Here is a 443,720-nt window from a genome sequence, read left to right on the forward strand (position 1 = left end):
GGACCAGCTTCACCACGGTGGCCGACGGGTGCCGGGAGGCGAAGCGGACCAGGTTCTCCGGCTCGGCGCCGGCCCAGGAGTAAATGGTCTGCGCGGGGTCGCCGACGACGCAGACATCCTCACGGCCGCCGAGCCACAGATCGAGCAGGCTCTGCTGCAGGGGGCTGACGTCCTGGTACTCGTCGACGACGAACGTCCGGTACTGACGCCGGATCTCCGCCGCGACCCGCTCATCCTCGGCCAGCAGCGCGGTCGCGCAGAGCAGCACGTCCTCCAGGTCGATCCGGCCGCGCTCGAGTTTCACGTCCTCGTACGCCGCGAAGATCCGCGCGATCGTCGCCGGGTCGAAGGCGGCCAGCGCCCGGCCGGCCTTGGGCGCGAGCGTCGGGTAGTCGTCGGGGCGGACGTTGCTGACCTTCGACCACTCGACCTCACCGGCCAGGTCGCGCAGCGCGGGCGTGTCGACGCGGATCCGGCAGCGCGACGCGGCCTCGGTGAGCAGCGGGAACTTCCGGTCCGCGATCTGCGGCAGCTCGCCGCCGTACACCTTCGGCCAGAAGTAGCGCGCCTGCCGCAGGGCGGCGGAGTGGAACGTCCGGGCCTGGACGCCCTCGACGCCGAGCCCGGCCAGCCGGCCGCGCATCTCCCCCGCGGCGCGCTGGGTGAACGTCACGGCAAGCACCCGGACCGGGTCGAACGTCCCCGTCCGCACGCCGTAGGCGATCCGGTGCGTGATCGCGCGGGTCTTCCCGGTGCCGGCGCCGGCCATCACCACGACCGGCCCGTGCAGCGCGGTCGCCACCGCGCGCTGCTCAGGATCGAGCGCCGCAAGAAGATCTTCGGGCGCGCCGGAGCGTGTGAGGTCACTCACGGACTGCGTCATTCGGGAACAGCACCGCCTACGGCATGGTTCGTGTTGGTCGAGAGCAACCCTAGACGGCTCGCCGGACAGATTCAGAAGGAGACGGCCGATGGCGGCAGTAACGATGTACTCGACCCCGTGGTGCGGCTACTGCCATCGCCTCAAGGGCCAGCTGAAGCGGGCCGGGATCGAGTTCACCGAGATCGACATCGAGCAGGTCCCCGGCGCGGCCGAGCTGGTCGAGAAGATCAACAACGGGAACCAGACCGTGCCGACCGTGGTCTTCGCCGACGGCACCGCGATGACCAACCCGTCGCTGGCCCAGGTGGCCGAGAAGCTCGTCGCCTGAGCTGAGCCCCGCGACACCGCGGCGTCCGCCCTCCGGGGCGGGCGCCGCTTCCTTTTGCCCCCGGGCGGCGCCGAGCCATGGACTTACGGCCATGACCGTTTTACCTTCGAAGGAACCGCGCCGTAGGGAGTCCGCCCATGATTCCGCGTCGTTCCTTCCGTTCCGCCCTGTTCTTAACGGTCCTGGCCGTAATCAGTTGTTTGATCCAGCCCGCCGCCGTCGCCGCGCCGACCGGCCGCCCGGACCCGTGGCCGTCCGAGATCGGCCCCGCCCGCCCGGACGCCGTCCGTCCCGGCCTGTTACCCGACCCGATCGAGAATCTCGGCGCGCCGATCAGCTCGCTGACGGTGATGGAGGGGACGGTCGGCCGCTCGCCGGACGGCCGCGACATCGTGTACGCCGTCCCGGCCGGCGAGAACGCCAACCTGAACGTCGTCGACCTGCACACCAGGCAGCTGCTGCACACCGTCCCATTGCCGGGCGCCGCGGGCGCCTGGGGGATCGTCGTCGCCAGCGACGGCAGCCTCTACGTCGGCACCTATCCGAACGCACACCTGTATCGGTACGACCCTGTGGCCGGCACAGTCACCAGCCTGGGCCGCCCGATCGCCGGTGAGTCGTTCATCTACGGTCTGACCGCCGACAGCAACGGCAACGTGTACGGCGGCACGTACCCGAACGCCCACGCGTTCAAGTACAGCCGCAGCACCGGACAGATCACGGACTACGGTTCGCTCGACCCGGTCCAGCAGTACGCGCGGTCCACCGTCTACGACCCCGACCGGAACGCACTGTTCGTCGGCGTCTCCACACCGGCCGCAAAGCTGATCCGCATCGACCTGACCAGTGGCGCGATCCAGAACGTGACGCCACCGGGTCTGGTCGCCACGGAGTTCAACGACCTCGACTACGCGGGCGGACGGGTGTTCGCGAACGCCGCCGGTCGGTTGGTCGTCATCGACGCAGTCACCTACGAGCAGGTCAAGTTCACCGACGCTGCGACCGGCGGTCTGGTCCTGACGTACCCGATCGCGGCACGTGGCGTCTCTGGCGCCGGACCGGGCGGTGTGTACTTCACTACCGCGACGACGCTCAACGTGATGCGCTACGACCTGGCTGCGAACACCGTCAGCACTGCGACCAACCCGCCGGTCCGCATGAGCCGCGGTGCGGCGATTGGCTACGGCTGGGTGACCGAGAACGGCCAGCAGGTGCTGTACGGCCTGGCCGGCAACTACTCCGGCGGCACCTTCCGCTACGACCCACAGGCCAAGACACTCGCGCAGTGGAGCTCACCGTTCCAGTACGTGCCGGTCGCGCTGCAGCACACGATCGTCGACCCGGTCACCGGCAAGGTCTATGTGAACGCGTACCTCAACGGAACGACCTCGGTCTACGACCCCGCCACCGGCAGAGCCACGGTCACCGCACGGCAAGGCCAGGTCGAGGGCTGGTCGTGGGGCACCAGCCCGAAGATGTGGGTCGGCATCTACCCGTACGGCCGGCTACAGCTCTGGGACACCAGCGTCGCCGAGAGCCCGACCAATCCGAAGGTGCTGTTCAGCCTGGTCGACAGCGACCATCAGAACCGCCCGTTCGCGGTAGTCCCGTCCGGCAACAGCGTGTACGTCGGTACTACCCCCGGCTACGGCGAGTACGGCGGCGCAGTCACCGTCTACGACGTGCCCAGCAACACCTACAAGGTCTACCGGCATCTCGTCACCGACCAGTCGATCGCCTCCATTCTCCCGGTCGGCACGAGCCTCTGGGCCGGGTCCGCGATCGAAGGCGGCCAGGGCACCGAGCCAAGGGCCACCGAGGCCCGGCTGATCAAAGTCGACCCGGCGACCGGAGCTGTCAGCAAGAACGTCGTACCGGTCCCCGGTGCGGCCAGCATCAACGAGCTGACCATCGGCCCGGACGGCAACATCTGGGGGCTGGCCGACGGCACGGTCTTCGTGGCCAACAAGACCACCGGCGTCGTCCTGCGCACCTACCCGGTCTTCCCCGGCCGGATCACCGGACACGACGGTGCGCTGTCCTGGCGCGACGGCTACCTGTACGGCGTCTCCGGCGGCCGGCTCTTCGTCGTGGACGGACTGGGCGGCGCGTCGACCATCATCCGCGACCACGGCCTCAACCGGCTCGCCGAAGGCCCGGACGGCAAGTACTACTCGCTGCTCCGGCTGGACGGCTGGACCATCCCGACCAATCTGGCGTCGTACACGCCTCCGGCCGACCCCTGCGCGAAGTCCGACCTCCGGGCTCAGGTGTGGACCGGCAACATCAACAGCCAGGTGCAGAACCGCCACCTGCGCTACGGCTGCACACTGACCGACGAGCTACCGGATGCCAAAGCGCAATGGCCAAGCCACGGCGCCTACGTCGTCGCAGTCGACCGCAAGGTCAGGCAGCTGGAGTCCAGCGGGCAGATCGAGTACTGGGAGGGCATCATGATCCGCTTCGCCGCCGCGATCTCCAACGTCGGACGGCGGTGACGGCTACCAGCTCCCCGACAATCCCGAGCCGTACCATCCCTCGATCAGGCGGCGGCTGATCGAGATGTTGCCCGGGAGGGCCATCGTGCCGGCGTCCACCAGCGCACGAAGGTCCTCCCGGGTGAACCACTTCGCCTCGGCGATCTCATCGGCGTCCACCTCGATATCGGTGCTGACCGCCTTCGCGTAGAAGCCGAGCATCAGGCTCGAGGGCAGCGGCCACGGCTGGCTCCCGGCGTAGGCCACCTCGGGGCCGACGATCACACCGGTCTCCTCGAGCACCTCCCGGCGGACGGCGGCCTCCAGCGACTCGCCCGGCTCCACGAAGCCGGCCAGGGTCGAGTAGCGCCCTTCGGGCCAGGCGCCGTTGCGGCCGAGCAGCGCCCGGTCCTGGTCGTCGGTGACGAGCACGATGATGGCCGGGTCGCTGCGCGGGAAGTGCCGCATGCCGCACGCCGGGCAGTCCCGGACGTGGCCGGCCTCGGTCACCACGGTGTGCTCACCACAGTTACCGCAGTGGGTGTGGACGGCGTGCCAGTTGGCCAGGCCGACGATGTGGACGGCCATACCGGCTTCCCGGTCGTTCAGCAGAGCGCCGAGCTCGCGGAGCCCGGCGTACGACTCATCCGGCTCGTCAGCGATGACGACGGCGAACACCGCGCGTCCCTCGGCGGTCTGACCAGCGCCGGACTCACGGTCGATGCCCAGGAAGACCCGCGTGCCCGCAGGGGCCTCAGCGGGCGCGACCAGGCGCAGCGCCGTCCGGTCGTCGGTCACCTGCAGCTTGTCGGCGGCGACCACCGTGACCTGCGTGTCCGGCGCGGCCCAGGCCTTCTCCAGCCAGGCGTCGTCGCGCCGTCGATCGGCGGCCCGGTCCAGGACCGAGCGGGACAGGGCTAAGGAACCAGGAGCGATCGAGTAGGCCACATGACTCAACATATCCCGGCCGCGTGAGAGCATCCGGGCATGAGTATTCACATCGCCGCCGAGAAGGGGCAGATCGCGCCGCGCGTGCTGTTCCCCGGTGACCCGCTGCGGGCCAAGTGGATCGCGGAGACCTACCTGTCCGACGTGACCTGCTACACCGAGATCCGGAACATGTTCGGGTTCACCGGCACCTACAAGGGTGAGCGGATCTCCGTCCAGGGCTCCGGGATGGGCCAGGCGTCCGCCTCCATCTACGCGAACGAGCTGTTCGAGGAGTACGACGTCCAGACCCTGATCCGGGTCGGCACCTGCGGCGCGCTGACCGAGCGTGTGCGGGTCCGCGACGTGATCGTCGCGATGTCCGCGAGCACCGACTCGCAGATGAACCGGCTGCGCTTCCACGGTATCGACTACGCGCCGACCGCCGACTACCAGCTGCTGCGCGCGGCCGTCGACGCCGCCGAGGCGGCCAAGCTGAACGTGCACGTCGGCCAGGTCTTCTCCGGCGACCTGTTCTACAACGACCGCCCGGACCTGGTGTCCCGGACGGCGGACTACGGCGTCCTGGGGATCGAGATGGAGGCCGCGGCGCTGTACACGCTGGCGGCCAAGTTCGGTCGTCGCGCGCTCGGCATCATGACCGTGTCCGACCACCTGATCACCAAGGAGGTCACGTCGGCCGAGGAGCGCCAGACGACCTTCTCGGAGATGATCACGATCGCCCTGGACGCGGCGATCGAGGTGCCGGTCTGAACCGCAAGCAGAGCGCTGCAACCGCCATTGCCGCTCTGATGCTGCTGACCGCCTGCTCGTCCGGCGGATCGGACAAGGGCTCAGACACCCCGGCGCCGTCGGCTCCGACCTCAGCGCCGTCCGCTGAGGTCACCGCGGACCCGACACCGGTCAAAGCGGCCGCAGTGGTCGACGGGCTGGGCAAGGCCGGTTTCAAGTGCGGAACCGACGAGGCGTACGCCGTGTGTACGTCCGGAGGTGCTCAGGTCTCGGTACTGCTCGGCGACCACCCGCGTCCGCCAGTCGTGTCGCTACACGCCTCCGGTACGCCGGATGCGGCGTCCAAGGCCATCGGCGGCGTACTGCCGAAGGTGCTCGAGACGGCGAACGTGGGCCAGTCGCAGGACATCACCACCTGGTTCGGCCAGCAGAAGGCGACCGCGCAGATGACCGCGGGCGACTGGCTGATCGACTACACGGTCGAGACAGACACCGAGGAACCCGGTGTGAACCTGACCGTGACCGACAAGCTGTGCAAGACCAGCTGTCAGGCGGAGTGAAGCAACCGCTCCCCCAGCAACCGCCGAAAGGGCTCGACCAGCCCGGTGCGGGTGCGTAGGTAGCGTCGTCGGGAGCCGTCGTCGAGAATCAGCTCGACGGCGGTTCCGCGCACCTCGCGGACGACGCGCGCATGCTGCACCCGAGCCACCGGGACGAACTCCGGGTGCGCGACGACCTCCATCAGATCGTCGGTGATGCCCTTCGCCTCGGCCCGCAGCCGCCGGCTGCTGATCGCCCGGCCGGTCGCCGACGCCACCCCGAGCAGGTTGCCCACCCACTCCACCGCGACCATCAGCACCGCCAGCGCCAGACTGACCCCGGCGACCACGAGGAATGCGGTCTTCAGACCGCCGAAACCGGCCAGCCGCGACAGGTACGCCAGAACGAGCGCACCGGCCATCACAGCCACACACCAGATCGACAGGTCCCACCGGGAGCCGAGCACCGGCCGCGACGTCCAGCCGTCCGCAGTGAACTCAAGATCCACCAGACCGCCCGGCTCCGACCGCACGCGCTTCACCTTCACGGCGAAGAGCCTAGGCGCTGGTCAGGTCGTGATGAGCTTGGGCAGCACCTGGCTGACCCGGGCGACCAGCCGCTCGGTGACGCCCTCGGGGTCGGCGGCGTACCCGACGACGGCCTGCTCGAACAGGCCGTCGAGCAGCGCGTACGCCGTCGGCGCGTCGATGGCCGGCTCGCCGCCGACCAGCTCGGCGTACCGACTCAGGATCCGCCAGATCATCGCTTCGAGCAGCTGGTCGATCGCGACCACATCGGGACGCAGCTGCTCCTCGAACATGCTCTGGGCGCGCAGGTCGTACCAGAGCCGGTGCATCGGGGTTTCCTCGACGAGGGTCTGGGTCATCTTGGCCAGGAAACCCGCGCCCAGCTCCTCGGCGGTCGTCGCCGTTTCGACGACCTCGTCGTACCGCTTGGCGCACTTGGTCTTGTAGTAGCGCACGCAGTAGCTGATCAGGTCGATCTTGTCGCGGAAGTAATAGTGCACGACGCCGTGCGTGAACTCGGAGTTGTTCGCAATCTCGCGCAGGCTCGTCCGCGCGTAGCCGAGCTCGCCGAGGGTCTTCAGCGCCGATTCGGCCAGCGCGATCCGGCGGCGCTCGATCTTGTCGATCCCCGACACCCGGGCAGGCCGGTCGGCAACCTCACCCTCGAGGGCGTTCGAGCTCATCGCGACTCCTGTCGTCCGCCCCCGGTCCGTCCGGGTCAGCCTACCCGCCGCGGACCGGGCGCGCTCCGCGGCGGGGAGATTTCTTGACAACTGTCCAACAAAGTCTTGACGACTGTCAAAACCAGGGCCAGAGTGTGGAACCACTCACCCTGCGCGATCACCTGGTCGAAGACCTCGAAGCAAAGGAGCTTCCCGATGGGCGGACTCGATCTCTCCGGGCGCAAGGCCCTTGTCACCGGCGGGGCCCAAGGGCTCGGCGAGGGGATGGCCAAGGCCCTCGCCGCGGCCGGCGCGAAAGTCGTGGTCAGCGACCTGCAGAAGGACGCCGGTGAAGCGGTCGCCGACGCGCTGGACGCGGAGTACGGCGCCGGTAACGGCTTCGTCGCGCACGACGTGACCGACGACGGCAGCTGGGAGAACGCGGTCGTCGCGGCCAACGACATCCTCGGCGGCCTGGACATCCTGGTGAACAACGCGGGTGTGGAGATCACCAGCCTGCTCACCGAGGTGACGGCCGAGCAGATCCGCAAGATGCTCGACGTGAACGTCCTCGGCACCACGCTGGGTCTCAAGTGGGGCCTGCGGACGATGCGGCCCGAAGGCCTGGCCGGTCAGGGCGGCGCGATCGTCAACATCGCCTCGGTGGCCGCCACCATCGCCTTCCCCGGGATCGCGGTCTACTCGGCGACGAAGTCCGCCGTCGACCGGCTCACCCGGGTCGCGGCGATGGAGTCCGGCAAGCTCGGGTACGGCGTCCGCGTGAACTGCGTCTACCCCGGTCTGGTGCCGACGGCGATGGGCGCGGGCCTGGCGAACGACGTCGCCGAGATCGGGTTGTTCGAGTCCCCCGAGGCGGCGGTCGGTGCGGTCATCGGGCTGACGCCCGCCGGGCGGCTCGGCGAGGTGACCGACATGGCCGACGCGGTCGTCTTCCTGGCGTCGAACGAGGCACGGTTCATCACTGGTATCGGACTGCCGGTCGACGGCGGAATGGGGATGTGACATGGCTGCCAAACCCGTCGTCGTCTACGGCGCCTCCGGCTACACCGGTCGCCTGGTCTGCGAGTACCTCCGCCAGTACCACGTGCCGTTCGTCGCGGCCGGACGCAGCGAGGACAAGCTCAAGTCGTCCATGGACTCCGCAGTGCCCGGAATCGAGACGGCGGACTACGAGATCGCGACTGTCGACCACGACGTCGATTCGCTGACGTCCTTGTTCAAGGGCGCATCCGTAGTGCTCAACACGGTCGGACCGTTCAGTGAGCTCGGCCCAGCGGCCGTAGAGGCCGCTCTGGCCGCGGGTGCGCATTACACCGACACAACCGGTGAGCAGGACTGGCTGATCACCTGCGACGAGACGTACGGCGCGCAGTTCGCTGAGGCCGGCCTACTACTGGCTCCCGGCATCGCGCAGATGTACACAACGGGTGAGATCGCTGCCCAGCTCTGCCTGGAGCAGCCGGGCCTGGACACGCTGGACATTGCGGTGTTCTGGGGCGGCAGTCCGACCATCGCCTCGACACGCACGATTCTGGTGAACGCTGCGACGTCCAAGGCGCACTTCCTGGAGCAGAACCAGTACGTCGAGTTCCCTGAGCAGGGGCTCGTCCCACTGGTGGTGCCGGGTCAACACGAGCTGGCGCTGTCGCTGCCGTGGGGCGGTACGTCGCACCCGGTCTGGTTCAAGCGCGACCCGCGCGTCGCCAACTGCAAGGCGCAGGGTGGCGTTTTCAACGCCGCACTGATGAACGGCGTCCCGCAGATCGTCGCTGCCGCTTTGGAAGCCACGAAGGACATGGCGCCCGATGAGCGCAACGAAGCGCTCACTGCGACCGCGCGACAGGTCATGGACCAGATGCCGCCGCGGGAGAACCCTCGGGTGAACAAGTCGCTGGACTCCGTCCACGCCTCCGGCCCGCTGGGCCGGGCGCACTGTGTGATCCACGGCAACAGCAACTACCAGCAGACCGGCCTGCTGCAGGCCTACGCGGCGTACTCACTGCTGCAGACGCCGCCCAAGCGGGTCGGCTTCGCCAGCGGCTGCCAGGCCTTCGGGCATCGCGAGTTGCTCGGCGTACTGCGTGGGTTCGGGCTGGTGGCCGAGCCGCAGCTGACAGTGCAGCACTGAGAGGACAGTCATGCGACTGGTCGACTACCTGGACAAAGGTGCGTCACTCGGACCGGACAGGCCCTGCCTGACCACCGACGGCGAGACGCTGTCGTACGCCGACGTCCAGGTGCTGTCGCACCGGATCGCGGCCGGTCTGGCGGCGAGCGGCGTCGCACCGGGCGGCAAGGTCGCCATCTTGTCGGCGAACGACCCGATCGCGTTCAGCTGCGTTTTCGGGATCAGCCGCGCCGGTGCGATCTGGTGCCCGATCAACCCGCGGAACGAGGCCGCGGAGAACCGGGAGCTGCTCGACCGTTTCGACTGTGAGGTCCTCATCTACCAAGCGGCGTTCGCGCCGCTCGTGGACCGGATCCGGGATGCGTTGCCGAAGGTCCACACCTTCGTGTGCCTGGATTCCGAAACCGGCGCCGACCCCCACGGACGCCGGACCGTCGGCTGGGACACGTTCTGCGGGGGCGTGTCCCAGCCGGCCTTCGACGCGACCGACCCGGACGGACTGGCGATGATCGTCGGCACCGGCGGGACGACCGGTCAGCCCAAGGGCGTGATGCTCAGCAACGCCAATCTGGAGACGATGACCGCCCTGACGTTGATGGGCTACCCGTTCGGCGAGCGTCCGGTCTACCTGGCGCTCGCCCCGCTGACCCACGCCGCCGGAGTGCTGTGCTTCCCCATCCTCGCCTCCGGCGGCGAGGTGGTCATCATGCGCACACCTGACGTCCATGCGTTTCTGGCGCTCATCCCTCAGCACGGCGTGACGCACACATTCCTGCCGCCGACGCTGATCTACATGGCACTTGCGGCTCCTGAGCTCGACAGCACCGATCTGTCGTCGCTGCGGTGTTTCTGGTACGGCGCGGCGCCGATGTCGGTCACCCGGCTCGAGGAGGCGCTCCAGCGGATCGGCCCGGTGATGGCACAGCTGTTCGGGCAGACGGAGGCGCCGATGATGATCTCCGTGCTGCCGCCGGCCGAGCACTTCGATGCCGACGGCAACATTGCACGCGATCGGCTGGCCTCGGCCGGACGTCCGTCCGCGCTGGTCAACACGGCGGTCATGGGCGCCGACGGGACGCTGTTGCCGCCGGGCGAGCGCGGCGAGATCGTCGTCCGGGGCTCACTGGTGATGCGGGGCTACTACCGCGACCCGGAGGCGACGGCGGCCGCTTCGGCGTACGGATGGCACCACACCGGCGACATCGGCTATCTGGACGCCGACAACTACCTCTACATCGTCGACCGGGCGAAGGACATGATCATCACCGGTGGTTTCAACGTGTACTCGACCGAGGTCGAGCAGGCGCTGATGGCGCACGACGCCGTCCAGGACTGCGCGGTGATCGGGCAGCCGGACGAGAAGTGGGGCGAGCGCGTGGTCGCCGTCGTCCAGCTGCAGGCCGGGGCCACGGCGGACGCGGCCGAGCTGATCGCGTTCGCGAAGTCCCGGATCGGGAGCGTGAAGGCGCCCAAGGAAGTGCTGGTCTGGGCCGACCTGCCGCGCTCGAAGGTGGGCAAGGTGCTGAAGCCGGACATCAAGGCCCGGCTCCGCACCAACGCCTGAGCTCAGCTGCTGCCCGCGGCGCCCGCGGTCGACGCGACCACGATCGTCGCCGTGACGGCGGCCTGCATCTCGGTGACCGCCTTCTTGACCGCCTCGGCGGCCCAGTCCGACTCGGCGATCAGCTTCGCCCGCTGGCGGAGCTGACGCTTGTCGACGGCGTCCGTGACCACCTTCGGGACGACGTTCAGCGCGCTCAGCAAGGCGATCAGCGCTCCGGTGCGCTGGTCGGGCGTCGTCCCGATCCGCAGCGCGGCCTCGAGCGCCGTCCGCACCTCGCCCTCGTGGCGCGCGTCCTTAGCCGGCCAGCGGGTGACCGGGAACAGGCCGAGCACCTTGCCGGCGTCCGCCTCGAGGATGCCGCGCTCGGCGAGCCGGACGAGCAGCTGGTCGCGCAGCTTCTTGGAGAGCCGGCCGATCTGGTCCTTCGGCTTCTTGCCGGGCTTCTCCACGACGTACGCGAGGCGTTCGTCGAGCACCGGGTCACCGGTCGGGGTCGGGTCGACCACCTTGAGCCGGCCGGGTTTGACCCCGTCGCCGGCCGCGGTGATGTCGAGCTTACCGAGCACGGTCAGCTCGATCAGGACGGCTCCGGCCAGCGCGTAGTCCAGGCCTGGCGATCCGGCGATCGGCTTGCCGGAGTCGTCGTCGTACAGCAGCAATAGCAGATCCTCGGCAATCAACATGGTCTCAACCTAGGTGCGCCGTGAACTGGCGCACATCCCCCACGCGAGCGATCTGGCAGATCCCTCTGAAGTCTCAGATCAGCAGCTGCGCGACCAGCGTGCCGGCCAGCCAGGACTCGTACTCCGCGATCGGCCAGCCGCGGTCGAGAACCAGGAGCTGGTAGATCTCGGTCGCCGTACAGGCCAGGAACAGGTCGAGCGAGCGCTGCGGGTCGTGGGCCAGCCGGCCGTCGAAGGAGTGCAGGAAGAGCGCCAGCTCGTGCTCGCGGGCGCCCCAGACGCGCTGCAGCTCCGCCGCCATCCGCTGGTCGGCCCGCGCGGCCTCCTGGTAGATGCGGATCACGTCGATACCGGTCTCGAACTGTCGGGTCTGCCAGTGCGCGGCGCTGCGCATCCGCTCGACCGGGTCGGCGAGCGCGAGCGACTCCTGCGTCAGGCGGCGGGTGTCGGCCTCGGCGATCCAGAGCCGGGCGATCTCGCGCAGGATGGCCGGTTTGTTGCCGAACGCCGAGTAGATCGTCTGGGCCGGGATCCGGGCCGCCTCCGAGATCGCGGCGATCGTCGTCACGACGTACCCCTGCTCGGCGAACAGCACCCGCGCCGCGCCCGCCACCTGCTCCTTGGTCGCCTGCGCCTGGCGGGCCCGATGCGATTCGTCCTTGACAGCCACCCGCAGAATCTATCACTCTGTTCATCAGAGTCTTACTATGACGAAGAGATGGAGAGTATGATGAAAGCGCTCGAGATCGCCGCCGACCCCGCCTGCCCCTGGAGCGGCCTGGCCGTTCAGTGGATCGCCGCCGTCGCCCCCGCCCGCGACCTTCAGGTCCGCCTGCGGCCGTTCAGCCTGTACCTGCGCGACGGCGACCGCCCACCGGCCGGTGCCCCCGACTTCATCGCCGCCATGGCGGTCGAGACCAGCCGCCAGTCCCTCCGCCTGACCCGCGTCTTCACCGCGCTCCAGGCCGAGGACCGCCACGACGCCGTCGTCCCCCTCTACCTCGCCTGGGTGAGCCACGTCTTCACACCGGGCCAACCACCGCAGCCCCCGACCCGCGAAACCCTCACCACCGCACTCACCGCCGTCGGCCTCCCCCTCAGCTACCTGTCCGCCGCCGACGACGACACCCGCGACAAGCTCATCCACGAATCCATGGCCGACCTCGAAACCCGCACCGGCGCCACCCCCGTCATCCCCGCCCTCCTGACAGACGACCACCTCCTAACCCAAGGCGCCCTCCTCACCGCCCCCGTCTCCCCCACCGAAGCCCTCCCCCTCTGGGACGCCTTCACCCTCCTCGCCACCACCCCCACCTTCACCGCCTTCACCCCCACCCCACCCACCCTCCCCGCCTGCAACTGAGCGTGCAGAAAGTTGCTTCTAGCAAGGGAATTGATAGATCCGGTCGGCTGGCGCGAAAACTGTCGGTGGGGATATCTACGGTTGCCGGCATGGGATTTCTCGGCGAGCGACCGACGTGGTCGATGTCCGACGGCGAGTTGCTGTCGGACCTCGACGCGATCGATGCTGAGATCGCCCGGCTCCAAACCCGTCGTCTGCACGACATCGCAGAGCTGCACCAACGGCGCTACGCCCAAGAGATCGGCGCCCGCGACACCGCCGACCTCCTGGCGCGGCGCTATCGGCTCGACCGCGGCCAAGCCCGCCGAGACGTCCAGCTCGCGACCGCCTTGACGAAGTACCCCGCCGTCGCGGAGGCGTTGCCCGATACCGAAACGCCCGTGCCCACGCCCGACGGCACGCCGGAGACCGTCCCGCCTCAGATCATCCTGTATCCGGGACAGGCACAGGCGATCGTCGCCGCGCTGGAGCGCGTTCCGACCAGCGTTCCGGTCGAGGAGGTGAAGGTCGCCGAGGAGCAGCTGGTCGGTCTGGGCGCACACCTGTCGCCGATGGACCTCCAGTCCAGCGGCCAACGTATCCGCGACCTGCTCGACGCCAACGGTCCAGAGCCCGAAGAACACAAGGCCGCCGCTCGCGAGTCCCTCATCATCGGCCGCGCGGTGAACGGTGTGAAGTTCCGCGGATTCCTGGCCAACGAGAACGCCGAACGGCTGCGCGCCCTGATCCACGCGAACTCCCGCCCTTATCGCACCTTGGACGGCGAGCCGGATCCTCGCTCGCTCGAGAAGCGCCAGGCCGATGGTCTGTCCACGGTGCTGTCGATCGCCGAGGCAGCCCTGGACGTCGGCGTCCCACGCCGGATGCCCGCCGAGCCTACGGATGCCGCGACGGCACCGGCCGCCGAGGCTGTGCATTGGGTTCCTGGCTTCGGAGCGAAGGCCACCCTCAGCGTCACCATTGATTTCAACGACCTCAAGGCGGCCACCGCGCACGCCATCGGCGACACCGTCTACGGCGACGGCCTGTCAGCGGCCGCCGTCCGCCGGATCGCCTGTGACGCCAAGGTCATACCGATCGTGCTCGGCAGCAACTCCGAACCCCTCGACGTCGGCCGCGCCGAGCGTCTGGTCACGCGCGGTATGCGCCGCGCGCTGAACGCCCGCGACCGCGGCTGCGTTGTCTGCGGCGCGCCGCCGGTCATGTGCGACGCTCACCACCTCCGTGCTTGGATCGACGGCGGCGTCACCGCCATTCACAATCTGGTGCTGCTGTGCCGCCAGCACCACAGCGATCTACATGAAGGCCACTGGCACATCACGATCATCGATGGCACGGTTCAGGTCGCTCAACCCGCGTGGGCCAGCCCACCGGGCCGACGACGGCTGAAACCCAGCCCGCCTCCTTCCAGCCCCGCGCCACCTGGCCAGGCTGCGCCACCGCCTGCGCAGAACGACTCAGACGAACCCGTTCCGCGTGAGGTCAACCCCGCTTCGGGTGACGCCGTCGACGTGGCGATCTGGGGCGAAGTACCGGCGCTGGCCTCCGGCGCCGCCAACCGCTGGGGATCATGAGCCGGCCGGTAGGTCCGGCCTGTCCTGGCGGGGTCGCGCCGGCGGGTCAGCCGTTCAGCAGCTCGATGAGTTGGGGTTTGGCGGGTAGGTGGTCGGGGCGGACGACGTCGCCGGTGCGGACGTAGTAGAAGGCCGCGGTGACGTGGTCGAGGGGGATGTTCATCAGCTCCGCCCAGGCGAGGCGGTAGATGGCCAGCTGGAGGGGGTCGGCGGATTCGGAGCGGCTGGTTTTCCAGTCGACGACGTCGTAGCCGCGGGAGCCGTCGGGGCGGACGACCTGGTAGACGGCGTCGATGCGGCCGCGGATGGTGCGGGTGTCGAGAGAGAGGGCGAAGGGGGCTTCGATCTCGTACGGCGTGGTTTCGCCGTAGGGGCCGGTGCGGAAGGCGTCCATCAGCTTGGTGAGGTCGGTGTCGTCGACGATGTCCTCGTCGGCCGCGCCGGGGAGGTCGTCGGGATCGATCAGGAGCTGCTGACCGAAGTAGGACTCGACCCAGGCGTGGAAGCGGGTTCCGAAGCGGGCCGCGCGGTTGGGTTTGCGGGGCATCGGGCGGGCGAGCTCGGAGGCGAGGCCGTCCGGGTCCTTGGCCAGGCGCATCACCTGGGTCGCCGAGAGGGCAGCCGGCAGGGTGACGTCGTACGCCTTACGGCTGCGGGATTCCCTTGCCTCGGACAACAAACGCTCGATCTCGGAGTCCCAGCGGGCGACCAACGCCTGCTCGTCGAGGAGCAGCGAATCCTCGGCCGCGACCGAGGGCCCTTCGGCGCGAGAACGTTGGACGAGCTCGGCCGCGTCGAGCCGGCGGCGGTAGGCATCCGCGTCGTACGCCGCCGGCCAGGCAGCCGTGGTCTGCTCGGCGAGCTCCGGGTTCTCCGCGGAGAGCTCCGGCTGGTCCGCCCAGGCAATCACGCGCTCACCGGTGTGCTTCTTCAACGTCTCCAGGTACGACGAGGGCCCGCGCGGGCGCTTCTGCGTCGGACCCCACCAATGGCCGGTCGCGACCAGGATCTCCTTCGCACGGGTGAAGGCGACGTACCCGAGGCGGCGCTCCTCCAGCGAGTTGACCTCCTTGCACTCGTCGGCGAAAGCCTTCAATCCGGCATTCGACAGATCGTGGAAGTCGGGAAGGGTGTCGGCATCACCGCGCAGCGGCCAGGGCAGCACCTTCGCGTTCGTCGTCCACTTGTCCCGGCCGCGGTCGGACGGGAACACCTTCTGAACGAGTGTCGGCACGAACACGATCGGCCACTCCAGGCCCTTGGACCGGTGCGTGGTCAGCAGCTTCACCGAATCCGCCTCACTGGGGACGGCGAGATCGAGGCCGGCCGCGTACTCCTCCTCGGCGGCCAGGTAGGCGAGCAGACCGTCGAGCGAACCGTCCGACTCGGTCGAGACGAAGTTGCCGACGGCATCCAAGAAGGCGGCCAGGTGGTCGCGGCGGCCGGAGTCGACATGGTCGGGGGTCGCGGTCAGCTCGACGTCCAGGCCGATGGTCGCGATCGCCCGACGGACGAGATCGAGCAGCGGCTCGCCGGCATGGGCGCGGAGCTCGCGCAGCTCGGTCGAGATCTCCTTGAACCGGCTCAGCGCCTCGGATGAGTAGCCCCAGGCCTCGGTCCCTGGGTCGTCGACCGCTTCGGCCAGGGAGATGACCTCGGTGGCGTCCATCCCGGCGACGGCGGCGTCGAGCGCGGCGACCAGGTCGTCAGCGGCGGGCCGGTCGCCGGTGTCGGCGAGCGCGCGGGAGCGGTTGGCGAGCAGCGCCAGGTCGCGGTGGCCGATCCGGTACCGCGGGCCGGTCAGGATGCGGAGCATCGCGGCATTCGCGGTCAGATCGTTGACCGCCTGCAGCGTGGCCACGACGTCCACCACCTCGGGCAGCGCGAGCAAGCCGCCGAGGCCGACCACCTCGACCGGGACCTTGCGCGCGATCAGCGCTTCATGGACGGCGCTCAGGTCGACGTTCGTCCGCATCAGGATGCCGATGTCCTTCCAGCGCCGCCCCCGCGTCTGGTGCGCGGCGACGATGGCGTCGGCGACCCACTCGATCTCTTGGGAACGGGTCTCGAAGAGACCGACCGTGATCGCACCCTCGGGCGCGTCGGCAGGGGCTTCGAGCGGGATGACGCCGGGGTGCTGCTCGTACAGCTCGGCGGCATGCTGGTTCGCGGCGGCGAGGATGCGGCTGCCACACCGGCGGTTGACGCTCAGGACATACCGGCGGGCCGGGCTGCCGTCGGCGTTCGGGAAGTGCTCGGGGAATTCGTCGAGGTTGGCGACGGACGCACCGCGCCAGCCGTAGATCGCCTGGCACGGATCGCCGACGGCGGTCACCGGGTGGCCGCGGCCGTCAGGACCGGCGAACAGCGCGGTCAGCATCCGGCGCTGGGACACCGAGGTGTCCTGGTACTCGTCGAGCAGAACGACCTTGTACCGCCCGCGCTCGGCGACGGCGACCTCCGGGCACTCCTCCGCCAGCCGGGCGCCGAGCGCCATCTGATCGGCGAAGTCGACCACGCCGCGTTCGGCCTTGTACGCCTGGTACTCCTCGACGAGCTGCAGGATCTCACTGCGCTTCAACGCGGTCTCGGCCAACTTGCGCACCTCGACCGTCTGCTTGCGCGCGGCGGCGACCTCGTTCCGGACGGCGTCGTCGTGGTCGCGGACGGCGTCCGCCTTCAGCAGGTGATCGGCCAGCTCGCCGTCCAGCGACAGCAGGCTGTTGACCAAGGTCGGCACATGGTGCGACGCGAAGCGGATCGGACCGGACGAACGGCGTACGACGCGGCCCGCGAGCTGGAACCTGGTCGCATCGGCGAGCACCCGCGCATCCGGCTCGAGGCCGAGCCGCAACCCGTGCTCGGTGATCAACGTCCCCGCGAAGGCGTGGTACGTCGACACCACCGGCTCGCCCGGCTCCTCAGGCTCCCAGTTCGGCACGTTGCTGCGCAGATGCGCCGCCAGAATCGGATGCTGATCCCGCGGCAGCGTCGACCCCAGGACGCCGGCCTTCGTCAGGTCGTCCCGGATCCGCACATCCAGCTCATTGGCGGCCTTCTTCGTGAAGGTAAGCCCCAGCACCTCCTCCGGCTGCACCTGCCCGGTGCAGATCAGCCACACCACCCGAGCCGCCATCGCCGTCGTCTTCCCCGACCCGGCCCCCGCCACGATCACACCCGGCGCCAACGGCGCCGTGATAGCCGCCAGCTGCTGGTCACTGAACGGAATCCCCAGCAGGTCGCACAGCTCTGCCGTCGTCCGCAGCTTCACAGCACTCATACGATCTCTCGACCTTCGGGTTGGATGGGGCAGAGCGCGCGGGCTTCGCAGCGGGTACAACCGTCGTTGCGCTGGGCAACCAAGCTCTCGGTCCGGATCATCTGCTCGGCGTCGGTGACGGCCTCGTCGAGCCAGGTCTGGCCGTCTTCGTCAGCCTCCAACGGCCCCTGATGCTGAACTTTGGGGAAGCCGGCTTCGTCGTGACGGAGCTGGACGAGCTCGGCGCCGCCGGCCACCACTGACTCACCCAACGCTTTGAGCTGCCGCGACTGGATGGCCCGTTGATAGATGGCCAGCTGGACGTGGCGAGCCACGGCCGGCTTCGTCGGGACGGTGCGACCAGTCTTGAGGTCGACGACGCGGATGGCACCCTCGGGATCGGACTCGACCCGGTCCATCCGGCCCTTGATCCGGACGGCGGGCTGGCCGGCGTCCGGGAGGAGGACGTCGAACTCGACCTCGGTACCGACCAGCGTGCGGTCGGGTCGGCCCTGATGCCAAGCGACGAACCGGCGCAGGGCCTGGTCGGCCTCGGTCCGCTCGCGGTCGGAGATCCAGGCGGACTCGAAGTCGAGCTGCGTCCAGACCTTGTCGAGCCAGCCGTTCAGCTCGTCGGCGGACGGCGGGAGCGTGCCGGTCGCGACCGCATCGGCAAGGGTGTGCAGCACTTGGCCGAAGCCGATCGCCGCCGTACTGGGCGTCTCACCACCGGCACGCCTGGTCAGGAACCACCGCAGCGGACAGTCCACGATCGTCGTCAGCGCACTCCCCGACAGCGGCACTGGCAGCTCCGGATCCGCAATCGGGCGCTCCGAGCGCGTCCGCTCCCGAACGCCCCACCAGCGCGCCGGATCGGCCGTCGGCACCAGCGCGTACTCACGGTCGTCCACAGCATCGGCCAACTGCGCCAACCGGTCCGCCGCGACCCGCTGCAACGCCGGCGACGACGCCGGATCCGCCAGCACACACCGCAAGTCGGCGACCAGACCCGGCAACGACAGCGGACGCCGAGGCCGGCCGGCCACCAGCTTCAACGGAATGTCCAGCTCGGCGAGGAACCGCGACGGCTGATCCCCATCCGCCTCCGGCGCCTGCACCGACGTCACGATCAACCGCTCCCGCGCGCGCGTGATCGCGACGTAGAACAGCCGCCGCTCCTCCGCCAGCAACGCGCCCGCCGACAGCGGCTCGATCAACCCGTCCGTGCCCAGCCGATCCGGCTCCAGCAACGAACCCCGCCGCCGCAGATCCGGCCACTGGCCCTCCTGCACCGACGCCACCACGACGAGCCGCCACTGCAGACCCTTCGACCGGTGCGCCGTCATCAGCTGGACGCCGGCCTCCCGGTACGTGCCGTCGAAGCGGTTGTCCGCCGCGATGTCCAGCGACTCCAGCTCGCTCAGGAACGCCGAGACGCCCTTGAACCCGATCTGCTCCTCGGCTCGCCCCGCCGCGTCGAACAACGCGCACAACGAGTCGAGATCCCGGTTCGCCGCGCGGGCCGACTCGCCGCCCGAGTTCGCCTGGCCGCGCAACCGGCGCAACCACGGCGACTCCGACCACAGCGACCACATCACCTCGTCCGGCGCGGCGCCGGCGTTCACGATATTCCTTGCCTTGAGCAACCGCTCGCCCAGCGCCGCGAACCGCGCCTCAGCCGGCGACGCCTCTTCGTCGAGCAGCAACGGGTTCAGCAACGCCTCGCGCAGCAGCTCGTCCGACGATCGCGGCAACCGCTGACCGTCCGCCGCCTCCCGGTCCCGACGGCGCAGCACCCGCGCCAGCCGCCGCAGCTGCCCGGCGTCCATCGCCCCCAACGGTGACAACGCCAACGCGCGGACGACGTCCACCGTCAGGGTCACCGGATCCGCCACCGCGCGCAGCGCCAGCAACATCGGCCGGACGGCGGGCTCCCGCGACAGGGGCAACTCGTCACCCGCGACGTCGACCGGGATCCCCGCTGCGGCGAGCGCCCGCCGCAACGGCGGAATCGACCGGCTGCCCGACCGGACCAGCACGGCCATCTCGTGCCAGCCGACGCCGTCCTGAACGTGGGCCCGGCGGAGCAGATCCGCGATGTGCTCGAGCTCGGCACCGCTCGTCGAGTACAGATTCGCCTCGACCTTGCCGGCGCCGTACACACAGCTGGACGCATCCGGATTCCGGAACCGTTCGAACGTCTCGCGATCCAGCGTCCCCGGGACGCCGAGCCGGTTCACGACGTTGCGCGACACCCGCTGCAGCGTCGTCCCGAACCGGCGCGTCGTCCCCAGCGCGATCTGCGCCGCCTCCGACCCGTCGAGCCCGCGGAACTCGTCGGTGAACCGCAACAACCCGCGCACATCCGCGCCGCGGAACGTGTAGATCGACTGATCCGGATCGCCGACGACGACCAGATCCCGCCCGTCCCCCGCGATGGCCCGGAGCAGCTGGATCTGCCCGGGATCGGTGTCCTGGTATTCGTCGACGAAGACCGCTTTGAACTCGCGGCGCAGCTTGTCCTGGACGGCGGGCTGCTGGGCCAGGATCACCGCGCGATGGATCAGCTCGGAATAGTCCAGCACCTGCTCGTGGTCGAGGATCTGCAGGTACTCCTCGAAGAAGTCGCCGACCGCGACCCATTCGGCCCGCTCCGCCGAACGGCCGATCGCGGTCAGGTCCTGCGGGTCGAGGCCGAGCTGCCGCGCCTTACCGATCACGGCCTGCACCTCGTCGACGAACCCGCGCGTCTTCAGCGCCGGATGCAGACTGCGCGGCCAATGCACCGCGCCGACCTCGCGACTCCCCGACAACGCCTCACTCAGCCGCAGCGACTGCTCCGGCCCCGACGGCAGCCGCAACGGGACGTCGAACGCGTCGGCCGGCGTGAACCGGCGCAGCAACGCGTAACAGAACGAGTGGAACGTCATCGACGGCATCACGCGCGTCGTCTTCCCGAGGCGGCCGGTGATCCGGTCCCGCAGCTCGGTCGCGGCCTTCCGCCCGAAGGTCAGCACGAGCACCTCGTCCGGGCTCAGGCCGCGATTGTGCACCCGGTCGACAACCGCCTCGACGAGCGTCGTCGTCTTCCCCGTGCCCGGCCCGGCCAGGACCAGCAGCGGCCCGCCCGGATGATCGACGACGGCCTGCTGATCGGCATCCAGGACCGGCGCCTGCGCCGCGCGCCCCTCGGCCCGGACCAACCGATACCGAGACCCCTGCCTGCTGACCATCGACCCATCTCATCAGACCCCACCGACAGTCTTCGTCGCACACCCCGCCGAGACCGAACGCGACCCGAAAACCGGACGGCGCAACTTCCGCCGGACCATCCGCATCACAGGGTCGAGAGGTATCCGCGAACGCACCGGGTCGGTGACCCCAACCACTGGACCGGTCGCGGGGCGCCGGCGGCGCGCAGACTCGGGGCGGAGTCGCGCGCCGGCGGCGTCACCTCATGACGGATCCCACCGCACCTCGCGCAGGTTGACCCGCCCGTTGCTGATCCGGACGCCGTCCGACCGCAAATTGTGCAGCTGCTCGTCGCCGACCTCGTCCGCCGGGACGCCGGACGCGCGGATCACCCGCCACCACGGGACGCCGCCGCCGTACTCGCGCATGATCGCGCCGACCTGCCGCGGCCCGCCCTGGCCGACGAACTCCGCGATGTCGCCGTACGTCGCGACCCTGCCGGGCGGGATCGACTCCACCGCCCGCAGCACCGCTTCGATGTATTCCTCCCGATCCACGGACCCAACCTAAGCCAGCGGCGCGAGGGCCCTCACGAGCGGCTCGACGGCGCGCCGACGAGCACGGGGCACACCGGAAACGTCCGGGACACTGGAGACAGGAACACCGCAAGAGGCCGGGGTGCTGGGGGCCACGGAAGCTGGTGCGATGTCGGGTCGGACGGGACACGACGGGCAACAGGTACGCCGGATCCTCCAGCACCTCTACCGATCGGAAGACCGCTAGTCGAGCCCGAGCCGGGCCCGGACCTCCGGACGGCGCAGCGGTGGCACGGTCTGCGGCGGCACCCGCCGCTCCGGCATCTCGGCGAGCAGCTGCTCGGTGATCCGCGCGACTTCGGCGGCGGCCCGCTCGATCGGCTCGCGGGTGGCGCCGCTCAGCGAGCCGACGCCGGTGACCTTGCGGACGTATTGCAGTGCGGCCGCGTGGATCTCCTCGGAGGTCGCGGCCGGCTCCAGCCCCCGGAGCACGGTGATGTTTCGGCACATGCCCCCGACCCTACGCGCCGCCGGGGACAAGCCGCAGGGACTTCCCTATGGGGTATTGACTTACCTAACGCCGTTAGGTTTTCCTAAACCCTATGAGCAACCCCGGACTGGACCGCCGGACCCGGCGCCGGCAGGAGACGATCGAGGAGATCCTCGCGGTCGCCATCGAGCTGATGGAGACCGAGGGCGTCGCCGCGCTCAGCCTGTCCGCGGTGGCGCGCCGGCTCGGGATGCGCCCGCCGTCGCTCTACCAGTACTTCCCGTCCAAGGCTGCCATCTACGACGCACTGTTCCAGCGCGGGGGTGAGTTGATCCGGGAGGCGCGCCGCGCCGCGCACGCCGAGGCCGACACCGAGGACCCCCGCGAGCTCGACCTGGTCTCGGTCGGGGCCTTCACCCGCTGGTGCCTCGAACACCAGGTCTACTCCCAGCTGCTGTTCTGGCGGACGGTCCCGGGTTTCGAGCCCAGCCCCGCGGCCTACGCACCGGCCCAGGAGGCGCTCGAGGACCTCCGCCGGCACCTGCAGACCGGCGTCGACCAGGGCATCCTGCGCCCGGAGGCAGCCGGCGACGAAGGGCTCGCGCTCTACACGTCCATCACCGGCGGCGTGATCGCCCAGCAGATCGCGAACGAGCCCAACGCCTCGTACGACGAAGGCCGCTATGTCCGGCTGATGCCGGTCGCGCTCGACATGTTCTACCAGTACTACGCACCGACCAGGGGGAATCATGAAAGCAGTAGCAGCGGCTGAGATCAGCCGGACCGACCGCCCACGCTGCGCTGAGCACCGCGCCGCCGAGCTCCAGGCCTGGAACGAACTGCTCGCCTCGATCGACGGCGACGACTGGCATCGACAGACCGTCTGCGACGAGTGGGACGTCGCGGATATCGCCGGGCACCTGATCGGCCAGGCGGAGGACGTGAACATCCCGTGGTCGTTCCCGCGCCGGCTCCGCAAGGCGAAACGGACCTACCCCGGCACCCCGAAGTTCGACGCGCACATGATGGTGCAGGCCGACGAGCACCGCGGCACACCGCCGGCCGAGCTGCGGCTCGCCTTCGACCGCAGCTGGGCGAAGGCGACCCGGAAGATCCTCACGAACCCGGCGCTGCTCCGCCGGATTCGGATGTCGATCGACGAGATCCCCGGCTTCTCGATGGACCTCGGCTACGTCCAGGACATCCTGCTCGCCCGCGATCTGTGGATGCACCGGGACGACGTCTGCCAGGCCCTCGACCGACCGTTCGACCCCGGTCCCAACGCGACCGAGCTGATCGAGCAGGTCATGTACGACGTCGTCGACGGCCCGTTCTGGGGTGACCGACCCGCGGTCGTCGTCGAGCTGACCGGCGCGGGCGGTGCCACGTACCGGCTCGGCCGGGGTACGCCGATCGGCCACGCTCAGGTGGACGCCGTTGCCTACATGCGCACGCTCTCCGGCCGGGACGACGAGCCCGTGGTCACCGGCGACCCGGCGGCCGCCGAAGCGGTCGCCGGATGCCGAATGCCCTTCTAGTACGCAGGCTGGCTCGGGTCGATCTGGTCGACCCAGGCCACCACGCCGCCACCCACGTGGACGGCGTCGGCGAAACCCGCGCCCTTGACGATCGCGAGTACCTCGGCCGAGCGGACGCCGGACTTGCAGTGGAAGACCAGCTGCTTGTCCTGCGGCAGCTTCTCCAGCGCGACGCCGGTCTGGAAGTCGGCCTTCGGGATCAGCACCGAGCCCGGGATCCGGTTGATCTCGTACTCGTTCGGCTCCCGGACGTCGATCAGCTGGAAGTCCTTCTCACCGTTGTCCTTGAGCTTGATCCACTCGCTGAGCTGCTTGACCGAGATCGTCGAGCCGGCGGCCGCGTCGGCCGCCTCCTCGGTGATCGCGCCGCAGAAGCTCTCGTAGTCGATCAGCTCGGTGACGGTCGGGTTGTCACCGCAGATCGCGCAGTTCGGGTCCTTGCGGACCTTCAGCGTGCGCCAGTTCAGGTCGAGGGCCTCGTAGATGTTCAGCCGGCCGAGCGACGGGTCGCCGATCCCGGTGAGCAGCTTGAGCGCCTCGGTCACCTGTGCGGCGCCGACCGACGCGCACAGCACGCCCAGGACGCCGCCCTCGGCGCAGGACGGGACCATGCCGGGCGGCGGCGGCTCGGGGTAGAGGCAGCGGTAGCACGGGCCGTGCTCGGCCCAGAACACGCTCACCTGACCGTCGAAGCGGAAGATCGAGCCCCAGACGTACGGCTTGCCGAGCAGGACGGCGGCGTCGTTGACCAGGTAGCGGGTGGCGAAGTTGTCGGTGCCGTCGACGATCAGGTCGTACTGCTCGAAGATCTCGAAGACGTTGTCGTTGTCCAGCCGGGTCTCGTGCAGGACGACGTTCGTGTTCGGGTTGGTCTCGAGGATCGACTCCTTGGCCGACTGCGCCTTGGACTTCCCGACGTCGGACTGGCCGTGGATGATCTGGCGCTGCAGGTTCGACTCGTCGACGGTGTCGAACTCGACGATGCCGAGCGTGCCGACGCCGGCCGCGGCCAGGTAGAGCAGCGCGGGGCTGCCGAGGCCGCCGGCGCCGATCACCAGCACCTTGGCGTTCTTCAGCCGCTTCTGGCCGGCCATCCCGACCTCGGGGATGATCAGGTGCCGCGAGTACCTGCGGACTTCGTCGATGGTCAGCTCGTCGGCCGGTTCGACCAGCGGTGGCAGTGACACGTGTCGGCTCCTGGGGTGTGGGGTTCAGGCGGGCGGTCTGGGTTTCAACCATCGGCCCGTCTCCCATGTTCCCGCACAATCGCGGAGACCCCAGCCCGGGTCCGAATCCCGGGACTGGGGTCTCACCTGGCGAACGGATCAGTCGTTGTCGGTGATCGTCACGGTGACGGTCGCCGGCAGCTTGATGTCGGCCCCCTCGACCGTGCCGATCACCGCGGTGAACGTCTCGGTCGCCTCCTTGACCTTGTCGTCGACGATCCCGACGTACAGGTCGCCGGTGGTCTTCCCCGGCTCGACGTACCCGTCGATCGAGCGGTCCGGCGGGTCGTTCTGGCCGCGGTAGTCCTTCCCCAGGATGGCGGTGCCGTCCTTGACCGTCCCACTGATCGTGACGAATCGGTCACTGGGCGCCGACAGCTTGATCGGGATCCGGACGTCCGTGCTCTTCTCCACGGTGGTCACGTTGCCCACCGTCAGCGTCGGCGTCGGGTCGTCGTCGAGCACCAGCCCCTGGCCGAAGGAGTGGTCCAGCAGGGCTTCCTTCGGCGCGGAGAGCACCAGCGAGAACTTCGCGTCCGCACTGTCCCGGGTGTTCCCCGTGATCGGCACGGTGACCTTCTGCTTGACCTGTCCGGGCTTGAAGACCAGCGTCTTGTGCACATCGCCCACGGCCGTCGATTCGAACGACGGTGTGGTCTCGGCGTACACAGTCACCGGGCGGAGGCTCGGGCGGCTCAGCCGGACGTACATGTCGACCAGCTTGGTGCCCTTGTCGCCCTCCTTGACCTTGACGTCCGATGCGGACAGCTTCGGCAGCAGCGTGGCCGGAGCCGACAGACCGACACCAGCCGACGAGAACGCCAGGTCGCTGACGAACGCCGCGCCAGCAGCCACTCGGTCGGTCCGCAGCTCGACCGTCCGGATGTCCCGGAGGTCGATGCCCTTCAGCGACGTCAGCGGAATCCGCACGGTCCGCAGCAGGTTCTTCGGCAGTCCCAGCTGCAGGTTGCCCGGCAGACGCGTCAGAGCGTCACTGACACTCGATACCGGGACGGCGGCCACCTTGCCGCGACCATCGACCACTCGGACGCTGAAGTCGGTCGTCAGCGTGCCCAGCGTGCCCGGGGCGGCCCGGAAGGACAGAGCGGCGTACTTGCGGACGTCGCGCTGCTTCGCCGGCAGGTTGATCCGCACGACCCCGGTCTTGGCCGTCCAGATCAGCTTGGTGACCGCCAGGCTCGGCGTCCGCCCAGCAAGAGCTGCCGGCTCCCAGTGCGGCGAGTCGCCCCACCCCTCGGTCACCAGGCAGGGGGGCGCGGCCGCAGCCTCGGCTACCCCCGGCGGCTTCACACCGGCGCAGACCGTCGCAGTGGCCTTGCCACTGACCGCACCCTTCGGCAGCGCCTTGTCGAGTGCGTTGACGTCACGGCGCGACGCCAGCGGCGCCTGCGAGACCACTCGCACGACAGCCTTACCCGCCGAGGCCGCACGGGTGTCAGAGCCGTCGAACAGCGGCAGGAACTGCTTCTCGTTGCCCAGGTGCAGCCGGAAGAAGCCAGCGAGGTACGCCGCTCCGACGGCCTGCTGCTCCTTGGCCTTCAGCCGACCGACAGTCCGGTCGCCGCAGGTCGCCTTCGGCTCACCACCCCAGTCGTCACCCGACGGCGCGACCGACTGGCCCGGCGTCCACTCGGTGTTGAAGAAGTTGTGGTTCGCGCCCAGAACAGTCACCGTCGAACGCGCAGCGCCGTCCCCGGTGACGGAGTGCCTGGTGTCGTCGTAGAACTTCTGCCCTTGCAGATCCGACACGTCACCGTCGCAGTACGGCAGCAGCACGCTCATCGCGACTCCCGGCACCGTGGAACGCGCGAAATCGACAGGCGCCAACGGCAGCACCGCACGGACGCCGAACTCGCCGCCGCGGTCCGCATTGATGACTGCCGCGCGGGCGACGCCCTCGCCACCGCGCGAGTGCCCCATCAGCCCGACGTTCTTCAGATCGACCTTGCCGACGTACTTGGCGCCGAACGGTCCGCCACCGGAGGTCGACCACTTCTTCCACAGCGCCAGGTGCTCGAGCACCAGCTCACCGCGGGCCTGCGCACCCAGGTCGTACACATCACCGTCGTACGCGTTGATCGCGTTCGAGCTGATCGAGACCACCTGGTAGCCGTGACTGGCCAGCGCCTTCGCCGGGGCGTCGTAGCCGCGGTAGCTCGGGATCGGCTTGGCGCCCTTCGGACACGGCCACGGCTTGTCGCTGACCGGGCCTGTCGCGTCGCCGTAGCAGTACTCGTGCCGGCCGTGCAGGAAGATCACCAGCGGCCGCTTGCCGGTCGCACCGACCGGTGCGTAGACCTTGCCGACCACCTCGGACTTCTGCTCGATGCCGGGGAGGTAGACCGCCTCGTCACCGAGGTTGTACTCCGACGTCTCGACCTGGTACTTCCCGAGCTTGCCCGGGTCGTCCTTGAGCAGAGCACCCTGCCGGGCCTTGTTCCAGTAGGCGTCCGTCGTACCGGCCTCCAGAGCGCGGGGCGCCGCCTTCTGGTTCAGCTTGCCCAGGTCTCCCGACCAGACCAGCTCGACGCTCTTGGCGTTCCGGACGGCGCTGTCGGTGGTCACCAGCGACAGGCTGCGCCGGTCCCGCGACTGCTTGGCGACACCGATCGGGACGCCGTCCACGACCAGCAGCGGCGCCGAAGCGCGCATCGGCGCCGGAGCGTCCAGGCTGAGCGACACCTGGTAGCCCCCGGCGACCGGGCGAATGTCCCATTTTTCGCCCTGCACAACGGACGCCGGTACCGCGGCGGCGACGGGCGCCGTCATCAGCCCGACTCCGAGGACTGCGACCATCCCCAGCGACAGGTATCTCGTGAATCTGCCGGCAACTCGCACGGTCTTCCTCTCAGTCATTGTCGGTGATCGTGGCAGTCAGGCTCAGCGGCAGCTGGATCGCTCCGCCTTCGGCCACGTCGAGCTCCGCGGTGAATGTCTCGGTCGCTTCCTTGACGCCGTCGTCGAGCACCCGGGCTGTCACCTGACCACTCGTCTCGCCCTGCCAGACGTAGCCGTCGATCCGGACCTCCGGCGGCGGCGCGAGGCTGCTGTAGTCCTGCCCGAGGACGGCCGTCCCGTCCTTGAGCACGCCGTTGACCAAGGCGATCCGGTCGCTCGGCGCGGACAAGGTCATCGGGAACGCGACGTCGCCGTCCTGCTCGACGATCGTCACGTCTCCGATGGTGAGCGTCGGAGTCGGGTCGTCGTCGACCACGGAGCCCCGTCCGAAGGACTGGTCGAGCAGCGCCTCCCGCGGCGCCGACAGCGCCAGCGAGAACTGTGCGACGTCGGCGGCATCCCGGGTGTTGCCGATGATCGGCACGGTCACCTTCTGCTGGACCTGCCCGGGCTTGAAGACCAGTTTCTCGGCCACCGCGCCGATTGCCGACGACTCCCAGGGCAAGGTGCTCTCGGCGTACACCGTGACCGGCCGGGCGCTCGGCCGGCTCAGCGTCACCGTGAAGTCGACCGACTGGGTACCCGTGTCGCCTTCCTTGATCTCGCCGACGTTCGAGGCCGAGAGCTTGGGCAGCGTCACGGCCGGCGCCGAGACGCCGACGCCGGGCGACGAGAACGTCAGGTCGCTGACGTACGCCGCGCCCTGGGCGACCCGATCGGTCCGCAGCTCCACCGCCCGGACGTCTCGAAGGTTGACGCCCTTGAGCGACGACAGCGGGATCCGCACCGTTCGCAGCAGGTTCTTCGGCAGCCCCTGCGCGTTGCTACCCGGCAGCCGGGTCAAGGCGTCGCTGACGGCCGACACCGGTACGACGGCGGCCTGTCCGCGGCCGTCGACCACTCGGACACTGAGGTCCGTCTGGGGCGCGCCAGTCGGGTCAGGAGCGGCCCGGAACGACAGAGCGGCGTACTTGCGGACGTCGCGCTGCTTCGCCGGCAGGTTGATCCGCACGACCCCGGTTCGGTCGGTCCAAGACAGCTTGGTCACGGCCAGCGTCGGTGTGCTGGCGGCGAAGTAGTTCGTCGTCCAGTGTGGTGAGTCAGTGCCGCCGTCGCTCTCCAGACAGGGCTGCGTGGCGGCCTTGCCCTGATCCTTCATCGTGGCGCCGGCACAGACCGTCGCAGTGACCTTGCCACTGATCGCCTCCGCCGGCAGCGGCTTGTCGAAGTGGTTGATGTCGCGGCGCGACGCCAACGGCGCCTGGGCGACCACGCGGACAACCGCCTTGCCCGCGGAGGCCGCACGGGTGTCAGAACCGTCGAACAGCGGCAGGAACTGCTTCTCGTGCCCCAACTGCAGCCGGAAGAAGCCCGCGAGATACGCCGTGCCGACAGCCTGCTGCTCCTTGGGCCGCAACCGGCCCTCGTAGTTCGCGCCGCACGGCTTCTCGTCCGGCGCGCCGTACCAGTCGTCCGACGACGGCGCCTCGGACTGCCCCGGCGTCCACTCGGTGTTGAAGAAGTTGTGGTTGGCGCCCAGTACGGTGACCGTCGACCGCGCCGCGCGGTCTCCGGTGACGGAGTGCCTGGTGTCGTCGTAGAACTTCTGCCCCTGCAGGTCCACCACATCGCCGTCGCAGTACGGCAGCAGCACGCTCATCGCGACTCCGGGCACCGTTGAACGGGCGAAGTCGACCGGCGCCAGCGGAAGCACCGCACGGATGCCGAACTCGCCACCACGGTCGGAGTTCAGCACCGCGGCGCGGGCGACGCCTTCGCCACCCCGGGAGTGCCCCATCAGGCCGACGTTCTGCAGATCGACCTTGCCGACGAACTTGGCGCCGAACGGACCACCGCCGGCTGTCGACCACTTCTTCCACAGTGCGAGGTGCTCGAGGATCAGTTCGGCCCGCGCCTGCGCGCCGAAGTCGTAGGCATCGAAGTCCCAGGCGTTGATCGCGTTGGCGCTGATCGACACCACCTGGTACCCGTGACTGGCCAGCGCGTTCGCGGCGCCGTCGTACCCGCGGTAACTGGGAACCGGCTTGGTCCCCTTCGCGCACGGCCAGGGGATGTCGGTCGGTGCCTCCTTGGTGCCGTAACAGAACTGGTGGCGGCCGTGCTGCAAGATCACCAGCGGCCGCTTGCCGGTCGCACCGACCGGTGCGTAGACCTTGCCGACCACCTCGGACTTCTGCTCGATGCCAGGGAGGTAGACCGCCTCGGCGCCGAGGTCGTACTCCGAGGTCTGGACCTGGTATTTGCCCGGCTTGCCGGGGTCGTCCGCCAGCAACGGGCCGGTGCGCGGGTTCAGCCAGTAGGGGTCGGTGGCGGGGCCGGTGAGGGCCCGGCTGCGGCCGCTCTTGCCCTGCTCCCCCGGCTGGAGCAGCCGGATGTTCTTGGCGTTCCGGACGGTGCTGTCAGTAGTGATCAGTGTCAGGCTGCGCCCGTCCGGCGACTGCCGGGCCGGGCCCAGCGAGACGCCGTCGGCGGCCAGAAGCGGTAGTGCCGCGCGCATCGGCACCGGCGCGTCCAGGTGCACCGAGACGCGATAACCGCCGGCGACCTCCTGCACGACCCAATTGTTGCCTTTGGCAATGGAAGGCGGATCCGGAGGGGCGGCCGCGGCGCTCGGCGCCGGCATCGACCCCGCCCCCAGTAGTGCGACCGTCCCCACCGACAGGCTTCGGGTGAATCTGTCGAAAAACCGCACAGTTGTCCTCTCGAAATTCGACGAAGCAGACCGCTGGTCCGACTTCGTGGGCGAGAGGAAAGTTGACCGGACCCGCCGCTCAACCAGATCTCAGTCGCGCGACAGGTTCGACACGGTTACCCGGTCATCTCGCGGAACGCCCGGGCCACCTGTTCCGGGTGTTCCATCTGGGCGACGTGGCCCGACCGCGGCAGGTACAGCAGACGCGCGTCCGGAAAGGTGCGTTGCGCCTTGGCCCGGATGCGCGGATCGACCAGACGGTCGCGCCCGCCGTACACCAGCAGGACCGGGCACTCCACCGCTGCGGCGTCGGCCCACAGCGAGCGCCGCGGCAGCGCCAGCGACGACCACAGGATGCTGCGCGCGGCCTCGGTGGTCACCTGCATCCCCCACGGATCGGTGTCGCGCCGGTGCAGCTCCGCCTCGTACGCCGCCCGCACCTCCGGTGACAGCGTCCGCGGATCGCCGAACACCATCGACAGCGACGCCTGGAACCGCCGGTCGAACGGCAGCTGCTGTGTCCGGCTCAGAACAGCCGGCCCGAGCCGCGGCGTCGCGAGAGCGGCGAACCAGAGCGCGCTGGCCGACACCCGCGGATGCGGCAGCGCAGGTGAGACGAGCGTCAGTGACGCGACCAGATCCGGACGCCGCGCCGCCAGCGCCACCGCAGCGGCGCCGCCCATCGAATTGCCGAACACGTTGGCCGGCCGGTCGAACTCGCGCTCCAGCAGCTCAATCAGGACGTCGGCCTGTTCGGTGATCCCCGTCGTCCCGGCGACCGGCGTCCGGCCGAAGCCGGGCAGGTCGGGCGCGATACCGCGGGTGGTGTCGTTGAGCAGCAGCCCGAGCGCCGTCCAGTTCAGCGACGACCCGCCCAGACCGTGCACGTACAGCGCCGGCGGCAGGTCCGCCGCGGCGCCGGGAACGTCCCTGACGAGCAGGTCGACCCCGGCGACCGGCACCTGCCGGGCCGGCCACTCCTGTGTCTCCAGCGGCGCATCAGCGCCGGTTACTGCCCCGTAACTCTCCACAAAAGCCATGTTAGGACGACTTCGGCGGTGGAGACTGGGACTTATGGCAGCCGCGCCGCAGCAACTGACGACCGAGGTCGACGGGCAGACGTTGAAGCTCAGCAACCTCGGAAAGGTCCTCTACCCGCAGACCGGGTTCACCAAGGCCGAGGTGATCGACTACTACCACCAGGTGGCCACACTGCTGCTGCCACACCTGTCGGACCGCCCGCTGACCCGGAAGCGCTGGCCGGACGGCACGGCGGCGGCGTACTTCTTCGAGAAGAACGCTCCGCGCGGCACTCCGGCCTGGGTGCGCACCGAGACGCTACCGACGCCCGGCAGCTCGACCGGTCGCGACGAGGCGGACTTCGTGGTCGCGGACGACGTCCAGACCGTCGTCTGGCTCGCCAACCTCGCAGCGCTCGAGCTGCACGTGCCGCAGTGGCGTATCGGCCAGTCCGAGCACGGTGCGGACCCGCAGGCCGATCTGATCGTGTTCGACCTTGACCCTGGGCCCGGCGCGACCATCGTCGAGTGCTGCGACGTCGCGCTGGCACTGCGGGAGTTGCTGGGCCACTACGGGCTCGAGGGCTGGCCGAAGACGTCCGGCAACAAGGGCATGCATCTGTACGTGCCGATCGAGCCCGCGTCGTCCCGGCGGACCAGCGCCTTCGCCAAACAGCTGGCCGAGCAGCTGGCCGAGGCGCTGCCGGAGAACGTGACCGCGAACATGACCAAAGCACTGCGGCCGGACAAGGTCTTCATCGACTGGAGCCAGAACGCCAGCGCCAAGACCACGCTCGCGCCGTACTCGCTGCGCGGCGCCGAGGAGCCGCGGGTCTCCACGCCGATCGACTGGGACGAGGTGGCCGGCGCGACCGAGCCCGAGGATCTGCGCTTCCTCCCGCACGACGTCCTGGCCCGGATCGAGGCGTACGGCGACGTCCTGGGCGAGCTGTACGACGACCCGCGGCCGCTCCCGGAGTAAGCGGCATCGGCGGGGAAGCTACTGACCGGGAGGACCGGTGGGTAGGATTCGGGGAACGACCGGGCGGCCGAACCTGCTGCGCGGCCCCGCACCACCGAAGGAGCCCGACGTGTCGACGACACCGGAGACCGCACCGAAACGCGGCAGCCGCCTGCCCAGGCTGGCCCGCCGCGCGCAACTGCTGGAGGCGGCCCAGGAGGTCTTCGTCGCGAACGGGTACCACGCCGCCGCGATGGACGACATCGCCGACCGGGCCGGCGTCTCCAAGCCGGTCCTGTACCAGCACTTCCCCGGCAAGCTCGACCTCTACCTGGCGCTGCTGGACACCTCCTGCGAGGCGATCGTCGCCTCCGTGCAGGACGCGCTGAAGTCGACCGAGGACAACAAGCTGCGGGTCGCGGCGACCATCCACGCGTTCTACGACTACGTGGCCAACGCCCAGGGCGCCTTCCGGCTGGTCTTCGAGTCCGACCTGACCAACGAGCCGGCCGTCCGGGAGCGCGTCGACCGCGTCACCCACGCCTGCGCCGAGGCCGTCTCCGAAGTGATCAGCGCGGACGCCGGGCTGAACCACGAGCAGTCGATGGTGCTGGCGGTCAGCCTGGTCGGCATGGCCCAGGTCAGCGCCCGCTACTGGCTGGCCGTCGGCGACGGCACCTCCCTGCCCCAGGAGCACGCGGCCGACCTGGTCGCCTCGCTGGCCTGGCGGGGGATCCGCGGGTTTCCGCGCAGCGACAGCTGACACAGTCCGCGCAGCGACGGCTGACACAGTCCGCGGTCTGACAGCTGACACGTTCTGCTCTGGGCGGACGGGTGAGAGCTCGCCGACGGTAGCGGATAGGCTCGAACCGTCACCGGCGAGAGCCGCCGGTCGGATCGTGCCCGGAGGGTTTCGTGGAGGTCAAGATCGGCGTACAGCACGCCAATCGCGAGTTGGTGCTGGAAAGCGAGCAGAGCCCGGACGAGGTGCAGACGCTGGTCGCGGACGCGCTCAGCGGCAAGAGCAACCTGCTGCAGCTGACCGACGACAAGGGCCGCCGGGTGCTCGTGCCCGCGGACCGGCTCGCGTACGTCGAGATCGGTGAGGTCTCGATCCGGAAGGTCGGCTTCGGCGCGATCTGATCCCGTTCCGGACACGCCCGCGCGTGTCCGGGTTCCGGAATCCGGTTGCATGGGCACCATGTGCGGTGAGACCTGCGTCAAGGTGGTCTGGTAGCTACGGGGCGCCAGATCGGGGCGCAGGTCGAAACCCCTCACAAGGAGGAACCGTGGGTTACTGGATCTGGATGATCATCGTCAGTCTGCTCGCAGGCGTCATCTTCGGGCCGCTGGCCCGACTGGTGCTCCCCGGCAAACAGAACATCAGCCTCGGCTGGACCATCCTCGGCGGCGGTATCGGCGCCTTCATCGGTGGTCTGATCGCCTACTTCCTCGGTATCAAGGACACTCCGGGCCCGGACTGGATCCAGTACCTGATCCAGATCATCTGCGCCGCGATCGTGATCGCGATCATCGCGGGACGCAAACCGAAGACCAGTTGACGCAGTACCGCGCACACGACGGCCGCCGTCCCCGCAGTCCGGGGCAGGCGGCCGTTGTGCGTCTCAGACCCGGCTGGCGAGCTGTTCGTACAGGGCCAGCAGCTTCTCGGCGTGCTCGCGCGGCTCGGGCCGGTAGCGCGGCGCCCAGGGCCGCGCCGGGTCCGGCGTCCGGAAGGACCGGGCGACGACGTCGGCCAGCCCGGCCGGCTCGGCCGGTGCGAACGTCCGGGTCTCCTCGTGACCGCGGTAGAGCCACGGGTCGACGACGATCAGCGGGCAGCCGGCCGCCTCGGCCTCGTGGGCGACCAGCGACTGGGTCTCGGTGACCGAGCAGATCACTACCGCGCTCGCTGCCGCGTAGTACCCAGCCAGGTCGGAACGGGGCAGAACGCCTGGCATCCGGACCCGCTCGGAGATGCCGAGGTCCTCGATCAGCTGGGTGACCCGGCCGCCGTACCCACCGACCAGGACCAGACAGGCGTCCGGGCGCTTCGCGACCAACTCCGCGAACATCCGCAGCAACAGCTCGTCGTTCTTCTCACCGCTCAGCCGGCCGACCGACAGCACGATCGGATCCTCAGCGCCGAGGCCGAGCGTACGGCGGATCTCGTCCGAGCTGACCGAGGGCGCCGGCAGTGGCAGCGTCGGACTCGGCAGGACGGCGGTCGGCGCCTCGCAGCCCAGCTCGTTGAGGCTGTGCTCCACCTTGGCCGTCGGTGCGATCACCAGGTCCACAGCACGCAGCAGGTTCTGCACCTCACTGCTCTTGGCCTGGTAGCCCCGCGGTGCGCCCACACCGAGCCGCCAGGCCTTGCCCGCCGCCCAGATCGCCAGCCGGATCTCCGCGTAGTGCTCCTGGTAGGCCTCGATGTCGGTGTGCCAGGTCAGCACCAGCGGGATCTTGCGCCGCCAGGCGGCGTACAGACCGCCCACGCCGACCGGGCCGAGGGTGTGAACGTGGATGACGTCGTATTCCGGCTTGTGGCCGGGCAGGCAGGTACCGAGCCGGTAGTCCCGGCCCCGGAGGTCCATACCGGGCACCGAGCGGATCGGCAGCGCGCTGCTGTTGTTCTTGCTCTTGTACGGCGCGACCACCTCCAGCTCCAGCTCGTCGAGCTCGAGCAAAGCGGTCCCAGCCGCCTCGAGCGAGACGGCGACACCGTCGGCGCGCGGCACCAGGGTGTCGGAGTACAGGCCCAAACGGATCGGGCGGTGTGTCATAGGGCAGGCTCCGGCGTCAGACCCCCGCGGACAGCGAACGGACGTATGAAATCAGGCCTGCAGGCCAAGTGCAGTCATCCGGGCGGTGTGGGCCTCGGTCAGTCTGGTGAACATTCGGCCAATGGCGGCCAAATCGAGCCCCGGACGGTCGACGCTACCGGCCAGCAGCGCGGCCAGGGAGTCCCGGTCGGCGGCGATCCGCTGCGCCTGGCTGAGCGCCTCACCGACCAGCCGGCGGCCCCACAGCGCCAGCCGGCCGCCGAGTTTCGGGTCCTCCTCGATGGCGGCCCGGACCCGGTCCACCACGAACTCGGCCTGTCCGGAGTCGGCGAACACCTCGAGCACCAGGGCCCGGGTCCCGGCGTCCACGAACGAGGCGATCTCGCGGTAGAAGTCGTTGGCCAGCCCGTCGCCGACGTACGCCTTGACCAGGCCCTCCAGCCAGTCGGACGGCGCGGTGTGGTCGTGGAACGCGTCCAGCGGCGTGACGAACGGCTGCATCGCCTCCATCGGGTCCACCCCGAGGGTGACGAGCCGGTCGCGCAGCTGCTGGAAATGTCCGAACTCGGTGGTCGCCAGTGCGGCGAGCTCCGCCTTGTCGTTCAGGGTCGGCGCCAGCTTGGCGTCCTCGGCCATCCGCTCGAAGGCGGTCAGCTCGCCGTACGCGAGGACTCCCAGCAGGTCCACCGCCGCGGCCCGGTAGGCGGGATCGTCGAAGGCCGTCTGCTCCATAAAGCGGCACCCTATCCGGCTCCGAGGGCGGCTGGACAACAGTGGCGCAAACCACACGCACCGGAGTTGACGCACGTTGCCGTTACACTGGTGCGTGATTCGCCGGTGACGCGCCCACATGGGCACGCTGGTGCGAGGTGCTTGCACAGTGTCCCCGCGCCTCTTCTGACGAGGCTTCACAGCCTCCGGCGCCCGGCCACTGTCCGTACAAGCATGTGAGAGGCGATCAGCCTGACCACCTTCAGAGAGCTCGGCGTCCTGCCCGAGATCTGCGACGCGCTCGAGCGCGTCAACATCGTGGAGCCGTTCCCCATCCAGGAAATGACGCTCCCCATCGCCCTGATGGGCACCGACCTGATCGGCCAGGCCCGGACCGGGACCGGCAAGACGCTCGGCTTCGGCATCCCGCTGCTGCAGCGCACGATCTCCCCCGGCGAGGCCGACTACGAGCAGCTGGCCGCCCCGGGTAAGCCGCAGGCCCTGGTCGTCACCCCGACCCGTGAGCTGACCATCCAGGTCGCCAAGGACCTCGAGGTCGCCTCCACCGTCCGCACCGTCCGCGTGCTGACCATCTACGGCGGCGTCGCCTACGACCCGCAGCTGGACGCGCTGAAGAAGGGCGTGGACGTCGTCGTCGGCACCCCCGGCCGGCTGCTCGACCTGGCCAACCGCGGCGTCCTCGACCTCAGCCACGTCAAGGTGCTCGTCCTGGACGAGGCCGACGAGATGCTCGACCTGGGCTTCCTGCCCGATGTCGAGCGGATCCTGCGCAAGACGCCCGAGCTGCGGCAGACGATGTTGTTCTCGGCAACGATGCCGTCGGCCGTCATCGGCCTGGCCCGCACCCACATGCGGCACCCGCTGAACATCCGGGCCGAGTCGCACGACGACACCCAGACGGTGCCCGCGACGGCGCAGTTCGTCTATCGCGCGCACGACCTGGACAAGCCCGAGGTGGTGGCCCGGATCCTGCAGGCCGAGGACCGCGGCCGGGTGATGATCTTCTGCCGGACCAAGCGCGAGGCGTCCCGGCTGACCGACGACCTGCAGGACCGCGGCTTCAAGGCCGCCGCGATCCACGGCGACCTGAACCAGCAGGCCCGCGAGCGCGCGCTGACCCGGTTCCGCGGTGACAAGATCGACGTCCTGGTCTGTACCGACGTCGCCGCCCGCGGGATCGACGTCGAGGGCGTCACGCACGTCATCAACAACACCTGCCCCGAGGACGAGAAGGCCTACGTGCACCGGATCGGCCGCACCGGCCGCGCCGGGGCCAGCGGGATCGCCGTCACCTTCGTGGACTGGGCCGACGTCACCCGCTGGAAGACGATCAACAAGGCGCTCGACCTGCCCTACCCGGACCCGCAGGAGATCTACTCGACGTCGCCCGAGCTGTACCACGACCTCGGCATCCCGACCGACGCCAAGGGCCGGATCAAGGTCGCCCGGGAGGAGCAGCCCCGAGAGGCCCGCGCCGACCGGCCGGCCCGCCGTGAGGACGGCGAGGGCGGCGGCTCCAAGCGCCGCAGCCGGAGCCGCACGCGGAAGCGCACCCGCGCCGGGCAGCCGCTCGAAGAGGGCGCCGACGTCACCGCGAAGACCGACGTACCGCCCGCGACCGAGGCCGTCGAGGCCCTGAGCGAGCGCAAGCCGCGGAAGCGGACCCGCAACCGCCGGTCCGGTGCGGACGCCGTCGTCCAGGCCCCGGTCGAGGCGGTTGCCGAAGCACCGGCCGAGGCCGCTGTCGAGGTCGTCGCCACGGAGAAGCCGAAGCGGACGCGCACGCGGACGCGAGCCACCGCCACGGAGTCCACCGAAGCAGTTGCCGAGGCGCCGGCGGCGGACGCCGTCGATGAGCAGCCGAAGCGGAGCCGGACGCGGAAGAAGGCGGCCGAGGCTGTCGTCGAGGCTCCGGTTGAGGTTCCGGCCGAAGAGCCGGTCAAGCGGACGCGGACCCGGAAGAAGGCTGTTGCGGCGCCGGCCGAGGCTGTTGCCGAGGCGCCGGCCGCCGAGGAGCCGGTGAAGCGGACGCGGGCTCGCAAGAAGGCGGCTCCGGCCGAGGCCGAGGTCGTCGCCGAGGCGCCGGTCGAGGAGAAGCCGAAGCGGACGCGGAAGAAGGCCGTTGCCCCCGTCGAGGCGGCGGCTCCGGCCGAAGCCGCGGCCGAGGAGAAGCCGAAGCGGGCCCGGAAGACGGCGGCTGCGAAGCCGGCCAAGACCGCGGCCGCGGCGAAGGTGTTCGAGGCCCCGGCCGAGGAGCCGGTGAAGCGGACGCGCGCGCGGAAGAAGGCGGCCGAGGCTCCGGCGAGTGTCACGACACCGCTCTTCAGCGCTCCGGAGTAACTGACCAAAGCGTTACCTACGACCTGCAACACCCGGCCTCTCGTGGAGCGTCCCTCGCACGTAACCACGCGAGAGGGGCTGGGTGATGAGGCGGTTCAGGGGTGCGGTGGCGTTCGCTGCGGGCGTCGTACTGCTGGTGGGGTGCGGCGCGAGCGGCGGCAGTAGCGAGAGCAGCGGGATGGCCGACACCGGTAGTGCGGTAGGCGGCCAGGCCAAGCCGCAGGGGGTGCAGGCGCCCGCCGCGGAGAAGGACCAGAGTCAGCCGGCGGCCCAGCCGTCGGTGACGCGGGCGATCATCAAGACCGGATCGCTCACGGTCGAGGCCGACGACGTGGAGGCCCAGCGGCAGCGCGCGGTCGCGATCGTCGGCGAGTTGAAGGGCCAGATCGCCTCGGAGAACACCAACGGCGATCCGAACGGTCAGATCACCACCGTCAACCTGGTGATCAAGGTGCCGGGGGCCGGCTTCGAGACCGCGATCCAGCGGCTGTCCGAGCTGGGCAAGCGGCTGCGGATCCAGCAGGACTCCGCCGACGTCACCGAGCAGGTCGTCGACGTGGACAGCCGGATCCGCACCCAGCGCGCGAGCCTGGACCGGATGCGCGCGCTGCTCGCGAAAGCGAACACCGTCGGCGAGATCGTGTCGGTGGAGTCCGAGCTGACCCGGCGCGAGGCGGACCTCGAGGCGCTGCTCGCGAAACAGAAGAACCTCGCACTGCAGACCGAGCTGGCCACGCTCACGCTGACGCTGGCCGAGAAGGGCAAGGCGCCGGTCGAGGACGACGACGATCGCGGCTTCCTCGCCGGGCTGAAGGGCGGCTGGGGCGCGTTCACCGCGACGTTCGCCGCACTGGCGACGGCGCTCGGCGCGATGCTCCCGTTCATCGTCCTGCTCGCGCTGATCGGCGTACCGGTCTGGCGCTGGCGGGCGCGGCGTCAGCCGAGCAAACCGCCGGCGAGCGCTCTGTAGGCCTTCGCCCCCGCGGACGCCGGCGCCGTGGCGAGGATGGTCTCGCCGATCGCCGGCGCCTCGGCGAACCGGATCGACTTCGGGATCGCCGGCTGGAGCACCGTCAGCTCGTAGGTGTCGGCGATCGTCTCCAGCACCGCGCGCGCGTGCGTCGTCCGGCCGTCGTACAATGTCGGCAGGACGCCGAGCACGCGCAGCCCCGGGTTGGTCAGCCGCTGGACGTCGTACACGGTGTCGAGCAGCTGACCGACCCCGCGATGCGCCAACGTCTCGCACTGCAACGGAATCAGGACGTCGGACGCCGCCGACAACCCGTTGACCATGAGCAGCCCGAGCGTCGGCGGGCAGTCGACGATGATCCAGTCGTACGCCGGCCGCAGCGGCCGCAACGCCGTCCGCACCATCTGCTCCGGACCGCTCTCACGCGCCAGCTGCACCTCGGCCGTCGCCAGCTCGATCGTCGCCGGCAGCAGATCCGGCCCGTCGTCGAACTCGATCAGCACGTCCCGCGCCTGCACGCCGCCGAGCAATACGTGGTGGATCGACTTGTCCAGATCCTCGGGATCGATCCCCACCGAGAACGTCAGGCACGCCTGCGGATCCAGATCCACCAGCAGCACCCGCTGCCCCAGCTCCGCCAGCGCAGCGCCCAGCGTCGCGACCGTGGTCGTCTTCGCCACGCCGCCCTTCTGGTTGGCCACCGCCAGAGTCCTCGGCACCCCGCCATTGTGCCGCACCGCGGAACACCGCACCGCACCCGCACCCCTTGACCTCAAGCGTCCTTGAACTATCAGGCTCTTACCCATGACCTCTCGAGCCGACTGCCTTGACCAGCCCGACGCCGGCGAAGCACCCCAAGACCACGCCACCAGCCGAGCGCCAGGAGCAGCCCGGGGCGGGGCTGATGGTCGAGCCGGGCGGCGGGAGTGGGTTGGGCTCGGGGTCTTGGCGTTGCCGACGATCTTGCTGGGGCTGGATGCGACGGTGCTGCATCTCGCCGCGCCCGCTCTGAGTGCGGATCTCGCGCCGAGTTCTTCGCAGTTGCTGTGGATTGTTGACGTGTACGGGTTCGTGGTGGCCGGGTTACTGGTGACCATGGGCACGGTCGGGGACCGGATCGGGCGGCGCCGGTTACTGATGATCGGTGCGGCGGGGTTCCTGGTCGCGAGTGTGGTGGCGGCGTTCGCGACGTCCCCGGCGCTGTTGATCGGCGCCCGGGCGGCCCTGGGTCTGGCCGGAGCGACGTTGATGCCGTCGACGCTGTCGCTGTTGAGCAACATGTTCCAGGATCCCGGCCAGCGACGGCTGGCGATCGCGATCTGGATGACGAACTTCATGGTCGGCGGGATGGCCGGGCCGCTGGTCGGCGGTGTGCTGCTCGATCATTTCTGGTGGGGTTCGGTGTTCCTGCTCGCCATCCCGCCGCTCGTCCTGCTACTGATCGCCGCGCCGTTGCTGCTGCCCGAGTTCCGCAACGCGAAGGCGGGCCGGATCGACCTCCCCAGCGTCGTCCTGTCGATCGCCGCGATCGTCGCGGTGGTGTACGCGATCAAGCAGACCGCGAAGGGTGAGCCGAGCCTGGCCACGCTGGCGATCGCACTGGGCGGTCTGTTCCTCGGCTGGTTGTTCGCACGCCGGCAGCTCCGCCTGCCAGAGCCGTTGGTCGACCTCCGGCTGTTCCGCCGCTCCGCGTTCAGCGCCTCGCTCGGCGCCCAGACCTTCGGTCTGTACGTGCTGGCCGCACTCCAGTTCCTCACCGTCCAGTACTTCCAGCTTGTCCTCGGCATGTCCCCGTTGGAGGCCGGTCTCTGGATGCTCCCCATGATGGTGACCGGCATCGTCGGCACCCTGGCCGCGCCCTGGGTCGTCCGGCACCTCCGCGCCGGCACCGCGATGACGCTGGGTCTGACGACCGCCATCCCCGGTCTGATCCTGATGAGTGCCGCCGGTCGCCTACCGACCGTCGTCGGGCTCGCAGTGGTCAGCCTCGGCATCCAGGTCGTTCTGGCCCTCACGTACGACGTCATCGTGAGCAGCGCGCCACCAGAACGAGCCGGCGTCGCATCCGGCATGGGCGAGACCGGCACCGAGCTCGGCATGGCCCTGGGCATCGCCATCGGTGGCAGCCTGGTCACAGCGGTCTACCGTGCCGCAGTAGCCGTTCCAGCCGGGACGCCGGAGTCCGCACGGGACACCATCAGCGGAGCGATCGCAGCAGCCGACCAGCTGGCCGCACCGGCCGCCCAGGACCTGCTGGCGAGCGCCCGCGACGCGTACACGAACGGCGTCCAGCTGGCCATCGTGATGAGCATCGCAGTCCTCGCCGTACTCGCCGTCGCAACAGCCAAACTGGTCCGCACCGACTGAGCGGCTACTCTCTTTACTTGTGAGTACGCCACGCACCATGACGCTGCCGGACGGGGTTCACCCAGCGACGCTGGAGACCGACCGCGGGTCGTTCGCGACCCTGATGGCGACGCCGGACATTGGTACGCCGCTGGGCACGGTCCTGCTCGTCCCCGGCTGGACCGGCAGCAAAGAGGACTTCACCCCGCTGGTCGACCACCTGGCCCGCTACGGCTGGCGGACGGTCGCAGTCGACCAGCGTGGGCAATACGAGACGCCTGGCCCGGCCGACGCTTCGGCGTACACGCTGGCGGAGCTGGGTGCGGACGTGGTGGCGATGAGTACGGCGCTCGGCGGCTACAGCCAGCTGGTCGGCCACTCCTTCGGCGGGCTCGTAGCGCGGGAGGCCGTGCTGGCCGACCCGTCGGTGTTCTCGACGCTCACTCTGCTCTGCTCGGGCCCGGCCGCGTTCACCGACGAGTCGAAGCTGCAGCCGCTGCAGATGCTCTCGTTCGGTCTGGACAACCTGCCGATCGAGCAGGTCTACGACCTGAAGCTGGAGCACGACGTCAAGCACCCGGGGTACGTCGCACCGCCGGACGAGATCGCTGCCTTCCTGCGCAAGCGCTTCACCAGCAACACCCCGCAGGGTCTGGCCGAGATCACCCGTCGGCTGACCGACGCCGAGGACCAGACGGACCGGCTGGCGAAGGCCGGCGTCCGCACTCAGGTCCTGTACGGCGAGAGCGACGACGGCTGGCCGATCACCGTCCAGAACGAGGTGGCCGCGCGCCTCGGCATCGAACCGCAGATGGTGCGGGACGCCGCCCACTCCCCTGCCATCGAGCAGCCCGCCGCCACCGCACGGTTCCTGGTCGAGTTCTTCCACGACCACAGCCGCTTCAGCACCGACTGAACGGGCGTTCAGGGTCGTAGGGCGGAGGGGGCCGGCCAGTCGATATTCGGGGCGAAGTTCGCGTGCCATCGCTGGGCCTGCGGGTCGGGAGTGAAGTGGTGGCCGTTGGAGCGGGCTACGTAGACGTCAGCCTCGGCGCCCCGGGTGAAGGTGACGATGTCGGCAAGACCGTCGCCGTCGAAGTCACCGCTGCCGGGTACCTCGGTGTGACGCGCGAAGTCGTTGTGCCAGACATCGCCGTCCCCGATGAAACCCGTGCCGGTCGAGAGCGCGACGTAGACGTCGGCATCGGCGCCGCCGGTGAACGTCGCGATGTCGTCCCGGCCGTCGCCGTTGTAGTCGCCGACGTCGGGGGTCTCGGCCTCGATCGCGAAGTGGCCGTGCCACTTCCAGCCCTTCCCCAGGAACGATTTCCCGTCCGACAGCGCGACGTACACGCTCGCCGCCGTACCGCGGGTGAAAGTGACGATGTCGTCGAGGCCGTCGCCGTCGAAGTCACCGACGTCCAGCAGCTCGCCGGGCCAGCCGAAGTCGGTGTGCCACTGCCAGCTGTCCTCGACGAACCGGCTGCCGTCGGACAGCGAGACGTAGACCTCGTTGGCCGTTCCCCGGTTGAAGGTGACGATGTCGTCCTTGCCGTCGCCGTTGAAGTCACCGACCATCGGGATCTCGCCGTCCAGCGCGAAATGATCGTGCCACTTGGTGGCGGGCAGATACCCGTCGACGCCGTTCGACAACGCGACCCAGACGTCCTGCGCGGCGCCTCGGGTGAAGGTGACGATGTCGTCCCGCCCGTCGCCGTTGAAGTCGCCGGTCGCCGGGATCTCGGCGCCGATCGCGAACGAGCCGCGCCACAGCTTGTCGGTCCCCTCGAAAGCCGCCCCGGTGGACTTCGCGACGTACACACCGGCCTGCGCGCCGCGCGTGAACCTGACGATGTCGTCCTTGCCGTCGGCATCGACATCCGAGACGGTCGAGATCTTCGGCGTCCCGGCAACTGAGCCTGCCGTACTGACGTTGCCGCCGACATCGACGGCGACGACCCGGTAGAACCGCTGCTGACCGCCCTTGAGTGCTTTGTGCAAGAAGGCCTGCATGGGAGACGTTCCGACCAGGTTCGCCGGTGTCAGCGGGACGTCGGGGGTCGTTGCCGAGTAGATCCGGTATTCCGTTGCCCCGAGCACCGGAGTCCAGTTCAGAAGCAACGAGTGATCGCGAGCCGTCGCCGTGAGCCCTGTCGGAGCGGCTGGCGCGGTCGATGGGGTGTAAGGGGCAACGATGCTCGCGGCAACATAGTGTGCCGCCGTCCAGGCCGGGGCGCCGCCGACCGGCGTGATGGTGACCTTGACCGAACTCTTGCCGGCCGTCGTCGCGGCCGGGAGTGGGAACTCGTCGGAGAGCCAGCGCATCTTCGGGTTCCCGAGCGGCTGCCGCCAGGTGCCGACCGGGACGTCGTCCACCCGGACCGCCGCCTCCTGGTACGACCTCGCCTGGTCGGCGATCCGGCGCAGCAGCACGCCCTGATTGCCGGCATCGACCGTCAGCCGGAAACTGATCGATCCCTGCCCGTCGCGGACCTGATCGGTGAGCTGCAGGTAGTCGAGATCGCCCTCGACGACGCTCTGCAGAGTGTGCTCGGTCCCGCTGTCGGCGTACTGATGCGCGGTGCGCGACGCCGGGTCACCGAGGTCGATGGCATCGGTCTCGCGGGTGCTCGCGGTCGGTTGGGTGTACAGGAACGCGGTCGAGCCGTAGTCGGCGAACCAGTCGTTCTGCATCCCGTGCTCAATGCCGAACCGCAGCGACGAGTCGTAGGAGATCGCCTCGGTCACCAGCAGCCGGTAGACCGCGTCGCACTCCTGGGCACACCCGAACTTGCCGACCTCGTGTGCGGTGTTGCCGGTGAACGCCACGCTGTACGGGCCGCCCGCGAAGTACCAGCCGGCTTCGTAGAAGTCCTCCGTCCCGGTGCCGTGCTGCTGCGGCGACAGGGCGTTGTCGAGATGGATGCGCTCATCACCTTCGAGGTAACCGCGGTCGGTCCCCTCCATCGTCTGCACGACGCCGACCAGTTTCCCGCGCCCCTGCTGATCCGCGACCATCCAGTCGGCGCCGAAGTCCGTCTTCCCGGACCGCGATTCCGCGGTGAAATAGGCGGCCGATCCGCCCGGAGCGAGATCAGTGCTCCACTTTGTGTCCGGTGCACTCGTCAGCTGAACTTCGACATTACCGACGGCCACCCCGCTCGCATTGACCAGCGAGACCGCGGCCGAGCTCCGGTACGGCATCGGCCACCAGGTGGTGAACCAGCCGCCCGGCGCCGGATCGGCCGCGAACATCAACGACTTCACCGGGTACGCGCCGAGCCCGGTGCCGAAGAACTCCCCGACCGGCGAGTCGACCGTCGTCCGGCCGTCGAACGACATCCGCAACCGCAGCCCCGCGAGGACGGCGTCCGACGGGGTCACCCCGACGAATCGCATCCGCAGTGCGCTGATCGCACCCGGCCCCTGCAGGGCGCCGAAGGCGACCTCCTGACCAGCGCCGATCGGATGCGTCCGGCTGGTCGTCGTCGCACCGCTCGCGGCCGGCTTCGGGTCGCGGGTCCCGGCCGCGCGCAGCGTCGCCAGGACGTCGTGCGCCGGATCCGCCGGGCTGAACGTCGTGACGCCGTCCGCGTCCGGGAAGTGCCGGAAGTTCACATGGAAGAAGAGCGGATTGCGCTGGACGACGATCTGCATCGACTGCCGGTACGCCATCGGCACCTTGATCTGGAAACCACCGCCGGACTGCCCCGCGTTCGCCACCAGCGGATGCACGAACGGCGCACCGACCTTGCCGTCGGTCACGTCCTTCAGTGACCGGTCCAGCACCGTCGTCCCGTCCAGCGTGACCGTGATCGTGCCGGTTTCCGACACATCCGGGACGCCGTCGCGCAGCCGGGTGAACCAGATCGAGTCGACCTGGCCCGCGCCGGTGTCCTCGGCGATCACGCAGCCGGCCGCGACCTGCCGCAGACACGAGGACGCGCCGTCGAACCCGTCGTTGTTGCTCCCGTCCCGCGCGAACCCGGAGTACTGCCGAGTGCTCGTCCCCGAGGCCAGATACGGCAGCCGATCGAGCTGCCGCAGGCTCTCCCACCCGACCGGGCCCTTCCCAACCACCGCCGCATCGGCAGCGGCCGCGGGTGCGACAGTCGGCACTACCAGCGCGAGCGCCAGTAGCAGTACGCCGGGCAGGCGAAAGCGTCCGGACAGCACAGTGAATCTCCTCAGGGGCGGATGGGACTCCCGTCAGGAGAGTCTCATCCGACCCGCTGGGAAATCGATATCCTTACGATCTCCGTCGAAGGGTCCTTCGACGTGGGTCGAAAGGTTCAGCCGACCTTCTCCAGTTTCCACTGCTGACAGGCGCCCTGCCAGTACGGCCAGACTCGGACGTCGGCGCCCGGCTGCGACGCACAGCCGGCGACGTCCAGGGTCTTGCCGCCGACCTTCGAGGTCACCTTGTAGTAGCCATTGCCCAGGGCATCGAGATACCACTTCTGGCAGTCGCCGCCCCAGTACGGCCACTGGATCACGTCGGCATTGTTGGCGGGTGAGCAGTTCGCGACGTCGAGCGCCTTGCCACTGTGCTCGGCGAGCAGCCGGTACGAGCCGTCACCGTTGTACCTGAGCCTCCAGCGCTGACACGGTGCGGAGTTCGCCGTCCAGACCTGGACGTTCGCGGCGTCGGCGTTCGAGCAGGAGGCGACCTCGAGCAGGTTGGCCGGGTTGTTGCGCGGCGCAAGTTTGTAGGTGCCGGCGGCCACGATCTCGGGGCCGGGATCACCGGACGGCAGCGTGACCGACTGCCAGGTCGCCTTCGGGACGCCGAGCTGAGGCTTGCCGGCGGCGTCGTCCGTGACCTTGCCGATCCGGACCGAGCGGCCGGCGCTGCAGCTGCCGACGGGAGCACCACCGGAGCTGGTCACACCGTGATAGACGATCCAGGTTTCCTTGCCGTCGGGCGAGGTGAAGAAGCCGTGGTGACCGGTGCCGAAGGCCCAGCCGGGATCGTTGCGCTTGAAGACCGGGCCGCTCGACTTCGTCCACGACGCCTGGTCGAGGACGTCGGTGCCGGTGAGTTCGAGGACGCCGAGCGCGTAGTCGGGCGACTCGCAGGCGCTGGCCGAGTAGTAGATGTAGATCTTGCCGTCGCGGATCAGCGAGACCGGGCCTTCGGTGACGCGGCGGAGGTTCCGCTCCCAGGGCTGGTCCGGGGTGGTGAGGAGGGACGGCGGGCCGCTGATCGTCCACGGGTCGCTCATCGGGGCGATGTACAGGTTCTGACCGTCGGGGCGGCCGCTGGACCAGAGGTGGAAGAGGCGGCCGTCGGGGAGTTTCATGATGCTGCCGTCGATCGAGTGCTCGTTGCCGGTGTCGAGTTTGGCCTTGAAGGCGTACGGGCCCATCGGGGCGTCGGCTTCGAGGACGAACATCCGGTGGTTGGCGTCGGTGCCGTCGTCCGCGGTGTAGTACAGGTACCACTTGCCGTCGAGCTGGTGGATCTCCGGCGCCCAGAGGTTGCAGCAGGACTCGCCGGGCCGCGGCTGCCAGAGGGTCTGCTCGGGCGCGGCCGCGAGGTCGGCGACCGATCGCGCGGTGACGCCGACGAGTTTGTCACCATGGGTGTAGAGCAGGTGGTAGTTGCCGTCGGCAAAGACCATCCAGGGGTCGGCGGCGTTCTCGCGGATCGGGTTCCGGACGCTGGTCGGGCGGGTCTCGGTCGCCTGGAAGCGGGAGTCGGCCGGGACGGGCGCGGCCTCGCTCGTGATCGGCACCAACGCCGAAGCCACCAGCGACGCGGCCAGCACCAGCCCGGACAGCGGTTTCGACATCCTTCACCAGCCTCACGGTCGCGGATCGTGCGGCCACGATGACATGGTGCGGGACGAATCGTCCGGTGTTTCGATCCTGCTCGAAGGTCGTTCAGACCACCGGTTCGACGGCCGGCTCCATCTGCAGGAGGTCGAGGCCGATCGGCGTCAGCGCCTCCTTCACCGCCTTGGTGTACACCAGCAGCTGGACGTTCGCCGCGGCGCCGTCCGGGGCCGTGCTGGTGCCGTAGATCCCGAGCTCGGCGCGGCTCATCAGATCACCGACCTTCTGCGCCAGCCGAATGCTGTCGCCCTCGCTGAGCTTGGTCGGCGCGACGCACAGATTGCCCTTGAACACCTGCTCGAACTGCCGGCGGACCACGGCCTGATCACCATGCGCGACGCCGAGCAGCACCACGACCGGCTTCGACCGCGCCTGGCCGTACGGGTAGTGCACCACCGGCCCGAACACCTGGTCCCGATGCTTTTCCAGGAACCTGGTCACCTCGGGACTGTCCAGATTGCCCGGCTTCGGCATCCAGCCGCCCTTCGGCTCCGGACACGGCAACGCCGGGAACCGCACCTCCGGCCCCGGCACCGGCCCGGTCTGCTCCCGGACGTCGATCGTCCCGGCCCGCCAGACCCCGACCAGCCCAGCCTGCCCGACCTGCACGCCGTCCACCGTCCGCAGCCCGGTCAGCTTCGCCACGTCGACGTTCTTCAACGCCACCCGCAACCCGGCCGGGCACACCGGCGCCACCTCCTTGGCCGGCGCGATCGCCGGCACCGGCCGCGCCGGACAGAACACCGGCGCCAGCCCCGGCGCCGCAATCACCTGCCCACTGACCCGAACCCGCACCCCGTCCCGAACCAGCAACTCCTCATTACCCCGCCCCTTGCCCCCGGCAACCGACTCCGCCACCCCCGTAACCGCCACCGGCACCGGCGCAGCCCCCGCCGCCACCCCACCCGGCTCCGGCAACACCACCAAAACCCCAGCCGCCACCAAAGCCACACACCCCGCCACCACCGCCGGCACCCACCGCCGACCCACACCAACCACCATCATCCGCCACTACCCCTGACTCCGCCGCCACTGACCCCTCCCCGTCTCCAACGACCCCACCACCCCCAAGTCACCCCCACCCACCCCTTCGTAACAACCCCGACTTATCCACAGATCCCCAAACCCACCCCACACCCCCTCCAAAACCCCCTACCGTCGAACCAGACCCACAACCAGGGGGACCCAATGCCACCCGACCCGACCACCCTCCACACAGCCTTCTCCACCACCCACCCCCTCGACTGGGGACCGGTACTGCACGCCACCGCCGAGCTCGAACGGCTTCACGGCCGGCCTGCGACCACCCGGGCTCTAGAACTGCTCGAGCGAGTCCTTTCTGTGGAGCCGCAGGTCACTGCCGGGTTCGTCGCAGCCCTCCCGGACGCCGGTTCGCCCTATCAACTTGCCCACCGGGTCAAATCGCCGGAGTCGCTGGCCCGCAAGCTCCGGATGTGGTCGGCCAAGCGGCGGTTTCGTGCCCCGGTGGACGACGTGCTGCGCTACACCGCGCTCTCGGCGTCGCCGCACGAGCTGGTCGATCTGACCCGGGACACCGTCGACGGACTGCGTCGGCAAGGGTGGGAAGTTGCCCACGCGAAGCACTCGTACACCGATGGATCGCGATACAAGGGTCTGCACGTCTACCTTGAGGTCGCAGGGATCGAGCGCGTCGAAGTGCAGTTCCACTCGGTCGAATCGGCAAAGGTCAAGGAGTTGACCACGCGGTGGTACGAGATCGAACGAAGTACGGCCGCATCTTCCGACGAGCGGTCGACGGCTCGGCAGCACTGCATCGACCTGTCCGCGACCCTCACCCAGCCCCGCGACATCGACAGGCTGACAGTCCTGGGCGGCCGGTCCGTGGCGGTCGCCAACTACAGTGATTCGCACAATCGGAAGCTGCCCACAGAAAGGCGGCATGACTCCGCCAAGGCTCACACCGGCGAACATCGAACCGACATTCACCGCGACGACGGGATGATGCGATGAAGCTCTTTTTGGTCAAGGACGAGGGAGAGCCACGCTGGCTGGCGGCGCTGGCTCACGAGACGATGTACGCCTACGTCGCCAACACCGGCAAGTTCCACGACCACAATGCCCTGCGCAACGATTACTACATCGATCGCGACCTCACCTACGAGGAGATCGGCTCGGCGGACGCACAGCGGCTGATCACCGCGGGGCTCGGCCGCTTGGACGACACCGAAGAAGCCGAAGACCTCGCGATCTGGCAGGCAGATCGCAACCCCCTCGAGCCCGCCGATGTCCTGTCCATGGCTGCCGGCTACCGCCAATGACTCGCCTGATGCTGGTCGCCCAGGGGGAACGCAAGCTGTGGGTGGCGGCGTTGGTGGATGAGGATGTGTGGACGTATGTGGGGAACACGGGGAAGTTCCATCGGAACGAGGGGGCTCGGGACGACTTCTTCTTCCAGAACGAGATGCAGTACGGCGATATCGGGATCGCTGAGGCGCAGCGGCTGATCCGGGGCGGCTTGGGGACGCTTGACGAGGCTGAGTTCGCGGATGCGCTCGAGCGTTGGCGGGGCGATACGGACGCCATGGACGTCGAGGTTGTGTTTGCTTCGATGGTGGCGGATCTTGCTTGAGGTCAGCTCGGGGGTGGGGTGTAGAGCTGGGTGATGATGGATTCGATGGTGGGTTCGGCGACTGTTAGGTCGACGAGGGGGTAGGTGGCGGTTATGTGGGCCAGCAGGGGGGCGGCGCTGGTGGTGGGTGGGAAGGTGAGGTGTTGGCGGGGGCCGGTGACTTTGGTGACGGTGGCGCCGGGGACTTCGAGGGGCGGTAGGGAGGTAGCGAGGTCTACTACGAGGGTTCGGGGGGCTGACTGGCTGGCGCGGAGGGCGGGGAGGGTGCCGTCGAAGATCTGGCGGCCGTGGTCGATGACCATGACGCGGGTGCAGAGGGCTTCGATGTCGTCGAGGTCGTGGGTGGTGAGGATGACGGTGATCTTGCGGTCGGCGTTGACCTGGGCGAGGAACTCACGGAGCCGGGCCTTGCTGATCACGTCGAGGCCGATGGTGGGTTCGTCGAGGTAGACGATGTCCGGGTCGTGCAGGAGGGCGGCGGCGATGTCGCCGCGCATGCGCTGGCCCAGGGAGAGCTGGCGGACGGGGACGTCGAGCAGGTCGCCGAGGTCGAGGAGCTCGACGAAGGTGGCCAGGTTCGCGCGGTGCCGGGCGACTGGGACGCCGTACATCTTCTGCAGGACGGCGAAGGAGTCCTTGAGCGGGAGGTCCCACCACAAGGTGGTGCGCTGGCCGAAGACGACGCCGATCCGCTTGGCCAGCTGGACGCGGTTGCGGGACGGGTCGACGCCCGCCACCCGGATGGTCCCGCCGCTGGGGACGAGGATGCCGGTCAACATCTTGATCGTGGTCGACTTCCCCGCGCCATTGGGCCCGATGTAGCCGACGACCTCCCCCGGTTCGACCGCGAACGACAATCCGTCGACCGCGCGGACCTCGCGCTTCGTCCGCCGGAACCCCTCGCGCGACCGCACGGTGAACGCGCGGGACACGTCCGACAACTCGATGACTGACATGCTCAGCTCCCTGTACTGCGATAGCGACGAAGACCGGCCCGCCAGGCGAGGGCCGCGAGCGCGACCATCAGGACGGCGACGGCCGGTGACAGCAACCCGATCCAGGGCGGCAGCCCCAGCGGGGCCGGCTTGCCCAGCACGAAGAGCACCGGGTAGTAGTTGACGAAGGCAAGCGGTACGACGAACGTGACGGCCCGGACGATCTCCTTGCCGAACACCGTCAGCGGGTACTGCGTCAGCGTCGAACCGCCGTAGGTGAAGGAGTTCGCCAGCTCGGCGGAGTCGATCGCGATGAACTGGAACGCCGCGCCGAGGACGAAGATGGCGGCGAAGATCACCGCCCCGGCGACCACGGACACGACCAGCATGATGCCTTTGGCAACGGTCCAGTCGACGTCCAGGCGGGTGAAGGCCAGGATCATCACCAGCAGCGCCTGCAGCGGCCGGCCGATCCGGTCCAGGCGGAACTCGTCGGCCGCGGTCTGGACGAACGCCGGGACCGGGCGGATCAGGTACGCGTCCAGCGTGCCTTCCCGGATTCGGCGTCCGACTCGTTCGATCGACCCGGTGAACAGATCGGCCAAGCCCATCGTCATCGAAGAGGTTGCGTAGAGCAACGCCATCTCCCCGAGCGAGAAGCCGCCGAAGACGTCGAGATGGCTGAACATCAACAGGATCGCGACGAAATCCGTCCCGGTGATCAGCATCGAGCTGACCACCATCATCACGAACGACGCCGGGTAGGCCAGCGACGAGCGGATCCACATCTGGACGAGCATCCAGTACTGCGCCGGCGCCCGGAGGACACGCTCAACCACCGGCGATCACCACCTTCCGGGTCGCGAGCAGCGTGAGCAACTGCCCGATCAGCAACAGCACCACGCACCAGCCGAGCTGGAACAGCAGGGCGCCGCCGGTCCCGCCCGGGTTCCGGCCGAGCCAGATGTCGATCGGCACCTGCATGGTCGCGGCCCACGGCGTCGCGCGCGCGAACTCACCGAACCAGCCGGGGAAGACGACCAGCGGCATCACCATCCCGGAGAAGAACAGCGACAGCCAGAGCGCGAGGTATTCCGTCCCGCGCGAATCGGTCAGCCAGAATCCGGACAGCGCGACCAGGTAGCGGAACCCGAAGCTGACCAGGATCCCGAGCAGGATCCCGAGCCCGATCGCCGGCCAGCGCAGCGGATCGGTTGGGAACTTCAGATCGAAGACGAGCGCGCCCACCAGCAGCGGCACCCCGCCCCGCGCCAGCAGCTGGAACATCGCGCGTCCGAGATCCATCGACAGCCACCACAGCATCAGCTGCGTCGGCCGGTACAGATCGACCGCGATCGCCCCGCTCCGCACCCGCTCCCCCAGCTCCACCGTCGTACTCGCGCCGAACAGCCCGATCGGCATCAGCAACCCCTGCTGCAGCCACACGAACGTGAGCGCGTCGGCGGCGTCGTACCCGCCGAGCCCGGGCCGCGCCTGCCACAAACTCAAGTACACGCCGCACAGGATGAACCCGAACACGGTGTTGGTGAACGCCCCGGACGCCGTCGCGATCCGGTACGTCGAGAAGCGCCGGAACGACCGGATCCCGATCGCCCAATAGACGCCCACGGCAACCTCCTCTCACACGTAGAGGTGGTGTCCGAAGCCCCAGCGGCACGCAGAACCGCCCCGAATCCATCAGGACCCGGGGGTTCGGACACCACTGTGGCAGGCGCAAGTCATCCCACGCCGTTGTCAACCAAGCACGCGACCGTACGCCGCTCCCCACAACCCCGTCAACCGGATTACCCCTCACTCAGGAGGCGGTAGTCGAGTAGGCCTCGGCGGCCGGAGACGTCGCCGGTGGTCGCCTACCCAGCGGCCGCAGGACGAACGAGAGAGCAGCGGCCAACGCCGCAGCTGCGGATGCGCGCGGGCGCGGGAGCGGAGCGGAGCGCGGGAGCGGGAGCGGAGCGCGGGAGCGGGAGCGCGGGAGCGGGAGCGCGGGTGGGGCGGAGCGCTGGGCGTGGGAGCGCAGGCGTGGGAGCGGAGCGCGGGTGCGCGGTGTGAGAGCGCAGGCGTGGGAGCGCGGGTGGGGGTGGGCGGGAGGTTCAGTCTTCGGTGTGGGGCACTGGGTCTTCTAGGGCGGACCAGGGGTCTCGGGTGGGGGCGGTTCGGCGGCCTTGGGGGCAGAGTTTGGCGTAGTCGCACCAGGCGCAGAGGGGGGAGGGGGTTGGGGGGAAGGCTTCGTCGGCTTGGGTGGGGGTGAGGCCGGTTTTCCAGTGGGCTTCGGCTTTGGCGGCGTCGTCGGCGATGGCTTCGGCGCGGGATTGGTGGCGGGCCAGGGAGGCTTCGTCGTGGTCGGCGGCGGCGACGGTGTTGGTGGGGAGGTGGTGGAGTTCGACGCGGGTGCAGGGGCGGCGGAGGACGCGGCGGGCGCCCAGGACGTAGAGGGCCATGGCGAGGGAGGCGCGGGCGTCGGTGGGGGTGAGGGGGCGGCGGCCGGTTTTGTAGTCGACGATGGCGAGTTCGGTGCCGCCGTTGCCGTCGCGGGCGGGGCGTTCGTCGACCCGGTCGATGCGGCCGCGGAGGGAGGCGCGTTCGGTGGTGAAGCCGACGGTGCGCTCGACGCCGCGGGGTTCGTAGTACGGGTCGGAGTCGCGCAGGTAGGCGAGGACCATGTCGGTGGCCCGGTCACGCCACTCCAGCGACTGGACCTCGTCGCGGAACCCCTCGTTGCGCCAGCCGGTGCGGATCCGGGCGACGACGGCGTCCGGCGTCCGCTGCGCGGCGGGCCAGCGGCCGAAGAAGTCGGCGAGCACCTCGTGGATGATGCCGCCGACCGTGTTGTGCGCCCATGGCGGGCCCTTCGGCGGCCGCGGCGACTCCAGGTACGTGAAGCGGTACTTACGTTTGCAGTCCGCGAACGTGAGCAACTTCGTCGGCGTCGCCGTGAACAGCCGCGTCGGCATCCCCGGCAGCATCAGCCCGCCTTGATGAAGTCACTCACCGCGTCGGCGACCAGCTGGACGGCGATCGCGCTCAGCAGCAGGCCCGCGATCCGGGTGACGAGCAGGACGCCGTTCTCACCGAGGACCCGCATGATCACCCCGGAGAACCGCAACGTCAGCCACATGATCAGGTGAATCAGGATGATGCCGACCGAGATCGCGATCACATCCGGCAACGAGCCGTCGGCGCGCTGCACGAACACCATCGTCGCGACGATCGCGCCCGGCCCCGCCAGCAACGGCGTCCCGAGCGGGACGAACGCGATGTTCACGTTCTTCGTCTGGACCGGATCCTCGGCCGTGTCGGTCAGCAGCTGCAACGCGATCAGCAGCAGCAACAGACCACCGGCGGCCTGCAGCGCCGGCAGCGTGATGCCGAGGTGGTGCAGGATCTGCTGCCCGAACGCCGCGAACACCACGATCACGCCGAAAGCGACGGCCACGGCCTGCCAGGCGGCGCGCTTGCGGACGGCGCGCGACTGGCCCGCGGTCAGCGAGATGAACACCGGCACGGTTCCCGGCGGGTCCATGATCACGAAGAGCGTGACCACGACCTCACTGAGCAGCGCGAGGTTGATGATGTCGTTCACGGCAGGTACGCCTCGGGCACCCGGGCGCCGGCCGCGGCCGCCGCATTCGCCTTGGCGACCTCGAGCAGCCGCTCGAACTGCTCCGGGTCGGTCGAGTTCACCCCGAGATCGTGGTCGATCTTGCCGACGCCGTGGTGGTCACTCGACCCGGTCCGGATGATGCCGAGCTCGTCGGCGATCCGGGTCAGCGCGGCGCGCGACTCGGGCGAGTGATCCTGGTGCTCGACCTCGATCCCGGCCAGGCCGTGCTCGGCGACCAGCCGGGCGATCATCTCCCCCGTCATCACCTTGTAACTCGACCGGCCCCACGGGTGCGCGATCACCGGCACCCCGCCGGCCTCGCGGACCAGGTCGATCGCGCGGCCGGGCTCGATCGCGTAATGCGTGACATGGCCGGGCCGGCCGTCGGCCAGGTACTTGTCGAAGGCCTCCGTCCGGTTCGCGACGGTGCCGTTGGCAACCAACGCGTCGGCGACATGCGGCCGCCCGACGGACGGCGTCCCGGTCGCCTGGGCGAGCACCTCGTCGACGGTCACCTGGACGCCGATGCCGTTCAGCCGGGCCACGATCGAGGGGATCCGGTCGGTCCGCCCGTCGCGGACGATCCGCAGCTCCTCGGCCAGCGCCGGGACGGACGGATCGAGCAGGTACCCGAGCAGGTGCACGCTGATGCCGTCGAGTTTGCAGGAGATCTCGATCCCCGGCACGAACCCGATCCCCAGCTCCTCGGCGGCCTGCCGGCCCTCGACCCAGCCGTCGGCGGTGTCGTGGTCGGTGAGCGCGATCACGTCGAGACCGGCCTGGCGCGCGTGCGCGATCAGCTCGGCCACCGGGTCGGTGCCGTCCGATCGGTTCGAATGGGTGTGCAGATCGATGCGCACGAGCGGTCGCGATCCCTCCTGGATATGGACACTGGTCAGCCACGATGGTATCGGTGACTGCCCCCAACCCCTGCCAGTTGTCCCCAGGACGTCCTACCCTTCCTCAATGGAGCCGCGGCGCGTCGACTGTGTGGGAGCACTCGTGTACGACGAGCAACACCGTCTGCTGGTGATCCAGCGGGCCAACGAGCCCGGGCGCGGCCTCTGGTCGCTCCCCGGCGGCCGCGTCGAACCGGGCGAGGACGACCCGACCGCGGTCGCGCGCGAGGTCGCCGAGGAAACCGGCCTCACCGTCGAGGTGGGCGAGCTGGTCGGCGAGGTCGAGCGCGAAGGCCCCCGCGGCAGCCTGTACGTCATCCGCGACTACGCCGCCAGGCCTGTCGCCGGCACGCTCACCGCCGGTGACGACGCCACCGACGCCCGCTTCGTCACCCGCCCCGAGCTCCTCGCCCTCCCCACCGCCACCCTCCTGATCTCCACCCTCGACCAATGGAACGCGCTCCCATGACAGATCTCGTCCGAGCAATCGAAGCGAACGCGGCCGAGCTGCTGATGGCGATGGGCGCCGCGGGCGGCGGCTCTCAGCGGGACGACGGCGCAGTGCGCTGGACGATCGGCGGGTCACCACTCGACTACCACAACGCCGTCGTCGCGGGCGGCCCCGCGGCGGTCCCCGAGTCGGTCGCCGAGCTGCGAAAGTACGGCGTACCGGGCAGCTGGCATGTCGGCCCGGCCCTCCGCACTCCTGAGCTTCAGAACGCCCTGCTCGCGGCCGGCTTCACTCACGGCGGTAGCGAGCCCGGTATGGCCCTCCGCCTCACCGACCTGCGCGTACCGCCCGCCGTACCGGGCCTGGAGCTCAGCCGAGTCACGGACGACGCCGCCCTGACCGCCTGGGCGCAGACTCTCGCCCAGGGCTTCGGCGAAGGCGAGAAGGAGGCCCGCTGGGTCGCCTCCGTCTACCGCACACTCGGGTACGCCGACCCATGGCGCCACTACCTGGCCATCCTGGACGGCGCTCCGGTCGGCACCATCACCGTCTACTTCGCCGCGGGTGTCGCCGGCGTCTACTTCGTCATGACCGTCCCCGAAGCCCGTCGCCGCGGCATCGGCGCCGCCCTCACCGCCGGGGCGCTCGCTCAGGCTCAGCCCGACGCGGAGTACGCCGTCCTCGGCTCCTCCGCCGCCGGGCGCTCGGTCTACGAGTCTCTCGGCTTCCGCGCCCGCTGCGAGATCGACCTGTATGAGTTAGGCGTTCCAGTGCCGGACGGCGGGTGAGCCCCGGTCCCAGCCGAGGGTCGAGATCGTGGCGGTGTCGAGGACGAAGTGCCGGCCTTCGGTGACCTCCAGCTCGAGCCAGCGGGCCGCGAGCGCACGCAACGCGTGCGAGTGACCGAAGACGAGGCTGTCACCGTCGGTCGCGGCGATCCGGGCGATCACCCGATCGAGCCGCGCTGACACATCCGCGGGCGTTTCGCCGTTGGGTACCGGATGCGACCAGACTGTCCAGCCTGGGACCGTTTCGCGGATCTTCGCGGTGGTGATGCCTTCGTAGTCGCCGTAGTTCCATTCGGCCAGGTCGTCATCGACTTCGGCCGCTCCGAAGCCGGCCAGCTCGGCCGTCTGCCGGGCGCGTTGCCGCGGCGAGGTGAGGACGAGGTCGAACTCCTGACCGGCCAGGCGCTCGCGCAGCGTGCCGGCGATCCGCTCACCCTCCGCGGTCAGCGGAAGGTCGGTCACCGAGGTGTGGCGGCCGTTCTTGCTCCACTCGGTCTCGCCGTGGCGTACCAGGACGAGCCGGTCCTTACGTTCCGCAGTGGTCACGCTTTCATCCTGTCAGACCCTTGACCGTTTGAACGATCCACGGCAGAGTATCGAAACTGTAAGCGCTTCCACTGGAGGTTCGATGGCGACCGGACGGCCCGCGACGATCTACGACGTCGCGGCACTCGCGAAGCTGTCGATCGCGACGGTTTCGCGTGTCCTGCAAGGGACCGGGCCGGTGTCGGAGAAGGCGCGGACGCGGGTCGCGCAGGCGGCGTCCGAGCTGAACTACGTGCCCCTGCGGGCCGCGCGCAGCCTGGCGGTGCAGCGGCACGAGGCGCACGGGCTGGTTCTTCCGGATCTCAGCGGCCCGTTCTACGGCGATCTGCTGATGGGGTACGAGCGTTGGGCCGGCGAACACGGCCAGAGCGTCGTACTCACGGTCACGCACGGCAACCCGGATCCGCGCCGCTCGGTGCGGGACCTGGCCGGCCGGGTCGACGGAATAGTTGTCCACGGCAACGCTTTGGAGCTGGCCGCGATCCAGGAGCTGCGAAAGGCCGGCGTACCGCTGGTTCTGGTCGCGCACCCGCCGGTCAAGGGCTGTGACTCGGTGCGCACGGAAAGCGTGACGAGCGCCGAGCAACTGACCAACCGGCTACTCGCGAGCGGACGGCGGCGGTTGGTCTTCGTCGGCGACCCGGCCAGCTCGTACGACGTGTCCGAGCGGTACGCCGGGTTCGCGCAGGCGCACGCGTCGCGCGGGTCGACCGCTGCAGAGCCGCTGCGGGTGCCGCTGACGGAGGAGTCGGGACAGCAGGTCGCAGAGGAGATTTCCGCCCGTAGCAAGGGGAAACAGCCGGACGGGTTGGTGTGCGCGAACGACGAGCTCGCGCTGGCGGTGCTGACGACGCTACGAGCGCGGGGCGTCGGCGTACCGGACGGCGTGGTCGTGACGGGGTGGGACGACGTGATGGCGGCTCGGTACGTGTCGCCGGGGTTGAGCACGGTGCGGCAGCCGATGGCCGAGCTGGGGCGGCTGGCCGCGCAGCGGTTGCACGAGCGGGTGACCGGGGAGCGGACTCGCGGACGGAACGACGTACTCGCCACGGAGCTGGTCCTGCGGGACAGCTGTGGCACCTCGGGGGCAATGCAGCAGTAACCGAGTGAGGAGACAACGAATGTTCACCCACAGCATCCGCCGCCGACTGGTGATCGGCTGCGCTCTGACAACGGCCGCGAGCCTGGCCCTGGGCGCGTGCGGCCGGTCGAGTGACAGCCCCGACGCAGGTGGTCAGGCGACCACGACGATCAGCGACGGCCCCGCGACCGGTGAGCTCTCGGTCTGGGCGATGGGCACCGAGGGCGAGAACCTGCCCAAGCTGATGGAGCAGTTCCAGCAGGCCAACCCCGGCGCCAAGGTCAAGGTCACACCGATTCCCTGGGACGCCGCGCACAACAAGTTCACCACCGCGATCACCGCGCAGACCCTGCCGGACGCCGCGATGGTCGGCAGCACCTGGATGGGCGAGTTCGCCGATCTGGACGCACTCGACCCGACGCCGCAGGGTTTCGACAGCGCCGGGTTCTTCCCCGGCGCGCTGGACACGACGAAGGTGGGCGAGACGCAGTACGGCGTCCCATGGTACGTCGAGACCCGGCTGGTCTTCTACCGCAAGGACCTCGCCGCGAAGGCCGGTTTCAGCACTCCCCCGACCGACTGGCCCGGGTTGAAGGCGATGGCGAAGGCGATGCAGGACAAGGCCGGCGCGAAGTACGGCATCAACCTGCAGCCGGGCGGGACGGGCTCCTGGCAGACGGTGATGCCGTTCGCGTGGTCCGCGGGCGCCGACATCACCGGCGACGACCAGCAGCAGTTCACGCTGGACACCCCGGCGATGCAGGAGGGTCTGCAGTACTACCAGAGCTTCTTCACCGACAAGATCGCCGGGACCGACCTGCCGCCGAACCAGACCGAGGCGCAGTTCGTGAACGGGACGGCGCCGATGTTCATCTCCGGGCCGTGGATGGCGGGCTCCGTGGCGAAGGCCGGCGGTGAGGCGATGAAGAAGAACATCGGCGTCTTCCAGCTGCCCAGGAACAAGACCGCGACCTCGTTCGTCGGCGGCTCGAACTTCGTCGTCTTCAAGGCGTCGAAGAACAAGGACAGCGCCTGGAAGCTGGTCAAGTGGCTGTCCGAGGAGAAGACCCAGGCCTCCTGGTTCAAGCTCTCCACCGACCTCCCGGCCGTCAAGAGCGCCTGGAGCGACCCCAGTATCGCCAACGACCCGCTGCTGCCCGTCTTCGGCAAACAACTGGAGGACGCCAAGGCCCCGCCCGCGATCGTCAACTGGGAGCAGGTCGCCGTCGCCTTCGACACCGAGATCGAGAAGCTCGTGAAGGCCAACCAGTCCCCCGCCGACACCGCCAAGGCCATCCAGACCAAGGCCGCCGCGATCGGCCCCGGCGGCAGCTGATCATCGTGTCGACGCTGACCGAGGCACGACCACCGGTCGTCCGCCGGACGCCGCCGTCCAATCGCCGCCGACGGCTCACCAAGGAAACCTCCGCCGCCTGGATCCTCGTCCTGCCGTTCGTCGTGTTGTTCCTGGCGTTCACGGCCGGACCGGTGCTCGGGTCGCTGGGGATGAGTTTCACCGACACCCGGCAGCGGGATCTGCGGACGCCGTTCGCGGTGGAGGGAGTGGGGTTCGAGAACTATCTGAAGGCGCTGCAGGACGAGACGTTCCGCAAGGCCGCGTTCAACACGGCGTACTTCGTGGTGCTCGGCGTACCGCTCACGTTGGTGCTGGCGCTCGGCGCGGCCGTGTTGCTGGACCGGGGGATCAAACGGTTCCAGGCGCTGTTCAAGGTCGGGTACTACCTGCCGGTGGTGACGTCGATCGTCGCGATCGCGGTGATCTGGCGGTTCGTGCTGTCACCGGACGCGGGCCTGCTGAACACCGTGCTCGGCTGGTTCGGGATCGACGGGCCGAACTGGCTCGGCTCGAAGACCTGGGCGATGCCGTCGCTGATCGCGATGGCCGTCTGGCGGAACTTCGGCTCCGCGATGATCATCTTCCTGGCCGGGCTGCAGGGGATCCCGCAGTCCGTCGAGGAGGCCGGTCAGCTGGACGGCGCGTCCGCCTGGCAACGGTTCCGGTACCTGATCGTTCCGTTGCTCAGGCCAACGATCCTGTTCACCAGCGTGACCACGGGGATCGGTTACCTGCAGTTCTTCGAGGAGCCGTTCGTGATGACGCAGGGCGGTCCGCTGAACTCGACGATCTCGGTGTCGATGTACACGTACCAGCAGTTCGGCTTCGGCAACTACGGCCTGGCGACGTCGATGGCGTACCTGCTGTTCGTCGTGATCGCGGTGATCACGTTCATCCAGTTCCGGCTGCTGAGGGAGAAGTGATGCGCCGCACCTGGTGGGTCTATCTGATCGGCGTCCTCGGTCTGATCGCCGTCGCCGCGCCGTTCCTGTGGATGGTGCTCGGCAGTTTCAAGACCCAGGGCGAGTTGCTCCGCGTGCCGCCGACGTGGCTGCCGCAGGACGCCACCACCGAGAACTACGACGCCCTGTTCAACAAGGCCAACTTCCCGCGGTACTTCCTGAACTCGGGCCTGGTCGCGCTGGTCGTCACCGCGGGCAACCTGGTCTTCTGCTCGATGATCGGCTACGCGCTGGCCAAGCTGCGCTTCAAGGGCCGGAACGCGTTGTTCGTGCTGGTGATGGCCACGCTGATGGTGCCCGGCATGGTCACGTTCGTGCCGCTGTTCGTGCTCGTCACGAACGCCGGCCTGGCCAACACCTATCCCGGGCTGATCCTGCCGTTCCTGGTGTCGCCGTTCGGCGTGTTCCTGATGCGCCAGTTCTTCCTCGGCCTGCCGGACGACCTGATGGACGCCGGTCGCGTCGACGGCGCCGGTGAGCTCGGCATCTTCGCCCGGATCATGGTGCCGCTGACCCGGCCCGCGCTGGCCACGCTCGGCATCCTCACCTTCCTCGGCTCCTGGAACAACTTCCTCTGGCCGCTCGTGATCGCCCAGACCGAGGACAAGTACACCCTTCCCGTCGCCCTGGCGCTCTACTCGACCGGCCAGAACGCGCAGAACTTCGGCCTGCTGATGGCCGGCGCGGTCGTGGTCGTCGTCCCCGTACTCGTCGTGTTCGTCGCCTTCCAGCGCCACGTCACCAAGGGCATCGCCATCACCGGACTCAAGTAGGAGCTACAGATGACCGCCATCAGACGACGCACGTTGTTAGCCGCGACAGGAGCTGCCGCGCTGATCGGAACAGCATCTCCCCCTGCTTTCGGCACAGCAGACTTGAAAGGCGGGTGGCGGCCGAGCCGGGCTGACAAGGCGTTGGTGGGTAGGTGGGCTCGGGATACTTGGCGGAGTTTGGTGGCGATGACTGATGAACGGACGGGGTTGCCGGCGGACAACATCGGGGCTTCGGTCAGCAATCCGGTGCGCAGTCAGTACACGTCGCCGACGAATATCGGCGGGTATTTGTGGAGCACGGTGGTGGCGCGGGAGCTGGGGATCATCTCGCCGCGGGAGTCGCTGCGGCGGATCACGCAGACGCTGACGACCATGCGCGGCGTCGACCACCACGAGCCCAGTGGCATGTACTTCAACTGGTACGACGAGGCGACCGGAGAGGTCCGGTACACCGACCCGGACGGGACGAAACCGATCACGCCGTTCGTGTCGAGTGTGGACAACGGCTGGTTCGCCTGCGCGTTGATGGTGGTGCGGAACGCCGAGCCGCGCGCGCGAAAGCTGGCCGACGAGCTGCTCAACCAGATGAACTTCGCCTACTACTACAACGCGGCAGCGCGCCCGGGCGGGTTGATGCGGGGCGGGTTCTTCGAGACGGCGCCGCCGGACGAGGAGACCGAGAAGGGTAACCACGCAGGCAGCGGCCCGGACGTCTACTACCGCAAGTTCCACTACGACACCCTGAACACCGAGGCGCGCATCGCCGGGTACGTCGGGCTCGTCCGCGGCCAGGTACCGCCATCGTGGTACTACGCCACCTACCGCACGTTCCCGGACTCGTGCGACTGGTCCTGGGTCGAGCAGAAGCCCGTGGGCGTCCACCGCAGCTACCTCGGCCTGGACGTCTTCGAGGGCACCTACTCGTACCGCGGGATGCGCCTCGTCCCCTCGTGGGGCGGTGACATGTTCGAGTCGCTGATGCCCGACCTGTTCGTCCCCGAGGCGCGCTGGGCGCCGCGCAGCTGGGGGATCAACCATCCGCTGACCGTCCGCGCGCAGATCGAGCACGGGCTCGACGAGGCGAAGTACGGCTACTGGGGCTTCTCCCCGGCCTCCAACCCCAAGGGCGGGTACTCCGTCTACGGCGTCGAGGCGATCGGCATGGATCCGGGCGGCTACCCGTCCGATCTGGAGGCAACCAACCACGACGCCGGCTTCGCAGGCTGCCGCGAGGGGACGAACCCGAACCCGGCGTACGGCGATGGCGTCGTCACCCCGCACGCGGCGTTCCTGGCGATGGAGTACGCCCCGCGACAGGCGATCGACAACCTGCGCAAGATCGAGACCGACCTGCACGCGTACGGCGCGGGCGGGTTCTACGACTCGGTCGCGGTGAAGTCCGGTCTGATCGCGCAGCGGTACCTGTCCCTCGACCAGGCGATGGTGATGGGGGCCATCGGCAACGTCTTCGGCGACGACCTGATCCGGCGCGGTTTCGCCGACCGCCGGGCCGAGCGCGGGATCCGGCCCGTGATCGGGATGGAACGGTTCGAATCCGGCCTCGAGTAACAGGAGCTCAGCTGTATGCAGAACGACGCGAAGACCGACTGGGACGAGCGGATCGCCCGCCGCAGCGACGAGCAGCGCGAGTTCGCGTTCCCGGAGCTCGAGCCGCCGAAGGAGGTGACCGCGGTCGGCGGCGTCGGGCAGGTGACGCTGGACTGGTCGCCGGTCGAGGGCGCGGTCGGGTACCTGATCCTGCGCTCGACCGGCGACCACGGCCCGCTCGAACCGGTCGACCACCACAGCGGCGACATCCTCTCGGTGCCCGGCCCCCCGTACGTCGACACCACCTGCACGCCCGGTACGCCGTACCACTACGCGATCGCGAGCGTGCCGGAGGTGACTCGCAGCGGCCTGCCGAGTCACACCGTCGGCGCGGTTCCGTTGGTTGCCGGTGACACCGTTCCCCGCGTCGACGTCGTCGTCGATACCGTTGCTGAAGGCATCGAGCTGGAGCGGCCGTGGGTGCCGATGGTCGGTAGCGAGCGGTTGAGTCAGCTGCTCTGCACCGACACCAGCGGCGGTCACGAGATCGGCGCCGGCCTCGAGGACGCGTTACGCCGGATGCACGACGAGCTCGGCGTCCGCACGGTCCGGGCGCACGCGATCTTCCACGACGACACTCATGTCATCGACGGTTCGGCGTACGACTTCTCCGTGGTGGACGCGATCTACGACAAACTGCTCGGGATCGGGCTGCGGCCGGTGGTCGAGCTGGGTTTCATGCCGCGCGAGCTGGCGAGCGATCCGTCGAAGACCGTCTTCGCGTACGGCGCGATCATCTCGCCGCCCGCGTCGTACGAGCGCTGGCACGACCTGATCCGCGCGCTGGTCGAGCACCTGGTCGACCGATACGGCCTGGATGAAGTCCGCACCTGGGACTTCGAGGTCTGGAACGAGGCCAACCTCGAGGTCTTCTGGTCCGGCACCAAGGCCGAGTGGCTGCATCTGTACGACGTCACCGCCGCGGCTGTGAAGTCGGTGGACGCGCGGCTGGCGGTCGGCGGGCCGTCGTCGGCCGCAGCCGGCTGGGTGGACGACCTGCTGGCCCATGCGGCCGCCCACGGGACGCCGGTCGATTTCGTGTCGACACACACCTACGGCTCGCCGCCGCTCGACGTCCGGGCGTCCCTGGCTCGCCATGGGTTCGAGAACGCGCGGGTGCTCTGGACCGAGTGGGGAGTGACGCCGCGGCACTTCTACCCGATCAACGACTCGGTGTTCGCCGGTGTCTTCCTACTGCGCGGCATGCGGTCGGCTGCGGGCCGGGTGGACGCGCTGGCCTACTGGGTCGCGTCTGACCATTTCGAGGAGCTGGGCCGGCCACCGCGGTTCCTGCACGGCGGATTCGGGCTACAGACGGTCGGCGGGATCGCGAAGCCGCGCTACCACGCGCTGAGCCTGCTGAGCCGGCTCGGGCCAGTTGAGCTGCCGGTAGCGGTCAGCGGGGACGGCGGCGGCAGTCTGGTCGAGGCTTGGGCGTCACGTGACCGCGACCGGATCGCCGTCCTGCTCTGGAACCTCACTCTGGACCAGACCAAGGCGGACGGTGCCGAGGAGCTGACCAGGCAGGTCCACGTCGAGCTGCCCGGGCTCGACTCGTCCTGGCAGGTCACCGCGACCACGCTGGGGATCGGCGCGGGCGATCTGGTCGCCGCGACGGCCGAGCTCGGGGTCACCGACTGGCCGACCGACGCCCAGCTGACCGACCTCGCCGAGCGGAGCCGGATGATCAGCACGCCGCTGGAGTTCGCGGGCGGCGCCGTCGAGGTCACGCTGCCGATGCCGTACGCCGTCCTCCTGGAGCTGACCCCGCCCAAATAGATCGGATGTCTCTTTGAACTCTAGTCCTTGGGCTGGTCAGAAACGGTCAAATGACCGAGGATAGATAGGATGACCACGAGTCCTGAGGAGTAGAGACATGACCGATGGCCCACCCGCAGCCTCGATCGAGAGGTTCCGCGACTGGCGGTTCGGCCTGTTCGTCCACTGGGGCCTGTACGCCCTGCCGGCCCGGCACGAGTGGGTGAAGAACCGCGAGAAGCTGACCGACGAGGACTACCAGCCCTACTTCGACCACTTCGAGCCCGACCTCTACGACCCGCGCGCGTGGGCCCGCGCCGCCCGCGCGGCCGGGATGCGGTACGCCGTCCTGACCACCAAGCACCACGAGGGTTTCTGCCTGTGGGACTCCGCGGTCTCGGACTACACGGTCGCGCACACCGCCTGGGGCGCCGGAAAGGACCTCGTGCGGCAGTTCGTCGAGGCCTGCCGGGAGGAGGGGCTCGGTATCGGGTTCTACCACTCGCTGATCGACTGGCATCACCCTGAGTTCCCGATCGACATCTACCACCCGCAGCGCGACGACGAAGAGGCGATCGCGAAGGCGGCCGGGCGCGACGTCCAGGTGTACGCCGACTACCTGCACGCCCAGACGCGGGAGCTGCTCACCAACTACGGGCAGATCGACCTGATGTGGTTCGACTTCTCCTACCCGGGCCGGAACCACCCAGACGGCCGCGACGGCCACGGCAAGGGCCGGGACGACTGGCGCTCGGAGGAGCTGATGGCGCTGGTCCGGGAGCTGCAGCCCGGCATCCTGATCAACGACCGGCTCGACATCCCCGGCGACTTCGTGACACCCGAGCAGTACCAGCCGGACGGCCCGATGGAGCGCGACGGCAAGCCGGTGCTGTGGGAGGCCTGTCAGACACTCAACGGCAGCTGGGGCTACGACCGCGACAACCTGGACTGGAAGTCGCCCGAGCTACTGGTCAAGATGCTGGTCGACTCCGTCTCCAAGGACGGCAACCTGCTGCTGAACGTCGGCCCGACCGCCCGCGGCGAGTTCGACCCCCGCGCCCTGGCGACACTGGCGTCGATCGGCGAATGGACCCGGGTGCACGAGCGCGCGTTCCGCGGCGCCCGCCCGGCGACCGGCTTCACCGCGCCCACCGACACCCGCTACACGCAGCGCGGCGACCGCCTCTACCTGCACCTGTTCTCCTGGCCGATGGGCCACGTCCACCTCCCCGGGCTGGCCGGCAAGGTCAAGTACGCCCAGCTCCTGAACGACGCGTCGGAGATCCACCGCATCATCCCCGACGCCGCGACCGAGCATCACAACACCAGCATGGGCGCAGCGGGCGACGGCGTCCTCACGCTCAAGCTGCCGATCCAGAAACCCGATGTGCTGGTTCCGGTGATCGAGCTGTTCCTGCAGTGAGTTAGGACGCCGGGGTGGGGCGGCCGGGCTGCTCCCCACCCCTGGCCGCCAGGTACGAGTCCTTGGGGACCATCACCTTGCGGCGGAAGATGCAGACGACCGTGCCGTCCTGTTTGTAGCCCTTGGTCTCGACGTGCACGATGCCGCGGTCGTCCTTGGAGGTGGACTCCCACTTGTCCAGGACGACGGTCTCGCCGTAGATCGTGTCGCCGTGGAACGTCGGCGCGACATGTCGCAGGGACTCGATCTCGAGGTTGGCGATCGCCTTGCCGCTGACGTCCGGGACGGACATCCCGAGCAGGATCGAGTAGATGTAGTTGCCGACGACAACGTTCTTGCCGAACTGGGTGGTCTCGCCGGCGTAGTTGGCGTCCAGGTGCAGCGGATGGTGGTTCATCGTCAGCAGGCAGAACAGGTGGTCGTCGTACTCGGTGACGGTCTTACCCGGCCAGTGCTTGTAGACCGCGCCGACCTCGAACTCCTCGTAACTGCGCCCGAACTGCATGCCGGCTCCTCTTCGGTCTGGGACACCCCATGCTGCCCAACCGGACCACCGGCGGCCGTGGTCTGGCTCTCATCGGGCGGGGAGACCTACGTCACCCCGCCGCGACGAGCTGACTAGTCCTGCGGCGGCTGCGCCTGCTGCTGGACCGGCTGCTGCACCGGCGGCTGGGCCTGGTAGTCCGGCAGGCGGGGCGTCACCTCACCCTTGAGCGCCAGCTTGGCGAGGTGGTTACGGGCCTCTTCAGCGAACTTGAAGTCGCACAGGACGTCGTACGTCGTCGCCACCACCGCGGTACGGGAGGTGAAGTCGCGGCGGCCGGCCGACTGCGCGTAGCCCAGACCGCCGAACACCACACCGAAGAAGGCGCCGAGCACCACACCGGTCAGCAGCGCGGCCAGGAAGTTGCCGTTGGTGAACAGCCCCAGCAGCAGACCGACGAACAGCCCGAACCAGGCGCCGCTGGCCAGACCCGCGGTCAGCGCGCGCGCCCAGGTCAGCCGGCCGGTGATCTTCTCCACCTGCCGCAGGTTGTTGCCGACGATGGTCGTGTGCTCGACCGGGAACTTCTCGTCCGACAGGTAGTCGACAGCGCGCTGCGCCTCCCGGTACGTGTCGTACGTCCCGATCGTCAGACCACTCGGCCTCGGGTCGATCAAGGGCATGCCTGGCGTGCTCATCGTCGTTCCTCTCCACGTGCTTCCACCCCCATCATTGCCGACGAGTGGTTACCGCGCCTTGATAGCCTCGCCGGTGATGGGCGGACGACGGTGGGACCTGGGCGCGACACGCCGGATGGGACAGATGTTCGCCCGCCGGGCGCTGGGCGACGGCCAGGGGCCGCAGCACCACGATCCGGTGGCCAGCGGCAAGCTGGACGGCGCCCTGGTCGACTGGGCCTTCTACCGCGACGGACGCCGCGACCAGCGGGTCAACTCCTATACCGAAGCGCTGGGCCGGGCCCGCCGCGGCCAGGGGTTCGTCTGGATCGGGTTGTTCCAGCCGACCGACCACCAGCTGGCCATCATCGGTAGCGAGTTCGGCCTGCACGCGCTGGCGCTGGAGGATGCCTCCGAGGCGCACCAGCGGCCCAAGCTCGAGCGGTACGCCGACACCCTGTTCGCAGTGCTGAAAACAGTCAGCTACGTCCCACACCAGGACCTGACCGCGACCAGCGAGGTCGTAGCGACCGGTGAGGTGATGGTGTTCTGCGGGCCGGGCTTCGTGGTCACCGTCCGGCATGGGGAGCACAGCGAGCTGACCGGCCTCCGGCAGGAGCTGGAGACCCAGCCGGAGCGGCTGGCCGTCGGCCCGGGAGTAGTACTGCACGCCATCGCCGACCATGTCGTCGACCGGTACCTGGAGGTCGCGGACGCCGTACAGGCCGACATCGACCTGATCGAGACCGAGATGTTCACGCCGCGCGGCTGGCGGAACATCGACCGCGTCTACCAGCTCAAGCGTGAGGTGCTCGAGCTGAAGCGCGCAGTGGCGCCGCTGACCGGCCCGATGCGGTCGCTGTCGACGCTGCGGCATCCGCTGATCGCCGACGAGACGCGGAACTACTTCCGCGACGTCGACGACCACCTGCTGCGGGTCAAGGAGCAGGTGATCTCGTTCGACGAGCTGCTCAGCTCGATCCTGCAGGCCGGGCTGGCCCAGGTGCAGGTCGCGGAGAACGAGGACATGCGGCGGATCTCGGCCTGGGTCGCGATCCTCGCCGTCCCGACGATGATCGCGGGAATCTACGGGATGAATTTCGACAACATGCCGGAGCTGCGGCTCCGCTATGGTTATTTCGTGGTGCTCGCCGTGATGCTCACCGCCTGCGTCGGGCTGCACCGGCTGTTCAAGCGGAACCATTGGCTTTGATCAGATTTCTCCAATACCACGTTCGGCACCCGCGGGGCAGGGGGTTGGCAGGCTTCTGCCATGGCCGGGACTGGCAACGTCTTGGGCGTATCAAACTGTTGTCGGTGAAACCCGCACTTGATTTACTGCGCGTATCGCGTTCGGTCAGCAGGTCGCCACAATCTGCGACCGACGGCATCGGGGGATGTCGTGATGGTCATGCCGCTGGGAGGGCGTTGCCGTGCTCAGAATCCACTTCACGCCGCGCGACCTGACGCGCGTCACGGTCGCGACCAAACCGGCGCCGCTGTGGGAGATGTTGCTCAGTCTGCACATGCTGCAGCACTCGGACGGCCGGCTCATCTTCGAGGACTGGCGCCGCCACGTCCGGACGTCGGTCGCGCCGGACCAGATGCGGCTGCTGCTCGAGCTGACCCCGCCGAAGGGGTACTCCCCCGACTTCCTCACGCCCGCGGAGTCCGCGCCGGACTTCGACACCGCGCTCGAGATCGCGCTGGCCACGCCGCGCCAGCAGATCCGCAGCCAGCTCGACCTGCTCGCGAAGTACCGGCCGGCCTCGCCGTGGACGCGGGAGCTCGCGCAGGGTGAGCGCACCGCCATGCACAAACTCGGCCGCGCGATGCGGACGTACCACCAGGCCGCGATCGCGCCGTACTGGAAGTCGATCGGGACGCACATCTCGGCCGACCACGCGCACCGCGGCGAGGCCCTCGCCCGGCACGGCGTGGACCGGCTGCTCTCGTCGCTGCACCCGCGGGTGCGCTGGGTGGCGCCCGTCCTGCAGGTGCTGGACATGAACGACCGCGACCTCTACCTGGACGGGCGCGGCATCGAGCTGCAGCCGTCGGCGTTCTGCTGGCAGGTGCCGACCAAACTGCGCGACCCGGAGCTGAAGCCGATCCTGGTCTACCCGATCCAGCACGCGCCGGGCATCCTGCGGCAGACGTCCAGCGACCAGGTCACCGCCGGCGACCCGCTCGGCTCCCTGCTCGGCTCCACCCGCGCCGCCGCCCTCGAAGCCGCCGTCGCCGGCTGCACCACCACCGAGCTGGCCAAGCGCTGCAAGATCTCCCCCGCTGCGGCCAGCCACCAGGCGACGGTCCTGCGCGAAGCCGGTCTGATCACCACGCGACGCGCGGGCGCCTCCGTCCGGCACGAGATCACCCAGCTGGGTATCTGGCTGCTCTCCGGCTACGGCTCCGGCAACACCCGGCAGCCGCATCCGCAACCTCACCCACAGCCCCGCCTCACCGCCTGACCGACGCCTGCGCCGCGCTCAGACCAGCTTGCCGGGCGCGTCCAGGTGCCGGAGGACCTGCTCGCGGTAGTCGTGCTGCGAGGGACCTTGCCGGTCGGCGACGATCAGGGCCTGCTGCCAGACGTAGTGCGCTTCCTGACGCCGACCAGCGGCTTCGAGGACCTCACCGAGGCTGATCAGGGTCGGGACCTCCGCGGCGCCCAGCTCCAGCTCTCGACAGAGCCGGGCCGACTCGGTCAGGAAGTCGATCGCCCGGTCGTAGTCGCCGGCCCGCTGGTAGGCCAGCCCGGCGGTGTCGAGCGCATAGGCGACGCCGCGGTGGTACTCGTCCCGCCGATGCCGTTCGATCGCCTGGAGCGCGTTCTCGATCGCCTCCTGATGCCGGCCCAGATCGCTCAACGTGTGGGCCAGGTTGTTCTGCGCGGCGCCGTACGCCCGGTCCTCGTCGCTACAGGCCATCGCCTGCTCAAGATGCCGGACGGCGGTGTCCAGCTCGCCCAGCCGTCGGTACGTCATCCCGAGATTGCTGTGCACCATGCTCTGACCGGAGCGATGCCCGACGGCGTCCATCAGCTCCAGCGAATGCCGGAAGACCTCCAGCGACTCCTCGATCCGGCCCAGCAGCCCGTAGCTCACTGCGAGCTGATTGCCGACGACTGCCTCCAGCAGCGGCTCGTCGATCGCTCGCGCCGACCGCACCGCCGCCTCGTGCGCCTTCAGCGCCGCTGGGGACGGCGAGCGCTCCTGCTCCAGGTAGTCCCACAGGCCGCTGGCCAGCGCCGCAGCGAGCCGGTGGTGCCCGCGCTTGGCGCCTTGGACCACAGCCGCGAGCAGCGTCGGCCACTCCTTCCGGAACCACGCCAGCGCCTCGGCGTCCGACCCGAACGTCAACGGCCGGACGCCGTCCAACGGCTTCTGCAACAGGTTGAACCGCAGCCGCCCACCCCGCGCCAGCTTGGCCGCCTGCGCGGTCTGTCCCAGCCAGTCCAACAGGCGGGTCACTGCCTCTCGGCTCTCCCACGGCTCGTCCAGCCCGGCGGCGTACAGCCGGATCAGGTCGTGTAGCTGGTACGACCCGGCCACCGCCGACTCCAACAGGTTCGCCTCGACCAGGACGTCGAGCAGGTGGTCGACCTCCACCTCGTCCAGACCAGCCAGCGCCGCCACCGCAGGCGGTTCGAAGACCGCGCCCGGGTACGAGCCGAGGATCCGGAACAAGCGGGCCGCGTCCGCGGGTAAAGCCTGGTACGACCAGGACAGTACGGCGCGCACGCTGGTCAGCTCGTCGTCACCGATCTCCAGCGCAGCCAGCCGGTCGCTCGCGTCCGACAGCTGTTGGGTGATGTCCGCACCACGGCTACGGCTCGCCCGCTCGGCTCCAACCACCAGCGCCAGGGGCAGCCGGCCACACAGCTCCGCGAATGCGGCCAGCTGGACGACGTCGTACGGACGCCCGATCACTACGCGGCCCAACAGCTCAGTCGACTCCTCCGGGGTCATCTGCCCGAGGCTGAGTCGGCGTGCGCCCTCCCGGGCGACCAGGCCGCGGAGCTGGTTCCGGCTGGTCACGATGACGAAGCCGCCCGCGCCTGGCAGCAGCGGCCGCACCTGCGCCGCATTACGCGCATTGTCGAGCACTAGTAGCAGTTGCTTGTCCGCCAGCAACGTACGCAGCAGGGCCGACCTGGCCTCGATCTCGCCCGGCATCTCGTCGTTCGGTACGCCGAGCCCCAGCAGCAGCGACTGCAACGCGTCCACCGGCTCGACCAGACCGCCGGCGCTGTAGCCGCGCAGGTTCAGATACAGCTGGCCATCCGGGAAGTAGGCACGAGCATGATGCGCCCAGTGCACTGCCAGCGCAGACTTGCCTGCGCCGCCTGTGCCGTCGATCGCCACAATGACTGCTGCCTGTTCAGACCCGCCAGCCACGAGTACGTCGTCCAGAAAGGTCAGTGCGCGCCGTCGACCGGTGAATACCGGCAGGTCCGCCGGGAGCTGACGCGGTACGACGACGCGGGCCGGCTCAGCGGCTGGCGGCGTACCGATCAGCAGGTCGGCGTGCAGTGCGCGCAGCTCGGCACCTGGGTCTACACCGAGCTCGTCAGCGATCTGGACGCGCACATCCTCATACAGCTCAAGCGCCTCCGCGGCACGGCCTGCTTGGGCCAGGAGGCGCAGCAGCCGGACCCACAGCGATTCGCGAAGCGGGTAAGCGATTGTGAGCTCGCGCAGCTGAGCCAGGACCGAGCCCTGCTGCCGCTGCTCCACTCCGAGGTCGACCCGGCGCTCAACAGCCGCCAGGTACTGTTCCGTCAGCCGTGGCGCCTCAGACATCTCCAACCAGCTGGAGCGCGCGCCGTCGAATGGCCGGCCACCCCACAGCGCCAGCGCAGCCACGAGGCTGTCGAGCTCCGCTACCGGATCGTTCGCCGTGGCCGCCGCCTGCAAGAGCCGACCGAACCGATGGACGTCGACCTGCTCGGCAGACAGCCGCAAGCTGTACCCGGCGGGGCCTGTCGCTACCAGCTCCGCACCGATGGCCCGTCGCAGCCGAGTCATCAAGGTGTGCAGGCTGGGACCGATATTCGCCGGCGGCTCGTCCCCCCAGACCCGCTCTGCCAGGACAGGTGTGGCGACCGCCTCCCCCTCGGCCAGCGCCAGCACCGCAAGCAGCGCCCGAACTCGGTCGCCGCCCAGCTCGATCGCCTGCGCACCGACACGCACCGAGACCCCGCCCAGCAGCCGGACGTCCACCCCAGAACCAGACATCTGCCTCCGCTCCCCAGACCCCGCCCAAGAACGGTACCGCCGAGCAGGGACGGCTCGCTCCGTGACAGGTTGCTGACAGGGTGTCGACGGCAGCATGAGCAGTTGAGAGGGAGGGAACCGACGTGCTGCGTATTCACTTCACCGGACAGGACCTGACCCGAACGACGCTCGCCGACGAACCGGACCCGATGTGGGAGCTCCTGCTGAGCCTGCACCAGCTGCAGGGACGGGAGGGGCCGGCGCACTACGGCACCTGGCGCGAACGGGCCCGCCGGATGCTGCCGCGGTCGGCTGTTCGGTTGCTGGAACTGACCCCGACGCATGGCTACAACCCTGATTTCCTAACGCCTAACGACCACATGCCCGACTTCGGCACCGGACTCGACCGGGTGCTGTCCACACCGCGTCCGCGCGTCCGGCACGAGCTCGAAGTGCTCTCCGGCTGGCGTCCGCGCACCACCTGGACCCGAGAGCTGGGCTCCGGCCGCGGAGTGGCCATGAAGGGCCTTGGACAGGCACTCCAGGCCTACCACCAACATGCGATCGAGCCCTATTGGGCCTCGATCCGCTCACTGGTCCGGGTCGACCATCAGCAACAGGTCAGCAAACTGGCAGTCGCTGGAGTTGATGCCCTTTTGGGCAACCTGCACCCGTCGATCCGCTGGAACTCGCCAGTCCTGGAGATCGACGGTTTCGCCGACAAAGACGTCCACCTGGACGGCAGAGGCGTTCGGCTCCAGCCATCGGTGTTCTGCTGGAACACACCGACCAAGCTGTACGACCCGGAGCTGCAGCCCGTGCTGGTCTATCCCGTGCAGCACAGCCCCGGGCTGCTGCGTCGCATCAGCGCCGAGCAGCGGTCGCGGCCCCTGGCTGCCCTGCTCGGTACGACGCGCGCAGCGGCCCTGGAGTCCGTCGCGGGCGGCTGCACCACCACACAGCTCGCGGAGCGCTGCGGAATCTCCCTGGCCGGTGCCAGCCGCCAGGCGGGCATCCTGCGCGACGCCGGCCTGATCACCACCCGCCGCGCGGGCCAGTCCGTCCGCCACGACCTAACCCTGCTCGGCAAGGCCGTCCTGACCGGCGGCTTCATCCAGGACCCGGAACGCTTGAACTAGAGCTTGTAGTCCTCGAGAAGGCGGCGGCCGATGATCATCCGCTGGATGTCGGCCGTGCCTTCGCCGATCAGCAACATCGGCGCCTCGCGGTAGAGGCGCTCGATCTCGTACTCCTTGGAGAAGCCGTAGCCGCCGTGGATGCGGAACGAGTCCTCCACGACCTGGGCGCAGTACTCGCTGGCCAGGTACTTGGCGACGCCGGCCTCGAAGTCGTTGCGGGAGCCGCTGTCCTTCTTCCGGGCGGCTTTCACCATCAGCTCGTGAGCGGCCTCGACCTTGACCGCCATGTCGGCCAGCCGGAACAGCACGGCCTGGTGATCGGCGATCTTCTTGCCGAACGTCTCCCGCTGCTGCGCGTAGGAGATGCCGAGCTCGAAGGCCCGCCGCGCCACTCCGCAGCCGCGCGCCGCGACGTTCACCCGGCCGACCTCGACGCCGTCCATCATCTGGTAGAAACCCTTGCCCGGGACGCCGCCGAGGATCTGGCCGGCGTCGATCGGGTAGCCGTCGAAGATCAGCTCCGTGGTGTCGACGCCCTTGTAGCCCATCTTCTCGATCTTGCCCGGTACGGTCAGGCCCTTGGCGACCTCGCCGAACCCGGGCTCCTTCTCGACCAGGAACGTGGTCATGTTCTTGTAGACCGACTCCTGCCCCTCGTCGGTCTTCACCAGGACGGCGACGAGGTTGGCCGAGCCGCCGTTGGTCAGCCACATCTTCTGGCCGTTGATCAGGTAGCCGGCGCCGTCCTTGACGGCCTTGGTCTTGATCGCCGACACATCGGAGCCGCAGCCGGGCTCGGACATCGAGAACGCACCGCGGACGTCGCCGGTGGCCATCCGCGGCAGGTACTTCTGCTTCTGCTCGTCGGTGCCGTGCTGCAGCAGCATGTAGGCGACGATGAAGTGCGTGTTGATGATGCCGGACACGCTCATCCAGCCGCGGGCGATCTCCTCGACGCAGAGCGCGTAGGTCAGCAGCGACTCTCCGAGGCCGCCGTACTCCTCCGGGATCATCAGCCCGAACAGGCCGAGCTCCTTGAGCCCCTCGACGATCTGCGTCGGGTACTCGTCCCGGTGCTCCAGCTCGGTCGCGACCGGCAGGATCTCCGACTCGACGAACGCGCGGACCGTCTTCAGGATCTCCTCCTGAACGTCCGTCAGTCCCTCGGTCTGCTGCAATTTGCTCATCCGCCGGCTCTCCTCGGGTGCGTACCGCTCGCTACTCGTGAGTATTGCGGCTTTCAGCATCCCGGGACAGCGCCGACACCCGCTGTGACACCGGCCACCCGACGGGCGTCGCCTAGCTCACTCGTCGCCGTCCTCGTCATCGCCGTCGGGCATCGAGCGGTCGAGCTGGGCGAACAGCAGGTAGACCTCCGCAGTCGGACGCCACTTGCCCTCCTGCTGCGCCTCGACCAGCCGCTGCTTGGCCTCGCTGTAGTTCTTCCGGGCGGCGTTGACCTCGCCGCGGGACAGCTGACCGGCAGCCTGGTCCAGATCGCGCGCAGCGAGCCGCGGCGCGTTGCTGCGCGGCTGATCGCCCTGACCGGGCCACTGGTGCTGATTCCCGCTCTTCCGGACCTCGTCCGCCAGCTGCCGCAGCTGCGCCACCACTGCCGGGTACTGGTTGTTGTTCTCCGGCGGCTTGGACGGCGTCTTGCTGGGCGTCTTGGACGGCTTCTTCGTCGGCTTCTTGGTCGGAGTGGGTGTCGGCGTCGGAGTGGCCTTCGGCTTGGCCGGAACGCTCACTTTCGCCACCGGCGCCGAGGGCGGCCCGCCAGCCTGCGCCGGCGGATCAGTAGCCACCCCCTCCTTCAGCAACGCCACCCCGACCCCAGCCGCCAACACAGCAGCCATCGCCGCAATCACCTTCACAAACGGAAAACCCCGCCGCCGCTCCTCCCGCGGCTCGTCAGGCTCGTCCGTTTCGTCCACTCTGGGCGGCAGGTGCAGGACCTGGGTGTTGTTACTGACAGGCAGCGCGATGGCCTGCGTCTGGTGGTGGTCGGGGGAGGCGAGGAAGGCGGTGACCTCCTGCGCCGAGGCGGGGCGGTCCGCTGGGTTCTTGGACAGCAGCTGCAGTACGAGGGCGGCCAGCTGCGGGGGTACGTCGGTGCGGTGGATGGGGGCCGGCTGGGCTCTCAGGTGCTGGTGCATGACCTGCTCGACGGTGTCGCCGGTGAACGGCGGCGTACCGGCCAGAAGCTCGTAGAGGACGCAGCCGAGGGCGTACCAGTCGCTGGCAGGCGTGGCGGAACCGCCGGTGACCTGCTCGGGCGAGATGTAGGACGCCGTCCCGAGGAGGACGCCCATGGTCGTTTCGTTGCCGGAGCGCTTCGCGATGCCAAAGTCGGTCATCTTGAGCGTGCCGTCCGGTGCGAGCAGCAGATTGGCCGGCTTGACGTCGCGGTGCACGATGCCGGCCGCGTGGGCCGCGTCCAGCGCCCGGGCGCCCTGGGTCGCGATTTCGGCGACCAGCTTCGCCGTGGGCAGCCCCGCCGTCCGCATCAGCTGCGCCAGGTCGGGACCGGAGACCAGCTCCATCACCAGGAAGACATGGTCGCCCGCAGCGCCGACGTCGTACGTCGCTACGACGTTCGGGTGCGTCAGTCGCGCCGCGGCCTGGGCCTCGGCGCGGAAGCGGGTGACGGCGTCCATCGGGTCGCCGTCGAGACTGCGGAGCAGTTTGACCGCCACCTGCCGGTCCAGTACCAGGTCCTCGGCTTTCCAGACCTCACCTGCGCCGCCCCGACCCAGAAGGGTCAGCAACCGGTAGCGCCCTGCCAGTACCTCGCCGTTCACAAAAAACACACCTTCCGCAGCGGACCGCAACACCTTAGGCGGCAACGGTGAACGAATCGAGTCCACAGCCGATTCCTTGCAAACCTCTGCACTGCGCGACGGCAGGACTACCGTGTGCCCATGAAGCGAACGTTTGCCGCTGTGATCGCGGCCACCTTGTTAGCCACGACGTTCACGACCACCGCCTCCGCCGCTCCCGCCCAGCGCCCGAAGCCGACGGTCAAGTGCGAGTTCACCCCGACGCCGGAGAACCCGGCCGCCAAGCCGGTGCGGATCCCGTCCGCGACCGCCAAGGCGCAGGGTACGACCGACGTGTTCTTCCTGACCAACTACGGCTCGTTCGTGGTCCGGACGGACCGGGCCCACGCCCCGTGCGGCGTGCACAACTTCGTGCACCTGGTGAACAGCCGGTTCTACGACTTCACCCAGTGCTTCCGGCTGACCAACTCGGCCCGCCTCGGCGTCCTCCAGTGCGGTGACATCTACCGCCAGGAGGAGGGCGGCCCGGGTTACAAGTTCCCCGACGAGGTCACCGGCGCCGAGACCTACAAGCGCGGAACCGTTGCCTACGGCAACCAAGGCCCCGGCACCAACGGCAGCGAGTTCTTCGTCGTCCACTCGTTCGCCAAGATCGCCCCGAACTACACCGTCCTCGGCCAGGTGATCGCCGGTATGCCCACCTTCGACCGCATGGTCAAAGCCGGCATCGCCGACCCCGACCAGGACGGCCCCCCGGTCCGCCCGATCCGCATCCTCAAAGTCCTAACCCTCCCCTGAGGCCCGCGGCGACCCCCGCCGGCGCGTTCAGTCGGTGGGGGGTTGCCAGATGTTGGTGCGCTGCATGCCGGCGGCGCGGCCTTTGGCGGAGATGACGAGGGCCATCTTGCGGGACGCTTCGTCGATCATCTCGTCGCCGAGCATGACCGCGCCGCGGGCACCGCCGGCGGCGGAGGTGTAGTGGTCGTAGGCGTCGAGGATGTTCTCGGAGTGGTCGTAGTCGTCCTGGCGCGGCGAGTAGACCTCGTTCGCGGCGGCGATCTGGTCGGGGTGCAGGACCCACTTGCCGTCGAAGCCGAGTGCGGCCGAGCGGCCGGCCACGCGGCGGAAGCCGTCGACGTCCTTGATCTGCAGGTACGGGCCGTCGATGGCCTGTTTGCCGTAGGCGCGGGCCGCCATCAGGATCTGCATCAGGATGTAGTGGTAGGCGTCGCCGACGTCGTAGCCGGGCGGCTGCTCGCCGACGACCAGCGACTTCATGTTGATCGAGGCCATGAAGTCGGCCGGGCCGAAGATGATCGTCTCGACCCGCGGCGAGGCGGCGGCGATCGCGTTCACGTTGGTCAGGCCGAGGGCGTTCTCGATCTGCGCCTCGATCCCGATCCGGCCCGGCTCGTAGCCGTGCACCTTCTCCAGCTGGGTGAGCAGCAGGTCGAGCGCGACCACCTGCTCGGCGGTCTGCACCTTCGGCAGCATGATGCAGTCCAGGTTCGCGCCGGCGCCGCCGACCACCTCGATCACATCGGCGTACGTCCACTCCGTCGTCCAGTCGTTCACCCGGACGACGCGGACCTTGCTGCCCCAGCCGCCCTCGTTGAGCGCCGCGACGATGTTCTTCCGGGCGTCGACCTTGGCGATCGGCGCGACCGAGTCCTCCAGGTCGAGGAACACCTGGTCGGCGTCCAGACCCTTCGCCTTGGCCAGGAACCGCGGGTTCGACCCCGGGGTGGCCAGACACGACCGCCTGCTGCGCAACACCTGCTCGGACATTCGCGGGCCTCCTGACCACCAACGCGGTTACTGACCGGTCACCCCGGCAGCGTACGGCGAAACGTCCGCTGCGTGCCCGGTGACATCGCTCACTGTGACACCCTTGTGCGGTGACGGATGTGACCGAGATCGCCGCGGTGATGAAGAAGGCCGGCCTGGTCTGGCTGTCCTGGGACGGACGGCGTGCGGTCCCGGCCTGGTTCGCCACGGTGGACGGGCAGTACGTCGTCCTGGCGGACCGGGCCGACAGCGCGGAGCAGCCGCTGCCCGGCTTGGCCGCAGCGCGAAGCGCCGACGTCGTCGTCCCGGCGAAGCCTGCCAACAACCGGCTGGCGCGGTGGACGGCGTCCGTCCGGCGGCTGGAGCCGGGGAGCGAGGAGTGGACGGCGGCTGCGCTCGTACTGCGGACCGAGCGGCTGAACGCGGCCGGGCTCGACACCCAGCTGGAGCGGTGGCGCGCAGAGGCCGACATCCTCGTGCTGGAGCCGACGGGTACGACGAGCGCTTTGGACGACGGATCGCCGTACGAGACCCCAGTGGGCTCGCCTGCGACCACCCGGGGCAAGAAGCCGATCACGCTGCACCGGCGCGTCCGTCGGCGTCCGAAGTTGACTTAGGGGCCTGCGGGTTAGCCTTCGGACATGAGCTCGCCTACGCGCGTCTACGTCTCGCGGCTGGCTGGTCTGCCGGTGTTCGCGCCGAACGGCGATCAGGTCGGCAAGGTGCGCGATGTGGTGGCGATGCTGCGGCAGGGCACGCAGCCGCCGCGGGTGCTCGGTCTGGTCGTCGAGGCCTTCGCCCGCCGACGCATCTTCGTTCCGATGACGCGGGTGACCTCAGTGGACATCGGTCATGTCATCACGACCGGTCTGGTGAACGTACGGCGTTTCGAGCAGCGGGCGACCGAGGTGCTCGTCCTGGCCGAGATGCTGGACCGCACTGTCACCGTTGTGGAGTCCGAAACGACCGCAGTGGTGTTCGACATGGCCATGGAGCAGTGGCGGACGCGGGACTGGGTGCTTTCGAAGGTCGCCGTCCGCGAAGGGGCCAAACGGTTCCGGCGGCGCGGACAGTCACATGTGCTCGATTGGGCTGAGGTGAGCGGGTTCGCGCAGGTCGAGGAGGGCCAGGGGGCCACGCACATCCTGGCTGCGTTCGAGTCGATGCGGCCGGCCGACCTGGCCGCCGTCCTGCATGATCTGTCGTCCAAACGGCGTAACGAGATCGCAGCGGCGTTGAACGACGAACGTCTGGCCGACGTCCTCGAAGAGCTGCCTGAAGACGACCAGGTAGAGATTCTGGCCGGTCTGGACACCGAGCGCGCTGCCGACGTCCTGGAAGAGATGTCTCCGGATGACGCGGCCGACCTGATCGCTGAGCTGCCGACCGACACAGCTGAGCGACTCCTGACGCTGATGGAGCCGGACGAGGCTGAGGACGTCCGGCGGCTGCTGACTTATGAGGAACGCACCGCGGGCGGTCTGATGACGTCGGAGCCGGTCATCCTGCCTGCTGATGCGACTGTGGCCGACGCGCTCGCGAACGTCCGCAACGCTGAGCTGAGCCCGGCACTGGCCGCGATGATCTACGTCGTCCGGCCGCCGCTGGAAACGCCGACCGGCCGGTTCATCGGTGCGGGCCACATCCAGCGGCTGCTCCGCGAACCGCCGTCCGAGCTGGTGTCCGCCGTGCTGGACACCGATCTGGACGGACTGCGGCCGGACGACAGCCTGCAGGCCGTCGCGAAGTATCTGGCGACCTACAACCTCGTATCGGCCCCAGTACTCGACGACGAGGGCCGACTGATCGGTGCGGTCACTGTCGACGACGTACTGGACCACCTGCTGCCCGACGACTGGCGTGAGCCCGACAAGCCCGAGGAGGACCACCATGCCTCGTGACGACCGCAGTACGCGCAGCACGGCCCGCCTCGACGTCCCGCGGGACTGGCGACGGACGTTCCTGGCGCGACCGGCGTACGACGCCGACGCGTTCGGACGGCTCTCCGAGCGGATCGCACGCTTCCTCGGGACGGGCCAGTTCCTGGTCTACATGACCGCGACGATCCTGTTCTGGGTCGGCTGGAACATCTTCGCGCCGGAGAGCGTGCGCTTCGACCAGTACCCGTTCATCTTCCTGACGCTGGCGCTCAGTCTGCAGGCGTCGTACGCCGCTCCGCTGATCCTGCTCGCGCAGAACCGGCAGGAGGCCCGGGACCGCGTGCAGTACGAACGCGACCGGGACGTCGACGCCCGGAGCCGCGCGGACATGGAGTTCCTGGCCCGCGAGGTCGCGTCGCTGCGGATGGCCGTCGGCGAGGTCGCCACCCGCGACTTCCTGCGGTCGGAGCTGAAGTCGCTGCTGGCCGAGCTGGACCGCGACAACGGCCGCGATCGCGTCTGAGCGGCTTTGCCGTCGCGCTAGTCTCGATCCCATGAAGAGTCGGTTCGCACCCGATCGCGGGCTGAGCAGGCGGATGCTCGTGACCAGCTTCCTGCTCGGGCTGCTGTACGTCGCGTTCGTCGCCGCGCTGATCGCGCTGACGAAGAGCGCGGTAATCGCGATCGTGATCGCCGGCGGCATGTTGTTCGTCCAGTACTTCTTCTCCGCCAAGGTCGCGCTCTACGCGATGGGCGGGCGGATCGTCACGCCGGAGGAGGCGCCGCAGCTGCACGGCGCGATCGACCGGCTCTGCGCGCTGGCCGACATGCCGAAACCGCAGGTCGCGATCGCGGACGTCGACCTGCCGAACGCGTTCGCCACCGGCCGCAACCCGAACAACGCCGTCGTCTGCGTGACGACCGGGATCATGCGCCGGCTGGACGCCGACGAGCTCGAAGGCGTGCTGGCCCACGAGCTCTCCCACATCGCGCACCGCGACGTCGCGGTGATGACGATCGCGTCGTTCCTCGGCGTCCTGGCCGGGCTGATCACCCGGTTCGGGCTCTACAGCGGGCTCGGCGGGCGGAGCCGCGATCAGAACACGGCGATCATCGTGCTGACCATCATCGGCGTCTCGGCCGCGGTCTACGCGATCTCGTTCCTGCTGACCCGCGCGCTGTCGCGCTACCGCGAGCTGGCCGCGGACCGGGCCGGCGCGATCCTGACCGGCCGTCCGTCGGCGCTGGCCTCGGCCTTGACCAAGATCAGCGGCGATATCGCCCGAATACCGTCGCGCGACCTGCGGCAGGCCGAGGCGTTCAACGCGTTCTTCTTCGCGCCGGCCATCTCGGGCAAGGGCATCTCGCTGTCGTCGCTGTTCGCGACGCACCCGCCGCTCGACACCCGGCTGGACCGCCTCGGGGTGTTGTCCCGCGAGCTGGGCGAGCAGGCTTAGGGCATGGGTCTCTTCGATATCTTGCTCGGCCGCAGCAAGGCCGTCCCGCCGAATCTCGATCAGCTGTTCTCGCTGCCGTCCGCGGCGATCACTCTGGAGACGGCGGCCGGATACCGGCCGACCGGTAACGGCTCGGTCTGTTTCAAGGCGGCCGAGGGCGGCGGCTTCTCGACGCTGCGGGCCGAGGTCGACAAGCTGCTGGCGCTGGACGACGGCAAGTTCAGCAGCACGACGGATTCGTACGGCTTCACCTGGCTGGTCCGCGAGACCACGCCGGACAACCTCGAAGGTCTCGTCACCGACCTGCACGGCGTCAACACGTCGCTGGTGGACGCCGGGTTCGGGCCGGCCCTGCTGTGCACGCTGGTCACCTTCACGAACGGGACGAAGTCCCTCGGGCTGGTGTACCTGTACAAACGCGGCTCCTGGTACCCGTTCGCGCCGGTCGGCGCGGATCGGCGCGACAACCAGACCGAGCTGCAGATCAAGTCGCTGCTCGGCGCCGACCTGCGCCTCGAGCAGGATCTGGCCCGCTGGTTCCCGGTCTACGGCGCTCCGGGGCTGTAGAACTAAGGGTCGCCTTGCCGGACCTACGTCACACGGACCGCGGTCGGCCGGTTTCACGCGAGCACGTAGCCTTGTGGGTATGGCTCCCACTGCTGATCAGGTGACCGCGGCTCTCGGTGGTGTGATCGACCCGGAGATCAAGAAACCGATCACCGAGCTCGGCATGGTCGAGTCCGTCGTCGTCCGCGAGGACGGCGTGGTCGCCGTCCGGATCCTGCTGACCGTCGCCGGCTGCCCGATGAAGGACACGCTGACCCGCGACACGAAGGCCGCGGTGAGCAAACTCGACGGCGTCACCGGCGTCGAGGTCGACCTCGGCGTGATGTCGGCCGAGCAGCGGTCCGCGCTGCAGACCCAGCTGCGCGGCGGCGTCGCCGAGAAGGAGATCCCGTTCTCCCGGGCCGACTCGCTGACCAAGGTCTTCGCGATCGCCTCCGGCAAGGGCGGCGTCGGCAAGTCGTCGGTGACGGTCAACCTCGCGGTCGCGATGGCGCGCCAGGGGCTGTCGGTCGGCGTCCTGGACGCCGATATCTACGGTCACTCGATCCCGGCCATGTTCGGCGTCGCCGACGAGCGGCCGACCGCGGTCGACGACATGATCATGCCGGTGCCCGCGCACGGCGTGAAGGTGATCTCGATCGGCATGCTGAAGCCCAAGCGCGACCAAGTGGTCGCCTGGCGCGGCCCGATCCTCGACCGCGCGCTCGTCCAGATGCTCGCGGACGTCTACTGGGGTGACCTCGACGTCCTCCTGCTCGACCTCCCGCCCGGTACCGGCGACATCGCCATCTCGGTCGGCCAGCGCCTCACCAGCGCCGAGGTCATCGTCGTCACCACCCCGCAGGAGGCCGCCGCCGAGGTCGCCGAGCGCGCCGGCACGATGGCCCAGATGGTCCACCAGCGGGTTGCGGGCGTCGTCGAGAACATGTCCTACCTCCCGTGCCCGCACTGCGGCCCCGAGCACCGGATCGAGATCTTCGGCACCGGCGGCGGCACCCGCGTCGCCGAAACCCTCTCCGCCCGCCTCGGCTACCCGATCCCGCTCCTCGGCGAGATCCCCCTCGACGAGCGCCTCCGCTCCGGCGGCGACCTCGGCACCCCCCTCGCCACCGCCGACCCGGAAACCCCCGCCGCCCAGGTCCTCACCGCCATCGCCGCCAAACTCGGCGGTAAGCCCCGAGGCCTCCTCGGCCGCCAACTAGGCCTCTCCCCCGCCGGCCGCTAGCAGCAAACACCACAGACGAACTGAGGGCCTCGGACAGACTGTCCGAGGCCCTCGATCGTTCAGTCCGCAGACCCGCTCAGGTCGATTCCGGGTCGTACGGCGGTTTCTGGCCGGCGGGGAGGCGTTGGGGGGTGTCGGCGAAGTTGGCGACGGGTTTGTCGTCGTCATCGTCGTCGGAGCCTTCGAGGAGGTGTTTGCGGACGAAGTTGCGGGGGTTGAGGTCCTGGAGCTCGAGGTCGGCGAACTCGGGGCCCAGCTCGTTGCGGAGGTCGTTCTGGGCGTTGGTGACCATGCCGCGGACCTGGCGGAGCAGGCGGCCCGCCGTCCGGGCGAACTCCGGCAGGCGGTCGGGGCCGAAGACAAGTACGGCGACGATCGCGATCACGACCAGCTCGAGCGGCCCGATACCGAACATGGGTTCACCTCACTCCTCGTACCCCGGCACAACTGCGGGACCAGCGTAGCCGCAAGGCGGTCAGACCGCCTGCCGGGTCAACCGGTCTGCTGGGCCAGGGTGACGGTCGCCGCGCGCGGCCGGCCGCCGCGCTCGTAGACCAGGCTGACGCTCTCACCGGGCTGGTGGGCGCGGATGGCGACGATCAGGGCCTCGGCCGTGTCGACCGGCTGCTTGTCGATCTCGGTGACGACGTCGCCGACCCGCAGGCCGGCTTTCGCGGCCGGTGACGCGGGCGTCACCGAGCTGACCCGGGCGCCGCCCTCGAACTGCAGGTCGACATTCGCCCCGATCACCGGGTACGTCGCCTTGCCGTTCGCGATCAGCTGCTGCGCCGTCCGCCGGGCCTGGTCGATCGGGATCGCGAACCCGAGCCCGATACTGCCGCTCGAACCCTCCTGCGCGCCGCGCACGGTGGCGATCGCGGAGTTCACGCCGATCACCTTCGCGTTCATGTCGACCAGCGGGCCGCCGGAGTTACCCGGGTTGATCGCGGCGTCGGTCTGCAGAGCGTTGATGAACGACGCCTCGTCCTTGCCGTCGCCGGTCGTCACCGGCCGGTTCTTGGCCGAGATGATGCCCGAGGTGACCGTGCCGACCAGGCCGAGCGGCGAGCCGATCGCGACCACGTCCTGCCCGACGATCATCGCGTCCGACCGGCCGAACTGCACCGACGGCGCGTCGATCCCGACCACCTGGACGACGGCCAGGTCGTACGCCGGGGAGCGGCCGACCAGCCGCGCAGTCTGCGGGGCCTTGCCGTTCTGGGTGATGATCTGGATCGATCCGCCCTTGGCCGCGCCGGCCACGACGTGGTTGTTGGTCAGGATGTGCCCGGACTTGTCGATCACGAAGCCGGAGCCGGTCGCGTCGGAGTTGTCCGCGCCCTCGACCCGCAGCTGGACGACGCTCGGCAGCAACGCGGTGGCGACCGCGGAGACCGAGCCGCTGCGGATCTTCGGATCCGCACCCTCGCCGACCGGTACGTCGGGCTGTTTGGTGATCGGGCCGACGTCGTTGAACGCGATCACGGTCGCGGCAGCGCCGCCACCGGCCAGAAGACCGACGATGAGCGCCACGACCGCGGCGATCACGATCACCCGGTTCTGCGTGTTCTTGGGCGCCGGGGACGCCGTGTAGGCGCGGGCCTGCTGCTGATGCCAGTCCAGCGGCGGAGCCGGCACGTACGACGACTGGAACGCCGGCTCACGCGTCGGCCAGGCCTGGCCCTGGTACACCGGCCGGAACGCAGGCTCCTGACCGCCGAAACTGCGCTGCGTGACCGACCGGGCCGGCCCTTGCGGCTGCGGCGGCACTGCGCCGCTGCTCGGCGTACCGGCCCCGGAGGTCTGCCGCAGCGCCTGGTCACTGCCAGGCGGCGTGAGCGGCGTGGCGCCCACTCCAGGAGCAGGAGGAGTCAGCCCCGTGAGCGCCTGTTCGCCAGGCGCCGCAGGGGTGCTCGAGGGTGTCGGCTCGGCGTCGTTGGTGCTCACGTGGCCGCCTCACTCGTCGTCGGGAAAACTTGATTCGAAATCGATTATCCCAGCTTCGGTGAAAGCGCACCCATCGGAGTGAGCCACGTCGCGATTTTGGCCAGTCCGCTGCCGATCCGCTGGACGGCGCTGAGTCGTATCGGGACATCGTGCGGGAGCGCGTCGACGAGCTGTCCGAGCCGGTCGGGCGGCAGGTCCCCGATCAGGGTGTAGACGATCCCTCCGGACGACCAGACGACGTACGACGGCATCCCGTGCCGCACGTAGACCCCTGGGGTCGCAGCGGGGCTGAACCCGGCGACCGCGGCCGGATCGAGCGCTCCGCGCTGTTGGAACAGCGAGACGTTGAACAGGCCGTCGGAGTACGAAAACTGCAGCGAGCCGTTGGTGGTGTCCTGATGGACGTCGTACAGCTTCATCGACGCCGGCAGCTCCGGAGCGCAGACCCAGCCCTGGGCGCGCAGGTCGCCGATCTTGCCGAGACCGAGCGACTCGACGCCGCTCGGCTGCATCGGCGGCAGGTGCCCCATGAACTCCGAGTCGTCGATCTCGAGCTCGGTGAACACCGTGGCCCGGACCATCGTCTTTCCGTCGACGCTGAACAGCTGCCGCTGCAGCAGCAGCCCAGTGGCCTTGTCGATCCAGAAGCGCGCGGCCAGGGTCGCGTCGGAGCGCTGCGCCTCGATCAGCACGGCTGCGCGCCCGATCAGGTTGGTGCAGCATTTGAAAGCCAGCTTGTACGTGTCCTGCAGCAGCGCGAGCGGACCGCCGTCGATCGAGGCGTCGGTGTTCGTCACGCGCTGCACGAACGCCTTGGCGCCGGGCGACGCCGACGAGCCGACCACGCTGATCTCGGAGCCCTGGGACGCCGCGTGCACGATGTCCAGCATCGCGGAGCTGGCGCCCTGCGGTCCCCAGGAGGTAATGATCTGGGTGCCGTGGTACGAAACCTCGTTCGGCGCGGCGGCGGCGCGTCCGAGCCAGCTGACGGCCAGTGGCGCGTCGTCAGCCGGGACGGCGGTAGCGGGCAAGGGCAGGCCGATTCCGATCAGTGCGGTGCTGACCAGGACGGCGAGCCGAGGAAGGCTCACGGATCAGCGCCCGGTGAGGGCCACCGGCTGCAGCGACGGGCTCAACCCGGTGTAGCTGCCGCCGTGGTAGGCGCTCCACACCGAGACCGGGTCGGCGAACGGCGTCGTCCCGGTCGTACTCGCGTGGTCGGACGAGTAGCTCGCCATCGGGGGCTGCAGCGCGGGCGGCTGCTCCGACCGGGACGGGTCGCCGACGACGAACGCCGTCCCGAGCAGGGAGGCGACCGCGGCGGCCGAGCCGGCTGCACCCAGCACGCCGGTGCGACGCCGGGAGCGCGGAGTACGGGCCGCACCGGGCCGGCTGGCGCCAGTACGGGCCGCAGGGAACGCGGAGCGCTGCGGGAAGAGCGAAACGGCCGGTGTGATCACCGGGCGGACCTCTTCGCGCGGCTCGGGTGAGAACGAGGAGACACCCATCAGCCGCTGCATCAGGTCGGTGGACGGCTCAGGAGCCTCCAGCGCGGCCATCCGGGCCTTCAGCCGGCGCTGCGCGTCCACCTCGGCGCGGCAGGTGTCACACCCGACCAGATGACCCAGGACCTTGTCCCGCGAATCGTGGTCGAGCTGGCCGTCCACGACGGCGCTGAGCTTGTCCATGGGGTGTTGGAGCGTCACTGCCGCTCACCTCCGGCCCATCCGAGCAGCCCCTCCGTGGGCGGGCCGCTGACGCGGGTCTGACCGGACCGCGGGGCCCGGTGCTCCAGATGCTTGCGCAACATCGATCGGCCGCGGTGGATCCGGCTCCGGACCGTGCCGAGCTTCACATCCAGCACGTCGGCGATCTCGTCGTACGTCATCCCCTCGATGTCGCAGAGCACCACAGCGGCCCGGAAGTCCTCGGGGAGCGCATCCAGGGCGTCCTGCACGTCGTGGTCGAACAGGTCCGAGTCGAGCTTCTCGGCCGGGCCGACGCCCTTGGCCGGCAGCCGGTCGTGGGCGTCCTCGGGCAGACCGTCGAAGCGGATCCGCTGCTTGCGGCGGGCGCCGTCGAGGAACAGGTTCGTGGTGATGCGGTACAGCCAGCCCTCGAACGTGCCCGGCGTGTACGACGACAGCGAGCGGAACACCCGGACGAAGACCTCCTGGGTCAGGTCCTCGGCGTCGTGCTTGTTGCCGGTCAGGCGGTAGGCCAGCCGGTAGACCCGGGCGGAGTGGGTGCGGACGATCTCGTCCCAGGACGGGAGCGTCTCGGGCACGACCGAACGCACGGGGGCCACCGACGTGTCGAGCGGCTTCACCGCAACGCCTCCCTGGGTCCTCTCGGCAATGAGCGTGAAGGCCATGGTGCCTTGGTCACCGTCCTCTGCGCACGTCGGGAAACCCCGGGTTGGACCCTGAGTTGGTACGACGACTCAACGCGGCGCTCCGACCGGAAGTTCCCGGCCTTCACCTACCAGACGCGCTGAGAACCGCAGAGGTTGAACTTCAGCTCGGATCCGATCCTAGGCCCCCACGCCTGAGGCCCGCCGGGCGCGGTGCGCCGCGACCCGCGTCCGGCCCGCGCAGGTCGGCGTACAGAACCGGCGTGGCCGCTTGGCCGCGCCGTTGACGAAAACCCGCTCACAGTCGCTCGCAGCGCACTCAGCCAACGCTCCGGGGCCCCGCCCAGCCAGCAGCCCGGCCAGCGCGAGAGCGGAGCCAGCGGCCAGCCAGACCGCCCATCTCGCATCCGGCTCTGAGACGTGCAGATGCCACGGCGTCCCGTCGTGGTCGGTCAGATACGGCTGGACGGCGTACTCGCGCAGTAGCGCGTTGATGGCACCGGCCGAATCCGCACCGAACGCCGGCCGCAGCTGCTCCCGGACGGTGCGCACCTCCTGCAGGTCACGCTCGGTCAGCTCGATCGGCTCCGGCTCACCATGGGCGAGCAGCAGGGCTCGGAGCGCCGTCACCGACGGCAGCTCCTCGTTGACCAGGTCGACAGCGATCCCCAGCATCCGTTCCGGCGCAAGCTCCACCCGACGAGTGTAACGGTATTGCTGCAGTAACGCGTAACCAGTTAGTTTGCATTACGTGCCACTCAACTACTTCACCGCTGCCACGCTGGCCCGACTCGGCGACGAGATGGTCGCGTTCACTCTCGTCCTGCTCGTGCTGGAACGCACTGGCAGCTCCGCGCTGGCCGGCCTGACCGGCGCGGCGTACGCGCTGCCCGCTGTCGTGAGCGGCCCGTTCCTCGGCGCCTGGCTGGACGGGACGGCGTACCGGCGGACGGCGCTCGCCGCCAACCAAGCCGTGCTGGTTGTTGTGATGCTGGCGCTCCTTGCGGACGGTCCGGCGTGGACTACGCCCCTCCTGGCCGCGGTAGCTGGGGTGACGCTGCCAATGGTCAGCGGCGGCTTCACCAGCATGCTGCCCAGTCTGGTCGAGCCTGCCCGGCTGCCGCGAGCCAACTCGTTGGAGGCAGCCAGCTACAGCACAGCGACCATTGCCGGTCCCGCACTGGCCGCGACGCTGACCGCAGTGCTGTCCGTCGAGGCCTCGGTCATCACCATCGCCGTCACCGCGACGGCGAGCATCGTGGCCATCAGTCGACTGCCCAAGCTCCCAGCTGGTACGCCGGAACCGATCCTCGGCTCGGTGGCGACCGTGCTGCGCCACCTCGTTCGCACACCGCAACTGCGCGCTTCCACAACCACAACGACGCTGCTGGCCGCCGCAACGGGCATGCTGCTGATCACTCTGCCGATCCACATGGCCTCGCTGAACGAACCGGAGTCCGCAGCCGGTTACCTCTGGACGGCGCTCGAGGTCGGCAGCGTCTGCACAGCGCTGCTGCTCCCCCGGTTCCGGCCGGCTCGGCGTCCGGAGTACCTCGTGATCGCGACCACTGCCGCCTTTGGCGTTGCCCTCGGGTTCTGGCCACTTGCAGGCTCACTCACAGTCCTTCTGGTGCTCGCACTGCTCACAGGTGCCATTGAAGGCCCGCTGCTGCCTGCGATGTTTGCAGCCCGTCAGCAGTACAGCCCGCTCGCACTGCAGGGTCGTGTCGGCACGACCGCCGCCAGCCTGCGCGTTGGCGCCGGTGCGATCGGGCAGGTCATCGCAGGTCTGCTTGTCGCCGGTACCGGCAGTTCGCTGGCCCTCCTCTGCGTTGCGGCCGCTCTGCTGGTGGCTGCGGCAGCCGGTCTGGTGGCGCTGCGGCAACGTGACCTGGTGCGCGTGTGACATTGAAGGGTCGTTGTGCATCGAAAGGGGTGATGCCGACCTAGGAGCGCAATGCCGAAACGCAGTGGGGTGAGTCAGGAACAGGAGTTCGAGGAGTTCGCGCAAGCGCGGGCTGCTCAGCTCTACCGCTCAGCATGGTTGCTGTGCGGTAGTCACCATCAGGCGGAGGACCTCGTCCAGGAGACCCTCGCCAAGGTCTACGCACGCTGGCGGCGGCCGTTCGGCCGCATCGACAATCCAGCGGCCTACGCGCAGACGACGCTGACACGCACGTTCCTGGGCGGCATCCGTCGCCGCAGCAGCGGAGAGCAGCCGTATGCCGACGTACCGGACCTGCTGGTCGACGACCCAGCCGGGCGTACGGACGTCCGGCTGGCGCTGCGCGCGCTGCTGGCCGAGCTGCCACCGGCCGACCGGGTGGTGCTGGTGCTGCGCTACCTCGAAGACCTCAGCGTCGACGAGGTCGCCGACCGGATGGGCACCTCCAGCGGCGCCGTGCGCAACCGCAGCATGCGAGCGCTGGAGCGGGTCCGCGGGCTGGCTGACGACTCACTGAGGATCAGGAAGGACTGACATGCACGACGACCACACCAGCTCCGACACCCGAGTGTCGACACTGTTCCACGACACCACCGCCGACGTCCCGGTCGACGTCGCCGCCCTCGTCCGCGGCGGAATCACCCGCGGCCGAGCCAAACGCCGCCGCCAGACCATCACCGCCACCCTCGCCGCAGCCGCGGGCGTCGCCGGAGTAGTCACAGCCTTCGCTCTGGCGCCACTGCACACCGGGAGCGGCGACCTGGCCCCTGCCGGCGCTTCGACTCCTACTTCGTCGCCGACGACGCAGTCCGGGCCGGCCAAACCCGCACCGAACCCGACTGCCGATCTGCCGGTCCGGGCAGCAGACCTCCCGCGCCTCTTCTCGCAGATTCACCCCGGCAAGATCGAGCAGGCCGAGGCACGCACCGGCCGCATCTATGACGAAGGCCGGACGCTGCAGGCGGCCTACTTCCTCTGGAACGGCTACCAGGTCAGCGTGCACTTCAGCGGGTTCACGGCCGCGCCCATCGACAGTTGCGAGGCCTTCCGCCGGATGGGTAAGACCGAAGGCGTGAAATGCGTCGAACAACCGGACGGCACCGTACTGACGTCCCACGTCGACAAGGAGCCGTACCTGGCCGGTGGAAACTCCATCGGGGCGAGCCTGTTCACCAGCAAGGGCTACACGGTCTCGGCAATCGTCTGGAACTACGGTCGCCAGGCCGGTCCGGTGCTCTCCGCGCAACCACCGCTGACCAGAGAGCAGGTCGAACAGCTCGTCACGAGTCAGGCCTGGTTCTGACCTTGGCAGGCCCGGTCGCCGTGTGGCGGCCGGGCCTTGGTGCGTCTCAGGAGAGGATGACCGAGCGGGTCAGGCTACGCGGCTGGTCGGGGTTGAGGCCCAGAGCGAGCGCCTTGGCGACGGCGACGCGCTGCGCGACGACGAGGGACGCCATCGGGTCGAGGTCGGCGTGGTGCACGATCGTGGCGCCAGTGGCGGCGACGTCGTCCAGGAAGCCCGCGGGCGGCTCACCGAAGATCCAGACGCCGCGGCCGGGCTGCGCGATCGCGATCGGGCCGTGGCGGTAGTCCATGGCCGGGTAGGCCTCTGTCCACGCCGATGCCGCCTCGCGCTGCTTCAGAGCCGCCTCGTGCGCCAGGCCGACGGTCCACCGGGTGCCGACGTACGTGACCTGCTCCAGCTTGGCCAGCTCGTCCACCGGGACGTCGAGCGCGGACTGCGCGTCCTTGGCGGCCTGCTCGAGGTCCTGGCCGAGCGACGCGCGCAGCAGTGCCAGCGTGGTGGTCGCGAAGCGCGTTTGCACAACGGACTGCTCATCGGCGAAGTCCAGCATGATCGTCCGGTCGGCCAGCTCGACGATCGGCGAGCCTGGAGTGGCGGTGATCGCGACGGTCGGCAGGCTGGTCGCGCGGATCAGGTCGAGCACCTCGGTCGTCGTCCCGGAGCGGCTGATCACGACCACGGCGTCGTACGCACGGTCGGTCGGGAACTCCGAGCCGGCGAAGGCGTCCGTCTCGCCGAGGCCGAGGTCTTCGCGCAGCGCGGCGTACGCCATCGCCATGAACCACGAGGTGCCGCAGCCGACCGCCGCGACGCGCTGACCGGCGGTCGGCAACGCGTCGCCGTACTGCGCGAAACTGGTCGCGATCCGACGCCACAGAGCAGGCTGAGTGGCGATCTCAGTGGTCACGAAAGTGCTCGAATCGGGCGTCTGGGTCATGTCGTCTCCGCACTTCTGATGGTCGAAACTGCTCGAACGTGATCGAATGGTGCCAACCGGCCGCCATCCGGCTGACCGATGTTGTGAAGGAGGAGCCCCGGGTGAAGCGTTATGAACGCCTCAACACCTTGCTCGAGTCGCTCGCCGAGAAGGGCGCCATCGACGTCGACGAACTCGCCGAGCAGTTGCACGTGTCCGCGGCGACGATTCGGCGCGACCTCGACCACCTGGGAAAGCAGCAGCTCCTCACCCGGACGCGCGGCGGCGCGGTGGCCAACGCGGTGTCCTACGACCTGCCGCTGCGCTACAAGACTGCGCGTTTCGCGTCGGAGAAGCAGCGGATCGCGCAGGCCGCGGCCACGCTGGTCCGCCGCGGCATGGTGATCGGCATGAACGGCGGCACCACGATCTCCGAAGTGGCCCGCACGCTCGCGACCCGGCCGGAGCTGTCGGCCGAGCACGGCGAGCCGGCGTTCACACTCGTCACCAACGCGCTGAACATCGCCAACGAGCTGATCGTCCGGCCGCACGTCAAGATGGTGCTCACCGGCGGCGTCGCCCGGCCGCAGTCCTACGAGATGATCGGCCCGCTGTCGCACCGGATCCTGGCCGACCTGTCGCTGGACATCGCGTTCATCGGCGTCGACGGGATCGACGAGACCGGCGCGACCGCCCATCACGAGGGCGAGGCGAACATCAACCAGCTGATCGTCAGCCGGGCCGCCAAGGTCGTCGTGGTCGCCGACTCCTCCAAGCTCGGCCAGCGCGCGTTCGCCCGGATCTGCGAGCTGAGCGAGATCGACACGCTCGTCACCGACGCCCAGGCCGACGAGAGCCAGCTGACCGTCTTCAAGGAAGCCGGGATCGACGTCATCCGCGCGTAGCCGCATTTTCCGCCGTACCTCCTTGCCCTGGGTGAGCTCCGCCTTTCTTGAGACGATCATATCTGATTGCGGGCTCGATGTAATGAGCAGGTTTGCGCAATCTCCGCGCGGGAGGCGCGGAATGCGGTCCGGGTGCCGCTAGGCTTCTCGGCAGGATGAGCAGCGCAGCCGCAGAACACCCTGCAGACCCACGGGAGGGCATCATCGCCACCGGCATCGACCCGACGTCCTGGGCGTACGCCGAGGACTACATCGGTGCGGACGAGGTCGTCACCGGTGCCCGGGCCCTGGCCGCGGACTTCGGCGTCACCGCGATCGGCCCCGGCGCGGCCGCCGCGCTCAGCCTGCTCGCCGCGACCGTCGGCGCCAAAGCCGTCGTCGAGGTCGGCACCGGTACCGGCGTCTCCGGCCTCGCCCTGCTCCGCGGCATGCGCGCCGACGGCACCCTCACCACCGTCGACCTGGACGCCGAGAACCAGCGCCTGGCCCGCCAGACCTTCTCCGACGCCGGCATCGCCCCCAACCGCTTCCGCCTGATCTCCGGCGCCGCCCTCGACGTCGTCACCCGCCTCACCGACGGCCACTACGACCTGGTCTTCTGCGACGCCGACCGCCGCGAGAACACCGCCTACCTCCAGGAGGCCCTCCGCCTCCTCCGCCCCGGCGGCATCGTTGTCTTCGCCGGCATCCTCACCGGCGCCCGCGTCCCCGACCCCGCCCACCGCGACCCCGACACCACCGCCCTCCGCGACCTCCTCCGCGCCGTCCGCGAAGACGACGACCTCGTCTCCGCCCTCCTCCCCACCTCCGACGGCCTCCTCACCGCCACCAAACGCCTCCCCTGAGCCACAAAAGGCGCTAAAGAAACCTACTAAACGTACTATTATTGAGTTCGATTAGTACGTTTAGTGGATTCTTTGGGAGGTTCGGTGCGCTCATTCGCCGATCTCGACAACCTGCTCGGTCTGGTGCCGGCCGACCTGGTGATGCGGCTGCGCTCCATCGACACCGGTCGCGGCAGCGAGGCGCTCTACCGGCATCAGCTCCCTGGTCTGCTGACCGAGCTCGCGCACCGAGCCCGGATCCAGAGCATCACGGCTTCGTCTGCCATCGAGGGCGTGGTCGTGGAGGATCCGGATCGCGCTGTTCGGGTGATCGAGGGCCGGGCCGGCGTCCTCCGCACCCGGAGCGAGAAGGAGCTGGCCGGGTACCGCAAGGCGCTCGACTATCTGTTCCAAGAGGACTGGCACCCACTCAACCTCGGCCTACTGCTCCACCTCCACCGGTTGCTGTGGTCCGAGACGGCTTACCCCGGTGGCGAGTTCAAGCGTGACGACAACCTGGTGGTCGACCGCTCGCCGGACGGCAGCACGACCGTCCGATTCATCCCGGTTCCTGCCGCCCAGACCGAGCCGTACCTGGCTGACCTGATCGAGCGGTACTCCGCGGCCCAACGGGCCGGCAGGCATCATCCGGTGCTGTTGGTGGGGCTGTTGGTTCTCGACCTTCTGGTCATCCATCCCTTTGCCGATGGCAACGGGCGCGTCGCCCGGGCGCTCACCAACGCATTGCTGATCGACTCCGGGTACGACGTGTGCCGTTGGGTTTCACTCGAACAGCTGATCGCGGACAGCGCCGACCAGTACTACGACGCCCTCCTGGGTTCCACCAAGGCGTGGCACGACGAGGCAGCCGACCCGTGGCCCTGGCTGGGCTACTTCGTGTCGATCCTGGCGACGGCGTACCAGAAGTTCGCTCAGCGCGCGGCGTCGGACCGTAGCTCAGGTACCAAGCAGGATCGAGTACGCGACTACGTCCTCAACCATGCGGCACCGGTGTTTCGACTCGCCGACATCCGCACCGCGCTACCCGGCGTGAGCGATCCAACGATCCGTCTGGTCCTGGAGCAGCTGAAGGCCGAGAACGTGGTAAGCCCGGAAGGCACCGGCCGCGGTGCGGTCTGGCGGCGGATACCTCAGGAGCGGAGCTAGGTGGTCAGGCGGGTCAGTTCGGTGGTGAGGGTGTGGAAGGCGTCGGTTTGGGGGTCTATTAGTTCGTAGTGGCCTGCTGAGGGGACTGGGGTCAGGCGGGCGGTGGGGTGGGCGGTGAAGTAGGACTCCGAGAGTTGGAGGGGGACTACGGAGTCGGTGAGGCCGTGGAGGAGGGTTACGGAGGCTATGGGGGCCTGGAGGTGGACTGGGTCCAGGTCGTTGCGGACTCCGGAGCCGATGAAGGCTTGGACGGCGCCGGCGCCGAGGGAGAGCTGGTCGGCGAGGAGGAGGTCGGCTACGGGGGCCAGGGCGACTACGCCGCGGAGGCGGACCGGGTTGAGGGTTGCTGCCGCCCAGAGGGCGAGCTGGCCGCCGGCTGAGTGGCCTACGAGGACGTAGCCGGCTTGGAGGTCTAGCAGGTCGGGGAGTGCGTCCAGCGCCGTACGGATGTCGGAGGTGGTGGCGTCGGGGTCGCCGGGGACGCGGCGGTACTCCACGGACGCTACGGGCCAGCCGAGGTCGGCCAGGGCGGCGCAGAGGGGGCGGGCGTGGGTGCGGTCGTATTTGGGCCGCCAGAAGCCGCCGTGGAGGTAGATGACCAGGGGGCGTGGGTTCTTCGCCTGGTAGTAGTCGATCACGTGGTCCGCGTCGTCGCCGTACCGGAGCTCCTCATCGGGCTCACGGGCGGAGCGGGACAGCACCGATTCGTTCTCGGCCATTCAAGACCTCCCGAGGTAACGCATCGCGTTCGTCGACAGCAGCTTCTGTTGCTGTGCCGCAGTCAGGAAACCGGCCTTCCGGACCACCTCCCCCACCGGTCGCTCACCGAGTGGATAGGGGTAGTCACTGCCGACCAGTACCCGGTCTTCTCCCAAGGTATCGACAAGCAGCCGCAAAGGCGCTGATTCGAAGACCACCGTGTCGACGACGAAACGGTCCAGGTAGTACGACGGTGGATGCTCGGAGCAACCACGCACGATGTCGCCGCGCCGGTGCCAGGCGTTCTCCAGGCGGCCCAGCCAGAAGGCGAAACTGCCGCCGCCGTGCGCGAAACAGATCCGCAGGGACGGCGGGAGCGCGTCGAACGCTCCGCCGAGGATCATCGCCAGCAAGGACAGATGGGTCTCGGCCGGCATGCCGGTCAGCCAGCGCGCCATCCAGCGGTCCAGGCGCGGGCCGCCCGGCATGTCCCACGGGTGGACGAGCACCGGCGTCCCGGTATCGGCGCAGTGCTTGAGGAAGGCAACGATCCCGGCGTCGTCGAGATCCTTGTCGCCGACGTGGTTGCCGATCTCGACGCCGACGTGCCCGGCCGCGCGACTGCGGTCCAGCTCGGCGCAAGCGGCGTCCGGATCCTGCAGCGGGACCTGACAGAACGGGACGAACCGGTCGTCACCGGCCAGCGTCTCCAGGGTCAGGTCGTTGAAGATCTCGGCCAGTTTGGCCGCCTGCGCGGCCGGCCGGTCGTAGCCGAAGAAGACCGGCGTCGGCGAGACCACCTGCAGATCGATGCCATCGGCATCCATATCGGCGCGCCGAGCCGCGGTGTCCCAGGCCTGCGGCCCGACCGGGCGGAACTCGGTCTCGCCGATCATGATCATCGCGGCCCGCTCGGAGTCCACCCGCAACCACGGCCAGCCGGTCCCCCCGCAGGCGGCCGCGAGATCCGGCCAGCCCTTGGGGACGAGGTGGGTGTGGACGTCGACAGTCACTCAGGCCTTACCCGGATGCAGAGCGCCGCATTCCGGGCAGGTGCGGGCGTCCTCGCTGTCGTAGAAGGCGGCGAAGACCGGCGGCAGATCGGCGACGATGTCGGTCACCTGGAGCTCCACCTCGTGCACGATCGCCGAACACTCCCCGCAGTACCAGCGGAACTTCTCCAGCGTGCCCTGCTCGCGGACCCGCTCGATCACCAGGCCGATCGAATCCGGGCCGCGCTGCGGCGAGTGCGGCATGTTGCGCGGCAGCACCCACATCTCGCCGGCATTCACCTCGACGGTCGCCGGACCGTCGTCCGTCATCACGTTGACCCGCAGCTCACCCTTGATCTGGTAGAAGAACTCCTCGTACGGGTCGACGTGGAAGTCGGTGCGCTGATTGGGGCCGCCGACAACCATCGTGATGAAGTCGTCCCCGGTCGGGAACATCTGCTTGTTGCCGACCGGCGGCTTCAGCAGGTGCTTGTTCTCCTCGATCCACTCCGGAAAGTTCGTCGCCTGCATCATTCACTCCTTCTGCGGGATCGCCGCTACGGCTTGAATCTCGATCAGCAACTGGGGATGCGGCAGCTGGTGCACCGCGACCGTCGTCCGCGCGGGACCGGTCTCGTCGAAGAACTCGCCGTAGACCTCGTTGTAGCCGCCGAAGTCGTTCATCGACACCAGGTACGTCGTCACACTGACAAGGTCCTCCAGGTCGGCGCCGACGGCCCGCAGGATGTCGCGGATGTTCTCCAGGACGGCGCGCGTCTGCTCGCGGATGTCGAGGGTCGTCGTCCCCAGCTCGTCGACCGCAGCACCCGCGATGGTGTTGTCGGGACGGCGGCTCGAGGTGCCGGAGACGAACGCGAGGCCGCCGGAGACCTTCACATGCGGGAACCGCCCGCGCGGGGTCGCCTTACCTGCCACAACAGTCATGTGAGCTCCACGCACACGTTGGTCGGCTCGGAGTAGAAGTCGAGCGAGTGCGTCCCGCCTTCCCGGCCGACACCGGACAGTTTCATCCCGCCGAACGGCGTCCGCAGGTCGCGCAGGAACCAGGTGTTGATCCAGCACAGACCGACGTCGAGCGCGGCGCCGGCGCGATGCGCGCGGCCGACGTCCCGCGTCCAGACCGTTGCCGCGAGCCCGTAATCGCTGTCGTTGGCCAGCGCGAAGGCTTCGTCCTCGGTGTCGAACGGCGCAAGATGCGCGATCGGGCCGAAGACCTCCTCGCGGTTGGTGCGGGCTTCCGCGGGCAGGCCGGTCACGACGGTCGGTTGCACATAGCAACCGTCGTCCCGGGCATCGCCGAACGCCGGCACACCGCCGCCCGCCAGGACGTCGGCGCCTTCGGCGCGCGCGAGCTCGTAGTACGAGAGGACCTTGTCGCGGTGCTGATGGGAGATCAGCGGCATGTTGATCGTGGCCTCGTCGGCGGGCCAGCCGTAGGCCAGCTCGTTCGCCCGGCGAGCCAACCGGGCCGCGAACTCCTCGAAGATCGGACGCTCGACGTACAGCCGTTCGGTGCACAGGCAGACCTGGCCGCCGTTGGTGAAGACCGAGCGGACCGAGCCCTCGACGGCGGCGTCCAGATCGGCGTCCGCGAAGATCAGACCGGCGTTCTTGCCGCCGAGCTCGAACGAGACGGCCTTCACTCGGTCCGCGGCGACCTTCGCGATCGCGCTGCCGGTACTCGACTCGCCGGTGAACGTGATCGCGTCCACGCCCGGATGTCTGGTCAGGTACTCCCCCGCGGACGCCGGGCCGAAGCCGTGCACGACGTTGAAGACCCCCTCGGGGACGCCGGCCGCGGCCATCACCTCGGCGAGCACCGTCGCGGACGACGGGGTCTCCTCGGACGGCTTCACGACCACCGTGTTGCCACAGGCAAGCGCCGGGGCGACCTTCCAGGTGAGCAGCAGCAACGGCAGGTTCCACGGGACGACGATCGCCACCACACCGACCGGTTTGCGGACGGCGTAGTTCAGCGCGCGCCGCCCGTCGGGGAGCGTCGTCGTGTACGACTCGGTCGGCGTCGTCACCGCGAAATCCGCGAACGCCCGGAAGTTCGCCGCGCCTCGGGGAATGTCCAGCGTCCGCGCCTGGCTGATCGACTTCCCGGTGTCGCCCACCTCGGCCGCCACCAGATCCTCGAACCGGCGCTCCAGCTCGTCAGCCACCTTGCGGAGCACGTTCGCCCGGCCCTGCTCCCCCAGCCGCGCCCAGGGCCCCTTCAACGCTGTCCGTGCGGCGCTGACCGCAGCGTCGACAGTCGACTCGTCGGCCTCGCACACCTCGAAGATCTGCTCGCCCGTCACCGGACTGGTCTTCGCGAACCGCGCAGGCGACTCCACGAACGAGCCGTTGACGAAGTGCCGCAGCAGCCCGACGTCCTTCGGCTGCCCAGTCAGAAGCTCCGGCGTCCACAGTGTCATCGGCGGCGCGCCTTTCGGGCTACTACGAGCAGGAGGCCGGCAAGTGCGACGACAGCCCCTCGAACCAGCTGTTGCTGACGGCGGACTCGCTGCTGGACTTCGGCGTACGGCGTGGTGGTGAAGGAGACCAGCTCGTAGCGGGAGACGTAGCGGCCGGGGAAGGCGCGCTCCAGGGCGTGTTCGATCTGTTTGGTGAAGCGGTAGGCCGGGGAGGCGACTTTGTCGCGCATTTCGATGAAGTTGGCCAGCGCCATGGCGGCGATGGCTTCGGTGTTCTGACGGCGGCGGGACTCGAACAACGGGAGGGCTCTGGCCCAGGAGCCAGCTGTGTCGTCCAGGCACCGGTCCAGCTCGACTACGTCCTCGAAGGCGCAGTTCGCGCCCTGGCCGTAGAAGGGGACGATTGCGTGCGCGGCGTCGCCGATGAGACCGGTACGGCCGTGGGCCTGCCAGGGCAGGGTGTGAACGGTGCCCAGGACTCCTACCGGGTTGTTCAGGTAGTCGTCGACCAGAGTGGGCGCCAGCGGGAGGACGTCGGGGTAGTGCTCGGCAAAGTACGCGGAGATCGTTCCGGCCGTGGTGAGCGCGTCGAAGGAGCCGGCCGGCCAGAAGAGCGTGCAGGTGAAAGAGCGGTCCGGATTCGGCAGGGCGATCATCATCGACGTCCCGCGCGGCCAGATGTGCAGTGCGCCCGGGTCGAGCGCGAAGTCGCCGTCCGCGGCCGGAATCGACAGCTCCTTGTAGCCGTAGTCCAAGAAGTCGACGTCCTCCGCGACGACGCCCTCGGCGAGCAGCTGCTCGCGCACGGCCGATCCAGCGCCGTCCGCGCCCAGTACGACGTCCGCCGTCGCCTCTACCTTCCCGGACGGCGTCTGGAACACCATCCGGCCGGCAGCCGAGTCCAGCTCGCAGAGGCGGTGTTCGAACTCCACTGACACGCCGTCAGCCGCAGCGGCTGCAGTCAGCAGCGCATTGTTCAGAGCGCCCCGGCTGATCGAGTTGATCGCCCGCTCGCCGCCTGCGGAGTACTGCTGGAAGTCGAGCGGCCCGGAGACCGGATGGATCATCCGGCCCTTCATCGGCAGCGCATCGGCCATGACCGTCTTGTCGAGCCCGATCCGGCGCAACGCGTCCAGACCGCGCTCGGAGATCGCCAAGTTGATCGACCGGCCGCGCTCCGCCGTACCGGCCCGCGGGTCCGCGCGACGCTCGTACAGAGTCACCGTCAGGCCGCGCCGGGCCAGGTAGCAGGCCAGGAGGCTGCCGGTCAGCCCGGCCCCGACGATCGCAACCTTCATTCCGCTATCACCTCGGCCAGCGCAGCCGCCGCGCGCCAGCAGTCGTGGTACGTCGAATAGAGGGGCACTGGCGCAAGTCGCAGGACGTCGGGCTCCCGCGCGTCCGCGATGACGCCGTACTCGAACCGTAGCCGCTTGGACAGCTCACCGGCAGTCAGCGCACCGCCGATCCGCAGCGACAGCTGCGCGCCCCGGCGGGCCGGATCGGTCGGCGTGATCAGCTGCGCCGGTACGTCGGCCAGCAACTGCTCCAGGTACGCCGTCAGCCGCAGACTCCGCTCCCGCAGGACTCCGATGCCGACACGGTCGAAAATCTCCAGCGAGGTTCGCACTGGGCTCATGGAGAAGATGGGCGGGTTCGACACCTGCCAAGCGTCCGCAGTCGGGGGCGGACGGGACTCCGGCGTCATCTCGAACCGCGTCGCCGCGTCGGTGCTCCACCAGCCTTCGAACCGCGGTCTGTCGCCACCGAGGTGTCGCTCGTGCACGAACGCTGCTGCGAGCGAGCCGGGCCCGGAGTTCAGGTACTTGTACGAACACCACGCAGCGAAGTCCACACCCCAGTCGTGCAGCTCCAGCGGCACGTTGCCGGCCGCATGCGCCAGATCCCAGCCGACGATCGCACCGGCGGTCTGCCCGGCCGCTGTGATCGCTGGGATGTCCATCAGCTCGCCGGTCAGGTAGTTGACCCCACCGAGCAGCACCAGCGCCACCTCGTCGGTGAGCTGGGCGACGACGTCCGCCGTCCGCAGACAGTCCTCACCTGGGCGCGGTTTGAGCCGGACGACGGCGTCGGCGTACCCGTGGAAGCGCGCCTGGGACTGGACGGCGTAGCTGTCGGAGGGGAACGCGGAGTCCTCGATCAGAATCCGGTAGCGGGTCGGTGTGGGGCGGTAGAAGGACACCATCAACAGGTGCAGGTTGACGGTCAGCGAGTTCATCACGACGGTCTCGCTGGGCAGTGCGCCGACCAGTCGGGCCGCAGGGCCGGTCAGTAGCTCGTGGTACGGCAGCCACGGCCGCTGGCCCTCCAGGTGCCCCTCGACGCCCAGAGCGGCCCAGGAGTCGAGGTCTTCGAGCAGCTCGACCCGGGTGGCCTTCGGGCGCAGGCCGAGTGAGTTACCCGCGAAGTAGGCGACCTCGGGGTACGGGCCCTCGGGCACCGGGGGGATGTCGAACAGCTCCCGGTGCCCCGGGTCGGCGGCGTCCAGCTGCAGTGCCTCCGACTCGCGGCTCATGCCTCGGCGACCTCCGCCTCCGGCTCCGAGGTCACGGCGACCGGCGCCGCCGTCCCGGGCGGGTCGACCACCTGGCCCTTGCCGAGTACCGTCACACCGCCCTTGGAGACGGTGAAGCCGCGCTGGCGGTCGTAGTCCGGGTCGATGCCGATCTCGACACCGGGCGGGATGACGACGTTCTTGTCCAGGATGACGTTCTTCAGGACGGCGCCGGCGCCGATCGTGCAGTTGTCCATGATCACCGCGCGCTCGACCTTCGCGCCCGCGCCGACCTTCACGTTGGAGCCGAGCACGGAGTGGTCGACGGTCGCGCCGGACACGATCGAGCCCTGGCAGATGATCGACTCGCTGACGGTCGCGTTGTCGGTGAACTTCGCGCCGGGCAGCTGCGGGTGCGAGGTGAAGATCGGCCAGTCGGAATTGTAGAGGTTGAAGACCGGCTGGATCGAGACCAGGTCCATGTGCGCCTCGTGGTACGAGTCGAGCGAGCCGACGTCGCGCCAGTACGAGCGGTCCCGGTCGAGGGCCCCGGGGACGTCGTTGTCCTTGAAGTCGTAGACGCCGGCCTTGCCCTCGGCAACCAGCATCGGGACGATGTCGCCGCCCATGTCGTGCCGGGACGCCGGGTTGGCGGCGTCCTTGCGGAGCGCCTCCACCAGCACGTCGGCGCTGAACACGTAGTTGCCCATCGAGGCGAACGTCTCGTCCGGCGAGTCCGGCAGGCCGGGCGGGTCGGCCGGCTTCTCCAGGAACTCGGCGATCGTGTGCCCGTCGTCCGCGGTCTTGATCACGCCGAACTCCGACGCCTCCGCCCGCGGCACCCGGATCCCCGCCACCGTCACGCCGTTCCCGCGCGCGATGTGGTCGGCCACCATCTGCGAGGCGTCCATCCGGTACACGTGGTCGGCGCCGAACACCACGATGATGTCCGGTTTCGCGTCGTTGATCAGGTTCATCGACTGGTAGATCGCATCCGCGCTGCCCTGGTACCACTGCGGCCCCAGCCGCTGCTGCGCCGGCACACACGTCACGTAGTTGCCCAGGAACGTCGACATCCGCCAGGTGATCGTCACATGCCGGTCCAGCGAGTGCGACTTGTACTGCGTCAGCACGCACAGACTGCGAATACCCGCGTTCACCAAGTTCGACAACACAAAATCGATCAACCGATAACTGCCCCCGAAGGGCACAGCCGGCTTGGCCCGGTCCGCCGTCAGCGGCATCAGCCGCTTCCCCTCACCACCGGCCAGCACGATTCCGAGAATTCTGGGCGCCTTTGCCATGTCCGCACCTTAGTCGGCCCAGCGAGCCCGCATAAGCAGTTGCGAGTGTCGCGAGACTGGAACCGTGCCGACGCTCACCACTCCGACCACCTCTGTTCACCACTCGTTCCTGACCGCCTGGCGCGAGTTCGGCGCCGATGAGCGCTGGCTCGGCGCCCGGACCATCACCGGCGACTCCAGAGCGTGGTCGCTGGAGGAGGCTGCGGACCCGGCGGAGTTCACGCGCCTCGTCGAGGCGCTCGCCAGTGAGGCCGATCCGGCAACCCCACTGCCGCCGGGGCTGATCCACCAGACGGTGCTCTGGTACGTCGACGGCCCGGAGTGGCTCGGCCGGCTGTCGATCCGCCACCGGCTCGCACCGGCGTTCGCCGAGGCTATGGGGCACATCACGTACTCCGTCCGGCCGTCCGCGCGTCGTCGCGGGCATGCGACCCGGATGGTCACCGAATCGCTTCCGTACGCCGCAGCGCTCGGTCTGGAGCGCGTGCGCATCACCTGTCTGGTCGACAACGTCGGGTCGCGGAAGGCGATCGAGGCGGCCGGCGGCGTACTGGAGGACGAGTACGACGGGAAGCTGCGGTACTGGGTGGTTACCGGGGGTGAGTGAGACTGGGGGGATGGCGCGTTTGGTTGTACCTAGTGTGACTGTGCATCGGTCGTATTTGGGGGCTTGGGATGAGTGGGGGGCTGAGGGGGAGCGGTGGATGGGGGCTGAGGCGTTTGTGGGGGGTGAGGAGGAGAGGTGGAGTCGGGAGGAGGTGGGGGATGTTGGGGAGTTTGCGAGGTTGGTGGAGGGGATTCGGGGGGCTGCTGAGCCGGGGGCGGTGTTGGTGGCGGGGATCGTGCCTTACACGGTGTTGTGGTTCGTGGAGGGGGACGAGTGGTTGGGGCGGTTGTCGATTCGGCATGAGTTGAATGCGCCGTTGCTGGAGCTGGGCGGGCACATCGGGTACGCGGTGCGGCCGTCGGCGCGGCGGCGGGGGTATGCGACGGAGATGCTGGCGCAGGCGCTGCCGGTGGCTGCTGAGCTGGGGATCGACCCGGCGCTGGTGACGTGCGATGCGGACAACGTGGCTTCGCGGAAGGTGATCGAGGCGGCGGGCGGGGAGCTGGAGGACGAGCGACACGGAAAGCTTCGGTTCTGGGTCGCCACGAAGCTCAAGTGATGACCTATCGTCGGAGCTTATGAAGGTCGCCATTCTGACGCGTGAGTTCCCACCGGACGTGTACGGCGGGGCGGGGGTGCACGTGGACTTCCTGGTCCGTGAGTTGCGCCGACTGCTCGACGTCGACGTCCACTGCATGGGTGAGCCGCGCCTCGGCGCGACGGCGCACACCGAGGACGACCGGCGGATTCCGCACGCGAACGCGGCGCTCCGGATCCTCTCCACCGATCTGACCATGACAGCGGCGGTCGGCGACGCACAGCTCGTGCACTCGCACACCTGGTACGCCAACATGGCCGGCCACTGGGCCAAGCTCCTGTACGACGTCCCGCACGTGGTGACCGCCCACTCGCTGGAGCCGCGCCGTCCGTGGAAGGCCGAGCAGCTCGGCGGCGGCTACCGGTTGTCGAGCTGGGCCGAGCAGACGGCGTACGAGGCGGCGGACGCCGTGGTCGCAGTCAGCCGCGGCATGCGGGACGACGTCCTGGACTGCTACCCGGCGATCGACCCGGCCAAGGTGCATGTCATCTCCAACGGCATCGATGCGGACTTCTACCACCCGGACCCGTCGACGCACGTGCTGGAGCGGCTCGGCGTCGACCTCAGCCGGCCGTACGTCACGTTCGTCGGCCGCATCACCCGGCAGAAGGGCGTCCCGCATCTGCTCCGAGCCGGCCTGCAGCTGGACCCGTCGGTGCAGCTGGTCCTGCTGGCCGGTGCGGCCGACACTGTCGAGCTGAAGGCCGAGACCGACGCGCTGATCGACGACCTGAAGGCAGCCCGCGACGGCGTCTTCGTGGTGTCCGAGATGCTGCCGCGCGAGGAGGTCCGGCAGGTGCTGACGCACGCCCTCGCGTTCTGCTGCCCGTCGATCTACGAGCCGCTCGGCATCGTCAACCTCGAAGCGATGGCCTGTGAGACCGCCGTCGTCGCGAGCGCCGTCGGCGGCATCCCCGAGGTGGTCGACGACGGCGTCACCGGCACCCTCGTCCGGTACGACGAGAACGACATCGACACCTTCGAACGCGACCTTGCCACCGGCATCAACGAGCTGGTCGCCAACCCGGCCAAGGCCGCCGCAATGGGCAAGGCCGGGCGCGAGCGCGCAGTATCGCAGTTCAGCTGGGTCACCGTCGCCGAGCGGACTGTCGAGCTGTACAACTCCCTGCAGAGGTAGGGCTACCCCCACTCCGAACCGGGGGTATGGCCCGATGGTGGCGGGTGATCGCCGCCGGTTGGCTGGTGACATGACTTCACGAGCTTTCCGGATCGTCCCCGCCGCCCTCGCCGTCGGCGCGCTGCTCGCCGCGCCGCTGTCCGCCGTCGCAGTCAGCCAGCCTTCCCTAGCCGAGTCCGCCGTCGCGCAGGCGACCGCACACGCACCCCGCGGCGCCCTCGTCTCCGCCGTCCAGGTCGGCAAGCTCACCGCCGCCGAGCTCGACGCGGCAGCAGCCGAACGAGGCTTCGTCAACGCACCGAAGGCCCGGTACGACGTCACCGTGTACCGGCTCATCTACCGCACCATCGACGCCAAGGGCCGCCCGACCACGGCGTCCGGCATCGTCGTCCTCCCCGACGGCCGCCGCGGCGCGCTGAGCGTTGCCGAGTACCTGCACGGCACCATGGGGACGAAGGCGTACGCCGCCTCCGTCGACCCGGACTCGACCGACCGCCTGATCACCGCGCTGTTCGCCGGCGCCGGTCTGGCCGGTGTGGCGCCCGACTACCTCGGCCTCGGTCTCGGCCCGGGTCGCCATCCCTACCTCGACACCGCGACCGAGACCAGCGCCTCGACCGACATGTTGCTCGCGGCCCGGACCTTCAGCGTCCGGCGCGGCGTCGCGCTGAAACGCGATGTGCTGGTCACCGGGTTCTCCCAAGGCGGTCGGGCCACTCTGGGCGTCGGCCGGGCGCTGCAGCGCGGGGCGGCAGGCTCGTTCCGGCTCGGCTCACTCCATGCGGTCGCCTCGCCGTTCGACCTGCTGAACGTCCAGCTCCCGGCGGTGTTCGACGGCGGCGTCCGGCCGCAGATCGCCACGCTCTACCTCGCCTACTTCATCACCTCGTGGAACCGCACGGTCGGTCTGTACGACGACCCTCGCGAGGTGTTCCAGTCGCCGTACGCCGAGCGGGTCGAGCAGCTGCTCGACGGCTCGCACACCACCGAAGAGATCGTCCGCGGCCTGCCGGACGCCCCGGCCAAGCTCTTCACGGCCGACTACCTGAACCAGCTGCAGAACCCGACCGGACGCCTCCGACGGGCCATGCGCGCAGCCGACCAGATCTGCCACGACTGGTCACCCCGAGTCCCGCTGGACTTCTACAGCGGCACGAAGGACACCGACGTCCGCGCCGCGAACTCCGAGGTCTGCGCCACCGGCCTCCGCGCCAAGGGCGCACGCATCGATGTCCGCTCGATGGGCGCGGTCGACCACTTCGGCACGGCGATGACGGCGTACCCGCAGATCATCCGCGCCGCCACCCGCTGAGCCTGCAGGTCAGCCGATGCCGGCGGTGGGGGCTTCGGAGGCCAGCCAGGTGGTGAGGAGGCGGGCGCCGGCGCCGGTGGAGCCGGCGGAGTACTCGTGGTGGTCGCTGGGCGACTCGGCGATCGACGAGAGGTCCAGGTGCGCCCAGGGCGTGGTGCCGGTGAAGGCTTTGAGGAAGAGGGCCGCGGTGATCGAGCCGGGGCCCTTGGAGGAGTTGACGGCGTCGGCGATCGGGGTGGCGATCAGCGACTCGTACTCGGCGGGGAGCGGCATCCGCCACAGCTCCTCGCCTGCCGCCCGGCCGGCCTCGGTCAGGTTGTCGGCGAGCGCGTCGTCGGTGGCGAACAGGCCGCCGTAGAGCATCGCGCCGAGGGAGATCTTGATCGCGCCGGTCAGCGTCGAGATGTCGACCAGGACGTCGGGCTGCAGCTCCTGGACGGCGTACGCGAGCCCGTCGGCCATCACCAGCCGGCCCTCGGCGTCGGTGTTCTTCACCTCGGTCGTGCGGCCGCCGAAGTGCCGGATCACGTCGTCCGGCCGGTACGCCGTCCCGGACGGCATGTTCTCGGCCGCGCAGATCAGCCCGGTGACGCGAACCTTCGCGCCCAGCTCCCGCAGCGCCGACAGCGTTGCGATCACCGAGCCGCCGCCGGTCATATCGCGTTTCATCGACACCATCGCCTCGCGCGGCTTCAGCGACAGGCCGCCGGTGTCGTAGGTGATGCCCTTGCCGACCAGGACGACGTACGGCGTGTCGTCGCCGGCGCCCTCCGGGACGTAGTCGAGGCGGATCAGCCGCGGCGGCCGGGTCGAGCCCTGACCGACCGCGAGGATGCCGCCGAACCCGTCGGCGGCCAGCTTCTTCTCGTCCCAGACGGTGACCTCGAGACCGGTCGACGCGGCCAGCTCGGTCGCCCGGGCGGCCAGCCAGGCCGGGTCCTTCTCGTTGGACGGCGTGATCGCGAACTGGCGGGCCAGCCAGCCGGTCCGGCCGATCACGATGCCGCGATCGACGACCGCCTGCCGCTCGGCCGCGGAACCGTCGGTCAGCGTCACCCGCGCGACCACCGGCTCCGGCGTGTCGGCCGTCTTCAGCGTGTAGCTGAACGAGCCGAGCACGACGCCCTCGGCGAACGCCTGGACCGCCGCGTCGTCGATGCCCTCGGCAACGACCGTGGTGAGCTCGTCCTTACCGCGGCCGAACCGCGCGATCGCCGCGCCGGCCTGGCGCAGCTCCTTCGCGGTCTGCTCGCCGGCGCCGACCAGCAGCACCTCGCGGACCTCGCCGGTGAGCAGCGGGTACGCCGCCGTCGAGCCGGCCGCCGTGCTGAACCCGGCCTCCTGCTGGACCTCGAACAGCCGGTCCAGATCGACGCCCAGCCGCTCGCCGGCCTCCTTCGCGGCGGCCGGCAGACCGTCCGCTCCGGCCACGATCACCCAGGTCGGCGCGCCGTGCACCGGCAGGCCGGCCTGCCAGCCAACGGCGGGGATCGTCGGGTACGCGAAGGTGCTGGTGCGGCGAGCCACTAGAGGGTCCTCACAGGGTTCGGTCAGGTGTCCAGGAAACTTTGCGGTGCCAACCGTAACGACCCCGGCCGGTGCCGAGCACGGCACCCACCGGGGTCGAAGGATTGATCAAGGAGTGCGGACCAGGGCACCCCGGGGAGATCGGTCAGCCGACGACGGCCTTCAGTGCGTTGCCGAGCTCGGTCGCTTCGTCGGCATTGAGCTCGACGACCAGGCGGCCGCCGCCCTCGAGCGGAACCCGCATCACGATCCCGCGGCCCTCCTTGGTGACCTCGAGCGGACCATCGCCCGTCCGCGGCTTCATCGCCGCCATGCGCGCACCCCTTCCCAGTTCGGTGTTGAGCGACGACACCGAACGGAACCGTCCGGCGCCGCGCGGTGATGCGCCGTCGGCGCGTATCGCAAGGTGTATCCGAACCCATTATTCCCGATAGCGGGGCGAAGGTGCGCACCATACGGCAGACTCGGGTCTTGTGCACGCCCGTTCAGCCCTCTTCGACCTCTACGGCGACCACCTGCGCGCACGCGGCGCGCGGGCCCCGGTCGCGGCGCTGGTCCGGCTGCTGGCGCCGCTCGGCGTCCACCCGCCCGCCGTCCGGACGGCGGTCTCCCGGATGGTCCGTCAGGGCTGGCTGGAGCCGGTCCGGATCGACGGCCAGCCCGGTTACGGCTTGTCCACCCGGGCGCGTCGCCGGCTCGACGACGCGGCCGCCCGCATCTACCGGACCGGCCCCGACGGAGCCGATCCGGGCGGCGCCGCCGGCTGGGACCAGCACTGGCATCTGGGCATTCTGCGCGAGGTCCCGAACGCCCGCCGCCGCGAACAGCTCGCGAGCCAACTCTCCTTCCTGGGTTGGGCTCCGCTGTCGGACGGCGCCTGGGTCGGGCTGCGCAACGACGCCGAGGTCGACCAGATCCTGGCCGCCGAACAGATCCCCGCGGACCGCTTCCGCGCGCCGGTCGACGAGGCCGCCCCGGAGTTCGCCCGGCGGGTCTGGAAACTCGACGAGCTCGGCGCGTCGTACGACGCCTGGCTGATCGAGGCGAAGGCCCTGGTGGACGCCGCGGGCGACGGCACGACCGACGAGCAGGCCTTCGCCGTCCGGTCCGAACTCGTCCACGAATGGCGCAAGTTCCTGTTCCGCGACCCGGGTCTGCCGGCCGAGTTGCTACCGGCCGGCTGGGCCGGGACGAAGGCCGCCGCGTACTTCGATTTCCACGCCGAACGTCTGGGCCCCGCGGCCGGGCGTTTCGTCGACGACTGCCTGACACTGCACTGAAATTCCTCACGGATTGTCTAGGAGCTGACCACGATGAGTGACTCCGTCACGTACGCCGTCGCCGAGGGCGTCGCCACCATCACCCTGAACCGGCCGGACGCGATGAACTCGCTCGACACCGCGACGAAGGTGTTGCTGCGCGACACCGTCCAGGCCGCGGCGGCGGACGACGCCGTCCGCGTCGTGGTGCTGACCGGGACGGGCCGCGCGTTCTGCGTCGGGCAGGACCTCAAGGAGCACATCGGCCTGCTGGAGGCCAACGACACCGACGCGTTGTGGAGCACGGTGCCCGATCATTACGCGCCGATCGCGCTCGCGCTGGCCGAGATGCCGAAGCCGGTCATTGCCGCGGTCAACGGCGTGGCGGCGGGCGCCGGCGCGTCGATGGCGTTCGCGTGCGACCTGCGGATCGTCGCGGACACGGCCGGCTTCAACATGGCCTTCACCGGGATCGCGCTGTCCTGCGACACCGGGATCTCCTGGACGCTGCCGCGGCTGATCGGTCAGGCGAAGGCGCTGGAGCTGCTGTACTTCCCGCGGACGGTCCCGGCCGCCGAGGCGCTCGAGCTCGGGCTCGCGACGTCCGTCGTCCCGGCGGCCGAGCTGACGGCGACCGTCGGCGAGCTGGCCGCGAAGCTGGCGGCCGGCCCGACGGTCGCGTACGGCTCGGTCCGGCAGTCGGTCGCGTACTCGGCGACGCACACGCTGGCCGAGGCGCTCCAGTTCGAGGCGGCGAAGATGCAGCTGACCGGCGACACCGAGGATCACAAGAACGCGGTCGCGTCGTTCGTCGCGAAACAGAAGCCGGTTTTCAACGGCCGGTAGAAATGTTGGTGGACTCCCCGGCCGCTTTCCGGTCGGGCGAGTCACGACCGGACAACCACCTGACAGACGGGGAGTCCGCGAACACCACATCACGTTGTGTGCCTGGAACACAACTCGTTCAGCCGTTTGTCTTCGAGTCAATTCGAATTGCACGATTTCGTGCTGAATGCACGTGCATTCGGCACTTGCATCGGCCTTGATCGGTACCGACCAGGCAGTGAAAAAGTCAGCGGGCGATACAGGTGGCCAGATGGTCGTTGACGATGCCGGTCGCCTGCATCAACGCGTACGCCGTCGTCGGTCCGACGAAGACGAAACCGTGCTTCTTCAGCGCCTTCGACAGCGTGACCGACTCCGGCGTCGTCGCCGGGACGTCGCCGAGGGTCTTCGGCGTTTTCTGCTCGGCCGGCCGGAAGCTCCAGAGCAGTTCGGTGAACTCGCCGTCGGCCAGCTCCAGCAGGGCGCGCGCGTTGGAGATCGTCGCGTTGATCTTCAGCCGGTTGCGGACGATCCCGGTATCGGCCATCAGCCGATCGAAGTCGTCGCTGCCGTACTTCGCGATGATCTCGGGATCGAAGTGCGCGAACGCCGTCCGGAAGTTCTCCCGCTTGCGCAGGATGGTGATCCAGGACAGGCCGGACTGGAAACCCTCCAGCGTCATCCGCTCGAACAGCCCGCGGTCGTCGCGGATCTCCTTGCCCCACTCGGTGTCGTGATACTCGACGTACTCCGGGGCGGACGTCGCCCACCCGCAGCGCGGCTGCCCGTCGGCGCCGATCACCGTCATGCGGTGACCTCGTTGCGCAGGCGGTTCAGCGGGTATTCGCGCGGCGGATCCCATTGCGTGATGACCATGTCGTCAAGTGAACCCCAAGCCACCGACAGAAAGTGCGTGCCGCGACGGCCGTCAGTTAGGTCGGCGGTACGCCGTCTGCTCCGGCGGCGCGCTGTGGCGCCCTTGGGAACCCGGCTCGGCGGCGGGCTTGAACTCCCAACCCTCCTCGGCCTGCTCGAACGCGCCGAGCTGCTGCTGCCCGTTCCCGTTCGTCGCGTGCTCCTGCGGCGTCTGCGGCTCTCCCGGCTGCACCCAGTGCGGCACCGGAGCCGGCTGCTGGCCCGCAGGCGGTGCGGGCGCGGGCGGCTGCTGGACGACGGGCTGCTGCTGGGCCGAGGGCGGCGGCTGGACGACGGTGGGCGGCCGTACCGGCGCGCTCTGCTGCGCGGGCCGGGTCGGCTGCGGCGCGGGCGCGTAGGTCTGCCGAGTCGGCACCGGCTGCTGCACGACGGGCGCGTACGACTGCTGCGGCGCGGCCGGAGGCTGCTGAGCCGGCGGCGACTGCGGAACCTCGGACTGCGGAGTCAGCTCGTCCTGAAACCAGGACTGGGAGGCCTCGGCAGTCGGCGCGGCCGGCGGCTCCTGCGCGCCAGACGGCTGAACGGGCGGCTGAGCGGGCGGCTCGGCCGGCGCTGCGGATGGCGCTGCAGGCGGCTGCTCAGGGGCGGGCTGCTCGGGGGTGGGCTGGTCGAGGCGGGGTTGGATGGTGGGGAGGCTGCCGGTCGACGCGAGGAGCGCGCGGGCCTCGGCCTGCAGGCGCTCGTACTCGGTGGCCGCGGCAGTGGCGGCGGTGGGCGGCGGCTCCGGCGCGGCCGCCGGCTGCTCGTCGAGGACGGGCGGGGGGACGACGGCAGGCTGCTCAGCGGTGACCGGCTCATCAGCGACCGGAGCGGTCGCCTGCTGCTCGGCGACCGGCTGCGCAGTGGCGGGCGTCGGCTGCTCGTCCGAGCCGAGCGGCTGCTGATCCGCAGCCGGCTGCTCGGGAGCGGCCGGGGTCTGCTCGGCGGGCGTCTCTGCCGCGGCCGAAACGGCCGGCTGCTCGGCGACGACGGCCGGCGGGTCGGCCGGGAAGTTGCCGCCGACGAGGATCGGCTGCTGGGTACCGGTGTCGTCGAAGTCGGCCGCGGTGTAGCCGTAGCGGGAGGTGAAGCCGGCGCCCTCGGGGGCGTCGACGATCGGGGCGACGGCGCGCTCCAGGTCGGCGATCCGGCGGTCGCGCTCGGCGACCTCCCGGGCGACCCGCTCGAGCAGCGTGTCGACCTCGTCCATCCGGTAGCCGCGGACGCCGACCGCGAACCGGACGGACTCGATCTCGGTCGACGTCAGCGCCTGCCGCGCGGGCACCGTCATGTCGGGCCGATCGTCGTACGCCGTACTCATGGCACCCCAACGACCCGAGGCCACCACTGCGACGGCCCCGATCAAGACGACCACGATCAACCCGAAGAACCACATCACGGGACCGATCGTGCCATGTCCATCCAGTCACCCGCACAATCGGCGGGTCCCCACCACACCGGCCACTTTCCGTCAACCCCCGTCCCAGCACGCCCGGGACGGGGATCGGGCGGCGAAATCAGCTGCCGTCGGAGCCGAGCCGGTGCGACTCGCGCCGGGCCCGGGCGGCCGGGTTCTCGGCCTCGGCGACATCGCGCGCGGCCTCGGCCGCGGCCTCCTCGGCGGCGGCGTCGGCCAGCTCGGCCGCCTTGATGATGTAGCTGACCGCCTCGTCCACCGAGTCGGTGATCGTGAACATGTCCAGGTCGGCCGCCGAGATCTTCCCGTCGGCGAGCATCGTCTCCCGCAGCCAGTCGGCCAGGCCGCCCCAGTACGACGTCCCGAACAGCACCACCGGGAACGACGTGACCTTCCGCGTCTGGGCCAGCGTGAGCGCCTCGAACAGCTCGTCCAGCGTGCCGAACCCGCCCGGCATCACCACGAACCCCTGGGCGTACTTCACGAACATCGTCTTCCGCGTGAAGAAGTAGCGGAAGTTCATCCCGATGTCGACCCACTCGTTCAGCCCGTTCTCGAACGGCAGCTCGATCCCGAGCCCGACCGACACGCCGCCGGCCTCGGAGGCGCCCTTGTTCGCCGCCTCCATCACGCCCGGGCCGCCGCCGGTGATGACGGCGTACCCGGCCTCGACCAGCTTCCGGGCCAGCTCCTCGGCGGCGACGTACATCGGGTCGTCGGGTTTGGTCCGCGCCGAGCCGAACACGCTGATCGCCGCGCCGAGCTCGGCGAGCATGCCGAACCCCTCGATGAACTCCGACTGGATCCGCAGCACCCGCCACGGGTCGGTGTGCACCCAGTCGGACGGGCCGCGGCTGTCCAGCAGCCGCTGCTCGGAGGTCGAGTTCTGCACCTGGCTGCGGCGCGTCACCACCGGCCCGCGCTGCTGGTGACCGATCGGGCGGCCGGGGTTGGTCGAAGGTTCGTCTGCCATGTCACCAGGTTAGGACCAACCCGGGCACGGCACCGGCTCACGCCGGGCCGGTCAACCAACTCCTCAACCGCTGTTCACACACCTCGATATCGGCCTCCGGCACGAATTCATCCTGTTTGTGCGCATAGAGCGGGTCGCCGGGCCCGTAGTTCACCGCCGGGACGCCGAGCAGCGTGAACCGGGCCACGTCGGTCCAGCCGAACTTCGGCTTCGGCTCACCGCCGACGACCTGCAGGAACGCCGCCGCGGCCGGCCGCTCCAGCCCGGGCAGCCCGCCCGGCGCCGAGTCGGTGACGACGACGTCGTACCCCTCGAACACCTCGCGCAGGTGCGCCTCGGCCTCGGCCTCGCTCCGGCTCGGCGCGAACCGGTAGTTGATCTCGACCGTGCACAGATCCGGGACGACGTTCCCCGCGACGCCGCCGGTGATCCCGACCGCGTTCAGCCCCTCGCGGTACTCCAGCCCGTCGATCGGCACCCGGCGCGGCTCGTACGCCGCCAGCCGCGCGAGGATCTCCCCGGCCGCGTGGATCGCGTTCGAGCCCATCCAGGACCGGGCCGAGTGCGCCCGCTCGCCGCGGGTGGTCACCTCGATCCGCATCGTCCCCTGGCAGCCGGCCTCGACGACGGCGTTCGACGGCTCCATGACGACCGCGAAGACGCCTTCGAGCAGCTCCGGGTTCGACTGCGTCAGCCTGAAGAGCCCGTTCCGCTCGGACTCGACCTCTTCGCAGTCGTAGAAGACGTACGTGACGTCCCGGTTCGGCTCGGCCAGCGTGGCCGCGAGCCGCAGTCCGACGGCGACGCCGCCCTTCATGTCACACGCGCCGAGCCCGTGGATCAGCCCGTCCGCCCGCCGCGCCGGCAGGTTGGCGTTGAGCGGGACGGTGTCCAGATGTCCGGCGATCACGATCCGCTCGGCCCGGCCGAGGTCGGTCCGGGCGACGACCGTGTTGCCGTGCCGGAAGACCTTAAGGTGCCCGTACGCCGACAGCGCGGCCTCGACCTGGTCCGCGAGCGGCTCCTCGGTGCCGCTGACGGACGAGATGTTGACCAGCGCTTCGGTCAGGTCCGGGCCGGACACAGTCAGATCTAGGCTCATGCCCGACAGGCTATCCACGGCAGCGGACCTGGTTCTCGCTTAGGGTCGGGGCGTGACCGACCTGCGGACCCGCCTGCGCGCCGTACCAACTCTGACTGGCACTCCCCCGCAGTTCGACCCGGAGCAGGCGCCGGAGGACCCGCAGGCGCTGTTCACCGAGTGGCTGCTGGCTGCGGTGGATCAGCAGGTGCCGGAGCCGCTGGCGGCGACGCTGTCGACGGTCCGAGCCGACGGACGGCCGAACGCGCGGGTGTTGATTCTGAAGGACGTGAATGCCGAAGGCTGGCAGTTCGCGACTTCGGCAGCCAGTCCGACCGGGGCTGAGCTGACTGCGACGCCGTACGCCGCTCTGACCTTCTACTGGATCCCGCTCGGCCGACAGGTCCGTTTGCTGGGTCGAGTCGAGGCTGCGGCACCGGACGAGTCAGCGCGCGACTTTCTGGCCCGTCCGGTCCCAGCACGCGCAGAGTCGCTGGCTGCACGGCAGAGCGACGTCCTGGCTGATCCAGCGGACGTCGGAGCCGCCGTCGCCGAGCAGACCGAGCGGCTGCTTGCTGACCCCGGACTGGTCGCCAAGAACTGGACGCTGTACACGCTGCAGGCTGATGAGGTGGAGTTCTGGCAGGCGGACCCGGACCGTCGCCACCTGCGCCTTCGGTACCGCCTGGATGCCGAGAACTGGACTAAGGAGCGTTTGTGGCCCTGACCGACGTGAAGAGCGCTGCCGACCGGCTCAGTGAGCTGGTGGCCGGACTGGACGAGGCCACGGCCCGAGGTGACTCGGTACTGCCCGGCTGGTCGCGCGGGCACGTGATCACCCACATAGCGAACTTCTCCCGCGCGATGACCCGTCAGGTCGAGTACGCCCTGCGCGGCGAGCTCGTCGAGGTGTACGACGGCGGCCGCCCGGCCCGTGACGCCGACATCGAAGCCGGCGCGCACCGACCGGCCGCGGAGCTGACTGCCGATCTGAACGACGCAGTCAGCGCACTGGTCGCCGCCTGGGACCAGGTCGACGACTGGTCCCGGCCGATCCTGCACCGCAACAGCACCCTTGCCCACGGCATCGACGCCACCTGGCGCGAGCTCACCGTCCACACCAGCGACCTGGGCCTGGCCGCCACCCCCGCCGACTGGCCGGCCCCCTTCTGCGCCCACCTCCTCGACTTCCTCCGCCCCCGCACCCCGGACGGCGTACACCTCGTCCTGCAACCCACCGACGCCCCCGCCTGGCAGAACGGCACCGGCGAAGAGCATGTCCTCACCGGCACCCTCAACGCCCTCACAGCCTGGTACGCCGGCCGCACCCTCGACTCCCCAGTCAACGGACCACGCCCGGAGCTCCTCCCCTGGCCGTAGCATGCGGTCCACACGGCCAAGCAATCTCCAAGTAGGGGGCGGGTATGACGACGATCTACGACGTCGCGCGTAGATCGGGGGTGTCTCCGGCGACCGTCTCGCGGGTGCTCAGCGGCCGCCGCAACGTCGACCCCGAGCTGACCGAGAAGGTCCGCGCCGCGGTCGCCGAGCTCGGCTACCGCCCGAACGGCGTCGCCCGGAACCTGCGCAGGTCGTCGACGAACCTGTGGGCCGTCGTCATCTCCGATATCGAGAACCCCTTCTTCACCTCGCTGGTGCGCGGTCTGGAGGACGTCGCGCAGACCGCGGGCTACCACGTCGTCCTGTGCAATTCGGACGAGAACCCGGAGAAGGAGGCGGCGTACGCCTCGGCTGTTCTGACCGAGCAGATGGCCGGTGTCGTCATCTCACCGACCTCCACCGCGGACGGCGTCCAGCAGCTCGCCGATGCGAAGACGCCGATGGTGCTGATCGACCGCAGGGTCGACGGCATCGAGGCCGACACCGTCCTGGTCGACAACGAGCACGGCGCCCACGAGGGCGTCAAACACCTCATCGACGGCGGCTACCGCCGGATCGCCTGTATCACCGGGCCGCGCAACGTCAGCACTGCGACCGACCGCCTGGCCGGCTATCGCACCGCCCTCGAATCCGCCGGCCTCCGCCCGGACGAGGAGCTGGTCCGGTACGCCGACTTCCGCGAAGCCGGCGGCCTCGCCGCGATGGAGTCCCTCCTGAACCTCCCAGAACCGCCCGAAGCCCTGTTCGTCACCAACAACCTGATGACCGTCGGCGCCCTCGAATGTCTGGCCAACCGCGGTCTCCGCGCTCCGCACGACATCGCCGTCGTCGGCTTCGACGACACCCCCTGGGCGAACCTCGTCGTCCCCAGCCTCACCACGGTCGCGCAGCCCACTTACGAACTGGGCCGAACCGCCGGCCTCATGCTCAAAGACCGCATCGCCACCCCCAACAAGCCGCCCTCCACTGTCACCCTCCGCACCGAGCTGCACATCCGAGCCACCTCAGCCCCCAAGCCCTAACCCGCTACCGGCCCGCCCGGGTTGGTGAGGGTCAGGGTGAAGCGGGTGCCGGGGTGCGGGGTCACTGCGAGGGTGGCGTGCTGGCGGTGGGCGAGGTCGCGGGCGATGGCGAGGCCCAGACCGGCGCCGCCGGCGTCTCGGGTGCGGGCCTCGTCGAGCCGGGTGAAGCGGTCGAAGATGCGCTCGCGGTCGGCTTCGCGGATACCGGCGCCGTCGTCGTCGACGTGCAGGAGGACGGCGTCCGGGGTTTGCTCGAGGGTGACCTCGACGGTCGAGCGCGCGTGCCGGATGGCGTTGTCGAGGAGGTTGCGAAGGATCCGGTCGAGTTGCGTCGGGTTGCCGGTGACGGGGAGCTCGTCCGGGGCTTCCAGCGTCAGGGTGGGGCCTTCGTCGAGGCGGCGGGCCAGCTGCCGGCGGGTGAGCTCGGCGAGGTCGACCGTGGTGGTGGCCGCGGTGGGTTCGGCGTCGAGGCGGGCGATCAGTAGGAGGTCGTCGGCCAACTGTTGGAGACGGCGGACCTCTGCGACGGCGTTGGCGCCCACTGCGGGCCAGTCCGCCCGGTCGGGATGGGCGGCGGCGACTTCGAGGATGGCGCGCAGGGAGGCGATCGGACTGCGGAGCTCGTGGGCGGCGTCGGCGACGAAGCCGCGCTGCTGATCGGCTGCGGTCTCGAGGCGGCCGAGGGTTTCGTTGAGGGTCGTGGCCAGGCTGGCCAGGACGTCGCCGGTCGGTGGAACGGGGACGCGCTCGTGCAGGTTGCTCTCGCTGATGGTCGCGGCCTGGGCGCGCATCCGCTCGACCGGGCGGAGGGCCACGCGCGTGGTGACGTACGCGCCCAGCATGATCAGCAGGACACCCGCCGGTACCGCCGGAATCAGCACCCGATCGGCCGCCGCCACCGCGTCCTCGGCCTCGAACGGCAACACGAACACCGAAACGCCCACCGACCGCCCGTCGCCGGGAAACAACTTCCCGCCGGGCACCGGGACACGGGAGAGCGGTATGACGGCGCGGTAGAACTCGACCCGCCGTCCGGCCAGGCTCTTCAGATCCGCGCACAGCGAGACGTCCCGCGACGTTGCCATGCCACAGGCGTCTTCCAGTCGTGTCAGGTCCGGCGCGCCAAAGGTCACGTACTGGCCGCGGTCCTGGCGGGAGCTCGGCTCCCATTTGGCCGGTAGGGGCTGAAGCGCCGGACCATCGTCGTCTATATAGAGGCTCAGTTCACGGGAATACCCCGGCAGGTGCCCGTTGTCCTCGACGATCTCGACAAGCTGATCAGTCATCGGGTGCGAGATCGTGAAGGGCCAGCTTCGCTCCGCCGGATTCGCGTACATGTTGTCCACGACCATGTTGCGGGCTTGTTGGGCTCGGTGCTGGAGGTCCTTGTAGCGGGTCGCGTAGATCTCGTGGCGCATCCAGAAGGCGAAGCCGGTGGCGAGGACGGCCGCGAGGAGGCCGGCCACGAGGGCGACGCGGACGGCGGTGGACAGTTTCATCGGGTGCTCCCGGTCAGGCGGTAGCCCATCCCGCGCACGGTTTCGAGTGTCCGGCGGCCGAACGGCTGGTCGATCTTGCGGCGCAGCGAACTGATGTGCACCTCGACGACGTTGACGTCGCCTTCGTAGTGCGGATCCCAGACCTGGTCGAGGATCTCGCCTTTGGTGACGACGACGTCGCGGCGCCGGGCCAGACATTCGAGGACGGCGAACTCGCGCGCGGTCAGCTCGATCCGCCGCTCACCGCGCCGGCAGGTCCGGGCGGCGGGGTCGAGGACCAGATCGCCGATCTCCAGTGGCGCGGGCGCACCGCCACCGCGCCGGAGCAGCGCGCGCACGCGAGCGACCAGGACGACGTACGAGAACGGTTTGGTCAGGTAGTCGTCGGCGCCGGTGTCGAGCCCTTCGGCCTGGTCGTACTCGCCGTCCTTGGCGGTCAGCATCATGATCGGAGTGGTGTCGCCGCCGCGGCGCAGCGCCTCGCAGACCCGGTAGCCGTTCAGGCCGGGCAGCATCACGTCGAGGATGATCGCGCCGTACTCGTGCTCCTCGGCCGCCCAGAGCGCCTCGGGACCGCTGTGGACGACGTCGACGACGAACCCGTGGGACTCCAGACCCCATTTGACCGCCGCGGCGAGCCGCTGCTCGTCCTCCACCACCAGTATTCGCACCGGACCAGATTCGCACGCCCTGAGGAGCATCCTGAAGAACCCTTCAGCTTGCTTCAGGTTCCCTTGGGCAGCTGCTCCACATACTCCCGATCATGCTTCTGGTCGCCGATCCGCCGTACCGCCCGAGCCTGGTCACCGCCGTCGCGGACCGCCTCGGGCATGTCGTTGCCCCGGTCACCGATCGCCGCGCGAGCGCCTGGCCCGCGGCGATCCTGGCCACGCTCTTCGCCGCGGCGTACACCTGGTTCGCGTTGCTGCGGCACTGGTCGTACCGTTCGGGCGGCTTCGACCTCGGCATCTTCGACCAGGCCGTGCACAGCTACGCCCAGGGAAGGTTGCCGGTCTCAACGATCCGCGACCCGAACCTGATCCTGCTCGGCGACCACTTCCACCCGATCCTGGTCGTGCTCGCGCCGTTCCACCGGATGTTCCCGATGGCCGAGACCCTGCTGGTGGCGCAGGCGTTGCTGTTCGCCCTGTCGGTGTTCCCGATCACCAGACTGGCCTGTACGACGCTCGGCCGGACGATCGGCCTCGTCGTCGGGGCGTGCTACGGACTGTCCTGGGGTCTGCTGAACGCGATCAGCTTCGACTTCCACGAGATCGCGTTCGCCGTCCCGCTGCTCGCGTTCGCGCTCACCGAGTTCCTGTCCGGGCGGTCCGGCCGGGCGGTCGCGTTCGCGGCCCCGCTCGTGCTGGTGAAGGAGGATCTCGGGCTGACGGTCGCCGTCCTCGGGGTGCTGATCGCGCTCCGGCCCGGCACCCGCCGGCTCGGCCTGATCACCGCGGCCGGCGGCGCGATCGCGTCGCTGCTCAGCGTGTTCGTGATCATTCCCGCATTTAGTGCCTACGGCAACTATCGCTACCTCGGCAAAGGCGGGCTCAAGGCGCCGGAGGCCGCGCTCTCCGGCGACTTCCTGTCAGCGGGCAAGCTGCACCTGGTCCTGCTGTTGTTGCTTCCGACCCTCTTTCTGGCCGTCCGTTCCCCGCTGGTCGCGCTACTGCTGCCGACCCTCGGCTGGCGCCTCGGCAGCACCTACATCCTGTACTGGATTCCCACGTTCCACTACGACGCCGTCCTGATGCCGATCCTGTTCTGCGCGCTCATCCACAGCCTCGTCCTGCTCCGGCCGTACTTGGTTGGACGCCGACGCCGCTGGGCGCGACCAACCATCACCGCCGCGCTGGCCGCAACCGCCCTGATCCTCTTCAGCCAGGCGGCCGCCTCCGAAGGCCCCGGCCACCGCTCCGAGTTCACCGCCGCCGCGGACCGGATGATCGCGCTCGTCCCCGACGGCGCCACGATCAGCACCACGGACACCATCGCGCCGCACCTCACGTCACGCACCGACGTCTATCTCCTCCGAGTCAACCAGCCGACCGAATGGACACTCGCGCCGTACGACGACCCGCAGCTCAAGCCCCGCCCCGCCGACGTCGTCATCCGGGACGGCGATCTGGTGCTGATGCATCACGAACCTACGTGAGCAGTTCCACCTGGGTAAGCCGCTTCCCGCCGGCGGTCAGCACGAGCCGGTAGTGCTCGTACGCTGCCGGCGCGCTCAGCTGGAACGGGCGTACCTGTCGCCGCCACGCGAAGACCTGATCCGAACGCTCATCGAGCACGGTCCAGGTCGTGCCGTCCGTGGAACCCTCAAGTCGCCAACCGCTCGGATCGTCCTGCTCAGGACCGGATGTCAGGGTGTAGAACGCAGCAACCCCGGGCTCCGGCAGCGACCACTCGACCGTGTCACCGGCAACCATCGCCGAGGTGTCAGCCGTGTTGTCGAACAGCGGATCGGCCGAGGCGGGGATGAGATCGACGAGCGGCTCAGCGACCCGGTCGTCGGTGGTCAGCGACGGCGGCGACTCCAGCGCCGCCCAGTCGGACGGCGACGACCCGAGCTCGAACTCGACCGTCGAAGCGCCCGCCAGCTCGGCCGCGGTGATGGATGCCGTCGACAACGACTTGCCATCGACCCGAACTTCTTGCACATAAGGATGTTCCACGCCGGACGCCGTGATCACGAACGGCGAGCCGCCGAGCGGCGCGACCGTGACGCGCGGGAACAGCGGCGAACCGATCGCGTACTCCGGAGCGCCCACCCGCAATGGATACAGACCGAGCGCCCCGAACAGGTACCAGGCCGACATCTCCCCGTTGTCCTCGTCGCCCGGGTACCCCTGCCCGATCTGCTCGCCGACGTACAGCCGGTCGAGCACCTCGCGGACGACGGCCTGCGCCTTGTGCGGAGCACCGGCGTAGTTGTACATCCAGGCGATGTGATGCGCGGGCTGGTTGCTGAAACCGAACTGCCCCATCCGCACCGCCCGTGCCTCGAGCATCTCGTGGATGACGATGTCGTAGGTGCCCTTCTTCGTCCCCAGCTCCGGCGTCGCGAAGAACTCGTCGAGCTTGGCCTCCAGCCCGCTCGGACCGCCGTACAGATTGGCCAGACCGCGCGGGTCGTGGGCGACGTGGAACGCGAAGTTCCACCCGTCGGTCTCGGTGAAGTCACCGCCCCACTCGCACGGGTCGAACTCGTCCGGCGTCTGCGCGAACGTCCCGTCCGGCCGCCGTCCCTGGAAGAAGTTGATCGCCGGATCGAACAGCAGCACGTAGTTCCGCGACCGCCGATAGAGGTACGCCGACTCCTCGCGCAACTGCTCACGCCGCGCGGCCGGCACCGCCGGGTCGTCCGCCAGCCGAGCCGCCATCACGGCCAGCCCGAAGTCGTTGAGGTACGCCTCCAGCGACCAGGAGACGCTCTCCTCGGTGTCCGTACTCACGTACCCGTTGAAGAATCCGGTCGTCGCGCCCTTCCGCCCGACCTCGGTCTCCGCCGGAACGACGGTCGCGTTCCGCAGCCCGGCGTCGTACGTCGCCAGCGGATCCGGCAACGCGACCCCGCGCAGGTAGGCGTCCGCGAACGACACGTCGGACGACGTCCCGGTCATACAGTCCGCGTATCCGGGCGAGGACCAGCGCGCGATCCATCCGCCGTCGCGGTACTGCTGCACGAACCCGTCGACCAACTCGGCGCTCAGCTCCGGGTAGAGGAACGCGTACGCCGGCCACGCCGTCCGGTAGGTGTCCCAGAAGCCGCTGTTCACATACATCTTGCCGGGCTTCACGACCGCCGCGCCGTCCACGGTCGGCAGCACCGGGCTCGCGTAGACGTACGACGGCTCCGCCGCGGTCCCGGCGTTCTCGTACTGCGAGTTCGGGTAGAGGTTGAGCCGGTAGAGGTTGCCGTAGACCGTGCGCAGCTGCGGCTCGGTCGCGCCCTCGGGACGGATCACCGCGAGCCGCTCGTTCCAGATCGCGTTCGCAGCGCCCTGGATCTCCTCGAACGAGCGACCTGCCAGCTCCAGCGCCAGGTTGTGCCGCGCCTGCTCGACGCTGATGAACGACGTCGCGATTCGCAGCGTCACCTCGTCAGCGGCGAATGTCGCCGCCCGGGCGTTCGAGCGTCCGCCGGACGCCGGGCCGAAGGTCGCCTCGGCGGAGAACTCGCCATAGCAGAACATCCGCGTCCGCCCGGTCTCCGAGCCGTTCTCGACCCAGCCGGTGAGCGCGCCGTCGGCGTAGTCGAACGCGCCGTTCTCGTCGATCGTGTCGAAGATCAGGTGCCGCCCGGCGGCGTCGTCCGGGAACGTGAACCGGAAGATCGCGCCGTGGTCGGTCGGCGCCAGCTCGGCGCGCAGTCCGCTGCTGAACCGGACGGAGTACAGATCCGGGCGCGCGATCTCGTCGTCGTGCCGGAACGCCGCGGCCCGCGCCACCGGATCGCCCAGCGGCTCCGCGGCGGCCACCGGCATGATCGTCAGCTGGTCGCGGTCTCCCATCCACGGGCTCGGCTGGTGCGAGAACGTCAGCCCCTGCAGCTCGGTCAGGTTGTCGGCGTTGTTCAGCCGGTGGTACTCGTACGCCCAGCGATGCGTCGAGGCGTCCGTGACCGGGGTGATGAAGTTGAACCCGTTCGGCCAGGCGGTCAGCGGCAGGTTGTTCCCGCGGGAGAACTCGAAACTCGTGTTCGTCCCGCGCCGGGTGTCGACGTACGCCGCCAGATCCGCCCCGTCGAGCCGCGCCGGCGCCGGGCCGATCTCGACGTCGTCGATCCACCCGACATACGGCGTCCCGGACGACGGCGCCGCGAGCGTCAGCACGACGTCCGCGACCGTCTTACCGGCCGCGGCCGTCAGGTCGACCTGGACATCGTTCCACTGGTCGGCATACAGGATCTTCGCCGCACCCTGCCCGGCAGCATCGAAAGCGAACCCGTACTGATCCGTGACCCCGAGCTCCGACAGCCGGCTCCCGTCCGTGAACACCAGGTCGACCGCCACGTACGTAGCGTCGTACTCGAGCGCCGCGTCCAGCACCGGATACACCTTGTACCGCAGCCGATCAGCAGCCCCGAGCGCCCCGGCGGTCACTCCTAGCGACGCCTCCTGCCGCCCACCGGTCTCCCCGGCGAACCGCACCGCGTCCACGCTGCTGAAGCCTGCCTGCGGGCTCGTCGGCCCACCCGGTCCGCCACCTGTCTCAAGAATCACGGCCGCCATGTTATGACATTTCATCCGGCAGGGGCAGGGGGTCAGTCAGCAGAGCTGGGCGAGCAGGTCGGTCAGCTCGGTCTGGAGCGGCTGGTCCCAGGTCGACGCCTCGGGGATGGTCCGTAGCCCTTCGGTCCGGACGAAGTGCAGGGCGCGGAGGGCGAAGGCGGCGCCGCCGGCGCGGAGCTGGCGATCGACGAGGAACGGGTCGGCGGCGGTGAGCTCCACGTAGTGGGCGATCAGCGGACCGCGATCGTGGCCAAGGGCAACGGCATCGCGAACCAGGGTGTAGAGGTCGCTCAGGTCCGGGCCGAGGTGGGCGAGCGGCCAGTCGACGGCGGTCCAGCGGCGGCCGTCGGTGACCAGGTTCTTCGGGACGAAGTCACCGTGGACGACGCGGACCGGCGTCTCCCGATGCAGACGAGTCAGGGCGTCCACCAGCGGCGTGACGTCGAGGTCGATCTCGGTCGCGAGCTCCTTGGCCCGCTCCGGCGGGAACCCGCTCGGACCGTCGATCGGCACCGCCCGGATCGCCGCCAGGACGCCGACCGCGGCGAGAAACCCGGCCGCGGTCGGCTCCTGCTCGAGCGTCACCCGCCCGACGTCCTCAAGGACGAGCACCTCGCCGTCGCCGTACAGCAGGCGCGGCGCCGGCACCCCCGCGAACCGCTCGTACGCCGACGCCTCACCCGACTGGTTGCCCGTCCCCCGCTTCGCGATCACGCTGCGCAGCCCATAGGACAGCCGCCACACCTCGGACGACGTCCAGCGCCGCAACAGCTCACCGTGCAGCGCCTCGACGTCCGGCGCCTGTGTCGCTTCGAGGACCGCGGGAGGAAGCCAATCGGGAAGCACCCGACGAGTAGATCACGCGCCGTCGGGCGCTTCCCAACGGATCAGCCCCGCCGGTCGAAGTTGCCCTGCGCGGCGATCGCGGCCGCCCGATCCGCCAGCGAGCCGGCCGGCTTCTTCCGCGTGGACGCCTGCCCGTCAGCCGGTACGTCGGGGCGCGGCGCGCCGTCGCACTCGACGCGCGAGCCCGGCAGGATGCCCTTGATCAGGTAGTCGTCGACCTTCTTGGTGACGCAGGGGTTCGAGCCGTACTGGCCGTGGCTGCCCTCGTCGCGCACCGAGATCAGGTTGTTCTTCAGCGCGGCCGCCATCGCCGGCGAGCCGTCGTACTGCGTGGCCGGGTCGAATTCGGCCCCGATGACCAGGCCCACCGGATACCCCTTGCGCTTCAGGTCGACCAACGGCTCCTGCGGCTTCCACTTCGCGAAGCTGCAGTTCGTCGGTGCGGCCTGCATCGCGCCCGGCCCGTACGGGTACTTCTCCCGGAACAACCGCATCTGCTCCTCGTACCCCTTGAGGTCCTTCGCCCAGACCGCCTCACAGGTGACGGCCGGGAAGACGCCGTTGTAGGTCTTCTTGATGTTGCCGTAGAGGATCTTGAGCGCCTTCCCGGCGTCCGGGCTCAGCTTCGCCTTCGCCGGGTTGTTCGCCGCGTCCCGGATCTGGCCGATCAGCTCGGCCGCGAGCTCCCACTGCGGCCGGTAGCCCGAACCGCCGAGAATGATGTCGAACCAGGTCCCGTCGATCATCGGCCCCTCCGGCTCCCCCGGCCACTGCACCGGGTTCGCCGCCAGCTTGGCCCGGATCCCGTCCAGGTAGCCGCGGACGGCGGCCTGCGTCGTACCGAAGTGGTACCGGCTGTCGCGTTCGGCCATCCAGGCCGCGAGCGCGTCGAAGTTCTCCCGCGCCGCCACCGAGACCTGCTTGGCCTGCTCGTAGTACTGCCAGTCCGGATGCATCGCGGCGTCCAGCACCGATCGGTTCAGGCCGCTCGGGAACAGCGAGCCGTAGACCGCGCCGAGCAAGGTCCCGTACGAGTAGCCGAGATAGTTGAGCTTCTTCTCGCCGATCGCCGCGCGGATCACGTCCATGTCCCGCGCGGTGTTGGCGGTGGTGATGTACTTGCGCAGCCCACCGCCGGCCGCTTCGCAGCCCTTCTCCTGGGCCTCCGCGTCGGCCGCGATCCGCGCGAACTGCTCGTCGGTCGGCCGCGTCTCGTACAACTGCTCGATCGGCGGCACCTCACAGTCCAACGTCGACGAGCGGCCGGTACCGCGCGGATCGAACCCGATCAGATCGAACGGCCCAGCGATCTTGTCGTTCCGGAACCCCTGCGGCATCAGCAGCCCGTCGCCGCCGGGACCACCCGGGTTCAGCATCAGCACGCCCTGCCGGCGCGCGGGGTCCGTCGCCTTCCGCCGGCTGATCGCGATCGACAGGTTGCCGTCCGCGGGCTTCCGGTAGTTCTTCGGGACGACGACCGTCGCGCACTCCAGACCCTCCCACGCCTTCTTCCACTCCTCCGGCGGGAACGGCCAGCCCTCCGGCGGCGGCCCGGCCTCGCACGCGGCCCATTCCGCCTTCTGGTCGTAGTAGGCCGCCAGCGAGCTGCCTGCGTTGGCCGGGACCGCCACCAGCGAGCTCGCCGCGAAGCCGAGCCCGAGCGTCAGGCTCGTGACGCGGGTCAGCCAATGTCGCGCATTCATCTGCTGTCTCTCCGTTCACCGAGGGTCAGGAGGTGGTGACGCTAGTGACACCTCGGTGTGCCGGTGATCAACAGCAGATAGGGATCCTGTGAAGGCTCAACTCAGGCCGGTCGGCCGGAACGACTGGTAGAGGGCGGGCATTGCCTCGATCAGGGCGTGCTCGTACTCGGACGGGTCGTCGCGGACGAAGACGGACGTCCGGCCGCCGCTGCCCTCGCCGAGTTCGAACGAGTACAGGCCGCTCGGGTGCGAACGCACCGTGCACGGGACCTGCTCGTTGCGGATCACGGCGTCGTCCACGCGGACGTCGTCCGCTGGGACGATCGCATGCGAACCGTCCGCGCGGCGGACGAGTTTCCGGCCGGAAACCTCCATCCAGACCGCGGTCTCCCAGACCGAGTGGGTGCGCTGGTAGATGTCGGCCATCAGCTCGGCCGGCGCCTCCTCTTCGAGCACACGCAGGAAATCGGGTCGCGACGACCGGCCGAGCGAATAGGCGAGGTAGCGCCGGAGCCACGGATGCATGTCCGCGACCCACTTCAGATCGGGCAAGCTCCAGAACGTGTTGTGGTTGTCGTAGCCGTAGCAGCTGTGCTCGGCGACGCCGTCGTCGGCCGCGCAGGGATAGAGCGAGATCGGCAGGCCCGAGTCGATGATCCGGATCATCGCCTGCGGGTCCTGGACGACGTTCCACTCCGGGTACGTCGGCGTCGTCGTCCCGGCCGAGAGGTGGATCCGGGCGACGTTCTGCCGGAACACGTCCGGCGCCCGGTTGAACGCGAGCGCGAGCGGCCGGGCTGACCCGAAGGACAGGAGGTGCACCGGTTCGGGGCTGTCGGCGACAGCGTTGATGAGCAGCTCGACCCCCCGCTGCTGAGACGGCGGAGCGTCGTACATCCTGTCGTTCGGGTCGCGCATCCGGGTGAACGGGCACCACGCGAACGGGACGTCGCGGCCGAAGATCGCATTCAGCTGGGTGACCGCGACGACACCCGGGTCGCGCGGACCGGCGTACCCGGGGACGCCGCCGTCGACCAGGTGCCGCTTCTCCTCCAGCACGTCCAGGATCACCGCGCGCAGGTCGATCTCGGGCAGGCCGTAGGCCATGATCAGGTCGACGTTGTCGCCCGGGTCCTCGGGCGGGTGGTAGAGATCGGTGACGCTGATGACAGGGACGGGCATGTCAGCCTCGAATTCCGGTGGTGGACAGCGATTCGGTGTACTGCCGCTGGAAGAACAGCAACAGCACCATCGGGACGACGCTCAGCACGAACGAGCCGGCCAGGATCTGGCCGAGATCGACGGAGTACAGGTTGCTGAGGTTGGCCAGCGCGATCGGCGCGAGTTGTTTGCCCGGTGAGGTGCCGATCAGCAACGGCCACAGGTAGGCCTGCCACTGGGACAGGAAGAGCATCAAACCGGCGCCGATCAGCGCCGGTTTCGACAGCGGCAGCACGATCCGCAGCAGCGTGCCGACGCGGCCCAGGCCGTCGACCTCGGCGGCGTCCAGCAGCTCCTGCGGGACGGCGAGGAAGAACTGGCGCAGCACGAAAATCGCGAACCCGTTGGCCAGGGCCGGCAGGATCAGCCCGGCGTAGCTGTCACTCAACCGCCAGGTGCTGAACAGCCCGGACAACGGGATGGCGATCGCGTCGAACGGCACCATCGAGACCAGGATCACGAAGACGAACACGGATCCGCGGCCCGGGAAGTCGAGCACTGCCAGGGCGTACGCCGCGAGGACCGCGACGACGAGCCCGAGGACGACGGTGACGCCCGCGACCAGGAAGCTGTTCGCGAGCGCCCGGGCGAAGTCGCCGTCCAGGAGGACCTCGTAGTTCGCGAACGATCCGCCGGCCGGGACGAAGGCCCGCCACGACAACGGCGTCAGGTTCTCGACGAACGAGTTCCCGGGCCGCAGCGAGGACGCGAACACCCACCACAGCGGCAGGAAGATGAGCCCGGCCGCGAGCGCGGCCGCGACCACCGAGACGATCCGGGAGGCCCTCATCACCGCTCCTCGCGCAGGACCCGGAACTGGATCGCCACCACGGCCGCCATCAGGATCATCAGCAGCACGACCTCGGCCTGCGCGACCCCGAGGTCACCGACCTGGTAGGCGTTGGCGTAGACGTCGTACATCAGCAGGTTCGTCGAGCCGTCCGGCCCGCCCTTGGTGAGGATCTGGACCGGCGCGAAGGCGAGGAAGCTGCCGACCGTGCAGGCGACCAGGACGAACGCCATCGGACGGCGCAGCAGTGGGAGCGTGATCGCGGTCAGCCGCCGCCACCAGCCCGCGCCGTCGATCATCGCGGCCTCGTACAGCGTCTGCGGGATGTCCTTCAATCCGGCCACCACGAACAGCATCCAGTAGCCGATCGCGCCCCACGCGAGCATCAGGCCGATCGACCCGAGGGCCTGGTCGGACGACGTCAGGAACGGCTGCTTCGGCAGCCCGAGCGCGGCGAACAGCGAGTTGAGCAGGCCGTCCGGCTGCATCGCCGTACTCCAGATCAACGCCGTGACCGACCCCGGGACGGCGGCCGGCACGAAGACGAGCGACCGCCACAACCCGACCGCCGGCAACTGCTGCGCGAGCAGCAGCGCCAACGCCGTCGACAGCACCACGATCACCGGGTTGAGCACCAGGTTGAACAACAGCGTCGTCCCGAGCACCGCGTGGAACTGCGACGAGCCGAGCAGATACGCGTAGTTGTCGAAACCGGCGAATTCCTTCACCCCGGTCCGCAGCGACAGGTGGCTGAAACTCTCCGCGAACGCCGACACCGCCGGGACGACGCGCAGGGCGACCATGCCGAGTACGGCCGGAGCCAGCAACAGGACGGCGAGCCGCGCGTCGCGCCAGCGCCGTGGCGTCATCGCCGCCATCGGGCTCAGCCGAGCCGCTCGAACTGCCGGGCGATCGTCTCGTCGGCCTTCTTCGCGCGGGCGGCCGGGGCGCTGCCGTTGCGGACGTCGGCGAACAGCTTCTCGGCCTCGGACTCGAACACCGTGTAACCGGTCACCGGCGGCCGGTGGACGGCGGTGGTCCGCAGCTCGCTCTCCATCAGAGCCGCCAGGCCCTTGGTCGCGGCGCCGCCGGACGCCTCGAACTGCGCCGCGAAGGTCTTGTAAGCATCCTTCTGGGTCGGCGTGATCTGCGCGATCTTGATGGACGCCGTGTTCCCGGCGGCGGTCAGGTTGGCGCAGTCGAGGAACTTCTTCGCCATCGCCTGTTTGGCCGACTTGGCGCTGACCGCCATCGCCCACGAATCGGTCGACGTCGCCGGCTTGCCGCCCGCGAAGACCGGCGCGGCCGCGACCCCGAAGTCCAGCTTGGTCTTCACCGCGTTCGAGACCGTCCACGGGCCGGAGACGATGAAGCCGGCCTTGCCGCCGGCGAAGAGCGCGTTGGTCTTGTCGTTGGTGATACCGCGCGGCGACAGGCCGTCGGTGAAGAGCCCGGAGTAGAAGGTCAGCGCCTGCTGCCAACCAGGGTTGGCGAAATCGGGTTTGTCCTGCTTCTCCCCCGTCAGCCCGTTACCGCCGCCCGCGGAGACGCCGAGCGGCTGCAGCTGGTAGTAGCTGTCGAACTGGTCGAACAGCAACGGGTACTGCACGCTGCCCTTCAGTCGCGCCGACGCGTCCCGGAGCTGCTGCCAGGTCCACCGCCGAGCCGGGTCGGCCGACGGCGGCTCGATGCCGGCCTTCCGCAGTACGTCGGCGTTGTAGTAGAGGAACTGGGACGTCGTCCAGGGTGAGATCCCGAGCAGCTTGCCGTCGATCTCGTTCGCGGTGACCATGTCCGGGCTGACGGCGTTCGCGATCGCCTGCGCTTTCAGCTCGGACAGGTCGGCCAGGAAGCCGCGGTTCGCGTAGTCGCGGATCCAGGCCGGGACGACGGTGAAGACGTCCAGATCCGCGTTGCCCTGGGTCAGCCGCTGGGTGATCGTGCTGGTCAGCTGCGGGTACGGGATGTTCAGCTGTTTCACGGTCAGCCCTGGAAGTTGCTTCTGGCAATGATCGATGACCGGTTTCCAGGTGGCGGCCGGGTCGGCGTTCGCGAAGGTCAGCGTGACCGGTCCGGCCGCGGGCTGCTGGGGCGGAGCGGTCGCCGGAGCGGACTGACAGGCGGCGAGAACGAGAACTACGGGCAGGGTCAACCAGGGGAGTTTCACAGCCGTGCTCCTTCGCAGGCGGTGCGGATCCGGTCCACGATGCGCCGGGCGACCAGGCCGGCGTCGAGATCGGAGACGATCCGGTGCGGCCCGTCGCCGGGCGTGAACCGGGTGGCGCCGGCCGGGTCGACCTCGATCCGGCCGGTGGTGAACGTGAACAGCTCCGGGTCGGTGATCGTGAGGACGGCGGCCGGGTCGTGCGGCACGTTGGAGTCCTCTGCGGTGAACTTCCAGAACTGCCGCATCTCGGCGGCGAGCAGCCGCCCGAGTGGGCCGGCGGCGTCGATCCGCTCGACCACGGTGGCGCCGAGTCGGATCCGGGTGGTCTGGTCGAGCCCGATCACCGTCGCCGGGACGCCGCTGCCGAAGACCGCGGCAGCCGCGTCGATATCGCACTTGATGTTGTGCTCGGCCCGATCGCTGCCGAAGTCCCCGCCCATCACGATCAGCTCACCGATGGCGTGGCCGGTGCGTTCGACGGCCTCGGCCACGTTGGTGAGCGGGCCGATCGCGACCACCGTCCGCGAGCTCGCGAGCACCTCGATCGGGTCGGCTTCGGCGTCCACCTTCTCCTGGTCGAGGTCGGGCAGCAACGCGCCCTCGTGCCCCGGCCACCAGACCGGCCGGCCCGACCGCGGCGTCGTCCGGCCGGGGACGATCGGCCCTGGCTCCTGGCCCGCGGTCGCGATCAGCCGGGCGACCATCCTTGCCCTGAGCAACGTGTCGCCGTAGACCGTGGTGACGGCGGTCAGGTCGAGCTCGGGCGCGCCGAGGATCACGGCCAGCGCGAGGGCGTCGTCGACGTCCGAGCCGATATCGGTGTCGAGGGTGAATGCGGTTGCCATCAGCATCCTTCGGGGTCGCGGGTCAGCTCAGCGGGGCGGTGGTCTGCCAGAGCGTGTAGGTCCACAGGGAGTCCGGGTCGGGATCGGCGCTGGTGTAGACGACGGTCAGCGCCGACTCGTTCGGCAGCGTGCCGTAGACGGTGCGTAGGAAGCCCGGGTTGTGCGTGCGCGCCTTGCCGGTGCGGGCGCCGGTGATCGTGCTCTCCACCCGCCAGGTGCCGCCGGAGGACGCCCAGAAGTCCGCGCCGGAGATACTCGCGATCTGCACGTGGTCGGAGATGTAGTTCGGGTTCGACGCGGGGTACGGGTGGCCCTCGCGGACCATGAAGAAGCGGTCCCGCGGCGGGGAGTAGACCAGGTCGAAGTTGTTCAGGTCGTCCTGGGCGCCGGTCGCGGTGGTCAGCCCGGCCATCGGTAGCGTGCGCTCGTACTGGACGACGGGCGTACCCGAGCCGAAGCTGATCTGCGCGGCCTTACCCGTGTTCCCGCTCGGCAGGCCTTGGGTCCAGGCGAGCACTACCGTGCCCTCGGCGGCATTGATGGTCGTCGCCGTCGGCTGACCGGCGCCCCACTGGTCCGGGTGGTTGCCGGGGAACGGGATGACCGGGTTCGGCATCTTGATCCAGGGCCCGTCGAGGTTGTGGGCGACCGCGACGCCGATCGCGTTGTGCGCGGAGCGGTCGACGTCGTTGCCCAGGTAGAACATCGCGTAGCTGTAGGTCTGGCCGTTGAACGGCACGTTCACCCGGACGACGCTCGGGTCGCAGTTGTGCCAGCTGTCCCAGCCCGTACCGGCCGGGGCCAGCACCGACCGCGACGAGACACCCACTCGGGTCAGGAAGATGTCGTCGCGAATGGTGTTCCGGGCCTTGCTGTGACACGTGTAGAGCCGGGTCGGGTTGTCGGCCACGGCGCTCGGCGCGTAGGCGTAACCACGGCCTTGGACGTCGCTCGCGGCGTACAGCCGGATCGGAGTGGACCAGCCACCGACGGCGGCATGAGCGGCCGACAGCGGAAGGAGGGTCAGGACGACGAGGACGGCGGCGATTCGGCGGAACATCGGACCTCCGGTCACAACTGAGCAGGCGGACAACCACAGGACCGGCGCACGACCAGCCCCACGTCGAGCACAGCCTGGAGCGGCTGCGGGTCAGGATCGATCAACTGCCGAACAGCCAGCTCGGCCATCTCGGCGATCGGCTGCTGGATCGTCGTCAGCGCCGGCACCGCGTACGCCGACATCGACGACCCGTCGAACGTCACCACCGCCAACTCGTCAGGCACCGAGAGCCCCAGATCAGCCGCCGCCCGCAACAACCCGATCGCCTGCCGATCAGAACTCGCGAACACCGCCTCCGGCCGAAGGCGCGCCCCGGCCGGACCCGAGCGGGCGAAAATCGAGGCGCCGGACGCCGGACGATTAGGAGCCAGAGGTGCGGGGTTGAGGAGGGTCAGGGCGGCGTTGTAGCCGCCGGTGACGGTGAAGGGGTGTTGGACGAATCGGACGCCGCCGGCGGTGGGGCGGGTGGCGAGGGCGTGGCGCCAGCCGGCCAGGCGGGCTTCGGCGACGTGGTCGCCGGCGGGGCCCGCGATGGCGGCGATCCGGGTGTAGCCGTGGTCGAGGAGGTGGCGGGTGGCGGCGACGGCGCCGCCGAAGTTGTCGACACCGATCGAGGCCGCACCCTCGGGGGCCGCGCCCAGGAAGATGTGCCGGGTCTTGGCGCGGTTCAGCAAGCGGTCGGCGGCCTGAGGGGCCTGGGAGACGATCACCAGGCCGTCGATCCGGCGCTGCAGGAAGGTCTCGAGCAGATCGAGCTCGGTGCTCGCGTCGCCTTCGGAGTTGGCCAGCAGGACCGTCCGGCCGGCGGCGCGCGCCGCCTGCTCGACCGCCGCGGCCAGCTCGGCGAAGAACTCGTTGGCGATATCCGGGACGATCAGGCCCAGCGTCATCGTCGATCCGCCGACCAGCGCGCGGGCGACGCCGTCCGGGCGGTAGCCGGTCTGCTCGATGGCCGCGAGCACCCGCTTCCGGGTCGCCTCCGCCACCGGGCGCGGGCCGCCGTTCACGACGTAGCTGACCACGGCCATCGACGTACCGGCCGCTCGAGCCACATCCGCCTGCGTCACCCTCGCCATCCGGCCCACCTCCTGTCTACACGCTTAGAATCTATACGCATAGACACCTGCGGAAGCCTTTCGATCAGGGTCTAAGGCAGAGCCGTTGTAGCGCTCTGGCAGGCTGTGCGCATGACCTCGAACGCCACCCACGCCTGGGGCTTCGGCCTCGCCACCGTCACGACCGACGGGACCGTCCTCGACGTCTGGTACCCCGCGCCCGCGCTGGGCGAGCAGCCCGCCGACGCGAAGGCCCCCGCCGAGCTGATCGCCGCCGAGGGTTTCGACGAGCTGCGCGACGTCCGGCGCGAGGTCGTCAGCACCGAGATCGCGCTGGATGCCGGCCCGGCGGGCACCGCGGACGCCTACCTGCGGCTGCACCTGCTCTCGCACCGGCTGGTCCGCCCGCACGGCCTGAGCCTGGACGAGATCTTCGGCGCCCTGCCGAACAACGCCTGGACGTCGGCCGGCCCGGTGCCGGTCGAGCAGATCGAGCAGGTCCGGCTCCGGGCCCGCGCGGCCGGCCAGCACCTGAGCGTGACCAGCGTCGACAAGTTCCCGCGGATGACGGACTACGTCGTCCCGAGCGGCGTCCGGATCGGCGACGCGGACCGGGTCCGGCTCGGCGCGCACCTGGCGTCGGGCACCACCGTCATGCACGAGGGTTTCGTGAACTTCAACGCCGGCACGCTCGGCACGTCGATGGTCGAGGGCCGGATCGTGGCCGGCGTCGTCGTCGACGACGGCAGCGACATCGGCGCGGGCGCCTCGATCATGGGCACGCTGTCCGGCGGCGGCACCCAGGTCGTCTCGATCGGCAAGCGCTGCCTGCTCGGCGCGAACGGCGGCACCGGGATCTCGCTCGGCGACGACTGCGTGGTCGAGGCCGGGCTGTACGTGACCGCGGGCACCAAGGTCACCCTGCCGGACGGCGCCGTCGTCAAGGCGCGCGAGCTGTCCGGTCAGCCGGGCCTGCTGTTCCTCCGCAACTCGGTGACCGGCGCCGTCGAGGCCCGGCCCCGCAAGGGTGAGGGCATCACGCTCAACGAGGCATTGCACGCGAACGCTTGAGCGCCCGCAACGCCAACCGCACGGCCAGTTCGGGCGTCAATCACATCGTGACCAACCGTGAGGAACCAGGCCGCCGCTCTCGCACGTTGGGAGCGGTATGCCGATGAAGCGCGGCCTGATCGTCGCACTGGGATCCGTGGGGGCGCTGGCCCTTGTCATCGGCGGCGCCATCGCCTGGGTCGGCGGGCAGGACTTCGGCCCGCTGTTGCCGCCGCCGGAGCAGTGCGAGGCGACGGTGAACGAGAGCACCGTCGTCCTCGACCTTGAGCAGGCCGAGTCGGCGGCCATCATCGTCGGCATCGCCGTCCGCCGTGGGCTGCCCGGCCGGGCGGCGACGATCGCGCTGGCGACGGCGTACCAGGAGTCCGGCCTGCGCAACGTCAAACACGGCGACCGGGACTCGCTCGGCCTGTTCCAGCAGCGGCCCTCGCAGGGCTGGGGGACGGCGCAGCAGGTCCAGGACCCGCACTACGCGGCCGGCAAGTTCTACGACGCGCTGGTGAAGATCAAGAACTACCAGAGCCTGCCCGTCACGGTCGCGGCCGACCGGGTGCAGCGCAGCGCGTTCCCGAACGCGTACGCCGATCACGAGGGCGACGCGCGGGTGCTGGCCTCCGCCCTGACCGGGAACTCGAAGGCGGTCTTCAGCTGCACGGTCAACCCGGACGAGGTGCCGGTCCAGAGCGTCGGCAAGAACGGGCTCACCCCCCGCGCGGACGCCGTCCGCCGGGACCTGCTCGACACCTTCGGCAAGGTCCCCACCGGCGGCTACGCGCCGGGCGGCGTCCAGACCGGTCACATGGAGGGCTCGGCCCACTACGAGGGCCGCGCGGTCGACGTCTTCGTCCGCCCCATCTCCGCCGCCAACACCACCAAGGGCTGGGCCCTGGCCCACTACCTGGTGGCCCGCGCCGACCTGCTCAAGATCCGTACCATCATCTTCAGCGACAAGATCTGGACCGCCGGCGGCCGCTCCGACTCCGGCTGGCGCGACTACACCCCACCAGCCCGCTCCGGCGACTCCAAAATCCTCCGCCACCTCGACCACGTCCACGTAGACGTCCTGGAGGACTGAGGTTTTTGAAAACAGGTGGGGTGCGTCAGCGCACCCCACCTAGGTACTACATGTTCGGTTGTACTGCTCTTACTCGTCGTGCTCCTGCGGGGGCAGGGCCGCGATGAACGCGTGGTCCTTGTCGATCTTGCCCATCTTGGAGGCGCCGCCGGGGGAACCCAGGTCGGTGAAGAAGTCGACGTTCGCGGTGTAGTAGTCCTTCCACTGCTCCGGGGTGTCGTCCTCGTAGTAGATCGCCTCGACCGGACAGACCGGCTCACAGGCCCCGCAGTCCACGCACTCGTCGGGGTGGATGTAGAGCATCCGGTTGCCCTCGTAGATGCAGTCGACGGGGCACTCCTCGACGCACGCGAGGTCCTTCAGGTCAACACACGGCTGCGCGATGACGTAGGTCACTGCTACTCCTCCTATGGCAGGCACGCGCAGCGCTGGCCCTCGGGTTGCTGCGATGCGGTGGTGCAAGAGTCTCTAGTATCACGGTAATACGCTGCCCACTCTGCCAGGAGTCCGGATCGTGTCAGGCCTCGGGACCCGTGATATCGGCCACCGTGTCGTGGTCCGCTATCGAAGTAAGGATGGCCTTACCGACCTCATCGGCGTCCTCGAGGACCGGCAGCCGGACACCCTCGTCGTCCGGCACGCCGACGGCGAGCGGCACCGGATCGAGCTCACCGCGATCACCGCGGCCAAGCCGATCCCCGAGATGCCGTTGCGCCGGGTCGACGTCGAGCAGCTGTTCCTGACCACCGCGCTCGGCCGCCCCGCGGCCACGACGACGTACCTGGGTGAGTGGTTGCTCCGCGCATCCGCGGGCTGGACCGGCCGCGGCAACTCGCTGCTCCCGGCCGGCGACCCGGGCCTCTCGACCGCCGAAGCCGTGGCACACGTCGAGGCCTTCTACACCGAGCGCGGCCTCCCTCCCCAAGCCCTGATCCGCCCCGGGACGCCGATCGCCGCCGAGCTGCAGGCGCTCGGCTGGGTCGACGCCCGCCCCGCGGAGTCCGACGTCCTGGTCATGCACACCACCCTCGACCACGTGAACGCCATCCCCCAGTACGACGTCGTCGTCCAGGATCGCCCGGACGACGCCTGGTACGCCGCCGCCTTCGACGGCCCGATGCCCGCGGTCGCGCCGACCGTGCTCGAAGGCGCACCCAAGGCCGTCTTCGCCTCGATAGCCGTCAACGGGCAGCTGGTAGCGGTCGGGCGGGGCGCCATGACCGGCCATTGGCTCGGAGTGGACGCCGTACGCGTCCTCCCCGGCTTTCGCGGCCAGCGGATGGCAGCGGCTGTCGTACAGGGCCTGGCGCGCTGGGCGGGCGCACAGGGCGGCCGGAGGACCTATCTGGAGGTCCTGGAGAGCAATACGGCCGCAGTGGCGGCGTACCGGCGGCTCGGGTACGCCGAGGCCTATCGCTACCGGTATCTGGTCAGCTCCGCGCAGTAGGCTCTGCTGCCATGGCGGATCACGCGGTGGAGCGCCCGGAGTACCCGGGGGACTTCGAAGGCACAGTGCACGTCGAGTACACCCCGCACCCGGACGACGGCGTCGCGGACCCGGGCGAGATCGTCTGGACCTGGGTGCCGTTCGAGGAGGACTTCCACCGCGGCAAGGACCGGCCGGTGCTCGTGGTCGGCTCCGACGGGCCCTACCTGCTCGCGCTGATCCTGACCAGCAAGGACCACGACCGCGACGCCGCCGACGAGGCCCGCTGGGGCCGCGTCTGGATGGATATCGGCAGCGGCCCCTGGGACCGCGAGAACCGGCGCAGCGAGATCCGCCTCGACCGCGTCCTGCGGATCGACCCCGCTCAGGTCCGCCGCGAGGGCGCGGTGATCGGCGAGGACCTGTTCAACCAGGTCGCCGCCGAACTCCGCAAGCTCACCGCCGGCTGATCAGCGCGGCGGGGTGCCGGTGTCGGGGGTTTCGGGGCCGCCGGGCGGCGTCGTGCCGGGCTTGGGGCCGCAGCGGATGTCGTCGGCCGCGTTGTACTTGGTGGTGAACTGCTCGGTCTTGACCCGGTTGCCGTTCTTCGCGAAGTACCGGTAGATGGTGATGTCGAAACCACCGGTCGGCGCCTGCGGGCGGCAGCCCTTCTCGGTGTTGTAGATCAGGCCGGGCGCGCGCTGGTTGCTCCGGCCGGAGGCGCCGGCGGTGATGTCCCAGACCTTGGTCCCCCAGATCTTCACCTCGATGCTGCCCTGCGCACCGGGCTTGGAGGCCTTGAAGATGGTCTGGATGTAGATGCCGTTCCCGGAGTCGTTGAGGAACTTCAGGTCCACCGACGGCCAGGCCACGGTGGCCTCGCGGCCGACCGGGTAGCGGTCGATGTAGACGCTGTGCGCCTTGTGCTCGACGTCCTTGAGCCCGGCGAAGAACGCCGCGTTGAAGGTCGTCGTGGCCGACTGGGAGACGCCGCCGCCGAGGTCCAGCTTGAAGATGCCGTTGCTGATGATGTTGCCCTCGGTGAACCCGTTGGCCTTCGTCCGCTCGCCGACGATCTTGTTCAGGCTGAACGTCTCGCCCGGTTTGAGCAGCGTGCCGTTGATCTTGCGGGCCGCGGTGCCGATGTTGACGTTGCGGTACGTCGCGTAGGGGAAGACGGTCTTGAACTGACCCATCACTTCCTTGATGCCGAGCGCCTGGACCTGCTCCGTCGTCACCTTCGCCTTGGTGGTGGTCAGACCGACCGCGGCGGTGCGCTGACCGGACGGCTTGGCCAGCAGGTCGAGGATCGCCGGGCCGACCTTGTTCCGGTCGACGACCTGGCCGTCGACGGCCGGGACGACGGTCGGCTTGCCGCCGGCGATCTCGAACGTCGCGTCCTTCGGCGCGCTCTCCAGCGTCTTGAACCGCTTCTGGAACAACGGCTCCAGGAGCTTTCCGTTCAGCGTCGGGGTGACCTTGCCGTCGCGGACCGAGACGGTCAGCGCGGGCGCGAGCTCCCGCGGCGTCAGCTGGACCGACTTGTCGCCGACGGTCAGCTCGATCGGGCCGGACATGGCCGGTTCGGCGTACTCGTTGATGGCCTTGCTGATCGCGTCGGCGCCGGCCTGCGGTTTGGTCACCTGGACCGGCAGATCGGCGGCGTCGCCGTCACCGGGGTAGGCCTCGATGATCTTCGCGGCGGCCTGCGCGGTGTCGAGCTCGAGACCCTCGGCGGGTTTGTGCGACACCGGCTCGACGCCGTCGAAGGTGATGCTGCCCTCGGTGGCCGGCCGGTTGACCTGCTTGGCGAGCTTCTCGACGGCGGCCTTCAGCTTGGCGTCGTCATGGGCGACGACCGGCTCGACGGCCTTGCCGCCGGTCAGGCCGCGCCAGATCCGCGCCGGGGCCAGACTACGGCCGGCGCCGGCCTGGGCGACCGTGGCCTCGACGTCCAGGGTGAGCCCGGCCTCGGCCGGGTCGACCGTGTACGACGTCTTGCTGTCGCCGGCGGTGAACTTGATCGGCTGGGCCAGCCGCTCCTTCAGGCCGGCCTCCAGCTTCGACTTCGCGTCGGCCTCGGACAACCCGCCGAGCGGGACGCCGAGCACCGTGGTGTCACCGGGAATCTTGTCGCCGGCGAACGCGAAGGCTGCGCCGTACCCCACCGCCAGCACACCGAGCCCTGCCGCGGCGATGATCCCCGCGAGCTGCTTTCTCCCCACCGGACGAAGTCCTCCTGCTCAAGCCGTGGTCAAGCGGCGCCCAACCCAAGGCGCAAGCCGCCATCTTACGGGACCGGGCAGGCCGTCCCGACCTTCGGGGCAGCCCTGGGATGCCCCGAGATGCCCTGTTCCCACGGCGCAAACACGCTCAGCTGCCGGGTAACTCCCGGTAGTGACTGGCGTGATGGATCAGAGCGGCCTTGCCCGCTGCCCCGCCGAGGCCCAGCCCGAGCACCTCGCCGACCACGATCGTGTGGTCGCCGCCGTCGTACGTCGCCCACGTCCGGCACTCCAGCCAGGACAGCGCGCCGGTGATCACCGGGCAGCCGGTCTTCGGGGCGGGTTCGGTCGCGACGCCGTCGAACTGGGTGTACAGATCCCGCCCGGAGCGGGCGAACCGGGCCGCCAGCGGCTGCTGGTCCGCGGCCAGCACCGAGACCGCCCAGGAGCCGCACTCCAGGACGGCGTCGTGCATCCGGACGCCCTTGTCGACGCAGACCAGCACCAGCGGCGGCTCCAGCGACACCGAGGTGAACGCGTTCGCGGTCATCGCGTGCGCGACGCCGTCCTGGAGCGTGCTCATGATCAGGATGCCGGCCGCGAACTGCCCCAGGGCGGCCCGGAACTCCTCCGGGGGGACAGCGCCGGTCACTGGAGACCGGCGAACAGATCGTCCTCGACGCCGTCGGGGCCGGGGGCGGCCGTGCCCTTGACCAGGCGGTAGCCCTCGTCGGTCCAGATCTCGTTGCCGTTGTTGTTCGAGAGCGCGAAGAACGGGCCGTCGACGGTGATCTGGGTCGCGTGCGCCTTCATCGCGTTCATCTTCCGGTCCAGGTACGGCGCGCCGTCGATGATCGCGGTGACGAACCGGTCCGGCGTGATGGCGCGGCCGAGGTCGCCCTCCGGGTCCATCCCCTCGAACGTGGTGGTGTCGCCGGCGGCGCGCAGGTTGCGCAGGCTGTTGCGCCACTTCGACTCGATCATCGCGTTCCAGTAGATCTTCGGGATGTCCCAGGCCGGGCCGAGATCCTCCCGGTACGACGGGACGGCGGCCAGGGCGGCGGCGTACGTCGCGACGCGGTGGGCCTGGATGTGGTCGGGGTGGCCGTAGTTGCCGTAGTCGTCGTAGGTGATCAGCACCTGCGGGCGGACCTCGCGGATGACCGGGACCAGGTCGTCGGCGGCAGCCAGCAGATCGGCCTGCCAGAAGCTGTCCGGCCGGGTGTCCGGCGGGACGTCGGCGTTGCCCTCGTCGTTGTAGATCATCCCGGTGTCGCGGTACTTGCCGGGGCCGCCGAGGAAGCGGTGGTCGGTGACGCCGAGCTCGGACATCGCGTTCGCCAGCTCGGTGATCCGGTGCGGGCCGAGGGCGTCGGTCCGATCGGCGGCCAGGTGGGCGAGATCGGGGACGAGCACCTCCCCCTCCTCGCCGAGGGTGCAGGTGATCAGCGTGACCTGGGCGCCCTCGTCGACGTACCGGGCCATGGTCGCGGCATTGTTGATGGTCTCGTCATCGGGGTGCGCGTGCACCAGCAACAGCCGGCGCGCGGGTAGCTCAGCCATACTCAGAGCCTACGTCGCGCCCCGGCCGCGAGGTGTTCTTATCCGAAGCGCCTCACGAGCAGGCAGCCGGCCTGGAACCGTGACTTGGCTCCCAGCCCGAGCACCAGCGCACTGACTTCGGCCCGAACGGTCCGCAGCGACAGACCGAGCTCACGAGCGACCGCGGCGTCCTTCGCACCGGTCGCCAGCATGCGGCCGATCGCGATCTGACGACTGGTCAGCTCCCGGACCGCGGTCGGCTCCAGCCGCCGCGAACCCAGCTCGTAGATCTCGCAGTCGGCATCACGGGCGAAGTCTTCCCTCCGGACGGATGGGACGACCTGATACACCGACATTCCAACTCCTCCCCAGTAGCTTGCCTGAGGATCGTCGCAGCCGGTGGCGCACAGTCACCAGGTACAACCCATACAAACGACCCATACAGTTTGCGGCCGGGTCCGTTTTCTCCCCGTGATCCGGAGACCGCAAACCGTGATCGTCGCGGATGTGACTTCCGCCACTACAGTTTTTCCCGCAGCGCCCGGACGAACGGGCGATCGGGGGCCAGCCAGGCCGTCTCGTCCAGCTCCTGCGGAGTGAGCCATCTCAGTTCGGCGTGCTCGCGGCAGACCGGCTCGCCGCTGACGATCGTCGCCCGCCGGACGAACAGCCGGTACCGGTCGGAGATGTCGACGCCGGGCCCGAGCGACTCGCCGACCGCGATCTCCACGGCGAGCTCCTCACGGATCTCCCGGACGGCGGCGTCCGCCTCGGTCTCCCCCGGTTCGACCTTGCCGCCGGGGAACTCCCAGCCCGGCTCGGGCGCCGTCCGGTACGCCGCCAGCACGCGCCCGTCGCGGACGATCGCGACTCCCACCACACTCTGCACGCGACGACTCTGCCAGACCGGGTTGGGAAAACTGTCGGCGGCGTCCGGCAGGATCGGCCGTATGCCGTTGCAGAACAGGGTTCTCCCGACGCAGGAGATCGTCGCCGAGCCGGGCCGCGGCCTCCTGATGGGTAACCGCGGCGCGCTGCACGGCCCCGATCGCCGCCTCGGCGCGGCCCGCTGGCGATCGAAGGCGTGGATCTGCTGCGTCCTTGACTGGAAGGGGGTTCAGCGCGATCCGATGCCGCCCGGCCGGTGGACGGCGCTGTTCTTCTTCGACGAGGCGGTCGCGCTCGCGGCCGGCCATCGACCCTGTCATTACTGCCGCCGCAGCGACTTCCTGCGGTACGCCGGGGCCTGGGCCCGGGGCCACCAGCTCGCCGAGCGCCCGCGGGCCCCCGCGATGGACGCCGTCCTGCACAGTCAGCGCGTCGAGCCGCGGGCCCGCCACCAGCGGACGGCGATCCACGACTTCGTCACACTCCCCGACGGCGCCATGATCCGGTACGACGGCGCGCCCGCGCTGGTCCTCGATCGACAGGTGCTGCCGTGGTCCTGGGCGGGGTACGGCGAGCCCCGCCGTCCACCCGGTCTGATCGAGGCCGAAGTGCTGACCCCGGCGGCGAATCTCGTTGTACTGCAGGCCGGATTCGCCCCATTACTCCACTCGTCGGCCGTCGGCAACTGAGGTCACCCTAAGTCGAAACACGCCGTACCGAGAGGTCTTCCGTTGCATGCCGGAGCGCGGCAAAGTGTGCCCATACTGACAGCTACAACACCATCACTGGAGTCGGCATGGGTGAAGCTAACAGCGCCGTTGCGCCCGTTGTCCGCGCGCTCGAATCGCTACATGCGGCCGTCGGAAAACTCAGCCAGGAGTACGGCGACACCCTCGGCATCCGCCGCTTGGTGTCGGATGTGGCCCGGCTGAGCGACGATCTGGCCGAGCTCGGCCCTCCCGACCCACGGCACAGACCCGGACCGGTTCCGGAGGACCTCGAGGAGATTCCCGACGTGGAGTATGACGCGTCCATGTGGACAGACGCGGAGCACGAAGGCTTCGGCGCACCGGATCGGCGTGCCCCCTGATGGCACATGGAGTTGACTCACCGGGGCGCGCACAGATCGGACTGAAGACCGCACGGACCGACAAGTGGTGGCTGGCGCCACTGCGGATCGGCGTGATCCTGGGCTTCTTCGTCGTCTACGCGACGATCCGGATCTTCATGAACAAGTGGTACTGGGTGAACGACTACCACTACCTCACCCCGCTGTACTCGCCCTGTATCAACGAGGGCTGCTCACCGGGGTCGAGTCACCTGGGCACCTGGTTCCCGAAGTTCCCGGTCTTCATCCCGTACAGCATCATCACGTTCGCCGTCCTGGCCGGCTTCCGCGGTACTTGCTACTACTACCGCAAGGCGGGTTACCGGTCGCTGTTCTTCGCGCCGGCCGCCTGCGCCGTCCCGGAGCCGCACAAGGCGTACACCGGTGAGCGCAAGTTCCCGCTGATCGCGCTGAACCTGCACCGCTACTTCTTCTACGGCGCGCTGGTCTTCGGCCTGCTGAACGTCTACGACGGCGTCCTCGCCTTCCACGGCAAGGACGGCGGCTTCGGCTTCGGCCTCGGCACGCTGATCATCTGGATCAACCTGGTGATGCTGTGGCTGTACACGCTGTCCTGCCACGCCTGCCGGCACATCGTCGGCGGCCGCCTGAAGAACTTCTCCAAGCACCCGCTGCGGTACCGGTACTGGACGTTCGTCTCCAAGCTGAACCCGAAGCACGGCACGTTCGCGATGGCGTCGCTGTTCACCGTGATCCTGACCGACTTCTACATCATGGCGCTGTCGGCCGGCTGGTTCTCCGACCTGCGCTTCTTCAACTGAGGACTTCTGAGTTATGACTGAGCTGGAACGACACACCTACGACGTCGTCGTGATCGGGGCCGGCGGCGCCGGTCTGCGCGCGGCGATCGAGGCCCGCGAACAGGGCAAGCGCACCGCGATCGTGTGCAAGTCGCTGTTCGGCAAGGCGCACACCGTGATGGCCGAGGGCGGTTGCGCGGCCGCGATGGGCAACGCGAACTCCAACGACAACTGGCAGGTCCACTACCGCGACACGATGCGCGGCGGGAAGTTCCTGAACAACTGGCGGATGGCCGAGCTGCACGCGCAGGAGGCCCCGGACCGGGTCTGGGAGCTGGAGACCTACGGCGCGCTGTTCGACCGGACGCCGGACGGCCGGATCAGCCAGCGCAACTTCGGCGGTCACTCCTACCCGCGGCTCGCGCACGTCGGCGACCGCACCGGCCTGGAGCTGATCCGCACCCTGCAGCAGAAGATCGTCTCGCTGCAGCAGGAGGACTTCGAGGCGACCGGCGACTACGAGGCCAACCTCAAGGTGTACGCCGAGTGCACGGTCACCGAGCTGCTCAAGGACGGCGACGCGATCTCCGGCGCCTTCGGGTACTGGCGCGAGTCCGGCCGGTTCATCCTGTTCGACGCGCCCGCGGTCATCCTGGCCACCGGCGGCGTCGGCAAGTCGTTCAAGGTCACCTCGAACTCCTGGGAGTACACCGGTGACGGGCACGCGCTCGCGATGCGGGCCGGCGCGACGCTGATCAACATGGAGTTCATCCAGTTCCACCCGACCGGCATGGTCTGGCCGCCGTCGGTGAAGGGCATCCTGGTCACCGAGTCGGTCCGCGGTGACGGCGGCGTCCTGAAGAACTCCGAGGGCAAGCGGTTCATGTTCGAGTACGTGCCGGACGTGTTCCGCGCGCAGTACGCGGAGACCGAGGAAGAGGCCGACCGCTGGTACCAGGACGCCGACAACAACCGGCGTCCACCGGAGCTGCTGCCGCGCGACGAGGTCGCCCGCGCGATCAACTCCGAGGTCAAGGCCGGTCGCGGTACCCCGCACGGCGGCGTCTTCCTGGACGTCTCCTCGCGGCTGCCCGCCGAGGAGATCAAGCGCCGGCTGCCGTCGATGCACCACCAGTTCAAGGAGCTGGCGGACGTCGACATCACGGCCGAGCCGATGGAGGTCGGTCCGACCTGTCACTACGTGATGGGCGGCGTCGAGGTCGAGCCGGACACCGCGTCGTCCGTCGTCCCGGGCCTGTTCGCGGCCGGTGAGGTCGCGGGCGGGATGCACGGCTCGAACCGGCTCGGCGGCAACTCGCTGTCCGACCTGCTGGTCTTCGGCCGCCGCGCCGGGATGGGCGCCGCGCTGTACGTCGACTCGCTGGCCGAGCGGCCGAAGATCTCGGAGGCCGATATCGACGCGGCCGCCGCGGACGCGCTGGCGCCGTTCGAGCTGGAGGGCGGTGAGAACCCGTACACCATCCACCAGGAGCTGCAGCAGTCGATGAACGACCTGGTCGGCATCATCCGCAAGGCCGAGGAGATGGAGACCGCGCTCGGCCGGCTGTCCGAGTTCCGCGGCCGGATCGCGAAGATGACCGTCGAGGGGCACCGCCAGTTCAACCCGGGCTGGCACCTGGCGCTCGACCTGCGCAACATGCTCACCGTCTCGGAGTGCGTGGCCAAGGCCGCCCTGCTCCGGCAGGAGTCCCGCGGCGGTCACACCCGCGACGACTTCCCCGGGATGAACGCCGAGTGGCGCAAGAAGCTGCTCGTCTGCGGGCTGAACGCCGACGGCAGCGTGAGCGTCGACGAGAAGCAGCAGATCCCGATGCGCGAGGACCTGCTCGAGCTGTTCGAGGTCGACGAGCTGAAGAAGTACCTGACCGAAGAGGAGCTGCCCGCATGACCTACAAAGGGAAGTTCCGCGTTTGGCGGGGCGACGCCGAGGGCGGCGACCTGCAGGACTACGAGGTCGAGGTGAACGAGGGCGAGGTCGTCCTCGACGTCATCCACCGGCTGCAGGCCACCCAGGCGCCGGACATGGCCGTCCGCTGGAACTGCAAGGCCGGTAAGTGCGGCTCCTGCAGCGCCGAGATCAACGGTATGCCGAAGCTGATGTGCATGTGCCGGATGAACACGTTCGACGAGGACGAGGTCGTCACGGTCACCCCGATGCGCACCTTCCCGGTCATCCGCGACCTGGTCACCGACGTCTCGTACAACTACACCAAGGCCCGCGAGGTCAAGGCGTTCACCCCGCCGGCCGACCTCAAGCCCGGTGAGTACCGGATGCAGCAGGTCGACGTCGAGCGCTCGCAGGAGTTCCGCAAGTGCATCGAGTGCTTCCTGTGCCAGAACACCTGCCACGTCATCCGTGACCACGAGGAGAACAAGGAGTCCTTCTCCGGCCCCCGGTTCCTGATGCGGATCGCCGAACTCGACATGCACCCCCTCGACGCCGCCGACCGCCAGCACCAGGCCCAGGACGACCACGGCCTCGGCTTCTGCAACATCACCAAATGCTGCACCGAAGTCTGCCCCGAACACATCAAGATCACCGACAACGCCCTCATCCCCATGAAAGAGCGCGTAGCCGACCGCAAGTACGACCCCATCGTCTGGCTGGGCAACAAAATCCGCCGCCGCGCCTGACACCCGCACCACCCGCTGCGCCCGACCACCCCCCGGTGGCCGGGCGCAGCGGTGTTTCAGGGGGGATTGGACGCCGGGCGATCGCCCTACTAACGTTTCGTCTGCTCGCGATGAAACGAAGATCGCTGAGATCCGCAGACTCGACCACTGGCCCAGCTCTTCTGCCGCTGCAGGTAACCGTCGAGCTCACAAAGCAGAACCCCGGCGGTTTGGCCTGCTCCAAGGAGCTACCAGGGACCGTTCCGGGGTCTTGACCTCCTAGGCTACCACAGCGACGAACAGGTGAGCATCTGATGGAACCCTCGCGCCTACCCCGGCTGGTCGCAGGTTCTGGGCACCAGCACTTCGGCACCCCGCGCTTCGAAGGCTACGTCCAACACTGCGGCGGTGACATCGGTACGGCACTGCAGTTCTACCAGTGGAACGTCGAGGCTTCTGCCGCGCACTGGGAAAGCGTCGGGCATCTCGAGGTCGTGCTACGCAATCGTGTCGCCGACAGGCTCGCGATGCGCCGGGAACGACTTGGTCGCTCTGGATCGTGGCTGGACACATCGTCGACCTCCGAGCTCGACAGCCGAGCGCGCGCCGATATCGACAAGGCAGAGCAGCGCCTGCGTCACCAGCACAAGCCGATCAACTACGACCGTGTGATCGCCGAGCTCAGTTTTGGTTTCTGGCGGTTCTTGTTCGCCCGGCGCTACACCGCGCTCTGGCCCGACATCGCCGGAGCGTTCCCCAACGCACCGCACCGCCGACGCGAGCTGATCGAGGCTCCCGTGGTCAGGCTTCACCAGTTCCGGAACCGGATTGCTCACCACGAGAGGATCTGGAACCAGCCTCTGAGCGCTCTTCACGCAGACACGCTGACACTGCTGAGCTACGTCGACGCCGACCTCGCTCGATGGGTCGCAGAGCAATCCCGCGTTCCCGAGCTGCTGGCGGCGTGCCCAGTACCCCGTCCATATCTGTAGGCGCCGGAGAACAGCCGGGGCGCGGTCACCCGTGTGGGTGATCCGTTGGAGGGCCTTCGCGGCCTAGGGTTCCACCATGGATGTTGCGGTGGCGGGGTTGGTCAGTTTGGGCGTGTTCATGGTGGTCTTTGTGCCGGTGGCGCAGAGGTTGCTGGGGGTGCGGTTCGGGTTGGTGCGGTTGGGGGTGGCGGCTGGGTTGACGTTGAGTGCGTTCAGTCCGATTGCCAATGCGCTGGTGGGGGATCTGCCGTTCCAGGGGAGTAATGGGACGGCGCTGGCGTTGCTGGGGCTGACGACGTTGTGCGCGACGTTGGCGGGGCTGGTTTTCCTGGTGCTGGCGGAGGCGCTGGTGCCGACGGGGTCGTTGCCGCGGGCACGGGATTTGCGGCGGGACGTGGCGGGGCGGGTGGCGCGGTCGCGGCGGTATCTGCAGATCCTGCGGATCGCGCTCAAGTACGGGCTCGGGCCGTATTTGCGCGGACGGCGGCGTCCGGGGCGGGAGAACGCGGCCGGGCAGGCCGAGCTGGCGCGGAGTTTGCGGCTGGCGCTGGACGAGGCGGGGGTCACGTTCGTCAAGCTGGGGCAGGTGTTGTCGACCCGGAGCGACATCATTCCGTTGTCGGTGGCAACGGAGTTGAGCCGGTTGCAGGACCAGGTGCGGCCGGCGGCCTGGGGTGAGATCGAACAGGTGCTGACGACGGAGCTGGGCGCGCCGCCGCAGCAGGTGTACGCCGAGTTCAGCAGCGAGCCGCTCGCCGCCGCGAGTGTCGCGCAGGTGTACGCCGCCACGTTGGTCAACGGCTCGAAGGTCGTCGTGAAGGTGCAGCGGCCGGGGATCGCCGCCGTCGTGGACCGTGACCTCGACATCGTCCGCCGGCTCGCGAAACTGCTGGAGCGCAACACCGACTGGGGTCGCTCGATGGGCGTCCGCGCGCTGGCCGACGGGTTCGCCGACGCGATGCGCGAGGAGCTGGACTTCACCGTCGAGGCCGGGAACATGGCCGCGGTCGCGGCCGGCCAGGCAGTGGCCGGGAGCAACGACATCGTCGTCCCGGAGTTGTACCCGCGGGAGTCCACCCAGCGGGTGCTGACCATGCAGCGGCTGGACGGCGTCGGCCTCGGTAACGCCGCCGCGGTGATCGCCGAGCGCGGGCTGGACGCCGCCCGGCTCGGCCGGACGCTGTTCGACTGCCTGCTCAGCCAGGTCGCGATCGACGGCGTCTTCCACGCCGACCCGCATCCCGGCAACTTCCTGCTGCTGACCGACGGCCGGATCGGCATGCTCGACCTCGGCTCGGTCGGCCGGCTCGACCCGGCCACCCGCGAGGCCCTGCAGCGTTTCCTGCTCGCGATCGACCACGGCGACCCGATCAGCGCGACCGACGCCCTGCTCGAGATCGTCGACCGCCCGGACGTGATCGACGAGCGCGCCCTGGAGCGCGCGGTCGGCCAGTTCATGACCCGGCACCTGACCGGCGCGGTCGCCCTCGGCCCGGCGATGTTCACCGACCTGTTCAAGATCATTACCGCGCACGAGCTCGGCGTCCCGCCCGAGGTCGCCGCGGTCTTCCGCGCGCTGGCCACGATCGAGGGCACGATCAGCCGGATCTCCCCCGGGTTCGACCTGGTCTCGGCGTCCCGGCAGTTCGCGTCCGCGCAGGTCGGCGACCGGCTCACCCCGGAGGCGCTGCGCCGGACGGCGACCGAGGAGCTGGCCGCGATCCTGCCGATGCTGCGCCGGCTCCCCCGCCGGATCGACCAGATCGCCGCCGCGGCCGAGAGCGGCCGGCTCGGCGTCAACGTCCGGCTGCTCGCCGACGAACGCGACCGCCGGCACCTCACCGGTCTGCTGCACCAGGTCCTGCTCGCCGTCCTCGGCGCGACCGCGGGCCTGATGGCCGTCCTGCTGCTCGGCATCCCGGACGGCCCGCGGATCACCGCCGCGATCACCCTCTACCAGCTGCTCGCCTACAACCTGCTGGTGATCTGCGCGGTCCTCGTCCTGCGCGTCCTGGTGCTGATCTTCCGGATCCCCGAGAAAACTGGGATGAGTTAAAAACTCGAACGTGTCAAAATAGCCGCCATGAGTACCCCCACCTACGTTCTCGTCCACGGCGCCGGCAGCAACTCGTTCTTCTGGACGACGATCCAGCGCGAGCTCGCCCTCCGCGGACTGCGCTCGTACGCCGCCGATCTGCCCGGTCACGGCCTCGACGCGCAGTACCCGGTCTCCTACTTCTCGCCGCAGGATCTGGACGCGTGGGCCGCCGAGCCCTCGACCCTGGCCTCGGTCACCCTGCAGGACAACGTGGACAGCCTGCTCCCGGCCGTCCGCCGGCTGGCCGAGCTCGGCCCCGTCGTACTGGTCGCCGCAAGCCTGGGCGGGGTCACCATCACCACCCTGGCCAACCAAGCGCCGGAGCTGGTCTCCCACCTGGTCTACATCTCCGCCTGGGCGCCGGTCTCCGAGCGGAACCCGGTCGAGTACACCGGGCCCGAGTTCGACGAGAGCCTGCTCCCCCAGCTCGCGGGGCTGTCGGTCGGCGACCCCGAGGTCGTCGGCGCCGGCCGGGCCAACTACCGGACCGCCGACAAGACGCTCCTGGACACGCTCAAGGCGGCCGTCCTCGCCGACGCCACCGACGAGCAGTTCCGCGCCTTCCTCAACATCATGCAGCCGGACGAGTCGCTGCAGGTGATGATGGGCGACGCCCGCGCGGACGCCGCCACCTGGGGCACCATCCCGCGCAGCTACATCCGCCTGACCGCGGACTACGCGATGCCGATCGCCGCCCAGGACATGCTGATCCGCGAGGGCGACGAACTCATCCCCGGCAACCGGTACGCCGTCCACACCATGGACACCAGCCACGCCGGCTTCATCCTGCGCCCGGAGGCCACGGTCGACATCCTCGCCGGAGTCGACTTGGGTCTAGAGTGACCGCATGGCTGACCTGCTCACCGACGACCAGATCGATCTCGCGCTCCGCGACCTGATCCCGCTGTGGAAGGCCGTGGACCAGACGCTGGTCCGCACGATCGAGCGGGACACGTTCCTGGACGGCATCCGGCTGGTCGCCACGGTCGCGCAACTGGCCGAGGCGACCAACCACCACCCGGACATCGACATCCGCTACACGAAGATCACCTTCCGGGTCACCAGCCACGACGCCGGCGGCATCACCGAGGACGACCTCGTCCTCGCCCACCACATCGACACCGCCGCGGAGTAATTACCGAGGCCAGGACGCCGCCGCGACCGTCGCGGAGTTCGGGTGCCAGACGCCGCCTTCGTCGTTGAAGTAGTGCCGGAACCAACGGAGCGTCGACCCGGCGTCGAGGGTTCGGATCGTGATCCACGGCATGGTGGCGATGGCGCGGATCGACGTGGCGAGCTGCCAGCCACCGTCGTCGACGATGCTGCCGGACCGCGGGTCGAAGGCGCCTTGGCCGCCCCAGGAGTCGCTGTAGTTGAACCACCGCAGGACGCCTGAGGGAGCCGCCGCGTAGATGTTCCCGCCGACGGCGGTGAACGCGTGCAGGTCGCCCCAGCCGTCGTCGATGATCCGGCCCGAGCCGGGCGCCCAGGTTCCCTTACCTCCGACCACGTCGGTGTGCCGGTACCAGCGAAGGTTGGCGCTGCTGTCGACCGTGTAGAAGATCCCGCTGCCCGCGTAGGTGACCTTCCGCATGGTCTGGAAGCCTGAGCCGATGACGGTGCCTGAGTCCGGGTGCCACTGGCCGTCACCGGTGTCCGGAGCGGAGTAGGAGTGCCAGCGGAGGGCGCCGGAGCCATCGATCGTGTAGATCGTGGCACCGCTGGAGAAGAGCTGGATCGGGGTGGTCCACCCGGTGGCGATCACTTTCGGCGCCGACCACTCGGTGACGGCGTTGTCCCGGCGGATCCGGAAGTTGTTCCAGGTCAGCTCACCGGTGTTCCGCAGGCCGTAGTGGGCGCCGGTACCCATCCATGCGCCGGCTTCCTGCGCCCCCTCCCACACGAGGCCGAGCCGGGCGTCGGGCGCCGTGGTTGCCGCGGACGCCGTCCTGGCGGTGACGGCGAGGCCGGCGGCGGTGGCCGCGGCGCCGGCGGTGAGGGTTCCGAAGGTGCGGCGGGAGATCGGTATCTTCGACATTTCGTCTCCAAATCTTTTATTTGGATCATGATGCGAAGCGCGGTGAGTGGTCCACAAGACTTTCGACGGTGCTCTAAGCCGGATCGGCTACCGTTACCGGGTGACGACTGCCGACGAGTACCGGTTACTGGGATTCAGCGACGAGGACCGGGAGGCTGCCGAGGCCTTCGCGGCGGATCCGGCGGTGGTGGCCGATCTGGTCGAGCAACTGCGGGCAGGGGTCGGCGTGCAGGGCACGGAGCCGCAGCTCCGGATGCCGGAGGACACCCGCAACACGGTCGCCGCGCTGCTGGAAACGCTCCCGGAGATCCGGAAGTACCACGCCGAGCTCGGGATTCCGGACGACGTCAGCTGGGCGACGCTGGCCGATCTGGGGCTCCAGCTGCGGGTCAGCCGCCAGACGCACGGGGAGTACGGGCTGGCCACCCACTGGTGGCTGACGATCCACTGGGCCGGCCAGATCTACGCGCTCGGCCGGTTGCAGTTCATGCTCTACCAAGTCACCGCGGACAAGCCCGTCCCGGGCGCGGAGACCGGTGAGTGGGTGCTCGGCGTCCACATCCCGGAGTCGGGCCGCCTCTCGCCGGAGCTCGTCGACGCGAGTCTCGCGCAGGCCCGGGAGTTCTTTCCGCGGTTCTTCCCGCAGTACCCGATCAAGACCCTCACCCTGAACTCGTGGCTACTCGACCCGTACCTGCTGGACAACCTGCCGCCCGAGTCGAACATGGTCCGCTTCGGACGCCGCTTCACGCCGTACGGGACGCCGTCCGACAGCCAGGACAGCGCGATCTTCTTCACCTTCCGCACGCACGGCCTCGAGCGCCTCGACGAGCTGCCGCAGGACACGACGCTGCAGCGCTTGGTAGTCAACCGGATCAAACAGGGCGGCACCTGGCAGAGCGCTCTCGGTTACACGAAGCTCTAAGGACGGCGTCCGCTCGGGACGCCGGCGTACTTCGCCAGCCAGCCGGTGAGCTCGATGTTGCTGACGCACCGGACGTCGGGCTGCTTGCAGGTCTCCAGGACGAACGTCGACAGCGCGTCCGAGTAGACGCTGTGGTTCCAGCGGTTGAAGTGGTTCCCGAGGAACAGCGGCGGGTTGCCGTTCGCGCGGGACCGGGCGAGCGCCTGCCGGTACGTCTTGAGCACCTGGGCGCGCAGCTGCGGCACCTGCGCGACCGGCGCCCGCTTCGCCTTGGTCTGCGCGTACCAGAGGTTGTAGTCCATCGTCAGCGTCTTCTTGGACGTTCCCGCCAGGACGACGTCCTGCAGCGGGAAGCTCCACAGCCCGTCGACCTTCGAGGGCCAGCGCAGGTAGCCGGGCGCGGACGCGTCGTACACCATGCCGCGCTCGACCATCGCCCGCCGGTACGCCGCCCGGTTCCCCTCGAGGCACGGCGTCCGCAGACCCTTCACCGTGGCCGGGTCGAACGGCGCCGCGACCGGCTTGCCCGCGGCGAAGCCGGGGCCGTTGCGGACCATCTGGTCGAAGGCGTTGAACTCCGCGGTCCACTGCGCGGTGTTCCAGGCGCCGACGCCCTTCGGGCCGCAGAAGTGGCCGTTCACGTGGGTGCCGATCTCGTGGCCCTCGGCGATCGCGTCGCGCAGGATCGTCGTCCGGGCCAGCACGTTCGCCGGGGTGCTCCAGCCGATGTCGGAGGCGCCGGGTTTGCGCAGCGGGGGTTTGTAGTCGGTGCGGTGCGCGGCCGGGTAGAGGTACGGGCCGGAGAGGAAGAACGTCATCCGGGCGTCGACCTTACGAGCGATCGTGCGCCAGTGGTTCCACAGCGCGAGATCGCCGGCGCCGTCGAAGGAGACCACCAGGAACAGCGGCGGCTTGCCGTTGGCCAGCCGGGCCGGGAACGCCCGCGTGACCGGTGCCGCCGCTCCCCCTTTGGGCCCGGACGGCGTTGCCGTCGGACCGGACGTCGGCGTCGAAGTCGGGGTCGGCGTCGCACTCGGGCCGGTGGTCGGAGTCGGCGTCGCACTCGGAGCGGTGGACGGCGGCGCCTGGCCGCTCGGCCCGACATCGGCACAGCCGACAACCACTGCCGCGATCACCGCCGCGGCCGCAAGGAGGTGCACCCCAGGCCTCACCACAGGTCTACTCACGCACGCCCGGTGACCCGGGCGAGGGCCGGACACGCATCGGCCCGGCAACCGCAAAGGGGTCGTTAGACCGCTGTGATCTTCGCGGCCCGGCGTTTGTTGGCGATCCGCCGCGACGTCTCGATGACCAGGCCGATCGTGAACGCCATCCCGAGGCTGAACGCGAGCGCCTTCAGCGAATCGTGCTCGAACGCGTCGCCGCCGATGTAGCCGATCAGCGCGACGTACGTGTAGGCGATCGTCACCCCGGCGAAGGTGAACACGACGAACTTCTTGAACGAGTACCGCGTCGCGCCGGCGGTCAGCGTCGCGACCATCCGGGCGCCGGGGATGTAGCGCACCGTGACGAGGATCAGCCCGCCGCGTTTGTGCAGCGCGGCCGAGACGGCGTCATACAGCCGTTGCCGGCGCTCCTGGCGTTTCATCCAGCGGTGCAGCCGCGGGCCGGAGCCCCGGCCCATTAGGTAGCAGACGGACTCGCCGATCACCGAGCCGACCATCGCGACCACGATCACGAGCAGCAGGTTCTGGTGTCCGGCGGCCGCGGCCATCCCGGCCGTGACGACCATGCCCTCGCTGGGGATGACCGGGAAGACCGCGTCGATCGCGGCCGCCAGGAAGAGGATCAGCAGCAGCCAGTGCGAGGCCATGGCCAAGCCCAGCAGATGCCGCGCCGCTTCGAGGATGTCGGTCACCCGGCCCAGGATGCCAGGTCCGGTCAAGTGACTCACAATCCCACCGCTGTCATTTGGCCGGGGTTCACATGCTGTTCAACCCCGGCCACCGGCGGTGGTCAGAGCAGCACTGGCAGTGCCCGGATGCCGTTCAGCAGGAAGCCCGGTGGGCGTTCCGGCTCCTCCTCGGCGTCGGCCAGGCGGAGGTTCGGGAAGCGGTCGAAGAGCATCTCCAGCGCGATCCGGCCCTCCAGCCGGGCCAGCGGCGCGCCGAGGCAGTGGTGGATGCCGTGCCCGAACGCCAGATGCGCCGAGTCGGGCCGGGTGATGTCGAACTCGTCGGGCCGCTCGACCTTGCGGCCGTCCCGATTCACCGGCAGCAGCGCGAAGACGAGTACCTCGCCCGCTTCGAGCCGCTCGCCGGCGATCTCGATCGGAGCCTGGACGAAGTACGGGACGGTGACCTGCAGCGGGCCGTCGTACCGGAGCACTTCCTCCACCGCGGCCGGGAGCCGATCCGGCTCGGAGCGCAGCAGCGCGAGCTGGTCGGGGTGTTCGAGCAGCGCGTGGACGCCGTTGGTGATCAGGTTGACCGTGGTCTCGTGACCGGCCGACATCAGCAGGAAGATCATCGAGGTCAGCTCGTCCTCGCTGAGCCGATCCCCGCCGTCCCGGACGGCGACCAGAGCCGACAGGAGGTCGTCGGCCGGCTCCTTGGTCTTGACCGCGATCAGCTCCTGGATGAGCGCGACGATCTGACTGCTGGCCTCGATGTACTCCTCGGGCGTGTGCATCGGCGCGTTCACCGCGACCGAGGACCAGCGCCGGAACGACTCCCGATGCTCGACCGGGATGCCGACCAGCTCGCAGATCACGGTCACCGGCAGCGGGTAGCTGAACAGCTCGACCAGGTCGGCGCCGTCCCCGGCGGCCGCGATCCCGTCGAGCAGCTCCCCGGCGATCTCGCGGATCCGCGGCTCCAGCTCGTCGATCCGGCGCCGGGTGAACGCCGCGGTGACGAGTTTGCGGAGACGGGTGTGGTCGGGCGGGTTGACCAGCAGCATGTGCCGATCGGTCCAGCGCACCTGCTCCTCGGTGAGGAAGTCCCGATGCGGGCCTTCCATCAGCGAGCGGACGACGTCCGGGTGGGCGAGCAGCGTGCGCGCTTCGGCGTACCCCGTCACGAGGACGACGGGGACGCCGGTGAACAGTGTCAGGCGATTGACGGGCCCCTGAGCGGCGAGCTCGGCGAAACCCTGTTGGCGGAGTGTTCCCTTGGACTGGAGGAAGGGCTGCGTCACCTCGCCAGCCTACGTTTGCGGCCGCCCCCGCAACCGGTCCAGGAGTGTCACCACGAGGACGGTCGCGATCAGCAGGACGACGGCTTCGGCGGCCGCGGTGAAAGTTTGACCGCGGTCGGTCAGGGCGAAGATGCTGACCGGAAGCGTTCGCCAGGAGGCCGGGTAGACCATGATCGTCGCGCCCACCTCGCCCATCGAGAGAGCGACCGAGAGACCGGCCGCCGAGGCGATCGCCGGCCGGAGCAGCGGCAGCCGGACCTGCCAGAGAACCCGGGTCGGCGAGGCGCCGAGCGAGGCCGCGACATCGGCGTACGACGGATCGACGCGGTGCAGCGCGGCGGCGACGGTGCCGTAGCTGAAGGCGACCATCAGGACGAGGTGGGCGATCACGACGATCCACTTCGTTCCGTTGAGCAGGAACGGCTGCCGCGAGAACGCGACGAGCAGACCGAGACCGACCACGACTGATGGGACGGCGATCGGCAGGTGATGCAGCGCGTCGGCGAACCGGGCCAGCGGCGCGTTGTGCGCGGCGATCGCGCCCCACGTGCCGACCACGACGGCGAGCAGGCCGCCGAGGAACGCCGTTTGCAGGCTGACGGCCAGCGATGCGAGCTGGTCGCCGGAGAGCGCCTCTTGCAGGTGGGCCGTGGTCACGCCGGACGGCAGGACGCCGTTCCAGCTGCCGGCGAACGCGGCCGCGATCACCACCGCGAACGGCGCGACCACGAGGACGCCGAACACCACGCCGAAGACGAGCCAGGTGAGCGCCTTGCCGGGTTTAGTCCAGACGAGCACGACGACCTCCGAGGGCTTTGCGCAGCACGGCGTACAGGCCGAGGGACAGCACGATCTGGACGACGGCGATCGCACAGGCGGCCGGGTAGTCGAACATCACGATCCCCTTGGTGTGGACGAGCATCGGCAACGTGGTCGTGCCTTTGGCGCCGAGGAACAGCACGATGCCGAACTCGTTGAGGGTCAGCAGCAGGGTGAGGCTGCCGCCGGCGAGCAGCGCGGGCCGGGCCTCGGGCAGGATCACCTGGCGCAGCACGCGCCCCGGCCCAGCGCCGAGACTCGCGGCGACGTCCAGCTGGGCCCTGGGCAACCGACTCATTGCCGCTAGCAACGGCCGCATCACGAACGGCGTGTAGAAGGTGATCTCGGCGAGTACGACCGCCCACGGCGTGGTCAGGAACCCGCCGGCGCGCAGGATGCCCGCCGTCCCGTAGATGAACGTGAACGCCAGCGCCACCAGGAACGACGGCAAGGCCAGCATCGTGTCGACCAGGCTCGCGACGACCCGGACGCCGGGGAACGGGACGAAGCTGATCACGACGGCGAGGAATGTCCCCACGACGAGACAACCGATCGTCGAGCAGACCGCGATCTGCACGGTCCGGAGCAACGCGTCGCGGAACTCGCCCGACCCGAGCACGTCGCCCCAGGCCGGCGCCGACTCCACCGCAACCAGCACCAACGGATAGACGACCAGCAGGCCGATCAGCAAGACGGGCGGCAGCAACCACAACCACCTGTTGTCCCTGGTCAACGGGACACCAAGCTGCAGGCCTCCGGCGGCAGCACCAGCTGCACATCCGCACCAACTGCAGGTACGGCGCCGTCCGCGGCCAGATCCACTCTGACGAGCACGTCCGCCACCTCACAGGTGAGTTGGTAGGAGGCACCCCGCCATTGCACGCCGACCAACCTGCCCGGTACGCCGTCGTCCCCGAACCGGACCGCGTGCGGGCGGATGCACAACAGCTCTTTCCCGGCGACCGGCCGGACCCCGGGGATCACATGGCCGGCGACGCTCACCTCGTCGTCCGACGACTTGACGGGCAGGAGGTTGGCGTTGCCCAGGAAGGAAGCGGTGAAGGCCGTGGGCGGCGTCTTGTAGAGGGTCGCGGTGGCTGCCAGGTCGACCAGACGGGCGTCCCGCATGACGGCGATCCGGTCGGCGAGTGCCAGAGCCTCGGACTGGTCGTGGGTGACGTAGATGATCGCGAGGGTCGGGACTTCGCGACGGAGATTCTGGAGCTCGGTGAGCATGTCGGCGCGGAGCTGGGCGTCGAGGGCGGCCAACGGCTCGTCCAGTAACAAGACCTTGGGCTGGATGGCGAGCGCGCGGGCGATCGCGACGCGTTGCTGCTGACCGCCGGAGAGCTCGCGGGGGAAGCGCCGCGCGTACGACGTCATCCCCACCATCTCGAGCATCTCGGCCACCCGGCGCGTCACCTCCGCCTTCGGACGCCGAGCCGCGCGCAGGCCGAAGGCGACGTTGTCCTCGACCCGCAGATGCGGGAACAACGCGTACTGCTGGACGACGACCCCGATCCCGCGCTTGGCCGGAGGCAGGTCCGTGACGTCCTGCCCGGCCAGCCGGATTCGACCACGCGATGGCCGGACGAACCCGGCGACCGCCTTCAGCGCGGTCGACTTCCCCGAGCCCGACGGTCCGAGCAACGCGACCGTCTCACCGGCCGCGACCGTCAGGTTGAAGCCTTCCAGCGCGCACGTCCGGCCGAAGTGCACCGTCACGTCCTCGAGCTGGACGGTCATCCCAGGACGGCTTTCGTGTACGCCGCGACGTCCGCGTCCAGATCCGCGAGCACCGCCGTCCAGTCCGGCGTCCAGGGCTGGACGCCGGTCATCGCCTGCTGCACGGCCTGGAAGTTCGCGTCGGCCGGCTTGACGTCGTCCCGCGCCGGGAGGCCGAAGGCGTCACTCGACACCGTCTGCTGTGCCTCAGTTGACAACAGGTAGTCCATCAGTTGCTTGCCTCCGGCATCGTTCGGCGCACCGGCGGCCAGGCCCATCACGTAGGGCAGCGCGACGGTCGACTTGGCGCCGTCCGGTCCGGCCGGGAAGAAGATGCCGAATGCAGATTTGTCGACACTGATCGATGCGAGGTTCATCTGGACGTCGCCGTTCGCGACCAGTAGCTCGCCCTTGCTCACCTTCGGCTGCAGCTTGCCGGTGGACGCCGACGGCCCGACGTTGTTGCTCTCCAGCTTGCGCAGGTAGTCGAGCGCGCCCTGCTTACCCATCAGGTGCTGCAGCAACAGCAGGACGGCGGTGCCGTCACCCGCCTGACCCGGCGTCGAGTACTGCAGCTTCCCCTTGAACCGCGCGTCGAGCAGCTCGTCGAAACTCTTCGGCATACCGGCCTGCTGGTTGGCGATGAAGCACAGGTAGTTGTTGACGACGGCAACGTAGTCGGCGCCCTTCACACTCTGCACCCGGTCGCTGCCCGGGACGGCGTACTTCTGCAGCAGGCCGTCCTTCGACGCCTTCTGGATGAACGGCGGCAGCGTGACGACGACATCGGCCTGCGGGTTGGACTTCTCCTTCTGCAGCCGCGAAACCACCTCGCCAGAGCCGGCCTCGACCGTCTGGACCTTGATCCCGGTCTGCTGGGTGAAGGCCGCGAACCGGGTTTTGTACCAGTCGGCCAGCCCGTCGGCGGTGTAAACGGTGACAGTCTTCGCGCCGGTGGTGGACGCGGCGCCGGTGCCACCGCACCCGGCGGCAACAGCAGTGAGGAGAGCGGCGATGAGCAGGGTCTTGAGCTTCACTGTTCCGACCTTCAGCTGAGGAGCAGCCCGGGCAGGTCCCGGACCGACTGGAGAACGTGGGTCGCACCCGCGGCCTGGAGCTGATCCTTGCCATGGGCACCAGTAAGGACGCCGGCGACGACCGCGGCGCCGGCCGCGATCCCCGTCGTCATGTCGTAGGCGGTGTCGCCGGCCACGGCGACGTTCGCCACGGCGTCGGCGCGCAGTTCCAGCACGGCCTTGAGGACCATGTCCGGATACGGTCGGCCGCGGCCCGCCTGGGCCGGGCACAGGGTGAGGTCGGCCAGCTCACGCCAGCCGAGGGCGGACAGAATGCGGTGCTGCGTGGTCTCGGCGAATCCGGTGGTCAGACAGACCTTGATCCCGGCCTCCTGCAGGCCGCGGATGACGTCCTCGGCGCCGTCGATCGGCCGCAGCCCGTCGTCGACCAGCTCGCCGTACGCCGTCTCGAACGCCTGATTGGCCCGCTGCGCGGCCGCTTCTTCGCCAAGCAGAGCGCGGAAGACGGTGATCTTCGACTCCCCCATCGTCGCGCGGACGTGGGCGATCATCCGCACGTACTCCGGACTGCCGGATTCGATGCCCTGGGCACCGATCGCGGCCGTGAACGCGCGCTCGACGAGCCCGTCGTCGGCGACCGTCGTCCCGGCCATGTCGAGTACTGCCAGCTGGATCATCGGTCGAGCTCCTTGAAAGTCGCTTCGGCGATCGCCGGGGACATGGTCATGCCGCGGCCGCCTGGGCCGGTGACGAGGTGGACGCCGCTGGCGACCTGGCGGCGGATGACGATCTCGGCGCTGGTCGACTGCGAGTAGACGCCGGCCCAGCGGCGGACGACCTTCGGCATCGGCCGGCCGAGGATCCGTTCGACCGTCGCGGCCAGGTAGTCGTACGGATCGGACTGGACGTCGAAGCCGAACGGCTCGGCGTACTCGTGGGTGTCGCCGATGGTCAGACCGCCGTGCGTGCGCTGAACCATCAACAGCTGCATGGCGTTGTCGGCGGCAACAGTTGCCTGCGGCTCCAGACCGGCGAGGGCCGGGCCGGCGTACGCCGGGTAGTAGCGGAAGCTGTCCGCGTCGGCGACGGCCGTGCTGAGGGTCTCGCCGAGCGGCGCGGTCTGCATCATCTGGAGCCGGACCCGGCGTACCGGCAGGTCCTCGGTCAGCTCGCGGATCAGGCCGCCGTGCCAGGCACCGGTGCAGAGCAGCACCAGGTCGGCGCCATGCGTCTCCTGGTGGTCGTCGGTGATCTCGCCGCTGTCGACCGTCCGCACCTCTCTCCCACCCAGGAACCGGTAGCGCCCGGACTTCGCCAGCTCCTGGCGGAGCGCGGGGAGGACCTCGCGAGGCTCGACGATCGCATCGCGCCCACACCACAGCGCACCCTGCAGCTCGCCACGCAACATCGGATTGCGAGCGCGGGTCTGCTCGGCGTCCAGCACCTGAAAGCCGCGCTGCGCCGCATCGGGCCGAGCAGCGGCCTCCTTGGCGACCGCCAGCTCGGCGTCCGTCCGGCAGACGGTGAGCGAGCCATGCGGCCGGAAGCTGATCCCGGGGATCTCGGCCCACAGGTCGCGGGCGCGTTGCGCCACCTCGAACTCCGCGCCGTCCGCGCGGCCGCTGACCCAGACCAGCCCGAAGTTCCGGACGCTGGCGCCGCGGGCCTCGGCCTCGCGCTCGATCTGGAGGACGTCGTGTCCTCGGCGTACCGCCTCCCGGGCGTGCATCGTGCCCAGCACCCCGCCACCCACCACGACCACCCGCACGCGGATCTCCTTCGCTCTCGATTGGTTCCAGATTGGTCCGGACCAATGAAGAAGGCGTGCGTCGACGGCGTCCAGCCGGTGAACGACCGGCGAAGGTCAGGGGCGCAGCGTGGCGCGGAAGCCGACCCGGTCGCCGCGATAGAGCGAGCGGACCACCTCGATCGGGCAGCCGTCGGCGTCCCGGGTGTTGCGGTGCAGGAGCAGCATCGGCAGCGACTGGGTCGCCTTGAGCAGCTCGGCCTCGCGCGGGGTCGCTATCACCGTCTCGACCAGCTCCTCGCCCTCCCCGAACCGGACGCCGAGCTCACCGGTCAGGCAGCGGTACAGCGAGCCGGTCGGATCCAGCACCTCGCGCAGCGTCGGAAACCGCGCCACCGACATGTACGTCGTCTCCAGGCCGATCGGCTGGCCGTCGGCGAACAGCACCCGCTCCAGCTCGTAGACCTGGTCACCGGCGGCGATCGCGAGCTGTTCGGCCAGGACGTCGTCCGCGCCGATCTCCTCGAACTTGACCACCTCACGCGCCGGCGTGTGCCCCTGCGCGCGCAGCGCCTCGGTGTAGCTCACCAGCGCCAGCGGCTGCACGAGCTTCGGCGTCGCCACGAACGTCCCCTGCCCCTGCCGCGCCCGCAGCCGCCCGTCCGCGATCAGCTCCCGGATGGCCTGCCGCATCGTCCACCGCGACACCCCGAAGTCCTTCGCGAGCACCCGCTCCGGCGGCAGCGCGCCGCCCTCCCCGAGGCCCTCGATCACCTCGACCAGCCGGGTCTTCACCACGAAATGCAGCGGCTCGCTCACGCCGCCGATCGTAGTGGAAAAGCTCGAGCCCCCGGCGGGAACCGGGGGCTCAGTCGAATGGGTGGACAGTGCGGAGGTGCTTCAGCTGCCGGACTTGCGCCGGAACTGGCGCTTCTGCTTGTCGTTGTGCGCTTCGCCGACACCCTGACCGCGCGCACCGCTACCGGGGTGCGAGTGGTTTCCGGCGTTCTTCTTCTCGAGCGCTTCCCGGAACTTCTTCTGCAGATCGTCCGCCGGCTTGCTGGCCTTCTCGCTCATACCGTCTCCTTCAAACCGTCAGGCGCGTACCGCCCTACGCTAACCGAGTGTGAACGCCTGATGCGACTCAATTCAGTGGGCGGACGCCGCGTCGGCCTGGATACTGCTGGGCGTGGCGATGCATGCGGGACAGCTGGATGTGACGGCCGGCCTGGTCGAGCGGCTGGTGGCCGATCGGTTTCCTGGGCTGGCGGTGCGGGCGGTGGCTTCGCCTGGGACGGTGAACGCGCTGTTCCGGGTTGGGGACGAGCTGGTCGCCCGGCTGCCGCTGGTGTCGGGGGATCCGGTGGAGGTGCGGCGGGAGCTGGAGGCGGAGGCTGCGGCGGCGCGGCGGCTGCGGGCGATCTCGCCGTACCCGACACCGGAGCCGATCCACATCGGCGAGCCGGGGGCCGGCTACCCGATGCCGTGGGCGGTCTACAGCTGGCTGGACGGGAGTACGGCGTACGACGCGGAAACCGGTCCGGAGTACGCAGCGGACCTGGCGCGGTTCGTCCGGGCGCTGCGGGCGGCGCCGACTGAGGGGCGGGTGTTCAGCGGGCCGTGGCGCGGCGGCGTACTGACATCGCAGGACGCATCTGTCGCGGACGGGCTGGCGCGGAGTCGCGAGCTGATCGACGTGGACGCGCTGACGGCGCTCTGGGCGCGGCTGCGTGAAACACCGCGAACCGAGCCGGATGTGTGGACACATCGCGACCTGATGCCCGGGAACCTCCTGGTCGCGGACGGACGGCTGGCCGGGGTGATCGACGTCGGAACGTTCGCCGTGGCCGATCCCGCGATGGACCTGCAGCCCGCGTGGAACCTCCTGGACGTCGACGCCCGGGCCGCGTTCCGCGCCGCCGTGGGCAGCGACGACGCGGAGTGGGCGCGTGGGATGGGCTGGTCGTTCGCACAGGCAATCGGCTGCCTCTGGTACTACGTGGAGACCAACCCGACCATGTCCCGCACAGCCCACCACACGTTGACCGCCCTGCTCACAGCCGCCTAGCCACGAACACAAACTCCTTACCCGGCCGGTCCGGCGCCTCCCGAACCTCATCGACGGTGAAACCGTCCAGCGTCACCTCATCGCGCTCCCGGAACCACAGTGTCGATTCCGACGTCAGGACGGCATTGTCGGAGCTGAACACGTAGGTGCCGCGGAAGCTGACGTACGGCAGCTCGACTCGGGTCAGCTCACCCCAGTTCGCCACGGTCTCCCCGGTGGGCAGCTCGACCTCGCGGTACGTCGTCTCACGCGACCAGCTCGACCACTCTTCCCACGCCCGCTGCGCTGGATCCCTCGTCTCGAAGACGAATCGCCCGCCCGGCTTGAGCGCATCCCGGATGCCGCTGACGGTCGCCGACCACTCCTCGTCGGAGAGGAAGACCTGCGCGACGTTCCCCGTCATCACCGCCAGGTCGACGTCCATCGGCGGCAGCGTCGTCGCGTCCCCATGCACCCAGTGCACGCGGTCGGCGTACTCCTTGCCCTTGGCCACTTCCAGCGACGCGGCCGCCGGGTCCATCCCGACCACCTCGATGCCACGGCCAGCCAGCAGACAGGCCAGCTCACCCGTCCCGCAGCCCACGTCCAGCACCCGTTCAGCGCCGAACTCACTGACCATCGCCGCATAGGCCACCAGGTCATCACGTGCCGGTTCCAAGGCGTCGTACACCGCCGCAAGGCGCGGTACCGCAAACAAGTCGTCAGCCATGTCGCTGCACGGTACCCACGCACTCACGACGTTGCACCTGTATATCGCCGCAGTCCGGCCCGCCAGGCCAGCGCAGCGAGCGCTGCGGCGCCGGCTGCCGCTGTCAGGCTCGCTACCAGGACGGCGGCGTTCGGCCCACGCAGTAGGGCAGCTGACGGGACTGAGGCGATCAGTGCCATCGGGAACACGTACGTCAGCACGACTCTGATCGGGCGGGCGAAGACATCAGTCGGGTAGCGACCGAGCTGCCATGCTGAGTGGTAGAAGACGTCCAGCTGCAGTTTCGGCGCCCAGAACGCCAGACAGGCCAGCAGAACGCTCAACGACCAGGTGACCACCAGACCGACGACGACTAGGACCAACCAGCCAAACAGCCCGCCTAGGGTGATTGGTACTGAGCTCACACCCCAGCTCAAGACGGCAACACCTAGTACCAGCTCGAGGAGCGCCAGTGGAGCTGACAGCGACAGGCTGGCCAGGAACAGGCTCGGCGCGGGCTGCAGCAAGTAGCCGTCGAGTTTGCCGTTCCGGATGCCGTTGTCCGGGAACCAGGCCAGATTCGGGTCGATGAAGGTAGCGCGCAGTGCGGTGATCACCTCGTAGGTGCCGATCAGCACCAGGAACTCGGCCCGCGTCCAGCCGGCGACCGAGTCGGCCCGGGTGAAGATGATCAGGACGGCGGCGAGCGTCGTACCGAGGCCTGTGAACGCCAGCAGGACGTCGAAGAGCAGGTTGGCGCGGAACGCGACGCTACGGCGCAACGACATCGAGAAGCCCGCTCCGAGCAGGCGTAGCAGCTTCACGAGCCCACCGCCGTGTAGCGCCGGACGCCTCGGCGCCAGACCGCCCAGACCGCGACGAGCAGGACCGCCACCCACCCGAGCTGCCAGCCGATCGCACCGGCGTACGGTCCGCCGGCGGCGACCTCGGCCGGGAGACCGTGCATGCCGTAGAAAGGCAGGACCTCGGCGACTCGCCGCCACGCCTGCGGGAGCAGGGCGATCGGCGCCGCCGTCCCACCGAGGAGGAAGCCGAGTTGGCTGCCGAAGGCAACAATCGCGTGGACTCGCTCGGTCCAGAACGCGGTCAGCGCGAGCAGGAAGGTGAAGAGGAAGATCAGGACGGCGGCGAGCGCGATCAGCGGGAGCGCGCGGAGGATCGCCGTCCCGGCGAAGCCGACCTGGAGGCTGACGGCGGTGAGCAGGACGATCGGGGCGCCGAGCAGGGTCAGCCAGCCGCGGATCGCCAGATTCGCGCCGAGGACGCCGAGGACGACCGGTTGCGGGCGGAGCAGCTCGTGGCTGAGGGTGCCGTCGTAGATCCGCTCGGAGAAGGTGTGCTGCTCGAACGACTCGGTCATCAGCGTGACCAGGATGATCGCGATGTAGTAGCGCAGGATCGCCGGGTCGTCGGGGTAGATCGCGGACCAGACGAACAGGCCGATCAGCGGCCCGATCACGGCCTGGACGGCGAGCGTGAGCAGGAACCACCAGGCGCCGGACCACTCCAGCACCTCCTGGCGGACGCGGAAACCGAGCAGGGCGAAGGTGCGCATCAGACGCCGTCCCGGTAGGCCTGGTCGATGACCTTCTCCAGCGGCGGCTCTTCCACGGCCAGATCGACGACCTCCCCGGCTCGGAGCAGGCGGGCGGTCTCCTGGGCGACGTCGTCCCGAGCGACCCGGACTTCGCGGACGCCGTCCCGCGTGGTGATCCGGATCAGCTTGTACGGCGACAACCGGGCGGAGAGCTCCGCGAGCGGTCCGTCGTACCCGATCCGGCCCTGGTCGATCAGGATCAGCCGCGGGCAGAGGGAGGCGACGTCCGCCATGTAGTGGCTGGTCAGGAGGACGGTCGCACCGGTCTGGTCGACGTACCGGGCGACGAACTCGCGGATCTGCGTAGCGGCGGTGACGTCGAGGCCGATGGTCGGCTCGTCCAGGAAGAGCACCTGAGGGCGGTAGACGAGCGCCATCGCCAGACCGACGCGCATCCGCTCGCCGAGGCTGAGGGCGCGGAGCTGACGGTCGAGCTGGAGATCGAGGAGCTGTTGGAGCTCGGCGAGCGTCCGGCGGAAGTCGGGACGGGCGACGTCGTACAGGAGGCGTTGGTACTCCAGGACGTCGAGCACCGTCAGCTCCTGCGAGCCGCCGACGGGCTGGCTGCCGCGGACGAACGCGATCTGCTTCAGGAAGCCGGAGCGGCGGTCCCAGGGGGTGTGCCCGAGGACTTCGACGCGGCCGGCGGTCGGGTGCAGGATGCCGGCGAGGATCTTCATCGCTGTGGTCTTGCCGGCGCCGTTCGGGCCGATGAAGCCGACGACCTCGCCGCGGCCGATGCCGAACGAGATCCGATCGAGGGCCTGGACGGTCTGGTACTCGCGGCGGAGCACCGAGCTGAGGGCGGCACGCAGGCCGCTGCTGCGCACCGGGGCGCGGTAGGACATCGCGAGGTCTTGCACTTCGACAGCAGTCATCCGGCGACCGTAAGAACAAAACACCACACTTGATGTCTTATTTTCCTGGCATAGTCGAACCATGCGCGCCGAACGGCTTCTGCGGCTCCTCCTGCACCTCCAGACCCGCGACCGCTCGACCGTCGCCGAGCTGGCCGCGCTGCTCGAGGTGTCACACCGCACGGTCCAGCGCGACCTGGACGCGCTGAGCGTGGCCGGCGTCCCCGTCTACTCCACTCGCGGCCGTGGCGGCGGCTGGTCGATCCTCCCCGACTACCGCAGCCGGCTGACCGGGCTGACGCCGTCCGAGGTGATGTCGGTCTTCGTCGGCGCGACGGCGCACGTCCTGGCCGACCTGGGCCTCGACGCCTCCGGCGACCAGGCCATCACCAAGCTGATCACCACCCTGCCCGAGTCGACCCGCCGCGACGCGGAGTACGCCCGCCAACGCCTCCTGATCGACCACGCCTCCTGGGACAATCAGCGTGAAACGCCCCGCTGGCTCGACCTCTGCCGCGAAGCCCTCTGGCAGGAGCTGCACCTGTCCATCACGTACGCCGACGGCACCGAGCCGTTCCTGGTCGCGCCACTCGGCCTGGTCGCCAAAACCCGCACCTGGTACCTGGTCGCCGCCCGCACCGACGGCCGCCTCCGCACCTACCGCCTCAGCCGCCTCACCTCAGCCACCCGCACCACCACCCACTTCCCCCGCCCGCCCGACTTCGACCTGGCCACCTACTGGTCCCAATCCCAAGCCGAGTTCCGCGCCACCCGCCCGTCGTACCCCATCACCCTCAAAGTCCACCCCGATGCCCTCCGCCGCTTCCGCCCCCTCACCCCTGCCCTCCCCACCCCCGACGGCCACTGGATCGTCCACACCGACCTCGAAAACCCGGGCGAAGCCCTGTCCGCCGTCCTGGCCCAAGCCGGTGCCGCCACCGCCCTGGCACCCCCAGCCCTCATCACCGCCGTCCGCAAAGCCGCCCAAGCCCTGACCACCGCCCACTGACCGACCTCCGCGGGGCGGGCCGCCGGACCGACGAACGGGTAATGGTCCGGTCACGCGGCCCCTGGGATCTGTTGCTCCGCCTGGGCGGGGCTGGCTTGGCGCACCTCTACCCGTTCGTCTGTTCGGCGTGACCGGTTCAGGCCAGCGGCCGTTGCGGGGGCTGGGGTGGGGCTAGCTTCGGGAGTCGGCGAAGGGAGGGCTTGTGGGCGTTCGGGCGCATTTGGCGTTCTTGGACTCGACGCGGGCGGTGGTCGAGGGTGAGCTGGCGCTGATCCACAGGATGCTGGACGAGGCGAATCCGTTGGCGGACCGGTTGTTGCGGTCACGGCGCTTGTCGCAGGTCGAGCTGAACCTGGTGCAGGCCGACATCCGGATGATCGAGGCCTCGGAGCGGTTCGCGCAGGCCCTGCTCGAGGCACTCGACGAGCTGAACCTGCTACCGGTCTTCGGCCTCACCGCCTGGTGGAGCCGGCGCAAGCTCCGCGGCGGCGTCCGCCGACTCGCCCACGCCCGCGCCACCTCGCAGACCGCCCTGAGCGACCTCCGCCGCATCGCACCGTAACGCCGGCCCTATGCTTCGGACCATCCGGGGATGGAGGGGTGGCAATGCGCCGAGGAACATGGGTCGTGGCTCTGGCCACGGGGGTAGGTCTACTGGCCGGCTGCGCCGGGGAGGGCAAACCGTCGGCGAGCCCCTCGACGACGGCATCGGCGTCCGCGCCGGCATCCGTTCCACCTGAGGAACGGATGGTGCCGCAGGTCGACGCGCTCCTGAAAGCGCGGTCGGCCGCAGTCGTAGGCGGGCGCGAGACCGACTTCCTGAAGACCATCGACCCCGCCAACACCAAGCTGGTCGCACGCCAACGCCAGATCTTCGCCAACCTGCAGAAGCTCGGCGTCCAGCAGGTGGGCTTTCAACGGGAGACGGCGTACGTCGCCGAGGAGAAGCCGGAGAGCGGGTCGGGGGCGCAGGCGTTCCGGGTGCGAATGCTCATCCAGCTCACCGGTATTGATGCAGTCCCGCGCGCCACCCCGCTCGGTTACACGTTCGCCGAGCGCGGCGGGCGGGTCGTGCTGGTGTCGGACGGCGATCTCGCGCAGGAGGCGGATCGGGGGACGTACCGCGAACCCTGGGACCTCGGCCCGATCGAGGTCGTTCGTCGTCCCGGCCTGCTGATCGTCGTCCCACAACCGGAGCGCGCCAACGGGGTGCGGCTGGCGAAGGAGGCCGCGGCCGCCCTGCCCGCCGTCCGCGCGGCGACCAGGCGAGCGCAGTCCGGCGTCCTCGTGGTCGCCTTGGCCGACACCCGATCCATGGACCCGGAGTGGCAGACCGGCGGCCACCCGGCCGGCGCGGTCGCCGCCCCCAACCTCACCCCCAGCAAAGCCGACGAAACGACCCTCGAGGTCGTCGGCAGTCGCGTCGTCATCAACCCCACCGAACGCAAGACCGCCGACCGTTTCCTCCTCGCCCACGAATTCACCCACGTCGCGATGGCCACCCTCGGCAACTTCGCCCCCACCTGGATCGTCGAAGGTCTCGCGCGCTACGTCGAGTTCGACCTCGCCGAACAAGAGGGCTACGACGGCCCACCCAAACAACGCGCCGAACTCCGTAAGAAGGTCATCCCCGCCATCACCGTCCTCCCCATCGACGGCACCTTCCACGGCGACTACGGCGACGAGTCCTACGGCGTCAGCTGGCTAATCATCGACCACCTCGCCAAAACCCACGGCCTCCCCAAAGTCATCGCCCTCTACACCGACTTCGCCAAAGGCCCCGACGCCCCCGCCCACCGAGACCAACTCCTCAAAAAACACCTGAACCAAACCGAACCCCAACTACTGGCCGCCCTCAAGAAGTAGAGCTGCAACTGTGCAGATGATTGGAGTTTTCGGAGACGAGCGGCCGTTCGAGCCACCGGCGGACGACGCGTTGGTGGCGTCCGTCGAGGCCGAGCTGGGTCTGCGCTTGCCGGCGGCGGACGTCTAGCTCGCCCGCCAGCACAACGGCGGACACTTGGCGCGATCGGCACACCCAGCGGAGTAGCGCACCTCACGGGCCGAGGACCACGTCGATCGCGGCCGGCGGACGGCGGACGGCGGACGGCGGACGGCGGACGAGAGCTTGTGCGGCACCTTCGGAAGCACCTTCTGGGTTACGGAGTGGGGCTGCCCCGACATCGGCATCTACTTCGCCGACTGCCCGTCCGCCGGCCACGACATGATTGCCCTTGACTACCGCTCCCCAGCCGAGCCAAGCGTCGTCCACGTCGACCAGGAGTTCGACTACCGCGTCACCCGGCTCGCCCCTAATTTCGCCGCCTTCGTCACCGGTCTCGTCCACAGCTCGGTGTACGACGACGCGTTCTGAGACTCACCGCACAAGCTGCCCCAACGGCCTTCTGAGGCCTTCGAAGGCGTCATGGAAGCGAGGAAGCTCATTCTTCGATACCCCGTTGCCAGTCGCGATGCGTTGCCAATCAGCGGTTTCGTCGAGAACCTCACGAATGATCTGCCGAGCATCGGCCATGATCACGCAAAACGATCCGGCATAAATCAGTGAAGATCAGCTTCGAGCTCCCGGCAACGCTCTCGTCCTCAAACAGTGTGCCCTTGACACGCCCGCGAGGCCTCCCAGCGCGTCAGAAAACTCAAGGTGGCCACTGTAGCTTGAGGTGTGTACTGCGCACCGCCCTGTCGCCACCGTTAGGTCCTAGGCACGTTTGTCCGTGACACTTTCTCCCCGGTGCGGATCGCGACCGACCGTACCCTGGTGCACGCTGGCCCGCAGGGGCCATCACTCGGAGTACGTCGGGCAACAGTTCCGGATCGTCCGCCTCGAGCCCGCACCCAGGGATCGTCGCACTGTGCAATATTCAGTGCCGATAGCTCACGTCTCGGACTAAGCGTGAATTTAGGCTATCATTAGCGCATGGCCGACGAAAAAGACTTTGAAAATCGCCTGCCAATCTTTCTATTTTTGGACGAGTCCGGAACCGCACCAAGTGATCCCCTGACGATGGTTGGCGCAACCGCATATCATGACGTCGCCCGAGCGGAAGCGGCGATCATTGGCGCATACGAACGCGCCTTAGGTGACGCTTCTTTGTGGCACCGCAAATCGAAGCGTCAGAGATTCTCAGAAGTTGGCTTCCATTTCACTGAAGATAGCGAGTCAGTCAGGAACACTTTTCTCTCCGCGCTCGATTCGATCGACTACCGAGCCTACGCAGCCTATGCGAGAAATGACGCACAGCGCAGCACGACCGACCTCATCGTGGCAATGTACGGCACGTTGCTGTCAAGCGTCCTTGCCCGGTACCGCGACTACAAGCTAACTGTCGTATTCGAGCAGAACTCGACGATGGATCCGCTGTACGGAAAAATTTGGTCGGTGCTGCAGCACAAGGTCCCTGGTATCGAGTCGGCCACGGCACTACGCGGCACGAAGTCCGCACCATGCCTAGCTGCGACGGACTACGTTCTTGGCGTCACGCGAGCACACCTTCGCGAAGGTGCCTCAGACTTCCAACAGGGGCGCTTCGTCGCACTGGGCAGAAGCTACGCTTATCTCATCGACTTTGACGACGACCGACACCTAGGTGGCAGGAAGCACCCTATACTGTAGACACTGGGGGTGCCGCAGCCTTGGGGACGAGTCGTCCCCGCGACCATGTGATGTGTAAGAATCCCGCTATGGCACCCCCGGCCCCACTCTTTGAGTTCACGTGTCATCAGTCTGTCGCATCACTGGAAGTCCCGCTTGGCAAGTCAACCCAGGCTCTGGAACACCTGGCCGCGGCTTGCGACTCCGGCGAGGCCTACCATCTGAATTACTTCCGGATTCGCAGCAAGCTGCGAATCGTCTCCGTCCCGAACAACCAGCTGGATCTTGTTCACCGACGTATAAGCTCCCTCATCTTCCCCGTCGACCTCGCAATGAGAGAAGAGGTTAACGGGTTCATAGCCCGAAGATCTACGATCACAAACGCCCGGCCGCACACCGGAGCCAGATACCTGCAGAAATTTGATATTAAAGATTTCTTCATCAATATAAGAACGCTTCAGGTTCGGACCGCGCTACGCAGTATCGGGTTTGGCGTCGGCGCGGCATCCATGATCAGCCGGCTAGTCTCATGTAATGATCGAGTCCCTCTCGGAGCCAGGACGAGCCCGAGGATCTCGAATCTGGTGTTGATGTCCTTCGACGATGCCATGATTGCGCTAGCTGACGAACGAGAACTCTCCTACACCCGCTATGCTGATGACCTGTCATTTAGTTCCCAAGCCATGTTTGATGTAAGCAGCGAGGTCCGTACAGCCTTGACCTCCAGCGGATTTGAACTGAATACATCGAAGACGAAGTCGTTCAAACATGGACAGCCGATGTTCGTCACCGGATTAGCTATTTCCGACGAATCAAGGCCGCGTCTTCGCAAGCGACTCAAATCACGACTCCGCCGCGAGTTTTACTTCGTCGAGAGATACGGCCTGGCAGGACATGCCAACGAGATCGGTGTCGACCCCCAACGCACGGCGAGTCGACTGCAGGGCCAGTTCCATTATGCGAGGTCCGTTGAGCCAGAGTTTGCGACCCGATTGGAAGCCAAGTATCCGGCCGCCTTCGGCCAGCTGATTCCTCAGCGGACCGATGACCGCGTCGAACGCGCACAGCGCTCTAGGCAAGCATTCCTGACTGACGTAGAGAACGCGCCACAGCAGACTCTGCCGTTCTATACACCGACGGCATCGCTACCGTTCACCCCGGTTCACCGTGCGGTTGAGTGACCGAACGAACGTGCGAGACGCAGGCCTAAAGCCCTCTCCACCGAGGGATGACCCCAGAGCCGAGGCGTCCATTAGCGCCTCGCCGGGCTTCGGTGGCGACCGCCTCGCGTGCTGCGCCGGAGGCGCCAACAGGAACAGCCGCCGCCGGAGGCGGTGTCCTCAGACGTTGAAGCGGAATTCGACTACGTCGCCGTCTTGCATGGTGTAGTCCTTGCCTTCCATGCGGACTTTGCCGGCGGAGCGGGCGGTGACGAGGGAGCCGGCTTCGAGGAGGTCGGTGTAGGAGACGATTTCGGCTTTGATGAAGCCGCGCTGGAAGTCGGTGTGGATGACGCCGGCGGCTTCGGGGGCGGTGGCGCCGCGTTTGATGGTCCAGGCGCGGGCTTCTTTGGGGCCGGCGGTGAGGTAGGTCTGGAGGCCGAGGGTGTCGAAGCCGACGCGGGCCAGGACGTCGAGGCCGGGCTCGTCGATCCCCATTTCCTTGAGCATCTCGAGGGCTTCGGCCTCGTCGCCGAGCTCGACGAGCTCGGCTTCGAACTTGGCGTCGAGGAAGATGGCCTCGGCGGGGGCGACCAGATCGCGCATCTGCTGTTTGAGGGGTTCGTCGGCGAGTTCGTCGGCGTCGCAGTTGAAGACGAACAGGTAGGGCTTGGCGGTCATCAGCATCAGCTCGCGGATGGCGTCGCGGTCGACGTCGGTGGCGATGATGGGGGTGCCGGCCTCGAGGTGCTTCTGGGCGGCGCGGACGGCCTCGAGGGTGACCGCGGCCTCCTTCTTGAGGCGCATCTCCTTCTCCAGCCGCGGAATCGCCTTCTCCACCGTCTGCAGGTCGGCCAGGATCAGCTCGGTCTGGATGGTGGAGATGTCGTCGGCCGGGGAGACCTTGCCGTCGACGTGGGTGACGTCGTCGTCGCGGAAGACGCGGGTGACCTGGCAGATCGCGTCGGACTCGCGGATGTGGCTGAGGAACTTGTTGCCCAGCCCCTCACCCTCCGAGGCGCCGCGGACGATCCCCGCGATGTCGACGAACTGCACCGTGGCCGGGATCACCTTGGCGGAGTTGTAGAGCGCGGCCAGCTTCTCCAGCCGTGCGTCCGGTACGCCGACGACCCCGACGTTCGGCTCGATCGTCGCGAACGGGTAGTTCGCCGCGAGCACGTTGTTCTTGGTCAGCGCGTTGAAGAGCGTGGACTTGCCCGCGTTGGGGAGCCCGACGATTCCGATGGTGAGTGCCACGGGCGTCAAGACTACGCGGGAAGCACCGCTCCACCCCAATTCAGATCAGGAAGGCCTCCAGTTCGGCGCCGTACCAGCGGCTGGTCCGGCCCGCCGGGCGCATGCCGAGCCGCCGGCAGACGGCCAGCGAGGCGGCATTGTCGGGCCGGACGACGGCGTGGATCCGCTCCAGCCCGGCCTTGAACCCGTGCTCGATCGCACCCCGCGCGGCCTCGGTCGCCAGACCGCGCCCCCACGCGTCCGGATGGAAGTGCCACCCGACCTCCACCTCACCGGCGGACGCCGTCCCGTCGGACGGCTCGGGCAGCGGCACGAGCAGCACCGTCCCGGCGACGCTGTTCGTCGCCCGCTCGTGCACGGCCCAGACGCCGTACGTCGGGTCCTGGTTGCGCTCGTTCCAGCGGGCGATCACCCGGGTCGCGGCGTCCCGGTCGGCCATCACCTTCGGATCCGCGCCGAGCCAGCGCGACACCTCCCAGCGCCGGTAGATGTCGAAGACCCGGTCGCCGTCCGCGGGCGTCCAGTCCCGGACGCGGACCCGATCCGTCTCGTAGACCACCTTCGGTTCCATCACGGCTCCCTCCCCTTACCCTTGCCGATGATGTATCCGCCCGAACCAGCCGAGAGCAAGCAGCGTCTCCACTCTGTGACCCAAGCGCCCGAAGTTGCCCCGTTTCGCTCACGCTTCGTGTTCGGCTGCCTGCAATTCCTGCGGTTCGGCCTGCTGGAACTGGTCTCCTGCCTGTTCCCGGCGTTCCTGTTCGCGGGCCTCGCGATCTCGAAGTACGTCGACCTGCCGATCGCCCGGTACGACGCCCTACTGGTCTACTGCCTGGCGCTGACGCTGCTCTTCTGGGCGGTCCGCCTGGAGACCTGGCGGGAGGTCGCGGTGATCTTCGGGTTCCACCTGGTCGGGCTCGCGCTCGAGCTGTTCAAGGTCCGGATCGGCTCCTGGCAGTACCCCGGGGACGCGGTGACCAAGCTCGGCGGGGTGCCGCTGTTCGCCGGGTTCATGTACGCCGCGGTCGGCAGCTACATCTGTCAGGCGTGGCGCCGGTTCGACCTGCGGGTCAGCGGCTACCGGCCGATCCAGACGACGATTCTCGCGGCGCTGATCTACGCGAACTTCTTCACCCATCACTGGATCGTCGATCTGCGGATCCCGATCGCGATCGCGCTGCTCTGGGTCCTGCGCGGGACCTGGGTCTTCTACACCGTCGGCGTCCGCCGCTACCGGATGCCGCTCGCGCTGTCGTTCGTCCTGATCGGCTTCTTCCTCTGGGTCGCCGAGAACTTCGGGACCTTCCTGGACGCGTGGAACTATCCCGATCAGGTCGATGTCTGGCGGCTCGTGCACCCGGCGAAATTCGGCGCGTGGGCGCTGCTGGTGAGTATGAGCTTCGTGCTGATCGCGAGTGTGAAGGCGCTCGAGGGCAGGCTCTACCACCGCGGTACGCCGGCCTCCGTGGCCACGCCGCGGGCGACCGAGATCACGCTGCCTGACGCGGCAACATTGCCGCTGGACAACGACGCTGAGATCTCACCGCAACACGGGAATGCCAACCCTCACAGGGACTGAGGCGTCTTCAGTGGTGTGAGGCTCCTGAGGGGGAGCTGGGGAAAATCCGCCGCTAGTGAGGAGTTTTCGCATGTCCCGAAAGTTCGCCGCCTTCATCGCGACCGGAGTGGCACTGGTCATCGTCGCCGGCGCTTTGCTCGCCTTGGCGCTGGGACACGAACGGCAGCCCCACCCGGCCGCGGCCAGCACCCAGACATCCAGTACGCCGACGCCCACACCCACCGAGCCGACCGCGACGCCGACCAACAACGCGCCGCCCTCGACACCGCAGACACCGGCCGGCGACCCGACCGCGAACCTTGTCAAAGGCAACAAAAAGGTGCTCTTCTTCAGCTTCGACGACGGGCCCGACCCGGTCTGGACGCCGAAGGTCCTGCAGACGCTGGCGAAGTACGACGCGAAGGCGACGTTCTTCCAGCTGGGCAACCACCAGGCCGAGCACCCGGCGCTGAAGGACCAGATCCTGGCCGCGGGGCACACGATCGGCAACCACTCGATCTCGCACCCGCAGCTGACCGCGATCTCCAACGCCGAACGCCGGCGCCAGATCTACGACGGGCCGCAGTCGAAGTGCTTCCGGCCGCCGTACGGCGCGACGAACCCGAAGGTCCGCGCGGACATCAAGAACGCCGGCATGGTGCAGGTGCTCTGGGACGTCGACCCGCGCGACTGGGCCCGCCCGGGCGTGAACGCGATCGTGAACAACATCCTGCACAACGCGCGCAACCACAACGTGATCCTGATGCACGACGGCGGCGGCGACCGCACGCAGACCGTCGCGGCGCTGGACAAGGCACTGCGCATCCTCAAGGGCCAGGGCTACTCCTTCCTCGCGATGGACTGCTGAACCACGCACCGAAACCCGCTCGGGGCCGGTTGATTCCTGGGGGGATCGGCCGGCCCCGGCGTCCGTCACACCGCGCGGCTCCCGCCCGACGGCCAGCCGCTCTCGCTCTCGCCGGCCGGCCACCCGCTCTGGGTCTCACCCGCCGGCCAGTGCCGGATCGGCTCCGGCTCCTCGATCGCCAGGAACTCCGGCGCGGTGAGCGGCCGGACCGAGGCCTCGATCGACTCCATCGCCGTCAGCTCGGCCTCGGTGACATGCAGGTCGCGCAGTTTGCGGGCGGTGATGAAGACCCGCCGCTCGAACGAACCGACCGTCCCGTTGTAGGCCTCGACGGCGGACGTCAGCGACCGGCCGACCCGCCCGAGATGGTCGCCCATCACGCTCAGCCGGTCGTACAGCTCGCGCCCCAGCTCGAACACCTGCTGGGCCGACTCGGTGAGCGCTGACTGGTTCCACGCGTACGCCGCCGCCCGCAGAGTCGCGATCAGGGTCGTCGGCGTGGCCAGGATGACCCGGCGCTCGGCGGCGTACTCGAGCAGGACCGGCTCGATGTCGAGCGCCGCCGACAGGAACGACTCCCCCGGCACGAACAGGATGACGAACTCCGGCGTCGGCGACAGCCGCGTCCAGTACGCCTTGGCGGCGAGCTGATCGACATGCGTCCGCAGATGCCGCGCGTGCGCCCGCAGCCGCTCCTCACGGAAGTCGGCGTCCTCGGACTCGGCCGCCTCCAGGAACGCGGCCAGCGGCACCTTCGAGTCGACCACCAGGTTCTTACCTTCGGCCAGCCGGACCACCAGGTCGGGCCGGAGCAGCCCGTCCTCACCGCTGGTCGTCGTCTGCTCGGTGAAATCGCAGTGCGCGACCATACCGGCCAGCTCGACCGTCCGCCGCAGGTGCAGCTCACCCCACCGGCCGCGGACCTGGGGTTTTCGGAGCGCGGTCGACAGCGAGGCCGTCTCGCGGCGCAATGCCTCGCCGCTCATCCGCACCTCGTTGACCTGTTGATGCAGCTGGCTCTGCCAGGCCGCCCGGCCCTGCTCGAGCTGGTTCAGCTGGGCATGGAGGCGATCCAGCGCCTCCTTCACGACCGCCTGACCGCCCATCTGCTGGCCGACCGTCGCCCGCTCCTGCGTCAGCTCGACCACGCGATCCTCGGCCGCATCCCGCTCGGCGGTAACCCGCGCGAGGGCCGCGCCATCACGCCCACGGGACCAGAGCACGCCGAAAACCGCTCCCAGCAGCAACCCCACCACCAGGAACAACAGCACCAGTAATACCGTCGCGCCACTCATGTCACAGATAGTGCCCGACCCCGCCGACAGTTTTCGAAAGCCGCGCCCCCACCCCCTGGCCAGGGGTGGGAGCGCCGACGATCAGCCGTTCTTCCGGGCCGCGCGTTCCAGGTCGTCGGCGATCGGCTGCAGGACGCGCGCGGCGGCCGCCAGGGCCTCCTTGAGCGACTTGCCGGCGTCGATGGCGTCGTCGAAGGCCCGGTTGGCCTGGGCCCGCTCGTCCTCGGTCTGGACGCCGTAGCGCAGCGCCCAGATCGCCTGCCGGCGAACCTCCTGACGCGTCGCCGCGCCCTCGTTCTTGATCTGCTGCATCAGGTTCTCGTACTGCCCCACGGTGAACAGCTCCTTCGGTGGTGCGCCGCTGGCGGCGAACAAGGCGGTGACGCTGATGGCGCCGGGATCCCCGTGATCGTTCCCGGGAATATGGCTGTGGCCGTAATGACCGCCGCGGTTCAGCCAGATCGTCCGGCTGCGCGGGGACTCCGGCACGTTGTGCGGCGGACTGGCGACGAATCGGGGCGGCGGGCCGGCCGGCCAGGCGTCCTTGATCCCCCAGGACCGGATCGCGGTCATCATCGCCCGGAAGTTCTTCCCGGGTTTCCAGTAGCCGGTGAACGGTTTGGCCGCGCGGCCGATCACCTCGACCTGGATACAGACCTTGCCGACCCGGTTCGTCATCGTCGAACCGTCGTTGCGCAAGGCGCGGCCGCCGACGTTCAGCGGCAGGAACTGGCCCAGCCGATCGGTCAGCGGGTCGTAGAGGATCTGCGGTTCGGCGGACTTGTTGGTGAGTACCCGGATCATTGCGGCCCAGACCGAAGAAGTCCCGGGATCGGCTTCCGTGGTGTGCCAGACGACGCGCGGTGGTGCATTGGAGGTGATGGTGCCACCGGGGGCGGACGGTTTCAGCCGTTCGGCGCCCGGGATCCAGATCGTGCCTGCCATTGGTTCCTTCCTCACTTCGAGATCTGGTTCTCCCAAGTGCCCGATGATGCCTCGGACGGTGCGGGTTCGCATCAGTTGAGGCGCGTTCGGCGGGGGCCTGAGGAGAACGCAGTGTGTTCGGCGGATCACACACTGCTATTGGATCAAGTTGGCGGGAATCCGACAACAGTGAACCGTTGACAGCCTGGGGTGAGTGCACGGGAGGATGAGAGCGCTCTCAAGCCTCCACGGACGGCGCCCTCCCGTCCCCGCCGCCCGTGTGCCCTGCCTTCTCGCCTTGGGACGATCTGAGGAGGAAATGTGCGCATCAGACGTCAATTGACAGCGATCGCCGCGGCTCTGGTGACCGCGGCCGGTCTGCTCACCGCACTCGGCAGCGCGCCCGCCGATGCCGCCGTACCCGCGACCATCCCGCTCACGATCAGCAACAACTCCGGCCGCGGCGACGCGGTCTGGATCTACAACCTCGGCACCAACCTGGCCACCGGCCAGCAGGGCTGGGCGGACGCCGCGGGGAACTTCCACGCCTGGCCGGCCGGCGGCAACCCGCCGACCCCGGCGCCGGACGCGTCCATCGCCGGGCCCGGTAACGGGGGCTCGATCACGATCCGGATGCCGAAGTTCTCCGGCCGGATCTACTTCTCGTACGGGCAGAAACTCGTCTTCAAGCTGACGACCGGCGGCTTGGTCCAGCCCGCCGTCCAGAACCCGTCCGACCCGAACCGGAACATCCTGTTCGCCTCGTCGGAGTACACGCTCAACGACAGCGGCCTGTGGATCAACAGCACGCAGGTCGACATGTTCTCGGTGCCGTACGCCGTCGGCGTCCGGCCGGCCAGCGGCGCGACGAAGACCACCGGCCATCTGAAGCCGGGCGGCTACAACGCCTTCTTCAACTCGCTGCGCAACCAGAGCGGCGGCTGGGGCAACCTGATCCACACCGCACCCAACGGCACGATCCTGCGCGCCCTGTCACCGCTGTACGGCGTGGAGACCGGCGCGATCCCGGCCAACATCATGGACGACTACATCAACCGCGTCTGGTCGAAGTACAGCTCGCAGACGCTCACGGTGACGCCGTTCACCGACCAGCCGAGTATCAAGTACTTCGGCCGCGTCTCGGGGAACACGATGAACTTCACCAACACGTCGGGCCAGGTCGTCACGTCGTTCCAGAAGCCCGACTCGGCCAGCGTCTTCGGCTGCTTCAAGCTCCTCGACGCGCCCAACGACCAGGTCCGCGGGCCGATCTCGCGCACGCTCTGCGCGGGCTACAACCGCTCCACACTGCTGACGAACCCCAACCAGCCCGACCCGAACAACGCCAACTTCTACAAGGACGGCGTGACGAACCAGTACTCGAAGAAGATCCACGAGCAGATGGTCGACGGCAAGGCCTACGGTTTCGCCTTCGACGACGTCGGCGCGCACGAGGCGCTCGTCCACGACGGCAACCCCCAGCAGGCCTACGTCACCCTCGACCCCTTCAACTGAGCAAGCCGCCCGCGGCACCCGGAGCTCAGTACCCGGGTGCCGCGCAGGCCGCTCAGTAGCCGAGCGTGAAGCGCTTGCGGTTGTGCGCCGGAGTCTCGAACTCGTCGAGCGTGGCGACCGCGAAGTCCTCGGCGGAGATGCTGGTGCCGACGGGCTCGTCGAGGCCGAGCCGGAAGTTGCCGGTGCGCTCGCCCGGCGCGATCGCGAAGGCCGGGTGCTGCATCGTCCAGTTCACGCTCTCGTCGGTCGCGCGCAGGGCCTCGAGCGCCTGCGCGACGGTCAGCGACTCCTGCTTGTACTCCGCCGGGAAGTCCGGGCCGTCCAGGACGCGCTGCCCGCCGATGGTCAGACCGCCGGCGCCGCCGACGACGAGCAGCCGGACCGGAGTGCCCTGGACGGCGGCGATCAGGTTGCCGACGGCGTCCAGGTAGTCCTGATGGTCGCCGCCGGTGCGGCTCGGGCCGAGGGCGACCGCGACGACGTCCGCGCCGCCGACGATCTCCTTGACCGAGGCGACGTCGTTCGCGCTGGCCTGGACCGGACGGACGCCGTCCGGGACGTCGCCGCCGGAACGGGTGACGCCGGTGACCTCGTGGCCGCGCCGGACCGCCTCGGCGGCGATCCGGCTGCCGACCATGCCACTTGCGCCGTAGACCGCGATCTTCATGGTGCCATCCTCCGAAAATAGATGAATGCTCAACTTATAGATCAATAGTATCTATTGGTAACCAGCTACTTCAACGTGCTATAAGTACCCTGTGGTTACTAATGGGAGTTACGAGCGTGGCGACCTCTTCGACCCGAACTGCGGCACCCGGCTGATCCTCGACCGGATCGGCGACAAGTGGACGGCGCTGGCCGTGCTCCGGCTGCAGCACGGGTCGCTGCGCTTCACCGAGTTGCGCGACGGCATCGGCAGCGTCGCGCCCAAGGTGCTCACCCAGACCCTGCGCCGCCTCGAGCGGGACGGGCTCGTCACTCGCGAGGTCTTCGCCGAGGTGCCGCCGCGCGTCGTCTACGACCTGACGCCGATGGGCCGCTCGCTGATCGGTCCACTCACCGCCGTCAGCGACTGGGCCGAGGAGCACATCAACGCGATCAACACCGCCCAGAGCCAGTACGACGCCAGCGCCTGACAGCCGTTCACAGACCGCCCCTACAGTCGAGCCATGGGTTTCGATTGGGGAGTCGGCGAGTACGAATGGACCGCAGCGGACCTCGCACCGGCCGCACAGCTGCTGGTGACGAGCGCAGCGGTCGAGCCGGCCGCCCGCCTCCGGGAGGTCGCCACGCAAACGGCCGCTGCGCGCGGTCTGGTCGATCTGAGCGTGCTGGACGGCACAGCCGCCGACCTCCCCCTGCCGGACGGTTCCGCCGACGCAGTGCTCTCGAACCAGCTGACCTTCTCGGTTGGGTCGCCGGCTGAATTTTGGGAGACTCGGCTGCTGCGGCATCCGATCGGTGCGCAGACCACACCGCTGCTCGTGCGGGCCGGTGTGTTCGACGACGTCCAGGCGGCGGCGCTCGCACAGCTCGAGACGCTGATGCCCGAGTTCGCCGTCGACTACGTGCTGGTCGAGGCGACGCGCTGAAATCGCTTCTCAACCTTTCCGCACCGCCACGTCATCTCGTACTGCGGAATGTTGAAGGCCGGCCCGAATGCCGAAAGGAGGCCAGGTCATGGCTGACGAGCTCAGAGCGCGTCTTGAGGCGCTGGTCGCCGATCCGCCGCCACCTAGCGGCGTCCCGAGTCAGGCCGTGTTCACACGCGTCCGCAGGGCCCGGCGTCGGCGTGCGGCCGGCGCGGGGGCACTGGTCACGGCAGCGGCGATCGCGGTTTTCGCCGTGGTCGGCAATCTGAACGACTCCAAGAGCCAGCCACCAGTTCTGGGACCGCCACCGACCACTCAGGTCGCTCCGGTCGAGCCGCCGCTCGGCGTCCGGCTGACACTGACACCGACGATCAAGGGGCGGACGATGACGATGGCGGTCGAGGCCGCGGGCACTGTGCTGGTTCCGATCCTGGACGGCGCGTATGTGACGCCGAGCAGCCAGGGCCTCTGGTCGCTCTCCCCCGGCGCGGAATACTCCTTCGGGCACGGTGCCGCGAGCGGTGCGGACGGCGGGCCGCTCACCTGCGACGGCTCCACGAGGCGGTTCACCGGGCGCTCCACCTTCCCGGCGGACCCGCACACGTACCCGAAAGCCGGGACGTACACCTTCACCTTCACCGTCCGGTTCTGCGGGCTGGACAAGCCAGTGACCGCCACCCAGAAGATCGTGATCAAGTAGATGGCCGGGATGGATCAGGAGTTCGCGGATTTCGTAGACGGCCGGTTCACGGCGCTGCAGCGGTTCGGCTACCTGCTGACCGGTGAGTGGCATCTGGCCGAGGATCTGGTGCAGACCGCGCTGACCAAGGTGTGGTTCCACCGCAACTCGCTGCGCAGCGCGAACGCGTTGGAGAGCTACACGCGGACTGCGATGGTCAACACGAGCACCCAGTGGTGGCGACGGAAGTGGAAGGGCGAGACCCCTACCGAAGTGCTGCCAGAGCCGGCGTCGGAGTCGCAGTACGGCGTCGTGGACGACCGGGACCTCTTGCTGCGCGCGCTGGCGACACTGCCGCGGCGGGTGCGCGCCACGCTGGTACTGCGGTACTTCGAAGATCTGCCTGAGGCTGAGATCGCCGAAATCATGGGCTGTTCGGTCGGCACGGTGAAATCCAATGTTTCGCGCGGCCTGGCCAAGCTGCGTGAGCATCGGCTGGTTTCCGCCATCTCAGCACCTGCCGACAAGAAGGTGCGCCCGTGAGCGACCACTTGCGGGAGCGCCTCGGGGAGCTGGTTGCTGACCCGCCGCCTCCGACTACAGTGCCGAGCGTGGCTGTCTTCGCCCGTGTCCGGAACGTACGACGCCGCCGCGCGGCCGGTGCGGCAGTTGTGACCGCGGCTGCGGCTGTCGCGGTTTTCGCCGTCTTCAGCAACCTGAGCGACAGCAGGAGCGAGCCGCCCGTGCTGGCGCCGCCGCCAACGCCGGTCCAGACGACACCGCCGCCGTACGACGTCACCGTCACGCTCAAGCCGGTAGTGAACGGCCGGACGGTCACGATGAACATCTCCGCGACCGGCACTGTGCTGCTGCCAGTCGCCGACGGCGGTCTGGAGCTACCGGCGCAGAACCTGATGGCTCTCGGACAGGGGTCGGCGTACTCGTGGGGAGACGACAGCGAGCCGTTCAGCGCGTTCAGCAACGGGACTGAGTGCGCGAAGGCGAAAACGTCGTACAAGGGCAGTGGGACGGTCCCGCCGGACACGCACACGTATGCGCGGCCCGGCGTCTACATCTACACCTATCGAGCCAAGTTCTGCGGGATGAAAGAAGCGGCGACCGCCACCACGCAGATCGAGATCAAGTAGGTCAGAGCGTCCAGGCGTGGTCGGACGTGCCGGTCGTCGGCCGGCCGGCCGCCTTCAGATCGGCCCGCAGGTCACGCGGCAGCGCGAACGTGAGGCTCTCCTCGGCGGTGGTGACCTCCTGGACGTCGGCGTACCCGCGCTCGGCCAGCCAGCGCAGGACATCGCGGACCAGGATCTCCGGGACGCTCGCGCCGCTGCTCAGACCGACCGACTCGACGCCGTCCAGCCAGCTCTCGTCGATCTCGGCGGCGTAGTCGACCAGGTGGCCGGTCTTGGCGCCGTACTCGAGCGCGACCTCGACGAGGCGCACCGAGTTCGACGAGTTGCGGGAGCCGACGACGAGCATCAGGTCGACCTCGGGCGCCATCTTCTTCACCGCGACCTGGCGGTTCTGGGTGGCGTAGCAGATGTCGTCGCTCGGCGGGTCCTGGAGCAGGGGGAACTTCTCGCGCAGCCGGCGGACCGTCTCCATCGTCTCGTCGACCGACAGCGTCGTCTGCGACAGCCAGACGACCTTCTCCGGGTCGCGGACGGTGACGTTCGGGACGTCGTCCGGGCCGTCGACGATCGTGGTGTGCTCGGGGGCCTCGCCGCTCGTCCCGACGACCTCTTCGTGACCCTCGTGGCCGATCAGCAGGATGTCGACGTCCGCCGCGGCGAACCGCTTGGCCTCGTGGTGCACCTTCGTCACCAGCGGGCAGGTCGCGTCGATCGTCTTCAGCTGCCGCGCGGCCGCCTCGGCATGCACCACCGGCGACACCCCGTGCGCCGAGAAGATCACCGTCTCGCCCTCGGGGACCTCGTCGGTCTCGTCGACGAAGATCGCACCGCGGTTCGTCAGCGTCTCCACGACGTACTTGTTGTGAACGATCTCCTTGCGCACGTAGACCGGCGCGCCGTACAGATCCAGCGCCTTCTCCACGGCGACCACCGCCCGGTCCACGCCGGCGCAGTACCCCCGCGGAGCCGCGAGCAGCACCCGCTTCGTCGCAACGGCGGTCGTCGTACCAGTGTCATCAGCGTGGGCAGTCACGCCCTCCATGGTACGGGCCCCATTCCTGTGAGCGGGATCACGCGTCGGGAGCCGTCCGCCCTGTCCGGACGGCTCCCAGGGAGGTGTTTCCTGCCTATTCAGCCTGCGCCCACTCCCCCTTCACCGCAACAGATTTTCCGCCTGCCAACCCCGCACCACCGCGAAATCCCCCGGGGTCAGACCGCGGTCGGAGTCGACCCGGTGAACCAGCTGATGCGGCCCTCCGAAGTAGGCGATGTCACGCTCGTCGACCCCTTCGTCCAGCCAGACGAACGGACGCTCCCCCACCCAGGCCGCGATGTACGGCGTCTTCCAGGAGCCCGTCGGGATCGGCGTCCGGTCGGGCCATTCGATCGTGGGCAGCTGCGGTAAGCCGAGCAGCGGGGCGAGGAGGCGGTTGGCGCCGTGCTCCCAGCTGCTGGCCCAGACCAGGTCGAAGGTCGTTGCCAGGTCACGTAATTCCGCGCCGTGGCGGGGATTGAGGTGCACTGTCCAGCTGCGAGCGCCTTCGACGATCTCGTGCCGGACGAACTCCGGCGACGGCAAGCGGGGGTTGAGGGGGCCGTCGACGTCGAGGAGGAGGAAGGGGCGCACGGGGGAACGGTAGGTGGTGCGGGGTTTTGTCGGCGGGGGGCCTTAGGGTCTGGGGGTGGCTTTGGAGACTTCGCCGGATGCGCCTGCGGCCGTTCGCACGATCGCGAACGGGATCGCGAGCTGGATCAACCAGTTGGGCGCGGTGTGGGTCGAGGGGCAGCTGACGGATGTGTCGATCGGGCGCGGGACGACGACCGTGTTCGGCACGCTGCGGGACACGGACGCCGACATCTCGTTGCGGTTCACGTGTAATCGGCGGGTGTTCGAGGCGGTGGATCCGCCGGTGACGGACGGGTCGCGGGTCGTGGTGAACGCCAAACCCAACTTCTTCGCCCGGCGCGGGACGCTCGCGCTCGCGGTCAGCGAGATCCGGCATGTCGGGATCGGCGAGCTGCTCGCGCGGATCGAGCGGTTGAAGCAGCTGCTGGCGGCCGAGGGGTTGTTCGCGGCGCACCGCAAGCAGCGGCTGCCGTTCCTGCCGCACACGATCGGCCTGATCTGCGGGCGGGATTCGGCCGCCGAGCGCGACGTCCTGGAGAACGCGAAGCGCCGCTGGCCGGCGGTCGCGTTCCGGGTCGAGTACGCGTCGGTGCAGGGGCCCGCGGCGGCCGGTGAGGTGATGCAGGCGCTGCGCCGGCTGGACGGCGACGACTCGGTCGAGGTGATCGTGATCGCGCGCGGCGGCGGCTCGCTGGAGGATCTGCTGCCGTTCTCGGACGAGGGGCTGATCCGCGCGGTGTCGCAGGCGAAGACGCCGATCGTCAGCGCGATCGGCCACGAACCGGATTCGCCGCTGCTCGACCTGGTCGCCGATCTGCGCGCGTCCACCCCGACGGACGCCGCCAAGCGGATCGTGCCTGACGTCCGCGAGGAGCTGGACGGCGTGCGCCTGCTGCGCGAGCGTGGGGCGCGGGCGATCAACGGCTGGCTCGAGCGGGAGCTGCACGCGTTGGCCGCGATCCGCAGCCGGCCCGCGCTGGCCGCGCCGGTCGCCGACCTGCAGCGCCGCTCCGACGAGATCGTCGCGCTCGTCGACCGGAGCCGGCGGACGCTGACGCACCGGCTCGACCGGGCCAGTGACGACATCGCGCACCGGCTGGCGTCCGTCCGGGCGCTCTCCCCCAAGGCGACCCTGGAGCGCGGCTACTCCGTCCTCCAGCTCGCCGACGGCACCGCCGTCCGCGAAACCGCGCAAGTCGCGCCCGGCGACGTCCTGCACGCGCGCGTCAGCGACGGCCGTTTCACAGTCGAGGTCAAGACCGAGGAGAACCCCACATGACCGACACCCGGCCCGAGATCTCCTACGAGCAGGCCCGCGAAGAGCTCGTCGACGTCGTCCGCAAACTCGAAGCCGGCGGCACCACCCTCGAAGAATCCCTCGCCCTCTGGGAGCGCGGCGAAGAACTCGCCACCACCTGCCAGCGCTGGCTCGAAGGCGCCCGCGACCGCCTCACCAAAGCCCAAGATTCCCCCACCAAGAAGTCCGACTAGGACAGCAGCCGGTCGACCAGGGCGGTTAGGCCGGCTTTTAGGCGGGGGAGGGGGTAGGCGGTGGTTCTGAGGGAGTGGTGGAGGTCGGCGGCCAGGGGGGCCAGGAGGGCGTGGGCGGTGTAGTCGGGGTCGAGGGTGGGGTTGGCTTGTTCGGTGAGGTGGGCTAGGTGGCGGTGCCAGAGGTGGTAGGAGCCGATGCGGTAGCGGGCGCCGGGGGAGGCGTTCTCGCTGTCGAGGAAGAGTTCGGTGTGGCGGTCCAGGAGGTCTAGGTAGGCCTCGAGGAAGGCTACGGCTCGGGTGGCGGGTGGGGCGCCGGGGCCCAGGGGCGGCGGGCCGGTGAGGATGCGGGCCTGGAGTTGTTGTTCGCGTTCGTCGAGGAGGGCTACGGCTAGGCCGGCCCGGTCTCCGAAGCGACGGAAGACGGTGCCTTTGCCGACGCCGGCTTCGGCGGCGATCGCGTCGAGCGAGACGTTGCGGACGCCGTGCGCGGTGAAGAGCCGGTCGGCGGCTTCGAGGACGCGCAGCCGGTTGCGGCGCGCGTCGGCCCGCTCCGGGCGCGGCGAATCGACCACTGGCAGCTCGCGGGAGCCCCGCGCCACGGGCTCGTCGGACGACGACGCGTCTTGTGAAGCGGACTGTGGTCCGGTACGGTCCTGCATAAGAGGACTGTAGTCCGGTATGGACCTGGGAGGAAGTATGACGGCTGTACGGGTGGCAATCGCCTTTCATTCGGGATACGGGCACACGGCGAAGCAGGCGGAGGCGGTGGCCGCCGGGGTGGGGTCGGTCGACGGCGCGACGGCGGAGTTGGTGCCGCTGGACGAGCTGACCGACGCCACGTGGGCCGCGCTGGCGGCGGCGGATGCGATCGTGTTCGGGGCGCCGACGTACATGGGCAGCCCGAGCGCGGCGTTCAAGGCGTTCGCGGAGGAGAGCTCGAAGGTCTGGGGCGCGAACCTGGGCTGGCGGGACAAGATCGCGGCCGGGTTCACGAACTCGAAGGCGATGTCGGGTGACAAGCTGAACAGCCTGGTCGACCTCGCGGTCTTCGCGGCCCAGCACGGGATGATCTGGGTCGGGCTGGACATCTACCCCGGCTGGTCGGAGAGCACCGCCAGCATCGAGGACCTGAACCGCCTCGGCAGCTGGCTGGGCGCGATGGCGCAGTCGGACGCCGACCTGTCGGCCGAGAAGGCTCCCCCGGCGACCGACCTGCGGACGGCGCACGCGCTCGGCGTCCGGGTCGCGACCGTCACCCAGCGGCACCGGCGCGGAACGCTGGCCGCCTGATGGCGTGGCTGGTCCTGCTCGTGGCCGCCGTCTTCGAGGTCGCCTTCGCCATCAGCATGAAGCCGAGCGAGGGGTTCACCCGGCTCTGGCCGACCGTCGCCGTCCTGGTCTTCGGCGTCACGTCGGTCTTCCTGCTCGGCAAGACCCTCCACCAGTTGCCCGTCGGTACGGCGTACGCGGTCTGGACCGGCCTCGGCTCGGTGGGCGTGGTCACGCTCGGCATCATCTGGTTCGACGAGGCGGTCACGCCGGCCCGGCTGGCCTGTATCGGCTTGATCGTCGCCGGCGTGATCGGCCTTCGCCTGGCCGGCGCCGAGTAGACCCGAACCGCCAGCGCTACACAATTGGCGCGGCCGGCCCGTCCCCCGCGGGCGCGCGGCGTCGACGGCGCATTGTGATGGCGTGGCGGTTCGTCTCCGCGGCGCCGCGACCGAGCCGGGGCGGAATGTTGCCGATGGCATCGACTTGAGTGACCGGGTGCCGGTCGGCGAGTTGCCACAGGTCGTCGTCGGTGCGCAGGGTTCGGAGCTCGCCGAAGAGTTCGCGGGCGAACCAGACCGGATGCCCCGGGCCGTCGTCGTAGCGGCTGATCCCGAGCGGGGTGGCGACCTCGGCGACCAGTGACCAGACGGCGGCCGGGGTGACGCCGGGCTGGTCGCCGAGCAGGACGATGAGCCCGTCGGTACGCCGATCCACGGCGTCCAGCGCGGGCACGATCGACGAGCTGCCGGTATCGGCGTGCGGCGACTCGACGACGCGGACCCCGTCGAAGTCCACCCGATCCCGGACCTGCTCCGACGCGCTGCCCAGCGTCACGATCAGCTGGTCGAACCCACATCCCCGCGCGGCCCCGACCGCGGACCCGAGCAGGGGCTCACCGTCGTACGGCAGCAACTGCCACGGGACGCCGGCCTGCGGCGAACTCTCGGCGGCCAGCACCAACCCCGTGACGAACATCGGCGGATCAACTCCGCGACCGGGGGACGGCGGACACGACGGGGCTCCTTAGGGCTGTCCCCGAGTGGCTAGCCGAAGTCTCGATCGAACCCCGCGCCCGGCGGCCCTGTCAACGAGCGTCCGGAAACTGGTCAGTACGGTGTCAGCGCAGCGATGAAGCGAGCGCTTCGAGCGCCGGGTACCCCGCGTTCCCGGTGACGATCGTCGTCACCCCGGAGCCGATCAGCACCAGCGCCTGCTCGTCCTTGCGGTCCAGCAGCACCTTGCGCTGCCAGGTCACGCCGGCGACCGTCGACGTCCCGTCGTCGGAAGTCCGGCCCAGCTCGTCGGACTGGAACTTCGTCCCGGTGACGTTGGACTGCTCGAGCCCGACGTACTTCTTCTCGTCGGTCACGATGCCCAGATGCCAGGTGATCGGCGACTGCTCCGGTGTGCGGAACTCCACACTCGTCGCCGCCCAGCCGGCCGGCAACGGCTCCGGGCCGCGCACCCAGGAGGCGGCCTTGCGGGCGTCCTCCAGCTGGGCGCTGTACTTGATCGCGCGGACCTTCTCCTCCTTGGGCCGCCACGTCACGACCGCCAGGAACCCAACCACGATGAAGCAGGCCAGCAACGCCCAGAACATGTTCGTCAGCGTCCGCGCCTTCGCGCGGTCCTTGCTGTTCTGCTCGCGATAGGCGATCGCTTCCGCACGCGCGCGAGCCTTCTCCCGCGCCGCCGCCTCGTCCTGACCCGTCGTACCCATGACACGAGTGTCGCATCCTCACTAAGACGTCCGATCACCGTGTTGGCTACGATCCGTTGACATGACCGACCCGACGATGCCGCCAGCCCATCTGGAAGTCGAGGCCGATGCGCCCGACCGCAACCTCGCCCTCGAACTGGTGCGGGTCACCGAGGCCGCCGCGATGGCGGCCGGGCGGTGGGTCGGGCGGGGTGACAAGAACGGCGCGGACGGCGCCGCGGTGAACGCGATGCGGACGCTGATCGGCACCGTCGGGATGAACGGCGTGGTGGTGATCGGCGAGGGCGAGAAGGACAACGCCCCGATGCTCTACAACGGCGAGCGGGTCGGCGGCGGCGACGGGCCGGAGTGCGACGTCGCGGTCGACCCCGTCGACGGGACGACGCTGGTCGCGAAGGGGATGAACAACGGGATCGCCGTGATGGCGGTCGCACCGCGCAACTCGATGTACGACCCGTCCGCGGTGTTCTACATGGAGAAACTCGTCGTCGGGCCGGAGGCGGCCGATGTGGTCGACATCCGGCTGCCGGTCGCGGAGAACATCCGCCGGGTCGCGAAGGCCAAGGGCTCCTCGGTGGACGACGTCACCGTCGTCCTGCTCGACCGGCCGCGGCACGACGACCTCGCGCAGCAGATCCGAGCGACCGGCGCGCGGATCAAGTTCATCAGCGACGGCGACGTGGCCGGCGCACTCGAGGCCGCCCGCCCGGACACCGGTCTGGACCTGCTGCTCGGGATCGGCGGGACGCCGGAGGGCATCATCGCCGCCTGCGCGATGAAGTGCCTGGGCGGCAAGATCCAGGGCCGCCTGTGGCCGACGGACGACGAGGAGCGGCAGAAGGCGGTCGACGCGGGCCACGACCTGGAGCGCGTCCTCGACACCGACGACCTGGTCAGCGGTGACGACTGCTTCTTCGTCGCGACCGGGATCACCGACGGCGAGCTGCTCCGCGGCGTCCGCTACGGCCGCTCGACCGCCCGTACGCACTCGCTCGTGATGCGCTCGCGCAGCGGCACCATCCGCAGCATCGAGAGCGTCCACCAGCTCGAGAAGCTCCGCGCCTACTCCGCCATCGACTTCGAGCACGCCAGATGAGTGCACCGGTTCTCGTCATTGGCGAGGCGCTCGTCGACATCGTCAGCGCGGGGCCGAAGAAGAACGGGAACAGCAAGCCGAAGGCGACGCCGGGCGGCTCGCCCGCGAATGTCGCGGTGGGGTTGGCGCGGCTCGGCGTACCGACCTCGCTCGTGACCCGCTTCGGGACGGACCCGTACGGCGACCAGCTCGGCGCGCACCTGTTCGGCAACGGCGTCCAGCTGGCGCCGGGCTCGGTGGATCCGGGCTTCCGGACGAGTACGGCGACGGCGACGCTGGACGCGGCCGGGGTGGCGTCGTACCAATTCGACATCACCTGGGAGCCGCCGGCGCTGTCGCTCAGCCGGGGTTGCCCGGCCGTCCACACCGGCTCGATCGCCACCTTGCTGGAGCCGGGCGCGACCGCCATCCGCGACTTCCTCAAAGCGGTCGCCGACCAGCCGGTGACCGTCACGCTCGACCCGAACGCGCGCCCGACCATCACCCCGGATCCGGTCTCCACCTGGGCCGCCGTCCGCGAGCTGGCCGCTCTGTCGGATCTGGTGAAGCTGAGCGATGAGGACTGCGAGTTCCTGCAGCCCGGGCAGTCGCCGGAGAGCATCGCCGTCGAGCTGCTGGGCGCGCCGCGGACGCAGTGCGTGGTGATCACCCGCGGCGGCGAGGGCGCGCTCGCGATCAGCCGCGAGGGCCGGATCGACGTCACCGCGCCGACGATCGACGTCGTCGACACCGTCGGCGCGGGCGATTCGTTCATGGCCGCGCTGATCGCCGGTCTGAACACCCACGGCCTGCTCGGCGAGGCCCGGCTGGCCGGCCTCACCTCGGAGAGCCTGCGGGACGTCGTCGACTACGCGGTCAAGGCCGCGGCCATCACCTGCACGCGGCACGGCGCCGACCCGCCGACCGCCGCCGAGCACACCGCCACCTGGGGAGCCTGATGCCGGCAGCTGAGGTCTGGAACGCCGAGCTGGAGAACGCGGGGCGGGTCACGTTCCTGCCCCGCACCAGCCGGCTCGTCATCCGCTTGATCGGCTTCGGCGTGTTCACCGTCGCGTCGATCTTCTCGAACGTCAACCATCTGCGCAGCGAGAGCATCACCGGTCTGGTCGACGTCCTGCGGCTGACCGCACTGGCCGCGTTCATCTACGGGACCGGCCTGACGACCTGGCAGCTGGTCGCGAAGCGGCCGGTCGTCACGGTCGACACCGAGGGCATCACCCGCGGCCGGACGCTCAAGTGGTCGGCGATCGACCGGATCGAGGACCCGATCGGCATCCCGGGCGCCCGTACGGTCTCGGTCCAGCCGACGGATCGGAAGATCCGGCCGCTGGGCGTCACCTTCGACAACGTCGAGGACCTGGACGCGTTCGCAGCCTGGCTGCGCACCGTCCGGGCGCGCAACCTCTAACGGACGACGGCCAGGATCGCCGCCAGATGCTCGCGGCTGCGGGCGGCGGCGAGCTCGGGGTCGCGGTCGCGGATCGCGTCGGCGATGGCTACGTGCGCTGCCTGGTCCTGGCGGTGCAGGCGCTCGGCGTCCAGGCGCAGCAGGTCGATCATCGTCGTCCGGATCCGCGGGACGAAGGTGTCGAAGAGCTCCAGCAGGACGGCGTTGTGCGCGGCCGTCACCAGTGCGCGGTGAAAGGCCAGGTCGGCCTCGACGTACCAGTCGTCGGGTGACTTCTCGGCGGCGTCCAGGCGGTCCTTGAGCGTGTGCCGGAAGCTCTTCAGATCGGCCTGCGTACGCCGGGCCGCGGCCAGCCGGGCCGCCTCGGTCTCGATCGCGAGCCGCCCCTCCAGGACGTCGGTGATATCGGCCCGGCGGAGCACCTGGTCCCAGTCCTCGACGGCCTGGTGCGCGATCACGAACACCCCGGCGCCCTGCCGGCTCTCCAGCACCCGGCGGCCGGCCAACTCGCGGACGGCCTCGCGGATCGTGGACCGGCCGACGCCGAGCTGCGCGGCCAGCGTCGTCTCGCCGGGCAGCTTCTGGCCCAGCGCCCATTCGCCGCCGCCGATCCGGCGCAGCAGCTCCTCGGCGGCCTGCTCGGCCAGCGGGTGTCGGCGAATCATGCGGATCAGTGTAGGGGTCGCCGAAGTACTTCTCAGGTTATCAGCTTGTCTGAGGAGTTGATTCGGATTACCGTCGGTGGACATGGACTGGAACCGTCAGCAGCACTCCCCGATGCCGAGCCACCGCTACCGCGACGTCTTCGCCCGCGTGCCGGTCGAGCCGCTCGCGCGGACCTGGCCGGACCGCCGGCCGGTCAGCGCGCCGCTCTGGGTGCCGGTCGACCTCCGGGACGGCAACCAGGCGCTGGCCGAGCCGATGGACCCGGCCCGCAAACGCCGCTTCTTCGAGCTGATGGTTGCCATCGGCTACAAAGAGATCGAGGTCGGGTATCCGTCGGCCTCGCAGACCGACTTCGATTTCGTCCGGCTGCTGGCGACGTCCGGGCTGGTGCCGGACGACGTCACGATCGTGGTCTTCACCCCGGCCCGACCGGAGCTGATCGCGCGCACACTCGAGTCGATCGAGGGCATCCGCGGGCAGGTCGTCGTCCACATGTACGCCGCCACGGCGCCGGTCTGGCGGGACGTCGTCCTGCGTCGCACGCGGGCCGAGCTGGCCGAGCTGGTCCGGGCCGGGGCCGAGCAGGTGTTGCGGTCGGCCGGTGAGTCGGTGCGGTTCCAGTTCTCGCCCGAGGTGTTCAACCTGACCGAGCCGGACTACATCCTGGAGCTGGCCGATCAGGTCACCAAGGTCTGGGACGCGCGGCCGGAGCGACCGGTCGTCCTCAACCTGCCGGCCACCGTCGAGGTCGCCACGCCGAACGTGTACGCCGACCAGATCGAGTACATGGATCAGAACCTGCCGCGCCGCGACGGCGTGATCCTGTCGGTGCACCCGCACAACGATCGCGGGACCGGGATCGCTTGCGCGGAGCTCGCCGTCCTGGCCGGTGCACAACGCGTCGAGGGCTGCATCTTCGGCAACGGCGAGCGCACCGGGAACGTCGACCTGGCCACGCTGGCGCTGAACCTGCACACCCAGGGCATCGACCCGATGATCGACTTCTCCGATATCGACCGGATCCGGGAGACCGTCGAGTACTGCACGCGGATGCCGATCCACCCGCGGCACCCGTACGTCGGGGAGCTCGTCCACACCGCCTTCTCCGGGACGCATCAGGACGCGATCCGGAAGGGGCTCGCGGCGCGGACCGGCGAGCGGTGGGAGGTGCCGTACCTGCCGATCGATCCGGCGGACGTCGGGCGCGGGTACGAGGCCGTCGTCCGGGTGAACAGCCAGTCCGGGAAGGGCGGGATCGCGCACGTGCTGGAGACGTCGTACGGCGTCCAGATGTCGGCCGCCGACGAAGCCTCCTTCGCCCGGCATGTACAACGGCATACGGACGCTACTGGCCGCGAGGCTTCGGCGGCGGAGCTGAAGACGCTGTACGAGGAGGTCTACGGGTGCTCGAACTGAAGGACGTCGACTTCGTCCGGGACGGGAAGCTGCTGCTCGGCGGGGTGTCGCTGACCGTCGCCGAGGGCGAGCGGTGGGCGCTGCTCGGGCCGAACGGCGCGGGGAAGAGCACGATGCTCAACCTGTGCGGCGCGATCACGCACCCGACCCGCGGCACCGTCGAGATTCTCGGCCGCCGGCTCGGCACCGTCGACATCCGGACGCTCCGCGAGTCGATCGGGCATGTGAACCCACGCCATCCGTTGCGTTCGCCGCTGGCGCTGACGGACGTCGTACTGACCGGCCTGACCGGGACGATCGAGCGGATGCCGCGCTGGGAGCCGACCGCCGAGCAGACCGCGCGGGCCGCCGAGCTAATCGCCCTGCTCGGGATCGCCGACCTGGCCAAGGCCTCCTGGACGACGCTCTCGCAGGGGGAACGCGGGCGCGCGTTGATCGCCCGCGCGCTCCTGCCCGGCCCGCGGCTTCTGCTGCTCGACGAGCCCACGACCGGTCTCGACCTGGCGGCCCGCGAGCAGCTGCTCGAGACCCTCGACCACATCCACGACACGCATCCGAGCCTGGCTTCGCTCTTGGTCACCCATCACCTCGAGGAGCTGCCGACGTCCACCACTCACGCGGCTCTGTTGCGCGAAGGGCGCATCCTCGCCGCCGGGCGGGCGGACGACGTCCTCACCACTGCTCTGGTCACCGAAACGTTCGCCCATCCCATCCAGATCCACCGCGCCGCGGGCCGCTGGCTTGCCACTACCCACCGCTAGACTCGCCTCTCTGGGAGGGGTGGGTATGGGCGAGGCGTCACCGGAGGTCTGGGCGAGCACGTACGACCAGGTCAGCCGGGTCGAGTTCGGCGTCCGGACGGCGGCGTACCGGCGGTCGACCACTGTGCTCAGCCTGCTGATGCTCGCCTTGCTCGCCGTGCTGTGGCTGCTCCCGAACGACAGTGGGCTCTGGCTCCCACTGATGATCGTCGTCCTCGCGCTCGGCGCGGGCAGCTTCTGGTTCACGGCGCAGGCCGTCAGCAAACGGGTCGCGCTCCTCGTCGACGCCGACGGGATCCGCTCGGGACGGCGCCGCCTGTCGTGGCAGCAGATCGGCGGGATCGGCGTCCCCGGCGCGAAGCGGCTGACGATCACGGCTAGCGACCCGGGGCTCCGGCCGCTCACGATCACGACGTACACCGTCGCCGACCTGACCGCCCTCGCCGGGTGGCTCGAAAACGTTCTCGCACAGCACCGGAGCAGGAGTGAGTCGGATGTCGAAGTCCAGTAAGCCGAAGCCGGAGACCAAACTCATCGTCCGGCCGAACGCCGCCCGCCGCCTCGGCCCGCTCCTCCTCGCCCCACTCCTCCTGCTGGCCGCCCTCTGCGTCCCGCAGATCCAGTCCTCCGACGGCGCCCAGCGGACCTACTTCCTGATCGCCCTCGGCCTCGCTGTCTTCGCCGCCCTCGCCCTCGTCATCGCCCTCTGGCGCGGCCGCACCCAAGACTGACCCCATGCCGCCCACCGCCGAGCTTCCCCCAACCGCCTGGACCACCGAACTCAACCGCACCGGCCGCCTGGAGTTCCCCCTCCGCCGCAAGCCGTTCACCCTCCGCGCGCTGGTCTTCTTCGGCCTACTGTCGCCGACCTACATCTCGGCGGCCCTGGGCATCCGCGACGAGGACGGCTTCGGCCTGGCCATCAGCCTCCTGGCGTTGACCACCTGCGTCCTCGCGATCGCGGGCTTCGCCTGGTGCTGGATCCGCCGTTACCCAACCGTCGTAGTCGACACCACCGGCCTCCAGATCGGCCGTAAACACCTGTCCTGGGCCGAGTTCGGCACCGCCGGCATCCCCACCGGCACCAAGATCCTCCGCTACGTCCCCATCATCCCGGCCGACGCGTGGGCCAACCACCTCCGCGTCTCCCAGGACAACGTCCAAGACCTGGCCGCCTTCGCCACCTGGCTGAACAACCGCCGCCGGCTACCCGCCTCGGAGACTCATGCCGACCACCAGTGACACCTGGGACCACCAGCTCGACACCACCGGCAAGCTGACCTTCCCCCTGCGCCGCCGTCCGATGGCCTGGCGTGCCGCCTTCCTCACCTTGGCCGCGGCCCTCCGCCTCGACGCGTTGATCTCCGCCCAAGACCGCGACACCGGCTGGATCGCCTACAACGCCGGTCTCCTGGCGATCCTGCTAGTGGTTCTCGGGTACGTCGTCTGGACGCTCATCACCCGCCGTCCAGCCGTCACCATCGACGCCACCGGCATCACCCGCGGCAAGAAGTCCGTCTCCTGGCAGTCGATCGCCTCGATCGACCCCCCGGCAGGCACCAGCCTCTACCGAGTCATCCGCGTCCACCCAACCGACGCCCGCAAGCCCGTCGTCATCCCCCAAGACAACATCCACGACCTAACCGCCTTCCACCCCTGGCTGACCCACCACCACACCACCCAAACCCGCCCAACCTGACAGCCTGGGCCGCCGGCGTCGGGGTCAGCTGAGGCCGAGGCGTTTGGTGAGGCGGGGGCCGCGTTTGATTTTGATGTCGCCGAGGATGGCGGTGCCGCGGATGTGGAAGGTTTTGGGGTGGGCGGTGGTGGGGGTGGGGGCCGGGGCTAGGGGGGCGGCTTGTTCGGAGACGCTGCCGAGGATGGGGTTGGAGTCGAGGACGACGACGGCGTCGGCGGGGACGCGGATCTTGACGTCGGCGAGGATCGACTTGACCTCGACGTAGATGTCGTCGAAGGGGAGGGTGGCCTCGGTGTAGTCGAGGGTGATGTCGCCGAGGACGGCGTTCACCTCCTGGCGTTGCGGGGCCTGCCAGTTGCCTTGGCGTTTGGCGTCGCCGAGGAAGGCGTTGATGACCGGGCCGGTGAGCAGGACGACGTCCGCGCCGGGCTGCGGGGCCGGGTCGGGGGTGGCGAGGCCGTTGGGCAGGTCGGCGGTGAGGGTGATCAGCTCGCCGTAGGTCTTGGAGGCGTAGAGGGTCTCCAGCCGTTCGTCGAGCTCGTCGTAGGACAGGCGGCCCTCGCCCGCGGCGTCGCGCAGGACGTCGGCGACCTGCTCGCGCTCGAGGTCGGAGACCCGGCGGCGCAGCGCTGGGTCGACCGGCGCGGGGGTCACGTCCTGCGGGCGGTTGTCCTGGGGTACGTCGTCCTGGGCCACGCTCCGAACTTTACGCGCGCGGCGGAGCGGCCGCTCTCCGAAACCTCCCCTACCCGCCCCTGGGAAGACCCCTGAGATTAGGCTGGATCAGTCCAGTCCACTGTCCATGGAGGTCTGCCGGTGTCCGCCGACTTCACGTACTCCGATCTGCTCCCGTTAGGTTCTGACGACACGGAGTACCGGCTGCTCACGACCGAGGGTGTCAGCACGTTCACCGCCGGCGACCGCACCTTCCTGCAGGTCGACCCCGAGGTCCTGCGAATGCTGACCGCCGAGGCGATGCACGACATCTCGCACTACCTGCGGACGGCGCACCTCGCGCAGCTGCGCCGGATCATCGACGACCCCGAGGCGTCCGGGAACGACCGGTTCGTCGCGCTCGACCTGCTGAAGAACGCGAACATCTCGGCCGGCGGCGTGCTGCCGATGTGCCAGGACACCGGTACGGCGATCGTGATGGGCAAGAAGTCCGAGGGTGTGCTGACCGGCGCGGTCGACGAGGAGTGGATCAGCCGCGGCGTGTACGACGCCTACACCAAGCTGAACCTGCGCTACTCGCAGATGGCCCCGCTGACCATGTGGGACGAGAAGAACACCGGCTCCAACCTGCCCGCGCAGATCGAGCTGTACTCGACGCCGGGCGGCGGCGATCCGGCGTACAAGTTCCTGTTCATGGCCAAGGGCGGCGGCTCGGCGAACAAGTCGTTCCTGTTCCAGGAGACCAAGGCCGTGCTCAACCCGGCCGGGATGATGAAGTTCCTGGACGAGAAGATCCGCTCGCTGGGGACGGCGGCCTGCCCGCCGTACCACCTGGCGATCGTGGTCGGCGGGACGTCGGCGGAGTTCGCGCTGAAGACCGCGAAGTACGCCTCGGCGCACTACCTGGACGCGCTGCCGACGACCGGTTCGCCGGTCGGGCACGGATTCCGGGACGTCGAGCTGGAGGAGGAGGTCTTCAAACTCACGCAGGACTTCGGCATCGGGGCGCAGTTCGGCGGGAAGTACTTCTGCCACGACGTCCGGGTGATCCGGCTGCCGCGGCACGGCGCCTCCTGCCCGGTCGCGATCGCGGTGTCGTGTTCGGCCGACCGGCAGGCGCGGGCCAAGATCACGCCGGCGGGCGTCTTCCTGGAGCAGCTCGAGCGCGACCCCGCGCGCTTCCTGCCCGACACGACCGACGAGCACCTGGACGACGAGAGCGACGTCGTCCGGATCGACCTGAACCGGCCGATGAGCGAGATCCGCGCGGAGCTGTCCAAGCTGCCGGTGAAGACGCGGCTGTCGCTGACCGGGCCGCTGGTGGTCGCCCGGGACATCGCGCACGCGAAGATCAAGGAGCGCCTGGACGCGGGTGAGCCGATGCCGCAGTACCTGCGCGACCACGCGGTCTACTACGCGGGCCCGGCCAAGACCCCCGAGGGCTACGCCTCGGGCTCTTTCGGCCCGACCACCGCGGGCCGGATGGACGCCTACGTCGACCAGTTCCAGGCGGCCGGCGGCTCGTTCATCATGCTTGCCAAGGGCAACCGATCCGCCCAGGTCACCCAAGCCTGCAAGGCCCACGGCGGCTTCTACCTCGGCTCCATCGGCGGCCCCGCCGCCCGCCTCGCCCAGGACTGCATCAAGTCCGTCGACGTCATCGAGTACGCCGAGCTCGGGATGGAAGCCGTCTGGAAGATCCAGGTCGAGGACTTCCCCGCCTTCGTCGTCGTCGATGACAAAGGCAACGACTTCTTCACCGACACCCGGAAAGCAGTGGCACTCACCACGCGGCCCCGGTCGTAGGGCGGACCGCCGCCACTCACCAACTGTGCGGAGTAGCTCCGGCGCACGCTGGGGCTGCTCCGCGAAGCGGCCTTCGGCCGGGGTTGGTGAGTGGCTGGGGTTCGGTCAGCTGGCGAGCTCTTCGGTGACCAGCTCCGGTTGCGGGCCGGCCGGCGCAGCGGGGACCGGCCAGTCGGACGGCGCCGTCCAGGCTTCCCACTGATCGCAGAAGGGGTGGCTCCAGGCCTCTATCTCGCGGACGGCGCGGTGGGCGGTCGCGGTGATGTCGTCGGCCTGGGCCTGGGTGAAGCGGCCGGCGGTGACGGCGCCCTCGAGCTCGTCCTCGTCTTTCCAGTGGATGACGCGGTCGGGGGTAATCCAGAGGTCGAGGACGTGGTCCTCGGTGACGGTACGGCGGCCCGTGCGGACGTGCGGGGTCTCCAGGTTCACGTACCAGCCGCGGAAAGTGCGGTCCTCGGACCAGAAGTACCAAACGGACCACGGCTTACCGGTCGGGGCGACCTTGAGGATGCCGGTGCCGCGCCAGATGTCGAGTTTGAGGACTCGCTCCTGGCTGAACATGCCGGTCGGGCCCGCGTAGCGCAGCTCACGGCCGTCGGTCAGAACGGGTTTGAGCAGTGGTGTGCCCGGCGCGAGCCAGGCGACCAGGCCGTCCGCGTCGTCGCGGACGACCGTCATCGGGCGGACGTTCGGCTTGTCGGCGAACCGGCCGCTCCCGGCGTACACCCACTCGATCGTGGTCCCGGGCGCCCAGTAGGTCACGAAACCGCCGGCCGGGTCATCGACAGGACGTCGAGGGCCGCGTCCAGCTGCTCCTCGGTCAGGTCGCCCTTCTCGACGTGCCCGTTCTCGATCACGACCTCGCGGATCGTCTTGCCCTGTTTCAGCGCGCTCTTCGCGACGGCGGCCGCGTTCTCGTAGCCGATGTAGCGGTTCAGCGGCGTCACGATCGACGGCGACGACTCGGCCAGCGCCCGGGCGTGCTCGACGTTCGCGGTGATGCCGTCGACGCAGCGGGTCGCGAGCACCCGGGACGCGTTGCTGAGCAGGGTGATCGACTCCAGCAGGTTGCGCGCCATCACCGGCAGCATGACGTTCAGCTCGAAGTTGCCCCCGGCACCGGCCACGGTGATCGTGGTGTCGTTACCGATCACCTGCGCGGCGACCATCAGCGTGGCCTCGCAGATCACCGGGTTCACCTTGCCGGGCATGATGCTCGACCCCGGCTGCAGATCCGGCAGGGCGATCTCGCCGAGCCCGGCCCGCGGCCCGGAGCCCATCCAGCGCAGGTCGTTGCAGATCTTGGTCAGGCTGACCGCGATCGTCTTCAGCGCGCCCGACAGCTCGACCAGCCCGTCCCGCGCGCCCTGGGCCTCGAAGTGGTCCGCGGCCTCGGTCAGCGTCAGCCCGGTCCGCCGGTTCAGCTCCTCGATCACGGCCGCCGCGAACCCGGGCGGCGTGTTGATCCCGGTGCCGACCGCCGTCCCGCCCAGGGGCAGCTCGGAGACCCGCGGCAGCGCCGCCTGCACCCGCTCGGCGCCGCGCCGGATCTGCTGCGCGTACCCGTTGAACTCCTGCCCGAGCGTCACCGGCGTCGCGTCCATCAGGTGCGTCCGCCCCGACTTCACGACCTCCGCGAACTCCACGCCCTTGGCCGCCAGCGACGACGCCAGGACGTCGAGCGCCGGCAACAGCTCCTGGACGACGCCGGCCGTGGCCGCGACGTGGATCGCCGACGGGAAGGTGTCGTTACTGGACTGCGAGGCGTTCACATGGTCGTTCGGGTGGACGTCGGCCCCGAGCGACCGGGTCGCGAGCGTCGCGAGCACCTCGTTCACGTTCATGTTGGTCGACGTCCCGGAGCCGGTCTGGAACACGTCGATCGGGAACTCCGCGTCGTACGAGCCGGCGGCGACGATATCCGCGGCCGCGGCGATCGCGTCCGCGCGCTCGCCGTCCAGGACGCCGAGGGCGGCGTTCACCACCGCGGCCGACGCCTTGATGTGCGCGAGCGCGTGGATCAGCGCGGGCTCCAGCGGCCGGCCGGAGATCGGGAAGTTCTCCACCGCGCGCTGGGTCTGCGCCCGCCACAACGCGTCCCGGGGCACCTTGACCTCGCCCATCGTGTCGTGCTCGATCCGGTACTCGACGTCGTCTCCCATACCTGCCAGCCTACGTCGCACCCTGGTAGACGTAGTAGCACTCGTCCCGGCCCTGCAGCTCCACCGGTACCGGCGTCACCACGCACGCCCCGAACGTCGCCCGCATCGCCGACTCCAGCTCCGGCGACGCCGATGACGACCACACCGTCAGGACGCCGTCCGCCCGCAGCCGGGCCCGGCACACCTGCAGGAAGTCCGGCCGGTAGATCGTCGAATTCTCGTTGTAGACAAGGAAATCCGGCCCGTTGTCCACGTCCAGCAGGATCGCGTCGTACGACGCCTCCGCGGCCGCGGCGATCACCTCCCGGACGTCGCCGACCGTCACCGAGACCCGCGGATCGTCCAGCACCGACGGCACCAGACCGGCGCGCATCCAGCCCACCAGCTCGGGCTCGATCTCCGCGACCACCACCGCGCCGAGACGAACATCACGCAGCAGCGCCCGCACGGTGTACCCGAGCCCCAGCCCGCCGACGAGCACCCGGTCCGGACGCCGGACGGTCGCCAGCGCGGCCGACGCGAGCAGCTCCTCACTCGACGTCTCGACGTCGTCCATCACGAAGACGCCGTTCACGCGCAGCTCCAGCGCGCCGTCGTCGCGGCGCCGGAGCAGCAGGTCGCCGCGCTCACTCTGCGCCCGGGCGAGCTCCATCTCAGACCAGCCCCGCGTCGTGCGCCAGGATCGCGAGCTGGACCCGATTCGTCACCTGCAGCTTCCCGAGCGAGTTGGTCAGATGCGTCTTGACGGTCGCGACGCCGAGGCCGAGCGCCGTGGCGACCTCCGCGTTCGACTTGCCCTGAGCCACCGCCAGGACGACGTCCAGCTCGCGCTCGGTCAGCCCGTCGAGCGCGGCCCGGGCAGCAGTACGGCGGATGGTCACGTCGGACTCGCCGACGTAGTCCATCAGCTGGCGGGTCGATTGCGGCGACAGCGCGGACTCCCCCGCCGCGACCTTCAGCACCGCGGCGACGATCTCCGCCGGCGCTGCATCCTTGAGCAGGTAGCCGGCGGCGCCGGCCCGGAGCGCGCGCAGCAGATGCTCATCCGAGCCGAAGGTGGTCAGGATCAGCACCTCGGCCTGGCCGCGGAGCTCGGCCGTCGCGGCGACGCCGTCCAGGACCGGCATCCCGATATCCATCAGGACGACGTCCGGGCGCAGCTCGCGGACGGCGTCGATCGCCTGGCGTCCGTCGGCCGCCTGCCCGACCAGCTCGAGCTCGGGCGCTCCGGCGAGCATGCTCGCCAACCCGGCCCGAACGAGTGGGTCGTCGTCGACCAGAAGCAGCCTGACCGGAGAACTCACGGCCTCATCGTAGGACACGCCAAGGCAACCAGGCGGCCAACCGAAACTCGTCGTCCGCCGATCCGTGCTCGATCCGGCCTCCGGCGAGCGACACCCGCTCGGCCAGCCCGAGCAGACCCACCCGCGACCCCGTGCCACTCGCCTCGGTTTCGAGTCGGTTGACGACCTCTATCGCCAGCTCACCGCCCGGCTCGCCGTGCAGCGTCAGCCGGACGGTCTGCCCCGGCGCATGCTTGCGCGCGTTCGTCAGCCCCTCCTGCACGATCCGGTACGCCGTCAGGTCGGTCAGCCCGGCCAGGTCGAACGGCGTCGCCAGCTCGATCACCATCCCGGCTGCTCGCGACTCGGCGATCAGCTCGGCGATCCCCCGCTGCGGGCCGTCCTGAGACCGCAGTACGCCGACGATCTCGCGCAGGTCCTCGACGGACTCCCGCGCGCTCAGCCGGATCACCCCGGCCGCCCGCGCCAACTCCTCGGGCGGCATGTCCGGCCGGAACTCCAGCGCGCCCGCATGCACGCTCAACAGCGACAGCCGATGCCCGAGCGCGTCGTGCATCTCCCGCGCGATCCGCTCCCGCTCGGCCCGGACCGCCCGCTCGGACAGCGACACCATCAGCTGCCGCCGCGTCCGGACGACGATGCCCCAGGCAACCAACGCCAGGCAGGCCAGCGCGGTCAGCGCGACCGCGATCGGGTAGGCGTTCGGCGCGTCCGCGATCGGATAGATCCAGAACTGGACCATGCAGGAGGCCATCGCGACCGCCCCGATCGACAGGCTGACCGCCGGCCGCCGGTGCACTGCCACGCTGAACAACGCCAGCCCGCCCGCGCCACCCAGCGACGGGACGGCGGTCGACCCGACGATCATCACCAGCGCCAGCCCGGCCGGCCAGCGGCGGCGCAGCAACAAGGCGAGCGCGCCCGCGACGCACAACGGCAAGCTGAGCCAGAGCGGCAGCTGCCCGAACCGCGGCGCCGGCTCACGATCCCCGACCACGGGCAGGCCGATCAGCACCGCGAGGACGACGCAGGCCACGTCGACCACGCGATCGCGCGGCGTCCGGCGGTCGTACCCGGGCGCGGCGCTCGATCCCGGCTCGATCAGCGCGGCGAGGATCCCCGGCTTGGTCTCCACCTCAGCGACGGTACAAGACTTTCGGTTGACGCTCGTGTCCGCCGATCGGCGTCCGGAAGGCTGCCGCGGGCGGATCCGCGACCGGCGTCCGGGCGGCAGAGTGGAGACATGATGCTTGCCGACAGCAAGAAGCCGAAGCGGCGGCGCCGGGTGGCGCGGTTCTTCCTCAGCCTCGCGGCGCTGGTCGTCGCGCTCGCGCTCGTCCTGGTGGGCGGGTCGCGGATCTGGACCTGGCAGGACGATCGCAAGGCCGAGCTGACGACGTCCGGGCCGTACACCGCCGATCTGGCGTCGCTGCAGCAGCACCAGCTGCCGAAGTGGTTCCAGGATGCGAAGTTCGGCGTGATGCTGCACTGGGGCCTGTACTCCGTGCCCGGGTTCGCGCGGAAGGGCGTGCCGTTCGCCGAGCTGATGCGGACCGAGTACGAGCACGCGATGACGCGCAACCCGTACGCCGAGGACTACGCGAACGCGATGAAGGACCCGGAGTCGCCGACCGCGGAGTACCACCGCAAGCATTACGGGACGGCGCCGTACAGCGCTTTCGCGCAGCAGTTCGAGGCCGGGCTGGCGAAGTGGGACCCGGATCGCTGGGCGGCGCAGTTCAAGGCCGCGGGGGCGTCGTACATCGTGGTGACGGCGAAGTACGCCGACGGGTACTCGCTCTGGCCGACGCAGGTCCGCAACCCGCACGCGCCGGACTTCCACTCCAAGCGCGACCTGATGGGTGAGCTGGCGGCCGCCGTCCGCAAGCAGGGGCTGAAGTTCGGGGTGTACTACTCCGGCGGCGTCGACTGGACCTTCCAGAAGAAGACCGTGCAGACGTTCGGCGACTACCTGTACCTGCACTACGGCGAGGACTACCGCGAGTACGCCGTCGCCCAGGTGCGCGAGCTGATCACGCGGTACAAACCCGACATCCTGTGGAACGACATCGCCTGGCCGACCGGCTCCAAGCGGCTGTACGCCGTCCTGGCGGACTACTACAACACCGTCCCCGAAGGCGTCGTCGACGACCGCTGGAGTACGGCGTCCTTCGGGCGGCAGGTGATGGGGATCAAACCACTGCGGTGGGCCTACGACCAGGTGCTGAAGCAGGCGTTCAAGGACCCGACGATCTCCGAGCAGCCGCCGAAGGACTCCGCGCACAGCGACTTCCGGACGCCGGAGTACGCCGACTTCGACACCATCCAGACCAAGTTCTGGCAGCAGGACCGCGGGATCGGCGGCTCCTTCGGCTACAACCGGACCGAGACCGAGGCGGACTACACCAAGTCACCCGAGCTGATCGCGGAACTGGCCCGCGCCGGCGCCAACAACGGCGCCCTGCTGCTCAATGTCGGCCCCTCCGGCGGCGAAGGCGACATCGTCCCCGCCCAGCTCAGCCGCCTCACCGACATCGGCGCCTGGCTCCGCACCAACCGCGAAGCCTACGACGGCACCCGCCCCTGGAACCGCTCCTCCGCCGTCACCACCGCCGGCGACACCGTCACCTTCACCACCCGCGGCAACGACCTCTACGCCACCGTCCTCGGCCGCCCCAAAGGCACCATCACCATCAAAGACGTAGCCCTCAAAGGCACCCCAAACCGCCTCTCCGGCGGCAAAGTCCACAAAACAACCACAGCCTCCACCACCACCCTCACCGGCGCCGACGGCACCTACGCCCCCGTCTACAAACTCACCGGCGGCGCATAGCCCCGGCCGAGGACACGCGAACGCCCCGGGAGATCGGCGTCTCCCGGGGCGTCAGCGCGCGTTCGTCAGTACCAGCCCTTGGCCTGGGAGTGGGACCAGGCGGCGCAGGGGGAGCCGTAGCGGTCGTCGATGTAGTCGAGGCCCCATTTGATCTGGGTGACCGGGTTGGTGCGCCAGTCGGCGCCGTAGGACGCCATGCGGTTGCCGGGGAGGGCCTGGGCGATGCCGTAGGCGGACGACGTCGGGTTGTCGGCGCGGGGGTTCCAGCGGGACTCTTTGTTCCAGAGCTTCTCGAGGCAGCCGAACTGGCTGTCGCCCCAGCCGTGGTCGGGGAGCAGATTGCGGGCGATCTGCTTCGGCGTGCCCTCGTACTTCTTCCGCTCGTTGTCCCGGCTGACGCGCTCCTTGCGCGAGGACTGGTCGGTCTTCTTGAGCGCTTCGTAGCGCTTGCCGGCCGCGTTCTTGGCCAGCAGGCTGCGCTCGGAGGCGTCCTGGGAGGCCTTGATCTCCTGAGCGACGGCCTCCACCTTGGCGCGCATCCGGGCGGCGTCCTCGGCGGTGTTGAGGCCCTCCTCGGGGTTCAGCACCGGGCCCTTGGCGGCGTGCGCCTTCTCGCTGTTCAGCACGGCCATCTCGGCGCGGCCGGACACGTTCTCGGCCGCGGAGCTGCTCCCGGGGGAGCTGAAGAGGTCGATACCCGCGACCACGGTGACCACAGCGATCCCAGTGATGGAGAGGACCGCGACGGAGCGCTTCGCTTTCATCTTTCCTTCCGAGAAACCCGACCCCCGTCGGCTGCAACAGGAACATACTTTGGCCTAAACGGACCGTGATCACAAGCAGGTCACGGCGACGGCGCGGCCGCCGGAGTGGCGACCGCGCCGTCTGGGCCGAAGTCTTACGCGTGCTTTACAGATTGTGATGGGTCAAGACCCGGGTGACTGCTTACAGCTGCAGGTCGTCGAGCATCTCCGTGACGAGCGCCGCGATCGGCGAACGCTCGGAGCGGGTCAGCGTGACGTGGGCGAACAGCGGGTGCCCCTTGAGCTGCTCGACCACCGCGACGACGCCGTCGTGCCGGCCGACCCGCAGGTTGTCGCGCTGGGCGACGTCGTGGGTGAGGACGACCCGCGAGTTCGCGCCGACCCGGGACAGCACCGTGAGCAGCACGTTGCGCTCCAGCGACTGGGCCTCGTCGACGATCACGAACGCGTCGTGCAGCGACCGGCCGCGGATGTGGGTCAGCGGCAGCACCTCGAGCATGCCGCGGTCCATCACCTCTTCGATCACGTCGTTGCCGGCCAGCGCGCCGAGCGTGTCGAAGACCGCCTGCGCCCAGGGCTGCATCTTCTCGGACTCGCTGCCCGGCAGGTAGCCGAGCTCCTGCCCGCCGACCGCGAACAGCGGCCGGAAGACGACCACCTTCTTGTGCTGGCGGCGCTCCATTACCGCCTCCAGGCCCGCGCACAGCGCCAGCGCCGACTTACCGGTGCCGGCCCGGCCGCCGAGCGAGATGATGCCGACGTCCGGGTCGAGCAGCAGGTCGAGCGCGACCCGCTGTTCGGCCGAGCGGCCGCGGATCCCGAACGCCTCCCGGTCGCCGCGGACCAGCCGGATCCGCTTGTCCGGCATCACCCGGCCGAGCGCGCTGCCCCGGTCCGACAGCAGCACCAGACCGGTGTGCGTCGGGAATTCGCCGGCCTGCCGCAGCTCCAGGACGCCGTTCTCGTACAGGTCGTCCACGTCGGCGACCTCGACCTCGAGCTCGGCCATGCCGGTCCAGCCGGACTCCAGCGTCAGCTCCGCGCGGTACTCCTCGGCCTGCAGCCCGCAGGCCGAGGCCTTGACCCGCATCGGCAGGTCCTTGGAGACCAGCGTGACGTCGCGGCCCTCGGCCTTGAAGTTGCAGGCGACGGCCAGGATCCGGCTGTCGTTGTCGCCGAGCCGGAAACCGGCCGGCAGGCTCTCGGGGTCGGTGTGGTTCAGCTCGACCCGGAGGGTTCCACCCTTCTCACCCACTGGCAGGGGTGCGTCCAGACGTCCGTACTGGATCCGGAGCTCGTCGAGTAGGCGCAGCGCGGTGCGTGCGAAATAGCCGAGCTCCGGGTGATGCCGTTTGGCCTCCAATTCGGTGACGACGACCACCGGCACGATCACTTCGTGCTCGTCGAACCGCAGCAGCGCGTGCGGGTCCGACAGCAGCACCGAGGTGTCCAGCACGAAAGTGCGCTGGGCCGGTGTGGATGAGGTACTTGACGCATTGGCGTGGGTGGCAGCCATGTCGCACGTCCTCTCGGGCCGCGACGTGTACCACGCCCGGCCCACCAGTGTTAGGTGTTGGACCGGGAGTCGGGAATCAGTAGCAGCACCGGGACAGAGCGTCTCCGGTACACCGGCTGGCGAACGATTCTCAAAACTGATCGCACCTCCCGTAACAGCCGGCTTCCCCTCCGACCGTCATTGTCAGAGTAGGAGGGTCCGGCAAACCCCGCAGCCCGACACGCCCGGCCACGGGGTTAACAGGGTGTTACACCTTCCCCTCCCCCGAGGGAGGCCGTTCACCCCGCCGGGTGATCCGGTCGCGGAGCGTACGGACGACGCTCGGACCATGCGGAAAAACTGGCCGGTTCTGATCGGCTGCGCGACGGCCGCCTGGTCGCTCGCCTACGGGGCCCTCGGCATCTACTGGGCGATGGGCGGCGCCCACTACCCGTTCGCGAAGGTGCGCGACGACCGCTCCAGCGGCTCGCTGCTCGAAGGCGCCCCAGTCGAGGTGGTCGCGCCCGTGATGGCCGTCCTGGGGCTCTCCGGGGCCGTCCTCGCGCTCGTGATGACCCTTCGGCGCCGCCCCCGCGGCTGGGCGCCGCAGACGGTCGCCGCCGTCCTGGCGGTCGGCCTCGCGCTGGTGATCCCCGACTACACGCTGGTCGCGCTGATCGCGCTCTCCCCCGCGCTGGTGGTCTTCGCGTTCACCGGCGTCCCCGGCGATCAGGACGGCGTCGGCGACATCCTCTACTGGCACCGGGTGAATCTGATCATCCTGTTCGTCGGCGGCCTGCTCTGGGCGGTCACCGCGCTCGCCTACCACCGCCGGGCCCGCGCCGCCTGCGTCTCCTGCGGCCGCGCCGACCGGACGCCGCCGTCCTGGACGACGCCGGAGTCGGCGCTGCGCTGGGGCCGGGTCGCGGTGATCGTCTCGGTCGTCGCGAACCTGCCGTACGAGGCGACCAGGATCGCCTGGTACTTCGGCTGGCCGGTCGGCATCAGCCGGGAGTTCCACCAGATGATGGCCGACACGCCGGGCATGCTGGAGATGGGGATCGGGCTGGCCGTGCTCGGGATCGGCGGCGGCGTCCTCACCCACGGCCTCGTGCACCGCTGGGGCGAGGTGTTCCCGCGCTGGGTCTGGTTCCGGGCCGGACGCCGAGTCCCGCCGCTGCTCGCGATCGTCCCGGCCTCGATCGTGGCCGTCGCTCTGATCCCCGCCGGGCTGATGAACGCCCAACTGCCACTGGACGGCGACAACTGGGCAGTGAATGCGCCCGGCATCCTCTGGATCGTCTGGGGCGCCGCGCTCGGCGTGGCGACCTACGCCTACTACCTGCGCCGCCGGCCGCCCTGCCGCCGCTGCGGCCGGGGTGTCACGTCCCGAACCGGCGCTCCCGCTGCGCATAGCTCCGCACTGCACGCAGGAAGTCGACATGCCGGAAATCCGGCCAGAGGGCTTCACAGAAGTAGAACTCGCTCAGCGCGCTCTGCCACAGCAGGAAGCCGCCCAGCCGCTGCTCCCCCGACGTCCGGATGACCAGATCCGGGTCCGGCTGGCCCTTCGTGTAGAGGTGCCGCGCAATGTGCTCGACGTCGATGTGCTCGGCCAGCTCCTCGATCGAACTGCCCTTCGCCGCCTCCTCCAGCAACAGCGACCGGACGGCGTCGGCCAGCTCGCGGCGGCCGCCGTACCCGACGGCGACGTTGACGAGCATGCCGCCGACGTCGTGGGTGGCGGTCTCGGCCCGCTTCAGGGTCTCGGCGGTGGCGCTCGGCAGCAGGTCCAGCGCGCCGACCGGGTGGATCCGCCAGCGGCCGATCGCGGTCAGCTCCTCGACAGCCTGCTCGATGATCCGCAGCAGCGGCTCGAGCTCGTCGGCCGGGCGGGTCAGGTTGTCGGTGGAGAGCATCCAGACGGTGACCACCTTGACGCCGAGGTCGTCGCACCAGTGCAGGAACTCGGTGATCTTGCTCGCCCCGGCCTCGTGACCGTGCGACACCGGGTTGCCGGCCGACCGGGCCCAGCGCCGGTTGCCGTCGATGATGACGCCGATGTGCTTCGGAATCCGCTCCGGATCCAGGTACCGCCGGATCCGGCCCTCGTAGATCACCGTCAGCACATCGCGCAGCTTCTGCTTGCCAGGTGTCTGCATGAGCAGGTACTCGCCTCCAGTTCCTCACCTTGAGGCTAGCCCAGATCACGCTCCGAAAGTGACCCCGAACTTTTCACTTGCCGGCTGCATCGTAGACACGGGAGAAGGTGCGCACGGGCGGTGACTTCGCCTACATTTCAACCTTATGAGGGATGAACCTACGGTTCCGTAGGTTACGCTTGAGTAGCCAACCAGCGCCCAGCACCCCGAAAGGACGGCGATGACCGCTTCCAGTGCCCACTCCCAGGAACTCGGCCATCGGCTGTCCGAGCGGCTCGGCCCGCTGAAACCCAAGCTCCGCGGCTGGCTGCACGCCGGCACCTTCCCGCTGGCGACCGCCGGCGGGATTGTGCTGATCTGCCTCGCCCCGCACGCGAACGCGCGCTGGGCCGCCGCCGTCTACACGATCGGCGCGATGCTGCTGTTCGGCATCTCCGCGCTCTACCACCGCTTCTACTGGGGCCCGACCGGCGAGGCGATCCTGCGCCGGTTCGACCACAGCAACATCTTCCTGCTGATCGCCGGCACCTACACCCCGCTCGGGGTGCTGCTGCTGAGCGGCAAGGACCGCGTGTTCATGCTCAGCCTGGTCTGGGGCGGCGCGCTGCTGGGCATCCTGTTCCGGGTGCTCTGGGTCGGCGCCCCGCGCTGGCTGTACACGCCGCTCTACCTGATCATGGGCTGGGCCGCGGTGTTCTGGATGGGCGACATCTACCACCAGGGCGGCGCGGCGGTGGTCACGCTGATCGCGGTCGGCGGCCTGCTCTACTCGGTCGGCGCCGTCATCTACGGCACCAAGCGCCCGAACCCGTCACCGCGCTGGTTCGGCTTCCACGAGATCTTCCACGCGTTCACGGTCGCCGCGTTCGTCTGCCACTACATCGCCGTCAGCATCGCGACGTACGCCGCGGGCTGATCTGAAGGCTGGCTGAAGGGTCCTGCGGGACCCTTCAGTCATGAGCGTTCTGCAGTCGTTGACCGCTGACGACGTGACCGGCCTCGGCCGGACCGTCAGCGGCGTACCCACCGCACGCATCGACGACGTGCGGGTCGAGGTCGTGGACTACCCCATCGGGACGCCCACGACCGAGGGCCTCTACCGCGTCCGTGGGACGGCGGACGGCGCCGCCTGGTCCTGTTTCGTCAAATGCCTGCAGTCGGTGCGGCACTGGCCCTACCTGGCGATGATTCCCGAGCAGTTCCGCGAGGACTTCGTCCAGAACCTGCCCTGGCAGCTCGAGCTCGCCGTCCATCAGAGCGATCTCGGCACACTGCTCCCCACCGGCATGCGCTTGCCGAAGGCGTACCGGATCGACGTGTACGACGACGACCGCGGCGCGCTGTGGATGGAGGACGTCGTCCAGGAGCCCGGTCCGTGGCCGGTGTCGCGGTTCGAGCGTGCGGCGTACCTGCTGGGCCGGCTGTCCGCCCGCCGACGGCCGCACCTGGTCGAGCCGCTGGTCCCTCGCAGCAACGTCACCACACCAGGCGTCGGACTCCGGTACTACGTGTCCGGCCGAGTGCAGCGAGCCGCGCTACCGGCGATCAGCGACCCCGAGACCTGGAAACATCCGACGCTCGCCGCAGCGGTCTCCAACCTGGGCGACCACGCGCTCCGGGACGACCTGGTCGAGCTGGGCACACGACTACCCGGCGTCCTCGATACGTTGGAGGCACTGCCGCAGTCCTACCAGCACGGAGATGCGAGCCCGCAGAACCTCCTGGTGGCGCAGGGGCAGCCGGACGAGTTCGTCGTGATCGACTGGGGCTTCGACTGCCCGCAGGCGATCGGCTTCGACTTGGGACAGCTTCTGGTCGGTCTGGCCCACGCAGGCGAGCTGTCGCCAGAGGCGCTGCCAGCGCTGCACAAGGTGATCCTCACGGCGTTTCTGGCCGGGCTGGCCGAGGAGGGCTGCGAGGTGACCGAGGAACAGGTGCTGTACGGCTATCTGGGCTCGCTGTGCGCCCGCGCCACCTTCACCGCGCTACCGATCGAGCAGATCACTCAGCCGGGCGCTCCGGCGCCGCTGGGTCTGTTCGAGCAGCGGCTGCGACTGACGCGCGCTTTGGTGAATCTGGTGTCGACGGTGGTGTAGCTGCAACGAATCGGGGTCTAACGGGTATCCATAGGGTGTGAAGAACCTCAAGAGGTACACAGCGCTCACCGCCCTCGCTGGACTGGTTCTGAGCGGATGCGGTTCCGAGTCCAGTGGCAGCAAGCCCATACCGCCGCCGGTCAGCACACCAACGGTCACCGAGTCGATCCCGGTCGGCGCCGGTCTGCCGATGACTGTCACGCGGACCGGCGGCTTCGCCGGCTTCGACGACAACGTGCAGGTGGACGCCGACGGCGTCGCGACCGTGAGCTCACGCGGTAAGGAGACGATCCGCTGCAAGCTCGACCCGACCGTGCTGGCCCCGCTGGCCGCAGCCGCGCAGCAGGTCGACTGGGCGAGCCTCAAGGTGGTCAAGCCGAGCGTGCGCTACCCCGACGACATGATCATCGCGGTCTCCGCCAACGGCAAGATCGCCCGCCTGGAGGACCCGGCGATCAAACCGCTGACGGCCCCGGTGAGCAAACTGCTCACCGAAGCCGCCAATCCCCCGGGCAAGCTCTGCGTCAAGCTCTAAGTCCGAGTCTTTACGGGACAGTCACCGCGGTGTCGTCGACGACGAAGCTGGTCTGCAGTGAGGAGTCCTCGGCGCCGAGGAACCGCACGGTGACCGTCTTCCCCTTGTAGGCCAGCACGTTGAACGTCTTCTCGACGTACGCCGAGCCCTTGTTCAGGTTCGAGTACGTCGCCAGCGTGGTGGTCGTGCCGCCGTCGACGATCTGCACCTTCAAGGTGTCGTAGACCGTCGTGGAGGTGGTCTCGGCCGAATCGATCCGGATCCAGAACGACAGCGTCGCCGCCGTCGCCGCGGCCGGGATCGCCACCGACTGACCGGTGTTCTCGGTACTGGTGTTGCCGTTGCCCTGCAGCCACGCCTTGTAGCTGCCGGTACGGGCCGGCTTCGACGAGCTGTTGGTGACGACACCCGACGTCCCGGTCCAGTTCACCGCGCCGGACTCGAAGCCCGGGTTGAGCAGCAGGTTCGAGCCGCCGGGCGGCGGGCCGCCGCTGTAGTCCTTCTGCGCGTAGTTCCAGATCATGTGGCCGATGGCATCGATGTTGCGATCCAGCGCCGTCAGGTTGAGGTTGTTGATGTTGTCGCAGGACCGGTGGTAGCAGGGGTCGTACGCCTGACCCGCCGTACCGCCCCACTTCGCTGCCTGTGCCGAGGTCTTGGTGCCCTCCGCGCCGGTGAAGGTACCGGCCGTCGCGATCCCGAGCGACCGGAACGCCGCGTGGTCCGAGCGGCCCTGGACGTCGATGTACTCCGTCTGGACGCTCTTGCTGGTGAAGTACGCCGTCAGGTCGTCGCGGGCGCCGTTACCGGCCGGGTTGTCGTTGTAGACGAAGTACCCCGGGTTCGGCGAGCCGATCATGTCGAAGTTCAGGTACAGCTCGATCTTGTCCCGCTCGGCGGCCGGCAGGTTGTTCACGTAGTACTTGGACCCGAGGAGCCCGAGCTCCTCGGCACCCCAGAAACCGAAGCGCAGACGGTTCCTGGCGGTCTGGCCGCTGGCGGCGTAGGCAAGCGCGACCTCGAGGACGCCGGCGCTACCGGTGCCGTTGTCGTTGATTCCGGGACCCGAGCTGACGCTGTCCAGGTGCGAGCCGGCCATCACGACGTGGTTGGCGTCGCCGTGCGGCCATTCGGCGATCACGTTGTACGACGTACCGGCGGAGGTGTTGAACTGCTGCAGCGTCGTCGTGTAGCCCGCCGCGTCGAGTTTGGACTTCACCCAGTCGGCGGACGCCTTGTAGCCGGGCCGGCCGGTGTACCGGTTACCCCCGTTGGCGGTGGCGATCGACTGGAACTGGTCGAGGTGGGCCTTGGCGTTGGTGACCGAGATGTCCGGCGACTCGACCGCGTGGGCGAGGTTGCCAGGGACACCGAGCACGCCGGCGACGAGTGCGACGCCGAGCGCGCCGGCGGACAAGGATCTACGCATGGGGACTTTCTCCTTGCTCACAAGGGGAAGGTCCGGGGGCGAACCGTGGGCGTCGGCCCACCCCCGGACCTCAATGGCTGCTGGTGATCAGCAGGTGGCCGTACCGGCCGGGACGTTGATCCCGGCCATCGCCTTCTGGACGGCGACGCACTGGGCCGACCCGGCGCCGTACAGCTCCTTGGCGGAGTTGATGACGCCGTTACGGGCGGCCTGGTAGTTGGAGCCGGAGCTGAGCTTGGTGGTCAGCGTCCGGTACCAGATCTTGCCGACCACGTCGCGGCCGGCACCGGTGAAGGTGGTGCCGTTACAGGAGGCGGTGTTGTAGTTGACGCCGTTGATGGTCTTGGCGCCGGTGCCCTCGGAGGCCATGTAGAACCAGTGGTTCAGCGGGCCCGACGAGTAGTGCGGGTCCAGGTTCTTGGTTCCGGTGGTCCAGCAGTCCTGGCTGCGACCGTCCTTGTTCGGCTTGTCCATGTAGCGCAACGGGGTGCCGTTGCCGTTGATGTTGATCTTCTCGCCGATCAGGTAGTCGCCCTTGTCGGACGCGTTGTTCGCCGAGAACTCGACCAGCGTGCCGAAGATGTCCGACGTCGCCTCGTTCAGACCACCGGCGTCCCCGAAGTAGTTCAGGTTCGCGGTCGCCTCGGTGACGCCGTGGCTCATCTCGTGGCCCGCGACGTCGATCGACGTCAGGGGCCGCTGGTTGCCCTGGCCGTCGCCGTACGTCATCTGGGTACCGTCCCAGAACGCGTTCACGTAGGCGTTGCCGTAGTGCACGCGGGACCGGGCGCCGACGCCGTTGTTGCGGATGCCGTTCCGGCCGTGGGCGTTCTTGTAGTAGTCCCACGTCAGCTGCGAGCCGTAGTGCGCGTCGACGCCGGCGGTCTGCCGGGAGGACGTCGTACCGTTGCCCCAGACATCATCCGCATCCGTGAACGTGGTGCCGGCGCCGGAGGTGCCGCCGTTCAGGTCGGTGGTCCAGTTGCCGCCGCGGCTGTTGTCCTTCAGCGTGAAGCCGGCGGACGTGCCGATCGAGACCTGGCCGGAGTACATCGAGTTCCCGGTACCGGTCTTGATCTCGTCGTCCTGCGCCAGCACCGCGCCGGACTTGGCGTCGATGAACGAGTGCAGCACGGACGGCGTCTGATCCGGCTTGACGCCGGAGGTGACGACCTCGTACGCCAGTACGGGCTTGGTCTCGGTCACGAAGACGACGAGCTGGCCCTTGTTCGCGGTCGCTTTGAAGCCGGCCGTCTTGGCGCCCTTCGCCAGGGCGGCCGCCTGGGACAGCGCCGGCTTGGTGGACGCCGGACCGACCTTGGCCGCGTCGCGGTTGTAGGTCACCTGGCTGATCGCGCCGGCGCCGTCCCGCTTCACGATCAGGTCGCCGCCGACGACCTTGAGGCCGTTGAAGGTGCGGTCGTAGCGGACGAACTCCGTGCCGTCGGCGTCCCGGACGACGTCCCGCACCTGCAGGACCTCACCCTTGGCCAGCCCGAGCGCGACCGCAGTCTTGGCGCTCAGCGCCTGCTCGGCCTGGACGGCGGACGGCTGGTTGAAGCCGGAGTCGGGCAGCGGCGCCGTCCGTACGTCCGCACCGGCGGGCACGACGGCCAGCCCGGCAGCGGCGAGAACAGCGACAGCGCCAACTGATGTCAATCGCTTCACAACAACTCTCCTCACGTGGTGGTCGCTGAATGGGCGCAGCGACTCAGGGCGATGCACGTGCACAGAGGATGGGTCCGGGGGCCCTGACGACCCCCGGACCACTGGTGTTGCAGCTCAGTTACCGGCGACCAGGGACGTGTCGTCGACGACGAAGCTCGTCTGCAGGGAGGAGTCCTCCGCGCCGAGGAACCGCACCGTGACGGTCTTGCCCTTGTACTGCGTGACGTTGAACGTCTTCTGGGTGTACGTCGTGTTCTTGTTCAGGTTCGAGTACGTCGCCAGCGTGGTGGTCGTGCTGCCGTCGACGATCTGCACCTTCAGCGTGTCGTACACCGTCGAGGAGGTGGTCTCGGCGGAGTCGATGCGCAGCCAGAACGAGAGCGACGCGGCGGTGGCCGAGGCCGGGATCGCGACCGACTGGCCGACGTTCTCGGTGCTCGAACGGCCGTTGCCCTGCAGCCACGCCTTGTAGCTACCGGTACGGGCCGGCTTCGAGGTGCTGTTGGTGATCACACCCGAGGTGCCGGTCCAGTTCGCCGCGCCGGACTCGAAGCCCGGGTTCTTCAGCAAGTTGTCACCGGTCGGCGGCTCGGTGGTGCCGCCACAGGTGGCCGCGCCGGCCGGGACCGAGATACCGCTGAAGGCGGCCGCGATGCCCTTGCACTCGTTGGAGTCGTTGCCGTACAGCTCCTTGGCCGAGGTGATCGCGCCTTCGCGCGCGTCCGGGTAGGTGCTGCCCGAGCTGAGCTTGGTGCTCAGCGTCCGGTACCAGACCTTGGCGGCCACGTCGCGGCCGACACCGGCGATGGTCGAGCCGTCGCAGGCGGTGCTGGTGTGCGTGACGCCGCCGATCACCTTGGAGCCGGTGCCCTCGGAGGCCAGGTAGAACCAGTGGTTCAGCGGGCCGGAGGAGTAGTGCGGGTCGGCGCCGCCGACGGCCGAGCTGTAGCAGTCGTAGCTGCGCCCGTCCTTGTTCGGCTTGTCCATGTAGCGCAACGGGGTGTTGTTCCCGTTGATGTTGATCTTCTCGCCGATCAGGTAGTCACCCGGGTCCTGCGCGTTGTTCGCGGAGAACTCGACGGCGGTGCCGAAGATGTCCGAGGTGGCCTCGTTCAGACCACCGGCGTCCCCGAAGTAGTTCAGGTTCGCGGTCGCCTCGGTGACGCCGTGGCTCATCTCGTGACCGGCCACGTCGATCGACGTCAGCGGCCGCTGGTTGCCCGCGCCGTCGCCGTACGTCATCTGGGTGCCGTCCCAGAACGCGTTCACGTACGCGTTGCCGTAGTGGACCCGCGAGCGCGCGCCCTGGCCGTTGTTGAAGATGCCGTTGCGGCCGTGGACGTTCTTGTAGTAGTCCCACGTCAGCTGGGAGCCGAAGTGCGCGTCGACGCCGGCGGTCTGGCGGTTCGCCGTCGTCCCACTGCCCCAGGTGTCGTCCGGGTCGGTGAAGAGCGTGCCGGCGCCGGAGGTGCCGCCGTTCAGGTCGGTGGTGTTGTTGCCGCCGCGGCTCGGGTCCGACATCGAGTAGCTGCCGGAGGTGCCGATGCTGACGGTGCCGGAGTACATCGAGTTCCCGGTACCGGTCTTGATCTCGTCGTCCTGCGCGAGTACCGCGCCGGTCTTGGCGTCGACGAACGAGTGCAGCACCGAGGGGGTCTGGTCGGCCTTGACGCCGGTGGTGACGACCTCGTAGGCGAGCACGGGCTTGGACGGCGTCACGAAGACGACCAGCGTCCCCTTGTTACCGGTGGCCTTGAACTTCGCCGCCGCGGCACCCTTGGACAGCGCGGCCGACTGGGACAGAGTCGGCTTGGTCGCGACGGCCACGGCCTTGGCGTTGTAGTTGTACTTGACCTGCCCGATCGTCTCGCCCTTGCGCTTGACGATCAGGTCACCGCCGACGACCGGCAGGCCGTTGTAGGTGCGGTCGTAGCGAACGAACTCGGTGCCGTCGGGGTCCTTGACCACGTCGCGCACCTTGAGCTGCTCACCACCGGAAAGTCCGAGTGCTGCGGCCGTCTGCGCGGTCAGCGCCTGCTCGGCCTGGACGGCGGCCGGCTGGTCGAAGCCGGACGCCGGGAGCGGAGCGGTACGGTCGGCCGCACCGGCGGGCGAGCCGGTCAGCGCGCCGGCAAACCCTGCCGCCGCAACGATGGCCACCGCCCCTGCTGATGTCAGTCGTTTCAAGACAACATCTCCTCACGGTGTGGTCGCTGTTTGGGCGCAGCGACCAATTCAGTTGGGGACGCCGGATGTGACGCAAAAGTGCCACTGCTCACTTGTGACACTGTGTGTCAGGACATGCGAGTTCTGTTACATCCGACTGAGGGAGGACTCTCGTCCCCGGCAGGCCGCGAGTCAAGCGATTGCCGCGAAATGACAGGGAAAACCCGCATTGACCACGATGGTCAGCGCAATTGCTCGCGCAGCGCTTGCGGTTCCGGAACCGGAAGCCGGCAAGTGAATTTCTGACACACATATGCCACCGGCTGGTCATCGACCAACGGGCGACCGGTCAGCAGCGGGACGTCGAGACCCGGTTCGCCCTGGACGATCGCCGTCCCCCACGGCGCGGCGGTGAACGCGACGTGAAGCAACTCCGGCGAACGGCCGACGATCGCGATCTCCAACGGTCCGGCGGCCTGCGCCTCGGCCACGGCGAGCGCGCGCCCGGCGAACCGCGGCGCCCGGTTGGCGATCGCCACCGAGGCGTTCAGCGCCTGCTCGGCGGCAGTCTCGTACCGGACCGATCCGGTCAGGCTGGCCAGGGTCGTGAAGGCCCCCGCGGCCAGGCTCACCCCGGACGGCGTCGCGTTGTCGGTCGGGTCCTGCGGCCGCCAGACCAGCTCCTCGGCGTCCGCGGCCGTGTCGAAATAGGAGCCATCGGCAACGAACTGCTCGATCGTCCGGTCCAGCAGGGCCTTCGCGGTCTCGAACCAACTGAGGTCGCCGCTCACCCCGAACAGCGTGAGGCAGGCTTCGGCGTACGCCGCGTAGTCCTCGAGGACGCCGTGCGCCGTGCCGACCACGCCGTCCCGGGAGGTGCGGTGCAGCCGGCCGGTCGGGTCGAGGTGGACGCTGCGGACCAATTCGGCCGCCTGGCGCGCGGCGTCGACGTACTCGGGGTGCTCGAGGACGATGCCGGCTCGGACGAGCGCCGTGATCGCCAGGCCGTTCCAGGCGGCGACGACCTTGTCGTCCCGGCCGGGGTAGGTGCGGGTGTTGCGGACCTCCTTGAGCTGGGCGCGGATGCGCTGCCAGCGGGCGGGGTCGTCCGGGTCCTTGCGGAGCTGGAGGACCGAGGCGCCGTGCTCGAACGTGCCGGTCACGTCGCAGAGGTCGATCACCCAGGCGGCGTCCTCGGCGGACAACGCGGCCTGCAGCTCGGTCGGCGTCCAGACGTAGTACTTACCCTCTTCGCCCTCGGTGTCGGCATCGAGCGCGGAGGCGAAACCGCCCTCCGGCGTCCGGAGTTCCGTCAGGAGGAACTCGGCCGTCTCCTCGGCGACGCGGCGCGCGAGCGGCTCCTGGCTGAGCGTCCACCAGTGCGTGTAGAGGTCGAGCAGCAGGGCGTTGTCGTAGAGCATCTTCTCGAAATGCGGCACGACCCACTGGCCATCGACCGAGTAGCGCGCGAAACCACCGGCCAGCTGGTCGTACATCCCGCCGCGGGCCATCCGGTGACAGGTGTGCGCGACCATCGCCAGCGCATCCTCCGAGCCGGTCCGCCGATGGTGGCGCAACAGGAAGTCGAGCGCCATCGACGGCGGGAACTTCGGCGCCTGCCCGAACCCGGCGTCCACCGGATCGAAGTCCACCTTCAGCAGCTGCGCGGCCTTCTCGAGCTCGAACGCCCCACCCGCAGCCTGCTGCTGAGCGCCCAACTGCTCGACCACCCGGCGTCCGATGCCGTCGATCTGCTCCCGCTTCGTCTGCCACGCGTCGACCAGCGACCCCAGCACCTGCAGGAACGACGCCATCCCACCCCGCGGCTCCTTCGGGAAATACGTCCCGCAGAAGAACGGCTCCGCCTCCGGCGTCAGAAACACCGACATCGGCCACCCGCCGTGCCCAGTCATCGCCACCGTCGCCGCCATGTAGATCGCATCGACATCCGGCCGCTCTTCGCGATCCACCTTGATACTCACGAAATTCGCGTTCAAGTACTCAGCCGTCGCCTCGTCCTCGAACGACTCATGCGCCATCACATGACACCAATGACACGCCGAATACCCCACCGACAAGAACACCGGCACCCCCCGCTCCCGCGCCTCCGCGAAAGCAGCCTCCGACCACTCCCGCCAAGCCACCGGATTGTCAGCATGCTGACGCAAGTACGGGCTCGTGCTCCGACCAAGTTCGTTGGGCATGAGCCCAACGTTAGGCGGTCTGCGAAAGAGCTACGGACAGGCCCAGGGTGAGGGCCATGATGACTAGTTCGGTGGCTACTAGTTGCCAGAAGGGGGTGTTGCGGTCCATGAGGTTGCCGGTGGCTCGGTGGCGGGCGGAGTTGGCGGCGACGAGGAGGGCGATGACGGCGACGATCTTGACGATCAGGAGGGCGCCGTAGGGCTGGGAGGTGAGGGGGTCGAGGAGGTTGCCCCAGCCGCCGCCCAGGGCGGCGAGGCGGCCGGCGGCGCTGATCAGGCCGCTGATGACGAGGGCGATCGAGGAGATGTAGGCGGCCTGGTGGTAGCGCTCGAGGACGACGGGGAGGCCGCTGCGACTGGCGCGGCCGTAGCGGATCAGGCCGGCCAGGCCGCCGATCCAGGTGGTCGCGGCGATCACGTGGACGACGAGGGCCGCGCCCGCCAGGACGACGTACGACTCGTTGCGCGGGTAGGCGGTGACCGCGGTCGGGATCAGCGCGGCGATCGCGACGACGACGCCGAGGCCGGCGGCCTGGGAGGTCTCGACGCGGCGGATGCCGATCGCGAGCGCGACGACCAGGATCGTGGTGATCAGGAGCGCTTTGACCTCGGGGACGCCGAGGGCGTCGTCCAGGCGGAAGCGGACCAGGTTCGCGGGCGTGTCGAGGATGACGGCAGCGGTCACGATCGCGCCGAGGAAGGTGCAGATCGCCCAGATGATCGCCGAGTTGCTGGCGTCCCGGATCGCGCGCCGGCCCTGCGTCCCGAGCAGGCCGCCCTCCAGCCGGAGCAGGACGACGGCGGCCAGCAACGCGCCGGCGCAGCCGACCGTCGCGAGGATCGAGACCAGGCGCAGGAACGGGACCATCCAGGTCACGAACAGACTCGGCCCGCCGATCCCGACGCCGTCCTGCGGCTCACTCCCCGTGACGAGGAGCGCGACCACCAGCGCCAGCGTGGCGACCGCGATCGCACTCAATCCGCCCGCGACCAGGCGCCCGGGCATGCGATGCCGCGCGGCGCGCTGGGCGCGGGTCGCGCTCATGGCGCGTTCCCGCGCAGGGCATTCGTCGGCACGCGGCCACTATAGGGTCAGGACCAGGTGGGCAGCCCAGCTCGACACCAATTCGTTTCCGCTGACACCATCTCGTGATCGCGGTGAGAACAATCAGTGCGCTGAGGACTCCTTGGAGTCACTCTGCTGCGGGGCCGTAGGGGTCGTTGCGGCAGCGTCCGGGGCCGCAGAACTGGCGGTCGTCGCTGGGCCGGAAGACGCTGCTCGGCCGCCCTCGGCGCCGTCGAAGTCGATCTTCTTCAGCTGCTTGCCCATGTTGCGCCAGAGCAGGAACGTGGCGACACCGAGCCCAAGAACGATCAGCAGCGCGACCCAGCCGGGCTTCACCACGTTGGGGTCGATCTCGGCCGTCACAAGGTAGGTCGTCGCTGTCACGCCACCAGTCTCTCACTGTGCCACCGCCGCCTCTAGCGCAGCCCCGCGAACAGATCGTCCTCCGGCAATTCCGACTCGACCACGCTCCGGGCCAACTCGTAGTCCTCGGTCGGCCAGGCGGCCTGGTGAACCGCCAGCGGCACGTCGAACCAGGCGCCGTCCGGGTCGATCTGGGTCGCGTGCGCGAGCAGGGCCTGATCGCGGACGACGAAGTACTCGGCGCACTCGACGCGGGTGGTGATCCGGCGCTCGTTCTCCGGGTCCGGCTTCCAGTCCTTCAGCCGCTCCTCGTACGGCGACTTGAGGCCGCGGGCGATCATCTCGTCGTGCAGCGCCTTCATCCGCTCGCGGTGGAAGGTGTGGTGGTAGTAGAGCTTCAGCGGCTGCCAGGGCTCGCCGAGCTCGGGATACGCGTCCTTGTTACCGGCCGCCTCGAACGCGGCGACGGTGATCTGGTGGCACATCACGTGGTCCGGGTGCGGGTAGCCGCCGTTCTCGTCGTACGTCGTGACGACCTGGGGCCGGAACTCGCGGATCAGCTTCACCAGCGGGGCGGCGGCGTCCTCGACCTTCTGCGCCGCGAAACAGCCCTCCGGGAGCGGGGGCAGCGGGTCGCCCTCGGGGTAGCCGGAGTCGACCCAGCCGAGCCACTCCTGCCGGATGCCGAGGATCTCGCGCGCGGAGTCCATCTCCTGGCGCCGGATCTCGGTGATGTTCGCGAGCACCTCGGGGCGATCCATCTTCGGATTGAGGATCGATCCGCGCTCACCGCCGGTGCAGGTGGCAACCATCACCTCGACGCCTTCGGCCACGTACCGGGCCGTCGAAGCGGCTCCTTTACTCGACTCGTCATCCGGGTGCGCGTGCACGTGCAACAACCGCAACTCTCCACTCACAGGCACAATGGTCCTCTACTCCCGCAACCTCCTTCCTTTGGACCCCCCTTTGACCGAGTCACCCAGTACCGCGCCGGCCCCCGACCTCGACGCCCGGTACGGCCGCGATCACCGGTCCCGGCGGCCGCTGATCATCGGCGTCGTGGCAGTGCTCGCGGCGGTCGGGATCGCCTGGCTGATCTGGGCGGCGCTGATCCGGTCGACGCCGGAGGTGACGTCGCGGCTGATCGGGTTCGAGATCGTCTCGGCGACGCAGGCGAAGGCGACGATCGAGGTCGACCGGGGTGCGGCGGTCGAGGCTTCGTGCCGGTTGCAGGCCAAGGCGGCCGACTTCTCGATCGTCGGCGAGCTGACCTTGACGGTGCCCGCGGAGTCCGCGCCGCGGCAGTCGCTGCCGGCGACGCTGACCACCCAGCGGACGGCGACGTCCGTCGTCCTGATCGGCTGTACGACGGCGTCGTCCCAGCGCCCGCACTGACGGGGTTGACTTTTCGGCAAACGCGCAGGTCAGCACCGGTTTGTGGTTGACCGGACAGCTGATTCGGCAACCGATTGCTGCTAGTCGGTCGTCAAGGGTTTGGAAGACGCTTCCCGGACGTCTTTGGTCGCCTGGATCGGTGGGGTTCTGGGCCGGATCTTGCTAGGCTGACTGGATTGGTCGCCGTCGTCGACGGCGGCCAGCAGCATTTCCTGCCCACCTATCCAACCCTCAAGGAGCAGCCCATGACGCAAAGAATCGAAGAGGCGAGCGTTGTCTGGCTGACGCAGGAGGGCTACGACCAGCTCAAGGCCGAGCTCGAGCAGCTGAAGGGCCCGGCGCGCGCCGAGATCACCCAGCGGATCAGCGACGCCCGCGACGAGGGCGACCTCAAGGAGAACGGCGGCTACCACGCCGCGAAGGACGAGCAGGGCAAGATCGAGGCCCGGATCCGCCAGCTCGAGGACATGCTCCGCCGCGCCCAGGTCGGCGAGACCCCCAAGGCCGGCGGCAAGGTCGAGCCGGGTATGAAGGTCTCCATCAAGTTCGCCGGCGACGACGACGTCGAGACCTTCCTCCTCGGCTCCCGCGAGCTCCTCGCCCTGGACGCCTCCGTCGACATCGACGTCTACTCCCCCCAGTCCCCCCTCGGCTCCGCCATCCTCGGCAAGAAGAAGGGCGACAAGGCCACCTACGAGGCCCCCAACGGCAAGCCCGTCACCGTAGAGATCGTCGCCGCCGAACCCTTCACCGGCTGACCCCTCTCCCCCGCAGCGCCCCGGCCTCCCGCCGGGCCGCTTCGCATTTCGTCAGCGGCGCTGGAGGGTGCCGCGGGCGGTGACCGGGGTGTTGATGAGGTAGCGGAGCTGGTCGCGGTCGAGCACGAGGGTGATCGGCACGGTCTGGATACAGCCCGAGCCGGTGAGGATCTCTTCGGTGACCCGGATGCTGTTACTGGTGCCTCCGGCCAAGCGCCAGATGCCGTCACACCCCAGCTCGGGATACTCGACCGCCCCGAGACTGTCGCCGACGGCACCGGCCGCGATGGTGACGATCACGGTGTAGTCCCTACTGCCCGACTGGTCGATCGCACCTTGCCAGCTCCCCACGAACCCTTTGGGAACCCGGTACTGCGCGGGCGCCGCAGTCACCGTCTGCGTCGTCCGCACCGGAACCGGCGGCGTACTGACCTGTGCCGCTGTCGGCGGCGCCGTAACCGTCACCTGCGTCGGCACCGGCACCTCAGGCTGCGCTTTGTCATCCCGCGGCGCCACCGGATACTGCCAAGCCAACAACGCGATCACCAGCCCCACCACCGGGATCACGATCGCCAGAACCTTTTCCCGCGTCATACCGCCCCCATCCCCTTGCCCGTGTATCGCCCGAGCCGCCGCAGCGTTACGCGCGGGGTCAGTGGCTGGTGGCGTGGCGGTATTTGCGGACGGCGAGGGGGGCGAAGACGGCGATGATGACGAGGCACCAGAGGAGGGAGAGGAGGACTGGGTGCTGGGCGGGGAAGCCGGTGGGGCTGGCGAAGGGGGACGGGTTGCCGAAGAGGTGGCGGCAGGCGGCGACGATGGCCGAGATGGGGTTCCACTCGGCGACCGGCTGGAGGCCGCTGGGGAGGTTGGGGGTGGGGACGAAGGCGTTGGACAGGAAGGTGAGCGGGAAGAGCCAGATCAGGCCGGCCGAGGCGGCGACCTCGGCGCTGCCGACGGACAGGCCGATCAGGGCGCCCACCCAGAGCATGGCGAAGGCGAACAGGAGCAGGATGGCGAAGGCGGCCAGCGCCTGGACGAAGCCGTTGTGCCAGCGCCAGCCGACGATGAACCCGCAGACGACCATCACGACCATCACGAAGGTGTTGAAGACCAGGTCGCCGATCACTCGCCCGGCGATCACCCCGGACCTTGCCATCGGCAACGAACGGAACCGGTCGATCAGGCCCTTGGACATGTCGTCGGCCAGCCCGACGCTGGCCGAGGCGACCGCGAACGCCATCGTCTGCGCGAAGATCCCGGACATCAGGAACTCCCGGTACGCGCGCGCTCCGGGGAAGCCCGGGATCGGGATCGCGTTCCCGAAGACGTACGCGAACAGCAGCACGAACATGATCGGCTGGATGGTCGCGTAGATCAGCATGTCCGGCGTCCGCGGGATCCGTTTCAGGTTCCGCCAGGCGAGGATTCCGGCGTCCGACAAGGCGCGGGCGACCGGGTTGACCCGGGCCGGGCCGGTCGTCGTACTCATACCTGCTCCTTCTGCTCGGCCTCGTGGCCGGTCAAGGTGAGGAAGACGTCGTCGAGGGTCGGGCGGCGCAGACCGATGTCGGCGATCCGGATCCCGGCGGCGTCGAGGGTGCGGATCACGTCGACCAGGGCCTCCGAGCCGCCGGGCGCGGGCAGCGTCATCCGCCGGCTGTGCTGCTCCAGCGTGGTCGCCTCGGGGTCGCTGACGCCGAGCGACGCCGTCAGCAGCTCGAGCGCGCGGTAGGTCTCGTCAGGATCGTGGACGACGACCTCGATCCGCTCACCGCCGACCTTCGCCTTGAGCTCGTCGGCCGTGCCGCGGGCGATCACGGCGCCGTGGTCGACGACGACGATGCTGTCGGCCAGCTCGTCGGCCTCCTCCAGGTACTGCGTGGTCAGCAGGATCGTGACGCCCTCGGCGACCCGGTCCCGGATGATCTTCCACAGGTCGATCCGGGACCGCGGGTCGAGGCCGGTCGTCGGCTCGTCCAGGAACAGGACCTTCGGGTGCGCGATCAGCGAGCCGGCCAGGTCGAGCCGCCGCCGCATACCGCCCGAGTACGTCTTCAGCGTCCGGTCGGCGGCCTCGGTCAGGTCGAAGACCTCCAGCAGCTCCTCGGCCCGCTGCTTGGCGCGTTTGCTGTCCAGCCGGTACAAGCGGCCGAACATCCACAGGTTCTCCCGGCCGGTGAGCAGCTCGTCGACCGCGGCGTACTGCCCGGAGAGCCCGACCAGCGAGCGGACCGTGTCCGCCTCTTTCACCACGTCGTGCCCGAGCACGCGCGCGGACCCGGAATCCGGCTCCATCAGCGTGGTCAGCACCCGGACCGACGTCGTCTTCCCCGCGCCGTTCGGCCCGAGCAGCCCGAGCACGCTCCCCTCGGGTACCTCCAGATCGATCCCGTCGAGCGCCTTCACGACGCTCTTCCGGCTCCGGAAAGTCTTCACGAGGCCTGTCGCCTCGATGGCAGCCATCCGCCCGTCCCCTCTCAGAATGTGATGCAGGCCACCATCCTGACGGACCCCGCCGACAGTTTCACCACCTTTGCGCCACGGCACGCTGCGGGTTCGTCGCCGGACGCCGTTGACAACGCCGTCCGGCCGTCCGCAGGATGGGATCCGGCGTCGGCTTACGCCCAGCCTCTGCGGACCTCCCCCAGCGGGGTCCTCGCGATGGCGAAGGGGAATCCACCCTCAAGGCCGGTTGCGCTGTGTCCAGGCCTGAATCGCATGTCGCGTCGCTGGGGGACGAGGACGTGTCGAGGAGGCTTGTCATGACCAAGCAGGGCAGTTTCAAACGCGTCGTCCGCCGGCGGGCCCGTGAGACCGGGCAGCGGTACACCCAGGCGCTCGCCGATCTGGAGCAGATCAACCGATCGCCGTTCGCGCGGACGCGTCCGTTCGAGCATGCCGACCTCAAGGAGCACCTCGAGGCCCGGTACGGCGTCCGGATCAGCTCGCTGGCGCCGATCGACGACGATCCGGCGTCCCGGCCGCGCGGTTCCTGGCCGGGCCACTATCCGTCGACGCTGCTCGTACGGCGGGTGGACGGTCCGCCGTGGATCGCACGGGTGTTCTCGTCACCTGCGGACCAGCTCGCGCGTGTCGAGGGTGATGCGGAGATTCTGCGGTTCCTGGCCGCGCACGACTTCCCGGCGGAGCGGATCGCTCACGACGAGCCGGTGTCGCGATTCGGCGATGACAGCGGCGTGATTGTGACGCAGTTCGTGGACGGCGGCCGTCCGACCGATGAGCACGGCCGCAGCGACTCGGCCGCGGTGGCGGCGGAGCTGGGCGACCTGCTGGGGCGGCTGCACGCGCTTCCTCCGGCCGGCGGCGCTGTTGCCAGGGACGGCGGTGCGGAGGAGGCGGACGGCGGGTTCTACGTCGGCCGTCCGAAGCAGGATGTGGCCGCAGCGATGAGTTTCCTGGCCGCCGTCGAGGACAAGGTGCCGGACGCCGGGCGTGAGCAGTTCGAGTGGCTGCGCGACCAGGTCGAGCTGGCCGACGACGCCGAGGGCCTACCCGAAGCCCTCACCCACAGCAACTACCACCTCTGGTCAGCCGTCGGCTCCCCCGGCGCCCTCACCATCGTCGGCTGGGCAGGCTCCGGCCGCGGCCCCCGCCTCCCCGCCCTCGCCTGGCTCCTCCGAACCACCGCCGAAGGCAACCCAGCCAACCTGGAACCCGCCCTCCACGCCTACCGCCGCCACATCCAGCCCACCGACGAAGAACTCCGCCGCCTCCCCCAAATCCTCAACCTGCGCCCCCTCTGGCTAGCCTGCCTCGACTACCAAATGACACTCACCAACGGCGGCACCCCCAACCTCACCCAAGGCTGGCTAACCCCCACCAGCCACCCCCAAGCCACCCACCTAGCCACCCAAGCCACCAAGCTCCTGACCGAGTAGCCCCCAACACAACTCGATTCAGTCGGCGGAGATTTGGGCGGAGCCTACGAGGACTTCTACGTCGAGGGCGGCTCGGCCGCGGCCGATTTCTACGTCTTTGGATTGGCCGGAGACGGCGCCGGTCCAGTTGACGCGGCCGAGTTGGGCTTCGGTGTGGACGTGGACGTCGGAGCCGCGGCGGAGGTTGACGGTGGCCATGCCGGACTCGACGCGGACGCGGGAGCGGCCCTTGGTGAGTTGGGCGTCGAGGGTGGCGGAGCCGGCCTGGACGAGGACGTCGACGGGGCCGTCGACGTCGGTGACCTTGGCAGTGCCGGCGGTGACCCGGACACGGGTGAGGCCGGGGACGCGTTCGGCGTTGACCGAGCCGCCGGTGACCTCGACCTCGACCTGGAGGTCGGGGTTGACGCGGATCTGCAGTTCCTTGGCGAGGCCGTTGACGTGCGCCTTCAGGTCGGTGGGGTTGCGGAGCATGCTGAACCCGTCGATCGAGACGCCCATGTCGCCCTCGCTGTTGATCGCGAGGGTGTCGCCGTCCTTCTTGATCACGTGCGGCCCGTCGACGGCGACGCCGTTCACGGCGGGCTCGCCGATCAGCCGCACCCGCCGGCCGACCGCCCGGATCGTCACCCGCCGCACCCCGGACGGGATCGGCACGCTGCTGTGCTCGACCTCCTCCTCCGGCGCCTCCTCGACGACCGGGTCCGGGACGACAGCGACCGGCGGGACGGCGTCCGGCGCGTCGGTCGCGTCGGCCCAGGCGGACGCCGACGGCGTCGGGTCGGACGCCGGCGCCGCAGTGGGAGTGGACGGGGTGTCGGGCCGCAGGGCGGCGATCAGCGTGCTGGCCTCATCCGGTGACAGGTGCCCCTTGGCCACCCGGTCCAGGATGTCCTTGACGCGCCCGTCGTACCCGCTCTCATCGCTCATACACACAGTCCAGCACCCGGAAGGGCCGAAACCAATCCGGGATCACCCCGAACACCGGACCGCGGGCCCCGGGGAGTAGCCCGGGGCCCGCGGATCGCGGGTCAGGCGACCGGAGCCAGCTCGTCCTGGACGGCGGCCAGCTCAGCCGCTTCCTGCTGCTCGAGGGCCCGGCGACGCCGCAGGTCGCGCAGCCCGGTCAGAGCGATCACCAGACCAAGAACAGACACCCCGGTGACCACGGCCAGACCGGGCTTGTACGCCGACAGCATCCCGGCCGAGGTCGTGACGCCGGCCGCTTGGCTGCTGATGACGGCCGTCACCACGGCCAGGACGACGGCGCCGCCGACCTGGTTGGCGGTGTTGAACAGGCCGGACGCGAGCCCCTGCTCCTCGTCGTCCACCCCGGAGACGGCCTGGATGTTCAGCGCCGGGAACCCGATCGCGAACCCGGCGCCGATCAGCATGATGCTCGGGAAGACGGTCGCGAAGTACGCCGACTCCGGGCCGATCCGCAGCGACAGCGCGTACCCGACGACGAACAGCAGCATCGCGCCGATGATCATCTTGTCGGTGCCGACCCGGTCGGCGATCTTGCCCGCGTTCGGCGACAACCCGACCACCAGCAGACCGGCCGGCAGGAACGCCAGCGCCGTCTGCAGCGACGACCAGCCGAGCAGGTTCTGCAGGTAGAGCGTGCCGATGAACTGGAAGGCGATGTAGGCGCCGAAGACGGTCAGACCGGCCAGGTTGGCGCGGCGCAGCGCGCCGTTGCGCAGGATGCCGAGCCGGACCAGCGGGTTCTTCGTCCGCAGCTCGATCACGACGAACGCCGTCAGCAGGAAGGCGGCCAGCGCGAACATCCCGATCGTCTGGACCGAGACCCAGCCGGCGTGTTCGGCGCCGACGACGGCGTACACCAGCGAGAGCATGCCGCCGGTGACGGTGACCGCGCCGGGGACGTCGTACCCGCCGGTGACGTCCTCACGCGGGCTGTTCGGGATCAGCTTGATCGCGAACAGCAGCACGATCAGCGCGACCGGGCCGGGCATCAGGAAGGTCCAGCGCCAGCCGACCTCGGTCAGCGCGCCGCCGAGGATCAGGCCCATCGAGAAGCCGGACGCCGCACAGGTCGTGAAGATCGAGAGCGCGCGGTTGCGGTCCGGGCCCTCGTGGAAGGTGGTGGTGATGATGGACAGCGCGGCCGGCGCGGTGAACGCGGCGGCGACGCCCTTCACGAACCGCGCGGCGATCAGCAGCTCGGGGTTCGTGGCCAGTGAGCTCAGCATCGAGACCACCGCGAAGACCGCGAGCGCGATCAGGAAGACGCGGCGGCGGCCGAGCAGATCGGCGGTCCGGCCGCCGAGGAGCAGCAGGCCGCCGTACCCGAGCACGTACCCGGTCACGACCCACTGGAGCGAGGAGAGGGGAACGCCCAGATCGGCGCCGATGGACGGCAGGGACATGCCGACCATCGAGACGTCCAGGCCGTCGAGGAAGATCACGCCGCAGACCACGAGGAGGGCGCCCCACAGGCGCGCGTCCCAGGTCATGCGGGCTGGTGTGGTGTGCGTTTCAGTCACGAGCAGAGACTATTGCATGCACGCGCATCTAATGTCTAGGCATTAAATGCGTTTGCATACATTGCACGTGCATGATAAGGTCGCGACCATGACCGCCACGAAGGTCAGCGTTGAGACCACCGCCGACGTCCGCGCCTGGCGCGAGTTGCTCGCTCGGCACGCGGATATGACCTGCGCGCTCGATCGCGCGCTGCAGGCGGGGCACGCGCTCGGTATGAGCGAGTACGAGGTGCTCGAGCGGCTCGCCGAGCTGCCGGATCACTCGTCCAAGATCGCAACGGTCGCCAAGTCGGTGCACCTGAGCCAGAGCGCGCTCTCCCGGGTGATCGCCCGGCTGGAGAGCGACGGCCTGGTCACCCGCGACACCTGCACGCAGGATCGGCGGGCCGTCATCGTGCAGCTGACCGCCGAGGGGCTGCGCCGCCAGGCCGAGGCCCAGCCGACGCAGCGCGCGGTGCTGGCCGAGCGGCTGCATGCTCCGCTCCTCAAGTCCTGCGAGTAGTCACTCGCGGACGGCGCCCTCCAGCATGCCCGCGATGAAGTGGCGCTGCAGGAACGCGTAGACCAGCACGACCGGCGTCCCGACGATCACGGCCCCGGCCGCCAGCAGCGTGAACCCGGACGTGTACTGCCCGGAGAAGAACGCGAGCCCGAGCGGCGCCGTCCGCAGCGACTCCGACGTCACCATCACCAACGGGATCAGGAACTCGTTCCACGTCCACATGAAGACCAGCACGATCAGCGTCACCAGCGCGGGCCGCGCCGGCGGCACCAGGACCAGCCACAGCGTCCGCCAGGAGCCGGCGCCGTCGAGCCGCGCGGCCTCGACCAGCGCCCGCGACGAGGACCGGAAGTACGCCCGCATCCAGAAGGTGCCGAAGGCAACGGACTGCGCGACCTGCGGTAGCGCGACGGCGAGGAACGTATCGGTCAGCCCGAGCGTACGCAGATCGAAGTACAGCGGGACGACGATCGCCTCGGTCGGCATCATGATCCCGAGCAGGAACAGGTAGAACAGGACGCCGGCGCCGCGGAACCGCATCGTCCCGAACGCGTACCCGGACAGGATCGACAGCAGCACGCTGACCACCACGACAGTGACCGAGACGGCGACGCTCGTCCGCAAATAGGTCCCGAACTGGCCGATCTCCCAGGCCTGGCCGAAGTTCCCGAAACCGCTCGTCCCGCCGCCGGCGTCGTCCGGCCCGAACGCCGCGGCGACGATCGTCACGATCGGCCCGAGCGCGAACAGGCCGAAGGCGATCAGCAGCACGTAGTTGCCGATCCGCTCCCCCGCCGACGCCCTCATGCCGTACCCCGATCCGCGAGCCGGTTGACCCCGAGCGTGATCACGAAGATCAGCACCGTCAGGCAGACCCCGATCGCGGCCGCCGAGCCGACCTGCCCGAGCTCGAAGGCCCGGTGGTAGACCTCGTACGCCGGGACGCTCGTCGACGTCCCCGGACCGCCACTCGTGGTCACGTAGACCAGGTCGAACGTCCGCAGCGCCGCGATCATCGTCAACGTCACCGCGACCGCGATCTCGCCCCGGACCGCCGGCAGCACCACCGCGAAGAACTCCGCCAGCGGCCCGGCACCGTCGAGCCGCGCCGCTTCGTACCGTTCGGCCGGGATCCGCGCCATCCCGGCCAGCAGCAACACCGTCACCAGCCCGGTCTCGAACCACGTCCCGATCACACCGACCGCGGGCAGCGCGAACGCGTAGTCGCCGAGCCAGCCGCGGGCGACGTCGTCCAGACCGATCGCCCGTAGTACGTCGTTCAGCGGGCCGTCCGGCGCGTAGATGTGCCGCCAAGCCACGGCGACCACGACCATCGCGATCACCTGCGGCAGGAAGACGATCGTCCGGAAGAACGCGAGCCCACGGACGCGCGCCCGCTGCAGCACGGTCGCCAGCGCGAGCCCGATCAGCACCGGAAGCACGGCGTAGAAGCCGATCAGCACCAGCGCGTGCCCGAACGCGGCCCGCAGTCCGGCGTCCCGGACGACGTCCGCATAGTTGCTCAGGCCAACGAACTTGCCGAGGGTGATCCCGTCCCACTCGAACAGCGACAGATGGACGGCGCGGCCCAGCGGATACAGGAGAAACGCGCCGTACACGAGCAGCGCGGGCAGGACGTAGAGGTACCCGATCCGGCGCGGCTCGCCGGGTGGCGAGCTCACTTGCCGGCGAACTTGCTGTAGTCGGCCTCCAGTTTGTCCAGGAACTGTTGCGGTGTGACCTTCTTCGCGAGGAGATCCTGCAATGCGGCGCCGATCGTGTCGTACATGGTCGGGGTCGCGTAGTCCAGGTACGGGACGAGCAGCTCGGAGCCGACCGCCGTACCGAAGCCCTTGAAGATGTCACTGGCCAGCCCGGCCGGGGCCTGCTGAGCGGCGGTGTCGGCGATCGGGAGGTTCCCCGTGCTCGTCAACGTCTTCATCGCCTCCGGGCTGGTGATGAAGTTGATGTACGCCGCGGCGGCGTCCGGGTTCTTCGACTTGTTGGTGATGCCGAACGGCAGGCCGGTCCCGCCGGTGACGGACTTCGTCCCGGGCGGCAGCATGAATCCGACCTGGTCGCCGAGCGCCTTCTGCAGGTCGGCCTGCAGCCAGGTGCCCGCGATCAGGAACGCGCCCTTGCCCTTGCCGAACTCCTGCCAGGCCGGGTCGTAGCCCTGCCCGTTGAAGCCCTTGTTGAAATAGCCCTTGTCCACCCAGGACACGAGGGCCGCGGCGGCCTGCTCGTTCGCCGGGGCCTTCCAGGTCGCGCCCGGGCGGCCGAACGCCAGCTTGGTGATCTGATCGGACTCGGCGTAGTTGTCGAGCAGCGTGCCGAAGACGTGGATGGCCGGCCACTTGTCCAGGTTGCCGAACTGCAGCGGTACGTCGCCGGCCCGTTTCGCCTTGTCCAGCTCGGCTTCGAACTCGGCCCAGCTCGTCGGCGGCTTCGCGACCTTGGTCTTGTTGTAGTAGACCCCGACCACCTCGCCGACCTGCGGCAGCCCGTAGAGGTTGCCCTCGCCGAAGGTCTTGCCGTCCGCGGAGTAGCGCGAGTACTGCAACACCGAAGCCGGGTAGCGATCACCCCACTTGTACGCCTCGGCCCACTTGTCCAGCGGCACCAGCTGACCGGCCTTCACGAACTCGCCCATGTCCGAGCGCCCGTTGTTGGCCTGGACGACGTCCGGCGCGTCGTTACCCGACAGCGCCAGCCGCAGCGTCGTCTTCAGATCGTCGAACGACCGCGAGACCCGCTTGATCTTGATATTCGGGTACTTCGCCTCGAACGCCTTGATCTGCGCGGCCATCTGGGCGGCCTGCCCGCCGCGGACCTCCTGGTCCCAGACCGTCAGCTCGACCTGACCGAGCGCGGCGGCGTCCGTCCGCACGCTGCTCGGCGCGCTCGCGGGCCCGCTCGAGCTGCCCGATCCCGGCGTACAAGCGGCGAGGCTGAGCGCCACCGCGGCGATGATCGTCTTCTTCACAGGGGCTCCTCAGTTCAAGGTGTAGCTGTAACCGTTGCCGGTCAGGCCGGCCAGTACCCGATCGCGGTGCTCCTCACCTCGCAGCTCCAGCTGGAGCGCGACCTCGACCTCGTCGAGGCTCAGCGACTCGGAGATCCGCTCGTGCAGGACCTCGATGATGTTGGCGTCCAGCTCGGCGAGCTGGGTGAGCAGCGTGGCCAGACCGCCGGGGGTGTCCGGGATGCGCACCCGCAGCGAGAGGTACCGGTTCGCGGCGGCCATACCGTGCCGGATGACGCGCATCAGCAGCAGCGGGTCGATGTTGCCGCCGGACAGCACCACGACGACCGGCGGTTTGAAGGTCCGCGGCGCATCCAGGACGGCGGCCACCGCAGCCGCGCCGGCCGGCTCGACGACGAGTTTCGCGCGTTCGAGGACGAGCAGCAGCGCCTTGGACAGCGAGTTCTCGTCGACCGTCCGGACGTCGCCGACGTACGCCTGGATCGCCTCGAACGGAACCTTCCCGGGCAGGCCGACCGCGATCCCGTCCGCCATCGTCGCCATCTTCGCGAGCTGGATCGGCTCACCGGCCGCGAGCGAGGCCGGGTACGCCGCGGCTCCTGCCGCCTGGACGCCGACCACCTCGATGGGCATCCCGTCCCGCTGCATCGCGGACGCGATCCCGGCGACCAGACCGCCACCACCGGTCGGGACGACGACCGTCCGGACCTGCGGGCACTGCTCGACGATCTCCAGGCCCGTCGTCGCCTGACCGGCCACGATGTCCGGGTGGTCGAAGGGATGGATCAGCACCGCGCCGGTCTCCGCCTCGAACGCGAGCGCCGCGCGCAGACAGTCGTCGATCGACGTCCCCTCGAAGCGGATCTCCGCGCCGTACGCGCGGGTCGCCTTCTCCTTCGGGATCGGCGCGCCGTGCGGCATGAACACGGTCGCCTTGATCCCGAGCAGCTGCGCGGCCAGCGCGACCCCTTGCGCGTGGTTGCCCGCGCTCGCCGCGACCACCCCGCGGGCTCGCTCGGCCTTCGAGAGCCGGGCCATCCGCACGTACGCCCCGCGCAGCTTGAACGAGCCGGTGCGCTGCAGGTTCTCGCATTTCAGGAACACGTCGCCGCCGACCAGCTCACTCAGCCAGCGCGAGTACTCCAACGGCGTCGGCGCGACCACGTCGTGCAGCAGGTCCGCGGCCCGGGCGATGTCCTTGGCATCGATCACAACCTCACACTACGAGGAAAAGGCCCAGGCGCGGCGCTTTGCCGGCCAGCTACTCTGCATCGATGAAGATCACGGCGGTGCTGGCCGGGCCGGAGAACACGTTCAGCACGCCGCCGTCCTGGGAGGTCGAAGGCGACGTCTGGTTCCCGGACGTCGAGCGCGTGTTCGCGGGTCTGGACGCCTACGTGCTCACCTGTCTGCGCAACGAGCCGGACGAGATCACGTACCTCGTCGTCGGCGATCTGCCGCCCGGCGAGCCGGTCCCGCCCCCGACCCACGACAGCGCCGTCCCGTGGACCCGACCGGGCTGGTACGCCGAAGCGCTGCCCTGGATCGACAGCCACCTGACCAGGATCGGCCGACCGGTCCAGGTGCGGACGTGGGGCCTGTCGAACGTGCTGCGCGTTCCGACTGCCGACGGCAACGTGTACTTCAAGGCACACGCCCACTCCAGCACGCTCCCCCCGGCGAAGTTGCCACTGCTGTTCGCTCACGAACCGCTGCTACTGAACGCGCTCTCCGGCGCGGTTCCGGCGCCGCTCGCGATCGACGACGAGCGAGTCTGGATGCTCCTCCCCGACCTCGGCTCGCTGCTGTCCGACCAGACCGAGGTCGAGGTGTGGATCGAGACCCTCCGCAGCCACGCGCGGCTACAGCGCAGTTATGTCGGCCGCGACGACCATCTCCTCGACATCAGCTGTGTCGACCGTCGCCTGAGCGTGCTGGAGGCCGGGATCGACCGCGTGCTCGGGCCGAATGCGGCGACCGAGCGGCTGGATCCCGCGGAGCGCGCCCGGATCCCGGCACGACGGGACGAGCTGCGTACGGCGATCGCTGAGCTGGCGGCGATCGGCGTACCGGAGACGTTGGTGCATGGCGATCTGCACCCGCGGAACGTCGCGATCCGCGACGGTCAGGTGCTCGCCTTCGATTGGACGGACGCGGCGGTGTCCCATCCGTTCCTGGACCTGGTCACGTTCGTCGAGAAGCGGTCGCCGCTGTCGATGGACGCCCGGGTTCAGGACGCGTACCTGGCCGAATGGACGGAGTACGCACCGATGCCCGAGCTGCGCCGGGCGCTCGAGCTCGCGAACCAGCTCGGCGCGCTGCACCAGGCAACGACCGCGCTGCACCTGATGGAGAACCTCGTCGGCCCGGAGCGCGAAGCCATGACCAGCGGCACCTTCTGGTGGCTGAAGGCTGTCCTAGCGGTGTAGGACGGCGAGCTGGTTGCGCATGACTCGGCGTACGGGCGGGTCGAGGTGTTTGTCCCAGTCGGGACGACGCTCGCCGCGCCGGAACGCGTAGTACGCAAGGGCTTCGGCGAGGGCAGTCTCGCGCAGGTAGCCGCGGGCGAGCGGCTGCTTGCCACGACCGCTCGGGTGCGGACGCCGCTCGTACGCCGCGTTGGCCGTGAAGATCCCGAGCCCGTGGAAGACCGTGAGCAGGTCGGTCAGCGGCTCGTGGTCGGGGCGGTGCGCGAAGGTGATGCGGCCGTCGCCGAGCAGCAGCTCGTGGCCGACCTCGTGTGCGTAGATCGCGACCAGCGCGACCGGATCGGTCGCCAACTCGGGCGCGAGCTGGATCTCGTTACCGGCCGAGCCGCGCACCCACCGCCCGTGCGACTCCAGCACCGTCCCGCGGGACGCCGTCCGCTGCGCACCGGCCAGCCCGAAGCTGAGCACACACTGCCCGACCGCCAACCCCATCCGCTCCGCCACCCGCGCGCACAGCTCCTCAGCCGCCGGCAGCGACCCGTCGTACTGGGCCGGCACCAGCTCCCCCGGCACAACAATCGGTCGCCGCAACAGCTCCTCGCCGAACTCGCTGGTCAGCCAGTCCATCGAGGCGCGGATCCAGCGTCGGCGTCCACCCGGTAACCGCTGCGTCGGCGCCTTCAGCCGCGCCCGCACCTGCTGCGCGCGCCGCAGCGCGCCGATCGGATTCCGCACCGGATGCATCATGCCGTCTTCGCGGCCGGCTCGCGCCTCCACTCGGCGGGTGACTCTGCACGGCGACACCACTTCTGGAAGCTGCCCATGCCCCTCAGACGTCGCTACGCACCGAAGTGTTCCCGTCACTTGGCGTCTTCTTGGCCAGTTCGCGCGCTCGCTCGGTGACCGTGAACCGCTGCTGCCAGTCGATCTCCGCATCCCAACCCGGCTCGAACCGCTCGCCGATCAGGTGATGCCGGCGGGCCAGGTAGTTGCTCATCGCCTCGGTCATCCCGCGCTCGCCGAGGTAGCCCAGACGTCGCATGCGCAGGACCCCGGTCCGCTCCAGCGCCTGGTTGAGGGAGAAGATGCCGAAGCCGTGGAAGACCCCGAACAGGTCGACCAGGTGTTCGTTGTCCGGCCGGCTCGTCGTGACCAGGCCGCGGTTCAGCACCTCGTGCCCGAGCTCGTGCACCACCTCGGCGACCACAGCTGCCGGGTTCCCGAGCGTCCGCGCGTTCAGCATGATCGCGGACGCATCGTGCGCGCTGGTCCCGCCCTGCGGCAGCGGACGCAGGTCACGCCAGCACGCGGCCACGTTCAGATCCAGATCGTCATCCCAGTAGGCCTGCGCCGACCGCAGCGCCGCAACCCGCTCCAGCCCCTCCAGCGCCTGGATCCGTTCGCATCGGTGGATCTCGCGGGTCGCCTCGGCAATCGACAGGATCTGCAGCTCCGGCTCGAAGCCCGCCGCCTCGAGCGCCTCGAACTCGGCCTGCGGAACGCGGTCCGGCAACCCGGTGATCGCAAGCAACTCGCCCCGCCGCATCCCCTCGGGATCCCCGGACTCGGCGTCCGACTGCCAACCTTGCCGTAGGGCCCGAGCCGCGAACGAGCGCGCCGCCTCGCGCACTTCCACCATCCGGAAACTGAACCGGATGTTGTCGGCCGGCACGCCGATCCGCTCACAAATTCGCAAACACAACTCCCGCGCCGCCGCCTCCGACCCGTCCCACTCGGCCGGCAGAAACTCACTCGGACGGACGACGTCCCGCCGCAACGGCTCGTCGCCGAACTGCTCGACGTACCACTCCAGCGACTCCTCGACCCAGGACTCCAACCCGCCAGGCAGCTCGATCAACGGGTCGAGCGCGGCGTGATACGCCTTCTTGTACTTCCGAATCCACTCCCGAAAGCTGCCCATGTCAGCTCAGACACCGCTAGGCGTCGAAGCGTTCCCACGACTTGCCGCCAGCTCGCGCGCCCGCTCGTGCGCCCGCTCGACGAGCCGCTGCCGCAGCCCCCGATCCACCTCCAGCTCCCACGGCGGGTTGAGCGACTCACCGAACAGCAGATGCCGCCGGGCCAGGCAGTCGGCCAGCGCCTCGGTCATGCCGACGGGGCCGAGGTACCCCAGCCGTTCGGCGTCTGCTCCCTCACCTTTCTGCGCGTGGTTGAGCAGAAAGATCCCGAACCCCTGGAAGACGCCGAACAGATCGATCAGCGGTTCGGCATCCGGCCGGTCGAGGTCGAGCCGGCCGCGCCCCAGCACCTCGTGACCGAGCTCGTGGGCGACGATCGCCACCAGCCGGGCCGGATCCGCCAGCTCGTCCGCCCCGACCATCACCATCGAGGCGTCGTACTCGGTCGCCGCGCCGTTCGACAGCTTGCGGAGATCCGTCCAGCCGCCCGCCGCCCTGGTGAGACCGTTTTCCCATTCGTCCTTCGCCGCCTGCCGGGCCGCGTCCTGCTCCGCCCCGGAGGTGAGCCGAATCCGTTGGCACCGGTTCAGCTCATGGATGACCTCGTTGCACGTGAGCACTTCCAGCTCCGGCGCGAAACCCGCGCGCTCGAGCGCCTCGTATCTGTCCCGGCCGACGGTGTCCGGGAGCCCGCTGAGCGCCAACAGCTCGCGCGACCGACTGACCTGCTCCGGGTCCGGCGACGACTCGATCTGGTCGCGCAGGCTTCTCCGCGTCAGCCGCGCAGCCTCGGAGCGCGCCGCCTCCCGCACCTCGAACCACCGGAAACTGATCCGAATGTCCTCCGTCGGTACGCCGAACCGCTCACACACCCGCCGGCACAAGGCCAACGCCGCCCGCTCCGAGCCGTCGTAGTCCTTCGGCAGGAACTCGCTCGGCAGCACCACGTCCCGGGCCAACGCCTCCGTGCCGAACTGCTCGACGAACAGGTCGAGCGACTCGCCGAACCACTGATACATCAGAACACCCGTCACGCACCCTCCGACGCAGGCCAACCGCAGTCTGTTCCGCCTATTTCAGCAGTAGCGCTCCCAGGCGGCGGGAGGCGATGTACATGCCGGTGGCGCCCATGGCGAGCAGGTAGGCGGCGTTGAGGAGGAGGGACCAGCTGACGGTGCCGGTGGTGAGGGCTCGTTCGAGGTGGACGCCTTGGTAGAGGGGGGTGAGCTCGACGAGCCAGCGGATGGCGGTGGGGTAGGTCTCGATGGGGTAGAAGGTGGCCGAGAAGAGGAACATCGGGATGGTCGCGAGCTGGACGAACTCGAAGTCCTGCCAGCTGCGCATGAAGGTGGTGAGGGCCATGCCGGCGCCGGCGAAGGCGAAGCCGATCAGGACCGAGGCGGGCAGCGCGAGCAGCGCCCACCAGGACTCGACCAGGCCGAGGGCGAGCATTACCAGCACGAACATCGCCGAGTAGCAGGCGCCGCGGAGCAGCGCCCATGTCACCTCGCCGGTGGCGATGTCCCACGGCCGGAGCGGCGTGGCCAGCATCGAGTCGTAGAGCTTGGCGTACTTCATCCGGAAGAAGATGTTGTACGTCGAGTCGAAGATCGCGCCGTTCATCGCGGAGCTCGCGAGCATGGCCGGGGCGACGAACGCGGCGTACCCGATCTTGGTGCCGTCGGAGAGCGTGAAGTCGCCGACCAGCTGGGCGACGCCGATCCCGATCGAGAGCAGGTAGAAGACCGGCTCGGTGAAGCCGGACAGGAAGACGACCCAGGACCGGCGGTAGAGCAGGAAGTTCCGCTCGATGATGTGCCGGCCGCCGAGCCGGATCGGGACCGGGACGACCCGGGCGGTCAAGGTCGCCATCAGCCGATCAACTTCCTCGTGAAGCCGCGGACGGCCAGCCACGTCCCGATCCCGAACCAGGCCAGCAGGTACGCGAGATTGAGCAGCACGAGCCACGGATGCAGCGTGCCGAGGCTGAGATCGCGGGACAGCTGGACGCCGTGCCACAGCGGGCTCAGGTAGGCCAGCCACTCGATCCAGTTCGGCAGCTGGGAGACCGGGAAGAACGCGCCGGAGAACAGGAACGCCGGGACGACGCCGAACCGGAAGACCATCGCCAGGCCGGAGTCGTTGGCCAGCGTGCTGGCGAAGGCGACGACCGGCGCGGACGCCGCCATCCCGACCAGGATCACCACGGGTAACGCGAGGACGCCGAGCGGCGAGTGCAGCCCGCCGAAGGCCGCGATCACGGCCAGGAACACCACGCAGGTGCTCGCGACCCGGAACGCGATGAAGGTCAGCTGGCCGTAGACGACGTCCGCGGGACGCAGCGGCGTCGCGATCATCGAGTGGTAGAACTTCTGCCACTTCAGGCCGCTCAGCACCGGGTACGTCGACTCGCCGACGGCGATCTGCAACGCGGTCGCGGCGAGCAGGCCGGGCGCGATGAACTGCAGGTAGCTGACCCCGCCGAGCGCGCCCGTCCCGTTGCTGTCGACGAACGAGCCGAGGCCGATACCCATCGCGGCCAGGTACAGCATCGGCAGCAGGAAGCTGCTGATCAGGCTGCCCTTCCACGTCCGTTTGTAGACCGTCAGCCAGTAGTCGAACTGACGGCGGCCGTTCTCCAGCGCGAGGGCCATCAGTCCACCAACGTCCGGCCGGTGAGCCGCAGGAACACGTCCTCCAGCGTCGAGCGCCGGACCAGGACGGCGGCCGGCTGCAGCCCGCGCTCGTGGACGGCGGCGACCGCGCGCTCGCCGTCGTCGGTGTAGAGCAGGATCCGGTCCGGCAGGACCTCGATCCGCTGCGCGAGATCCTCGACCTTGCCGGCCAGGGCCTCGTGATCGGAGAACATCACCTCCGGCCCGAAGCGCAGCTCGGTCACCTCGCGGGTCGAGTAGTCGCGGATCAGCTCGGCCGGCGACCCTTCGGCCGCGATCAGGCCGCCGTCCATCACGACGAGCCGGTCGCAGAGCTGCTCGGCCTCGTCCATGTAGTGGGTCGTGATGATCAGGGTGACGCCGGCCTGTTTGAGCCGGAACAGCTTGTCCCACAGCAGATGCCGGGCCTGCGGATCGAGGCCGGTGGTCGGCTCGTCGAGGAGCAGCAGATCGGGTTTGCTGACCAGCGAGCGGGCGATCGTCAGCCGCCGCTTCATCCCGCCGGAGAGCTCGTCGACCTTGACCTTCGCCTTCTCGGTCAGCGCCACGAACTCCAGCAGCTCGTCGGCGCGCTCCTTGCACTCGGCGCGGCTGAGCCCGAAGTACCGGCCGTAGATCGTCAGGTTCTCCCGGACGGTCAGCTCGGTGTCGAGGGTGTCGTCCTGCGGGCATACGCCGAGGCGGGCCCGGATCGCCGGGCCGTCGGCGGCCGGATCGAGGCCGAGGATCCGCAGTGTGCCGCCGCTGGTCGGCGAGACGGCCCCGATCATCCGCATCGTCGACGACTTACCGGCGCCGTTCGGCCCGAGGAAGCCGAAGGCCTCGCCCCGCCACACGTCCAGGTCGATCCCGCGCACCGCCTCGAAGTCGCCGTACGACTTCTTCAGCTCGCGCGCATGGACCAGGGACTCCCGCTGTTCAGCCACGGAACCGACCCTAGACGGAGTCGTCGACAGTTTTCTTGTCGATTTGGTACCCGAGCCTGCGGACGGCGTACGCCTGCACCGCGGCCGAGAGCCAGGGCGGCAACTCGGGGTCGACGGACGCGATCATCGCGCGCTGCTCGGCGTTGTCCAGCAAGATGGCGCCGAGGTTGTAGTAGCCGGTCGCATCGGCCGGCCACAGCTCCAGGACGCCTTGGTAATGCAGCTGGGTCAGCTCCAGCGCCTCCGGCGAATCCGGGACGACGCCGCGCGCCCGGGCGGCCGACATTCGCAGCAGCAACCGGCGTCCCTCGTCGGCCATCTGTTCGTAGTCCTCGCGGGACCAGCCGTCGGTCGCGCGGACCGCCGCCTCGAAGGCAGCGCCGACCTCGGGGCCGAAGCGGTCGGTCAGGTCTTCTTCGAGCCGCTCCCGGGCCGCGGTCAGGCCGGTGAAGAACTCCTCATCGCCGAAGGAGTCGTCGCCGGACAGGCCCTCGATCGTCCGGTCGACCGCGCCGATCACGTCGTCCAGGCGGTGCCGCTCCCGCTCGAGCTGCTCGCGGTGGCCGCGGAGCGCGGCGATCTCGTCGGCGGGCTCGGCGAGGATGCGGGCGATCTCGGGGAGCGCCACGTCGAGCTCACGGAGCAGCAGGATGCGCTGCAGGCGGATCAGCTCGGGCCGGCCGTAGTAGCGGTAGCCGTTCGAGGCGATGTGGCCGGGCGGGAGCAGGCCGATCGCGTCGTAGTGCCGCAGCGTCCGCACCGACACCCCGGCGAGTTTCGCGACCTCGCTGACCGTGCGTTCCATAAAAGCTGACTGTAATCGCTGGAGGGTGACGTTACGTCAGCCCTTAGCGTCCGAAACATGGCAATCACTTTTCTGCGTACCCGGCTCGTCGACCGCGGTCAGTTGCTCCCCGCGGACTGCCTGCGGGTGGCCGACGGCCGGATCACCGCGATCGGCGGCCCTGACATCGCTCGGCCCGGCGACGAGCTCCTCGACGGCGGCACGTTGCTGCCCGGGCTCATCGACTCCCATGTCCACCTCGTCCCGGGCGCGACGCAACTCGCGGCGACGTACGGCGTCACGATGCTGATCGACCTGTTCAGCCTGCCCGACCTGATCACCTCCGAGCGCGCGGCCGGGGCCGACTTCCGGACGTCGTCCGTCGGCGCCACGGCGCCCGGCGGCCACCCGACGATCGCCTACGGCACCTTCCCGTACGTCGACAGACCCGCCGACGCGGAGCAGTTCGTGGCCGACCGGATCGCCGAGGGCGCGGACCACCTCAAGCTGATCTACGACGACGGCTCGGGCGCGATGATGCAGATCCCGAGTCTCGACGAGGCCACGATCCGGGCCCTGGTCGAGGCGGCGCACGGCCATGGGCTGAAGGTGGTCGCGCACGTCTCGACCGCGGCCGGTGCGGTCACCGTCGTCCGCTGCGGGGTCGACATCCTCGCGCACGTTCCGTCGGACGCGATGTCGGCCGAGCAGGTAGCCGAGGTGGCCGCCGCCGGCGTGGCCGTCATCGCGACGCTCGACGTCATCGACGGCTACAGCACGCCAGGTTCGCCGCTGCCGCTGGCTGAGGAGAGCGAGCTGGTCGCGCGGATGCCTGCGCGCTGGCGCCGGTTGCTCGACAAGCAGGCGCTGCGCTGGATGCCGCCCGAGGCCCCGGACGGCGCGGACTCCCGTGCGAACGTCCTTGCCCTGCACCAGGCCGGCGTACCGATCCTCGCGGGCACCGACGCCCCGAACCCGGGCCTGATCTTCGGTGCGTCGCTGCACCGTGAACTCCAGCACCTCGTCCGCGCCGGGCTCACTCCCGGTGAGGCGTTGGCGGCCGCGACGTCGGTGCCGGCGGAGGCGTTCGGGCTGGCCGACCGCGGCCGGCTGACCGTTGGGGCGCGGGCTGACCTCGTCCTGGTCGACGGCGACCCGCTGGACGACATCACGGCCACGCACCGGGTCCGTCGGACCTGGGTCGAGGGGACGACCGTCGTCCCGGCGGAGTACGCCGGCAGCGCGACCGAGCTGGCCGGGATCGAGTTCATCGGCGGGACGACCGCGCGGATCGTCGCCACGCTGAAGGAGATGTGGCCGGGCTTCCCCGGGCCGGAGGACGTGCATCGGGAGGACGGCGAGCTGCTCGGCCACGTCGTACCGCTCACGGGCGGCTGGCAGCCGCTCACCACCTTCCACGCAGCCCTCGGCCCGGTCACCGACCACGACACCGCCGTCGAGGTCGTCGAACGCGACGGTCTCGCCAGCCTGGCCGACCCGTGGTGGGCCCGCACTGACGGCCCAGACTGGGAGGAGGTCACCATCGTGGAGGCCCAGCCCGACCGGGTCCGCCTCCGCTGGAACGACCCCATGCGGGAGCAGGACCCATCCGGTGCGTGGTACCCGCTGACCGACGTGGACCTGTCGCGCACCAAGCCCTAGCCGCGGCCGGCGTAGGGCATGCCGGCCGCCATCACCATCAGGTGCGGGACGGCGACCGTGGTCGGGAGCTGTGCGACGTGGACGACGAAGTCGGCCACCACCCGAGGATCGAAGGTGGGCTCGACCGCGATCGACCCGTCCGGCTGGAGCGCGCCTTGCTCCATCCGTTCGGTCATCGCGGTCGCAGCGTTGCCGATGTCGATCTGGCAGGCGGTGATCCCGTGCGGCCGCCCGTCCAGCTCCAGCTGCTTGGTCAGCCCGGTCACCGCGTGTTTGCTGGCCGTGTAGGCGATGCTCTGCGGCCGCGGGGTGTGGGCGGAAATCGAACCGTTGTTGATGATCCGCCCGCCCTGCGGCTCCTGCGTCAGCATCCGCGCGAACGCCGCCTGCGCACACAGGAACGACCCGGTCAGGTTGGTGTCGACGACTCGTCGCCAGTCCGCCTCAGCGACGTCCGGTACGGCGGCCGCCGGCGCTCCGGTCCCCGCGTTGTTGACCAGGACGTCGACCCGCGGCAGCCCCGCGAAGAACGCCCGTACGGCGGCGCCGTCCACCACATCGAGTACGGCGTACTGCATTGTGCTGCCCAGCTCGACCGTTTCGCACAGCTTCGCCTCGGTCCGCCCGGTGACATAGACCTGGAAGCCGGCCGCATCCAGCGCCAGCGCCATCTCCCGACCGAGCCCGGACCCACCGCCAGTAACAACCGCCACCTGTGTCATGCCCGCAAGGTACGCCGCCACCACCAGCCCGCGGCAACCGCCACCACGGTCACACCGGCCAGCTCCAACCAGACTGCGTCACCCAGCGGCGGCACCAGCTCGCTGGTCAGGTTCCAGGCGGCATGCATCAAGATGGCCGCCGGTACGCCGCCCCGCAGCCGTTCGGTGACGAACAGCATCAGATAGGTCAGTGGGAACAGTTCCAGCAGAAACACCAGCCCCTGTTGGGTGTACAGGCCGTCTTCGTGCTGTCCGGTACCAGGCAGGAAGTACAGCGGCACATGCCACAGCCACCACGCCGTACCGAGGATGCCGGTCGTCGCGAGCGGACCGTAGTACTGACGCAGCCGCGGCTGCACATACCCGCGCCAACCGAACTCCTCCGCCACTGGCCCAGCCAAGAAGGTGTAGGCGGCCGCACCGAGCAATCCGCCGGCCCCTGCGATCACCGAGCTCGCATGGCCGGGCAGCTCAGCCAGATTGCCGATAGCCGCAGTTGCCAGCAGCGGCGCGGCCGCACCCAGTACGACGGCTGCGACCGGCCAGACCGGCGTCCAGCTGACCCCTTTCCGTCGTTCCCGGTGCCAGATCCACAGGACCAGCGCGGCCAGAGACGGCCCGGACGCGGCGAGGGCGAAGACCAGTTGGCCCGCACCCTCGTCGATCGGCACTTCCAGAAGCCGCATCAGCACCCATGGAGCCCAGCTCAGCGCCAGGCAGATCACACCGAACTCCGCCAACCGGCGTCCCGTCACGGTCTTGCTCTCCACCACATTCGTCGTCACCCGCTCAGCCTGCTCGGCACAGTCCGTGACAACCAGGGCGCTGAACCACCCTGTGGGGTGGTCCTAACCCCACCGCGAACACCGTCAGTGACGGATTGGCCACGATCAGCAAATGAGTGGCCACTCAGTCGTTGGTAACGGAAACTATTTGCGTGCGTAAGACAACTATGTATATGCTTGCAGCATGCAAGTAAATGACGCGTACACCCCGCAGACCCCGATCGAAGGCGTCATGCACGCGTTCACCCGGGTCGGCCGCCGGCTGAAGGCCAAACAGCCCGGCGACACGATGGACCACAGCGCCCACATCGCGCTGTTCGTCCTGCGCTGCAGCGGTGCGCTCCGCCTGTCCGAGCTGGCCGCCCGGATGGAGCTGGACGCGTCGACCACGAGCCGTCAGGTGCGGGCGCTGGAGCAGCTGGGCATGGTCCGCCGCTCCCCCGACCCCGACGACGGCCGGGCCTTCCGGGTCGAGCTGACCGAGCAGGGCATCGCCCAGTGGGAGGAGAACGCCCGGCGCCGGGTCGAGCTCCTGACCACCGCCCTGGACGGCTGGTCCGAGGAGGACATCGAGACCTTCGAGCGGCTGATGACGCGGTTCGCCGACGCCGTCACCGCCTCGACCGACGCCCCGCCGTACGCGGCCTGGGCGGACAAGGGCTGGGCTGCCATGCAGGCGGCTCGCCGATCCACAGATTCCGCGCCCGGCGTCCGCAGTACGAGCGCCGCCCGCGAGCACACCGAGCAGAACCTGGAGAGCACCACATGAGCACCACCGAGCCCGCCACCGCAGGCGGCGCCGCACCAGAGACGCAATACCTGTCCCACAAGCAGATCCTCGTCGTCCTCGGCGGCCTGATGGCCGGTATGTTCCTGGCCGCGCTCGACCAGAGCATCGTCGGTACGGCGCTGCCGCAGATCGTCAGCGAGTTCAACAGCCTCGACAAGCTGTCCTGGGTGGTCACGGCGTACCTGCTGACCTCGACCGCCTCGACGCCGCTGTGGGGCAAGATCTCCGACCTGTACGGACGTCGTCCGCTGTTCATCGCGGCGATCGTCACCTTCCTGGCCGGCTCCGTGCTGGCCGCCCTCTCGCAGAACATCGAGATGCTGATCGGCTTCCGGGCCGTCCAGGGCCTCGGCGCCGGCGGTCTGATGTCGCTGGCCTTCGCCACCATCGGCGACGTGATCCCGCCGCGCGAGCGCGGTAAGTACATGGGGTACTTCGGCGCCGTGTTCGGCCTGTCGTCGGTGGCCGGCCCGCTGCTCGGCGGTCTGCTCACCGACGGTCCCGGCTGGCGCTGGATCTTCTGGATCAACCTGCCGATCGGCCTGGTCGCGCTGGGCGTCGTCGCCGCCGTCCTCCGGCTGCCGCACGTGAAGCGCTCGCACAAGATCGACTACCTCGGCGCCTCCATCGTCACCGCCGCCGTCACCGCGCTGCTACTCGCCATCTCCTGGAGCGGCCCGGAGAACGGCTGGGGCAACGCCACCACGCTCGCGCTGCTGATCGGCTCCGTCGTCCTGGCCGTCGCGTTCGTCCTGGTCGAGCTGCGGGTCGCCGAGCCGATCATCCCGATGGACCTGTTCAAGGGCCGGATCTTCTCCGGGTACGCCGGGTTCGCGTTCCTGCTCGGCGTCGCGATGTTCGGCGCGCTGATCTTCCTGCCGCTCTACCTGCAGGCCGTGAAGGACATGTCCCCGACCCGCTCGGGCCTGGCGATGCTGCCGATGATCGTCGGTATCTTCTCCGCCTCGATCCCCAGCGGCCAGCTGATGAGCAAGACCGGCCGCTACAAGATCTACCCGATCATCTCCGCGGTCCTGGTCAGCGTCGCGATGCTGCTGCTGTCCACGCTGAGCATGTCCACCCCGTACTGGCACCTGGGCATCTACATGTTCATCATGGGCGCCGGCCTCGGCCTCTCGATGCAGATCACCGTCACCGCCGCGCAGAACAGCGTCCCGCGTCAGCACATGGGCACCGCGACCTCGACGATGACTTTCTTCCGCTCGATGGGCGGCGCGATCGGTACCGCGGTCTTCGGCGCCGTCCTCACCAGCCGCCTGCACGACCACCTGGCCGATCTCGTCCCGAACGCCACCCCCGGCCTGCTCGACAAGCTCACCCAGGCCGCCAACAGCGTCCCGATGCTGCACGCCCTCCAAGAGCCCATGAAGGGCTGGGCCCTGCACGGGCTCGTCGACGCCATGGGCGACGTCTTCCTCGTCTCCCTGCCCTTCCTCGCCATCGCCCTCGTCCTGGCCATCATCACTCCCGAGCAGCGCCTGGCCGGACGCTCCGACACCCCCAACGACGAGGCCTCCCTGGAGTCCTCCGCCGCTGCAGCCATCCACTGACCCACCGAGCGACCGGCCCCGCACCAGCGGTGGCCGGTCGCTCATTCGGCACACTGTCCTGATGAAGCCGTTGCAGACCCGGATGACCCGCGTCGGCCTGTCCGTCCTCGCATCCGCGGGTTTCGTCCTGGCCGGTGGCTACGCCCTCCGCGCCCACGGCTTCGGGCAGCGGGACTCCGATGACATCGACCTCTTCACCAATGTCCTCGATCCGGCCCGTTTCGCGACCGCCGTCACCGAGCTCGTCGCCGCCTACCAGGCGGACGGATTGCGGGCCGACGTCGTCCGCCAAGCTCCGACCTTCGCCCGGCTTGTCGTCACCGCCTCCGACGACAGCACCGCCACAGCGGATCTGGGCGTCGACCACCGCGCCTTTCCACCGGTCGACTTCGGCCTGGGCCCTGTCCTCGCCGAGGCGGACGCGGTCGGCAGCAAGGTCGGCGCCCTCTACTCCCGGCTCGAACCGCGCGACCTGCTCGACGTCCATGCCATCCTCACGAGCGGGCGTTACTCGCCGGAAGCCGCCCTCGCCCTGGCCGATGCTCGCGAGGCAACCCCACTGGACCGGCCGACCTTCGCCGATCAACTCCTGGCCGGGAGCCGCCTCCCCGACACCGGCTTCGTGCGGTACGGCGCCGGCCCCGAGCTGATCGCCGCCGTCCGGGCAACTGCGTCCTCCTGGGCGGAGAACCTGCGGCCCGGGACAATGCCGACATGAGCGACGAACAGCTGGCCAAGCCGGGCGACACCTACGCGTCGATGATTCCGTACGTCGTGCCCGCGTCCCTCGACAGCCTGACCGGCCCGCGCACCGGCGTCCTCGAGCTGCCCAAGCACCTCGACTGGGGACCTGACCGCCGCTATGACCTCGACCAGTTGGACGACGCGACGACGCTCTACTCCAAGGTGCTCAGCGAGGCGTCGACCGAAGCCGACCTCAACGAGCTACTCGACCGGGACCTGCTGATCAGCCTGTGGCCGACTCTGCGACTCCCCCGCCGCTGCGCCGAACTCTGGACCCAGGCCTTCCCGCAGCTCGGCCCCAGAGGATGAATCCGGACCACCAGGAGCCCACGCGGATCGCGCTGTCCGCCCTCCGCGACCGCGGCTTCGCCCTGGCCGGCGGCAACGCGCTGACCGCGCACGGGATCGGCTCCCGGACCTCCGACGACGTCGACCTGTTCACCAACCGGATGAACGAGGACTTCGGCGCGACCGCGGAACAACTCCGGACGGCGTTGGAGGAGCGCGGCTACGCCACCCAGGTCACCCGTCAGCACCCGTCGCACGTCCGCCTGGAGATCGGCGAAGGCGATCGGCAGTTCCAGCTGGACCTCGGCATCGACTACCGCACCAAGGAGCCGGTCGAGTCGGAGGTCGGGCCGGTCCTCCACGTGGACGACGCCGTCGGCTCCCGGATCGGGTCGATCTACACCCGCGGTGAGGCGAAGGACTTCGTCGACGCCAACGCCGCACTACGGGCCGGGTACTCGACGGATCAGTTGATGCGGCTGGCCGATGCCCGTGAAGCTTCGCCGATCGACCGGCCGACGTTCGTCCAGCTGCTGGACTCGGCTCGGCAGATTCCGGACCGCGAGTACGCCAAGTACGGTCTCGACGCCGCCGAGACGGCCGGTCTGAAGGACCGGATGTCCGGCTGGGCCGACGAACTGCGCACTCGCGCGGAGAACCCGGATATCGACAAGTCCTTGGGCCTGGTCCAGGGCGGGCAGGCGTTACCCAACGAGGAACGGACCAGCGCGGCCGGCGGTGGGAGCCGCCGGCAGTCGCCGTACCAGGCTCGGGAGAAGGGCGAGCGCGGGAGCTGAACGGCCTTACGGCGTCGGCTCGGGCTCCGGTTGGGCTGGGGGTTTTCGTCGGGGCAGCGGACGGCGGGGTGGTTCGGGGTCGACGTCGTTGCCGGCCAGGTGGTTGACGATGGTGTTGATAACGGCGGCAGTGGGGACGGCGACCAGCGCGCCGACGATGCCGGCGATGATCACGCCGGTCGCGATCGCGAGGATCACGGCCAGCGGGTGGACGCTGACGGCGCGGCCGAGGAGGAAGGGCTGGAGGACGTGCGCCTCCAGCTGCTGGACGCCGATGACGACGGCGAGCATGATGATCGCGACGATCGGGCCCTTGGCGACGAGGGCGACCAGGACGGCGACGATACCGCTGACCAGGGCGCCGACGACCGGGATGAACGCGCCGACGAAGACCAGGATGCCGATCGCACTGACCAGCGGCAGGCCGAGGATGGCGGCGCCGAGGGAGATGCCGATCGCGTCGACGGCGGCGACGATGATCGTCGCGCGGACGAACGCGGTCAGCGATACCCACGCCTTACGGCCGGAGGAGTCGGCCTTCTCGCGCGCCTGCCGCGGGAACAGCCGGACCAGCCAGGCCCAGATCTGGTCGCCCTGGTAGAGGAAGAAGAACAAGCAGAACAGGGCGATGAACAGGCCGGCGAAGACATGCGTCGCGGTCGTGCCGACCTCGGCGGCCCGCTGGCCGAGCGCGCCGCCGGAGGTGATCGTGTCCTGGATCTGTTTGAAGAGGTTGGCGATATCGGTGTCGGTCAGGCCGAAGTTGAGCCGGGCCATCTCGCGCAGCTGCTGCACACCTTCGCCGACCTGCGTCGACAGGCTCTCGAACTGACTGGCGATCTGCGTCCCGACGAGGGTGAGCAGACCCGCCACGAGCACGAGCGTCGCGATCACGGTGATCCCGGCCGCAAGCCCGCGCGGCACCCGCAGCTTCTGCAAGCCGTTGGTGACCGGGATCAGCAGCGCGGTGAGCAGGACGCCGACGGTCACCGGGACGACGACCTCGGACAGGTACTGCATCCCGTAAGCGATCGCGAGCACCGCCGCCACGATCACCAGGAAGCGCCACGACCAGGCACTCGCGATCTGCATCCCCGGCGTCACGCCGGTGTCGACACGCCCCCGGCTCGACGTCACCAGCAGGTGATCGTCGGGCGGCACCGAATCAGCGGTCTCCTCGACCACGTCGTTGTCCGCGACCGGACTCTTGTCGTCACTCATCGAACCTCCCCGGGATGCTCTCCTTCGAGCCTAGTGCCCGGCTCCGACGGTTCCATGAATGTGCGCGGCCAGGCCCTGCGCGGCGGCCGGATTCGCGTCGGCGAGCAGGCCGACGGCAGCGAGGACGTAGTCCTGGTCGACGCAGACCTGGGCCCGCTCGGGCACGAGCCAGCCCTCGGCCTGCGCGTTGGTCGCGACCGAGCCGAGGATCCGGGCGGCGACGTCCGGGCCGTTGTGCCGCAGGACGCCGCCGGAGCCGACGAGCAGGTCGACCTCGCGCAGGTCCTTCCCGGAGCGCTCGATCACCCGGCCGCCCGGCCCGAACACGATCCGCTGCCGGCCCGCGTGCCGCCGCAGGGCGACCGTCGCCGCGATGCTCGCGAGAGCTTCGTCGTACTGCGTTTCGAGCGGTGAATCGGGCAGGTACGCCGGATCCTGGTGCCGGCGGGCGGCCGCGGCCCGGAGCCCGTCGTCGTCCGGGAGCAGGCCGGATTCGAGGCCAGCGGCAACTACTGGGACGGCGCTCCAGCGCATCCCGAGATCGCCTTCGACCGTCCGGGTGACGGGATGGGTGGCGACCACCTCGCGGCCCAGGTTGGCGTCTTCGGGGTCGAGCTCGAGCACCGAGTGGACGTCGGTGGTCGCGCCGCCGATGTCGACGACGGCCACATCGCCGTGCAGCCCGGCGAGCACCTCGACCCCGCGCAGGACGACGTCCGGGGTCGCGGCGCGCACCATCCGCGCGAACGCCGGGTCGCGGGACAGGCCCTTGCCGCCGATCACATGCGCGAGGAACATCTCCCGGATCGCCGCGCGGGCGCCGTCCGGCGCGAACACCCCGATCTCCGGGACGACGTTCGCCGCGAGCACGTGTGGGACGTCGCCGAGGATCGCGGCCACCTCGGCCTGCGCCTCGATGTTGCCTGCGACAACCACCGGCCGCCGCCACTTGTAGGTGGCCAGCGTCTGCGCGGCCTTCAGCAGGACGGCCGAGTTCCCGCCGTCCGTCCCACCGACCAGGAGCAGGACGTCGGGGCGCTCCTTGCGCAGCTCCGCCAGTGAGGCCCGCGTCAGCCCGCCGCTGACCACCGCGACCACACGGCCGCCGCTCGACAGCGCGACCCGTTTCCCCGCCTCGGCCGTCACCAGCTCTTCGTTGCCGACGACACCGATCCGCAGTCCGCCGCCCGCGCTGGAACAGGCGAGAACCTCAGCCCGCTCCACCCCGCGATCAACGGCGAGCAGGGCGGCCCGGCAAGCGAGCCACCCCTCCATCACATCCGTCCCGACCGTCGTCGGGAACTCGGCCCGGGCCACCAATCCGCCCGACGCCGAGTCCACCGCGACCGCCTTGGTAAACGTCGACCCGAAGTCGACCGCCACCACCAGGCTCATGGATCAGGACATGGCGCGGTCGAGGTCCTCGAGGAGGTCTTCGACGGTTTCGATGCCGACGCTCAGGCGGATCAGGTCCGCGGGCACCTCGAGCGGCGTCCCGGCGACCGAGGCGTGGGTCATCTTGCCCGGGTGCTCGATCAGCGACTCGACGCCGCCCAGGGACTCGCCGAGGGTGAAGACCTCGGCGCGGTTGCAGATGTCGATCGCCTGCGACTCGCCGCCGGTGACGCGGAACGACACGATGCCGCCGTACCGCTTCATCTGCTTCGCGGCGGTCTCGTGGCCGGGGTGGCCGTCGACGCCCGGGTAGAGCACCTGGCTGACCGACTTGTGCCGCTGGAGGAACTCGACGACCTTCTCGGCGTTGTCGCTGTGCCGGTCCATCCGGACGCCGAGCGTCTTGATACCGCGCAGCACCAGCCACGCGTCGAACGGCCCGGCGACCGCGCCGATCGCGTTCTGGTGGAAGGCGATCTTCTCGGCCAGGCCGGCGTCCCGCACGATCAGCGCGCCGCCGACGACGTCGGAGTGGCCGCCCATGTACTTGGTGGTCGAGTGGACGACGACGTCCGCGCCGAGCTCCAGCGGCTGCTGCAGGTACGGCGAGGCGAACGTGTTGTCGACGACCAGCAGCGCGCCGGCCGCGTGCGCCACCTGCGCGACGAGCGCGATGTCGGCGACGTTCAGCAGCGGGTTGGTCGGGGTCTCCAGCCAGACGACCTTCGTCTTGCCCGGGCGGATCGCGGCCCGGATCGCCTCCGGGTCGGTGACCGCGGCCGGCGTCATCTCGACGCCCCAGGCGCCGAGGACCTTGGAGAACAGCCGGAACGTGCCGCCGTACGCGTCGTCGGGGAAGACCACGTGGTCACCGGGCACGCACAGCGACCGGATCAGCGTGTCCTCGGCCGCGAGACCGCTGGCGAACGCGAAACCGCGCGTCCCCGCCTCGATCGCGGCCAGACACTCCTCCAGCGCCGTCCGGGTCGGGTTCGCCGAGCGGGAGTACTCGTACCCGTTGCGCAGCCCGCCGACGCCGTCCTGCTTGTAGGTGCTGGTCGCGTAGATCGGCGGGACGACCGAGCCGGTCGTCGGGTCGGGCTCGTTCCCGGCGTGGATCGCGAGCGTCTCGAAGCCGTAGTGGTGTTCGGTGTTCACCGGACCAGCGTACGGCCTGGTCTGCCGGCCGCCGAACCCGCTCCTCGGCGCTGAGACGGTCACCCGAAGTGGTGGGATCCGAGTTGTCCACAGATCCGTCCAACCCCCTGGCGAGGCGACCCCGCGGCCGCCTAGGGTCGCTGTGGGTAGTGGATGGACGCAGGAGGGCAATTCGATGAAGACGCAGGACAGGCCGCTCGATCAGGACGATCTGGCGCTGGCGGATCTCGCCGAGATCCAGGACTGGGCCGCGCTGGCCGGGCCGGACGGCGACGACTCCGGCCCCGAGGTCGTGCGTGCGCTCGTGCACCGGCTGCTGGCGCAGACGGCGTGGCAGCCCTGGCCGCTGCAGCCGGGCGAGACGATCGCCCCGGAGATGGTGTCCTGGGGGTTCGTCACCCCGCGCGGTACGACGATGATCGTGTTCGACGGCCTCGTGTTCTCCGACTGCCCGGACAGCGGCTGGTCGGCGTACGAGATCGGTCCGGACGATCTCGAGGCGGCCGCGGCCGGCCTGGATACGCACTGGCCTGATCACCTTGCCCTCACCACGCGGTACTTCGGTCCGCCCGACTACATCGGCGACGACAGCAATCCCGATTTCGCCGACGAGTGGGCGCCCGGCGCGGCGTCCGACTACCGCCACCTGGCCGTCTGGGTCCGCCCCGGCGCCGAGCTGCGGCTGTACAGCATCAAACCGCAGAAGGAACCGCTGACCACGTCCGTCGGCGTCAGCTACGCGATGTACCTCGACTAGGAGATCCGATGAGCCAGACGACACCGGAAGGCCGCATGAGCCGGCGTGAGGCGCGGGGTCTTCGGCGCGAGTTCAAGCGCACTGTGCGGCAGGGCACGAAATCCATGAAGGCCGCCTACCAGCTGGCCCGCAAGGACGTCGACCGGATGAGTCCCCGCCTCCGCGAGGAGATCGGCGCGTCCAGACTGACATCCGCCCACCTGACGGCGATGGCGCAGCGGGCGATCACCGGCATCCACGACCAGAATGACCGGGCCGATCTCCGCACGCTCGCCTACACAGCTCAAGGTCAGTACCAAGGGCCGTCGCGGCAGCGGACCTCGCTCGTCGGCAGGCTCGCGGACGGCGCGTCGGGATGGCGGGACTACCGCCGCGGGACGAAGATGCTCAAGGCGACGTTCGCGCAGGCGGCCAAGGACGTCAAGACGATGGACCCCAGCGTCCGCTCCCAGATCGGGCGCTCGCAGATGTCGCGCGGGGATCTGGCGTACCTGGCGAAGAACAACTTCATCGGGGCGGCCACCGGATCGGACCGTTTCGAGGTCAGCCCCGGGGTGGGGGCCGAGCAGCCGGATCGCTTCGCCGAAGCGGCCCCGGAGATCAGCCCACAGCAGGCGCCCCAGCTGGAGAGCCAACAGCGGCTGGATGCGTTGCGGGCGGAGATCCAGCAGTTGCGGGCGCAGATCGGGCAGCTGGAGGCGGAGGTCGCCCGGCTGGAGGCGGCCGAGAAGCAGCAGGCGGTGCAGGGCCCGGAGCAGGCCGCTGCAGGCCCTGAGGCTCAACAGCCGGCGGCCCAACAGCCCACCGTTCAGCAGCCCACCGTTCAGCAGCCCGCGGTCCAGCAGCCGACGGTTCAGCAGCCCGCGGCCGTGGCTCCTGGGGTCCAGCAGCCTGAGGTGGCTGATCCGAACAAGACCGCCGAGTGGAACGCCGTACCGACCGGGCAGCAGGCCACCGCACAGCAGCAGCTCGGTGGGCAGCAGGAGTCACCTGTCATGCAGCCCGGCGCGCAACAGCCGGAGGCGACACAGCCCGGCGTACAGGAGTCGGGAGCGGCGCAGCCCGGCGTACAGGAGTCGGGGACGGCGCAGCCCGGCGTACCGCAGCCTGTTCAGGCGGAGGGGCAGCAGCCTCAGCAGGAGGGTGGGCGGGTGCCGGCGGCACAGCAGTCGCCGCGGGGGTCGCAGCAGGCGGTGTTCCAGTCGGCGGGCAATGAGCCGACTACGCAGCCGGGGCAGCCGCAGCGTCCGGCGGTCGGGGCGCCGACGTTCCAGGCCGCGGGTGAGCAGCTGCCGCAGAGCCCGGGCCAGCACGGCGACAGTGCGCTCCACAGCTACGACTCGGCCCTGAGCGGCGTCGCGCCGCCCAAGGGCGCGACGACGGCCGAGGCGAAGAAGACCGCCCAGTCCGACCCGAACAAGAACCAGCACAGCACCGGCCAGAGCGCCAACCGCACCACCAAAGGCCCCGACGGACGTAGCTGACCACCCCACGCTTGACGCAACCGTTCAGTTGCAATACATTTATTGCAACTGAACGGTTGCTATCTATTGGAGGTTGTCATGGGATTCCCGGATCGCATCGAGCGCACCGTCGAGCTCGCCCAGCCGCCCGCGAAGGTCTGGGCGGCGCTGACCACGGCCGAAGGTCTCGGCACCTGGTTCGGCAACCAGGCCACGGTCGACCTGCGCACCGGCGGCACCGCCGAGCTCACCTGGACCAGCGGCGACAAGGCCGAGCTCCGGATCGAGCGCATCGAGGAGCCGACGGTCTTCGGCTACACCTGGCACATCTACGGCCTGCCCGCCGACGACCCCCGGCGTACGTACGTCGAGTTCACCCTCGAACCCACCACCGCCGGCACCCGCCTCACCGTCGTCGAAACCGGCTTCGCCCAGGTCACCGCCGACGACGCCTACACCAAGGCCTACGACGGAAACACCGAAGGCTGGCGACTCGAGCTCGGCGAACTGGTCGAATACCTCAATGCAGCCTGACCCCGCCGAGGCAATCGCCGAACAGGTCTTCACCGCTCTCGCCGACCCCTCCCGCCGCGCGATCCTCGCCGACCTGGCCACCGGCGGCCCCACCACCGCCACCGACCTCGCCGACCGCCTCCCCATCACCCGCCAAGCCATCACCAAACACCTAACCCTCCTCACCGAAGCCGGCCTCGTCACCCCCCACCCCGCCGAACGCCGCCGCATCCGCTACCACCTCAACTCCACCCCCATCCAACTAGCCCAACAATTCCTAGCCGCCCTAGCCACCGACTGGGACACCCGCCTAACAGCCCTAAAAACCCACCTAACCGACTAACAACAACCAACGCTCAACCGAGGGCGACAAACGGGCGGCGACAGCCGGAGGCACCGGCACACCAACCCAACCACCAGGAACAGGCACGTGCGACCACCTGCTCTTCGGCCGCAGCGCAACTTGAGCACGAGCGAACGGCCCGGCCGGGAGGACGACCGGGGTGGGGCGGGTTAGGTGGGGGGTGGGGTGTGGCTGGTTAGGACTGCTATGGCGGCTTCGAGGAGGGTGTTGCGGATTTCGGTGTCGGGGACGTCGTCGTCGGGGCCCAGGGCGAGGGCGGCACCCAGGCATTCGATGGCGGCGGTGGCGCGGAGGCGGTCGGCGGGGGTGGGGTTGGGGCCGGCTAGCCAGATTTGGAAGCGGCGGCTGGCGGCGAGGAGGTCTTCGAGGTCTTCGCCGAAGGCGGCGAGGACGGCGCTGATGTCGCGGGTGAGCATGGGGCCGGTGGTGCGGTGCTTGATGACGACGTCGGCGTACGCGCCGAGCAGCTCACGGCAGGTCTCGGGTGACCAGTCGAGGTGATCGCTGGCGGCCATCACGGATCGGGCGTCTTCGACGAAGGTGCCGATGATGGCGCGCAACAGGTCCTGTTTCGACTGGTGGTGGTAGTAGAGCGACGCCTTGGTGATCCCGACCTGCTCGGCGATCTCCCGCAGGCTCGTCTTCTCGTAACCGTGGGTCGAGAACAGCTGGAGCGCCGCGCGATGGATCGCGGCTTTCGTGTCCCGGGAACTCGTCGGCTGCTGCACGTCACCACCCTCTCATCTTGGCTAACCTACCGGGCGGCAGGTAATCTACCTACCGACCGGCAGGTAGAGGATCCGCCGGCCGACCTCTTGGAGGGGGTTCGGGGTGTTCAGCAAGCTCGGGCGACTCGTCGTCCACAACCCGTGGAAGGTGATCGCCGCGTGGGTGGTGGCGGCGATCGCCGTCCTCGCCTTCGCGCCGACACTGGCCGATGTCACCAGCAAGGACCAGACGAGCCTGCTGCCCGACACGTACGAGTCGGTCCAGGCGCAGAAACTGGCCGCCGACACGTTCGGCCAGACGAACGACGCGACCGCGAGCATCGTCGTCAAACGCGGCTCCGGCGGCGAGCTGACCGCGGCCGACCAGGCCAAGGTCGCCGACCTCGCGACCAAGCTGACCGCGGCGAAGATCGACCGGGTGACCGCGGTCGTAACCGGCCCGCAGGCGCTCTCGCCGAACAAACAGGTCCAGATCGTCAGCATCGGCCTGAAGGGCACCGCCGAAGAGCAGGGCGTACTGGACGCCGTCCAGAAGGTCCGTGATGTCACCGGGCCGGCCTTGTCCGGCGCCGGTCTCGAGTACGGCGTCACCGGCGACGCGGCCCTGATGCTCGACAACATGGACGCGTTCGACAACGCGTTCATCGTGGTCGGTATCGCGACCATCGTGCTGATCATCGGCCTGCTGCTGATCATCTACCGCAGTCCGGTCGCGGCGCTCCTGCCGATCGTCACCGTCGGCCTGGTCTCGTCGATCGCGCCGGGCCTGATCGCCCTGGTCGCGAAGGCCTCGGGCCTGCAGGCGACCCAAGACCTGCAGACGATCCTGACCGTCGTCCTGTACGGCGTCGGCACCGACTACATCCTCTTCCTGCTCTTCCGCTACCGCGAGCTCCTGCGCGCCGGCGAGGACCCGAAGGAGGCCCTGGTCAAGGCGACCGCCCGCGTCAGCGAGGTCATCGTCTCGGCCGCCGGCGCGATCATCGTCGCGTTCAGCGCCCTGCTGCTGGCCGTCTTCGGCGGTTTCAAGAGCCTCGGCCCCGGCCTCGCGATCGCCGTCGGTGTGATGGCGTTCGCCGCGATCACGCTGATCCCGGCCGTCGTCTCGCTGCTCGGCCCGAAGGTGTTCTGGCCGTCGAAGTCCTGGCAGCGGACGCCGAAGGGGACGACGTTCAAGCGGCTCGGCCGGTTCACCGCGCGGCGTCCGGCGCTGGTCGCGCTCGCCTCCGGCGGCGTGATGATCATCCTGGCGCTCGGCGCGACCGGGATGAAGGTGGACTACGACGCGTTCAGCCAGCTCCCGGCCGGTACCGAGTCGGCCCGGGCGGTCAAGGATCTGCAGGCCGGCTTCCCCGCCGGCGCGCTGAACCCGACCACGGTCTACGTCAAGAGCACGGCCGGTACGCCGCTCGATCCGGCCGAGCTGACGCAGTACGCCGGGAAGCTCGCGAAGGTGGAGGGAGTCGGCGCGGTCCTCCCGGCGGACGCGAAGGGCAGCCTCGCGGTGCTCAGCCCCGACCAGACCGTTGCCCAGATCAACGTCGTCCTGAACGGCGCGCCGTACGCGAACGCGTCCCTCGACCTGGTCGACGGCAAGCTGCGCGACGTCGTCCACGCCGAGACGCCGTCCGGGACGACGGCGCTGCTCGGCGGGGTGACGGCCGGCTACACCGACATCCGGGACGCGAACAGCCGCGACCTGAAGGTGATCTTCCCGGTCGCCGGCGGTCTGATCGCGATCATCCTCGCGTTGCTGCTGCGGTCGCTGGTCGCGCCGGTGATCCTGATGCTGGCCGTCGTCCTGAGCTTCTTCAGCTCGATCGGCGCGACGGTCTTCGTCTTCCAGGGCGCGGCCGGGCACGCGGGCGTCACGTTCTCGCTGCCGATCATGCTCTACCTGTTCGTCGTTGCCATCGGCACCGACTACAACATCCTGATGATCGCGCGACTGCGCGAAGAGGCCGAGCAGGGCACCGATCCGCGCGAGGCCGCCGATCTCGCGATCGAGCACGGCGGGCCGTCGGTGGCCGCGGCCGGGCTGATCCTGGCCGGGACGTTCTCCTCGCTGATGCTGGCCGGGATGGCGCTGCTGACCGAGATGGGCTTCTCGGTCGCGGCCGGGATCGTGATCTCGGCGTTCGTGATGTCGATCTTCCTGGTGCCGAGCCTGACCGCCCTACTGGGCAAGTGGGCCTGGTGGCCGCGCGCGCCGAAGGTCCGGACGACGGCGTCCGCAGAGCGAGAGCTGGAGCCGGTCGGCTAGTCGCAACGGGATCCCGAGCCCCCTGGTTCGGGATCCCGTTGCCGTCTCAGTCGGTCTTCAAGCGGACCGTGAACAGTGGCAGCAGCAGGTGCAGTAGCGGACCGATCGACAGCGCGTAGACGACCGTGCCCACTCCGATCGCACCGCCGAGCAGGAAGCCGATCGCGACCACCGCGATCTCGATCGACGTCCGGACCAGCCGGATACTCAGACCGGTACGCCGAACCAGACCGGTCATCAGCCCGTCGCGGGGGCCCGGGCCGAACTGGGCGCCGATGTAGAGCGCGCCGGCGAGCGCGTTGACGACGACGCCCGCGACCATGAAGACGATCTTCAGCCACAGCGCGTCCGGCCGGTCGACCGTCGCCAGCGTGAGGTCGGTGGCTAGGCCGATCACCACGGCGTTGCTGATCGTCCCCAGCCCGGGCCATTGGCGCAGCGGGATCCAGGCCAGCAGGACGACGAAGCTCATCACGATCACGACCGTGCCGAAGCTCAGCGGGACGTGCTTGATGATGCCGGAGTGCAGCACGTCCCACGGGTCGAGGCCGAGGTTGCCCTGGATCATCAGGCCCATCGAGGCGCCGTACAGGACCAGCCCGACGTACAGCTGGACGAGACGTCGCGGCAGGTGGCCTGCTTTGAGCTGCTGAATCGGGTTCAGGGCGGCGAGCTGCCGCGGCGGGGCTGACGAAGTGGCGGTCACTTCTTCAGTTTGCGTGTCAAGTGGCCTGGTGATCGATAGCCAATTGCGCAATAGTGGACTGCATGAACGCGCAGCAACTCCCCGCCAGCTCGGTCGTCGGCCTGCTCGGGAGCTGGTCCGGCGACTCCGGCCCGGCGTACCGGGTGCTCGCCGAGCGGCTCCGCCTGCTGATCGCGGACGGGCGGATCATGCCCGGCGCGCGGCTGCCGAGCGAGCGTGAGCTGACCGATGCCCTCGGGGTCAGCCGGACGACGGTGGCCTCGGCGTACCGGGAGCTGCGGGACAGTGGGTACCTGGTCAGCCGGCGCGGGTCGGGCAGCGTGACCGCGCTGCCGACGAAGGTCGGGCCCGAGCTCGGGCGGCACCACGCGCCCGGGATCGACACCGAGGGCCTGTTCGACTTCACCTGCGCGGCGCCGGCCGCCGTACCGGGGATCAGTACGGCGGTGGCTGCCGCGGCGGAGCAGCTCCCGGCGCATTTGGCCACGCCCGGGTATCACCCGCAGGGGCTGCCGGAGCTGCGGGCCGAGATCGCGGCGACGTACGCCGAACGCGGGCTGCCGACGTCCCCGGATCAGATCATCGTCACCGCCGGAGCCCTGGCGGCGACGTCGATCGCGATCCGGGCGTTCACGCAGATCGGCGATCGGGTGCTGACCGAGAGCCCGACACATCCGAACTCGGTGGACGCGATCCGGCGCAGCGGGTGCCGCGTCGTGGCCGCGCCGATGAGCCCGGACGGCTGGGACCTTCCCTTGCTGGAGGCAACTATTCGGCAGACGGCGCCGCGAGCGGCCTGGATGGTGGTCGACTTCCAGAATCCAACCGGTTGGTTACTTACCGCGGCGGATCGGCAGCGGCTCGCGATCGCGTTCGCACGCAGCCGGACGACGGCGATCATCGACGAGACGCTGGGCGAGCTGTGGCTCGACGGCCAGGAGATGCCGCCGCCGTTCGCGTCGTACCACCCGGACGGCGTCATCACGGTCGGCTCGGTCAGCAAGTCGTATTGGGGCGGACTGCGGATCGGCTGGATGCGCGTCCCGTCCGCACTGGTCGCACGGGTGCTGGACGCACGCGCCTCCCTCGACCTGGGTGCGCCCGTCCTCGATCAGCTCGTCGTCGCCGACCTGCTCCGCAACTGCGCCACACTGCTCCCCGAACGCCGAGCCGAGCTCGCCCGTCGCCGCGACGCCCTGGCCGCCGCAGTCACCGCCGAACTGCCCAGCTGGCGTTTCCGCCTCCCCGGTGGCGGCCTGTCCCTGTGGTGCGAGCTCCCCGAGCCCGTCGGCTCCAGCCTGGTCGGCGTCGCCCAACGCAACGGCGTCCTCCTGGTCGCCGGCTCCCGCTTCTCCCCCGACGGCGGCCTCGAATCCTTCATCCGCCTCCCCTACACCCTCGACCCCGACACGCTCCGCGACGGCGTCCACCGCCTGGCCGCCTCCTACAACTCCCTCACCACTGCCCCGACCACCCCCTACACCCCCGCGATGATCGCCTGACCCGGACCGAACAACGGGTAGACCTCTCCCCCACCGCGCCCGTCCCAGCCTGCGCGAGCCCACCCCGGGGTGACTACTACCCGTCCGTCCGTACACGTCATCGTCCCGTAAGGGGTGCGGGGAAGGTTCACCCGACGAGGGGTGTTGAGACACTATGTAAGCCGCACTGCGAAAGGCGTGAGAATGTCGTTCTTCAGCCGCAAGTCCACCCTCGTCGAGCCCGAGGCCGCGCTACCCGGCCGCCCGACCCCCGGCTACGCCGTACCCGCCGACAACATCGTCCTGGGCACCCCGCAGACCGCTGCGGCGCCGGAGGGCTTCGAGGAGGTCTGGTTCGGCACCGGCTGCTTCTGGGGCACCGAGGAGATCTTCTGGCAGCTGCCCGGGGTCTACACGACCGCCGTCGGGTACGCCGGTGGCTACAGCCCGAACCCGTCGTACGAAGAGGTCTGCTCCGGCGGCACCGGCCACACCGAGGCCGTCCGCGTCGTCTACGACCCCACCAAGACCACCTTCACCGACCTCCTGAAGGTCTTCTGGGAAACCCACGACCCGACCCAGGGCATGCGCCAGGGCAACGACCTCGGCTCCCAGTACCGCTCCGCCATCTACTACACCACCGACGCCCAGCGCACCGAGGCCGAGCGCACCCGCGACCTCTACGCCCCCGTCATCAAACCCCGCGGCTACGGCGACATCACCACCGAGATCGCCCCCGCCACCACCTTCTACTACGCCGAGCCCTACCACCAGCAGTACCTGCACAAGAACCCCCACGGCTACCGCTGCCACAGCAACACCGGAGTCCCCTTCCCCTCCGAAAGCTAACCCCAAAGGGCGTCACCCCACCGGTGACGCCCTTCGCATGTCAGACGTCTTCAGGAGGTGACTGCTGGCGAGTCAGCTCGTTCAGGCGCTCCCGAAGCTCCACAGCCGGTTCGCCGAGCACGACCGCGCTGAGCACCAACTCCAGCAGAGTCGCGTCGAACGTGTCGTCAAGACGACGGTGGCTCGGCCGCAACCGCCAGACGACAGCTAACGGATGACGAGCGACCCGGGCCGAGGCGATGCGCCATCCGCCGCTCTCGACCGGCACGAACGTCGCCTCGTAGTACCCGATACCTGTCCAGCTGCGATGGCAGAAGACGGTCTGCCCCTCGGCGAAGACGTTCCACTTCTCTTCCATGGAGCCTGCTCCGTACCCGAGCTGCAGCCGCCGCCAGTCCTCGTCCGACCAGACTCTGCTCGGCACATCCGGCAGCCGACGCGGCCAGCGCATCCGCTTGAGCCCGTCGCGTTGCGCTCGTTCCATGCCGCCAATTATCGCTGGGAAACGCGGCGGGCTAGGTGGGCGTGGACTTGGGCGTCCAGTTCGACGGTTTCGGGGAGGACTGCGCGGACGAGGCGGAAGACTTCGGCTCGGTCGGCGTCGGGGAGGATGACGTAGGCGGAGACGGTGGAGAGGTGGCCGATGTAGTCGTCGGCGCTCATGGTGAGGCGATGTTCGACGACCTCCTGGCGGACGTCGGTGAACCACTCGGACTGCTCGAGTTCGGTGCCGGGCCACTGCATGGGCAGGTCGGCGGGGGTGCCGTCGGGCGATGGGACGCCGTCGTCCGCCAGGTAGGGGGCGCGGGCGGCCCGGGCGGCCTCGCGGAGAGTCAGGTCGGCGAGCTGGATCGGTGCGCCGAAGGAGGCGAAGACGCCGCCTGGGCGGACGAGGGCGGCCATCCGCTCCCAGCGGCCCTCGGGCTTGGTCCAGTGCAGCGCGGCGGCTGAGTAGACGAGGTCGTACGCCGAATCCAGCGGCAGCTCCTCGAAGAGCGCCTGGACGCCGGTGACACTCGCCGGCAGATGCTTCCGGAGCTCGGCCAGCATCGCCGCATCGGGCTCGGACGCCGTCACCGTGATCCCACCGGACGCGAAAACCCGCGTCGCCTTCCCCGTCCCGGCCCCGATCTCCAGCGCCGTCCGGACCGGCCCTCCGGCGTACGACGTCACCAGCTCGAGCAACTCCGCCGGATACCCCGGCCGGAACCGCTCGTACGTCTCCGCCACCGCTCCGAAACTCAACGCCCGCTCAACCATGCCAGCATCCTCACACCCGACGAGCCGCGGCGCCCGCGATTTTCCGCCCCCAGCAAGGGCACCTGTCGAATCGGGCGGTGGCGGTTCGTTGCAGGGGAAAGACGAGTGGGAGGTTGCGATGTCGCGGTACTTGATTTCGTTCGGGAACGGCGCGATGGATCACATTCCGGCCGAAGAGCTCGGGGAAGTCGGGCGGGCGGCGCACGCGGTGGTCCGGGAGTCGGAGGCCGCCGGGGTGTTCGTGTTCGGCGGTGGGCTGCTGTACGACGGCAACGCGGTCGAGCACGCGGTGGTGGGGACGGACGGCGTCGTCGCGGAGGAGGCTTACCCGGAGAGCAAAGGGCTGCTGGGCGGGATGACGATCGTGGACGTGCCCACTCGAGCGGAAGCACTCGAGTGGGCCGCGAAACTCGCGGTCGCGTGCCGATGCGCGCAACACGTCCGGACGTTCGGGGAGGTGCCGGAGGACTAGGACCGCAGGACGGACTGCGGGAAGTCGAAGGCGTTGTTCGGGTCGAAGGAGCGGACGGTGGTCTTGAGGCGGGACAGGTTGCCGCCCCAGAACGCCGTCCCCCAGTTCGTCTGCTGGGGGTGGATGTAGTTCACGTACGAGCCGGAGCCGGCGACCGAGCTGAGCGAGTTCTGCACGGAGGTGACGCCTGAGCTGTTGCCGCCGTTCCAGGTGTAGATCTGGACGGAGGCGACGGCGGAGCGGTGCGGGTACGCCGTGTCGCCGCTGCTCAGCGTCTTGACCTTGCCGCCGAGCGCGTCGAACAGCAGGACCATGTCGCGCTGCCCGCGCATGATCTCGACGATCTGGTCGGCCTTGGACTTGCTGAGCGTGGACGCCAGCATCCGTGACCCGGCGCGGAAGGTCTCCCGCGGGATCGTGCCGCCGGGCTCGGTGTTCAGGTAGCAGGCGTTGATCGGCTTCCCGGCGCAACCGGCGAAGTGCTGCATGGTGTCGAGGTAGGTGCGCTTCTTCGTCGTCCGCTTGGACGGCGACGACCCGACCGCGGACACCAGCGCGTTGAGGTGGCTGTCGAGCTCACTGCTCGAGCCGAGCCACGTCCCGGTGATCTCGTTACTGGGCGAGGATCCGGCGCCGACGGACAGCGTCGTCGTCAGTCCGTCCGGGGCGGAGTTCTGCCACGACGACCACGCCGACAGGACGTTCGCCGTCCGGCTGGCCGAGAACGCGATCTCGAACGTCGTCGGGCTCGGCGCCGGAACCGTGTTGAACACGAACTCGGTCACGATGCCCGCATGCCCACCACCGCCGCCACGCAGCGCCCAGTACAGATCGGCGTCCCGCTGCGCATCGACCGTGTGGACGACGCCGTCCGCCGTCACGATCGTCGCGGACTTGAGCAGGTCACACGTCAGCCCGAACGGCCGCGTCAGGACGCCGATGCCGCCGCCAAGCGTCAGCCCGGCAATCCCCACGGTCGAGCAGGTGCCTCCCGGTAGCGCGCGGCCACTCGCGGCCAGACCGGCGTACACATCAATCAGCTTGGCACCAGCACCGATCGCCACCGTGTTGTCGGAGCGGACCGTCACCTGCTTCAACGCAGCCACGTCAACCACGACACCGGCGTCCGGCGTCGAGTAGCCGGCGTAGCTGTGCCCGCCGGACCGCGCCGCGAACGGTACGCCGCGACCGGCGGCCCGCTGGATGCACTGGATGACATCTGCCTGGTTGGCCACCTGCGCGATCGCTGCGGGCTGCCGCGACGGCAGCGCCAGGTTCCACGTCCGGGCGGCCTCGCTGTAACCGGAGTCCCCCGGCCGAAGCAGTCTGCCGCTCATCGCGGCCTTCAAACCCGCATAGTCAATATCTGCGGTTCCCCGCGCAATCGCGCGCGGAACCAACGTCCCACCGAGGGCTGTCGCACCAGCGACAGCCGCACCAGCGGCAAGAAACCTACGCCTACTGAATCCGGCTTGGCTCACGGAATCCTCCAGTCGTACTCGGGGCGGGGAGTGCGGCTACCCCCGAGGCTACTGTCCGCCCCCACCCCACGCGACCACCCCCGGGAAGCGCTTACCCACCCCTCCCCGCCATCCCGCCAAATCCACCCCACCCAAGAGACACAACTCACACCCCACCCACCAGCCGAACTAACGGTCTGTGGGCATGTGGGGTGGACGTCGGGGGGTGGGGGTTGGTTGGGGCGTGGTTGACTCGGGGGTTTGGTGTCGAGGGAAGGTGTGAGGTTGTGATGGGTCGGGCGTTGCGGGTTGTGTTGGGGATTCCGGCGGCGGTGGTGCTGGTGGCGGTGGGGTCTACGACGATGTCGTGGGCGGCGGAGGGGAAGCCGAGTGGGGCGCCGCCGGAGGGGGAGATCGGGGTTTGGTGTGTGTCGGTGACGGGGGCGAAGGCTTGTTTCGGGCATTACGGGGACAAGGTGTGGGTGAAGGACACGAAGGCGAACGGGGAGCCGGCGGCGGGGACGATCTATGAGCGGCCGGCGCCGTCGAGCTGGTCGCGGGAGTGTTTCAACCGGCGTGGGGCGGACGGCGGTTGGGTGATGTGCAACTTCGACGTACCGGAGTACTCCGAGGGGCTGTTGTGGGCGGTGAACAATCCGTTCGTCGGCGCGCAGGGGAGCGTGAAGATCAACACGACCGTCATCTGAGCTGTCACAGGCGGCGGGGGCGTTCTGTCTTGCGGGTATGGCAATCAACGACGTCGACGACCTTCGCGAGCATCTCCAGTGGGCCGTGGAGCTGGAGCACGCGACGCTCCCGCCGTACCTGTGTGCGTTGTACTCGCTGGATCCGGAGCGGAACGCGGATGCGGTCGAGGTGGTGAGCGGTGTGTTCGTGGAGGAGATGATCCATCTCTCGCTGGCCGCGAACATCCTGAACGCGGTCGGCGGCGCGCCGCGCCTGGATGCGCCGGAGCTGCTGCCCGGCTTTCCGCGCCGGCTGCCGCACGGGTCGGTGGAGCTGGAGCTGCTGCCGTTCGGTGATGCGGCGCTAGAGATGTTCCTCAAGCTGGAGCAGCCCGAGGCGGCGGGCGCGCCGCCGCAGGACGACCGCTACGAGACGATCGGCCAGTTCTACAAAGCGATCGAGCTCGGACTGCGGGAGCTGTGCGAGCGGTTCGGCGAGGACAAGGTGTTCACCGGGGATCCGAAGCGGCAGGTGACCGTCAACACGTTCCTGCACACCAACGGGAAGCTGGACGCCGTCACCGACCTCGCCTCGGCGCTGGCCGCGCTGGAGGAGATCGTCGAGCAGGGCGAGGGCGCCGGCGGGATCTGGGACGGCGACCGCGACTTCAGCCACCCCGATCGGGACGAAGTCGCGCACTACTACCGCTTCAAGGAGCTCCAGCTCGGACGCCGGTACCAGCACGGCGACACCCCGGCGTCCGGCCCGACCGGCGATCCCATCACGCTCGACCCCGCGGGGATCGCCGCCATGCAGCCGAACCCGCAGCCGGCCGCGGACCCCGTCGTCCGCGCGGCCCAGCTGGAGTTCGACAACACCTACTGCATGGTCCTCTACCTGCTCGAGCAGACCTTCAACGGCGAGCCCGCCATGATCCGGGACTCGATCCGCGCCATGTACGGCCTCAAAGCCGGCATGCTCAAACTCCTCAAGGACGGCGCCGGCCCGACGTTCGGCTACATCGCGCCGGACGACCGCACCTAGCCCATCGTCTTCTGGCCGTCGATCGTCTCCCGGATGATGTCCGCGTGCCCGGCGTGCTGCGCGGTCTCCGCGGTGATGTGCAGGAAGACGCGGCGGACGGACCAGAAGACGCCCGGCGGCTGCCAGGGCGCCGCCGGCAGCTCGTACGTCATGTTCAGGTCGAGCGTGCGAACGAGCTCGTCGGTCGCGGCCGCCGTCTTCTCGTACTCCGCGAGGACGTCGGCCAGCGTCTCACCCTTGACGAGCCGGAAGTTGTCCTCCCACGCGGCGAGCATCTCCGGCGTGTACTCGGTCGCGCTGTCGGCCGCGTAGTCCACCTCGGGCGTCCCGCTCCGCGCGAAGGCCGCCCAGTTCTTCTCGACCGTGGTCACGTGTTTGATCAGCCCGCCGATGGTGAGCGCGCTGACGGTGCTGGCGGTGTTCGCCTGCTCGTCGGTCAGGCCCTGGGCCGTGTGGCGCAGGAACCAGCGGTGCTTGCCGAGGAAGTCCAGGAGGTCGGCCTGCTCGCTCTGTGCGTTCGTCATACCCAGAACTCTAAGAGCAGTAGCGGACAGATCACGTCCGCTACCTCACAGAAATTCCCGCGCCTTTCCAGCCGCCGCCCGCCTACGCTCCCAGACATGAACCTGGTGATCCGCGCCCTCCAGCCCGAAGATCCGCCGGTGATCGCCGCCGCGTTCGCGCGACTCGGCTGGCCCAAGCCCGAATCGCAGTACGAGCGCTACCTCGAGGAGCAGCAAGCAGGCGACCGCGACATCCTGGTCGCCTTCCTCGACAACCAGTACGTCGGCTACCTGACGATCCGCTGGGAGTCGCCGTACGAGCCCTTCGCCGGCATCCCCGAGATCCAGGACTTCAACGTCCTCCCCGAAGTCCGCCGGCGCGGCATCGGCACCGCCCTCATGGACGCCGCCGAGGCCCGCATCGCCACCCGCTCCCCCGTCGTCGGCATCGGCGTCGGCCTCTACCCCGACTACGGCAACGCCCAGCGCATGTACGTCCGCCGCGGCTACATCCCGGACGGCCGCGGCCTCATCTACGACGGCCGCCAAGTCGCCCCCATGCAAACCGTCACCAACGACGACAGCCTCACCCTCATGTTCACCAAGCAGCTGTAAACGGACGGGATTCGTCCGGAACCACCGTTAGCGTGGGCGGTATGGGTGAGACGTTCGTTGATCGGGATTTGCGTGGGGCTGTGGTTCGGGACGTGGATTTTCGGGATTCGCGGTTCGAGCGGGTGGGGTTCGGGGGGTCGGTGTTTCGGAGTGTGTTGTTCGAGGGGGTGCGGATCGAGGGGGTGATCGAGGGGCTGACGGTCAACGGGGTCGAGGTTGCGCCGTTGGTGGAGGCGGAGCTGGATCGGCGGTATCCGGAGCGGGTGAAGATGCGGCCGACGGATGCTGACGGGTTCCGTGTGGGGTGGGATGTGGTCGAGGAGATGTGGGCAGGCACGATCGCGCGGGTGCGTGAGTTGCCGGCCGAGCAGTTGCAGGTGCGGGTGGACGGCGAGTGGTCGTTCATTCAGACGCTGCGGCATCTGGTCTATGCGACCGACACCTGGATGAGCCGCGCGATTCTCGGCGATCCGGAGCCGTGGGATGCGCTTGATCTCCCGTTCGATGGCTGTCCGCCGGACCCTAGGCTGCCGTGGGACCTCGACGTCCAGCCGTCGCTCGACGAGGTGCTCGTCTTGCGGGCGGACCGGATGGGTCGTGTCCGCCGGTACGTCGATGCGCTGACCGACGACGTCCTCGACTCCGAGACCACTCCGGTCGACGGGCCGAGTTACCCGCCGGCGGCGGCGTACCCGGTGCGCGGTTGTCTGGAGACGATCCTCAATGAGGAGTGGTGGCACCGCCGGTACGCCGAGCGCGACCTAGAGCTGCTCTAACCGCTGCGCCAACGCGGCCGCGCAGCGGCACTCCGGGTCGTCCGAGCAGAGCAATGCGCCTGGGTCGTCGAGGATCAGCTGCCGGGCCGCCGCCAGCACTGCGGCGACCGGGATCAGCCGCGCCCGGCATGCCCCGATCCGCACCTCTTTCGTTGCTGCCAGCAACGAGGGCTCGATCGCGTCGAAGCGGTGGCTCTCCCCCGGTAGGTTCGGGAACTCGGACCAGACGCCGTCCCCGGTCTTCGCGTATCGGTAGAAGCGGGACATCCCGAGCTGCTGCTCGGCCAGATGGATCGTCGTGTTCGAGGTGTGGCCGACCCCGAGCAGCAGCACCTCGCCGTCCAGCGCTTCGATCGGGCCGAGCGGCCAGTCGACCCGCTGCGCGGCCAGCACCTCCTCGGCTCGCTCGCCGATCGCCTGGTACGAGAAGAGCGGGTGCGTCGTCCGCGGCGGCGCGAAGACCGAGCGCATCACATCCGGCACCACCCCGAGCCAGCGGTCGACCGGCAGATCCGGCCGGTACGCCGAGGCCCGGCGAACCGACTCGTCGAAGGTTGCCCAGTCCACGGCGGGCCGGAACGCGTTGTTCGGCCGAGCCGAGCCCGGCGGCGCGGCGACCACGGTCGAATCCCAGGTGCCGCCCGGCATCAGGACCGTCCCGCACGTGTCGATCAGCGCCTGACAGACCGCCTCGGCGCCGCCGTCCACCTGCCCGAACGACCGCAGCGACGTATGCACGATCACGCTCGCCGACCGCCCCAACCCCAGCTGCCGCAACCCGTCGGCGATCTCAGCTCTGGTGACCATCGGCCGATCATCCCAACCCGGCCCCCACCCCGCACCCCGATTTCGGAAGGTGAACCGCCACCGCTTCACAATTGGCCGATCGGCGAACCGCCCCGCGGGGAGCGGCGTGGGAACGGCAATTGTGGAGCTCTGGAGGTTCGTCAATGCGTGAGCGGGTGTTGCGGGCGGCGGCGGACTGGGTGTTCGTACCGGCGGATGCGGACGACGTCCAGACGGCGGAGTACCGGCTGATTCGGTACCCGGACCGTGCCTCGGTGCAGTGGTCGGTCACGGACCGCCCGGTCGAGGACGTGGTCGCCGAGGTGCGAGCGCGGAGTTCGGCGGATCTGAAGCTGCGGTGGTGGGTGAACAATCGCACCGCGCCCGCCGATACCGCGGAAACCCTGCAGGGGCTCGGATTCCGGCAGATCGAGGAGCTGGAGATCCTGGCCTGCGACCTCACGGATCTCGCGACGCTGGTCGACCGGCTGCAGGTGCCGGACGACGTCCAGGTCCGAGTCGCGACGGACGCCGAAACCATCAAGCGCGCCGCGGCCGTGGACGTCGAGGTGTTCGGCTGTGCAGGGCCGACGCCGCACGAACTGGAGTTGGAGATCGCGGCCGCCGCGCGAGGTGACCACTCACCACTCCGTTTCGTCGCCGAACTCGACGGCGAGATCGTTGCCTCGTCCGGCTACACCCTGATGGGCGACGTCGTCGGACTCTGGGGCGCCGGCGTCCTGCCGAAAGCCCGCGGCCGCGGCGTCTACCGCGCCCTCATCGCCGCCCGCTGCCAAGCCGCCCGCACCGACGGCGCCACCCTGGCCCTCGTCACCGCCCGCACCACCACCAGCGCCCCCACCCTCCGCCGAGCCGGCTTCGTTGCCCACGGCACCAAGCGCTGCTACGAACTCTGGAACACCCCGGACTCCCGATAGGCCGCGTACAACCCGAGCACCACCTCGGTCGGCGGATGCAACTCGCCCGGCGGCTCCGCGAAGAAGCCGACCTCCAACACCTCACCAGGCTCGGCCCGCAGCTCACCGGTCCAGCGCCGAGCCTCGAAGCAGAGCGCAAAACACTGCAGTACGTCGCCATTCGGGTACGTCAGCGTGTGGACGTCGGCCCGGGACAGCGCCGCGAACGGGACCAGCTCGTCCGGGTCGACGATGAGGCCGGTCTCCTCGGCGAGCTCGCGGGCGGCCGTCGTCCGGAAGGTGTCGCCTGGTTCGGCAGCGCCGGCGGGGAGCTCCCAGCGGCCGGTGTCGCGGCTGCGCTGGAAGAGGATGCGGTCGGCGGCGTCCAGGAGGAGGACTTGGGCGCCGGGCATCAGTAGGAGCTGGGAACCGACCTGTTGGCGGAGTGACCACAGGTACGAGCCTTGGTAGGTCATGGTGAGAGGGTAGGTGGATGGAATTACTGCGGCGGTGGGCGTTGGGGGCCGGGCTGGTCGGTGGGCTGGGGTGGACGGCGGCGGTCTCGATGTCGATGCCGGACTGGCTGGATCCGACCGACGCGTGCGCGCGGATGGCGGGGGCGGCGAGTAGCGCTGGGGTGACTGTGCAGACGAGCTGGTTCCCGCCGTCGGCGCGGTGCGACTTCGGGGACGGCGACGTCCGCGCGTACATCTCGACCGAGCGGTCGATCGTGTTGTCGGTGATCGGGGTCGCCCTGCTCGCGCTGATCCTGTTCGGCGCGGTCGCGACCATCCAGCGGTTATCCGGGCCGGCCGGGATGATCCGGACCGCCGACGAGGTCGACCTCCGCCGGCGACACCGGAACCACCTCTTCTTCGGAGCGCTCGACGTCCTGGTCGCCGCCGCGCTGCTCGTCTTCCTGAACACGATCGCCGTCGTGTTCGGTCAGTTCGCCGGCGGCCTGCTGTTCGCGCTCACGGCAATCACCGGCCTCGGCACCCTGGCCGCCCTCCTCGACCGGCACGTCGGCCCCCTCCCCAGCACCAACCTCGCCAGCCGCCGCCGCGGCGCCGTCGCCGGCGCCGCCATCTTCGCCGTGGTCTTCGTCGCGACCGCCCTCACCGGCCAACTCCCCTTCTTCCCGATCTGGACGGCGCCACTGGCCGCGATCACCTACGTCGCCGTCGCACACCTCCAATGGACCAAAGCCGCGACCCACCCGTCACATCAACCTTCTGACCGGTGACCCAGCGCTCAGGGTGTCCACGCTGGGCCTACTACCTCCTGTCGTTCGTGCAGAAGCCGTAGGGTCGGGGCCGTGAGTACAGCGACGATCGGCGGTCCGGGGCAGGTTCTCAGCGACGACGAGGTGGTGGCGTTCGTCGGCGAGGCGCTGGGAGGTGCGGGGCTCGAGGGCCGCAGTGTCTGCGTGATCGTCCCGGACGCGACGCGTAGTTGCCCGCTGCCGCTGCTGATGCGCGCGGTCCACGAGGCGCTGGCCGGGCGGGTGCGCCGGCTGACGATCTTGATTGCCCTCGGCACCCACGCCGAGATGACGCCGGACGAACTGCGCAAACACCTCGGCGGCGAGTACGACGGCGTCCTCAACCACGAGTGGTGGAAGCCGGAGACCTTTGCCGATCTCGGCACGATCAGCGCCGAGCGGGTCAGCGAGATCTCCGGCGGGCTGCTCCGCGACGAGGTCCCGGTCCGGCTCAACCGGGCGGTCGTCGAGCACGATGTCGCGCTCGTCGTCGGGCCGGTCTTCCCGCACGAGGTGGTCGGCTTCTCCGGTGGCAACAAGTACTTCTTCCCCGGCGTCGCCGGCCAGGAAGTCATCGACATGTCGCACTGGCTGGGCGCCCTCATCACCAGCGCCGACATCATCGGCACCCCCGGCATCACCCCCGTCCGCGCGCTGATCAACGAGGCCGCCGCGCTCATCCCCGCGCAGAAGCTGGCCCTGTCGGTCGTCGCCCAGTCGGGCACCGACGCCCTGCACGCGATCGCGTTCGGCGACACCGAATCGTCCTGGCGCGCCGCCGCCGAGGTCTCCGCGCAGACGCACGTCCGCTACCTCGACCGCCCGGTCCGCCGCGTCGTCTCGATCATGCCGGAGAAGTACGCCGACATCTGGACGGCGGCCAAGGGCTTCTACAAGCTCGAGCCGGTCGTCGCGGACGGCGGCGAAGTCATCCTCTACGCGCCGCACGTGAAGCAGATCGCCGCGATGCATCCCGAGATCGAGGAGATCGGCTACCACTGCCGCGACTACTTCCTCGGCCAGTGGGAGAAGTTCCGCGACGTCCATTGGGGCGTCCTCGCACACTCGACCCACCTCCGCGGCGCCGGCAGCTGGGACGCCGAGACCGGCGAGCACCTCCGCCTCCAGGTCACGCTCGCGACCGGCATCCCGGAGGACGTCGTCCGCCGCGCGAACCTCAACTACCTCGACCCGGCGACCGTCGACCTGGCCGCCTACGAGCAGGACCCCGACACCCTCGTCGTCCCGAACGCCGGCGAGATCCTGCACCGGTTGCGGTAGCCGGTTCCCATCCAGTTGACTCGCCGGTAACCTCGGGCGCTATGACAGCGGTCGTGATCATCGGGTCCGGGTTCGCCGGGTTGTGCATGGGCATCAAACTGCGGCAGGTCGGCTGCGAGGACTTCGTCATCCTGGAGAAGGCCGATCGGCTCGGCGGGACCTGGCGGGACAACACCTACCCCGGCTGCGCGTGCGACGTCCCGTCGTACCTCTACTCGTTCTCGTTCGAGCAGAACCCGCACTGGACCAGGATGTTCGCCCCCTGGGACGAGATCCTCACCTACCTCGAGCACTGCGCCGAGAAGTACGGCGTCGCCGGCAAGATCCGGTACGGCGCCGAGGTCACCGAGGCGGCCTTCGACGAGGCCACCGGCCGCTGGGCCGTCACGGTGAACGGCTCCGAGACCATCGAGGCCGACGCGCTGGTGACCGGGGTCGGCAGCCTGCAGCGGCCCAAGCTGCCCGAGATCCAGGGCCTGGATTCCTTCACCGGTACGGCGTTCCACTCGGCCCAGTGGGACCACGAGCAGGACCTCACCGGACGCCGGGTCGCCGTGATCGGCACCGGCGCGTCGGCGGTCCAGTTCGTGCCGAAGCTCGCCGAGCAGGTCGGGCAGCTCGACGTCTATCAGCGCAACGCGCCCTGGGTCACCTCAAAACCCGACCGCGCGATCGGCCCGGTGGAGCGCCGGCTGCACGAGCGGTTCCCGGCCGGTCAGCGCGCGATCCGGAACGCGATCTACTGGGGGCTGGAGATCCGCGGCGCCGGCTTCGCGGGGAACCCGAAGCTGATGAAAGGCCTGGAGCTGCAGGCCAAACAGCATCTGCGCAAACAGGTCCCGGATCCGGATCTGCGCGCCCGGCTGACCCCGAAGTACGACATCGGCTGCAAGCGGCTGCTCGTCTCCAACGACTACTACCCGACGTTCTCCCGGCCGAACGTCGACCTGGTGACGACGCCGATCAGCCGGATCACCGCGACCGGCGTCCAGACCGCGGACGGGATCGAGCGGCCGGCCGACACGATCGTGTTCGGCACCGGGTTCGACGTCGGCGCCAACCTGACCCGGATGCCGATCCTCGGCAAGGACGGCGTCGACCTGGCCGAACACTGGAAACGCGAGGGGATCAGCGCCCACCTCGGGATGACGGCCGCCGGCTACCCGAACCTCTACTTCCTGGTCGGCCCGAACACCGGCCTCGGCCACTCGTCGATGGTGTTCATGATCGAGGCCCAGGTCCGGTACGTGCTGCAGGCGCTCGAGCTGCGCCGGCGCCGCGGCGCGACGTACGTCGAGGTCCGGGCGGACGCCCAGCGCAAGTTCGCGGACGACGTCCAGGAGGAGCTCCGCGGGACGGTCTGGGAGTCCGGCTGTACGAGCTGGTACCACGACGAGACCGGGCGGAACTCGGTCGTCTGGCCCGAGTTCAGCGTCTCGTACTGGCGGAAGACCCGGAGGCTCGATCCGGCCGACTTCGTCCTGGTGCGGTAGTCCCCTAGGGGTCCCCCGCACTCCTGAAGGATGAGCGGACAGTAGCCGGCGTACGACCTTGGGATGAAGCCAAGACCGTGCCGCAGACCGATGTCCCGGCGGCCGCTCTGAAGGAACCTTGAGCTATGGAAATCCTTCAGATCGCGGGAGCAGCCGCCGTAGTCATCGGCATCGTCGTGATGGCCCTGCTCGCCATCGTGCCTTCGGTCGTGGACCGCTAAGTCTCTCCGAACGGGGAGTCAGTCGACAGCTAGATGGACCAGCAGGTCCTGCCGGGTCAGCACGCCCACCGGCTTGCCGTCGTCCAGCACCATCAGGGCGTCCCTTCCTTCGAGCAGCTCGACCGCTTTGGTGACGGCCTCGCCCGCGCCGAGAGACGGTAGCGACGGGTCCATGTGCTGCTCGACCATGTCAGCCAGCCGCGCCTTGCCGGAGTACAACGCGTCCATCAGCGTGCGCTCCGACACCGCGCCGGCCACCTCGGCCGCCATCACCGGTGGTTCCGCGCGGACCACCGGCATCTGGGAGACGCCGTACTCACGCAGGATCGCGACCGCCTCGGCGATCGTCTCATGCGGGTGGGTGTGCACCAGCGGCGGCAGGCTGCCGTCCTTACCGGCCAGGACGTCGCCGAGCGTCGTCCCCTGTTTGGTGTGCGCGAGGAAGCCGTACTGGGCCAGCCAGTCGTCGTTGAACACCTTCGTCAGGTAGCCGCGGCCGCCGTCCGGCAGCAGGACGACGATGACGGCGTCCGGGTCGTCGAGCTCCTGGGCGAGCCGGATCGCCGCCGCGGCCGCCATCCCGGCGGAGCCGCCGACGAGCATCGCCTCCTCGCGGGCCAGCCGGCGGGTCAGCGCGAACGAGTCGGCGTCCGAGACCTCGATGATCCGGTCGCAGATGTCGCGGTCGTAGGTCTCGGGCCAGAAGTCCTCGCCGACGCCCTCGACCAGGTACGGGCGGCCGGTGCCGCCGGAGTACACCGAACCCTCGGGGTCGGCGCCGATGATCTGGACGCGACCGCCGGACACCTCCTTGAGGTACTTACCGGTGCCGCTGATCGTGCCGCCGGTGCCGACACCCGCCACGAAGTGGGTGATCTTGCCCTCGGTCTGCTCCCACAGCTCCGGACCGGTGGTCTCGTAGTGCGAGCGCGGGTTGTTCTGGTTGGCGTACTGGTTCGGCTTCCAGGCGCCCTCGATCTCGCGGACCAGGCGGTCGGAGACGTTGTAGTACGAATCCGGGTGCTCCGGCGCGACCGCGGTCGGGCAGACCACGACCTCGGCGCCGTACGCCTTGAGCACGTTGCGCTTGTCCTCGCTGACCTTGTCCGGGCAGACGAAGACGCACTGGTAGCCCTTCTGCTGGGCCACCATCGCGAGCCCGACGCCGGTGTTCCCGGAGGTCGGCTCGACGATCGTCCCGCCGGGCTTGAGCTCGCCGGAGGCCTCCGCGGCCTCGATCATCCGGACCGCGATCCGGTCCTTCACCGAGCCGCCGGGGTTGAAGTACTCGACCTTGGCCAGGACGAGTGGTTTCGCCCCGTCCGTGGTCTTGGTCAGCCTGACCAGCGGGGTGTTGCCGACCAGGTCCAGGAGAGATTCTGCGTAGCGCACAACTTCACACTAGCGATGGTCGTGTCGTTTCCCCTATTTCACTTGCTTGTACGTCACAGCGTGTAATCCTTGTACTCATGAGTAAAGGTAAGGCCCGGGCCGCGCGGAAACTGGCCCAGGCCGCTGCCTTCGGGGGCGGGGGGCTCGGTCTCATCGGCGCCACCTTGTACGGCGTGCTGACCGCTGAGGCCGAGTACGCCAAACGGGTGATCGGCCCGATGCGGTACTACCCGACTCCGGGGAGCGGTCTGTTCGGCCGGTATCCAGGACACCCGATCACGTTCGCCATGCTCGGCGACTCCAGCGCGGCCGGCTACGGCACGGACTCGCCCGACGAGACGCCGGGGGTGATGCTCGCCTCCGGGCTGACCGATCTGGCGCAGCGTCCGGTCCGGCTCGTCGACGTCTCCAAGACCGGCGCCAAGTCGACCGACCTCGCCCAGCAGGTGGACGCCGCCCTGCAGGCCGGCCCGCATGTCGCCGTCATCCTGATCGGAGCGAACGACGTCAAGGCGCAGATGTCGCCGTCGGTCTCGGTCCGGCTGCTGTCGGCCGCCGTCCGCCGGCTGCGCGCCGCGAACTGCGAGGTCGTCGTCGGCACCTGCCCCGACCTGGGCGCCGTCCGCTCGATCATGCCGCCGCTGCGGCAGGTCGCGCGCGCCTGGAGCCACCGGCTCGCCGCCGCCCAGACGATCGCCGTCGTCGACGCCGGCGGCCGGACGGTCTCGCTCGGCTCGCTGCTCGGCCCGGCCTTCCGCGCCGACCCCACGATGTGGGGCCGGGACAACTTCCACCCCTCCGCGATCGGGTACGCCGCCGCGGCCGCCGCCCTGCTGCCCTCGGTCGCCGCCGCGATGGGAGTCGGTCCCGAGTCCTTCGTCCATCCGGAGTCGTTCCGCGGCGAGGCGATCCTGCCGATCGCCGAGGCCGCCGTCCAGGCCGTTCGCACCGCGGGTACGGAGGTCTCGGCCACCGAGGTCGCCGGTCGCGAGCGCGGCCCGCGCGGCCGCTGGGCCGAGCTCCGGCACCGCCGCCGGCACCCCAAGGCGCCGGTCGACCGGGTCGAGGACAGCACCGAGACGGACGCCGTACCGGTCTAGAAGTTCTTGCTCCGTTGGAACGTGACGGTTCAGTGCTTGAGTTGAGTACGGACTTTCATGTCGAACCCCTTGCCTGTAGGCGTCTTCGTGGTGCACAGTCGATAACAGACGCGATACCCCGATGACGGGAGGCGACGATGGGCTTGAACCACTCCGAGGAAACGCACCAGCGTTTGGTGGAGAAAGTGCCCAAGTGCACCGGACGCGAGATGACCGAGTGGTTCCAGCTGATGAACGACGGACCGTCGTTCCTGCGCTTCGACGACAGAGTGCGGTGGCTCTCCGGCGAGTACGAACTCGCGCACGGGCACGCAACCGCCATCGTCCACGAGTACGACCTCGTCAAAGCGCATCGGCGAATGGGCTGACAACCCGAACAGGAGAAGAGTTTTTCCGCGGCGGCCGACCCCTACAGGTGGAGGGATCGGCCGCCGTCGTTTACAGGTACACGCCGACAGTGCCGTGGCACAACCAGCACCGCAGATCCAGCGCGCCCGTGGCCGCGCGCAGTTCCGGCACGGCCTGATAGCAAGCAGCGCAGGCCAACGCCTGGCACGACGTACACCGGTAGCCCTGTCCCTGTAAGCCCAGGTCGTCCAGCGTCACATACGTGTAGACCCGTACTGATCCGGAAATGTCCGGCAAGCGGGGCCTCTTGAACGGGATCACGGAGAACCCGCACCGAGCACAATCGACCGTGGATCGGAGCGCTGTCGGCAGTGGCCGACGGACAGCCATCTCGACGAGGAATCCGTTGCTCTCACGGAAGATCATCACCAGGTCCTTGCCCAGGTTCTCTTGGGGAGTCTCGGCGATCACGTAGATCAGTTGGTCTCTGATCTCGCAGCCGCGGAGGAACTGCAGCGCCGCGGCCTCGCTCGGCAGGCTCTCGATCAGGTACAACCCGCTGCTCTGTCGCTGGGTACGCAGGCCGGCGGTCGGGTAACCCGGCGGCCAGGAGACCCGGGGTTGCCCACGATCCTCGACCTGCTGGGATCGCTGCTCCGGCGGCGCGCCCGACGATCGGACGCGGACGAACGCGAACGCCCCCACGACCAGCAGCGCCACCACGCCCAGCGTGATCCAGACCCACATCGCGCCTCCACTCGTCGCCGAGATTCGACGCTACGCGCCGGACGCCGGGAATTACGGGCGCTGGCAACAAGCGGACGCCGGGGTGAAACGGCCGGAGGGCCGGACCCTGATGTGGGCCGGCCCTCCGGTTCGTTGGTGTTACGGGGTGATCAGTCGCCGCCGCGCAGGATGGCGAGGATGCGCAGGATGTTCCAGTAGAGCCAGACCAGCGTGACGGTCAGGCCGAAGGCCGCGCGCCAGGCCTCGTTCTGCGGGGCGCCGGCGCGGATGCCCTGCTCGACCATGTCGAAGTCGAGGATCAGGTTGAACACGGCCAGGCCGGCGCCGAGGAAGGCGAACAGCAGGCCGAGCGGGCCCATCCCGCTGATACCGGTGGTGAGACCGAACAGCCCCAGCACGAAGTTGACCAGCAGCACGCCCGCGAAGCCCATCGTGGCCAGGATGACCATCTTCTGGAACCGCGGCGTCACCTTGATCGCGAAGTACTTGTACGTCGCCAGCGTCAGCCCGAAGGTGACCAGCGTCGCCAGCACCGCCTGGACAACGATCGCCGGGTCGTCGACCAGCACCGCGAAGAACTTGGAGCCGATCCCGAGGAACGCGCCCTCGGCAACGGCGTACGCCATCAGCACCGCAGGGTTGATCCGCCGGGAGAACGACAGCACCATCGCGATCGCGAACGCGACCAGCGCGCCGCCGATCAGCGTCGGCGTGACGAGGGCCTGCGGTACGAACCACCACGCGAACGCCGCCGCGACGACGACCACACCGAGCGTGGCCGCGGTCTTCACGATCACGTCGTCCAGCGTCATCGGCCGGCTGCCCGCTCCGGCGCCCTGGTACTGCTGGGGCGGCATGCCCGGGCCGCCGTACTGACCGGGCTGCTGGCCGTAAGGACCCGGCTGACCGTACGGAGCGGCCCCCGGATAAGCCTGGCCGTGGCCAGGCGCGAATGCACTCGACCGGTTCAGGACCGGGTTACTGCTCTGCATGTCTTCCTCCTGATGACCCACATCCGGGGTCGTATCGAAATACTACGGTCCCACCCTTAACAACATCTGAGAATCAACCCCTCGTTCCCCAACCGAAACCCGAAGCACCGATTTTCAATCGGCTTCCGATGTAATCCACCGCAGTTGTGTGCGGGCGGTAGGCGGCGCCCCGTCCAGCAGCCAGCGCCGGCCAGGCTGGTTCCAGGTCATCTCCGGCCGGGCCGGCTGCGCGGCGTACCACTCCAGCGCCCGCACGACCTGCTCCCGCCCCAGCAACTCGACCACACCCCGCAACGTCCGGCGCATGAACCACCGCCAGGTCGTCGCAATCACCACCAGTTGGACGCCGCGAACCATCAGCCAACCGCCTAGCGCGACAATCGCCAGGAAGGTCAAGGTGTCGTCGGTCGATCGGCCCGTCACGATCACCAGCGCGATGAAGAGCAGCGCGATGAGGAACGTCATTGCCTGACTTCGCCGCTGACGGTGGCGATGGATGCCGAGCTTGGCCTGCGCGAATTCCACCGCTGTCTCGTGCACCTGGACGAAGTCCGGCATCAGCTCGTTGATGTCTTTTCGGACGAAGACCATCGGGCCGACATGGCCGGGCGGCTGGAGGCAGATCGGCTGGGTGTTGGGCAGGCCGACGACCGGGGTGATCGGCGGGACGGGATTGCCGGTGCGGGTGGCCAGGTCGGCTACCTGGGCCGCGAACTCCTGTTCGTTCACGAGCACATGATGACGGATCGGAGCCTGCCCCGATCAAGTCGCCGTGGAGGCGCCTTGCGCTTCCAGCCATTGCAGGCGTTGCTTGGCTCGGGGCGGGCATCCACTGAGAGCCGAGGCGAGGAAGGTACCCGGAGTGAAGGGACACTCCTGGTGCTCGAGGCCCTCGCGAAAGGTGGCCGACCCGACGGCAGGGAGCAGCCGTTCGTCTATTCGGCGGGTCAGCCGACGGAGGTAGAGGCCCATGACCACCGCGCTCAGGACGAGCACGAGCGGAGCGGCAATCAGGAGCCCCGGGAGGTCGAAGTAGTAGGCACCGGCCGCGCCGGCCGCTGCGCCGCCGAGGCAGAAGATGACCCGGAGGAGGCGGATGCGGCGGTGGGCTTTGAGGCGGAAGGAGAGGAGGGTTTGGGTGATGAGTAGGTCTTGGAGGGCTGGGCACCAGGTGAGGATGTCGCGGCGGAGGCGCAGGACCGGGGTGGCGCCTTTGCGGTCGAGGGTGATGAAAGGGCCTTTGGCGGGTTGCCAGACGATGGCGGCGATCGGGTAGTCGGTGGCGGCTGACAGTTGGCCCACGCGGGCGGCGAGTTCCCCCTTTTCCATGCGGGCATGATGACGGACGTCGTCCGGCGTGAGAAGGGGTTTGCCGGTTGTTGCGAACGCGGCGGGGCGTCGCACCTGGTGAGGCAGGTACGACGCTTGCCGGCGGCCACCCGGGACGCGGTGCTCCCGCAGGCCGGTCAGTGGGGTTGCGGCGCCAAGGCGTGCGCGAGTTGGCCGGCCAGAGCGGCGGCTACTTGGCGTTGCTGGAGGTCGGGGTAGCTGATGCGGGTCGCGGCGGTGAGGAGGAAGCGGCCGCGGGTGCGGCCGGCATGCTGGACGGGGAGCTCGATCTCGGCGTTCGTCGGCAGGCCATCGCGCTCAACCTTGAGGAGGTGACCACCGCGCGTGACCGTGCCGTCCGGGTTGAGCCGGGGCGCCGTCGTCCGGTTGTCACCGGCAACGAAGCGAGCGCCGTCCAAGCGCAGTACGGCGGTCAGCTGCACACTCACGTGATCGATCAGCTCCTGCGTCGACCCACCGGCCGCGACCGCCTGCGAGGTGGTCAGGACGCCGTCCAGATAGCCGCTGTGCCGCGATGCCCGAGCTTGTTGCCGACGGCCCCAGATCGCGATCTCACTGACCGCGACCCCGATCACCACCAGCAGGATGGTGGTCTCCACGTCATCCCGGCTACTGATCGTCAGCGCGTGATACGGAACGGTCAGGAAGAAGTCGAACCAGATCGCGCTCGACACCGCCGCGACCAGCCCGGCCGAGCGGTACCCGAAGGCCGCGACACCTACGATCAGCGCCGCGAGCACGAGCGCGGCGTTCGCGTTGTCGAAACTGTCCCGGGCCAGAGCCAGCGCCGCACACGCGGCGGGCGGGACGAGCAACGCGGCAGCGAGCACAGCCTTACGGTTCACACTTCCATTCACCCTCCGCACCCCACCGACTTTCAAGCCCTCTCACAAACGTCTATCAGCCGTCATCCGTTGGTCACCTCGCCGCGCCGGTCTCCTGCCCGTTCGGTCGGCTCGGATCTTGCGGTTGCGTGACGGGTGGGTGGATAGCTGTCGGTGGGTGGGGAACAGGGTCACGATAGGGCCGTGGGACCTCACTCCAGGGAGGGATTTCGGTGGGTGAGATCACTCTCGGGAGGGTTTGTGAAAGTTTTCACGAACGCGTAACCTGAAGTAGACATGAAGTCGGAGAACCACTCAGGGAGAGTGAACCGCATGACAGCCCAGGTGCCGCACATCCTCGTCGTCGGAGGCGGTTACGTCGGGATGTACACCGCGTACGGACTGCGTCGCGCGGCCCGGAAAGGCAAGATCCGGGTGACCGTGGTCGACCCGCGGTCGGTGATGACCTACCAGCCGTTCCTGCCGGAGGCGGCGGCCGGTTCGGTGGAGCCGCGGCACGTCGTCGTGCCGCTGCGCAAGACGCTCAAGGGCTGCCGGGTGGTGACCGGGCGGGTGACCGGGATCGACCACGCGCACAAGGTCGCGAAGGTGCTGCCCGAGGAGGGCCCGGCGTACGAGCTGGCCTACGACCAGGTCGTGGTCGCGCTCGGCTCGATCGCGCGCACGCTGCCGATCCCCGGCCTGGCCGAGGAGGCCGCCGGGTTCAAGAACGTCGAAGAGGCGATCGCCCTGCGGAACAAGGTGCTCGACCGCCTGGACGTCGCGAGCTCGCAGCCCGACCCGGCGCTGCGCAAGGCCGCGCTCACCTTCGTCTTCGTCGGCGGCGGGTACGCCGGGGTCGAGGCGTTCGCCGAGCTCGAGGACATGGCCCGCTACGCGACCCGGTACTACGACAACATCCAGCCGTCCGACATGCGCTGGGTGCTGGTCGAGGCGACCAACCGGATCCTGCCCGAGGTGGGCCCGGATCTCGGCAAGTACACCGTCGACCAGCTCCGCAAGCGGAACATGGACATCAAGCTGGAGACCCGGTTGGAGTCCTGCGAGAAGGGCCGCGTCGTGCTCAGCGACGGCGAGGAGTTCGACGCCGACACGATCGTCTGGACGGCGGGTGTGAAGGCGAACCCGGCGCTGGCCGGCACCGACTTCCCGCTGGACGAGCGCGGCCGGGTCAAGTGCCTGCCGAACCTGCGCATCGAGGGCGTGGACGACGCCTGGTCGGCCGGCGACAACGCCGCCGTACCGGATCTCACCGCCGAGCCCGGCGTCTTCTGCGCGCCGAACGCGCAGCACGCCGTCCGGCAGGCCCACCAGCTCGCGGCGAACATCCTGCGGACCGTCGACGGCAAGGCGCCGACCGACTACAAGCACAAGTACGTCGGCTCGGTGGCCAGCCTCGGTCTGCACAAGGGCGTCGCCCAGCTGTTCGGGATCAAGATCAAGGGCTGGCCGGCCTGGTTCGTGCACCGCAGCTACCACGTCAGCCGCGTCCCCACCTTCAACCGCAAGGCTCGCGTCGTCCTGGACTGGACGCTCGCGCTGTTCTTCCGGCGCGAGGTCACCTCGCTGGGCACGCTGCAGGCGCCGCGCGAGGAGTTCCGCCGGGCGACGCAGTCCTAGTCGTGCAGCAGGCCCGCGTCGTGCACCAGTAGGGCGATCTGGACGCGGTTGTTCAGGTCGAGTTTGGTCAGGATGCGCGACACATGCGTCTTCACCGTGGGGACGCTCAGGTAGAGCGAGGCGCTGATCTCGGCGTTCGATTTACCCTCACCGACCGCGACGGCGATCTCCCGCTCGCGGTCGTTGAGGGTGCCCAGCCGCCGGACCGCCTTGGTCTTGCGCTCGTCGTGACCGGACGCCGCGACCCGGGTGATCAGCCGCTTGGTGACCGCGGGTGACAGCACCGGCTGACCGCCCGCGACTCGGCGTACCGACTCGACGATCTCGCCCGGCGGGGTGTCCTTGAGGACGAAGCCGGCCGCCCCGGCGCGCAGCGCCCGGAGTACGTGCTCGTCGGCGTCGAACGTGGTCAGGATGATGATCTCGGGCGCGCCCGGACGTCGGCGTACGGTCTCGGTCGTGGTCAGGCCGTCGGTGCCGGGCATCCGGATGTCCATCAGGACGACGTCCGGCGCGAGGCGCTCGATCAGGCCCGGGACGCCGCTGCCGTCACCGGCCTCACCGACGACGCGGATGTCCTCGGCGCCGCCCAGCATCAGCTTGAGGCCGGCGCGGAGCAGCGGGTCGTCGTCGACGATCAGTACCCGGATCATGCCGGCCACGGTAGCCAGGCGTACAGGCGGAAGTCGCCCTCGGGGGTGCGGCCGTACTCGATACGGCCCTCGACGAGCGCGGCGCGTTCGGTCAGGCCGAGCAGGCCCTGGCCCTCGCCGCGCCGCCGGTCGGGCGCCGGGTTGTGCACCTCGACTGTCAGACCGTTGCCGGGGGCACCGGTCAGGGCGATGGTGACCGGCTCGCCGGGCGCGTGTTTCATCGCGTTCGTCAGTCCTTCCTGGACGATCCGGTACGCCGTCCGCCCGACGTGATCCGGCAGCGTGCCGGCGACGTCCAGCGTGAGATCGACGGGCAGACCGGCCTGCTGCGCACCCTCGACCAGCGCCGGCAGATCGGCGAACGTCGGCTGCGGCAACTCCCCGACCGGCGCCCGCAGTACGCCGATCACCTCGCGGAGATCCTGCAGCGCCTGATGCGCGCTGGCCCGGATCACCTCCGCCGCACTCGCGACCTCCTCCGTCGAGGCGTCCGGCCGGTAGGCGAGGGCGCCGGCATGCACGCTGAGCAGGGAGAGCCGGTGGCCGAGGACGTCGTGCATCTCGCGGGCGATCTCCTCGCGGGCGCGGAGCTGGCCCTGCTCAGCCTGCAGCCGCGCGACGGTCTCGGCCCGGTCGGCGCGGTCCCGGAGGGTCTGCATGAGCTGGCGGCGGGAGCGGATGTAGAGCCCCCAGCCGGCGACGGCGATGTAGAGCGCGATGACCGCGACGGCCAGCGCGCCGCTCTCCGGCGGGCCCCTGAACTGCAGATAGAAGAACAGGGAGACCGAGTTCGCGCCGAAGACGAGCAACGTCGTCCGCACAGGGCGATAGACCGCCACGCTCAGGATCAGCACCAGCGCGGCGCCGCTGGCCATCTCCGAGAAGATCGTGACGACGGCGGCGATCAGCGCGAGCTGCACCGGCCACCGGCGGCGGAGCCAGATCGCGATGCACAGCGCGAAACCGGAGATGAGGTCCAGCAGCGTCAGCAGGTCCCGGCTCCCGGGCTGCACGCTGTCCTCGAAGACCGCGAGTCCGAAGATCAGCGCGAACAAGAAGACGGCCGTGTCGACGGCCCAGTCGCGCGGGCTGCGGCGGTGCGACGGCCGGTCCATGGGACGAATGTAGCGTCGCCGGGCCGCCGGCCGGGCCGTTCCGCGGCGTCCGGATACCGAAGTCGGTGTGATCGTCACCTTTGGTCGGCGGTAGGTTGCCGGGCATGAGTCAGCTCGCCGTCACCGTCATCGGCCCGGATCGCCCGGGCATCATCGCCGACGTCACCGAGGCCCTCGCCGGGACCGGCGTGAACCTCGAGGACTCCACGATGACGCTGCTGCGCGGTCATTTCGCGATGATGATCGTGTGCTCCGGCTCCCTCGACGAGGTCAAGGCGGCCGTCGAGCCGCTGCGCGGCGACCTGGTGATCACGGTCCGGGCGATGGGTCCGGAACACGCGCACGCCGCGATCGGCCCGTCGTACCTCCTGAGCGTGCACGGCGCGGACCGGCCGGGGATCGTCGCGGCGGTGACCCGGATGCTGGCCGCGGCCGGCGGCACGATCACCGACCTCGCCACCCGGCTCAGCGGCGACCTGTACGTCCTGACCGCCGAGGTCGAGCTGCCGCTGACCGCCGACCTCGAGACCCTGGACCGCGCCCTCGAGATCACCGCCGAAGAGCTGGGCGTCGGCGTCACCCTGAGCCCGGCGGAGAGCGACGACCTGTGACCGTCGCGCACCTCAACCAGACCCTCGCCGCCTGGAGTCCCGCCCAGCTCGGCCTGGTCGGCGACGTCCTGGAAGTGGTCCGCGCCCCGCACCCCGTGCTGGCCGCCGTCGGCGCCCCCGTCGACCCCCTCGACCCCACCATGGTCGCCCTGGCCGCCGACCTCGTCGCCACCATGCGCGTCTCCCCCGGCTGCGTCGGCCTCGCCGCCCCCCAGGTCGGCATCTCCGTCCAGATGTTCGCCCTCGACGTCACCGGCCACCCCAAGACCCGCACCTGCCACGGCGTCTTCGTCCTCTGCAACGCCGTCATCACCGAAGCCACCCGCCAGGAGAAAGCCCGCGAAGGCTGCATGTCCGTCCCCGACTTCACCGGCGACGTCAAACGCGCCACCCGCCTCACCGTCACCGGCACCCTCCCCGGCACCACCGACCAGGCCACCATCACCACCGACGCCTTCGAAGCCCGCGCCCTCCAGCACGAGATCGACCACTGCAACGGCAAACTCTTCCTCGACCGAGTAGCCGGCGCCCACGCCGTCCACCCCCGCAAGAACTACCAATAACGTACTCTCGTCCCGCGCCCGGGTGGCGGAACGGCAGACGCAGCGAGCTTAAACCTCGCAGCCGAAAGGCGTACGGGTTCGAATCCCGTCCCGGGCACCACGCAGGTGCGGATCTCCCCCACTCATCTAGTTGGGGTTGAGGGTTGGCGGCACGCTTGGCGGGGTGGGTGGGGGTGGGGGATTTTGGGGTTGGTGAGTGGCTGGGGTCCGGGGGTTCCCGGATTCGGCGGGGGCGGCTGGTCGTTGAGGGTGGTGGGTATGAGACGACTTGTTGGGGTTGTGGGGATTGTCGTGGCTGGGTTGGTGGGGGCGCCGTTGGGGGCGCAGGCGGGGCGGGGTGGGTTGCAGCGGGAGTTGGATGGGGTGGTGGGGGCGGCTGGGGTGGGGGCTCAGGTTGAGGTTTGGCGGGATGGGCGGGTTTGGCGGGGGCGGAGTGGGGTGGGGGAGGTTGAGACGGGGCGGCCGGTGCCAGGGGCGGGGCGGTTTCGGGTGGGGAGTGTGACTAAGACGTTTGTGGCTGTGGCGGTTCTGCAGTTGGCGGGGGCTGGGCGGTTGGGGCTGGATGATCCGGTGGAGAAGTGGTTGCCGGGGGTTCGGGCCGAGGGGGTGACGGTGCGACAGTTGATGAACCATACGAGCGGGTTGTACGACGTGCTGTACACGTTGCCGCGGCCGCCGGCGGCTGAGTTCTATGCGAATCGGTGGCGGACCTGGACGGCGGACGAGTTGATCGAACGCGCGTTGGCGAATCCGCCGACGTCCAAGCCTGGTGTGGCTTACAAGTACTCGAACACGAACTACCTGTTGCTCGGCGAGATTCTCGAGAAGGTGACCGGGATGTCGTACGCCGAGGTGGTGGAGCGGCGGGTGATTCGGCCGCTGAAGCTCCGCGACACGTCGTTTCCGGGGACGTCGCCGTGGATCCGGGGGCCGCATGCGCACGGGTACGTGCCGGGGCCGGACGGCGGGTTGATCGACTACACGGAGATGAATCCGTCGGTGTTCGGGGCGGCCGGGGAGATGATCTCGTCGACTCGGGATCTCGATCGGTTCGTGAATGCCTTACTGGGTGGGCGATTGCTCGCGCCGGAGCTGTTGGCGGAGATGAAGACACCCGGGGTGCAGGACGGTCGGTACGGGCTCGGGTTGACCTGGCGGACGACGACGTGCGGGACGACGGTGTACGGGAACGATGGTGACGCGTTGGCGTACCAGAGTTGGGTGTTCAGTACGGCGGATCGTCGGCAGCGGGTCAGCCTGCTGCTGACGCCGAACTTCGACGTCGACTCCGACGAGGTCGTGGATGCCTTTCTGGACAAGGCGTTCTGCGGTTAGACGCCGGCCAGCTCACGTGCTCGACGGAGTACCGCGTCCTGCATCTCTTCGGTCAGTTTGCCGGTGAAGGTGTTCTGTTGGCTGGGGTGGTAGGAGCCGATGACGGTCACGCCGTCGATCTCGTGTTCGACGGCGTGACCAAAGGCCGGCTTGGGTTTCGGGATGGTGGCGCCGAGGGAGGCGAGGCCGGCGAGGAGGGCGTCGTACCCGAACTTGCCGAGCGTGATGATCACGCGGGTGCTGGGCAGGACCAGCTCCAGCTCGCGGCGGAACCAGGGCGCGCAGGTGTCGCGCTCCAGCGGCGTCGGTTTGTTGGCGGGTGGGGCGCAGCGGACGGCGGCGATCATGCGAGTCGCGTACAGCTCCAGCCCGTCGCCCGCATGCTCGCTGGTCGGTTGATTGGCCAGGCCGACCCGATACAACGCCGCAAACAGCCAGTCCCCCGACCGATCACCGGTGAACACCCGGCCCGTCCGATTCCCGCCGTTCGCGGCCGGCGCCAGTCCGGCAATCAGAATCCGCGGCTCGGCCGCACCCCACCCCGGAATCGGCCGCCCCCAGTACGGCTGGTCGGCAAACGACTTTCGCTTGCTATGCGCAACATCTTCCCGCCACTCCACCAACCGCTCACAAGCCCGGCACACCGACACCCGAGCCTCCACCTCACCCAACTCCCCCACCGAAGCCAGCTCGACGACCTCCCCCGCCGTCCGAGCCACCGCCGTCCCCACCCCAGCCGGATCCCCCGGCCACCCACTCCCCGGCGGCACCGGACTCTCGAACAACTCCCCCGTCAACGGATGCGCCAACTTCACCCCCTCAGACTACGACCGGGGTGCGGCGGGGGGTGGGGATGGTTAGGGCTAGGAGGACGGCGGCGGCGGAGAAGGCTGAGAGGAGGAGGAAGGTGTCGGTGAAGCCGGATTCGGCGGGGAGGCCGGTTGGTTGGAGGTGGCCGGTGATGATGGAGCTGGAGAGGGCGGTGCCGATGGAGCCGCCGATGGTGCGGATGTTGGCGTTCATGCCGGTGGCGGCGCCGGTGTGTTCGCGGGGGACGTTCTGGACGATGAGGCTGGTCATGGAGGCGTAGGCGAAGCCGAGGCCGATGCCGAAGACGGCGGTGGAGATGGCGACCTGCCAGGGGTGGTTGTGCAGGCCGGCGAAGGTGAGCGAGGCGACCAGGCTGAGGGCGGAGCCGACGATGACCTGCAGCTTCACCGGGAAGTACGGCGCCAGGTGGCCGCTCAGGGTGCCGGTGACGGCCATGGTGACCAGCATCGGCAGCATCAGGACGCCGGCCTCGGAGACACTCGAGCCGAAGCCGAAACCCGCGACGGTCGGGATCTGCATGAACTGCGGGACGAAGGCGTAGACCGCGAACATCGCGGCGCCGAAGAGCAGTGCGACCAGGTTCGTCGTCCAGACGGCGGGGAGGCGCATCACGCGCATGTCGATCAGCGGGTTCTTCGACCGCAGCTCCACGGTCACCCAGGCCACGGCCAGGACGGCGGCCGCCGCGAACAGCCCGATCGTCAGCCCCGACGTCCAGCCCCACGAGCGTCCACTGCTCAGCGGCAGCAGCAGCGCGATCAGCCAGCTCGACAGGAGGACGGCGGCCAGCCAGTCGATCCGGCCGGGGTGACGGCTCGGCGAGGCCGGGATGTAGCGGCGGACCAAGGCGATCGCCGCGATGACCACACCGAGCGGGATCCAGAACAGCCAGCGCCAGCCGAGCGTCTCGACGATCGGCCCGGCGAGCACGATGCCGAGGCCGCCGCCGGCCGCGATGATCGCGGAGACGACGCCGACGGTCGCCGGCACCCGCTCGGCCGGGAACTCGTCGCGGATGATCCCGAACGCGAGCGGGAAGACCACCCCGCCGACGCCTTGGACGACCCGGGCCGCGATCAGGACGCCGATGTTCGGCGCGACCGCCGCGAGCAGACAGCCGACGGCGAGCGCGACCAGCCCGACGACGAGCGTGCGGTCCTTGCCGTACATGTCGCCGATCCGGCCGAGCAGCGGCGTGGAGACCGAGACCGAGAGCAGGAGCGCGGTGAAGACCCAGGTGACCGTGCCGGGGTCGGTGTGCAGATCACGCTGGATGACCGGCAGCGCCGGGCTGACCAGCGACTGCAGCATCGAGAAGGCGGCCACGACGATCGCCAGCACGGCCAGCGTCCGTCGGGTGGAATTTCCAGGCATGCCAAAGTCCTTCGAACAGGTATGGGGTTTCTCGGCCTGGTAAAGTCGAGGTATGCCTCCACTATAACGGAGGCACCCCTCCGGTATCAATCCGGAGCGAGGTGGGAAGGTGATGTCATGGCGACAGAGACGACGCGGCCCGTACTCCGGGTCGACATCAAGCGCCCGCAGCGCGCGGACGCCCGGCGGAACTTCGACGCCCTGCTGGCCGCCGCCCGGGACGCCTTCGCCGAGAAGGGCGTCGACGCCTCACTGGAGGACATCGCCCGCCGGGCCGGCGTCGGCATCGGCACGCTCTACCGGAACTTCCCCACCCGCCAGGATCTGCTCAGCGCGGTCTACTTCGGCGAGATCGAGGAGCTCTGCCTCGCCGCCGAGGAGGTCGCCGACCTGCCGCCCTGGGAGGCGCTGACCACCTGGCTGCGCCGCTTCGTCGCGTACGTCGCCACCAAGCGCGCGATCTGGGAGTCGCTGAACCGCGAGTCCGACAGCTTCCATGAGGCCCGCGAAGCGATGTACGCCGCGGGGACGCCGCTCTTCGAGCGCGTCCAAGCCGCCGGCGAGGCCCGCGCGGACATGTCGATCGACGACCTGCTCCGGATGGTCAGCGGCCTGACCGGCTGCAACTTCGTCGACGAGGCCCAGCGCGACCGCGTCCTCCAGATCGCCCTCGACGGCGTCCGCGCCCGCTAGCCCGATCCGCCACAGCTCCACAATCGCCGCCGAGAGCCGGCGCCACGCTCAGCCGGTGCCCGCGGGCGTCATTGTGATGGCGTGGCGAAACCGGGTCAGCGTCAGAGGAGCGACTGGGCGACGCCGTCCAGGATGTCGTGCTCGGAGACGATCACCTCGCCGACCGCCATCCGGTCGTAGAGGCGCTGCAGGATCAGGACGCCGGCGCCGATCACGTCCACCCGGCCCGGGTGGATCGCCGGGTTCGCGACCCGCTCGGCCTTCGTCGTCCGGGTCAGCCAGTACGTCGTCTCCCGCAGCTGCGGCCCCGAGATCCGGGCGTGGTGGATCCGGCTCGCGTCGTACTCGACCAGCTTGCCGATCACGGCCGCGACCGTGGTGACCGTCCCGGCGACGCCGATCAGCGCCCGCGCCTGCAGGATCGGCACCGTCGCGGTGTCCAGGATCGCGTCGATGTCCTTCCCGGCGGCCGCCAGCTCCAGCGCCGTCGACGGGTCCGACTTGATGTGCCGCTCGGTCATCCGCACCGAGCCGACGTTCAGCGATTGTGCCGCGATCACGCCGGAGGCGTCCCCGAGGATCAGCTCGGTCGACCCGCCGCCGATGTCCGCGACCAGATAAGGCCCCGGGACGGCGAGCGCGCTCAGCCCGGACGTCGCACCGCGGAAGCTCAGCTCGGCCTCTTCGGTCCCGCTGATGATCTCCGGTTTCACGCCGAGCCGCTGCGCGATCCCGGTGAAGAACTCGTCCCGGTTGCTCACGTCGCGCGCGGCCGACGTCGCCACGAACCGCGTCCGGGTGACCCCGGCCGCCCGGATCGCCGCGGCGTACTCGTCGGCGGCCGCGAAGACGCGCTGCAGCGCCTCGGGCGCGAACCGGCCGGTCGCGTCCACGCCCTGGCCGAGCCGGACGATCGTCATCCGCCGGTCGAGCTGCACGAGGCCGTCGGGGCCGGCCTCCGCGATCAGGAGCCGGATGGAGTTGGTGCCGCAGTCGATCGCCGCGACGCGGTCAGGCACAGGGCCCCCGGCGTCCCCAGTCCGCCAGTGCGTCGAGCGTTTCGTCGCCCAGCGGGTTCACGCCGGGGCCGGCGGCGAGGGCGTGACCGGCCAGGACGTGCAGGCACTTCACCCGCGTCGGCATCCCGCCGGCGGTGATCCCGGCGATCTCCTCGACGTGCGCGATCGACTCCCGGTGCGCGAGGTAGGACTCATGGGCGGCGCGGTACCGCGCGGCCAGCTCCTCGTCCTCGCCGAGGCGGTCCGTCATGTCCTTCATCAGGCCTTCGGCCTCGAGCGTGCCGATCGCGGACGCGAGCCGCGGGCACGTCACGTAGTACGTCGTCGGGAACGGCGTTCCGTCCGGCAGCCGGGGCTCGGTCTCGACGACATCCGGCAGGCCGCAGCTGCAGCGATGCGCGATGGACCGGATCCCGCGCGCGGTCCGGCCGAGCTGCCGGCCGACGGCCTCGATGTCCTCGGGGCTGACGCTCAACGGTTCACCTTTCCGGCGAGGGGGTCAAAATCGGTCTGGGTGTCGGTTTGGCCGGATTCTTCGCCGGCGCGGCCGGTGGTTTCCCGGCCCCTTCGACACTCCCCCACAGTTTGGTGTACCAGGTCGGCTTCTCCACCTCGGCCGCCTGATCGGCCGGGACGCCGGGCTCCGGCGGCGCGCCGACCGGCTTCCCGTCGGCGCCGATCACCCGGTAGCCGACCTCACCCGGCATCACCCAGCCGAGCCGCTGCCGCGCCTGCGCCTTGACGAACGCGTCGTCGTCCCAGCGCTCGATCTCCTCGTTCAGCTCGGAGACCCGCTTCTCGCGGTCCCGGATCTCCTGCTGCAGCGCGGTGATCTGCGAGTGCTGGTCGAACCAGACCCGCAGGCTCTGCGCGTACGACACGACGAGCGCGCCGAGCACGAGCAGGACGACGGCCGCCCGGCCGGTCAGGTTGCGGGAGCCCCGCGTCCGGACCGGGCCGGCCGGGGTGCCCGTCGTCCGGCGCTTCGGCTGGTCGCCCCGGCGGGCCGGTGGCCGCGTCTGGGTCCGGCCGCTGGACGGCCTCGAACCTGGACGCGCTCCGGAATCCCGGCGGGACGACGACATGCCTCAGCCTCCTGCGATCAGCCCTGGTACCGCGGGAAGGCCGAACGACCGGCGTAGACCGCCGCGTCGTCGAGCTCCTCCTCGATCCGGAGCAGCTGGTTGTACTTCGCCGTCCGGTCGGAGCGGGCCGGGGCGCCGGACTTGATCTGGCCGCAGTTGGTCGCGACGGCGAGGTCGGCGATCGTGGTGTCCTCGGTCTCGCCCGAGCGGTGGCTCATCATGCAGGTGAACCCGTTGCGGTGGGCCAGGTCGACGGCGTCCAGGGTCTCGGTCAGCGAGCCGATCTGGTTCACCTTGACGAGCAGGCTGTTCGCCGACTTCTCGGTGATCCCGCGCTGCAGGCGCTCGACGTTGGTGACGAACAGGTCGTCGCCGACGATCTGGATCTTGTCACCGAGCTGGGCGCTGAGGTTCTTCCAGCCCTCCCAGTCCTCCTCGTTCAGCGGGTCCTCGATCGAGACGATCGGGTACGACGCCACCAGGTCGGCGTAGTAGGCGATCATCTCGTCGCCCGACTTCTTGCCGCCCTCGAAGGCGTAGACGCCGTCGGTGTGGAACTCGCTCGCGGCGACGTCCATCGCCAGCGCGATGTCGGCGCCGAGCTTCAGGCCGGTCTTCTCGACCGCGACCGCGATCAGGTCGAGCGCCTCGCGGTTGCTGGCCAGGTTCGGCGCGAAACCGCCCTCGTCGCCGAGGCCGGTGGACAGGCCGCGCTCCTTCAGGACCGCCTTCAGCGCGTGGTAGACGCTCGCACCCTGCATCAGGGCCTCGGCGTACGTCGACGCGCCGATCGGGGCGATCATGAACTCCTGGACGTCGACGTTGCTGTCCGCGTGCGAGCCGCCGTTGAGGATGTTCATCATCGGGACCGGCAGGACGTGCGCGTTCGGGCCGCCGACGTAGCGGAACAGCGGCAGGCCGGAGCTCTCCGCGGCCGCCTTGGCGACGGCGAGGCTGACGCCGAGGATGGCGTTCGCGCCCAGCTTGGCCTTGTTCGGGGTGCCGTCCAGGTCGAGCAGCGCGTGGTCGATCAGCCGCTGCTCGTGGACGTCGTAGCCGACGATCTCCTTGTCGATGTCCTCGAGGATGGCGGTGATGGCCTTCTGCACGCCCTTGCCGCCGTACCGGCCCTTGTCGCCGTCGCGCAGCTCGACGGCCTCGAACTGACCGGTGGACGCACCCGACGGCACCGCGGCCCGGGCGACGGTGTCGTCGTCGAGGAGAACCTCGACCTCGACAGTGGGGTTGCCGCGCGAGTCGAGAATCTCGCGGGCGCCGACGGCCTCGATGGTGGCCACAATTGACTCCCAGGTTTCGATGACGAATCGGCTCCGAGCCTATCGGTGAGACCACCGCGCAGGGTGGACCGCGTCCACGATCGCACCCGGCGGGACCTCCCGAACCAGCAACACCCCGTTGGGCGCCCGATACACCGCCAAATTAACGGAAACCACACCCAGCCACACATCCACCTTGGTCTGCCGCCCCACCGGACTGCCGATTTCGGGCACCAGATGCACATGAGTACGCCGTCCCGGCTTCAGCCCTTCACGCCGAATCACCGGAACCACACGCTCAGTAGTTCCATGCCAGAGCAATTCATCGGGGTAGACCCGTTTCCAACTGTTCTCCAAAGCTTCACGAGTCACCGGCATCCCGGCCAGCGAATGCCCCTGACCAGCCCGAATCCGCTCCCCGTCAACCTGTAGCCGCTGTTTGTCGTTCTCGGCGACGGCTCGGTCCAGCCGCGCGCGCTCCATCCCGAGCACCCGCAGTACGTCGTCGATCGCCGACCAGCCGTCGGGCGTCATGGCGAGGCCACGCTCGCCCGCGGTATGCCGGAGCAGGCGGGAGATCATCCGGCTGTCGGCGCTCACTCGAAGTACTTCCGTGCGTCTGCCAGGCCGGTTCGGTTGCCGTTCGGGTCGTCGAGGCCGGTGGGGATGTTTTCGGCGCAGCGCCAGGCGAAGTAGCCGGCCTGGACGGCGTACCGCAGGCGCAGGAAGGCGTCCACGCCGCTCTCGAGCTCCGCGGCCAGCTCCGGCCGCTGGGTGAGGTACGCCGGGACGACGTGCGCCGGGCCGTGGAGGTACATGACGGCTGAGGCGACGTCGTACAGGACGGGGCCGCGGGACGCCGATCCCCAGTCGATCAGGCCGAGGTCGCCGTCCGGTTGGCGGAGGAAGGCCTCCGGGGCGGGGTCGCCGTGCAGCCAGGCCCAGGTCAGGGGCGGGAGGGCGCGGACGCCGTCGAGCGCGGCGTGGACGGCGGGTTCGATCCACTCCTCGTAGTCGAAGTAGTCCGCGAAGACGGTCGCCATCGACAGCCAGTCGTCCAGGTCGCCCGCAGGCTCGCGCAGGACGCCGTGCACACGCCCGAGCAGGACGCCGATGGCCCGCTGGTCCGCTTCGGCGTCCGTGAGCGGTTCACCTTCCACGAACTCGAGCACCGCGACCTGACGCCCGTCGACAACCTCACTCAGCCGTCCCGCCGCGCTAAGCCGCGGTCGCCCACTCACAACCCCCGCCGCACTCAGCCGCTCCGCAACCCGCAGTCCAGGGCCGAACCCGCTATCCGCCGCCGGCACGCTCTTCACCGCAACCCGCCACCCATCCCCCGCCACCTCCCACGCCGACGAGTTCATCCCGCCGCGCAACACCTCAACCCGCTCCGCCCGCAGCCCCCACACCTCACGCAGCACCCCAACAACATCCACGCCGCCACCCTGTCACCCCCACCACCCACCCGCAGCCCGTTTTCCACCCCAGAGCAGCGCCACACCCCATTCCCCAGGGGCGCAGCTGGTTCGGTCAGTCTGTGGATTCTGCGGCGCGGATGTCGGCGGCGAGACCGTGGAGCGTCGTCCGGAGGGCCTGCTCGGCGTCGATGCCCAGCGTGCGGGCCTCGCGGACGAGGGCGAGCAGTTCGGCGCCGATCCGCTCCTGGGCGTCAGCGGGTGTCTTGGGGGTCGGTGGGAGGACCTTGGCGGCGCGGCCGAGGATCTTGTCGGCCAGCGCGAGGGCGGGGAGGGCCGTCGGGATGCCTTCCAGGACCGAGGAGCGCTGCTTCTCGGCGGCCTTGATCGACTCCCAGTTCGCCTCGACGGCGGCGGCGTCGGCGGCGTCCACCGAGCCGAAGACGTGCGGATGCCGGCGGATCAGCTTCTCGACGATCCCGCCCGCGACGTCGTCGATCGTGAACGGCTCGTAGGGGTGGTCCTCGGCGACTCGGGCGTGGAAGGCGACCTGGAGCAACAGGTCCCCGAGCTCTTCGCGCAGGTGGTCGCGATCGCCGGTGTCGATCGCCTCGAGCGTCTCGTAGGTCTCTTCGAGCAGGTACTTCGCGAGGCTCTCGTGCGTCTGCTCCTGGTCCCACGGGCAGTTCCGGCGCAGCCGGTCCATCACCCGCACCAGGTCGACCAACCGCGCCCCCGGCACGTCGTACGACCCGTGCAGCACCTCGACCTCGTACGCCGGTCGCGGCTCCACACTCAACTGCCCGGCCACCACCCGCATCAACCCGGGCTCGCCGTCCTCCCCCACAACCCAAACCACCCGCCGCCCCTCCCGAGCAGCCGCCTCCAACCACGCCCAGTGCTCGGCAGACCCGCCCGCGACCTCCGAAACCACGAACCCCGAGCCCGCGATCGCCTCCACATCAGCCCCCCTCCCGGCCCCTGCGGGGCCGGGGAAGGACGAGGAGCCGCCAGCAGCCGCCGCGTTCGTGGCGTGCGGCGCTCCAGGCGCGACGCCGCCGACGGCGTGATCCGCGGAGCGAGCAGCTCGGCCGGTCGCCGCCGGGGCAGCGGCGATGGCGTCGGCGGCGGAGAGGGCTGTCCAGGCGAGGCGGGTGAGGAGGCCCGGTGGGACCCGGGGGCTGGTCAGGAGGAGCGTGATCGAGCCGCCGGGGGCACCGGGCATCGGAGGCGAACCTCAGCCCTGGGGCTGCTGCTGGCGCTGGGCGTCCTCGGCGGCCTGGCGCTTCGCCTTGGCCTGGTCGGACTCCTCGGACAGCGAGCCGGAGACGTCGGTCTTGAGCGCGCCGTCGACCCACTGGCCGAACCGCGGCGCGATGGCGACGTCGATGTTCTTCGCGGCGTCCTTGATGACGGCGACGCCGGCGCGCTGCGCCTGGGAGGCCTGCGGGTCGGTGACCCCGGTGCCGCCGCCGAGTTTGATCGTGGCGACCGCCGTCGCGGCGACCCGGTACAGGAAGTCGCGCGCGACCGGGTCGGCCTCGAACTTCTGGAACGCGGTCGCGTCCCGGACGACGAGCTTCGCCGCGGCCGCCGTCTCGGCGTCCGTCACGGTCACCGACCGCTGGTCGCGGACCTGCTGGACGAGGGCGTTGTTGACCAGCTCGTTCAGCGTGACCGCGGTCTCGAACGGCTGGCCGAGCGCGCCGGACACCGCGCGCGCGGTCTCGTCGACGTCGCTGACGCTGATCTCGGTCGCCCCGATCGTGGCCGCCGCACCCGGGTGCGTCCCGGCCGCGCAGCCGCCGGCCAGCAGCACCAGGGCCGCCGCCGCACCGAGAGCCCCGAACTTCCGCCCTCTGCTCACCGAATCTCCTCGTTTGCTCGTGATCACGCCGTCGCTCCGACCGGTTCGGCGACGATGTCGTCGATCAGCCGGGTACACCATTGCAGCAGCTCCTGGTCGCGGAGCGGCTGGCCGCCGATCGGCCGGGTGGCAGGTCTCGGCACCAGGATCGTACGCAGTTGCGGCTTGACCAGACTCTTCGGGTACAGCCTGTTCAGCCGCAGCACCTTCGAATCGGCCAGATCCACCGGCCCGAACCGGATGTTCGAACCCTGCAGTGTCACGTCCTGCAAGCCGGCCGCCCGGGCGTGATTGCGGAACTTCGCCACCTCGATCAGGTTCAGCACCGGCTGCGGGATGTTGCCGTACCGGTCGTGGAGCTCCTCGACCAGCTCCGCGATCCCGGCCGCGTCCCGGACGGCGGCCAGCCGCTGGTACATCTCCAGCCGCAGCCGCTGGGACGGGACGTAGTCGTGCGGCAGATGCGCGTCGATCGGCAGCTCGATCTTGACCTCGGGCTCCTCGGCCTGGGTGTCGCCGCGGTACTCCGCGACGGCCTCGCCGACGAGCCGGACGTACAGGTCGAACCCGACGTCCGCGATATGACCGGACTGCTCGCCGCCGAGCAGGTTGCCCGCGCCGCGGATCTCCAGGTCCTTCATCGCGACCGCCATCCCGCCGCCGAGATCGGCGTGCTGTGCGATCGTCGCCAGCCGGTCGTGCGCGGTCTCGGTGAGCGGCTTCTCCGGCGGGAAAAAGAAGTACGCGTACGCCCGCTCCCGCCCACGCCCGACCCGGCCGCGGAGCTGGTGCAGCTGCGAGAGCCCGAGCAGGTCGGACCGCTCGACGATCATCGTGTTCGCGTTCGAGATGTCGATCCCGGACTCGACGATCGTCGTACAGACGATCACGTCGGAGCGCTTCTCCCAGAAGTCCTGGATGACCTGTTCGAGGGTGTGCTCGTTCATCTGGCCGTGCGCGACACTCACCCGCGCCTCGGGCACCAGCTGGCGGATCCGCGCGGCCGCCTTCTCGATCGTGTTCACCCGGTTGTGGACGACGAAGACCTGGCCCTCGCGCAGCAACTCGCGCCGGATCGCCGCGGTCACCTGGCCCTCCTCGTACGCGCCGACGAAGGTCAGCACCGGATGCCGCTCCTCGGGCGGGGTCGCGATCGTCGACATCTCCCGGATGCCGGTGATCGACATCTCCAGCGTCCGCGGGATCGGCGTCGCCGACATCGTCAGGACGTCGACCGCCGTCCGCAGCCGTTTCAGCTGCTCCTTCGCCTCGACGCCGAACCGCTGCTCCTCGTCGACGATGACGAGCCCGAGATCCTTGAACTGGACCTCACCCGACAGCAGCCGGTGGGTGCCGATCACGACGTCGATCGAGCCGTTCGCCAGGCCCTCCAACGCCTCCTTGGCCTCCTTGTCGGTCTGGAACCGCGACAGCGGCGCCACCGTGACCGGGAAGGCGGCGTACCGCTCGGCGAACGTCGCGTAGTGCTGCTGCACGAGCAGCGTCGTCGGCACCAGGACAGCGACCTGCTTACCGTCCTGGACGGCCTTGAACGCGGCCCGGACGGCGATCTCGGTCTTGCCGTATCCGACATCGCCGCAGACGATCCGGTCCATCGGCATGACGCGTTCCATATCGCGTTTCACGTCGTCGATGGTGGCCAGCTGGTCGGGCGTCTCGACGAACGGGAACGCGTCCTCGAGCTCGCGCTGCCACGGGGTGTCCTTGGCGAACGCGTGCCCCTTGGTCGCCTGGCGGGCGGCGTACAGCTTGATCAGCTCGCCGGCGATCTGCTTGACCGCCTTGCGCGCGCGGCCCTTGCGCTTGGCCCAGTCGCCGCCGCCCATCCGGTCCAGCGTGGGCTGCTCACCGCCGACGTACCGGGTGACCTGGTCGAGCTGGTCGGTCGGGACGTACAACCGGTCCCCCGGTTGACCGCGTTTACTCGGCGCGAACTCGACGACGACGTACTCGCGGGTGGTCTTCTGGCTGCCGGTGCCGACGGTGCGCTGCATCATCTCGACGTACCGGCCGACGCCGTGCTGCTCGTGGACGACGAAGTCGCCGGGCTGCAGCTCGAGCGGGTCGACCGACTTCTTCCGCCGGGACGGCATCCGTTGCTGGGAACGGCGTTCGGCCGCGGACCGCTGGCCGGCCAGGTCGTTCTCGGTGAGGACGGCGAGTTTGATGCCATCGGCAATGAACCCGTGGTCGAGCGCGCCCTGCGAGATCAGCACGACCCCCGGCGCGGGGACCTCGGCGATCCCCTCGACCGTGCGGGCCGGGACCTCGGCGTCCGACAGCACCTCGGCCAGCCGCTGCGCGGGGCCCTGGCCCTCGGTCACGCAGACGACCCGCCAGCCGTCGCGCAGCCAGCCCCGGAGGTCCTCGATCGCGGACGCCGTCTCCCCGCGGTACGGATCGACCTCATGAGCCGCGATCGTCTTACTGCGAACGGCTCCCGCGTCGGTGTCGATGCTGAACGAGACCCGCTCGCCCATCGAGTCGCGCAGCTCGGGAGCGTCGTCCGGCGCGGCCGCGAACGGCGACAGACTCCACCACGCGAGGCCCTTGGCCAGCGCCTGCGACCGGACGTCGCCGAGCGACATGTACGCCGCCGCACCCAGATCGATCGGGGCCTCGCCGCCACCGGCCGCGGCCGCCCACGACGCCTCCAGGAACTCCTGGCTGGTGGCAACCAAGTCATGCGCCCGGGCGCGCACCCGCTCCGGATCGCTGACCACGACATGCGTGCCGGCCGGCATCAGATCGACCAGGAGCTCCATGTCGTCGACCAGAACCGGCGCGAGCGACTCCATCCCTTCGACCGCGTGCCCCTCGGCGAGCTTCTCGAACAGCTCGGCCAGCTCGGGGTGTTCCTTGGCCAGGACGCCGGCCCGCGCGCGGAGCTCGTCGGTCAGCAGCAGCTCGCGGCACGGCGGCGCCCAGAGCCCGTGCTCGGCGATCTCCAGCGAGCGCTGGTCGGCGACCGCGAAGTACCGGATCTCCTCGACGTCGTCGCCGAAGAAGTCGACCCGCAGCGGGTGCTCCTCGGTCGGCGGGAAGACGTCGATGATGCCACCGCGGACGGCGAACTCGCCGCGCCGCTCGACCAGGTCGACCCGGCTGTACGCGGCGCCCGCGAGCGCGGTCACGACCTCCTCGAGGTCGACCGTGTCGCCGACGTGCAGCTGGACGGGTTTGAGGTCGGCCAGCCCGGCGACCTGCGGCTGCAGCACCGACCGCACCGGCGCGACCAGGATCTTGATCGGCCCGGTCGTCTCGTCCGACGGGTCCGGGTGCACGAGGCGGCGCAGTACGGCGAGGCGGCGGCCGACCGTGTCGGAGCGAGGCGACAGCCGCTCGTGCGGCAGCGTCTCCCACGCGGGGTAGTAGGCGACCGAGGCCGGATCGACCAGACACTGCAGGGCCTCGGCGAGCTCCTCCCCTTCGCGGAAGGTGGCCGTGACGGCCAGCACCGGACGGTCCGCGCCCTGGGCGGCCGCGAGCGCGGCCAGCAGCACCGGCCGGATCGGGCCCGGCGCGGCGAGGTCGAGCGTGCTGCCGCCGTCGGCCCTGGCGTCCCGGACCGCGTCGGCCACCACCGGATCGGTGATCAGCGTGTCGACGAGACCGCTCAGTTTCACGCGTTGTCCAATCAGGAGTTGTACAGCCCTTGGGTGGCTTCGAGCCCCGCGGTCATCAGCGACTCGACGGCGTCCGCCGTCCGGTCGACGGCGAACGGAAGATCCTTGCGTTCCACGGAAGAGAACTCGTTCAGCACGAAGTCGGCGGGGCTCTGCCGGCCCGGCGGACGACCCACCCCGAACCGCACTCGATAGTACTCACCGGTGCCAAGCGATTTGCGCAGTGATTTCAGCCCGTTGTGCCCGTTGTCACCGCCGCCGAACTTGCAGCGCAGGACGCCGAAGTCGATGTCCAGCTCGTCGTGCACGGCGATCAGGTGGGCCGGGTCCACCTTGAAGAACTTGAGCAGGCCGGAGACCGGGCCGCCGGACTCGTTCATGTACGAGCGCGGTTTGGCCAGCACCGTCCGGAGGCCGCTGATCCGGGTCTCGACGACCTCGGCGCGGACCTGCTTGTGCTGCTTGAACTTGGCCCCCGTCCGGGCGGCCAGCTCGTCGGCGACCAGGTGGCCGATGTTGTGCCGCGTGCGGGCATAGGAAGGGCCGGGATTCCCCAGCCCGACGACCAACCACACGTCGTCCGCCACGGATCCCGGCCCTTCCTGAAAGTGTGTGCTGCTGCGCGGAGGAGATTACTCCGCGGCGGCGGCCACCGGCTCGGCGGCCGGCTCGTCCTTCTCGATGCCGGCCTCGGCCTCGGCGCCGGCCAGCTCGGCGTCGACCTGCTCGGCGGTCGGGGCGGCGGTGACGTTGACGATCAGCGTCTCCGGCTCGACGGCCAGCGTCGTCCCGGCCGGCAGCTGCAGGTCGGAGGCGTGGATCTGGGCGCCCGGCTCGAGGCCCTCGATCGACACGGTGATCTGCTCGGGCAGGTGGGTCGCCTCGGCCTCGACCAGGACCGTGGTGTGCTCGGTGACGACCAGGGCGTCGCTGACGGCCTCGCCCTCGAGGTGGACGGCGACCTCGACCTGGACCTTCTCACCGCGCTTCACGATGACCAGGTCGACGTGCTCGATGGTGCCCTTCAGCGGGTCGCGCTGGACCTGCTTCGGCAGCGCCAGGTGGCTCTCGCCGCCGGCGACCTCGATCAGCAGCAGGGCGTTGGCGGTCTTCAGGGCCAGCATGGTGTCGTGACCGGGCAGCGTGATGTGCACGGGGTCACTGCCGTGGCCGTAGAGGACGGCGGGCACCTTGTTGTCCCGGCGGATTCGGCGGGCAGCACCCTTGCCGAACTCCGAACGCGATTCGGCTTGGATCTTGACCTCGGCCACGAGATGAACTCCTCAGATGCGTTGCGGTGATCTGTTGACTGGCTGAAACTCGGCTGCGGCCTCAGCGGGCGCCTGCTGACACCGAGAAGGCATCAAGCAACGAACCACCGCGTCGATCACGGAGCCGCGCCCATCAGTTCTCGGGGGGCGTCCCTCGCCGAGGCAACCTCGACAGTCTACCCACCGAGGCGCTCAGATCAGAAATCCGGGCCCGGGCCCCTGGCCCACCCGCCGAACGACGACTTTTGGGCGTCCTCCGGGCCGGAATCGGGTGACCTTACTGAAAATGATTGTCAAGTCAGATAAAGTCCGCGGCTGTGACCGCCACGCACTCCCGTCCTGCCCTGCTGTCCGCGTTCCTGAGCCTCGTCCTCGGCACGCTCTGCCTGCTCGTCCCGCTGTCGGCGCAGGCCGCGCCCGAGGTGCTGCGCGCCGTCCACACCGACGCCCTGCACACGACGTACGACGGCGCCGCGCTGAACCTCGCCACCCGGATCGGCAGCGGCGACTACCGCGAGGCGGACCCGGCCGGCCTCGTCTTCAACCTCGAGGACCGCGGCTCGGCCCGCACCGAGCTCCCCGACCTGCCGGCCTTCGCCTTCCTCGGCGCCCCCGGCAGCACCGTCTTCATCGCCCCCGAGTCCCAGGACCCGGAGCTGATCTGGCCCGGCTGGGACACCGAGACCCTGCCCACCGGCGTCTTCCGCGACGACAGCATCGACCTCACCCTGCTGTCGGCCGAAGGCCCCGGAGCCGTCGAGGTCTTCTTCAACTACGACGAGTTCACCGGCGCCGTCCCCCGCCTCTTCAGCTCCGTCGACCCCGCCTACCGCACCCTCCGCCAGCCGGTCGGCCGGCACGTCCACGCCAACTGGTCCTTCTCCGCCCTCGGCACCTACACCCTCACCTTCCAGGCCACCGCGACCACCACCACCGGCGCCCACCTCACCTCCCGCCCCACCACCTACACCTGGGCAGTAGGCCCCTACACCCCGCCCACCACACCCCCAGCCACCCCACCCACCACACCGCCGGTCACTCCACCCACAACACCCCCGGGCACGCCACCTACGAGCCCTCCGACCACTCCGCCCGGCACCCCACCTGGTTCTCCCTCTCCCACGGGCCAACCGACTCCCACGGGCCAGCCGACCACCCCGCCGCCGACCAGCGGCCCGTCGGTCACCCCGACGTCCCAGCCCTCCACCCCGCACCCCACCGCCAGCTCCACGCCCACCCCTCGCCCCACCTCTCCCCCGGCCGCCCAACCGTCGACCACCTCCGCCCGTCCGCCGGGGACAGCCACCCGAACCACGGCCTGCATCACCACCCCTCCCCCCACCCAGACCACCACCCCGCCAACCACAGCGCCCCGAACGACCACCTCCCCCAGCACCACCACACCTCCGCCAACCACGACCACCACCCTGCAAGACGGCCACGCCGACTACGCCGTCCGGCTGGAGAACGGCGTACTGCGCTCCCGGGTGAAGGACGGCACCAAACCCGGCGCCCCCGTCTGGCGTGACCCGAAGACCGTCACCATCCGCCTGACACCGGCAGCCGGCACCACCTCCCCCGGCGGCGCCTTCAGCTTCCTCGGCCCCAAAGGCACCCCCGTCTGGCAGATCCCCCAGACCCAGAAGACAGGGGTGATCTGGCTCGGCTGGAACACCGAGGAGCTCAAACCCGGCCAGCTCCCCGCCGACAACGTCACCTGGCGTCTGGACGCCGTCACCGGCCCCGGCCGCTTCGCCGTCTTCGAGTTCAACCCCTTCGGCCAGCCGCAGATCATCTTCAACTCCGCCGACGGTCTCCCCGACACCTACAAGGTCCCCATCGGCACGCACGCCCACGGCAACTGGACCTTCACCAAGCCAGGCACCTACCGCCTCACCTTCACCCACGCGAGCGGCACGCAGACCGCCACCAACACCCTCACGGTCGTGGTCGCCCCCGGCGGCGCCCGTTCGATCCCGGCCGCAGCACCTCTGGCCGCAGCAACACCAGAACCGGACTGCCGTCTGGCTGCCACCGGCGCCGACCTGACCCCCGGCTGGATCGCCGCGGCAGTTCTGTTCCTGCTGCTCGGCACCGGTCTGCTACTAGTCGCTCGCCGAGGCAACCGATGAAGCGCGCCGCCGCAGTAGCCCTCAGCCTCACCCTGCTCACCGCCTGTGGCGCGGCCGCCGGTAACAGCACCGACAAGCTGAACGTCGTCACCACCACCGAGATCCTGGCCGATCTGGCCCAGCAGGTAGGCGGAGACCGCGTCCAGGCCTCCAGCCTCGTTCCGCCCGGCGGTGACCCGCACTCCTACGAGCCGACGCCCAAAGACGCCAAACGGGTAGCGCAGGCAGATGTCACCTTCACCAACCACCTACTACTGGAACCGCAGAGCCTGATCAAGACGATCGACGCGAACGCCGCCAAAGACGCCCCCAACGTCTCTCTCGCTGAAGCAGCCGAGTCGTACGGCGCCAACGTCATCCCCTTGGTGGAGAACATCGGTCTGGACGTGCTCTGGCTCGGACTCCGCGTCCGCGGCACCGGCAAACAGCGCGGTGCGACCAGGACGTCGTCCGTCCAGCTCGCTGCGACCAAACTCGACGGTCCGGGCCAGCTGGTCGCCTATCTGACGGAGTCGCTCGGTCAGCCCGACAAGTACTTCGACTCCACCGACGGCCTCGACAAATCCGACAGTACGACGCTGCCGCCCGCCGCCCATACGCATCTGAACTGGGCCTTCACCAAACCGGGCGTGTACCGCCTCACGCTGACCGGAGCCCTCGACAACAACGACGGCAAGCTCCAGCCGCTCGGCCAGGGCACCTTCACTTTTGCGGTCGGTGTCGAGCCGCACACGGTCAAACCGGGCGGCAACGGCCCAGCGACCGTGCTGGACGACGGTCACACCGATCTGACCGTAGACCTGGATTCCGGCCAGGTGTACGCGTACTCCGATGCCAAGAAGGTTGGTGCGCCGCAGACGCAGGTGCCGGCCGCCAATGTGGTGATCGACGTCCCAAACAAGGCGCTGGTCCCGATCCCGGACGACCAGCGGTTCAGCTTCCTCGGCAAACCGGGCACGCAGATCCACCAGCTGCCGCAGGCGGTCCTCGGCAAGCACGTACACGGCGAGATCGACCCGCACCTGTGGGAGGACGTCGCCAACGCCAAGGCGTACGCCCAGCTGATGCGGGACACACTCAGCTCCGCCGACCCGGACGGCAAGCAGACCTACGAGGCGAACACCAAGGCCTACCTGGCCAAGCTGGACGACCTCGACAGCTACGTCCGGACGACGCTGGCCACCATCCCGCCCGCCCGGCGCCAGCTCGTCACCACACACGATGCGTTCGGCTACCTGGCTTCGGCGTACGAGATGACGGTCGCGGGCTTCGTCGTCCCGAATCCGGCGCAGGAGCCGAGTGTCGAGCAGGTGCGCAAGCTGTCCGACACCATCCGCAACCTGCGCGTCCCGGCCGTGTTCACCGAGCCGAACCTGGCACAGCGGGCCTCGGTCCTGATCCAGGTCGCCCGCGACCAGGGCGTCCAGGTCTGCTCGCTGTACGGCGACTCGTTCGACGACCACGCCCGGACGTACGTCGACATGATGCGGCACAACGCCGACGAGCTGAAGCGCTGTCTGGGAGACCACCGATGAAGCTACTAGCCGCTCTGCTCCTCGCTGTCGCACCGCTGGTGCCGACCGCCGAACCTGTTGTCATTGGCAACGGCCATGTCGATCTCGGGCCGCGGTTCGTCGACGGCCGCTGGACCGTCCAGCTGCGCGACGACACGACCGATCCGGAGACCTGGCGAGATCTCGACGGCGTCGTCGTCCAGGCGAACGGCAAGTCGAAGATCGCCGTCCCGAACGACCCGGCGTACCAGTTCCTCGGCAAGCCGGGGCAGCCGGTCTGGGTGATCCCGCAGGTCCAGCAGGACGGCATCGTCTGGCCGGGCTGGAACACGCAGGATCGGGAGGTGGCTACGCGGGTGGACCGCGAAGTGACCTGGTCACTCGAGGGCGTGCAGGGGCCGGGTGCGTTCACGCTGTTCCTGAACTCGGACTTCGGTAAGCCGCAAGCGGTGTTCGACAGCCGCAAGCCGTTCCCGCAGCAGACCGGTGTCGACGTGAACACGCACGTCCACGGCAACTGGACGTTCGACGCCCCGGGCGCCTACCTGCTCGACGTCGCGATGACCGCCAAGCTCACCGACGGCAGTACCGCCACCGATCGCCGCACGCTGCGCATCTATGCCGGCGACGGCGACGCCCGGACAGCGTTCGCCACCCCAGCTCCGGTCGCCACGACGCAGTCCGACGGCGGCGTCGAGGTGTGGTGGTTCGTTGCCGGTGCGGTCGTTCTGGTCCTTGCAAGCACTGGAATCGTCGTAGCGAGGAAGCGCCGATGACTGTACTGACTGTCAGCGGAGTGGCCGTCGAGTTAGCCGGACGTCAGGTCCTGCACGACATCGACCTCAGCATCGCCGCCTCCGAACATGTCGGCCTGATCGGTCCGAACGGCGCCGGCAAGACCACACTGCTCCGGGCGCTGCTCGCACTGCTGCCCATCACCGCGGGCAGCATCACGATCAACGGCAGTACGCCGTCCGCAGCGCGCGGCTCGATCGGGTACGTGCCGCAGCGGCACGAGTTCGTCTGGGACTACCCGGTGCAGGTCCGCACTGCGGTGATGACCGGGCGGACACACCGCATCGGCTGGCTACGCCGTCCCGGGCAGTCCGACCGGGACGCCGTACAGGAGGCTCTGGAACGCGTCGACCTGGCCGACCTCGCCAACCGGCCGATCGGTGAGCTGTCCGGTGGCCAGCGGCAGCGGGTGCTAGTCGCGCGGGCGTTGGCGCTGCGGCCGCAGCTCCTGTTGCTGGACGAGCCGTTCACCGGTCTCGACGTACCGACGCAGGAAATCCTCACGCGGTTGTTCAAGGACCTCACCGCCGAGGGGACCGCGATTCTGATGACTACGCACGATCTGCCGGCCGCAGCGGACACCTGCCACCGGCTGTGTCTGTTGAACGGCACAGTCGTCGCAGATGGGCCGCCTGAGGAGCTGCGCGACCCTGCGGTCTGGCTGCGCGCCTTCGGCGTCGCTCGGTCCGAGCAGCTCTTGCACAGCCTGGGAGTGACCCGATGATCGAGTTCTTCACCGAGCCGTGGACGCATGTGTTCATGCAGCGCGCTTTCCTGGTCGTACTGATGTCCGGCGTCGTCTGCGGAGTGATCGGGACACATGTCGCACTGCGCGGGATGGCGTTCATCGGGGACGCCGTGGCGCACTCAGTGTTCCCAGGGATCGCGATCGCGTTCGTATTGAAGACCAGCCTGGTCCTGGGCGGCATCGTCGCCGGACTCGCCACAGCGGTGTCCGTCGCGATCTTCTCGCAGAACCGACGGCTCAAAGAGGACACCGTGATCGGAGTGTTCTTCGCCGGGGCTTTCGGCCTGGGCATCGTCGTGATGAGCACCGCGCCCGGCTACGGCGGCTCACTGGAGTCGTTCTTGTTCGGCTCCGTACTGGGGATCGGCAACGCCGATGTGGTCACGGTCGGCGTCGCCGGCGCCGCCCTGCTGCTCGTCACCGGCGCGTTCCACAAGGAGTTCGTGACGGTCGGTCTGGACCGCGAGACCGCGCGTTCGGTCGGACTGCCGATCTTCTGGCTCGACCTCGCGCTGTACGCGATGGTGACGGTCGCGATCGTCATCTCGATCCAGGCCGTCGGCAACATCCTCGTCCTGGCGCTGCTGATCACGCCGGCCGCCTGCGCGCGGCTGCTCACCGACCGGATCGGCGTGATGATGCTGATCGCGCCGCTGATCGGCGCCGGCTCCGGACTCACCGGGCTCTACCTCTCCTATGCCTTCAACCTCGCCGCCGGCGGGTTGATCGTGCTCACCGCCACGGCGGTGTTCATCGCCTGCTGGGTGTTCGCGCCCAAGCACGGCTTGCTGTCCCAGAAGAAGTCAACACAGTCATTGAAAGGAAACGCATGCGCAAGCTCCACCGCGTAGTGCTGTCCGCCACGACAGTCCTCGCGCTGACCGGCGTCGCCGTCCCAGCGAACGCCGCCACTGCCGTCGTCCTCGACCAGGGACATGTCGACGTCGTCGGCATCGCCTGGGAGGACAACGCTTTCAACGTCCACGTGCACGACGAGGAGAGCGCTACCGAGTACACCCCGGCCGAGGTGCAGCTGGTCGCCAAGCCAGGCGCCAAGATCGCCGTACCGAACGACCCGGCGTACAGCTTCCTCGGTACGCCGGGCAGCGCTGCCTGGGTGCTGCCGCAGGTCCAGGACCCGGAGCTGCTCTGGCCGGGGATCGGATCCGAGGAGATCGCCTCCGGCGTCTTCACCAACGACGCGCTGAAGGTCACGCTGGTCGGAGTGACCGGCCCGGCCGACTTCAGCATCTTCACGACCGACGCCTTCGGTACGCCGACCCGGCTGGCCGACAGCGGCAACGGGCTGCCGGACACCATCAACACGACGGCCGGTGGTCACCTGCACGCCAACTGGGCTTTCGAGGCGGCTGGCACCTACAAGCTGAAGTTCAAGGTCAGCGGCACGCTGGCCGCCACTGGCAAGAAGGTCACCTCGGCTGTCGCCACCTACACCTTCAAGGTGCAGAAGTGACGGCCCGTGCGGTAGCCGGCGCTCTGGTCGCCGGAATCGCCGCCACTGTCCTCGCAGTGACTCCGGCCTTCGCACTGACCACCATCTCGTCGGGTCACGTCGACGCCATCGACGTGGACTGGACGGGTTCCGCACTGACGCTGGACCTCAGGGACGGCACTGTCACCCCGGCTGTCGACCGGGCCCCGGCGGACGTCGTACTGAACGCAGTGTCGGCCAGCAAGACGACTGTGCCGTCGGGTTCGGCGTACTCGTTCCTGGGCGCGCCTGGCGACCCGGTCTGGATCCTGCCGCAGACGCAGGCCACCGGAATCGTCTGGCCGGGCTTCAGCACCGAGGGTGTCCCCAGCGGCGTCCTGTCCGGCAACAGCGTCTCCGTCAAGCTCATCTCCGTCAGCGGACCGGACGACGTAGCCGTCTACACGACCAGCTCCCTCGGCACCCCGACCGTCTGGTTCGACAGCGGCAACGGCCTCCCCGACACCCGCTCCCTGCCCATCAACACCCACGCCCACGCCAACTGGGCCTTCGAAGCCGCGGGCACCTACACCGCCACCTTCGAAGTGACCGCCACCACCACCGGCGGCACCGCCATCACCACCGGTCAGAAGACCTACACCTTCACCGTCCAGCCGTAACAGCACCGTGAACCGCAGGGGGCCTGGCGCCAGGCCCCCTGCACCCACACCTCAGCTAGGTTGGCGCGGTGGCTGCGATGCTTCTGCTCTACCTGGTGGGCGGCGTGCTGGTTGTCGTTGGGACGCTGGCGCTGATCGCCTACCTCAAGCGACGTCGGGAGGAGCTGCAGCAGCGCGCGCACGCGATGGCGCAGTACGGGTGGTTCCTGGCTCCACCGAGCCCGTGGCTGGCAGAGGTGGCTGCTCGGCTCTACACCAGGGGCGAGCCGGGGGAGATGTTCGCCGGTGACTTCCGTGGGCGCGGCCTGTGCGTTCTGGAGTACAAGTACACGACCAGCAACGGAAAGGCCTACCAGACACACACCGTGCATCTGGTAGCGCTGAACCTTCCCACCGCGCTGCCGCCGCTCACAGTGACGCACGACTCCGCGCTCCGGCGGGCTTTCAGCACCGACATCGAACTCGAGAGCAAGGCCTTCAACGACGCGTTCCGCGTCGATTGCCAGGACCAGCGCTACGCGTCCGCCGTACTGCACCCGCGGCTGATGGAGTGGATGCTCGTCAACTCGGCTCTCGAATGGCAGCTCGCCGGAAACGCGCTGGTCTCCTGGTCGTACGGCGCCTTCACCATCCCTGACCTCCTGGCCCGGCTGGAGGCGCTCCACGGCGTCCTCGACCGCATCCCGCCCTTCGTCATCCGGGACTACGGCGCATGACCGTCACGCTCATAGTCATCGCAGTCCTGGCGGCTGGGCTCGGCGCGCTGTACTTGCGGGTGCAGCGCCGGCAGCAGGCGTTCTTCCGGGACAGAGTGGCCAGTATCGGACTCAGCGAGGCGCCGGTCGAGCCGTGGCTCGCTGCAGCGGCGGAGCGAGCGTTCGGGGTGCAGGGGAACGCGGAGCGGATGGTCCGAGGTGAGCGGGTCTGGGCTTGCGACTTCACCTATCAGGCGATCCGTACGTCGACGGCGGCGAAGTGCCACGTCGTGGCGGTGGGTCTGCCGGGTGTGCTGCCGCCATTGGCAGTGTTCCCGAAAAACCCCATGCTGCCGGGGAATCTGGAGTTCGAGAGCGCCGAGTTCAACCGGACCTTCTCGGTGGAGTGCTTCGACCGGCGGTACGCGGGCGCCGTGCTGACGCCGCGGGTCATGGAGTGGTTGCTCAGCTACCCGAAGCTGCAGTGGCGAGTCGACGGCAACGTGCTGCTCGCCTGGAACGTCGGCTACTGGTCTGCTGACGTCGTAAGACACACGACCACGGCCTTCGAGGGCCTGCTGGAACGCATCGACCCTTACGTCTTCGAGGAGTTCAGGGCACACTAGTTGCTGCTTGCACCGTCTGGTTTGACCGCCCCCATACCGACGAGGAGTGCACTATGCAGACACGTGTCCGAGTAGGCCTGGCCATCGCCGGGCTGTTCGCTGCAACGTTTCCATTCACCAGTACGGCGACCGCCGCGATGACGCCGCAGGACTTCCGGTCCGAGGTCGTGTCGCGGACGAATGCCGAACGAGCGCGCGCCGGGTGTCCGGCGCTGAACCGGCACGGCGCGCTCGACAACGCCGCCCAGGGCCACGCCGCCGACATGGCCAACCGGAACTACTTCAGCCACACCAGCCAGGACGGACGCAGTCCGTTCGACCGGATGCGCCAGGCGGGCTATCCGAGTAACAGCGGGATGGCCGAGAACATCGCCGCCGGCTACGGCACACCGGCCGAGGTGGTCGCCGGCTGGATGAACTCGTCCGGCCATCGCGCCAACATCCTCAACTGCCGCTACCGCTCGATCGGCGTCGGCCACGCCTACCGGAGCGGCACCGCCTACGGCCACTACTGGGTGCAGAACTTCGGCACCGTCTAGGTCAGTTTGGTCCACACCTGGCGCAGGGCTCGGGCGGCGTCGCCCTCGAGCCCTGCGTCGTCCAGCGTCGCCGCCAGCTCGTCGAACTCCGGCCCCCAACGCCAGGCGACCGCCCGCAGCTGCTCCGGCAGCGCAGGGTCCTTCAGCGACCCGGCGTCCCCGCGGACCGTCTGTGCGGTGAGCGCCTCAGTGACACCATGCTTCTCGGCCAACTGGAACGCCAGAACAGCCAGCGCCGCCTTCCCCTTGTTGTAGAGCGCGTACGCCGACTTGGCCGCGCTAGCCGCGCCCGGCGCCGCACCGACAACCATCGGCGTCACCGTAGTCCCCTGCCACAGCGCAGCGACCTCAGCAGCCGCCGCACCGGACAGCATCAGATGCGTCGGGCTAGCCCCACCAGTAGGTGGCGGACCGACCACACCGGCGTCCACAAACGTCGCCTCCGGTACAGCGCCCTCCGCCTGCCGCAGCGACTCCGGCGACAGCGGGTTCGCCTCGACATACAGCCCAGCAAACCCAGCCGCCCCAACCTTCCGCGCGATCTCGACCGCACCCTGCGGCGCACACGAGACCAGTACGACGTCCGCCGTCCCAACCGCCTCGCCAAACGCCACACCACGCAGCCCAGCCACCTCAGCCCGCTCAACCGAAGCCGAACTACGCCCCTCCGGCACCCAACTCACCACGTGCCCAGCAGCAACCAACTCCCCAGCCAGTCGCGACCCCATGGCACCAGGATGAAAGACGGCGATTCGCATGCGGCTGAGTTACGCGCGGCCTTCGAACAGGCTGGTGACCGAGCCGTCCTCGAAGACCTCGCGGATGGCGCGGCTGATCAGTGGGGCGATCGAGAGCTCGGTCAGCTTGTCGAAGCGGCGCTCGGCCGAGATCGGCAGCGTGTTGGTGACGATCACCTCGCTGGCTTGGCAGTTCTTCAGGCGGTCGACCGCCGGGCCGGACAGGATGGCGTGCGTCGCGGCGATCACCACGCCGGCCGCGCCGTCGGCGTACAGGGCGTCGGCGGCCTTGGTGATGGTGCCGGCGGTGTCGATCATGTCGTCGACCAGGATGCAGACCCGGCCCTTGACCTCACCGACGACGCGGTTCGCGACGGTCTCGTTCGGCCGGTCGATGTCGCGGGTCTTGTGGATGAAGGCCAGCGGCGCGTTGTTCAGCCGGGCCGACCACTGCTCGGCGACCTTGATCCGGCCGGCGTCCGGCGAGACCACGGCCAGCTGCTGGTCGCCGTACTTGTCGCGGACGTAGTCGGACAGGATCGGCAGCGCCATCAGGTGGTCCACCGGGCCGTCGAAGAAACCCTGGATCTGCGAGGTGTGCAGGTCGACGCAGATCAGCCGGTTCGCGCCGGCGGTCTTGAACAGGTCGGCCATCAGCCGGGCCGAGATCGGCTCCCGGCCGCGGTGCTTCTTGTCCTGCCGGGCGTAGCCGTAGAACGGGAGCACGACCGTGATCCGCTTGGCCGACGCGCGCTTCAGCGCGTCGACCATGATCAGCTGCTCCATGATCCACTCGTTGATCGGCGAGGTGTGGCTCTGGATCACGAACGCATCGCTGCCCCGGACCGACTCCTCGAAGCGAACGTAGATCTCGCCGTTGGCGAAGTCGTACGCCGAGGTCGGCACCAGGCCGGAGCCCAGCTGCTCGGCGACCTCCTCGGCCAGCCCGGGATGGGCTCGGCCGGAGAACACCATCAGGTTCTTCTCGGTGGTTCGCTTCATCCCGCTCATGACCGGCCTCCCGTTACTTCGTGTCGCCAGTGTCGCCCGGCGTCGCCGCGTCCGCACCCTCGGCGAGCGCATCTGCGGCGGCCTGAGCCGTCTTGGTGCCGGCGCGTTTGCGCTCGACCCAGCCCTTGATGTTGCGCTGCCGGCCCCGGGCGACCGCGATCTCACCCGGTTCGACGTCCTCGGTCAGCGCCGTGCCGGCGGCCAGGTAGGCGCCGTCCGCGACCGTGCGGGGAGCGACGATGACCGAGTTGCTCCCGATGAACGAGTGCTTGCCGATCACGGTCGGGTACTTCTTCTGGCCGTCGTAGTTGGCGAAGATCGTGCCGGCGCCGATATTCGCGCCCTCGCCGATCGTCGCGTCCCCGGCGTACGTCAGGTGCGGCACCTTGGCGCCGTCGCCGATCGAGGTGTTCTTGGTCTCGACGAAGGTGCCGATCTTGCCCTTCACGCCGACCTTGGTCCCCGGCCGCAGGTAGGCGAACGGGCCGACGCTGGCGCCGTCGCCGAGCACCGAGCTGGAGCCGTGGGCGCGGATGATCGTCGCGCCTTCGCCGATCTGGACGTCGGTGAGCGTCGTGTCCGGGCCGATCGTCGTCCCGCTGCCGGCCGTGGTGGCGCCGTGCAGCTGCGTGTTCGGCAGCAGCGTCACGTCCTGGGCGAGGACGACGGTGCTGTCCACCCAGGTGGTGTTCGGGTCGACGACCGTGACGCCGGAGCGCATCAGCTTGTCCAGCGTGCGGCGGTTCAGCTCGGCGCGCAGAGCGGCCAGCTGGACGCGGTCGTTCACGCCCTCGGTCTGCATCGCGTCGTCGGTGACGTAGGCGCCGACGCGCTTGCCGTCGCCGCGGGCGATCGACAGGACGTCGGTCAGGTACAGCTCACCCTGCGCATTGTCGGTCGTCAGCCGGCTCAGCCCGTCACGCAGCGTTGCCGCGTCGAAGACGTAGATCCCGGCGTTGATCTCGTCGATCTGCCGCTGCTCCGGCGTGGCGTCCTTGTGCTCGACGATGCCGGCCACGGTGCCGTCGGCGCCCGGGATGATCCGGCCGTAGCCGGTCGGGTCGGCCACCCGCGCGGTCAGCACGGTGACGGCGTTGCCCTGCTTGTCGTGCTCGGCGACCAGCTCGCCCAGCGTCTCCGACTCCAGCAGCGGGACGTCGCCCGACGTCACCACGACCGAGCCGTCGAAGTCGGCCGGGACGGCGGTCAGCCCGGCGCGGACCGCGTCGCCGGTCCCCAGCTGCTGCTCCTGGACGGCGGTCTTCACGCCCGGGTCGAGCGCCTGCAGATGCGCCTCGACCAGCTCACGGCCGTTCCCGACGACCACCACGAGGTGCTCCGGCGCGAGCACCCGCGCCGTGACCACGGCGTGCCCGACGAGACTGCGCCCGCCGATCTCGTGCAGCACCTTCGGGGTTGCCGATTTCATCCGGGTACCCAGACCGGCGGCCATGATCACGACCGCCGCGGGACGATGGGAAGTCACGCGGTCTTCTCCTCGAGTTCCCTGCGAGTTTCTGGAACAAGTATCTGCACAGGCACCCGAAACAGTGCCCGCGCAAGCCTACTTGCTCCACCCGGGGATCCCGTAGTCGGCCGCTCAGGCGGCCGGACCGCGCAGGTTGGCGACCAGATCGTCGGCCGTGAGCCCGGCGTACGCCTGCATCATGCGGTTCCGGGCGTACTCGTTGTACCCGCGGCGGGCCACCTGGAGGTAGAACCGCGTGACCGATCCCACTCCGACGCCGCGGGCCATCAGGTCCACGGCGAGCCAGCTGACCTGGTAACTCTCCGTGGTCGTGAACTCGTCGTCCCGCGGGAGCCGCTCGATCCGGCCCTTGAGCCGGCGCGCCACCTCGGCCCGCTCCGCGGCCACCTCAGCCGACGGCCGGACCAGGTTGGCCGCGTACGCCGCCAGCCCCTCAGCCAGCCAGCGCGGTGCCTCGTCGCCCATCTTGACCGGCGTCAGATGCGTCAGCCCGTGCACCAGCTCAGGCAGCGTCGGCTCACCGGTCACCACAGTCCACCCGCCGACCGGACGGCCGTCGTCTGCCGGGCTGTGCATCGGCTGGACGCGCACCGGATCCTTCCCCGGCAGCGTCGCTGGCAGATCGGTCAGGACGCCGGGATCGGCGACTGCGACCACCAGCGGGATCTCCTGCAGCGGCCCAGGCCACAGCCGCCGCACCACGACCGCAGCGCGCGCAGTCGCCGCCGCAATCCGCTCCCCCTTCGCCCGCTGCCCCCGATCAACCAGTACGACGACGCCGTCCTTTTCGACCACGTCCAGGTCAGCCACATCCCACGGCTGCCGGTTGCTCTTCAGCACCCCGTCCAGCCGGGTCACATCGACCAGCTCCGCTTTCCCGGCCCGGACGACGTACGTGTAACCCAGATCGGTCGCAGCCGGCCGCAGCCCGGTCACGGCATACCGGAGGCTGACCCTGAAGGTCACAGCGCCGGCTCCATACCGCTGCACGGCCCCCGGGTCGGCCCAAGCCTCCCGACGCCGGAACCCGACCTGTGCGTTCAGGGCACGCAGATTCTGTAAGACGCGCAGCTGGCGTGCCTTGACCGCCGGTGCGACCTGAGCGACGAATCCACTCACGTCACCGCCCCGCACCGCCACCGCCTGCCGCGCCAGCGCGACGTCCACCGCATCCGCCACCAGCGGATCGACCTGACCATCCCCACTCCGCGGCCCGGCCACCTCCATCCCCACCGGCCAAACCCGAGCCTCACCACCCCCACTGCCCACCACCAGACCGCCGGCCAGCACAGCCCCCACCGCCAACCACCCGACCGCCTTCATGCCCTTCCCAACGACCCACCCCCCACCCAGGTAACCGCAACCTGTCGGCGCCGAGCGCGACACTGAAAACTCCACCCCACACCAGGAGCCCACATGCCTCTCACCCTCGGCGCCGTCGTCCTCAACACCACCCCCGCAGCCGCCGCCTTCTGGCGCCAAGCCCTCAACTACACCCCCTCCCCCACCAACCCCGACTTCCTCCTCCCACCCCCCACCACCCCCGCCACCCGCCTCCACCTCGACACCACCGACCAAACCCACCTCGACCTCTGGCCCACCCCCGGCTCCACCCCCGCCGCCGAACAAGCCCGCCTCCAAGCCCTAGGAGCCACCCTCGCCCCCTGGACCTACCCCACCAACCCCGACTTCACCGTCCTCCAAGCCCCCGACGGCACCCACTTCTGCATCATCGAATAACCCTCAAGTGGTTCCTCGGTCGAGGGCCTGGTGGCCGCGGCGCAGCTGATACTCGACGTCCGCGAGCGCGTGTTTCTTGCGGCGATAGCGCTTCTTGTGGAGCAGCTCGCCGTCGTCGCCGGCTGCCCGGACCCACAGCGTCCACCCGCCAAGGAAAACGATCAGGTGGACCAGCCACGTAAGCCCCCAGAGCACCGGCGCCACCAACAGCTCAACAACCTCGCCGCTCCCGCCCCCCGCCACATAATCCAGCTCAAACAACCCCGACCGCGCCAACTCAACCCGCACCAACGCGTCCCCACCCACCTCTTCCACCCCACCATCATCCCCTGGCAAGCCACCGCAACTTGCGACAAGACTGTGGGGCATGGACATCAAGCACCGGATGATCGTGTTCGACGCGGCCGACATCGATGCCGAGAGCACGTTCTGGGCCGAGTTCTTAGGTGGGACCGTCGAGAAGTGGTCCGAACGGTGGCATGCGATCTGGGTGGACGGCGGGTGGGCGCTCGGCGTCCAGCACGCACCCGGCCACGTCCCGCCGGACTGGCCGGACGGCGCCCCGCAACAGATCCACCTCGACTTCTACTTCGCGGCCGGCGACGCCCACACCGAGGCGCACAACCGAGCCCTCACCCTCGGCGCCCGCCTACTCAAACCCGCCGAAGACCCCCAGTCCGCCCGCGGCGTCCAGGTCTACGCCGACCCAGCCGGACACCCGTTCTGCCTCTGCTGGTTACCTAGCTAGGCGTACGGCGTTCGGCCCAGCGTGTGATCTCGTACGCCGCGCCGCCGGGCTCAGGTTGGCCACCTGAGCTGAGTTCGGCCGAGGTCAGCTTCGGGTTCGCGAAGGCGAAGGCGGTGGCGCCGGAGCGGAGCTGGATGACCAGCCCGAAGTAGTTGAAGTGGGCTGAAACCACCTCGGCGCGGGGGATCCGGTAGCCGCTGATCGGGTAGCGGACGATCACTTAGTCCGGCGTGATGCGGACGTCCGGCCGGGCGGCGAACACGATGACTAGCGTGGCTACCGGGATGATCGGCCAGGCCGTCCTCAGCTCACCCATCCACACCACAGCGACAACCATGCCTACCCAGACGAGCGTCCAGAAGCCGCGCGTCCAGCGGTTGTTGCCCCAGGTCTGGTCGTCCATGGCCGAACTTTAGAGCGCCGTCCAGCGGCGGTGGGCTGCGAGATCGACGTTGCTGCCGCAGATGATCGTCGCGATCCGGCGGCCGGCGAAGCGCTCGCGGTCCTCGAGGACGGCGGCGACGCCGAGCGCAGCTGAAGGTTCGACCAACAGACCGGCCTCCTCGTACAAAAGCCGCATGCCCGCCACGATCGACTCCTCTTGCACGAGGACGGCGTCGTCCGCGATCTCGAGCAGGTCCGCCAGCACCTCGGGGATCGGCCGCCGACCGGCAACGCCGTCCGCGATCGTGTTGATGGTTTCCGTCGTGACGACTCGCCGTTCGCGCCACGACAGCGTCAGCGCCGGCGCGCCCGCGGGCTGCACGCACACCACCTCCACCCCCGGTGCCAGCTCCTTCAACACCTGCCCCACCCCGGTCGCCATCGCCCCACCCCCGAGCGCGATCAGTACGACGTCGAACGGCGTCCCGGCCTCGACCAGCTCCAGCCCGATCGTCGCGGCGCCTTCACACGTCTCCAGGTCCAGACTGTCCTCCAACAACCGGATCCCCTCGGACGCCGCGATCTCCGCCGCCCGCTCCCGCGCCAACTCGTGATCACCGTCGACCAGCTCCAGCCGCGCACCGAGCGCCCGGATCCGCTCCAGCTTCGCCGGAGTCGCGAACCGCGACGCCACCACCGTCACCGCGAGCCCCCGCCGTCCACCGGACCACGCCAGCGCCTGCCCCAAATTCCCCGCACTCGCACAAACCACCGGCGCCCCAGCAAGCCCCTCCGCCACCAGCTCCGTCCCGCGCCCCTTGAAACTCCGCACCGGATTCGCCGTCTCGAGCTTCACCCCCACCCCACACCCGAGCCGCTCCCCCAACGCCTCACACCCATAAAAGGGCGTCCCCAGAAAAACCGGATTGATCAGCCCCCGAGCCGCCCGGATCCTGTCCACATCAAGCCTCGTCACCCCCAAAGGACACCCCATGCGCCACCACGAAGTCGAACCGAAGTCCGTCTACCACCAACCGCTGACCTGAAGGTGCTGCATGTTCAATCACGCGCCGGCTGACTACGACTGTCCGTTCTGCCGTCTTGTCGGCGGGGGTGAGGACGACGTGGCCTGTCAGGCGGACGTCGTCTTTCGGACCGACCGGGCGCTGGCGTTCGTCGCCTCGCGCTGGTGGCCCAACAACCCGGGCCACGTTCTCGTCGTCCCCACCGCACACCACGAGAACCTCTACGACCTCCCACCGGAGGCGGGCCATGCGGTCCACGACGTCGTCCGAACCATCGCCGTCGCCATCCGCTACACCTACGGCTGCGCCGGCACGTCAGTCCGCCAACACAACGAACCCGCCGGCTACCAGGACGCCTGGCACCACCACGTCCACGTCTTCCCCCGCTACCCCCACGACAACCTCTACAACCTCCTCCCCCTCCCAACCCCCGCAACCCCCACCCAACGAGCCCCCTACGCCACCAAACTCCGCACCCACCTCGCTGCCGCCGCCGAGCGATAGGCGGTCGAGGGCGTGACTGGACGGCGGGGTGGGGTTGGCCACATGGGGGGGGGAAAGAGAAACCCCAGGTCAGGCGGGCTGACCTGGGGTTTTGGCTCCCCCACCAGGTTTCGATCCTGGTCTTCGAGATTCAAAGTCTCGCGGGCTGCCGATTACCCCACGGGGGATCGTGGTTGCCGGGACATCTTGTCATGAGTGGGGTGGATGACACGCTGAGGGGTTCCTTACCTACGGTGTCGTAGGTTACGGTTGCGTAGGTAAGCCGTCCTCCACCTGAGGGATACAGAACATGACTCCTCCCCCTGTTGCCGCGCCGGAGGCGCCTGAGCGCGCTGGGCAGGTTGACGAGCTCGACGTGCACACCGGGACGCTCGGGGGTGAGCAGAAGCAGGTGTGGGAGCAGGTCGCGCTGGCGCTGTTCATCGGGATTCCGTTCCTGGCGGTGCTGGCGGCGGTGCCGATCGCGTGGGGCGGGTTCCTGGGGTGGCGGGACGTCGTGATCGCGGTGGTGTTCTACACGATCGCGGGGCACGGGATCTCGATCGGTTTCCACCGGTTGTTCACGCACAAGTCGTTCAAGCCGAACCGGGCGACGAAGTACGCGCTGGCGATCGCCGGGTCGCTGGCGATCGAGGGGCCGGTGATCCGGTGGGTCGCCGACCACCGCAAGCACCACAAGTTCTCCGACCGGGACGGCGACCCGCACAGCCCGTGGAAGTACGGGAACACGCTGGGCGCGCTGACCAAGGGCTTCTTCCACGCGCATGTCGGGTGGTTGTTCGACACCGAGCAGACGCCGCAGCGGCAGTACGCGCCGGATCTGCTGAAGGACAAGGACATCGTGAAGGTGTCGCGGCTGTTCCCGGTGCTGGTGACGATCTCACTGCTGCTGCCGGCCGTGATCGGCGGCCTGTGGTCGTGGTCGTGGCAGGGCGCGCTGACGGCGTTCTTCTGGGCCAGCCTGGTCCGGATCGCGCTGCTGCACCACGTGACCTGGTCGATCAACTCGATCTGCCACACGATCGGCGACCGGCCGTTCAAGAGCCGGGACAAGTCGGGCAACGTGTGGTGGCTGGCGATCCTCAGCCAGGGCGAGTCGTGGCACAACCTGCACCACTCCGACCCGACCTGCGCGCGGCACGGCGTCCTCAAGGGCCAGCTCGACACGTCGGCGCGGACCATCTGGTTCTTCGAGAAGATGGGCTGGGTCAGCGATGTCCGCTGGCCGGTCAAGGAGCGGCTCGAGGCCCGGCGTCAGGACGACTCGCGCCGCACCCTGAAAGCGGCCTGACCGTAAAACTCCCACCCCGCGGCACCGGAATGCGGCATGATGCAGACGTGATCTCGACGTGACGGAACCCAAACCGCGGCGGTCCGGCCGAATCCGGATGACGAGTGCCGAGCGTCGTGAGCAGCTGATCGTGATCGCGCGCGGCCTGTTCGCCCAGCGCGGGTACGAAGCGACGTCGGTGGAGGAGATCGCCAACCGCGCGGAGGTCTCCAAGCCGGTCGTCTACGAGCACTTCGGCGGTAAAGAGGGTCTGTACGCCGTCGTCGTGGACCGCGAGGTCCGCGCGCTGCTGGACGGCGTCACCCAGTCGCTGACGGCGGGCCGGGCGCACGAGCTGGTCGAGCAGGCGGCGCTCGCGCTGCTCGACTACATCGAGAACAACTCCGACGGCTTCCGGATCCTGGTCCGGGATTCGCCGGTCGGCTCCGCGAGCGGTTCGTTCATCTCGATCCTGAGCGACGTCGGCACCCGGGTCGAGCACATCCTCGCGGAGAACTTCAAACGCCGCGGCCTGGACCCGAAGAACGCCCCGATGTACGCCCAGATGCTGGTCGGCATGGTGGCGCTCACCGGCCAGTGGTGGCTCGACGCGCGCCGCCCGCGCAAACAGGACGTCGCCGCCCACCTGGTCAACCTCGCCTGGAACGGCCTGTCCGGGCTGGAGCTCAAGCCGACCCTCTCGACGCGGCCGCACAAGTAGCGGACCGCCAGCACCCACCAACTCGCCAAATCGCCCTTCCAAAGCGGCGGCTCACGCTCAGCGAGGCGGTACTCCGCATAGTTGGTGAGTGGCAGCGGTCCGCCCTCCCCGAGTAGTACGACGACATCCGACCGTGGGTTGACTCGGGGCGGCGGGGCGCGCCGTACGCTGGCCGCTATGACGGGGTTCATGACCGCGCGGCCTTTGCCTGCCCGCAGTAAGGCGTTCGACCTGCTGCTCGCGGGCGCGCTGTGCATGTCGCTCGGGTTCCTGAGCCTCGCCCAAGCGGGGTACGGCGGTGTGCTCGCGTTCGCGATGCTCGGCCCGCTGTGGTGGCGGCGCTCCTACCCCGAGCTGGTCTTCTTCGGCGTCGCCGCGGTGGCCGTTTTGCAGTGGCTGACCGGCGTCGACCTCATCCCCGGCAACGTCGGCCTGCTGATCGCCCTCTACACGATCTCCGTGTACGGCGACGTCCGCTACAGCCGGATCGCGCTCGGCGTCGGCGGCCTCGGCGTCCTGATGGCCACCTCGCGCTACTGGTCGAACTCCGACTGGCGCCAGCAGGTGACGATGATGGTCGCACTCGGCGCCGTCGTCCTCGGCGTCTGGGCCTTCGGCGAACGCCGCCGGACCCGCGGCCTGTATGTCGCCCAGCTCGAAGCCCGCGCCGCCCAGCTCGAACGCGACCGCGACCGCGAGTCCCAGCTCGCCGTCTCCGCGGAGCGGACCCGGATCGCCCGCGAGATCCATGACGTCGTCGCGCACGGCCTGTCGATCATGATCGTCCAGGCGGACGGCGGTCTGTACGCCGCTGACCAGTCGCCCGAGGCCGCGAAGAAGGCGCTGGCCACGATCGGCGACACCGGCCGCGCGAGCCTGACCGAGATGCGCAAGATGCTCGGTCTGCTCAAGGCCGACGAGCAGCGCGAACTCGACCCGAACCAGCCGCGCCCGCAGCCGGGCGTCTCCAGCCTGCCCGAGCTGATCGAGAACGTCCGCGAGGCCGGCCTCTCGGTCGACTACTCGGTCACCGGCCAGCCGCGCGACCTCCCGGCGTTGCTCGGGCTGACGGCGTACCGGATCGTGCAGGAGGGCCTGACCAACACACTGAAACACGCCGGGCCGGGAGCGCGCACCTCCGTCGCGCTGGACTTCGGTCGCGAGATGTTGACCGTGGTGGTCATCGACGACGGCCGCGGCGGCGGCGTCGCCCCGAGTGTCGAGCCAGGGCACGGCCTGGTGGGGATGCATCAACGCGCATCCGTCTCAGGCGGTACGGTGAGCGCCGGACCGAAGGCGGGCGGCGGTTACGAGGTGATCGCCAAGCTGCCGTACAACCTGCCGACCGGAGGCCAGCAGTGAGTGAAGACAACATCCGGGTGTTCCTGGTGGACGACCAGGAGCTGGTCCGGGCCGGGTTCACGATGCTGGTGGACTCGCAGCCCGACATGCGGGTGGTCGGTCAGGCCGGGGACGGCGGCGAGGCGGTCGAGAAGATCTCGGTGACCGGGTGCGACGTCGTCCTGATGGACGTCCGGATGCCGAGGCTGGACGGTGTCCAGGCCACCCAGCAGCTGCAGTCGTTGCCGCAGGCCCCGAAGGTGATCGTGCTGACCACCTTCGACCTGGACGAGTACGCGTTCGCCGCGATCAAGGCCGGCGCGGCCGGTTTCCTGCTCAAGAACACCCCGCCGGCCGATCTGCTGTCCGCGATCCGCCAGGTGTACTCCGGCGACGCCGTCGTCTCCCCCAGTACGACGAAGCGGCTGCTCGAGCACTTCGCGGGCGCGCTCCCGGACGCCGAGGTCGAGCGTCCCGATCTGGCCGACCTGACGGCTCGCGAGCGCGAGGTGCTGATCGAGGTCGCGCGCGGCCTGTCGAACACCGAGATCGCGACGCTGTTCACGTTGTCCGAGGCAACGGTGAAGACGCATATCGGCCGCATCCTGGCGAAAACCGGCCTCCGCGACCGGGTTGCGCTCGTCGTTCTCGGGTACGAGACCGGGCTGGTCCGGCCGACCAAGTAATACCCAGGTAGTAGACGGAATACGTTCCGTGGGACGACGTAGCGGGGCGCGGCTTTCACTACCTTGAGGAGCATGACAGGGCGGGCCTGTCGATGATCCGAGGAGTGACATGAGTTTGCAGACCGGTGGACTTGCGGTGGGGCGGCTGCCGCAGGACGGGATGCCGCGTACGGCGATCCGCGCGCACGAGCTGCGTAAGGTGTACGGCCAGGGCGACACCGCCGTGGCCGCGCTGGACGGCGTGTCGGTCGACTTCGCGGTCGGCAACTTCACCGCGATCATGGGCCCGTCCGGCTCGGGCAAGTCGACGCTGATGCACTGCCTGGCCGGCCTGGACACCCCGACCGGCGGTCAGGTCCTGCTCGGCGAGACCGAGCTGACCCAGCTGCCGGACGCCGCGCTGACCAAGATCCGCCGCGATCGCGTCGGCTTCGTCTTCCAGTCGTTCAACCTGTTGCCGATGCTGTCCGCCAAGGACAACATCCTGCTCCCGCTCGAGCTGGGCAACCGCAAACCAGACGAGCAGTGGCTCGCGACGCTGGTCGACGTCCTCGGCCTGCAGGACCGGCTCACGCACCGGCCGTCGGAGCTGTCCGGCGGTCAGCAGCAGCGGGTCGCCGTCGCACGCGCCCTGGTCGGGCGGCCGGAGGTCGTCTTCGCCGACGAGCCGACCGGTAACCTCGACTCCCGCTCGGGCGCCGAGGTGCTCGGCTTCCTGCGCCGCAGCGTCCGCGAGTTCGGCCAGACGGTCGTCATGGTCACCCACGACCCGCTGGCCGCGTCGTACGCCGACCGCGTCGTGATGCTTGCCGACGGCAAGCTCGCCGGCGAGCTGCGCGACCCGAAGCCCGAGACCGTCCTCGACGCCCTGCGCCAGCTGGGGGCGTGACGTGCGTCGTTCACTGCTCTCTTCGCTGCGCGCCCACCTGGGCCGCTTGATCGCCGCCTGTCTGGCGATCGTGCTGGGCGTCGGCTTCGCCGCCCTGGCGATGACCGCGCACGCCTCCGCGTCGCACGGGATCGACGAGACGATCGGCGCCCAGTACAAGGGCGTCGACGCTTACCTGGAAAGCCGGAGCGAGAACCTCACCCCGGCGATCGTGGCCAAGGTGAAGGCGCTCCCGCAGGTCGCCGAGGTCGCGCCGAAGACGACCGCCTACATGGAGGCGAGCTTCCCCGGGCTGGTCCGGCCGGTCAACCTGGCCGTCGACGCGCTCTACCAGACCACTCAGATCGCAAGCCCCGGGACGTCGTCCGGGCGGTTGCCCACCGCAACCGACGAGATCGCCCTGCCGAACAAGCTGGCCGCCAAGCACAACGTGACGCTTGGCCAGACGCTGCGGATCACGTCGTACGAGAAGAAGTCCTGGAACGTGAAGGTCGTCGGCCTGATCGACGACAAGAGCGCCTTCGGTCTCGGCGCCGCGGTCGCAACGCCGGCCGCGGTCCAGATCTTCGAGAAGAACAACTGGATCAGCGGACTCGCGATCGCCGGTAAGTCCGGCACGGACTCCCAGGCGCTGATGTCGGCCGTTCAGGCGGCGGCCGGCCCCGGCTTCGCGGTCGCCACCGGCGCGGACAAGATCGCACAGGAGGTGAAGAACTACACCAACGGGATCGACGTCCTCGGCGGCGTGTTCGGGATGTTCGCCGTGATCGCGCTGTTCGTCGCGTGTCTGGTGATCAGCAACACCTTCACGATCGTGATCGCCCAGCGCACCCGGGAGATGGCGCTGCTGCGCTGCGTCGGCGCCTCCAAACGCCAGGTCTTCAGCTCGGTACTCGCCGAGGCGACCGTGGTCGGTGTGGTCGCCTCCGCGATCGGCGTGGTCTTCGGGGTCGCGCTGTCCGCGCTGGCGCTCGCCCTGTCCCGCGAGTTCGACTGGGGAATCCCGCCGGTCTCGCTGCACCTCGGCCTGACGTCGATCTTCGTCCCGCTGCTGCTCGGCACGCTGGCCACGATCGTCGCGGCCGTCGTCCCGGCCCGCCGGGCGACCAAGGTCGCGCCGCTGGCCGCGCTCCGGCCCGAGGCCGCGCCGGCTGCGGCGTCCAAACGCGGTGCCGTCCGGCTCGCCTTCGGCTTCCTGCTGCTCGCCGGCGGCGGTGCGCTGCTGGCGACCGCCTACACCGGGCACAACATCATCGCCGGCGTCGCCGGCGGCGTGGTCTCCTTCCTCGGCGTCCTGGCGATCAGCTCGCTGCTGGTGCCCGCGCTGATCCGGGTGCTCGGCGCGCTGCCGGCCAAGACCGGCGTCCCGTCCCGGATCGCCGTCGCGAACGCCGTCCGGAACCCGAAGCGGACGGCGGCGACCACCGCCGCGCTGCTCATCGGCGTGACGCTGATCAGCCTGACCTGTGTCGGGATCGCCTCGGTGCAGAAGACCTTCGACGTGTCGATGGACGCGCAGTACCCGGTCGATCTGACGGCGACGACGTACAACGAGAAGCTGCCGGCCAGCGCCGAGCAGCAGCTCAAGGAGATCAAGGGCATCACGCACGTCGTCCCGATCCGGACGGTGCTGGTGAAGTCGGCGGGGAACGAGTTCCCGGCCGTCGGGGTCGACCCGGGCAGCGCCGGATCGATCATCCACAACTCGCAGCTGGTCGCGGATCTGAAGCCCGGGACGGCGCTCGTCGACCACAACACGCTGTACATGCTGAAGGTCAAGGAAGGCGACACCGTCACGATCGTCTCCGGGAAGAACAAGCTCACGGTGACGCTCAAGCTGGGGCTCGGCCTGGAGCCGTTCAACCTGACGACGACCGACCTGGCCAAGCTGGCTCCGAACGCGCCGATCGGCGCCTACTGGCTGGCGGCCGACCCGAACGCGGACGGCGCCGACGTGATCGACGCGCTCGGTCAGTCGATGCCTTCGGTACAGAACCTCGAGATCAGCGGCGGGCTGGCGAAGCGGACGGCGTACACGAAGATCTTCGAAGTCCTGCTGGCCGTCGGGATCGGGCTGCTCGGGGTCTCGGTGCTGATCGCGCTGGTCGGCGTCGGTAACACGCTCAGCCTGTCGGTCCTGGAGCGGACCCGGGAGAACGCGTTGCTCAGGGCAATGGGTCTGACCCGGCGCCAGCTGCGCAGCATGCTCGCGATCGAGTCGGTGCTGATGGCGCTGGTCGCCGCCGGCCTCGGCATCGCCCTCGGCCTGATCTACGGCTGGGTCGGGACGACGGCGCTGATGGGCAACCAGACCAAGGACGGCACGGTCGAGTACGCCCTGCCGGTCGGGCTGCTGATCGCGATCGCCGCGATCGCCATCGTGGCCGGTCTGCTCGCCTCGGTCCTGCCCGCTCGCCGGGCCGCCAAGGTCGCACCGGCCGGAGCGCTGGCGACGGAGTAAGTGAAGCTAGCGGCTCGCCCGGCTTGAGGGGGCTGGGCGAGCCGCTGTTTTTCAGACGATCTCGATCCGGTTCCCGTGGCCGTCGGCGGTGTGAAACCGCCTGCGGCCCGGGATCGTTTCGTTGTCCCAGGCAACTGGGTATCCCTGGTTCTCCAGTCTGGCTGCCAAAGCGTCCAGGTCGTCGACGGCGAGGGCTGGATGGGCTTTGCGGGCCGGGCGGAAGTCCGGCTCGACGCCGACGTGGATCTCCGCGTCGCCACGCCGGAACCAGCAGCCGCCGCGCGGTTTCAGCAGCTCGGGTTTCTCGAGTTCGATCATGCCGAGCGCATCCCGGTAGAAGGCTCGGGCGACATCCTCGCCGCCGGGCGGGCAGGAGACCTGCACGTGATCGAGTCTCATCGCTTCTGCGCAACCGCGAAGATCCGGCGGAACGGGAGCAGCGTCCCGTAGTCCCGCTGCGGATACGCCTCGGCCAGCCGAGCGCCGTACTCGGCCTCGAACTCCGCCCGCAGCCCGTCCGGCAGCGACTGCAGCACCGGCCGCGCGCCCGTCCCCTTCACCCACTCCAGGACGGCGTTGTCGCCTTGCAGAGCGTGGATGTACGTCGTCTCCCACGCGTTCACCACGCAGCCTTCGGCGCTCAGGACGTCGATGTAGTCGGCCGGGCCGGGGACGTCGGGGCGCAGCGAGGTGTCGCGCGCGAACTCGGCGTACGGCTCCTTCGCGGCGAGCTCCCGCAGGATCGCGTGCGACGGGGCGTCGCCGTTACCGGGGATCTGGATCGCGAGCGTGCCGCCGGGGCGGAGCGCTTTGACGAAGCCGGGCAGCAGGTCGAGCTGGTCGGGCACCCACTGCAGGGTCGCGTTGGTGACGATGACGTCGAGGCTCGCCGCGGGCGCCGTCCACTCGCGGACGTCGCCGAGCGCGAAGGTCAGCCGCTCGTCGGCGTACGACTGGGCGGCCTCGATCATCTGCGGCGAGCTGTCGATCCCGACGATGGACGCCGCCGGCCAGGCGTCGCGCAGGGTCGCGGTCAGGCCGCCGGGGCCGCAGCCGAGGTCGACGACGTCCGCCACCTCGGTGGTGCGGATCTGCCGGATCAGGTCCGCGAAGGGGCGGCCACGCTCGTCGGCGTACGTGCCGTACTGCTCGGGACTCCAGACGGGGGACGTGCGCATCTCGCACCTCTCATCAGCGATTTATCTTGATGTCAAGATACATTGAACGCTCTGAGGTCTCTTGATGTCAAGAGTCTTGATGGCGTACGCTCGCGCTATGGAAGACGAGGTCGATCGGCTGCTGGAGGCCTGGCGCCGGGAACGGCCCGATCTCGACGTGACCCCGATGGAGGTGCTCTCGCGGGTCAGCCGGCTCGCCCGGCACCTGGACCGGGCGCGCAGCCAGGCGTTCGAGACGCACGGGCTGGAGTCCTGGGAGTTCGACGTCCTCGCGGCCCTGCGGCGGGCCGGATCGCCGTACCAGCTCTCGCCGGGGCGGCTGCTGAAGGAGACCCTGGTGACGTCGGGCACGATGACGAACCGGGTCGACCGGCTGACCGCGCGCGGGCTGGTCGAGCGGCTGCCCGACCCGGGCGACCGGCGCGGCGTCCTGGTGCAGCTCACCGACGCCGGCCGGGACGCGGTGGATGCGGCCATGGCCGATTTACTCGCCCACGAGCGGACGCTGCTCGGGTCGATCAGCGAGCAGGACCAGACGCACATCGCGCAGGTGCTGCGCGAGCTGGTCCGCCCGTTCGACCTGGAAAAACACTGAGCGTTTTGTATACACATTAGTTGAGCAGAAATCCGCCGCAATTCTTCGAAATCCCGGGGCGTCACTTCGGATCTCCCGAATCGTTGCTAGTTGCAACGAGATCGAGAGGCTGTTGTAGCGGACGACTATCGACACTGAGTGATCGGGACCACTAGGGTCATCACTGTCGGTGGTTGATCGACTACAAAACGTTAGAGATACACGGTGACTTCGGCGGCAAGAGGTGGTCCGCCGAAAGCGGTCGCGCGGTGTCCGGGGCTCGGGGCCCGAACAACGCCGACCGGCACGGGGCCCGCTCACCCTTGGCGGCGAGCCCTCCGAATCACAGGGGATCGGAGGGCCGCCGCCTTCCACAGGCCCCGACGGATTTGATCAGATTTACCGGCTGCCATTTCCGCCGCGCACATTCCGCGCCGTCCGCCGCGGAAAATACCGCGCATTCCGTCGCGCCACTCCGACGCGACCCGCGCATTCCGCAGCGGCGTACCGACGAACGGGTAGTAGTCAGCCGCTCCGAACCCGCCGCAGCGGGAGACACCGGCCGGCGACCCCACTACTACCCGTTGCTCCGCACGCCGCTACTCGGCGCGTTCGGCAGCGTCGAACCAGGCGGTTTCCAGTTCACCGCGTTCGTCGCCGAGTTTGCGCAGCTCGGCGTCCAGCTCGGCGAGGCGTTCGTAGTTACTCGCGTTGGCCGCGATCTGGTCGTGCAGCTTCGCCTCGGACTCGGTCAGCTTCTGCAGCTGCCGCTCGATCCGGTTCAGCTCCTTCTTCGCTGCCCGGGCCGCGGCGGCGTCGACCACCGGGGCCTCGGCCGCGGCCTGGGGCTGCTGCGCCGGCTCCGCCGTCCGCTTCGGGGCGCTGTCGAGCTCCTCGATGTACTGGTCGACACCGCGCGGGAGGTGCCGGACGCGGGCGTCGCCCATGATCGCGTAGACCATGTCGCTGACCCGCTCGAGGAAGTACCGGTCGTGGGTGACCGTGACGACGACGCCCGGCCAGCTGTCCAGGAAGTCCTCCAGGACGGTGAGCGTCTCGACGTCCAGGTCGTTGGTCGGTTCGTCGAGGATCAGCACGTTCGGCTCGTCGAGCAGGATCCGGAGCAGCTGCAGGCGCCGGCGTTCGCCACCGGACAGATCCGAGATGCGGGTCGTCAGCCGGTCGCCGGTGAACCCGAACCGCTCCAGCAGCTGGGACGACGTCAGCTCCCCGCCTTTGCCGGCGAGCGCCGCCGTCCGCTTGATCGAGGTGATGTGGTCGAGGACCGTCGCCGTCCCGTCGATCTCCTCGAGGTTCTGCGACAGGTTCGCCGTCCGCACGGTCTTACCCTGTTTGACCAGGCCGCTGTCCGGCGCGAGCTGGCCGGTGAGCACCTTGAGGAAGGTCGTCTTGCCGGCGCCGTTCGGGCCGAGCAGGCCGATCCGGTCCGCCGGGCCGAGCCGGAACGTGACGTGGTCCAGCATCTTGCGCGCGCCGAAGCTCAGGCTGACGTCCTCGGCGTCGAACACGTCCTTGCCCAAGCGGGCCGTCGCCAGCTTCGACAGCGCGAGCTTGTCGCGCGGCTCCGGCTCGTTCTCGATCAGGGCGTTCGCGGCGTCGATCCGGAACTTCGGCTTACTCGTCCGCGCGGGTGCACCGCGGCGCAGCCAGGCCAGCTCCTTCTTCAGCAGGTTCTGCCGCTTGGCCTCACTCACCTGCGCCGACCGCGACCGCTCCGCCTTGGCCAGCACGTAGGCGGCGTACCCGCCGTCGTACGACGTGACATTCCCGTTCTGCACTTCCCAGGTGTCGGTGCAGACGGCGTCCAGGAACCACCGGTCGTGGGTCACCACGATCAGCGCCCCGGCCCGATCGACCACATGCGCGGCCAGCCAGTTGACCGCCTCGATGTCCAGGTGGTTGGTCGGCTCGTCCAGGATCAGCAGGTCGACGTCCGTCAGCAGCAGCTTCGCGAGACTCGCCCGCCGCCGCTCCCCACCGCTCAGCGTCCCCACCTTGGCGCCGTGGTCGACTCCACCCAGCAAGTGCTCCATCACCGACCGCGCCCGCGGATCCGCGGCCCACGTATACGTCTCGACATCCCCCAGGACGGCGTACTCCACCGTCTCCTCGGGATTCAGCTCGTCCGCCTGCCCCAAATACCCCAGCCGCAGATCCCGCACATGCGTGATCCGCCCCCCATCCGGCTCCAACCGCCTGGCCAGCACCTGCAACAACGTCGACTTCCCGTCGCCGTTGCGCCCCACCACCCCGACCCGATCGCCCTTCCCCACCCCCAGGCTCACCGAATCCAGCAACACCCGCGTCCCGAACCCCTTGGACACGCCTTCCAAATTCACCAAATTAGCGGCACCCATAACCGCCCCAGCGTACCTGTCCCCAACCCGCCCATGTTCCTCCAGCCCGCGGAGATGCGTAGGACGTCACCCAGCGCGAGCCCGTAGGCGACGAGCGGGATACAGCAGAGCTCGGCCAGGTCCTCCCCGGTCCGGAGTAGCCAGACCTGTTCCCAATGGCATGAAGCCCATTCGAAAACTGGCGGGCTGTTGCTGTGGGCATCTTTGTGATCAGGCTGTGATCCAACTAAGTCGGGGGTGGTGGCGTCTCTACTGGCGGCGGGCTCAATGGGGGCCCTTGCAGATGAGGGGAAAGTACGATGCGCGTTCGTTCTCAGGTGGTTCGGCGGGTCACGGCTGTTGCTGCTGGGCTGGGGCTGGCCGCCGGTGCGGTGGTCGGGATCGTGGGCGCCACGGCCGCCAACGCCGAGACCAAGCAGACCACGACGACCGCCGCGGCCGCGGTGAAGAAGTCGGTCACCATCGACGCTTCCGACTGGACCGTCCCGGCCGGCGCGAAGGTCCGCTACTTCGGCAAGACCACCGGTATCGCCAAGAACACCGTGGTCCAGGTCCAGCGCCTCGACGGCAAGAAGTGGGTCAACTTCCCGGCCACCACCAAGGTCACCTCCAAGGGCACCTACTCCGTCTACGTCCAGACCTCCCGCCTCGGCAAGCACCAGTTCCGCATCGCCGTCGCCGGCCTCGTCACCAAGCCCCAGCACCTCACCATCACCAAGAAGTGACCCCACCCCCGGCGCCCGAAGTCCCCCCGGACTCCGGGCGCCGGCGCATTTCCAACTAGGAAGACGCCCGGCGGATCGTCTTCAGCCGTTCGGACGCCAGGTTGCGGGCACGCCGCGTCCGGGCCTCCACAGCCAGCTTCTCGAGGGTCGCCTCGCTGGCGCTCGTGGTCGCGACCCGACGGAGAAGCCAGTCCGACCATTCAGATACGTCCGCGGGCGGCGCACCGCTGCGGTGGACGTCGGCAATCGTCAGCTCCTCGGACCTACGGATCGGAAATGCCCGCCACCGGCGTGGTAGTACGTCGATCCAGGCATCGCGGTCGTCGGGTGAGACATGTTCGAACAGCGCGACGACGACTGCGCTCGCCAAGCTCTGCACCGGCTCCCCCGCGATCGCGAATCGCAGCGCAGAGTGAGCCTCCGGATTCGCCAGCACACGTTGGTAGATCGCCCAGCGGACGTGCTCGTCCGTCGTATCCGCTCCGGGCATTGCCGCCGCCTCGACGAGGCTCCCCCACGGGTCCGGTGAATCGTCGTCACACTTGACCAGGAACAGATCGTAGGTGCCTTCGGCCACGAGGTCGCGGACAGCCGCGACGATCGCGTCAACCCCCGGTACCCCAACGATGAGATTGCCGACGCCGGCGAAGTACGTCCCTTCTCCGCTCTCACGCCAACGGTCGAGCAGGCGGCGTACCTCGTCCACAGAGAAGATGGACGCCGACCAGGTACCACGGCCCGGGATCTCCAGGAAAGCATCGGCGTTGCAGACCAGATCCAAGGGCTCACCGGGGTCCAGGAGGAGGCGGAGGACGAAGGCGGGGTCGGTGAACACGTAGTACGGCGGGTCTTCGGTCCAGGCGGTCATCGCGTGCCGTTCAGGTGGGTTTGGTACTCCGAGGCGTTGAGGGGGTTGCCGTCTGTTCGTGGGGCGGTGGGGTAGGGGGGTTGGGTGGGGTGGTGGGAGTGGAAGGTGGTGGTGAGGAGGGATTCGCCGTGGGTTTGGGCGGGGAGGGCGGATTCGAGGGGGGCGGTGCGGGCGGCGGGGAGGGTGCCTTCGAGGTGGGTGGGGGTGATGTGGGTGGGGGTGGCTTGGTGGTCAGCGAGGAGGGCTAGGACTTGGGGGAGGGTGCCGGGTGGGATGTCCAGGGAGAAGTGGTTGATGGGTTCCTGGACGGTGGTGCCGGCCTGGTTGACGGCCTCCAGGAGGACTGGGGGGACGAGGCGGCGGAAGTCGGCGGCGGTGGTGCCGACGCTGCTGTAGGCGGTGTGGGTGAGGGTGATGTGGATGTTGGGGATCTCCCAGCCGTAGAGGCCCTGGTGGAGGGTTTGGCGGATCGTCTCCTCGATGGCGGTGTGGAAGGCGCGCGGTAGGGCGCCGAGCTCGACGGCGAGCTGGTAGCTGAGGCCCTCGTCGTGCGGGGCGACGTGGAAGCCGACGCCGGCGATGCAGAGGTTGCCGGGGGCACCCATCTCGCGACGGGCCGCGCCGGGGCCGTTGAGGTGCTCGATGTAGATCGGGGTGGTGGGGCTGAAGTCTGCTTGCAGGCCGTACTCGGACTCCAGCAGCGCGGCGATGACTTCCTTCTGGACTTCGCCGTACAGACGGACGGTGATGTCGTCGGCGCGGCGAACCTGGATGAGCGGGTCCTGCTCGGCGAGCTGAGTGAGCGCTTGGAAGAGCCGGCCGCGATCGCCGGCCGTGACGACGGTCTCCAGGGTTGGGCGAGCGAAGAGCTCCGGGACGTCGGACGCCGGGACGCCGAGCTGGTCGCCGATCCGGATGTCCTTGAGCCCGCGGAGCGCGATGATCTGACCGGCCTCGGCGCGGGACGTCGTACGCCGGACGCCGCGCTCGTACACCTCGAGCGTGGTCGGGCGGGCCTGATAAGCGCGACCCGCGGTGTGGACGTCGACGTACGTACGCTCACTCAGCGCACCGGCGTAGATCCGCGCCGAGGCAAGCTTCTGCCCCGCGGCAACCCGCTCGACCTTGAAAACCTTGGCAACTAAGGGCTCCCCTGACACAGCGGTTGCTCGCGGCAACCAATCACGGATCCCGTCGATCAGCTCCGGGACGCCTACGCCCGTCATCGCGGACCCGAAGTACACCGGATGCGCAACCCCGGCGCCGACCTGCCGGCGCAACTCGGCCGCGTAATCCTCGTCCGTCAAACCGCCTTCCAGATAACGCTCCAGGAAAGCATCGTTGCGCTCAGCAAGGAACTCCCCCAGCTCGAGCGGCGCAGCCGTGAAGGCGGCCGCCCGCGTACCCAACCCGTCAACAACCCCCATCGATACAGCATTCGGCGTGAGCAACCGATCGATATCCGCGAGCAGCAAGCTGTCGCGAGCCCCCACCCGGTCGATCTTGTTCACGAAGATCAAGGTCGGGATGCCGAGGCGCCGCAGGGTCCGCATCAGCAGCCGGGTCTGCGCCTGCACCCCCTCGACGGCGGACAGGACGAGGACGGCGCCGTCCAGCACGGACAGCGCGCGCTCCACCTCGGCAATGAAATCGGAGTGGCCCGGGGTGTCGATCAGGTTGACCGGAAGGTCGCCCAGCTCGAACGCGACCACCGCCGAGCGGATCGTGATCCCCCGGCGGCGCTCCAGCTCCATGGAGTCGGTCCGGGTGTTCCCGTCATCGACCCGCCCGACCCGGTCGATCACCCCGGCGGCATACAGCAGCCGCTCGGTCAGGCTGGTCTTACCGGCGTCGACATGCGCGACAATACCCATCGTCAAAGAGTTCAACGGTCCTCGCGAGTGCTTCGAAGTGATCAGTCCAGCTGGGTTCGATCACTACGCACCGCATCCCGTTCTCCTTCACTCCCGGTAGATACTCCGGAAGCTAGCACCCCGCGGCCCGCGGGGCGACCGATTTACCGGCTGATGGTGGCGGGGAGGATTCGGGCGCCGGGGACGGGGGCCTCGGCTTGGCGGACCATGCGGCAGAGGCCGGACTCGGCGAGCTCGACGGCCAGATCGACGGCGGAGCGGGAGTCCGCGGCGAGGAAGAGGCAGGTGGGGCCGGAGCCGGAGATCTGGGCGGCGAGGGCGCCCTGGTCGAGGCCGAACTGCAGGGTGTCGCCGAGCTCGGGGCGGAGTGAGAGGGCGGCGGCCTGCAGGTCGTTGCTGAGGGCAACAGCAAGGGCTTCGGGACGGCCGGAGAGCAGGGCGGACATCAGCTCGGGGCGGACCTGGGGCGGTTCGACGCGGCGGAGCGGGCGGAGGCGGTCGAGCTCCTGGTAGACGGCGGGGGTGGAGAGGCCGCCGTCCGCGATCGCGAAGACCCAGTGGAACGTGCCGCGCGACATCACTTCGGTGACCTGCTCGCCACGCCCCTGCCCGAGGGCGGTGTGGCCGACCAGGCAGAAGGGCACGTCGGAGCCCAGCTCGGCCGCGAGCCCTTGGAGCTCGGTCTGCGACAGCTGCAGTCCCCAGAGCCGGTTGCAGGCGACGAGCGTCGCCGCGGCGTCGGTCGAGCCGCCGGCCATGCCACCGGCGACCGGGATGGTCTTCCGGATGGTCAGGTCGACACCCTCGTCGATGTCGTACTCGGCCTGCAGCAGCCGCGCGGCCTTGACGGCGAGGTTCGACTCGTCGGTCGGCACCTCCCCCGCGAAGTCACCGGTCACCTCGACCGAGATCGCCGGATCGTCGTCGCGCAGGACGGCCGTGACGTCGTCGTACAGCGCCACGGCCTGGTAGACCGTGGCCACCGGGTGGAAGCCGTCCGGCAACGGCGGACCGACCGACAGACCCAGGTTGATCTTGGCCGGCGCTCGCACCGTGACCTCAGCAGAAGGTGGCACGGGCACACACTAGGACATCAGGCAGGCTTGAACGACTGTCCTGCACCGGCCAGGGCGGCGAACTCGGCGATTCCGAGCATCTCGCCGCGCAGTCCCGGGTCGATCCCTGTGACGCGGAACACCTCGTCGAGGGCCGCGCGGTCCGGCATCCAGCGGGCGAGCGCCGAGCGAACCGTCTTACGCCGCTGCGAGAACGCCGCCTCGATCACCGCGAAGGTCTCCTCGCGCGAAGCCGCCGTCACCGGGGGCTCGCGGCGCTCGAAGGCGACCAGGCCGGAGTCGACGTTGGGGGCCGGCCAGAACACGTTCCGCCCGATCGGCCCGGCGCGCCGGACCTCGGCGTACCAGGCCGCCTTGGCCGACGGGACGCCGTACGTCCGCGAGCCGGGCCCGGCCGCGAGCCGATCGGCCACCTCCGACTGGACCATCACCAGCCCGTGCCGCAACGACGGCGATACCGCGAGCAGATGCAGCAGGACCGGGACGGCGACGTTGTACGGCAGGTTCGCCACGCAGGCGGACGGCGTCCCGATCTGGTCGGCCGTCACCGTCATGGCATCCGCCTCGATCACCGCGAAGTCGCCGACCTGACCGGGCGCGTACGACGCGATCGTCGAGGGCAGGGCCTGCGCGAGCACGGGATCGATCTCGACCGCGGTGACCCGGTGGCCCTCGGCAAGTAAGGCCAGCGTCAGCGACCCGAGCCCCGGCCCGACCTCGAGCACGGTCTCGCCGTCTGCCGACAGCTCAGCGGCGCGGACGATCCGGCGGACGGTGTTCGGGTCGATGACGAAGTTCTGGCCGCGCTGTTTGGTCGGACGGACGCCGAGCGTCGCGGCCAGTGAACGCACATCGGCCGGACCGAGGAGTCTCGGTCCGGCCGTTGTGGATGAATCAGACGAGGTCACCCCGTCAGTCTCGCACTATCAGGCTTTCTTGCCGCAGTGCGGCCAGTCACCGTAGCCACCGCGCGCCGCGCGAACCTTCTCGGCGATCGCGATCTGCTGGGCCTTGCTGGCCTGGTGCGCGTTCGGGGCGTACGTCCGGCCGCCGTAGGCCGCCCACGTCCCGCTGCTGAACTGCAGACCGCCGTAGAACCCGTTGCCGGTGTTCAAGCTCCAGCGGCCACCGGACTCGCACGCGGCGATCCGGTCCCAGGCGCCGGCGTTACCGCTGGTCGGCGGCTCCGGAGCCTCGGGCTTCTCCTTGGTGCCGACGGTGACCTTCTCGTCGACGGCCTCGGTGAGCACCTTGCTGGTGACGACCTTGGTGGCGCTGAGCTTGCCGTCCAGGTACGTGTACAGGTAGGTGACCGACTTGGAGCCGTCGGTGCCCTTGGCGGTGACCTTCTTCTCGCCCTCGAGCATCTCGGCGGACTCGGTCTCGTCGGTGCCGTGGGCGACCTTCTCGGTCTTGGTGGCCCGCTTGAGGTCGACCTTGACGAAGCTGATCTTGTTCACGCCCGACTTCAGCACGGTGGCCGGCGCCGGGACGATCCTGTCGTTCTCGTCCCAGGCGATCTTGGCCGCGGTCAGCGCCTCGCCGACGGTCGAGGCCATCAGCTTCGCGGTCGACGGCTTACCGGCCCGGACGATCTGGACCGTCCGCGGGGTCTTGACCGTGAGCTCCAGCCCGTCGCGCCCGATCGGGGCCGAACGGCTGGTCGAGAAGTAGGCGCCGGTGTCATATCGCAGGCCCAGGTCGGCCAGCGCCTCGGTGACGGTGTCGGCCGTCGTCCAGAAGGCCTTCTTGACGCCGTCGGCGTTCACGGTCAGCTGGCGGCCGTACTGCACCGCGATCTCCTGGCCGTCCTGCAGCTTCGAATCCAGCGCGGGGGCGACCACGTCGTGCTCGCCGACCTGAACTTGTTCGGCCTTCAGGGCGTCGGAGACGGTGGAGCCGAAGGTGTGCACCTTCTGCACCTGGCCGTCGATGGAGAGGCTGACCGTCTTGCTCTTCGCGGCATACGCCACGGAGCCACCGATGACGGCGAACGCGGCTGTCGCACCGACGGCCACGATGATGGACTTACGCACTAACGCTCCCAGGTTGAGCTACCCGGGCACGGGGTGGGACAGCACTGGCAGCGGCCACAATCTCCGGGCTGGGGGCCCGGCTACCACGGTCGACGCCGAGGGGCGTGCTGTCCGGAATCTTCCCCGATCCCGGCCAACATCACGGGACCATAACGAAGAAGTCGCGTTAACGCCAATCCTCTTCCCGGCGCGTCGGAAAAAGGTGTAACGCCACGACTACTCCGAGTGAATACCCCACTGGCCGCGATGGACCACCTCGGCCGTCGTCCGGCGTCCGCGCTTCAATGACGGAGACCGTTTGTCCGGGGCCCGGTAGCCGATCGAGAGCACCCCGACCAGGTCGAACCCCGCCGGTACGCCGAACTCCGTCAGCACGGCCCCGACCTTGTCGGCCGGAACGCCGAAGAAGCAGGCGCCCAAGCCTTCGTCGACCACCGTCTGCAGCATCAGCAGCGACGCCATCCCGGTGTCGACGAACCAGTACGGCGCCGTCCAGCGGGACTCGTCGCGGTCGGTCCAGCCTTTGTCCGGCGCGGTGTACCGATCGAGGTAGGCGTCCTTGTGCGCGAAGGCCAGGATCAGCAGCGGCGCCCGGCGCAGCCCTGTGACCCATTCCACATACTTGGGATCGGGGTCCGCGGCCGCGATCGCCCAGTAGCGCTCGCGATCCGCGCCCTCCAGGGTGAGGAAGGCCCAGCCCTGGGTGAACCCGCCGGACGGCGCGCGGAGACCGTTCTCCAGGATCCGCTCGCGGATCTCGGCCGGGACCGGGCGGTCCGGGTCGTAGTTGCGCACCATCCGGCGCCGGCGGACGACCTCGCTGAACTCCATTACCAGGCCCCGCCGAAGGCGCGGTTCGCGTTGTCGTTCAGCGCGGCGCACAGCTCGGGCACCGAGATGTTGAGGACGCCGGCCATCTTCCGCACGGTGTGCGGGATCAGGTACGACGCGTTCGGCTGACCGCGATGCGGGGACGGCGTCAGGTACGGCGCGTCCGTCTCGACCAGTACCCGGTCCAGCGGCGTGACCGCCAGCGCGTCGCGCAGCGAGGTCGCGTTCTTGAATGTGACCACCCCGGCGAAGCTCAGGAACGCGCCGCGGTTCACGCACTCGCGCGCGAACTCGGTGTCCCCCGAGAAACAGTGCATGACGAGCCGATCCGGCACGCCCTCGCGGTCCAGGATCCGCAGGACGTCGTCGTGCGCGTCGCGGTCGTGGATCATCAGCGTCTTGCCGAGCCGTTTGGCCAGCTCGATGTGCGCCGCGAACGACTCGTGCTGCGCGGCGCGCCCGTCCTCGCCGGTGCGGAAGTAGTCGAGCCCGGTCTCGCCGATCACGCGGACCTTGTCGGAGACCTGAGCCAGCCGCTCGATCTCGGCAAGCGCACTGTCCAGCTCACCGGCGGCCTTCAGCTTCGGCGCCTCGTTCGGGTGCAGGGATACGCCGGCGATCAGGTTCGGGTACTGCGTCGCCGCCTCGACCGCCCAGACCGATCCGGGCAGGTCGCAACCGACCTGGACGATCCGCGTCACGCCGACCGAGGCCGCCAGCTTGATCGCCTCGGCCGGGCTCAGCCAGGCGCCGTCCTCGCCGTCGGCGATATCGAGGTGGCAGTGCGCGTCGACCACGCTCATCGGCAGCGGATCCGGCAACGCCGGCCGGCTCCGGTCCCGCGATCGCCCGTCCTCACTGACCGCCGCCCGCTCGCGCGTCGGCCCGCCGATGTCTGCACCCATGCGCCCAAGGTTACGGGGCGGACCGCCACCACTCACCAACTATGCGGACTACCGGCACCGCCACGCTCAGCCGCGCTGGTCGGACCCTCGCTGAGGCAGGTTGGTGGGTGGTACAGGTCCGCTCGCCAACCGAGCCAGCTCTTCCTCGACCACCTCCGCCCCGAGTTTCGCGAAGACCGGCCGAGGCGCGGCGACCGGCGTACCCGGGACGATCGGCGCGGATGCCCAGCGCGGCTGGGATTCGTAGTCGCCGGCGATGATCGGGTAGCCCGGGCCGCCGTCCAGGTCGGCGACCTCGCGGATCTCCGGCGTCGGCAGGAAGGCGCCCCGCCCACCCAGAGCCTCGTGGACGCGCTGCGCCGCATGCGGGAGCACTGGCGCCAGCAGGAGGTTGGTGTCGGCGACGACCTGGGCGGCGACATGCAGGATGGTTGCCTTGCGCTCGCGGTCGAACAGCTTCCACGGGGCCTGCTGGGAGAGGTACTGGTTCGCCTCGGCGGCGTTGCGCATCGCGGCGTTGACGCCTTGCCGGAGGCGCTGCCGACCGAGCAGATCACCGACCACCGTGAAGGCCTGCTTGCTCTTGGCAAGCAACTCGTGGTCCGCGGCGGTCAGTTCACCGGCGGGCGGGATCTCGCCGTAGTTCTTCGCGATCATGGACGCCGTCCGGTTCACGAGATTGCCCCAGGTGCCGACCAGCTCGTCGTTGGTCCGGCGGACGAACTCCGACCAGGTGAAGTCGGTGTCCTGCGTCTCCGGCCCGGCGACCGCGATGAAATAGCGCAACGGATCCGGCCCGTAGCGCTCCAGGACATCGCGGACGTAGATCACCACCGACCGGGACGACGAGAACTTCCGCCCCTCCTGCGTCAGGTACTCGCTGCTCACCACCTCGGTCGGCAGATTCAGGACGCCGTACTCCCCCGGCGCGGCGTTGTACGCGAGCAGCTCGGCCGGCCAGATCTGGGTGTGGAAGGTGATGTTGTCCTTCCCCATGAAGTAGTACGACTCGGCCGCCGGATCGCACCACCACTTCCGCCACGCGTCGGGATCGCTGCCGCGCCGGGCCCACTCGACGCTGGCCGAGAGGTACCCGATCACCGCGTCGAACCACACGTACAGCCGCTTCGATCCCCAGCCCGGCAGCGGGACCGGGATCCCCCAGTCGATGTCGCGAGTCATCGCCCGCGGGCGGACGTCGTCCAGCAGGTTGGTCGCGAACTTCAGCACGTTCGGCCGCCAGCCGGACCGCGTCTGCAGCCAGCCGCCCAGCTGATCGGCCAGCGCGGGCAGGTCGAGAAAGAGATGCTCGGTCTCGACGAAGGCCGGCGTCTCGCCGTTGATCCGGCTGCGCGGGTTGCGCAGGTCGACCGCGTCGAGCTGGTTCCCGCAGTTGTCGCATTGGTCGCCCCGGGCGGCGGCGTACCCGCAGATCGGGCAGGTGCCCTCGATGTAGCGGTCGGGCAGCGTCCGGCCGGTGGACGGCGAGATCGCGCCCTGCGTGGTCTTCGGCACCAGAAAGCCGTTCCGGTGCACGACTTTGAACAGCTCCTGCGCGACGGCGTAGTGGTTGCGCGTCGTCGTCCGGGTGAACAGGTCGTACGACAGGCCGAGCCCTTGCAGGTCCTCGACGATGACCCGGTTGTACCGGTCCGCGAGCTGCTGCGGGCTGACGCCGTCCCGCTCGGCCTGGACGAGGATCGGCGTCCCGTGCTCATCGGACCCGGACACCATCAGCACGTCGTGACCGGCCATCCGCGAGTACCGGCTGAAGACATCGGACGGTACGCCGAACCCCGACACATGCCCGATGTGCCGGGGTCCGTTCGCGTACGGCCAGGCGACCGCGGAAAGGATGTTGGTCATGCGGCCGACTGTAGGGAACCGGCCGCGGCCGAACCAACCTTTTACGGCTGGACGACGAGCTTCCCCTGGGCGTGGCCGCCCTCGCTGATCTCCTGCGCCTTGGCGGCGTCGGTCAGCGCGAAGGTCTCGGCGACGCGGACGACGAGCTTGCCGTCGGCCGCCGCCTGGAGCTGCGAGTCCAGACCGGCCCGGACCTCCTCGGGGCTCCCGGAGCCGCTGGCCGAGGCGTGGACGCCGAGCTCGCCGGCGCTGAAGTCGGCGATCGTGATGACCCGCTCGGGACCGCCGATCAGCTCGATCGACTCCGGCAGACCACCCTGGCCGGCGGTGTCGAAGGCCGCGTCGACACCCTGCGGCGCGACGGCGCGGACGCGGTCGACCAGGCCGTCGCCGTACTCGACCGGAATCGCGCCGAGCTCGCGCAGGAAGTCGTGGTTACGCGGCGACGCGGTCCCGATCACGGTCAGGCCGGCGGCCTTCGCGAGCTGGACGGCGATCGAGCCGACCGCCCCCGCGGCGCCGTGGATGAGGAGGGTCTCGCCGGACTTCACCTCGAGCAGGTCCAGGACGCGCTGCGCGGTCTCGCCCGCCACCGGGAGGCCGACCGCCTGCTCCCAGCTGACGCCCGCGGGCTTGCGGGTCACGTTGCCGGCGATCGCGTACTCGGCGTACGAACCGCCCGCGGCCCAGCCGACCACCTCGTCACCGACCGCGAACTCGGCGCCGTCACCGGCCTGGTCGACGACCCCGGCGACCTCGTACCCGGGAGTCGCGGGGAACGTGACGTCGAACATGCCCTGCATGTAGCCCCGGCGGACCTTGTAGTCCATCGGGTTCACCCCGGCCGCATAGACCTTGATCCGGACCTGCCCGGCGCCCGCCTGCGGCTCCGGCACCTCCTGGACCTTGAGCACCTCAGGACCGCCGAACTCCTCGAACACCACCGCTTGCATGTCACGCCTCCATCGGAATTTGCTTGATGCTTCAATCAATCATCCAGCCATCCCGGATATTCCCGACTGGCCGAACGGATGGTTGCGCACTGGTCGTTCGGCCAGCCCAGGTGGACGCGTCAACCGACGTACGCTGGCTGTCATGGACGTACTGGCCGCGGCGGCGCAGATCCTGGACGGATCGCCGGAGGAGCTGCTCCCCCGGCTCTCGACCGCACTCGCGGAGCTCGTCCCGCATCGCGCGGTCGCGCAGCTGGCCAGCCAGTGCGCGGCGACGCCCGTCTTCACGCACGGCGAGCCGACCCTCGCCCGCGCGATCACCGGCGCGGAGCTGGCCGGCCTACTCGGCACCGTCACCGCGGGCCGGCCGTGGCACGGCGTCGTCGCCGTCGGCGGGGTGGACTACCCGGCCCTCGCGATCGCCAGCGACCGGGCGCCGCGCGGGTCGGTGCTGCTGTTCATCAAGGTGGACGGCGTCGAGTACGGCGCGAGCGACGCCGTCGTCCAGGCGCTGTGGGATCTGGCGACCATCCACATGTACCGGCTGACTCAGGAGAGCGATCCGAGCGCGGCCGCGCAGTCCAGAGCCGTTGCGGACGCGCGGTTCGACGTCGCCGCCGAGCTGGGCGAGGCGCACGCGGCCACGCTCGCGACGCTGCTCGGCGTCCTGCGGAACCAGCGGATCGACGACGCCGCCGCCCGGACGACGGCGGTCGAAGTCGCGCTGAACAGCCTGGCCGAGCTGCGGATCGACACCCGACGCGAGCCCTCGTACCACGGCGAGGAGTCGGCCGGAAAGGCCTTCGACCGGCTGGCCGAGTCCCTCCGCACCCTGCTCCGGCACACGACCGTCGAGCTCGAGCTAGATGCTCCCGGCAACGATCGGATGCTGCCCGGCAGCCTCGCCCACACCGCCCGCGTCGCCGTCCGCTCCGTCGTCCTGGCGATGCTGACCCAGGACGACGTACGCCGCATCCGCGTCCGCTGGCAGTGGGACGGGACGGACCTGCACGCGACCATCCGCGACGACGGCCCCGGCCTGCTGGACGGCGTCCTCGTCCTCGGTCAGCTCTCCGAACGCCTCCGCCTCCGGGCCGGCCAACTCGACGTCGAAGCCGTCCCCGGCTGGGGCCTCACCGCCCGCATCACTCTCAGCCTCGGCTCGACCCCGCTCCCGACCGAGGACCCGCTGGCTCCCCTCGGCACCCGCGAACTCGAAGTCCTCGAACGCATCGCCCAAGGCTCTCGCAACCGCTCCATCGCCGACGACCTCCACATCAGCGAATCCACCGTCAAGTTCCACGTCGCCAACATCCTGACCAAACTCGCCGTCACCACCCGAACCCAAGCCGCCGCGCTCTACCACGCCACCTCCGCCTGACCCAGGCTGCCGGCGTACGGAGGAACGGGTAGTAGTCGGGCGGGGCATAGGCCTCTGAGCGTGCGAATGCCCGCCCAGCCGAGCTGGGCGGGCACCTTTACCCGTTGGTCGGTCCGGGGCTCAGGACTCTTCGAGACGGGGGAAGAGGGGGTCGCCCTTCACGAGGAGGGAGCCGGCGGGGAGCTGGGCCCAGGCTCCGGCGTCCTGGAGGCGCTGGTCGGCCAGGGCGCCGAGCTTTGCCTCGGCGCCGAGGAGCTCCCAGAGCTTGGCGGCGGTCTTGGGCATGGTCGGGTTGTGCAGGACGGCGACCGCGCGCAGGGTCTCGGCGGCGGAGTAGAGGATGGTGGCGAGGCGGGCGCGCTGCGACTCGTCCTTCGCGACCTTCCAGGGCTCCTGCTCGGTGACATAGCCGTTGACCGCGCCGACCAGGTCGTTGATCGCGGCCAGCGCGTCGTGGAAGGCGAGCTTCTCGATCGCGGCGTCGGCCGTCGTGACCGTCTGGGCCAGCTTGTCGGCCAGCGCCTGCTCGGCCGGGCCGTGGTCGGTGGCCTCGGGCAGCGCGCCGTCGAAGTACTTGCCGACCATGGCGGCGATCCGGCTGGCCAGGTTGCCGAGACCGTTGGCGAGCTCGGAGGTGTAGACCGCGTTCAGGTGCTCCCACGAGAACGAGCCGTCGGAACCGAACTGGATCGTCCGCAGGAAGTAGTAGCGGAAGGCATCCGAACCGAAGTGGTCGGTGATCTCCTTCGGGGCGATCGCGGTGAGCTTGGACTTGCTCATCTTCTCGCCGCCGACCAGCAGCCACCCGTGCGCGAAGACCTGCTTCGGCGTCGCGACCTCGGCCGCCATCAGCATCGCCGGCCAGATCACCGCGTGGAACCGCAGGATGTCCTTACCGACCAGGTGCACGTCGACCGGCCACAGCTCCTCGAACCGCTTCGGGTCGGTGCCGTAGCCCGCGGCCGTCACGTAGTTCAGCAGCGCGTCGATCCAGACGTAGAGGACGTGGTCCTCGTCCCACGGGACCGGGATCCCCCAGTCGAAGGTCGACCGGGTGATCGACAGGTCCTGCAGGCCCTGCTTGACGAACGCGATCACCTCGTTGCGCGCGCTCGCGGGCGCCACGAAGTCCGGCTGCGATTCGTAGAGCTCGAGCAGCTTGTCGCCGTACGCCGAGAGCCGGAAGAAGTAGTTGGTCTCGGAGACCGTCTCCAGCTCGGTGCCGTGGATCATGCACCGCTGGGTGCCGTCCTCGTCGGTACGGATGTCGGTCGGCAGCTTGAACTCCTCGCAGCCGACGCAGTACAGCCCCTCGTACTCGCCCTTGTAGACGTCGCCCTTGTCGTACAGCTTCTGCCAGAACTCGCGCACCCGCTCGGTGTGCCGCTGCTCGGTCGTCCGGATGAAGTCGTCGTACGCGATGTCGACGTCCACCCAGGCCGGCTTCCAGGCCTCCTCGACCAGCTTGTCCGTCCACGCCTGCGGCGTCATGCCCTGCGCCTCGGCGCTGCGCATCACCTTCTCGCCGTGCTCGTCAGTACCCGTCAGGTACCACTTGTGCTCACCCCGCTGCGCGTGCCAGCGGGTCAGGACGTCCCCGGCCACCGTCGTATAGGCGCTGCCGATGTGCGGCGGAGCCGTGACGTAGTAGATCGGGGTGGTGACGTAATAGGCCTTCTCGGACATGCCTCAAGCCTAGTCCCGCGAGCCAGTGCTATTTACCAGGGTCCCGGGCGGCGAGGACGGCGTCGTACACGGTGCGTTTGGGGACGTTGAAGCGCTTCGCGACGTCGGCGATGGCCTGTTTGCGCGGGGTGCCGGCTTCCTCGTCGGTGGCGACCTCGCGGGCCAGGTCCTCCGGTGTGAGCACCTTGTCGGGGTCGGCGCCGGCCACGACGACGGTGATCTCGCCGCGGACGCCGTCCTTGGACCAGCTGATCAGCTCGTCGAGCGGGCCGCGTTTGACCTCTTCATAGGTCTTGGTGAGCTCGCGGCAGACCGCCGTCCGCCGATCCGCGCCGAAGGCCTCGGCCATCGACTCCAGGGACGCCGTCAGCCGGTGCGGAGCCTCGAAGAACACCATCGTCCGCGGCTCGTCGGCCAGGTCGGTCAGTCGTTTGAGGCGCTCGCCGGGCTTGCGCGGCAGGAAGCCCTCGAAGGTGAAGCGGTCGACCGGGAGGCCGCTGAGCGCGAGCGCGGTCAGCACGGCCGAGGGGCCCGGGACGGAGGTGACGTCGATCCCGGCCTCGATGGCGGCGGCGACCAGCCGGTAACCGGGGTCCGACACGCTGGGCATCCCGGCGTCGGTCGCCACGACGACCGTCTGCCCTTCGACGAGCGCCTGCAGCAGCTCCGGCGTCCGCTCGCGCTCGTTGCCCTCGAAGTAGCTGACCACTCGGCCACTGACAGTGATGCCCAGGTCGCCGGTCAGCCGGCGCAGCCGCCGGGTGTCCTCCGCGGCCACCACATCCGCCTCCGCCAGCACCCGCGCCAACCGCGGCGAAGCATCCGACACGTCCCCAATAGGAGTCCCCGCCAACACCAATCGCCCGGTCACCCGGCCATCATTCCAGGCCGCTCCTGCGATGGGAGGAGGCGGTGAGACTCCGGGCTCCGTACGATGGCGGTCGTGACGGCTGTGATCGAGGACGGAACCGCGCGCCGGGACGAGGCTGCCGAGGGCCGGGAGGCGCTGGGCAGGGACGTGCTGGGACGGCGGTTGCCGCCGCTGGCCGACCGGCTGTACCCGCCGATGCCGAAGGACTTCGAGGGCGGGTGGATCGCGACGCTGGCGATCACCGCGCTGGCCGCGTTCATCCGGTTCTGGGACCTGGCGAACCCGGTGAAGTTCGTCTTCGACGAGACGTACTACGCCAAGGACGCCTACAGCCTGCTCAAGTTCGGGTACGCGCGGCAGTTCATCGACCAGCCCGAGGGGGCCGCCGACAAGGCGATCCTGGCCGGCAACCTGGACGTGTTCAAACCGAGCCCGAGCCTGACCGTGCACCCCGAGGTCGGCAAGTGGATGATCGCGGCCGGTGAGCAGCTGTTCGGGATGACGCCGTTCGGCTGGCGGTTCATGCCGGCCCTGTTCGGCGCGCTGACCGTCCTGCTGGTGATCCGCACCGTCCGCCGGATGACCCGCTCGACCCTGATCGGCGCGATCGCCGGCCTGCTGCTGGCCGTCGACGGGCTGCACTTCGTGATGTCGCGGGTCGCGCTGCTCGACATCTTCCTCGCGTTCTGGCTGGTCGCCGCGATCTCCTGCCTGGTCGCCGACCGGGACTGGACCAGACGCCGGCACGCCGACTCGGTCCGCACGCTCGGCGAGCCGGACGACTTCGCCCCGCGCAAGTTCGGCCGCTGGCTGCTGCTGCGGCCGTGGCGGATCCTGGCCGGCGTCTGCTTCGGCCTCGCGCTCGGCACCAAGTGGTCCGCGGTCTGGGTGATCGCCGGTTTCGGCCTCCTCGTCTTCGCTTGGGACCTCGGCGCCCGGCGCGCGCTCGGCGTCCGGTTCGCGTTCGTGAAATCGGCGCTGATCGACGGCATCCCGGCGTTCCTGAGCATCGTGCTGGTCGCGCTCGTCACCTACACCGCGACCTGGACCGGCTGGCTGCTGCACGACAACGCCTACAGCCACGACTACGCCTCGAAGAACCCGGCGACCGGCGTGATGAAGATCGTCCCGGACGACTTCCGCTCACTGCTGCACTACCACCAAGAGGTCTACGAGTTCCACACCGGCGACTACATCAAGAACGCCACCCACCCCTACTCCTCGAACCCGGCCGGCTGGCCGATCATCGCCCGTCCGATCGGGTTCGACGCGGTCAACGACATCAAGCCCGGCTCCCCCGGCTGCGATGCCCCCGCCGGGACGAACTGCCTGTCGGTGATCTCCGCCGTCGGGACGCCGTTGCTGTGGTGGGGCGGCGCGCTCGCGCTGCTGGCGGCGGTCGTGTTGTGGATCGGCCAGCGGGACTGGCGGTTCGGCGTACCGATCATCGGATTCGCGACCTGCTGGGTGCCGTGGTTCGCCTACGACGACCGGCCGATCTTCTTCTTCTACGCCGTCACGATGATCCCGTTCACGGTGATGGCGGTGGCGCTCGTCCTGGGCAAGATCCTCGGCCCGGCCCGAACAGCCAGCGGGGCCGCCGCCCCACGCCGCCTGATCGGCAGCGCGATCGTGGGCGCCTTCGTCGTCCTCGTGGTGCTGAACTTCGCCTACATCTGGCCGATCCTCACCGACCAGGTCCTCCCGCACCCGGACTGGCTCAGCCGGATGTGGTTCAAGACCTGGATCTGAGCAGCTCCACAATCGGCGCCGCCCGGGCCGCCTGAGCGTGCGGCGGCCTGGTGCGGGCGATTGTGATGGCGTGGCGGAACGTGGCTCAGCAGCCGTGGCCGAGTTGGCCGTGGCCCTTCTTCTTGCCGTGCCGCTTGTTCGACGTGCGGCCGCCGACGCCGCCGAACAGGGCGAGGCCCTTGATGACGACGGTGGGGGCGTCTGGGTGCGGCTCGGTGTCGCCCTCGAAACCGAAGCCGCCGAAGATGCCGATGCCCTCGTTGCGGACGGTGACGCCTTCGGGGACGGTGATGTCGATCCCGCCGAAGACGGCGAAGGTCCAGACCGTCACCTCGCGGCCCTCGAAGACGGCGTGCGTCATGTCGAGGTCGTGACCGCCGAAGACGGCGAAGACGTTCGTCCGGCGCTTGACCCGCCAGCGGCCCTTGCGCTCACCGCCGCCGAAGATCGCGACCATCGTGGTGAAGCTGTCGTCGGGGTTGGCCGGCTCCTCGATCGGGACCGGGCTGCTCGACACCGGCCGCGCCGGGGCGGCCGACGCGAGCGGGGTCAGATGCGCACCGGGGACGATCAGGTCGCTGGTGATCGGCTCGAGCTCGCCCAGCGTGCGGGCCTGCAGGGTCTGCTCGAGCCGGTCGGCGTGCTCCTCCTGGGTCAACCGGCCGGCCATCAGCGCATCCCGCAGGACGTCGACGACCTGGTCGCGGTCGATGTCGGACGCGCGCAGGTGCGCGTGCGGGTTCGGGCGGTCGGGCAGGTTGTCCATACCTGGACGATATATCGCCTAACGGCGTACGCGCAGTGCGCAGAGCACCGCAACCAGGGTGATCGAGGCGAAAGTCAGGGCCGTCCCGGGGTAACCACCGAGGCCGAGGCCGAGGCCGCCGAGCGCGGCGCCGAGGAAGGTGCCCAGGCTCATCCCGGCCGCGTTCACGCTGAGGGCCGAGCCGCGGAGGTCGCCACTGCGCCGGACGAGCAGCGTGGTGACGCAGGCGGCGACGGTCGCGTGACTCGCGCCCATCAGGGCGGTCAGCAGCAGCGTCAGCGGGATGGTCGGCGAGAAGTAGAACGCCGAGACGCTGACCAGCGCGACGCCGAGGCCGACCAGCAGCATCCGCTCCGGGCCGATCCACGGCCGCTCGATCGCGAGGAACCGGCCGGAGAGCAGGTTGCCGAGGAAGAACGACGCGCCGCTCAGCGACCAGACCAGCGCGAACCAGCCCGGCTCCAAGTCGAACCGCTGGTCGTAGAACGCGGCGAGGTAGGCGAGGTAGCCCATGAACGCCGCCGTCCGCAGCATCGCGACGATCAGCAGCGGGACGGCGCCCGGGATCCGGCCGAGCTCACGGTAGGTCGCGAGGTAGCTCATCCGGGGCGCGCCGTCCGCCCGCAACGGCGCCGTCCGCCCGCGGCCGCGCCAGAAGAACGCGGCCGACAGGACGAGCGAGACCACCGCGGCGGCGATCAGGTTCCCCCGCCAGCCCCACACGATGCCCGGGACGGCGAGCACCGGCGCGGCCAGCATCGCCATCGCGGACGTCGTCGCCGAAACCAGCGTCGCCGCGCGCCCGGCCGCGGCCGGCGTACTGAACCGGTCGGCCGCGGCGGCGCCGATCGACGGGGCCAGGATGGACGTCGACGCCGCGATCAGCAGACAGAACGCGGCCAGCGCGAACACGTTGCCAACAGCACCCAAAAGCGCCGAGACCCCCAGCAAGGCCAACCCGCCCGCGGCCACCAGCTCCCGCGCCAGCCGATCGATCAACGGCGCCACCGAGAACCCCACCACCAACGCGGCCAGACCACCGAGCCCCCGCAGCCCGCCGATCTCCGCCACGTTCCCGTCCGCCGCCGCCGCGATCGGCACCAAGTACATCCCGAACACCGTGAACGGAATCAAACTCACCGTAGAAGCCAGCAAAAACGGCCAAAGCCTCTTCACCATCTGCCAATCCCCCGGCACCTCAGGCGGGTTCACGGGGGGCGGCAGCGCGCCGCCGTTCGGGGTGAGGTTCGGGGCCGCCGGCAACGGGTTGGGACGGGAGGGGGTGGTGGTCATGTGAGGTTCCTGGGGAGGTAGCGGTAGAGGGAGGTGGGGCGGGCGGAGAACTGGGAGAAGGGGAAGGGTTCGGCGGAGAGGGCGGTGACGCCGGCGCCGAGGAAGGCGCGGGCGACGGCGCTTCCGGTCTGAGCATAGATGGCCAGGGGCTTTGATTGCTGACGGCAACTAGCTAGGAGGGTGTCGAAGGAGCCGTTGGACAGCGTCATGCCGGTGGCGACGACGGCGTCGGCGGCGTCCACGACGGCGCGCATGTCGCGGGAGACCTCGAGACCGGAGGCGGTGCGGTCGAGGTTGAAGTCACAGGGCAGGCAGATGCCGCCGCGGGCGGTGATGGCGTCGACGAGGGGGTTGACGACGCCGATCAGCGCGACCTTGGTGCCTTCGGCAACATCCAGCAGGCCGGCGACGGCGGCGTCCCGGGCGCGGGCGCGGACGTCGGGGGCGCCGGCGGGGAGGACGACCTCTTCGGCCTCGGGCGCGAGGTGGTGCGGGGCGACGGCGGCCAGGTAGGCATCCAGGGCCGCGATGCGCACCGGGAGCGGATCATCCGACGTGAGCAGCTCGGCGAGAGTGCGCCCGGAGGTCTCGGCGCAGTACGCCGGCTCCAACTCACCCGCCTCGAAAGCGCAGGCGCCGAAGACCTCGCCGACGCGGAGCAGGACGTAGTAGTTGCGATAGGTGACATCCGCGCCGGGCAGCCGCGTGGTGTGGTGCAGCCAGAACGCGCTGATCACCGGCAACGAGGCCGGATCCGGGCCGTAGGACCCGGCGAGGACGGCGGTGGTGAGCTCGGAGACTGAGGTGGGGGCGGTCATGGCAGGGCGGCCAGCCTTTCGGGGTGGTAGGTGAGGGCGGAAAGCTCAGGACGACCAGCAGGCTGGAAGCAGTACAGAAGAGACCGCCGATCGGACGCCGTCCGGTTCGGCGCGGACCGATGCACCATCAGCCCCGGGAACATCAGCACCGACCCCGCCGGCGCCTCGACGGTCACAGCGCGCGCCACATCGACGGCGGCCGGATCGACGAGCAGCCCGGTCGGCTCCAGCGGATCCCGGCGTACCGGGCCCTCAGCAGGACTGCCCGGGATCAGCGTCAGCGCGCCGTTCGCGACCGTGTTGTCGTCAAGCATCACGATCGCCGTCGCGATGTCGTACGCCGAATCGCCCGCGCAGCAGTACCAGTACGGAAAATCCTGATGCCAGGCGAACTCCGACCCCACGCCGGCCCGCTTGAAGTTCAGCTTGGCCACGAACCGGCCCGCCGCCGCACCGATCAGCGAGCTCATCGGCTCGACCAGCCGCGGCTCCGACCACAGCTCGTCCAGCGCCGGATGCAACTGCGACACCGGCGACAGGCTGCGGACCGCCTTGCCGACCGCATCCGGCTCCCAGTGGATCGTCGTCCCGCGGACCTTCTCCAGGCGGTGCCCGTCCGGCCAGACGGTCACCTCGGTCTCCCCCGCCTCGGCCGCGGCGACGACGTCCACATGGACCTGCTCGACGACGCTCCGCAGCCACTCGACCTCGGCGGGCGTGAACAGTTCCGGCAGCAGCACATACCCCGTCATACCCATCACGTTAATGCGACGGGGTCGCGGATGGAAATTCCTCCCGCAGGGTTCGGGCGGGCTCCCGGCGGTCCCACGACATCGCCGACCAGGGCACCGCGAGCTCATCCAGGGAAGCGATCTCGCGCGGTCGCATCGAGGCCATCGGCAATGCGTCGGCATGCCGGGAAAAAGCGGACTCGACGTACCGGGTGCCGGTGTCGGCGGCCAGGAAGACGTGCGTGCGGGCGCTGTCACAGGTGTGTTCCCACAACGCGGTCAGGTACGCCGCCCCCGCGGACAGCCCGGCGAACACGCCCGACGTCCGGAGCAGGTCGACGGCCGCGGACATCGCGTAGTCGAACGACACCCAGTGCAGCCGGTCGTACAACTCGTGCCGCACGTTCCGGAACTCGATCGAGCTGCCGATCCCGGCGATGATCATCTCCGGATCCCGGGTGTGCCCGGCGCCGAAGGTGATACTGCCGAACGGCTGGACGCCGATCAGGTTCACGTCCCGGCCGCGGTTGCGCAGGTACTCCGCGATCGCGCCGGTCGACGCCCCGGTCCCGACCCCGCCGACCAGGCACAGCGGCCCCTCCGGCACCAGGTCGTTGACCTGGTCGGCCACCGCGCCGTACCCGAGGTAGTGGATGTCGTCGTGGTACTGCTGCATCCAGTGGTACGTCGGGTTGTCGCGCAGGATCTCGCCGATCCGGCGGACCCGCAGGTTCTGGTCGAGTTGCAGGTTGTTGGACGACGGGACCTGCTCGACGCTCGCGCCGAGGATCTCGAGCTGGATCTTCAGCGTCTTGTCGACCGTGGTCGAGCCGACGATGTGGCATTTCATCCCGTACCGGTGGCAGGCCAGCGCCAGCGCGTGCGCGTAGATCCCGCTCGAGCTGTCGATCAGCGTGTCCCCGGGCCGGACGACGCCGGTCTCCAGCAGGTGCCGGACCGCGCCGAGCGCGGAGTACACCTTCATGGTCTCGAACCGCAGGCAGATCAAGGCGTCACCGACCCGGATCGGGTCCGGGTCCTTGATCGCCTCCGCCAGGTGGTCGTGCAGTCGGACTGACGTCATCGCCGCGGTTCGCTCCTCGTGTCGGCAGTGTCGAAGGGCGGGACAGCAGGCGCGGGCGGCGGCTCCGGCGCCCGGCCGAGTCGCGCGGCCCGGACGAGCCGCTGGGTCAGGTCGTGCCGGGGCGTGCTCATGACTCGCGCGGACGGGCCCTCCTCGACGACCCGGCCGGCGTCCAGCACGAGTACGTGATCGGTGACGGAGGCAACCAGTCCGAGGTCGTGGCCGATCCAGACCAGCGCCGTCCCACGGGCTTTCAGATCGTTGAGCAGGTCGACGACGAGCGCCGTACCGTCGTCGTCGAGCGCGGTGGTGATCTCGTCGCAGATCAGGACGTCGGGCTCGGCCAGGACGGCGCGGGCGAGAGCCGCGCGTTGCAGCTCACCGCCGGAGAGCCGGCTGGGCGGCCGGGCAGCGGTCATCGCGGAGACGCCGAGCCGGGCGAGAGTCGCGACGGCTTCGGCGTGCGCCTGTTCGGCGGTGAGGCCGCGGAGGCGCTGCGCGGTCCGGGCGACCTGCTGGTCGACGGTACGCCGTTCGTCGAACGAGCCGCGGACTTCCTGCCAGACGTACTGAACGCGGCGGTTCTGCTCTCTCGAGCGTTTGCGGAGAACGGGCAGCGGGACGCCGTCCAGGAGGATGCTGCCGGTACTGCGTTCGTGCAGGCCGGCCAAACATCGAGCCAGGGTGGTCTTGCCGCTCCCCGAACGCCCGACGACGCCGACGCTCGCACCGGAGCGTACAGTCAGGTCGACGTCCTGCAGGATCGGCGTGCGACCGCGCGGACGCACCGAGGCGGCCAAGTTCATTGCTTGCAGCAATGACTTGCCCGGGTTACTGATTCCCGACTTCGGTGGGTCGATGGTCTGCGGCAGGACGTCGCCGATCACCCGGCCGGCATTCAGGACGACGACATGGGACGCGAGCTCGCGGACGAGGTCGAGGTCGTGGCTCAGCAGCAGGATGCCGAAGCCCTGAGTCGCCAGATCCTTGAGCTCACCGGCCAACTGGAGCCGGGTGACCGAATCCAGGCCGGTGCTGGGCTCGTCCAGGACGAGCACCTCAGGACGGCAGGTTAGCGCCTGCGCCAGGGCGACCCGCTGTCGCTGGCCGCCGGAGAACTCGTGCGGGAACCGGCGAAGGGTGTCACGGTCGCCGGGGAGTTGCGCGGCCCGAATCGCCTCCTGCACAACGCTTTTCCCGGGGTGATGAAGGCGCTCGAGCTCCTTGAGCGTGGCGCCGACTCGCCGAGCCGGGTTCAGCGCGCTGCCCGGATGCTGAGGCATATAAGCAACTACCCGGCCACGCACCGCGGCCGCCGCCGCGGTGATTCCGTTGCCGTCGACAACCGTTGCGCCGCCGACCACGACCGAACCCGACAGCTGGACGCCGTTGCCGCATTCACCGAGCAGGGCGAGCGCGGAGGTCGTCTTACCGGAGCCAGACGCGCCGACCAGAGCCGTGACCTGACCGGCGTACACGTCGAAGGAAACGTCGTCGACGAGGACGGCGTCGCCGGCTGTGGCCGAGAGGCGACGTACCTGGGCCACGATCGTCATGCGGTCACCTCCGCCGGACGACGGGTGCGGTGGACGAGGCGATCGGCGAGCAGGTTGAAGCCGAGCGTGAAGGCGACCAGCAGGAGCGCCGGGGCGAGGACGGACCAGGGTTGCAGGAGAAGCCCTTCGCGGTTGCGGGAGATGCTGACGGCCCAGTCGGGTGCGGTCGGGCTCAGCCCGAGACCGAGGAAGTTGACCGACGCGACCAGGAAGACCGCGAGCGTGATCCGGGTGCCGATGTCGGCGGCGACCGGGCCGAGGACGGCGCGTCCGACGTACCCGAGCTGGATCGTCACCCACGACTCACGTTGCATCCGCAGCGCCTCGACCACCGGCGAGCTGGCGGCGTCCAGGGCGGCCGCTCGCACGAGGCGCGCGACTGTCGGGACGTTCACCAGCGCGACGGCGACCGTGATCGCCAAGGCCGAGGCCTGCCAGCCGACGGCGCCCACACTGATCACCAGCAGCGAAGGCAGCGGCAGGAGGACGTCGAGGGGCCGGATCAACAGCTCGTCGAGCCAGCGGTGGCGGGTCGAGGCCGCGACGAGGCCGATCACCCCGCCGATCAGATAGGCGAGTACGACGGCGCCGATCGCCATCCCCAGCGCCGTCCGCCCGCCCACCAGCAGCAGACCCCAAACATCCCGCCCCAAGCCGTCAGTCCCCAACACCCCTTCCGGCCCGTACGGCATCCCGGGTTTGGCGTCGTGCGGAACGAGCGGCCCGAGGATCGCGATCAGCAGCGGTACTCCGACCAGAACCACCGACACCGCAACCGGGATCCGCCGTACAAGCGCGGGCAGCCGGAGGCCGCGAGTCCTACGAGTAGGGGCGCTCATTTGAGGAGGGCCGATCGGGGAACGAGGCGGTTACAGGTCAGGTCGGCCAGGAGGTTGAGCAGCAGGGCGGCGACGGCCAGGACGAGGGTGAGAGCTTGGACGACGGGGAGGTCGCGGGTCTCGACGGCGTCCACGAGGGCGGTGGCGAAGCCGGGGATGGCGAAGATCGCTTCGACGACGAGGACGCCGCCGAGAAGGGTGTCACCGGTACGAGCAAGCTCCTGGACGCCGGGCACGGCCGCGTTGGGGAGGACGTGGCGGAGCAGAAGGCGGTGGCGGGGGACGCCGAGGCGGCGGGCTTGGATGATGTAGTCGGCGTTGAGGGTGTTGATGGTGCCGGCCCGGACCTGGCGAGAGAGCAGACAGACGGTCCGTCCAAGCAGGACAGCGACCGGGAGGACCAGCAGGACCGGCGAGCTGAGCAGGTCGCCGCCGATCCAGGTCGCGGGCAGCCAACCGAGCTTCAGCGAGAAGATCGCGACCAGGACGACGGCGATCACGAAGTCCGGGATCGCGCTCAGGGCCAGCGTGAGCGAGGTGATCGCGCGGTCGAGCCGGCCGTTCTCCCGGGTGCCCATCAAGATGCCCAGGGCAACGGCCAGCGGGACGACGATCGCCAGCGTCGCGAGGGTGAGGACCAGCGTCGCGCCGACGGAGTCGCGGACGATGTCGATCACCGGCCCACCGCTGATCAGCGACGTCCCGAGATCACCCGTCAGCAGCTGGCCGAACCAGTGCCCGAACCGCTCGACGGCCGGCTGGTCCAGGCCGAGCTGCTCGCGCAACCGCTCGACCTGCTCCGGCGACAGCGTCTCGGTGAACCGCAGGTCGGCGGCGTCCCCCGGCAACAGCGAGGTGAGCGCGAAGACCAGCACGGACAGCACCGCGAGCTGGACGACGGCGAGCGCGGCGCGCCCAGCGGCGTACGACCGCATTCAGGCCAGCCACACCTTGTCGAACCGGCCGAAGTCCAAGGTGTTCGGCGGCGCCGCCTCGACCCCCTGGACCTTCGCCGACACCGCGACCAGGTAATCCGGAAGACCCCAGGCGATGATGCCGCCGTCGTCCCGAACGGTCTTCAGCAGCTCGCCGTACTTCTCCGACCGGGCGGCCTCGTCGGTCTGCACCTGGGCCGCCGCGAACGCCGCGTCGAACTCGGGCTTGCGCCAATGCGTCACGTTGAACGGCGACTTCGTCAGCAACCGGTCCGTCACGTACTGCGGGATCGGCATCGCGCCGGACCGATGGTTGCCGATGACACCCTTCGTCAGCAGGTCCTTGGAGTAGGTCTGCGCGCTGCCGGTGGTGACCTTGAGCTTCACCCCGGCCTCGGCGACCTGCTCGGCGAACAGCGTCGCCGACTCCACGAACCCGACCGACGCGTCGGCGGTGAAGATCTCGATCTCCTTGTTCACCAGCCCGGCCTTCTTCAGCAGCGCCTTGGCCTCGGTGACATCCCGCTCCCGCTGCGGCAGATCCTCGGGGTAGTACTGATATCCCTTGCCGGGCAGATCGTTGCCGACGGCACCGCGCCCGGCCAGGACGACGTCCACCAGCCGCTGCCGGTCCGCGAGCAGCTTGAACGCGAGCCGGACGTCGGGATTGTCGAACGGCGCCTGATCGACCTTCATCACGAACGCCTGCATCGTGCTCGCCTTGGCGGCCACGATCCGCACCGACTTACCGGCCTCCGCCGTCCGCGCGAAGGTCGCGGTCATGTCGTTCGCGTACTCCGCCTGACCACCCTGGACGGCGTTCGCCCGGGCCTCGGCGTCCGCGGAGAGCAGGTGCAGCTCCTCGATCTTCGCCGCGCCCTCCCAGTAGTCGTCGTACCGGGACGCGATCATCGAGCGACCGGCCTCGAACGACACGAACTTGAACGGCCCGGTCCCGATCGGCTTGGTCGGGTCGGTGAACCCGTCGCGGACGATCTGCGTCCCGATCCCGGCCAGCAGCGCGGGGAACTCGGCGTTCGGCGCGGCGAGCACGAGCTCGACCGTCCGCGGGTCGATCGCCTTGCTGCGGCGCAGGTCGAGCGCGGCCAGCGAGGACTGCGCCACCCGCTCCGGCGCCTTCGGATCGGCGACCCGGGCCAGGCTGAAGAGCACGTCCTCGGCGGTCAGCTTGCGGCCGTCGTGGAAGGTCGCGTCGCGCAGCGTGAACCGCCAGACGAGCGCCTTTCCGTCGTGGTCCCACTTCTCCGCGAGCCGTGGGACCGGCTTCAGATCGGGGCCGAGCTCGACGAGTTTCTCGTACATCGCCTTGTGCCGCGCGAGGTCGACGAACAGGCTCTGGACGTGCGGGTCGAGCACCTCCTTCGCCCCGCCGCCGGCGTACACGGCACGCAGCCGCCCGCCCGCTGAGGGCTGGGCGCCGGACGACTGGCCGCTCCCGCAACCGGTGAGCGCAGCCACCCCCAGCGCGCCGGCCAACCCGAGAAATCCACGACGGTTCAGAGCATCGGACACGCGCAACATCCTCACCTTAGTGAAAACGATTGTCAATTCAGCGCGCATCTGAACCGGGACGGCCTCATTCTTTCGCCCCCCGCCCGTCGACTGCTCTGCGTGACGGCGTGTCCCGCGCGCACTACCCCCGAGTACTCCGCGTGACCGTCACTGGACCGCGAGGATCTTGTAGCCGAACGCGGGCAACTGCACCTGGTACGCCGAACCGGTGATCGCCGGGCCGGGGCGGGACTCGACCAGATCCGTCGGGGTCTGAGCGGTCGCGATCCCGGTGCCGGTGAGGTCGACCGAGACCGTCTGCGGAGTGCTCTGGAAGTTGAGCAGGACGAGGGCCTTCGCCGTCCCGTCCTTGTTCAGCCGTTTGTAGGCGTAGTACTTGCGGTCGTCGTTGGTGGGGATTCGAACCCGCAGCCCTAGTGGCGCGAGGGCGGGAGAGGCGTTCTGAGCGCGCATCAGCTTGTCGAGCTGCTCGCGCTGGGCGGCAGACCAGTTCGGGATCTCCTGCTCGTCGGGCAGGATCGTGTAGTAGTCGTTGTGCAGGTAGAACAGCGTGCCCATCGAGGTGAGCATCGCGATCTCGAGCAGACGGCGGTCGACCGGATAGTTGACGCGACCCCAGTTCGGCGCGGTCTGAGTGATCCCGCCGGCGTTCACCATCAGGTCCCGGTAGTTCTTCAGCGTGTTCTCCAGACCGCTCGGATCACCGGAGTCGATCGCGTTCAGGATCGCGCTGGCGCCCTGGTTCGGCGGGATCCCCCACTGGGTGATCGGGTAGTCCTGCAGGCTGTTGTAGTGCCAGTCGTAGATGAACTCCGGCTCGCGGACGCCCTCGCCGTTCAGGAACGCATCGTAGTTACGCAGCACGTCGGTGATCGCATAGTTGTTCTTGGCAACAGTCGTGGTGTGGTAGACGTTGGGCGCGTCGAGCGCGATCCCGTCGACGCCCTTGTCCATCCAGAACCGCAGGTACTTGCGGGTCTCGTCGAGCCAGGCCTGGCTGGAGTAGTTGAAGGACGGGGCCTTCGCGTCCCACGTCCCCCAGTAGTAGCCCTGGGCGCGAGCGCTGTAATGCCAGAGCTCGGGATACTCACCACGCTGCTTGCGGATGTCGAACCAGGACCGCTCGAGACTCTGGACGCCGTTGCGGAAGTCGTCCTGAGCCTTCTGGAAGTACGGCGAATCGATCGACGCGTAGCCCGGGTTGGTGAAGATGATCACCTTCAGGCCGCGGGCGTGCGCGGCCGCGATCAGCTCCTCGAAGTCCTGCATGGTGCCGATATCGGGGTCGATCGTGTAGAGGTTCATCACCGGGAGGCCGGCCCACAGGTTGCGGTCGCCGTCGTTGACCGGAGAGAGCTCGATCGCGCGGAAACCCCTGGCTTTCAGGGAATCCAGCCGCGCGGTGATGTCGTCGAGGCGGAGCTGTTGCCAGATCGGGTAGTACCGCATCACGCCGGAGCGATTCTCCCACCACTTGGTCGTGACGGGCTCGCCGGAGCCGAAGACCTTCAGCTCCTGACTGCAGGCCCAGTGGCCGGCGCCGCTGTAGAGGACGGTGAGTTTGACGTAGCGGTAGGTTCCGGCGACGTCCTGCCCGAAGACCCGACCGACCTCGTCCTTGCTGACCAGGGTCTGCCAGGTCTGTTTGTCCCGCGAGCCCTCGATGCGGAACTTCCAGTGGTCGTTGTCGACGAAGGACTGCTCGATCCGCGTCATCGCGATGTCGTTGCCGAAATCAAGCATCAGCCACTGCGGGAGATCGGGCTTCTCGGCGCCCCAGTACGTCGCCGGGTCGCCGTCGACCGCCTTGAACGGCTCGTACCCCGGGCCGAGTGAGGACGACGTGGCCGATACCGCGCGGGCCAGGTTTCGCGGCTGGTCGTCGTACCCGTTCACGACGAACTCCGTACTCCCGGCCCAGTAGCCGGCCGCGGACCCGGTGATCGTCAGCCGCACGTACCGGTACGAGCCGGTGACCGGCTGGGTGAACACCTGACCCCGCGCACCCCCGCGCCGGTCCAGCAGCGTCGTCCACCCGCTCCCGTCCGTCCGCCCCTCGATCACGAACGAGTGCACGTCGACGTCCTTGAAGTTCTGCTCCACCGAGGCCAGCTGGTGCACCTGCCCCAGATCGACCTCGAGCCACTTCGGCTTGGCCCCGTTCGAGGCCGCCCAGTACGTCGAGCTGTTCCCGTCCACCGCCTTCCCCGGCTCGAACCGCGCCAGGCTGTCGCTGGCCGTAGCCCGCGCACCCACGGCCAGATTCCGCACAGCAGCCACGACACCCCCAGCCGGCAGCGCACCAAGAGTCAACAATCCAGCCAGAACCAGGGCGGTGATCCTGCGCATGAGCAACTCCCTCCGAGTCCACTCACGGTCGCACAGGCCTCGATTCGACCGCAGACCTTTCGACCTGCGTCAAATGGGTGGAGGTGCGCCCCGAGCCGGTCGCACCTCCAACGACAGCCGTCAGGCCGCGGGGCGGACCGTCTTGAGTGCGTTCGACCAGCTGATGACCTGGTCGAGGGTCTGCTGCAGGGCGGGCTCCTGGTGCGGGAGCGGCGTGAACTTGGAGTAGTTTTCGAAGTCGGTCGACAGCGAGAGTGTGACCTGGCTGCGGACGGTGGCGACCTTGAGCTCGGCCATCACCAGGCGCAGGTGCTCGACGGCGCGAGCGCCGCCGACGGAGCCGTAGCTGACGAAGCCGGCCGCCTTGTCGTTCCACTCGGCGAAGAGGAAGTCGATGGCGTTCTTGAGTGCGCCGGACGTCGAGTGGTTGTACTCCGGGGTGACGAAGACGAAGCCGTCGAAGGAGGCGATCTTCTCGGCCCAGGCGAGCGTGTGCGGCTGGCTGTACTGACCCATCGCGGGCGGCATCGCCTCGTCGAGATGCGGCAGCTGGTACTCCGCGATGTCGACCAGCTCGAACTCGGCGTCAGCGCGCTGCTTGGCGATGTCGAGCACCCAGTGGGCGACGGCTTCGCCGTTGCGGCCCGGCCGGGTGCTGCCGAGGATGATCGCGATCTTGGGCATGACGGTTCCTTCACGACGCAGGGTGTGTCGCCATCATTTTGATGACGCATCACCAAAATACTCCTTCGAGATGACATGTCAACTCAAGAGGGGACGGACTACTCGGCGCAGTCACCGGACGGGTCGTCGCACGGCGAGCTGGGGATCCCGCCCAGCACCCGTTCGAGGACCGCGGTGAGCTCGCCGACCTCGGCCGGGCTCAGGTGATCGAAGAAGTACGTCCGGGCCGCCTCGACATGGTCCGGCGCGGCCGCCTCGACCGCCTTCCGGCCGAGCTCGGTGAGCCGGACCATCGAGCCGCGGGCGTCGTCCGCGCACTCCTCGCGGCGGACCAGCCCGCGCTTTTCCATCCGGCTGACCTGGTGCGACAGGCGGCTGCGCTCCCAGCCGACCGAGCGGCCGAGATCGCGCGTCCGCAGGACGCCGTCCGCCGAGCTCGACAGCGGATGCAGCAGCGCGTAGTCGGCGCCGGACAGGCCGGCGTTCGCGATCAGGCGGGCCTCGAGGACGCGGGTCAGCTCACGCTGGGTGTCCCGCCACGCCTGCCACAACCGCGCCTCTCGCGCGTCGAGCCAGCGTGGTTGGGTCATGCGGCCAGTGTACGGGCGGCTGTTGACATATCACCGACTCCGCGCGTCACGGGGTGCGCGAAAGGGCAACGGCGAGCCCGATCGTCGCCGCCATCACGATCAGCTCCCCGATCGCGAGCCGCCGGAAGGCGCCCGGACGGTCGGCGGCCAGCGCGGGCATCGTCGTCCGCCGATGCTGCCGGCCGATCGCGACCAGCCCGGCGTACGCGATCGCCTTGGCGAACACCAGCGCGCCGTACCCGGTCGTCACCCATTGGGTGATCAGCCCCCAGCCGTCCTCGCGACCGCCGAGGTGGATCTCCGCGGTCAGCAGCCCGGTCAGACCGATCGCCACCGCGCACCCGAGCGCCAGCGCGCTGAATCGCTCGACCGCAGCCGTCGTCCGGGCGTACCGCAGTACGCCGAGCAGCCCGCCCACCCACAGCGTCGCGGCAAACACGTGCACCACCAGGGACGTCGTCGCCGTCACCGACCAGAACGTCGTCCGCCCGATCGCCCCGTGCCCGGTCAGCAACGGACCGACCAGGGCCGCGCCGACCAGCACCAGCGTGATCCGCGCACCCCGCACGCTCTTGACGCCGCTCGCGAGGACCGCCAAGACAGCTGTCAGGGCAATCGCGACCGCAAGCGCCCTAACCTGGCTCAGCTGTCCGGCCTGACCGGCGTACTCGCCCAGCTGCGCCAGCGGCACGCCCAGGATCACCGCCGCCGTTGTCACCAGCCCACCGATACTCGCCAGCGCCCAGACCCCCGCGCCGAGAGCGGCGTCCTGGCAGGCCTTGAGCGCCCGCTCCCCCAGCGCACCATCCGTTGCTGGCAGCAACCAGGCTGCGGTCAGTAGCGCGCCACCGGTCAGTACGGCGGCGCCGTCCGCGATCAATCGCAGTACCGGTACCGCCCACGAGACCGGCAGCCCGGCTCCGTGCAGTCCGTGCGGGCTCGACTGCGGCGCACCACCGGCAGCCAGCAGCGCAACGATCAGCACCACGACCCCGGCCGCGGCCGTGCCACACCAGACCGCGAGCCGCGGAGAGCTCATGAACGAGCCGGACGGCGCCGCACGATGACGACTGCCAGCGCGACGACGACCAGCATGACCAGGCACATCGCCACGATGGTGACGGTGTTGTTGTTGCTCTCGGGGGTAGGCGGCGTTCCTGGCGGGCTGTTCGGCGGGTGCCCGGCATGCGTGACGGTGAATCCCGTACTGACGGTGATGGGGTGACCGTCGGCGGACACGACGCGGGCGTCGACCTGGTAGCGGCCGGTCTCGATCATCGCGCCGACCGGTTGGGTGACAGTGCCGTCGAGCACCTGCGGCTCGCCGGTGGCGACGTTCACCCCGGCCGGCGACTTCACCTGGACCTGGATGCCGCTACTCCCGACGGGCTCGTTGAAGGTCAGCACGACCTTCTCCGGCGGCGCGGCCATTGAGGTGCCGTCCGCGGGAGTGATGGAGTCGAGCTTGGCATGCGCCGCCGCCGGCCCGGTGGAGACCACCAGGGCCAGCAGCGACGCGACAAGGATTGCGAAGGGACGACGCACGACTACTACTGTGCCTTCTCGGTCTTGCGCGACCGCAATCCGAGGCCCAGCCCGATCAGACCGAGCAGCAGCCCCGCTCCGCCGAGCCAACGCGCCACCGGGTCCGAAGAGGCCTTCTCAACCGTGTCGGTCTTCGCCGCAACCGGAGTCACCGCAGCGGCCAGTTTCAGCGCGGGCGCCGGGTGCTCGGGCTCGTCTGCGCCCTCATTCCGCGGCTGGTCCCATTTGACGACTTCACCGTCGCTGTAGGTCTGCACGGCCGGGAAGCTGAGTGCATCGACCTTCTCCGGGAGGCGGCCGACCGACAGCGCGAACTCGTCGAAGTCGTTCGCCGGGACGCCGGCGCCGATCGCCGTCCAGGTGACGGTGGTGATCGCCTCGGACAGCGTCACGTCGCCGACCTTCACCGGATTGGCCAGCTTCTCGGTCGTCTTCTCGATCTTCCAGCCCTGCTTGACCTGCGCGCCGACGTGCGCGAACGGGTGCTCTTTGGGTAGCGAGACGACGAGCTTGGTAGTGGCGGCGGTGTCGGACTCGGTGGGCACCCGGAAGACGAGCTTCGCGTAGCCACCGGGCTTCGCGTCCGGCGACGACACCGAGACGTGTGCGGACGCCGGACCGGTCGCGCCGGCCAGGACGAGGGCGGACGCCGCGGCGATGGCGCCGGCCCGCAGAAAGAGCTTCTTGGACATGGCAGTGGGAACCTTTCGCGGTCATACGGGGGCGGCCCCGGCCGCGGAGACCACGACCGGTTCAGAACAGAGCTGACTGCACTCCGGCCCCAGGCGGTCCACGCCACGACACTGCCGAGCCGATCCACCGCCACTGACCCCACGACGCGACCGGAGTCGGCAACACCGGGACGGCGGTCTTCGCGGGCACCCGCCGTACGACGGGGAGCACCGGCAACAGCCGAGCGAGGATCGTGACGACCCGCCGCCCCCAGTCCTGCGCGAACCCGACCGCCAGCACACCGGCGGCCAGAGCGGCCAGGTGCGTCACCGTCATCACCAGGCTGCTGGTCAGGCCGGCCGACATCTGGTGGTCCGCCGAGTGTGCGGCGTCCAGAGTGACGTGGACGAAGAGCTGCACACCGCCGAGCACCAGCGCGATCAGAACCGGCTCGTCGGCCAGGTACTCCCCAAGGAGCCAGCAGACCGCCATCAGCGCCAGCAACGGCGGCAGCACCGGCAGTGGCACTGCACCGCCGCCCGCGAGCACGTGACCGACCGCCGCCACCACGACGCTCAGCGCCGCGACCACGGACGTCGTCCCCGCCTGCGCTCGCATGTGCCCTCCTCACCGGACCATCGGCTCAACTCTACGAGCACTCCCCGGCCGCGGTTCCCCGCGGCGGAGCGGCGAAATTCCGGTCTAGCCATGACCCGTTCACCGTTCACCATGATCCCGATCCGAAAAAGTGCCACCCACCGTGCAACCGCCCCGGCCGGTGACCGCGTTAGGCACGCAGAGGTCTGGAGAGGGTGGGGCATGAACAGCGAGGTCGAACAGGACTACATCGACTTCGTCCGGCATCAGGCGAACGCGCTGTGCCGGACCGCGTACCTGCTGTGCGGCGACTGGCGCCGTGCGGAGGACTCGACACAGGAGGCGCTGATCCGGATGTACCGGATCTGGAGCCGGATCCAGCGCAAGGGCAGCGTCAGCGCCTACGCGCGGAAGGTCGTCGTGTCCACCACGCTGGACGGGCTGCGCCGCAAGTCCAGTCAGGAGCTGGTCGGCGACAGCAGCCTGTTCGCCAGTCAGCAGGACCCGGCCGATCCCCTCGGCGTCCTGGAGAACCGGCTGGTGATCACCGAGGCTCTCGCCACTCTCCCGCCTCGCCAGCGTGCCTGCGTCGTGCTGCGGTACTTCGACGAGCTCTCGGTCGAAGAGACTGCCATCGCTCTCGACTGTCGGCCCGGGACGGTCAAGAGCCAGACGATGCGCGCATTGGAGAAGCTCCGTGAACACCCCGCACTCCAACACTTCTCGGAACTAGCCGGGTTGGGAGGCTGACATGACCGAAGACCTGAAAGCGCTGATGGAGCGCGAAAGCGACCGCTCCGACCACTACTTCGCACCGGACCCGGCTGCCATCCTCGCAGCCGGACGCCGCCGCGTCCGGATCCGGACTGCCACCGTCACCCTCACAGTCGTCGCTGCGCTCGCCGTACTGACCAGTGGGGTCGGGCTGGTGCTACGGGAGCGCGAGGCCCCGGTGGCGGGTCAGCCACGGCCCCCGCAGGAGGCCTGGTTGCAGTGCGACTCCTCCAGCGGCCGCCGGATGGGGAAGGAAACCTGGACCTGGCCGGTGGTTGTGGAGCAGCACGACGCCTACGGCGCGGCGTCCATCCGCAAGGATCCGAAGTCGAACATCTTCACCTACTGTCTGGCCCAGCCCGACAAAGGTCTTGCCCAGCTCCCCCTCAAGCACACGAACGGAATCATCCTCCGGAAGACCGCTGTCGGCGACGGCGCCAAACAGAGCGTCACCACCGTGTACGGCGTCCTGCCCGCTCCGAACCTGGAGGTGGACGTCGCCGACGGCGGCAGCTGGAAAGGCGAGCGGGCCGCGGTCCGCGACGGCTTCTTCATCTATCGGCGGCTGGATTCGCTGCCGTGGCCCGGTCCGTCCGCGAGCTGCGAGGTGATCATGCTGCCCGGCGGGCGGCAAGGGCTCCGCATCACGCAGTCGTGACACCGCGTGCGGGATGATGTGCGCATGGATGTACCGGTACTGGAGGTCGGGGGCAGTCACGTGACGGCGGCGGTCGTGTCGCCGGACGGATGGCGGGTCGAGGTGGTCGAGCGGATCGATCTCGCGTCGCAGCAGTCGGCGGAGGAGGTCGTCGGGCAGCTGGCCGCGGCCGCGCGGAAGCTGCCGGATCTGCACGGGCTGGCGATCGCGATCCCCGGGCCGTTCGACTACGAGGCCGGCGTCGGCTGGTACCAGGGGCAGACGAAGTTCGACGCGCTGTACGGCTTCGAGCTCGGTGCCGCGCTGCGGGCCGAGCTGGGGCTGGAGCGGCTCGAGTTCGTCAACGACGCCGAGGCGTTCGCCGTCGGCGAGTGGACCGCCGGGCTGACCCGCGGCGTCGAGCGCTGCGTCGGCGTCACGGTCGGCACCGGCATCGGCACGGCCTTCCTCGCCGACGGACACGTCGTCCGCACCGGCGGCAGCGTCCCGCCCGGCGGCGAGCTCTACCTCACCCAGTACGACGGCCGCCCGCTCGAGGACTCGATCTCCGGCCGCGCCCTCCTCAGGGGCTACTTCGACCGCACCGGAGCCGAAGAGCCCGGCATCGGCGTCAAACAGATCGCCGACCGAGCCCGCACCGGCGACGCCACGGCCCTCGACGCCCTCCGCGCCGGCTTCACCGTCCTGGCCGCGGCCCTCACCCCCTGGATCGACCGCTTCGCCGTCGCCCGCACCGTCCTCGGCGGCTCCATCTCCGGCGCCTTCGACCTGGTCCACGACGTCTTCCCGTTCGACGTAGTAGCCACCCAGGACACCGAACACTCCGCCCTCATCGGCGCCGCAGCCCACTCCCTGCGCACCCCCTGAAAGTTGTCGGTCGGCACGACTACGGTCTTCCTATGGCTTCTCGGAAGATTGCTGTGCCTCGGCTGCGGGCTCAGCTGGATATGAACCTGCCGGACGAGATCGAGGACGAGACGCGGCTGCTCGACCTGGGGCTGGAGGATGTCGACCTCAGTGATCTGGAGGTCGAACATCTGGAGCTGGGCGGGTGCCGGCTGGTGCGGTGCAAGCTGGCGGGGTCGGGGCTGGAGAAGCCGATCGTGGTGGACACGGAGCTGACGCAGTGTGACCTGGCGAACTCGCGCTGGGTGGATGCGGGGCTGACCCGGGTGGCGGTGGTGTCGTCGCGGCTGACCGGGTTCGCCGGGCCGGGGATGGTGCTGCAGCACACGACGTTCCGCGACAGCGTGCTCGACTACGCGTCGTTCCGGTTCGCGAAGTTCGTCCGGGTCGAGTTCACCGACTGCCGCCTGCAGAGCGCGGATCTGGTGTCCGCCGACCTCAGCGGGGCCGTCTTCCGCCGGTGCGATCTGAGCGGGACGGAGTTCTCCCAGGTGAAGGCGTCCGGCGCGGTGTTCGTCGACTGCACCTGGGACGGCGCGAAAGGGCTGGCGTCGCTGGCCGGGTCGACGGTGGCGGCGGCGTCCCCGATCGACACCCTCGGCTTCACCAGCGCGGTGACCGTCGCGGCCGGGATCACCCTGGCCCACCCGGACGACCTCGACGCGGCGTGAGCCTGCCCACGTGCGGGCAGCCCCGGACGGAGCGCCCATTAGGGTGGGCCCTGTGACTGACTCGACGATCATCTACACCCACACCGACGAGGCGCCCGCGCTGGCGACGTACTCGTTCCTCCCCGTGGTTCAGGCCTACGCCGGCCAGGCCGGTGTCGGCGTGGAGACCCGGGACATCTCGCTGGCCGGCCGCCTGATCGCGGTCTTCGGTGAGTACCTGACCGAAGACCAGCGGATCGCGGACGCGCTGGCCGAGCTCGGCGAGCTGGCCAAGACCCCGGCGGCCAACATCATCAAGCTGCCGAACGTCTCCGCCTCCATCCCGCAGCTGAAGGCCGCGGTCGCCGAGCTCCAGGCCCAGGGCTACGCGCTACCGGACTACCCCGACGAGCCGAAGACCGACGAGGAGCGGGAGATCCAGGCCCGCTACGACAAGGTCAAGGGCTCCGCGGTGAACCCGGTGCTCCGCGAGGGCAACTCCGACCGCCGCGCCCCCGCCTCGGTGAAGAACTACGCCAAGACGCACCCGCACCGGATGGGCGCCTGGACGGCCGACTCGAAGACCAACGTCGCGACGATGGGCCGCAACGACTTCCGCTCCACCGAGAAGTCGGTCGTGCTGGCCGCCGACGACACCCTGCGGATCGAGCACGTCGCCGCCGACGGGACGACGACCGTCCTGCGCGAGTCGGTCCCGGTGCTGGCCGGCGAGGTCGTCGACTCCTCCGTCATGCACGTCGCCGCGCTGCGCGAGTTCCTGACCGCGCAGGTCGCCCAGGCCAAGGCGGACGACGTCCTGTTCTCGCTGCACCTGAAGGCGACCATGATGAAGGTCTCCGACCCGATCGTGTTCGGCCACGCCGTCCGCGCCTTCTTCCCGAACACCTTCGCCCAGTACGGCGCGACGCTGGCCGCGGCCGGTCTGTCCCCGAACGACGGCCTCGGCGGCATCCTGGCCGGCCTGGCGAACCTGCCCGAGGGCGATGCGATCAAGGCGTCCTTCGACGCCGAGCTCGCGGCCGGCCCGAAGCTCGCGATGGTCGACTCCGACAAGGGCATCACCAACCTGCACGTGCCGTCCGACGTGATCGTCGACGCCTCGATGCCGGCCATGATCCGGACGTCGGGTCACATGTGGGGCCCGGACGGCGCCGAGGCCGACACCCTGGCCGTCCTGCCGGACAGCAGCTACGCGGGGATCTACCAGGTCGTCCTCGACGACTGCCGCGAGCACGGCGCGTTCGACCCGGCCACCATGGGCTCGGTGCCGAACGTCGGCCTGATGGCGCAGAAGGCCGAGGAGTACGGCTCGCACGACAAGACCTTCGAGGTCGCGGCCGCGGGCGTCGTCCGGCTGGTGAACGGCGCGGGTGACGCCGTCCTCGAGCAGGACGTCGAGGCCGGCGACATCTTCCGCGCCTGCCAGACCAAGGACGACCCGATCCGCGACTGGGTCAAGCTGGCCGTCACCCGGGCCCGGGCCACCGGCGACCCGGCGATCTTCTGGCTGGACGAGACCCGCGCCCACGACGCGAACCTGATCGACAAGGTGAACCGCTACCTGACCGATCACGACACCGAGGGCCTGGACCTGAAGATCCTCGCCCCGGTCGACGCGATCAAGCTGTCGCTGGACCGCATCCGCCGCGGTGAGAACACCATCTCGGTGACCGGTAACGTGCTGCGCGACTACCTGACCGACCTGTTCCCGATCCTCGAGCTGGGCACCAGCGCGAAGATGCTGTCGATCGTCCCGCTGATGGCCGGCGGCGGCCTGTTCGAGACCGGCGCCGGCGGCTCGGCCCCGAAGCACGTCCAGCAGCTGGTCAAGGAGAACTACCTGCGCTGGGACAGCCTGGGCGAGTTCTTCGCGCTGGCCGCGAGTTTCGAGCACCTGGCCCAGTCCACCGGTAACGCCCGGGCCCAGATCCTCGCCGACACCCTCGACCGCGCGACGGCGACCTTCCTCAACGAGGACAAGTCCCCGACCCGCCGCGTCGGCGGCATCGACAACCGCGGCAGCCACTTCTACCTGTCCCTCTACTGGGCCCAGGAGCTCGCCCGGCAGACCGACGACACCGAGCTGGCCGCCCAGTTCACCACCCTCGCCGACACCCTCACCACAGCCGAGCAGACCATCGTCGACGAACTGAACGCCGTCCAAGGCACCCCCGCCGAGCTCGGCGGCTACTACCAGCCCGACCCGGCCAAGGCCGCCGCGATCATGCGCCCCTCCAAAACCTGGAACGACGCCCTCGCGACCCTCTGATCGGTAACGTCAGCCCGGCGACCATGGTGTCGCCGGGCTTTCGTTTGCTTGAAATTGCTTCGCTTGCTGGGGGATCGCGTTCCTAGACTGGCGGGTATGACAGCGACCCGATCCGTGCTTGCGGCGCAGGCGACGGACTTTCCCCGGTGGTACCAGGACGTGATTGCCAAAGCCGAGCTCGCCGAGAACGGGCCGGTCCGGGGGACGATGGTGATTCGACCGTACGGGTACGGGATCTGGGAGTTGTTGCAGCAGGCAATGGATCGCCGGATCAAGGCGACCGGGGCCGAGAACGCGTACTTCCCGTTGCTGATCCCCGAGAGCTATCTGCAGCGGGAGGCCGAGCATGTCGAAGGTTTCAGCCCCGAGCTGGCCGTCGTCACGCATGCCGGGGGCAAGGAGCTCGAGGAGGCTGCCGTCATCCGCCCGACGTCGGAGACGATCGTCGGTGAGTACTTGGCCAAGTGGGTGCAGAGCTACCGCGATCTTCCGTTGCTGCTGAACCAGTGGGCCAACGTCGTGCGGTGGGAGCTGCGGCCGCGGGTGTTCCTGCGGACAACGGAGTTCCTGTGGCAGGAGGGGCATACGGCGCACGCGTCCGCCGCGGACGCTCGTGCTTATGCGATCCGGATCCTGCAGGAGGTGTATCGCGACATCATGGTCAACCACCTCGCGATTCCGGTGGTCGTGGGCCGGAAAACGCGGCGGGAGCGGTTTGCCGGGGCGGTGAACACGATGACGCTCGAAGGGATGACCGGCGACGGCAAGGCGTTGCAGCTGGGCACCTCGCACGAGCTCGGGCAGAACTTCGCCCGCGCCTTCGACATCGGTTATCTGCCGGCCGAGGGCCGGCGCGAGCATGCCTGGACGACGTCCTGGGGCACCAGTACGCGGATGCTCGGCGGGCTGATCATGGTGCACGGTGACGACGCAGGTCTGCGGATTCCGCCGAACGCCGCGCCCACGCAGGTCGTGGTCCTGGCGGTGCGCGACGAAACCCTCGAAGCCGCGCACCGCGTCGCCGCCGACCTGCGGGCCGCCGGCGTCCGGGTCCAGGTCGACACGCGCACCGACCAGCCCTTCGGACGACGTGCGATCGGCTGGGAGCTCAAGGGCGTCCCGATCCGGATCGAGCTCGGCCCGCGCGACCTGCAGTCCGGTGTGGCGACCGTCGTCCGCCGGCTGCGCACCTCGGAGAAGACCACAGCCGACCTCGGCAGCCTCACCGCAACCGTCGCCGAGTCCCTGGCTGCCGACCAGGCTTGGCTGCTCGACGAAGCGACCAAACGTCGAGACGCCCGGACGACGGCAGTCACCACCGTCGACGAGGCTCTCGAAGCGCGTGACTGGGTGACGATCCCGTACGACGCCGTCGGCGAAGCCGGCGAGGACCGCCTGGCCGCAGCCGGCCTGACCGTCCGCTGCCTGCAGCGCGCCGACGGCTCCCTGCCGACGGAGGACGACGAGCGCGGGCTGATCGCATTCGTCGCTCGGGCCTACTAAGCGGACCCCCACCACCCACCAACCTGCCGGCGGACCGGCGACACGCCGTAGTTGACGGCGTGTCGCGCGGTTACCCGAGAGTTGCTGAGTGGTGGCGGTTCGGCTCAGTCGTTGTACGCGTCTGCCTCCAGCCGCAAACCGCTGACTGACGTAGGCGTGGTGACCGTGACGGCCCGGGATTCGCCGGGGAGGAGCCAGAAGTAGTTGTCGGTATAGGTGGCAGGCAGGACGCGTTCGCCGTTCCGGTCGCGGAGCGACAACCTGATCAGCGCCGCGACCGTCTTGCCGGTGTTGCGCACAGTCGCCGTCAGTTTGCCGCGGCTTGCGGTGGAGCGGACGTCGAGCCGGGCGGCCGGCAGCGCGTTCAGCTGCTGGACGTCGGTCGCCTTGCGGTAGCGCCAGTAGGTGTTCTCCGACAACACCTTGCCCTGCGCATCGACCAGTTTGAGCCGGAGCAGGTGCAACGCCGGGAGCTCGGCGCCGAAGTCCACCTTGAACGACTCAGTCTTGTTGCTAGCAGCAACAGATATAGCAGCGGACTTCGAACCCAGTTTGGCGCCGTTGAGGTCGTAGAGATCCGCGACGATCGTGGCCGACAGCGGCGCTGTGGTGTGGTTGAGGGCGACCGTCGTCCAGTCCGTCGGGTTGGCCTGGACGTGGATCGGCTCGCAGCCCTTGCGGGCGCCGTAGTAGCTGCCGTTCACGTCGAGGTCGTAGTCGTAGGTCTGCCAGACCGTCGAATGCCAGGCCGGGTGCGACATCCAGAGCAGCAGCGCCGAGGCGTCCGTCCACAGATTCGCGTTCCAGGCCTCGAACATCGCCCGCATGTTCTCGTAGTTCACGAACTGCGCCTTACGGGTGAACTCCGTCAGCCCGCTCGACGATCCGAGCCGCTCGTCGATCGCGCCCAGGTACGTCGCCGGCCGCTGGTTCCCGTGTTCGGACCAGTCGTGGTGGTACCACGGCATCCCGATCGGCCAGCCCGCCTCGCCGTCCCCGACCAGGTTCCGCATACTCTCGATCACCGGGATCGTCGGCATCCCGATCTCGGTGTGGAAACCGAAGTTGAAGGTGTCGTAGGTGTTCGCGTCGAAATACTTGACCGGGTCGACCCAGTAGTACGGCCCGTGCCCGGAGACGAACCCGGCCGCCGAGTCCGGCAGGTACAGGATCTCGTCGTCCTCGGCCCGGATCGCGGCCTGGATCCCCTCGTGGATCGCGGGCGGCGGGTGCTGCTCGTTGGCCGCGCACCAGACCACGATCGACGGGTGCGTGCGGTACCGGACGATGGTGTCGCGGGCGATGTCGACGTACCCGGGCAGGTTGTCGCTGAACGGGCCGGCCTCCCAGAAGTCGTTCCAGACCAGGATGCCGTTCTCGTCGCAGGCCTGGTAGAACTCCTCGCGAGTGCTGGAGCCGATCCAGTTCCGGATCATCGTGAAGTTCATGTCGCGGTGCATGCCGATCACCGCGTCCATCTTCTCCTTCGGCATCCGGCGCAACAGCTCGTCCCAGCCCCAGTTGCCGCCGCGGACGAAGACGCGGACGCCGTTCACGCTGATCTTGAGCGGGATCGGCGCATTGTTGACCTCCTGCACCTTGCGCCACTCGTTGCCGTCGTCCGAGACCTGGATCTCGAACAGCGACGCGTACGCCGTCTCCCACAGCAGCTCGATCCGGTCGAAGCTCTTCGCCGCGCCGAGATCGACCTGGATCCACTCGTTGTCGTTGTACGCCGAGGACCAGCGACTGCGGTCGTTACCGTCGATCGCGTTCGCGGCCGGGCTGCCGTCGTCCGACGAAGCCGTCGCGGCGCCGGCGCGGGCGAGATCGACCGACGGGTCCGCACTGTCCTTGATCGCCAGCGTCCACAGCGAATAGCCCCAGCCGGTCGCGCGCCGGCGTCCCTGGATCCGGACGAACTTCGCGGTCTGCCGCGGGATCGAGACCGTCTGCGCGGCGCTGTTGGTGGCCGGGTCGACCTTGATCGGGATCTCGTAGTCGTAGCCGAACTCGCGGATACCGAACGTCGTCTTCCGGCTGTCGCTCTTGCTGCTGCCGACGAGTGCGGTGTAGGTGAGCTCGTGCAGGGCCGGATCGCCGTACCCGTTGGGCCACCAGAGCTTCGGCTTGTCGATCGTGACGGTGTCGAAGACGACGTTCACCGTCGCTCCGGCGGCGACCGTCACGGTCTTGCTCGCCGTCCGCCCGTCGAAGGCGGTCTTGACCGTGATCGTCTTCGCGCTCGTCGCCGCGTTCCGAACCGGGATGGTGATCGCGACCGTCGCGCGCTCCCGGCTCGGCACCTTGGTCACGACCCGCGGGTCGCCCAGGACGGCGTCCCCGGTGAAGCGCAGCCGGACGTGGTTCCAGATGCCGGCCGCGCGGTCGCGGACCGCGGGCATCCAGTCCCAGCCGGACGCCGCCAGCAGCGTCGGCGAGTCCAGATACAACGTCGCGGCCTGGACGAACGCCTGGCCCGCATCGCCTTTGTCACCAGCGGATCCGGGGTGCGGCATCGGCGTGATCTTCACCGCGAGCCCGTTCTTCGCCTTCAGCGCGGCCGTCACGTCGAGCGCCGTCCGCGCGAACGGGTGCTTGACCGTGCCGACCGAGACGCCGTTCAGCCAGACGTCGGCCTGGTGGTTGATCCCGTCGAACTCCAGCCAGACCCGCGATCCCGAGCCCGTCGGGCGATCGAACTTCCGGTGGTACCACCACACGTGCCGGCTGAGCGCCTCCGGGATCTCGAGGTTGTTCATCCCCTCGACCGGATCGGGGAACTGGCCCTGTTCCACCAGCGCACCGAGGACCGTGCCGGGCACGACCGCGGGCAGCCAGGCCGAGGTGTCCTTACCCGCCTGCGCGAGCGCCGCGCCGTCCGACGTACCGACGAAGTCGTCCATCGTCAGCGTCCAGCCGGACTCGATCGGGAACGTGCCGTCCGCGGCCTTGGTCAGCGCCGGCGGCCGGTCGCTGTGCTTGCCGAAGTCCGTCCAGCCGGTGACGGCCGGGCGGCTGCCGCTGGTGCCGTAGACCTGGAAGCCGTTCAGGCCGAGGGCGTTGGTGTTGGCCTGGCGGCTCGCGGTCAGCCGCACGTACTGCGCTGTGACCGGGCTGTCGAGTGTGACGTCGACAGTGCCACCAGCACTGTCGGTCGCCTGATGCACAGTTCGCCACGAAGCGCCGTCGGTCGAGATGTCGACGCGGAAATCCAGCGGCGAACTGGAGAGCAATTCCTGGCCGGTCGTGTTGCCGTACGGGTTCCACGGGGTGAAGTCGAAAGGCGGGTCCTGCGCGGTCGCCTCGAAGGTGAGCCGGACGGACTCGACCCGGCATTTCCCCTGCAGATCGACCACGATCCACTGCGGGTCCTTACCGGCGGCCCGCCAGCCCGAGCCGCGGACGCCGGGCACGGCCAGCCCGTCGACGGCGAACTCCGGCGGCGTCGCGGCGTACGCCGTCGAGGAAGCGCTGACGGGGCGGTACTTCGCGAGATCGGTCGCGGCCGCCTTGGCAGCTGGGGCCTGAGCCGCCCCAGCTGTTGCGGCCGGCAGTGTGACGCTGGCCAGCAGTCCACCACTGGCGGCCAGGAACGTACGACGGGACAGCGGATCGGGTACCACGAGAGCCTCCCAGGGCGGCGGGAAATATGCGCAGAAACAACCACCGGGGAAGTTACTTCAACCGATCAAGTATGTCGAGAGGGAATCAGCGGGCCAGGTATTTCCGAACGTCATCGGCAACCTGCGCCCGGTGCGCCATCGCGTATTTGCGCAAAATCGCACTCAGATGCGTCTTTACGGTATTGAGGCTGATCCCGAGTTCGGCCGCGAGCTGGTCGTTGTCGAGCCCGTCGGCGAGCAGGACGGCGATCCCCTGCTGGGCCTTGGTCAACCCGGCGAAGCGGCGTTCGGGCCCCTCGTCGGTCTCCATCAGCATCTCGATCAGCTCGGACTGGATGTGCTCGGTGGTGTCGATGATCCGGCTCAGATGACCGTGCGCCTCGGTCTCGCCCAGCGCCTCGACCGCGATCTCCCGGATCGCCGCGATCCGGTGCACGAGGTACTCCATCACGTGGTCCGAGGTCAGCAGGTTCGGCCCGATGTCACCGGCCGGCAACCGCCGTAACGCCTCCCGATCCTCCCCCTCGCGGGTCAGCACCCGCTCCACGACCCCAGCCAGCCACTCGAACGCCCGGACGGCGTTGTCGTCGTAACTACGCGCCTCGTAGCTCTGCATCGACAACATCCCGAACAGCTGGTCCGGCCCATCCTTCGCCGGCCGGAAGATCGGCACCGTGACCACATCCGCCGACCGCCGTCCGACCGCCCCGATCGGCACCCCGGCATGCAGCGCGGACCCGTTGTCGTACGCGTACCGATACGTCTGCCGATGCTTCAACAACCACGCCGTCTGCCCATTCGGCCCGTAGCTGTGCGTATCCGGCGCGACATAACGCCCATCGTCGTACCCGTACGGATACCGCACCCGATTGGCCCCGTGCAGAAACCCCACGAAGAACGTGTCCACCCGCGCGACTTTGGCCACCACCACCCGCACATAGTCGTACAGGCCGTAGTGATCGGCGCGGAACAGCGCCTCGATCTTGTGATAGGCCTCGCGCAGGATGATCGCGGTCTCGGCGTCAACCCTGAGCGGAGCCGCACCCGCCTCCGGCACGACACACTCCTGCTCCATCGATCAACTACGAATTTTGCCGAAGCCGCGGCCGGATGCCAAGCGATTCAAGCGCTTCGATTGATCGATACAGCAGTCGCGGGTGGGGTTCGGAGCCTCCGAGTCGCCCTCCCAAGCCTCGGTCGTACTCCCGTCCGCCACCCGCGACCACGTCCGGAACGCCGGCTGTCCCGCGACTCTCGACCCCACCTGAGATCGAAAGGCCCCCTGCGGTTGCCCGGGGTTCCCTCCCCCCTGCTGACTACAGCGTGCCACCGGGATCCGGGGGTTGCCTATCGCTCGCCGGATTAGCTGGTTGTGCTCTCAACCTCACCCCGGGAATGACTCACCAACTGGTGTCGAGGGGTTTGCCTTCGGCGTAGCCGGCGGCGGTCTGGAGGCCGACGACGGCCTTCTCGTGGAATTCGGCGAGGTTCGCGGCGCCGACGTACGTGCAGGAGCTGCGGATGCCGGAGACGATCGCGTCCAGGACGTCCTCGACGCTGGGGGTCTTGGGGTCGAGGTACATCCGGGCCGACGAGATGCCCTCCTCGAAGATCGCTTTGCGGGCGCGCTGGAACGGGGTGTCGTCGACCGTGCGCAGCCGCACCGCGCGCGCCGACGCCATCCCGAAGCTCTCCTTGTAGATGCGGCCGTCGCTGTCGCGATGCGCGTCGCCGGGCGACTCGTAGGTGCCGGCGAACCACGAGCCGATCATCACGCTCGACGCCCCGGCGGCCAGCGCCAGCGCGACGTCCCGTGGGTAGCGGACGCCGCCGTCCGCCCAGACGTGTTTACCCAGCTCACGCGCGCGGGCCGCGCACTCCAGCACCGCCGAGAACTGCGGCCGCCCGACCGCGGTCTGCATCCGCGTCGTACACATCGCGCCCGGACCGACGCCGACCTTCACGATATCCGCGCCGGCCGCGACCAGATCGCTCACGCCCTCGGCGGTGACGACGTTCCCCGCGACGACCGGCACCTCGGGATCGAGGCTCTTCACGATCTTCAGTACGTCGAGCATCCGCTCCTGGTGCCCGTGCGCGGTGTCGATCACCAGGACGTCGATTCCCGTGTCCAGCAAGGCTTTCGCGCGCTGCTCGACGTCCCCGTTGATCCCGATCGCCGCCGCCACCCGCAGCCGGTTGCGGGCATCCAGCGCCGGCTCGTACAAGGTCGCCCGGAGGGCCCGCTGCCGGGTGAGGATGCCGACGATCGTCCCGGCCGCGTCCACCACCGGCGCGAGTCGATGCCGCCCGTCGTGCAACTGATCGAACGCCGCCTCGGGATCAATCCCGGCCGGCACCGTCAGCAGCTCCCGCGACATCACCGCCGCCAACTGCGTGAACCGATCCACCCCCGCGCAGTCCGCCTCGGTCACCACCCCGACCGGCCGCCCGCCGTCAACCACCACCACCGCCCCGTGCCCCCGCTTGGGCAGCAGGTTCAACGCCTCCCCCACCGTCCCCGACGGCGGCAGCACCAGCGCCGTGTCATGCACCGGATCCCGTTCCTTGACCCAGGCAACAACCTCCGCCACCACCGGCACCGGAATGTCCTGCGGAATCACCGCCAGCCCACCACACCGAGCGATCGTCTCCGCCATCCGCCGCCCCGACACCGCCGTCATATTCGCGGCCACCACCGGAATCGACGCCCCACTCCCGTCCCCCGTCGCCAGATCGACATCCAGCCGCGAAGTCACCCGCGACCGACCCGGCACCAGAAAAACGTCACTGAACGTCAAATCCCCCGCAGGCTCCCGATCAAGATGAAACCGCATACCCATCCCTCCGCCGCCGACCCCACCACCCTCCCACCCACCCCCACCCCTCACAAGCAACCCCGGGGCGACATCTCAGCCTTCGTCCAAGAGTCTGCTCCTCGGCGCGCACACCCTCGCTGCGAGCAACCAAGCCGCCGACCTCACCCACCGAGATCCGCCGCCTGGTCGAGCGCGCGGCGCGGCAGTTCGATCCGACCGACCCGACGTCGCCGATGGGCAAGCTCACCCAGCAGCTCGAGCAGCGCCACGGCGAGCTCACCACGAAAGTCGAGGAGCTGACGACCACTCTGAAACTCCAGCAGGCCAAGGCCGAGCTCGCCAGCGTCACCCCACTCAAGGGCGACGCCTTCGAGGGCGCCCTCCACCAACTGTTGGGTGGTATCGCTTCCGCGGTCGGCGACGAGTACGCCGAGACCGGGACGCGAGTGGGTCGGGTGCCGCGTAGCAGGAAGGGGGACGGCGTGCTGACGGTCGCCGGCGCGGCTCGCGTGGTGCTGGAGATGACTGACTCGGCGCGGACCGGGTGGGGTGAGTACTTCGATGAGGCGGAGCGAAACCGGGGCGCGGTGGCGTCGATCGGGATCGTCCGGACGCCGCAGCAGAACGGCGGGCAGTGCCTGCGCGTGCTCGGTCCGCGGCGGATCGTCCTGTCCTTCGACCCGGAGTACGACGATCCCGAGCTGCTGCGCACCGTCATCCTGCTCACCCGCACGGCCGCGCTCGCCGCCGTGGCCCGGAGCGGCGCCGGCGAGGTCGCGACCGCCGAGGAGAAGGTCACTCAGGCCCTCGTCCACCTCGACAAACTCGCCAAGATCAAGCAGCTGGCCAACGGCATCCAGAAGAACGCCGTCCAGCTCGACAGCGAGTGCACCAGCCTGGACGCCGCTATCCGGCGCCTGCTCGACGAGACCCTGGCCGCGCTGGCCGGCGGCTCGGCCCGGGCGGTCGCGTGAGAACGCACGAACCGGCCCTCACCTGGTGGTGAGGGCCGGTTCGCGGTGGGTCAGCGGTGGAGGTCGAAGCGGTCGAGCTCCATGACCTTGTGCCAGGCGGCGACGAAGTCGGTGACGAACTTGGACTTGGCGTCGTCGGAGGCGTAGACCTCGGCGACGGCGCGGAGTTCGGAGTTCGAGCCGAAGACGAGGTCGGCGCGGGTACCGGTCCACTTGACGGCGCCGTCCGCACGGGCCTCGAAGAACTCCTGGCTGCTGTCCGTGGACTTCCACTCGGTGCTCAGGTCGAGCAGGTTCGCGAAGAAGTCGTTGGTCAGGGTGCCGGGGTTCTCGGTGAGGACGCCGTACGCCGAACCGTCGTAGTTGGCGCCGAGGACGCGCAGACCGCCGACGAGGACGGTCAGCTCGGGGGCGCTCAGCGTGAGCAGGTTGGCCTTGTCGAGCAGCAGGTATTCGGCCGGGTAGCGGTTGCCCTTGCCGTTGTAGTTACGGAAACCGTCGGCGGTCGGCTCGAGCGCGGCGAACGAGTCGACGTCCGTCTGCTCCAGCGTCGCGTCCGTCCGGCCCGGGGTGAACGGGACGTCGATGTCGTGGCCCGCGTTCTTCGCGGCCACCTCGACGCCGACGCCGCCGGCCAGCACGATCAGGTCGGCCAGGGAGATCTTCGCGCCGCTGGCGTTGAAACTCTCCTGGATGCCCTCGAGCGTGCGCAGCACCTGGGCGAGCTGGTCGGGGTTGTTGACCTCCCAGCCGGCCTGCGGCTGCAGGCGGATACGGGCGCCGTTCGCGCCACCGCGCTTGTCCGAACCGCGGAAGCTGGACGCCGAGGCCCACGCGGTCGAGACCAGCTGCGACACCGACAGGCCGGACGCCGCGATCTGCGCCTTCAGCGCGGTCACGTCGTCCGCGGAGACGAGGTCGCCCTCGACGGCCGGGACCGGGTCCTGCCAGATCAGCGTCTCGGCCGGAACCTCGGGACCGAGGTAGCGGACGACCGGGCCCATGTCGCGGTGGGTCAGCTTGAACCAGGCCCGCGCGAACGCGTCGGCGAACTGGTCCGGGTTGTCCTTGAAGCGGCGCGAGATCGGCTCGTAGATCGGGTCGAAGCGCAGCGCCAGGTCCGTCGTCAGCATCGTCGGCTTCTTCTTCGGGCCGTCGTACGCGTCCGGGATGATCGCCTCGGCGTCCTTCGCGACCCACTGGTTCGCACCCGACGGGGACTTGGTCAGCTCCCACTCGTAGCCGAACAGGATCTCGAAGAAGTCGTTACCCCACTTGGCCGGCGTCGTCGTCCAGGTGACCTCGAGGCCGCTGGTGATCGCGTCCTTGCCCTTGCCGGAGTTGAAGGTGCTCTTCCAGCCCAGGCCCTGGTGCTCCAGGTCGGCGCCCTCGGGCTCGACGCCGACGTGCTCCTCGGCGTTCCCGGCGCCGTGCGTCTTGCCGAAGGTGTGACCGCCGGCGATCAGCGCCACGGTCTCCTCGTCGTTCATCGCCATCCGGCCGAAGGTCTCGCGGATGTCGCGCGCCGAGGCGATCGGGTCCGGGTTGCCGTTCGGGCCTTCGGGGTTCACGTAGATGAGCCCCATCTGGACGGCGCCCAGCGGCTGCTGCAGCTCGCGGTCGCCGCTGTACCGCTCGTCGTCCAGCCAGCCGGTCTCCGGACCCCAGTAGACGTCCTCCTCCGGCTCCCACACGTCGGCGCGGCCGCCGGCGAAGCCGAAGGTCTGGAAGCCCATCGACTCCAGCGCGACGTTACCGGTCAGGATCAGCAGGTCGGCCCAGGAGATCTTCTGGCCGTACTTCTTCTTCACCGGCCAGAGCAGGCGGCGCGCCTTGTCCAGGTTGGCGTTGTCCGGCCAGCTGTTCAGCGGCGCGAACCGCTGCTGCCCGGCGCCCGCGCCACCGCGGCCGTCGCTGATCCGGTAGGTGCCGGCGCTGTGCCAGGCCATCCGGATCATCAGCGGGCCGTAGTGCCCGAAGTCGGCCGGCCACCAGTCCTGCGAGGTGGTCAGCACGTCGCGGATGTCCGCCTTCACGGCCGCCAGGTCCAGCGTCTGGAACTCCTTGGCGTAGTCGAACTCCTCGCCCAGCGGGTTCGAGACGGCCGGGTTCTTGGCCAGGATCTTCAGGTTCAGCTGGTTCGGCCACCAGCCCCGGTTGGCGTTGCCACTGGTCGGGTGCGCACCCTGACCGTGGGCCACCGGGCAGCCGCCCGCCGCCGCTGCGTCTTCGTGACCGCGGCTCTCCTCGCTGCCTTCACCGGGCAGCGGCTCGTGCCGCTCGTGGTTGTCGGACATCTAGTTCCTTCCAGGACTGGACGTTTTCGTGGTGGAAGTCAGGCGCACTCGGAGCAGAGCCCCCAGTAGATGACCTCGGCCTCGTCGATGACGAACCCGTGGTCGTCCGACGCGTGCAGGCAGGGCGCGTGCCCGACCGCACAGTCGACGTCGGCGATGGCGCCGCAGCTGCGGCACACGACGTGATGGTGGTTGTCGCCCACCCGGGACTCGTAGCGCGCCACCGAGCCGAGCGGCTGGATCCGGCGGACGAGGCCGGCTCCGGTCAGCGTGTGCAGCGAGTCGTAGACCGCCTGGTGCGACACCTCGGGCAGATCGTTGCGCACGGCACCGATCAGCGAGTCGGTGTCCGCATGCGGGTGCGCGTAGACGGCCTGCAGGACGGCGACCCGCGGCCGCGTCACCCGCAGCTCGGCGCCCCGCAGCAACTGCTGGAGCTCCTCGACCGTCGGCACGCTCAGAGTCTCGCGCGTTTTCTGGAATCAGTCAAGATTAGCTAAACCGTCAGGATCAGTCGGTCGCGGCGCCCAGCACCTGGTTGTCCGCGGCCTCGTCGTACCGTTCCTGGGCCTGCTGGACGTCGTCCACGTACGACTCGGCCCAGGTCTGCAGGGCGCGCAGCGGCTCGTGCAGCGTCCGGCCGAGGGGCGTCAGGTGATAGTGGACGCCGTCCTTCGCGACCATGCCGTCCCGTTCGAGCGCGCGCAGGCTGTCCACCAGCACCTTCTTGGTGATGCCGTCGACCTGCCGGTGCAGCTCGCCGAAGCGCAGCGGCTGCTCGTGCAGCAGAATGACGATCATCGCCGTCCACTTGTTCGCGATCCGGGCCAGCGACGCCCGCGACGGGCACTTCGCCGAGAACACCGTCCACTCCCGTGTTTCGGTCACGTTGAAGTAACCACCCTCTCCTCCGGCACGCTGGAATCCCAGCTAACCACGGAGGTCAGACATGTCAGCCATCGATGTCGTAGGCAAGTACGGCGCCGCCGCCGCAGCCGGCGACCTGGAGGCCCTCGCCGCCACCCTGCATCCCGACGCCGTCTGGCACCAGCCAGGTGCCAACCAGCTCTCCGGCGACCACACCGGCCCCGAAGCCATCGTCGCCCACCTCGGCCGGTTCTTCGCCCTCTCCAACGGAACCTTCACCCTGGAGACCACCTCCGCCACCGAATCCGGCGCCCTCGTCTCCACCACCGTCCGCTTCACCGCCCAGCGCGAAGGCCGCCCCGACCTGGACCAGCAAGGTGTGGACATCTTCCGCGTCGTCGGCGACAAGATCGCCGAGATCTGGCTGATCAGCGAGAACCAGCCCGAAGAAGACACCTTCTGGAACTGAAACAAGGCCGGTCCAAGTGGACCGGCCTTGTGCTTTCTTTCAGCCCTTGTACAGGCAGAACGAATAGATCGTCCGCCCCGTGGTCGTCGTGTCGCCACGCGGCTCGAACCACAGCGTGCCGTTCCCGCGCGCCTGATAGTTCAAGCTGACCGTCTTCGTCACCTTGCGCCCCGAAGTCCCGAGCAACGTCGTCGACGTGCTGGACGTCCCCTGCGCCTTCCGCACCCGAATCATCTTCTTGGTGCCCACGATCGAGTACGTGACCTTCACCTTCGCGTTCCCACCCGGCCAGTTCCGGTACGAGAACCCGATCCCCCGCCCCACCGAGTCCGTCTCACTCGACGACCGCACACAAGTCACCGCGGCCGCTTCCCCGACCGCCGGCCCCGCCACCAACCCAGCCGTCAGCATCCCCAACACCAACATCCCGCGCACAACAACTCTCACAACCCACTCCTACCTAGATCGGACCCCGCCAACCTAGAACCCACCCCCGCCATCCCCCTGCCCGTACCTCACCCGTACCACCCCCGGCAACGCGAAAGGCCCGTCCATCAGGACGGGCCTCTGCTTTGGGTGGAGCTGAGGGGATTCGAACCCCTGGCCTCTTCGTTGCGAACGAAGCGCGCTACCAACTGCGCCACAGCCCCAGATCGGTCGCTTCGGGTTTCCCCTGGCGACCGCGAAACTCTAACACGACAGGCCGTCGAGTCTAAAACCGGATTGCTAGTCGCCGACGGCCCGCTTGATCTCCGGCTCCTCGACCACGGGTGGCGGGGTCTCGGCGACGAACGGGGTCTCGGCGGGGTCGGTGGTGCGGGCGCTGGAGAAGACCTCGTCGTCGGTGAGGGAGATGGTCCGGACGGTGCGGTCCGGGGCCTTCTCCTTGAGGACGTACGTCGGGAGCGTGACGGGCACTGGATCCCAGAGGCCTTCGGCGGCCGGGGCCGGCTTCTCGACGACCGGTGCGGGGTCGGCGGGCAGCTTGACCTCGATCGTGAGCTCGTCGTCCGGGGACGGCGCGGGCTTGCCGGCCGGGCCACGGTCGTGCCGGGACTGCGCGCGCGTCCGCCGCTCGGCGGCCAGCCGGGCCCGCTCCTGGGCCTGACGGCGCAGCTGCACCCGAGTGAGGACGACGAAGCCCAGGATGAGCCCACCCGGGATGGCGACCGCCCACCACAGCAGGATGCCGAGGCCGGCCAGCGCTGTGACGGACAGCAGAGAAAGGGTCAGGATCGACAGCACCCGCCGGCGGCGCATAGCGGCCACCCGGCGGGCTCGGTTCGGGACGTACCGCGCAGGCGGCGGCAGGTCCTCGGCGGTGTCCGCCGTCTCGACAGGCTCGGTCGCACCGGCCGGACGGACGACGTACCGCGGCCGCGACGGGTCGCGCGAGAGCACGCGTCCGTCACCGGATGTCGGCACCGAGCGGGTCCTGGCCTCGTCGCTCCGCTTCAGCATCATCGGGACGAGGTAGGCGGCCCACGCGGCGACGATCGCCACATAGATCAATCCTGTCGTCCCCATGCGACGACGCTAGAGCGCCGCGACCAGAACTTCAGGTACGTGCCACGGTGTGTCGCAAGAAGACTCGTGTGACTGATGTGAACAGTACGCAGCGTAATCAGGTCAACCGGGCGACCAGGCCCGGTCCGACCTCTTCCCGGTTGAGCGCGAAGATGCGGTGGTCGCGCCAGTCGCCGTCGATGTGCAGGAAGCGCGGCCGCTCCCCCTCGTACCGGAAGCCGAGCTTGTCGACCACGCGCAGACTGGCCTTGTTCTCCGGCCGGATCGCCACCTCGATGCGGTGCAGCCCGAGCGCGAACCAGCAGTGGTCGGCCGCGAGTGCGACCGCGGTCGGCACGATGCCGCGCCCGGCGTACTGCTCGTCGACCCAGTAGCCGAGGTTGGCCCAGCGGGCCGAGCCGTAGGTGATGCCGGAGACGGTGAGCTGTCCGACGAGCGGCCACTTCGCCCGCGCGCCCGCGCCCGCGGCGCCGCCGTACGTGATGACGAAGGGCAGCATCCGGCCGTAGCGCGCCTGGCGGTTCCAGTCCCGCGCCATCGCGCGGAAGGTGCGGGCGCCGTCGTCCGCACCGGGCGGCTGGGTCGCATCCCACGGGCGGAGCCAGCTGACGTTTCGCTGCCGCGCGGCGGCCCACTCTGCTCCGTCGCCGGCCCGGAGCGGCCGCAGCGCGACCTGGCCGTGCTGCAGCTCGACCGGCCAGTGGACGATCGCCATCAGTCGCCGTCCGTCCGCACGTGGTCGCCGCCACGCACCTGCTCGACCGCATGCCGCAGCAGCGGCTCCAGCACGGCGAGCCCGTCCTTCACGCCACCACGCGATCCGGGCAGGTTCACGATCACCGTCGTACCGGCGACTCCAGCCAGCCCACGGGACAGCGCAGCCGTCGGTACGCCGTTCGCGACGCCGTAGGCCCGGATGGACTCCGCAATGCCCGGCACGACCTTGTCGAGCACGGCGACGGTCTCCTCCGGCGTCCGGTCCGTCGGCGAGATCCCGGTCCCACCTGTCGTCAGTACGACGTCGTACACCGATGCGACCGCAGCACGCAACGCCTCGCCCACCGGAGCGCCGTCCGGCACCACCTGCGGCCCGTCGACGTCGAAACCCCATTCGGTGAGCCGCTCCGCGATCAGCGGGCCGGTGGTGTCGCTGTAGACACCGGCAGCGGCCCGGTTGGACACGCTCACCACCAGCGCCTTCACGAGCGCTCCCACAAACCGGTCTTGCCACCCTCTTTGCGCTCGACGCGGACGTCGGACAGCACAGCAGCCGGGTCCAGCGCCTTCACCATGTCAATGACCGCCAGGCCGGCCACAGCCACCGCAGTGAGCGCCTCCATCTCGACGCCCGTCCGGTCGGTCGTCTTCACGGCCGCAGTGACCAGGACGGCGTCGTCCGCGACCTCGAGGTCGACCTTGACGCCGGTGATAGCGATCGGGTGGCAGAGCGGGACGAGGTCCGGCGTCCGCTTGGCGCCCATGATGCCCGCGATCCGCGCGACCGCCAGCGCGTCGCCCTTCGGCACTCCGTCGCCGCGGAGCGCACCGACCACCTCGGCCGAGACCAGAACCTTGCCGGAGGCAACGGCTCGCCGGGTGCTGGTGTCCTTGGCCGACACGTCCACCATCCGCGCCGCCCCCGTCTCGTCGACGTGGGTCAGCCCGCGGTCGTCCGTCATCGGTTCTCCTCGTCCAGCAGCAAGAGCTCCACCTGATCTCCGGCCCGGACCGACGTCACGTCCTCGGGCACCACGATCAGCGCGTTCGCCCGGCTCAGGCCGCCGAGCAGGTGCGAGCCGTGCCCGCCGACTGTACTGGCCATCCAGCCCTCGTCGCCGGACCTGGCCGCGGCGCGGACGAACTGCCGGCGCCCGGCTGGTGAGCTGAACCCGTCCAGCGACACTCCTCGCGCCAGCGCACGCTGGTACGGCATCTGGCCCATCAGCTTGCGCAGCGCGGGCCGGACAAACACCTCGAAGGAGACGTACGCCGACACCGGGTTCCCGGGCAGCGTGAAGATCGGCACGTCACCGAGCAGCCCGAAGCCCTGTGGCTTGCCAGGCTGCATAGCGACCTCTGGGAAGTCCACCGTCCCGGTTTGGCTCAGCACTTCCTTGACGATGTCGTAGGCGCCCTTGCTGACCCCGCCGGTGGTGACCACGAGGTCGGCACGGGACAGCTGATCGTTCAGCGTGTCCATGATCTTCTTCGGGTCGTCATCGACGATTCCGACCCGGTAGACCTCAGCACCGGCGTCCCGCGCGCAGGCGGCCATCGTGTAGCTGTTCGAGTCGTAGATCTGCCCCTCGCCCAGCGGGCCGCCCAGCTCGCGCAGCTCGGAGCCGGTCGACACCACGACCACCCGCGGTCGGGGACGCGCCTTGACCCGCGCCCGGCCGACAGCGGCCAGCACAGCGACCTGGCGCGGTCCGATCAGGGTGTCCCGGCTCAGCACCTGTTGCCCGACCTGGAGGTCCTCAGCGGCTCGGCGGACCGATCCACCCAGCGGCGGCTGCTGCGTGATCCGAACGTGCACGGTGCCGCCGTCCGTCCACTCCACCGGGACGACGCTGTCCGCGCCGCGCGGCATCGGCGCACCGGTCATGATCCGCACGCAGGTCCCCGGGGTGACCACGATCGGCTCGCTGCGACCCGCCCGCTGCTCACCGATGACAGGCAGCGTGACTGCCGCTTCTGACGTCGCACCGGCCAGATCCTCGGCCCGGACGGCGTACCCGTCCATGGCCGAGTTGTCGAAGCTCGGCAGACTCACCCCCGAGACGATGTCCTCGGCGAGCACCAGCCCGAGCGCTTCCAGTAGCGGTTGGTCGAACGCCGGCAGCGCGGTCACCCGCCCGAGCACAGCCTCCAGATGCTCATCAACACTCCGTCTCACGGAGTTGACCCTAGTCGGTGTGGCGCTCCGGGTGCGCACCCCACACCATCCGGACGTCCGGCGCTCGCTCCTCGTTGGCCGCGCCGTCCGTACGCCGTACTTCGACAAAGCCGTGGGATCGGTAGAACGCCTGGGCGCGCGTGTTGGTCTGAAAAGTCCACAGTGCGAGGCCACCGGGCCGCAGATCCTTGGCCAGCTCGACCAGGGTCGATCCGACGCCACGGCCGACCAGCTCCGGTTCGACGTACAGCTGGTCGAGGTCGTCGCCGTCCAGGGTGAGGACCGCGACGATGCGGCCGTCGTCGAGCCCCACCCAGGTCTGGGCGTCCGGCAGCAGCACGTCGGCGAACCACGTCGCCACCTGCTCCGGGCTGTGGATCGCCGGGGGCAGCTGGGAGCCCTCAGCGTGCCGGGAGCGCCACCAAACCTGCGCTGCCTCGTCGGTGTCGTACGGCTCCAGCGGCCGGATCAGCAGGTCGTCCATCAGCCTTCGAGAACCGTGCCGTCCGGGATCAGCCGCCGCTCGCCGGCCGGAGCCTCGATCTCGACCTCACCGGTCACGGTCACGTCCTTGCCGAACACCACGTCGCCCCGGACCTCCAGCCGGTCCGCCCGGACCAGGGACGGCGCACCGGCCGCGAAGCGGGAGTCGAAGTCGGCCAGGATCCGGTAGTACTCCGGGTCCAGATCGACGTACGGCTCGTCACCCTCGTGGGTCGTGGTCAGGTCGCCGGCGTCGTCCAGCTCGTAGACATCCGAGCGGAGAACGAGCAGGTCGTTCGTGGTCTTGACCGGCTTGAAGCGGCTGCGGTCCACGATGACGGCCTGCGAGCCCTCGAAGGTCTCGATCGCCGTCCCCATCCCGGTCTCCAGCTGGATGACCTTCGGCGACGTCGGGTCAGCCGGGTCGACGGTCTTGCGGTTGACCAGAATCGGCAGACCGAGGATGCCGTCGTGGCCGTCCATCAGCTCGGCCAGCCGGTCCAGGTCGATCCACAGGTTGTTGGTGTTGAACGTGCGGTGCCGGGTGACGTCCTGGAAGTACTGCGTGTCCTCCTCCGCGACCTGCGCGCTGTCCCGCAGGATCAGCCGGCCGTCGGACTTGCGCACGGCGACGTGACCGCCCTTGCGGTCGGAGCGTGTCCGCCGGCAGACCTCCATGCCGAACGGAACGTCGTGCTCGGCCATCCAGGCCGCGATCCGCGGGTCCGCCGTCGCACCGAGGTTGTCGGCGTTCGAGATGAACGCATGGCGGAAGCCGCGCTCGCGGAGCGCGTCCAGCGCGCCGGAGGCGACCAGCGCGGTGAACAGGTCGCCGTGGCCCGGCGGGCACCACGCCAGCTCCGGGTCGGGCTCCCACTCGGCCGGCGTGAGGTCGTCGACCAGGAGCTTCGGCTCCATGTTCTGCAGGAAGTCCAGCGGGACGCCGTCGACCGGGAGCCCGTCGTACTCGCCGAGGACGCGCAGCGACTCCTCGCGGGTGCGGAACGAGTTCATCAGGACGAGCGGTAGCGGTACGTCGTACTTGCGCCGCGTGCTCAGGATCTGCCGGGCGATGATGTCGAGGAAGCTGAGCCCGTCCTTGACCGGTAGCGCGGACTTCGGCCCGGTGACGCCCATCGACGTCCCGAGGCCGCCGTTGAGCTTGATCACCACGGTGCCGGACAGCGCGTCCCGCATGGCGTCGGTGTCCGGGTCGAGGTGGTCCAGGTGCGGCAGCTCACCGACCGGCTCGATGTCGTCCTCACGGATCTTCCCCTGCTGACCGGCCTCCAGCAGCCGGTAGTAGTGGGTGAACACCCGGATCGCGACGTCCGCAACGCCAGCCGCGCGCATCTTCTCCTGAGCCTGCTGTAACCCGGCCTCACTCATATGACAACCCTAGGGGACACGGAGCAATCGCAGTGTTAACCGCGTCACGCCGCCTACTATCAGCGCGTGTTCCCGACGAAGACCGCCGCCCGGCAGCACTTCCTCACCGCCCGCGCTGACCGGCCCGTAGCGGACCTGCTGCCGTCCGCCCGCGTGCAGCCGGCTGTGCAGAGCGCGCAGCGCGTCGCGCTGTACGTCTCCCGGACGCCGGAGCCGCCGACGGGCGCACTGATCGATTGGCTACTCGCCAACGGGCGCGAGGTGCTGCTGCCGATTCTGTACGCCGACAACGACCTGGGCTGGGGCGTCGCGCCCGGAGCGGCTGACCTGGTCCCTGGGCGGCTCGGGATGTCCGAGCCGCGGATCGACCTGGGCCCGTCCGCGATCAGCACCGCGGACCTGATCATCTGCCCGGCTGTCGCGGTCGCCCGGGACGGAGTCCGGCTGGGGCGCGGCGGCGGGTCCTACGACCGCGCGCTGACCCGGGCAACCGCCGGTACGCCGATCTGGGCCGCGGTCTACGACTCCGAGGTCGTCGAGACGCTACCGGCCGACCCGCACGACCACCTGGTCCAGGCCGCGCTGACGCCGACCGGGCTGATCCCGGTCGGCACCGCCGCTTAGCGCTCCGGCTTGGCGGTGAACGTCAGCGTGTGCTCGCGCCTGGACTCCACCGCGCCGCGGCTGAACGCCCAGGGCAGCGTCTCGCCCTTGACCCACAGCTCCGTCTGGTCGGTGTAGTTCGACGCGAACGCGTGACCGGAGACACCGGTCAGGTTGATCCAGCGCGACTTGTCGAAGTCGGACAGGTCCACCACCATGCGCATCGACGGCGTCGACGTCACGGTGTAGCCGATCGAGGCGTCCCAGCCGGTCGCGTCGACGATCGACGTACCGCCGCCGAGCTCGTAGGGGCCGCGGTTGAACAGCTTCTCGACCACTCCGATACCGGACGTACCCAGCGTCTGGTTGGTCAGCGTCAGCTTGTGCAGCCGGCCCCACTCCCAGTTCGAGGGCTCCCGGGCCATCTTCTTGGTGATCTCCGCGCGGGCGTCGATCATCGACTGCCGGAGAATGTCGTCGCGACTCTCGACCTGCGGCGTCCGGGTGTCGTCCCAGAAGGCGCTGTTCGGCTGCCCGAGCAGCGTGTGCACGACCTCCACCCACCGGGAGCCGCCGTCCGGCCAGGTGTCCTTCGGCAGCTGGTCGTGGAACGTCTGGGAGAGCAGGTTGCGCCAGACGACGTTGAAGTACGCCGCGGCGGCGGAGTCGGCCGGCTGGGTGAAGTCCCAGCCCTTCAAGGTGTCCTGGCCCTGCCGCTCGAAGGCGTCGTTGATCCCGATCTTGAGCAGGTACGGGACCAGCAGCTCGGCGGCGCGGTTCTTGGTGTCGAGCTGAATGGACGCCATCTCGTTCGGGTCGAGCTTCCCGGCGGCCTTGATCCGGTCCAGGATCTGCTGCGAGCGGTAGCCGTAGTCCCAGCTGTCGCTCAGGAAGTACGGGTAGGACTTCGGGACGACGGCCTGGTTCGCGGTGACGATGATGCCGTCGGCCGGGTCGTACTCGGTCGGCAGCGCGTCGAACGGGATGTAGCCGTTCCAGTCGTTCCGCGGATCCCAGCCGGCGACCGGCCACTTACCGCTCGCGATGCGCCGGATCGGGACCAGACCGGGCGCCTGATAGCCGATGTGCCCGTCCTTGTCGGCGTACACGAGGTTCTGCGCCGGGACCTCGAAGAGCTTCGCCGCGTCGCGGAACTGGTTCCAGTTCTGGGCGCGGTTGATCGCGAACAGGGCGTCCGCCGTGCGGCCCGGTTTCAGCGCCGTCCACTGCAGGGCGACGCCGTACGCGTTTGCGGACTTCTCCCGCCCGGCGTCGCGCTCACGCCCGGCGGCCAGCTCGCCGACCCGGCGCTCGTCCTCGCCGATGTCGGACAGCAGCGGGCCGTGCCGGGATTCGCGCACGGTGATCTTGACCGGCTCGTCCTGACCGGCGACCTGGAAGGTCTCCTCGCGCTTGCTCAGCGGCTTCCAGCGGTTGTTGTAGAGGACGTTGTCGCCGTCGAGCTTCTCCAGGTACAGGTCCTGGACGTCGGGATCGAGGTTGGTGAAACCCCAGGAGATCGAGTTGTTGTGCCCGATCACCACGCCGGGCAGGCCGGCGAAGCTGAAGCCGGAGACGTCGTACGGACAGGTGCGGTCGACCGACTTGCAGTGCAGACCGACCTGCGACCAGATGCCCGGCATGGTGGCGCCCAGGTGCGGGTCGTTGGCCAGCAGCGGCTTACCGGAGTCGGTGTGATCACCGGACACGACCCACGAGTTCGAACCGATGCCGTCACCCTGGCCGAGCAGCTGCGGCAGGCCCTTGACCACCTTGTCGACCGAGTCCAGCGACTTCAGCAGGTCCTTCGTGAGCATCCCGCGGCGCACCTCGCCGGTGGACGGCGCCGTGCTGAACTTGCCGCCGGGCGAGACCGAGGCGCTCGGCACGATCGGCTCGTTGCGGTCGAACGGGTACGGCGGGTAGAGCACGTCGACGCTCTTCGACGGCATCGCCGCCAGCAGCTTCGTGCGGGTGATCTCCTCGCCCAGGTTGCCGCCGAGGTCCCAGGCCATGGCTTTCAGCCAGGCCAGCGAGTCGGTCGCGTTCCACGGCTCCGGGCGATAGTCGCGGCGGCCGTTGGGGTCGAGGCTGAGGACGGCGTACTCGAGGCTGAGGCCGGAGCCGCTGTGCTTGTCGAGGTAGGCGTTCACGCCGCGGGCGTAGTCGTCCAGGTACTGCCGGGTGGCCGGGCTGAGCAGTTTGAGCTCCCGCTCGGCGACCCGGCGCCAGCCGAGCGTCCGGACGAACTTGTCCGTCTCCAGGGCGTCCTTACCGAACAGCTCGCTGAGCCGGCCGGCGGTCACGTGGCGGCGGAAGTCCATCTCGAAGAACCGGTCCTGCGCGTGGACGTACCCCTGCGCGGCGAACAGGTCGGACGGGCTCTGGGCGTAGATCTGGGGAATGCCGTTCGCATCCCGGACGACCTCGACGTCGGCGTCCAGCCCCGCGAGCTCGACGTTGCCGTCGTACGTCGGGAACGAGTGGCGGACGACGAAAACGGCGGTACCGGCGATCACCACGAGGACCGTGGCGAAGGCGATACCGCAGATGATGACGGCTCGAAGCAGGCGACGCACGGACCCAACCGTAGAGAATCCGGCCCGAGGCCCCAAATGGGGACCACGGAACTTTGCGTTGCTCTGCGTTCCGGCGGGGCTGCGGAGCGCGGTTCCAGGCGGGGCGCGACCCGCAGAGTTGGAATACTTCGGGTCGCTGACGCATTATTAGCAGTCGAGTAGTAGGAGTGCCAGCGGCCTGAAGGGAACCCGAACCGTGCCGACGTACCAGTACCAGTGCACCGACTGCGGTGAGGCGCTCGAGGTGCGGCAGAGCTTCACCGACGACGCGCTGACCGTCTGCCCCGCGTGCCAGGGCTCGCTGCGGAAGGTCTTCAACGCGGTGGGCGTGGTCTTCAAGGGCTCCGGTTTCTACCGCACCGACAGCCGCTCCTCGGGCAAGGGCTCGATCCCGGCCAAGTCGGAGTCGTCCTCGTCGTCGGGCTCCACCGGGTCCGGCTCGTCGTCCGCGTCGGAGTCGAAGCCGAAGTCGTCGGAGTCGAAGTCCACGGGTTCGTCGTCCGGCGGCTCCTCCTCGAGCACCAGCGCCGCCTGATTCCACGCCGGGCAAATTGCCCTGTGGACAACTGAGAACGGGGTGCCGGAGACTCATATGTTCTCCGGCATGACACTGCCTTCGTTCCTCCGTGACCTGTCCCGCGTGCTCCGCTGGCGCCGTCGGCTGCTGGCCGGCCTCGCCGCCGCGGCCGCCGTCTATCTCGGCCTGACCAGCCTCGCGCCCGATCCCCCGCCGACAATCGCCGTCCTCGCCGCGGCCCGGGATCTGCCGGGCGGAGCCGTGCCCGATGCGCTCCGGACGATTCAGCTACCTGTCGACGCCGTGCCCAGTGGCGCGATCAGACCTGGCGCGGATCTGGCGGCCCGGGTCCTGAGCGGGCCGGTCCGCGCCGGTGAACCGCTCACCGACGTCCGCTTCCTCGGCCCGCCGCTCGTGCCGACCGGCCTGGTCGCGTACCCGTTCCGAATCGACGACTCCGATATCGGCGCGCTCCTGCGCGTCGGCGACCGCCTCGATCTGTACGCCGGGACGAGTACCGCCGGGGATGCCGCGGGCCTGGTGGCGCAGGCCGTTCGGGTGATCGCGCTACCGAAGTCGACGTCGACCGGTGCGCTGATCGTCGTCGGCGTCACGCACTCGATGGCAGCCAGACTGGCCCAGGCCACAACGAATTCCAGGGTCTCGGTCGCGCTGACACCGGACACGAGTTGATCACGCGACGAACATTCGGCGACACGATGGGTAGTTGTGCGGCGCGGTCTCTCGCGTGACCAGCAGCGCGGTCCTACGTTGACTCGGGTACATCACCCGTTCGTGGAGGCACCGCAATGCTCAAGGGCTTCAAAGAATTCATCATGCGTGGGAACGTCGTCGACCTCGCGGTCGCCGTCGTCATCGGCGCTGCCTTCGGCAAGATCGTCACGGCGCTCGTCGACAACCTGATCAACCCATTGGTCGCCGCGATCTTCGGCAAGCAGGACATCAGCAAGGTATGGACGTTCAAGCTCAACGAGGCTGATTTCTCCGTCGGCGCCGTCCTGCAGGAGGTGCTCAACTTCCTGTTCGTCGCCGCGGCCGTCTACTTCTTCATCGTGTACCCGCTGAACAAGCTGGCCGAGCGTCGCAAGCGCGGCCAGGAGCCGGCGCCGGCGGACGACCCGCTGACCACCGACCAGCAGCTGCTGACCGAGATCCGCGACGCGCTGCGCGCCCGCTCCTGACCCACGGCTTGAGCCCTGGCTCAGATCGCGCGCTCCGCGGTCGTTCGCGCCGACCCCACCTCGGGTGTCACCCGTGGTGGGGCGGGACCTCACGCAGGATGCGCTCGTCGTCGTCGGAGCCGAAGTCGTTCTCGCCCCAGGAGCGCGGGTTGTCGTCGCTGGTCTGCTCGGGCAGCAGCGGCTCGTCGTCTTCGTACGGGCTCGTCATGGGTCCAGGTTAGCGAGTCAGCGGGAAGAGCCGGGGCCGAGCTCACGCGGTTGCTCGTCGACGATCTGGCCCTGGACGGCGCCGGGATCGAGAGTTGGCGCGGCGGCCGCGGCCTGGAGCAGCGGCTGGATGCCCGGTTCGCCGATCCACCGGTCGCCGAGCACGCACCAGGCGGTCAGCACGGACAGCGTCGGCGCGGTCAGGCCGGCGATGCGCAGCGGCTCGGCCTCCATGAAACCGAAGTTGATCATCCAGTTGGCCGGATCGGGATAGAACTCCTGAACCGAGTTGTAGTAGAAGCTCAGCCAGCCGCGCCCGGGCAGCTGGGTGAGGATCCGGTAGTTCGTCGCGACGGTCGGGACTTCCTGCAGGTCGCGCCACATCAGCTCGGTGTTGCGTTTGGCGACGGCCTTGCGGTTCATGTTCACGGCGGCGTTGGCCGCCAGGGCGCCGACGACCAGCGCCGGGTGACCGATGAACAGGCCACCGCTCTGCGTGTAGCGCCCACTCCCCCGGTACAACCGCGAGTAGTGCGTCTGCGTGTGCACGTAGGGCACCTCGCCGGGCTCCAGCACCAGGCCGTAGATCGTCAGCGGTTGCGGCTGGTTCCCGGCCAGGAGCCAGCGCGCCCAGTCGATACCGAGCTGCCATTCCTCGCGCTGGCGCTGTTCGATCGCGCCGTTCCGGTTCCGGGCCACGGCACAACATCGTAGTCGGGAAACGGCGTACAGTGCCTGCGCGTTACAGAACCGGCTCGGTTCCCCCACGATCCCAGGGCGTGACCGGAACGACGCGCCGCCGTGATCGTTTGGCACGCGCTATGAGACTCCGTTCAACCATCATGGGTGGCCTTGCCAACCGGAAGGACCCAGTCGTGAGCGCATTACGGACACGGGGCCTGATCGGTGCGACGCTCGTCGTGGCAGTACTCGGGATGGCCGCCGCCTGCGGCACCGAGAACGCCTCGTCTCCGCCCGCCGCCCAGCCCACCAACACCCCGAGCAGCACGCCGACGCCGCCGCCGAGCGCGACGCCGACCCCCAGTACGGACTGCCCCGACACGATCCAGTCGGTCCAGGAGGCGACCAACAAGGTCGCGTGGGGCACCGGAGCCGCGAAGTCGCTGTTCCAGCCCGTCGCCGTGACGATCTGCCAGTACGACGCCGGCGCGACCGGGCCGACGTACGCGAACGTCACCACCAAGCGCAACGGCGCCCAGGCGACCGGCTTGTTCGCCCTCGTGAACGCGGCCAAGCCGGTCGCGAAGAAGCCGGATTTCTGTACCAAGGAGCTGGGCCCGACCTGGGTGCTGCGGTTCACCGACAACGACCGCGGCGTCCTGTCCTACACGGTGGAGTCGTTCGGCTGCCGCCATCTGGTCGCGACCGGTCTGGAGGGCCAGGGCAAGCCCGGCGTCCTGCCGGCGCCGCGCCAGGCCACCCCCGAGCTGATCAAGTCGCTCGGCCTGCGCTGACCCTGCGCCGGACGCGCCCCCCGAAGCCGTCCGGACCGGGTCACACCGCGGTCCAGACCGGGAGACCGGTCTGGACCGCTCGGTGCGACGCAACCGGTGAGATGTAACTGTGCGACGAACCATGCAGCACTCTGAACACCTCGATGCATCTAATAGATGTGAGGTGTTGCACGCCCAGCCCGGGAGTCACGAGTGGAGTTCGAGGAGTACGTGTCCGCGCGCGGACAGGACCTGGTCCGGCTCGGTTTCACCGTCTCCGGCGACCACCAGCGCGCCGAGGACCTGGCCCAGACCGCGCTGATGCAGGCGTTCCGGTCCTGGCGCAAGGTGCGCGGGGCGGACGACCCGCACCACTACGTCCGGCGGATCCTGGTCAACGAGTACCTGGCGATGACACGTCGCCGCTCGTTCACCGAGGCCCCGACGGCCGATCTCGACCCGCGCCGTACCGTGCCCGACCCGGCCACCGACATCGTGAACTCCGACGACCTGTGGCACGCGCTGCAGGAGCTGTCGGGCCGGGAGCGGGTCGTGCTGGTCCTGCGCTACTACCAGGACCTCGACGACCACACGATCGCCGACCTGCTCGGCATCAAACCGTCCTCCGTCCGCTCGACGGCCAGCCGCGCGCTGACCGCACTGCGGAGGACCAGGCAGTCCCACCGTGTTGATGAGAGGTTGTCGTGAGTAACACCGATCTCGAGGATGAACTGCGCGGGACGCTGGACCGCGCCGCTGCTTCCGTACCGACGGCGGTCGGTCTGTCCGACCGGGCGACGTCCGGCGTCCGTCAGGCCAGGCGCCGGGCGTGGATCGTCTCCGGCGCCGCCGCGGCCGCTGTCGTCGCAGTGACGGCCGTGGGCTTCGGCCTGACCAGCCGCGACGCGACGAACCAGCCGGCCGTCGCCGGCGGCGGTGCGACGTCCCAGCCCACGCAGTCCGCCGAGCAGGCGCCGTCCGCCAAGACCCTCACCGGGAGCTGGAACGTGCTGCGGATCAGCGGCCAGTCGCTGAAGGCGCCCCGGCCCGACGTCCCGATCCTCAAGTTCCGCGCCGACGGGACGTGGAGCGGCTCGGACGGGTGCAACGGCGTCCAGGGCACCTACACGATCGGCCAACGCGGCGCGTTCAGCGCGAAGGCCGGTCCGCAGCGGCTGATCGGCTGCAACAACGTTCCGCACAGCGACGTGCTGCAGTCCGCCAAGCGGCTCGCGGTCACCGCGGGGAAGGACGCCGACACCCTGGCTTTCTACGCCGCGGACGGGCGTGAGCTTGCCAGATACGCTCGCGCACGGTAGTCAAATTTGCTTGCGGACCGTGATCGCCTATTGACTGAGCGGAGTCTCTCACCGGACGATTGACCGAGGTCGTCCACTGATAGGGGAGCTCTGTGCGACTCTCAGCCACCGTCCCACTGCTGGCCCTTGGCTCAGTCTCACTCTTCGCAGTCGGTCTCACGGCCACCGCGTCGACACGTTCGCCAGCCGTCGTCCCGGCCGGGGCGGTGACCGCGGAGGCCTGTTCGCACGGGCAGCCGTCGATCAGCGCGGCCTCGGCGAAGCGGCTCAGCCAGCCGACGTCGCCGAAGGATCCACGGCCGCTCGGCGAAACCCTCGGCGAGGGGGTCGGCACCGCGCTCCGCTCGCTCGAGCCGCTCGACGCGACCGGCCGCCCGAAGTCGGGTCTGCCGTACGGGTTGAGCCAAGGCGTGGTCGGGGTGATCGGCTCGGCCACGACCGGGTTCAAGGTCGTCGTCGATGCCAAGGTGCTGAACCAGAAGCGCTACCAGGCCGCGATGGCGAAGAACGTGCCGCCCGCGGGGAAGCAGCTGGTCGGCGTCGAGCGCAGCTGTCGCTCGGCGCAGGCGATCGCCGAGAGCTGGCGGGCCGTCGGCGCGCGGGCGTGGTCCGATGACGCGCAGCGGACGACGTTCGCCGCGGACCTCGATCCGAGCACCGAGAAGGTTCTGGTCGAGTACGACAAGGCGACCACCTCCCCCGAGTCGCTGACCGGGCTGCGCGGCCTGTCCGGCGTACAGCTCGTCGAGGGCGCGCTCGCGCGGACCTCGCGGCTCAGCGACACCCCGAAGGGCGGTCACTGGGGTGGCGCGCGGATCAGCTCGGCCAGCAAGAACTGCTCGGCCGGCTTCTCCGTCGTCCGCCGTTCCGACGGCAAGCGCGGCTCGGTCACCGCAGGGCACTGCGGCGGCGTCGGCACCGAGTGGAAGTCCGGCCCGAACTACTACGGCACGACCACCGTGCGGACGAAGTACCCGGACTACGACCAGTCGCTACTGACCGGCAGCAGCTACGGCACCAAAATCTGGACCGACGGCCCCGGCGACTCCGCCAACACCCGCACCGTCACCGGCGGCGCCGACCCCGGCGTCGGCACCTCCGTCTGCCAGTCCGGCAGCTTCAGCACCTCGCTCTGCGGTCTCACCGTCCGCTCCACCAACGCCCGCTACTGCGACACCGACGGCTGCACCACCTACGTCATCCGCGCCACCCGCGGCGGCCAAGTAGCCATCGTCGGCGGCGACTCCGGCGGCCCCCTCTACAGCCGCCCCGGCTCAGCCACCGCCACCATCCGCGGCATCACCTTCGCCGGCGCCGGCTGCGCCTCCTCCCGCTGCACCACCCTCTACGCCGAACGCTACGCCTCCATCACCGGCCACCTCGGCGTCCGCGCCCTCACCGGCTGACCCCTCCGCTAAGCTGTCCCCGCATCGTGCGCCCCCGTAGCTCAGGGGATAGAGCGTCGGTTTCCTAAACCGTGCGTCGCAGGTTCGAATCCTGCCGGGGGCACAACCGATCGGCGGGCTCTGCTCGCACAGCAGACCCGCTGCAACCACACGTCACACCACTCCCCGGACAAGCCCAGACCGACGATCGGCGGGCTCTGCTCGCACCGCGTTCGTGGGATCGCTTGTCCAGTGTTTCTGGACGCAGGCCCACCTCGCTCGGAGGGCCTGCAGCCGGGCTGTCGAGCTGCCCTCGCGTCCCAGCGCGGGAGCAGCTCGAGTTGGTCAGCGGCCGGTGGCTTCGCCGAATTTGTCGGTGGCCTGGTCGGTGAGGTTTTCGGTGGGGAGGTCGATACCGGTGGTTTCGGTGACCTGGTCGCCGAAGGCGTTGGCCTGGTCCTGGGCCGCTTCGGCGTGGCCTTGGGCGGTTTCGGTGAGGCCTTCGGCGGCCTGGGTGGCCTGGTCGGTGACACCGGAGACGTCGACGCCGGTGGTTTCGGCGATCTTGTCGGTGGCGCCGGACAGGTCGATGCCGGTCGCCTCGGTGACCTTGTCGGTGGCGCCCGAGAGGAGCTCGGAGGCCTTGTCCTTGAGGGAGTCGAAGATACCCATGCGGGGAGAACCCTTCAGTCATCGTTGGCTAGGAGGGGATCACCCAGCGTAACAAGCAAACCCAAGAGCTTCCTGAGGGAAGCTGCGGCAGAATCGCCTTGTGAAGAAACCGCAGTCCGATCCCGTCGTCGCCCGCAATCGCAAGGCGGCTCACGACTATCACCTGGGCGAGACCTGGGAGGCCGGGATCGTGCTGCAGGGGATGGAGGTGAAGGCGCTGCGGGCCGGGCGCGCTTCGCTGGTCGGCGGTTTCGCCATGGTCGAGGACCGTGAGATCTGGCTGCACGGCGTCCACATCCCGCAGTACTCGCAGGCGCGCTGGTTCAACGACGGCTCGCGCCGCAAACGCAAGCTGCTCCTGCATCGCGCCGAGATCGACAAGATCGAGCGCAAGGTCAACGAGGGCGGGCTCAGCCTCGTCCCCGTCACCCTCTACTTCAAAGCCAGCCACGCCAAGGTCGAGATCGCCCTCGCCCGCGGCAAGAAGACCTGGGACAAACGCCAGACCCTCGCCGAGCGCGAGGCCAACCGCGAAACCGAGCGCGTCCTCCAACGCCGCCTCAAGGGCCGCACCGACTGAGTCACGGCGTCGCGGCGAACGACTCCTGCTCAGCGACCGCTTCCGCCGGCAGGGCCGTGGTCAAGGTGCCCGTCGTGAAGGCGACCAGGAGCGCGGCCGCGGCGAGCACCAGCTGCCGACGAGACCGCCGCCGCGGGACGTGGACCACGGACACCGTGGGGGTGGGTGGCTGGGGGTGGGTGAGGTTCGTGTGGGTTTCGAGGTAGGGGTCGAGTTGGGGGTCGGTCAGGCCGCAGGCTCGGAGGTAGGTGCGGAGGAGGTCTTTGCGGGGGAGGGTTTCGCGGTTGAGCATGGTGGCGGTGGTGGAGGCGGGGAGGGATTCGCCCAGGCGGGCGGCGCGGCGTTCGAGTTCGCGGTAGCTGTGGCCGGTGCCGGCTTTGAGGCGTCTGAGGTCGGCCAGGAAGGCTGATTCTTCGGGGGTCATGGGGCTCCGTTCGTACGGGTTCGTACGCATTCGAACACCTGAAAGGGTTGTTCGGCGGTCGTTGCCCCGGTCAACGTGTGGATCTCCCCGAAACCGATCCCGGAGGTTCCATGTACCGCGTCGCGCTGGCGTTGCTCGTTGCGCTCGGCAGCACTGCCTGTTCCGCTCCCCCGACCGAATCGGTCGCGGCGTACCTCGCGCGCACCATCCCCGACGGGCCGGGTGGGACCGTGGTCGCGGCCCGCGGCGACCAGCTGGGGTACTGCGAGGGCTTCGGCCTGGCCGATCGCGAACGGCGCATCCCCGCCACCTGCGACACCGTGTACGACGTCATGTCCATCACCAAGCAGTTCACCGCAGCCGCGATCCTCAAGCTCGAGACGATGGGCAAGCTCCGCGTCACCGACCCCATCTCCCGCCACCTCGGCCCGGTCCCCGCCGACAAGCGCGGGATCACCGTCCACCACCTCCTCACCCACACGGCCGGGCTCGTCGAAGGGCTGGGCGACGACTACGACGTCCTGAGCCGTGAGCAGCTGATCGAGCAGGCGCTCGCCTCCAAGCTGACCCCCGGCGCAGAGTTCCAGTACTCGAACCTGGGTTACGGACTGCTCGCCGCCATCGTCGAGAAGGTGTCCGGTCTCGGCTACGAGGAGTTCCTCGCCAAGCACCTCTTCGGACCAGCCGGCATGACCGACACCGGCTACCTCCTCCCCCGCTGGCCCGTCGACCGCGTAGCCGTCGAGTACGACGCCGCCGGCCGCCGCCAGGGCCGTCCGATGGACCATCCCTGGGCGGACGACGGTCCGCACTGGAACCTTCGCGGCAGCGGTGGCCTCCTCTCCACCGCCCGCGACCTGTTCCGCTGGCACCGCGCCCTTCTCGACGACACCGTCCTACCGGCCGACGCCCGCACCAAGCTCTTCACCACCAGTGAGTCCTACGCCTACGGCTGGAACGTCCGCACCGCCGACGACGGCAACCGCCTCGCCTGGCACGACGGCGGCAACGACTGGTCCCTCGCCAACTACGTCCGCTCTCTCACCGACCACACCATGTCCTTCTGGGTCACCAACCAGGTCACAGGCCCCAACTGGAATCTCGAATCCCTCGAGCCCGACCTCACCTTCGGCATCCTCAACCGCGCCTGACCGGCCGGAGCTGACCTAGCTGGCGTGTTGGGAGCTCAGGGTGGAGAGGAAGGCTCGGGCAGTCGTGGCGTGGTGGTTGAAGCCAGCGGTCGTGGCGGCGTGGAGGGCGGTGGTGCAGAGGTTGGCTGCTTGGTCTGGGCGGTTGGTGGCTTGGTGGGTCGCGGCCAGGCCGAGAAGGGCTGAGACCTCCAGATAGCTGATGCGGTTCGTGCGGGCGGACTGGAGGCCCAGCTCGTAGTAGTGCTCGGCTCGGGCGTGGTTGCCAGTACGCAGGTGGACGGTGGCGAGCATGGTGAGGGTTGCCGTTTCAGCGCGTGGGTTGGCGATGTCCTGGGCGATAGCGAGGGCTGCCTGGGCTTCGGTCATGGCGGCGGTCAGCTCGCCGCGGTCCAGGTGAGCGGCCGCCAGGTTCTCCAGGGCGAAGGCTTCGCCGGCGCGGTTGCCGGTCGTGCGGTGCAGCTCCAGGCCTTCGGCGGCGCAGGTGCGGGCCTGATCGAGTCGCCCGGCGTGGCGGTGCACTGCGCTCAGCGAGGTGAGGCAGAAGGCCTTCTCGGGCGCAGTGACCTCGTCGAACTCGAGGACGGACGTGTACTCCTGTCCGGCCGCTTCGAAGCTGCCCATCTCCTCGTAGATGGCACCGAGGTTGGCGTGGATGGTGGTCGTGGGAAAGTCGTTGGTCTGGGCGATGCACAAGGCCGACTGCAGGCACGCCAGGGCTTGGGCGAGGTTTCCGAGCTCTCGATGGACGGCGCCGAGGTTGATCGACACACCAACCTGCCGACGTGCCAGACCAGCCTGTTCGCAGGCTGCGATCACCTGCTCGTACTGCGCGGTCGCAGGCTCGTACTGGCCCAGGCTCCAGTAGTGGTCGCCCAGGCAGTGCCGGGCCGCAGCGACCGCCTCCAGATCGGTGCCAGCCGCGGCCGCAGCCGCATCCGCGACGGCGAGCCACTCGGGGTGGCAACGCCGAGCCCAGAAGTAGCCGCGCAGCTGGTCGCACAGCCGCCAGGCCACTTCGGCTGGTCCGTGGGCCGCAGCGTACGTCGCGGCCGCGACCAGAGTGTCCCGCTGGGCGTCGAGCCAGGCGAGTGCCTCGGCGCTGTCCAGCAACTCCAGCGTGGGCAGGACGCTCGGAACCGGCCGAGTGACGCGGGCCATGGCTGAGCCCATCGTGACGACGGCCGTCTCGGTGTCTTGTACGTAGCCGGCCAGTAGCCGGTGCACTGCGTCCACCGGCTCGTCGGTCGCCTTCTCCTCGGCGTACCGGCGGAGCAGGTCGTGCATCGCGAACCGCCCGAGTGCACGGCGTTCGACCATGCTTGCAGTGCGGAGTACGTCGAGGAGCGTGTTCGCCGCCTCGGGGGTGGCATCCAGGAGAGCGGCAGCCGCGCGGTCCGTGAACCCGTGGCCGGGGACGAGTCCGAGCAGCCGGAAGAGCCGCTGAGCCGCCGGGTCGAGCGGCTCGTACGACGAATCGAACACCACGCGCACTGTCCGCGGCTCATCCTCCACGGCCAGCAGGTCGAGGGACTGCGGTTTGGCGAAGCCGGCGACGTAGTCCGCGATCGAGCCGTCGGTACCGGCGATCCGGGCCGCTGCGAGCCGCAGGGCCAGCGGGAGGTGCGCGCAGAGCTCGCCGAGCCGGGTGACGGCGTCCGGCTCGGCTGCTGCGCGGTCTGCCCCGAGGAGGCGGGTCAACAGTTCTGTGGTGTCTGGTGCGGTGAGGCCGCTGACGACTCGGGAGCGGGCACCGTCGAGAGCGACGAGTCCACTCAGGCGGTGCCGGCTGGTGACGAGGGTGAGGCAGCCGGGCTCGCCTGGTAGCAGCGGACGGATCTGCTCGGCAGATGCGGCGTTGTCCAGCACGACCAGGATGCGGCGTCCGGCGAGCATTGAACGGTACGTCGCGGTCGCCGTCACCACATCGGTAGGGATGCGCTCACTTGGTACGCCGAGCGCGCGCAGAAACCAGGTGAGTACTTCGATCGGCGCGGACGGCTCCAGTGCGCCGTGACCGCGCAGATCGGCATACAGCTGACCGCCCGGGAACCGGTCGGAGACTCGATGCGCCCACTGAACGGCCAGCGCGGTCTTTCCCATGCCTGCGCTACCAACCAGAGCTACGACGTTGGAGTCGGCACCGTCCAACCAGACGGACTCGTCGGCACGGCCGGTGAATCCCCAGACCGCTGGTGGCAGCTGACGAGGTGCTGTCCACGCTGCGACTGACGGCCTGGTCGGGGCCGGCGAGTCCAGAGTGGGGTCCGAGCGGAGGACCTGTCGGTGCAGTGCGCGCAGAGCGGCGCCGGGTTCGATACCGAGGTTTTCGTCGAGTAGCCGGTGGATGTCCTGGTAGGCGGCCAGCGCATCGGACTGTCTGCCGCAGCGGTACAGCGCGAGGATGCGCTGACCCCACAGCCGCTCGCGAAACTCGTACCGCGACGTCAGGACGGCGAGCTCCGCCGCGAGTGTGTCGTGCTGGCCCAGCTCAAGGCGGCTGTCGATGCATTCCTCGACCGCGATGAGTCGGAGGTCGTCCAGCCGCGTGATCTCCGGACGTACGACGTCCGGCGCCTGCAGGCCGTCCATGATCGGACCGCGCCACAACCCGGACGCCTGCGTCAGCCGCTCGACAGCGACTGCATGCCGACCGGCTGCTCGGGCTCGGCGTCCCTCCTCGACCAGCCGCTCGAACGCGAGCAGGTCAACGGCGTCCGGCTCGGCAACGAGCATGTACCCGCCGGCGCGCGTCTCGAGCGTCACTCCGGGACCGGCACTCGCCAGCAGCCGCCGGATGGTCGACATGTACGACGCAAGGTTCGCCGACGCCGACCGCGGCGGCCGGCCCTCCCAGAGCCCGGCGAGGATCACCTCCCGCGACACCAGCGTGTTCACCCGCAGCGTCAGCATCGCGAGCAGCACCCGCTCCTTGACCCGCCCCAGCGGGACCGGGCTGCCCTGATCACGGAACTCCACCGGTCCGAGCACACGCAGTCGCATCTGACCCCCAGCCGTCACAGTCGCCGCCCCCGCTACCGGCTGTCACAGCAGGTTTAGCACACCGCCAGGTCCATCCCAGGCGCGGTTGCACTCGACAACCACGCCTGGGAGGGGTGCGCTAGAGCTGCAGTTTCGGAGGGAAGGCGGCTGCGGCCTGGGTCAGAGCCTGGGCGATGGCCTGGTGGTAGGCGGCATTGGGTCGGTTGTTGGTCAGGTAGGCGGGGTTGGGATTCTGAGGTGCTGCGGGGTCGGCGAGGGCGGTGGCGATGTCCACGAAGTCGTTGGCGCCGAAATTGCGGTAGCTGGTTTTCAGCTCGGCGTTGATCTCGCGGCGGCGTTGCTCTCGCGGGTCGTCGGGTGCCAGGCCCAGCGGCGGAATGGCGAGTACGACGATGCGGACGCCGTTGCCGTCCTGTCGGCGGGTGTTGGCGGGGCTGGTCGCATTGGCCGGATGCATCAACCGGGTCAGGGCTTGTTTGACGGCTGGAGTGTCGGAGCCGGCCAGAATGTCGTTGGCACCGAGGGCGACGACGACCGTCCGCAGGTTGGGCTGGTTGCGGACGGTGCGGTCAAGGGTCCAGGGCGCGGCCTCGGCGCTGGGCGCGCCGAAACCGACAGCCGTACCACCGGCGTACGCAGCCGCGATGTCCTCGTTGGCGGCGGCCGCCTGGTAGGCCCGAACGTCCGATACCTGGCCCTGCAACGTACGACCGACCACGAACCGCTTCGTCGCGCCGACCGGGGTGGCGAGAGTGACTGCGCCTTGCGGAGCACGGTCCACCCACAGCGAGGCCGACTTGGCAGGTGCGTTGTAGCTGATCACCAGATGTGTCCAGACGCCGATGAGCGCCGGCGTCGTCGACACAACGCTGACGAACGGACTCCCCACGGTGTCACTCGTCGGCAGGTCCAGCACCCACCGCGGTGCCCCGCCGCCGGCGTACCGAAGCCGGAAGCCGTAGTTCGCATTCCCTTCTGTCTCGACGATGGTCTGGTCGGCCGCGGTGCCAGTCACCTTCGCCCAGAGCGCGACGGAGTAGCTGCCGTTGGTGGCGAACGGTGGTCGCGGTGCAGTGGCCGCCGTGCCGGTTCCGGCGAAGGAAAGAGCCCCTCCGCGCTCCGAGCTCCAGCTGACTCCACCGGCAAGCGTCAGCGGGCTGCTGCCTGCCGTGTCCCGCGCAGTCGTCCCAGAGGCGTCGTCGAGCCGCCACAGTCCGGCCGGAAGCACGCCGCTCCGCGACGCGTTCACCACGCCGCCCTGCAGCGGCACACCGGCGTCAGCCAGCTTGCCCGGCAGGTGGTCGACCCACGTTGGCTCGTTCGGGCCCACCGGTGCCGTAGCGCTCAGCTGATCACCCAGTACGACGACTGTCCCTTGAGTGTTGTCCGCGGTGGAGACCACCGCGCCGGCCACCAGGTACGACCCGTCCAGCAGTGTGCCGAACGGCGTACCCGAGGTGTCCGCAGTGACGTTCCCACTCGCCAGCAGTGTCGGCTCACTGTTCCGATTGGCCCGCTGATGCACCGGCGCGTACGGCGTTGCCTCCGGCAGATGCAAGCTGATCGACAAGTTCCCAGTCCCGGCACTGGTGTTCGGGTACGGGACCGGATCGCTCAACGCCTCTCCTCCGGCAGGCAGGGTCAGCCGAGCGGCGCCGCCGAAGGACAACGCAACCGGTGCGCCGACCAGACCGGGCCCCTCACCGATCTGCGCGCCCAGAGTCGCCGCTGCAATGGTGATCGACCGATTGGAGTGCGGGTTCGCAACTCGAATCCGCACCGAGCTGCCGGTTGCCTTCGGCTTGATCACCGAACGCACGGTCTGGTTGGCAAAGGACCCCGGCGTCGGTTTGGCGGCATCCGCGGGCGCAGTCCACGAACCGATCCAGCCGGCCTGTACTGGGCGCGGCGCGATCGACAGGACGTGTAGTGCCGGCGAACAGCTGTTCGGCAGCAGGTTCGTGCCGTAGTTGGGCAGCGAGATCGACTTGACCGTCTTCGTCGGGTCGGTCGGTACGAAGATCGCCGTCAGCCGCGGTCCCCGTTCCGGTGTCGGAACACCCAGCCGGTTCCACTGCGGCAGTACGAGCGTCGCACGGGACGTGTCCTGCGTGATCCAGTCCTGCAGGGCCGGCACCCGGGAGTCCTGGTAGCTGCCGTCGGTGTAGTTGACAGCCGCCGTCGCGACCGGGGTGTCGCCACAGGTCGATGCTGCGAGCAGTCCGATCGCTGTGGTCTTGACCTGCTGGGCAGCAGGTAGCGGGATGGTCTGCCCGATCGCGATGACGTTGTCGGCGCCATCCGCTCGTGCAGCGGGCATGGTGAAGGCGGCGCCGTCCACCGTCACGGTGGAGCCCGGGCCGTACCCGGTCGCGGCGAGGTTCTCGGCGGACAGCGAGCTGGACGACAGGTCGAGGTCGGCTGTGGTGCCGTCGGGCGCTATGCCGTCGTTGTTCATCGCTGCGGTGAAGTCGGCCGCGGTGACCTTGTTCAGCGGAACAGCGGTGATGTAGTCGGCCAGCGCCTTGTAGCCGCGGGAGGCCGCGTTCTTTCCGGTGACCTTGATCCGCATCCGGTGGACGCCCGCTGTCAGATGCACACCGCCGAGTGGCAGGTACTCCGTCTGCCCGACGGCCGCGTACCCGTCCCACGGGTTCGTATCGGTGCCCCGCAACGGTTTTCCGTCGACAGAGACCTCCAGCAGACCGCCCTCCGGTCCGCGGGCCAGACCGACGCCCAGGGCGTAGTCGGCCTCGATGCGGGTCCGGAAGGTCATCTCGAACGACTTACCGGCTTCAGCTCCCAGGAAGCCGATCGACTGCCCGCGCGAGTACAGTCCCCCGGCCAAAGTCTGGATGGGCTCCGGTGGCACCTGGTCGGGCGGCTGGCTCACCGTGACCATGGCCGGATCCTCTACCTCGGATCGGGTGGTCTGGCTGAGGGTCAGGTAGTCGACGCCGATCGTGTACCGCTCCCCCACCGACTTCGGGTTCGTCCCGACCGCGGTGATCTTGAGCGTATGGCTGCCCTTGGGTATTCGATGCGCGCCCAGCTGATGGCGAGCGGCCTGCCAGATCGGGTTGTAACCGTCGACCTCGACGGCCGGGTCGCCGATCCGCTGCCCGTCGAGCTCGAAGATCAGCCGGCCCATGTCGACCGACCTGGTCAGGCCGAGCGACAGGTTCCAGTCGGCGTCACCGGTGGTGTCGAAGGCCAGTGACAGCGACTGGCCGGCCGCGTTGCCGCGGAACCAGAGCGCCTTGCCGCCCGACCAGCCGACGTCGTTGTTCGTCTGCACCTCCACCGGCCGGTTCTGGCCGGCCGGCTGGGACTGCGGCATCGTCTCCGCCTCCAGCCGCTGGGACGCGTGCACTGCCTGCGGAGCGACGTAGAAGGTGAACGTCTCGGACTCCGGCGACAGGTTGTGCGCGTCGTCGAAGCTACGGACGTGCAGGGTGTGCCGCCCCGGCGGCATGGTCGCCGGCATCGGAATCACGTTCGGCGCGTTCTCGTTGTGCGGGATCCAGCCGCCGTTCAGCCCGAACACCCGGTTGTAGTTGCAGCTCGTGGTCGACGGGACCGTCTGCGTCCCGGTGCCGGTGAACGTGTAGGTGTAGCCGACGATGTTGGTCGCGCCGTTGGCGCTGACGGTGATGTTGCCCGGTGCGCCGTACGGCGTACTCCAGTAGTCCTTGGAGTAGTCCGAGCTGGGTTCGATCTTCGGCGCGACCGCCGGTTTTCGGGAGCGGACGGTGAAGTACTGCCAGTCGGTGTAGCCGGCGTTCATGTTGTGCGGATGGCCGGGATTGTTGTCGACGTAGACCCGCATCCGCATGTCGCCGTCGCCGAGGTCGTCCGGTAGCCAGCTGCCCTCGGTCCCGGAGGAGATCCGGACGCCGCCGCCGCTGCTCTTCTCGGTCCGGCCGTCCGCACTCCAGATGTGGAACCAGAGCGCCGGATTCAGCGGCGGGTTGTTGTTGTCGGTCGCCCTGGCGTAGACGCGCGGCCGCGAGTCCGGAGTGACGATCTTGCCGTTGCAGTTGACCGCATTGGACACCCGCAGATCGGTGGCCTTGTTCGGTGGGAAGGCGAACTCCACCTCGAGCACCGGGTTGTTGTCGAACACCTTCCACTGCAGCTCGACGTCCTCGTTCTCGGCGAGCAGACCGAAGTTGAGCGTCGTCCACCTGTTCTGGACTGCCTCGTCGACGAAGTTGCCGGTACCGAACTTGACGGCCCGGCCACCACCGCAGTCGACCTGCGCGCCGGACCACTGCGTGTCGAGCGAGCGGGCTGCCGGTCCACCCCAGCGGGTGTTGGAGTCGAAGGTGCCGGCGGCCCACAGCTCGGTCGGCTCACCTGGGTTGCAGTTCAGGTTGGCGGAGTGCAGCTGACCGACGATGTAGTCCTTGCGGAACAGCTTGGGGGCCGCACCGTTGTCCCGCGGCATCAGATCGCTGACGCCGACGCTGAAGTAGGAGCGGGCCGTCCAGAGCGGGCTACCGCACTGCCTCTTCCCGTTCCAGCAGCGGCCGACGCGCACCGGGTCCGTCGTCCGCCACTTCGGCGTCCAGTCCGACCGGGTGGTCACTTCGGTCCAGTTCTCCCGGTTCCGGGAGAACTGCGGGTCGATGTAGACCGGGTACCGCACGTCAGGACCGGTCAGCGCGGCCGCGTCCGGTGCGAGCGTCATCTCGACGGACGACGCCGCACCAGCGCGCAGCCCCGAATTCCCGAGCGCCTTGGCCGTGGTCGCGATCTCGTGCACCTCCGCGCCACCGGACCATTTCGCCGTCGGCGCCGGGCCGACCTGCGGGTCGTACGCCGAATCCCACATCCGCGGAGCGGAGCCGACGAAGACGTCCTTGCCGGCCTGGTCCACAGCTGTGACCCGGCCGTCGTCCGTCGTCCGCAGCGCCAGGTTCTCACCGGTGACAGTCACCTTGAGTGCCGCCAGCGCTGGGTTCCGCGCCGCTGCCGCATCCCGCACGACCAGCGTCTGGATGTAGGCATCGCCCTCGGCGATCAGCTTCAGATCAACACCAGGCAACACCTCGGCGTACGTCGCCGTGTTACCCGACAGCACCGGCTTCGGCAGCTCCCCCGGCCAGTTCACCGTCAGCGCCTGCTTGCCCTCGGCAACCCGCACCATTGGGTCCGTACCGCCACCGGAGAACTCCATCTCCTGCGCGGCGGCCACCGGCGCGACGCTCCCGTCCGGCAACACCTTCAGCGTCGTGTCGATCCCACGCCACACGCCGTCCTTGCGCACCCGAACCGGCCGCACGTTCGACCGCAACGTGAACGTCCCACTCGGGTTCGCCAGCACCTCCGACGTCTGCGTGTTCTTCTCCTGAACCTGCACCGCCCGACCGGTCTCCTTGGCCAGCCGCAACGCCTCGGCCTCGGTCACGGCGGTGGCGGCCGTCTGCTCCACCGGCTCGGCCACCGCCGGAACAGGCGTCAGCACGCCGGCCACCAGCGCCGCGACCACACCGGCCGCGACCGAAACTCTTACGCTCACTGTTCTCTTCCCTGCTGAAGTCGGATCGCCGGTCACTTGCCCGGTCGCGGCCATCGCTCGTCGAAGACATGCCCCGGGTTCGGTCCCGTCGTCCGGATGCCGATGATCCGGATGTGGGTGCCGCCCTGGGCACGCACCTGGTCCAGGTACTTGCCGGTGATGTGACTCTCGATCTCCCGGAAGCCCCGGCGACCGAGCGAACCGAGCAGATCGTCCGGGTCGACGTCCCGGTCGAGGGGCCAGATGTAGGCGTTGTTGATGATCACGGTGGTCCCGTCGATCTCGATGTCGCCGCCGAACTTGTACTCCATCCCGTTGGACAGCGTCATCCGGTCCTCCCACCACTCGTCGTCCCGGAACTCCGGGCACTGGTTGTGCACCAGGACCGGGTGGGCGCCGACCTTCACGTAGTAGGTGTGCAGGCCGGCCACGGTGAGGTTGTGCGCCGCCGCGATCCGCTGTGTCTGCGGACGCAGGCCGGCCACGCGGAGCTCCTGACCGTTCGGCCCGCGCAGGGTGTCCGAGTGGTCGAGCTGATCGGCGCGCTTCCACTGACGATCGGACTGGCTGTAGAAGGGGTGGTCCTCGGTCGTTGTGACCTTGGAGCCGTCCTTGGTGACCAGGTCGATCACGGTGTCCTCGTGGACGATGGTCGCGGTGACCGTTCGGGCGCCGGTTTCACCGGTGTCGGGATCGGTGGCGAGCACTTGGTCGCCCGCTGCGATCTCGGCGATCGGTTTGCTGGTGCCGTCGGCCATGACGACCTGGGTGTCACCGGTGAAACTGCAGGCCGGGCCTTGCAACGTTTGGTCCAGCAACTCCTTGGTGAACTTGCTGACTGCCTTGGAGTAGCCGCTGCGGCCGGTGCCGCGGCCGGGCAGTTTGCCACCGCCGCCGCGACCGCTGGCGGCGTCCACCCAGGTGCCGATCAGCGCCTGGACGCGCGCTGTCTCGCTGAGGATGAACATCTTGACGGTGTTGTCGCAGGTGTCGGCGCTGCGGCAGTAGGTCTGCATCGCGTTGACGGTCTGCTCGGCGTTCCAGTCGTCACCGATCTCGGTGGCGATGTCGCCGTGGTCCGCCTTCAGTTTCGGGATGATCTGGTCCGCGGCGATCGGGCTCCACGGCAGTTCGAAGATGCCGTTCAGGTACGCCGTACCGGTGTTGTCCACGATCAGCGACCAGTTACCGCCGTAGTCGACCCGTCCGGGGCGGCCCGGGCCCAGCTCGGTCGCTTTGGGCGGCGCGGACGGCGTCGGGCGGGACATCCCGCCGCCGTTCCCACAGGGACCGTCGTCCATACAAGGCGTCGCATAGAGACCACTCGGGTCGCTCAGCGTCGTCGGGTTGTTGTTCGCGTAGGTGTACGCCGCCCACTGCTGCGGGGTTGCCGCATCCAGGATCGGGTCGACCGAAGCGAAGCGGCCGGTGACCGGGTCGTACTTGCGGGCGCCGATGTCAGTGAGCCCGGTGAGCTCGTTGTGCGGTTTGTCGAGGAAACCGCGCTTGTCCGGCCAGGCACCTTGTGCGGCCAGCGGGTTGCCGTACGGGTCCAGATCGCGGCGAGTGGCGACGTACCCGTGCGCTGTGCGCTTTGCGGCGACCTGGTTGGTTCCGTGCTGATCTGCCTGCAGATACTGCAGATCGGCGTTGCCCACGCGTAGCGAGACGGTAGTGCCGTTCTGGCCGTAGTACCGGGTTCCGGTGATCGCACCGGTCGCTGTGTCGCGAGCGATCTCCTCACCGGCCAGGAACAAGGTCGTCCGGTCCGGGTCGTGCCGCATCAGCTGGCTGCCGTCAGCGTCGTACGTGTACGACGTAATGCCGTTCGGCGTGGTCACCGAAGCGACCTGGTTGGACTCGTTCCAGGCGAGGGTCTGCTTACCAGCCGACGACTGCCGGGTGGCTGTACTGCCGTTCTCGTTGTAGGTGTACGCCGTTGTGCTGGTCCCCGCCGGGCCACTCGTCCTGGTTCCGGTCAGCGCGTGCGGCTGCTCCTTCCCAGGGCCCGAGAGGGGATTGAAGTACTCCGTGGTCGTGTCGCCGGTCTGGCCGGGCAGCGCGTGCTGAATCTGCTTCTTCCGGAGACCAGTAGATTCGAATTCCCATGTCGTCCAGAAGGGTGCGGGGCCGCCGACAGTGGTCTGGGACGCCGCGGCCGCGCAGTTGTCGGTCGCAGTCCAGGCCTCGGACAGCCGGTTGAGGTCGTCGTAGTCGAAACACTGCGTTCGGACCGGGGCGCCATTGTTCGAGTCACCCCGGGTGTTGACGATCCGCTTCACGTTTCCGGCCGGGTCGTAGCTGTACCGGAGGTCGTCGAGCTGCGCGAACGCCTGCTGCGCGGACAGGTTCGCCTGGGTCAGCCGCCGGGTCTGCGCGTCCCGCTGGTAGGTCAGCCAGCCGCGGTTGTCGAGGACACCGAGGGTGTACTGCGCCACCTCGCCGTACGGCGTGTACTTGGTGTCCGAGACGTACTCGTTGTAGCCCTTGGTCGACTTGGGCTGGCCGTACCGGTCGTACTCGTGGACGAGCGTCTCGAACGGCAGCCCACCGATGGCCGGCTTGGTCACACTGCGCAGCAGGCCAGTGCTGGTGTAGGACATCTCCGACTCGTAACTCTGCGGGAGCCGCGGCTGTCCGGCCGGAGTCTGCGTCTCCGACACCGGCAGCGTGACGGTCTGCTTCGCCGGGTTGCCGAGACCGTCGTACTCGTTGATCGCGACGCTGTAGGCGCCCTTCGGCGTGTGGCGGACCGTGCTCGCCAGTTTGCCCAGGCCGTTGTCCGCCGTGTCGTACGTCCAGGAGGCGAGCTTGTTCGTGTCGGTCTTGACCGTGCCCTGGTACTCCGCGACCCGGCGTCCCAGCACGTCGTACTCGTACGACAGCACCTGACCTTTCGCGTCCTTGACGGTCTGGAGCTGGCCGGCCAGGTCGTACGTCGTCGTCCGCGTTCCCGAGTCCGGGTCGGACGCCGAGGTCTGCCGGCCCAGGAAGTCGTAGCCGTAGGACCAGACGTTGCCGCCGACGTCCGTCATCGAGGCGAGCTGACCGAGCGCGTTGTGGTCGTACTTGGTGAGCTGTGCCTCGCCGATCACGCTGGTGCCGAACTTCGTCTTGCTCAGCGTCGGCGGCGCCGAGTAGGTCAGCAGCTCGGTGCCCTGCCCCCACACGTCGACGACGCTGGTGGTCGGTACGCCGCCCTCCGGCGGGATGACTGTCGTCCGGTCGCCGCCGTGGACCGTGGTGGTCGCCTTGGTGACCTGCAGCCCCTTGTACGCCGTGGACTTCGTCGTCCGGCCGCTGCCGTCGTACGTCGTCAGCGTGCGATCGTCGACCGATTCCCCGGCGACGTCGATCAGCTTGGCCTCGGGCTTGCCGGTCGTCAGGTAGCGGTTGTTCGTCAACACCTCCCAGCCGTGCGAGTCGCGGAACACGTCCTTGACGATGCGGCGCTGCGCTCCGGTCGTATCGGAGAGGTCGTTCGTCTGGGTCTGGCGCAACTGCCCGAGGCCGTCGTACAGGTCGACCTTGGTGACGAAGCTGATCTGGTTCCCGTTGTCGACCAGCGTCTTGGAGGTGACTGCGAGCGGCTGGTCGAGGCTCTGCCGGTAGGTGTACTCGACACTCGGATCGGAGCTCCGCGAGCGCCCCGGCAGCCAGACAGCCGTCAGCCGGCCGGCCGGGTCGTACTTCGCCTCCGTCCGGCGGCCGCTCTCGTCGACCGCGGCCAGGACGGAGCCACGCGCCGGATCCCGCTCGGTGGTCGTGGCCTGGTTCTTGGGGTTGGTCGAGACCACAGCTGAGACGAGACCGGTGCCGTTCGCCGTGTAGGCGGTCTTGGTAGTGCGGTTAGCAGCGTCCGTCGTAGTGGTCACCCGACCGCGAGCGTCGTACCCGCTGGTGCCGACGGTCTGGTACGCCGGGACGCCGTTGGTCACACCGGTCGCTGTGTCGGTCCGAGTGGCCAGCCCGGCGCCCGGAACGGCGCCGAGGCTGGACGAGTTGTCGTAGTAGGTCCTGGTCGCGCCGACGATGGCGGTCGGCTGCCCGGTCGCCGGACAGGCTTGTTTGGCAGTGAGAGTCTGGCTGACCCGGTCCCGGATCCACTTGTCGACGTTGTCGGCGTACGTGACCGACTCACACATGGCGTCCGTGTCGTCACCGGCTCTGGTGGTCGCGACCGGACGGCCGAGGTCGTCGTACCGGTGGCTCACTGTGGTCTTCTGGATGGTGCCGGCCGCAGTCGGCGTCCGGCCACGCGTACGGCTCGTGACCACCTGGTTCGCGGTCAGCGGCTCCAGACCGGCCCGTGCACGGGTCGCTGTGGTGCGTCCGACCTTTTCGTCGCTGATCTCGGTCGAAATCAGCACGTTGCTGTCGCCGTCGAACGTCTGGGTCTCGTGGACCGCACCGGCGAGCGGGTTCGGGTCCTCGATGCTTTCGTCCAGCGAGTTCAAGAACGGCGTGCCCATACCGCGGTAGTAGGTGCTGCGGGTCAGCGTCTGTTTGTCCTTGGACTTGTCGAGTGCCAGCCCGTTCGCCGTGTTGCCGCTGCGTACCTCCACCTTGCCATAGCCGCGGAACTGCCCGTACGTCCGGTACTCGGCCTCGACAAGCTCGTTGTCGTCGAAATGCCAGGCCGGCGTGCCCAGGTACTTGTACGCCGTGATCTGCGTCGGAGCGAGTGCGTTCCGCTCCTGGATCTCGACCTGGTCGACGACGTACTTGTGGAAGAAGTCCTTGACCGGGTCCGGGTTGGCGTAGCCGAGGTCCCAGAACACGGGGTAGCAGCGCTTGGTGTTCTTGGTCAGATCCGCCGGTACGTCGGTGCCGGTGCAGTCTTCGGCGCTGTAGCGGATGTGGATGAGCGAACCGGTGTCGGTCGCGATGTCGGTCAGCCGCCAGTGCGGCATCGCCGGGTTGTTGTTGTAGCCCAGAACGCGGTTGGGCTTCGCCTGACTGGTGAACTCGACCGCCGGCAGCGGCAACGCCGTACCGTCCTTGGCAAACGCTGTACGGACCACTTTGTCCAGGCGGAGCGTCGGATCGGCGACCGTCGGGAACTCCTGGGTCAGCTCGTAGGTGTCGACCTTCACCGGCCCGCTACCGGCGTTGTACTGGGTGGTGATCTTGGCCAGCCGCTTGGTCGACCAGTAGGTCGGAGAGTGGTTGTTGCAGACCGCACCGCTCTTGCAGTCCTGGTCGACCGGGGTGTCCGGCCAGCGACTCGCATTCTCCGGAGTGAACTTGGCCGGATCGCAATTGAAGTCCGCGGTCGGCTTGCAGCGCTCAGTCGTCTCGAACACGACCTGGCCGGTCGGCGTCTGCCCGTAGATGGTGCCGTTGACCTGGCGGAACCCGTAGTCGATCCGCTTCAGCGTTCCGCCGCGCGTGTACTGGAAACCGGTGGTCTCCTTGTGCGCGCCGTACCAGTTGGTCTCCGGGGAGTAGTAGTAGACCTCGGTGTTACCCAGCGGGTCTTCGACGAAGTCGAGGTTCCAGCGGTAGATCTGGTCACAGGCCGACTTCGAGAACGTCGGGTCGTAGCACGGGTCACCGGGCTTCGCGCCGTACACACGGGTCTTCCAGGCCGAGTTCGTCAACTCCTGGTTGGTGTGGCCCGGCCCCTTGTTCCGGCCGAAGAAGTACTTCGTGCCGTCGGTCTTGGTCACCTCCCAGTGTTCACCTCCGACCAGCTGAATCCGCGTCCCGTTCTCGGTCTCCCCGTGCCAGCCCTTGTCCTTCTCGTAAACCAGCGGCATCGACTCACCGCCCAGGTTCATCGTGACGATGTCACCGGCCCAGCACTGGTCACCGCTCTTGCGTTCCTCCGGCAGGTCTTCAATGGACGCGCAGGTCCGGAAGGTGCGCTCGATGAACCCAGGGGTGTACTCCCAACCCTGTCCGACCCAGGAGGCCTGGCCGTTCGTCGCTGCTGTCCGCCCGTCCACCGAGGCCGAGCTGTACGTCAGCGTCACGGCCGGACCCGCTGCGGCGCCACTGCCGACCGGCGGCACCCCTACCGGGTACGACCAGTTGAATGCACCGGAGTTACCCGACACCGACCAGGTGCCGGACGGCGCCAGCGAGCTAGCCTCGAACGACCCGTTCGCCCCACTCGCGGCCGGTACGACAGCCAGCACCGTGTCGGACTGCGGAGCGACGTCCACCTCGGCCGAGACAGTCTGGGTCCGGCCGTCGTTGCGGGACCGCAGCGGCGTTTGCACCTGACAGGTCGGCACAGTCGGCGTAGTCAGCGCACACGCCGGCAGTTGCACCAGTCGCGCTCGGGGCCCGTACCCGGCAATGGCATTCTGGAACGAGCCGTACGGCACAGTCACTGTCGTCTGACCGGCCTTGCCCTGTGTCCCAGTAATCGCCAGCAGCACTCCGGAGACCGCAGCCTTCCGCGCCGCAACCTGGTCGGAGACCCGCACCCGTACGGCGTCCAGCCCGGCCTTGGCGGTCACACCAACGGCCAGCGAACCCACCTGCGCCGTTCCGGCCCGTTTCGCGCCGTTCAGCACCACCTCCGCGTCACCCGCCGGCGGCCAGGCCGTGTGTTTCCGGGGCTCACCCAACCCCGGATTCACCGGCGGCTGCACCGGAGCCAACGGAGTGGCGCTGGTCGCCACCAGCTTCTCCTCCGGCACCGGCGGCTGCGCTGATGCCGCCACCGCCTCCGGAGTCCCCGCACCGACCAACAGACCGGCGGCCAGCGCCACCGTCGTACCAATTGCCACTGCACGCATGAAGAGCCCCCAGGCTGAGCGCGATCCGAAGCTGACTGAACCCCCACCGACTAGCGCGGCGGCCTCACCACCCAGAAAGTCCGGTAGTGGTCGTTCGTGTAGTACACCGAGCCGTCACTCCCCCACACGAGACGTTCCCGGCCCCAACGCGGCCCGACGTCGACCTCCTTGTACCGGATCGGGCTGTCCTTCGAGCCGCGTGGCAGGAACATCCCGTCCTCCATCCCGTTGTTGCGGAACCGATCGAACCCGCCGCTTCCGGCAGGGAACCGGCCGGTCTCCTCGCGGAAGGAGACGACCGCCTCGATCTCGGCGGGAATCGGCCCCTCGTTGAACGTCTTGGCACGCGTCGGTTTGCGGTGGCAGACGTTGTGGACGAGGGTTTCGCGGGTTCCGACCTTGACGTAGTAGGTGTGCAGGTCGGCGACCGTCAGGTTGTACGCCGTGCTGAGGCGTCGGGTTCCGGGGAGGAGACCGACGACTCGGGCGCCCGCACCCTTGGACGCGCGGAGGAGCTCACCGGGCGCCAGCTCGTCGGCACGTTTCCACTGCCGGTCCGACTGGCTGTAGAACGGGTGATCCTCGGTCGTCGTCACCCGCGAGCCATCCGCGGTGAGCAGGTCCGTGACAGTGTCCTCGTGGACGATCGTCGCCGTCACCGTCCGGGCGCCGGTCGTACCGGTCTCCGGATCGCCGGCCAGGACCTGGTCGCCGACCTGGATCTCCGCGATGGGTTTGACCCGGCCGTCCGCCATCACCACCTCGGTCGCACCGGTGAAGCTGCAGGCCTGGTCCTGGAGAACCTTCTCGAGCAGGTCGCCGGTGAACTTCGCGGCCTTCGTCTTGGGGCCGCCGCCCCGGCCGACTCCCCGCCCGGGCAACCGGCTGCTGCTGCCGCGACCGCCGGCCTCTTCCCAGGTGCCCGCCAGATCCTGGACACGCGCAGCCTGCATCAGGACGAAGTCCCGCACCGGTCCAGCGCACGCCGATGCGTCCCGGCAGTAGGCCAGCATCGCATTCCAGGTCTGCTCGATGTTCCAGTCATCGCCGATCTCGGTCGGCAGGTCGCCCTGCTGCGCCTTGATCTTCGGGATGATCACGTCCGCGGCCAGCGGGCTCCACGGCAGTTCGAAGATGCCGTTCAGGTACGCCGTACCGGTGTTGTCCACCACCAGCGACCAGTTACCGCCGTAGTCGACCCGGCCAGGTCGCCCCGGGCCCAGCTCGGTCGCCTTGGGCGGCGTCGGGCGGGACATGCCGCCGCCGTTTCCACAGGGGCCATCGTCCATACAGGGCGTGGCATAGAGACCGCTCGGGTCGCTCAGCGTTGTTGGGTTGTTGTTGGCGTAGGTGTACGCCGCCCACTGCTGCGGTAGACCTGGATCGAGCAGCGGGTCGACCGAGACGAACCGGCCGGTGGACGGGTCGTACTGGCGAGCTCCGACGTCGGTCAGGCCAGTGGTCGCGTTGTGCGGTTTGTCGAGAAAGCCGTGGCTGTCAGGCCAGGCGCCCTGTGCCGACAGCAAGTTGCCGTAGGGGTCCAGCTCCCGCCGAGTGGCGGTGAAACCCTGTCCGGTGCGCTGGAGCGCGACCTGGTTCGTACCGTGCTGGTTGGCCTGCAGGTATTGCACAGTGGCAGTTCCGACCCGCACTGCCACCGTGGTGCCATTCTGGCCGTAGTACCGAGTGCCGGTGACCGCCCCGGTCGCACCGTCAACAGCGATCTCCTCACCAGGCAGGTACAGCGTGCTCTTGTTCGGATCGTGCCGCATCAGCTGGCTGCCGTCGCCGTCGTACACGTACGACGTCGTACCGGCTGGTGTGGTGACCGAGGCCATCGTGCCGTCGAGGTTCCAGGCGAAGGTCTGACGACCACTCGGCACGTCTCGGACCGTGGTGCTGCCATTAGCGTCGTACTCGTAGGCTGTGGTGCTCGTGCCGGCCGGACCGACAGTTTTGGTGCCGAGTAGCGCGTGCGGCCGAACCTTGCCCGGCCCGGTCGGCGGATTGGTGTAGTCGGTGACCGTGTCACCGGTCTTGCCGGGAAGTGCGTGCTGAACCTGCTTCGTCCGCAGGCCGTCCGCTGCGAACTCCCACGTCGTCCAGTACGGCGCCGGACCGCCGATATTGGCCCTGCCCGTTGCTGCCGTCGGTGCGCCCGCGCAGTTGTCGGTCGCCGTCCAGGCCTCGTCCAACCGGTTGAGCTCGTCGTACGTGAAGCACTGCGTCCGCACCGGAGCGCCGTTGCTGGGGTCGCCCTGGGTGTTGACCAGCCGCGTGACGTTACCCGCCGGGTCGTGGCTGTAGCGGACGTCGTCGATCTGCGGGAAAGCCTGCTGCGCCGACAGGTTGGCCTGCGTGACGAACCGGGTCTGCGCGTCGCGCTGGTAGGTCAGCCAAGCACTGTCGAGCACGCCCAGCGAGTACTGCGCAACCTCGCCGTACGGCGTGTAGTCCGTGCCGGAGACGTACTCGTTGTAGCCTCGGGTGCTCTTCGGTTGACCGTGCCGGTCGTAGTCGTAGGTGATCGTCTCGAACGGCAGTCCGCCGATCGCGGGCTTGGTCGCGCTGCGCAGCAGACCGGTCGACGTGTACGACATCTCCGACTCGTACAGCTTCTGCGGGAAACCCAGCTCCCCGGCCGGGAGCGAGATCGTCTGCTTGGCCGGGTTGCCCTGGCCGTCGTACTCGCCCACTCCGACCTGGTAGTTGCCCTTCGAGGTGTAGCGCGTGGTGCTCGCGAGCTTGCCGGTGCCGTTGTCGGCCGTGTCGTAGGTCCAGGACGCGGTCCGGTTCGCGGCGGTCTTGACGGTTCCCTTGTACTCGACGATCTTGCGGCCCAGCGCGTCGTAGTCGTAGCTGAGCTCCTGGCCCTTGGCGTCCCGCGTCGACAACACCTGACCGGCCACGTTGTACGTCGTCCGCCGGACTCCGGAGTCCGGGTCGGTGGCACTGGTCCGCCGGCCCAGGAAGTCGTAGGTGTACGACCATTCGTTGCCGTTGGCATCGGCCATCGCCGCGAGCTGGCCCAGCGCGTTGTGCCGGTACGTCGTCGTCTGCGCCGCCGCTGCCGACACCGCCGTGCCGAACTTCGTCCGGTGCACCGCCGGCGGCGTCGTGTAGGTCAGCAGAGCGGTGTTCTGGCCCCAGACGTCGACCACGGTGGTCGTCGGGACGCCGCCCTCCGGCGGGATGACCGTCGTCCGGTCGCCGCCGTGCACCGTCTTCGTCTCACGGGTTGCGGTCAGACCCTTGTAGGCGACGGATCGAGTCGTTCGGCCGGCGCCGTCGTACGCGGTCAGCGTGCGGTCCTCGACAGCGGTTCCGGCCACCTCGATCAGCGTTGCCTGCGGTCCGCCGGCAGCGACGTACCGGTTGTTGCTCAACACCGGCCAGCCATGCGAGTCGTAGAAGACGTCCTTGACGATTCGCCCCTCGACGCGGTTCGGGTTCGACCGGTCGTCGGTCTGTGTCTGGCGCAGCTGACCGAGGCCGTCGTACAGGTCGATCTGGGTGATCTGGCTGAGCTCCTGGCCGTTGTCCACCACGGTCTTGGTGGTCACCGCGAGCGGCTGGTCGAGGGTCTGCCGGTAGGCGTAGCTGACGCTGGGGTGCGGGTCGCTCTTCAACCGCCCGGGCAGCCAGACGGAGACGAGCCGGCCCAGCGGGTCGTATGCGGCCTCGGTCCGCCGTCCGGTGCTGTCCACCGCGGCCACGACCGCACCACGGGACGGCTCGCGCTCCGTCGTGGAGACGTGGCCCTTGGCGTTCGTCGAGGTCACTGTCTTGACCAGAGCCGATCCGGTCGGGCCGTAGCCCGTCCGGGTGGTGATGCCGGCCGCATCGGTCGACGATGTGACCCGGCCGCGTGCGTCGTACACGGTGCTGCCTGTCGTGACGTACGCCGGTTTGCCGTTGACGACTCCGGTGGCGGTGTCGGTGCGCGTCACCAGGCCTGCGCCCGGGACGGCGCCTGGGACCGCGGAGTTGTCGTAGTAGAGGTGTGTCGCGGCGACGACGGGAGCCGGATCGCCGGAGGACGGACAGGCCTGCTGCGAGGTGAGAGTCTCGCTGACGCGGTCCCGGATCCATTTGTCCACGTTGTCGGCGTACCGGACCGTCTCGCACATGGTCGCCGTCCCGTCACCTGCCCGGGTGGTGGCGATCGGCCGGCCGAGTTCGTCGTACCGGTACGTCATCGACGACTTCTGGACGGCGCCGGCCGCGGTCGGCGCGTGGGTGCGCGTCCGGCTGGTGACCACGACCTCCGCGGTCAGCGGGTCGAGCCCGGGCCGCACCCGGGTGGCCGTCGTCCGCTCGACGGACTTGTCGGTGATCTCGGTCGAGATGAGTACGTTGCTGTCGCCGTCGAAGGTCTGCACCTCGTGCGCCTCACCGGCCAAGGCATCCGGGTCGGCGACGCTCTCGTCCAGCGAGTTCGGGAACGCCTTGCCCATTCCGCGGAAGTACGTCGTCCGGGTCCGCGTCTGCTTGTCCTTGGAGCCGTCGAGGGCCAGTCCGTTCGCCGTGTTGCCGCTGCGGACCTCCACCTTGCCGTAGCCGCGGAACTGCCCGTACGTCCGATGCTTCGCCTCGACGAGCTCGTTGTCGTCGAAGCGCCAGGCCGCGCCGTCCAGGTACTTGTACGCCGTGATCTGGGTCGGAGTGAGCGAGTTACGGTCCTGGATCTCGACCTGGTCGACGACGTACTTGTGGAAGAAGTCCTTGACCGGCTCCGGGTTCGCGTACCCCAGGTCCCAGTTGACCGGGTAGCAGCGCCGGGTGTTGGTGGCCAGGTCGGCCGGGACGTCGGTCGCGCTGCAGTCCGTGCCGCTGTACCGGACGTGGATGAGCGAGCCAGTGTCGGTAGCGATGTCGGTCAACCGCCAATGCGGCATCGCCGGGTTGTTGTTGTAGCCCGAGACCCGGTTGTGGAACGCCTGGCTGGTGAACTCGACCGCCGGCAGCGCCAGCGCCGTACCGTTTGCGGCGAAGCCGGTGCGGACGATCTTGTCCAGCCGCAGCGTCGGGTCGGCGACCGTCGGGAACTCCTGGGTCAGCTCGTAGCTGTCGACCTTCACGGGACCACTGCCCGGGTTGTACTGGGTGGTGATCTTCGTGAGTCGTTTGGTCGACCAGTAGGTCGGAGAGTGGTTGTTGCAGACCTCACCGCTCTTGCAGAGCTGGTCGACCGGGGTGTCCGGCCAACGGCTCGCGTTCTCCGGAGTGAACTTGGCCGGGTCGCAATTGAAGTCCGCGGTCGGCTTGCAGCGCTCAGTCGTCTCGAACACGACCTGGCCGGTCGGCGTCTGCCCGTAGATGCTGTCGTTGACCTTCCGCAGGCCGTAGTCGATCCGCTCGAGCGAACCGCCCCGCGTGTACTCGAAACCGGTGGTTCCCTTGTGCGCGCCGTAGAAGTTGGTCTCAGGCTTGTAGTAGTAGGCCTCGACGTTGCCCTGGGTGTCTTCGACGAAGTCCAGGTTCCAGCGGTAGATCTGATCGCAGGCCGACTTGGCGAACGTCGGGTCGTAGCACGGGTCACCGGGCTTCGCGCCGTACACACGGGTCTTCCAGGCCGAGTTGGTGAGTGGCTGGTTGGTGTGGCCGGTGCTCTTGTTGCGGCCGAAGTAGTACCGGACGCCGTTGGTCTTGGTCACCTCCCAGTACTCGCCTCCGACCAGCTGGATCCGCGTCCCGTTCTCGGTCTCCCCGTGCCAGCCCTTGTCCTTCTCGTAAACCAGCGGCATCGACTCACCGCCCAGGTTCATCGTGACGATGTCACCGGCCCAGCACTGGTCACCGGTTTCACGCTCCTCGGGGATGCCCTCGATGGAGGCGCACGTCCGGAACGTCCGCTCGATGTAGCCCGGCGTGTACTCCCAGCCCTGCCCGACCCAGGAGGCCTGGCCATTCGTCACGGCAGTCCGACCATCGACGCTGCTGGAGCTGTAGGTCAGTGTCACGGCCGGTCCGGCGGCGGCGCCACTGCCGACTGGCGGGACGGCGATCGGGTACGACCAGTTGAACGAGCCAGAGCTGCCGGACACCGACCAGGTGCCGGACGGCGCCAGCGAGCTGGCTGCGAAGGTTCCGTTCGTTCCGCTCGCGGCCGGAACGACAGCGAGCACGGTGTCGGTCTGCGGAGTGAGCTCGACCTCGGCCGCGACAGTCTGGGCCTTCGGGTCGTTCCGGGAACGCAGCGGCGTCTGGACCTGACAGGCCGGCACAGCAGGTGTGGTCAGAGCGCAGGTCGGCAGCTGAACCAGGACTGCGCGGTGCCCGTAGCCTGCGATCGCGTTCTGGAACGAGCCGTACGGCACAGTGACTGCCGCCGGACCAGCCTTGCCCTGAGTCGCAGCGATGGCGAGTAGGACGCCGGAAACCGCCGCCCGACGCGCCGCGATCTGGTCGGTCACCCGCACGCGGACGGCGTCCGGCCCGGCCTTGGCGGTCACAGCAACCGGCAGCGTGCCCGCCTTCGCCGTGCCGGCCTTGGCCGCGCCGGTCAGCACCACCTCGGCGTCACCTGCCGGTGGCCACGTGGTGAACCTGCGGGGCTCGTCCTTCCCTGGAGTGGTCGGTAGCTCGACCCGCGTCAACGGCGCGTCCTGGTGCGGCAGCAGCTTCTCCTGCGGTACCGGGGGTCGTTTCGACACGGCCGCCGCTTCCGGAGCCGCCGCTCCGACCAGCAGACCGGCGGCCAGTGCCACCGTCGTACCGATAGCCACCGCACGCATGTAGAACCCCCAGGCTGAGCGCATCCCGATCCGGACCGACCGCTAACGCCCCGCCCGCCAGCTGGCGGTAACGTCCCGCAGCCGTTCATACGCGCGATACACGTCTTTGTATGGGCACGCTCAGCGGGCGGTGCGGGCTTCGAGTGGGGTCGAAAGGCCATCGGTTCGGGGGAGGTGTTCGTCCTGGGGGCTACGACTTTCCGAGGTGAGGAGTGGTTTCGTGGGTGTCGGACGAAGAGCGTCGGCTGTGGTGCTGGCCGGTGCGCTGGTCGTGGGTGGAGCCGGGCAGGGGGCTGCGGAGGCGAAGCGGCCTCCGGTGCCAGGGGTCGAGCAGGTGGTCACGCTGGTGACCGGGGACAAGGTGCGGGTCCGGCCGGTCGGTAAGAGCTGGGATGTGTCGGTCGAGGCTCGGGCCGGGCGGCGGGTCGGGTTTCTGCAGAGTGTGGGCCCCAAGGGTGTGACGGTCATTCCGGACGACGTTGCCGGGCTCGTGAAGGCTGGGAAGCTGGACAAGGCGTTGTTCGACGTCACTGGGTTGATCGAGCAGGGCTACGAGGACGCCAAGACCACATCGGTCCCGCTGCTGGTCCAGACGGACGGACGCCGGTCGGTCGGCGCGCTGGGCAAGGTGACCCGGCAGCTGGCGAAGGGCAACCTGACCGCGGTGACGTCGGCGAAGGAGAGCACTGCGCTGACGGCGTTGCCGGCCGGGGTCAAGAAGGTCTGGCTGAACGGCAAGGCGAAGCCGACACTGGATGTGAGCGTGCCGCAGGTCGGTGCGCCGGCGGCGTGGGCGGCCGGCCACACCGGTAAGGGCGCGAAGCTCGCCGTCCTGGACAGCGGGTACGACACCGAGCACCCGGACCTCGCCGGAGTCGTTGTCGGAAGCAAAGACTTCACCGGCGAGGGCATCCAGGACCGGGACGGTCATGGGACGCACGTCGCGTCGACTGCAGCCGGGCGCGGTACGGCGTCCGGCGGTAAGTACACCGGGGTCGCGAAGGGCGCCGACCTGCTGATCGGCAAGGTCTGCGCCCAGGATGGCTGTCCGTTCGACGCGATCGTCGCGGGTATGCAGTGGGCCGCGGACAGCGGTGCGCGGGTGGTCAACATGAGCCTCGGCGGCGATACCTCGGACGGCACCGACCTGCTCTCGACCGAGCTGAACCGAATCTCCGCCGCGTCCGGGACGCTGTTCGTCGTAGCCGCCGGCAACTTCGGGAGCGACAGCTCGGTGGCGAGCCCGGCGGCCGCCGATCGGGCGCTGGCGGTCGGCAGCGTCACGAAACAGGATGAGCTGAGCGAGTTCTCGTCCCGCGGCCCCCGGTACGGCGACTTCGGCCTCAAACCCGACATCGCCGCACCTGGCTCGGACATCGTCGCTGCCCGCGCCAAAGGCACGGACGGCGACACGGCGTACACCACGCTGTCCGGTACGTCGATGGCGTCACCGCACGTCGCCGGTGCAGCCGCCGTACTCGCGGCCCAGCACCCCGACTGGACCGGCGAACAGCTCAAAGCCGTGCTGATGAGCAGCGCCAAGCCGCTGGACGGGATCTCGGCCACCGCCCAGGGCGCCGGCCGCCTCGACCTCGCGCGGGCGGACCGGCAGCAGGTGATCACCGACGCGGCCGCGCTCCAGTTCGGGCTACTCAAGTGGCCGCACGACAACCGGCAGCCGATCGCCCGCAAGGTGACCTTCCGGAACCTCGGGAGCAGTGCGGTCACCTTGGCCACGCAGCTCGACGTCCAGGACGGCGAGGGCAAGCCGGCACCGGCCGGGTTCGCCACTGTCGACGCGCCGAGTGTGACGGTACCCGCCGGTGGTCAGGCGGTCGCCACGGTGACGATCGCTCCGCGGCTCGGTTCGCTGGGGACGTTCCAGGGCCGGCTCGTGGCGCGCTCGGCCGACGGCGCAGTCGTCGTCCAGACGCCGTTCGGCGTCCACAAGGAAGCGGAGAGCTTCGACCTTGAGGTGCGGGCGACCGACCGGAACGGCGTAGCGCTGCCGGCCGCGGACTCCGAGAGCGTGTCGGCAGTCATCAACCTCGATCAGCCCGACCAGATGTACTACCCGGTCGAGCCCGGCGAGAAGGTCCGGCTGCCCAAGGGCCGGTACAACGTCAGCACGTATGTCTACAGCGGCTCTGCCGATCACACGATCCCATCGGTCACGGCGGCGGCCGAGCCCGAGCTCATCCTGGACGCCGATCGCGTGGTCACGGTCGACGCCCGCGACGGGATGCCGGTTCGGCATCGGACCGACCGGCCTGGACGGACCGCTGGGACGTTCGGGCTGTTCGTCCGAAACGGCGATCAGCGCGGCGGGTACGGATCGTGGTTCGAGGATCGGGCGTACGCGGTCCCGACGAAGCGGTCCGCCGAGGGGTTCGCCTTCCTGGACGGGTCGTCGATCGAGGCCGCCGAGGCTCTCGTCGCCGATCAGCAGGGCAAGGCATTCCCGGCCGACTGGGCCTTCGGCAGCCCGCGTTTCCTGGGCAGCAAGAGGTTGCGGACGGTCGACGTCGGGCACGCCACCGAGGCCGAGGTGGCGAAGGTCGATGTCAAGGGCAAGCTTGCGTTGTTCACCCTGACCGCGGCCGAGGTCGGCGAGTACGCCGAACGCGTGCAGCGACTGGCGGATCGCGGTGCCGTTGCCACCCTCAACCACCTGAGCGACCTGAACGGGTGGCCCGGCGCCCAGCCGGCAATCCCGAGCATGGTTGCCGACGGCCCCGAAGTACGCAAGCTGGTCGCGAACGCCGGCTCCTGGGCAACACTGACCGGTAAGCCGCAGAGCCCGTACCGGTACGACCTCCTGCACGCGACGACCGGCGGGATCCCCGCGACGCTGGACCGGCGGATCCGGGACCGCGAGCTGGTCGCCGAGGACACGACGTACCACGGGACCGCGGGACAGACCGCTGCGATGCTGCCAGCCGGTTCCGTCGACGGCCTGCGGCTCGGCTTCGTCTTCGCCGAGCAGATGACGCTGCCGTTGCGTCGGACTCAGCTGCGCTCCCCCGCGCCGGTGAGCTGGTCGGACGAGCTGTACAGCGAGCTCGGTGTCCACCGAGGGAAGATGCAGCGACCGGCAGGGCAGATTCGAACCGACTGGCTCGCGCCGGTCACCGGACCGGCGCCTGCCGAGCAGGCAACCCGGGACGGCGACCAGGTGTCGATCAGGTTGCCACTGATCTCGGACGGCGCCGGCCACCCGGCTGCGGCGTCGGACGGTTACGAGGGCGGCGTCTCCCTCTGGGACGGCGATCGCGAGCTCGCTCGAACCGACAACCCGGGCGGCACCATCACCGCCGAACTCCCGGCCGGAGCATCGACGTACCGGCTGCGGGCGAGCGCACGTGGTGTCGGGGCAGCCGAAGTCACCGCGGAGTGGACCTTCAAATCCGCGCACACCAAGGGCATTGAGCCGCTTCCCCTGTTGACCGTCGGCCTCCAGCCGCCGGTCGCGCCGGACAACACGGCCCCCGGCAACCGATCGGTCCGGATCCCCGTCCAGGCTCGCGACGCGCGGATCGAGTCGGTCGAGTACTCCGCCGATCAGGGCAAGACGTGGACCCGGGCGCCGTACAAGGACGGCGCGGTCACGGTCAAGCACCCGGCCGGCGGCTCGATCTCCTTCCGGAGTATCGCAGTAGATGCTAAGGGCAACAAAGTTGTGCAGACCACGCTGAACGCCTACCAGCTGCGGTGACCCCAGAGCCCTCGGGTACGGCGATCACGTCGTACCCGAGGGCTTCGGGCCGGTGGAGCGCAGCGTGTTGAGGCGGGACAGTGTGTCGAACCAGAAGCGGGCGCCGGGCAAGGTGGACAACGCCATCAGCGCCCAGCCGAGCAGGACCAGCAGGAACGTGGTGAGGTCGCCGGCGAAGCCTCGTTCCGGGTCGGTGAGCGCATGCCGGTCGAGCCAGTTGCAGGAGTTGGTTTCGCAGCCGGGGGCCTGACTCCAGCCGAGCGGGAGTGCAGTGGGGACTTGGTCGCGAAGCTCGGCCAGGCAGTCGTCCGGGGTCTTGCTGGCGCAATCCGAAGTGGTCACGGCCTGCGCGACGACGGCGTCCCGGAGAGCGTCGTCGGTGTAGAGGGCGCGCGCCATCCCGACGACGTTCACGTTGAAGACGACGACCACGACCGCGGCGAAGGCCAGCGAGATCCAGCGGACGTGCCGTTTGTACCAGCCCGAGACGCGGGCCATGTGGTCGTCGTACCACTGCTCGACGTTGTCGCGGAACGTCGCGAGATCGTCACCGGCCTCGGCCAGCGCCCGCGCGAACGAACGCCCCGACACGTACGACGGGATCGCGTGCCGGTCCTTCGCGCTGAGCTTCGCATTCCCTGCGTTCGCCGGACCAGGTCGGGGAGCCGGAGCTCGAACCGGCTCTCGCCGTCGACCAGCGACCGGATCCCGCGCAGCAGGCGGGCCCGACAAGTCGGGCCGAACTGATCGCTGACGCGGGGCGTCGTACTTGGAACGCACGACCTATGCTGTGCGGGGTTCGACGGGGACGCCGACGCCGGAAGGGCTGGTATGACTGCGAGGAAACCACGTCGCTGGGGACGTCGGTTGCTGGTGACGCTGATCGTGCTCGGGGTGATCCTGGTCGCGGCCGACCGGGCCGCCGCCTGGGCCGCGGAGAAGCAGCTGGCCAAGATGGCCGTGACCCAGGCCGCGCGCTACGACCTGACCGCGGAGAGCACGTCGGTCGACATCGGCGGCTTCGGCTTCCTGCCGCAGGTGGTGCGCGAGGACTTCTCGTCGGTGACGCTGAACATGACCAAGCCGACCTTCTCCGAGGTCCCGGCCGAGGACCTGCAGGTGACGATGAAGGGCGTGCACGTCCCGCGCTCGGTCATCCAGCGCCAGGCCGGCGCCGCGGTCACCGTCGAGACGACCGACATCCGGCTGCAGCTGGCGCCGCCGGAGATCGCCAAACTGGCCGCGCGGGCGACCGGGCTGAACGGCCTGACCATGCGCGTCGTCGACGGCAAGCTGATGGCGAAGCTGTCCCTGCAGGGCGTCTCGGTCGACACCGAGGTGACGCCGACCGCGCGGAACGGCCGGGTTTCGCTGGCCGTCGGGGAGCTGGCCGGCAACGTGCCGAGCGTCGTCCGGGAGGTGCTGGAGGCCCGGTTGAAGCGCGGGATCGCGCTGCCGAAACTGCCGTACGACGCGACCCTCAAGGAGGTCGCCGTCGAGGGCGCCTCGGTGGTGCTGATCGCCAGCGCGGCGAATCTGTCGATGACGACCTGAGCTACGCCCGCTGTGGAACCCGTCGTCCCCTGAGAGGGGGCGGCGGGTTTTCTTAGGTTCGGATCCTTGGGCACCGAACGATCGCGATATATCGTCGACGTATCGCAAACGTGAAGGAACGGTGGTCGGGATGACGGGATCGGCGTACGCCGCCGGCTGGCCTTGGGCCGGTGCGGAACGGCACTGTGACGACTTCTTCGAGGGTCTCAAACGAGACTTGCAGACCGCGCTGAACGGGCGCCGCCGCGGGCACGGCGGGCAGCATCCGTTCGGCGGTCAGTGGGGCATGTTCGGCGGGCCGATGTTCGGGCCGCCGTGGGCGCAGGGGCCGCGGGGCCGCGGGCCGAAGGCGCGCCGCGGCGACGTCCGGGCCGCGATTCTCGCGGTGCTGGCCGAGCAGCCGATGAACGGCTATCAGCTGATCCAGGAGATCGCCGAGCGCAGCGGCGGCGCGTGGAAGCCGAGCCCCGGCTCGATCTACCCGACGCTGCAGCAGCTGGAGGACGAGGGCCTGGTGACGGCGGACGCCGCGGTCGGCCGGCGGACGTTCACGCTGACCGACGAGGGCCGGGCGTACGTCGCCGAGCACGCCGACGAGGTGACCGCGCCCTGGGAGGCGATGAGCGCGCCGACCGACGACGACAACGGGTTCAAGCCGGTGCTCGGCCAGGTCGCCGCCGCGATGTGGCAGATCATGTCGACCGGCACGCCGGAGCAGCAGGAGCGCGCCCGCGAGGCGGTCTCCGAGCTGCGCCGCAAGCTCTACGGCATCCTCGCCGACGACGAGCCGCAGTCATGACCTCGCCGTCCGAGCGGCAACAGCACGAAAACCGACGCCGGCGCGGCCGCCGAGCCGACTGGGCCGGGCCGGAGCGCGGTTTGTGGGTCGTTCCGCTCCGGGGCGGTCCGGCGGAGGAGCGGCGGGTGCGGATCGGGGACGCCGAGCGCGACCAGGCCGTCGAGGCGCTGAGTGAGCATTTCGTGGCCGGGCGGTTGACGCAGGTCGAGTTCGAGGAGCGTAGCGACCAGGCGACCCGGGCGCGGTTCTCCGACGAGTTGGACGGGTTGTTCGACGACTTGCCGACGTCCAACGAGGTGCAGCTCGCCCGTCGCGACACCTCGATGCAGAAGCTGACCGCGCCGTCCCCGCTGTACTTCCTGGCGCCGGTGCTGATGGTCGGCCTGGTCGTCACCGCAGTCACGCTGACCGCGCCGTGGCTGCTCTGGGGCCTGTTCTGGATCGCCCTGTTCAGCGGCGTCAACCGTCGCCGCTACCACCAATATCGGCGCTGATGTCAAAGCTCGTGATCCGGCTCCGACCGAAGGGTGACAGCAACCCTTCGGAAGGAGACGGACATGAGCAAGGTGATCGTCGCGAACTACACGGTCAGCCTCGACGGCTACGGCGCCGGGCCGAACCAGCGGCTGGACCAGCCCTTCGGCGATGACGCGGAGATCCTGCACGACTGGATGCTGATCGCGATGGCGGCCCGCGATCGCGGTGAGACCGGCCCCGGCGTCGACCAGCTGGACCGTTTCCGGGACGGCGTCGGCGCGACCATCATGGGCCGCAACATGTTCAGCCCGCTGCGCGGCGCCTGGGCCGACGAGTCCTGGCGCGGCTACTGGGGCGAGAACCCGCCGTACCACCACGCGACCTTCGTGCACACCCACCACGTCCGCCCCGACCTGGTGATGGACGGCGGCACCACCTTCCACTTCACCGACCAGCCCGTCGACGCCGTCCTGGACCGCGCCCGGCAAGCCGCCGACGGCCAGGACATCGTCATCGCGGGCGGCGCGGCGACCATCCGCCAGTACCTCGACGCCGATCTGATCGACGAGATCGACCTGATGGTCGCGCCGATTTTCCTCGGCGCCGGCGAAACCCCTTTCGGCGGCGACGCCCTGAAGAAGTTCGACGTCGCCGAGGCGATCGCCCTGCCCCGGGCGACCCTCTACCGACTGCGTCGGTAACGACAGGAGGTAGTCGCCGGATCGGGGCTTCCCGAGGAGGGCTCAGGCGTGGACCGGGCTATACGTAGACGACTACGTCATGTCCTACGGGACGCGTCTGAGCCAGTCGTCGGTGCCGAACTTGGTCTCGACCAGCTCTTCGGCGCGGGCGACGGTTTCGGCGTCGATCGCGCCTTCGGCCAGGCCGTAGCGGTTACCGAAGGAGGCGACCATCCGGTCGATGACCTCGGGCCGCGCGAGACCGGTCTGGCTGCGCAGCGGGTCGACGCGTTTGTTGGCGCTCGTGGTGCCCTTGTCGGAGAGCTTCTCGCGGCCGATGCGCAGTACCTGCAGCATTTTCGTGGCGTCCATGTCGTAGGCCATCGTGACGTGATGCAGGACGGCGCCGCCCGCGAACCGCTTCTGCGCGGCGCCCGCGATCTTGCCCGCGGGCGAGGTGATGTCGTTGATCGGCTGGTACGTCGCCGCGATCCCCAGCTCGTTCAGCGCGCCGATCACCCAGTCGTCGAGGAACGCGTACGACTCGACGAAGGACAGCCCGGAAACCAGCGATTCGGGGACGTAGAGCGAGTAGGTGATCGTGTTGCCCGGCTCGACGAACATCGCGCCGCCGCCGCTGATCCGGCGGACGACGGTGACGTCGTTCCGCTCGGCGCCGTCCAGGTCGACCTCGTTGGCCAGCGACTGGAAGCTGCCGATGATGACCGCGTTCGAGGCCCACTCCCACACCCGCAGCGTCGGCGGGCGCTCCCCCGCGCCGACCTGCTCGGTCAGCACCTCGTCGAGCGCCATCTGCAGCGCGGGCTCCCGCGGGACGTCGTGCACGAACTGCCAGTCGTGGTCGTGCCACCCGGTGGCGCCGGTCAGCGCCCGCCGGACCGCCACCGCGACGGCCTCCGGGGAGAACCCGACCATCTCGACACCGTCGCCGAGCACCCCACGCACCCGGGCCGCCACCTGCGCGGCCGGGGTCACGATCGGCAGACCGGCCAATGCGCCGTTGATCCGCTCCAGCGCATCATCGGGCTCCAGGAAGAAGTCTCCGCTGATCTGCGCCGACCGCACGTGGTCGCCCACGACGTCCAGGTCGGCGACCACCAACTTCCCGCCGGGAACCTTGTACTCACCATGCATATTCGTCACAACCCCTTACCGCGCTGGGTTGTTCCGCCGCTCAGCGCGCGGGCGTGAGCTGGTAGGTGATCTCGAGCAACCGCTCGCGGACCTCGGTGATGTCGCCGTTGCCGTCGATCTCGTGCAGCAGGCCGCGCTCGCCGTACAGGCTGAGCAACGGCACGGTCTGCTCGGAGTAGACCTCGAGCCGATGCCGGACGACGTCCTCGGAGTCGTCGGTGCGGCCTTGCGTCTGCGCGCGGTTCAGCAGCCGCGCGACCAGGGACTCACGATCGACGTGCAGGACGACGACCGCGGTCAGCTCGCGTCCCTGACCGACCAGCAGCTCGTCGAGGACGCCGGCCTGGTCGAGCGTGCGCGGGTAACCGTCGAGCAGGAACCCGGACCGGGCGTCCTCCGCGGCCAGCCGCTCCCGGATCATCGCGTTGGTCACCTCGTCGGGGACGTACGCGCCGGAATCGACGTACTGCTGGGCGGTCCGGCCCAGCTCGGACCCCGCGGCGACGTGCGCGCGGAAGATGTCACCAGTGGCGATCGCCGGGACGGCGATCTGCTCGGCCAGCGTGCCGGCGTGGGTACCTTTGCCGGCTCCGGGCGGGCCCATCAGGACGACGGTCGTCACTACAGCGCCTCCTGACTCACGGTAAGTTCGGATTCAGGTTAGAGGCTGGTGGCGGCGTTGCGATACGGCGTACGTCACGTCCGGGCCTGTGACGTACGCCGTATCCCGTGTTCACATAATGGGACGCAGCTCCACGGTGTCGCCCGGACCGGCGAACTGCTCGGCCACCTCGACCGCCCGTTCGGGCGACGCGACGTCGATCAGGAAGAACCCGGCCAGGTGCTCTTTGGCCTCGGCGTACGGGCCGTCCGTGGCGATCCGGCCATCGGGGCCGGTCCGGTAGAGCTTGGCGTCCGCCGGGTCGCCGAGGGCCTGGGCCTCGACCAGCTCGCCGGACTCCGACATCGCGGTCATCAGCTTCTCGAAATCGGCGTCCATCGCGGCCCGCTCGGCGGCCGGCATCGCCCGGCCCGCCTCGGTGTAGTCGAGGGTGGGGTGGCCCCACGGCTGCGGGTTGGAGTGGATCAGGATCACGTACTTCACGACAACATCCTCCTAGCTGGGCTCCGTTACGGCCGGGACGTCGGAGCCGTCGACCATTCCTCGACATTGTGGTCGCCGCGGCGGGCGATCCCGGCCAGCAGGTCGGCCACCTGGACCCGCGGATCGTGTTTGGAGTCGACCTGTTCGAAGCCGGCCAGCTCGGCGGCGCCGGCCTCGGCGAGGTACGCGCGGAGCCGGTCGACCCGGCGCCGGGTGAGCGCACTCTGCTCGTCGTGGACGACCGCGACCGAGCGGTCGCCCGCGCCCCAGAACAGGACGGTCTCGGCCAGCGCCGGGATCAGCGGTTCGAGCGGCGGCGGGATCGCGGGATCGTCGTCGATCAGCCGGCGCAGGATCTCCTCGACCTGCCCGCGGTTCAGCTCGATCAGCCCGGGCGGGCGAAGCGCGAAGAACCGGTCGATCGCGTCGTGGTCGAGCAGCCGCAGGCGCTTCGTCCGCGCCAGGATCAGGAACGCGTCCAGGAACGCCGTCCGTTCCTTGAGGTCGAGGACGTCGAACTCCCGGCCCAGGCGCGTGCCGTCGCCGTACGACGGTTCGCCGGTGAAGAGCTCGAGGACGCGGCGGGCGACGTACGTCCGCTTGTCGATGCGGTGCACGTGCGCCCGGCCGTCGAGCTGGCGCAGGAACCACTCCAGCGTCGGGCGCTGGGTCGGGCGGAGCAGCCGGTTCGACTTGTACTCCGTCGTCCGGCCGGTCCGCACCGCGGCGATCAGCTCGGCCGCCTCGGGGACGGCGAGATCCACACTCGCGTGGACGATCTCGGGCCACTCGGGATCGAGCAGATTGCTCCCGGAGAACCCGGACTCGTCACAAGCGATCACCAGGTCAGGCACGAGCGCCCACCTGATCAGCCATACCACCCATCATCGGCTCGGCGCCGACGCGGCACCACCTATTTGCGGGCCAGGACGCCGAGGATCAGGCGGGCCGCGCCCGTCGGGCTCAGCTTCTGCTGGCCGGCCGGCCACCAATGGGCCAGGTCGACCAGGCCCGGATCGAGCACCTCGAGGCCGGCCAGGGCCTCGGCGAGCTCATCGCGGGAGCGGAAGCGCAGCCCCGGGAAGGACTCCCGGAAGCGCTCCTCGATCGCGGTCGCGAACTCGGCCAGCCGACTACCGTCTCGCGGGTTCATCGGATGCGTGATCGCGATGTGTGAGCCGGCCGGGAGGCCGGACAGGTAGTCGTCGAGGAGGCGGCGCAGCTCGTCCTGGTCGACGACGGTGTGCAGCACCAGGCCGAAGACCAGGCCGACCGGGCGCTGCAGGTCGATGACGTCGGCGACGACCGGATGTTCGAGGACGCTCGCCGGGTCGCGCAGGTCGGCGGGCGCGAAGAACGAGGTCACCTCGTCGGCGAGCAGGGCCTGCCCGTGCGAGATCGCGGTCACGTCGTTGTCGACGTACACGACCCGAGCGGCCGGATCGACCGCGCGGGCGGCGTCGTGCAGGTTCGCGGTGGCCGGCAGGCCACAGCCGAGATCGAGGAACTGCCGGACTCCGGACTCCGCCATCCGGGTCACGGCGGCCGTCAGCCAGCGCCGGTTCTCGGCGGCCAGCTGCGGGGTCTCGGGGGCGAGCTTGAGCAGCTCGGCGAAGAACTGCCGGTCGACCTCGAAGTTGTTCTTACCGCCCAGCATCAGATCGTAGATCCGGGCGTCGGAGGGTCTGTTCAGGTCGAGCTCGGGGCCGATCCGGCGCGCCACATCCCCTGCCGTATCTCCCTGTGGCATCGCCCCGACCACCCCGCTCGAAAATCCGAAAAGACCGCTTGCCCGGAAGGCTACCGCGCACGTGCCCCGGGTCACCAAACGGGCTGTGTCGCGGAACATGCGGAGCGTGAGCTCCCATCCCACGGGAGTTTCCGCCGCGGGCGCGGTAAGCGCTTGCCCTCGGCTGGTCCGGACCCCAGACTGACGCCAGATTCTGCGTGCTCCACCCGCCCCGAACGACCGGAGACCCGATGACCGACCTACGTCGCCGTACCTTCCTGGCCGCCACCGCGCTGGCTTCCACCGCCCTCGTCCTGCAGCCGGCCGCCGCCCGGGCGCTCGCCGTCCAGGTCCGCTCGCTCGACGAGCTCCGGCGCGCGATCGCCGCGGCGGGCGCCGGCACCGAGATCGTGCTCGCCGACGGCACGTACGCCGTCAGCGGCAGCCAGGGCATCCCCGTCCAGGGCCGCCGCGGGACGGCGTCCGCGCCGATCGTCATCCGGGCCGCGACCATCGGCGGGGTGACGCTGACCGGCGACCGCGGCTTCGTGCTGGCCGATTCGGCGTACGTGGTGATCCAGGGGTTCAAGCTGCGGCAGCGGACGACGTTCGACATCCCTACCAGCTGCAAGAACATCCGGATCAGCCGCAACGACCTGCAGTTCGCCGATGTCGAAGGGCTGAACTGGCTGCTGGTCCGCGGTGACGCGACGACGATCGAGCGCAACCACTTCCACGGGAAGTCGACACTCGGCGTGTTCCTCGGAGTCGAGGGGCCGGGGAGCGCGGGGATGGCGACCGGCGTCCGGATCGCCCGGAACCACTTCTCCGATCACACCTTCGCCGGCGACAACGGCGGCGAGCCGATCCGGCTCGGGCTCAGCGGGCGGTCGCTCAGCGACGCCGGCGCGATCGTCGAGGAGAACCTGTTCGAGCGCGCGAACGGCGACCCGGAGGCGATCTCGGTGAAGTCGTCGGGGAACACGATCCGGTCCAACACCGTCCGGTCCAGCCTCGGCGGGATCGTGTTGCGGCACGGCAACCGGAGCCGCGTCGAGGGCAACTTCGTCCTGAACGGCAGCAACGGCATCCGGATCTACGGCAACGACCACCTGATCGTGAACAACTACGTCGAGAACGTGAGCGGCACCGGCATCGTGCTGGGCAGCGGGAACGTACGCGACCACAAACCCGAGGACTCCGCCGAGAGCCGCCGCGGCAACGACGCGCCCGACCGGGTCACGATCGCACTCAACACCGTCCTGTCCTCCGGGACGGCGATCGCCGGCGAATCCCAGCGCACCCTCGCCCCGGCCGGCTGCACGATCTCCGACAACCTTCTGGTCGGTGACGCCGGGAAGACCTTGGTCGCGATGCCCTTCCAGCAGGGCATCACCTGGGCCGGCAACCTCCTCTGGGGCGCCGCCGCCAACGGCAACCTCCCCAGCTCCGGCTTCACCCGCCAAGATCCCAAGCTCACCGCCACCGGCGTCCGCCACCTGACCGCCACCAGCCCCGCCATCAACGCCGCCGCCCGCAGCTATCCATCGGTCACCCAGGACCTGGACGGCCACCCGCGCACCGGCCGAGCCGACATCGGCGCCGACGAATACAGCACCGCCGCGCCGCTTCGGCGTCCCCTGACCGCCGCGGACGTCGGACCGCGGTCGTAGCCGGACCCCAGACACTCACCAACTACCGCTGCGGCCCGCTTCCTCAGGAGGCCGCAGGCGTGGCGGGCCGGTATTCCACATAGTTGGTGAGTGGGGGCGGTTCGCCCCGCGCCGATGAGTTTTCCGCGGCTCACTCGTCTCAAGGGTTATGGCGAAATTCTTGTACTCAGTGACCATGTCGGCGGACGGATTCATCGCGGGGCCGGGCGGTGACATGCAGTGGATGCGGCCTTATCTGGGGGCCAATGCCGAGGTCGCGGCATTGGTCCCCCGGATCGGGTCGATTCTGTCCGGCCGGCGTTCACATGACGGCGACGACCCGCACAAGGGCGAGGCTGGCGAGGGCGAGGCGTTCGGTGGCGGCTGGGACGGGCCGAACTTCGTGCTGACGCACCGGCTCCCAGCGAACCCCGAACCCGGCGTGACGTACGTCAATCAGTTGCCGACGGCAATCACAGCCGCCCGGGCCGCGGCCGGGGAGAAGTATGTGAACGTGATCGGCGCTGACGTGGCGCGGCAATGTCTGGAGGCCGGCGAGCTGGATGAGGTGCTACTGATCATCGCGCCGGTCTTCCTGGGCGCGGGCACCCGAGTCTTCGCTGGCGTCGGTCCAATCCCTCTCCGACGGCGCCGGGTCACCGAGTCGCCGTCGGGAACAAACCTGTGGTTCGACGTGCTGCGATCCTGATCAGCCGACGTGGGCGGCCAGCGTGACGCCGGTCAGATCTTCGGCGGCTGACCACAGCCGGGCGTTGTCGGCCTCGATCCGGGATCGCTTGGGGGCGTTGGTGAGTTTGGTGGGACCGACCAGACCGAAGCCTTTGGAGGGACCGTAGTAGGCGCCGTGCCGGGCGTCGGGACTGGTGGCGGCGTACAGGAGCGGTTCGGTGCCTTCGGCAACCTCTTGCGAGGGCAGCAGGCGACCGAGGACCCGGTTGACCAGCGGCTCCTTGGCGGCGCCGGCGCCGAGGGTGGCGCCGGCGGTCTGCAGGTTGGTGCGGGTGAAGCCGGGGTGGGCGGCGACGCTGAGCAGGTTCCAGCCGCGATCAGTGGCGATCCGGGCGAGCTCGTTGCTCATCATCAGGTCGGCGAGTTTGGACTGCGCGTACGCCATCCCGGTGCTGTAGCGCTTGTCCCAGTTCAGGTCGTCGAATTGGATCCGGCCGTAGTTCGCCGTCCCGCTGCTCATCGTGACGACGCGCGGCGCGGGCGCAGCCAGGATCAACGGCAGCAACCGCAGAGTGAGCGCGAACGGGCCGAGGAAGTTCGAACCGAACTGGAGCTCGAAACCGTCGGCGGTACTGAACCGCCGCGGCGGGTTCATCACGCCGGCGTTGTTGATCAGCAGGTCGAGCCGCGACTCGGCGGCGATCAGGCCGTCGGCGAACTCCTGGACCGAGGCCAGGTCGGCGAGGTCGATCCGGCGGACCTCGAGCCGCGCCGCCGGGTACTCGGCGAGGATCTCGGCCCGGGCCGCCTCACCCTTCGCGACAGTCCGGACCGCCATGATCACGCGCGCCCCGGCCGCGGCCAGCCGCTTGGCGGCCTCCTTGCCGGTCCCGCTGTTGGCGCCGGTGACGACGGCGAGCTTGCCGGTCTGATCGGGTACGACGTACATCGCGTCCTCCATAAGAGACTGATGGTCTGTTATGGCTCCGACGTTATCAGACCGATGGTTCGATAACAACAGACCGTCGGTCTGTAGACTGTGAGCGTGACGACATTCCAGCGCGCCCGCAACGAGGAGCAGCGCGCCGTCCGGCGGCAGGCGATCCTGGCCACGGCCGCGGCGATGCTGGCCGAGATGGCCGTCAGCGAGGTCAGCCTGAACGAGCTGAGCCGCCGGGCCGGCCTGGCCAAGTCGAACGTGCTCAAGTACTTCGACTCCCGCGAGGCGATCCTGCTCGAGCTGTCCAGCGCCGAGCTGACGGCCTGGGTCAGCGACCTGGCCGCGGGGACGGCGGCGCTACAGCAGTCCGCCTCGCTGACCGAGCGCGCGGAGCTGCTGGTGGAGGTCGTGGTCGACACGCTGAGCGCGCGTCCGGTGCTCTGCGATCTGATCAGCAGCCAGGCGGCGGTGCTGGAGCGCAACATCTCGGCCGAGACCGCGCTCACCTTCAAGCGCTCGGCGGCGGTCAACTACGAGCGGATGATCGAGGCCGTCGTCATCGCGCTCCCCGAGATCGGCCCCGACGGCGCGGCCCGGTTCATCCCCCCGGCGAGCATGCTGGCCGGGGCGATCTGGACACACGCCCACCCCACCCCGGCCATGCTGGCCGCCTACGACGCGGACCCCGCCCTCGCGCCGCTGCGGATGGAGTTCGCCCCCACCTTGCGCCAGCACCTGCGGACACTGATGGACGGCGTCCTGCCCTGAGACACCCAGACCGGCGTGCGGGCAGTCAGCTGACAGGTGTCATGGGTCAGGCGGGGTCGTAGGCCAGGTTCGGGCGGAGCCAGCGCTCGATCTCCTCGACGGTCTCGCCGCGGCGGGCGGCGTAGTCCGTAATCTGATCCTTGCCCAGGCGGCCGACGCTGAAGTAGCGGGACGCCGGGTGCTGGAAGATCAGGCCGGAGACCGCGGCGGCCGGCGTCATCGCGAACGACTCCGTCAGGGCCAGGCCGAGCTTGTCCGCTTCGAGCAGCTGGAACAGCTCCTGCTTCTCGCTGTGATCCGGGCTGGCGGGGTAGCCCAGCGCCGGGCGGATGCCGCGGAAGCGCTCGGCATGCAGATCGGACAGCTCTGGCTCGGCGTCCGGCTCGAACCAGGCCTTCCGCGCCTCCAGGTGGATCCACTCGGCGAACGCCTCGGCGAGCCGGTCGGCCAGGGCTTTCACCATGATCGCGCGGTAGTCGTCGTTCTTCGCCTCGTAGACCGCGGCCAGCTGCTCGGCGCCGTGGATCGCGACGCCGAAGCCGCCGAGGTAGTCGTCAGCCGGAGCGACGTAGTCCGCCAGGCAGCGGTTGTGCCGGCCGGCCGGCTTCTCGGTCTGCTGGCGCAGCATCGGGAACGAGACCTCCGTGCCGTCGAGCAGGATGTCGTCACCCTCGCTGTGCGCGGGCCAGAATCCGTAGGCGCCCTCGGCCGTGAAGGAGCCGTTGGCAATGATCTCGTCGAGCAGCGTCTGCGCGTCGTCGAAGAGCTCACGGGCCACCGGCTGCTCCAGGATCGCCGGGTACTTCCCCTTCAATTCCCAAGCCAGGAAGAGGAATTGCCAGTCGACCATCGCCCGCAGCGTCTCCAGACTCGGCGACACCCGGCGCAACCCAGTGAAAGCGGGGACGGGCGGCGTCCCGTGGTCGACGGGCTCGGCGTTCGCGCGGGCCTGCTCGACGGTCAGCAGCGGCGCGCGCTGTTTGTTGGCATGCTGCTCACGCAGGCGCTCCTGGTCCGCGGCGTTGCTGATGGCAAGCGCTTCGGCGCGGTCGTCGTCCAGCAGGTCGGAGACGACGCCGACCACGCGGGACGCATCCAGCACGTGGACGATCGTCTTGTCGTACGCCGGGGCGATCCGGACCGCGGTGTGCTGTTTCGAGGTGGTGGCGCCGCCGATCAGCAACGGCAGTTTGAGCCCGCGGCGCTGCATCTCGCTCGCGACGGCGACCATCTCGTCCAGGGACGGCGTGATCAGCCCGGACAGGCCGACCGCATCGGCGCCCTCGGCAACGGCCGTGTCGAGGATCTTTGCCGCCGGCACCATCACGCCGAGGTCGATCACCTCGTAGTTGTTACAGCCCAGGACGACGCCGACGATGTTCTTGCCGATGTCGTGCACATCGCCCTTCACCGTCGCCAGTACGACCTTGCCCTGACCGCGCACGGCCTCGGCGCGGCCCTCCCGGCGGGCCTGCTCCTTCTCTTCCTCCATGTACGGCTCGAGATAGGCGACCGAGCGCTTCATCACCCGCGCGCTCTTCACGACCTGCGGCAGGAACATCTTGCCCGCGCCGAACAGGTCGCCGACCACCTTCATCCCGTCCATCAACGGGCCCTCGATCACCTCGAGCGGCCGCGGCAGCTTCTGCCGGGCCTCCTCGGTGTCGGCCTCGATGTAGTCGACGATGCCGTGCACCAGCGCGTGCGACAACCGCGCCTCGACGGTGCCCTCGCGCCAGCTCAGGTCGACCTCGCGCTTGGTGCCCTTGCCCTTCACGGTTTCGGCGAACTCGACCAACCGGTCGGTGGCGTCGTCGCGGCGATCGAAGATGACGTCCTCGACCAGCTCCAGCAGGTCCTTCGGGATGTCCTCGTAGACGGCCAGCTGACCGGCGTTCACGATGCCCATGTCCAGGCCGACCTGACCCGCGTGGTACAGGAACGACGAGTGCATCGCCTCGCGGACGACGTCGTTCCCGCGGAACGAGAACGACAGGTTCGAGATACCGCCGCTGATGTGGACGCCGGGACAGCGCTGCTTGATCAGCGGCAGCGCGTCGATGAAGTTCTTCGCGTAGCCGTTGTGCTCCGACATCCCGGTCGCGACGGCCAGCACGTTCGGGTCGAAGATGATGTCCTCGGCCGGGAATCCGATCCCGGTCAGCAGGTCGTACGCGCGGCCGCAGATCTCCACCTTGCGCTCGACGGTGTCGGCCTGGCCCTGCTCGTCGAAGGCCATCACGACCGCGCCGGCGCCGTACGACATGATCTGCCGGGCCCGGTCGAGGAACTCCGCCTCGCCCTCCTTGAGGCTGATCGAGTTGACCACGCCCTTGCCCTGCACGCATTTCAGGCCGGCCTCGAGGACGGTCCACTTCGAGCTGTCGATCATGATCGGGATCCGGGCGACTTCGGGCTCGGTCGCGATCAGGTTCAGGAACGTCGTCATCGCCTGCTCGGAGTCCAGCAGGTCGGCGTCCATGTTGACGTCCAGCAGGTTCGCGCCGCCGCGGACCTGCTCCAGCGCGACGTCGACCGCGGCCTGGTGGTCGTCACCCTCGATCAGCCGGCGGAAGCGCGCCGAGCCGGTCACGTTGGTCCGCTCGCCGATCATCACGAAGCCGGTGTCGGCGCCGATCTTGAACGGCTCCAGGCCGGAGAAGCGGGTGGTGTGGTCGGACGGCGCGACCGGGCGCGGCGGCAGCCCCTTGACCGCGGTCGCGATCCGGTTGATGTGCGCGGGCGTCGTACCGCAGCAGCCGCCGACGGCGTTGACCAGGCCGGACTCCGCGAACTCCTGCAGGAGCGCGGCCGTCTGGTCCGGCGTCTCGTCGTACCCGCCGAAGGCGTTCGGGAGGCCGGCGTTCGGGTGGGCGGCGACGAAGGTGTCGGAGAACCGCGACAGATCGGCGACGTGCGGACGGGCCTCGGCCGCGCCGAGCGCACAGTTGACGCCGACAACCAGCGGCTTGGCATGCTCGATCGAGCTCCAGAACGCCTCGACGGTCTGGCCGGAGAGCGTCCGGCCGGACAGGTCGACGATCGTCACCGAGATCCACAGCGGCAGGTGCGGCGCGACCTCCTGGGCCGCGGCGACGGCGGCCTTCGCGTTCAGCGTGTCGAAGATCGTCTCGACCATCAGCAGGTCGACACCGCCTTCGGCCAGGCCGGCGATCTGTTCGGCGTACGTCGCCTTGACCTGCTCGAAGGTCACCGCCCGGTACGACGGGTCCTCGACCTTCGGCGACAGCGACAGCGTGACGTTGAGCGGGCCGATCGAACCGGCCACGAACCGGCCGCCGAACTCGTCGGCCGCCTGCCGCGCGAGCTGGGCGCCGCGAACGTTCATCTCGTGGACGTAGCTCTCCAGGCCGTAGTCGGCCTGGGCGATGCTCGTCGCGGTGAAGGTGTTGGTGGTGGTGATGTCGGCGCCCGCCGCCAGGTACTGCCGGTGGACGTCGAGGATGACGTCGGGCCGGGTCAGAATCAGCAGATCGGGGTCGCCGGTGACGTCATGGGTGTGATTCTGGAAGCGGTCGCCCTGGTAGTCCGCGGTCGTGAGTTTCGCGCCCTGCAGCATGGTGCCCCAGGCGCCGTCGAGAACCGCCACCCGCTCGGACAACAGCTCCCGCAGCTCGGCTTCACTCATCGGTCGCGTCACCTCCAGATTCGCTCCGGAGGCGCCCTTGCAACAGTGCCTCCCCACGAGGCCCCACCCGAGCGTGGCGGACCGTGACGATCCGTTGCAGCGCCTCTCGAGCTGGTCACCCCATGCTAGCGGCGGCACCGCCCGGGGTCAGGCCCACTATCCAGTGTATGAGACGGGTGTTCACATTTCGAATACTCAGTGGATCAGCTGCTGGATCCCCGGCGCGTAGAGCCCGACGATGCGTTCGACGTCCGCCGTCGCGGCCAGGCCCGTCCGGTCGATCGCCATCGCGGCGCTCAGGCCGAGCAGCTGGGCAGTGATCAGCTCGGCGCGGAGGTCGGCGTCCGGGCCGGTCAGGCGGGCGGCGAAGGCCTGGGTGACCTGGTCGCGGAAGTGCTCGCGGATCAGCGCGCGCTCGTCACCGCCGCCGGCCGCGAAGACCACCCGGAGCATCAGGTCGAGGCCGTTCTCGCGGCGATGGGTGATCAGCGTCCGGACGACGTGCGCGCCGAGCTCGCCGTCCGGCGCCGCCAGCAGGAGCTCGGCGGCCTCGCTGAAGTCGGCGACCCGCTCGAACAGCGCCTCTTTGCTGCCGAAGTGCTTGACGATCAGCGCGGCGCTGACGTTGGACTCCTTGGCGAGATCGCGCAGCGTCACCGCGGCGTACGGCTGCAGGGCGAACGCCCGGCGGGCCGCGCGCAGGATCGCCGTCCGGCTGGGATCGGTCACGACGTCCCCACCTCGGCCTTCGGGATCAGCAGCGCCAGGGCGGCCGCGACGGCCGCGGCCAGGCCGGCGGCCACGAACACGATCAGGTACGCCGACAGCGCGGGCGCGACCCGGCCGGCGTCCGCGATCGTGAGGTTGGCCAGGACGGTGGCGACGATCGCGCTGCAGATCGCCGTACCGACCGTGCGCATCAAGGCGTTGATTCCGTTGGCCGCGGCGGTCTCGGTCACTGGCACAGCATGCATGATCAGGGCCGGGAGTGCCGAATAGGCGATCGCCGTCCCGGCCGAGACGACGGTCGCGCCGATCACGATCCCGGCGATGCTCTGACTGGTGAACAGGCGGACGACGTACCCCACGGCCATCAGCACCGCCGCGATCCCGAGCGTGAACCGCGCGCCGCGGGCGCGGGAGATCCGGGCCGAGACCGGGGACAGCAACACCATCGCGATCCCGCCGGGAAGCAGGCACAGGCCGCTGACCACGATCGACTTGCCCAGGCCGTAGCCGGTCCAGGTCGGCTCCTGGACGAGCTGGGCGGTGGACAGCGAGTTCGCGTAGAAGGCGAAGCCGATCAGCAGCGCGCTCAGGTTCGTGTACAGGACGGCGGGGCGGGCCGACACCCGGAGATCGACGAGCGGCCCGATCGTCCGCAGCTCGTACCAGGCCCAGAACGGCACGACCGCGAGCGCGACGCCCACGAGCGCGATCGTCGGGCCCACGCCCCAGGCGCCGCCCTTCGAGATCGCGAGCAACAGGCAAACCAGGAACACGGTCAGCCCGACCGCCCCGATCACGTCGAACCGCCCCCTAGTCCGGACGGCGGACTCAGGGATGATCAACAGCACCAGCACGATGTCGAGCACCCCCAAGGCAGCGCACACCCAGAACATCGCCTGCCAGTTCCAGTACTCGACCACAAGCGTCGCGGCCGGGACGCCGAACGCCGCCCCGACCCCCAGCGTCGAACTCATCAACGCGATCGCCGGCAGCACCTGCCTTGGCGGCAACTCGTCCCGCAAAATGCTGATCCCCAGCGGCACCACCGCCACCGCGGCCCCCTGGAACCCCCGCCCCACCACCAACACCGCCAACGCACTACTAACCGCGCACAACACCGACCCAACCACCATCAACCCCAGCACCAGCACCAACACCCGGCGCTTCCCGTACATATCCCCCGCCCGCCCCAACAACGGCGTAAAAACCGCCCCCGCCAGCAAAGTCACCGTCAGCACCCAACTGACATCACTCCCCGACCGCCCCGTAATCCCTACCAACGCCGGCAACAACGGCACCACAATCGTCTGGCTGACCGAAACCAGCACCCCACAAAACCCCAAAACCCCCAACACCACCCGAGCCCTCACCCACCCAAGTAAACACCCGTTCACCACCCACCCCACAGCCACCCCGACTCGCGTGCCGGGTGGGACGCGAAGGGGCCCGGGCGCCTGGGGAGGGTAGGCGCGCCGGGCTTTGCGCAGCGAGGCGATCTTCGCGATGCCCGGCGAGGCCGTCGACGCGAAGAATGCTCCGCCGGTCAGCTCGCGCAAGCGCGGCCCACGCAGGCCGGGAACACCGAGATGCGGAGGGAAAGGTGCCGGGCCGAGCGGCCTCGATTCGTGTGCGGGGGTGGGACGTGAAGGGGCCCGGGCGCCTGGGGAGGGTAGGCGCGCCGGGCCCGGTGGGTCGTCGGCGAGGGGGTGGCGCTCGACGACCCGGATCGGGGGTCAGCGGACGGGGCCGGTGACCAGTTCGATGGTGGCTTTGTGGGAGGCGCCTTGCTGGTCGGTCCAGGTGACTTCGACCTTGTCGCCGGGGTGGTGGTTGTCGAGGAGGTCGGAGAGGGTTTCGGGGGAGGTGACGGGTTTGCCGTCGAAGGAGGTGATGACGTCGCCGGCCTGAATGCCGGCCTCGTCGGCCTTACCCTGCGGGATGACGTCCTGGACGGCGGCGCCCTGGACGCCGGCGTTCGGTGCGATCGAGATCCCGAGCAGCGGGTCGGCGCCGAGGTGGATCCCGGGAGAGTCCTTGCCGGAGCGGATCTTGTTGGCGATGTCCATGGCCTGGTTGATGGGGATCGCAAACCCCTGAGCACCGGAACCACTGCCCTGACCGCCATTACCTTGACCGCCATTGCCCTGCACGCCGTTCGGGTCACCCTGACCGTAGCCACCCGAATCGCCGCCGAAGCCAGGCCCGTTCCCCTGACCAAACCCGTTGCCCGAGCCGTCCCCAAACCCGTTCCCCGACCCATCGCCCGAGCCGTCCCCGAACCCGTTGCTCGACCCATCGCCGGTCCCGTTGCCCGCCCCGTCCGGACCCCCCGTGCCGTCCGGCGTCCCGTTGCCGTCAGCGGCGAGCGTGAGACCGGACTTCGAACCACCCGCACTGCCCGCGCCGTTCGCGGCGCCGTTGCCGTCGGCGGCGAGGGTGGAGCCGGACTTCGCACCGCCGACACCACCCGGGCTGCCCGCGCTGTTCGTGGCGCCGTTGCCGTCGGCGGCGAGGGTGGAGCCGGACTTGGCACCGCCGGACTTTGTTTGGCCGGGGAAGTTGTTGCCGCCGCCGTTGCCGCCGTTGTTGCCGGCGGTGTCGACGCCGATCACCTCGCCGTTGGTGTTGACCAGCGGCCCACCTGACTGGCCGGACTTGATCGGTGCGTCGGTCTGGATCAGGTTGCTCAGGTTCTCCGGGTCCTGCCCGTTCTGGTCGGTCGCGGTGATCGACTGGTTCAGCCCGGTGATCTTGCCGGAGGCGTAGCTCGGCGTACCGCCCTTGCCGCCCGCGTTGCCGATCCCGACCACCTGATCGCCGACCTTGATCTTCCCGGAGTCGCCGATCTTCGCGGTCTCCAGTCCGGACGCGTCCTTCAGCTTGAGGACGGCGATGTCGTGGTCCTCGTCGTACCCGACGACCGTCGCCTCGTACGTCTTCCCGTTCCCGACGTTCGTCACGGTGATCGACGTCGCGCCCTCGATGACGTGATGGTTGGTCAGGACGACGCCGTCCGGCGTGAGCACGATCCCGGTGCCCGCCGCCTTCGCGTTCTCCAGCCCGAGCACCGTGTTGATGTTGACCAGCCCTGGCGACACCTTCGCCGCCACCGACGCCGGATCGAACTGCTGCTGCGACAACTGCGACCCGTGCGTCCCGCCGACCTGCTGATCGATGCCCCAGGCAACCGACCCGGCAACGAGCAGCGCGGCGATACTCATCACCCCCGCGGCCAACAGCCGACGCTTCTTCCGCCGCGGCGGCCGCGCCGCCCCACTCCCGACCACCTGCCCCGGCACCGGCGGATACCCGCCACCGCCACCACCCGGCTGCCACGCATACTGCGCCGGCACCTGAGCCTGCTGCGCGTGCGGCCCGCCCGAAACAGGAGCCCCCGGCAACTGCCACCCAGGATTCTGGAACGGGATCTGCGGCGAGCCCATACCCTGCGGCGCCACACTCTGCACAAACCCTTGCTGCACAGCCTGTTCCGGCGCTTGGTACTGCGGACCCGCCGGCAGCGGAATCGCCGGACGCGACTCCTGCACCCCACCAGCCTGCCCCTGCAAACCCGCCTCAGCACCGCCCACCTGCGACTGCAGACCCACCTCGCCAG

Annotated in this window: 424 protein-coding genes and 4 tRNA genes (1 of these 428 only partly in view); 189 read left to right on the forward strand and 239 right to left on the reverse strand. The window is 69.3% G+C overall.

Annotated elements, in window-relative coordinates; genetic code table 11:
• On the reverse strand, positions 1-883 hold the 5' portion of the coding sequence (locus ACZ6ZD_RS00450) for an ATP-dependent DNA helicase UvrD2 (RefSeq protein ID WP_465666845.1). The gene continues 1,232 nt to the left of window position 1, outside the view; only the first 883 of its 2,115 coding nucleotides appear in the window; its start codon is at positions 881-883; the stop codon falls past the left edge of the window.
• Positions 884-971: 88 nt separating this feature from the next.
• On the opposite strand from ACZ6ZD_RS00450, the gene ACZ6ZD_RS00455 reads away from it, so the two are divergent.
• Together ACZ6ZD_RS00455 and ACZ6ZD_RS00460 are read left to right on the forward strand one after the other, a co-directional pair.
• A complete protein-coding gene (locus tag ACZ6ZD_RS00455) occupies positions 972-1,211 on the forward strand; it encodes a mycoredoxin (RefSeq protein WP_465666847.1) in 240 nt (79 codons plus the stop codon).
• 137 nt (positions 1,212-1,348) lie between these two features.
• On the forward strand, positions 1,349-3,709 hold the full coding sequence (locus tag ACZ6ZD_RS00460; RefSeq protein WP_465666849.1) for a hypothetical protein: 2,361 nt from the start codon (positions 1,349-1,351) through the stop codon (positions 3,707-3,709).
• 3 nt (positions 3,710-3,712) lie between these two features.
• Here the strand turns inward: ACZ6ZD_RS00460 and nudC are convergent, their stop codons facing one another.
• Positions 3,713-4,636 carry an NAD(+) diphosphatase gene (gene nudC / locus ACZ6ZD_RS00465; RefSeq protein ID WP_465666851.1) on the reverse strand — a complete coding sequence of 308 codons (924 nt, stop codon included), beginning with the start codon at positions 4,634-4,636 and terminating at the stop codon, positions 3,713-3,715.
• Positions 4,637-4,675: 39 nt separating this feature from the next.
• Between nudC and deoD the strand changes: the two genes are divergently transcribed.
• The gene (gene deoD, locus ACZ6ZD_RS00470; RefSeq protein WP_465666853.1) at positions 4,676-5,389 is read left to right on the forward strand and encodes a purine-nucleoside phosphorylase; all 714 of its coding nucleotides are present in this window, start codon (positions 4,676-4,678) and stop codon (positions 5,387-5,389) included.
• A gap of 38 nt (positions 5,390-5,427) precedes the next feature.
• The gene (locus tag ACZ6ZD_RS00475) at positions 5,428-5,928 is read left to right on the forward strand and encodes a hypothetical protein (protein WP_465666855.1); all 501 of its coding nucleotides are present in this window, start codon (positions 5,428-5,430) and stop codon (positions 5,926-5,928) included.
• On the opposite strand, the gene ACZ6ZD_RS00480 is transcribed toward ACZ6ZD_RS00475, so the two are convergent.
• Positions 5,916-6,455: a hypothetical protein gene (locus ACZ6ZD_RS00480; protein ID WP_465666857.1), complete on the reverse strand. Its 540-nt coding sequence runs from the start codon at positions 6,453-6,455 to the stop codon at positions 5,916-5,918. The two genes, ACZ6ZD_RS00475 and ACZ6ZD_RS00480, sit on opposite strands and share 13 nt — an antisense overlap.
• A 21-nt stretch (positions 6,456-6,476) precedes the next feature.
• The gene (locus tag ACZ6ZD_RS00485) at positions 6,477-7,118 is read right to left on the reverse strand and encodes a TetR/AcrR family transcriptional regulator (RefSeq protein WP_465666859.1); all 642 of its coding nucleotides are present in this window, start codon (positions 7,116-7,118) and stop codon (positions 6,477-6,479) included.
• Positions 7,119-7,313: 195 nt separating this feature from the next.
• Here ACZ6ZD_RS00485 and ACZ6ZD_RS00490 point away from each other — a divergent pair, with 195 nt between their 5' ends.
• The 3 genes from ACZ6ZD_RS00490 to ACZ6ZD_RS00500 are packed head-to-tail and all read left to right on the forward strand — an operon-like array spanning position 7,314 to position 10,810.
• A complete protein-coding gene (locus tag ACZ6ZD_RS00490; protein ID WP_465666861.1) occupies positions 7,314-8,120 on the forward strand; it encodes an SDR family NAD(P)-dependent oxidoreductase in 807 nt (268 codons plus the stop codon).
• Position 8,121: 1 nt separating this feature from the next.
• Positions 8,122-9,246 carry a DUF5938 domain-containing protein gene (locus ACZ6ZD_RS00495; protein ID WP_465666863.1) on the forward strand — a complete coding sequence of 375 codons (1,125 nt, stop codon included), beginning with the start codon at positions 8,122-8,124 and terminating at the stop codon, positions 9,244-9,246.
• A 10-nt stretch (positions 9,247-9,256) separates the two neighbouring features.
• On the forward strand, positions 9,257-10,810 hold the full coding sequence (locus ACZ6ZD_RS00500) for an acyl-CoA synthetase (protein ID WP_465666865.1): 1,554 nt from the start codon (positions 9,257-9,259) through the stop codon (positions 10,808-10,810).
• Between the two features lie 2 nt (positions 10,811-10,812).
• On the opposite strand, the gene ACZ6ZD_RS00505 is transcribed toward ACZ6ZD_RS00500, so the two are convergent.
• Together ACZ6ZD_RS00505 and ACZ6ZD_RS00510 are read right to left on the reverse strand one after the other, a co-directional pair.
• Positions 10,813-11,493 carry a GOLPH3/VPS74 family protein gene (locus ACZ6ZD_RS00505; RefSeq protein WP_465666867.1) on the reverse strand — a complete coding sequence of 227 codons (681 nt, stop codon included), beginning with the start codon at positions 11,491-11,493 and terminating at the stop codon, positions 10,813-10,815.
• 73 nt (positions 11,494-11,566) lie between these two features.
• Positions 11,567-12,163, reverse strand: coding sequence for a TetR/AcrR family transcriptional regulator (locus tag ACZ6ZD_RS00510; protein WP_465666869.1), 597 nt, complete (start codon positions 12,161-12,163; stop codon positions 11,567-11,569).
• Positions 12,164-12,223: 60 nt separating this feature from the next.
• On the opposite strand from ACZ6ZD_RS00510, the gene ACZ6ZD_RS00515 reads away from it, so the two are divergent.
• Positions 12,224-12,856: a mycothiol-dependent nitroreductase Rv2466c family protein gene (locus ACZ6ZD_RS00515; protein WP_465666871.1), complete on the forward strand. Its 633-nt coding sequence runs from the start codon at positions 12,224-12,226 to the stop codon at positions 12,854-12,856.
• A 2-nt stretch (positions 12,857-12,858) separates the two neighbouring features.
• Positions 12,859-14,430 (forward strand): HNH endonuclease signature motif containing protein, encoded by a 1,572-nt coding sequence (locus tag ACZ6ZD_RS00520; RefSeq protein WP_465666873.1) that lies wholly within the window; start codon positions 12,859-12,861, stop codon positions 14,428-14,430.
• A 46-nt stretch (positions 14,431-14,476) separates the two neighbouring features.
• Here ACZ6ZD_RS00520 and ACZ6ZD_RS00525 read toward each other — a convergent pair whose 3' ends face one another.
• The 4 genes from ACZ6ZD_RS00525 to ACZ6ZD_RS00540 form a co-directional block, all read right to left on the reverse strand.
• Positions 14,477-17,710, reverse strand: a complete 3,234-nt coding sequence (locus tag ACZ6ZD_RS00525) for a UvrD-helicase domain-containing protein (RefSeq protein WP_465666875.1) — start codon at positions 17,708-17,710, stop codon at positions 14,477-14,479.
• Positions 17,707-20,922: an ATP-dependent helicase gene (locus tag ACZ6ZD_RS00530; RefSeq protein ID WP_465666877.1), complete on the reverse strand. Its 3,216-nt coding sequence runs from the start codon at positions 20,920-20,922 to the stop codon at positions 17,707-17,709. The genes ACZ6ZD_RS00525 and ACZ6ZD_RS00530 overlap by 4 nt, the downstream gene beginning before the upstream one ends.
• A gap of 222 nt (positions 20,923-21,144) precedes the next feature.
• Positions 21,145-21,438, reverse strand: coding sequence for an MGMT family protein (locus ACZ6ZD_RS00535; protein ID WP_465666879.1), 294 nt, complete (start codon positions 21,436-21,438; stop codon positions 21,145-21,147).
• A gap of 222 nt (positions 21,439-21,660) precedes the next feature.
• On the reverse strand, positions 21,661-21,927 hold the full coding sequence (locus ACZ6ZD_RS00540; protein ID WP_465666881.1) for a DUF2277 domain-containing protein: 267 nt from the start codon (positions 21,925-21,927) through the stop codon (positions 21,661-21,663).
• 92 nt (positions 21,928-22,019) lie between these two features.
• Here ACZ6ZD_RS00540 and ACZ6ZD_RS00545 point away from each other — a divergent pair, with 92 nt between their 5' ends.
• Both ACZ6ZD_RS00545 and ACZ6ZD_RS00550 read left to right on the forward strand, forming a co-directional pair.
• On the forward strand, positions 22,020-22,679 hold the full coding sequence (locus ACZ6ZD_RS00545) for a TetR/AcrR family transcriptional regulator (RefSeq protein ID WP_465666883.1): 660 nt from the start codon (positions 22,020-22,022) through the stop codon (positions 22,677-22,679).
• Positions 22,657-23,445, forward strand: a complete 789-nt coding sequence (locus tag ACZ6ZD_RS00550; RefSeq protein ID WP_465666885.1) for a maleylpyruvate isomerase family mycothiol-dependent enzyme — start codon at positions 22,657-22,659, stop codon at positions 23,443-23,445. The genes ACZ6ZD_RS00545 and ACZ6ZD_RS00550 overlap by 23 nt, the downstream gene beginning before the upstream one ends.
• Here the strand turns inward: ACZ6ZD_RS00550 and moeZ are convergent.
• The 4 genes from moeZ to ACZ6ZD_RS00570 all read right to left on the reverse strand — a co-directional run bounded on the left by moeZ (position 23,442) and on the right by ACZ6ZD_RS00570 (position 31,334).
• Positions 23,442-24,632 carry an adenylyltransferase/sulfurtransferase MoeZ gene (moeZ, locus tag ACZ6ZD_RS00555; RefSeq protein ID WP_465666887.1) on the reverse strand — a complete coding sequence of 397 codons (1,191 nt, stop codon included), beginning with the start codon at positions 24,630-24,632 and terminating at the stop codon, positions 23,442-23,444. The genes ACZ6ZD_RS00550 and moeZ overlap by 4 nt on opposite strands.
• A 138-nt stretch (positions 24,633-24,770) precedes the next feature.
• Positions 24,771-27,548 carry a Calx-beta domain-containing protein gene (locus ACZ6ZD_RS00560; protein ID WP_465666889.1) on the reverse strand — a complete coding sequence of 926 codons (2,778 nt, stop codon included), beginning with the start codon at positions 27,546-27,548 and terminating at the stop codon, positions 24,771-24,773.
• A complete protein-coding gene (locus tag ACZ6ZD_RS00565) occupies positions 27,541-30,165 on the reverse strand; it encodes a Calx-beta domain-containing protein (protein ID WP_465666891.1) in 2,625 nt (874 codons plus the stop codon). Before ACZ6ZD_RS00565 ends, ACZ6ZD_RS00560 begins: the two co-directional genes overlap by 8 nt.
• Positions 30,166-30,419: 254 nt before the next feature.
• Positions 30,420-31,334, reverse strand: a complete 915-nt coding sequence (locus ACZ6ZD_RS00570) for an alpha/beta fold hydrolase (protein WP_465666893.1) — start codon at positions 31,332-31,334, stop codon at positions 30,420-30,422.
• Between the two features lie 43 nt (positions 31,335-31,377).
• Here ACZ6ZD_RS00570 and ligD point away from each other — a divergent pair, with 43 nt between their 5' ends.
• The 4 genes from ligD (at position 31,378) to ACZ6ZD_RS00590 (ending at position 33,845) form a co-directional block, all read left to right on the forward strand.
• Positions 31,378-32,304, forward strand: coding sequence for a non-homologous end-joining DNA ligase (gene ligD, locus ACZ6ZD_RS00575; protein ID WP_465666895.1), 927 nt, complete (start codon positions 31,378-31,380; stop codon positions 32,302-32,304).
• Between the two features lie 109 nt (positions 32,305-32,413).
• On the forward strand, positions 32,414-33,046 hold the full coding sequence (locus ACZ6ZD_RS00580) for a TetR/AcrR family transcriptional regulator (protein WP_465666897.1): 633 nt from the start codon (positions 32,414-32,416) through the stop codon (positions 33,044-33,046).
• A 152-nt stretch (positions 33,047-33,198) separates the two neighbouring features.
• Positions 33,199-33,426: a DUF3107 domain-containing protein gene (locus ACZ6ZD_RS00585; protein WP_465666899.1), complete on the forward strand. Its 228-nt coding sequence runs from the start codon at positions 33,199-33,201 to the stop codon at positions 33,424-33,426.
• A gap of 146 nt (positions 33,427-33,572) precedes the next feature.
• Complete coding sequence (locus ACZ6ZD_RS00590) at positions 33,573-33,845, forward strand: GlsB/YeaQ/YmgE family stress response membrane protein (protein WP_465666901.1); 273 nt, start codon at positions 33,573-33,575, stop codon at positions 33,843-33,845.
• A 63-nt stretch (positions 33,846-33,908) separates the two neighbouring features.
• On the opposite strand, the gene ACZ6ZD_RS00595 is transcribed toward ACZ6ZD_RS00590, so the two are convergent.
• Together ACZ6ZD_RS00595 and ACZ6ZD_RS00600 are read right to left on the reverse strand one after the other, a co-directional pair.
• Positions 33,909-35,066: a glycosyltransferase gene (locus ACZ6ZD_RS00595; RefSeq protein WP_465666903.1), complete on the reverse strand. Its 1,158-nt coding sequence runs from the start codon at positions 35,064-35,066 to the stop codon at positions 33,909-33,911.
• Between the two features lie 51 nt (positions 35,067-35,117).
• Positions 35,118-35,798, reverse strand: a complete 681-nt coding sequence (locus tag ACZ6ZD_RS00600) for a ferritin-like fold-containing protein (protein WP_465666905.1) — start codon at positions 35,796-35,798, stop codon at positions 35,118-35,120.
• A 321-nt stretch (positions 35,799-36,119) separates the two neighbouring features.
• Between ACZ6ZD_RS00600 and ACZ6ZD_RS00605 the strand changes: the two genes are divergently transcribed.
• Together ACZ6ZD_RS00605 and ACZ6ZD_RS00610 are read left to right on the forward strand one after the other, a co-directional pair.
• Positions 36,120-38,138 carry a DEAD/DEAH box helicase gene (locus tag ACZ6ZD_RS00605; protein WP_465666906.1) on the forward strand — a complete coding sequence of 673 codons (2,019 nt, stop codon included), beginning with the start codon at positions 36,120-36,122 and terminating at the stop codon, positions 38,136-38,138.
• Between the two features lie 85 nt (positions 38,139-38,223).
• Entirely contained in the window at positions 38,224-39,108 is an 885-nt protein-coding gene (locus ACZ6ZD_RS00610; RefSeq protein ID WP_465666908.1) for a DUF4349 domain-containing protein, read from the forward strand.
• Here ACZ6ZD_RS00610 and ACZ6ZD_RS00615 read toward each other — a convergent pair.
• Positions 39,075-39,827, reverse strand: coding sequence for a ParA family protein (locus ACZ6ZD_RS00615; protein WP_465666910.1), 753 nt, complete (start codon positions 39,825-39,827; stop codon positions 39,075-39,077). The genes ACZ6ZD_RS00610 and ACZ6ZD_RS00615 overlap by 34 nt on opposite strands.
• Positions 39,828-40,059: 232 nt before the next feature.
• Between ACZ6ZD_RS00615 and ACZ6ZD_RS00620 the strand changes: the two genes are divergently transcribed.
• On the forward strand, positions 40,060-41,475 hold the full coding sequence (locus tag ACZ6ZD_RS00620) for an MFS transporter (RefSeq protein ID WP_465666912.1): 1,416 nt from the start codon (positions 40,060-40,062) through the stop codon (positions 41,473-41,475).
• Positions 41,476-41,494: 19 nt separating this feature from the next.
• A complete protein-coding gene (locus ACZ6ZD_RS00625; RefSeq protein ID WP_465666914.1) occupies positions 41,495-42,370 on the forward strand; it encodes an alpha/beta fold hydrolase in 876 nt (291 codons plus the stop codon).
• 8 nt (positions 42,371-42,378) lie between these two features.
• On the opposite strand, the gene ACZ6ZD_RS00630 is transcribed toward ACZ6ZD_RS00625, so the two are convergent.
• From ACZ6ZD_RS00630 to ACZ6ZD_RS00640, 3 genes are all read right to left on the reverse strand, one after another.
• Positions 42,379-45,630 carry a DUF2961 domain-containing protein gene (locus ACZ6ZD_RS00630; RefSeq protein WP_465666916.1) on the reverse strand — a complete coding sequence of 1,084 codons (3,252 nt, stop codon included), beginning with the start codon at positions 45,628-45,630 and terminating at the stop codon, positions 42,379-42,381.
• A 116-nt stretch (positions 45,631-45,746) separates the two neighbouring features.
• Positions 45,747-47,249 carry a family 43 glycosylhydrolase gene (locus ACZ6ZD_RS00635; protein ID WP_465666918.1) on the reverse strand — a complete coding sequence of 501 codons (1,503 nt, stop codon included), beginning with the start codon at positions 47,247-47,249 and terminating at the stop codon, positions 45,747-45,749.
• A gap of 91 nt (positions 47,250-47,340) precedes the next feature.
• Entirely contained in the window at positions 47,341-48,150 is an 810-nt protein-coding gene (locus ACZ6ZD_RS00640) for a hypothetical protein (protein WP_465666920.1), read from the reverse strand.
• 330 nt (positions 48,151-48,480) lie between these two features.
• Here ACZ6ZD_RS00640 and ACZ6ZD_RS00645 point away from each other — a divergent pair, with 330 nt between their 5' ends.
• The 3 genes from ACZ6ZD_RS00645 to ACZ6ZD_RS00655 are packed head-to-tail and all read left to right on the forward strand — an operon-like array spanning position 48,481 to position 49,903.
• Entirely contained in the window at positions 48,481-49,284 is an 804-nt protein-coding gene (locus tag ACZ6ZD_RS00645; protein WP_465666922.1) for a hypothetical protein, read from the forward strand.
• Complete coding sequence (locus tag ACZ6ZD_RS00650) at positions 49,281-49,592, forward strand: hypothetical protein (RefSeq protein ID WP_465666923.1); 312 nt, start codon at positions 49,281-49,283, stop codon at positions 49,590-49,592. The genes ACZ6ZD_RS00645 and ACZ6ZD_RS00650 overlap by 4 nt, the downstream gene beginning before the upstream one ends.
• An 8-nt stretch (positions 49,593-49,600) precedes the next feature.
• Positions 49,601-49,903 carry a hypothetical protein gene (locus ACZ6ZD_RS00655; RefSeq protein ID WP_465666925.1) on the forward strand — a complete coding sequence of 101 codons (303 nt, stop codon included), beginning with the start codon at positions 49,601-49,603 and terminating at the stop codon, positions 49,901-49,903.
• A 2-nt stretch (positions 49,904-49,905) separates the two neighbouring features.
• On the opposite strand, the gene ACZ6ZD_RS00660 is transcribed toward ACZ6ZD_RS00655, so the two are convergent.
• The 6 genes from ACZ6ZD_RS00660 to ACZ6ZD_RS00685 form a co-directional block, all read right to left on the reverse strand.
• A complete protein-coding gene (locus ACZ6ZD_RS00660) occupies positions 49,906-50,859 on the reverse strand; it encodes an ABC transporter ATP-binding protein (protein WP_465666927.1) in 954 nt (317 codons plus the stop codon).
• Positions 50,860-50,861: 2 nt separating this feature from the next.
• Positions 50,862-51,677 (reverse strand): ABC transporter permease, encoded by an 816-nt coding sequence (locus ACZ6ZD_RS00665; RefSeq protein WP_465666929.1) that lies wholly within the window; start codon positions 51,675-51,677, stop codon positions 50,862-50,864.
• Positions 51,670-52,467: an ABC transporter permease gene (locus ACZ6ZD_RS00670; RefSeq protein ID WP_465666931.1), complete on the reverse strand. Its 798-nt coding sequence runs from the start codon at positions 52,465-52,467 to the stop codon at positions 51,670-51,672. The genes ACZ6ZD_RS00665 and ACZ6ZD_RS00670 overlap by 8 nt, the downstream gene beginning before the upstream one ends.
• Positions 52,468-52,949: 482 nt before the next feature.
• Positions 52,950-53,810, reverse strand: a complete 861-nt coding sequence (locus ACZ6ZD_RS00675) for a RecB family exonuclease (protein ID WP_465666933.1) — start codon at positions 53,808-53,810, stop codon at positions 52,950-52,952.
• A gap of 11 nt (positions 53,811-53,821) precedes the next feature.
• A complete protein-coding gene (locus tag ACZ6ZD_RS00680) occupies positions 53,822-54,439 on the reverse strand; it encodes a MarC family protein (protein WP_171676174.1) in 618 nt (205 codons plus the stop codon).
• Positions 54,436-55,320, reverse strand: coding sequence for a PHP domain-containing protein (locus ACZ6ZD_RS00685; protein WP_465666936.1), 885 nt, complete (start codon positions 55,318-55,320; stop codon positions 54,436-54,438). Before ACZ6ZD_RS00685 ends, ACZ6ZD_RS00680 begins: the two co-directional genes overlap by 4 nt.
• 106 nt (positions 55,321-55,426) lie before the next feature.
• Between ACZ6ZD_RS00685 and ACZ6ZD_RS00690 the strand changes: the two genes are divergently transcribed.
• Positions 55,427-55,828 (forward strand): NUDIX hydrolase, encoded by a 402-nt coding sequence (locus tag ACZ6ZD_RS00690; protein ID WP_465666938.1) that lies wholly within the window; start codon positions 55,427-55,429, stop codon positions 55,826-55,828.
• Entirely contained in the window at positions 55,825-56,598 is a 774-nt protein-coding gene (locus tag ACZ6ZD_RS00695) for a GNAT family N-acetyltransferase (protein WP_465666939.1), read from the forward strand. The genes ACZ6ZD_RS00690 and ACZ6ZD_RS00695 overlap by 4 nt, the downstream gene beginning before the upstream one ends.
• Here ACZ6ZD_RS00695 and ACZ6ZD_RS00700 read toward each other — a convergent pair.
• On the reverse strand, positions 56,569-57,144 hold the full coding sequence (locus tag ACZ6ZD_RS00700) for a histidine phosphatase family protein (protein ID WP_465666941.1): 576 nt from the start codon (positions 57,142-57,144) through the stop codon (positions 56,569-56,571). The two genes, ACZ6ZD_RS00695 and ACZ6ZD_RS00700, sit on opposite strands and share 30 nt — an antisense overlap.
• 82 nt (positions 57,145-57,226) lie before the next feature.
• Here ACZ6ZD_RS00700 and ACZ6ZD_RS00705 point away from each other — a divergent pair, with 82 nt between their 5' ends.
• The 7 genes from ACZ6ZD_RS00705 (at position 57,227) to ACZ6ZD_RS00735 (ending at position 66,106) form a co-directional block, all read left to right on the forward strand.
• A complete protein-coding gene (locus ACZ6ZD_RS00705; protein WP_465666943.1) occupies positions 57,227-58,246 on the forward strand; it encodes a LacI family DNA-binding transcriptional regulator in 1,020 nt (339 codons plus the stop codon).
• A gap of 19 nt (positions 58,247-58,265) precedes the next feature.
• The gene (locus ACZ6ZD_RS00710) at positions 58,266-59,561 is read left to right on the forward strand and encodes a sugar ABC transporter substrate-binding protein (protein WP_465666945.1); all 1,296 of its coding nucleotides are present in this window, start codon (positions 58,266-58,268) and stop codon (positions 59,559-59,561) included.
• 5 nt (positions 59,562-59,566) lie between these two features.
• Positions 59,567-60,505, forward strand: a complete 939-nt coding sequence (locus ACZ6ZD_RS00715) for a carbohydrate ABC transporter permease (protein WP_465666947.1) — start codon at positions 59,567-59,569, stop codon at positions 60,503-60,505.
• Positions 60,505-61,317: a carbohydrate ABC transporter permease gene (locus ACZ6ZD_RS00720; RefSeq protein ID WP_465666949.1), complete on the forward strand. Its 813-nt coding sequence runs from the start codon at positions 60,505-60,507 to the stop codon at positions 61,315-61,317. The genes ACZ6ZD_RS00715 and ACZ6ZD_RS00720 overlap by 1 nt, the downstream gene beginning before the upstream one ends.
• A 9-nt stretch (positions 61,318-61,326) precedes the next feature.
• Positions 61,327-62,886 carry a glucoamylase family protein gene (locus ACZ6ZD_RS00725; protein ID WP_465666951.1) on the forward strand — a complete coding sequence of 520 codons (1,560 nt, stop codon included), beginning with the start codon at positions 61,327-61,329 and terminating at the stop codon, positions 62,884-62,886.
• Between the two features lie 15 nt (positions 62,887-62,901).
• The gene (locus ACZ6ZD_RS00730; protein ID WP_465666953.1) at positions 62,902-64,704 is read left to right on the forward strand and encodes a GH39 family glycosyl hydrolase; all 1,803 of its coding nucleotides are present in this window, start codon (positions 62,902-62,904) and stop codon (positions 64,702-64,704) included.
• A 97-nt stretch (positions 64,705-64,801) separates the two neighbouring features.
• The gene (locus tag ACZ6ZD_RS00735; protein WP_465666955.1) at positions 64,802-66,106 is read left to right on the forward strand and encodes an alpha-L-fucosidase; all 1,305 of its coding nucleotides are present in this window, start codon (positions 64,802-64,804) and stop codon (positions 66,104-66,106) included.
• A gap of 1 nt (position 66,107) precedes the next feature.
• On the opposite strand, the gene ACZ6ZD_RS00740 is transcribed toward ACZ6ZD_RS00735, so the two are convergent.
• Positions 66,108-66,611, reverse strand: coding sequence for a MaoC family dehydratase (locus ACZ6ZD_RS00740; RefSeq protein WP_465666957.1), 504 nt, complete (start codon positions 66,609-66,611; stop codon positions 66,108-66,110).
• A 113-nt stretch (positions 66,612-66,724) separates the two neighbouring features.
• Positions 66,725-67,288, reverse strand: a complete 564-nt coding sequence (locus tag ACZ6ZD_RS00745; protein WP_171676143.1) for a YflT domain-containing protein — start codon at positions 67,286-67,288, stop codon at positions 66,725-66,727.
• 76 nt (positions 67,289-67,364) lie between these two features.
• Here ACZ6ZD_RS00745 and ACZ6ZD_RS00750 point away from each other — a divergent pair, with 76 nt between their 5' ends.
• Both ACZ6ZD_RS00750 and ACZ6ZD_RS00755 read left to right on the forward strand, forming a co-directional pair.
• The gene (locus ACZ6ZD_RS00750; protein ID WP_465666959.1) at positions 67,365-68,480 is read left to right on the forward strand and encodes a magnesium and cobalt transport protein CorA; all 1,116 of its coding nucleotides are present in this window, start codon (positions 67,365-67,367) and stop codon (positions 68,478-68,480) included.
• A gap of 220 nt (positions 68,481-68,700) precedes the next feature.
• The gene (locus ACZ6ZD_RS00755) at positions 68,701-69,738 is read left to right on the forward strand and encodes a helix-turn-helix domain-containing protein (protein WP_465666961.1); all 1,038 of its coding nucleotides are present in this window, start codon (positions 68,701-68,703) and stop codon (positions 69,736-69,738) included.
• Positions 69,739-69,756: 18 nt separating this feature from the next.
• Here ACZ6ZD_RS00755 and ACZ6ZD_RS00760 read toward each other — a convergent pair whose 3' ends face one another.
• Entirely contained in the window at positions 69,757-72,507 is a 2,751-nt protein-coding gene (locus ACZ6ZD_RS00760; protein WP_465666963.1) for an AfsR/SARP family transcriptional regulator, read from the reverse strand.
• Positions 72,508-72,629: 122 nt separating this feature from the next.
• Here ACZ6ZD_RS00760 and ACZ6ZD_RS00765 point away from each other — a divergent pair, with 122 nt between their 5' ends.
• On the forward strand, positions 72,630-73,625 hold the full coding sequence (locus ACZ6ZD_RS00765) for an ArsR/SmtB family transcription factor (protein ID WP_465666965.1): 996 nt from the start codon (positions 72,630-72,632) through the stop codon (positions 73,623-73,625).
• Here the strand turns inward: ACZ6ZD_RS00765 and ACZ6ZD_RS00770 are convergent.
• Positions 73,622-74,812, reverse strand: a complete 1,191-nt coding sequence (locus ACZ6ZD_RS00770; protein WP_465666967.1) for an acyl-CoA dehydrogenase family protein — start codon at positions 74,810-74,812, stop codon at positions 73,622-73,624. The genes ACZ6ZD_RS00765 and ACZ6ZD_RS00770 overlap by 4 nt on opposite strands.
• A gap of 117 nt (positions 74,813-74,929) precedes the next feature.
• Positions 74,930-76,426, reverse strand: a complete 1,497-nt coding sequence (locus ACZ6ZD_RS00775; protein WP_465666969.1) for a protein kinase domain-containing protein — start codon at positions 76,424-76,426, stop codon at positions 74,930-74,932.
• Positions 76,427-76,546: 120 nt separating this feature from the next.
• Here ACZ6ZD_RS00775 and ACZ6ZD_RS00780 point away from each other — a divergent pair, with 120 nt between their 5' ends.
• Complete coding sequence (locus tag ACZ6ZD_RS00780) at positions 76,547-77,203, forward strand: peptidylprolyl isomerase (RefSeq protein ID WP_465666971.1); 657 nt, start codon at positions 76,547-76,549, stop codon at positions 77,201-77,203.
• 27 nt (positions 77,204-77,230) lie between these two features.
• Here the strand turns inward: ACZ6ZD_RS00780 and ACZ6ZD_RS00785 are convergent, their stop codons facing one another.
• Positions 77,231-78,193: an HpcH/HpaI aldolase/citrate lyase family protein gene (locus ACZ6ZD_RS00785; protein WP_465666973.1), complete on the reverse strand. Its 963-nt coding sequence runs from the start codon at positions 78,191-78,193 to the stop codon at positions 77,231-77,233.
• Between the two features lie 110 nt (positions 78,194-78,303).
• Here ACZ6ZD_RS00785 and ACZ6ZD_RS00790 point away from each other — a divergent pair, with 110 nt between their 5' ends.
• The 6 genes from ACZ6ZD_RS00790 to ACZ6ZD_RS00815 all read left to right on the forward strand — a co-directional run bounded on the left by ACZ6ZD_RS00790 (position 78,304) and on the right by ACZ6ZD_RS00815 (position 83,322).
• Positions 78,304-78,810, forward strand: coding sequence for a hypothetical protein (locus tag ACZ6ZD_RS00790; RefSeq protein ID WP_465666975.1), 507 nt, complete (start codon positions 78,304-78,306; stop codon positions 78,808-78,810).
• Between the two features lie 24 nt (positions 78,811-78,834).
• Positions 78,835-80,094, forward strand: coding sequence for a magnesium transporter MgtE N-terminal domain-containing protein (locus tag ACZ6ZD_RS00795; RefSeq protein WP_465666977.1), 1,260 nt, complete (start codon positions 78,835-78,837; stop codon positions 80,092-80,094).
• Complete coding sequence (locus ACZ6ZD_RS00800; RefSeq protein WP_465666979.1) at positions 80,084-80,596, forward strand: DUF1003 domain-containing protein; 513 nt, start codon at positions 80,084-80,086, stop codon at positions 80,594-80,596. Before ACZ6ZD_RS00795 ends, ACZ6ZD_RS00800 begins: the two co-directional genes overlap by 11 nt.
• A 31-nt stretch (positions 80,597-80,627) precedes the next feature.
• The gene (gene htpX, locus ACZ6ZD_RS00805) at positions 80,628-81,530 is read left to right on the forward strand and encodes a zinc metalloprotease HtpX (protein WP_465666981.1); all 903 of its coding nucleotides are present in this window, start codon (positions 80,628-80,630) and stop codon (positions 81,528-81,530) included.
• A gap of 3 nt (positions 81,531-81,533) precedes the next feature.
• Positions 81,534-82,097, forward strand: coding sequence for a PspA-associated protein PspAB (gene pspAB / locus ACZ6ZD_RS00810; RefSeq protein WP_465666983.1), 564 nt, complete (start codon positions 81,534-81,536; stop codon positions 82,095-82,097).
• A 79-nt stretch (positions 82,098-82,176) separates the two neighbouring features.
• Positions 82,177-83,322 carry an Mrp/NBP35 family ATP-binding protein gene (locus tag ACZ6ZD_RS00815; RefSeq protein WP_465666985.1) on the forward strand — a complete coding sequence of 382 codons (1,146 nt, stop codon included), beginning with the start codon at positions 82,177-82,179 and terminating at the stop codon, positions 83,320-83,322.
• A 76-nt stretch (positions 83,323-83,398) separates the two neighbouring features.
• On the opposite strand, the gene ACZ6ZD_RS00820 is transcribed toward ACZ6ZD_RS00815, so the two are convergent.
• The 6 genes from ACZ6ZD_RS00820 to ACZ6ZD_RS00845 all read right to left on the reverse strand — a co-directional run bounded on the left by ACZ6ZD_RS00820 (position 83,399) and on the right by ACZ6ZD_RS00845 (position 88,318).
• On the reverse strand, positions 83,399-83,737 hold the full coding sequence (locus tag ACZ6ZD_RS00820) for a sec-independent translocase (protein WP_465666987.1): 339 nt from the start codon (positions 83,735-83,737) through the stop codon (positions 83,399-83,401).
• A 77-nt stretch (positions 83,738-83,814) separates the two neighbouring features.
• Positions 83,815-85,269, reverse strand: a complete 1,455-nt coding sequence (locus ACZ6ZD_RS00825) for a S1C family serine protease (protein WP_465666989.1) — start codon at positions 85,267-85,269, stop codon at positions 83,815-83,817.
• Between the two features lie 44 nt (positions 85,270-85,313).
• A complete protein-coding gene (locus tag ACZ6ZD_RS00830) occupies positions 85,314-86,360 on the reverse strand; it encodes a sigma-E factor regulatory protein RseB domain-containing protein (RefSeq protein ID WP_465666991.1) in 1,047 nt (348 codons plus the stop codon).
• Between the two features lie 3 nt (positions 86,361-86,363).
• Positions 86,364-86,975: an anti-sigma factor family protein gene (locus tag ACZ6ZD_RS00835; RefSeq protein ID WP_465666993.1), complete on the reverse strand. Its 612-nt coding sequence runs from the start codon at positions 86,973-86,975 to the stop codon at positions 86,364-86,366.
• Positions 86,972-87,643 (reverse strand): RNA polymerase sigma factor SigE, encoded by a 672-nt coding sequence (gene sigE / locus ACZ6ZD_RS00840; RefSeq protein ID WP_465666995.1) that lies wholly within the window; start codon positions 87,641-87,643, stop codon positions 86,972-86,974. The genes ACZ6ZD_RS00835 and sigE overlap by 4 nt, the downstream gene beginning before the upstream one ends.
• A gap of 159 nt (positions 87,644-87,802) precedes the next feature.
• Positions 87,803-88,318, reverse strand: a complete 516-nt coding sequence (locus ACZ6ZD_RS00845; RefSeq protein WP_465666997.1) for a CGNR zinc finger domain-containing protein — start codon at positions 88,316-88,318, stop codon at positions 87,803-87,805.
• 55 nt (positions 88,319-88,373) lie between these two features.
• Between ACZ6ZD_RS00845 and ACZ6ZD_RS00850 the strand changes: the two genes are divergently transcribed.
• The 3 genes from ACZ6ZD_RS00850 to ACZ6ZD_RS00860 are packed head-to-tail and all read left to right on the forward strand — an operon-like array spanning position 88,374 to position 90,870.
• Positions 88,374-89,528, forward strand: a complete 1,155-nt coding sequence (locus ACZ6ZD_RS00850) for an MFS transporter (RefSeq protein WP_465666999.1) — start codon at positions 88,374-88,376, stop codon at positions 89,526-89,528.
• A gap of 51 nt (positions 89,529-89,579) precedes the next feature.
• A complete protein-coding gene (locus tag ACZ6ZD_RS00855) occupies positions 89,580-90,101 on the forward strand; it encodes a SigE family RNA polymerase sigma factor (RefSeq protein ID WP_465667001.1) in 522 nt (173 codons plus the stop codon).
• 1 nt (position 90,102) lies between these two features.
• Positions 90,103-90,870, forward strand: a complete 768-nt coding sequence (locus tag ACZ6ZD_RS00860; RefSeq protein WP_465667003.1) for a hypothetical protein — start codon at positions 90,103-90,105, stop codon at positions 90,868-90,870.
• A gap of 46 nt (positions 90,871-90,916) precedes the next feature.
• Here ACZ6ZD_RS00860 and ACZ6ZD_RS00865 read toward each other — a convergent pair whose 3' ends face one another.
• Complete coding sequence (locus ACZ6ZD_RS00865; protein WP_465667004.1) at positions 90,917-91,810, reverse strand: SIS domain-containing protein; 894 nt, start codon at positions 91,808-91,810, stop codon at positions 90,917-90,919.
• A 101-nt stretch (positions 91,811-91,911) separates the two neighbouring features.
• Here ACZ6ZD_RS00865 and ACZ6ZD_RS00870 point away from each other — a divergent pair, with 101 nt between their 5' ends.
• The 3 genes from ACZ6ZD_RS00870 to ACZ6ZD_RS00880 all read left to right on the forward strand — a co-directional run bounded on the left by ACZ6ZD_RS00870 (position 91,912) and on the right by ACZ6ZD_RS00880 (position 94,685).
• Entirely contained in the window at positions 91,912-92,694 is a 783-nt protein-coding gene (locus tag ACZ6ZD_RS00870; protein ID WP_132410249.1) for a DeoR/GlpR family DNA-binding transcription regulator, read from the forward strand.
• A 155-nt stretch (positions 92,695-92,849) separates the two neighbouring features.
• Complete coding sequence (locus ACZ6ZD_RS00875; RefSeq protein WP_465667007.1) at positions 92,850-93,539, forward strand: O-methyltransferase; 690 nt, start codon at positions 92,850-92,852, stop codon at positions 93,537-93,539.
• Positions 93,540-93,623: 84 nt separating this feature from the next.
• On the forward strand, positions 93,624-94,685 hold the full coding sequence (locus ACZ6ZD_RS00880; protein WP_465667009.1) for a Fic family protein: 1,062 nt from the start codon (positions 93,624-93,626) through the stop codon (positions 94,683-94,685).
• On the opposite strand, the gene ACZ6ZD_RS00885 is transcribed toward ACZ6ZD_RS00880, so the two are convergent.
• From ACZ6ZD_RS00885 to glgC, 8 genes are read right to left on the reverse strand one after another with little or no spacing between them, the layout of a single operon-like run.
• Positions 94,682-95,404: an alpha/beta hydrolase gene (locus tag ACZ6ZD_RS00885; protein ID WP_465667011.1), complete on the reverse strand. Its 723-nt coding sequence runs from the start codon at positions 95,402-95,404 to the stop codon at positions 94,682-94,684. The genes ACZ6ZD_RS00880 and ACZ6ZD_RS00885 overlap by 4 nt on opposite strands.
• A complete protein-coding gene (locus ACZ6ZD_RS00890) occupies positions 95,405-96,397 on the reverse strand; it encodes an amidohydrolase family protein (RefSeq protein WP_465667013.1) in 993 nt (330 codons plus the stop codon). It abuts the gene before it with no gap.
• On the reverse strand, positions 96,398-96,907 hold the full coding sequence (locus tag ACZ6ZD_RS00895) for a 3-hydroxyanthranilate 3,4-dioxygenase (RefSeq protein ID WP_465667015.1): 510 nt from the start codon (positions 96,905-96,907) through the stop codon (positions 96,398-96,400). It lies immediately after the preceding gene.
• A gap of 3 nt (positions 96,908-96,910) precedes the next feature.
• Positions 96,911-97,321 (reverse strand): RidA family protein, encoded by a 411-nt coding sequence (locus ACZ6ZD_RS00900; RefSeq protein WP_465667017.1) that lies wholly within the window; start codon positions 97,319-97,321, stop codon positions 96,911-96,913.
• A complete protein-coding gene (locus ACZ6ZD_RS00905; protein ID WP_465667019.1) occupies positions 97,318-98,820 on the reverse strand; it encodes a 2-hydroxymuconic semialdehyde dehydrogenase in 1,503 nt (500 codons plus the stop codon). The genes ACZ6ZD_RS00900 and ACZ6ZD_RS00905 overlap by 4 nt, the downstream gene beginning before the upstream one ends.
• Positions 98,817-100,118: an FAD-dependent oxidoreductase gene (locus ACZ6ZD_RS00910; protein WP_465667020.1), complete on the reverse strand. Its 1,302-nt coding sequence runs from the start codon at positions 100,116-100,118 to the stop codon at positions 98,817-98,819. The genes ACZ6ZD_RS00905 and ACZ6ZD_RS00910 overlap by 4 nt, the downstream gene beginning before the upstream one ends.
• Complete coding sequence (kynU, locus tag ACZ6ZD_RS00915) at positions 100,115-101,356, reverse strand: kynureninase (protein WP_465667021.1); 1,242 nt, start codon at positions 101,354-101,356, stop codon at positions 100,115-100,117. The genes ACZ6ZD_RS00910 and kynU overlap by 4 nt, the downstream gene beginning before the upstream one ends.
• On the reverse strand, positions 101,353-102,639 hold the full coding sequence (gene glgC, locus ACZ6ZD_RS00920; RefSeq protein WP_465667022.1) for a glucose-1-phosphate adenylyltransferase: 1,287 nt from the start codon (positions 102,637-102,639) through the stop codon (positions 101,353-101,355). The genes kynU and glgC overlap by 4 nt, the downstream gene beginning before the upstream one ends.
• Before the next feature lie 64 nt (positions 102,640-102,703).
• Here glgC and ACZ6ZD_RS00925 point away from each other — a divergent pair, with 64 nt between their 5' ends.
• The 4 genes from ACZ6ZD_RS00925 to ACZ6ZD_RS00940 all read left to right on the forward strand — a co-directional run bounded on the left by ACZ6ZD_RS00925 (position 102,704) and on the right by ACZ6ZD_RS00940 (position 106,294).
• Positions 102,704-103,246 (forward strand): GNAT family N-acetyltransferase, encoded by a 543-nt coding sequence (locus tag ACZ6ZD_RS00925; protein ID WP_465667024.1) that lies wholly within the window; start codon positions 102,704-102,706, stop codon positions 103,244-103,246.
• Positions 103,247-103,343: 97 nt separating this feature from the next.
• Entirely contained in the window at positions 103,344-103,805 is a 462-nt protein-coding gene (locus ACZ6ZD_RS00930) for a GNAT family N-acetyltransferase (RefSeq protein ID WP_465667026.1), read from the forward strand.
• Positions 103,806-103,824: 19 nt separating this feature from the next.
• Positions 103,825-104,982, forward strand: coding sequence for a glycogen synthase (gene glgA / locus ACZ6ZD_RS00935; protein WP_465667028.1), 1,158 nt, complete (start codon positions 103,825-103,827; stop codon positions 104,980-104,982).
• 70 nt (positions 104,983-105,052) lie between these two features.
• A complete protein-coding gene (locus ACZ6ZD_RS00940) occupies positions 105,053-106,294 on the forward strand; it encodes a hypothetical protein (RefSeq protein ID WP_465667030.1) in 1,242 nt (413 codons plus the stop codon).
• Positions 106,295-106,303: 9 nt separating this feature from the next.
• Here the strand turns inward: ACZ6ZD_RS00940 and ACZ6ZD_RS00945 are convergent, their stop codons facing one another.
• Positions 106,304-107,821 carry a leucyl aminopeptidase family protein gene (locus ACZ6ZD_RS00945; protein WP_465667032.1) on the reverse strand — a complete coding sequence of 506 codons (1,518 nt, stop codon included), beginning with the start codon at positions 107,819-107,821 and terminating at the stop codon, positions 106,304-106,306.
• Positions 107,822-107,966: 145 nt separating this feature from the next.
• Positions 107,967-108,134 carry a DUF3117 domain-containing protein gene (locus ACZ6ZD_RS00950; protein ID WP_012923066.1) on the reverse strand — a complete coding sequence of 56 codons (168 nt, stop codon included), beginning with the start codon at positions 108,132-108,134 and terminating at the stop codon, positions 107,967-107,969.
• A gap of 160 nt (positions 108,135-108,294) precedes the next feature.
• Between ACZ6ZD_RS00950 and ACZ6ZD_RS00955 the strand changes: the two genes are divergently transcribed.
• Both ACZ6ZD_RS00955 and ACZ6ZD_RS00960 read left to right on the forward strand, forming a co-directional pair.
• Entirely contained in the window at positions 108,295-109,101 is an 807-nt protein-coding gene (locus ACZ6ZD_RS00955; protein ID WP_465667034.1) for a PaaX family transcriptional regulator, read from the forward strand.
• A gap of 33 nt (positions 109,102-109,134) precedes the next feature.
• A complete protein-coding gene (locus ACZ6ZD_RS00960) occupies positions 109,135-109,926 on the forward strand; it encodes an enoyl-CoA hydratase/isomerase family protein (protein WP_465667036.1) in 792 nt (263 codons plus the stop codon).
• A 226-nt stretch (positions 109,927-110,152) separates the two neighbouring features.
• Here ACZ6ZD_RS00960 and ACZ6ZD_RS00965 read toward each other — a convergent pair whose 3' ends face one another.
• The 4 genes from ACZ6ZD_RS00965 to dapE all read right to left on the reverse strand — a co-directional run bounded on the left by ACZ6ZD_RS00965 (position 110,153) and on the right by dapE (position 114,312).
• Positions 110,153-110,713 carry a DNA-3-methyladenine glycosylase I gene (locus ACZ6ZD_RS00965; RefSeq protein ID WP_465667038.1) on the reverse strand — a complete coding sequence of 187 codons (561 nt, stop codon included), beginning with the start codon at positions 110,711-110,713 and terminating at the stop codon, positions 110,153-110,155.
• A gap of 120 nt (positions 110,714-110,833) precedes the next feature.
• Complete coding sequence (locus ACZ6ZD_RS00970; RefSeq protein ID WP_465672592.1) at positions 110,834-112,216, reverse strand: DivIVA domain-containing protein; 1,383 nt, start codon at positions 112,214-112,216, stop codon at positions 110,834-110,836.
• Positions 112,217-112,337: 121 nt separating this feature from the next.
• Complete coding sequence (locus tag ACZ6ZD_RS00975) at positions 112,338-113,210, reverse strand: LOG family protein (protein WP_171676065.1); 873 nt, start codon at positions 113,208-113,210, stop codon at positions 112,338-112,340.
• A gap of 37 nt (positions 113,211-113,247) precedes the next feature.
• Entirely contained in the window at positions 113,248-114,312 is a 1,065-nt protein-coding gene (gene dapE / locus ACZ6ZD_RS00980; protein ID WP_465667040.1) for a succinyl-diaminopimelate desuccinylase, read from the reverse strand.
• 52 nt (positions 114,313-114,364) lie between these two features.
• On the opposite strand from dapE, the gene ACZ6ZD_RS00985 reads away from it, so the two are divergent.
• Genes ACZ6ZD_RS00985 through ACZ6ZD_RS00995 form a run of 3 tightly spaced genes read left to right on the forward strand, consistent with a single transcriptional unit; the run spans position 114,365 to position 116,714 of the window.
• Positions 114,365-115,018, forward strand: coding sequence for a pyridoxine/pyridoxamine 5'-phosphate oxidase (locus ACZ6ZD_RS00985; RefSeq protein WP_465667042.1), 654 nt, complete (start codon positions 114,365-114,367; stop codon positions 115,016-115,018).
• Complete coding sequence (locus tag ACZ6ZD_RS00990; RefSeq protein WP_465667044.1) at positions 115,009-115,671, forward strand: maleylpyruvate isomerase family mycothiol-dependent enzyme; 663 nt, start codon at positions 115,009-115,011, stop codon at positions 115,669-115,671. The genes ACZ6ZD_RS00985 and ACZ6ZD_RS00990 overlap by 10 nt, the downstream gene beginning before the upstream one ends.
• Before the next feature lie 44 nt (positions 115,672-115,715).
• Positions 115,716-116,714: a LacI family DNA-binding transcriptional regulator gene (locus tag ACZ6ZD_RS00995; protein WP_465667046.1), complete on the forward strand. Its 999-nt coding sequence runs from the start codon at positions 115,716-115,718 to the stop codon at positions 116,712-116,714.
• Here ACZ6ZD_RS00995 and ACZ6ZD_RS01000 read toward each other — a convergent pair.
• Both ACZ6ZD_RS01000 and ACZ6ZD_RS01005 read right to left on the reverse strand, forming a co-directional pair.
• Complete coding sequence (locus ACZ6ZD_RS01000) at positions 116,711-118,213, reverse strand: ATP-binding protein (protein WP_465667048.1); 1,503 nt, start codon at positions 118,211-118,213, stop codon at positions 116,711-116,713. The genes ACZ6ZD_RS00995 and ACZ6ZD_RS01000 overlap by 4 nt on opposite strands.
• Positions 118,210-118,884 (reverse strand): response regulator transcription factor, encoded by a 675-nt coding sequence (locus ACZ6ZD_RS01005; protein ID WP_465667050.1) that lies wholly within the window; start codon positions 118,882-118,884, stop codon positions 118,210-118,212. Before ACZ6ZD_RS01005 ends, ACZ6ZD_RS01000 begins: the two co-directional genes overlap by 4 nt.
• 92 nt (positions 118,885-118,976) lie before the next feature.
• Here ACZ6ZD_RS01005 and ACZ6ZD_RS01010 point away from each other — a divergent pair, with 92 nt between their 5' ends.
• Positions 118,977-120,371: a DUF2079 domain-containing protein gene (locus tag ACZ6ZD_RS01010; RefSeq protein ID WP_465667052.1), complete on the forward strand. Its 1,395-nt coding sequence runs from the start codon at positions 118,977-118,979 to the stop codon at positions 120,369-120,371.
• Here ACZ6ZD_RS01010 and ACZ6ZD_RS01015 read toward each other — a convergent pair.
• The 10 genes from ACZ6ZD_RS01015 to ACZ6ZD_RS01060 all read right to left on the reverse strand — a co-directional run bounded on the left by ACZ6ZD_RS01015 (position 120,364) and on the right by ACZ6ZD_RS01060 (position 133,161).
• The gene (locus tag ACZ6ZD_RS01015) at positions 120,364-123,444 is read right to left on the reverse strand and encodes a GH92 family glycosyl hydrolase (RefSeq protein WP_465667054.1); all 3,081 of its coding nucleotides are present in this window, start codon (positions 123,442-123,444) and stop codon (positions 120,364-120,366) included. The genes ACZ6ZD_RS01010 and ACZ6ZD_RS01015 overlap by 8 nt on opposite strands.
• Before the next feature lie 45 nt (positions 123,445-123,489).
• Positions 123,490-124,299 carry a phosphotransferase family protein gene (locus tag ACZ6ZD_RS01020; RefSeq protein WP_465667056.1) on the reverse strand — a complete coding sequence of 270 codons (810 nt, stop codon included), beginning with the start codon at positions 124,297-124,299 and terminating at the stop codon, positions 123,490-123,492.
• Positions 124,300-124,340: 41 nt separating this feature from the next.
• Positions 124,341-126,002 carry an alpha/beta fold hydrolase gene (locus ACZ6ZD_RS01025; protein ID WP_465667058.1) on the reverse strand — a complete coding sequence of 554 codons (1,662 nt, stop codon included), beginning with the start codon at positions 126,000-126,002 and terminating at the stop codon, positions 124,341-124,343.
• A gap of 96 nt (positions 126,003-126,098) precedes the next feature.
• Positions 126,099-127,184 carry a nucleoside hydrolase gene (locus tag ACZ6ZD_RS01030; protein WP_465667060.1) on the reverse strand — a complete coding sequence of 362 codons (1,086 nt, stop codon included), beginning with the start codon at positions 127,182-127,184 and terminating at the stop codon, positions 126,099-126,101.
• A gap of 1 nt (position 127,185) precedes the next feature.
• Positions 127,186-128,013, reverse strand: coding sequence for a carbohydrate ABC transporter permease (locus ACZ6ZD_RS01035; RefSeq protein ID WP_465667062.1), 828 nt, complete (start codon positions 128,011-128,013; stop codon positions 127,186-127,188).
• Entirely contained in the window at positions 128,013-128,891 is an 879-nt protein-coding gene (locus ACZ6ZD_RS01040) for a carbohydrate ABC transporter permease (RefSeq protein ID WP_465667064.1), read from the reverse strand. Before ACZ6ZD_RS01040 ends, ACZ6ZD_RS01035 begins: the two co-directional genes overlap by 1 nt.
• Before the next feature lie 5 nt (positions 128,892-128,896).
• Positions 128,897-130,180, reverse strand: a complete 1,284-nt coding sequence (locus ACZ6ZD_RS01045; protein WP_465667066.1) for a sugar ABC transporter substrate-binding protein — start codon at positions 130,178-130,180, stop codon at positions 128,897-128,899.
• Positions 130,177-131,025, reverse strand: a complete 849-nt coding sequence (locus ACZ6ZD_RS01050; protein ID WP_465667068.1) for a nucleoside hydrolase — start codon at positions 131,023-131,025, stop codon at positions 130,177-130,179. The genes ACZ6ZD_RS01045 and ACZ6ZD_RS01050 overlap by 4 nt, the downstream gene beginning before the upstream one ends.
• A 22-nt stretch (positions 131,026-131,047) precedes the next feature.
• Positions 131,048-132,085, reverse strand: a complete 1,038-nt coding sequence (locus ACZ6ZD_RS01055; RefSeq protein ID WP_465667070.1) for a hypothetical protein — start codon at positions 132,083-132,085, stop codon at positions 131,048-131,050.
• An 11-nt stretch (positions 132,086-132,096) separates the two neighbouring features.
• Positions 132,097-133,161 carry a LacI family DNA-binding transcriptional regulator gene (locus tag ACZ6ZD_RS01060; protein ID WP_465667072.1) on the reverse strand — a complete coding sequence of 355 codons (1,065 nt, stop codon included), beginning with the start codon at positions 133,159-133,161 and terminating at the stop codon, positions 132,097-132,099.
• 111 nt (positions 133,162-133,272) lie between these two features.
• On the opposite strand from ACZ6ZD_RS01060, the gene dapD reads away from it, so the two are divergent.
• Both dapD and ACZ6ZD_RS01070 read left to right on the forward strand, forming a co-directional pair.
• A complete protein-coding gene (dapD, locus tag ACZ6ZD_RS01065; RefSeq protein WP_465667074.1) occupies positions 133,273-134,211 on the forward strand; it encodes a 2,3,4,5-tetrahydropyridine-2,6-dicarboxylate N-succinyltransferase in 939 nt (312 codons plus the stop codon).
• Positions 134,212-134,308: 97 nt separating this feature from the next.
• Positions 134,309-135,286, forward strand: a complete 978-nt coding sequence (locus ACZ6ZD_RS01070; protein WP_465667076.1) for a VldE C-terminal domain-containing protein — start codon at positions 134,309-134,311, stop codon at positions 135,284-135,286.
• Between the two features lie 69 nt (positions 135,287-135,355).
• Here the strand turns inward: ACZ6ZD_RS01070 and fdxA are convergent, their stop codons facing one another.
• Positions 135,356-135,682 carry a ferredoxin gene (fdxA, locus tag ACZ6ZD_RS01075; RefSeq protein ID WP_171676019.1) on the reverse strand — a complete coding sequence of 109 codons (327 nt, stop codon included), beginning with the start codon at positions 135,680-135,682 and terminating at the stop codon, positions 135,356-135,358.
• A 118-nt stretch (positions 135,683-135,800) separates the two neighbouring features.
• On the opposite strand from fdxA, the gene ACZ6ZD_RS01080 reads away from it, so the two are divergent.
• Positions 135,801-136,733 carry a GNAT family N-acetyltransferase gene (locus ACZ6ZD_RS01080; protein WP_465667078.1) on the forward strand — a complete coding sequence of 311 codons (933 nt, stop codon included), beginning with the start codon at positions 135,801-135,803 and terminating at the stop codon, positions 136,731-136,733.
• An 11-nt stretch (positions 136,734-136,744) separates the two neighbouring features.
• A complete protein-coding gene (locus ACZ6ZD_RS01085) occupies positions 136,745-137,182 on the forward strand; it encodes a type II toxin-antitoxin system PemK/MazF family toxin (RefSeq protein ID WP_465667080.1) in 438 nt (145 codons plus the stop codon).
• On the opposite strand, the gene ACZ6ZD_RS01090 is transcribed toward ACZ6ZD_RS01085, so the two are convergent.
• The 5 genes from ACZ6ZD_RS01090 to ACZ6ZD_RS01110 all read right to left on the reverse strand — a co-directional run bounded on the left by ACZ6ZD_RS01090 (position 137,183) and on the right by ACZ6ZD_RS01110 (position 141,368).
• Positions 137,183-138,937, reverse strand: coding sequence for a VanW family protein (locus ACZ6ZD_RS01090; RefSeq protein ID WP_465667082.1), 1,755 nt, complete (start codon positions 138,935-138,937; stop codon positions 137,183-137,185).
• Between the two features lie 148 nt (positions 138,938-139,085).
• Positions 139,086-139,589, reverse strand: a complete 504-nt coding sequence (locus tag ACZ6ZD_RS01095; protein WP_465667084.1) for a flavin reductase family protein — start codon at positions 139,587-139,589, stop codon at positions 139,086-139,088.
• Positions 139,586-140,500 (reverse strand): N-acetyl-1-D-myo-inositol-2-amino-2-deoxy-alpha-D-glucopyranoside deacetylase, encoded by a 915-nt coding sequence (gene mshB / locus ACZ6ZD_RS01100; protein WP_465667086.1) that lies wholly within the window; start codon positions 140,498-140,500, stop codon positions 139,586-139,588. The genes ACZ6ZD_RS01095 and mshB overlap by 4 nt, the downstream gene beginning before the upstream one ends.
• A gap of 38 nt (positions 140,501-140,538) precedes the next feature.
• Positions 140,539-140,835, reverse strand: coding sequence for a LuxR C-terminal-related transcriptional regulator (locus tag ACZ6ZD_RS01105; RefSeq protein ID WP_465667088.1), 297 nt, complete (start codon positions 140,833-140,835; stop codon positions 140,539-140,541).
• A 164-nt stretch (positions 140,836-140,999) separates the two neighbouring features.
• Positions 141,000-141,368, reverse strand: a complete 369-nt coding sequence (locus tag ACZ6ZD_RS01110; protein WP_465667090.1) for a (deoxy)nucleoside triphosphate pyrophosphohydrolase — start codon at positions 141,366-141,368, stop codon at positions 141,000-141,002.
• 61 nt (positions 141,369-141,429) lie between these two features.
• Here ACZ6ZD_RS01110 and ACZ6ZD_RS01115 point away from each other — a divergent pair, with 61 nt between their 5' ends.
• The 9 genes from ACZ6ZD_RS01115 (at position 141,430) to ACZ6ZD_RS01155 (ending at position 150,095) form a co-directional block, all read left to right on the forward strand.
• Entirely contained in the window at positions 141,430-142,056 is a 627-nt protein-coding gene (locus tag ACZ6ZD_RS01115) for a hypothetical protein (protein ID WP_465667092.1), read from the forward strand.
• Between the two features lie 107 nt (positions 142,057-142,163).
• The gene (locus ACZ6ZD_RS01120; protein ID WP_171676004.1) at positions 142,164-142,457 is read left to right on the forward strand and encodes a hypothetical protein; all 294 of its coding nucleotides are present in this window, start codon (positions 142,164-142,166) and stop codon (positions 142,455-142,457) included.
• Positions 142,457-143,257 (forward strand): hypothetical protein, encoded by an 801-nt coding sequence (locus tag ACZ6ZD_RS01125; protein WP_465667094.1) that lies wholly within the window; start codon positions 142,457-142,459, stop codon positions 143,255-143,257. Before ACZ6ZD_RS01120 ends, ACZ6ZD_RS01125 begins: the two co-directional genes overlap by 1 nt.
• 13 nt (positions 143,258-143,270) lie before the next feature.
• Positions 143,271-145,145: a fumarate reductase/succinate dehydrogenase flavoprotein subunit gene (locus ACZ6ZD_RS01130; RefSeq protein ID WP_465667096.1), complete on the forward strand. Its 1,875-nt coding sequence runs from the start codon at positions 143,271-143,273 to the stop codon at positions 145,143-145,145.
• A complete protein-coding gene (locus ACZ6ZD_RS01135) occupies positions 145,142-145,891 on the forward strand; it encodes a succinate dehydrogenase/fumarate reductase iron-sulfur subunit (protein ID WP_171675998.1) in 750 nt (249 codons plus the stop codon). The genes ACZ6ZD_RS01130 and ACZ6ZD_RS01135 overlap by 4 nt, the downstream gene beginning before the upstream one ends.
• A gap of 293 nt (positions 145,892-146,184) precedes the next feature.
• The gene (locus ACZ6ZD_RS01140; RefSeq protein WP_465667098.1) at positions 146,185-146,862 is read left to right on the forward strand and encodes an Abi family protein; all 678 of its coding nucleotides are present in this window, start codon (positions 146,185-146,187) and stop codon (positions 146,860-146,862) included.
• 76 nt (positions 146,863-146,938) lie between these two features.
• Positions 146,939-148,918, forward strand: coding sequence for an ABC1 kinase family protein (locus ACZ6ZD_RS01145; protein WP_465667100.1), 1,980 nt, complete (start codon positions 146,939-146,941; stop codon positions 148,916-148,918).
• 27 nt (positions 148,919-148,945) lie between these two features.
• Positions 148,946-149,803 carry an alpha/beta hydrolase gene (locus tag ACZ6ZD_RS01150; protein WP_465667102.1) on the forward strand — a complete coding sequence of 286 codons (858 nt, stop codon included), beginning with the start codon at positions 148,946-148,948 and terminating at the stop codon, positions 149,801-149,803.
• 4 nt (positions 149,804-149,807) lie between these two features.
• A complete protein-coding gene (locus ACZ6ZD_RS01155) occupies positions 149,808-150,095 on the forward strand; it encodes a 4a-hydroxytetrahydrobiopterin dehydratase (RefSeq protein ID WP_465667104.1) in 288 nt (95 codons plus the stop codon).
• Here the strand turns inward: ACZ6ZD_RS01155 and ACZ6ZD_RS01160 are convergent, their stop codons facing one another.
• Positions 150,096-150,998: a tachylectin-related carbohydrate-binding protein gene (locus ACZ6ZD_RS01160; protein WP_465667106.1), complete on the reverse strand. Its 903-nt coding sequence runs from the start codon at positions 150,996-150,998 to the stop codon at positions 150,096-150,098.
• A gap of 100 nt (positions 150,999-151,098) precedes the next feature.
• On the opposite strand from ACZ6ZD_RS01160, the gene ACZ6ZD_RS01165 reads away from it, so the two are divergent.
• Positions 151,099-151,923 (forward strand): acyltransferase domain-containing protein, encoded by an 825-nt coding sequence (locus ACZ6ZD_RS01165; protein ID WP_465667108.1) that lies wholly within the window; start codon positions 151,099-151,101, stop codon positions 151,921-151,923.
• Here the strand turns inward: ACZ6ZD_RS01165 and ACZ6ZD_RS01170 are convergent.
• From ACZ6ZD_RS01170 to ACZ6ZD_RS01220, 11 genes are all read right to left on the reverse strand, one after another.
• Positions 151,920-153,095: a polysaccharide deacetylase family protein gene (locus ACZ6ZD_RS01170; RefSeq protein ID WP_465667110.1), complete on the reverse strand. Its 1,176-nt coding sequence runs from the start codon at positions 153,093-153,095 to the stop codon at positions 151,920-151,922. The genes ACZ6ZD_RS01165 and ACZ6ZD_RS01170 overlap by 4 nt on opposite strands.
• 77 nt (positions 153,096-153,172) lie before the next feature.
• Positions 153,173-153,838 carry a DedA family protein gene (locus ACZ6ZD_RS01175; RefSeq protein WP_465667112.1) on the reverse strand — a complete coding sequence of 222 codons (666 nt, stop codon included), beginning with the start codon at positions 153,836-153,838 and terminating at the stop codon, positions 153,173-153,175.
• Between the two features lie 62 nt (positions 153,839-153,900).
• Entirely contained in the window at positions 153,901-155,082 is a 1,182-nt protein-coding gene (locus tag ACZ6ZD_RS01180) for a cytochrome P450 family protein (protein ID WP_465667114.1), read from the reverse strand.
• Positions 155,083-155,091: 9 nt separating this feature from the next.
• Positions 155,092-155,880 (reverse strand): ABC transporter permease, encoded by a 789-nt coding sequence (locus ACZ6ZD_RS01185; protein ID WP_465667116.1) that lies wholly within the window; start codon positions 155,878-155,880, stop codon positions 155,092-155,094.
• Positions 155,864-156,634 (reverse strand): 2-aminoethylphosphonate ABC transporter permease subunit, encoded by a 771-nt coding sequence (locus ACZ6ZD_RS01190; protein WP_465667118.1) that lies wholly within the window; start codon positions 156,632-156,634, stop codon positions 155,864-155,866. The genes ACZ6ZD_RS01185 and ACZ6ZD_RS01190 overlap by 17 nt, the downstream gene beginning before the upstream one ends.
• The gene (locus ACZ6ZD_RS01195; RefSeq protein WP_465667120.1) at positions 156,631-157,647 is read right to left on the reverse strand and encodes an ABC transporter ATP-binding protein; all 1,017 of its coding nucleotides are present in this window, start codon (positions 157,645-157,647) and stop codon (positions 156,631-156,633) included. The genes ACZ6ZD_RS01190 and ACZ6ZD_RS01195 overlap by 4 nt, the downstream gene beginning before the upstream one ends.
• Entirely contained in the window at positions 157,644-158,663 is a 1,020-nt protein-coding gene (locus tag ACZ6ZD_RS01200) for a 2-aminoethylphosphonate ABC transporter substrate-binding protein (protein ID WP_465667122.1), read from the reverse strand. Before ACZ6ZD_RS01200 ends, ACZ6ZD_RS01195 begins: the two co-directional genes overlap by 4 nt.
• Positions 158,664-158,674: 11 nt before the next feature.
• Positions 158,675-159,340, reverse strand: a complete 666-nt coding sequence (locus ACZ6ZD_RS01205) for a phosphonatase-like hydrolase (RefSeq protein WP_465667124.1) — start codon at positions 159,338-159,340, stop codon at positions 158,675-158,677.
• Positions 159,337-160,431 carry a TIGR03364 family FAD-dependent oxidoreductase gene (locus ACZ6ZD_RS01210; RefSeq protein ID WP_465667126.1) on the reverse strand — a complete coding sequence of 365 codons (1,095 nt, stop codon included), beginning with the start codon at positions 160,429-160,431 and terminating at the stop codon, positions 159,337-159,339. The genes ACZ6ZD_RS01205 and ACZ6ZD_RS01210 overlap by 4 nt, the downstream gene beginning before the upstream one ends.
• A gap of 96 nt (positions 160,432-160,527) precedes the next feature.
• A complete protein-coding gene (locus tag ACZ6ZD_RS01215) occupies positions 160,528-161,229 on the reverse strand; it encodes a GntR family transcriptional regulator (RefSeq protein WP_465667128.1) in 702 nt (233 codons plus the stop codon).
• An 81-nt stretch (positions 161,230-161,310) separates the two neighbouring features.
• Positions 161,311-161,487 (reverse strand): DUF5302 domain-containing protein, encoded by a 177-nt coding sequence (locus ACZ6ZD_RS01220; RefSeq protein ID WP_171675969.1) that lies wholly within the window; start codon positions 161,485-161,487, stop codon positions 161,311-161,313.
• A 118-nt stretch (positions 161,488-161,605) separates the two neighbouring features.
• Between ACZ6ZD_RS01220 and ACZ6ZD_RS01225 the strand changes: the two genes are divergently transcribed.
• Complete coding sequence (locus ACZ6ZD_RS01225) at positions 161,606-162,478, forward strand: aminoglycoside phosphotransferase family protein (RefSeq protein ID WP_465672594.1); 873 nt, start codon at positions 161,606-161,608, stop codon at positions 162,476-162,478.
• Here ACZ6ZD_RS01225 and ACZ6ZD_RS01230 read toward each other — a convergent pair.
• The 4 genes from ACZ6ZD_RS01230 to ACZ6ZD_RS01245 are packed head-to-tail and all read right to left on the reverse strand — an operon-like array spanning position 162,465 to position 165,662.
• The gene (locus ACZ6ZD_RS01230) at positions 162,465-163,187 is read right to left on the reverse strand and encodes a class I SAM-dependent methyltransferase (protein ID WP_465667130.1); all 723 of its coding nucleotides are present in this window, start codon (positions 163,185-163,187) and stop codon (positions 162,465-162,467) included. The two genes, ACZ6ZD_RS01225 and ACZ6ZD_RS01230, sit on opposite strands and share 14 nt — an antisense overlap.
• Before the next feature lie 23 nt (positions 163,188-163,210).
• Positions 163,211-163,990 (reverse strand): ABC-2 family transporter protein, encoded by a 780-nt coding sequence (locus tag ACZ6ZD_RS01235; protein WP_465667132.1) that lies wholly within the window; start codon positions 163,988-163,990, stop codon positions 163,211-163,213.
• Positions 163,987-164,742: an ABC-2 family transporter protein gene (locus ACZ6ZD_RS01240; RefSeq protein WP_465667134.1), complete on the reverse strand. Its 756-nt coding sequence runs from the start codon at positions 164,740-164,742 to the stop codon at positions 163,987-163,989. Before ACZ6ZD_RS01240 ends, ACZ6ZD_RS01235 begins: the two co-directional genes overlap by 4 nt.
• Positions 164,742-165,662 carry an ABC transporter ATP-binding protein gene (locus ACZ6ZD_RS01245; RefSeq protein WP_465667136.1) on the reverse strand — a complete coding sequence of 307 codons (921 nt, stop codon included), beginning with the start codon at positions 165,660-165,662 and terminating at the stop codon, positions 164,742-164,744. The genes ACZ6ZD_RS01240 and ACZ6ZD_RS01245 overlap by 1 nt, the downstream gene beginning before the upstream one ends.
• Before the next feature lie 61 nt (positions 165,663-165,723).
• Between ACZ6ZD_RS01245 and ACZ6ZD_RS01250 the strand changes: the two genes are divergently transcribed.
• The 6 genes from ACZ6ZD_RS01250 to ACZ6ZD_RS01275 all read left to right on the forward strand — a co-directional run bounded on the left by ACZ6ZD_RS01250 (position 165,724) and on the right by ACZ6ZD_RS01275 (position 171,441).
• Entirely contained in the window at positions 165,724-166,650 is a 927-nt protein-coding gene (locus ACZ6ZD_RS01250) for a helix-turn-helix transcriptional regulator (RefSeq protein ID WP_465667138.1), read from the forward strand.
• A gap of 202 nt (positions 166,651-166,852) precedes the next feature.
• Positions 166,853-167,212 carry a hypothetical protein gene (locus ACZ6ZD_RS01255; protein ID WP_465667140.1) on the forward strand — a complete coding sequence of 120 codons (360 nt, stop codon included), beginning with the start codon at positions 166,853-166,855 and terminating at the stop codon, positions 167,210-167,212.
• Between the two features lie 65 nt (positions 167,213-167,277).
• A complete protein-coding gene (locus ACZ6ZD_RS01260; RefSeq protein ID WP_465667142.1) occupies positions 167,278-168,516 on the forward strand; it encodes a hypothetical protein in 1,239 nt (412 codons plus the stop codon).
• 262 nt (positions 168,517-168,778) lie between these two features.
• Positions 168,779-169,024 carry an SMI1/KNR4 family protein gene (locus ACZ6ZD_RS01265; RefSeq protein WP_465667144.1) on the forward strand — a complete coding sequence of 82 codons (246 nt, stop codon included), beginning with the start codon at positions 168,779-168,781 and terminating at the stop codon, positions 169,022-169,024.
• 561 nt (positions 169,025-169,585) lie between these two features.
• Complete coding sequence (locus ACZ6ZD_RS01270; protein WP_465667146.1) at positions 169,586-170,281, forward strand: hypothetical protein; 696 nt, start codon at positions 169,586-169,588, stop codon at positions 170,279-170,281.
• A gap of 68 nt (positions 170,282-170,349) precedes the next feature.
• Entirely contained in the window at positions 170,350-171,441 is a 1,092-nt protein-coding gene (locus ACZ6ZD_RS01275; protein ID WP_465667148.1) for a reverse transcriptase family protein, read from the forward strand.
• A gap of 159 nt (positions 171,442-171,600) precedes the next feature.
• Here ACZ6ZD_RS01275 and ychF read toward each other — a convergent pair whose 3' ends face one another.
• A complete protein-coding gene (gene ychF, locus ACZ6ZD_RS01280) occupies positions 171,601-172,677 on the reverse strand; it encodes a redox-regulated ATPase YchF (protein WP_465667150.1) in 1,077 nt (358 codons plus the stop codon).
• Positions 172,678-172,717: 40 nt separating this feature from the next.
• The gene (locus tag ACZ6ZD_RS01285; RefSeq protein ID WP_465667152.1) at positions 172,718-173,248 is read right to left on the reverse strand and encodes a GNAT family N-acetyltransferase; all 531 of its coding nucleotides are present in this window, start codon (positions 173,246-173,248) and stop codon (positions 172,718-172,720) included.
• 117 nt (positions 173,249-173,365) lie between these two features.
• On the opposite strand from ACZ6ZD_RS01285, the gene ACZ6ZD_RS01290 reads away from it, so the two are divergent.
• Together ACZ6ZD_RS01290 and ACZ6ZD_RS01295 are read left to right on the forward strand one after the other, a co-directional pair.
• Positions 173,366-174,256, forward strand: coding sequence for a DUF817 domain-containing protein (locus tag ACZ6ZD_RS01290; protein ID WP_465667154.1), 891 nt, complete (start codon positions 173,366-173,368; stop codon positions 174,254-174,256).
• Between the two features lie 70 nt (positions 174,257-174,326).
• Positions 174,327-175,103: a polysaccharide deacetylase family protein gene (locus tag ACZ6ZD_RS01295; RefSeq protein ID WP_465667156.1), complete on the forward strand. Its 777-nt coding sequence runs from the start codon at positions 174,327-174,329 to the stop codon at positions 175,101-175,103.
• Between the two features lie 65 nt (positions 175,104-175,168).
• On the opposite strand, the gene ACZ6ZD_RS01300 is transcribed toward ACZ6ZD_RS01295, so the two are convergent.
• On the reverse strand, positions 175,169-176,398 hold the full coding sequence (locus ACZ6ZD_RS01300) for a DNA recombination protein RmuC (protein WP_465667158.1): 1,230 nt from the start codon (positions 176,396-176,398) through the stop codon (positions 175,169-175,171).
• A gap of 81 nt (positions 176,399-176,479) precedes the next feature.
• Positions 176,480-177,343 carry a hypothetical protein gene (locus ACZ6ZD_RS01305; protein ID WP_465667160.1) on the reverse strand — a complete coding sequence of 288 codons (864 nt, stop codon included), beginning with the start codon at positions 177,341-177,343 and terminating at the stop codon, positions 176,480-176,482.
• A gap of 300 nt (positions 177,344-177,643) precedes the next feature.
• On the opposite strand from ACZ6ZD_RS01305, the gene ACZ6ZD_RS01310 reads away from it, so the two are divergent.
• The gene (locus tag ACZ6ZD_RS01310) at positions 177,644-178,837 is read left to right on the forward strand and encodes a glycoside hydrolase family 64 protein (RefSeq protein ID WP_465667162.1); all 1,194 of its coding nucleotides are present in this window, start codon (positions 177,644-177,646) and stop codon (positions 178,835-178,837) included.
• A gap of 52 nt (positions 178,838-178,889) precedes the next feature.
• On the opposite strand, the gene ACZ6ZD_RS01315 is transcribed toward ACZ6ZD_RS01310, so the two are convergent.
• Positions 178,890-179,504, reverse strand: coding sequence for an NAD(P)-dependent oxidoreductase (locus tag ACZ6ZD_RS01315; RefSeq protein WP_465667164.1), 615 nt, complete (start codon positions 179,502-179,504; stop codon positions 178,890-178,892).
• 91 nt (positions 179,505-179,595) lie between these two features.
• Between ACZ6ZD_RS01315 and ACZ6ZD_RS01320 the strand changes: the two genes are divergently transcribed.
• From ACZ6ZD_RS01320 to ACZ6ZD_RS01340, 5 genes are all read left to right on the forward strand, one after another.
• Positions 179,596-179,973 (forward strand): winged helix-turn-helix transcriptional regulator, encoded by a 378-nt coding sequence (locus tag ACZ6ZD_RS01320; protein WP_465667166.1) that lies wholly within the window; start codon positions 179,596-179,598, stop codon positions 179,971-179,973.
• Between the two features lie 33 nt (positions 179,974-180,006).
• Positions 180,007-180,429 carry a methyltransferase domain-containing protein gene (locus ACZ6ZD_RS01325; RefSeq protein WP_465667168.1) on the forward strand — a complete coding sequence of 141 codons (423 nt, stop codon included), beginning with the start codon at positions 180,007-180,009 and terminating at the stop codon, positions 180,427-180,429.
• A gap of 88 nt (positions 180,430-180,517) precedes the next feature.
• On the forward strand, positions 180,518-181,129 hold the full coding sequence (locus ACZ6ZD_RS01330) for a hypothetical protein (protein WP_465667170.1): 612 nt from the start codon (positions 180,518-180,520) through the stop codon (positions 181,127-181,129).
• Positions 181,130-181,138: 9 nt separating this feature from the next.
• Positions 181,139-181,651 carry a SigE family RNA polymerase sigma factor gene (locus ACZ6ZD_RS01335; RefSeq protein WP_465667171.1) on the forward strand — a complete coding sequence of 171 codons (513 nt, stop codon included), beginning with the start codon at positions 181,139-181,141 and terminating at the stop codon, positions 181,649-181,651.
• Positions 181,648-182,256: a hypothetical protein gene (locus ACZ6ZD_RS01340; RefSeq protein ID WP_465667173.1), complete on the forward strand. Its 609-nt coding sequence runs from the start codon at positions 181,648-181,650 to the stop codon at positions 182,254-182,256. The genes ACZ6ZD_RS01335 and ACZ6ZD_RS01340 overlap by 4 nt, the downstream gene beginning before the upstream one ends.
• A gap of 1 nt (position 182,257) precedes the next feature.
• Here ACZ6ZD_RS01340 and ACZ6ZD_RS01345 read toward each other — a convergent pair whose 3' ends face one another.
• Positions 182,258-183,298 carry a 4-hydroxy-3-methylbut-2-enyl diphosphate reductase gene (locus ACZ6ZD_RS01345; protein WP_465667175.1) on the reverse strand — a complete coding sequence of 347 codons (1,041 nt, stop codon included), beginning with the start codon at positions 183,296-183,298 and terminating at the stop codon, positions 182,258-182,260.
• Positions 183,299-183,409: 111 nt separating this feature from the next.
• The gene (locus ACZ6ZD_RS01350) at positions 183,410-183,883 is read right to left on the reverse strand and encodes an HAD domain-containing protein (RefSeq protein ID WP_465667176.1); all 474 of its coding nucleotides are present in this window, start codon (positions 183,881-183,883) and stop codon (positions 183,410-183,412) included.
• 55 nt (positions 183,884-183,938) lie between these two features.
• Between ACZ6ZD_RS01350 and xseA the strand changes: the two genes are divergently transcribed.
• Positions 183,939-185,162, forward strand: a complete 1,224-nt coding sequence (gene xseA / locus ACZ6ZD_RS01355; RefSeq protein WP_465667178.1) for an exodeoxyribonuclease VII large subunit — start codon at positions 183,939-183,941, stop codon at positions 185,160-185,162.
• Positions 185,159-185,374: an exodeoxyribonuclease VII small subunit gene (locus ACZ6ZD_RS01360; RefSeq protein WP_465667180.1), complete on the forward strand. Its 216-nt coding sequence runs from the start codon at positions 185,159-185,161 to the stop codon at positions 185,372-185,374. The genes xseA and ACZ6ZD_RS01360 overlap by 4 nt, the downstream gene beginning before the upstream one ends.
• Here ACZ6ZD_RS01360 and ACZ6ZD_RS01365 read toward each other — a convergent pair.
• Entirely contained in the window at positions 185,371-186,033 is a 663-nt protein-coding gene (locus ACZ6ZD_RS01365; RefSeq protein ID WP_465667181.1) for a TetR/AcrR family transcriptional regulator, read from the reverse strand. The two genes, ACZ6ZD_RS01360 and ACZ6ZD_RS01365, sit on opposite strands and share 4 nt — an antisense overlap.
• A 37-nt stretch (positions 186,034-186,070) precedes the next feature.
• Between ACZ6ZD_RS01365 and ACZ6ZD_RS01370 the strand changes: the two genes are divergently transcribed.
• Together ACZ6ZD_RS01370 and ACZ6ZD_RS01375 are read left to right on the forward strand one after the other, a co-directional pair.
• A complete protein-coding gene (locus ACZ6ZD_RS01370) occupies positions 186,071-186,664 on the forward strand; it encodes a flavodoxin family protein (protein WP_465667183.1) in 594 nt (197 codons plus the stop codon).
• Positions 186,664-186,984, forward strand: a complete 321-nt coding sequence (locus tag ACZ6ZD_RS01375; protein ID WP_465667185.1) for a DMT family transporter — start codon at positions 186,664-186,666, stop codon at positions 186,982-186,984. Before ACZ6ZD_RS01370 ends, ACZ6ZD_RS01375 begins: the two co-directional genes overlap by 1 nt.
• 16 nt (positions 186,985-187,000) lie before the next feature.
• Here the strand turns inward: ACZ6ZD_RS01375 and ACZ6ZD_RS01380 are convergent, their stop codons facing one another.
• The gene (locus tag ACZ6ZD_RS01380) at positions 187,001-187,621 is read right to left on the reverse strand and encodes a nucleotidyltransferase family protein (RefSeq protein WP_465667187.1); all 621 of its coding nucleotides are present in this window, start codon (positions 187,619-187,621) and stop codon (positions 187,001-187,003) included.
• Positions 187,622-187,763: 142 nt separating this feature from the next.
• The gene (locus ACZ6ZD_RS01385; RefSeq protein WP_465667189.1) at positions 187,764-188,366 is read right to left on the reverse strand and encodes a DUF4245 domain-containing protein; all 603 of its coding nucleotides are present in this window, start codon (positions 188,364-188,366) and stop codon (positions 187,764-187,766) included.
• Between the two features lie 61 nt (positions 188,367-188,427).
• Here ACZ6ZD_RS01385 and glpX point away from each other — a divergent pair, with 61 nt between their 5' ends.
• From glpX to ACZ6ZD_RS01400, 3 genes are read left to right on the forward strand one after another with little or no spacing between them, the layout of a single operon-like run.
• Positions 188,428-189,462: a class II fructose-bisphosphatase gene (gene glpX, locus ACZ6ZD_RS01390; protein WP_465667191.1), complete on the forward strand. Its 1,035-nt coding sequence runs from the start codon at positions 188,428-188,430 to the stop codon at positions 189,460-189,462.
• Entirely contained in the window at positions 189,459-190,400 is a 942-nt protein-coding gene (locus ACZ6ZD_RS01395) for a carbohydrate kinase family protein (protein ID WP_465667192.1), read from the forward strand. Before glpX ends, ACZ6ZD_RS01395 begins: the two co-directional genes overlap by 4 nt.
• Positions 190,400-190,870, forward strand: a complete 471-nt coding sequence (locus ACZ6ZD_RS01400) for a hypothetical protein (protein ID WP_465667193.1) — start codon at positions 190,400-190,402, stop codon at positions 190,868-190,870. Before ACZ6ZD_RS01395 ends, ACZ6ZD_RS01400 begins: the two co-directional genes overlap by 1 nt.
• On the opposite strand, the gene ACZ6ZD_RS01405 is transcribed toward ACZ6ZD_RS01400, so the two are convergent.
• Complete coding sequence (locus ACZ6ZD_RS01405) at positions 190,867-191,535, reverse strand: FadR/GntR family transcriptional regulator (protein WP_465667195.1); 669 nt, start codon at positions 191,533-191,535, stop codon at positions 190,867-190,869. The genes ACZ6ZD_RS01400 and ACZ6ZD_RS01405 overlap by 4 nt on opposite strands.
• Positions 191,536-191,617: 82 nt before the next feature.
• Between ACZ6ZD_RS01405 and ACZ6ZD_RS01410 the strand changes: the two genes are divergently transcribed.
• The 6 genes from ACZ6ZD_RS01410 to ACZ6ZD_RS01435 are packed head-to-tail and all read left to right on the forward strand — an operon-like array spanning position 191,618 to position 195,412.
• Positions 191,618-192,952: a 2-isopropylmalate synthase gene (locus ACZ6ZD_RS01410; protein ID WP_465667197.1), complete on the forward strand. Its 1,335-nt coding sequence runs from the start codon at positions 191,618-191,620 to the stop codon at positions 192,950-192,952.
• Positions 192,940-193,713, forward strand: coding sequence for an ABC transporter ATP-binding protein (locus tag ACZ6ZD_RS01415; RefSeq protein WP_465667199.1), 774 nt, complete (start codon positions 192,940-192,942; stop codon positions 193,711-193,713). Before ACZ6ZD_RS01410 ends, ACZ6ZD_RS01415 begins: the two co-directional genes overlap by 13 nt.
• A 25-nt stretch (positions 193,714-193,738) precedes the next feature.
• Positions 193,739-194,224, forward strand: a complete 486-nt coding sequence (locus ACZ6ZD_RS01420; RefSeq protein ID WP_465667201.1) for a hypothetical protein — start codon at positions 193,739-193,741, stop codon at positions 194,222-194,224.
• A complete protein-coding gene (locus tag ACZ6ZD_RS01425; RefSeq protein ID WP_465667203.1) occupies positions 194,208-194,444 on the forward strand; it encodes a hypothetical protein in 237 nt (78 codons plus the stop codon). The genes ACZ6ZD_RS01420 and ACZ6ZD_RS01425 overlap by 17 nt, the downstream gene beginning before the upstream one ends.
• Positions 194,445-194,448: 4 nt before the next feature.
• Positions 194,449-194,955 carry a hypothetical protein gene (locus ACZ6ZD_RS01430; protein WP_465667205.1) on the forward strand — a complete coding sequence of 169 codons (507 nt, stop codon included), beginning with the start codon at positions 194,449-194,451 and terminating at the stop codon, positions 194,953-194,955.
• Positions 194,939-195,412, forward strand: coding sequence for a hypothetical protein (locus tag ACZ6ZD_RS01435; RefSeq protein ID WP_465667206.1), 474 nt, complete (start codon positions 194,939-194,941; stop codon positions 195,410-195,412). Before ACZ6ZD_RS01430 ends, ACZ6ZD_RS01435 begins: the two co-directional genes overlap by 17 nt.
• 24 nt (positions 195,413-195,436) lie before the next feature.
• On the opposite strand, the gene ACZ6ZD_RS01440 is transcribed toward ACZ6ZD_RS01435, so the two are convergent.
• Positions 195,437-196,108 carry a DUF1707 SHOCT-like domain-containing protein gene (locus ACZ6ZD_RS01440; protein ID WP_465667208.1) on the reverse strand — a complete coding sequence of 224 codons (672 nt, stop codon included), beginning with the start codon at positions 196,106-196,108 and terminating at the stop codon, positions 195,437-195,439.
• A 120-nt stretch (positions 196,109-196,228) separates the two neighbouring features.
• Here ACZ6ZD_RS01440 and ACZ6ZD_RS01445 point away from each other — a divergent pair, with 120 nt between their 5' ends.
• Positions 196,229-197,893 (forward strand): fumarate hydratase, encoded by a 1,665-nt coding sequence (locus ACZ6ZD_RS01445; RefSeq protein WP_465667210.1) that lies wholly within the window; start codon positions 196,229-196,231, stop codon positions 197,891-197,893.
• 105 nt (positions 197,894-197,998) lie between these two features.
• Here the strand turns inward: ACZ6ZD_RS01445 and ACZ6ZD_RS01450 are convergent, their stop codons facing one another.
• Genes ACZ6ZD_RS01450 through ACZ6ZD_RS01470 form a run of 5 tightly spaced genes read right to left on the reverse strand, consistent with a single transcriptional unit; the run spans position 197,999 to position 202,494 of the window.
• Positions 197,999-198,655, reverse strand: a complete 657-nt coding sequence (locus ACZ6ZD_RS01450) for a DUF402 domain-containing protein (RefSeq protein WP_465667212.1) — start codon at positions 198,653-198,655, stop codon at positions 197,999-198,001.
• Positions 198,652-200,055 carry a class II fumarate hydratase gene (locus ACZ6ZD_RS01455; RefSeq protein WP_465667214.1) on the reverse strand — a complete coding sequence of 468 codons (1,404 nt, stop codon included), beginning with the start codon at positions 200,053-200,055 and terminating at the stop codon, positions 198,652-198,654. Before ACZ6ZD_RS01455 ends, ACZ6ZD_RS01450 begins: the two co-directional genes overlap by 4 nt.
• Positions 200,056-200,065: 10 nt before the next feature.
• Positions 200,066-200,707 carry a spermidine synthase gene (locus ACZ6ZD_RS01460; protein WP_465667216.1) on the reverse strand — a complete coding sequence of 214 codons (642 nt, stop codon included), beginning with the start codon at positions 200,705-200,707 and terminating at the stop codon, positions 200,066-200,068.
• 1 nt (position 200,708) lies between these two features.
• A complete protein-coding gene (locus ACZ6ZD_RS01465) occupies positions 200,709-201,359 on the reverse strand; it encodes a response regulator (RefSeq protein ID WP_465667218.1) in 651 nt (216 codons plus the stop codon).
• A gap of 4 nt (positions 201,360-201,363) precedes the next feature.
• Entirely contained in the window at positions 201,364-202,494 is a 1,131-nt protein-coding gene (locus tag ACZ6ZD_RS01470) for a sensor histidine kinase (protein ID WP_465667220.1), read from the reverse strand.
• A gap of 108 nt (positions 202,495-202,602) precedes the next feature.
• Here ACZ6ZD_RS01470 and ACZ6ZD_RS01475 point away from each other — a divergent pair, with 108 nt between their 5' ends.
• The gene (locus ACZ6ZD_RS01475; protein ID WP_465667221.1) at positions 202,603-204,192 is read left to right on the forward strand and encodes an alpha-L-fucosidase; all 1,590 of its coding nucleotides are present in this window, start codon (positions 202,603-202,605) and stop codon (positions 204,190-204,192) included.
• A gap of 65 nt (positions 204,193-204,257) precedes the next feature.
• Here ACZ6ZD_RS01475 and ACZ6ZD_RS01480 read toward each other — a convergent pair whose 3' ends face one another.
• From ACZ6ZD_RS01480 to ACZ6ZD_RS01490, 3 genes are all read right to left on the reverse strand, one after another.
• Positions 204,258-204,956: an aggregation-promoting factor C-terminal-like domain-containing protein gene (locus tag ACZ6ZD_RS01480; protein WP_465667223.1), complete on the reverse strand. Its 699-nt coding sequence runs from the start codon at positions 204,954-204,956 to the stop codon at positions 204,258-204,260.
• Positions 204,957-205,137: 181 nt separating this feature from the next.
• A complete protein-coding gene (locus tag ACZ6ZD_RS01485) occupies positions 205,138-206,472 on the reverse strand; it encodes a PhoH family protein (RefSeq protein ID WP_171677385.1) in 1,335 nt (444 codons plus the stop codon).
• A 1,361-nt stretch (positions 206,473-207,833) separates the two neighbouring features.
• Complete coding sequence (locus tag ACZ6ZD_RS01490; protein ID WP_465667224.1) at positions 207,834-208,613, reverse strand: isoprenyl transferase; 780 nt, start codon at positions 208,611-208,613, stop codon at positions 207,834-207,836.
• A gap of 220 nt (positions 208,614-208,833) precedes the next feature.
• On the opposite strand from ACZ6ZD_RS01490, the gene trhA reads away from it, so the two are divergent.
• The 3 genes from trhA to ACZ6ZD_RS01505 are packed head-to-tail and all read left to right on the forward strand — an operon-like array spanning position 208,834 to position 211,244.
• Positions 208,834-209,529, forward strand: coding sequence for a PAQR family membrane homeostasis protein TrhA (gene trhA, locus ACZ6ZD_RS01495; protein ID WP_465667225.1), 696 nt, complete (start codon positions 208,834-208,836; stop codon positions 209,527-209,529).
• Positions 209,530-209,569: 40 nt separating this feature from the next.
• The gene (locus ACZ6ZD_RS01500) at positions 209,570-210,709 is read left to right on the forward strand and encodes a phosphotransferase (protein ID WP_465667226.1); all 1,140 of its coding nucleotides are present in this window, start codon (positions 209,570-209,572) and stop codon (positions 210,707-210,709) included.
• A 37-nt stretch (positions 210,710-210,746) separates the two neighbouring features.
• Entirely contained in the window at positions 210,747-211,244 is a 498-nt protein-coding gene (locus ACZ6ZD_RS01505) for a hypothetical protein (RefSeq protein ID WP_465667227.1), read from the forward strand.
• A gap of 10 nt (positions 211,245-211,254) precedes the next feature.
• Here the strand turns inward: ACZ6ZD_RS01505 and ACZ6ZD_RS01510 are convergent, their stop codons facing one another.
• The 7 genes from ACZ6ZD_RS01510 to mca form a co-directional block, all read right to left on the reverse strand.
• Positions 211,255-212,673: a M28 family metallopeptidase gene (locus tag ACZ6ZD_RS01510; RefSeq protein ID WP_465667228.1), complete on the reverse strand. Its 1,419-nt coding sequence runs from the start codon at positions 212,671-212,673 to the stop codon at positions 211,255-211,257.
• An 87-nt stretch (positions 212,674-212,760) separates the two neighbouring features.
• Complete coding sequence (locus ACZ6ZD_RS01515; RefSeq protein WP_465667229.1) at positions 212,761-214,341, reverse strand: M4 family metallopeptidase; 1,581 nt, start codon at positions 214,339-214,341, stop codon at positions 212,761-212,763.
• Between the two features lie 114 nt (positions 214,342-214,455).
• The gene (locus ACZ6ZD_RS01520) at positions 214,456-216,528 is read right to left on the reverse strand and encodes a M4 family metallopeptidase (protein ID WP_465667231.1); all 2,073 of its coding nucleotides are present in this window, start codon (positions 216,526-216,528) and stop codon (positions 214,456-214,458) included.
• A 221-nt stretch (positions 216,529-216,749) separates the two neighbouring features.
• The gene (locus tag ACZ6ZD_RS01525; RefSeq protein ID WP_465667233.1) at positions 216,750-218,711 is read right to left on the reverse strand and encodes a thioredoxin domain-containing protein; all 1,962 of its coding nucleotides are present in this window, start codon (positions 218,709-218,711) and stop codon (positions 216,750-216,752) included.
• Positions 218,712-218,721: 10 nt separating this feature from the next.
• The gene (locus ACZ6ZD_RS01530; protein ID WP_465667235.1) at positions 218,722-219,756 is read right to left on the reverse strand and encodes a copper resistance D family protein; all 1,035 of its coding nucleotides are present in this window, start codon (positions 219,754-219,756) and stop codon (positions 218,722-218,724) included.
• Between the two features lie 123 nt (positions 219,757-219,879).
• Complete coding sequence (locus tag ACZ6ZD_RS01535) at positions 219,880-220,161, reverse strand: hypothetical protein (RefSeq protein WP_465667236.1); 282 nt, start codon at positions 220,159-220,161, stop codon at positions 219,880-219,882.
• 32 nt (positions 220,162-220,193) lie between these two features.
• Positions 220,194-221,057 carry a mycothiol conjugate amidase Mca gene (mca, locus tag ACZ6ZD_RS01540; RefSeq protein WP_465667238.1) on the reverse strand — a complete coding sequence of 288 codons (864 nt, stop codon included), beginning with the start codon at positions 221,055-221,057 and terminating at the stop codon, positions 220,194-220,196.
• 49 nt (positions 221,058-221,106) lie between these two features.
• Here mca and ACZ6ZD_RS01545 point away from each other — a divergent pair, with 49 nt between their 5' ends.
• Both ACZ6ZD_RS01545 and greA read left to right on the forward strand, forming a co-directional pair.
• Positions 221,107-221,535 carry a DUF4307 domain-containing protein gene (locus ACZ6ZD_RS01545; protein ID WP_465667240.1) on the forward strand — a complete coding sequence of 143 codons (429 nt, stop codon included), beginning with the start codon at positions 221,107-221,109 and terminating at the stop codon, positions 221,533-221,535.
• 245 nt (positions 221,536-221,780) lie between these two features.
• Positions 221,781-222,293 carry a transcription elongation factor GreA gene (gene greA, locus ACZ6ZD_RS01550; protein ID WP_171677394.1) on the forward strand — a complete coding sequence of 171 codons (513 nt, stop codon included), beginning with the start codon at positions 221,781-221,783 and terminating at the stop codon, positions 222,291-222,293.
• A 51-nt stretch (positions 222,294-222,344) separates the two neighbouring features.
• On the opposite strand, the gene ACZ6ZD_RS01555 is transcribed toward greA, so the two are convergent.
• From ACZ6ZD_RS01555 to ACZ6ZD_RS01565, 3 genes are read right to left on the reverse strand one after another with little or no spacing between them, the layout of a single operon-like run.
• Entirely contained in the window at positions 222,345-222,887 is a 543-nt protein-coding gene (locus tag ACZ6ZD_RS01555) for a hypothetical protein (protein ID WP_465667242.1), read from the reverse strand.
• A 58-nt stretch (positions 222,888-222,945) separates the two neighbouring features.
• Positions 222,946-223,785 carry an ABC transporter permease gene (locus ACZ6ZD_RS01560; protein ID WP_465667243.1) on the reverse strand — a complete coding sequence of 280 codons (840 nt, stop codon included), beginning with the start codon at positions 223,783-223,785 and terminating at the stop codon, positions 222,946-222,948.
• Complete coding sequence (locus ACZ6ZD_RS01565) at positions 223,782-224,759, reverse strand: ATP-binding cassette domain-containing protein (protein ID WP_465667245.1); 978 nt, start codon at positions 224,757-224,759, stop codon at positions 223,782-223,784. Before ACZ6ZD_RS01565 ends, ACZ6ZD_RS01560 begins: the two co-directional genes overlap by 4 nt.
• A gap of 299 nt (positions 224,760-225,058) precedes the next feature.
• On the opposite strand from ACZ6ZD_RS01565, the gene ACZ6ZD_RS01570 reads away from it, so the two are divergent.
• Positions 225,059-226,195 (forward strand): phosphotransferase, encoded by a 1,137-nt coding sequence (locus tag ACZ6ZD_RS01570; protein WP_465667246.1) that lies wholly within the window; start codon positions 225,059-225,061, stop codon positions 226,193-226,195.
• 18 nt (positions 226,196-226,213) lie between these two features.
• On the opposite strand, the gene ACZ6ZD_RS01575 is transcribed toward ACZ6ZD_RS01570, so the two are convergent.
• Positions 226,214-227,125 carry a hypothetical protein gene (locus tag ACZ6ZD_RS01575; RefSeq protein WP_465667248.1) on the reverse strand — a complete coding sequence of 304 codons (912 nt, stop codon included), beginning with the start codon at positions 227,123-227,125 and terminating at the stop codon, positions 226,214-226,216.
• Between the two features lie 101 nt (positions 227,126-227,226).
• Positions 227,227-228,705, reverse strand: a complete 1,479-nt coding sequence (locus ACZ6ZD_RS01580; RefSeq protein WP_465667250.1) for an MFS transporter — start codon at positions 228,703-228,705, stop codon at positions 227,227-227,229.
• 88 nt (positions 228,706-228,793) lie between these two features.
• Between ACZ6ZD_RS01580 and ACZ6ZD_RS01585 the strand changes: the two genes are divergently transcribed.
• Complete coding sequence (locus ACZ6ZD_RS01585; RefSeq protein WP_465667252.1) at positions 228,794-229,207, forward strand: MarR family winged helix-turn-helix transcriptional regulator; 414 nt, start codon at positions 228,794-228,796, stop codon at positions 229,205-229,207.
• Here ACZ6ZD_RS01585 and ACZ6ZD_RS01590 read toward each other — a convergent pair whose 3' ends face one another.
• From ACZ6ZD_RS01590 to ilvA, 4 genes are read right to left on the reverse strand one after another with little or no spacing between them, the layout of a single operon-like run.
• A complete protein-coding gene (locus ACZ6ZD_RS01590; RefSeq protein WP_465667254.1) occupies positions 229,208-230,014 on the reverse strand; it encodes a carbohydrate ABC transporter permease in 807 nt (268 codons plus the stop codon). It lies immediately after the preceding gene.
• Entirely contained in the window at positions 230,011-230,889 is an 879-nt protein-coding gene (locus ACZ6ZD_RS01595; protein ID WP_465667256.1) for a carbohydrate ABC transporter permease, read from the reverse strand. The genes ACZ6ZD_RS01590 and ACZ6ZD_RS01595 overlap by 4 nt, the downstream gene beginning before the upstream one ends.
• Positions 230,886-232,193 carry an extracellular solute-binding protein gene (locus ACZ6ZD_RS01600; protein WP_465667258.1) on the reverse strand — a complete coding sequence of 436 codons (1,308 nt, stop codon included), beginning with the start codon at positions 232,191-232,193 and terminating at the stop codon, positions 230,886-230,888. The genes ACZ6ZD_RS01595 and ACZ6ZD_RS01600 overlap by 4 nt, the downstream gene beginning before the upstream one ends.
• A 9-nt stretch (positions 232,194-232,202) precedes the next feature.
• On the reverse strand, positions 232,203-233,405 hold the full coding sequence (gene ilvA, locus ACZ6ZD_RS01605; RefSeq protein ID WP_465667260.1) for a threonine ammonia-lyase: 1,203 nt from the start codon (positions 233,403-233,405) through the stop codon (positions 232,203-232,205).
• Positions 233,406-233,467: 62 nt separating this feature from the next.
• Here ilvA and ACZ6ZD_RS01610 point away from each other — a divergent pair, with 62 nt between their 5' ends.
• A complete protein-coding gene (locus ACZ6ZD_RS01610; RefSeq protein ID WP_465667261.1) occupies positions 233,468-234,622 on the forward strand; it encodes a phosphotransferase family protein in 1,155 nt (384 codons plus the stop codon).
• Here the strand turns inward: ACZ6ZD_RS01610 and ACZ6ZD_RS01615 are convergent.
• The 7 genes from ACZ6ZD_RS01615 to ACZ6ZD_RS01645 all read right to left on the reverse strand — a co-directional run bounded on the left by ACZ6ZD_RS01615 (position 234,611) and on the right by ACZ6ZD_RS01645 (position 240,947).
• On the reverse strand, positions 234,611-235,357 hold the full coding sequence (locus tag ACZ6ZD_RS01615) for a hypothetical protein (protein ID WP_465667263.1): 747 nt from the start codon (positions 235,355-235,357) through the stop codon (positions 234,611-234,613). The two genes, ACZ6ZD_RS01610 and ACZ6ZD_RS01615, sit on opposite strands and share 12 nt — an antisense overlap.
• A 94-nt stretch (positions 235,358-235,451) precedes the next feature.
• Positions 235,452-236,543 (reverse strand): hypothetical protein, encoded by a 1,092-nt coding sequence (locus tag ACZ6ZD_RS01620; protein ID WP_465667265.1) that lies wholly within the window; start codon positions 236,541-236,543, stop codon positions 235,452-235,454.
• A gap of 6 nt (positions 236,544-236,549) precedes the next feature.
• On the reverse strand, positions 236,550-237,575 hold the full coding sequence (locus ACZ6ZD_RS01625) for a hypothetical protein (protein ID WP_465667267.1): 1,026 nt from the start codon (positions 237,573-237,575) through the stop codon (positions 236,550-236,552).
• A gap of 37 nt (positions 237,576-237,612) precedes the next feature.
• Positions 237,613-238,413, reverse strand: a complete 801-nt coding sequence (locus ACZ6ZD_RS01630) for an ABC transporter permease (RefSeq protein WP_465667269.1) — start codon at positions 238,411-238,413, stop codon at positions 237,613-237,615.
• Complete coding sequence (locus ACZ6ZD_RS01635; RefSeq protein ID WP_465667271.1) at positions 238,413-239,195, reverse strand: ABC transporter permease; 783 nt, start codon at positions 239,193-239,195, stop codon at positions 238,413-238,415. Before ACZ6ZD_RS01635 ends, ACZ6ZD_RS01630 begins: the two co-directional genes overlap by 1 nt.
• Positions 239,195-240,142, reverse strand: a complete 948-nt coding sequence (locus tag ACZ6ZD_RS01640; protein ID WP_465667272.1) for an ABC transporter ATP-binding protein — start codon at positions 240,140-240,142, stop codon at positions 239,195-239,197. The genes ACZ6ZD_RS01635 and ACZ6ZD_RS01640 overlap by 1 nt, the downstream gene beginning before the upstream one ends.
• Before the next feature lie 10 nt (positions 240,143-240,152).
• Complete coding sequence (locus ACZ6ZD_RS01645; RefSeq protein WP_465667274.1) at positions 240,153-240,947, reverse strand: MerR family transcriptional regulator; 795 nt, start codon at positions 240,945-240,947, stop codon at positions 240,153-240,155.
• A 57-nt stretch (positions 240,948-241,004) separates the two neighbouring features.
• Between ACZ6ZD_RS01645 and ACZ6ZD_RS01650 the strand changes: the two genes are divergently transcribed.
• Positions 241,005-242,588 (forward strand): amidohydrolase family protein, encoded by a 1,584-nt coding sequence (locus ACZ6ZD_RS01650; RefSeq protein ID WP_465667276.1) that lies wholly within the window; start codon positions 241,005-241,007, stop codon positions 242,586-242,588.
• On the opposite strand, the gene ACZ6ZD_RS01655 is transcribed toward ACZ6ZD_RS01650, so the two are convergent.
• Together ACZ6ZD_RS01655 and ACZ6ZD_RS01660 are read right to left on the reverse strand one after the other, a co-directional pair.
• On the reverse strand, positions 242,585-243,310 hold the full coding sequence (locus ACZ6ZD_RS01655) for an SDR family oxidoreductase (RefSeq protein WP_465667278.1): 726 nt from the start codon (positions 243,308-243,310) through the stop codon (positions 242,585-242,587). The two genes, ACZ6ZD_RS01650 and ACZ6ZD_RS01655, sit on opposite strands and share 4 nt — an antisense overlap.
• Positions 243,307-244,095, reverse strand: a complete 789-nt coding sequence (locus ACZ6ZD_RS01660; protein WP_465667279.1) for a CPBP family intramembrane glutamic endopeptidase — start codon at positions 244,093-244,095, stop codon at positions 243,307-243,309. Before ACZ6ZD_RS01660 ends, ACZ6ZD_RS01655 begins: the two co-directional genes overlap by 4 nt.
• 184 nt (positions 244,096-244,279) lie before the next feature.
• Between ACZ6ZD_RS01660 and ACZ6ZD_RS01665 the strand changes: the two genes are divergently transcribed.
• The 5 genes from ACZ6ZD_RS01665 to ACZ6ZD_RS01685 all read left to right on the forward strand — a co-directional run bounded on the left by ACZ6ZD_RS01665 (position 244,280) and on the right by ACZ6ZD_RS01685 (position 248,285).
• Positions 244,280-244,864, forward strand: coding sequence for a MarR family winged helix-turn-helix transcriptional regulator (locus tag ACZ6ZD_RS01665; RefSeq protein ID WP_465667281.1), 585 nt, complete (start codon positions 244,280-244,282; stop codon positions 244,862-244,864).
• Positions 244,861-246,456 (forward strand): MDR family MFS transporter, encoded by a 1,596-nt coding sequence (locus ACZ6ZD_RS01670; protein ID WP_465667283.1) that lies wholly within the window; start codon positions 244,861-244,863, stop codon positions 246,454-246,456. The genes ACZ6ZD_RS01665 and ACZ6ZD_RS01670 overlap by 4 nt, the downstream gene beginning before the upstream one ends.
• 61 nt (positions 246,457-246,517) lie before the next feature.
• Positions 246,518-247,174, forward strand: a complete 657-nt coding sequence (locus tag ACZ6ZD_RS01675; RefSeq protein WP_465667284.1) for a nucleotidyl transferase AbiEii/AbiGii toxin family protein — start codon at positions 246,518-246,520, stop codon at positions 247,172-247,174.
• On the forward strand, positions 247,171-247,509 hold the full coding sequence (locus ACZ6ZD_RS01680; protein WP_465667286.1) for a hypothetical protein: 339 nt from the start codon (positions 247,171-247,173) through the stop codon (positions 247,507-247,509). Before ACZ6ZD_RS01675 ends, ACZ6ZD_RS01680 begins: the two co-directional genes overlap by 4 nt.
• Complete coding sequence (locus ACZ6ZD_RS01685; protein WP_465667288.1) at positions 247,506-248,285, forward strand: nucleotidyl transferase AbiEii/AbiGii toxin family protein; 780 nt, start codon at positions 247,506-247,508, stop codon at positions 248,283-248,285. The genes ACZ6ZD_RS01680 and ACZ6ZD_RS01685 overlap by 4 nt, the downstream gene beginning before the upstream one ends.
• A 6-nt stretch (positions 248,286-248,291) precedes the next feature.
• Here the strand turns inward: ACZ6ZD_RS01685 and ACZ6ZD_RS01690 are convergent, their stop codons facing one another.
• Genes ACZ6ZD_RS01690 through ACZ6ZD_RS01700 form a run of 3 tightly spaced genes read right to left on the reverse strand, consistent with a single transcriptional unit; the run spans position 248,292 to position 252,059 of the window.
• Positions 248,292-249,506 (reverse strand): AI-2E family transporter, encoded by a 1,215-nt coding sequence (locus ACZ6ZD_RS01690; RefSeq protein ID WP_465667290.1) that lies wholly within the window; start codon positions 249,504-249,506, stop codon positions 248,292-248,294.
• Positions 249,507-249,536: 30 nt separating this feature from the next.
• The gene (locus ACZ6ZD_RS01695; protein ID WP_465667292.1) at positions 249,537-250,901 is read right to left on the reverse strand and encodes a glutamate mutase L; all 1,365 of its coding nucleotides are present in this window, start codon (positions 250,899-250,901) and stop codon (positions 249,537-249,539) included.
• Between the two features lie 3 nt (positions 250,902-250,904).
• Entirely contained in the window at positions 250,905-252,059 is a 1,155-nt protein-coding gene (locus ACZ6ZD_RS01700; RefSeq protein WP_465667294.1) for a cystathionine gamma-synthase, read from the reverse strand.
• Positions 252,060-252,234: 175 nt separating this feature from the next.
• On the opposite strand from ACZ6ZD_RS01700, the gene ACZ6ZD_RS01705 reads away from it, so the two are divergent.
• From ACZ6ZD_RS01705 to ACZ6ZD_RS01720, 4 genes are all read left to right on the forward strand, one after another.
• Positions 252,235-252,816 carry a hypothetical protein gene (locus tag ACZ6ZD_RS01705; protein WP_465667296.1) on the forward strand — a complete coding sequence of 194 codons (582 nt, stop codon included), beginning with the start codon at positions 252,235-252,237 and terminating at the stop codon, positions 252,814-252,816.
• A gap of 8 nt (positions 252,817-252,824) precedes the next feature.
• Positions 252,825-254,300: a hypothetical protein gene (locus ACZ6ZD_RS01710; RefSeq protein ID WP_465667298.1), complete on the forward strand. Its 1,476-nt coding sequence runs from the start codon at positions 252,825-252,827 to the stop codon at positions 254,298-254,300.
• Between the two features lie 78 nt (positions 254,301-254,378).
• On the forward strand, positions 254,379-254,813 hold the full coding sequence (locus tag ACZ6ZD_RS01715) for an SRPBCC domain-containing protein (protein ID WP_465667299.1): 435 nt from the start codon (positions 254,379-254,381) through the stop codon (positions 254,811-254,813).
• Positions 254,803-255,135 carry an ArsR/SmtB family transcription factor gene (locus ACZ6ZD_RS01720; RefSeq protein ID WP_465667301.1) on the forward strand — a complete coding sequence of 111 codons (333 nt, stop codon included), beginning with the start codon at positions 254,803-254,805 and terminating at the stop codon, positions 255,133-255,135. Before ACZ6ZD_RS01715 ends, ACZ6ZD_RS01720 begins: the two co-directional genes overlap by 11 nt.
• Before the next feature lie 170 nt (positions 255,136-255,305).
• Here the strand turns inward: ACZ6ZD_RS01720 and ACZ6ZD_RS01725 are convergent, their stop codons facing one another.
• Positions 255,306-255,884: a TetR/AcrR family transcriptional regulator gene (locus tag ACZ6ZD_RS01725; RefSeq protein ID WP_465667303.1), complete on the reverse strand. Its 579-nt coding sequence runs from the start codon at positions 255,882-255,884 to the stop codon at positions 255,306-255,308.
• 103 nt (positions 255,885-255,987) lie between these two features.
• Between ACZ6ZD_RS01725 and ACZ6ZD_RS01730 the strand changes: the two genes are divergently transcribed.
• Positions 255,988-258,147, forward strand: coding sequence for an MMPL family transporter (locus ACZ6ZD_RS01730; protein WP_465667305.1), 2,160 nt, complete (start codon positions 255,988-255,990; stop codon positions 258,145-258,147).
• A 46-nt stretch (positions 258,148-258,193) separates the two neighbouring features.
• On the opposite strand, the gene yczE is transcribed toward ACZ6ZD_RS01730, so the two are convergent.
• Positions 258,194-258,853 carry a membrane protein YczE gene (gene yczE, locus ACZ6ZD_RS01735; protein ID WP_465667307.1) on the reverse strand — a complete coding sequence of 220 codons (660 nt, stop codon included), beginning with the start codon at positions 258,851-258,853 and terminating at the stop codon, positions 258,194-258,196.
• Positions 258,854-258,915: 62 nt separating this feature from the next.
• On the opposite strand from yczE, the gene yczR reads away from it, so the two are divergent.
• Complete coding sequence (yczR, locus tag ACZ6ZD_RS01740) at positions 258,916-260,355, forward strand: MocR-like transcription factor YczR (protein ID WP_465667309.1); 1,440 nt, start codon at positions 258,916-258,918, stop codon at positions 260,353-260,355.
• A 183-nt stretch (positions 260,356-260,538) separates the two neighbouring features.
• Complete coding sequence (gene msrA / locus ACZ6ZD_RS01745; protein ID WP_465667311.1) at positions 260,539-261,183, forward strand: peptide-methionine (S)-S-oxide reductase MsrA; 645 nt, start codon at positions 260,539-260,541, stop codon at positions 261,181-261,183.
• Positions 261,184-261,223: 40 nt separating this feature from the next.
• Here the strand turns inward: msrA and ACZ6ZD_RS01750 are convergent, their stop codons facing one another.
• Complete coding sequence (locus ACZ6ZD_RS01750; protein WP_465667313.1) at positions 261,224-261,667, reverse strand: hypothetical protein; 444 nt, start codon at positions 261,665-261,667, stop codon at positions 261,224-261,226.
• A gap of 8 nt (positions 261,668-261,675) precedes the next feature.
• On the reverse strand, positions 261,676-262,443 hold the full coding sequence (locus tag ACZ6ZD_RS01755) for a class I SAM-dependent methyltransferase (protein WP_465667315.1): 768 nt from the start codon (positions 262,441-262,443) through the stop codon (positions 261,676-261,678).
• A gap of 118 nt (positions 262,444-262,561) precedes the next feature.
• Between ACZ6ZD_RS01755 and ACZ6ZD_RS01760 the strand changes: the two genes are divergently transcribed.
• Positions 262,562-262,915, forward strand: coding sequence for a YciI family protein (locus ACZ6ZD_RS01760; protein ID WP_465667317.1), 354 nt, complete (start codon positions 262,562-262,564; stop codon positions 262,913-262,915).
• Here ACZ6ZD_RS01760 and ACZ6ZD_RS01765 read toward each other — a convergent pair.
• The gene (locus tag ACZ6ZD_RS01765; RefSeq protein WP_465667319.1) at positions 262,912-264,252 is read right to left on the reverse strand and encodes an FAD-binding oxidoreductase; all 1,341 of its coding nucleotides are present in this window, start codon (positions 264,250-264,252) and stop codon (positions 262,912-262,914) included. The two genes, ACZ6ZD_RS01760 and ACZ6ZD_RS01765, sit on opposite strands and share 4 nt — an antisense overlap.
• A gap of 413 nt (positions 264,253-264,665) precedes the next feature.
• On the opposite strand from ACZ6ZD_RS01765, the gene ACZ6ZD_RS01770 reads away from it, so the two are divergent.
• The gene (locus ACZ6ZD_RS01770) at positions 264,666-265,082 is read left to right on the forward strand and encodes a hypothetical protein (RefSeq protein ID WP_465667321.1); all 417 of its coding nucleotides are present in this window, start codon (positions 264,666-264,668) and stop codon (positions 265,080-265,082) included.
• Between the two features lie 37 nt (positions 265,083-265,119).
• On the forward strand, positions 265,120-266,106 hold the full coding sequence (locus ACZ6ZD_RS01775) for a ferritin-like domain-containing protein (protein WP_465667323.1): 987 nt from the start codon (positions 265,120-265,122) through the stop codon (positions 266,104-266,106).
• On the opposite strand, the gene ACZ6ZD_RS01780 is transcribed toward ACZ6ZD_RS01775, so the two are convergent.
• Positions 266,103-266,630: a DinB family protein gene (locus ACZ6ZD_RS01780; protein WP_465667325.1), complete on the reverse strand. Its 528-nt coding sequence runs from the start codon at positions 266,628-266,630 to the stop codon at positions 266,103-266,105. The two genes, ACZ6ZD_RS01775 and ACZ6ZD_RS01780, sit on opposite strands and share 4 nt — an antisense overlap.
• 96 nt (positions 266,631-266,726) lie before the next feature.
• On the opposite strand from ACZ6ZD_RS01780, the gene ACZ6ZD_RS01785 reads away from it, so the two are divergent.
• Complete coding sequence (locus ACZ6ZD_RS01785; RefSeq protein WP_465667327.1) at positions 266,727-267,224, forward strand: GNAT family N-acetyltransferase; 498 nt, start codon at positions 266,727-266,729, stop codon at positions 267,222-267,224.
• A 92-nt stretch (positions 267,225-267,316) separates the two neighbouring features.
• Entirely contained in the window at positions 267,317-268,000 is a 684-nt protein-coding gene (locus ACZ6ZD_RS01790) for a DinB family protein (protein WP_465667329.1), read from the forward strand.
• Here ACZ6ZD_RS01790 and ACZ6ZD_RS01795 read toward each other — a convergent pair.
• A complete protein-coding gene (locus ACZ6ZD_RS01795) occupies positions 267,986-268,807 on the reverse strand; it encodes an AAC(3) family N-acetyltransferase (protein WP_465667331.1) in 822 nt (273 codons plus the stop codon). The genes ACZ6ZD_RS01790 and ACZ6ZD_RS01795 overlap by 15 nt on opposite strands.
• Positions 268,808-268,950: 143 nt before the next feature.
• Here ACZ6ZD_RS01795 and ACZ6ZD_RS01800 point away from each other — a divergent pair, with 143 nt between their 5' ends.
• Positions 268,951-269,724, forward strand: coding sequence for a GNAT family N-acetyltransferase (locus ACZ6ZD_RS01800; protein WP_465667332.1), 774 nt, complete (start codon positions 268,951-268,953; stop codon positions 269,722-269,724).
• Here the strand turns inward: ACZ6ZD_RS01800 and ACZ6ZD_RS01805 are convergent.
• Positions 269,691-270,179, reverse strand: a complete 489-nt coding sequence (locus tag ACZ6ZD_RS01805; protein WP_465667334.1) for an NUDIX domain-containing protein — start codon at positions 270,177-270,179, stop codon at positions 269,691-269,693. The genes ACZ6ZD_RS01800 and ACZ6ZD_RS01805 overlap by 34 nt on opposite strands.
• Positions 270,180-270,196: 17 nt before the next feature.
• On the opposite strand from ACZ6ZD_RS01805, the gene ACZ6ZD_RS01810 reads away from it, so the two are divergent.
• The 3 genes from ACZ6ZD_RS01810 to ACZ6ZD_RS01820 all read left to right on the forward strand — a co-directional run bounded on the left by ACZ6ZD_RS01810 (position 270,197) and on the right by ACZ6ZD_RS01820 (position 273,741).
• The gene (locus tag ACZ6ZD_RS01810; RefSeq protein ID WP_465667335.1) at positions 270,197-270,949 is read left to right on the forward strand and encodes a hypothetical protein; all 753 of its coding nucleotides are present in this window, start codon (positions 270,197-270,199) and stop codon (positions 270,947-270,949) included.
• Between the two features lie 72 nt (positions 270,950-271,021).
• The gene (locus ACZ6ZD_RS01815) at positions 271,022-272,248 is read left to right on the forward strand and encodes a lactate racemase domain-containing protein (protein WP_465667336.1); all 1,227 of its coding nucleotides are present in this window, start codon (positions 271,022-271,024) and stop codon (positions 272,246-272,248) included.
• A gap of 41 nt (positions 272,249-272,289) precedes the next feature.
• Positions 272,290-273,741 (forward strand): flavin-containing monooxygenase, encoded by a 1,452-nt coding sequence (locus ACZ6ZD_RS01820; RefSeq protein ID WP_465667338.1) that lies wholly within the window; start codon positions 272,290-272,292, stop codon positions 273,739-273,741.
• A 239-nt stretch (positions 273,742-273,980) separates the two neighbouring features.
• Here ACZ6ZD_RS01820 and ACZ6ZD_RS01825 read toward each other — a convergent pair whose 3' ends face one another.
• Positions 273,981-275,354 (reverse strand): cystathionine beta-synthase, encoded by a 1,374-nt coding sequence (locus ACZ6ZD_RS01825; RefSeq protein WP_465667339.1) that lies wholly within the window; start codon positions 275,352-275,354, stop codon positions 273,981-273,983.
• A 77-nt stretch (positions 275,355-275,431) separates the two neighbouring features.
• On the opposite strand from ACZ6ZD_RS01825, the gene ACZ6ZD_RS01830 reads away from it, so the two are divergent.
• On the forward strand, positions 275,432-276,454 hold the full coding sequence (locus ACZ6ZD_RS01830; protein ID WP_465667340.1) for an SGNH/GDSL hydrolase family protein: 1,023 nt from the start codon (positions 275,432-275,434) through the stop codon (positions 276,452-276,454).
• Between the two features lie 137 nt (positions 276,455-276,591).
• Positions 276,592-276,822, forward strand: a complete 231-nt coding sequence (locus ACZ6ZD_RS01835) for a DUF4287 domain-containing protein (RefSeq protein ID WP_171677450.1) — start codon at positions 276,592-276,594, stop codon at positions 276,820-276,822.
• A 70-nt stretch (positions 276,823-276,892) separates the two neighbouring features.
• On the opposite strand, the gene ACZ6ZD_RS01840 is transcribed toward ACZ6ZD_RS01835, so the two are convergent.
• From ACZ6ZD_RS01840 to ACZ6ZD_RS01860, 5 genes are all read right to left on the reverse strand, one after another.
• Positions 276,893-277,549, reverse strand: a complete 657-nt coding sequence (locus ACZ6ZD_RS01840; protein WP_465667342.1) for a hypothetical protein — start codon at positions 277,547-277,549, stop codon at positions 276,893-276,895.
• A gap of 149 nt (positions 277,550-277,698) precedes the next feature.
• A complete protein-coding gene (locus ACZ6ZD_RS01845) occupies positions 277,699-278,541 on the reverse strand; it encodes a Bax inhibitor-1/YccA family protein (protein WP_465667344.1) in 843 nt (280 codons plus the stop codon).
• 114 nt (positions 278,542-278,655) lie between these two features.
• Positions 278,656-279,270 carry a hypothetical protein gene (locus ACZ6ZD_RS01850; RefSeq protein WP_465667345.1) on the reverse strand — a complete coding sequence of 205 codons (615 nt, stop codon included), beginning with the start codon at positions 279,268-279,270 and terminating at the stop codon, positions 278,656-278,658.
• 33 nt (positions 279,271-279,303) lie between these two features.
• A complete protein-coding gene (locus tag ACZ6ZD_RS01855) occupies positions 279,304-279,870 on the reverse strand; it encodes a hypothetical protein (RefSeq protein ID WP_465667347.1) in 567 nt (188 codons plus the stop codon).
• A 137-nt stretch (positions 279,871-280,007) separates the two neighbouring features.
• A complete protein-coding gene (locus tag ACZ6ZD_RS01860; protein ID WP_465667348.1) occupies positions 280,008-280,736 on the reverse strand; it encodes a DUF4118 domain-containing protein in 729 nt (242 codons plus the stop codon).
• A 312-nt stretch (positions 280,737-281,048) separates the two neighbouring features.
• Between ACZ6ZD_RS01860 and ACZ6ZD_RS01865 the strand changes: the two genes are divergently transcribed.
• Positions 281,049-282,356, forward strand: a complete 1,308-nt coding sequence (locus ACZ6ZD_RS01865) for an NAD(P)/FAD-dependent oxidoreductase (RefSeq protein WP_465667349.1) — start codon at positions 281,049-281,051, stop codon at positions 282,354-282,356.
• Here ACZ6ZD_RS01865 and ACZ6ZD_RS01870 read toward each other — a convergent pair.
• Both ACZ6ZD_RS01870 and ACZ6ZD_RS01875 read right to left on the reverse strand, forming a co-directional pair.
• A complete protein-coding gene (locus ACZ6ZD_RS01870; RefSeq protein WP_465667351.1) occupies positions 282,353-283,009 on the reverse strand; it encodes a response regulator in 657 nt (218 codons plus the stop codon). The genes ACZ6ZD_RS01865 and ACZ6ZD_RS01870 overlap by 4 nt on opposite strands.
• Positions 283,006-284,124: a sensor histidine kinase gene (locus ACZ6ZD_RS01875; protein ID WP_465667352.1), complete on the reverse strand. Its 1,119-nt coding sequence runs from the start codon at positions 284,122-284,124 to the stop codon at positions 283,006-283,008. The genes ACZ6ZD_RS01870 and ACZ6ZD_RS01875 overlap by 4 nt, the downstream gene beginning before the upstream one ends.
• A gap of 104 nt (positions 284,125-284,228) precedes the next feature.
• Here ACZ6ZD_RS01875 and ACZ6ZD_RS01880 point away from each other — a divergent pair, with 104 nt between their 5' ends.
• The 4 genes from ACZ6ZD_RS01880 (at position 284,229) to ACZ6ZD_RS01895 (ending at position 286,633) form a co-directional block, all read left to right on the forward strand.
• On the forward strand, positions 284,229-284,735 hold the full coding sequence (locus ACZ6ZD_RS01880) for a glycine cleavage system transcriptional repressor (protein WP_465667354.1): 507 nt from the start codon (positions 284,229-284,231) through the stop codon (positions 284,733-284,735).
• A complete protein-coding gene (gene def / locus ACZ6ZD_RS01885; protein ID WP_465667356.1) occupies positions 284,732-285,298 on the forward strand; it encodes a peptide deformylase in 567 nt (188 codons plus the stop codon). The genes ACZ6ZD_RS01880 and def overlap by 4 nt, the downstream gene beginning before the upstream one ends.
• 16 nt (positions 285,299-285,314) lie before the next feature.
• A tRNA-Leu gene (locus ACZ6ZD_RS01890) sits at positions 285,315-285,398 on the forward strand.
• A gap of 158 nt (positions 285,399-285,556) precedes the next feature.
• Entirely contained in the window at positions 285,557-286,633 is a 1,077-nt protein-coding gene (locus tag ACZ6ZD_RS01895) for a serine hydrolase domain-containing protein (RefSeq protein WP_465667358.1), read from the forward strand.
• Here ACZ6ZD_RS01895 and ACZ6ZD_RS01900 read toward each other — a convergent pair.
• Both ACZ6ZD_RS01900 and ACZ6ZD_RS01905 read right to left on the reverse strand, forming a co-directional pair.
• Positions 286,630-287,448, reverse strand: a complete 819-nt coding sequence (locus ACZ6ZD_RS01900) for a uracil-DNA glycosylase (RefSeq protein ID WP_465667360.1) — start codon at positions 287,446-287,448, stop codon at positions 286,630-286,632. The genes ACZ6ZD_RS01895 and ACZ6ZD_RS01900 overlap by 4 nt on opposite strands.
• A gap of 4 nt (positions 287,449-287,452) precedes the next feature.
• Positions 287,453-288,838, reverse strand: coding sequence for an MFS transporter (locus tag ACZ6ZD_RS01905; RefSeq protein ID WP_465667362.1), 1,386 nt, complete (start codon positions 288,836-288,838; stop codon positions 287,453-287,455).
• 117 nt (positions 288,839-288,955) lie between these two features.
• Here ACZ6ZD_RS01905 and ACZ6ZD_RS01910 point away from each other — a divergent pair, with 117 nt between their 5' ends.
• On the forward strand, positions 288,956-289,531 hold the full coding sequence (locus ACZ6ZD_RS01910) for a TetR/AcrR family transcriptional regulator (protein ID WP_465667364.1): 576 nt from the start codon (positions 288,956-288,958) through the stop codon (positions 289,529-289,531).
• A gap of 101 nt (positions 289,532-289,632) precedes the next feature.
• Here the strand turns inward: ACZ6ZD_RS01910 and ACZ6ZD_RS01915 are convergent, their stop codons facing one another.
• The 11 genes from ACZ6ZD_RS01915 to ACZ6ZD_RS01965 form a co-directional block, all read right to left on the reverse strand.
• On the reverse strand, positions 289,633-290,550 hold the full coding sequence (locus tag ACZ6ZD_RS01915; protein ID WP_465667366.1) for a Ppx/GppA phosphatase family protein: 918 nt from the start codon (positions 290,548-290,550) through the stop codon (positions 289,633-289,635).
• Positions 290,543-291,025: a DUF501 domain-containing protein gene (locus tag ACZ6ZD_RS01920; RefSeq protein WP_465667368.1), complete on the reverse strand. Its 483-nt coding sequence runs from the start codon at positions 291,023-291,025 to the stop codon at positions 290,543-290,545. Before ACZ6ZD_RS01920 ends, ACZ6ZD_RS01915 begins: the two co-directional genes overlap by 8 nt.
• Positions 291,026-291,029: 4 nt before the next feature.
• Entirely contained in the window at positions 291,030-291,635 is a 606-nt protein-coding gene (locus tag ACZ6ZD_RS01925; protein WP_465667370.1) for an FtsB family cell division protein, read from the reverse strand.
• Between the two features lie 17 nt (positions 291,636-291,652).
• Positions 291,653-292,933, reverse strand: coding sequence for a phosphopyruvate hydratase (gene eno, locus ACZ6ZD_RS01930; RefSeq protein WP_465667371.1), 1,281 nt, complete (start codon positions 292,931-292,933; stop codon positions 291,653-291,655).
• 39 nt (positions 292,934-292,972) lie between these two features.
• On the reverse strand, positions 292,973-293,512 hold the full coding sequence (locus ACZ6ZD_RS01935; RefSeq protein ID WP_465667373.1) for an RNA 2'-phosphotransferase: 540 nt from the start codon (positions 293,510-293,512) through the stop codon (positions 292,973-292,975).
• Positions 293,509-294,351, reverse strand: a complete 843-nt coding sequence (locus ACZ6ZD_RS01940) for a phosphotransferase enzyme family protein (RefSeq protein WP_465667375.1) — start codon at positions 294,349-294,351, stop codon at positions 293,509-293,511. Before ACZ6ZD_RS01940 ends, ACZ6ZD_RS01935 begins: the two co-directional genes overlap by 4 nt.
• A 94-nt stretch (positions 294,352-294,445) precedes the next feature.
• Positions 294,446-295,555, reverse strand: coding sequence for a nucleoside triphosphate pyrophosphohydrolase (locus ACZ6ZD_RS01945; protein WP_465667377.1), 1,110 nt, complete (start codon positions 295,553-295,555; stop codon positions 294,446-294,448).
• A 12-nt stretch (positions 295,556-295,567) separates the two neighbouring features.
• Complete coding sequence (locus tag ACZ6ZD_RS01950) at positions 295,568-296,197, reverse strand: SurA N-terminal domain-containing protein (RefSeq protein WP_465667378.1); 630 nt, start codon at positions 296,195-296,197, stop codon at positions 295,568-295,570.
• A gap of 23 nt (positions 296,198-296,220) precedes the next feature.
• The gene (gene mfd, locus ACZ6ZD_RS01955) at positions 296,221-299,844 is read right to left on the reverse strand and encodes a transcription-repair coupling factor (RefSeq protein WP_465667380.1); all 3,624 of its coding nucleotides are present in this window, start codon (positions 299,842-299,844) and stop codon (positions 296,221-296,223) included.
• Positions 299,845-299,855: 11 nt separating this feature from the next.
• Positions 299,856-300,431, reverse strand: a complete 576-nt coding sequence (pth, locus tag ACZ6ZD_RS01960) for an aminoacyl-tRNA hydrolase (RefSeq protein WP_465667381.1) — start codon at positions 300,429-300,431, stop codon at positions 299,856-299,858.
• Positions 300,432-300,476: 45 nt separating this feature from the next.
• The gene (locus ACZ6ZD_RS01965; protein WP_465667383.1) at positions 300,477-301,115 is read right to left on the reverse strand and encodes a 50S ribosomal protein L25/general stress protein Ctc; all 639 of its coding nucleotides are present in this window, start codon (positions 301,113-301,115) and stop codon (positions 300,477-300,479) included.
• A 317-nt stretch (positions 301,116-301,432) separates the two neighbouring features.
• Here ACZ6ZD_RS01965 and ACZ6ZD_RS01970 point away from each other — a divergent pair, with 317 nt between their 5' ends.
• From ACZ6ZD_RS01970 to ACZ6ZD_RS02015, 10 genes are all read left to right on the forward strand, one after another.
• Positions 301,433-303,247 carry a TIGR03773 family transporter-associated surface protein gene (locus ACZ6ZD_RS01970; RefSeq protein WP_465667385.1) on the forward strand — a complete coding sequence of 605 codons (1,815 nt, stop codon included), beginning with the start codon at positions 301,433-301,435 and terminating at the stop codon, positions 303,245-303,247.
• Positions 303,244-304,782 (forward strand): anchored repeat ABC transporter, substrate-binding protein, encoded by a 1,539-nt coding sequence (locus ACZ6ZD_RS01975; RefSeq protein WP_465667387.1) that lies wholly within the window; start codon positions 303,244-303,246, stop codon positions 304,780-304,782. The genes ACZ6ZD_RS01970 and ACZ6ZD_RS01975 overlap by 4 nt, the downstream gene beginning before the upstream one ends.
• Complete coding sequence (locus tag ACZ6ZD_RS01980; protein WP_465667389.1) at positions 304,779-305,537, forward strand: choice-of-anchor M domain-containing protein; 759 nt, start codon at positions 304,779-304,781, stop codon at positions 305,535-305,537. The genes ACZ6ZD_RS01975 and ACZ6ZD_RS01980 overlap by 4 nt, the downstream gene beginning before the upstream one ends.
• Entirely contained in the window at positions 305,534-306,280 is a 747-nt protein-coding gene (locus tag ACZ6ZD_RS01985; RefSeq protein WP_465667391.1) for an anchored repeat-type ABC transporter ATP-binding subunit, read from the forward strand. Before ACZ6ZD_RS01980 ends, ACZ6ZD_RS01985 begins: the two co-directional genes overlap by 4 nt.
• Positions 306,277-307,155 carry an anchored repeat-type ABC transporter permease subunit gene (locus ACZ6ZD_RS01990; RefSeq protein ID WP_465667393.1) on the forward strand — a complete coding sequence of 293 codons (879 nt, stop codon included), beginning with the start codon at positions 306,277-306,279 and terminating at the stop codon, positions 307,153-307,155. Before ACZ6ZD_RS01985 ends, ACZ6ZD_RS01990 begins: the two co-directional genes overlap by 4 nt.
• Positions 307,134-307,778 (forward strand): choice-of-anchor M domain-containing protein, encoded by a 645-nt coding sequence (locus ACZ6ZD_RS01995; protein ID WP_465667395.1) that lies wholly within the window; start codon positions 307,134-307,136, stop codon positions 307,776-307,778. Before ACZ6ZD_RS01990 ends, ACZ6ZD_RS01995 begins: the two co-directional genes overlap by 22 nt.
• On the forward strand, positions 307,775-308,416 hold the full coding sequence (locus ACZ6ZD_RS02000) for a choice-of-anchor M domain-containing protein (protein WP_465667397.1): 642 nt from the start codon (positions 307,775-307,777) through the stop codon (positions 308,414-308,416). Before ACZ6ZD_RS01995 ends, ACZ6ZD_RS02000 begins: the two co-directional genes overlap by 4 nt.
• A gap of 68 nt (positions 308,417-308,484) precedes the next feature.
• Positions 308,485-309,132: a hypothetical protein gene (locus ACZ6ZD_RS02005; RefSeq protein WP_465667399.1), complete on the forward strand. Its 648-nt coding sequence runs from the start codon at positions 308,485-308,487 to the stop codon at positions 309,130-309,132.
• Positions 309,129-309,737, forward strand: a complete 609-nt coding sequence (locus ACZ6ZD_RS02010) for a hypothetical protein (RefSeq protein WP_465667401.1) — start codon at positions 309,129-309,131, stop codon at positions 309,735-309,737. Before ACZ6ZD_RS02005 ends, ACZ6ZD_RS02010 begins: the two co-directional genes overlap by 4 nt.
• 53 nt (positions 309,738-309,790) lie before the next feature.
• Positions 309,791-310,276 carry a CAP domain-containing protein gene (locus ACZ6ZD_RS02015; protein ID WP_465667403.1) on the forward strand — a complete coding sequence of 162 codons (486 nt, stop codon included), beginning with the start codon at positions 309,791-309,793 and terminating at the stop codon, positions 310,274-310,276.
• Here ACZ6ZD_RS02015 and ACZ6ZD_RS02020 read toward each other — a convergent pair.
• From ACZ6ZD_RS02020 to ACZ6ZD_RS02035, 4 genes are all read right to left on the reverse strand, one after another.
• Positions 310,273-311,034 carry an NAD(P)-dependent oxidoreductase gene (locus tag ACZ6ZD_RS02020; RefSeq protein ID WP_465667405.1) on the reverse strand — a complete coding sequence of 254 codons (762 nt, stop codon included), beginning with the start codon at positions 311,032-311,034 and terminating at the stop codon, positions 310,273-310,275. The two genes, ACZ6ZD_RS02015 and ACZ6ZD_RS02020, sit on opposite strands and share 4 nt — an antisense overlap.
• Positions 311,035-311,043: 9 nt before the next feature.
• Complete coding sequence (locus tag ACZ6ZD_RS02025) at positions 311,044-312,024, reverse strand: ribose-phosphate diphosphokinase (protein ID WP_465667407.1); 981 nt, start codon at positions 312,022-312,024, stop codon at positions 311,044-311,046.
• 13 nt (positions 312,025-312,037) lie between these two features.
• Positions 312,038-313,510 carry a bifunctional UDP-N-acetylglucosamine diphosphorylase/glucosamine-1-phosphate N-acetyltransferase GlmU gene (gene glmU / locus ACZ6ZD_RS02030; protein ID WP_465667409.1) on the reverse strand — a complete coding sequence of 491 codons (1,473 nt, stop codon included), beginning with the start codon at positions 313,508-313,510 and terminating at the stop codon, positions 312,038-312,040.
• 114 nt (positions 313,511-313,624) lie between these two features.
• On the reverse strand, positions 313,625-314,836 hold the full coding sequence (locus ACZ6ZD_RS02035; protein ID WP_465667411.1) for a hypothetical protein: 1,212 nt from the start codon (positions 314,834-314,836) through the stop codon (positions 313,625-313,627).
• A 93-nt stretch (positions 314,837-314,929) separates the two neighbouring features.
• Here ACZ6ZD_RS02035 and ACZ6ZD_RS02040 point away from each other — a divergent pair, with 93 nt between their 5' ends.
• On the forward strand, positions 314,930-315,253 hold the full coding sequence (locus tag ACZ6ZD_RS02040) for a VOC family protein (RefSeq protein ID WP_465667412.1): 324 nt from the start codon (positions 314,930-314,932) through the stop codon (positions 315,251-315,253).
• Positions 315,254-315,256: 3 nt separating this feature from the next.
• On the opposite strand, the gene ACZ6ZD_RS02045 is transcribed toward ACZ6ZD_RS02040, so the two are convergent.
• Positions 315,257-315,568: a hypothetical protein gene (locus tag ACZ6ZD_RS02045; RefSeq protein ID WP_465667414.1), complete on the reverse strand. Its 312-nt coding sequence runs from the start codon at positions 315,566-315,568 to the stop codon at positions 315,257-315,259.
• Between the two features lie 52 nt (positions 315,569-315,620).
• On the opposite strand from ACZ6ZD_RS02045, the gene ACZ6ZD_RS02050 reads away from it, so the two are divergent.
• The gene (locus ACZ6ZD_RS02050) at positions 315,621-316,001 is read left to right on the forward strand and encodes a VOC family protein (protein ID WP_465667416.1); all 381 of its coding nucleotides are present in this window, start codon (positions 315,621-315,623) and stop codon (positions 315,999-316,001) included.
• Here the strand turns inward: ACZ6ZD_RS02050 and ACZ6ZD_RS02055 are convergent.
• The 3 genes from ACZ6ZD_RS02055 to ACZ6ZD_RS02065 are packed head-to-tail and all read right to left on the reverse strand — an operon-like array spanning position 315,994 to position 317,379.
• Entirely contained in the window at positions 315,994-316,221 is a 228-nt protein-coding gene (locus tag ACZ6ZD_RS02055) for a hypothetical protein (RefSeq protein WP_465667418.1), read from the reverse strand. The two genes, ACZ6ZD_RS02050 and ACZ6ZD_RS02055, sit on opposite strands and share 8 nt — an antisense overlap.
• Positions 316,222-316,404: a hypothetical protein gene (locus ACZ6ZD_RS02060; RefSeq protein WP_465667420.1), complete on the reverse strand. Its 183-nt coding sequence runs from the start codon at positions 316,402-316,404 to the stop codon at positions 316,222-316,224.
• 9 nt (positions 316,405-316,413) lie between these two features.
• Positions 316,414-317,379: a threonine ammonia-lyase gene (locus ACZ6ZD_RS02065; protein WP_465667422.1), complete on the reverse strand. Its 966-nt coding sequence runs from the start codon at positions 317,377-317,379 to the stop codon at positions 316,414-316,416.
• Positions 317,380-317,440: 61 nt separating this feature from the next.
• On the opposite strand from ACZ6ZD_RS02065, the gene ACZ6ZD_RS02070 reads away from it, so the two are divergent.
• Entirely contained in the window at positions 317,441-317,914 is a 474-nt protein-coding gene (locus ACZ6ZD_RS02070) for an HIT family protein (RefSeq protein ID WP_465667423.1), read from the forward strand.
• 92 nt (positions 317,915-318,006) lie between these two features.
• Here the strand turns inward: ACZ6ZD_RS02070 and ACZ6ZD_RS02075 are convergent.
• Positions 318,007-318,081, reverse strand: a tRNA-Gln gene (locus tag ACZ6ZD_RS02075).
• 122 nt (positions 318,082-318,203) lie between these two features.
• Here ACZ6ZD_RS02075 and ACZ6ZD_RS02080 point away from each other — a divergent pair.
• From ACZ6ZD_RS02080 to ACZ6ZD_RS02105, 6 genes are all read left to right on the forward strand, one after another.
• The gene (locus ACZ6ZD_RS02080; RefSeq protein WP_171677513.1) at positions 318,204-319,205 is read left to right on the forward strand and encodes an acyl-CoA desaturase; all 1,002 of its coding nucleotides are present in this window, start codon (positions 318,204-318,206) and stop codon (positions 319,203-319,205) included.
• 58 nt (positions 319,206-319,263) lie between these two features.
• Entirely contained in the window at positions 319,264-319,905 is a 642-nt protein-coding gene (locus tag ACZ6ZD_RS02085) for a TetR/AcrR family transcriptional regulator (RefSeq protein WP_465667425.1), read from the forward strand.
• Between the two features lie 177 nt (positions 319,906-320,082).
• Complete coding sequence (locus tag ACZ6ZD_RS02090; RefSeq protein WP_465667427.1) at positions 320,083-321,267, forward strand: sensor histidine kinase; 1,185 nt, start codon at positions 320,083-320,085, stop codon at positions 321,265-321,267.
• Positions 321,264-321,932 carry a response regulator gene (locus tag ACZ6ZD_RS02095; protein ID WP_465667429.1) on the forward strand — a complete coding sequence of 223 codons (669 nt, stop codon included), beginning with the start codon at positions 321,264-321,266 and terminating at the stop codon, positions 321,930-321,932. Before ACZ6ZD_RS02090 ends, ACZ6ZD_RS02095 begins: the two co-directional genes overlap by 4 nt.
• A 109-nt stretch (positions 321,933-322,041) precedes the next feature.
• The gene (locus tag ACZ6ZD_RS02100) at positions 322,042-322,821 is read left to right on the forward strand and encodes an ABC transporter ATP-binding protein (RefSeq protein WP_465667431.1); all 780 of its coding nucleotides are present in this window, start codon (positions 322,042-322,044) and stop codon (positions 322,819-322,821) included.
• Between the two features lies 1 nt (position 322,822).
• On the forward strand, positions 322,823-325,282 hold the full coding sequence (locus ACZ6ZD_RS02105; RefSeq protein ID WP_465667433.1) for an ABC transporter permease: 2,460 nt from the start codon (positions 322,823-322,825) through the stop codon (positions 325,280-325,282).
• A gap of 51 nt (positions 325,283-325,333) precedes the next feature.
• On the opposite strand, the gene ACZ6ZD_RS02110 is transcribed toward ACZ6ZD_RS02105, so the two are convergent.
• The gene (locus ACZ6ZD_RS02110; RefSeq protein ID WP_465667435.1) at positions 325,334-325,681 is read right to left on the reverse strand and encodes a VOC family protein; all 348 of its coding nucleotides are present in this window, start codon (positions 325,679-325,681) and stop codon (positions 325,334-325,336) included.
• On the reverse strand, positions 325,678-326,460 hold the full coding sequence (locus tag ACZ6ZD_RS02115; RefSeq protein WP_465667437.1) for a methyltransferase domain-containing protein: 783 nt from the start codon (positions 326,458-326,460) through the stop codon (positions 325,678-325,680). The genes ACZ6ZD_RS02110 and ACZ6ZD_RS02115 overlap by 4 nt, the downstream gene beginning before the upstream one ends.
• Positions 326,461-326,557: 97 nt before the next feature.
• Here ACZ6ZD_RS02115 and ACZ6ZD_RS02120 point away from each other — a divergent pair, with 97 nt between their 5' ends.
• Positions 326,558-327,055, forward strand: coding sequence for a MarR family winged helix-turn-helix transcriptional regulator (locus ACZ6ZD_RS02120; protein ID WP_465667439.1), 498 nt, complete (start codon positions 326,558-326,560; stop codon positions 327,053-327,055).
• A gap of 578 nt (positions 327,056-327,633) precedes the next feature.
• On the opposite strand, the gene ACZ6ZD_RS02125 is transcribed toward ACZ6ZD_RS02120, so the two are convergent.
• Positions 327,634-329,412 (reverse strand): ABC-F family ATP-binding cassette domain-containing protein, encoded by a 1,779-nt coding sequence (locus tag ACZ6ZD_RS02125; RefSeq protein ID WP_465667441.1) that lies wholly within the window; start codon positions 329,410-329,412, stop codon positions 327,634-327,636.
• Between the two features lie 299 nt (positions 329,413-329,711).
• Here ACZ6ZD_RS02125 and ACZ6ZD_RS02130 point away from each other — a divergent pair, with 299 nt between their 5' ends.
• The gene (locus tag ACZ6ZD_RS02130; protein ID WP_465667443.1) at positions 329,712-330,137 is read left to right on the forward strand and encodes a hypothetical protein; all 426 of its coding nucleotides are present in this window, start codon (positions 329,712-329,714) and stop codon (positions 330,135-330,137) included.
• A gap of 55 nt (positions 330,138-330,192) precedes the next feature.
• Here ACZ6ZD_RS02130 and ACZ6ZD_RS02135 read toward each other — a convergent pair whose 3' ends face one another.
• The 9 genes from ACZ6ZD_RS02135 to ACZ6ZD_RS02175 all read right to left on the reverse strand — a co-directional run bounded on the left by ACZ6ZD_RS02135 (position 330,193) and on the right by ACZ6ZD_RS02175 (position 340,546).
• A complete protein-coding gene (locus ACZ6ZD_RS02135; protein ID WP_465667445.1) occupies positions 330,193-331,005 on the reverse strand; it encodes a hypothetical protein in 813 nt (270 codons plus the stop codon).
• The gene (locus tag ACZ6ZD_RS02140; protein WP_465667447.1) at positions 331,002-332,879 is read right to left on the reverse strand and encodes a GTP-binding protein; all 1,878 of its coding nucleotides are present in this window, start codon (positions 332,877-332,879) and stop codon (positions 331,002-331,004) included. The genes ACZ6ZD_RS02135 and ACZ6ZD_RS02140 overlap by 4 nt, the downstream gene beginning before the upstream one ends.
• Positions 332,880-333,022: 143 nt before the next feature.
• Complete coding sequence (locus ACZ6ZD_RS02145) at positions 333,023-333,961, reverse strand: 4-(cytidine 5'-diphospho)-2-C-methyl-D-erythritol kinase (protein ID WP_465667449.1); 939 nt, start codon at positions 333,959-333,961, stop codon at positions 333,023-333,025.
• Between the two features lie 11 nt (positions 333,962-333,972).
• Entirely contained in the window at positions 333,973-334,863 is an 891-nt protein-coding gene (gene rsmA, locus ACZ6ZD_RS02150) for a 16S rRNA (adenine(1518)-N(6)/adenine(1519)-N(6))-dimethyltransferase RsmA (RefSeq protein ID WP_465667451.1), read from the reverse strand.
• A gap of 18 nt (positions 334,864-334,881) precedes the next feature.
• Positions 334,882-335,991: a ubiquitin-like domain-containing protein gene (locus ACZ6ZD_RS02155; RefSeq protein WP_465667453.1), complete on the reverse strand. Its 1,110-nt coding sequence runs from the start codon at positions 335,989-335,991 to the stop codon at positions 334,882-334,884.
• Positions 335,992-336,207: 216 nt separating this feature from the next.
• Positions 336,208-336,822, reverse strand: coding sequence for a nitroreductase family protein (locus ACZ6ZD_RS02160; RefSeq protein ID WP_465667455.1), 615 nt, complete (start codon positions 336,820-336,822; stop codon positions 336,208-336,210).
• A complete protein-coding gene (locus tag ACZ6ZD_RS02165; protein WP_465667457.1) occupies positions 336,822-337,727 on the reverse strand; it encodes a TatD family hydrolase in 906 nt (301 codons plus the stop codon). Before ACZ6ZD_RS02165 ends, ACZ6ZD_RS02160 begins: the two co-directional genes overlap by 1 nt.
• A 66-nt stretch (positions 337,728-337,793) precedes the next feature.
• On the reverse strand, positions 337,794-339,593 hold the full coding sequence (gene metG / locus ACZ6ZD_RS02170) for a methionine--tRNA ligase (protein WP_465667459.1): 1,800 nt from the start codon (positions 339,591-339,593) through the stop codon (positions 337,794-337,796).
• Positions 339,594-339,634: 41 nt separating this feature from the next.
• A complete protein-coding gene (locus tag ACZ6ZD_RS02175) occupies positions 339,635-340,546 on the reverse strand; it encodes an NADP-dependent oxidoreductase (protein WP_465667461.1) in 912 nt (303 codons plus the stop codon).
• A gap of 142 nt (positions 340,547-340,688) precedes the next feature.
• Here ACZ6ZD_RS02175 and ACZ6ZD_RS02180 point away from each other — a divergent pair, with 142 nt between their 5' ends.
• Positions 340,689-341,927, forward strand: a complete 1,239-nt coding sequence (locus ACZ6ZD_RS02180) for a helix-turn-helix transcriptional regulator (RefSeq protein ID WP_465667463.1) — start codon at positions 340,689-340,691, stop codon at positions 341,925-341,927.
• A 120-nt stretch (positions 341,928-342,047) separates the two neighbouring features.
• Here the strand turns inward: ACZ6ZD_RS02180 and metG (ACZ6ZD_RS02185) are convergent, their stop codons facing one another.
• Positions 342,048-343,613 (reverse strand): methionine--tRNA ligase, encoded by a 1,566-nt coding sequence (gene metG / locus ACZ6ZD_RS02185; protein WP_465667465.1) that lies wholly within the window; start codon positions 343,611-343,613, stop codon positions 342,048-342,050.
• 28 nt (positions 343,614-343,641) lie between these two features.
• Positions 343,642-344,484 carry a 16S rRNA (cytidine(1402)-2'-O)-methyltransferase gene (rsmI, locus tag ACZ6ZD_RS02190; RefSeq protein ID WP_465667467.1) on the reverse strand — a complete coding sequence of 281 codons (843 nt, stop codon included), beginning with the start codon at positions 344,482-344,484 and terminating at the stop codon, positions 343,642-343,644.
• 195 nt (positions 344,485-344,679) lie between these two features.
• On the opposite strand from rsmI, the gene ACZ6ZD_RS02195 reads away from it, so the two are divergent.
• On the forward strand, positions 344,680-346,236 hold the full coding sequence (locus ACZ6ZD_RS02195) for a dolichyl-phosphate-mannose--protein mannosyltransferase (RefSeq protein WP_465672596.1): 1,557 nt from the start codon (positions 344,680-344,682) through the stop codon (positions 346,234-346,236).
• Between the two features lie 85 nt (positions 346,237-346,321).
• On the opposite strand, the gene ACZ6ZD_RS02200 is transcribed toward ACZ6ZD_RS02195, so the two are convergent.
• The 16 genes from ACZ6ZD_RS02200 to ACZ6ZD_RS02275 form a co-directional block, all read right to left on the reverse strand.
• A complete protein-coding gene (locus ACZ6ZD_RS02200; RefSeq protein ID WP_465667469.1) occupies positions 346,322-347,002 on the reverse strand; it encodes a DUF1707 SHOCT-like domain-containing protein in 681 nt (226 codons plus the stop codon).
• A gap of 18 nt (positions 347,003-347,020) precedes the next feature.
• Complete coding sequence (locus tag ACZ6ZD_RS02205; protein WP_465672598.1) at positions 347,021-348,181, reverse strand: MFS transporter; 1,161 nt, start codon at positions 348,179-348,181, stop codon at positions 347,021-347,023.
• 110 nt (positions 348,182-348,291) lie between these two features.
• Positions 348,292-349,113: a Rossmann-like domain-containing protein gene (locus ACZ6ZD_RS02210; protein ID WP_465667471.1), complete on the reverse strand. Its 822-nt coding sequence runs from the start codon at positions 349,111-349,113 to the stop codon at positions 348,292-348,294.
• A complete protein-coding gene (locus ACZ6ZD_RS02215; RefSeq protein ID WP_465667473.1) occupies positions 349,110-349,865 on the reverse strand; it encodes a phytanoyl-CoA dioxygenase family protein in 756 nt (251 codons plus the stop codon). The genes ACZ6ZD_RS02210 and ACZ6ZD_RS02215 overlap by 4 nt, the downstream gene beginning before the upstream one ends.
• Positions 349,866-349,875: 10 nt before the next feature.
• Entirely contained in the window at positions 349,876-350,928 is a 1,053-nt protein-coding gene (locus ACZ6ZD_RS02220) for a pyridoxal-phosphate dependent enzyme (RefSeq protein WP_465667474.1), read from the reverse strand.
• Positions 350,925-352,484 carry an ABC transporter ATP-binding protein gene (locus tag ACZ6ZD_RS02225; protein ID WP_465667475.1) on the reverse strand — a complete coding sequence of 520 codons (1,560 nt, stop codon included), beginning with the start codon at positions 352,482-352,484 and terminating at the stop codon, positions 350,925-350,927. Before ACZ6ZD_RS02225 ends, ACZ6ZD_RS02220 begins: the two co-directional genes overlap by 4 nt.
• Positions 352,481-353,323: an ABC transporter permease gene (locus ACZ6ZD_RS02230; protein WP_465667477.1), complete on the reverse strand. Its 843-nt coding sequence runs from the start codon at positions 353,321-353,323 to the stop codon at positions 352,481-352,483. The genes ACZ6ZD_RS02225 and ACZ6ZD_RS02230 overlap by 4 nt, the downstream gene beginning before the upstream one ends.
• Entirely contained in the window at positions 353,320-354,258 is a 939-nt protein-coding gene (locus ACZ6ZD_RS02235; RefSeq protein WP_465667479.1) for an ABC transporter permease, read from the reverse strand. The genes ACZ6ZD_RS02230 and ACZ6ZD_RS02235 overlap by 4 nt, the downstream gene beginning before the upstream one ends.
• Positions 354,259-355,791, reverse strand: a complete 1,533-nt coding sequence (locus tag ACZ6ZD_RS02240) for an ABC transporter substrate-binding protein (protein ID WP_465667481.1) — start codon at positions 355,789-355,791, stop codon at positions 354,259-354,261.
• Between the two features lie 147 nt (positions 355,792-355,938).
• The gene (locus ACZ6ZD_RS02245) at positions 355,939-358,140 is read right to left on the reverse strand and encodes a discoidin domain-containing protein (protein ID WP_465667483.1); all 2,202 of its coding nucleotides are present in this window, start codon (positions 358,138-358,140) and stop codon (positions 355,939-355,941) included.
• A gap of 120 nt (positions 358,141-358,260) precedes the next feature.
• Positions 358,261-358,824 (reverse strand): NADPH-dependent FMN reductase, encoded by a 564-nt coding sequence (locus ACZ6ZD_RS02250; protein WP_465667485.1) that lies wholly within the window; start codon positions 358,822-358,824, stop codon positions 358,261-358,263.
• A gap of 98 nt (positions 358,825-358,922) precedes the next feature.
• Entirely contained in the window at positions 358,923-359,414 is a 492-nt protein-coding gene (locus ACZ6ZD_RS02255) for a MarR family winged helix-turn-helix transcriptional regulator (RefSeq protein WP_465667487.1), read from the reverse strand.
• A 46-nt stretch (positions 359,415-359,460) separates the two neighbouring features.
• Positions 359,461-360,453 carry a copper resistance D family protein gene (locus ACZ6ZD_RS02260; RefSeq protein ID WP_465667489.1) on the reverse strand — a complete coding sequence of 331 codons (993 nt, stop codon included), beginning with the start codon at positions 360,451-360,453 and terminating at the stop codon, positions 359,461-359,463.
• The gene (locus tag ACZ6ZD_RS02265) at positions 360,450-360,959 is read right to left on the reverse strand and encodes a copper resistance CopC family protein (protein WP_465667491.1); all 510 of its coding nucleotides are present in this window, start codon (positions 360,957-360,959) and stop codon (positions 360,450-360,452) included. Before ACZ6ZD_RS02265 ends, ACZ6ZD_RS02260 begins: the two co-directional genes overlap by 4 nt.
• A gap of 5 nt (positions 360,960-360,964) precedes the next feature.
• Positions 360,965-361,651, reverse strand: coding sequence for a YcnI family copper-binding membrane protein (locus tag ACZ6ZD_RS02270; protein ID WP_465667494.1), 687 nt, complete (start codon positions 361,649-361,651; stop codon positions 360,965-360,967).
• Positions 361,652-361,712: 61 nt separating this feature from the next.
• On the reverse strand, positions 361,713-362,249 hold the full coding sequence (locus ACZ6ZD_RS02275; protein WP_465667496.1) for a hypothetical protein: 537 nt from the start codon (positions 362,247-362,249) through the stop codon (positions 361,713-361,715).
• A 201-nt stretch (positions 362,250-362,450) separates the two neighbouring features.
• On the opposite strand from ACZ6ZD_RS02275, the gene ACZ6ZD_RS02280 reads away from it, so the two are divergent.
• The 6 genes from ACZ6ZD_RS02280 (at position 362,451) to proS (ending at position 369,009) form a co-directional block, all read left to right on the forward strand.
• The gene (locus ACZ6ZD_RS02280; RefSeq protein ID WP_465667498.1) at positions 362,451-362,978 is read left to right on the forward strand and encodes a SigE family RNA polymerase sigma factor; all 528 of its coding nucleotides are present in this window, start codon (positions 362,451-362,453) and stop codon (positions 362,976-362,978) included.
• Between the two features lies 1 nt (position 362,979).
• Positions 362,980-363,660 carry a hypothetical protein gene (locus ACZ6ZD_RS02285; RefSeq protein ID WP_465667499.1) on the forward strand — a complete coding sequence of 227 codons (681 nt, stop codon included), beginning with the start codon at positions 362,980-362,982 and terminating at the stop codon, positions 363,658-363,660.
• 24 nt (positions 363,661-363,684) lie between these two features.
• Positions 363,685-364,527 carry an ROK family protein gene (locus tag ACZ6ZD_RS02290; RefSeq protein WP_465667502.1) on the forward strand — a complete coding sequence of 281 codons (843 nt, stop codon included), beginning with the start codon at positions 363,685-363,687 and terminating at the stop codon, positions 364,525-364,527.
• A gap of 32 nt (positions 364,528-364,559) precedes the next feature.
• The gene (locus ACZ6ZD_RS02295) at positions 364,560-365,237 is read left to right on the forward strand and encodes a pentapeptide repeat-containing protein (RefSeq protein WP_465667504.1); all 678 of its coding nucleotides are present in this window, start codon (positions 364,560-364,562) and stop codon (positions 365,235-365,237) included.
• Positions 365,238-365,289: 52 nt separating this feature from the next.
• Entirely contained in the window at positions 365,290-367,506 is a 2,217-nt protein-coding gene (locus ACZ6ZD_RS02300; RefSeq protein WP_465667506.1) for an NADP-dependent isocitrate dehydrogenase, read from the forward strand.
• A 96-nt stretch (positions 367,507-367,602) separates the two neighbouring features.
• Entirely contained in the window at positions 367,603-369,009 is a 1,407-nt protein-coding gene (proS, locus tag ACZ6ZD_RS02305; protein ID WP_465667508.1) for a proline--tRNA ligase, read from the forward strand.
• 104 nt (positions 369,010-369,113) lie between these two features.
• On the opposite strand, the gene ACZ6ZD_RS02310 is transcribed toward proS, so the two are convergent.
• From ACZ6ZD_RS02310 to ACZ6ZD_RS02320, 3 genes are all read right to left on the reverse strand, one after another.
• A complete protein-coding gene (locus ACZ6ZD_RS02310) occupies positions 369,114-372,635 on the reverse strand; it encodes a discoidin domain-containing protein (RefSeq protein WP_465667510.1) in 3,522 nt (1,173 codons plus the stop codon).
• Positions 372,636-372,720: 85 nt separating this feature from the next.
• The gene (locus ACZ6ZD_RS02315) at positions 372,721-373,710 is read right to left on the reverse strand and encodes a helix-turn-helix transcriptional regulator (RefSeq protein ID WP_465667512.1); all 990 of its coding nucleotides are present in this window, start codon (positions 373,708-373,710) and stop codon (positions 372,721-372,723) included.
• A 325-nt stretch (positions 373,711-374,035) separates the two neighbouring features.
• Positions 374,036-375,472 (reverse strand): GuaB1 family IMP dehydrogenase-related protein, encoded by a 1,437-nt coding sequence (locus tag ACZ6ZD_RS02320; RefSeq protein ID WP_465667514.1) that lies wholly within the window; start codon positions 375,470-375,472, stop codon positions 374,036-374,038.
• 215 nt (positions 375,473-375,687) lie between these two features.
• On the opposite strand from ACZ6ZD_RS02320, the gene ACZ6ZD_RS02325 reads away from it, so the two are divergent.
• Positions 375,688-376,428 (forward strand): hypothetical protein, encoded by a 741-nt coding sequence (locus ACZ6ZD_RS02325; RefSeq protein ID WP_465667517.1) that lies wholly within the window; start codon positions 375,688-375,690, stop codon positions 376,426-376,428.
• A gap of 50 nt (positions 376,429-376,478) precedes the next feature.
• Here the strand turns inward: ACZ6ZD_RS02325 and katG are convergent, their stop codons facing one another.
• From katG to ACZ6ZD_RS02340, 3 genes are read right to left on the reverse strand one after another with little or no spacing between them, the layout of a single operon-like run.
• Complete coding sequence (katG, locus tag ACZ6ZD_RS02330) at positions 376,479-378,725, reverse strand: catalase/peroxidase HPI (protein ID WP_465667519.1); 2,247 nt, start codon at positions 378,723-378,725, stop codon at positions 376,479-376,481.
• Positions 378,726-378,763: 38 nt separating this feature from the next.
• On the reverse strand, positions 378,764-379,180 hold the full coding sequence (locus ACZ6ZD_RS02335; RefSeq protein WP_465667521.1) for a Fur family transcriptional regulator: 417 nt from the start codon (positions 379,178-379,180) through the stop codon (positions 378,764-378,766).
• A 55-nt stretch (positions 379,181-379,235) separates the two neighbouring features.
• Positions 379,236-379,613 (reverse strand): winged helix-turn-helix transcriptional regulator, encoded by a 378-nt coding sequence (locus ACZ6ZD_RS02340; protein ID WP_465667523.1) that lies wholly within the window; start codon positions 379,611-379,613, stop codon positions 379,236-379,238.
• A gap of 61 nt (positions 379,614-379,674) precedes the next feature.
• Here ACZ6ZD_RS02340 and ACZ6ZD_RS02345 point away from each other — a divergent pair, with 61 nt between their 5' ends.
• Complete coding sequence (locus ACZ6ZD_RS02345; protein ID WP_465667525.1) at positions 379,675-380,061, forward strand: nuclear transport factor 2 family protein; 387 nt, start codon at positions 379,675-379,677, stop codon at positions 380,059-380,061.
• A 39-nt stretch (positions 380,062-380,100) separates the two neighbouring features.
• On the opposite strand, the gene ACZ6ZD_RS02350 is transcribed toward ACZ6ZD_RS02345, so the two are convergent.
• From ACZ6ZD_RS02350 to ACZ6ZD_RS02390, 9 genes are all read right to left on the reverse strand, one after another.
• The gene (locus tag ACZ6ZD_RS02350; protein WP_465667527.1) at positions 380,101-380,508 is read right to left on the reverse strand and encodes a hypothetical protein; all 408 of its coding nucleotides are present in this window, start codon (positions 380,506-380,508) and stop codon (positions 380,101-380,103) included.
• Positions 380,509-380,638: 130 nt separating this feature from the next.
• A tRNA-Ala gene (locus ACZ6ZD_RS02355) sits at positions 380,639-380,711 on the reverse strand.
• A 76-nt stretch (positions 380,712-380,787) separates the two neighbouring features.
• Entirely contained in the window at positions 380,788-381,588 is an 801-nt protein-coding gene (sepX, locus tag ACZ6ZD_RS02360; RefSeq protein WP_465667529.1) for a divisome protein SepX/GlpR, read from the reverse strand.
• A gap of 97 nt (positions 381,589-381,685) precedes the next feature.
• Positions 381,686-382,303 carry a GNAT family N-acetyltransferase gene (locus ACZ6ZD_RS02365; protein WP_465667531.1) on the reverse strand — a complete coding sequence of 206 codons (618 nt, stop codon included), beginning with the start codon at positions 382,301-382,303 and terminating at the stop codon, positions 381,686-381,688.
• A complete protein-coding gene (locus ACZ6ZD_RS02370) occupies positions 382,303-382,791 on the reverse strand; it encodes a MogA/MoaB family molybdenum cofactor biosynthesis protein (RefSeq protein ID WP_465667533.1) in 489 nt (162 codons plus the stop codon). The genes ACZ6ZD_RS02365 and ACZ6ZD_RS02370 overlap by 1 nt, the downstream gene beginning before the upstream one ends.
• Positions 382,788-383,267, reverse strand: coding sequence for a cyclic pyranopterin monophosphate synthase MoaC (gene moaC / locus ACZ6ZD_RS02375; protein WP_465667535.1), 480 nt, complete (start codon positions 383,265-383,267; stop codon positions 382,788-382,790). The genes ACZ6ZD_RS02370 and moaC overlap by 4 nt, the downstream gene beginning before the upstream one ends.
• Positions 383,264-384,484 carry a molybdotransferase-like divisome protein Glp gene (gene glp / locus ACZ6ZD_RS02380; RefSeq protein WP_465667537.1) on the reverse strand — a complete coding sequence of 407 codons (1,221 nt, stop codon included), beginning with the start codon at positions 384,482-384,484 and terminating at the stop codon, positions 383,264-383,266. Before glp ends, moaC begins: the two co-directional genes overlap by 4 nt.
• A gap of 10 nt (positions 384,485-384,494) precedes the next feature.
• The gene (locus ACZ6ZD_RS02385) at positions 384,495-384,968 is read right to left on the reverse strand and encodes a GNAT family N-acetyltransferase (protein ID WP_465667539.1); all 474 of its coding nucleotides are present in this window, start codon (positions 384,966-384,968) and stop codon (positions 384,495-384,497) included.
• Positions 384,968-386,356, reverse strand: a complete 1,389-nt coding sequence (locus ACZ6ZD_RS02390) for a UTP--glucose-1-phosphate uridylyltransferase (RefSeq protein WP_465667541.1) — start codon at positions 386,354-386,356, stop codon at positions 384,968-384,970. The genes ACZ6ZD_RS02385 and ACZ6ZD_RS02390 overlap by 1 nt, the downstream gene beginning before the upstream one ends.
• A 66-nt stretch (positions 386,357-386,422) precedes the next feature.
• On the opposite strand from ACZ6ZD_RS02390, the gene ACZ6ZD_RS02395 reads away from it, so the two are divergent.
• Positions 386,423-386,980 carry a 5-formyltetrahydrofolate cyclo-ligase gene (locus tag ACZ6ZD_RS02395; protein WP_465667543.1) on the forward strand — a complete coding sequence of 186 codons (558 nt, stop codon included), beginning with the start codon at positions 386,423-386,425 and terminating at the stop codon, positions 386,978-386,980.
• Here the strand turns inward: ACZ6ZD_RS02395 and ACZ6ZD_RS02400 are convergent.
• The gene (locus ACZ6ZD_RS02400) at positions 386,977-389,538 is read right to left on the reverse strand and encodes a penicillin acylase family protein (protein ID WP_465667545.1); all 2,562 of its coding nucleotides are present in this window, start codon (positions 389,536-389,538) and stop codon (positions 386,977-386,979) included. The genes ACZ6ZD_RS02395 and ACZ6ZD_RS02400 overlap by 4 nt on opposite strands.
• Positions 389,539-389,734: 196 nt before the next feature.
• Here ACZ6ZD_RS02400 and ACZ6ZD_RS02405 point away from each other — a divergent pair, with 196 nt between their 5' ends.
• The 3 genes from ACZ6ZD_RS02405 (at position 389,735) to mscL (ending at position 391,257) form a co-directional block, all read left to right on the forward strand.
• Complete coding sequence (locus ACZ6ZD_RS02405) at positions 389,735-390,073, forward strand: FmdB family zinc ribbon protein (protein WP_465667547.1); 339 nt, start codon at positions 389,735-389,737, stop codon at positions 390,071-390,073.
• A gap of 69 nt (positions 390,074-390,142) precedes the next feature.
• Positions 390,143-390,748 (forward strand): CpaB family protein, encoded by a 606-nt coding sequence (locus tag ACZ6ZD_RS02410; protein ID WP_465667549.1) that lies wholly within the window; start codon positions 390,143-390,145, stop codon positions 390,746-390,748.
• A 143-nt stretch (positions 390,749-390,891) separates the two neighbouring features.
• Positions 390,892-391,257: a large conductance mechanosensitive channel protein MscL gene (gene mscL / locus ACZ6ZD_RS02415; RefSeq protein WP_465667551.1), complete on the forward strand. Its 366-nt coding sequence runs from the start codon at positions 390,892-390,894 to the stop codon at positions 391,255-391,257.
• Between the two features lie 67 nt (positions 391,258-391,324).
• On the opposite strand, the gene ACZ6ZD_RS02420 is transcribed toward mscL, so the two are convergent.
• Together ACZ6ZD_RS02420 and ACZ6ZD_RS02425 are read right to left on the reverse strand one after the other, a co-directional pair.
• The gene (locus ACZ6ZD_RS02420) at positions 391,325-391,465 is read right to left on the reverse strand and encodes a hypothetical protein (protein ID WP_465667553.1); all 141 of its coding nucleotides are present in this window, start codon (positions 391,463-391,465) and stop codon (positions 391,325-391,327) included.
• A gap of 17 nt (positions 391,466-391,482) precedes the next feature.
• Positions 391,483-392,163 carry a hypothetical protein gene (locus ACZ6ZD_RS02425; RefSeq protein ID WP_465667555.1) on the reverse strand — a complete coding sequence of 227 codons (681 nt, stop codon included), beginning with the start codon at positions 392,161-392,163 and terminating at the stop codon, positions 391,483-391,485.
• Between the two features lie 176 nt (positions 392,164-392,339).
• Here ACZ6ZD_RS02425 and ACZ6ZD_RS02430 point away from each other — a divergent pair, with 176 nt between their 5' ends.
• From ACZ6ZD_RS02430 to ACZ6ZD_RS02450, 5 genes are all read left to right on the forward strand, one after another.
• Positions 392,340-392,939 carry a hypothetical protein gene (locus ACZ6ZD_RS02430; protein WP_465667557.1) on the forward strand — a complete coding sequence of 200 codons (600 nt, stop codon included), beginning with the start codon at positions 392,340-392,342 and terminating at the stop codon, positions 392,937-392,939.
• Between the two features lie 192 nt (positions 392,940-393,131).
• Positions 393,132-393,626: a SigE family RNA polymerase sigma factor gene (locus tag ACZ6ZD_RS02435; RefSeq protein ID WP_465667559.1), complete on the forward strand. Its 495-nt coding sequence runs from the start codon at positions 393,132-393,134 to the stop codon at positions 393,624-393,626.
• Positions 393,623-394,237, forward strand: coding sequence for an META domain-containing protein (locus ACZ6ZD_RS02440; RefSeq protein ID WP_465667561.1), 615 nt, complete (start codon positions 393,623-393,625; stop codon positions 394,235-394,237). Before ACZ6ZD_RS02435 ends, ACZ6ZD_RS02440 begins: the two co-directional genes overlap by 4 nt.
• Positions 394,238-394,329: 92 nt before the next feature.
• Positions 394,330-395,643, forward strand: coding sequence for a S1 family peptidase (locus tag ACZ6ZD_RS02445; protein WP_465667563.1), 1,314 nt, complete (start codon positions 394,330-394,332; stop codon positions 395,641-395,643).
• A gap of 30 nt (positions 395,644-395,673) precedes the next feature.
• Positions 395,674-395,746, forward strand: a tRNA-Arg gene (locus tag ACZ6ZD_RS02450).
• A gap of 221 nt (positions 395,747-395,967) precedes the next feature.
• On the opposite strand, the gene ACZ6ZD_RS02455 is transcribed toward ACZ6ZD_RS02450, so the two are convergent.
• Positions 395,968-396,294 carry a hypothetical protein gene (locus tag ACZ6ZD_RS02455; RefSeq protein ID WP_465667565.1) on the reverse strand — a complete coding sequence of 109 codons (327 nt, stop codon included), beginning with the start codon at positions 396,292-396,294 and terminating at the stop codon, positions 395,968-395,970.
• Positions 396,295-396,394: 100 nt separating this feature from the next.
• On the opposite strand from ACZ6ZD_RS02455, the gene smpB reads away from it, so the two are divergent.
• Positions 396,395-396,874 carry an SsrA-binding protein SmpB gene (gene smpB, locus ACZ6ZD_RS02460; protein ID WP_465667567.1) on the forward strand — a complete coding sequence of 160 codons (480 nt, stop codon included), beginning with the start codon at positions 396,395-396,397 and terminating at the stop codon, positions 396,872-396,874.
• A gap of 1 nt (position 396,875) precedes the next feature.
• Here smpB and ACZ6ZD_RS02465 read toward each other — a convergent pair whose 3' ends face one another.
• Positions 396,876-397,298, reverse strand: a complete 423-nt coding sequence (locus tag ACZ6ZD_RS02465) for a hypothetical protein (protein ID WP_465667569.1) — start codon at positions 397,296-397,298, stop codon at positions 396,876-396,878.
• A 110-nt stretch (positions 397,299-397,408) separates the two neighbouring features.
• On the opposite strand from ACZ6ZD_RS02465, the gene ACZ6ZD_RS02470 reads away from it, so the two are divergent.
• A complete protein-coding gene (locus ACZ6ZD_RS02470) occupies positions 397,409-398,449 on the forward strand; it encodes a serine hydrolase domain-containing protein (RefSeq protein ID WP_465667571.1) in 1,041 nt (346 codons plus the stop codon).
• A 15-nt stretch (positions 398,450-398,464) separates the two neighbouring features.
• Here the strand turns inward: ACZ6ZD_RS02470 and ACZ6ZD_RS02475 are convergent, their stop codons facing one another.
• From ACZ6ZD_RS02475 to ACZ6ZD_RS02490, 4 genes are all read right to left on the reverse strand, one after another.
• Positions 398,465-401,449 (reverse strand): AfsR/SARP family transcriptional regulator, encoded by a 2,985-nt coding sequence (locus ACZ6ZD_RS02475; protein ID WP_465667573.1) that lies wholly within the window; start codon positions 401,447-401,449, stop codon positions 398,465-398,467.
• Positions 401,450-401,567: 118 nt separating this feature from the next.
• Positions 401,568-406,973, reverse strand: coding sequence for a LamG-like jellyroll fold domain-containing protein (locus tag ACZ6ZD_RS02480; RefSeq protein WP_465667574.1), 5,406 nt, complete (start codon positions 406,971-406,973; stop codon positions 401,568-401,570).
• Positions 406,974-407,005: 32 nt separating this feature from the next.
• Complete coding sequence (locus ACZ6ZD_RS02485; protein WP_465667576.1) at positions 407,006-413,725, reverse strand: polymorphic toxin-type HINT domain-containing protein; 6,720 nt, start codon at positions 413,723-413,725, stop codon at positions 407,006-407,008.
• Between the two features lie 50 nt (positions 413,726-413,775).
• Positions 413,776-420,462: a polymorphic toxin-type HINT domain-containing protein gene (locus ACZ6ZD_RS02490; RefSeq protein WP_465667578.1), complete on the reverse strand. Its 6,687-nt coding sequence runs from the start codon at positions 420,460-420,462 to the stop codon at positions 413,776-413,778.
• Positions 420,463-420,682: 220 nt separating this feature from the next.
• Here ACZ6ZD_RS02490 and ACZ6ZD_RS02495 point away from each other — a divergent pair, with 220 nt between their 5' ends.
• Entirely contained in the window at positions 420,683-424,177 is a 3,495-nt protein-coding gene (locus ACZ6ZD_RS02495) for a S8 family serine peptidase (RefSeq protein ID WP_465667580.1), read from the forward strand.
• A gap of 24 nt (positions 424,178-424,201) precedes the next feature.
• Here ACZ6ZD_RS02495 and ACZ6ZD_RS02500 read toward each other — a convergent pair whose 3' ends face one another.
• Complete coding sequence (locus ACZ6ZD_RS02500; protein WP_465667582.1) at positions 424,202-424,768, reverse strand: hypothetical protein; 567 nt, start codon at positions 424,766-424,768, stop codon at positions 424,202-424,204.
• Between the two features lie 240 nt (positions 424,769-425,008).
• Between ACZ6ZD_RS02500 and ACZ6ZD_RS02505 the strand changes: the two genes are divergently transcribed.
• The 4 genes from ACZ6ZD_RS02505 to ACZ6ZD_RS02520 all read left to right on the forward strand — a co-directional run bounded on the left by ACZ6ZD_RS02505 (position 425,009) and on the right by ACZ6ZD_RS02520 (position 427,708).
• A complete protein-coding gene (locus tag ACZ6ZD_RS02505) occupies positions 425,009-425,731 on the forward strand; it encodes an LmeA family phospholipid-binding protein (RefSeq protein WP_465667584.1) in 723 nt (240 codons plus the stop codon).
• A 130-nt stretch (positions 425,732-425,861) separates the two neighbouring features.
• Positions 425,862-426,530 (forward strand): PadR family transcriptional regulator, encoded by a 669-nt coding sequence (locus ACZ6ZD_RS02510; protein ID WP_465667585.1) that lies wholly within the window; start codon positions 425,862-425,864, stop codon positions 426,528-426,530.
• Positions 426,527-427,024, forward strand: a complete 498-nt coding sequence (locus ACZ6ZD_RS02515) for a DUF1707 SHOCT-like domain-containing protein (RefSeq protein ID WP_465667586.1) — start codon at positions 426,527-426,529, stop codon at positions 427,022-427,024. Before ACZ6ZD_RS02510 ends, ACZ6ZD_RS02515 begins: the two co-directional genes overlap by 4 nt.
• Positions 427,025-427,087: 63 nt before the next feature.
• Positions 427,088-427,708: a dihydrofolate reductase family protein gene (locus tag ACZ6ZD_RS02520; RefSeq protein WP_465667588.1), complete on the forward strand. Its 621-nt coding sequence runs from the start codon at positions 427,088-427,090 to the stop codon at positions 427,706-427,708.
• Positions 427,709-427,792: 84 nt separating this feature from the next.
• Here ACZ6ZD_RS02520 and ACZ6ZD_RS02525 read toward each other — a convergent pair whose 3' ends face one another.
• The 5 genes from ACZ6ZD_RS02525 to ACZ6ZD_RS02545 form a co-directional block, all read right to left on the reverse strand.
• Complete coding sequence (locus ACZ6ZD_RS02525) at positions 427,793-428,842, reverse strand: lipoate--protein ligase family protein (protein ID WP_465672600.1); 1,050 nt, start codon at positions 428,840-428,842, stop codon at positions 427,793-427,795.
• 40 nt (positions 428,843-428,882) lie between these two features.
• Positions 428,883-429,464: an adenylate kinase gene (locus ACZ6ZD_RS02530; protein WP_465667590.1), complete on the reverse strand. Its 582-nt coding sequence runs from the start codon at positions 429,462-429,464 to the stop codon at positions 428,883-428,885.
• A 111-nt stretch (positions 429,465-429,575) separates the two neighbouring features.
• Positions 429,576-429,947 carry a YciI family protein gene (locus tag ACZ6ZD_RS02535; RefSeq protein WP_465667592.1) on the reverse strand — a complete coding sequence of 124 codons (372 nt, stop codon included), beginning with the start codon at positions 429,945-429,947 and terminating at the stop codon, positions 429,576-429,578.
• A 26-nt stretch (positions 429,948-429,973) separates the two neighbouring features.
• On the reverse strand, positions 429,974-430,801 hold the full coding sequence (locus ACZ6ZD_RS02540) for a DUF3800 domain-containing protein (RefSeq protein ID WP_465667594.1): 828 nt from the start codon (positions 430,799-430,801) through the stop codon (positions 429,974-429,976).
• A gap of 59 nt (positions 430,802-430,860) precedes the next feature.
• Positions 430,861-431,697 (reverse strand): SAM-dependent methyltransferase, encoded by an 837-nt coding sequence (locus ACZ6ZD_RS02545; protein WP_465667596.1) that lies wholly within the window; start codon positions 431,695-431,697, stop codon positions 430,861-430,863.
• A gap of 230 nt (positions 431,698-431,927) precedes the next feature.
• On the opposite strand from ACZ6ZD_RS02545, the gene ACZ6ZD_RS02550 reads away from it, so the two are divergent.
• Positions 431,928-433,349, forward strand: coding sequence for a polysaccharide lyase 6 family protein (locus ACZ6ZD_RS02550; protein WP_465667598.1), 1,422 nt, complete (start codon positions 431,928-431,930; stop codon positions 433,347-433,349).
• A 175-nt stretch (positions 433,350-433,524) separates the two neighbouring features.
• Positions 433,525-434,037, forward strand: a complete 513-nt coding sequence (locus ACZ6ZD_RS02555) for a dihydrofolate reductase family protein (RefSeq protein ID WP_465667599.1) — start codon at positions 433,525-433,527, stop codon at positions 434,035-434,037.
• On the opposite strand, the gene ACZ6ZD_RS02560 is transcribed toward ACZ6ZD_RS02555, so the two are convergent.
• The gene (locus ACZ6ZD_RS02560) at positions 434,038-434,967 is read right to left on the reverse strand and encodes an SDR family oxidoreductase (protein WP_465667601.1); all 930 of its coding nucleotides are present in this window, start codon (positions 434,965-434,967) and stop codon (positions 434,038-434,040) included.
• 96 nt (positions 434,968-435,063) lie between these two features.
• Between ACZ6ZD_RS02560 and ACZ6ZD_RS02565 the strand changes: the two genes are divergently transcribed.
• Complete coding sequence (locus tag ACZ6ZD_RS02565) at positions 435,064-435,726, forward strand: TetR/AcrR family transcriptional regulator (protein WP_465667602.1); 663 nt, start codon at positions 435,064-435,066, stop codon at positions 435,724-435,726.
• Between the two features lie 46 nt (positions 435,727-435,772).
• On the opposite strand, the gene metH is transcribed toward ACZ6ZD_RS02565, so the two are convergent.
• From metH to ACZ6ZD_RS02585, 4 genes are all read right to left on the reverse strand, one after another.
• Positions 435,773-439,375: a methionine synthase gene (metH, locus tag ACZ6ZD_RS02570; protein WP_465667604.1), complete on the reverse strand. Its 3,603-nt coding sequence runs from the start codon at positions 439,373-439,375 to the stop codon at positions 435,773-435,775.
• Between the two features lie 195 nt (positions 439,376-439,570).
• A complete protein-coding gene (locus tag ACZ6ZD_RS02575) occupies positions 439,571-440,104 on the reverse strand; it encodes a TetR/AcrR family transcriptional regulator (protein WP_465667606.1) in 534 nt (177 codons plus the stop codon).
• Entirely contained in the window at positions 440,101-441,516 is a 1,416-nt protein-coding gene (locus ACZ6ZD_RS02580) for an MFS transporter (RefSeq protein WP_465672602.1), read from the reverse strand. The genes ACZ6ZD_RS02575 and ACZ6ZD_RS02580 overlap by 4 nt, the downstream gene beginning before the upstream one ends.
• A gap of 321 nt (positions 441,517-441,837) precedes the next feature.
• The coding region (locus ACZ6ZD_RS02585) for a S1C family serine protease (RefSeq protein WP_465667608.1) at positions 441,838-443,720 on the reverse strand (1,883 nt) is incomplete at its 5' end.

The organism is Kribbella sp. NPDC104218 (assembly GCF_055584105.1).

What these genes read in the sequence shown, in the direction of transcription:
- ACZ6ZD_RS00455 (WP_465666847.1), top strand. Translation starts at nt 972, where the DNA reads ATGGCGGCAGTAACGATGTACTCGACCCCGTGGTGCGGCTACTGCCAT.
- ACZ6ZD_RS00460 (WP_465666849.1), top strand. Translation starts at nt 1,349, where the DNA reads ATGATTCCGCGTCGTTCCTTCCGTTCCGCCCTGTTCTTAACGGTCCTG.
- deoD (WP_465666853.1), top strand. Translation starts at nt 4,676, where the DNA reads ATGAGTATTCACATCGCCGCCGAGAAGGGGCAGATCGCGCCGCGCGTG.
- ACZ6ZD_RS00475 (WP_465666855.1), top strand. Translation starts at nt 5,428, where the DNA reads ATGCTGCTGACCGCCTGCTCGTCCGGCGGATCGGACAAGGGCTCAGAC.
- ACZ6ZD_RS00485 (WP_465666859.1), bottom strand. Translation starts at nt 7,118, where the DNA reads ATGAGCTCGAACGCCCTCGAGGGTGAGGTTGCCGACCGGCCTGCCCGG.
- ACZ6ZD_RS00490 (WP_465666861.1), top strand. Translation starts at nt 7,314, where the DNA reads ATGGGCGGACTCGATCTCTCCGGGCGCAAGGCCCTTGTCACCGGCGGG.
- ACZ6ZD_RS00495 (WP_465666863.1), top strand. Translation starts at nt 8,122, where the DNA reads ATGGCTGCCAAACCCGTCGTCGTCTACGGCGCCTCCGGCTACACCGGT.
- ACZ6ZD_RS00500 (WP_465666865.1), top strand. Translation starts at nt 9,257, where the DNA reads ATGCGACTGGTCGACTACCTGGACAAAGGTGCGTCACTCGGACCGGAC.
- ACZ6ZD_RS00505 (WP_465666867.1), bottom strand. Translation starts at nt 11,493, where the DNA reads ATGTTGATTGCCGAGGATCTGCTATTGCTGCTGTACGACGACGACTCC.
- ACZ6ZD_RS00515 (WP_465666871.1), top strand. Translation starts at nt 12,224, where the DNA reads ATGAAAGCGCTCGAGATCGCCGCCGACCCCGCCTGCCCCTGGAGCGGC.
- ACZ6ZD_RS00525 (WP_465666875.1), bottom strand. Translation starts at nt 17,710, where the DNA reads ATGAGTGCTGTGAAGCTGCGGACGACGGCAGAGCTGTGCGACCTGCTG.
- ACZ6ZD_RS00530 (WP_465666877.1), bottom strand. Translation starts at nt 20,922, where the DNA reads ATGGTCAGCAGGCAGGGGTCTCGGTATCGGTTGGTCCGGGCCGAGGGG.
- ACZ6ZD_RS00540 (WP_465666881.1), bottom strand. Translation starts at nt 21,927, where the DNA reads ATGTGCCGAAACATCACCGTGCTCCGGGGGCTGGAGCCGGCCGCGACC.
- ACZ6ZD_RS00545 (WP_465666883.1), top strand. Translation starts at nt 22,020, where the DNA reads ATGAGCAACCCCGGACTGGACCGCCGGACCCGGCGCCGGCAGGAGACG.
- ACZ6ZD_RS00550 (WP_465666885.1), top strand. Translation starts at nt 22,657, where the DNA reads ATGAAAGCAGTAGCAGCGGCTGAGATCAGCCGGACCGACCGCCCACGC.
- ACZ6ZD_RS00560 (WP_465666889.1), bottom strand. Translation starts at nt 27,548, where the DNA reads ATGACTGAGAGGAAGACCGTGCGAGTTGCCGGCAGATTCACGAGATAC.
- ligD (WP_465666895.1), top strand. Translation starts at nt 31,378, where the DNA reads ATGGCAGCCGCGCCGCAGCAACTGACGACCGAGGTCGACGGGCAGACG.
- ACZ6ZD_RS00595 (WP_465666903.1), bottom strand. Translation starts at nt 35,066, where the DNA reads ATGACACACCGCCCGATCCGTTTGGGCCTGTACTCCGACACCCTGGTG.
- ACZ6ZD_RS00600 (WP_465666905.1), bottom strand. Translation starts at nt 35,798, where the DNA reads ATGGAGCAGACGGCCTTCGACGATCCCGCCTACCGGGCCGCGGCGGTG.
- ACZ6ZD_RS00605 (WP_465666906.1), top strand. Translation starts at nt 36,120, where the DNA reads ATGACGCTCCCCATCGCCCTGATGGGCACCGACCTGATCGGCCAGGCC.
- ACZ6ZD_RS00610 (WP_465666908.1), top strand. Translation starts at nt 38,224, where the DNA reads ATGAGGCGGTTCAGGGGTGCGGTGGCGTTCGCTGCGGGCGTCGTACTG.
- ACZ6ZD_RS00635 (WP_465666918.1), bottom strand. Translation starts at nt 47,249, where the DNA reads ATGTCGAAACCGCTGTCCGGGCTGGTGCTGGCCGCGTCGCTGGTGGCT.
- ACZ6ZD_RS00645 (WP_465666922.1), top strand. Translation starts at nt 48,481, where the DNA reads ATGCCACCCGACCCGACCACCCTCCACACAGCCTTCTCCACCACCCAC.
- ACZ6ZD_RS00650 (WP_465666923.1), top strand. Translation starts at nt 49,281, where the DNA reads ATGAAGCTCTTTTTGGTCAAGGACGAGGGAGAGCCACGCTGGCTGGCG.
- ACZ6ZD_RS00655 (WP_465666925.1), top strand. Translation starts at nt 49,601, where the DNA reads ATGCTGGTCGCCCAGGGGGAACGCAAGCTGTGGGTGGCGGCGTTGGTG.
- ACZ6ZD_RS00660 (WP_465666927.1), bottom strand. Translation starts at nt 50,859, where the DNA reads ATGTCAGTCATCGAGTTGTCGGACGTGTCCCGCGCGTTCACCGTGCGG.
- ACZ6ZD_RS00675 (WP_465666933.1), bottom strand. Translation starts at nt 53,810, where the DNA reads ATGCCGACGCGGCTGTTCACGGCGACGCCGACGAAGTTGCTCACGTTC.
- ACZ6ZD_RS00690 (WP_465666938.1), top strand. Translation starts at nt 55,427, where the DNA reads ATGGAGCCGCGGCGCGTCGACTGTGTGGGAGCACTCGTGTACGACGAG.
- ACZ6ZD_RS00695 (WP_465666939.1), top strand. Translation starts at nt 55,825, where the DNA reads ATGACAGATCTCGTCCGAGCAATCGAAGCGAACGCGGCCGAGCTGCTG.
- ACZ6ZD_RS00705 (WP_465666943.1), top strand. Translation starts at nt 57,227, where the DNA reads ATGGCGACCGGACGGCCCGCGACGATCTACGACGTCGCGGCACTCGCG.
- ACZ6ZD_RS00710 (WP_465666945.1), top strand. Translation starts at nt 58,266, where the DNA reads ATGTTCACCCACAGCATCCGCCGCCGACTGGTGATCGGCTGCGCTCTG.
- ACZ6ZD_RS00720 (WP_465666949.1), top strand. Translation starts at nt 60,505, where the DNA reads ATGCGCCGCACCTGGTGGGTCTATCTGATCGGCGTCCTCGGTCTGATC.
- ACZ6ZD_RS00725 (WP_465666951.1), top strand. Translation starts at nt 61,327, where the DNA reads ATGACCGCCATCAGACGACGCACGTTGTTAGCCGCGACAGGAGCTGCC.
- ACZ6ZD_RS00730 (WP_465666953.1), top strand. Translation starts at nt 62,902, where the DNA reads ATGCAGAACGACGCGAAGACCGACTGGGACGAGCGGATCGCCCGCCGC.
- ACZ6ZD_RS00735 (WP_465666955.1), top strand. Translation starts at nt 64,802, where the DNA reads ATGACCGATGGCCCACCCGCAGCCTCGATCGAGAGGTTCCGCGACTGG.
- ACZ6ZD_RS00740 (WP_465666957.1), bottom strand. Translation starts at nt 66,611, where the DNA reads ATGCAGTTCGGGCGCAGTTACGAGGAGTTCGAGGTCGGCGCGGTCTAC.
- ACZ6ZD_RS00745 (WP_171676143.1), bottom strand. Translation starts at nt 67,288, where the DNA reads ATGAGCACGCCAGGCATGCCCTTGATCGACCCGAGGCCGAGTGGTCTG.
- ACZ6ZD_RS00750 (WP_465666959.1), top strand. Translation starts at nt 67,365, where the DNA reads ATGGGCGGACGACGGTGGGACCTGGGCGCGACACGCCGGATGGGACAG.
- ACZ6ZD_RS00760 (WP_465666963.1), bottom strand. Translation starts at nt 72,507, where the DNA reads ATGTCTGGTTCTGGGGTGGACGTCCGGCTGCTGGGCGGGGTCTCGGTG.
- ACZ6ZD_RS00770 (WP_465666967.1), bottom strand. Translation starts at nt 74,812, where the DNA reads ATGAGCAAATTGCAGCAGACCGAGGGACTGACGGACGTTCAGGAGGAG.
- ACZ6ZD_RS00780 (WP_465666971.1), top strand. Translation starts at nt 76,547, where the DNA reads ATGAAGCGAACGTTTGCCGCTGTGATCGCGGCCACCTTGTTAGCCACG.
- ACZ6ZD_RS00785 (WP_465666973.1), bottom strand. Translation starts at nt 78,193, where the DNA reads ATGTCCGAGCAGGTGTTGCGCAGCAGGCGGTCGTGTCTGGCCACCCCG.
- ACZ6ZD_RS00795 (WP_465666977.1), top strand. Translation starts at nt 78,835, where the DNA reads ATGAGCTCGCCTACGCGCGTCTACGTCTCGCGGCTGGCTGGTCTGCCG.
- ACZ6ZD_RS00800 (WP_465666979.1), top strand. Translation starts at nt 80,084, where the DNA reads ATGCCTCGTGACGACCGCAGTACGCGCAGCACGGCCCGCCTCGACGTC.
- htpX (WP_465666981.1), top strand. Translation starts at nt 80,628, where the DNA reads ATGAAGAGTCGGTTCGCACCCGATCGCGGGCTGAGCAGGCGGATGCTC.
- pspAB (WP_465666983.1), top strand. Translation starts at nt 81,534, where the DNA reads ATGGGTCTCTTCGATATCTTGCTCGGCCGCAGCAAGGCCGTCCCGCCG.
- ACZ6ZD_RS00815 (WP_465666985.1), top strand. Translation starts at nt 82,177, where the DNA reads ATGGCTCCCACTGCTGATCAGGTGACCGCGGCTCTCGGTGGTGTGATC.
- ACZ6ZD_RS00820 (WP_465666987.1), bottom strand. Translation starts at nt 83,737, where the DNA reads ATGTTCGGTATCGGGCCGCTCGAGCTGGTCGTGATCGCGATCGTCGCC.
- sigE (WP_465666995.1), bottom strand. Translation starts at nt 87,643, where the DNA reads ATGGCCTTCACGCTCATTGCCGAGAGGACCCAGGGAGGCGTTGCGGTG.
- ACZ6ZD_RS00855 (WP_465667001.1), top strand. Translation starts at nt 89,580, where the DNA reads ATGCCGAAACGCAGTGGGGTGAGTCAGGAACAGGAGTTCGAGGAGTTC.
- ACZ6ZD_RS00860 (WP_465667003.1), top strand. Translation starts at nt 90,103, where the DNA reads ATGCACGACGACCACACCAGCTCCGACACCCGAGTGTCGACACTGTTC.
- ACZ6ZD_RS00865 (WP_465667004.1), bottom strand. Translation starts at nt 91,810, where the DNA reads ATGACCCAGACGCCCGATTCGAGCACTTTCGTGACCACTGAGATCGCC.
- ACZ6ZD_RS00875 (WP_465667007.1), top strand. Translation starts at nt 92,850, where the DNA reads ATGAGCAGCGCAGCCGCAGAACACCCTGCAGACCCACGGGAGGGCATC.
- ACZ6ZD_RS00885 (WP_465667011.1), bottom strand. Translation starts at nt 95,404, where the DNA reads ATGGCCGAGAACGAATCGGTGCTGTCCCGCTCCGCCCGTGAGCCCGAT.
- ACZ6ZD_RS00895 (WP_465667015.1), bottom strand. Translation starts at nt 96,907, where the DNA reads ATGCAGGCGACGAACTTTCCGGAGTGGATCGAGGAGAACAAGCACCTG.
- ACZ6ZD_RS00900 (WP_465667017.1), bottom strand. Translation starts at nt 97,321, where the DNA reads ATGACTGTTGTGGCAGGTAAGGCGACCCCGCGCGGGCGGTTCCCGCAT.
- ACZ6ZD_RS00905 (WP_465667019.1), bottom strand. Translation starts at nt 98,820, where the DNA reads ATGACACTGTGGACGCCGGAGCTTCTGACTGGGCAGCCGAAGGACGTC.
- ACZ6ZD_RS00910 (WP_465667020.1), bottom strand. Translation starts at nt 100,118, where the DNA reads ATGAAGGTTGCGATCGTCGGGGCCGGGCTGACCGGCAGCCTCCTGGCC.
- kynU (WP_465667021.1), bottom strand. Translation starts at nt 101,356, where the DNA reads ATGAGCCGCGAGTCGGAGGCACTGCAGCTGGACGCCGCCGACCCGGGG.
- glgC (WP_465667022.1), bottom strand. Translation starts at nt 102,639, where the DNA reads ATGGCAAAGGCGCCCAGAATTCTCGGAATCGTGCTGGCCGGTGGTGAG.
- ACZ6ZD_RS00930 (WP_465667026.1), top strand. Translation starts at nt 103,344, where the DNA reads ATGGGGGCTGAGGCGTTTGTGGGGGGTGAGGAGGAGAGGTGGAGTCGG.
- glgA (WP_465667028.1), top strand. Translation starts at nt 103,825, where the DNA reads ATGAAGGTCGCCATTCTGACGCGTGAGTTCCCACCGGACGTGTACGGC.
- ACZ6ZD_RS00940 (WP_465667030.1), top strand. Translation starts at nt 105,053, where the DNA reads ATGACTTCACGAGCTTTCCGGATCGTCCCCGCCGCCCTCGCCGTCGGC.
- ACZ6ZD_RS00950 (WP_012923066.1), bottom strand. Translation starts at nt 108,134, where the DNA reads ATGGCGGCGATGAAGCCGCGGACGGGCGATGGTCCGCTCGAGGTCACC.
- ACZ6ZD_RS00960 (WP_465667036.1), top strand. Translation starts at nt 109,135, where the DNA reads ATGAGTGACTCCGTCACGTACGCCGTCGCCGAGGGCGTCGCCACCATC.
- ACZ6ZD_RS00965 (WP_465667038.1), bottom strand. Translation starts at nt 110,713, where the DNA reads ATGACGGTGATCGGCGCCGACGGGCAGCCGCGCTGCGGGTGGGCGACG.
- ACZ6ZD_RS00970 (WP_465672592.1), bottom strand. Translation starts at nt 112,216, where the DNA reads ATGTGGTTCTTCGGGTTGATCGTGGTCGTCTTGATCGGGGCCGTCGCA.
- ACZ6ZD_RS00975 (WP_171676065.1), bottom strand. Translation starts at nt 113,210, where the DNA reads ATGGCAGACGAACCTTCGACCAACCCCGGCCGCCCGATCGGTCACCAG.
- dapE (WP_465667040.1), bottom strand. Translation starts at nt 114,312, where the DNA reads ATGAGCCTAGATCTGACTGTGTCCGGCCCGGACCTGACCGAAGCGCTG.
- ACZ6ZD_RS00995 (WP_465667046.1), top strand. Translation starts at nt 115,716, where the DNA reads ATGACGACGATCTACGACGTCGCGCGTAGATCGGGGGTGTCTCCGGCG.
- ACZ6ZD_RS01000 (WP_465667048.1), bottom strand. Translation starts at nt 118,213, where the DNA reads ATGAAACTGTCCACCGCCGTCCGCGTCGCCCTCGTGGCCGGCCTCCTC.
- ACZ6ZD_RS01010 (WP_465667052.1), top strand. Translation starts at nt 118,977, where the DNA reads ATGCTTCTGGTCGCCGATCCGCCGTACCGCCCGAGCCTGGTCACCGCC.
- ACZ6ZD_RS01025 (WP_465667058.1), bottom strand. Translation starts at nt 126,002, where the DNA reads ATGAATGCGCGACATTGGCTGACCCGCGTCACGAGCCTGACGCTCGGG.
- ACZ6ZD_RS01030 (WP_465667060.1), bottom strand. Translation starts at nt 127,184, where the DNA reads ATGCCCGTCCCTGTCATCAGCGTCACCGATCTCTACCACCCGCCCGAG.
- ACZ6ZD_RS01035 (WP_465667062.1), bottom strand. Translation starts at nt 128,013, where the DNA reads ATGAGGGCCTCCCGGATCGTCTCGGTGGTCGCGGCCGCGCTCGCGGCC.
- ACZ6ZD_RS01040 (WP_465667064.1), bottom strand. Translation starts at nt 128,891, where the DNA reads ATGGCGGCGATGACGCCACGGCGCTGGCGCGACGCGCGGCTCGCCGTC.
- ACZ6ZD_RS01050 (WP_465667068.1), bottom strand. Translation starts at nt 131,025, where the DNA reads ATGGCAACCGCATTCACCCTCGACACCGATATCGGCTCGGACGTCGAC.
- ACZ6ZD_RS01055 (WP_465667070.1), bottom strand. Translation starts at nt 132,085, where the DNA reads ATGTTCCGCCGAATCGCCGCCGTCCTCGTCGTCCTGACCCTCCTTCCG.
- ACZ6ZD_RS01060 (WP_465667072.1), bottom strand. Translation starts at nt 133,161, where the DNA reads ATGGCGAGGGTGACGCAGGCGGATGTGGCTCGAGCGGCCGGTACGTCG.
- dapD (WP_465667074.1), top strand. Translation starts at nt 133,273, where the DNA reads ATGACCTCGAACGCCACCCACGCCTGGGGCTTCGGCCTCGCCACCGTC.
- ACZ6ZD_RS01070 (WP_465667076.1), top strand. Translation starts at nt 134,309, where the DNA reads ATGCCGATGAAGCGCGGCCTGATCGTCGCACTGGGATCCGTGGGGGCG.
- ACZ6ZD_RS01085 (WP_465667080.1), top strand. Translation starts at nt 136,745, where the DNA reads ATGGCGGATCACGCGGTGGAGCGCCCGGAGTACCCGGGGGACTTCGAA.
- mshB (WP_465667086.1), bottom strand. Translation starts at nt 140,500, where the DNA reads ATGGCTGAGCTACCCGCGCGCCGGCTGTTGCTGGTGCACGCGCACCCC.
- ACZ6ZD_RS01105 (WP_465667088.1), bottom strand. Translation starts at nt 140,835, where the DNA reads ATGTCGGTGTATCAGGTCGTCCCATCCGTCCGGAGGGAAGACTTCGCC.
- ACZ6ZD_RS01115 (WP_465667092.1), top strand. Translation starts at nt 141,430, where the DNA reads ATGCCGTTGCAGAACAGGGTTCTCCCGACGCAGGAGATCGTCGCCGAG.
- ACZ6ZD_RS01120 (WP_171676004.1), top strand. Translation starts at nt 142,164, where the DNA reads ATGGGTGAAGCTAACAGCGCCGTTGCGCCCGTTGTCCGCGCGCTCGAA.
- ACZ6ZD_RS01125 (WP_465667094.1), top strand. Translation starts at nt 142,457, where the DNA reads ATGGCACATGGAGTTGACTCACCGGGGCGCGCACAGATCGGACTGAAG.
- ACZ6ZD_RS01130 (WP_465667096.1), top strand. Translation starts at nt 143,271, where the DNA reads ATGACTGAGCTGGAACGACACACCTACGACGTCGTCGTGATCGGGGCC.
- ACZ6ZD_RS01135 (WP_171675998.1), top strand. Translation starts at nt 145,142, where the DNA reads ATGACCTACAAAGGGAAGTTCCGCGTTTGGCGGGGCGACGCCGAGGGC.
- ACZ6ZD_RS01140 (WP_465667098.1), top strand. Translation starts at nt 146,185, where the DNA reads ATGGAACCCTCGCGCCTACCCCGGCTGGTCGCAGGTTCTGGGCACCAG.
- ACZ6ZD_RS01145 (WP_465667100.1), top strand. Translation starts at nt 146,939, where the DNA reads ATGGATGTTGCGGTGGCGGGGTTGGTCAGTTTGGGCGTGTTCATGGTG.
- ACZ6ZD_RS01150 (WP_465667102.1), top strand. Translation starts at nt 148,946, where the DNA reads ATGAGTACCCCCACCTACGTTCTCGTCCACGGCGCCGGCAGCAACTCG.
- ACZ6ZD_RS01155 (WP_465667104.1), top strand. Translation starts at nt 149,808, where the DNA reads ATGGCTGACCTGCTCACCGACGACCAGATCGATCTCGCGCTCCGCGAC.
- ACZ6ZD_RS01160 (WP_465667106.1), bottom strand. Translation starts at nt 150,998, where the DNA reads ATGTCGAAGATACCGATCTCCCGCCGCACCTTCGGAACCCTCACCGCC.
- ACZ6ZD_RS01195 (WP_465667120.1), bottom strand. Translation starts at nt 157,647, where the DNA reads ATGACCGTCCAGCTCGAGGACGTGACGGTGCACTTCGGCCGGACGTGC.
- ACZ6ZD_RS01205 (WP_465667124.1), bottom strand. Translation starts at nt 159,340, where the DNA reads ATGATCCAGCTGGCAGTACTCGACATGGCCGGGACGACGGTCGCCGAC.
- ACZ6ZD_RS01220 (WP_171675969.1), bottom strand. Translation starts at nt 161,487, where the DNA reads ATGAGCGAGAAGGCCAGCAAGCCGGCGGACGATCTGCAGAAGAAGTTC.
- ACZ6ZD_RS01225 (WP_465672594.1), top strand. Translation starts at nt 161,606, where the DNA reads ATGCATGCGGGACAGCTGGATGTGACGGCCGGCCTGGTCGAGCGGCTG.
- ACZ6ZD_RS01230 (WP_465667130.1), bottom strand. Translation starts at nt 163,187, where the DNA reads ATGGCTGACGACTTGTTTGCGGTACCGCGCCTTGCGGCGGTGTACGAC.
- ACZ6ZD_RS01240 (WP_465667134.1), bottom strand. Translation starts at nt 164,742, where the DNA reads ATGCGCACCTTCGCCCTGCTCGGTTTCCGCGTCCGCCAGGAGGTGCTG.
- ACZ6ZD_RS01245 (WP_465667136.1), bottom strand. Translation starts at nt 165,662, where the DNA reads ATGACTGCTGTCGAAGTGCAAGACCTCGCGATGTCCTACCGCGCCCCG.
- ACZ6ZD_RS01250 (WP_465667138.1), top strand. Translation starts at nt 165,724, where the DNA reads ATGCGCGCCGAACGGCTTCTGCGGCTCCTCCTGCACCTCCAGACCCGC.
- ACZ6ZD_RS01270 (WP_465667146.1), top strand. Translation starts at nt 169,586, where the DNA reads ATGGCCGACGAAAAAGACTTTGAAAATCGCCTGCCAATCTTTCTATTT.
- ACZ6ZD_RS01275 (WP_465667148.1), top strand. Translation starts at nt 170,350, where the DNA reads ATGGCACCCCCGGCCCCACTCTTTGAGTTCACGTGTCATCAGTCTGTC.
- ACZ6ZD_RS01285 (WP_465667152.1), bottom strand. Translation starts at nt 173,248, where the DNA reads ATGGAACCGAAGGTGGTCTACGAGACGGATCGGGTCCGCGTCCGGGAC.
- ACZ6ZD_RS01295 (WP_465667156.1), top strand. Translation starts at nt 174,327, where the DNA reads ATGTCCCGAAAGTTCGCCGCCTTCATCGCGACCGGAGTGGCACTGGTC.
- ACZ6ZD_RS01300 (WP_465667158.1), bottom strand. Translation starts at nt 176,398, where the DNA reads ATGAGTGGCGCGACGGTATTACTGGTGCTGTTGTTCCTGGTGGTGGGG.
- ACZ6ZD_RS01305 (WP_465667160.1), bottom strand. Translation starts at nt 177,343, where the DNA reads ATGGCAGGCACGATCTGGATCCCGGGCGCCGAACGGCTGAAACCGTCC.
- ACZ6ZD_RS01315 (WP_465667164.1), bottom strand. Translation starts at nt 179,504, where the DNA reads ATGAAGATCGCGGTCTACGGCGCAAGTGGCATGGTCGGCAGCCGGATC.
- ACZ6ZD_RS01325 (WP_465667168.1), top strand. Translation starts at nt 180,007, where the DNA reads ATGGGTTTCGATTGGGGAGTCGGCGAGTACGAATGGACCGCAGCGGAC.
- ACZ6ZD_RS01330 (WP_465667170.1), top strand. Translation starts at nt 180,518, where the DNA reads ATGGCTGACGAGCTCAGAGCGCGTCTTGAGGCGCTGGTCGCCGATCCG.
- ACZ6ZD_RS01335 (WP_465667171.1), top strand. Translation starts at nt 181,139, where the DNA reads ATGGATCAGGAGTTCGCGGATTTCGTAGACGGCCGGTTCACGGCGCTG.
- ACZ6ZD_RS01345 (WP_465667175.1), bottom strand. Translation starts at nt 183,298, where the DNA reads ATGGAGGGCGTGACTGCCCACGCTGATGACACTGGTACGACGACCGCC.
- ACZ6ZD_RS01360 (WP_465667180.1), top strand. Translation starts at nt 185,159, where the DNA reads ATGACCGACACCCGGCCCGAGATCTCCTACGAGCAGGCCCGCGAAGAG.
- ACZ6ZD_RS01365 (WP_465667181.1), bottom strand. Translation starts at nt 186,033, where the DNA reads ATGCAGGACCGTACCGGACCACAGTCCGCTTCACAAGACGCGTCGTCG.
- ACZ6ZD_RS01370 (WP_465667183.1), top strand. Translation starts at nt 186,071, where the DNA reads ATGACGGCTGTACGGGTGGCAATCGCCTTTCATTCGGGATACGGGCAC.
- ACZ6ZD_RS01375 (WP_465667185.1), top strand. Translation starts at nt 186,664, where the DNA reads ATGGCGTGGCTGGTCCTGCTCGTGGCCGCCGTCTTCGAGGTCGCCTTC.
- ACZ6ZD_RS01380 (WP_465667187.1), bottom strand. Translation starts at nt 187,621, where the DNA reads ATGTTCGTCACGGGGTTGGTGCTGGCCGCCGAGAGTTCGCCGCAGGCC.
- ACZ6ZD_RS01385 (WP_465667189.1), bottom strand. Translation starts at nt 188,366, where the DNA reads ATGGGTACGACGGGTCAGGACGAGGCGGCGGCGCGGGAGAAGGCTCGC.
- glpX (WP_465667191.1), top strand. Translation starts at nt 188,428, where the DNA reads ATGACCGACCCGACGATGCCGCCAGCCCATCTGGAAGTCGAGGCCGAT.
- ACZ6ZD_RS01395 (WP_465667192.1), top strand. Translation starts at nt 189,459, where the DNA reads ATGAGTGCACCGGTTCTCGTCATTGGCGAGGCGCTCGTCGACATCGTC.
- ACZ6ZD_RS01400 (WP_465667193.1), top strand. Translation starts at nt 190,400, where the DNA reads ATGCCGGCAGCTGAGGTCTGGAACGCCGAGCTGGAGAACGCGGGGCGG.
- ACZ6ZD_RS01405 (WP_465667195.1), bottom strand. Translation starts at nt 191,535, where the DNA reads ATGATTCGCCGACACCCGCTGGCCGAGCAGGCCGCCGAGGAGCTGCTG.
- ACZ6ZD_RS01410 (WP_465667197.1), top strand. Translation starts at nt 191,618, where the DNA reads ATGGACTGGAACCGTCAGCAGCACTCCCCGATGCCGAGCCACCGCTAC.
- ACZ6ZD_RS01420 (WP_465667201.1), top strand. Translation starts at nt 193,739, where the DNA reads ATGGGCGAGGCGTCACCGGAGGTCTGGGCGAGCACGTACGACCAGGTC.
- ACZ6ZD_RS01425 (WP_465667203.1), top strand. Translation starts at nt 194,208, where the DNA reads ATGTCGAAGTCCAGTAAGCCGAAGCCGGAGACCAAACTCATCGTCCGG.
- ACZ6ZD_RS01430 (WP_465667205.1), top strand. Translation starts at nt 194,449, where the DNA reads ATGCCGCCCACCGCCGAGCTTCCCCCAACCGCCTGGACCACCGAACTC.
- ACZ6ZD_RS01435 (WP_465667206.1), top strand. Translation starts at nt 194,939, where the DNA reads ATGCCGACCACCAGTGACACCTGGGACCACCAGCTCGACACCACCGGC.
- ACZ6ZD_RS01455 (WP_465667214.1), bottom strand. Translation starts at nt 200,055, where the DNA reads ATGGGAGACGACGTCGAGTACCGGATCGAGCACGACACGATGGGCGAG.
- ACZ6ZD_RS01460 (WP_465667216.1), bottom strand. Translation starts at nt 200,707, where the DNA reads ATGGAGCTCGCCCGGGCGCAGAGTGAGCGCGGCGACCTGCTGCTCCGG.
- ACZ6ZD_RS01475 (WP_465667221.1), top strand. Translation starts at nt 202,603, where the DNA reads ATGATGCTTGCCGACAGCAAGAAGCCGAAGCGGCGGCGCCGGGTGGCG.
- ACZ6ZD_RS01480 (WP_465667223.1), bottom strand. Translation starts at nt 204,956, where the DNA reads ATGAAAGCGAAGCGCTCCGTCGCGGTCCTCTCCATCACTGGGATCGCT.
- ACZ6ZD_RS01485 (WP_171677385.1), bottom strand. Translation starts at nt 206,472, where the DNA reads ATGGCTGCCACCCACGCCAATGCGTCAAGTACCTCATCCACACCGGCC.
- ACZ6ZD_RS01490 (WP_465667224.1), bottom strand. Translation starts at nt 208,613, where the DNA reads ATGCAGACACCTGGCAAGCAGAAGCTGCGCGATGTGCTGACGGTGATC.
- trhA (WP_465667225.1), top strand. Translation starts at nt 208,834, where the DNA reads ATGACCGCTTCCAGTGCCCACTCCCAGGAACTCGGCCATCGGCTGTCC.
- ACZ6ZD_RS01500 (WP_465667226.1), top strand. Translation starts at nt 209,570, where the DNA reads ATGAGCGTTCTGCAGTCGTTGACCGCTGACGACGTGACCGGCCTCGGC.
- ACZ6ZD_RS01510 (WP_465667228.1), bottom strand. Translation starts at nt 212,673, where the DNA reads ATGCGTAGATCCTTGTCCGCCGGCGCGCTCGGCGTCGCACTCGTCGCC.
- ACZ6ZD_RS01525 (WP_465667233.1), bottom strand. Translation starts at nt 218,711, where the DNA reads ATGCCCAACGAACTTGGTCGGAGCACGAGCCCGTACTTGCGTCAGCAT.
- ACZ6ZD_RS01530 (WP_465667235.1), bottom strand. Translation starts at nt 219,756, where the DNA reads ATGAGCGCGACCCGCGCCCAGCGCGCCGCGCGGCATCGCATGCCCGGG.
- greA (WP_171677394.1), top strand. Translation starts at nt 221,781, where the DNA reads ATGACGCAAAGAATCGAAGAGGCGAGCGTTGTCTGGCTGACGCAGGAG.
- ACZ6ZD_RS01555 (WP_465667242.1), bottom strand. Translation starts at nt 222,887, where the DNA reads ATGACGCGGGAAAAGGTTCTGGCGATCGTGATCCCGGTGGTGGGGCTG.
- ACZ6ZD_RS01560 (WP_465667243.1), bottom strand. Translation starts at nt 223,785, where the DNA reads ATGAGTACGACGACCGGCCCGGCCCGGGTCAACCCGGTCGCCCGCGCC.
- ACZ6ZD_RS01565 (WP_465667245.1), bottom strand. Translation starts at nt 224,759, where the DNA reads ATGGCTGCCATCGAGGCGACAGGCCTCGTGAAGACTTTCCGGAGCCGG.
- ACZ6ZD_RS01570 (WP_465667246.1), top strand. Translation starts at nt 225,059, where the DNA reads ATGACCAAGCAGGGCAGTTTCAAACGCGTCGTCCGCCGGCGGGCCCGT.
- ACZ6ZD_RS01575 (WP_465667248.1), bottom strand. Translation starts at nt 227,125, where the DNA reads ATGAGCGATGAGAGCGGGTACGACGGGCGCGTCAAGGACATCCTGGAC.
- ACZ6ZD_RS01585 (WP_465667252.1), top strand. Translation starts at nt 228,794, where the DNA reads ATGACCGCCACGAAGGTCAGCGTTGAGACCACCGCCGACGTCCGCGCC.
- ACZ6ZD_RS01590 (WP_465667254.1), bottom strand. Translation starts at nt 230,014, where the DNA reads ATGAGGGCGTCGGCGGGGGAGCGGATCGGCAACTACGTGCTGCTGATC.
- ACZ6ZD_RS01610 (WP_465667261.1), top strand. Translation starts at nt 233,468, where the DNA reads ATGAAGATCACGGCGGTGCTGGCCGGGCCGGAGAACACGTTCAGCACG.
- ACZ6ZD_RS01620 (WP_465667265.1), bottom strand. Translation starts at nt 236,543, where the DNA reads ATGGGCAGCTTTCGGGAGTGGATTCGGAAGTACAAGAAGGCGTATCAC.
- ACZ6ZD_RS01630 (WP_465667269.1), bottom strand. Translation starts at nt 238,413, where the DNA reads ATGGCGACCTTGACCGCCCGGGTCGTCCCGGTCCCGATCCGGCTCGGC.
- ACZ6ZD_RS01635 (WP_465667271.1), bottom strand. Translation starts at nt 239,195, where the DNA reads ATGGCCCTCGCGCTGGAGAACGGCCGCCGTCAGTTCGACTACTGGCTG.
- ACZ6ZD_RS01645 (WP_465667274.1), bottom strand. Translation starts at nt 240,947, where the DNA reads ATGGAACGCACGGTCAGCGAGGTCGCGAAACTCGCCGGGGTGTCGGTG.
- ACZ6ZD_RS01650 (WP_465667276.1), top strand. Translation starts at nt 241,005, where the DNA reads ATGGCAATCACTTTTCTGCGTACCCGGCTCGTCGACCGCGGTCAGTTG.
- ACZ6ZD_RS01655 (WP_465667278.1), bottom strand. Translation starts at nt 243,310, where the DNA reads ATGACACAGGTGGCGGTTGTTACTGGCGGTGGGTCCGGGCTCGGTCGG.
- ACZ6ZD_RS01665 (WP_465667281.1), top strand. Translation starts at nt 244,280, where the DNA reads ATGCAAGTAAATGACGCGTACACCCCGCAGACCCCGATCGAAGGCGTC.
- ACZ6ZD_RS01670 (WP_465667283.1), top strand. Translation starts at nt 244,861, where the DNA reads ATGAGCACCACCGAGCCCGCCACCGCAGGCGGCGCCGCACCAGAGACG.
- ACZ6ZD_RS01675 (WP_465667284.1), top strand. Translation starts at nt 246,518, where the DNA reads ATGAAGCCGTTGCAGACCCGGATGACCCGCGTCGGCCTGTCCGTCCTC.
- ACZ6ZD_RS01680 (WP_465667286.1), top strand. Translation starts at nt 247,171, where the DNA reads ATGAGCGACGAACAGCTGGCCAAGCCGGGCGACACCTACGCGTCGATG.
- ACZ6ZD_RS01685 (WP_465667288.1), top strand. Translation starts at nt 247,506, where the DNA reads ATGAATCCGGACCACCAGGAGCCCACGCGGATCGCGCTGTCCGCCCTC.
- ACZ6ZD_RS01690 (WP_465667290.1), bottom strand. Translation starts at nt 249,506, where the DNA reads ATGAGTGACGACAAGAGTCCGGTCGCGGACAACGACGTGGTCGAGGAG.
- ACZ6ZD_RS01695 (WP_465667292.1), bottom strand. Translation starts at nt 250,901, where the DNA reads ATGAGCCTGGTGGTGGCGGTCGACTTCGGGTCGACGTTTACCAAGGCG.
- ACZ6ZD_RS01705 (WP_465667296.1), top strand. Translation starts at nt 252,235, where the DNA reads ATGAAGACGCAGGACAGGCCGCTCGATCAGGACGATCTGGCGCTGGCG.
- ACZ6ZD_RS01710 (WP_465667298.1), top strand. Translation starts at nt 252,825, where the DNA reads ATGAGCCAGACGACACCGGAAGGCCGCATGAGCCGGCGTGAGGCGCGG.
- ACZ6ZD_RS01715 (WP_465667299.1), top strand. Translation starts at nt 254,379, where the DNA reads ATGGGATTCCCGGATCGCATCGAGCGCACCGTCGAGCTCGCCCAGCCG.
- ACZ6ZD_RS01720 (WP_465667301.1), top strand. Translation starts at nt 254,803, where the DNA reads ATGCAGCCTGACCCCGCCGAGGCAATCGCCGAACAGGTCTTCACCGCT.
- yczR (WP_465667309.1), top strand. Translation starts at nt 258,916, where the DNA reads ATGAACGCGCAGCAACTCCCCGCCAGCTCGGTCGTCGGCCTGCTCGGG.
- msrA (WP_465667311.1), top strand. Translation starts at nt 260,539, where the DNA reads ATGTCGTTCTTCAGCCGCAAGTCCACCCTCGTCGAGCCCGAGGCCGCG.
- ACZ6ZD_RS01750 (WP_465667313.1), bottom strand. Translation starts at nt 261,667, where the DNA reads ATGGAACGAGCGCAACGCGACGGGCTCAAGCGGATGCGCTGGCCGCGT.
- ACZ6ZD_RS01755 (WP_465667315.1), bottom strand. Translation starts at nt 262,443, where the DNA reads ATGGTTGAGCGGGCGTTGAGTTTCGGAGCGGTGGCGGAGACGTACGAG.
- ACZ6ZD_RS01760 (WP_465667317.1), top strand. Translation starts at nt 262,562, where the DNA reads ATGTCGCGGTACTTGATTTCGTTCGGGAACGGCGCGATGGATCACATT.
- ACZ6ZD_RS01765 (WP_465667319.1), bottom strand. Translation starts at nt 264,252, where the DNA reads ATGAGCGGCAGACTGCTTCGGCCGGGGGACTCCGGTTACAGCGAGGCC.
- ACZ6ZD_RS01770 (WP_465667321.1), top strand. Translation starts at nt 264,666, where the DNA reads ATGGGTCGGGCGTTGCGGGTTGTGTTGGGGATTCCGGCGGCGGTGGTG.
- ACZ6ZD_RS01775 (WP_465667323.1), top strand. Translation starts at nt 265,120, where the DNA reads ATGGCAATCAACGACGTCGACGACCTTCGCGAGCATCTCCAGTGGGCC.
- ACZ6ZD_RS01780 (WP_465667325.1), bottom strand. Translation starts at nt 266,630, where the DNA reads ATGACGAACGCACAGAGCGAGCAGGCCGACCTCCTGGACTTCCTCGGC.
- ACZ6ZD_RS01785 (WP_465667327.1), top strand. Translation starts at nt 266,727, where the DNA reads ATGAACCTGGTGATCCGCGCCCTCCAGCCCGAAGATCCGCCGGTGATC.
- ACZ6ZD_RS01795 (WP_465667331.1), bottom strand. Translation starts at nt 268,807, where the DNA reads ATGGTCACCAGAGCTGAGATCGCCGACGGGTTGCGGCAGCTGGGGTTG.
- ACZ6ZD_RS01800 (WP_465667332.1), top strand. Translation starts at nt 268,951, where the DNA reads ATGCGTGAGCGGGTGTTGCGGGCGGCGGCGGACTGGGTGTTCGTACCG.
- ACZ6ZD_RS01805 (WP_465667334.1), bottom strand. Translation starts at nt 270,179, where the DNA reads ATGACCTACCAAGGCTCGTACCTGTGGTCACTCCGCCAACAGGTCGGT.
- ACZ6ZD_RS01810 (WP_465667335.1), top strand. Translation starts at nt 270,197, where the DNA reads ATGGAATTACTGCGGCGGTGGGCGTTGGGGGCCGGGCTGGTCGGTGGG.
- ACZ6ZD_RS01820 (WP_465667338.1), top strand. Translation starts at nt 272,290, where the DNA reads ATGACAGCGGTCGTGATCATCGGGTCCGGGTTCGCCGGGTTGTGCATG.
- ACZ6ZD_RS01830 (WP_465667340.1), top strand. Translation starts at nt 275,432, where the DNA reads ATGAGTAAAGGTAAGGCCCGGGCCGCGCGGAAACTGGCCCAGGCCGCT.
- ACZ6ZD_RS01835 (WP_171677450.1), top strand. Translation starts at nt 276,592, where the DNA reads ATGGGCTTGAACCACTCCGAGGAAACGCACCAGCGTTTGGTGGAGAAA.
- ACZ6ZD_RS01840 (WP_465667342.1), bottom strand. Translation starts at nt 277,549, where the DNA reads ATGTGGGTCTGGATCACGCTGGGCGTGGTGGCGCTGCTGGTCGTGGGG.
- ACZ6ZD_RS01845 (WP_465667344.1), bottom strand. Translation starts at nt 278,541, where the DNA reads ATGCAGAGCAGTAACCCGGTCCTGAACCGGTCGAGTGCATTCGCGCCT.
- ACZ6ZD_RS01855 (WP_465667347.1), bottom strand. Translation starts at nt 279,870, where the DNA reads ATGGAAAAGGGGGAACTCGCCGCCCGCGTGGGCCAACTGTCAGCCGCC.
- ACZ6ZD_RS01865 (WP_465667349.1), top strand. Translation starts at nt 281,049, where the DNA reads ATGACAGCCCAGGTGCCGCACATCCTCGTCGTCGGAGGCGGTTACGTC.
- ACZ6ZD_RS01870 (WP_465667351.1), bottom strand. Translation starts at nt 283,009, where the DNA reads ATGATCCGGGTACTGATCGTCGACGACGACCCGCTGCTCCGCGCCGGC.
- ACZ6ZD_RS01875 (WP_465667352.1), bottom strand. Translation starts at nt 284,124, where the DNA reads ATGGACCGGCCGTCGCACCGCCGCAGCCCGCGCGACTGGGCCGTCGAC.
- ACZ6ZD_RS01880 (WP_465667354.1), top strand. Translation starts at nt 284,229, where the DNA reads ATGAGTCAGCTCGCCGTCACCGTCATCGGCCCGGATCGCCCGGGCATC.
- ACZ6ZD_RS01895 (WP_465667358.1), top strand. Translation starts at nt 285,557, where the DNA reads ATGAGACGACTTGTTGGGGTTGTGGGGATTGTCGTGGCTGGGTTGGTG.
- ACZ6ZD_RS01905 (WP_465667362.1), bottom strand. Translation starts at nt 288,838, where the DNA reads ATGCCTGGAAATTCCACCCGACGGACGCTGGCCGTGCTGGCGATCGTC.
- ACZ6ZD_RS01910 (WP_465667364.1), top strand. Translation starts at nt 288,956, where the DNA reads ATGGCGACAGAGACGACGCGGCCCGTACTCCGGGTCGACATCAAGCGC.
- ACZ6ZD_RS01925 (WP_465667370.1), bottom strand. Translation starts at nt 291,635, where the DNA reads ATGTCGTCGTCCCGCCGGGATTCCGGAGCGCGTCCAGGTTCGAGGCCG.
- ACZ6ZD_RS01945 (WP_465667377.1), bottom strand. Translation starts at nt 295,555, where the DNA reads ATGCCCGGTGCCCCCGGCGGCTCGATCACGCTCCTCCTGACCAGCCCC.
- ACZ6ZD_RS01975 (WP_465667387.1), top strand. Translation starts at nt 303,244, where the DNA reads ATGAAGCGCGCCGCCGCAGTAGCCCTCAGCCTCACCCTGCTCACCGCC.
- ACZ6ZD_RS01980 (WP_465667389.1), top strand. Translation starts at nt 304,779, where the DNA reads ATGAAGCTACTAGCCGCTCTGCTCCTCGCTGTCGCACCGCTGGTGCCG.
- ACZ6ZD_RS01985 (WP_465667391.1), top strand. Translation starts at nt 305,534, where the DNA reads ATGACTGTACTGACTGTCAGCGGAGTGGCCGTCGAGTTAGCCGGACGT.
- ACZ6ZD_RS01990 (WP_465667393.1), top strand. Translation starts at nt 306,277, where the DNA reads ATGATCGAGTTCTTCACCGAGCCGTGGACGCATGTGTTCATGCAGCGC.
- ACZ6ZD_RS01995 (WP_465667395.1), top strand. Translation starts at nt 307,134, where the DNA reads ATGCGCAAGCTCCACCGCGTAGTGCTGTCCGCCACGACAGTCCTCGCG.
- ACZ6ZD_RS02010 (WP_465667401.1), top strand. Translation starts at nt 309,129, where the DNA reads ATGACCGTCACGCTCATAGTCATCGCAGTCCTGGCGGCTGGGCTCGGC.
- ACZ6ZD_RS02015 (WP_465667403.1), top strand. Translation starts at nt 309,791, where the DNA reads ATGCAGACACGTGTCCGAGTAGGCCTGGCCATCGCCGGGCTGTTCGCT.
- ACZ6ZD_RS02020 (WP_465667405.1), bottom strand. Translation starts at nt 311,034, where the DNA reads ATGCGAATCGCCGTCTTTCATCCTGGTGCCATGGGGTCGCGACTGGCT.
- ACZ6ZD_RS02025 (WP_465667407.1), bottom strand. Translation starts at nt 312,024, where the DNA reads ATGAGCGGGATGAAGCGAACCACCGAGAAGAACCTGATGGTGTTCTCC.
- ACZ6ZD_RS02035 (WP_465667411.1), bottom strand. Translation starts at nt 314,836, where the DNA reads ATGAAGGCGGTCGGGTGGTTGGCGGTGGGGGCTGTGCTGGCCGGCGGT.
- ACZ6ZD_RS02040 (WP_465667412.1), top strand. Translation starts at nt 314,930, where the DNA reads ATGCCTCTCACCCTCGGCGCCGTCGTCCTCAACACCACCCCCGCAGCC.
- ACZ6ZD_RS02050 (WP_465667416.1), top strand. Translation starts at nt 315,621, where the DNA reads ATGGACATCAAGCACCGGATGATCGTGTTCGACGCGGCCGACATCGAT.
- ACZ6ZD_RS02060 (WP_465667420.1), bottom strand. Translation starts at nt 316,404, where the DNA reads ATGGACGACCAGACCTGGGGCAACAACCGCTGGACGCGCGGCTTCTGG.
- ACZ6ZD_RS02065 (WP_465667422.1), bottom strand. Translation starts at nt 317,379, where the DNA reads ATGGGGTGTCCTTTGGGGGTGACGAGGCTTGATGTGGACAGGATCCGG.
- ACZ6ZD_RS02070 (WP_465667423.1), top strand. Translation starts at nt 317,441, where the DNA reads ATGTTCAATCACGCGCCGGCTGACTACGACTGTCCGTTCTGCCGTCTT.
- ACZ6ZD_RS02080 (WP_171677513.1), top strand. Translation starts at nt 318,204, where the DNA reads ATGACTCCTCCCCCTGTTGCCGCGCCGGAGGCGCCTGAGCGCGCTGGG.
- ACZ6ZD_RS02090 (WP_465667427.1), top strand. Translation starts at nt 320,083, where the DNA reads ATGACGGGGTTCATGACCGCGCGGCCTTTGCCTGCCCGCAGTAAGGCG.
- ACZ6ZD_RS02100 (WP_465667431.1), top strand. Translation starts at nt 322,042, where the DNA reads ATGAGTTTGCAGACCGGTGGACTTGCGGTGGGGCGGCTGCCGCAGGAC.
- ACZ6ZD_RS02110 (WP_465667435.1), bottom strand. Translation starts at nt 325,681, where the DNA reads ATGAGACTCGATCACGTGCAGGTCTCCTGCCCGCCCGGCGGCGAGGAT.
- ACZ6ZD_RS02115 (WP_465667437.1), bottom strand. Translation starts at nt 326,460, where the DNA reads ATGCGCACGTCCCCCGTCTGGAGTCCCGAGCAGTACGGCACGTACGCC.
- ACZ6ZD_RS02120 (WP_465667439.1), top strand. Translation starts at nt 326,558, where the DNA reads ATGGAAGACGAGGTCGATCGGCTGCTGGAGGCCTGGCGCCGGGAACGG.
- ACZ6ZD_RS02125 (WP_465667441.1), bottom strand. Translation starts at nt 329,412, where the DNA reads ATGGGTGCCGCTAATTTGGTGAATTTGGAAGGCGTGTCCAAGGGGTTC.
- ACZ6ZD_RS02130 (WP_465667443.1), top strand. Translation starts at nt 329,712, where the DNA reads ATGCGCGTTCGTTCTCAGGTGGTTCGGCGGGTCACGGCTGTTGCTGCT.
- ACZ6ZD_RS02135 (WP_465667445.1), bottom strand. Translation starts at nt 331,005, where the DNA reads ATGACCGCCTGGACCGAAGACCCGCCGTACTACGTGTTCACCGACCCC.
- ACZ6ZD_RS02140 (WP_465667447.1), bottom strand. Translation starts at nt 332,879, where the DNA reads ATGGGTATTGTCGCGCATGTCGACGCCGGTAAGACCAGCCTGACCGAG.
- ACZ6ZD_RS02160 (WP_465667455.1), bottom strand. Translation starts at nt 336,822, where the DNA reads ATGGAGTTCAGCGAGGTCGTCCGCCGGCGCCGGATGGTGCGCAACTAC.
- ACZ6ZD_RS02165 (WP_465667457.1), bottom strand. Translation starts at nt 337,727, where the DNA reads ATGGGTGCAGACATCGGCGGGCCGACGCGCGAGCGGGCGGCGGTCAGT.
- metG (WP_465667459.1), bottom strand. Translation starts at nt 339,593, where the DNA reads ATGACCAACATCCTTTCCGCGGTCGCCTGGCCGTACGCGAACGGACCC.
- ACZ6ZD_RS02175 (WP_465667461.1), bottom strand. Translation starts at nt 340,546, where the DNA reads ATGCAAGCGGTGGTGTTCGAGGAGTTCGGCGGTCCTGAGGTGCTCAAG.
- ACZ6ZD_RS02180 (WP_465667463.1), top strand. Translation starts at nt 340,689, where the DNA reads ATGGACGTACTGGCCGCGGCGGCGCAGATCCTGGACGGATCGCCGGAG.
- metG (WP_465667465.1), bottom strand. Translation starts at nt 343,613, where the DNA reads ATGTCCGAGAAGGCCTATTACGTCACCACCCCGATCTACTACGTCACG.
- ACZ6ZD_RS02195 (WP_465672596.1), top strand. Translation starts at nt 344,680, where the DNA reads ATGCCGAAGGACTTCGAGGGCGGGTGGATCGCGACGCTGGCGATCACC.
- ACZ6ZD_RS02200 (WP_465667469.1), bottom strand. Translation starts at nt 347,002, where the DNA reads ATGGACAACCTGCCCGACCGCCCGAACCCGCACGCGCACCTGCGCGCG.
- ACZ6ZD_RS02205 (WP_465672598.1), bottom strand. Translation starts at nt 348,181, where the DNA reads ATGGTGAAGAGGCTTTGGCCGTTTTTGCTGGCTTCTACGGTGAGTTTG.
- ACZ6ZD_RS02210 (WP_465667471.1), bottom strand. Translation starts at nt 349,113, where the DNA reads ATGACCGCCCCCACCTCAGTCTCCGAGCTCACCACCGCCGTCCTCGCC.
- ACZ6ZD_RS02215 (WP_465667473.1), bottom strand. Translation starts at nt 349,865, where the DNA reads ATGACGGGGTATGTGCTGCTGCCGGAACTGTTCACGCCCGCCGAGGTC.
- ACZ6ZD_RS02220 (WP_465667474.1), bottom strand. Translation starts at nt 350,928, where the DNA reads ATGACGTCAGTCCGACTGCACGACCACCTGGCGGAGGCGATCAAGGAC.
- ACZ6ZD_RS02225 (WP_465667475.1), bottom strand. Translation starts at nt 352,484, where the DNA reads ATGACGATCGTGGCCCAGGTACGTCGCCTCTCGGCCACAGCCGGCGAC.
- ACZ6ZD_RS02230 (WP_465667477.1), bottom strand. Translation starts at nt 353,323, where the DNA reads ATGAGCGCCCCTACTCGTAGGACTCGCGGCCTCCGGCTGCCCGCGCTT.
- ACZ6ZD_RS02235 (WP_465667479.1), bottom strand. Translation starts at nt 354,258, where the DNA reads ATGCGGTCGTACGCCGCTGGGCGCGCCGCGCTCGCCGTCGTCCAGCTC.
- ACZ6ZD_RS02245 (WP_465667483.1), bottom strand. Translation starts at nt 358,140, where the DNA reads ATGCGCAGGATCACCGCCCTGGTTCTGGCTGGATTGTTGACTCTTGGT.
- ACZ6ZD_RS02250 (WP_465667485.1), bottom strand. Translation starts at nt 358,824, where the DNA reads ATGCCCAAGATCGCGATCATCCTCGGCAGCACCCGGCCGGGCCGCAAC.
- ACZ6ZD_RS02255 (WP_465667487.1), bottom strand. Translation starts at nt 359,414, where the DNA reads ATGACCCAACCACGCTGGCTCGACGCGCGAGAGGCGCGGTTGTGGCAG.
- ACZ6ZD_RS02260 (WP_465667489.1), bottom strand. Translation starts at nt 360,453, where the DNA reads ATGAGCTCTCCGCGGCTCGCGGTCTGGTGTGGCACGGCCGCGGCCGGG.
- ACZ6ZD_RS02270 (WP_465667494.1), bottom strand. Translation starts at nt 361,651, where the DNA reads ATGTCCAAGAAGCTCTTTCTGCGGGCCGGCGCCATCGCCGCGGCGTCC.
- ACZ6ZD_RS02275 (WP_465667496.1), bottom strand. Translation starts at nt 362,249, where the DNA reads ATGCGAGCGCAGGCGGGGACGACGTCCGTGGTCGCGGCGCTGAGCGTC.
- ACZ6ZD_RS02280 (WP_465667498.1), top strand. Translation starts at nt 362,451, where the DNA reads ATGAACAGCGAGGTCGAACAGGACTACATCGACTTCGTCCGGCATCAG.
- ACZ6ZD_RS02285 (WP_465667499.1), top strand. Translation starts at nt 362,980, where the DNA reads ATGACCGAAGACCTGAAAGCGCTGATGGAGCGCGAAAGCGACCGCTCC.
- ACZ6ZD_RS02290 (WP_465667502.1), top strand. Translation starts at nt 363,685, where the DNA reads ATGGATGTACCGGTACTGGAGGTCGGGGGCAGTCACGTGACGGCGGCG.
- ACZ6ZD_RS02295 (WP_465667504.1), top strand. Translation starts at nt 364,560, where the DNA reads ATGGCTTCTCGGAAGATTGCTGTGCCTCGGCTGCGGGCTCAGCTGGAT.
- proS (WP_465667508.1), top strand. Translation starts at nt 367,603, where the DNA reads ATGACAGCGACCCGATCCGTGCTTGCGGCGCAGGCGACGGACTTTCCC.
- ACZ6ZD_RS02315 (WP_465667512.1), bottom strand. Translation starts at nt 373,710, where the DNA reads ATGGAGCAGGAGTGTGTCGTGCCGGAGGCGGGTGCGGCTCCGCTCAGG.
- ACZ6ZD_RS02320 (WP_465667514.1), bottom strand. Translation starts at nt 375,472, where the DNA reads ATGCGGTTTCATCTTGATCGGGAGCCTGCGGGGGATTTGACGTTCAGT.
- ACZ6ZD_RS02325 (WP_465667517.1), top strand. Translation starts at nt 375,688, where the DNA reads ATGGGCAAGCTCACCCAGCAGCTCGAGCAGCGCCACGGCGAGCTCACC.
- katG (WP_465667519.1), bottom strand. Translation starts at nt 378,725, where the DNA reads ATGTCCGACAACCACGAGCGGCACGAGCCGCTGCCCGGTGAAGGCAGC.
- ACZ6ZD_RS02345 (WP_465667525.1), top strand. Translation starts at nt 379,675, where the DNA reads ATGTCAGCCATCGATGTCGTAGGCAAGTACGGCGCCGCCGCCGCAGCC.
- sepX (WP_465667529.1), bottom strand. Translation starts at nt 381,588, where the DNA reads ATGGGGACGACAGGATTGATCTATGTGGCGATCGTCGCCGCGTGGGCC.
- ACZ6ZD_RS02365 (WP_465667531.1), bottom strand. Translation starts at nt 382,303, where the DNA reads ATGGCGATCGTCCACTGGCCGGTCGAGCTGCAGCACGGCCAGGTCGCG.
- moaC (WP_465667535.1), bottom strand. Translation starts at nt 383,267, where the DNA reads ATGACGGACGACCGCGGGCTGACCCACGTCGACGAGACGGGGGCGGCG.
- ACZ6ZD_RS02385 (WP_465667539.1), bottom strand. Translation starts at nt 384,968, where the DNA reads ATGGACGACCTGCTGATCCGGCCGCTGGAGCCGTACGACACCGACGAG.
- ACZ6ZD_RS02390 (WP_465667541.1), bottom strand. Translation starts at nt 386,356, where the DNA reads ATGAGTGAGGCCGGGTTACAGCAGGCTCAGGAGAAGATGCGCGCGGCT.
- ACZ6ZD_RS02410 (WP_465667549.1), top strand. Translation starts at nt 390,143, where the DNA reads ATGACACTGCCTTCGTTCCTCCGTGACCTGTCCCGCGTGCTCCGCTGG.
- mscL (WP_465667551.1), top strand. Translation starts at nt 390,892, where the DNA reads ATGCGTGGGAACGTCGTCGACCTCGCGGTCGCCGTCGTCATCGGCGCT.
- ACZ6ZD_RS02420 (WP_465667553.1), bottom strand. Translation starts at nt 391,465, where the DNA reads ATGACGAGCCCGTACGAAGACGACGAGCCGCTGCTGCCCGAGCAGACC.
- ACZ6ZD_RS02455 (WP_465667565.1), bottom strand. Translation starts at nt 396,294, where the DNA reads ATGGGTATCTTCGACTCCCTCAAGGACAAGGCCTCCGAGCTCCTCTCG.
- ACZ6ZD_RS02465 (WP_465667569.1), bottom strand. Translation starts at nt 397,298, where the DNA reads ATGACCCCCGAAGAATCAGCCTTCCTGGCCGACCTCAGACGCCTCAAA.
- ACZ6ZD_RS02470 (WP_465667571.1), top strand. Translation starts at nt 397,409, where the DNA reads ATGTACCGCGTCGCGCTGGCGTTGCTCGTTGCGCTCGGCAGCACTGCC.
- ACZ6ZD_RS02475 (WP_465667573.1), bottom strand. Translation starts at nt 401,449, where the DNA reads ATGCGACTGCGTGTGCTCGGACCGGTGGAGTTCCGTGATCAGGGCAGC.
- ACZ6ZD_RS02485 (WP_465667576.1), bottom strand. Translation starts at nt 413,725, where the DNA reads ATGCGTGCAGTGGCAATTGGTACGACGGTGGCGCTGGCCGCCGGTCTG.
- ACZ6ZD_RS02490 (WP_465667578.1), bottom strand. Translation starts at nt 420,462, where the DNA reads ATGCGTGCGGTGGCTATCGGTACGACGGTGGCACTGGCCGCCGGTCTG.
- ACZ6ZD_RS02505 (WP_465667584.1), top strand. Translation starts at nt 425,009, where the DNA reads ATGACTGCGAGGAAACCACGTCGCTGGGGACGTCGGTTGCTGGTGACG.
- ACZ6ZD_RS02510 (WP_465667585.1), top strand. Translation starts at nt 425,862, where the DNA reads ATGACGGGATCGGCGTACGCCGCCGGCTGGCCTTGGGCCGGTGCGGAA.
- ACZ6ZD_RS02515 (WP_465667586.1), top strand. Translation starts at nt 426,527, where the DNA reads ATGACCTCGCCGTCCGAGCGGCAACAGCACGAAAACCGACGCCGGCGC.
- ACZ6ZD_RS02520 (WP_465667588.1), top strand. Translation starts at nt 427,088, where the DNA reads ATGAGCAAGGTGATCGTCGCGAACTACACGGTCAGCCTCGACGGCTAC.
- ACZ6ZD_RS02525 (WP_465672600.1), bottom strand. Translation starts at nt 428,842, where the DNA reads ATGCATGGTGAGTACAAGGTTCCCGGCGGGAAGTTGGTGGTCGCCGAC.
- ACZ6ZD_RS02545 (WP_465667596.1), bottom strand. Translation starts at nt 431,697, where the DNA reads ATGCCACAGGGAGATACGGCAGGGGATGTGGCGCGCCGGATCGGCCCC.
- ACZ6ZD_RS02550 (WP_465667598.1), top strand. Translation starts at nt 431,928, where the DNA reads ATGACCGACCTACGTCGCCGTACCTTCCTGGCCGCCACCGCGCTGGCT.
- ACZ6ZD_RS02555 (WP_465667599.1), top strand. Translation starts at nt 433,525, where the DNA reads ATGTCGGCGGACGGATTCATCGCGGGGCCGGGCGGTGACATGCAGTGG.
- ACZ6ZD_RS02560 (WP_465667601.1), bottom strand. Translation starts at nt 434,967, where the DNA reads ATGTACGTCGTACCCGATCAGACCGGCAAGCTCGCCGTCGTCACCGGC.
- metH (WP_465667604.1), bottom strand. Translation starts at nt 439,375, where the DNA reads ATGAGTGAAGCCGAGCTGCGGGAGCTGTTGTCCGAGCGGGTGGCGGTT.